Source organism: Bacillus sp. FSL K6-0073 (assembly GCF_038006085.1).
Lineage (GTDB): Bacteria > Bacillota > Bacilli > Bacillales > Bacillaceae_G > Bacillus_A > Bacillus_A cereus.
In genome coordinates this window covers 2240914-2702286 of record NZ_JBBOUN010000001.1, presented here as the reverse complement: position 1 = coordinate 2702286, position 461373 = coordinate 2240914, and the positions used below count along the sequence as shown (strand labels likewise).

Below are 461373 nucleotides of genomic sequence, written 5' to 3'. Positions count from 1 at the left end.
GAGTTTTGCTTAAAGAATGTTGCTGAAGATCTAGACGGAAAGTTAAAGGTTAATTTATTTGTGCCAATTAAAAAGATATAAAAAACAAATAATTTCATTTGTAGCTTTAAAATGAAATTGGAATAGTAGTGAAAGAAAAACTTTTTTCGAAGATAATATTTCTAGCGTAGGAATTTAAGTATGCAGGTTGCAATGAAAGGAGAATCCACATGGATACATTTGTAAATGACAAGTTTTATGAAACGAGAGATCAATTAGTTGAGGAAATTACTTTGTTGAGTGATGCTCAATTTAATAGGAAACCAGATAAGGATAAATGGAGTATTGCACAAGTTTGTCATCATTTAGTTTTATTAGATGAGAGAGTTATAACAGTTATTTCATCAGGATTAAAAAAGTTAGATAGTACCCAAAATGAGCGTAAAGAAATTCACACTATTTTATTAGATAGAACGAAAAAGTTTATAGCTCCAGAAATGATTGAACCAAGTATAGAACCATTTGAAGTGGAGCAAATGCTCAATATGCTAAGCGAAGCAAGAAAAGAATTGATGCGTTTCCTGAGCACAATAGAAGATGAGTCTATATTAGCGAAAAAATCAGTGATGCATCCAGCTCTTGGAGAATTATCCCTTGATCAGTGGATAGAACTGATCTATTTACATGAACAGCGTCATATTTCACAAATAAAAGAGATAAAATTGCTTTGTGAAATTGAAAAGTAAAAATCATTCCCTATTTATTGATGCGTATTATAAACAGGGAAAACGGTTGATTCATATTGATTCAGAAGAAAACAAAAATAGAATGAAATTAGTTGAAAGTAACCAATAAACTTAAGAAAATATGAAACTATCCGATTTTCTGTATAAGTGTAACCCCGTCTTAAATGAAGAGCGGGGTTATTTTTTTGGAAGTACTCTTCACACGCTTAAGGAAGGGGCATTCTGTCAGGAAACGATAAAATACAATTCTGTTAGGGGATGTATGCAATTTATTCTCTTTATTTTGCAACAGAACCACCTTCAAAATTATCTTTTGTAGTTGAAGTTTCCTGAATAATAAGTTACATTTTTAAAGTTCAAGCAACTTTATGAAAGTACAAAAAGGGGAGAAATATTATTATTATGCAAAAAATGAAATGGAAGAACTATGTATGTTACTTTGTAATTCTATTACTGCTTGGAACAGCAGTAATAGTCAAACCACCTATCTCTAAGGCTGAGGAATCTGAAGTTAATATCACATTGTTAGGTACTGCAGATATTCATGGTAGATTTATGCCTTGGGATTATGCGCTTGATGGAGCAAATATGAGTGGAAGTTTGACGCAGCTTTATACGGTTATAAAGAAGGTCCGTCAAGAAAATCCAAATACCATATTAGTAGATGCTGGGGATACAATTCAAGGAAACTCAGTAGAATTATTCAACGATAAACCACAATCGCCAATGATGGTAGCGATGAATACAATGGGATATGACGCCTGGGCATTTGGAAATCATGAATTCAATTTTGGATTAGATACATTGAAAAAAGTTAGTGAGCAATATAAGGGAAAAACGTTAGCAGGAAATATTTATAAGGAAAATGGAGAGCGCTTTCTTCCTGCATATACAATTGTAGAAAAAGGTGGAATTAAAGTTGGGATTATTGGTATGAATACACCAATGATTAGTGATTTTGAAAAAGGGACAGATCACTTAGATGGTTTAGTGGTGAAAAATCCGGTAGAAGAGACGAAAAAGGCAATTAAGGAATTAGAAGGTAAAGTAGATGTAATGGTAGGAGTTATGCATATGGGATTAGAAAATGAGAATGGTATCCCTGGTACTGGTGTTCAAGATATTGCAAATGCTTGTCCGGAACTAAGCGCTATTTTTGCGGCTCATATGCATAAACTTGTAAAAAAAGAAGTTGTAAATGGCGTAATTATTACAGAACCAGATAAATATGGAACACATATTTCACGTATTGACCTTACTTTTACAAAGCAAGATGGGAAATTGGTTTTAAAAGATAAAACTGCTACCGCTATACCTGTAAAAAATGCTGATGGAACAACGATATTATCTGATCCTACACTTGAAGAAACATTAACACCTTTTCACGAATATGCGAGAGGAGATGCAAATGTTGTAGTCGCTCAATTAAAGGGGAGAAATCTTGTTCCTGAAAATGAAATAAAAGGTATTCCAAGTGTTCAGATTCAAGAAACACCTTTATCAGATTTCTTTCATGAAGTCATGCTCTACTACAGTAAAGCGGATGTAGTAGCCCATCAAATTGATAATGATTATGCCCGTTTGGATATAGGTCCTATTAAGAAAAAAGATATTGCGTACAATTACCAATATGCCTTGGGAGAAATTACAGTATATAAAATTTCTGGAAAAGATTTAAAAGACTATATGGAATGGGCAGCAGGATATTTTAACTCATCTCGTGCCGGAGATGTAACCGTTAGCTTTGATAAAACCCGCCGTGCATCTAAATACAGTACGAACGATTTCTTTGGAGGCGTAAAATACGAAATTGACTTAACAAAACCATATGGAAGTAGAATTACAAATTTACGCTCTATTCGTACAAACAAACCAATCAAAACGAGCGATGTTATGACGCTGGGAATGAATGCATATAGAATGGAGGCTCTTCAGGCAAAAGGAGGAGCTTTAGAGGGGCGTAAGTTTGAACAAATTTGGTCATCTAAACAAGAGAATGCATTTGGAGAAACAGGTGGAACCATTCGTAACCTTGCTATTACATATTTAAAAGAGGTAAAGAACGGTGTATACACACCAAAAGTTATGCGTAATTGGAAAATTACTGGTGTAGATTTACATTCTTCAGAGCATAAGGCTGTAGTTGATCTTGTGAATAAAGGGATTTTAGAAATTCCAAAAACAGAAGACGGAAAATACACAAATATAGCATCTATAAATACGAAAAACTCAATTTCAAAAGAAGAGATTGTAGCACTCGCACAAAAAGCAAATATTAATCCAAATGAGTTTAATCATGCAAAGACAAAAGGTGAATTTTATAAAAAACTTAATAGGATTACTAAAAAAATATAAATTATAAGGTTTCTTATAGTAATTGTTATTTTAATAGTAGGAAACCCACTCTTACAATAGTAAAGAGTGGGTTTTTATGTTGTTATTTAGATGTAAGTATACCTTTATTAGAATGAATATAGATAATTAATAACTAACCAATTGGATGAGTGTCTATAAGGATTCTCTTTTATTCAAAATAATGTACATATGTGTTCCGTTCATTATTTATAATATTGACCACAATTTATGTAATTTTGCATAATGTTACATAAATTTCGTATTTTCTCTTTTTTCCGACAGGAATAGACAGTATACTTTGTACAAGCTTTCTATTTCAAAAATTATACGAGGTGAAATAATGAAAAACAAAAAGACATTAACTAAGGTAGCATTAACAACAGGATTAGCTTTAACAGCTGTGGCACCATATGGCGTAGGTCATGCAGAGGAAACAGATCAACTACAAGTTCAAATTCAAGAGGAATCGTTCCGTTCGGGTGAACTTACACAGCCGTCACAAAAGGCACCAGAAAATGTAGTAAAGGATGCACTTAAGGAGAAAACAGAGCAAGCTCTGTCCCAAAAACAAGTCAATGGAGAAGCAGGGGTAGATTATAAAGTCCTTCAAAAACGTGGTTCGTATGATGGAACTACACTTGTGCGTATGCAGCAAACATACGAAGGAAAAGAAGTATATGGCCATCAATTAACTGCACACGTAGATAATAAGGGGGTTATTAAAAGTGTTTCAGGTGATAGCGCGCAAAATTTAAAACAAGAAGAATTGAAAAAACCTATTAATCTATCAAAAGATGAAGCAAAACAATTTATTTATACGAAGTACGGGAACGATATCAAGTTTATTTCTGAGCCAGAAGTTAAAGAGGTTATTTTTGTTGATGAAAATAATGGACAAGCTAAAAATGCATACCAAGTTACCTTTGAAGCTGCAACACCAACCTATGTTTCTGGTACTTATTTAATAAATGCACAAAATGGTGATATGTTAAAAAATATGGTACAAGAATCTAACTTAAAAGCCAGTGACAAACTAGTTGGAGCTTTAAAGAAAAGTAAACAAAGCAGTCTTACATCATTAACTGGAACAGGAAAAGATGATTTAGGTATTTCTCGTTCATTTGGTATCTCTAAACAAAGTAATGGCAAATATGCTCTTGCTGATTATACAAGAGGGCAAGGCATTGAAACATATGATGTGAATTACAGAGATATTACTAAAGAAGAAAGCTATTATCCTGGTACATTAGCGACTAGTACTTCGGCAACATTTAACGATCCAAAAGCAGTAAGCGCTCATTACTTAGCAACAAAAGTATTTGATTTTTATAAAGATAAATACAAGCGTAATAGCTTTGATAATAAAGGACAAAAAGTAGTTTCAGTTGTACACGCTTGGGATTCTGAAGAGACGAATGATCCGAAAAATTGGCAGAATGCATTAAGTGCTAATAATGGAAGTATGCTTGTATATGGCGATCCTATTGTTAAAGCATATGACGTAGCTGGACATGAATTTACACATGCTGTTACTTCTAGCGAATCTAACCTTGAATATTACGGGGAATCCGGTGCGATTAATGAGGCATTATCTGATATTATGGGAACATCTATTGAGAAATACGTAAATAATGGAAACTTTAACTGGACAATGGGAGAACAAACAGGATCTGTTTTCCGTGATATGGAAAACCCAGCTTCTGTTCCATCTTCACTAGGAGTACCTTATCCAGATGATTACAGTGAATTTAACGATTTTAATGGATGGGATCAAGGCGGTGTTCATTTTAATTCAAGTATTATTAATAAAGTTGCGTATCTCATTGCAAAAGGCGGAACTCATAACGGAGTAACTGTTAAAGGAATTGGTGAAGATAAAATGTTTGATATTTTCTATTATGCAAATACAGATGAGTTAAACATGACTTCTAATTTCAAAGAATTGAGATCAGCATGTATTCGAGTGGCAACTAATAAATATGGTGCGAATACAGCTGAAGTTCAAGCAGTTCAAAAAGCATTTGATGCAGCAAAAATTAAGTAATTTAGAAATATAGTTCTCATTCATATATTAATACATTATGAAAAACAGCTAATGTCATTTTAAGGATATTAGCTGTTTTTTTCATAGCAATGTATTATTGAAAATAAACTGACTAAGCAATAATGAGGCGTTTTCTCTTTAAGAAGTAGTGACAAATCAATAAGGTTTAAAGTGTATAAAAACAGAAAATTAATAATATATTGACCTCTTGATAGAAAGTCTATAAAATGAAAGCGATAACAAACGATTGCTTTAAAATGATTTCCCTGATCTTTTAGTATTTACAAATATATGAAGGCATAAACAAATCTATTTTTTTAAGCATTAATGCAAACGCTTTCGTATTAAAAGGTCATTGAAATACATACGTGAAAATAGCCAATATGGAGGTGAAGTTAAAGAGATTTCTAGATAAATTTAAGCAGTTTTATTCAGTGAAAGCATAATAAATCGTTAGTAATATTTGAAGAAAGGGTGTATGTGGTGCAAATTACAAAAAGATTAATTAATAAAACAGTTTTATTACTTACTTTAATCATTATGTTATCATCTGTTTTCTCTTTTCAGAGTGTGAAGGCAATTTCAAATTCGAAAACAACTGAAATTATCATTCATTACAAAGAGAAGCTTGGAAATACAAAAGACTGGAATCTTTGGTTATGGGGTGAAAATGCAAATGGTACATCTTATGAATTTACTGGTGAAGATGAATTTGGAAAATACGCTAAGCTAAAAATAGACGGTGACTATAATCGTGTAGGATTTATAGTTCGAACAAATGAATGGGAAAAAGATGGTGGAGATCGTTGGATTGAAAATATAAAGGACGGTCGTGCTGAAGTATGGATTCTTTCGGGTGATGAAAAAGTATATAACTCTAAACCTTCATCGGATCTCTCAATTCAAAAAGCAACTATTGATAGTTTCCATGAAATTACTGTAACGACTAATGTCCCGTTTCATATTAGGGAAAAGAAAATTGAAATTGAAGGCATTAAAATTAAGGATATTAGTCCTTATGATATAAACAGTGGAGATATTACTAATAAGGTTAAAATAATTACGGAACAGAAAATTGATTTAAAACAAACATACAAAGTTAAAATAGAAAACTTAGCTGATACGAATACTGAAATTGGTAAAGTCATTCGTAGCGAGGAATTTGATAATTTATTTTATTATAGTGGTAACGATTTAGGGAATACATATACTCCGCAACATACAAAGTTCCGTGTATGGGCTCCTACTGCAAGTGAAGCGAAGTTAGTTACATATAAAAAATGGAACGATAAAATAGGTACTGAAATAAACATGCAACAAGGTGAAAAGGGAACTTGGACAGCAGAACTAAAAGGGAACCAAAAAGGGCTCTTTTATACGTATAAGGTCAAAATTGGTGATAAGTGGACTGAAGCAGTTGATCCGTATGCACGTGCTGCTTCTGTAAATGGAGATAAAGGTGCGGTTGTTGATTTAGAAGAAACAAATCCGAAAAAATGGAAAGCAAACAAAAAGCCAAAATTTAAAAATCCGGAAGATGCTATTATTTATGAGTTACATGTACGCGATCTTTCCATTCAACCTGAAAGTGGTATTAAACAGAAAGGGAAGTATTTAGGTGTAACAGAAAAAGGAACAAAAGGGCCAGGAGGTGTAAAAACAGGACTTGATCATATAAAGGACCTTGGTGTTACTCACGTTCAGTTTTTACCGATATTTGATTATGCTTCAGTAAATGAAGAGACTTTAAATGAACCGCAATATAACTGGGGATATGATCCTAAAAATTTCAACGTTCCAGAAGGCTCCTATTCTACAAATCCTTATGAGCCGACTGTGCGAATAACTGAATTAAAGCAAATGGTTCAAACACTACATGATAATAATCTTCGAGTAGTGATGGATGTAGTATATAACCATATGTATAACGCTGCTGAATCTAATTTTCATAAGTTAGTTCCAGGTTATTATTATCGTTACAATGAAGATGGAACATTTGCAAATGGAACTGGAGTAGGAAATGATACTGCTTCAGAAAGAAAAATGATGAGGAAATTTATGATAGATTCCGTCACATATTGGGCAAAAGAATACAATTTAGATGGATTCCGTTTCGATTTAATGGGTATTCATGATTATGAAACGATGAATGAAATACGTAAAGCTGTTAATCAAATTGACCCTTCTATTATACTACACGGAGAAGGATGGGATTTAAATACACCTCTTGCAGCTGAGTTGAAAGCAAATCAAAAAAATGCAGAGAAAATGAAAGGGATTGCTCATTTTAACGATAATATACGTGATGGGTTGAAAGGTAGTGTATTTGAGGAAAAGGAAAATGGTTTTATAAATGGAAAGGAAAACATGGAAGATCGTATTAAAAAAGGTATTACGGCAGGTATTGACTACGATACAAATTCGTCTACCTATCAAGATCCGGAACAGGTATTAACTTATGTGGAAGCACATGACAATCATACATTATGGGATAAACTTGAGTTAACTAATTCAGGTGACAGTGAAGAAGTGCGAAAACAAATGCACAAATTGTCTTCTTCGATTTTATTAACATCACAAGGAATTCCATTTTTACATGCAGGGCAAGAGTTTATGCGGACGAAATACGGTGATCATAATAGTTACAAATCTCCAGATTCAATTAACCAGATGGATTGGATGCGCCGTGCAACGTTTAATAATGAAGTAGATTATATGAAGGGGTTAATAGAATTACGCAAAAAGTACTCAGCTTTTCGAATGACATCTGCAGAGCAAATAAAAACAAACGTATCATTTATTGATGCTCCGAAAAATACTGTAGCTTATACAATAGAGGGGAATAAAAATGAATACTTTACAGTGGCTCACAATGCAAATAGAGAAGCTGTTGAAATAACACTTCCATCGAAAGGGCCTTGGAAAGTACTAGTAGACAGCAAGCAGGCGGGAAGTAAACCACTTTATGTTGTCCATGACAATAAAATTAAAGTTCCTGCATTAAGTTCATTTGTCTTAAAAACAGAGAAACCGATTAAATAAAAGCGAAGAATGTGGAAATAAATACTGCATTGAGCAAATTTAACAAGGATTGCAAATGAAAAAAGCGAAGTGAAGATTATTCTCACTTCGCTTTTAAAGTTAATGTAATATAATTTCACATACTGTAATTATATTACAATTTAATAAAAGAAATAAGCAATAGATTATTTCTTTTATGGCAGTAGGAGAAGAAGATATCTTTGAGTTTATTTATAAAATTATCTGAAATACATTCGTAATTCAGATAATGTTTATTATATATTCGAACATATAACGAACTAGATGTTCGAGTTGTATTAATTCCTACAAATCGTTTAAAAATAACAAAGGCGTAAAAAGTATATGGAATTAAAATAGAGAAAAGACACCATTCTGAAGTGACCCCTGTCAAGTAGACAGTCTTTAAAAAGCACAATTAAGCAACCTGAGTTCTATATTTATATGGACTCAGGTTATTTAATTTCTTTTGAAATCTTTGATAATTATAAAAGTACATATATTTGCGCACGGCAACTTTCACCTCATCAGCCTTACGGAAAGAGTATAAATGGAAACACTCTGACTTGAAATGACTAAAGAAGTTTTCTATACAAGCATTGTCCCAACAATTTCCCTTTCGTGACATGCTTGCCTTCATTTGATATTTTTTTAGTAATTGGTTATATTGTCGAGATGTATATTGAAACCCTTGATCACTGTGTAAAAGAATTCCTTTTACATTTCGTTTTTTTCTTGCCTTTTTCAGGGTATCTAACACAAGCTTCAAGTCGTTTCTACGGCTGATTTCATAGGCGACAATTTCATGATTGTATAGATCTTTAATCGCGGATAAATATAGTCTCTGTCCATTGAAAATTAAGTAAGTAATGTCTGTTACCCATTTCTCATTCGGTTTGGAAGCTTGAAAATCTCTGTTTAGATGGTTATCTGAAATCACATAGGCTTCTTTCTTTCCGTAATAAGGACGTTTTCTCCTAATAACGGATCTGATACCTAATTCCTTCATAAGTCTCTGTACTCGTTTATGATTAATATGAAGATTATAGGTGATTTTCAACCAAACTTGTATTCTTCTGTAGCCATAAATTCCTTTCAGTTTTTTATAGCACGTTACAATCTTTTTCTTGATTTCAGCATCCTCCAATTGTTTTTCAGAAGGTGCTGAATACCGCTTTACCCATTTGTAATATCCACCTCTGGTTACACCAGCAATCTCGCATAACATGGTAACCGTGTGCCCTGTGTTTATCATCTCATGGATAACTTCAAATTTTTTCGTTTTGGATACAGCTTCCATTCCTCCTTTTACATCTTTAAGAGCTTTTTTAGCATTTCATTTTCCGCTTCTAATCGTTTTATCTTTGCTTCTGGATCTTCTGGCTTCGTTCTTGGTCTGCCTAAACCGGATCCTTTCGCTTTACCACGTTTTTCTTCTAGCCCTTTGATTCCTTCGGCTTCAAAGTGTTTCACCCAACGCCTTACGACCGAGTGATCAATTCCTAATTCCTTGGCAACAGTTTTATAGCCCATTCCTTCTTTTATATATAAATCTACTGCTTTCTTCTTGAATTCCATATCATAAGTTACTCGAATTTTACCCATAGAAAAATCCCCTCCATAGTAAACAGATTAATGTGCTTTCTTTTTTCTGTCTACTATAAGGGGATCATATCATTCAAGGTGTCTTTTCTCTATTTTGAATATGAAATGTAAGTAACTCGATTGTATGTAATAGTATGTGATATTTTCACACTAACTGATTAAGAAAAATTTAAAACTCTTTTCTTAATCTATTTGTAATAAATTACATCATAAAATTTTATCGATATAATAAATAAAACTTTCTCAACATTATTTGATTTAATAACTATATTCAACCGCTCTCCAATCCATTACAATAATTTCACATTGGAAATACATGAATATTCTCAATGTTATAAATGGTTTATACCTTATAGGATTACTATGGGAAAGGATGTGAAATATCCAAAAAAAAATCATTTTTTATGATGAAATAAAAAATTTTAATGAAGAAAAAGTTATTTCATTATTTTCAAGTTTCGTTAAAGTGCATGTATTTATAATCACTATGAGACAAGGAGCAGAATCTAAAAAAAATTTTGTAGATTAGAAAATTGCATTTCAAAAATAAGTTAAACGTTTATGGAGGGTTATATGAGCGAGAAAATTTATTACTGGTCTCCGATTAAGCATTGGGAGAAGTTGCATAATGAAGTTTTGATCGGGGAAATGAGATTTACAGGTATTCTGTCTGAGTGGTTTCCTGATTTTTATTTTATGGCTCAAAAAGGTGTGAAAATCAGTGAACTAGTAGAGCGCTTTTCATTAGGAAATGTAGAAGAGACACACAAAAACATAGAGCTCATGATAAAAAATCGTGTGTTAGTAAGTAACATATTACACCCAAGAGAAGTATTTTCTTCACAAGAAAAGATTTTTTCCAATCCATATAGCAACCAGATTCGCTTTTCTAAAGAAAAGTTAGATAAGTATATGAGTGAACAATTAAATCGCACGCACGTTGCTGCACGGTCGACCGAAATTCAACTTGAAACAACAAATGAGCTACCTACTATAATCAAGGAACGTAGATCTTGTCGTCAATTTGATATGGAAAAACATATTAGTTTTTCGGAATTTTCCCGATTCTTATCAACTCTAAAACAGGTTAGGGAAGAAAAAATATACTATCATTACGCAAGTGCAGGCGGGCTCTATCCCATTGATATCTTTGTTTATGTAAAACCAAAACGTATAGAGGGTATGAAAGCTGGATTTTATTATTATAACCCATCAAAAAATAGTCTTGTGATTGTAAATAGCATTGATCAAGTAATCAAAAGTGATCATGAGTTAATTAATCAGGATTTATTTACTCAATCTGCCTTCTCAGTTTATTTGGTTTATAATGCGAACGCTTCCATCCCGAAATACGGTTCAGATGGATATTTATTTGCTTGTATTGAGTCAGGCATTATCACTGCTACCTTAAATATAGTTGCTGAGACATTAAATTTAGGGGTTTGTTCAGTTGGTCATATGAAATTTGAAGATATTCAGCAATTTTTATGTTTGGATAATCATCAAGTGTTTCTCCATGGGCTTGAAGTTGGCTTAAAAATTAACGAGTAGAAGAAATGAATATTAGGGGGATAAAGATAAAAATGCACATTAAAGATCGAAGTTCGATTCATGAAAATAAAGAAGTAGAAGCGTTTTGGAAGGAGCAATTATCTTCCGAGATTCTCGATTTTTCTGTATTTAAATTTAATAGCGATTACCAACTAAATAAAGAAATACCTTGTGAGTACGTTCAAGTCATAGTGAATGTAGAATTTAGTAAAAGTATACAAAAAATAAGTAAGTCTCAAGATTTATTATTATTTAGCTGGTTTCAAGCCGCTTTAAGGGTTTGTTTGGCACATTATACAGATCAAGAAAGAATTACTATTGGTATTCCTATAATTGAAAAGAATCTTGAACAAAGTGAGAATCTTAATAAGTTGATTCCTTTAGGAAGTGAAATCCATCCGCATCACACCTTTAAACAATTAGTAAATGAGATTGAACAAACGACTTTAATCGGGTATGAAAATCAGGAGTATCCGCTCTCTGAATTATTAGTTAAACACAATTTAACTCCTTTTCAAATTGTAATCGGGATGGAAGGATTACATAATGAAAATTCGCTAGAAGAATACGCAGAGAATAATTTAGTCCTATGGATACGAAGAAAATGGAATGAAATACATAATGAATTTGAATTTCAAATTTCTTGCAAGTCCCGTTCATTCTCTTCTTTGCAACAGTTTGCCAATTCGTATTGTTATGTTTTAAAGCAAGTTTCACAAAATCCGAATTTGGCATTGAAAGATATTTGTATTATTGCAGAAGAAGAAAAAGAGTTGTTAGAAGGATTGAATACTTTTCAAACGGGCATAGATTTGTTTCAATCATTTCAAGATTTGTTTGAAGCGCAAGTATTAAAAACTCCAGATCAAATTGCTGTTGTTTGTAATGATCAATCTTTGACATATAGAGAATTGAATAAGAAAGCGAATCAATTGGCTTCTATTCTTCAAAGTAAAGGTGTTTCAAAAGAAAGTATTATTGGCGTTATGGTAGATCGGTCATTAGAAATGATTATTGGTATGATGGGGATTTTAAAAGCAGGAGCAGCGTATTTACCAATCGACCCTAACTACCCAACTGAACGAATTGAATATATGTTACAAGATAGTCAAGCAAAATATTTACTTAGTAAGCGAACAGAGGAAGTATTGCCGCAATTTGCGGGTGAAGTACTGTATCTTGATAAAGAATATCTTTTCCAAGGTGAAGAAAGTAATTTAGTACGAGAACATAATCCTAATGATTTGGCTTATGTTATTTACACATCAGGATCGACAGGAAATCCAAAAGGGGTAATGATCGAACAAAAATCGCTAGTTCATTTTTTAAATGTAATGAGAGAAAAAGTAAAGGCTAATCAATCATTCTTGTTTCTTGCTAGTGTATCTTTTGATATTTCCTTGTTAGAAATATGTCTTCCTTTAACGCAAGGTTCAAAAGTAGTAATTGCTACAGAGGACCAGTTTGCAACAAAAGAATTGGCTCTTTTAGTCAAAAAACATAAGGTGGATTTATGGGAATCAACGCCATCGCGAATGGAAGTGATTTTGAGTGATCCAGAAGGGGCAAATTTTCTAAAAGATTTAAAATCTATTTTATTAGCAGGAGAATCATTTTCCATTGATTTGGTTGAAAAAATTCGTTGTATCAGTGAAGCAACAATTTTAAATATTTATGGTCCCACAGAAACAACCATTTGCGCAACAGTAAAAGACTTGAGCACTTCCAAAGAAGTTACGATTGGCAAACCTAACCCGAATTATCATTCCTATATATTGAATAAGTATGGCCAATTAAAACCATTTGGAATTCCCGGTGAACTCTGCATTGCTGGCGTAGCGGTAGCACGAGGGTATCTTGGTAAAAATAAACTGACAGATGAAAAGTTTGTACCGAGTCCTTTTGCGGCAGGGGAAATGATGTATCATACAGGTGATCTCGTTCGTTGGTTGCCTAATGGAGAACTTGAATATTTAGGTCGAATGGATCATCAAGTGAAAATTCGGGGGTATCGGATTGAATTAAGAGAAATCGAAACTCGATTAAGGGAATATCCAGAAATAAACCAGGCTATCGTTGTTGATCAAGTGTATGGAAATAGGAAATTATTAGCTGCCTACTATGTATCGGATAACAAGGTGTCTTTTGGTGAAATCAGAAAATATTTAAGTGATAAATTACCTGAGTTTATGATTCCTGAAAAAATGATTCAGGTAGAAGAGATTCCATTGAATCCAAATGGAAAAGTGGATAGAAAAAGATTGTTGGATATAACACAAACAGATTATGTATCAATTCCATACGTTGCTCCGCGCAATGAACTTGAACAAAAATTAGTGCGTGCATGGGAAAAAGTTATGGAGATCGAGGGAATCGGTATTCATGATAATTTTTTTGCATTAAAAGGAGAATCTATTAAAGCACTTCAGGTAATTAATTTATTAAGAAAAGACGGCTTAAAAATAAGTACAACAGATTTTTTTAAGCACCCCACAATCGCTCAACTGAGTTCTTGTGTAAAGCTAGAGCATAAAGAGGAAAACCTTGAAAGTAGACCAACTTATGTTAAAGATTTGTCTAAGCCATTTTCCTTAACAGAAGTTCAGACCGCGTATATGATAGGACGGAATTCACAGTTTGAATTAAGTGGTATTTCCCCTCAAACATATTTTGAATATGAAACAGCATTGGATATCAATCGTCTTTCAAAAAGTTTTCAAAAGGTAATTCATCGTCATCCAATGTTGCGAGCTGTAATTTTACCAGAGGGAAAACAGCAAATATTACAAAGCGTTCCTGATTACGAGATTGAAATAGTGAGTCTCATAGATTTAGATGATAGGAATCAAAATGCTCGCTTACAAGAAGAGCGTTCTCGAATGACTAACCATGTATTCCCTTTGGGGCAATGGCCTTTGTTTGAATTGAAAGCTTTTCTTTTAAAAGAAGACACGTATTTATTATGTTTTCGATACGATGCTTTATTAATGGACGGAGCAAGCATGAACATTGTTGGACAGGATTTGTTGCATTATTATTATAAACCAAATCAAAAATTAGAATCTTTATCTTTTGATTTTCAAGATTATATGTTTATCTATGATGAAATGGAACAAAGCGAAGAATATAAAACAGCAAAAGATTATTGGACAAGTAAGCTTCCTGACTTTCCTTTTGCACCTTCTTTGCTGTTAAAAAAGGATCCAGCAGAGATTGCTACTCCTAAATTCCAATCACTTACAAAAATCCTGGATAATAAAAAATGGACAAAGCTACGAAAGTTAGCACAAGAGAAAGAGGTAACGCCTTCCGCTCTACTTTGTACAATATATGGTGATGTGTTGGCATATTGGAGTAATCAACGTCGATTAGCAATTAACTTGACTGTATTTAACCGTTATCCTGTTCATGATGAAGTAGAACAGATTGTTGGAGATTTCACATCACTTATTTTATTGGATGTTGATGTAAAATCAGAGCAAACTTTCTTTACTAGAGTAAAAGAAACGCAAGCTACTTTATTAGATGGCCTTGAACATCGTCATTACGATGGAGTTAACTTTATTCGAGATTTTACTCGATATCATCAAATGACGCCAAAAGCAGTTATGCCAATCGTTTTCACCTCGATGTTAGCAGGTGCAGGTGCTTTCTCTTGGGAACAACTTGGTTCTCTTCGCTATATTCATGCTCGGACTCCACAAGTGTATTTGGATAATGTAGTAATTGAAAAAAATGGAGAGTTATTAATTAGCTGGAACTACGTTGAAGAGTTGTTTGATGTTGATGTAATAGAAGCAATGTTTTCCCAATTTGTTGACTTATTGGAACAATTGGTGAAACAAAGCGATATAACATCTTTGCAGATGAAAGAATCGGATCAAACTCTAATTAAGCAATACAATGAAACAACAGAAAAAATACCTTCAACTACCCTGTATCAATTATTTACAGACCAAGTAAAACGTACGCCGGATGAAGTAGCAGTGGTATTTGAACAAGAATGGTTAACATACTCGGAACTTCATAAACGTTCTAATCAAATTGCCCACTTCTTAAAAGAGCAAGGTATTGGTCTAGGTGACAAAGTGGGTCTTTTAGCAAAAAGGCGAGTTGACACAATTGTTAATATGTTAGGTATTTTAAAATCAGGTGCCGCTTATGTTCCGATTGATCCCGATCATCCTTTAGATCGCCAAACATATATTTTAAAAAATAGCTCATGCAAGCTTTTATTAGAACCTAGTCTTTATGAAGAAAATCATTTGTCATTTTATACAACAGAAGATATGCCCGCTATTGCTGGTTCAGAAGATATTGCCTATATTATATACACTTCAGGAAGTACAGGAAAACCAAAAGGAGTAATTATTACTCACCAAGCGGTTACAAATACTATTCAAGACATAAATCAAAAATATGAGGTGAATGAAGATGATCGTATTATTGGTATCTCTTCCATGTGTTTTGACCTATCTGTATACGATATTTTCGGAGCTTTAAGCACAGGTGCAATGTTAGTAATGATTCGTGATCCGAGAGACATGCAAGAATTAATCCGCACTGTTGAACGTAGAGGGATTACAATTTGGAATACAGTGCCTGCAATCATGGATTTGGCATTGGATCAAGTAGGTTCTCATTTTGAATATCCTTCTTTACGTTTAGTTTTACATAGTGGAGATTGGATTCCGCTTTCTTTACCAGAAAAAATAAAAAGACATTTTCCGATTGCAGAAGTAGTTTCACTAGGAGGGGCAACAGAAGCATCGATTTGGTCAATTTATTATCCGGTCAAACAGGTGGAATCACATTGGAATAGTATTCCATACGGGATGCCCTTGGCAAACCAAACGTATTATGTGTTGAACTATGAAAAGAAAATGTGCCCTGTTGGTGTAATTGGAGATTTATATATCGGGGGAGTGGGCCTTGCTAAAGGATATTTAAATGATGAAAAGAAAACAAATGAAGCGTTTGTGTCACATCCTGATTTTGGTCTTATATATAAAACAGGAGATTGTGGAAAAATGCATTCTGAGGGATATATTGAATTTTTAGGCCGCCAAGATTACCAAGTGAAAATTCAGGGATATCGAGTAGAGTTAGAAGAAATCTCTCATTGTCTTCTAACTTATAAACAAGTCGAACATGCTGTCGTAATTGATCAAACAGATGAGAACGGAATAAAATTTTTAGTTGCATATGTGGTAACTGAGCAAAATATTAGTACAACAGAACTACGAAAGCATTTGCGAGATCACTTGCCAGATTATATGATTCCTTCTTATTTTGTTTATTTGGAACAATTACCCCTGACTCCAAACGGGAAATTAGATAGAAAAGCGCTTCCTACTCCGGAGAAACAAAAAAATGAAGTATTTATTGCCCCAAAAACTGAAATGGAAAAAATATTAACTAGTATTTGGCAAGAAGTACTCAAAATAGATCAAGTTGGAGTAAATGATCATTTCTTCGCCTTAGGTGGAGATTCGATAAAAGCGATTCAAGTGTCCGTTAGACTGTATCGACAAGGATTCGAGCTTGAACCAAAAAATCTATTTTCATTTCCTATATTAAGGGACATGGTTCAATTTGTTAAAAAGCTAGACCAGTTTTCAAGTTCACAAACAAATGATGTAAATATAATGAACGATAATAAAGCTATATTACTAAATGTTAAAGATAAACAACTTAATCAACATACACTTACCAAAATACAAGAAAAAATGCCGGATATAAAAATAGAACGTATTTATCCGTTAGCACCTTTCCAGGAAGTTATTTATGAGCACGCTACGAATGAACCTGATACAAATGCATATTTTGAACAAACAATTTGGGCACTTGAGGGGGAGCTGGATATTAAACTCTTTATTCAGTGTTTCCAACAATTAGTTGATCGTCATGATTCTTTAAGAACAATAATTGTGCAAGATGAACAAGCAAAACCTTGGCAAGCTGTTCTATATGATGTTCAAATAAATTCAGAAATAAAAAACTTAATTGAGATGACGAAACAAGAACAGCAAGAATTCCTAGATCAGTGGATGAATGAAAATTTAAGTCAAGGATTTAAAAATGGTGAACTTATGACCCGTCTCTGTATATTCCAACTAGGTAATAACGAGCATAAGGTAATTTGGAGTTCCCATCATCTATTATGTGATGGTTGGAGCGTCAGCATTTTGATAGACGAATTATTCCAGCTCTACGAAAATACAAATGCGGGAACTACGGCGGAGTTACCTATGGTAAAACCTTTTGAAACATTCATAGATTGGACTTTGGCACAAGATCATGAGAAAGCACGTCATTTTTGGCGAGATTATTTATCAGGATACAATCAGAAAATTAGTATTCCTAAAAAGAAAGTCCCATCTAAAAGTGAAGGGTTAAACTTCACTTTTATGGATTTAACATTAGACAAGGATTTGACTAATCAGTTACAGACATTTGTAACTAAAAATAATATAACTATGAATACGGCATTACTAGCTGTATGGGGAATATTGCTTGGCAAATTTAACGGAACGAGAGAAGTAGTATTGCCTAATCTAGTATCAGTCAGACCTCCCGAAGTAGAAGGAATTGAAAATATGTTCGGTCTGTTCACAAATGTTTTGCCTATCCGATTAGCATGGACAGAAACGCAATCTTTTGTGGATTTTCTGCAAAAGGTACAACTAGAGACATTGAAATGTAATGAGTATGCATACTATTCATTTGTTGATATACAAAAGCAAAGTGAATTAAAAACTGAGTTGACTGACCATCTTTGGGTTTTTGAAAACTATCCAACTAATCCAGCAATCTTTTCTTCAAATGAGAACAGACATTTTGCTATCACGGATTACGAAGTTGTTGATGAGCCACATGTAAAGTATGGAATTATGTGCTTCCCTGAAGAAAAACTTACAATAAAGTTTGGATTTGATCAAACGGTATATGAAGCAGAGAAAATACAGGAAATATTAAATCACATCCATGGATTAATCAACATGATTCTTCAAAATCCAATACAAGCAATTGGCGATTACAAATTATAAAAAATGAAAAGGCGAGCAAGAACTCGCCTTTTTAAATAGAATAGGAGTAAATCAAATGACAAAAAACTTGCAGTTATCAGCCGAAGAGATGCGTCAGTTAGGATATCAAGCGGTTGACTTGATTGTTGATCATATGAATCATTTAAAAAGTAAACCAGTTTCAGAAACGATTGATAGTAATATTTTTAGAGAAAAGCTAATTGAAACGATTCCGGAAAACGGATCTAATCCAAAGGAATTACTTCATTTTCTTAATAACAATGTGTTTAATCAAATTACTCATGTGGATCATCCTCATTTTATGGCTTTTGTGCCAGGTCCTAATAATTATGTTAGTGTATTAGCAGATTTTTTAGCAAGTGGGTTTAATGTATTTCCTACAGCTTGGATAGTAGGTGCAGGTGCCGAACAAATTGAATTAACGACAATTAACTGGTTAAAATCAATGCTAGGATTCCCTGATTCAGCTGAAGGACTATTTGTCAGTGGTGGTTCCATGGCTAATTTGACTGCACTTACTGTAGCGAGACAGGTCAAGCTGAATAATGACATAGAAAATACGATTGTTTATTTTTCTAACCAAACTCATTTTTCTGTAGATCGAGCACTTAAAGTATTAGGTTTTAAACAGCATCAAATTTGCCGAATTGAGACAGATGAAGATTTAAAAATTTCAGTTAGTACTTTAAGAAAACAAATAAAAGAAGATCGATTAAAAGGGAAAAAACCATTCTGTGTTATTGCTAATGCAGGGACAACGAATTGCGGAGCGGTGGACTCCCTCGATGAATTGGCTGATGTATGTGGTGATGAAGATATATGGCTACACGTGGATGGAGCTTATGGGGCTGCAGCAATTCTCAGTGAAAAAGGAAGGGAGTTATTAAGTGGAATTCATCGTGCCGATTCTTTAACGTTAGACCCGCATAAATGGCTTTTTCAGCCTTATGATGTTGGTTGTGTACTTATTCGAAATAGCCAATATTTAAGTGAAACATTCCGTATGATCCCAGAGTATATTAAGGATACAGAAACTAATATAGAAGAAAAAGTGAATTTTGGGGAGCGTGGAATTGAACTTTCTCGTAGATTTAGAGCATTAAAGGTATGGCTTTCTTTTAAAGCATTCGGAGTTACAGCTTTTCGTGAGGCAATTGATCATGGCATTATGCTAGCTGAACAAGTTGAAGAGTTTTTAAGGAAAGAAAAAGATTGGGAAGTAGTAACACCTGCCCAATTAGGAATTGTTACTTTTCGTTATATTCCATGTGAGCTAACATCTACAGATACAATTCATGAAATAAACAAAAAATTGGTGGAAGAAATTAATCAAAGAGGATTTGCTATGCTAAGTACGACTAAATTAAAAGAAAAAGTAGTAATTCGACTTTGCTCTATCAACCCAAGAACAACAAAAGAAGAAATACTTCAAATCATGATGAACATAAAAGCATTAGCAGAAGAAATAAACACATCGCCTAAACATCTTATATCTGTTTCTCAACCTTGATATATTAGGCGGATTTTACATATTAATAGCCGATTCTTATTTAGAATCGGCTATTATATTTAAACGATAAATACATATATACTATTTATAAGTGTTTCTCTTGTAATGGGATTAAGCCTCAACCTTGGATACTCGTTTGAAACCAGTCTTTATTGCTTGTACTATTTCGTTCACAGCATAAATAGATACATCGGCATTTGGATTTAACCCTTCAAACCAGTGATAGGCATTTGGATATAAATGAAACTCCACATCAACACCAGCTTGTGCTAGTTTGCTTACATAGGTTAATGTTTCGCTGCGGAATGGATCTAATTGACCAACAAATGTGTAAGTATACGGTAAGTCACTATAATCCTCAGCTCGAGAAGGTGCTGCATAGGCAGGGATTTGATCCGTTCCATACATTTCTCCTAAATACATTTTCCAACCAGCTTCATTTGCCTTTTGGTTCCAAACAAATCCCTCTTTAATTTCATTCGCTGAAGGTGTATCATTTCTGTCATCAATCATTGGATATAGTGGCATTTGTAAACAAATTGAAGGATATTTTCGATCTCGGGCTAATAATGATAATGCTGCTGTTAGTCCACCGCCAGCGCTTACTCCTGCAACCCCAATTCGATTCGAATCAATGTTTAATGACTTTGCATTATCAGCAATCCATTTTAAAGCTGAATAACAATCCTCAATTGGTGCTGGGTAAGGGTGTTCAGGTGCTAAGCGGTAGTCTACAGACACGACCACACAGCTAGCTTCTTTTGCAAACCTCATACAAGTATCATCGTTATCATCTATAGACCCTAAGATATAACCTCCACCATGTATCCATAATAAGACAGGTAAAGATTCATGATTTGATTTTGGACGATAAATTCGTAATGGTAACGGATTATCATCAGGCCCAGCAATGACTTTATCTGTTAAAGAAAGGGAGTCATCAACAACGGTAGGTGGTCTCATTTGAGCTATTCCTTCTCTGATTGATTGCAAATTTTCTGGGCGTAAATCGAGATCCGGAAACATCTCTAACCCTTGTAATAATTCTGGATTTACTCTAGTTTTCATTTTAGCACCTCTATTTGTAATTGTTTTCAAATAAACGAAGTGTATCCTAAGTAGTTTAATTGTGAAAGAACACCACAATTAAATTGTAAATTGGATATGTTATAACGGTCAACAGAATATTCGGAAATTAAAACCTTTCTCAAGAAGGAGTTTCATGCAATTAATAATACAAGTAGCAGATTTAAGAGCAAAGTGTTTTAATGTCGTTGTAATTATGTACATTAGAAAAATTTATTTTCTAGACTCATGAAGAATTATGAAAAGCAAAATTTTATAGATAGTTACCTTAAAAATAAACAAAAAGAGAAGAACTAACCAATGTTCTTCTCTCTTTTTCATATGTAATTAGGGTATCCATAAATGTAAATAAGGATGGTATAGATTAATGGATGAATAATTTATTTTTAAATAAATAACGTAATAAATAAATATTTTTGTATGTAATATTGCATATACAGGGACCACTGGTGAAAATGCTGAGCAATGTTTTTCCATATGGTAAATTAGTTCTTTAGTTATTTACTTTATTTCATTTTCAATCGTGTAAGGCTTGGGGCTAAGATTTACAAAGGTGACTAGTAAAAAATATAACAATATAAGTATAAGATTTTGTACTTAGTAATCTCGCGATTTAAGGCATGGCATTGGATAAGTGCGGGGCGTTCAATCGATTTTGAATAAAATTGATAGTATCAGTTGCAATTTTTTTACGTTTAAGAACGATCCCGGCATGCCCGCATGTATAAATATATCGTGTAGGTTTTTCCCAAGCTTCCCACAAGTAGTCTGTATCCTCAGAATGCACATATAGATCGTGCTTACCTGAAATTAATAAAATATTTTCTTTTTGTACTTTTGGTAATGCTTGACTCGGTTCAGTGATTTTCCAATAATCTATTAAATCATCATACGTAACACCATGATGTTCCAAGTCTTCTCTAATAAATTTACCTGGAGTTGTATTCCAAATAGAATAAGAAAGTCGATTTGCATAGAAAATGGATGCTAACACATCAATCTCTTCTTCAACAAGAGAGGTTAAGTTAGTAATAAATCCGCCTAAACTAATTCCTATTAGAATCAGGGGCCCCTTTTTATTTGCTTTAATCCATTTAATCAAAGCTCGTAAATCAGCTACCGCTTGTCTAGTTGCTTGTAATGTTCGTTCAATATTTGCACTTACCATATACTCTCCACTGAATAAGGATTGATCGGGTTTTCTTTCAAAATGATAGGGTAGAGTGAAATAATACATATTCCACTTCAGGCTGGTCATATGATCGTGGAATATTTTTTTCACACGTTCGTTAGAATCCATTCTCCAACCGTGAACAAAGATAACATGAGGTGCATTTTCATTTTTATGTAAGAATAATTCCCCAGTTACAGAGTCGTTGTGTGAATCACCGGATTGAACCGAACTTTTATAGTTGAATTGCCCAACCATGTATTCATTTTCCTGCTTTGAATGCTTAATGTCAAAATGAAAATGTGATGGCTTTACTTTATAAAAAGATTCTATGTTCTTTATATTTAATGAAGTGTTAGAAAGGGAAGTAAACTGAAACGCTACACTTCTTTTTTTGTGTAAATCATATAAGGCGTACCGATCAATGAGTTTTGAAAAAATCAAATTAACCTCCTCCAAAATACATATTGTTTAAAACATAGACAAAATTTATGTTTTAAATTAATTGGGAAATATTCCCTTTTCCTAATAGTAGGTGCTTGAATTATAAAAATAGGTGATAAATTTGTATATTATATTATAAATCTTGCAATAAAATAAAACTATAAATAATTTATATTAAAATTTAAGAAGAATGTTAACTTGTTTCTTTTCTTATTAAAAGATGTAATTTCTATGAGGAACTTAACAATTCCCATCTAGATATTCACAAATAGCTTCTCTATATTTATTGTATAGAAATTATACAATAAATATTTTTTTATATTATATACATTAAATTAAGCTTAACCTCTCTTTTCTATAAATCTCTTAAATTGACTAACTCCTTACCAATATTCAAAAACGACTGCATTTTTGAATTTGTGTTCTAGTTTTTCTTGAACAGGTAAATGAATAACTACACATAAACTCCTTATATCTCTAGTTAAACTACCGATTAGCTCCATATAAACTCTAGATAACCTATATAGAATACAAGTTATCAAGGAGGTAAGAAAAATGAATTTTATGAAACGAGCGATTCTCAGTATGAAAAAAAGGATAGGAACATCATTAATTTTGATGGCAGTTTTTCTGATTGTTACAAATTTGGTTCTTTCAGGTTTCACAATCCAAAATGCATCAAAAAAAGCAGCGGATGCTGCAAGAAAAAAACTTGGTGCAGATGTTACTTTAGGTCTTGATTTCGACAAAATAGGTCAAAAAGCTAAGGAAACTGGAGAAATGCCAAATCCGCCGCAGCTCGATGCAAAAGAAACAGATCAATTAGCGAAGTCCAAGTATGTAAAAGATTATAATTACATAGCTAACACTTTCGGTATTTCTGATGGGCTTAAACTAGTAGGAGCTTCAGAAGGAGAAGAAGAAGGAAAAGGTAAAGTGGGAATGACGGCTGCGCGAGGCGGTTCAAGCTCTGGTACAGAAATAGATATGAATGCTTCTTTTATGATTGAGGGAGTTCGCAAGACTGCATTACAAGAAAGCTTTAAAAACGGAAAAAGTAAAATCATTGATGGAAAACCAATAACAGAGCAAATGAAGGATCAGAATGTAGCTTTAATGGAAAAACGATTAGCGGAATTAAACAATTTGAAATTAGGAGACAAAGTTAAAGTGCAATCAGGGGATAAGAAGGAAACCCTTGAAGTTGAAATTATCGGTATTTACGAAACAAATGAGCAAGCAATGGGTCAACAGGCTCCTCCTATTATGGATCCAGCTAATAAACTATATATGCCGCATTCAACTATGAAAAAATTAGAAGTAGACCAAGGTATAAATAGTGTTCAAGTCGTGTATTTCTTGAATGATCCACAATATATTGATGCATTTAAAAAAGAAGCAAAAAAATCTAATATTGATTTTAATTATTATAAATTAGATGCGCATGATTCATTGTACAAGCAAATGATTGGTCCTATCGAAAATATCTCTTCGACTTCTCAAATGATTATTTATATTGTATCGATTGCAGGTGCGATTATTTTAGGATTAATTATTATGCTATCAATTAAAGGACGTCGTAAGGAAATGGGGATTCTATTGTCCATTGGAGAGAAAAAGTGGAAACTGATGGCACAGTTCGTAGTAGAAGTAGTATGTGTCGCTATTTTAGCATTTGGATTATCTATAACAACAGGAGCTAAAGTTTCTCAATATATCGGGGATAATTTACTTTCGAATGAAATTGCTACTGCAAGCGAAGAAACAGATACCTCGCAACATGGTACTGTAATGATGGCTGGACCTGGTGGTACTCTACAAAATCAAAAAGAAGATCCAATTGATAAAATTGATGTAAGTGTAACAGGAGAAGATGTAGGGAAAATGGGTGGAATTGGACTAGCTATTGCTATAATAGCAACGCTTCTTCCGGCATTATCTATTCTACGTTTAAACCCAAAACAAATTCTTTTAAAAGATGAATGAGGAGGCTCGATATGGAGACAATTTTACAGTTTAAAAATTTGGATTATTATTATGAAAGTAATGGAAAAAATGTAGCGATACTAGAAAATGTTAACTTTTCTTTTCAAAAAGGACATTTCTACACGATTTTAGGACCATCTGGATCTGGTAAAACCACAACTCTAAGCTTAGGTTGTGGACTAGATGTCCCTAAAAATGGTTATGTACTGTATAATGGCAAAGATATTAGAAAAATTGGTTTGGATCGATACCGTAATCAAAATGTATCTGTAATTTTCCAATCTTATAACTTAATAACCTATATGACAGCTCTTCAAAATGTCTTAACAGCAATGGAAATTACAGGTGTTAAAGTGCAAAATAAAACAGCAAGAGCATTAGAATTGTTAGAAAGGGTAGGACTCACAGAAGTTGAAGCGAAACGAAACGTCCTGCAACTAAGCGGTGGACAACAACAGCGTGTAGCAATTGCTCGAGCACTATCTTGTAATGTTGATTTACTGATTGCAGATGAGCCGACAGGAAACCTCGACGAGGAAACCGCAATGGATATTATAGAACTGTTTCAAGAACTTGCACATAAAGAGAATAAATGCATTATTGTTGTGACGCACTCACAGGCGGTTGCTAAAAAATCAGATCGTGCAGTGTATTTAAGTAAGAAGAAGTTGGTCGTAAATGAAATCTAATATAAACATCGTAGTTATTTAATTCACATAATTTTCAAAATCTAGACCTTTCAAAAGCTTATATTTGATTTATAATAATATCAAGCCATAATCAAAATGGTCTCCCTGTACTGAATGTTAAAATAGTTTGTCGTTCCCGTTTTAATAATATTTGAAAAAGAACTTGTAGGATATTCTACAAGTTCTTTTTATTATAATTGGTTACCTATATCATGGGATAATCACATATGAAAAACGAGACAGTACCTAGATATATAATCTAAATGCTGTCCCGTTTAACTGTGTATCTGTATAGTTATTGCAGAATTAAACCTACAATCATAATTAAACTAAATACTATTATCCAACCAAACGCACAATAGCCAAAAATTCTAATCCATTTAGGTAATTGATTCATGTTAATTTTATTTGAGGGAACTCCCTGCATAGAAAACATCATTTTTTGATCTCTATCTCTATTATTTTGTTGTTCATACATACTATCATCACCTTTCCAGAACTATTGCGTTTATAGTATATCAGCCTAAAGAAAATTATGTACAGAATAAGAGGGGATAGCATAAATATTATGTGGTGAATTTTATAAATAAATGCATTTAATTGCCATGGTTCTAAGCGCTAATCCGTTATAAATACTGAAAAAGAGCACTACATAAATAGGACTCTTTTTCTTCAAATATTAAGTTGCTGGATATAAATCAGAACCAAGGTAACGTTCTTTTATAATTTGAAGGTGATGAAGCTCATGACCAGCAATGATGTATGCTAATGCACGAACTGTAACTTCAGAATTATTCGCATTTCCTCTTTGTGACCAAGCTTCTTTATCTAAGCTTCTAAGTAAATACAAGGTAGATTGGCGAACAACTATTAAATTCTCAAGAAGATTTTGCATAGATTGCTTATCAAAACCAGCTCTAAGAACATACATATCATCATTATAGCCTGGAAGTTCTGCTGTCTCGCCTCGAGCGATTGATAGCAATCGATACGCCATAATCCGTTCTGTATCTGCTATATGACCGATTACTTCTTTTATACTCCATTTAGTAGGAGCATACCGGAAAAGTCCCTCACTATCAGAAATTCCCTTTAATAAAAGATTTGTTTCCTTCATTTGTTGTTCTAGAATATGTATGATATTTCCGTCTGATACCAAGTTGGTATACGTTGCATAATAGGAGTTATATTCACTTACCTCTGGTCTTATTTGCATATGAATCATCCTTTATGTTTTATATTTAATCTTTACATATAGCTTATCATAAAAGAATTCTAAATTAATCTGAAAAATGGAGGGAAATATGCATTTTTCATCTTCCTTTTCAGTTTCATAGATGAAATACATCTCAAATAAGAGAATCTAATTTGCTGCTAAGCGGAATTTCGTTTTTTTGCTGTTATAGTAGAAAATAAATATGTAAGTTGAATACAGTTTGTCACTACTTATGATAATCGCCATTTAAGAAGCAGCATTTGTCCATTAAGTGAAAAACCTGTTAATAAATTTATACTTACTACAAAAACAAACAAACTCGTCCTATTTAAAGGAGAGTTTGTTTGTTTTTATGTTTAGATAATGGAATACTCATGCAAAATTGTACACTATGTTCCATATTTTTTATTGAATACTTTATATCTAGCGTTTCAAGAATTTGCTTAACAATATATAGCCCTAAACCATTTCCTCCAGTATTTCGATTTCTTGATTTTTCAATTCGATAAAATGGTTTGAAAATTTGTTGTAAATCTTCATCTTTAATATTGACACCTGTATTTATAATTTGCATTTTGATTTGACCTTGTTTCGAATCCTCACTTAACTTTATATAGACTTTTTCATTATGTGGTGAATACATAACCGCATTGTGAATAATATTTTTACATGCTTTTTCTAAAAGAGCACAATCGGTATAAATAGAAAGATCAGAATCAATTTCTTTTATTATTTCAATGCTTTTTTGAGAAGCAAAAAATTCGAGATCTTTTGTGATTGCACCTATTAACTTTGAAGGATTAACTTCCTCTACTTTTAGTTTGAAGGTGTGTTGTTCTAATTTCGATACGCTTAAAATTTCACGAACTAATTGTTCCATACTTTCAATAATTTGATGATTTTTCTTTAAATATTGATCGCGATTTTGATAAGGGCCAATATTGTATATCATTCCTTCTAAGTATCCTTTCATTACAGTAAGAGGGGACTTTAATTCATGTGCTACAATCGCAAAAAACTCTCTGCGCTTTGTTTCTATTTCTCTTTCTTTTTCAATATCATTTTTTAATTGTTCATTTGCTTTTTTCAAATCAAACATAGCTTGTTGCAAGTTAATAGACATGTCATTCAAACTATTAGATAATTCTCCTAACTCATCTGTAGAGCGAACCTCAATTTTTTCGGAGAAATCTAAATTTGCCATCTTTTGTGCACCTTCATTAATATAAATAAGTGGCTTTGTAATAAACCTGGAATAAAAATAAGCACTTCCTATACCAATAACGAGCACAATGATACTAATATAGGGGAGAAAGCGTACTAAAACCTGTGAAGCTTCATCAATCGGTTGAAATGTAGCAAACACTACAAGCGTTAAACTACCATCTTGAAATTGAATTGGTTTCGTAACGTTATATGAATTGCTAAGGGTACTTGCATTCTCGAATCGTGTTGCTTTAGTAACTACTGTTTTTTGCGTACCACTTTGAATAAAAGAAAATGAAGGAGAGTAAATAATTACTCCTTCTTTATTTTGAAGATAAAGCATCGCATTATTTTTTTTGGCGTATTCATCAAAAAGTGGTATCGCATCTTGAAACGTAAGATTTTTAGACTTATCAATGATTTCGTTTATCCCTGTTTGAAGTTGATCTGTTTTATATTGCTCATAAAACGTCGGAAGAAAGAAGTATAAAGTTAAATAAATCAATACTGCAAAGGATAATAAAATGAGAGATGTAGTCATAAAGAGTTTATAAGTAATTTGCTTCATTTTCATGAGTTTCACAATACTATTCATCAATTTTATATCCAATACCCTTTATTGTTTTAATATAAGGGATAGCTAATTTTTTGCGTAGGTTTTTAATATGTGTATCAATTATTCGTGTTTCTCCAAAATAATCGTAACCCCAAACCTTTTCAACGATATTTTCTCTTGTGAGTACTTTTCTCTCATTTTGAAATAGTAGTTGTAGAATTTCAAACTCTTTTGTCGTTAATATAATTTCAACGTCATTTACATATACTCTATATGCATCCACATCAATACGCACTTCTTTAAATATCAAATGATTATTTACATTTTTATCATAACTTCTTCTAAGTACAGCTTCGACTCGTCTAATCAAAACATGAAATGAAAAGGGCTTTGTTATATAGTCATCGATCCCAAGGTCGAATCCTTTCATTTGATCTTCCTCTTCTTCCAACGCAGTTAGCATAATAATTGGTACGTTTGACTGACTTCGAATCATTTTAGAAACTTCAAATCCATTAAGATTGGGCATCATGACATCTAGAAGAATTAAATCAAATGATTGCTTATTAAATTGTGTCATACCCTCTAGTCCATCTGAAGCGACTACCACTGTATAATGCTGTGTCATTAAAAATTGTTTAATTAATTCCTGAATTTCTTGATCGTCCTCTACCACGAGAATATGATAGTTTTTCATAATATCACCTCTGGTAGTCATTATAGCCGTACTATCTGGAGTTTATGTGGAGATACAATAGGAACTTCATAGGACGTTTAACGTATTAGCTTCATTTTCAAGAATGTGTATTCTCCAAAAAATATGATTAGCCATATTCCTTTTTATGAAAAAATAATTGTATGCTTGAAAAAACTTATCGTATGAAAAGCTGAACGATTTATATTTCTAAAAAACCAATGTATAATATTGGGAACTGCATGTGATTTCTTAAACTGTGTGAACATATACTTGCGCTACTTACTAAAAGGGGAAACGGAAATGAATTTCAATATAAAAAAAGCTAGCGAAATTATAGAGTGTACTTCACAAACTTTAGAGTTTTTTTGCTAATTTAGTAAACGCTTAAAGTTGAACTAAGGATTATTTAAATCATGTGAGAAAGGTTGTGAAATTATTTGATGGGTTATAAAGCGATGCTGTTTGATTTAGATGATACGTTAATTGATAGGGATAAGGCAGTAGATAACTTGTTTTTATTAGTTTTAGAAAAATGTTATGAGGATGTTAGTGATACAGTCAAAAACAATATGTTACAGAAATTCAAAGAATACGATAAAAGGGAATACGGCATTAGTGATAAAACGATAGTTTTAGAATCATTATTTGATGAATTCGCGCCGAAATATAGATTGCCACACAATTATATCCAAGATTTTTGGAATGAAAATTTCCCTAGATGTTTTTCAATAGACCAAAATACTATTCATTTCTTAAATCAAATAAAGAAGCACTTTAAAGTTGGAATTATAACAAATGGCTCAACTCAGAGGCAAAAAGCTAAAATATTTAATACGAATTTAAATAGGTATTTTGAAACAATCATTATTTCTGAAGAAGTGGGATTTAGTAAACCTGATAAACGTATATTCGAACTAGCATTAAATAAGCTAAATTTACAGCCGGAAAATACTTTATTTGTTGGGGATGACTTAGAAAAGGATATTGTTGGTCCTCAAAATGCAAATATAAAAGGTGTGTGGTTTAACCCCATCGCTATCAAGCTAAGCTTATACAAAGTCAATTTTAGGCGAGATTGTTCCTTTTTCTAAAGGGCAAGTGTAGGTGATTGAAAGATTTGCATACGAAATAAACCCTAACGGGTTTCACTTTTTTGAATTAAGCGGCTTGATTGTCCGACATAGTACAATTATAAACGACACCTAATATATCAAAAACTGTTTTCTTCTCATACCTATGGAATTTTCGCCCGTTTTGCTGTAGGAGATTGAACAGGCGAAGTAATACCTTTGATAGCTCTTGGGTGTTTTTTTGTATAGTTTGGAATAGAAGAAGGAAATAGTCTTTAATCATATATATGGCCTTATATTCACTCAGTTCTCGTTTCTTTTTCATAAGAAGTAATTGCCGCATTTGAAACATGGTAGAAGAACAAAGTAGAATGGCAATCAGTTGCCCATACAAATGGCATTCCAATCGTTCTCGTTTTATCTTTTTACAATGATGAATATGAAAGAATGATTTCCATGTTTTAAATAAAATCTCGATTTGCCAACGTAAAGAATACCAATCATGTACTTGTCCCATTGGGACAATATCTATAGGGGTATTTGTCATATATACATTGATACCGCTAAGTCGTTTACTACGAGCAGAATACTTCATTCCTTTCTTTTTTTCTCTTACCGTTTGATCGTGTAATCGTTTTTGTTGTTGTTCTTTTGTTAGTCGATGAACAATCACACGAGTTGGTACTTTATCAGTCATTCCTACATAAGCGTTGGATATTTCATATGTTTGTCCTGGCTGAAGAGAGTTCATTAAAACCTCCATATCTATTTGGATATACTCTGTACCCTTCTTAATTCTGCCATCTTGAAAATAATCAGGGTTTGGATTTTTTTGATAAATACGTGTATTCGATTTAATACGTGAGATATAATAGGCCTTTTTATCTTGTATATGTTGAAGATCTTTCAAATGAAAATAACCTAAATCTCGGATACATAAATCATTCGCTGTTACAGTTGGGGCACACAGGGAACCGTAGGTTCGATCATGTTGTTTACCTGGACCTGTATGAATATGAAGGAATTGTCCACTTAATAAATCATACTCAAGCTGTATCTTTACTCCCGCTGTATGGCTGCATCCTCCCGCACCAGGATAAACCGATGAAAATATATCCGGGAGTTGAAATGCAGTTGAATCTAAAATACGAATACGCTTGAAAACAGAAGTGTATGGAGAAGAAATCGGCATAGATGCGGCCAATTTTTTGCTTAGTAGTTCGGCTAGTAGGTGTTGTAAAAGTTGGACGGCCGCCTTATTAAACCGTTGATTCAGTCCCTCAGGACTGATGAGTACTTCTGTTGATGCTTCTAAACAGCTAGATAACTGAGTTAAAGAAGTCATAGCTACATTTTGGCTCACCCATACACATAAAGCTACTAAATCTTTTGCTTGGTACTTACTGGTTCGTTGTACAAAGCCAACATCTCTAGCAATATCTCGTAAGGCATTTGGAGATAGGGCACTTTGAATCTCTTGAGCAAATAGTTGTAATTCGTTAGACACAGAAACAGACATAAAAAACGCCATCCTTTCCTATGATTCTACAGAAAGAATAGCGTATTTTTTCATTTTAGGGGGCATTTCTTTTTATTAGCTTGATAGCGATGTGGTTTAACCCTCAAAAAATCAAGAATACGACCAAAATACAACCATATGCCGAGATTAACACTTTGGATAGTTTGTTAAGTTATGTTACTCCACAATATTTTTATAACAAGTAAAAGCAATTTCATATATATACATTCAAAAATATAAAAAAGAGAAACTATCATTAATTTCATTGACCGTATTAGTAATAAAAAAATATATATTTACAACAAAAAATAGAGGCCATTTTAATAGCTGAGGCTAATTTAATCTATGATTAATACGAAGTTTTGTAAAACAATTTTACTCATACTGTGAAAATTATAAAGGGGTGGGACTATGGAAATAAAGAAAGTAGTAATCGATGGAATCAATATTGCGGTCATTAGGAGCGATAAGGTATTAATATCGGATGTTCAGTCTGCATTAGATACTATGGCAACAGTTCAATATGAGGTAGATGCGAAACATATTATTATCCATAAATCTTTAATAAATGAAGATTTCTTTGATCTAAAAACACGGCTTGCGGGCGATATCCTTCAAAAGTTTATAAACTACAAGGTAAAGATTGCTATTGTTGGAGATTTCTCTATGTATACTAGTAAAAGCTTAAAGGATTTTATTTATGAATGTAATAAAGGGAATGACATTTTTTACTTAGCAACTGAACAACAAGCAATTGAAAAACTAAGTACATTAAAGTAATAATTATATCCCGCTAAATTCCCCCATTTCACTTAGTTCATGATTATATACGATATAGAAGAACTGATGTTTGTGGTAAACTAAGAGATGAATAAAGGGGGAGTTTTCTTGAACAATTTTAATAATATAATCCAAAATTTAAATAATATAGTTTACAAACCTAACAACTTAATGATTACGAATCTAAAAGAAGAAAAGCAAAACGCAGAATATGCAGGATGTTTATTCCATTTAAATAACAAAACTATTCGTTTTAGAAAATCAAAAGTTACACCTAATAAAATTGGTCAATTTGTTTCTTTTTGGGAGAAAGATGAAAATATGCGAAATAGAGCTTTCTCTTATGAAGCTGCTCCTGATTTATTAGTAATCACTTGTATTGCTGATAATAAACTAGGACAATTTATTTTTCCTAAAGAGATTCTTCTTAAAGAAAAAATATTGAGAACACAAAGTCAAACAGGGAAAATGGCAATGAGAATTTATCCTGTTTGGGATACCACTGTTAGCAATCAAGCTAAAAAGAGTCAAATGTGGCAACTTCAATATTTTGTTGATTTAAGTGATATTAATAATTTGCCTATAGATAAACTATTAAATTTATATTCGTAGCTTTTGATCTACTCCAAAAAGAAGTAATTACAGAAAAGGCATTTGTAATGACGCCTTCTATTAATTTACCTCGTGAATCGTAATTTTTGTACCGGTACAGTTAAATGAAATGTACGTTGTTACAGTGCCCCTTAAAATTTACAATCAGCATATATTATTTAAACTTATAAATTTTTAAGGGGTGCTAAATATGACAAGTTTACAAAATCAGCTTTTCACAAGATTAAATCTTAAAAAATGTAATGATGTAACGTTTGAAGAATTACCTACCATACTCTTTTCGTTTGCACACACTATACCATTTGAGAATTTAGATGTTATAGCACGAAATACGAATCAAATCTCTCTGGAAAACTTACGAGAGAAAATTTTAACTAGTTCCCGTGGTGGACTTTGCTACGAATTAAATACTCTTTTTTACTATTTCTTAAAAGACTGTGGCTATGATGTACAACTGGCATTAGGTACGGTGTATAAAAATGATATAAATGCATGGGCACTGGAGGATGGTCATATAACAATTATTTTAACTTATGATAATCTACAGTATTTAATTGATGTAGGTATAGCTTCGTTAGTACCTCTTGTTCCTGTACCTTTTACTGGCGAGTCTGTTTCTTCAAAAAATGGTTCGTACCGAGTGAGACGAAAAGATACAAGTAAAGGAAATTATGTTTTAGAAAGAATAGATACTGATGGAGAATGGAAAGTTTGTCATGCTTTTTATAAACCTAATATTAATGAGATAGTAGTAAACGATGTTCAAAGAAGAGTGATAGAAGATGAGAAGTCTATTTTTAATAAAGGACCAATTGCAGTAAAGTTGACGAACTCTGGCCATATTTCATTAACGAATACAAGTTTAACCGAAATTATTCACGGGGAAAAAACTAAGCGTGAAATTACAGAAGATCAATATAAAGAGTTTTTATATACTTTATTTGCTATTAAGTTATGAATAATAAAGATAGCCGGTTCTTATTCAGAAGCGGCTATCTTTATTATTTTTGGTGTAAATGGTTTTCTTCTAATATGTTTCGGAAACTGCGGTATAGTTAATGTTTTTAATGTTTCCTCCGCTTCTTCATATGTATGAAAAATTGGTTCTTTTCCATCATCCCCTTGTAAAACTAGCCCTTCATCTCGGATTACATATGGCATAAAACCACCCCATCTAGTAAAGAATTATATTCTTTTGCAGCAGAATAATACGATTTAAAGTTTGATTTTCTTAATACATATAATACACTAGAACAGTACGCAAAAGTATGTACAATGAATTTTGAATGTAAAGGAAGATTAATATGTCAGTTATTGATAAATTGAAACTTAATAAGTATACAAATATGGTCGTTATTAACGAACCAAGTGATTATGACATTTTTACAGGTAAAGAAACTGCATTCTCAAAAGAACACGATGCTATCTTTATATTTGTAGAAACGCTTGATGAAATGGTGAAACAAACGAATTTTATTATAAGTAATGAAGAATTACTAATTGAAAAAGGTTACGTATTCTTCGCATATCCGAAAAAAGGTAATGCTCGTTATAGTACGTTTATTCACCGTGATGAGATGTTTCCGGCATTAAATGTTGGAGAAGATGGTTATGTGGGAGAAAGTGATATTAAATTTGCACGAATGGTAAGTATGGATGAAGTCTTTACTGTTGTAGGTTTAAAACGCGAGAAGAAAAAAACAACGAAAACATCTGCTATGAGTCAATGTGTTGCCGATTATGCGGATCGAATTAAAGATGTTGAAGCATTATTAGCTAATCATCCGAATGAACTTAAGTTTTATCAAAGTTTAACGCCTGGATATCAGAAAGATTGGGCACGTAATCTTTTTTCTGTGAAACAAGAAAAAACACGTGAAAAACGTCTAGAGAAAATGATAGAGATCCTTTCACAAGGCTATAAAACAATTGAATTATTCCGTAAGAAGAAAAAATAATGATTAAGAAAGTCACAATGCTGCAACAATTAATTGTGATGAGTACATTGAAAAAAGCATTCCTTCTATTATACTAAGGAATGTTCTTATATTTATATAATTAGCAAAAGAGAAAAGGTGTTTGAAATGAAATCGTATATTGTAGTTGGATCTGGAATTTTAGGAGCGTCTACTGCTTATCATCTTGCTAAGGAAGGTGCGAATGTTACTATCGTGGATCGCCAACAATTAGGGCAAGCAACTGATGCAGGAGCAGGTATTGTATGTCCATGGCTATCGCAGCGTCGTAATAAAGCATGGTATAAAATTGTTAAAGGCGGTGCACGTTACTATTCTTCGTTAATTCAGCAATTAGAAGAAGACGGTGAAACTGACACAGGATATAATCGTGTAGGTGCAATTAGTTTACATACTGACGAGAAAAAGTTAGATCAAATGGAAGAGCGAGCTTATAAACGACGTGAAGATGCCCCAGAGATTGGTGAAATCACTCGCTTATCAGCTGAAGAAACAAAAAAATTATTCCCAGCATTATCAGACGAATATAGTTCTGTTCATATTAGTGGTGCTGCACGAGTAAATGGAAGATTATTACGCAATGCATTAATAAGTGCTGCGAAAAAACATGGTGCAACTTTTATAAAAGGCGATGCTATATTAGTCCGTGAAGGAAATCATATTACGGGAGTTACAGTAAACGATGAAACAATTTTAGCGGAAAAGGTTATTGTAACTGCAGGCGCATGGGCGAATGAAATCTTGAATCCATTAGGAATTAATTTCTTAGTTACATTCCAAAAAGGACAAATTGTTCATCTGCAAATCGAGAATACAGCAACAGAAAATATGCCAGTTGTTATGCCACCGAACGATCAATATATTTTAACGTTTGACAATGGGCATGTCGTAATTGGTGCAACACATGAGAATGATACTGGTTTCGATCATCGTGTAACAGCAGGTGGTTTACATGAAGTATTCCATAAGGCATTAGCAGTTGCACCTGGCTTAGAAAATGCTACAATGCTTGAAACGAGAGTTGGATTCAGACCATTTACACCAGGATTCTTACCTGTTATCGGACCACTACCTAACTTTGAAGGAATTCTCGTTGCGAATGGATTAGGGGCTTCGGGTTTAACAGCTGGTCCATATCTAGGAGCGCAACTTGCTAAACTAGCGCTCGGACAACCGATTGAATTAGATTTAAATGATTATGATGTTGCTGGCGCAATTGAATAATATAGGGTACTGCTAACATTTAGGAAAAACCATGCTAAACACATTCGACAGGGAATAAGCAGTTTTTCCTCTGTTAAGAGTAAACCTGGTTATGAAAAATAAAATTCTTTAAAAATAGAAGGCCGACATTATAAACCTGCATTAATAATGTAGAATTGTGATGTCGGCTCTTTGTTTATATTTATTTAAAACTTATTTTCGAGAGGAGCTTAAGCAATGAGAGCGCCATATCAAGTATTGATATTTCCTTATATAAAAACTGCTAATTCCATTCAATATGCTATTTTCAAAAGAAGTGATTATAGTTATTGGCAAGGAATAGCTGGTGGCGGAGAAGACGGTGAGATTCCTATTGAATCAGCAAAACGGGAAGCGTTTGAAGAGGCTGGTATTACAAGAGAATGTCCATATATACAATTAGATTCTGTGTCTTCACTACCAGTAGAGGATGTAGTTGGAGGATTCCTTTGGGGAGAAGAGGTTTATGTAATAAAAGAATTTTCTTTTGGAGTTAAAGTTCCTACAAAAAACATATCATTATCTAAAGAACACTTTAATTATAAATGGTTATGCTTTGAGGAAGCAGTAACGTTTTTGAAATGGGATAGCAACAAAACAGCATTGTGGGAATTAAACAAAAGATTATTAAAACAATAAAAGTGTTAGCTAACAAAAATAGTAGTGAAAGAAGAATTGAACCATTAACAAACCCTTGCTACATTTCTAAACAATGTTTTAGATTATAAAATAGAGTAATATAGATTTGGCATGTTATGCTAAAATTCGCTTAGTGTATATTTTCGTTAAAATGTGGGTGGGCCCCTTTTAGCAAAACCGGAGTGGGAATGATGAGTATAAATAGTTTTGTGGGATTGATAAATGACGAATTATTAAAAGAGGTAAGTATAAGAAGTGATGATGAATTCGAGCCTGTAGTAGTTAAAGATATTCCTAGACTTTGGAAGTGTTTAGGAACAGGTAATTATGCCGCAGTATTCATGCACAGAGAATACAAAGATTGGGTAGTGAAAGTTTACGTGCGAGAAGGAGAAGGAATTGAAAAAGAATCAGAAGTATACCGAAGAATTGGAGATCATCCTTCTTATTCAAAGCTTATATATAAAGGGGAAAATTTCATAGTATTGAAACGTTTAAAAGAAATTACCTTATACGATGCCCTTCATAAGGGGATTAAAATTCCTAAGCAGGTGATCCTTGATATAAATAAAGCTTTAGAGTATGCGAGGGAACAAGGATTAACTCCTTGTGATGTTCACGGGAAAAATGTGATGATGGAAAAAGGAAGGGGATATGTAGTCGATGTATCTGATTTCTTAAAAACAAAAGAAGATAGTAAGTGGAGGGATCTAGAAAAGGCATATTTCACCTTTTATTTTCCTTTCATTTATAAATTGCCTTTCTCTGTTAAAATACCGTATTTTATGTTAAACATTGTTAGACGTTCGTATAGAAAATATAAGAAGCTTAAAAAGAACTTCAAATTATAAAAGGACCACATATGTTCCTGAAAACGAGTTAAATTCACATAAATAACTTTAGAAAAATTTTAAATTTTGTTTAGGGGCTACTTCAAGACCTTAGCTTGCCGGGCATGTGGTGCTACCTCAAAATATAAAAAGATTAGGAGTGAACCCTAATCTTTTTATTTATACATATTTTTGTTAGTTATATCACTATCAATTCCAAAACGGGATATTTTGAATAAATGAAACCGTCAAAATAAGTGTTGATGCGGAACCAGCAGTTACTAAAGTTACTATTTTTCGTCCATTCTGTTCTTTTGAAGGTTTTATAAGTTCTGTAATTAACACAATCCATATTATGATAGAAACTATTGAAATAATATTTATAGACATATGTAACACATCCCTTCTTGTTTTCACATAAATATTTCTTCTTTTATAAAATAAAAGCAATTTAACAAGAAAATATGTAACGCATTAAAAATCAATATTTTCCTGTTAAACCACCTTTTTTAAATAGAAATACGACTGATAAAACGATAACAACAGCCTTCAAACTGCCCCAATATGGATAAATAGCATGATCTGTTAGACTAGCATGCTGAAAAATATTCTCTAAACCGAAAATTCCTATCATGACTGCTAAAAGGAATGAAGCTGATCCATACGTCCCTTTACGATAGAGGGTAAATAAATAGACTGCGAAAATTAGTGGTAAGATGATTTGTAGTACGATTATCATAGTTCGTCCCCCAGATTATTTATAATTATATTATATACAAAATTGTAATAAAAAGGAATAAAACTTATTTGATACTAACAGAACTACTCTAATCATATTCTTCTATAAAAAAGAAGAAAAAGGGGTGTACAGTTAATTGACAAAAGTTAAAGTTAGTTTACGACCCATTGTTCATAACGTAAATTTACCAACTGTATTGAAAACAACGATACTTCCAGGTGAATCGACCGAAAGACTATTTATCGCAACTCAATTAGGAGAGATTTTTTACATAGGGGACGGAGTTATAAAGACATTTTTAGATATTCGTCACCTAATTATTAAATTAGGTACATTTGAAGAAGGTGTTTCTAGTAGCGGTTATGATGAACGCGGATTGCTAGGACTTGCGTTCCATCCACAATTTTATCAAAATGGGTTATTTTATCTTCATTATTCAGTAGCCGGAACTCAAGGACCAGGTGCACTTTCTGAACAATTTAAACCGAATCCTTGTGACCCTAAAACGTTAAATTTAAAGTGGGTTAATAGAAATACGCAATATGATCACATTGATACAGTGGAAGAATGGACTTTACAATCTAATGGTCAAGCTCAAAAGCGACGAACATTACTGAATGTAAGAAGACCATTTTTTAATCATAACGGAGTCAATAGTTTAAACTTTTCACCTGAGACTGGAAAACTTGTTTTTACAAATGGAGATGGCGGATCAGGTTATGATCCATTTAATTTAAGCCAAGATGATTTAGAAATAGCAGGAAAAATAATTGAAATCGATGTAAGTAAAAATACATTTATAAATAACCCTCCTGTAGTTACACGCTTTAATGAACTTCCTTTATCTATACAAGAAACACTTACAGTAATTGCAAAAGGAGTACGTAATATAACCGGCATTTCATTTCAAAGGTTTTATAATCAATATATCAAATACGCCGGAAATGTCGGACAAGATATTGTAGAGTCTATTTTTTCATTTGTTCAATATAAACCTATACTGGTAACAGAACTTGTTCAAATGCATTTTATGAGGTTAACTCCCAATCAAGATGGGTTTATCAATTTTGGGTGGCGAGGATGGGAAGGGGATTTACCTACTTCTTTTATACGACATTGTTCTGAGAATCAGACTTCGGATGAGAGAACAATGGTTTATTATGATGAAACAATACAAACTTCAGTGAAGCGTATTCTGCCTCTACTTAGTTATTTTCATAAAGATTCTAGAACAGATAAGTTTGGAGGAACTTCACTTACAGGAGTTCAGCCATATATGGGAAATGCAATTCCAAATTTAACAGGTAGCGTTGTTTTTACTGACCTTGCCAAGAAAGGAGAATCTCAGTCTCCAGTTAAGGGTGTTTTAGCCTATACTAGAGCAGGTACAGACGGTAAACATGCTGACTTTTATGCTATTGAAACCAATTATGATTTTGGTACGCAAGCAGCTTATTATATGAGTTTAGGAACAAATTCGGATCAAACTAAATTATATTTAGGAGTTTACAGTTCTATGAAAGTAACTGATTTTAACAAAGGTACCATTTTTGAAATTATTCCTTGATACGATATACACTCGCAGTTTAATAATCCAAGGAATTCATTTTGTTTCAACACGCACAATTTATCCCCCTAAAAGTCTTTTATTATATAGTAATTCATAACAAATAGAAAGCAACTCATAAACCATAAGTGTATGAATAATATAGAAAGTAATGAATGTGGTATCTTTAGGGGGTATTTTAATGAATTGGTTTGTACGTTATTGGTATCAACTGATGATAGAACATGATACGAGCTTTGTTCATAAAAGAAAATTGTCCCTTGCGAATAAGTTAGTACTTACAGCTTTGATGAGTGCATTGGCCACCATGTTTCAAGCAGCTGGGAACTTAGTTCCTGGTATAGGTTTGCTCATTAGTCCATTTTCGACATTACCGATTTTTTTTGCTATTTTCTATTCTATTCGTGAGGGAATACTTTCTTATATTCTTACTATTTTTCTATTATTTATTATTGAGCCCAGTGAACTAATTGTCTTTCCTTTTACTACAGGCTTATTAGGTCTAGCCTTAGGAGTATCCTTTTTAAAATTAAAGAGGAGAATATGGATTGTTTCTTTTTCAGCAACTTGTCTACTTATAGGTATTATGATCGTTCTCGATGTTTTCCACTTTCCGGTACTTGGTCCTGCTGTTCATACAACTATGGATATAAAAATTATTTTATCAATATTTATAATGAGCTTTCTATACTGTTGGATTTATGCAGGTTTTTGCAGAATAATGATGAATAGATTATATAAAGTGTTGTATTGACAATGGCATAATGAGGATTGGAGATTGAATTCATGACTAACGTTGCAGTTAGACGACCGAATTTGAATGATGTAGATGAACTATATTTATTTTTCCGTATAGTTATTACAAATACATACAAAAATGAAGGACTGTCACAATTATTGGATGACATAGAAAATGAAATTAACTCAAAAAAGCAGTATTTGAAAAGTGATTTTGATAGTAACGGAGAAAGTCGTTACTTTTTATTAGCAATTGATACAAGTAACAATAAAATCATTGGAACAATCGAAATCGGTCCAGCAAGTACATTGATTAATAGTTGTACAGGTGGTGTACTTAAAAATTTGTATGAAATAGGAACTGTATTCATACTTCCGGAGTATCAAAGAAAGGGAATAGGGAGTTTATTACTACATACAATGTTTCTTACATTACTTAGCAGAGGGATAACAGAATATTGTTTAGATAGTGGATATAAAAATGCGCAAAGTATATGGACGAAAAAGTTTGGAAAACCTAACTATGTATTGAAAGATTACTGGGGAGAATCCAGTGATCATATGATTTGGAAGAAAAGTTTACATGATACACCTATAATATTTGAATTATAAAATGAAATATGCCTCTGAACATAGCTTTTCTTACTTATGTATGCTATTATTTATCTTTATAATAAAAGAGGACGTGAATGAACTTGATTAAAATTAATATTCCTGAAGCTGATGTTTCAATTACTGAACGTAAACAAGTTATTAAAGGAGACGAGCCAATCATTACTCCAATTAATGGATTTATCGATTTCCACTTGTTCCCTAGAGATAAAGGCGGCATTTTTATGTTTTACAATATTAATGACGAACTTCTTTTCGTAGGTAAAGCTCGTAAAATTAGACAACGTATTAAGAAGCATTTTGAAGATAATGTTTCACCAATTAAAAATCACCGTGATGAAGTATACCGCATTGATGCATGTATCGTAGAAGATCCAACAGAAAGAGAAATTTACGAAACATATATCATTAATGAATACAAAGCGAAATATAACGTTGATAAAGTATTCTACAAATAATCAACATTAATAAAAAACAATCCTAGCTAATATGCAAGGATTGTTTTTTATTTAGATTTATTCTTCATATCTTTCTCCTTTTTTCAAATGATTAGCAGCAACAAAACAGATTACACCTATAAATATAAGTACAATACCAACCGTTTTATGTTTTCCCTCAAAGAAAGGAATATCTGAAATAACATTTGTCATACATAGTCCTAAAAATACAAGGATAGGGCCCACCCAAAGTAATACATTACCGAATTTTGTGTGCTTCCACATAATAACCCTCCTTACCCCTCTTTACATATATATCCATAAATAAAAAGTAAATTCATAGAGAAATATAGTTTTTTTCATATCGAAAATTTAACCCTCATATATTGGTACAAGCAAAAGAGAAAGGAGACCATCATGAATTGGTTAGAAGCTTTCATACTAGGTATAATTCAAGGTTTAACAGAATTTTTACCAATCAGTAGTACCGGACATCTTTATTTAGGAAGGCATTTGTTCCGATTAGATGAGGCTGGCTTATTTTTAGATACGATGCTGCATATTGGGACTTTACTTGCGGTTTTTATTTATTACAAAAAAGAATTTATATATTTAATTAAAAACCCATTTTCAAAGCTCATGTTATTACTTATCTTTGGGACAATACCCGCAGTTGTAATTGGTTTATTGTTTAAAGACTTCTTTGAAGATATTTCAAAAACAGGAATCACGATCGGTTGGGAGTTTTTAGTGACCGGATTCTTTCTCTACATGGCAGATAAACAAAAGAATGGTCGTAAAAAAATGGATGACATAACATATAAAGACGCATTAATTATCGGTTCATTTCAAGCTGCTGCTATTTTTCCAGCCATTTCCCGTTCTGGAATGACAATTGTCGCTGCATTATGGAGAAAATTAGACCGTGAAACTGCTGCTTACTTTTCTTTTTTACTATCGACACCAGCCATCGTTGGAGCTATCATTTTGCAATTTGTAGACGTTTTTCAAGGGAAAGCAGAATCTATTTCTAGCACATCTTTAATTGTCGGAACGTTATCAGCAGCGTTTTTTGGATACATAGCCGTTTCATGGATGATTCAATATTTAAAACGTCACTCCTTAAAAGGATTCGCGTATTACGTATGGGGATTAGGTATTTTAATTTTAATGTTGCAATTTACTGATGTATTTTAAGTATAATGATAAAGAAGTTAATTAGTTTAAGATCCTGTTTCATTCATACAAGGCAGGATCTCTTTTTATTAAGGGGGAAAATATGTTTAATAAGGCTATCGTTATTGGTGGAAGTATGGCAGGAAAGTTTGCAGCAAAAGCATTATCAACTTCTTTTAAAGAAGTATTCATTATAGAAGCTGGTGAAAGATGGGATGGAAAGTCTTCGAGAAAAAGAGTTCCACAAAGTAATCATCCTCACGTGTTATTAAAAGGTGGAGAAAACGCAATTGAAGAATTGTTTCCTAATATTACGAACGAATTAATAGAAGCGGGTAGTATTATAAACAACTTTACGCGTGATTTGAAATGGCATCAATTCGGTCTATGGAAACAACCGTTCATAGGGGAAGTACATATGATTCAACAAAGTCGTCCTTTGCTAGAATGGCATATTCAAAAACGAATACATCAAATTTCAAATATTACTATTAAATATGAAACATTGGTTAAAGGGGTATTGGTAGATGCAAAGCTTAACAAAGTGTGTGGAGTAAAAGTTAAATATTTAGAGACAAACACACAAGAAGAAGTTCATGCGGATCTTGTAGTTGATGCGAGTGGATTTGGCTCGAAAAGTATAGAGTGGCTACGAGAATACGAAATTAAAGTACAAGAAGAGAAAGTTCGTATTGATTTATTTTACGCAACGAAAATGTTCAAACTTAAAGAAAATGAGGAGTTAGACTGTTGTAATATGCTAATGTCTCCTAGTTTCCCTGATAACCCTTATGGCGTTCTTATTCAAACGATAGAAGATAATCGTTATTTTGTTACTTTTAGTGGATACGCAAATGAGAAAGCACCACAAACAGATGATGAGTTTTATGATTTTGCTGAAAATCTATCAATTTCTAATGTTACAGACTTCTTAAATAAGGCTGAGGGAATTACTGATATAAAGACATACAAAATTCCTTATCAAGTACGCCGGCGATTTGATTTAGTGAATAATGTACCAGAAGGATTATTAGTTGTTGGAGATGCGCAATGTCGTTTTGATCCCGTTTTCGGCCAAGGCGTATCAGTTGCTGCTATGGAGGCTCACCAATTGCAATTACTTTTGCAAGATAGAAAACAACTTGATAAAACATTTACACAACAATTTTATAAAAAGGCAGCTACTATAATAGAAACCCCTTGGGATATGACAACAACAGAAATATCACGTCACCCGCAACTAAAGAGAGAATTAACTACAAAACAAAAATTTCAACTATGGTATACGAAGCAAATATATCGACTATCCGTAAGTAATTCTGATGTTTATATTCGGTTAGTACGAGTGATGAATTTAATTCGTAGTCCATTTCATCTCTTTCATCCGAAAGTGCTACTATCTGTATTACTTAATCGAAAGAAATAGCAGGAATATAATTGATTAAAAAAGAATGTATAACAGTTAGTAAATCAAGAAGGAGAATACGGAATGGAAATATACATAGAGCAACTAAAGAAACAAGATGCTAAGGATTTATTTACGTTTGAACTTACAAATAAATCTTTTTTTGAAACAATGGTACCAAATCGTGGCTCGAAATATTTTGAATTTGAATATTTCCAAAAACTACTAGACGATTTATTAATAGAACAGGCAGATGGGGATTCTTATTTTTATTTAATTCGTAATGAAGAAAAAGAAATTGTAGGGCGAATCAATTTAGTAGATATAGATACGGAAACTCGAATTAGTTCGCTCGGGTATCGTGTCGGAGAAAAATTTACTAAAAAAGGAGTTGCAACAGCAGCCGTAAAATTAATTTTAGATGTAGCGAAAAATAATGAAATTACTGAAGTTTATGCTAAAACAACGACTAATAATCTCGCATCACAAATTGTACTAGAAAAAAGCGGATTTTCTTCTTATCAAAACGAATCAGATATAACATCTGTAGAATTAAATGGAGAACATGTGAAGTTTGTGCACTATATTTGGAGAAATACTTCACACTTATAATAAGGAGGACTTATTCATGAATGATTTACGTTATCCAATTGGCCAATTTACATACAAACGTCCTATAACTGAAGAAATGATTGATACATGGATTCAAGAAATTGAAGATTTACCTAATGAACTAACAAGGGCAATTAAAGATTTAGATCAGAAGCAGTTAGATACACCATATCGCGTTGGAGGTTAGACTGTACGTCAAGTAGTTCATCACGTCGTTGATAGCCATATGAATAGCTACATACGCTTTAAATTAGCACTGACAGAAAAGAATCCAACTATTAAGCCGTATAAAGAAGAGAAGTGGGCAGAGTTACCTGATTCAAAATTACCGGTAGATGTTTCACTAGTAATGCTAGATTCATTACATAAAAGATGGGTTAATCTTTTATATTCTCTAGAAATTGAAGATTTAGAAAAGACATTTAACCATCCTGAAACTGGTGAAACAAAACTTGCTGTTGCAATAGGACTATACGCATGGCATGGTCGTCACCATACAGCTCATATTACTTCTTTAAGAAAGCGTCTAAATTGGTAACATGGAGATTATATTAGAGAAGGCGACAGAAACTGATGCAGAAGTTATATTTCAAATGCAAATAGACTCATTTAGCTCTTTATTACATAAATATAAAGACTATGAAACAAATCCAGCAAATGAATCTATTGAAAAAACTATTTTTAGAATAAATAATCCCAGCAGTAATTTTTATAAGATGATAATAGATTCGAAACTTGTTGGAGCGATATGTATATCCCAAAAAGAACTACCTTATAAATTTTGGATTAGTCCAATGTTTATTCATCCAATCTATCAAGGGAAAGGAATTGCTCAGAAGGTACTTATTTTAATCGAAGAAATGTTTCCAGAAGCACGAAGTTTTGAACTTGCTACGATTTTAGAAGAAGAAAGAAATTGTTTTCTATACGAGAAAATGGGGTATAAAAGAACAGAAGTAATAAAGAAATTAAATGATAAAACTACACTTGTTTATTACAAAAAAGAAAGGTAAAGCATTTAAAATACGCTTTACCTTTTTATGTTATTTTAGATTAAATATACAAAAATAATGTATGTTCTTCCAAAATACTCGGGTTAGTAATTTTGAAAATGAATAAAGATACAAAAACCACTACTTTGTCGTAAAGGTTACTAGCGCTTTTTGAATGCTTAAAATACTATCGTCACCTTTAAATTCTTTCGTAATTGGTTCCTCCATACTAGACACCCAAATTTTAAGTTCTGCATCTAAATCAAAATGCCCAGCCGTTTCGATGCTATATTGTGTAATACTTTTATAAGGAATAGAATGGTATTCTGTTTTTTTGCCAGTTACTCCTTGTTTATCTACTAATATAAGACGACGATTTGTAAATACGATTAGATCACGAATTAATTTATAAGCATGCTCTACTTTTTCATCGTCTAGCATAATCTTCTCTAAATCACGTTCTACACTTTCAGAACTCGTATTTGATGCATTTCCTAAAATACCGCTAAATAAACCCATATTAAATTCCTCCTTTAATATATGTGGAATGAATTACTTATATTGTAACATGTTACTCACAAAGATATTATCACATTACTTTAGTAGTTTCTGGTTATTGTTGTAATTAGTTTATATAACCTCATCTTAAAATCTTATGCTAATATGAAATTAAGAAAAAAGAAGCAGAGGGATATAGAATGAAGAATATCGGTTTAGTATTAGAGGGCGGAGGAATGAAAGGTTTATATACTGCAGGTGTACTCGAATATTTCATGGAAAAGAACTTATTCTTTCCGTATGTAGTCGGCGTATCAGCTGGAGCCTGTATGGGAGCAACCTATTTGTCGCGTCAACAAGGGAGAAATAAGAAAGTAAATACAGAGCTAGTATCAGATTACAGGTATATATCTTATCGAAATTTAATTCGAAAACGTGAATTATTTGGAATGGACTTTTTATTTGATGAAGTACCTAATAAAATTGTTCCATTTGATTTTCAAACTTTCTTAAACTGTAATGAACAATTTGTTATAGGGACGACTGATTGCGAATCAGGACAAGCTGTTTATTATAATAAAAAAGAACATGGAAATGATATTTTAAAAATCATCCGTGCATCCAGCTCTGTGCCGTTTATAGCACCTGCTGTAGAATATAATAATCGAAAATTACTAGATGGAGGAATTATAGATCCTATACCAGTTTTAAAAGCTCAAACTGATGGTTATGAAAAGAACGTTGTAATTATGACAAAGCCAGAAGGATACGAGAAGCAGCGAAATAAATTTTCTGGTCTAGCTAAAATTCTATATAGAAAATATCCGAAAATCGCAGAGAATTTAGTAGACCATTATCGTTTTTATAACGAGACGATATCTTATATGAATCAAGAAGAACAAAAAGATAATTTTTATGTAATTCAACCAAGTGTACAGCTTCCTATAAGCGGAATAGAAAGAAATAAGGAAAAGCTCGTTAATTTATATAATCTTGGGTATATCGATGCTCAATATCATTATGAAAACTTATTAAATTGGCTAGAGAAATAAAGGGGGGTAGGTAAAAAGGTTATTTTTAATGAATTGCAGAACATGCCTAGTCCACTGTATAAACCGTTTCCGAATTGTGACATTCGAAAAATAAGAAAAGATTTTAATAATACGTTTACAGAAGATGATTGTATAAGCGCTGATTTAAATTATTATTGGATGCATACAGCAGGTACTTTAAGTTACGTGCTTAATAATAATGAACAGGAGATTGTGTTTAATCAAATTAAGTGGCTAAGAAAATCGTTTTTTGAGTGGTTTCCGCAATATCGTTTTCTAGAAACAGAGATTATGAATTATCCCATTTTATATAGAGATTTCATAAATTATGAAAAGACCCGTAAGCTATTACTTTATTATCTTACTGAATAAAAATTAAAACGTACAAGTGATGCTGCTTGTACGTTTTTTGTTCATAAAATATACAATATTAACACCTTGTCCATGTAGGTATTTTAACGAGAAAAAAGAAGTACATATAGAATATGTAAGAGGGAGGAGATAGAAGCTTGTTAGCTGTTTTCCTTTCAATTCATGTCCAACTCAAATATTTCGAGTAAAATTCGCTTCTAAATGGTATTATCAAATATCAAGAAAACTAATTTAGAAACGAAGAAGGGACAGGTTTAATATGGAAAACGTATCAAATGTAGATAAAGTAGAATCTATACAGTCTTTACAGTCAACAATCCGTAAACTTGAAAATGCACTATCTCAGATGACTCAAAAAGGTGCAAATACTACACTAGTGAAAAAACGACTTAAAGCTGTTTGCTTAGGATTAGCAGTGCTAAAAAACGTTTGGAAGCAAGAAAATCATATGTATAGCCAAGAAGAGTTAGAAGAAGCTCGTAACGTCCTTACTGGCTTGCTTCCATCAATTGAGAGAGCCTATGATAAATCTAAAGCTGGTAGTCCGCAAAGAACACTTTTAACAAGAAGAATAAAAGCGTTGGAACTTTCTATTCAAGCAATTAATAAACTTTCTAATAAATAACTTAACTAGATACCTAACATCTTAATACAATTTTTAGTTTGTGTTAAAAATAGGTATGGACGTGCAGTATAGCAGTCGTTTTCCTTCAAATGATTATCCATCCGGAAAGATTGAAACATATTCTTTTTATAGTTCGATTTTAAATAACACACGTAAAATTCATATTTATACGCCTCATGATTATTCTCACACTTCACATCTTCAAGAACTTCTCATTGTATTTGATGAGAATTCATTCATAACCTTCCAATCGCAAAAACACTTAATTATTTAATTTACAAAAATGAAATCCCATCTTGTATTGCTGTTGCTATAGATCCTGTCGATCGATTAGAAGAGCTAACTTATAATGATAAAATGAATGCATTTTTCAAGGAGGAATTACTTCCGTGGATTCAGGCGAAGTATCGTGTGCATCAAGAAGCAAAACATACAACAATTGCTGGTTTCAGTCTTGGTGGCTTAGCAGCTTTTTATGCAACACTTCAAAATCCACATGTTTTCGGAAATGTGTTGTCAATGTCTGGATCCGTACATTAGAAAAAAGATGATTATGAAAATGCAATTCCTTGGATTGAAAATCAAATTTAATCAATAGATTCTAATGCGACTCATCTCTATTCTTACATAGCAGTAGGAGAACTTGAAAACAAACCTCTTTTAACGGCTAATAGACGTCTGTATAAAGCTTTAAAAGAAAAGGAATACCAAATTACTTATGAAGAGTTTCAAGGCGGTCATGATAGCGTGTGGTGGCGAGAAAAGCTATTCGAAGGATTAAGGGCATTGAATTTTACAAAAACGACACTAAAAAATAAAAAGGAGAGAGAAGCTATGAATCAAGAAGAACTAGATAAAAAACTAAAAAAGCAAGAGATTTTAGTAAAAGATGAGAAAGTTTGGTCGTATACGTACGAGGATCATATTAGTTCTATCGTTAAACAAGCAGAACAGAAAGGAGCTTTTGATAATTTACCTGGTAAAGGTAAACCTCTTAATCTCGATAAAGATCTTTCTTACAATCCTGAAAAACAACTTTATAGAACTTTAGCAAATAATCATGTTTTGCCTAGGTGGATTGAGCTTTCAAAAGAAATTGACGATTTAAAAGAAAGACTAAAAGAAAATACAAATACGGCAGAAGCAGCGGATTTAATTCGAACTATTAATAAAAAGGTTTTAGAGCATAATTTACTTTGTCCGCCAAGCGCGCAAAAAATGAGGGTGAAAATGGATTTTTAACGATTTTCAATTAAGCTATCGCTTACTATATAATTAAGTTAGGCATTTTCAATTCATTACTAAAGGGAGGCAAATGTGATGAAGAATACGTATCAACTTCAAATTCCGAAAGAACTAGAACAGTATCGTAGTATTTTAGAAAAAAGTGTGAAACCGTATATTAAAGTGTCTGGAACGCAAGCAGAGACAACGCTTTTTGAAAGTAAATTTGGTGGATATCCGTATTTACCTATAGATCAAGAGCATCCTAAAGACTCAAACGGACAACCTATGATGCTACTTGCGCAGTTAAACCTTGAAGAAATACCTAACATTGAACATATGCCTCAACATGGAATGTTACAGTTTTTCATAAGTGCTGAAGAAGATCTTTTTGGAGCAGATTTTGATCATCCCACAAGCCAAAAAGACTTTCGAATTGTTTATCATTCTACAATCACAGCGGATTTAACTAAGGTGATTACTGATTTTAGTTATTTAAACACTTTAGATTTAGAGAATTTTATCATACCCGAAGCAGCAAAACTAAAGTTTGAGTTGGCATATCAGCCAGTAACACCAAGAGATTATCGATTTGAAATGATTTTTAGTGATAAAATTGATTGGGAAGAAATTGTTGATGAAGAAAATAATACAGAATTAGGCGAACTGTATGATGATTTATGTAAAGATCAAGGGCATAAAATTGGTGGTTATCCATTTTTCACACAGACAGATCCGAGAGAATGGGAAGAAAAATACCAGCAACATGACATATTATTGCTGCAAATTGATACAGACGATTCATTAAATATTATGTGGGGCGATTCTGGGGTTGCTAATTTCTTTATACGTAAGGAAGAGCTGTTAAATCTAGATTTTTCCAATGTCATTTACAATTGGGATTGTTACTAGAAGATATAAATAAAATAATAGCAAATAAAAAATCTTCCTGAAGGTGAGGAGGATTTTTTTATTTTAAAAATAAGTGTTATGTTAACTAGAATAAAAAAACAATGAGTGTAATGAAAGTCAAGCATAAATAGCAACAAATAATCTAAAGTTATAAAACGTGTGTAAATAGCAACAAATTCATAAAGTAAAACATAAAATGAATATAATAATTTATATTTTGTATAGCAATAATTTTTCTGTATAAAAAATTTCTTGTCGATCAAAAATGTTTTTGATTCGATAATTCTTAATGGATTATTGATTTGAATTTGCTGTGAAGGATTTATAGCAAAATAAATGATAAAAACTGTAGAAATTCGTTTAGATAAGATTTTGTGTAAATCTCACTAAAAATCTCTGTTTCATCTCATTAAGTATAGTTTACTTGGTTTTTGATACCTGTAATTACTTTCTTTCTACAACTGCCTATAATATATATTATGTTAACTGTAAAAAAGTAATAAACTTACTAAGTTTTAGTTGCGTTTATTATGATCCCCTTTTCCACCGAATTAGTAATGTGTGATTGGTTATGTATTTATTCGCTTTATTAGCTATTGATAATAATATTTTCGGATATAAATTAGATTTTAAATAATAAAAATACAATTCGTTTAATCTGTTCATTTTAAACGAATTGTATTATGATGACGAATATTTTTTTATAACTAGTTTGCTACAGCGATTGCTTCGATTTCAATTAATAAGTTATCGTTAATTAACTTTCTAACTTCTACAGCTGAACTTGCTGGTGGATTATTAGTGTCAATGTATTGATCTCGAATATTTCTCACAATGGCCATTTGAGAAATATCTGTTAAGAAAAATGTTAATTTGACTACATCATTAAATTTTAATTCCGAAGTTTCCAATGCACTTTTAATATTTTCGAATACTTGTCGCGTTTGTGTAGCTAAATCGTCAATTCCAACTATTTGACCGTCAGTGTTAATCGCTACTTGTCCAGATATGTAAATTGTTCGTTTAGCGTTTGTAACTTCGACTACATGCGAGTATCCAAAAGTTGGTGGCATCGTTTCTGGATTGATAAATTTCTTTTGCAAGGCTCTTCTCCCCTTTAAACATTTCATTTTCTTAATGTTAGGTTTTGATTTCAGATTATCCTCTATTTACTAATAATTATTTATCGATTTAGCTGCTACATTTGTAAAAGTGTATTAGCACTTTAATTTAAAGTTATTGATGGATTATGTACGTTTGATTTTTTTTGTGCTTGTTATAATTACACCTTGTTTTATTAATTCTTCAGTTACTTTTGTATAGAAAAAGTGATACCACCAGATAAAAAACTCTTCATAAGTAATTTCTTTTGAGTATCTGCTGCTGGCAAAGTATTCTTTTAAAGATTTATCGTTTTCATTAAACAATAAGACTAAATCTTTACTGATCCAAGATGAAGCATTACAAGTAAATATTGAAGTTTCGTTCCTTTTATTTTTATAGATGGCGAATTATCTCCAGAGAAAATCATTTTAGCTTCATAAGCTGTATGTAATATATTCTCCGGAATATTATTAGTAAACACTTCATAACCCCTCCCTTACTAGTAAATTCATTGTAAGATTTATGTATTTACTAACTTCTATAAACGAAAATAAGTATCCTCTAATAATCTCAAATTAAAAACCTTAGCATAGATATACTAAGGTTTTTTGTATTTTTATAATGAATGAATTCTTTCATAGTCTTTTTTAAATTGATTATCATTTTTTAACCAACTTTTAAAAGTTGGTTCCTTTATTTCTAAAATGGAACAAGTTTTAGCGATACATTTATTTTTCATATATTCCTTAAGGAAATTTTGTTTTCTCTGCTTAACAGCAGATTGGGTTCTTTTTAGGTTTCGATCTTTTAATTGATCTAGACTTAGACTTTCTTTCTGAAATTCTTCATATTTTCTATGCAAATAAATATCTTTGTCTTTATAAATCCAATTTGAAAATAGTTGTATTGATTTTCTCCCGGTTAAAATGACGCGATAATGTTTATTTTGATTTAGTAAATCGGCTGGTAAATTGTGATTTTGTAGTACCTGATTTAAAGAATTCATAAAGCTATATGATCCTCCTACAAAGCTTACTGTATACGTTTCATACTTGACGTAACCATCCCCATCAAAATATCCACGAACAAAATGATGTAAATATTCTTCAGGCACGAATGGAAATTTAATATTTAATGATTTACATGGCATGATTCCATGTATGTTCATAAGGTCGTCTTTTATTGTTTTGCTATTAATGTTTAGCATATATACGTCTGTTTTTTTGTTTTGATAAAGTGGCTGGTTGGTGTTTAATTCTTTTTTTATATCTTCTAAAATATAACTTTCTTTTTGTGATATACTGACGCATTGATTTTCTTTTTGTATAACGCCGTCAGCTGCTATAAATCCTAAAATATAAGCCATATTATTTGACCACGTTTTAAAATAATTTTCTGTTATGTCATACTTTCTCTTCCAGCTCCCTATAGCGCGCCTTGGAACGTTGCTGTCTGATAGAACCATACGAATATATCTTGCAGACACATTAGCAAGCATGGCGATTTCTGAAGTACTTTCCCCTTCTGCATACATATGAATGATTTCAGCTTTTGATAGTTTACATTTTGATTTCTTTTTTCGCTCTATTTGCACTTACATCCTCTCCTTCCATTTAATAATTTGAGACTTATCTTCTTCTATAACATATAACGAAACATACGTTCTTTGTTGCTTATAAGAAGAAATTTACTAAATTAAAACAATTTACATCTACTTAATATTGATTTTATCTGCTGCTACATGGTTTTTATTTTGCATATAAGAATAATGAATTTAACAAATTTATGAAATGTACTGCATTTAAGGTGAAAGGTAAAATGATTTCGTTTAAACTACAAATAGCTACAATAACAACATACGTATATTGTTAATCATAAAAAGGAGAACGAATGAATAAGAAATATACAAATCAAATTCATACTGATATGAGTTTTAAACCGAAAGATATTATAAGTTTAATGACGGATTACTTTAAAATGAAATCAAAGCTGCGTCCTATAAAGGATTTGCCTGTTGTTTTATCAAATAAAGATAATGAAGCGTTAGAGAGTGTTACATGGTTTGGCCATTCTGCTTCTCTTTTGAAAATAGAAGGTAAAAAACTGTTATTAGACCCGATGTTTGGAGATGCCTCTTCCCCATTTCCTTTGTTTAATAGTAAACGCTATAGTGGTGCTTTTTCTTTAGAACGTGATGACCTTCAAGAAATTGATGCGATTGTCATTTCTCATAATCACTATGATCATTTGAATTACAAAAGTATTATGCAGTTAAAAAATCGCGCAAAACACTTTTATGTTCCAACTGGAGTTGCACAATATCTTATTAAATGGGGTGTTTCACCTAGTAAAATTAGTGAGCATAATTGGTGGGACGAAATTACGTTTGATAATATTAAGTTAGTATGTGCGCCTGCAAGGCATTTCTCTGGACGTGGTATGACAGATAGAGATCGTTCATTATGGTGTTCATGGCTTATTCTTGGTCAAGAGACTAAAATTTTCTTTAGTGGTGATAGCGGTTATGCCCCTCACTTTAAGGAAATTGGTGATAAATACGGTCCATTCGATCTTACATTAATGGAATGCGGGCAATATGATCCGAGGTGGTCTGCTATTCATATGTTGCCTGAAGAAACGGTACAAGCTCATATTGATGTTAAAGGAGAATTACTTCTTCCGATTCATTGGGGTGCTTTTACGTTAGCATTACACGAATGGAGTGAGCCGATAGAACGTGTTACGAAAGAAGCTAACCGTTTAGGAGTTAAAATTACAACGTCACAAATTGGCGAATCTATTACGTTAAAATCTACAGACTATCCTTTATCCGCTTGGTGGAAGAAAATTTAATTTTAAAATATAAAAAGAGCGAATCCTCTTATAAAGAATTCGCTCTTTTTTCTGTATTTAAACTTATTTCACTATATTGGATCTCCCACTATCTAATACTCTATTTGCTGGTACACTGGATATTTCAACCACTGTATTCATACTCTTATCAGTCAGTTCAATGAGTTCGTTTTCATGTTTTATTTTATTTAAATCCCACACCATCCCATGAAATTCATTGTGTTGACCACTTACCTGTATAATGCTTTTTGTTTTATTTGAAGGCTGTATTTGAAGGTTTGTAAATTGATTCCCACTAATTTCATTTGGCGTAGTTACTTGACTATCCATATAAATCATATTTACACAGTCTTCTAAAGAAAAGTTCATAAAACGATTGGCATTTATCCAAGCTTGTCCGGTGCTCGGTTTTTTCGCTACTAATTTCAGTCCAGTTTCCATTCCTACAACTTTAATATTTTCGAAGTTAACAAACGAAATTTCATTTTCTTTTCCAGCAGAGTATAAAGAAATTCCGGTACCTTTATTCGTTTCCGTCCAATTGATAATATTTATATCTTTTATTTGTGTTTTGTTCCAAGTGTTATAATATTTATTTTTACCGTCTAAATAAATAACTTCAGAGTTAAATTTAGGATCGTCAATAGTTATATACGCTCCTTCAATGGATGCGTTTTTCTCTAGTTCTAAAACTCTAAAGTTTCCCTCAACTACAAATTGGGATCCGTAACCAAATAATAATTTCACACCTTTTTTAACAATGATTGGTGACGTGATTTTATACTTTTTATCATCAAGCAATACAGTTTTAATTTTACTAGACTCTGCTTTATTAATAGCAGATTGTATTTTTATTGAATCATTTTCCCCTTTAAAGTTTTCTACATACAAGTTAGTACTTTTAGCTGCATAGTCTTTTTTGTTGTATTGATAAAAAGCAAAAATAATTAAAACTATACCCATGAGTAAAACAATTATTTTCTTCATCGTACTCACCCCATATCGATTAATCTATGGCTTTTATATTCAGGTTATTATTATTTTGCTTTGTATTTCAGATTACCATTGCTGCTTTGTCTATTAATCTCTTCCTCTATCCTTAATAAGCTCTTACTGGCGATATAAGATGTACTGCTGCAGATTGCTCTCCTGCTTCAATCAATATCGGTCTCATAGAACCGCCAAAGCTTAAAGTAATCGTTTCTTCTTTTATTGCTCTTAAAGCATCAACCATAAAACGCCCATCGAAAGATATATTTAATTGTTTTTCACCTTGAATTGCATCTATTTGTTGCGTTTCGGATATTTGCCCAATTTGAGAAGCGTTTGAAGAAATTTTAATTGTGGATTCGTTTATGATTTCTAAGTTAACATTGTTATTGGCCCATTCACTTGCTAATAAACTTGATCGGTCTACACCTTGTAATATCTTTTTTCTATCTACGTTAATAATCGTTTTAAAATCATTTGGAATAAGGTTAGAAATATTAGGATATTTCCCTTCAATTAGTCTTGAATATAATATAGTTGTTCCGAGCGTAAATATAATATGACTCTCTGAAAGGTAGATATATACGAATTCCGAATTGCTGTTCATTAATTTTAGAAGTTCACTAATGGTTGCGCTTGGTACAATACAATTCGCTTTTACATCTGAGGAAAGTAATGTTTCGCGTATCGCTAGTCTATGTGAGTCAGTTGCAGCACAAATTAACTTATTATTAGATAACTCTATATGCACCCCAGTAAGAACCGGTCTAGATTCATTTTTTGCTACCGCAAAGACTGTTTGTTTAAATACTTCAATCAATTGCTCTGTCTCTACCTTGATTTCTGCATGATTGTCTATAAGGGGTACATTCGGAAACTCATCTGCAGGAAATCCATTTAAACTTAATGTGATTTCTTCTGATTGTATCTTAATAGTTTGCTCATTCTTACTTTTTATTGCTATATCACTTGGCATTTTCTTTATTATTTCAATGAAATACTTTGCAGGTACAACAATAGTTCCTGCCTTTAAAATAGTTGCAATCTTTTCGTCTTCAATTAAAACAGGAATGAATTTTTCAATAAAAATATTCGAGTTACTTGCAATTAAAGTAATTCCAGATTGATCTGCAGTTATTTTTATACCAGATAATATAGGGATTAAAGATTTTGTTGATATTGCTTTGTTGACTTCTGAAAGTGCTTGAGTGAATTGTTTGTGATTAACGATAAACTCCATGTTTTCCCCGCCTTACATGAGATAATATTTTTATGAAGATTGATGAACGATTGTTCCATTAAAAAAATAAGGTACTGTTTCTTTCTTTTGTAATAAATATAGTAAATGTTCTGGTATGCGTAAATACGGTGCTGCTTTATGTAATTCCATCCAAGTAATCTCTTCGATTTCTTTTGGCCTTGATATATATGTCTCCCCGCCGATTATTTCGCCTAGAAAATTAAAGAAAATTGCATGATGATCTCTTTCCTCGAAAAAAGCTTCACTGATAGAAAAAATCCCGTTTGCGTTTATATGTAACCCTGTTTCTTCTTTTACTTCTCGAATTACTGCTTCTTCTAATTTTTCCCCTTTGTTTTTTACCATTAAGATCTTTTCATTAGTTTTATCGTACAAAATCGCGTATGTAACATTAACTTTTTTCATATGTACCTCCTCTATTTTTAATAAAAGGAATTTTCTGTCTTCTATTCATTCTACCATTAACTCCTTTTAATATATATAAGTTAGTTAAGTCTTGCCTTTACTGCTATTGGTGGAGTTAATAAGAATAGGCTACTGATATAAAAAAGAACGTACCTTAGGAAGATTATCCAAAGTACGTTCTTGCAGTTTTAGTATAAAAATTGATTCAATTAATACTGAAATTAATAATAACCTCGCCCTTATTGCATTTGTATTCCAAATACTAATGTTAACAAATTCTATATACTTTTTAACCGTTTTTCTAAATAATAATGAAATAGTCCAATTGTATCACTGCGAAAAAGAATGAACATTCCTAAACCAATTAGAACAATTGGAACAATAATATGACAATTGTTCTCAAGTGCTTTAGCTAGAATAGGAGCTCTTATCAATTTGTAGCTAATAAAACACCATATCGCTATCATGGAAAAAAAGATAACTAATGTAACGATATTTGCTTCAAGAGTTTGACTAGCAAACATTGGTATATAAATTGAGATATTGTCAGCTCCATTGGCTAATGTAATCGCAGCTACTTTAAATAATGAATCGGAAGTGTTATCAATAACTTCATTACTTTTGTTAGAACGAAGCGAGAATAGTCCTTTAACCCCCATATAAATTGGTACGAATCCTAATAACCCAATCCACGAAACAGGAATAAAAAAAGAGCTTAAAGACCCAACGATACTTAGAAAAATAATCATACTAAACCCTACATATTGGCCAATAACAATATAAAGCTTTTTTCTCATAGCTTTTTCGCGGACAGCTCTTCCTTCTTTCCTAATTACTTCTGTTCTTACTTGTGAAAATAAAACAAGCAGTATAAAAATGTCATCAATATTTGTTGTAGCGAATGCCACAACAGAAGAAATTATGGTTGTAATCAATATAAGCCAACTACTTTCATTGTAAACTTATAAGAAAATAATGATCTATGAATGAAGTGAACGTTCCATCACAAAGTTGGTTAACTGTAATTTTCTAAATGTTTTTTAACAACATGTTAGTTCCTTTATAAAACAATATGAATATTCTACGTATCTGCTACTTAGTTCATCAAGAAATAAACAACTTTATTGCTTCTCAAATCATTTCATTTTAAATTAAATAACTCTATTCTCTCTACATAAAAAAGAGCCCTATATTAGGACTCTTTTTAGTATCAAGCTACTTTCCGATGTAAATGTTTTAGTTCCTTTTTCTTTTCTACATTTGGTGGGCGGATTAATATTGAAATAATGAAGGAAATAACACTTAAAACACCGATTATAATGAAAGTTGGTTGAAATCCCCCGAGTATCGCTCCAATAAATGATCCTGCAAGCGCACCAAATCCGAAACCTTGGTAGACGATCCCGTAATTTGTACTATGGTTTTTTAATCCAAAGAAATCTCCGACAATAGCTGGGAATATAGTTATATTACCGCCGAAGCAAAAGGCGACACTTGCTACACAGGCAAAATAGATTCCGTAATTTAGCGGAATAAAACTTAAAGTAAAGACTGACAATCCTATAATAATAAACGTTGCAGAGACAATTTTCATTCGGCCGATTTTATCTGATAACGTCCCAAGAATAATTCTACCTACTGTATTAAAAATTGCAATCATAGCAACGGCGTTTGCAGCGGTTGCTGCGCTAAGTCCAACGAGTTGTACACCGATATCTTTTACCATACTGATTAAATACAACCCCCCCATACACGAGGTGAATAACATAAAAAATAGCAGATATACTTGTTTCGTTCGCATCATTTCACGCGGAGTATAGTCATTGTGCAATGTTTCAGTTACAGCATTACTTACAATTGCCTCACGTAAGAAGCACGATCCGATTAACACTAAAAGTAACACGATAATACCCCAATATAAGAATGCTTGTGATACACCAAGGTTATCGATAAGATTTCCGTTTATATATCTAAAGATTAAGCTGCCCATTCCATACGCTGATACAGATATACCTGAAATAAGCCCTTTCCGATTTGGAAACCATTTAATTAAATTAGATAGTGATGTAATATAAGCTGTTCCATCCGCATAACCAACAACAACACCAGCTAATAAATATAATAGTGGTAAGGAAGAAACTTGTGAACTAAGTATTAAGCCGAGTCCTAAAACAATTCCTGCAGTAGCAATAAGTTTCCGAAGTCCTAATTTTTTCTGCAATTTTGCTGCAAATAAAGTTGAGAATGATAAAGAAAAACTTGTTATGGAGAAAGTTATCGCTACCGAATTAAGATTCCATCCAAACTTACTTACAAGGGGTTGATTAAATAAACTCCATGTATAAATTGTTCCAAGGCCAATTTGAACAATGATTGTACCTAGAACAATTAGTAACGGATTTATAGAAGTTTGTTTCATACTAACTGTCCCCTTCTTTTATCTTGACATGAATTTTCACAGTTAGTATATCCATCGTAAATTGCAAGATACTGTACGGAAAATGGTAATTAAGTTCATATACACAAAAAGACACTTCATAAAGAAGTGTCTTTTGCAGGTTATATCAGATGTTTCTAAAGAAAGCTTTGTTAAGATAAGCCATTTTCAAATGCTTATGTATATATGTTATCAAATAATTTCTTATATGTGATGAGACTTAAGACGTATTTTTCATTCATCATATAGTCGGATGAAAAATTAATATTCGATTTCATCAAAATCCTTCGGCTGCGGTACAGTTTGCATATTAGCTGCATCTTTAGGGTCGCTATAAATTGCATTTTGCTCTGTATTTACATCTTTTATATTTTGTTTTTTATTTTTGTTCACTTTATCTTTCACTTACAATCACTCCTTTTTGTTATAGGAGTAATTATGCCCTATTACCGTTACTAAATGTATCAGCGACTAAATTACTAAATTCACGTAAATAATATAAGTAATTATCACCGCCGTAGTTATATCTTTTGTTATACATTTTTGCAACAACTACATTATATTCAGGTATTACTAAAATAGTCGGTCCAGTAATCCCTAATATTTGATATGACCCTTTTGGAACACGTTCACCAAGTTCGCTTAATTGTGCAGATTCATTTTGAACGAACCAAAACAAGCCATTTTGTGGTAGCTCTTTATTTACATATGTTGGACTCTGCAAACTCGTAGCGATTTTTATAACTTCTTTTGGAACAATTTGCTTACCGTTTATCACACCTTGATTTAAATGAAGGTTGCCCCAATAAGCAAATTCTCTAGCTGAGACAAACAGATTTTTTTCAGTACCGTCATCTACCGTACCAATTTCACTAATTGCGTCTTCATTTGGATTATTAACAACGCCAACTAAATTTTCATCTCGCTGAACTCTCCAACCTGTTTCTTGAAAATTAGCAGGCTTAAAAACACGCTCCTTTAACAATTCAGGAAAACTTTTGTTATATAGCTGATAAATAAGACGTGTCATCATTCTTACATTAATATCTCTATATGCCCATGCTTGTCCCGGTTCAAATTCACGAAAAATTGTCCCGTCATTCATTTCTTCTAATCCGTGCGAATGTGTTACTAAATGTCTTATCGTTGTTTTACCAAGCAATGCAGGATCAAAGTCTTTAAAATATTTTATCGCTTCATCATCAATAGAGTTTATTTTCCCCTCGTAAAGCGCATACGCTATCATTAATCCTAAATAACTTTTTCTAGCAGAAGCAACGTTGAATTGCGAAGATGCAGTTACTTTTTTATTAGTCGCTGTATTTGAGTGATAACCGCTATAATGCTCTAATACGACTTTATTATTTTTTATAATACAAAGTGCTGTAGCAGAACTATGATTTTTTTCTTTTATATTCTCTACCCAAGAAGTCAACTTTTCGTATGTATACAAATAAATCCTCCTTAATCCTAATACAAAATTACAGCATGAAAGAAAAGTATAAACAGTATTTACACCTTTCTTTCATGTAAAATAGTTTTGATCTTCTATACTTAAATGATCCACCAGTTCCAGCAATTAAAGCAACCAAAACATCCGGCACAACCTACGCAACCACCACATCTGCCGCCGCCACAACCGCCACAGCGTCCACCACAACCTCCGCATCCGCCACAACGACGTACATCGCCTTGGATGTAATAATATGGATATTGACTTTGTTGTTGATCCCAATACACAACATTACCAGTTTGATAATCATTAAGGTTTAATGTTTGTAATTCATGTTGAAACTGATTCATTACGAACTCCTCCATTTATAAATATAAATTTCGCCCAAACGTTAAAGTTTATATATTTTTGTAAACAAAATAGAAACAAGACTATAGACTAAATGCGTACATCAACAAAATATGAACTTACACTAGGTGATGTACCTTGTTTTTTAGCCTATTTTCTTTATATCCTTGCGATGGACCTATTTACTATAAATAGAGTGATTTAAAAATTACTTATCCAACAATTTAGTAGTTCATCACTTAACTTTCTTTCTAGTAATTCCTTCACTAATGGCATTGGCATGATTTCATAATGATTTAAGGCTTCTTTATTATAATCTATCCAGTGAAATGCTAAATGAGACTCGCTAGATTTCGGTGTTAAGTCCGTATGTAAATCTTGTGACTCTACTTCAAAAATGTGGTTAATTTCATGATGAAGCACTTCTTTATCTTGCCATTGATTTTCTATGACTCCTAAAAATTGTTGTATACTACAGTTTACTCCAAGTTCTTCCCTTAGCTCTCTTATTAATGCATTCTCTGCTGATTCTCCAATTTCAATATGGCCACCAGGTAAAAAATAATGATGGCCAATATATTCAGCAACTAATATTTTTTCATTTTTTATCATGACTGCTCGTACAATATGATGGAATTTACTTTTCAATTGATATCCCTCCTAGTTATTCAATGTATAGTTGCTCAAAATAGTCATTTAGTATTGGTATAATATAAATCATAGGTGTTTCATACGGATGAATATCATTAATAACTTCAAGAGCATCTTTTACAATTTCTCGTTTACACTTTATTTCAACTTTACATTCTTGCCCTTCGCATATTCGCCCAATTTCTCCATTAAAAGGAGATGCCTCGTCTAAAGGTCTCCAATATCCTTTCACTGAACTATAGGAAAGGCAATGGTCATATTCGCCCGTTTTACATGCTCCAATTTTATTTAATTCATCCCTTAATGTTTCAATATATTCTTCAGGAATGAACACTTCAATTTTCACTTCAGTAAATTGCATATTTCATTTCACACCTTTACTTCCTAATAGTTAAACAAATAAACGATATACTTGCTCACCATCATACTCTTGTCCTAATGATATGAAACCATATCGTTCATATAATTTCTTTGCAGAGAGATTATCTTTATGTACTGTTAATCTTATTTCTTTACACGATTTAAAAGTATTTTTTATTATATTAATACTTTCTCGTAATGCTGCTTTTCCATAACCATTACCTTGCTGCGATTGATCAATAATAAATCCGTTAATCCAATACATATCCGATGTCTCTCTTACAACAGCATGCATAACAAAACCAACCATAAGGTCACCATGGTATATAGCGAATGGTATGTACTCTACATTGTCACCATCTGGTTTTATATATACTTTAGCAAGCGAAACTGCTACGGGTGGAACAAATTTCAACTGATTTTCTTTAACTTGTAGTTTTAATGCTTCTTCCCAATTTTCTCTCGTAACAACCTTTAACTGGATATTCAATATTGTAAGCTCCCTTATATAGAGGATGTATGTTTATATTCAACGCATTGAAATAATTCCCTTTTTCGACAACAACTTATAACATAATTTTTATAAAATCTTGAATGAATTTTTGTTCATCTATTTCTAATGCTATATGGGCTCCTTCAGATATAGAGCTAAGGCGAAAATCAGCAAATGTTTGTCCTTTCGTATCTCCGTATGTATCAACATTCACTGTACGATGTACAAATTCAAAAAAGTTTGGATTTACTAATCCACTTATAGCAACCACATCATGAAGCAATGGCCCTTCGATAGATGGATTAAGTTTTTGGTATGCAGAAAAATAGTAATCATACATTGGTTTCATTATCGTATGGAATGGATTCTTTGAATTAGCTTGAATATAGTCAAACACATTTGGTATTAACACAGCTTTGTTTGTTACATTTAAAGGGAATATTAATAAATTCTTTGCTTGATGGAAAACAATTTTACTTGCTATAGGATCTCCATACACATTTGCCTCTGCTAATGGCGTAACGTTTCCTACTTCTAAAAAAACACCACCCATGAAATAGATTCCTTTTACATTTAGCATTAAATCATTCCACAAATTAAAAGCAATTGCTAACGAGGTAGATCTTCCTACATCAACAATCGTTAAATCTTTTCCGTAATTTATAAGAATCGCAGCAATACTGCCAAAATTGTATATTGGAATAGATAATACGCTTTCTGGAACATGGATGGTACCTAATCCTTCTGCTCCGTGAATTTCAGGGTAGTACGTAGTAATTTCTTCTGTAAGTGGTTTTGTTGCACCACTAATGACAGGAATGTCTTGTCTATTTGCTAACTGTAAAATATACGCTGCATTATGTGCAGCATGTATATGCTCAACATTTCCGTATCCAGTTACAATACCGACAATTTCAATTTCGGGATGCAGTAAGCCATACATAATGGCAAATGAGTCATCAATACCTGGGTCTCCGAAAAATAATACTTTTTCCAAGAAATACGCTCCTCTCACGAAAAAATCGAGTCATTAGTAACTATGTATATGAAAAAAGCAAGTATATCTATGCAAATTTTAGAATGGATAATGTTTTACAAAATATTAAAAAGGAACTAGCGTATGCTAATTCCTTTCTTGAGTAACCATTCTCAAATTTAATTAATTATCGTATCCTTCATAAATTGCATCATTTATTTGATTTTGTATTTTTGTATCATCAGGTATAGGTTTCCACCAATTTCCTGTAATGAATAACATAGTTAATAAATTATAACTATCACTAAAATAACTTTCTCTCTTATTCTTCATCCAATCCCAACCGCTATTTACCCACTTTTGATTATTGCTACTTGTTATACTTGCAGCAATAAACGGTGAAACAAATACAGCAGTTGAATAACTACCAATATTAGATCCATTTAATTGATAACCATCCACAATTTTAGAAGGATTTCCATTCGTTTTATTTTGAATCCACGAAGAAACTTTATCAGAAATGACTTTACTTCTTTTCTCGCCGTACATCGCATAGTCCATTACAATTCTCAATGGTACCCGACTAGCATTGTAATAATATGCATTTGTATATTCTGACTCCTCTAAGAAGTCTTTAGGTGCGGGTTGTGGTGGGTTTTTTACAACGAAATCTGAAATAAGTCCTGTATTTGGAGAGTACTTATTACTAAATTGCGTATAAACATCGTACAAATTATTAATAACAGTAAGCCAAGTTTTATCACCTGTAAATTCATAAAATGCTCTAAGGTGTGACATCATCCAATCAGATGGTCTCGTATCAAGTGAACTTTTAGAATCCCAATCTCCTAAATTTAGTCGGTTATTATTTGTAACATTACTAGCTTTAATACCTTTTGTAATCATGTCTTGTGCTTCTTTCAAATAATTAACTGTTCCATTAGATCCCCACTGCTTATGAGCAAGAAGAAGAGAATACGCAATATCTAAATCTCCATCAGTAGCAGAATCAAAATGACCTTGTGCTTTTTTACTATCTGCGACAACCCATCCCATTAAATTAGGATTTTGAGAACTTTTAAAAGTTCTTGCTGTTTTAAATAAACCGTCATAGATTTTTTGAGCATTCGAATCATAACCAGCCATTAATACTGTAATTATCATCCCATACCCTTGACCTTCTGAAGTTCCAAGTGGCTTAAACCCATCTGCATCACCTGTAATCTCTCCTTTTACATAATAACCACCAGGTAAAGAAGATAAATCATTTTTCAAATATTTCTTTTTCCAATTATCGTAGTAACTTCTTACAGAAGCATTTAAACTTTCCTGTGTAACATGATTCGGTTTTATAACACCTGCATAATTAACTTGCTGCGGAAATGGTTTCATTTCCTTTGCAGCAGCTACTTGTTGATTAACTACGGGAATAGAATTTTGTACTGAATTGTCCGTTACACTTGCTGCGAAACTAGAATTAGAAAAACTAGCTAGTCCGATTCCTACAATAGAAATACATGTGAAAATTTTTCTTTTTCCATTCATTATGTTGTCAGCTCCTTTTAAAATGCTTACTACATAAAATGTAACATACAATATTTAACTGAAATACAAAATATTATATTTATCAACATAAGAAAGAAACTATATAAAAAAGTATCTTAAAGTCATTATTGAATTACATTATACGGATTGATTATTTGCTAAATTCCCATGTTTTTCTTTTCTTAATACTGGTATATGAGCAATCACAATTCCAAGTATAGTAATCACTCCGCCAATTATCGAAACTAAAGTTGGCACTTCTCCTAACCATATCCAAGCAATGAAACACGCAGTTATTGGCGTTAAATATAGAGAACTTGTTGCTTCAGAAGCACCAGCACGAGATATAATATAGGCCAATGCAATATACGGGAGTACTGTTGGAAAGACACCTAAATATATAACGCTCAAGTTAACTTCAAGAGGAGCTGCTAGTATTTCTTGATAAACTCCGGGTAAGAAAATAAGCATACATATAGTACTAGACAAAATTGTATATATGGTAAATGGTAAGAAGCCGTATTTTTTTAAGTAAGATGTTTGGAAAACGAAAAATAGACTTTCTGAAATCGCCGCTAATAATATAAATAACCCCCCGCTATTTAATTGAATAGCGTCGCCTTGGCTAAATGAAATTAAGGCAATTCCTGCAAAACTCATTACACCACCGATCCAGCCATTTAATTTCATTTTTTCATTCAAAAAAACAAAAGCAAGAATTGCCGTCACTATTGGAGTGACTGAAATTATTAAACTTGCAGATCCAGCATTGACTGTTTTTTCGCCGTAATTTAATGCGATGTGATAAATAGTAAACCCTAAAGCACCAAATATAAAAATTGCTGGGATATCCTTTAAATCCGGTAGTCGTAGTTTGTATATAAATGAAAATAACAAAAGTATAAATGAAGCGATTAATAAGCGTAGTAAAGTAAGGTGTTCCGGCGTATAAGATTCAAGCCCCATACGAATTGCTGGAAAAGCAGTTCCCCATATAAGAATTGTAAAAGCGTGAGCACATATAATGCGTAAATCCCATTTTTTATTATGCATGTTTTCTCTCCCTCCCTAATAAACCAACCATTTTTAAATTACCAATTATTTCTTTTCATCATATTTAATAGTTGATACAATGTCTTCAACCAGTTATTTATCGGAAAAACCAACCACTTTGAATCTTTTAAATAAACGAGGGAGTTTTTTATATGACAAACGATAAAAAAGTGCCCAAATATCGGCAGATAATAGACTATATGAAAGAAAAAATTGAAAACGGAGAATGGCCAATTGGAAGTAAAATCCCTAGTCAGCGGCAGTTAGCAAAATTATTTCATGTAAATCGAAGTACTGTAATAACTGCGCTAGATGAACTTATGGCAGATGGTTTAATTCAAGGACAAATCGGAGCAGGAACAATTGTAACAAATAATACATGGTCATTATTAGCAACTAATCCCCCGCCTGATTGGAGTGAATATGTAAAGACAGGTATTCATAAACCAAGTAAGTTAATGGTGCGAAAAATAAATGCAGCAGAAGCAAATAAAACGCTTATCCATCTTAGTAAAGGTGAACTTGCACCTCATCTTTTCCCGCTCGAAACTATGCAATCTATAATAAAAAACGTCAGTGAGGAATTAGATTATTTCGGATACGAAGAACAAAAAGGTTTTTATCCGTTACGTGAAGCAATAAGCAAATATGTAAGATCATTTGGAATACATGCATCACCGGGTTCTATATTAATAGTGTCTGGTGCACTCCAAGCATTACATTTAATATCAATTGGTCTTTTACATAGAAAATCAACTGTTTTACTTGAACAACCTTCTTACTTATATTCACTTCATGTTTTTCAATCAGCAAATATAAATTTATCCGGTATATCAATGGATTATCACGGTATTTTACCTAACGACTTATTAAAACGAATTAAATATAGTCAAAAGAATAATATTTTATATTCAATCCCTTGTTTTCAAAATCCAACGGGGATATTGATGTCCAAAGAGCGAAGAAAAGAAATATTAAAAATATGTGAAAAAGAGAAATTGCCTATCATCGAGGATGATATTTACCGAGAGTTATGGCTTGATGAATCACCTCCAGCTCCTTTAAAGTCGATGGATAAACATGAACATGTATTATATATTGGTAGTCTCTCTAAAACACTTAGCCCAGGACTTAGAATTGGATGGATAATCGGACCAGAACCTGTTATTGATAGATTGTCAGATATAAAAATGCAAACAGACTATGGATCGAGTTCTTTATCTCAAAGAGTAGCTGCTGAATGGATAAATGAAGGTTTTTATGAAGAACATGTAGCAAACGTAAGAATGCACCTGAAAGAACAAAGACAAATAATGATACGAGCTTTAAATAAATATTGTGCAGATATTGCATCGTGGGATATTCCTAGTGGTGGAGTTTTTATATGGCTAAAGGTTGTACATAACATTCCGATGAAAAAACTATTTTCAGAGGCACTATCAAAAGGAATTCTTTTAAACCCGGGACGTATTTATGAAGAAGAATCAGATCAGTACATTCGTTTATCGTATGGATATGCTTCTCCAGAACAAATGACTTACGGGGTTAAATTGCTCAGTGAATTAATTCGGAAGTTAACAGCATAAAAAAATCCTCTTTTGTTTTTGGAGGATTTTTTTACGTATCTTATTTACCACAATTTCATTTCCTGCCCTAATAAAATAAGTTCTTCATAAGGATCTCCGTCAATATTTAATACTTGAGCAAAAGCAGGTTCTGTTTTTAAACCTTGTTCCTTTAAGTGAATAACTTCTTCCCTTATATGGGGATGCTGCATTAATAACATGTGCTCCACTATCATATGTCTATATGCATTTTGATTACGCACTGGCTTAGGTTGAGCAAATAATTCAAATTCAAAACCTTCGAATTCAAAATTCACCTTTATCGATTCAGTACCTTTCATTTTTTTCTTTTTTATATTGAACCCTCTATAAGAACCATATAAAGATCTCATTTCCTGCTCAAAAACATCAAAGTTATATACTTCCATTACAATATCTAAGTCAGATTGAGGAGTATCAATTCTTATAGGGATTGTCCCGCAAAGAACGGGATTATATAAAGCTAAATCCTCCATAATATTTAGTTTGTTCAAAACATCATATACTTTTTGTTGCTTGTCATTCCCTGATTGTAAATATGTAATAGATGTAAACATGGAAGTCTCTCCTTCATTTCACGTAATACGTGTCTCACTAAACTCAAGAAAAATTTGTCCGTTTAAACTTGTTCTTGAAGTACCTTTACTTCAATATATTAAAGTGAATAAACAATATGTTTCAACTTTTCTCCTATGCTGCAATACTATAAAAATAAAAAGGGAGGAATTATGATGAGCATTTTCAACATTCTTTTAACCATCCACATATTATTTGGAATGATATGTTTAATAACTGGGATAATAGCGATGGTTGCTCAAAAGAAGAAAGGTAAACATACGGAATGGGGTGAAATATATCACGCATCCTATGTCGTTATCACCGTTACTGCCATTATATTATCCATTATAAACTGGGATAAAATCGCATATTTATTTTATGTAGCAATCTTCTCTTATTCATTTGCGATTTATGGATACCTTGCACGAAAAAAACGTTGGAAAAATTGGCTCCATCACCACATTAGAGGTATGTTAGGTTCTTATATAGGTGCAGTCACCGCACTTTTAGTAAATGTCGGCATCCATATTCCCATTATAAATTTACTTCCGCCAATATGGTTTTGGTTTTTACCCACCTTAATTGGTATCCCCCTCGTAGCCAGTGTATCAAAAAAATATAAAAAGCGTAGTTGAAATTAATTACATTTTGATTACTTTCTGATTATTAGAATGAAAAATTATAATCTATGTATCACGAATGATATCATGAGTGCTCGCCCTATGAATATTTAAAATAAAATGCCGCCCAACAGGACGGCTCTTATTTTTACTTTACAAACGTAACATATTCACCAGAAACCCATTGATTTCCACCAACATTATACCAACCATCTTTATATCCAAATGATTGATATTTTTCACCTTGATACACGTTTTTCACAATGCCGTAATTTGTTCCTGGGCCGGTACGAACACGTAATACATCAGCGATTATAGTAACTACACCTATACCCTCATTTGATGATTGTGAAGGTGTTGGCACATTTCCTCCCGTATAACGAATATATGATGGATCGTTAAAAATCCACTGATCGCCACCGAGATTTAACCAGCCATTTGATTGCCCAAATACTTTGTAGGACTCTCCTTTCCCTAATTGACGAATAACGCCATATCCAGTACCAGGTCCTTTTCGTAAATTTACATTACTACCGTTAATATAAGCAATCCCTACACTATCATTCGACGTGGGAGGAGCCACTACGTTTTGAGCACCTTTTCCAAAAGTATCCGTTCCATATCCTTTGTAGTTATATTGCAAATGCGGGTTATCTACAAATCCTTTCCAGTCACCGCCCCATTCAAAACCAATTTGTTTAGCATAACGAATTGCTGATGCCCACGGTTCTTTATTATAGCCATTCCAATCTTCTGTACCATTCGACTGAATTGGAACAAAATCTAATGCCTGTCCTACTAAGTGATATGAGCGCATCGTTTGTGATGCTCCTTTACGAACATATTCACGTTGTTGCTCGACCGTTCGGATTGTTTCATAAATTAATACTTCAATTCCATTGTCGATACAGTACTGATACCACTTAAAAGCTGCAGCTTTCGTATTATCCGCTAATTTATTCAGATTACTTACATTTCTATTGTGGTATTTCAATATGCAACATCTCCTTTTCTATTATCCTATGCAAAACTCGTCTCACGGGTTGTACATATACCTACAACGATACGAAGTACAAATACATAGGAAGCCAATTCAGCTAAAAAGGTTTTCACTTCTAGCTTCAAACTTTGTAAGTTGAAATCGAAGCAATAAAAAAACCACAACTTAAGTCTTCCAGTTGCGGTTTTTGGTATTTTCTTTTTATATGCTACATGCCTTCTTGCATTGATAATCCTAATATACAGGTTGTGTAAATTTTTCCTTTATGAATAACACTTCTTATTCATGACTTTTCAAATCCAATAATATTGAATGTAAACGATCCGGATCATTAGTAAACATCCCATCAACGCCCCATAAAAGTAACTTTTTCATATCTTTTTCATTATCTACAGTAAATGGATGAACTTCTAATCCGTGTTTCTTTATTCTCTTTACATAAGCGGAATCAATATATTTATAGTTCATCCCAAGACCGATGCAGTATGTTTTATACTTTTTTATCTCTAATTCAGTTAATTGAACTGCCTTTTTGTAAGGTAGTAATTGTACTAGCGGTAAAGTAACATCTAAACTATGAATTTTTTGCAGACTTTCTTCACTAAATGATTGAATAATAACGTTATCACTTATTTCGTAGTGCTTTATAATTTCTAATAGCTTCTCTTCCATACCAGCGTATTCATCTGGTGATTTTGTTTCAATATAATAGTTTGCACCATTCCCGAACGTTTCAATAATTTCTTCTAGTGTTGGGACTTTAGCATCTTCAAAGTCTTTCTTTGCTAAACTTGGATGCTTTTCATTGAAAAAAGAACCTGCATTAAGTTTCTTTATTTCTTCTAATGTATGTTCCTTAACTAGACCCGTACCATTTGTAGTGCGGTTTACTGTTTCATCATGCATAGCCACTAAATGTCCATCTTTTGTCATTTGAAGATCAATTTCTATATAATCTCCATTCATTTGTTGGCCTAATTGATATGCTGCTATTGTATGTTCAGGTGCATACGCAGAAGCACCTCTATGTGCGATATTTTTTATATGATTTGATTGATTAATAGCTTTAGTATACTTATGTTCATTTATTTTCTGAAAAACAAAGATACTTATTACTATAAAGGCACAAATTATTGTAACGAGATATATCTTTTTCATAACGATTTATAATCTCCTATATAAAGACGATTTAACTTGAATGATTTACTCAATTAAATGTCGATTTTCCAATACAGTCATTTTGCCGATAGCTTGAAATCCCGATCTTTTATAAATGTTGATTCCATCGGGTGAAGCTTGTAACACACAATACATATTTTTTAATTTTTGTGCTTCTTGCAGAAGGAAATTGAACATAGTAGATCCGAATCCTCGTCCTCTCATTTCCTCTTTAGTTGCGATATCATAAATACCAATACTATCTTTTGAACATATCAATGAACCAACAGTTACGACTTCCCCTTCATAAAATCCTAAAAATAGTTTCATATTTTCACTGTTCCATAAATCAAGATTAGAAATTTGATTATAGAATGCTTGTACATGTATACCTTCTTCTGATGTGCCGAATAGATTAGCTAACATTTCTCCAAATTTTTTTATTTGTGCAGGTGAAGATGCCTGTTGAATTGTAAAACTTACTGGCATGTTTATTGTTGGAGAAATTGTTTTTAAGTCTGCTACCATCGCAATATTCTGTTCCACTTCTTTTAAACCAATTTTAATTAACTCGCTTTTTATATCCCGCTCTTGCTCTTCATCCCATAACCAAACACTCATTGGAAATTTCTTTTGATTATAGTAGTCTACCTCCTTATATAATTTCTCTATCCCTACCGTTAAATTATTGTTTAGTAGAGTGATGATATTGAATGTATCGGCAGGTAATCCGCAATCAACAGCAATATAATCTTGCGTTTCTTTTATACTCATTCCGGGCACAAATTGCGCAACATATGAAGTTTTAAATGCAAAGTTATCTATTAGTAGTTGTTTATAATTCATCAATAGTTCTCCTTTTCATAAAAGTACTCCTCGAATTCTTCTATATTAAATATAACATATTAGAAATTTACCTTTTTCTATAAAAAGTACCTCTTTAAATTGTGCTCTATAGTTTAAAATAATTAAAAATGATATAACGTTGTCGGAATGAAAAAAGTGGTATATAATAAATATTAACATTACTAGTAATTATTTTAGGTATTCCTAGAATAAAGGAGCGATACATATGAAAATTACTATTTATTTCGGAAGTCATGAAGATCAAGATGTTCGTACTATGGACTGTCATTTAGATGTAGAAGATACAGAAGAGATTGTTTCTGTATCATAATATAAATAGTTAGGTTAAACCCTATTCCCTACAGCGTTTAAGGCACCTTTTATAAGGTGTCTTTTTTGTTATATTTTCATCAAAAACCCTTTACTTTATAGCGTTTTAATAGTAAAATATAAATATACGAACAAACGTTCTTTTTATTTTAATTGTACATGAAGGGATGATTTTTACAATGGCTCAAGCAAAGCGCAGAGGAAGAAAAAAGCAAACACCTATTATTTCAAATACAGGCTTTATCGGCTCTGTCTTTATTGATACATTGGAGTTACAAAAGAAATCCTATTATTTCGCTCGTAAAAAACTTCAAATTGTTCATCACGTACTAGATGGTCTCTCTGGAGCAACAAGTGCTTTATTTAAAGAACATAACATTTCAGCATACATGTCATGTGTGTATTTACATAAACAAAAGAAAATTGGCTTTGTTCTTTCAACGAAACCATTTGAACAAAGTGATGGCGTTGCTTATTTTGTCAATTATTTAATCGAAAAGAATTTTTACGGCGGCCATGACGAAGATGTAGAATATCAAGAAGTATTTAATACAGGTTTTATCGGTGTAGTATTCGCTGATTTATCTAGTATAGATCGCTTTAATTTCGAGTTTGAAATGGGTATGCTAACGAAATTAATGAAAGATATGATTATTCCGGTTAAAGAACTCTTTTTACGCCATAATGTACCGGCTTACATCTCCACTTCTCATTTAGAAGAACAAAACAAATTAGGTTTCGTTCTATCTGTAAAACCATATGATGAACGTGCAGAAGCAGATTTATATTTTGAGGCGTATTTAAAAGAACGCGGGTTATTTAATGGTGATGAAGAAGATGATATTGATAAGATTGTTATTAGAAAAACAGCTGAATTACGATAGAAAAGCGCAGGATGATGATCCTGCGCTTTTTATAATTTATGAAACTGATTTACCAAATAAACGGTATTAGTTTTTTTGTTTTCTGTTTATACACTGTAAATTGTTCACCGTATTTATTCTGTAAGTAATCATCAGATTGCGGAATATAGTCAAAAACAAATACAAAGAATAGGCCTATAGGAATTAACAAACTATAAATTTCGTTTTATAGTATTTGCTTTTCTTAGCTTGAAAGAGGTAGCGGTATCCATTCTAAAAATAATCTAAGAATCTACTAAGCACTATAATCTTTCGAATGAACCTCTAATATGAAACGATTTGATGAAACTTTAATTACTATGAAATATAAGAATCCCCCTACAATTGGAATGGTGTACGCTGGGATATAATTTAATAATAGACCGGATAGTGCCATTGCTATAGGGAGCATCATTTTACCTATACTTAATCCAATGCTGAGAACCCTTCCCCTGTATTCATCGGGAATCTCATTTTGCATGAAATAAATTAAAGGAATATCAATTAGCGCTATAATAAACCCTAAAAAGATCATAACAACACAATACGTAATAACGAATACTAAATCATTCACTTCAAAACTTTTGAATAAAACTGGAATTCCTAAAATAATCATAAAAACTGACAACATAGAACTTAGTTTTTTCAAAAGATAAGAGTAAGAAAAACGATCAGTTATCTTTTTTACTACAATTGCACCAATTATCATCCCTACTGGAAAAGTCCCTTGAATGATATCAAATTGCTTAGAACCAAGATTGAGTACTGTGTTAATAATGTATGGCAATGGAACAGTTACAGCAAAGCCTAAGAAGAAATTAAACGAAATTAAAATATGAAACGTATTCTTTAAGCTTTCCTTTTCAAGTAAATAAGAAAACCCCTCTTTTATATCTTTAATAAAATTAACTCCACTTTTTGAATTTCCCTCATTTATGTTGTACTCGAATAGTTTAAAATGAATAAATAGTAATGCTATCCCTGAAAGAATAAAAGAAATACCGTTTATAATGATAAAAGTCTTAATATTAAATACTGAAAAAACGATACCACCTAACATAGGGCCGAGAATTAAAGATACAGAATCGATAATTTTACTTATAGAATTAATACTCATAAGCCTCTCTTTAGAGACGATATTTGGTTTTGCAGCCTCTAATCCTATTCCAAAAAAGGTTGTAAACACTGTCATAAGAAAGGTTGTAGTATAAATGATGAATAAGTTTAATCCATAATAGCTGCTTAATATATAAACAGCTATTAATAAGCAGCCACTTAGTAAATCCATACAAATAACTAGTTTCTTTTTATCAACCTTATCAGCAATTACACCAGCAAAGGGATTCAAAATAATCATTGGAATCGTTCCTAATATGAGCGTAATCGCGAAATTTAATGCAGATCCAGTTATTTGTAAAACATATAATCCTAGCGCGAAACTATACATAGAGCTACCAAATATTGATACTGTTTTTGCAATTGAATATAAAAAAATGTTTCTAAGTTCTTGGTTGCTTTTTTTATTTACTATATGTAATCGTAAACTTCCCATAACATTTCCCTCGCTTTTCTTCGTATTACATATAGTGTAAGGTCTCGGGTTAACCCAATATCAATATGTACAATTTGAAAAGTTTTAAGGAGAAATAAATAAAAGATGGGGCTAACCCCATCTTTTATCAACTGTGGGTTTTTACGTCTCTCTGCACTAATAGAAATAAAATGATTGCTATAAAAGACTTAGGTTTTTATATACGAATGCTAATTTTTTATTGAAATATAAAAATTAATATGGTATCTTCTATTACATTGATTAATTACATATGAGAATCATGTATAACTCCAAGAATATGGCTTGGGGGTCTCTACCAGGAACCAATAACTCCTGACTACAAAATGCGTATTATAGCGTTTGTAGTCAGGAGTTTTTTTGTTCTAAGGTAAATAATGACGAGAAGGGATTACAAAAAAATGAATTTCAAAGTATTTATATTAGCTTTAGCAACAATAGCAGTAGGTCTTGTAGAGCTTATTGTTGGAGGAATATTGCCAGACATCGCTAAAGATTTTAATGTTTCATTAAGTTCCGCTGGTCAATTAATTACAATTTTCGCCTTTACTTATGCTATAGCAGGTCCTGTATTATTGATTTTCACAAGTAAAGTGGAACGAAAAAAATTGTATATTATTTCACTTTACACTTTTCTAATTGGAAATATACTTACTTATTTTAGTCCGAACTTTACTTTTATGATGATAGCACGAATATTAACTGCTATGAGTACTGCTTTAGTTGTCGTACTTTCCCTTACAATTGCAGCTAAGATTGTTAATCCCTCTTACCAAGCAAAAGCATTAGGATTAATTTATATGGGTATTAGCTCTTCACTTGTTTTAGGAGTTCCACTAGGCATATTAATTTCGAACACATTTGGCTGGAGAGTTATTTTTTTATGTATAGCTATTTTATCATTGGGATCTATTATCTTAATTTCATTATTTTTAGAGAAAATACCTGGAGAGGAAAACCGAACTCCTTTATCTATCCAATTAAAAGCCGTATGTAGTCCAAAACTAGGTGCTGCTCATCTAGCCACCATGTTTATGTTAGCAGGACACTATACTTTATATGCTTATTTTACTCCTTTTTTAGAAGAAAAGTTTCAACTAAGCCCTTATTGGATTAGCATATTTTATTTAATGTTTGGTATAGCTGCAGTAAGTGGCGGAGCGTTCGGCGGTGGATTATCAGATAAAATAGGCGCTCCAAAAAGTATAGTGATAGTTATTACTTTATTTGCTCTAATCTTATTTATATTACCATTCACGACAGTTTCTATTAGCCTATTTATTCCCGTTATGATAGTTTGGGCTACATTGAGTTGGGGACTTGCACCACCTCTACAAACTTATTTAATTCAAACTGCTCCAGAAACGTCAGATATACAGCAAAGTTTTAATAATTCAGCTCTACAAATAGGAATTTCGCTCGGCTCTGCAGTTGGAGGTATAGCCTTAAAACAAGTACATAATGTCGCTCATATGGCCTGGGTTGGTGGATCTCTAGTTCTATTGTCTTTAGGTTTGGCTATCTTTTCTCTTACTAGACATACATCGACAAGAGAGTGTCATGTGAGTGCTAAACATGTAGATTAACATACTCTTTGTCTTTTAATCGCAAAGAGTATAAATATAAATCGTCAAAAAAAGTCCAGTTATAAAACCGGACTTTTTTTGACGGGATTGCCCTTATCTTTTTCCGAAAAATGAATATGTATAAATTTCTTCTCCTTGAACAAAGAAATCCTCGTACTTTCCTCCTCGTGTCAAATAATTTGAAGTACTTTCATCAATGGATTGAAAGTGTAGATTTTGGATTTCTTTCGTTACTTTTGAAAGTGTAAAATTTTCTCGAAAGTTATTTGTAATTTGGCTATTTGAGCTGAAATTTTTAAATAAAATAAATAAACTTACTAAATAACAATCCGTTTTAAAAAGTGGATTTAATTCGTGAAGTAAAAAATCCTCATGCTCAAAACTATAATTGCTCGTACCAGAATGATCAATTACTACATCAACTGACTGATTCTGAATAGGGATATTCAAAAAATCAGCACAGATAAAGAGAATGTTTCTTTTCGGATTTCTTCTCGCTAATACATCTTTTAAAAATAAAAGTTTATTTAAATCTCGATCCACTGCAATGTATAGGCAATTTCCGGGCAGTTCTTCATAAATGTTTCTCAAAAAGAATCCAAGTCCCGATCCTAAATCCAGTATTAATTTGTTATTTAAATTTAAATGTACTAGTTTCTTTTTCGCCCATTCCCCTTCCCTATGCATATTTTCCAAATACGCATTATCAGTTTCATGAATATAATCCGAAATAGTATCTTCAAGTGACGTTTGCTCATTTACTTTAAATAATTTACCCGCAGTTATAATTCCTGAAGTAATAATATATTCTTCACCACAATTACAAATTAGCTTCCCCTCAGTAATTTGATTGTTAGTAATAATTCCATTTTGAAGAATTAGTTTTTCGCTACACTTAGAACATGTAAGTAAATGAAGTACGCTTAAATCTATCCCTATAATTGAATTTGAAGTTTCATTTGTTAATAATAAATCTTGTAACACTTCCTTTAATTTATCCCGCCTCTTCCCCAAAAGCTCTATTTCCTGTTCCATCTTGTCATATTTCAATTTAAATAAAGATTGGTAAAAAGTATCATTTTCGTAATTCATAGATTTCGCTAAATTTTTATAAAAAAATAGTTCTTTAATTTCATTCAAGCTAAATCCTAGATCTTTGTAATGTAATATAAGTTCTAAATCTATTTGACAATACTCATCAAAAAAATAATGCCCTCCCCTTTTTTCAGGAATAATGAGACCCAGGTCCATATAATGTCTAATTGTATCAATACTTATGTTATTTAATTCTCCAAATTTGCCTATTTTCATAGCATCACTACCATTTATATATTTTTTTATATAGATTTCTATTTTTATATTTAAAAACCCTTTAAACTTTCGAAACAACATTATTTACGTTATGTATGGGATATTTGAATGCCACATATTTTATAGGTGTATAATCCTTTTATTTAATTAAATTTCCATCGCATAGAATATACAGGAATTTATAACTTAATATAGAACATAAAAAGGAGCAGTTTATATTCTATATTAGGGGACATACATACGGAATGAGGGATTAGAAAATGAAAATTGCAATAGTCTGTTTTGATAACTTTACTGATATAGATGTTTTTCTACCATGGGATTTATTAAATCGTGTACGTTTAGTTGGCGGTATTTCTGATTGGGACGTTCAACTATTAGGAACGGGAAAAACTCATATATCCATGTCTGGCTTACGTATTCCCATGACAGGAAGCATATCTGATATTCCGTCTGCTGACGCTGTAATATTTGCAAGTGGTAAGGGTGTACAAAATTTATATAAAAATCAAGAGTATCTGAATAGCATTCATGTAGATCCTCAAAGACAATTAATAGGATCTATGTGTTCTGGTTCATTACTACTAGGAGCTAAAAAATTACTAACAGGTAAGAAAGCCACTACATATCCGTCCGTAGTAGAACAGCTTAAAGAATTTGATGTAGACGTTATTGAACAAAGTTTCGTAAACGAAGGAAATATCTCGACTGCTGCAGGCTGTTTTGCTGCTCAAAATCTCTCAGCCTGGATTATAAGAACCCTAATCAAAATGGTCGATACTGTTCTAGAAACTGTTCAGCCAGTAGGCAAAGGCTTATATTTTTAATTTCAAATCAAGTTGAGGGATTGGTTGCTCCTTAAAACGATAAAATGAGCCTTTTTGTTTGATGGCGACATGATATGCCTCCAATTTCAATTCAATTAAATAAAAAACCCGTGAATTATTCACGGGTTTTCCTCTTAATAACTAATTGCTATTGTACCTTCACCTGCATGAACCGCAAATGAAATTGGTAATGGATATAGTTTAAAGTCCATTTCAGGGAATGCTTTTCTAATATCTGAAATCCATTCCTCAGCTCCATCTTTATCGTTAGCATGGAACATATGAAGTACTTTTGGTAATTCTTTTTCGAGTTCATTTTTAATGTATTCTCGACATTTTTGGATTTTGCGAACTTTCTTTTCAAGTAAAAGCTCTCCACCTTTTACTTCTAATATTAAGTTGACACTTAATAAACTTCCAAGTAAAAATTGAACTCCCTTTACACGTCCACTTGCGTAAAGGCCTTTTAAACTTTTCGGGAATACGTGGAAAGGTCTTCTTTTTTCATCTACTAATGTTTTGTGTATATCTTGTAACGTCATACCATCATTGTATAACGATTTCGCTTTTCTAATTAGTTCATCCATTGGATAACTTGTTGTTTCACTATCCAATACCGTTAATGGGAAACCTGCCATGTCTGCAGCTAACTTCATGTTTTGATAAGTTCCACTTACTTTTCCGCTAATAGCAACTGCAAATCCCTCTTCATATTCTTCTTTGCATTTCGAAAATAACTCTACCATTTCCCCTATGTTAGGCTGTGATGTAGTGACAGTTTTACCTTCGTTTAACGCATTATAGACGCGCTCACGCACACCTTCTTCACAATCTTTGTACGACACACCATCAATAATAACTTCAATTGGGATAACAAAGTTATCTCCTTCTGTTGTAAAACTCGCAGTTGTACTATCAGTAATCCAAGCAACACGCTTCATGTTGTTCCTCCCTTAATTCAATTCCTCTTTTCTGACTTTTCTATATATTTATGTTACGAAAAGAGAATATCCCTGTAATGGTAACAGGACTTTATTGTTTTGGCTATAGTAGATGGATATTAAATGTGAATATTTTTTGTCATTTTCACGAAAAAAAGAAGAAAACCGAAGTATTTGCCCGATTTTCTTCTTTTTATACATTATTTAAAGGTTTCATTATCTAAAATTACAACATAATCATTTGTCAATCGACCAGCTTCTTTCGTATAACTAACAAGTCTTTGTACGTTATCACAGCAAAGTTTCGCTCCCCATACGAGTAACGGTACGCCGATGAAGTCGATGTGAAATCTTCTAGAAAACAGACCACCGAAAGTCATTGGTAAAGGCACTGTTGGTGATGTATTAGAAAAAATAATCTTTTCATGACTTTGATAATGTTTTTGCAAAATCTCTCCTAAATGTTTCATCGCAGGTACAACGACTTTTGATGCACCACATCCAATTGTATAAACCGGATTACCATTTTCGTCTATTCCATGAAAAATGATTTTGCCCATATCTTCTGTTTTCAATTTATTAAAGTAATCTACATTCAAAATTTCTTCTTTCGTTAACTTGCGATCCGTTGGTAATTTATTTAAATGATAAGCTGCAGCTAGTGAGGTAGTATGTGTTCCACCAAAATCTGTGTAAATGTATATCATATTATCATCCCTTGTTGTAAAAGTTCAATGTTAATTAGTATTACCGTTCTTAGCAATGTTAAACAAGGGGTGAATGTATTTACGCTTTTTGTGTTAATTCATTATATTTTTTCCAAATATAATAACGTCTACTAATCACAGTGCCTAATGTAATACATAAAAAGGCATTTGTTACAACCATTAATGTCTGGTGCGTACTACCAGAAAACATACTTTGTTTAATCATAATTTTTGCTCCTAAAATAACAAGAAGGATTATTGCACTTACCCAATTTCCTTTTCGTAGTACATGACCTGTTTTACTATCTAATCGAAATGTTAAAGCTCTTCCCCGTATAATTCCTAGACCTAAGCCAATTCCAAGCATTACAACAAACAGTAGTCCTTGCAGCAAAGTTATTTGTCCCATATGAATAATGGACTGGATTGTTACAAAACACAACAAAGCCGGAATGAGCCAAATACGGTTTATTTTCACTTTTCGTTCTTTACTTTGCATTAAAACAATAATAAGAACAACAAGTAAAATATCCATTTAGAATCCTCCTATAAACTTGTTTATCTTTAAAGATTATATTCTCCTCTTTTCATTCCATACTTGAAATACGATAGCTACTTTCAAGTGTAAGATGGATAATGTGATTTCTCATTAGCCTTAAGCATTATTTATAAAAATAAAAAGACGTACTTTTTACTCGTACGCCTTTAATAACTCGTTTAAACTCCTATTTATCAACTAATTCCACACCTTTAGAATTAGCTTTACCCAACACTCGAATGTTAAATTTATTAATAGCTTTTAAAAAGATAATATAAATACAATATCCAACAATAGAACCTATAACATTACAGATCACATCATCAATATCAGTAATACGTCCCACTCCACTAAATAAAGACTCAATTAATTGTAGCAATTCAATACTAGCTGATATAGAAAATCCTAATAAAATTGTATTTTTGAATTTCTTATATTTATCCCATAGGATTGGTGCTAAAAATCCTAAAGGCATTAATAATAAAATATTCCCGCCTACATTTCTTACAATTAGACCAATCATAAATAGGGCATCTCCATCATAAGCACTACCAATTTGATTGATGTCTTTAATAATTGATGCAAATGGTATTATATTGACCGAGCGATTTAGATTTTCAATATTAGAAGGAAAACCGATTGGTAAAGGGAATAAAGTTACTGCAACAACCATACAAATGTAGATCACAAATAAAAAACTTATTATTTCTTTCCACCAAATCACATGTTTTGTATTTTTGGTACCAATTAATATTCCACGTACAATTAAATAACAAATAACTCCTAAAATAATAAACACACTACCGTTGATCATATACAAATTGTCAACACGCCCTTTCATATGAATGAATAATTAAAATTTAAAACTATATAGTAATGTTTTTAAATTCTAAAATCTATATAATTGTATATATTTTTATGAAATTATAAAACCCTTTATTTACTAAATAAAGGGTTCCTCGTTAACTAAAATATTTTTCAAAACAGAAACAATCATGAACCCGTTTAAATTATTTTCGTATCTCTTCTTTTAAATCCATATAATTAAAAAGCTCTTTCTATTTCTGTCATTAATTTTTCAGGTCCTGCCCCTTTATTCGATGGAATAACTAAAGTGATTCCTAATTCTGGATATATAGCCGAGCGAAAACTGACGCCTGGATCATATCCCATTACATGATATTTGAATACCTTGTTTTCTCGTGTTTCAATCCATATTCCATAGCCGTAGGACTGTTTATCATTTACTTGAATGTGAGGAGTTAAAAGTAATTTTGTATATTCCTTTCCTAAAATTTCATTATTAAATAGGGCCGCCCAAAATTTCAGCATGTCTGGTGCAGTAACATATGCACCTCCATCAGCTCCTCCTTTTATCGGTATAGAGTAGGCGTTTGTTCTCCAATTTTGGTTGGTTTCGTCCTTTATATATCCTAGAGCTGTATGTCTTGGTAATCTATCTAACGAAAAATAGCCAGAATCATTCATGCCAATCGGATTAAAAATGTTCTTTTCTATATACTCCGTAAATTTAAGTCCCGTCTGTTCTTCTATTATTAATCCAAGTATGATAAAACCTGCATTGTTGTAGTGAAACTTACTTCCAGGTGCAAACATCATATTTCTGTTTTGGAATAATGGCAAAAAGTCTTTTAAGTCCTTTAATAGATACATAGGTGTTTGTTTCCAAAGATCTTCGAAGTTATCCATAATACTTTCATCAAAATAATCTGGTATACCAGCGCTATGCGTTAGTAGTTGGTGTATTGTAATATCTTCATCGAAGTTTGGAAATTTTATCTCTAGACAATCTTTTAATTTTGTATGAAAAGAAATAAAACCTTTTTCAACAAGTTGACAGATGCCAATTGCAGTGAAAATTTTACATCCTGAGGCAATACCAAATCTTGTTTGTATCGTATTGTTTATACATTCACTTTGGTTTGCGTAACCCAAAGCTTTTTCATAGACTAAGTCTTTTTCTTTTTTTACTAAAACTACTCCAGAGAAATCTATTTTCTTTTGTATTTCTTTTACAATTTTATCAATTTCATCTTTTGTTTTTATCACGACAACCACCCTTATCTTTCAGTATTGTTCTTTCCCCTTATTGATTTTTCCATATAAAGGGGAAAGAACCCTTTTATTAAATACGATAAATTGTTAATGAGAACACAAAGTTCATTTCGAATTTATCCCGCTATCTGTGGGCAGTAAGACCCCCATCTCAAAATTCAGCGAAAGCAAAGAAGTTAAGTAGGGATCGGGCTACCCGTAAAAGCCCGATTGGTGAGGGCTGATAATCAGTGGGGGGATGCCCCCTGATTAAAGTTTCACTTTATTGATTCAGTAGAATACAACTTAGATTGTGATGCGAATAAAGTAAACACACACAAGACGATAGTAATAAATAACATGATCAATGAACCTACAATAACTACAAGTTGTATAGAAATGAACTGAGTCGCAACACCAGATAATATTGTAATAAAGATTGTTACTATTGCAATAACAAGTCCATATATACTCCCAATCCGTCCCATCATATGAACAGGGATATTATTTTGGTAAAATGTATAAAATCCTGTATTTGCATATGCCATTGAAAAAGATAAAATAAAGAATCCAATAGCAGCTATTAAAAATACATTTGAAAAAGCATAAATTAAATAACCAATTGCAATGAATAATGATCCTATTCCAATTAGAAGTGAAGGTGCTAATTTCTTTGACAAAATTGTATTTGTTATGGCACCTAAAATAAATCCTGCACCAGCTATACTAACTAGAAAACCATATTCACTATCTGTTAGTAGTAATACCTCTTTCGCAAACGATAGTTCAAGTGAATCAGTAGCGGTTGCTAATACGAACATACTTTGAAATAAGAAGTACACGCATACGACATACACATGTTTTCTACTAAAATTTATAACAGTGTTCCAATCTTTTTTTAATACTGTAAGAGATAATGTATTACTTGTTGTATCCGAAGCTTCTTTCTTATCAAGATTAGGTAAAAGTAATGTAATGAATCCTGATAACAGAAATGCTATAGCATTTATATATATAGCAATCTCTGGTGTACTCGCAATTAATAAAACCCCTGCTATCGCTGGACCAATTAAAAATGCACCAGATCCTATTAAACTACGTAATGAGTTGAAACGTTGTCTTTGTTCTACTGGAATTAATTTCGTCATATACGTCATAGCAGTTGGCTCATAAATTGCACTGGCCATACTTATAAAGAATACAAATACATAAACAATCCAAAGTGACGGAAGTAAAGGTAAAATAGCGATAAATAACGCACGATATATATCGAGGTGAATCATTAATTTCCGTTTATTTAAACGATCAATCATACTCCCAGACCAAGCGTTTGTAAATAAAGTGGCTAATGGTTTTATTACATATAAAGCAGCAACGGCTAAGGCTGATCCGCCCATATGATAGACAAGTACATTCAATGCTATTAAGTAAATCCATGCTCCTAAATTCGCAATACCAACACCGGACAGTAGTAATAAAGGATATTTCCAATCTTTAAGAAAGTTTTTCATTTTTGGCCCCCGCTTTCCAAATTGTTTTAAAACAATAAAAAAATCCCACCCCCAAGACTTTTAATCTTAGGGACGAGATTTATCATCGCGGTGCCACCCTAGTTTGTTAATATGTCACCATATTAACCTTATCAGGTACTGCATTCTAACTCATGCTTATACCATAGCTCTATAACGGGAGCTCCCGTCACACCATCCCCTAATAATAGGTTCCGATGCGCTGCTCAGAGGCTTGGTTCAATAAAGAATTTTTACTCCTTTTCAGCTAAATGGAGCTCTCTGTGAAAAATTCATTTTATTTACTCTTCTCTTCACTGCATTTGATTTTCCCATATTATCACAATTATTTTTAACTGTAAATAAAAAATAATCAGATATTTATATTTCCGTCATTTTTGCTTTACGACCAATTCGACATACGAAACGCATTAGCTTTTTATGAAGATAAGGAAATAAAGTAAAGAATACGTCCATCGTTTTTTTTAATGGCATTGGACAAATTACTAATTTATTTTTATGAATAGCTTTCAGTGCAATTTCAGCAAACTTGTCAGCTGAAATTGGCTTATTTGTTTTTAGTTGTTTTATAATGTGATTCTTATTCATATTAATTGCAATTGATTTTTTAAATATGGGTGTATCTACAAAAGTTGGACAAAGCACACTTACATTTACACCGTATTCTTCCGCCTCATAATGTAATGAAGTTGTTAAACCTACGATAGCATGTTTGGTTGTTGCATACGCGGTACAAAGGGGAGCTGGTCCTAAACCAGTTGCAGAAGCAGTATTAATGATATGACCAAATCCTTGTTTTTTCATGAATTGGTAAGCCAATTGTGTTCCGTAAATTACTCCTAATAAATTTATTTCAATAATATGTTTCCAATCATCCAAAGACATATCGTATACTTCTCCATACATAGCAATTCCTGCATTATTAAACATATAATCTATTCTACCAAACTCATTAACTATTTTTATAATAAGTTCTTCTACGGATCCAGCGTTAGTAACATCTAAATATTCGAACCTAGCTAGTTGATTATTATTTTTTATATTATTCACAAGGTTTTGGCCACAGGCTTCATTAATATCAGCGATAATTACAAATATATCTTTATTTGCTAATTGAATGGCTAAAGCTTTACCAATACCAGAAGCGCCGCCAGTTATAATTGCGACTCTTTGCTCATCCATATAAATAACCTCCTGTTGTTTATACATATAATGAAAACGGACGAGTGTAAGGATTTGAACAATCGTTCTAATTCGCGTGTCACGCTACATATATTTGTTTGAAATAGAGAGTAAAAAAATTTTAATAGCTTCTTCAAATAAAACTTCTAATTTCTCCATTTCAATTGAATGAATGAATTGACATAATCCACCTAGCCATGAACCTAATAAAAGGCATGAACCCTCAACATTTTTCATATAAAACTCACCACTTTTTATACCTTCATCTAAAATTTGTTGATATGCCTTTAAAGGGACAACAGCTAAACCATAAAGTTGTTGAACTGTAGAAGGATTCGTGCTCGGATCAGAGGCAAGTTCTTGCCCCGCTCTTAATAACGGCGTTTTGTAATTATAAAGTACAAATTTAGCCATTCCATATAATTTTTCAGTTGCGTTTGTATACTGTTTTTCTGCCATTTTCCATTTATCATGCCAGTTTTTCATACTGTCTTTAGCTAAATAAACAAATAATTCTTCTTTATTTTTATAATGATAATATATATGTCCTTTACTATAACCAGAGGCTTTAGCAATGTTATCAATGGAGGTTTTTGTATACCCTTTTAAGGAAAATAACTCTATCGCTTTTTCTCCTATTATTTCTTTGGCTAAATCACTATCATATCGTCTTTTATTCAATGTAGACTCCTTCCATCGTTTAATACAAAAATTGAACAATCGTTCTAATTTCAATATATGTAAGTTTTTTTGTTTTAGTAACTGTTAAGTATTTTATTTATTATTTTTTCTAAAAAATACGGTGCGTGAAATTACTCATAAATTTTTAAAAAAGAACCTATTGGATATAGGTTCTTCAACAAGTTTGAATTAATTCGTATTCGCCTCTGTTAACGGTTGTAACGGCGGTTCTAATTCTAGTTCTAGTGTATCTCCTTCTTGTAAATTTTGTCCTTTTTCAATACTTTGGCTCGTTACATAACCTGTACCAGAAGTTTTCAAATCTAATTTCAAAAGCTTAGAGAAATACATAATATCACGCATGGACCAACCTTTTACATTTGGCATTTGTGCGTTATTCCCTAATAAAAATATACGATCCCCTTCACTCATGACCTCGCCAGACTGTGGATATTGTTTTATTATTTTTCCTTCTCCTAAAATTATTGGCTGTAGCTTCTCTTTTTCTACACTTTTCTCTGCTGTACCCATCGATTGATTTACATAATTTTGTACTTTTAATTGAGATTGCTTCGTTGCATCAGCTATTTGTTTTTCTGTATACGGTTTCACCTTTAAATATTCAAGGCTGTTTTTTATAACAGGTTTAAATATTTCAGCAAGAGGCTGAGCTCCATACTCATCTCCTTTTAACTTTGGCTGCTTAATAGCTAAGTATACGATTAACTCCGGATCATCAATTGGAGCCATTCCTAAAAAGGAGAAAATGTAATTCTCTTTCCCTTCCATATATCGGCCGTTTTCAGGATTCGGTATTTGTGCTGTTCCTGTCTTACCTCCAATTGGATAACCATCCACTTTATACATTGTACCAGTTCCTTTTGAAGATGTTATAACACGCTCCATTAAGCTTCTAACCTTGTCCGCTGTTTCTTTTTTTATCGGATTCCCAATTTCTTTCGGTTGATTTTCCATAATAACTTCTTTATTTGTTGGATTTACAACTTTATCAACGATATATGGTTGCATCATTTTCCCGTCATTTGCTATAGCAGTAGCCGCTTGGATTAATTGAATCGGAGTTACTGTAGAACCTTGACCGAAAGAAGTTGTAACCTGTTGAATTTGCGTATTTAATAATAAAGTATTTTTACTTTCTCCAGGTAAATCTATTCCTGTTTTTTGATTGAATCCAAATTTATTCATATATTGCTTAAATTTATTTGGTTTCAGTAACTGATCTTCTAAAATAGAAAAAGCTACGTTTGATGATCTTTCAAAACCTTCATCAAATGTAATTGATCCCCATCCAAATCCACCATTATGATCTTTTATATCAGAGGAACCAACGGAATATTTTCCAGATTGAAAATATTCTTTTCCGTTATATACACCTTCATTAATGGCAGCTGCTAACGTAAAAACTTTCATAGTTGAACCTGGTTCATATGCATTTGCAATCGGATCATTTAAAAAGTATTCGATATCACCTACATTAGGATTGTAACTAGGCTTACTAGACATCGCTAAAACCTTTCCTGTTTTTGGATCAGCAATAATGCCAATTAACATAGAAGGATCATAATGCTCTTGTGCTTTGTTCATCGCTTCTTCTAAAAAGCTATTAATTTGTTTATCAAGCGTTAAATACACGTTATTCCCATTTTTAGCAGGTTCTACTTTACCTATATCATTTGTAAGCGGAATCCCCCTTCGTGTACCCACATATTCTATATTCCCGTTTGTCGAGCGCAAATATTTATCCAAACTCTTTTCAAGCCCAAACTTCCCTTCCGTATTCCCTTTATCATCTGGTCTAGCAAAACCCAGTATATAGGATGCAAAGTCTTCATTCGGATACACTCTTGCTTTTTCCGACATAAAAGATACACCTGGTATTTTTAAATCATTAATTTTTTCCTTCTTTTCCCTAGATAAGTTCCGACCAATTTTCCCAATTTCAACTTGCGTACGCCCTTCATGAAAGTTTTTTAATACTTCTTCTTTATCAATTTCAAGCGCATCGGCTAATTGTTGTGCGGTTTCATCTTTATTTTTCACTTTATCTTTTCCTTTTAAATTCACAACAACTCGATACGTTGTAGAATCTTGTACTAACACCTTTCCCGTTTGGTCATAGATAGTGCCACGATTCGCTTCTAAAACACCTTTTTTATTATGTTGTTCATCCGCGAGGTCCTTTACATTTACATTATGCACGACTCCTACTGCCTGAATATAGACTATACGCAAAATCATAATAAGAAACAAAACAATAAAAGCAATCATCATATATCGAGCGCCTTTATTCGTTTGAAGTTTTTGCATACTTATCTCCTCTCTTTTGGAATGGATTCGTACGAAGATGCGTTTTATAATTTGTAGTTTTTGTTTACGATACTATAAGTTTCGAAGTTTTCTTTTTAATTCCTTTAAAACAATACGAAACTAACTATTGTTATTTTTTGTTTTATTTAATAAAAATACGGTGCGTGAAATTTCTGAATATTAACTTCACCAAAACTTGATTGCATATCACTCTAAACTCTTTTCTTATTTACTATAAAAAGTTCCCCTCTGGATTTCCAAAGGGGAACTTTTTATAAGAAAATTATGCGATATGGTTATATTTTGCTAAGAAAGGAATTCGTCTCGCTACTAATGCATACATTTTGAATACGAATTTCGCTATTGGTTCAAACATACGTGTACTTTGCATTACTAAACCGCTCGTAACAATTGTTATGAAAGCTGCACCAAGTATATCTAAAGGATAATGAACACCTACATACATACGTGATATACCGACTAACACTGCCCATAAGAGCGCGATATATTTCAGTTTTTCTCCTCTAAGAATAAATACGAAGGCAATTGAAAATACAAGTACAGAATGATCACTAACGAATGATGAATCTGCTGCGTGTGGCACTAATTGGTGTACATCATGTGATACGAACGGACGCGGATGGTAATATACTGCGTGTATAAGAACATTTACTACTAATGCAATAATAACCGAAAGCGTCGTATATAAAACTGTATATTGTTTTCTAATTGCATTCTCTTTCTTTCCATTATTAAACCATAAGATAAGCATAAATAGAACGGCTACGTATGCAGCGCTATTTGTAATAGCAACCATTATCGTATCAAATAGTTTGGATGAATCAGCAAAATTATTAAACCACCGAAATACTGTGTAATTCATAATACTCTCTCCCTACTTACAAGTGTTCTTGATTTACACAGTATACAATACCATTATGAAAATGGGCTTAAACTTTTCTCATCTAATTCTCATTTTACTATTGCTCATGTGACAATTATAAAACAAATTTTATACGCTATTTATGTATAAAGTTCGTAAACCTTTATAATAAGGCAATTCGTATTTTTTTCATGTTTGGAATACATAACATGTTCATTTAAATATACTAATTGTAAAATCATATTTTTTAATTCATTTGAAGTACAATATTTCCGAATTGTTCTCCACGTTCCATACGGCTTAGTGCTCGAATTGCTTCTTCTAACGAGTAAACTTTATCAATAATTGGTTTAATTTGATGTTTTTCTATAAACTTTATCATCTCATTAAATTCCTCACGGCTACCCATGGATGTTCCCATAATATCAATTTGATTGTAAAATAGCGCGCGTAATGGTAATTCAATTTTATCTCCTGAGCTTGCACCAAAATTCACGATTCTTCCGTTTGGTTTTAATACATCAAAATATTTCAAAAAAGTTGCTGGACCTATACTATCTATTATTAAATCTACTTTTTCACCTTGTAAGCTCTCTCCCCAATTTCCGGCACTATGAAAAGAAATATCTGCACCATATTTCGCAGCAAGTTCCCTTTTATTCTCTACCCTTGAAGTAACACTCACTTTTGCGCCAATTGCTTTCGCGAATAACATGGCAAATGTAGCAACACCACCGCCTATTCCCGGAATTAAAACGTGTTCGCCGCGCTTCAATCTACCTTTAGTAAAAAGCGCTCTGTATGCAGTTAATGCGGATAAAGATAAAACACCTGATTCTTCCCAAGTAAGATATGACGGCTTTTCTACAACATTTTCAACTGGTACAATTACATATTCAGCAAACGTTCCATCTTTCGGCCCACCTAGCACTTCCGGTAACTCCGGTACTTCAGTAGCATGTTCCCATCCAATACTAGGATTAATAATAACTTCTGTATGTAGTGTAATATTTGAAACTCCTTCTCCTATTTCTGTAACAATTCCTGATCCATCTGACCCTATTACTAATGGTAGATCCATTTCTTTTCTATTATTTATAATAAATAAATCCCTATGATTTAACCCGGCAGCTTTTAACTTTACTTTTACTTCACCTGCACTAGGATTTATCTTAGGTGAAAATTTATATCCTACTCCCTCTAATCCTTTTTTATATTGATGTACAATAGCTTTCATTGCTTAATTCCCCCTTAATATTTCCAATGTACTAGAAATATCAAAATAAATAAAATAGTTTGCCTCCAATAATTAGAAATTATATATTTAGTCATGAAAAAACAAAAAATCCCCTCCCTATAAAAAGTGTAGGAAGAGGTTTCAAAACTAGTTAGATAAGAATCTATAAATTCATTGAGTTCTAGCCAATTCTAATATTTTTCGAATAAACGGCGCTTTTGCCTTTGTATATGAAACACGATCAAAAGCATATGTAATAGCAAGTATCTCTTTTAATTCTCTATATTCTTTACGTGCCCATTCATGGCTTATTAGAAAGTCACGAAATAAAATATTGTTCCTCCATTCGTCACTATTATAAATATAAACATGCAAATGATGAGTACCCGCTCTCCACTTTCCTTTTCTAAAAAAACGCCAATTGGTTGCATCTTTTGGAACATACTCATATCCAATTTCCGATAGAACTTCAATCCACTTTTCAGTTATTTGCAGTTCTGTTACGCCAATCATCATATCAATAAGAGGTTTAGCTCCTAATCCTTCTACTGCTGTGCTTCCTATATGTTCAACAGCAATTATTTCTTGTCCTAACAAGGAACAGAATTTCTCTTTTTCTTTTATATACTCTTCAACCCAGTCTTTTTGATACGGTTTAATAACAATTTGTTGATCTATTGTATTCACCTCTTTATAAGTATTTATCATTATATTTATAAAATTTCATATTGTTAGCATAGGATTTCCATAAAATATGTCGAATAGTGGAATGTACAACTTAATTATATTAAATGTGAGGTAAGCTATGAAAGATAATTCCGTCGAAATTCAGTTAAATAGTGTAACATTCCAATTAAAAGAATATCATAATTTTGATTGGCTTATTAAATTAGGGACCGTATTTGCAGTTTTTGACCAGCAAGACTCAGGTAATATAAGTTTTGGTGTAGAAAAAGATGGTCACAAGAAATTTATCAAATACGCAGGAGCACAAACAATTGCATATGAAGGAACAACGGGTGATGCTATTAAAAGGCTAAAAAATTCAGTTACTATCTATGAAGATTTAAAGCATGAATCGCTCATAAGACTAATTGATCATTTTCCAGTTCAATCTGGATATGTATTAATTTTCGATTGGTTTGATGGTGAATGTCTTCATTCGCATTGGAGTTTCCCACCTCCTGAAAAATATAAAAATCCAAACTCACCATTTTATAAATTTAGGCATTTATCTGCTATAGAACGAATTCATTCCTTACATTCCATTTTTTCTTTCCATACTTATGTAGAAAAGAAAAACTATGTAGCAATAGATTTTTATGACGGTAGTATTTTATATAATTTTAATACAAAAGAAACAAAAATTTGTGATATAGATTTATACAGTAAGAAACCTTACATAAATAAAATGGGCCGGCTATGGGGTTCCTCCCGTTTTATGTCACCAGAGGAATTTGAACTAAACGCAACAATTGATGAAAGAACAAATGTATTTAATATGGGAGCAATGGCTTTCTCACTTTTAGGCGGTGAAAAAGATCGTTCTTTTATAAAATGGAAAGCAAGTAAGGAATTATATGAGGTAGCGTATCGTGCTGTAAATAAAAATCGTGCAGAACGTTATGCATCAGTTACAGCATTTTACGAAGCGTGGTTAAAAGCATCTAATGCAGAAAAGATATAACCCTAAATTATTAAAAGAAATATAGAGTTTATACTATTATCATGTAAATTAAAAATGGTTTTATGAGCGTTTCGTACTAGTGTGTTCTAATTTATTATGGCTATTATTGAGGAAGACATATCAGCGATAATTTATGTATATTTTGTATAAGTGTTAGCAAGTTCGTTTGCAAACTTGTTAGCACTTTTTGTTTAAATAATTCACATATTCTTTCTTTACATACTGATTATATTTCCAATTGTGTACTAATGTGTGAGTTTAACTCCCCATATTTTAAACAAAATGGATGGTACAGGGTGATGACAATATAAGTATTTCTTTTTCCTACTATTGCAATTTTTGAAAAGGCCTTTTCTCTCATATCAGGCTCTTTTATTTATTAAAAAAAGATTATTTTATATAGATTACTATAAGCATCCATAAAGCCAAAGCACCAATGATAGCGAGTACTATACGTGTTGATAGTATCCTTACTTCAAAGTCTGTTTTCTTAGAGGGTTCAGGATATGCAATTATGTAAATTCCCTTTAATAATGCAAGCCATGCAATAACCGTTAGGAATCCCTTCCAGTTGAATACCCATACATTATGTAGAATTACAGTACCTAATCCTAGGAAAATCGATAGAAAACCATACATAATACCAAACCCTCTGTCTTCAACCACTAATTTTTTTAACTCACGTAGCACCGATGGACGGACGAAAAGTATTCCCGATACGATAACCGTCATCCACCCCCAGAACAGCCCTAAAAAAGTACTAGTTTCCATTATTATTTCACTCCCCTCAATTATATTTATATTTCAGATATTCCTTCCTTTAGAACAATTCCAGCACTTTTATGTGTAGGTTAAAGTCTGCTCTTTTTTAATACAAACATTCCGTATTCAATGCCCATACTTAATCACACCATTTCTCTACAAAATGAAATTTTTATTAATCTTCCTCACCTCCGTAACAGTTATATAATTCCTAGCATTCTTCCGACTTACTATTCTACTTTGATACACTGGTCTTGTATAAAAACGAACTGTTGCAGGAAGTACGATCATATACTCAGCGTACTCCTGTATAGTTCCAATCCATAGAGATGATTCACTTTTATAAACGACGTACTCCTTTACGTTCAATGTTCATTCTTCCTTTTGATTAAAATAGCACTTTTATTAAAAGTTTCTATCTTTACATCATTCCCTATCCGCTTCTACTGTGCCAAAGCTTGTACTATTTGCATACGCTATTAATAAGGAAGAAGATAGGAGGTTTAAATAGAATGTCTTGCATTATCACAGGATTAACTCAGCCACTTTGTTTAACTCTTATTTATAATATTTCTAACGGTAAACTTGTATTCTCCTCCGTTGAGTACGGATCACGTTCACTATCAACAGAATTTGATTATGATAGTAAGAATCTAGTTATTAGAGTGCCATTTACTGGTGAAGGTACACTTGTATTTAACAATAATTTCGAAGCAAGTTGTGTCACAACGAATATAACTCAACCTTAATCAAATCTATTTATTCTTAGGGAAAAGTAGAATTATACTTCTATTCCCCCCTTCTCCCTCCTTTAATAATGTAAAACTCGCATTGATAATTCAAATAACGTTTTTGTTTCAAAATTGCACCATCATAAAAAACATACATACAATATGATGTGAACTTTTTTTCAATATACATTTTAGTCATAGGGCGCTTTTTTATTACATTTATGAAACATTCATATGTTATCTTCAGTACGTTCTTTTCTCTTTATAATGCCGTGTGAGATATGCTCAGATTTGAAGCCCTAGACCCCCTAAATCTAGGACTTCTCTATTCAAATAACGTTTTTATTTAAATTTAATCCCCCCTTTATCCAAATAGATTCAAAATTATCTATTTAACATATATAATACTTTTAAACAATTTAAATTCTATACATAAGTAATGGAGGCTTTAAAATGGGGAGTGTCCCAAATTTAACACCACAACAATCAATCTCAAAAAAACAAATTAACCCTAATAAGAATCAACAAACGAATAAAAAACTAAGACGTCGTCTGTTATTAGCACTTGCTTTTATGCTACCTATGGTTATTTCCATTCAAATCTGCATTTACAAACAAGAAGATATGATTCAAGAAAAACAAATTACACTTAATAAAGAAAAGAAAAAATTGTCTGAATTAGAACTGATAGGACGTTATTTTGAAAACGATGTTAAAACTTTAACAGAGAGCGAAGAAGGTATTTTAAAGTTCGCAAGGAAACTATATGGATTCTCTAGAGCTAATGAAACTATATTTCAAATAGCTGAATAACTTTTCAATACATAAGCAATTGTCATGAGTCAAGGAGTGAATTAATGATCATCGCTTTTTATCAAAATTCTATCAAATAACTATTTTATTAAAACATTTCACCTTTTAACTGGACAAGCATATATTATTGTATGGAGTCATCCACTCATAGAAATCTACCTTTCTTATCCAAGAGCACATATATTGTGCTCTTTTTTATGCCCAAATAACTATTTTATTATGTTTCCTAACTTACAGTAATGTCCTTAAAAAAACATTCATATATATTTATCAGATGCATTTTAAAATCCCAGAGTATCAAATACTTTTAAGAGTTGACTGACCAACAATATTCGACTTATCTTTAAAAACTTATTAAAAATAACTTAGATACAAAAAAGCTACGTTTTATATAGGATAAAAAATTATCTTACGCAAAGGAGCTTGATTATTTGTGAATTACCAAAATGATAATAACTCTAACATTCACAAACCTTGCACTTGTCCATCCCCCACGGCTAACAGTTTAAATGTTGTTCAAACTACCCCATCAATAGTTTCTGTAAATTCTGCGATTCCACTAGATACCGTGGTAAATTCTAATGGTACGGCAATCTCATTCACACCACCAACAACTGTTTTACTTGAAGGTGGAAGAACCTATTTGGCAATCTATGAAGTGCAAGTTATCATTCAACCAGGAGGTAATTCGGCAGGTATCACTATGTATTTGAATAATAATCCAATCATTGGCTCTGGTACTTCTCTGGGATATACTGCAGGATTCACTTCTGTATCAGCACCCGCTATTTTCACTACACCTTTAGGTATAACAAGTACTCTTACTGTTAATGTAGGACCATATTCTAATACATTAAATACATTGGGCTTAACTCTTGCTGTTATAGCATTAACATAGTAAAATCTAATACTTTCTAAAATAAAATTCTTTGTTCTTCGACCGCCATTTTGGGTTAGCCGCTAAGAAACCGCTATAACTACATATAAAAAAATATTATTTGGATCGATAGTACTGGGTGACTCGGCTGACAGAATTGCTGAGTCACCTTTTTTTCTAAAATAACGCTTTTGTTGATTTTATAAAGTGAAACTTTAATAATTGGTGGGGTGTTTATCCCCACTTTTTATTAGTTGAACCAATGGAGCTTTTATTGGCAGTTGATCCCTCACTTAACTTCTTTGCTTCCGCTGAATTTTGAGGTGGGGATCTTACTACCCGTTAATGCGGGATAAATTTAATAGCTTGTATATTTTACTTTGTAACTTTCATTTCTCCTCCTATGATTACAATCTTTATTAGTAATTAAGCATTGATTATACGTCCCCTAAGAACATCTCCATTTTGTTTACATATACTTTGAAGAAAAAAACATTAAACATATACCCACAAACATTTTAAACATAGTTGCTAAAATAATTTATCTAGACTTACCTAACATTTATTTTTTAAAAAGGAGGTTACTTATGAGATATAATCAAAAATCAAACTCACCAAATCCTTGTGATAAATTCCAGCAGCCCTGCTTTATTTCTATATCCCCTTGTAATCAAAGTAATTGCTGTACACCTGTTTTTCTCTCAAGTTCTCAACAACAAGAATTATTACAAATAATAAGCCAATTAAATCAAGCTATTCTTTCTTTTTTCACAACACCAAATTCAACAACTATAGAAATACTCCAATCTGCATTACAGGCATTAAATAATTTATTAATAGCAGTACAACCAAGTACACCAAATAGAAATTTAGTCATAAGAACTATAAATCAATTAATCAATTCCTTACCTACTGCATCTCTCACTCAAATCTCAGCGTTACTCCAATTTCTATTCCAAAGCTTGTCTTCACTTATCAGTTGTTCAAATATATCAGACCCCTTATTACAGCAAACATTCAACCTAATTTTACAAGGAATCTTGAATAGTTCGTTATTGAGTAACATCGGAACGCCAGGGCCGACTGGAGCAACAGGACCTAGAGGAATTCCTGGACCTAGAGGAGCTCAGGGGTCTCAAGGTGTGCAAGGCATTCAGGGACTTGAAGGACCGGAAGGGCCGGAAGGACCTCAAGGTGTGCAAGGCATTCAAGGGCCTGAAGGACCTCAAGGACCGGAAGGACCTCAAGGTGTAGAAGGGATTCAGGGACCGGAAGGGCCGGAAGGGCCTCAGGGACCTCAAGGTGTGCAAGGCATTCAAGGACCGCCAGGGCCACCTGGGCCGACTGGTTCGGGAACCGGAATGGGAGTTCCTGGACCACCTGGACCGACTGGACCTCAGGGTATACAAGGGATTCAAGGACCGGAAGGACCGGAAGGGCCAACTGGACCTCAGGGTGTGCAAGGCATTCAAGGGCCTGAAGGATTAGAAGGACCGACTGGACCTCAAGGTGTGCAAGGCATTCAAGGGCCTGAAGGATTAGAAGGGCCGACTGGACCTCAAGGTGTGCAAGGTATTCAGGGGCCGGAAGGACCACCTGGGCCGACTGGAGACTGTGAGTGTCCACCTGGACCAACTGGGCCGACCGGGCCAACCGGACCACCTGGACCTGGATGTAATTTCCTTGTATATGTTACTAACGCAGGAGCAATCGATGACCCTGCAGATGATACAGTATCAGTGATTAACACCGCAACAAATACAGTAGTCGCTACAATTACTGTAGATAATGCACCTCTTGAAGTAACAGTTTCACCCAATGGGGCTCGTGCTTATGTTACTAATATTTTTTCCGATACCGTTTCCGTTATTGATACTGCTACTAATACAGTTATTGCTACCATTCCCGTTGGAGCTGATCCAATTGGCGTAGCTGTTTCTCCAAATAACACAACTGTTTATGTTGGAAACCACGCAAGTAATAACGTTTCAGTTATTACTGCTGCTACTAATACAGTTATCACTACCATCCCTGTTGGTATCGCTCCGCAAGGAATAACTGTTTCTCCAAACGGAGCCTTTGCATATGTTGCAAACGAATTAAGTAACACAATTTCTGTTATTAATACTGCTACTAACACAGTTACCGCTACCATTCCTGTTGGCATTCGCCCTAGAATAATCGTTTTCACACTAGATGGCACTCGTGCGTATGTCACGAATCAGAACAGCAATACTGTTTCTGTTATTAACACCGCTACCAATTCCGTAATTAATACAATTAACGTAGGTACCGAACCTGTTGGTATAGATATTACACCAGGTGGAAATCTTATTTACGTTGTAAATAAAGTTAGCAATAATGTTTCGGTAATAAATGTGGCGACAAATACTGTGATTGATACAATTCCTGTTGCTTTATCCCCTGATCAGGTAACTATCATACCTGATGGCACTCGTGCCTATGTTACAAATCAAGGTAGTAATACTGTTTCTGTTATTGATATTGCCACGAATACTGTTATCACTAATGTCCCAGTAGGTTTCGCTCCAACAGGAATAGCAACTGGAACTATTTGTGAATAAAATGAAAAACAAACATAGTTTTTATTAAGATCGATAGTATGTGATATTCTTTCTTTCATTACCTTCAAACAATCAGAATGAACCTCTATATTCTCTTCTTTTTTATCTTAAAGAACCTGCTAAGCAGTTAGCTGTTGTCAGTCGCTTTTTTTCTATAAAATTCGAATTTTATAGAAATTAATCAACTTACATTTTTAGGGTTTCATGATGATTATTACCTATAAAATCATTACCCTTACAAAAAGAGTTATGAACCTTTCCACTCATGGCTCTTTTTTATTACGAATTTGACTAGCTTCACGACTAAATCTCTCTGAGTATCTTATTGCTAATTTAGTAATATTCATTCGAGTGATATCTTCTAAGGTATATCCCATAATTTAAAAATAAGAAAAGCCACTTATCTAAGTGGCTTTTCTTATTCTTAATAGACAAAATTAATTTAAATTCATCATTTTCTTCACACTATTTTTAAAATGAACATAATTATGTTTTTCTACTAAACGGCCTTTTACTCCAATCTGCAGATAAATTATTTAACAAGAAAAATGTATTTGGAACTGGTAATGGAAACCTCGCAGCTTGAAAATTTGTAAGAAGCGGAGATGCAATAACGCCATCTATGGTACTACCGGCTTGGACTTGCACCATATCTCCTGCATTCAATTGTACAATGGTAGAAACTGTTACTGCATTTAAAAGCCCAGTATTTCCACCAAAAAAGCTATCATCTCCTGCTATTAAAGCACTGTTAACTGTTATAAATACTTCCGTCACATAATTTAGAGTATCATCAGTAGGACTAAAAATTATAGTAGTAATAATTAAATATACTCCATCTTGTTGCGGTATAAATGTTGATACACCATCATATTCACCATTTAAATCGAATTGTGTAGTTTCAAATGTTACTATAGACAGTGTATTAGCAGTAACGGACTGATCAGTAGATTTGAAAGCTCTGAATGCAGATTCAAATCCCGTTGGTAGAGTAAATGAAGAAATCGGTGGCAATGTCGGTCCTATTAAACTCGAATCCAGTGAATCAGCAGATGGATTTTTAGAGTTTAATCCTTCCCATTTCTTTTTCCTCTCCATATATCTCACTCCAAATTAAAATCATTTCTAAAATAAGAAAATATTAATTGTACAAAATATGATATATACAAGATGTACTATTCCAAATAAGGTGTTTTAAATAAAAATATTGCTTCAAATATACAAAATCATTTTATAAAATTAACTTTTGTAAAAAAACAACTAATATATTAAATAATCAATTCAGTTTATATATGGTAAAATATATCCATCGCTGATATGTCCAACTATGTAATTTTCATAGCAGCAAAATTACAACTAGACTTATACAACATGATTCAAAACAAATGAAGGAGTGTTTTAAGTGAAAGGACATATTCGAAAAAGAGGAAATAAATATTGCATCATTATTGATATCGGTCCTGATCCAGAGACAGTAAAAAGAAGATAAAAGTGGTTTACTGGTTATAAGACAAAAAAGAAGGCGAAAAAAATTACGGAGTTAAATAAAGGGACTTTTGTGGAGCCGTCTAAGCTTGCTTTAAAAGACTATCTGGTTCAGTGGTTAGAAATTAAAATGAAACGTATAGAAAAGAATATCTACGTTTCTTATAGTAGCAACATGCCCCACCATGTTATAACTAACATAGGAATGATTGCACTTCAGAAATTAAATGTTATGCACATTCAAGAATAGTATAAATCAGCACTAGATAATGGTATTTTAAATAATTCCATACTCCTATTGCATTGGATAGTAAAAGCAGCTTTAAATCTAGCAGTTAAATAAAATATTATTTCTAGAAATACCGCGAAAACAAGTGAATTTTATTAACAAGTTTCGTGCAGCTTAACACATGTTATCATGTATAATACATATGAAAAGGAAATTCAGAATAACGAGGCAAATATTATGGACTTTGTTTATATTAATCAAAACGTATTAAATAATCTTCTATACATTTTATGTAGTATATTTGTTTTTTATTTCATATATGATAGCCGGCACTATTTAAAGAAATATAAAATACTACTGATTACCCTTTGTTCTAGTATCCCGCTTATTTTATGTATGCGATACCCTATCTATATGGATGAAAGTTGTATTCATGATTTAAGACAAATTCCGGTCATAATAGGTACGCTTTATGGTGGATTCCCTGTCGGTATCATATTGTTTACAATTTTATTAATTACGAGATTTTTATTTTATGGCTTTAACATGCTGACAGTTGTTGTTTACGGAATAATGTTCATCGTTACAGCACTCGCATCTTCAAAATTTAATACATATAATAGAAAACTTAAAGTAGCTTTTTCCATGTTTTTAACCTTTTTCCTAGCAATATTTACAACTTTAATTGTATTAACCTTATCAGATTTTGAAGTGAATAATTTGTATATTATTTATTTCATGGTATTACCGACTACTTTAATGTTATTTATTGTTTATATAAATGAAGTTATTAAAGATGCTGTATTAATGCGCTCAAAATTAATTAAAATGGAAAAAATGGAGATTGTTAGCCAACTCGCTGCAAGTATATCGCACGAAGTAAGGAATCCCTTAACGGTTGTAAAAGGATTTACACAGCTTTTAAAAACACAAAATTTAACTCCTGAATCAAGAGACGAATATATTAAACATATACTTGAAGAGTTAAATCGTGCCCAAGAAATTATCGATGATTACTTAACGTTTGCCAAACCTGCTCCAGAAAAATTAGATCAAATTTCAGTAAAACAAGAGTTAAATCGAGTTATTAATATGATATTGCCATTGTGTAATATGAATACGATACATATTACACAGGATTTTTCTGAGGCAACCATTGTTGGTAATAAACAGCACTTTCAACAATGTTTTTTAAACTTAATAAAAAACAGTATTGAAGCAATGCCTAATGGTGGTACCTTAAGTATTTCCTCATCTATCAATAATAGTAAAGTTGAAATACGAATTGAAGATAGCGGAGTTGGAATGTCACAGGAGCAAATACATCGATTCGGTGAACCGTATTTTAGTACAAAAACAAAAGGAACTGGTTTAGGTACAATGGTTGCTGTTAAGATTATTGAGACGATGCATGGAAGTTTAAAAATCAGAAGTATCGTTAGTAAAGGAACGACTTTAACGATTACGTTCCCGAAATATAGTAAGAATACGCATTAAAACAAATAAAAAAGGAGCATAGTCGCTCCTTTTTTATTTGTTTCGATACATAAGTATCTTCAATGTTTTTTTAGTTTACATTTGTGAAGACTAATTAAAAATTAGTATCCTCCGCCCCAGCAGCTGCATCCTACAATTATTAATAGAATGAATAACACAACTAATAAAGCGAAACCTCCACCAAAACCACAAGAACCACCGTAACTCATATTTTCTCCTCCTTTTGGTTTGAAAACTAATAGGTAGTTGATCATTTTAACTGGTTCGTATTATACATTATGTGTATATCCCTTTTTTGAGCATGTCTACATAAAAATAAGTAAAAGCACTCATGTAAGAGTGCTCTAAAATGGATACCAAAAGTTTTGAAATACGTTTAATTTTAAATATACCGCAACAATGAATATGAAAACCCCAGCAAATAAAGCGATGAAATCTTCACGTTTCGCCTTACTTGTATAAAACCATGTACGTTTATCCTTCTTTCCAAATCCTCTTAAATCCATTGCATTTGAAACCGTATCTATTCTTTCTAGAGAATGAATGATCAGTGGCCAGAAAATTAAAACACGGTTCTTCATACGAACCCATAAACTTGCTTCTCCTTTTTCAAAAGCCACTCCTCTCGCTTCTTGCGCGTGTTTAATAATTTTATACTCAGACTGGATGTCAGGAATATAACGTAGTGCAATATTTATTGCATATGTAATCTTATACTGAATAACAAGTTTACTTAAGCTACTTACAAATTCGCTTGGATCTGTCGTGTAAATAAAAAGAAGTGTAAATGGTAATAACGTAAAATACTTTAATGAAAGTGTAGCTGCATAAAATAATGTTTCATATGTAATCGTTGCATATCCAACATGTAAAAACGCGGTATATGATTCAGTTAATTCAGATCCATGAGTTGGTGTAATAAATAAAATCATGACAGAGTTTAATAAACTAAATGTAAATATAACACTAAAAACAATTAAAATTTTACGAAATGGAATTTTAGCAACGCTAAGTCCGATACACCCAATAATAAATAATATTAGCAACACCCGAAAATCAAAAAACAAAAAAGTAAGCGTCATACAAAAAATAAATAAAAACAATTTCACTACCCCATCCATACGATGAAAATATGTACTATGCACCTTCCTCCCTCCTATTACTGTCTAAATAAAGCTCCATAAATTTTTCTGGACATGCAATCCCACTAAATTTAACAAGCTTGGTTAAAGAACTCTCTCTTAAGTTGGCTCTTTGAAACGTTTCTTGATCACCAAATACATTAGACACTGTATTATCCGCAATAACTTTACCTTCATGTAGAACTACTGCACGGTCTGCATATTCTAGTACGAGATTCATATCGTGAGTGATAAAAACAAATGAAATACCCTTTTTAGCTAGGTTTTTAATAAACGACATAAATTGTTTATAATGATAATAATCTTGTCCCGCTGTCGGTTCATCTAATATGATAAGCTTAGGATTTGTTGTTAATACAGATGCGATTGTTAATCTCTTTTTTTGCCCATAGCTTAGCGCTTGAATTGGCCAATTACGAAATGGATATAAACCACAAATTTTTAAAGTTCCTTCTACTTTATTCTTAATTTCTTCCTTAGAAAAATTATGTAATGTTAATGTAAATGAAGCTTCTTCAAAAACAGTAGGCTGTGTAATCATATGATTTGGATTTTGCATCACGTAAGATATGATTTCCCCACGTTTACGAATAGACCAAGAACTAATATCTTCACCTTTTAACAAGATTTTCCCATTTTTCATTTTGTTTATGCCTATAAGACTATGAGCTAATGTTGATTTCCCTGCTCCATTATGTCCTAACAGTGCCACAATTTCTCCTTCATATATTGAAAGGTTTACATTTTCTAATACTTTTTGTTTATTAGGGTATGAAAATGATAAATTCTCCACTTTAAGTAATTCCTTGTTTTTAGTATTCCCTTTTAATATGACTTGTTTCTCCATCCACTCTTTTATAACGTTGCTTACCTTTTCTTTTTGAAGGTTTTCCATTGGATATATTACGTCATTATTACTATCAAAATGTAATCTCTTTAATGCTTCGATGTAAATAGGCTCTCTTAAGCCGATACGTGGTAATATATTTGACGCTAAGATTTCTTTTGGTGTTCCTATCGCAATAACTTTACCTTCATCAATTAATATAACTTTGTCTAAATCCAGTTTTAAAATTTCTTCTATTCTATGTTCGATAATAACAATCGTTTTATTATATTGTTCATGTATATCTTTCATAAGTTCTATCGTATGTAAGGCGCTTAGTGGATCTAAATTAGCTAACGGTTCATCGAACAATAATATATCCGCATTTGTTGTTAATAAACCAGCAAGAGAAACTGTTTGCTTTTGACCTCCTGATAATTCATGTGGACTTTGTTTATGAAACGTATGCATCTTCACCTTTCTTAATGAGTCCGAAACAATCTTTTTCATGTCATCTTGCTTTACACATTCATTTTCTAAATAAAAAGCTACATCTTCTTCTACTGTCAGACCAATAAATTGAGCATCTTGATCTTGCAAAATTGTTCCTACCTGTTTACTTTGTTCAAAAATACTTCCTTCCCTCGGGTCTTTACCGGCAATTAAAACGTTACCTGTGCTATTCCCTTCGTAAGAAAATGGGATTAGCCCATTTATACAATGAGCTAATGTCGACTTTCCTGAACCACTTCGTCCAGCAATTAGCACTTTTTCCCCAGGGTATATATGAAAGGTAATATCACTTAAAGTAGGCTGCGCAGCATGCCCATATTGAAAGGTGAATTGTTCAAACGAAATAATTGGTTGCATGTTAACATCCCTACTTTTCAATTTTTAAATGTGTATGTTTCTTATTGGATTTCGCCAAACTAATTGTAAGTGGCAATCCAAGTACTAAGAAAACGATGACATCGGAAATTGTTGCTCCTAATACTTGTATAACAATTTTGTCAAATGGTTCTCCCATCACAATAATATCGAATGCCCCAGCAAATATAATAGCAATGACAATACCAACTAGCCCAGTAATTGCTAAATAAGAAATATCCCCCTTGTTAAACGACCCGTTTTTCACACTAAAACCAACTCTTTTTTGAATAAGTCCCATTGAAAAACCAATAATTCCTGAACTAATAACCCAGCCCCACCAAATCCCCCATCCAGCAATCGTATCTGTTACGGTATGACCGATAAGTCCGATTAACAGTCCTGCCACTGGACCAAATAATGCTCCAAAAACAGTTAATATAGCTAATGCTGGTTTAATAAATGTATTCGGTGCAATAGAAAATCCCCAAAGTCCTAATATCCCGTATAATGCTGCTCCAATACCGATTGCTACTACTAACTTTGTTGATAATTTGTTCATGACAATTCCCCTCTCATATTAGTCAACTTTTATTACTCTATATTTAATTTAAAAATGAATTATGCATCGACACTCCCTTTCTATACAACAAAAAAATGACCTCTTACATAAGAGGTCATTTTCTTTCACGTTCAAGAATCCTCTTATCTTTCAAAAAACACATCGTGTCCTCTGCGGAATTAGCACCTTCCTATAAAATTGCATAGGGGTTGCTGAGGTTTCTTAGGGCCGTTCCCTCCACCTCTCTGGATAAGTATTAATTTGTAATTCGTATTATGGCACTAAAGAATGTAAATTTCAACATTTTTCTTACTATTTTTATTTTTTATTAAATAGTGCATTTAAATCATTGTATTCTTATCGGAATTATGAAATAATAAATTCAAAATCGTTTCGGGAGGAATGCATTATGAAAGTTATTGGTTTGATTGGAGGATTAAGTTGGGAATCTACATCATTATACTATAAACATATTAATACACTTACACTCTCTCAATACGATCAAAATGCGAAGCTAATTTTATATAGTATGGACTTTGGTGAAGTAATTACTTTATTACAAAACCATCAATATGAAGAAGTGAAAAATGAACTAGTTACAGTTGCAAAAAAAGTTGAAAAATCTGGGGCTGAATGTTTATTAATGTGTTCAAATACTGTACATCTATTTGCCGAGGAGGTAGAACAAGCAATATCTATCCCGCTTCTTCACATTGGTGATGTAAGTGCTAAAGAAATGGTAGAACAGAATATAAAACGTATCGGACTATTAGGAACAAAACAAACGATGGAGCAAGATTTCTATAAATCACGATTAGCGAAATATAACATTGAGACAATTATCCCAAATGACGAGGAAAGAACTTTTATCCACCATGTCATATTAGATGAATTAAGTAGAGGGATCATTTCAGAAACATCTAAAGAAAAGTTATTACAAATTACAAAATCATTAATTCAAAACGGCGCTGAAGGTATATTATTAGGCTGCACTGAAATACCTTTACTCATCTCCCAAAATGATCTTACTGTTCCCGTTTTTGATACTGCTTTTTTACATGCAAATACTGCTGTGCAATTTGCTGGATAAGAATATACAAGCATAAAGGTGAGAACCTCTATGCTTGTATATAGTTACGACTATTTATCCCGCTATTTGCGGGCAGTAAAGCCCCACCAATTAAAGTTTTACTTTATTTAAAAGAGATTCAATAACTGCAATTGCTTCTTTTGAACCACCACATTCTATAAAGCTATCATTAAGTTTTCTTATACCATGTTTATACTTTTCATTTGAAAGAACATCTGTTACGGCCTCTTTTAAAGTGTGCACATTAACATGTTCTTTCAATAGTCTATGTGCCGCTTCAAGCTCAGTTAATCTTTGCGCTATCATTGGCTGGTCTTTATCATGCGGTATTATTACAAATGGGACATTATAATGAATGGCATCGTGTACGCTATTCATACCGCCATGTGTAATAAAAACATCTGCTTCATTTAATATTTCTGATTGAGGTACGTATGGAGCAATTATAAAATTATCTGGTGCTTTCTTAATTTTAGAAATATCATTTCTATCACCAATTGCCATTACAACTATCCCATCAAAATCTGAAAAAGTATCAATACAAGTATTAAAGAATGGTTCGAGTCCTTCAAGCAGTGTCCCCATTGAAATATAAATAACTTTCTTTTCTTTAAGTGATTCCAGTGGAAACTTTATATTTGTTTTACGCTTTGAAATACTCGGTCCAATAAAAATGTTATTTTCTCCGAACGATTCGCTATTAGGTTGGAAATAACGACTTGTGTATACGAGACAAACATCACCCTTATTATTCATAAATTGAAGATTATTCTTTGGTTTTACTCCAAATTTATGTTCCATCTGATTTAGTAATTTTTCAGAGATTTCCTCTGGTTGGAATGGCATATCTGCATTTGGATGAAAAGGTAATGTCTTCAAAAATTCTGGCGGAATTAAAAATATAGGTGAGGACACTACACCTGGAACTTGTAAATACTCCTTTACTAACTCTCCTGCGCCAAATATATCATAAATTACGAAATCAAAATTTATACTTTCACATAATTGTTTCGTAATTTCTAATATATATAAAGAAGTTTGAACATGCACATGAAAAAAAGCATTTAACCCAGATGAGGTTTCAGCATCAATAGAAATCTCTTTTAATAGATCCGGATGAGTATGTACAGTAGCTCCTAAATCTTCAATTCTATCCTTAAAGTTTGCCGTTGTAATATAATGTACATTATCCCCTCGTTCAGTAAAGGCTTTTACTAAATTTAATGTAGGGTTTACATGTCCCTCTGCTGGAAAATTAACCACTAAAATATTTAGCACTTATTCCTCACTCCTTACATTTCATTGTTTTAATTAAGCATACTGTTATTTGTACAAGTAATCTTCCCCTAATAGTCCTAATATGCTTACTACATTATATTGATAAATAATTTTCAGTCATCAACATAAAAAAAGCATCTACCTATGTAGATGCCTAACCGTGATAAGGAGTGTTCTGTGAGGTTAGAACAAGCGTTTCTGCTTGTCCTATGCTATCAATATATGATTTATTTTATAAAATGTGAATCATTAATAGAATTATTTTATCCATTTTATATGATCAAATGGATAAAATACCATTTCTACTTTACCTATTATATTTGATTCATCAATAAGTCCAAGTGTATTCCTACTATCTTTACTATGATTACGATTATCACCTAACACAAATAATTTATGCGTAGGAACTTTTATTTCTCTAAAATTTGAAAAACGATTGGATACTTGTGACATATCTAAATGTATATACGACTCATCACGCTTTTTACCGTTAATAAATACCTCATCCTTTTTTAGTTGTATGTTATCCCCCGATAATCCAATAATTCGTTTCACATAGTAAGTAGGCTCGTCTTCTTTTTTTATAATGACAACATCTCCATGATGAAAAGACGATAAACAGACGTTTACCTTATTAACAAGTATATAATCTTTTTCATTCAAAGTAGGTTGCATCGAAATTCCTTCTACCATACAAAATAAAAAGGACTTATTAATAAAAATAATCCCTATTATAATTAATATGTAGCTACATATGTTCCTCCAATATTTTAGAATAAACAGCTTCATATATACCTCATTTCTAATCTATCTCCAGATAAAAACGCCTCTAGTTTACAGGAATGCTAGAGACGTTTCGTACATTTTAATTCTCTTTAGAGGCATCTGTTTTTGGCGCTTCACCAGTTAACCGCTTATTTTTCAAATCAAAATAAGCATCTAAAACTTCTTTTCCAATATCGGAGTTAATGCCCGATTTATCATTTTCAACCCACGGTACTACAACAGAAAATGCTAATTCTGGATCATCATATGGCGCATATCCAGCTAATGTTAAGTTATAACATTCTCTACGATCGCCTTTCGCATTTCGCCCAATTGCATTTTCTCCACCATATACAGTTTGTGCGGTCCCTGTTTTACCAGCTGGTTTATATGGTGCTTTTTGGAACGCTCTTACTCCTGTTCCATCTCCTTCTTGAAATACTTTTCTAAATCCTTCTTTTACTTGATTAATATATTCTTGTTTCATATCGATTCTATTTAAAACAACGGGTTCTATTGATTGTACTACTTTACCAACCTCATCTTTTTGAACGGTTTGTTCTCTAATCTCTTGAACAATTTGTGGTTTCATTCGATATCCTCCATTTGCGATAGTCGAAATATATTGTGCAAGCTGAAGTGGTGTATACGTATCATATTGCCCAATAGAATAATCTAATAAGAAACCAGGCTGATTATCTTTTTTTCCAATTTGCCCTGCAGTTTCATTCGGTAAATCAATACCAGTTTGTACGCCTAGTCCAAATTGCCTGAAATAATATCTCATTTTATCAAAATATTCTTGTTTAATATCTAGTGAACTATTTTTCACATAATCCACACCAGCAATTTTTAATGCTATATTAAACATATAAACGTTTGAAGAAACTTGTAACGCTCTTAGATCGTCTATATCACCAAAATTTTTCCAAGACTTCTTTTCCTTAGTTCCTTTAAACTTCATAGGTGCATCATAAAAATGTGTTCCAGGAGTTATTGCATTTGTTTCAAACCCTGTTAACACTGTCGCACCTTTAACCGTTGATCCAAGCTCATATGAACTTGTCAGCGTGCCTAAAGCATAATCTTCTACTTCCATTTTCCCGTCTTTTTCTACAAGCCTTTTCCCAGCCATTGATAATACTTGGCCATTTTTAGGATTCATCATCACTACGAAAGCACGGTCTAACATTGATTCTGATCCTTTATATTGTTTTAATATTTTTTCTATGCTCTCCTCTACTTTTTTTTGCAATTCCATATCTATTGTTAAAGTTAAATTTTTACCGCTTTTCCCTTCAGTAACAGTTTCCGTTCTAATAGTATTTCCTTGTTTATCAGCAATGCTTCTTACTTCTTTTTTTGTACCGTGAAGTACATCTTCGTATTGCTGTTCGATATAACTTTTGCCGACCCTATCATTTCGGCTATAATCACGCACTAAATAATAATCTAATCGTTCACGTGGCAATCCTTCATCAGCATTTGAAACGTTACCAAGAACAGAACGGAATAGATCATCATTTACATAGATTCTCTCCCAATCAACTGATGCGTCTACTCCTGGAAGGTTCGCTAAATTTTCACTAATCACCGCATATTCCTGTTCACTAACGTTCTTTTTAATAATTTGAGGTGCCATTTGAAAACCTGAGGTCATTTTACTTTTAATAGCTAACACTTCTATATCTTTAGCCGTTAGTTCTTGAAGGTTTTTGTCTGTAACGCGTTTCCTTTTTAAATCTTCTATTTTTTTGTCTAGCTCTTTTCCGGTAATATCCTTATCTCGGAACTTATCTATTTCTTTTTTTGATACTAAGTCTTGAGCAAGTTCTGGATTTAATTGCATCCAAAAGTCTTTCTTATCAGTCTCCGTTAACTTATCTATATCTTCTTGTGGCATTTCAATAATGTCTGCAAGTTGTCTTGCTGATTTTAATATTTCTTCTTGTTTTACACCTTTCACCTTTGTATATGTAATCGCACGTAAAGACTTATTATCAACTACTGGATTTCCTTCACGATCAAATATTTTCCCACGTGGTACAGAAAGGCCCACGGTTGCATTTTCTCTCTTCTCTACTTCATTTTTATATGTTTCTCCATCAAAAATTTGCACTTTCCCTAACTGAATAATAATGCCAGAAAATAATAAAAATACACAAAGGAATAAAATATTTAACCGGAGAGGTACTACTCTACCACTTTTCTTCTCTTGCTTTTTCACCTTGTCATAATCTCCTCCTTACAATATTCCAAATAATAATCACATTTCTATATTAAAAGTAATGTACAATTTCTATACATTGCTTTGTACAAATATTAATATAGTGTTTAAAACTTAATAGAAATTAAAACAAAGGTAAAGAAAAGGTAAAGTTTACTAAATTAAATATAAAAAATACCCAATAACAAAAAGCTTAGTTTTCACTAATCGCTTTGTTATTGGGTATTAATTGATTTAAGAATTACTACTATTGCGTATTGCTATACATTTGTCGTCACAATTAGAAAGAGATTGTTTACTTAGTACTTTCGGTAAGTAAATAGTTACTGTTGTCCCGACACCAACCTCGCTCATGATACTAATTGTCCCTTGATGACTTTCAATAATTTTATAACTTAACATTAATCCAATACCAGTCCCTTTTTCTTTCGTACTATAAAAAGGTTCACCTAATCTCTTAATTCTTTCTTCAGGTATTCCTATTCCTTCATCTATTACATGAATGATGACACCATCATCATTTATTTCTTTTATGTGAATTGAAATTTCCCCACCATTTGGCATAGCTTCGATTGAATTTTGCAAAATATTAATAAATACTTGTTTCAATTGATTTTCTGAGCATTCAATAATTATATCTTTGTCATCTGTAAATAGTTCAACTTGAATATTTGTCATAATTGCTTTTGTATTCATTAACGATACGACATTTTTAAAAATTTGATAAATATTTTTCTTTTCTGTGTTTATCTCATCTGTTTTGGCAATTGATAGAAATTCTTGTAGGATTGCTTCTATCCTTTCAATTTCAGAAAGCATAAGATCAAAATATTTTTCTTGATCTTCTTTATTAATTTGGAATAACTGTATAAAACCTTTAATTACAGTTAAAGGATTTCTTACTTCATGAGCCACGCCAGCTGCTAATTGACCAATTGCTGCAAGTGTATCTGATTTATTTAGCAATTCTTCTGTCTTTTTTCGCTCTGTAATGTCGCGTACAATAATCATAATTTTATCATGTAATAATGGTAAGCACCTAGCCTCAAAGAAATCAATACTTCCATTAAGTGTGAGTGGATATTCTACAATTACATTCGTTCCTTTTTCCTTCACTTGATTAATGGCTTCCTGAAACTGCTGTGCTACTGAAGATGGTAATACTTCGTAAAACTTTTTTCCCATAAAAGCTTCTGCGGGTACGTAAAACTTTGTAGGAGATCCTGCCTTGTAATCTATAATTGTGCCGTCATCTTCTGTTAAGAAACATAAATCTGGTAAAGCTTTAAAAATTAATTCCAGTTCAGATGTTTGTTGTTTTAACTGCTCTTCTATCGCTTTTAAATGTGTAATATCTACACCAACAGCCCAATAACTATATCCTGTTACAGGAAACTGTTCTGATATATTCGACCACATTATTGTTTTGACTTCACCATTTTTACATGTTAAGTGCATTTCCCAATCTCTGAAATTTTTTCCACAAGTTAAAAATTTCTTTTGTATTTGATGGCGATAATTATAATCAGGATACAATAATTGCAGTGCATTGGGATTTCCAATTATTTCTTCAGCGGTATAACCTGTTACAATTTCACATTCTCGATTCCACAAAACAAAATCTCCATTATAATCAAGCGCATCGACCATAACAGGCATGTTTTGTAAAATCGTATGTAGTTCCTCCTCTTTCCGAGAAAGCAACGTTGTATTTTTACTTTGAAATACTTTTATTGCGCCATCTAAAATTAAACTTGAGAGCATTTCAAAGTATTTTTGACAACTAAAAATTTCACTTTTTTTGGACCATACAACAAAAGATCCTAAATGTTGATTGTATAAGAAAATGGGGATTTCAATCTTTGGAAGTTTACTCTTTTTTATCTCATTCATTCCGAATGAAAAAACACACTCTTTTTCAGCATCAAGAAGTTGATGTGATATGTTAGTTAATTGATAAAATTGTTCTGCCATGGTTTCTATTGTACTCACATCAATAAGTTCCATTAGCCGCGAATTCATTCCTTTTTCACCTCAATATGTAAAATTCATACAAATCTAAAATTCATACTTCTTCATTATACGAAGAAAGCTAGTGTAGGTATATAGCTGTAGAATAATTATTCGAACAAATTTTATTTTTCACTAAAAACAAGAAAAGAATATATATACTGAAGATACCTTTAATTAGTATATATTTCGTTGATGCCTCACTTATTGTCTAGGTAACTTGAATTCCTCCTTACATTCACTGAATTTTCACTTGAGAGTCATACACGTTACTAATAGCGGTATAAACATGCAATAAGTATAAAGTTCATAAAATATTCACAATTTTTATGAAAAATATAAACATTTATTCCAATATATTCTATATAATAAAATGTAATAAGGCTTCTATGAATCTCATAGAATACCTTACCCCTAATAAAAAGAAAAAAGAATCCACTTGGATTCTTTTTTCTTTTTTAATTACATTACATATTTATATAAAGCATGTGCCACACCATGTTCTTCATTTGATAACGTTTCGTATTTACACATTGCTTTTATTTCTTCTACTGCATTCCCCATTGCAATTGATATGTTCGCTTTTTCCATCATAGAAACATCGTTTAGCCCATCACCTATCGCTACAGTGTTTTCAACCGGAATATTAAGATGTTCTGCTAAAGTATATAATCCATTCCCTTTTTGAGCATCTCGATGATTAATCTCTAAATTGTGCCAATATGAAGATGTAATTGCTAAATCTGTATTATGAAGAAATGTTTCTTTGAGTTTTTTTAATTTCTCAATTTCATAAGAAAATGGTAATAGTTTATGCACATGTATATCTGTTTCTACAATTGGTTTACAACTTTCCGCACTATGAAACGCTGTATGCTCAAGATATAATGCTGCGATTGTTTCTAACTCTTTCAAGTCGAAATTTTCTTTTGAATTCTTTACATACTCAATTTCATTACGTACACTCTCTACTCCATAATCCGGTACATACACACCTTTATCAGTATAGAGCTGATAATATAAACCATTCTCTTCAAGATATTCTACAATCTCAAGTGCCTGCATATTTTGAATTGGATATCTCTTCATCATTTTTTTATCTTTATATATAAGAGCCCCATTTTCCGCAATGATTGGACACTCTAAATCAACTTCTAACAATAATCGCTCAATGTCAACAATAGAACGTCCTGTACAAATTGCTACAACATGGCCAGCTTCTTGACATGTTCGAATTGCTTCTGCATTTTCTTTACTTATCATTTTATTCCCCGAAAGAAGAGTTCCATCTAAATCAATTGCGATTAATTTCATTATTTCTTCACCACTTTCTATAAATACACGAGTTCTAATTAATTATTAGGTATCGTTTTCATACAATCCTCGTGAGGTACTTCTTATTTATAATTTATGAAAAGCGTTTCAGGTCAAGAAATAATTAAAAATAAAATCCAAAGCTTTTCTTTTTAAAAAAGCTTTGGATTTTAAACTATGAATTATAACTAATGTATTTTGTCTCACACATGTACACATTTTTTTCTTCAGTTGGGATATATACTTTAAACTTTTCTAACCGTTTTCCATAGACATGAATCGTAATAACGCTTTCATTTTTGCTAATTTCAAGAATATGACAATCCGCTGGTGGAATTACTTTATCTGTTTCTCCTTCTCCCAAATAAAGATTTCCTGTATGTGTTAAATAAACAAGTGAATTTCCAAGTTGTTTCGTTTGTATAAAGTTCTGCACCATAATCCTTCCTGAAAAAACGCCTTCTACTCCCCATGTGCCGTCATGATCATGTAAAGGTGTAGATTGTCCATCTTTCCATACGAGAGCTAGTACTTCAAAACGTTTGAGCGGATCTTCATACAATAAATGTCGTGCATATTGAGTCAAATTGGCCTTCTGTTTATCTAACGGAAGCCATGTTTTCTTTTCTAAAAGTTCTTCTAGTAACTTTTCAATGCCACACACTATTTCTTCTTCAAATAAACCGTTTTCCATAAGATCTGTAACACCTTTAATAAACTTTTGAAATGATTTACTTCCATTACAAGTCAACATAAGAATCCTCCTCTACGTTTTATACAATTCCATATTAAGGTGATTACCGAAAACTCACAATTGAGAAACAAAAAACAAGATGCAAATGTATGCACCTTGTTAAGATTTTTATTTAGCTTTCAAACGAATAGGTAAGTATTTTAATGTTTGTTCATTTTCCAATATACATTTTTCTAAACAGAAAGATGGAGATAGCTCTATTTTTTCAAAAGTATTTATAAAGGTAGTTAATGCAATCTCAGCCTCTAAACGTGCAAGTGGTGCTCCTAAGCAAAAGTGAGGACCTTTCCCAAAGGTTAAATGCTTTTCATTTCCTGTTCGATGTACATTAAATTGAGAGGCTTGTGAAAATTTTTTCTCGTCTAAATTCGCTGCACTAACCCACGCAACAATCATCTGATCCTTTTTCATTAAAGAACCAAATATATTTGTATCCTCTGTAATCCTCCGGGCTAATGTAACAGGAAAGCGATAGCGTAATACTTCCTCAATCGCTTTTGAAATTAAGTTAGGTTCTTTTCTTAACTCTTCATAAATTCCAGGTGAATCTACTAAAAAGCAATAAAAGCTATTAATAATTAAATTTGTAGTGGTTTCATTCCCAGCTGCTAGTAAACCTAATGAAAAGGTTACAATTTCTTCATCGGTTAATCTTTCGCCTTCATATTCAGCTCGAATTAAATCAGAAATGATATCATCGGTTAAATGATATCTCTTTTCCTGAACAATCGGTAGAAGGTATGCTTTGAATTCATTTAATGCTATCCCTTTCTCAGCATCCAGATCATTAAACTTTTCTTTACTATACGGCATAAATAAAATATCAGACCATTCTTTAATTTTTTTACGATCTGTTGTTGGGACTCCTAATAAATCAGAAATAACGGTAACAGGTAAAGGTGCAGCAAACTGTTCAACGATATTAACTTCACTACATTTTTCGATATGTTGTACAAGTTCATCTGCGATGGCCTGTATTCGAGGTTTCCACTGTTCTAAACTTCTTGGAGTAAATGCCTTAGAAACAATGGAACGTACATTGCGATGTTCTGGTGGATCTGTAGAGTTTATATTTATTCTAGTTTCTAAAGGAGGGATTGAGAATTGTCTGCGCTCCCTTCTACTTGAAAATAAGCGATAATCTGATAAAACACGATTTACATCATCATATAAAAAAACATTCCATACATCCTGCTCTTCATCATAATGAACTGGGTGATTATCCCTCATCAAACGATACCATTCATATGGATTCCATAATTCTTCTTTTGTTTTCAGCTTTGAAATTTCATGAACTAAAATAACATTTTCAGGTGAAGCCATAGTTCTTTCCTCCCTTTTCTTTTACAATAAAAGTGATAGGTCGGCAGTTCAAAGTTGTATAAACTATCATATGTTATTTTAACATATACTAAAGGGGATTTTTCATTAGAGAACTTGAGAAATATATAAGGGGGATTTTTATGTACGTTGATATTTTACTACTAGCAGAATTAACGACCGGACCAAAACATGGATATGAAATCAAAAAAAATGTTCAAAATCGTTTAGGTGAGAATTTTGAATTAAATCACAACATGCTTTACCCTGCCCTTCGGCGCTTTGAAAATATGGGTGCTATAACGAAAAAAATACATAAACAAGTTGGAAAACCAAACCGAAATATGTACGATATAACAGAAACAGGAGAAGAAATTTTTTCTGAAATGTTACGAGAGTTTCCCGAAAAACTTGCGACAAATAATGCAGAATTTCTTGTTCGTATCGCGCTATTTGAAAAACTTGAATATGAAGCTAGAAAAGAGATTTTGACTGTACGTCAAAACGTACTACATAATCAACTTACCGCTATTCAGTCTTTAGAGGTTACCTCACCCTTTATTACTGAAGTCATTGAATTTAGTAAATCACGAATTGAACATGAATTGAGTTGGATTACTTCACTTATGAAGAAAATATGAAAAAATAACAAAAAAAGCTAAAATTAATGAATGAAAATGATATTTATTATCAATACTATCATTAATAAAAGGGCAACCACGATTTGGCTACCCTTAAAGAATTTACACTTCTGGATCGAATGTTTTGCAATCTGTTTCTTCCGTTGTAGATGCATGTTTACCTTTATGACTTACTACGTAAATTGCCTCTGCACTACATTTATTACCGTTCGCCCAAAATTTACAGTTGTTTACTTCACATAAAACGTCTTGTGCCATAGTATCACACCTCCTTGTTCTATTATCATTAACAAAATTCGGAGGTATGATACTATTTGTCATCCATTTTTCATTCCCTTTTTAGCTTTCTTAATGGTTCAATATCTCCGCGTACAATAGCATCAATATTTCCAGTTATTTTTTCAATATCAAAATGCCACCATTGAATTTGCAATAATTCTTGAATTATTTCATTTGAAAATCTCTCTTTTATTTTATTTGCAGGGTTTCCACCAACAATTGTATATGGTGCGACGTCTCTAGTCACAACAGATTTAGCTGCAATGATTGCACCATCCCCTATTTTTATTCCGGGCATAATTGTTGTATCCATACCAATCCAAACGTCATTTCCTATAACTGTATCACCTTTATAAGGTAAATCAGACAAACTAGGTGTATACTTCTCCCACCCATTTCCAAATATATTAAATGGATATGCCGAAAATCCATCCATCCGATGATTGGCTCCGTTCATAATAAAGTTAACTCCAGATGCAATACAACAAAACTTTCCAATAGTAAGGCGCTCTCCAAGAAATTCATAATGATGTAATACTCGATCTTCAAATGTTTCTCCATCTTTCGCATCATAATAAGAATAGTCACCAACAAGTATATTAGGTTTTGTTATTATATTTTTTATAAATTGAACGTTTTGATTGCCTTCAATAGGGTATTTAACATTTGGATTAGGATTCATTTTGTATAGCACTTCCTTTACCACTTATTTCACTTTCTACCGCTATTACTGGCTTTAAATTGTATATAGGTAAAATAAACAATAATCCAATTATAAAAAGTAAAGCCGTCCCTTCATACATCATACTTAATGAAAACATCTCTTTTAATGAGCCAGCTATACTCATCGTTACTACCATTGAACCGGTAAAAAGCGGACTTAAAATACCATTTACACGACCTATAAAATCGGTATCGCTATTTTGAATAATAAGCGTATTAATACCAATTTGGATACAAGGAAGAGCTAAACCACTAAAAAGCTGCGCTGTAAGTGTCACCCATAAATTTGTAGAATATCCTATAATGCCAATACCAATTGCTTGACCAAGCATACCGATAATTAACATCTTTTGCGGAGCAACGTTTTTCGCAAATACCATTGCTAATGCTCCGCCAACAATCATTCCCGCACCATTTACTGTTAGTAGCCACTGTAAACTCTCTTTTGATAATCCTAACTGCTCAGTCACAATAAATATACCTAATGGCTGAATTAATCCTATACCTAGTCCTGCAGCCATAAAACAAAGCCCTAGCAAAGTTAATGCTTTTTTCTTTTTGACATACTTAATACCATCCTTCATCTCCTGCAACAGAGTGATATCCTTCTTTTCTACGTCGTTTTCAAGATCTTTCGGAAGGAATAACAATACAACTGCCGCAAGTAAAAACGAAATACCTGTTATGATGATTGAAATATAAATTCCAAAACTATGAAAGATAAATGTCCCTAGTATTGGTCCTAATACCATAAATATTGCAAATATCGTTTGATATATAGACATTGCTAATTGAATTTGTTCCGTTGATAAATGTTGTTTAAACAACTTCATTCCAGATGGTTGTGAAAACTGTGAAAGGATTGCAGAGATGAGTGTCACAAAAAACACAATTTTCCACGTTCCAAACATAAGCGTAATTAATACAGCGAATACTGAAATGGAACTTAACGTTTCACACCATATCATTGTCTTCTTTGGCTTCCACCTATCAGCAAAAGTACCGCCAATAAATGAAAAAATAAAAATTGGAGCGAATTCAGCAACTGAAATCATCGAAATAGCAAAAGCATCACCTTTTGTCATTTCCATTACATATAGTAATACCGCAAAGTTTCGAACCCATATTCCTATTTGTAAAAATAATGCTGATGCTAAAATCCCTTGAACAAACCGATTTTTTAATACTTGTGATACCCCATTGTTTTGTTTCGTTACTACATTTGTCGACATAAAAAAGCCTCCTATTTCATGTTCTGAACAGGAGGCAGCACAAATCATATAAAAAGACTATATATTCGCAGAGCGATATACATCCCTTTTCTATAAATGTACAGACTAACCCTATTCAGAAGAATATTTCGTTTTTTAACGAAGATCTCTTACAAATAGAATTAGTTGATCATTGGGATGTTTTCACCCTTCCGTTTCGAATTTAAATAACACATACATACTCTATGTAAATCATTTTCGATGTATGCATGTCTCCTTTTAACTATTCTAGAAAGTTAAAGGCAATTCCTCTAAAGAACGCATTAAATAGTTACCTTGCCATTTAATTTCTTCACGATCGCCTTTTATTTGTAGTTCAGGCATTCGATTAAACAAAGTAGTAATAGCAATCTTTGCTTCTAACCTCGCAAGTGGAGCGCCTAAGCAGAAATGGCTACCATGACCAAAGGCAATGTGACGGTTGTTCTCCCGTGTAATATCAAATATTTCTGGATTTTCAAATACAGTTTCATCACGGTTTGCAGAAGCTAAGGCAATGACAACCATATCTCCTTTTTCGATTGTTTGGTCGTGAATTTGAAAAGGTTCCGCTGCCCATCTTGCAGTTGTAACCTCAACTGGAGAATAATAACGCAATCCTTCCTCAATAGCCGAATCAATTAGTTTTGGATTATCTTTTAATAACTGTAATTGATTTGGATTTTCAAGAAGTGCTAATACCGTATTTGTAATTAAATTCACTGTCGTCTCGTGTCCTGCTACAATTAATAGCATTATCATTGAATATAGTTCCCGAGCGCTAAGTTTATGTCCTTCACTCTCTGCAAGTATTAAAGCACTCACTAAGTCTTCTTTTGGCTCTTTTCGTTTAATATCAACTAAATATTGAAGATATGTAATAAACTCAGATAGTTGTTTTTCGGTCTCTTTTATTTCTTCAGGTGTTTCTGGTGATGCAATAACAGCATGAGACCAAATTCTAAATTTCGCTTGATCTTCTTTTGGAATACCGAGCATCTCACTTATTACAATAATCGGTAATGGAAATGAATAATCATCCACAAGATTTAATGTACCTTTTCGCTCTATATCACTTATCAAATCATCTGCTATTCTCTCAATTCTTTTGTCTAATTGTGCAATCATCTTCGGTGTAAAAGCTTTTTGAACTAAAGATCGTAAACGACTGTGGTTAGGTGGATCTGAATTTAACATATGTGTTGTTAAGTGGTCACTATTATCAACGGAAAGATACATGTTCTTTATATCTTGAGAAAACACATTTGTCCAATCTTTTTTTAAACGATTATCTTTTAAAAGTGGCAGAGCATCTTCATATCTAGTAATGAGCCATTCTTTACCGATTTCAACTTGGTTTACAAATAATATAGGTTGTTTTTTTCGCGATTCTTTATAAATTTCATACGCATCTTCTTTAAACTGAGCTGAAGCTAAATTAATGCCATCCTCTATGCTTAACCCAACTTTGTTTTTCATTGACATTGTATTCCCTCACTCTCATTTGTTTTTGAAAACCAACCCAACATATGCATTATACTCTAATAAAAACGTGAAAATTGTAAATTTTTAATCAAAATCTTACTTCGTATATTGAAAAATAAAAAAGTGAGAGAGTAAAATCGTTTCACTCTCCCACTTCTCTTTATGCGAAGCACATAAAATTACTAATTTGTTGATAGCGATAACTTACTTTACGACGACGACCACCTTGCCACGTGTAACCTGACACTCCATTTCTTCTCACTTCAGTCGGAAAAAACCATAAGTCCCTTCCGAAAGGACCAGGACGATGTAAGCGTAAATAGCCCCATCTTCCTAGACAGTTACACATCCATGATTTCATATTACCTGATTGAGCCGGAGAAGCAAATGTAGACGGTAACGACGGCGCCTGTGACGGTGGTGGTGACGTTGGAGCATCTTCCGCATCATCTGGTCTGTAATCTTCTTGTTCAATATCTCTCACTTCATTTGTAGGTTCATACCCGTAGTCATGTGGATTATAATACATCGCTTGATCATATGGATAATTTTGTTGGTTATACATATTAACAAATCACCTTCTTTTCATTCATTACCTTTACCATTCATATGTGATATGCCCTCTCTGGGAAGCTTATGTATAGCCCAAATTCAACTTAAAAAGCTCGTATTATTAAAAATACGAGCCTTTCAAAAATAGAATGTGTTTATTATTTCCTTAACTTCACACTATAAAAACGCATTTCATCTAACGAACCTTCAAATTCAAATACTTCTTGTTTAATTAATTGTTTCAAACGATATTCTAAGAAAGTATCTCCAACCAATTGTTCAACAAGACCAAGTGCTTCACCAATTACTCTAGGAGCTTTGAGGAACTCTCGATCAGCACCCACACTTTTCGCGCATTCAATTATAAATTGATCAAAATAATCTTCCTGTACAGAATGCACTTCATTTTCTTTCCACACTCTTAAACATTCTATGCTTTCCGATAATCTATCCCACTCATTTTCAAACTTCATGCGCTTCTCTTCAGTTAAATAAGGTAGCTTTATAAAACTTTTTTGGAATAGAGCTAAACTTTCAGGTGGTAATTCTCCCGTTCCACGAATATCATACTCTTGTTTTAATATTTCTCTACTTGCTTCAGACGTATTAATAACTCGAATGTTTTTCTTATCCTTTAATTGTGCCATTACAAAACTTAGGCCTACATGTTCATGTGCATTATCAGCCTTCCAAATTGTAATAGGCGTTTCAACAGGAATAGTATGTAGTTCTTCTATAGTTGCTATAAATCTTGATAAATATTCTTCTTCAAAATAACTATCATAAGCTGTTAAGTTATTTATTAACCACTTCTGTCTTGCTAGTTGCCCCTCATTCGTATGCAACCTATATATCGGTCCAATTGAAAAGAATTCCGAAAAAGCAACAACACTCTCTTCAAATAATTCTTCTTGACTTAACATATATTTTAAGCAACCAGCCGTTGAATCATCAAAAGCAATATGTACGTGCATACTTTCTTTTACATTCCTTTTATAAGTAGGATTACTTGTTAATTGTTTCGGAATATCCATCAAATTTTTAATTGTATCTTCAGTATAGTTTTCTTCTAATAAGTTTAACTGTATGAGAATACTTTGAAGTAAATCTTTAGCCTCATCTTCGTACATATCCTCTACAGCATTTTTAATTTTATCTATCACACAAATCCCTCTATTCAATTCAAAAATAACGTAGATTATAGTGTATCATTTTAGTATAGTTCTTTAAAGTTAAATCCAGATTACTACAGCAATCTGGATTTTCAACAAAAGCTCTCCTTATATTTTTGAATTGCTAAATATTTTTACTTTAAAAATCCTTGTATCTAAATGTATAATTATATAAAAACAAAAATATAGGAGCTATATTTATGGATAAAGTACTTACAAATTATAAACATTACTTAAAAAATTGGAGATTTATATTTATTTGCATACTACCTGCTATTGCCTTATTCGTTACTTCCGATGTCATCTTTGAACTACTGTTTCATCAAAACTTCTACTTATCTAACTTAATTTCTGCTATCATATTATTTTTAATATTTATTAACGTTAAAGATAAATTTAAAATTAAAGGCTAAAAAACACTATTTCAAAATAGCTATTTATTATTGCATCCTACTATAAAATAAGGCTCGTAGTAGATTTTCATAAAAAATAAGAGCACCCTGCAATTGGATGCTCTTATGTGATTAGAGGTTTTTTCTGAGTATTAAGTAGGACACGAAGATCTTGTCCTACTTAATACTATATGCTTGTACTTATTATTTCGTGCATATATTAAGCACCATGTTCAGGTACTTAATATATGCATAGTCATTGCTAAAAAATCTAATCAAATATTCACTGTACAATTTCATATTTATAAATTAAAAAACATCCCCAATGGATGTTTTTTATCTAACATTTTAAGCTTCCATAAACTTAGCCGGTACACCAATTTTTTCAACTACAGAAGATATATTAGTAGGATTAATCATTACATTTTCAATACATACTAATTTATTTTCTAATATCCCATTCTCTGTAGTAATAAGTTCTTCAAACCGATCTAAAGTCATTGAGAATTTATGTTCACTTCCACCATTCATACTAACTTTTACATACTTCATAGTGTCACCGCCTTTCATAATAATTTACATTTCGACAAGAAGGCGCTTACATCCTTTTTATTTACTCTTAGATTTCTCACGTTTACATATATGTTGAGAAAAGAAACTACTATTATTCACTCACAAAATTATTGCTAATAAGAAAGATAAAGATAAAAATGCACAAAGTGGAATATATAAACCCGTATCCATTCTTGCAAAGTGCGTATCTTTTTGTCGTTTAAAGATACCAAAATAGTTAAACTCACCAATTACTCTAATAGAAAAGACAATCATACAAATCCAGGAACCGACTTGAATAATAACATTAGGAACTGCAAAATGAACAATATTTGCTTGTTGCAACAAAATTATTGCTGCCATACTTAATAATAATGCAATGAACAATGTCATTCCGGTGCGAGGTGTAAACGCCTTTTCCCCTGATTTAGTTGGAATAACACTATTTGTCCCCCAATTACCTCCGAAAGCCCAATATACATGTAAAAAGCTAACTAAGAATAATATACAAGCAGATATATATGTAATGATAAGCATTTTATCCTCCCCTTATTTTAGTTCCTATCTATAAAATATGCTATTCCCCTCCGCAATAGCAACCTTCATTTCATTACATAAAAAAACCGTAATGATTTATCAATATTAAGATAAGTCATTACGGGGTTATTAAACTTCATTATGCATTATACCTATTTCTTCGGCGTTCCATCCTTGTTTGACCTTGAACTGCATTTTCTTTGTATGGATCTATTTGCTCTGTCATTTCATATGTTGCAACTGGTTCTTCGTACTTATACTCATGGATTTTTTCTGGCATTTTACTTTTAGATTCTTTCCCACCAAACTTAAATAGTTTCATCCTTAATTTCGGTAATCTTGGAAGACGAATCTTAAATGATAATCTTTTGCGTTTCTTTTTTGGTCCAAGTAGATTTATATTTTCTTTATTATTATCTTTCTCTTTGCGGTGAATGAACATCGCAAGTAATCCTCCTATTACAAGTCCTCCAATTAATAGTAATATATATACATAATGGCTTGTCATTAAACTCGTTATGCGTTCAAGTATGACTAACGACTGTACTTCTTTTATATCCCATAGTAAAGCGGCCCATAATGAGAATAAGCCCAAAGTAAGTCCATATGTACGAAAACGGAATAAACATGGAATTAACGCGACACATGCAGCAATTTTCGCATTTGCTATGATTGAGCTTGTTGAAATATCCTGATGCCAAATAACTAACAGTAATGTTATAAATGGCGCATACGCTATCCAACTGCATATACGTGAATACATCTTTTTAGCAAAATAACTACCGAAACTAGTAAAAAATAAAAGCCCTCCAATATATATAGATTGTTCTAGAGGGATTTGCTTTGTAAGTCCTGCAATTGGAAAGAGGCCACTCAGTAGCATTAAGAGCACATCTAATTTCTTCACAATTCCCCATTCCTTTCAAATTTTTTCAATTAATAAAAATCGTTTTTCCATATGAAATAGTTTTTGTATTTCTAAAAAACATATTAATCCTGTCTGCACATAAAGTAAATATGTAAACGAAAAGATACTTGACAAAGGATATCCTTATTTACATAAAAAAATGACAAATCCTGATCGATATAACGAGCAGGATTTGTTTACTAGTATTTAAAGTAGAATAATTGAATCTTTCTTTTCTACTTTTACTACATCTACATCCAATTCATCATCAAATTCTTTAAACTCTCTTGCATCTATGTCAGTAATATAACTCTTTATTACCTTTTCCATATGCATGGAATATGTCATGTGTACATTCTTTTTCGAAAGCATACTAGAATTACAGCACATGTAATGTATCATTTTAGCGATATAATCCCTTTCTACAGGTTTTACACCTAATGGTAGAATTTCAAGTATATATCGCTGAAAAATCCCACTACAATTAAGTGAATATTCACCAGTGCTATAATACATCCCTTTTTGATCTGCATATAAGCCAATGCTATCTAAAGCATCATCACATTCTATTAAACCGTAACTTGGTACATCAAAACCTGTATTTATTCTAATAATATTTAAATTTGGAACCTTTAACACCTCTGGAACAATTTCAGGTAAAATATCTGTATTAATTTCTTTATTTTGTAACTCTTTTATCCAATACCTTCTCAAATTTGCATCTACAATGAAATAAACTTGTTCATTTTGTTCTTTTGCATATTGTACAATTTCCATTAATGTTTCGGAAACATATTGTTTAAAAAGAGCTCCCATATCATTTCTCTTTGATGGTTGTGGTAAAAATGCATTATGTTTATTTATATTTAATAATACGTAATCAATCGTTTGCCATTCTGTATTCCCATATAATTTATATAAAATTTCTTTTCCTTTTATTTTTGAAAGAATAGGTAAGAAATCAAATTTCGATATTCGTTCAATTGATAAATTAACATATATACAAGGTAAATTTATCTTATTCCAACTACGCTTCAAAAATCCTTTTTGCTCTAATAAACTAAAAACACTATTTACAATTGTTTTACGAGATACACTTTGGCCTATAAATAAATTAATAAATGTTGAAATACGGTTTGCTCGTGCAAATCCCTCTCTAATGATTTGTTTTGGATCAATTTTTTCTCGTCCATCACAATTTTTCAATGCGATTAATGCTAATGTCGCATCACTGCGCTCGCCCGCGGTAGCATAGACAGCTTTCGTAACATCATCTACAAGATTTGTTTTATATTTTTGGCAATATTGCATTTTATATGGATTTTGTAACACCTTTTCAATATTGTATCTCACAATCTTTAATAACACTGGAAAATCTGTATTCAAAACATAAGAATTTTCACCAACTTTAGTCAAAACAATTTGACTCTCAAGTAATGCTTGTTCTATTTCCAGCACTATATTTTCAGACCAAACTTCTAATGTTAATGTCTCTAATCCTTTTGGTGCAAATAAAGGAAATAATTCATTTTTGTTATTTGTTGCTATCTTTTTACATTCTGGAAGTATTGTGAAATAAGAGAATTTACGCTGAAATTCTTTAAATAAATACTCTCTTTCCTTTACTTTTATACCCGGTTCTATTTTAGTACCTTGAACTTTATAAATTCTCTCATTGTATGGAAATAACACCCTTTTATTTTCCCCTACAATATAATCTTTCGGATATTGGAGAATATGGTCTAAATCCACCTCTCCCCCTATTTGAAAATCATCTTTTAAATTTCTAAATATTTTAATCCATTTCATACCGGTTGTAGCTTGTTGTATTTTTAGTTTTACAAACCGTATTTTTTTATTATTTGACGCAAACTCTGAGGTAGAAATCAATATCATGCCTCGTTTCCGTCTTAAAAGTAAAGGAATATCTGGATGATTATATTCTTGATAAAATCTCCGAATCCCTATTGAAATATTTAATAATGGAGCGTTCTCACCACCACGGGTTATGCATTGGAATCGATATACATAGGAGAAAAAATCTTGTGTTTTTTCATCTTTTATCGGCTCTGACATCGCCTCACAAATATTTTGTGATCTAAGAGGAGAAAAATAGATTTCTTCTTCATTTGTATTTTCTAAATATATAGGACGCTCACAAAAAATATGTGAGATTAAAGCGGGTACCCACTTAGAATACGTTTCATTATCATGTAGTACTGGCAAATTAGAAATCAAATCGGATTGCCATTCATATTTTGGTGGTTCTACTAATCTATTTGGCTTCCAATCATGAATAATCTCATACCAACTTTGAAAAATATAATCGAGTTGCTCTTGTTTAATAGGTTCTTTTGATACAATCCATGGTATATTTTCATTTAATACGTACGGATTATGCTGAATAAACAATATATCCGAAAACATATCATATAATCTTTTATTCAAACGTTTCAACTTACTCGTTAATAAAAACGTCTTATAATGTATCTCTACGATGTCCAGCCATTCAATAGGAAAGTATATAAATGATACCTCTTCATTTAAAAGGGGTTCTACTATATTTTCAAATGTTAACAGCCTTAATTTTTTCATAAAATGATTCCTTTCTTCGATTGTCTTGATTATCAAAAAGCTAGAACAATAATTACTTAATCTAATTCATTTAAACGAAGTATTTAAAAGAAAAGTAAAAACTATTTATCTAAACAAAACATTATCAAAATGACTCTTTTAAAAATTAAAAGTAATTATCATATACAGCCCCCTTACATTTATATTTTAATACATTTGAATTATACAATTTAATTGGTATATTGTACTTATCATTTACAATAAATTTACAAAAAACTAAAAAAACACCTTAAATCGGTGCTCTCTTTACAAATATTAAGCGTTATGTGACTGAACATATAGATAACAGTAATGCTCCAAATGAAATTGCTCCTAGTAAACCTACTACAAATCCTGTTAAACAAATACAATCAGCGAGACAAATAGAAGACTGCGATAATGGAACGAATGACCTACTTGTACCCGACCCATATTGTTTTATTTTTTCATAATTCATATCTAACATTAAATGTAGACATGTTACACCATCCTCAATAGTATGTAGAGATTCTTTTTCTAATCGCTCCAATAATTTACTATCAAAAGAAACTGATAGAGGATACTGCTTATCTAATTTCATATTTTCATAAATTAGTTGCAAACGAGATAACATATTGTTTTTCTTCTTTTCAGATGTTACTGTACATTTCATATTATTAAATTCATTTAATAACAGTGATAATTCATCTCTTTTTCCGTATAAATCTTTAGCTATTTTTCTCTTTAGTTTATACGAATGGAAAATAGATTTTAGTTCAACCATATTCATACACTTCCTAATTACATATTATTTACCCAATTATTTTATAGATAAACAGTACTTTTTAATCTTATTTAAAATACACTCAAGCAACTTATTTTACTATCGATTAACATTACATTAACCTTACACGGTTGTAATAAAATCATTAGCTAGAAGGAAGCAATGCCCAAACTAGACAGATATTTAATGATAAAACCATAAGAAAAAAACAATGATTAGATTTTAAATCTAGTCATTGCTTTATCCATCACATCTTGATTACATCTATATATCTTATTGTTACTCTTTTACTTGAATGATTGAATATATCCATGAATAATGGCTATATTCTTTGTCGGCACGTACATATATAACTAATGTTTTTTAATTGATAAAGTGAAAATTTAATCAGCTCTCACCAATCGGGATTTTATGGGCAGTCCGCCACCTAACTTCTCTTTGCTCTCACTGAATTTTTTTGGGGATGTTACTACCCGCAACTAGCAAGATAGATGTTATCAATATTCATACGTTACAATAGTACCGGTAGTATCAGTAAAACCATCAAAACAGTTAGAGCAACCACCACAGCCGCCACAACCTCCGCAACCTCCACAACCAAAACAACCGAAGCAACCAATACAACGGAAGCCACCACAACGGAAGCCGCCACAACGACCTCCACCACAACCGCCACAACGACCACAACCGCCACAGCGACGAGCAGCATCTTCAATATAGTAATACGGATATTGGTTTTGCTGGTCCCAATAGACAATATTTCCAGACCGGTAATCATTAAGGCTTAACGCTTGTAGTTCTTGTTGAAACTGATTCATTTTCATAACCTCCGTTTATAAAATACAACCTCATCAATACTTCCCTATATTCCTGTTCGTTACATCTAAGTAGAAATAGCGCTATAAACTAAGTTCAATACGTACACCCACAAAGTATGACTTATCACTAGATGATGCACCTTGTTCATATACCTATTTTTACTATGGGCTCATTTTTATAAAGTGAAAATTTAATCAGTGGGGTTTTGTTCATTCCCTACCTAACTTCTTTGCTTCCGCTGAATTTTGAGGTGGGGGGCTTACTGCCCGGCAAATAGCGAGATAAATAAAAATTAAAAAATATGAATTCTAGCGTCATATCTTCATACTTACTAAGTTCAATTAATTTCTCAATAATTATGATCCATATCCTATATATTTCCGTCTGCTGCTTAGATTTTTCTGTACTGTAAATGGCTTTCGCTATAACACCTCCAAGTGACCAGTTTCTATGACGGTTAAGAAATTCCAACAAAAAAAGCCCTAATTAGGGCTTTTCATTCTATTTCTCCAGCAAATCTCTATATGAAATTGCTAATTGAAAAAAGACACATTTAGATTGATGCGTCTTTTTTTGATGCCTCTTTTGTGAAATCATATAAAGCAATTGCGCCTAAAAGAACAAGTATCCCTTGAGGAACATCTAGCAAAATAGTTTTCCAAATTTCTGGAATTACCCATTTAATATCTGCTGCTGTTTCAAGATATGTTTGGAAATAGCTGATTGTAAAATTAATTATCCCTAAAAATACAAATAACGATAAACCAAATCGAATTAATTTCTTATTTGTAAACATATAACACCTCTCAAAATTCATTGGATATTCCTGCTTTTGCTTCTTTATATTCCCATATCTCTATATCTAATTTTAACACATAAAGAACTCAAAAAGATACAATATGCATATTTGCATATTGTATGAACAGCATTCCATGATGATTTAGCAATTCCCGTAAAGAAAAAGCAAATCCATTACAATTAACAGAGCCGGTTTCTTTTCTTATTTAACTTCATACCACCAATCTTTACGTTTTTTGAATGTAAAATAAATGTGGCAGAAATTTATCCAGTTAATTCGTAGACAATTAAATTAGCTAACTTATCGATATTCTATTTCGCCATATCCGTAGCACTAATGACTTTACACAAATTTGACAAGAAAAAATATATAGATAGGTATGATCCACACCTATCTATAACATTACTTCTATTCTTTATCCAATTACGTCTTTTACGTCTGTATCCACTGGCCACTTTTCTAATGTATAAGCCATTTCCCAAAATGAATATTCATATTGACTGCTAATAATAAAATGCTGTTTCATACGCTTGCGGTCTGCCTCTGTTACTTTTTCAGCAATAGTATCTAACCGTGTAATTTGTTCTTCAACTAGCGTACGGAACCAATCAGATCCATAAGCAGAAATCCATTCGTTATAAATTGCCTCTTCCGGCTGGCACTCTTTTAAGCGTTCACCAATTTCATAATACAACCAATAGCAAGGTAAAATTGCTGCAATAATATCTCCTAAATGCCCTTCATACGCAGCACGATACATATGTGAAGTATACGCATATGCAGTTGGCGCAGGAATAAAATTATCTTTTTCTTCTTTTGTTATCCCTAGCTTTTTAGCAAAATTCTCATGTAAAGATAACTCTGCTTCATATGTATTTTGAGCATGATGTGCCATACGAGCTGTCGTCTCTAATTCAAGAGCTTTTGCAGCTCCTAAAGTTTGTACTCTAGCAAAATGGCTCAAATAATATGAATCTTGAAGCACATAATAACGAAAACTAGCTAAATCTAACGTTCCTTCGCCAAGTTTTTTTACAAAAGGATGGTTAAAACTCGCTTCCCAAATTGAATCTACTTCTTTACGTAATGATTGTGAAAAAGTCATTTAAATCCCTCCAATAATATATAAAATATAACTATTTATCCACAATTATTAAAGCTGTAAAATAAAAAAACTTTCTTTACAGGCGTAAAGAAAGTGAAATTGACAGTATTTATTTACTCATTAAATAGCAACGTCTTTCCCACTTCCCTACGCTGGCATTAACCAGATCAGGTACTAAGAGTCTCAAAATCACATTTGATCTCAGCCTATAAAAGGCCCCCCTAGTGGATAAATATTTTGTTTTTATAATGTATTCATCATAGCATACTTCGTGAAACTGTCAAAAAATTAGTTATATAATTCCCTTAAAACCCTTCTTCTTTTCTAACTTTTAATGATGTTTCAATAATCATATCTAATAGTTTGCTATAACTAATTCCCGCTGCTTCTGCACTTTTTGGCAATAAACTTGATTGTGTCATCCCTGGTAATGTATTAATTTCCATTACATATGGAATTCCGTCCTTCACCATCATATCAACTCTTGCATAAACACTACATTTTAATGCTTTATAACAAGCAAGTGACGCTTTATTTACACGTTCATTAATTTCTGCTGGAAGTTCGATAACTTCCTCAACTGTACTAGTATCATCATATTTTGCATTGTAGTCAAAGAACTCGGCTGCATGTCGAATTGAAACTATAGGTAACTGTTTTCCATCCAGAATTGAACATGTAATTTCATCACCTTTTATATACTTCTCAATTACTACTTCAGAATCCCATTCGAATACAGTTTCTAGCATTGAGATCAATTCATTTTTATTATAAACGATTTTCACTCCGACACTCGATCCGCCAGAGTTTGGTTTTACTACTAATGGAAATCCTAACTTATCTAACTCATCAAGATTTAGATCCTCCATTTTTGTAAGTTCAATCCAATCTGGTGTTTCTACACCTTCATAACGTAAAATCTTTTTCGAAATATTTTTATCCATACATATACTGCTAGATAACATATTACTTCCGCTATAAGGAATTCCTAAACTCTCCAGTGTTCCTTGAACTGTCCCATCTTCTCCGTATTTTCCGTGTAACGCGAGCAACGCAAAGTCAATGTCTTTCGCTTTTTCAATTAAATCCACTTTTTCATTTAATGTAATTGGAACTATTTCATACTTATTTTTATCTAAATGAGCAATCATTTCATTCCCCGTCATAATTGAAACTTGTTTTTCAGACGATACCCCGCCCATAATAACACCGATTTTCATTTTCTCAACTCCAAATTTCATTTTTTATTGTATCACCAATTATTTTAATTCCCCGAACTATTTCTTCTTCTTTCAAGCGCGAAAACCCTAATCGGAAAGTGTTCGCTCCTTCTCCATCAGAGTAAAAAACATCTCCAGGTGAAAACGTAACGCCTTTCTCATAACACTTTTGTAAAAGTGTGCGGGCATTCATATGCTCTTCTAGTTCTATAAATAAATGAAGTCCACCATCTCCAGTCATTCTTTTGAAATGAATGTACTGGTTACATGCCCCGACAGCTAACTCATATTTTTTCTTATAAACAGATCTTGCCTTTTTTAAATATTTCTCAAAATATCCCTCATGTAAATATTGAAACAGAACAGCTTGATCTAACGTAGATGTGTGGATCGTTCTTGCTCTTTTTACGCTTTCTAAATAATGAATCAGCTCTTTATCTGCAATAATCCAGCCTACACGTAAACCAGGGAAAAGTACCTTTGAAAAGCTACTAATATAAATCACATTATTGCCAGCTCCAGCAAAAGTTAATAATGGAGCTAAATGTGAACCTGAATAACGTAATTCTTCATTAAATCCGTCCTCTATAATAGGAACCTTGTATTTTGAGAATAACCTCATCAATTCCGTCCTTTTCTCTGAACTCGTAACAATACCAGTTGGATTATGATAAGAAGGAATTAAATAAGCAAAATCAAAATCTTTTTCACGCAAACTTTTTTCAACTTCATTCGTATCAATACCATCCTCATGCATATCAATCCTATGAACTTCAAGTCCATGTAAACGGAAAAGCTTAAGTGCAGCGTGGTGAGTTGGATTCTCACAAATGACACGCCCGGATTTTTTTGATAAAGAAGAGAGTACAATATCCAATCCTTCTGTAAATCCATTTGTAATTAGAATATCTTTATTCGAAATGTCTACACCTTTCATTTCCATGTAATGAAGTAAATAATTCATTAACGGTCTATATCCCTTTGCATATCCGTAGTTCAATACGATGTCTCCTTCAATGGACATACGAGTAAGAAAAGCTCTTTTGAAATTTTCAACATCAAATAGCTTCTCATCCGGGGCTATACTATTAAAAACAATCATTCCTTTTTCCCAACGAACACCATGTTTCATTAAATCTAATTCATCCGCTAATGCGGTCACTGTATTAAGTTTATTTTTCCAATCTATTTCAACAGACGAAGTGTTAGATATATCCACCTTCGCAACAAAGTTCCCTTTTCCTTTAACTGCATAAATGAGTCCTTCTTGCTCTAAATCTGCATAAGCAGCGAGTACAGTGTTTCTACTCACACTTAGTAATTCACTTAGTTCCCTTGTTGATGGGATTTTTTGATCCCCGAGCAAATGCCCTTTCATAATCATCTTCTTCAAATAATCTTTCAATTGAATATAAACGGGACGATCTTTAACAACTTTAAAATCCTTAAACAATTCCTTACCCCCTGCAATCATTTTTGCATATTTATTTCATTCTCAAAAGGTCCACGACATATGTATTTTTTATAAAAGGCGGTACGGTCTTACAAATCTTTTCGATATAAGTTAATTACATCTTTTAAAGCTGCAGCTGCAGCGCCTCGTGGATTAGAAGCCCCACCAATTGTAGTAACTTGTCCCATCGTATCTGTAAAGAACGTAATTCCTTTTTCGGTCCCATTTACTTTTGCTAACGGATGATTTTTTTCTATTTCGCACGGTTCAACATTTAAATTGACATTGCCCCCCTCATCCTTATATGTTGATGCTATTAATTTAATAATTTTATGTTGTTCCTTAGCATTTCTAATTTGCTGTTTTGTAACGTGCTCGATTCCTTTTATATGTATATCAGTAAGTGTTTTCTCTGTTCCCATTAAGCTGTTTGTCAAAAGTAACAATTTACACGCACTATCTGAACCACTTATATCTAATATAGGGTTTGTCTCAGCAATTCCTTTATCTTGTGCTTCTTTCAATGCTTCTTCAAATGTCATATCTTCCTCATACATTTTCGTAAGAATATAATTAGTTGTTCCATTTAATATTCCTTCTATTTTTTCAATACTGCAACCCGCTAAACTAAATTGTCCGATATCTAGGGTCGGTAGTGCAGCGGCTGTTGCACCGCTATATCGAATTCGTACATTGGCGCCTCTTGCTGCTTCATTTATTTCTCTCCAGTTTGTAACGAGCGCCCCTTTAGAAATTGCTACTATATCCATCTGTTTCTCAATCGCTTGTTTCATATATTGTTTCCCTGGATTTCCATCTTTAAGATTTGTAACTGTTGATTCTACCAATACAGTACCACTTATGCTAGTTGTTGCACGTTCCTTCGGATGATACTCTAAATATTTTTCAATTGCAGCGGTACCGCCACCATACATCAATAAATGATGAAGTGATAAGCCGTCTTCATTATGTATCGCAATATTTCTCCCTAATACGCCACTTACAACTAATTGAATCCCATATGTTTCATATATATATGAATATTTTTCATTTAATAATTTTATAAACTCTCTACCTACTGTTCCGTATCCTGATAATACAACTTGAATTTTCATAATATCCCCCCATATTTTTCTACCAAATCCCTCTTTCAATATAATATAAAGCGCTCTCGAATTCCATCGAGAGCGCTTTATTATTACCTATTTCGGTAAACGTGATAGCTTTTCAGCAATTGTTCTATAAAACTCTTGAATGCTAGAAAAACCTAATGAGTCTGAAACACTTAATCCTACCATATCGAGATGATCCCAATTCGCTTTCGTTTCGATATGATTCCATTTTCCAATCTGTAATGACTCATTATTATTTACAGCAACATTAGAAGAGGGTGCAATCATAGAATTTGTATTTACTACACCATCATTTTGCCACCAAGAAGTATCAACTAACGGACGGTTTTCTTCATATCTCGCATAAGAACCTAAGAAAAATGCATTTCCCATTAACACTTTATTCATCGTTATATGAGGCAAATGTAAACCTGTTATAGGTGCTGCTTGTGATGCATGCCCACTATAGGATAAGTAATACACATCTGGTTGCGTCTTTACCCAATTATTTAACTCCTTTGCACCATCTGTACTTAAATCCCATTGACTTATATCTTTTGTATTTTTCCAAAGTGAACTATTTAGAATACGATTACTATATTGGAAAAAGGACTCTCCAGCATTTTTCTTTATACCCCATTGATCCAATTTAAAATCATATAATGATAAATTATTGTTTCCTCCAAAGCTTGCAGCTGTAATGAGTAAATCTTTAACGAACGGCAGTAGAAGACTACCATCCGCAAGTGTTGTACCGTTGTGAGGGGTTGCTAATGTTGTAACACTATGAACATATGATTTTCCGCCTTCAAATAGTGGTGATATTTTGGTGTCTGGGTGATTTTTTACATAATTCTTTTCTTCAAAACTACCTTCTTTTAATAGCTGTACTAATGTTCTAATCGTTTGTCCACCCATGCTATGTCCAACTAAATGAACTTTATTTGTTTCACTCCAATTCGGCGCAAAACCACTATAAGTTCTGCCAAAACGATTATGTCCATGTTTCTCAGCATGTACTGCACCATAGTCTACTGTCCCACCGCTAATTTGTGCATACAATTCACATGCACGATCCCAGTTACTAGAAACAGGTCCAACAGCTGCGGTATGTACCGTATAACCATTGCGTTTCAAATCTTCCTGTATATCATGAACACCACCCCAATATTTTACGCCAAGCATTTCTTCTCTACCCCATCCAGCAAATCCATTCACCAATATGATAGGATAATTATTTTGTTGCCTCTCTTCAGCGTATGATATTTTCGCTGCGAATGAACATACGGTCACTAATGCGAAAAAACATATTTTTAAAAATAACTTCCCCATACTTTCTCCCCCTAATAAAACGTTTACATTTTTCTTTTTTAAAAAATAACAGAATACTTTAATAACTTAAACATAATGTAAAGTATTTTATATACGTTGTATATATAGAAAACATATACAGATGTTGATAAATATTAATTCAAATAAACATTTACTTTTTACAATACAACTTGTAAATCTGTTTATTAGAATTTATAATTAAATATAGTTTCCTCATGTTAAAAAGATTTAAAAACCATAAGAAAACTAATCTCATTGCTTGAAAAGGAGGAAAAAAGCATGCAAATCGGATCAAATATTCATACATTATCTCAACCTACTAAAATAACTCCATCTACTCTTGAGCATAATACTATCTCTTCTACTAAACTTGAAAGTAAGAAAGTAAATGATCCTATCAAGTTCGATATTCGTTCATCCGAAAAAGAAATGAAACAGCCTGAACATAAATTTAATGAATTAGATTTATGGAAGATGTTAAAGGATAAAGGTGTTCCTTTATGGATTATACTTGAAATGCTACAAAAGGCTCGTAAAGAAAAAGAAGCACAAAATAATTCAGTTCAAAATTCAAATGCGATTGAAGAAACGAGTGAGACTCGATTAAATGAAGTAATGTAAAGCATAATAATTGATTTGTCTATAAACTAAAAAGAGTTCGAAGCTGATGAAATTTTTATCAACTTCGAACTCTTTTTTAAGGTTTTTCGCCAATCGTTACAAAGTGAAAAGATACTTCTCCTTCCAAACCTTTAATTAACTTTTTTACTTTGACATTTTCATTAACCAATGTATTATCTGTCGACATTTTAGGTTTTTCGTCACCTAGTGATTTTTTCAAATGAAGAAGATGCATTTTCATTTCATTTGCCTTTATTTCTTTATAAACACTATTTTTTGCTACAATCATATACCATTCCGTTGAATATTTACGATTGTTACCTATCCAAGCATCACTATCGTATGTAACAGGAATCTCTTCCTCTCCTATTTTAATACTTTTCATAGTCTTATTGTCTTCACTTGTAAATAATAGCGCCCCTTCTTTTGGAAATTTCGGTAACGTATCTATAATATAATTGGAGCCATTATCTTGTTTTCGAAAAAGTTTTTCTTTAATCAATGCTTGTGCTGTAGATTCATTTAAAATTAAGACATTTCCATTTCCAACTTCCCCTTTTTTCACAGAAAACACTTCATTTTCTTCCGTAATTTCCTGATAACGATTAATAATTGGTGAAATATTATTTTCATCTCCAATAATTAATACACCGTTTGCAGGAAATGGATTTTCCTTTTTAGAACATGCACTAAAACTTATTAATAGTAGTATCGTTAACATAAAAATAGTTAAAGTTCTTTTCATCTCGTTTCCTTTCATCATACAGTTCATTTTTCTACATACTTTATTGTAGTCTTACAAACTAATAAATTCTATTGCTCCATAACCTTATAAAGCTTTTGCAGATAACGCCAACGGGTTATAAAGAAATATAAAACTTGTATACATATAAATGAAATTAAAATAACGATAGAGCTATTTATGATAGAAAAATCGACTAATTGCTGTAATGCTATATAAGCGACTACAGTATGAATCACTGCAACGACAATTGGTAAAAAGAACATTAATAATAACTGTCTCGTTACAACTTTTTTTAACTCACCTTTACTTAATCCCATTTTCGAAATCATTTTATATTGCTGCTGATCGCGATCCAAATCTGTATATAATCGGAAATAAATAAAACTAGCAGCAAATGTAAAGAAGACGATTCCGACTAAAATACTTACCATAAGTAATAAACCATTCTTTTGCTTTGCTTCCAACAAGTTTAATGTTAAAGCTTCAAAGTAGAAATCTCTGTCCCTAAGATCTTTATCAAATATACTCTTTAATTGATTGGAAATCTCTTTCGTTTTTATCCAATCATCTACAACAAATCCGTAAGTACGATATGGAATTTCTTTATTAACTGGGTCACTAGTAAGAGGCATTCCATCATATACCTGATCTTGAACAGCGATATAAATAGTTCTAGAATCGTGTGGTAAAACTAAATTTTCTACAGCTTTTTTCACATGAAATGTCTTTGTCCAGTCACCTTGAATGACTTCTATATTCTTTTTATACTCGCCATTTTTAAATTCTTGTTTTTGTGATACGACTCCAGGAATTAATAAAATTTCATCTTCTTTTTCAATTGTTTCTTGTTGATAGCCTAGTGCTTTAGCAAGATCGTTGTATTCACTTAACTTCATTACATTTACGCCATTTTCTGTGTATATATATGAAGATGAAGCCATTCGATACGGAATATTAGCATCAGAAAGGTGCTTTTTTATAATAGAAAGATTTTTATTCAATACTTTGTCATTTTCAAAACTTCCATACAAAAATGTATACGGATTTGTCATCCTTACCAAATCCCTATTTCCAATTGCGGCTGTTGTACCAATTGCTGTAAATGCAACTGCTGAAACAATAGATACTATAAAAAACATCGTTGCATTATCTTTCATACGGTAAATTAATTCAGAAAATGTTAATATATTTGTTCTCTTTAAAAAGAAAGATTCTCTCCTTTTAGCAAGGCGCAATATATACACGCTACACTGTGTATATAAAAAGTACGTTCCTATAATTACTAGGAGCACACCTATTCCAAGCGTAATAAAATTGGTACTTGGTATGAAGCGAAATACTGAAAAATATCCATACCCTATACTAATTAAAGAAAGTAGCGATAATAAAACTGAAGATTTCGGTTCAGGTTTTGGCTTTTCCTCTGCTCGAATAAGTTCCACAAGTTCCGTTACTTTTATCATTTTAAATGTAAATAATGAAACAATTAAAAACAAGAAAAGAAATGTGATAACTGTTAATAATACAGCCCGCACTGGTATATAAAAAGGTAAACCATTATTAATCATTAATACACTTGCACTTATCAATAAGACTAGTTTAGAAAATATGAGTCCAATGAAAATCCCTATACAAATTGAACCAAGTCCAATCAACATATTTTCAATTAATAATAATTTCTTAAGCTGTCTCATTGACATACCTTGCATCATTAAAACGCCAAATTCTTTCTTACGCGTTTTTAAAAACGAACTAACTGAATATAAAATGAAGAAAAATGAAAATACAAAAATCAATCCTTGCGAAACTGAAAATCCCAATGTACCAAATGCACTTATTGTTGCACTTGTCGATTTCAACTCACCTTGTAAATCAGGATGAAATAATAAAAGAGCATACGTAAAGAAAATCATAATAGAAAATGCACTACTTAAAAAATGGGCAGCATATGTACGCTTATTACGAAAAATATTATTAAATGCGAACTGACGAAAAGTCATGCCTTTTCCCTCCTAACAAAGAAAGGACATCCATAATCTTTTGATAAAAGGCTTGTCTGCTTTCACCACAATAAATTTCGTTATATAGTTGACCATCTTTAATAAAGATTACTCGGCTGCAAAAGCTCGCTGCATACGGATCATGTGTAACTAACATCATCGTTGCTTTTTCTTCTTTATTTAGAGTATCCAGCATCTCCATTACATCATTTGAAGATTTAGAGTCCAAGTTCCCTGTTGGTTCATCTGCAAGTAATAATTGCGGCTTATGAACAATCGCACGAGCGATTGCTGTCCTTTGAGCTTGTCCCCCTGATATTTCAAACGTTCTTTTATTCAATATATCTGTAATATTTAACTTCTCTGCAATCTCTTCCAATCGCTTGTTCATTTCTTGCACGGAAACACCATCTAAAGTCATCGGCAATACGATGTTTTCTTTTACAGTAAGTGTGCTAAGAAGATTAAATGATTGAAAAACAAATCCTAATTGTTTTCTGCGGAATAACGCTAATTCTTCTGATGATAATTGAAAAGGATTTGTGTCATTAATAAATATTTCTCCCGATGATGGAGAATCAATAGTAGATACCATATTTAATAACGTTGTTTTTCCGCTACCTGATGGACCCATAATTCCTACAAATTCACCTTCTTGAATTGATAAATCAATATCTACTAATGCTTTATAAGGTACTTTCCCTTTATATACTTTACTAATACTTTTTGCATGTAAAATTTCCATGTATATTCTCCCTTCATTTCCACTGCTCACTATAAAGTGTAAATGAATTGTCTTACAGCTCATATTGATTCATCTTTCATTTACCTTACACGCTTGTAAGATTTCTAAAAAAACTGACAACATAATTATTTCAAACTAAAATTAACGCATAACTATCTTATAATAATTGTATAGTAGTAGGAAATATAATGTATAATAAATCTTTATTATATAAATGAGAAAAGACCGATTGCTATCGGTCTTTTACTACCAAACGTTATATTTTTATCCACTCAGATTTTCTCAATATATAATGATTATATATTTGATTTTCTATCCTCTGTTGGCTCTTATAAATAAACCCGCATTTTTCAATAACTTTATTTGATGCTACATTGTTAATTAAAGCAATTGCGTTAAGGACATTTAAATTTGTTTCTTTAAACAAATAGTCAATTAAACCTTTAGTCGCTTTTGTAGCATGGCCATGATTTTGATATTCATTTGAGATAGCATACATTACCTCTCTGTTTGGTGAAGGGAGTTCTTCTTTCATACCTGTGCAGCACCATCCAATGAGTTCATTTGTAGCTTTCTTAAATATTCCTAGCTTTAACATATAATTATCTATGTTATTCGTAGTTTTCACTGCATCAAGAAATGCTTTGTTTGCTGGTATTTCATAATCTGCAATCCAATCCACCCTTTGTTCTTTCGTTGATTTCCAGTCTGGTAAAAATTTTGCTATTTCCGGTTGATTTGCTATTTTATAAATACTCTCTGCATCTTTGACCGTAAACTCTTGCAAGTATATATCTCCACAATCTATTTTAAATAACTTAGTGAATCTCTCTTCTCCCATGTTAATCCCCCTTACTTACGTTATAGCTCCTTAATCTGCTTCGTAAGTTCAATAAACCGTTCATCCAGTGCTTTATATTCTTTGTCTTTAGAAGTTAAAAAGCTTAATTTCCCTAATACTTCTTGTCTCTCTGTTTCTAACGTTAAACGTAGCTCTTCAATATCATCTCTTGTTTTAGTAGGTTCTTCTAGCTGCTTTTGTATCGTATTGTTTGAAAACACGAGTTTTGTGTTAGTTGTTTTCTCCAGAAAATATCGATCGTGAGATACAATTACTAATGTTCCGTTATACTCAGCTAATGTATTTTCAAGTTGTTCACGTGAAGGTAGATCCAAGTGATTCGTCGGTTCGTCTAAAATGAGTACATCTTTTTCATCTAAAATATAAGCCATTAGCTTACACTTTACTCTTTCTCCCATACTCATATGCTCAATCGGCTCTTTCCATTGAGACGCTTGGAATCCTAAATGTTTCATTAAATTTTGGACTTTTCCTCGTTCTTCAAACGTCTCTTTAAAAAATAAATTTTCTGGTGTTTTATCAAGCGGTAAATCAAAAACTTCTTGTGTTAAATAGCCGATGTTTGCTGAAGGTGAAATCCATATTTCTCCTTCAGCAGTTTCCATTCCCATAATCATCTTCAGTAATGTTGTTTTCCCACTACCGTTTGGTCCAACAATCGCAACTTTCTCACCGTGCTGAATTGTAAAATTAACGTTTTCAAATAATACTTTCCCATGAAAGTCTTTTTTTAATTGCTTTACTTCTAAAAAGCGTTTTCCTACTTTTTTGTTCGCTTGAATAGAAAACTCAACTGAATACTCTTCTTTCACACGTTCTACTTTCGTTTTCTCCAGCTCTTTTTCAAGTCGTTTTCGTTTTGACTTCACTTGTGCATCCATTCGCTTCGCTTTTACACGATAGAATTCTTTCACACCTTCTTGTTTTGTAGACTGCGCGTGTGCCTTTTGTGACCATGAACTCAATTCTTTTATATGTGTTTCTACTTGTTCTATCTTTTTTTGCTGCTTTTCATATTCACGCTGCTGCGACTTTCTTTTTTGCTCACGTGCTTTCATGTAGCTCGTATAATTACCACTATGCTCAATTAATTTTTTGTCCTCAATTGACCATATTTTTGTTGCGACAACATCTAAAAAATATCGATCATGTGATACAACGATAACTGTACCTTTCATGTTTTTTATTTGTTTAATGAGAAATCCCGTACTGATCTCATCTAAATGATTTGTCGGTTCGTCTAATATTAAGACATTAGGATTTTCAGCAAATCCTTTTGCTAATCGAATTTTCAGCTTTTCACCACCACTTAAAGTATGAAAATCGTTCGTTGGCACGCCCCATTTCGCAAGAAGTTCTGCTTCTTTTGCAATTACATCATTACTAATAAAAGATTCTATTTCTTGCTCAACATATGCGGTTGTCATATTCATTTGCTGCCATTCAACAATCCCTTTTGAAGGCTCAATCTTTCCATTTATTAATTGAAGTAACGTTGATTTACCAGCACCGTTTTTACCAATTAATCCGATAACATCCCCTTGTTTTACTGTCACATTCATTTTCTCTAACAACATATTTTCTTTTATTTCAACATAAACATCATTTAATTTTAATAGTTCTTTCATAATACCGATCCCTTTCATTAAGGGAGAATAAAAAAATCCTCCCAAATAAATTTGGCAGGATTAGTCGTTAAAATATTTACACCCAAATAAGCTATTACGTAACATAAATAGCAATACCGTTCTATGGAAATTGGGCAGACTAATCCTATTTTTTAGAAATTGAAATTTATTGAATTTCAACATTTAAAAATAAGATTAGTTAATCATCGTCCACCTATCATTCCTTTCTGTCATTAATAACCATATTGTACCATGATAATACTGTATGCGTAAATATTATTATTTGTACTTCAAAAGCAATTATTTTTCTTCAAGTTTATTTTTACAATTTCATGTGCTCATATCTTTAATTTTTACTAATTTGTATCATTTATTCATATGAAAACTTTTTAAAAAATACAAAACAAGGCTAAAAAACTTATCTCCAACGTTCTTTAGCCTTGATCACTTTTTACACATTAAAAAATATTACTCGTACTACCGTACCTTTATCAACTTCTGAATGGATTTCTACACTATGTCCTAATTGCTTCGTAATTTCATATACGAGATATAGCCCCATTCCTGTTGATTCTTTAAAATCTCTACCGTTTTCTCCTGTAAAGAAAGGTTTGAAGACTCTTGGTAAATCTTGCTTCGGTATACCTACGCCATTATCAGCAATTTCAAGTATAACGGTATTACCTTCCTTACAAGCTTTCACTTTAATCTTTTCTCTACTACCTGATGAATATTTAATCGCATTCGATAGTATTTGCCCAATTAAAAATTGTAACCATTTCGCATCACTTTCTACAGTAATGTCCTTATCAATTTCAAGCTCTGGATATACAAAATTCCGGATAAAGAACCGTTTATGCTCATGTACCGAATCATTCACTATTTTATGTAGTTGTACTCTTTCTACATAAAAATCTTGTGTAAATGCTTCTAAACGTGCGACATACAGAGCCATTTCTAATCCCTTTTTTAATCGATCAGTTTCCTCATTTATACTTTCAAAACGTGAATCTACTTCATCCTGTGTAATTAATTCTATTACAGATAAAGGTGTTTTCATTTGATGAATCCACTGATTCATAAAGGTTAAATGGTCATTATTTTTTCTCTCTTGCATTTGCAGCTGATTTTGATAATGTCGATATTGCACCTCAAGTAGTTCTTGAAGAGCAGCCGATACAGCTGCAAAATCAGATTTTTGAACAGATTCATCCAAAGATTGCATCGGGTTTGCTAAGCGCTCATAAAAAGAACGATGTGTAAAATAACGAAACACTAAATAACTTCCTATAAAGAAAACACCTAGAAACATTGCATATAACGCCGTTGTAATATGATTATGCCCATCAAACCAATATACGAGAAATATAGCTAGTAGTTGAATTATAGTAAAGCAAATAAGTGGTATATGATCACGTATAAACAACCTTATCATTTTTCTATACCAGTATCCCAAGTAATATGCAATCTATATCCAACACTACGAATCGTTTCAATCGCACCTTCTATATGTAACGTTTGTAACTTTTTACGCACACGTGTTGTATTTACACTTAATGTATTATCATCAACATAAGATTCACTATCCCATAATTTATTAAGTAACACTTCTCTACTCACAACACGCGGATAATTTTTCATTAATGTCTCTAATAAAATAGCTTCGTTTCTCGTTATATCAATCTCTTCGTTTCTAAGTTTCAATACAAGTCTTTCAGGATATAAACAAAGGCCTTGTTGCTCAATCATTCGCTCTTCTAGTTTCGGTGCATAATCTCCATATGCACGTCTTAAATGACTACGAATTTTCGCCACTACAACTTCATAATGAAAAGGCTTCGGAATAAAATCATCGCCACCATTTTCTAACGCCATAACTTGATCCATCGTGCCTTCACGGGCCGAAATGAATAGTATCGGACATGTAGAAACACCGCGAATTTGACGACACCAAAAGTACCCATCAAAACTCGGTAAATTAATATCTAATAAAACTAACTCTGGTTGTTCATCTAAAAAAATGTCTAATACATTTTGAAAGTCCGATACAATAACTCCTTGATAACCATATTTCGCGACATGTGTTGATAATAGTTCTGCAATTTTCATATCGTCTTCTACAATCATAATTTTGACCATTATTGAACTCCTTTTTAATCCACATTCTCAAATATACTTATATAAAATAAATACTACCCCTTTTCACAAAATCCGTAAATTAAAAAAGGATGCTTTTATACAAAAGTATCCTTTTTCGTCCCTTATCTATTTAATATGAAATTTACTAAAAGTAAATCCTAGTTTCTCCACATAATCCATCCCTAATTCCATACGCGCCGTTTTCAACGGATCCACAACTTGGCAAACTTTTAAATTACCTGCTGCCGATAATAAAAGAGTTGCATCAGCTTTAGACATTGCTAATTCTTCATGTAAAAATTTCACCATATTATGTACAGCACGACTTGCTGCATCATCTAACAATTTCTCTGAAGCAATCGTCATCATTTTTTCTTTTTGAATAGCCATTGGTAACGGCCATTTCTTTCCTTTTATAATTTGAACTGTTACCGTTACCTCACCAGCAACCTCTACACCACTAACACCAATTTCACCATCACCCATTGCTGCGTGTAAATCACCTAACGTTAATAGTGCTCCTGGGACATTAACTGGTAGTAGTAATGTTGTTCCTTCTTTAATTTCTTTACAGTCCATATTCCCGCCGTGATCATGCGGTGTGCCACATGAAATGCTCTTTTCTTTCGGTGCAGTACCAATTACCCCAATCATTGGATTAATCGGGATTTGTAGTTCACTTGAAAACAAAACATGTTCGTTATGTATTGGGACAATTTTCACTGTATTTTCATTTAACTCATCCCCCATTACACCAAGGTTTGCACCTGTAGTTAAAACGCCCTGCTCTGCAATTTTAATTTTTTCAATCGTTACAACTAATATATCGCCAGGTTCTGCTCCTTTAATATATACAGGTCCAGTCGCTGGATTAATTCGATTCCAATCTAATTCTTGAAACACAATATCTTCAGAATCGATTTGATTTTCAAAGCAATCATATGTTTCAAATACAAGACTGCTCCCAATTTCCACTTCCATACACGGCTTATTCTCTGGTGACATTGAGTAAATGATATGGTCTTTATGAATTCGATACATAATACCTCTCCCTTTTATATTTATCTACTATTACTAATTAGCTTTTTTTATACAAGCTCCTCTTAAAATTAAATGTTATTTTTATGTAAAAAAGCACGCAGATTGTTTTATAACATACACTCTTTACTATAACAGAAAGGTGGTATCACTATGCCCCTTATTCCATACAACGAAAGTGATGTTGATTTACTAGCTCGTTTAATTCGTGCTGAAGCTGAGGGCGAAGGTCACCAAGGTGAGGAGTTAGTTGGATGCGTTGTAGTAAACCGTGTATTTTGTGATTGCTTAGATTTTAAACAACTCCGTACCGTACGAGACGCTGTATATCAAAGCCCCGGCGGATTTGAAGCAGTACAATATGGATATTTTTACCAACGCGCTCGTGAATCAGAAAAAGAAATCGCACGAAAAGTTTTACAAGGTGAATGGCGCTGGCCTGCACGATGGGCTCTTTGGTATTTCCGTCCAGTTGGAGCTTGTCCACCTGAATGGTATAATCAGCCATTTGTAGGACAGTTTAAAAGCCATTGTTTTTATGAACCAAGTGGTGATGAATGTCCGAAAATGTATTCACGATAGTAAAAAAGAAAACACCGAAAGTACCTGCTTTTATATATACTTTCGGTGTTTTCTTTTCATTCAAGTAATCTAATAGTAAGATAAAATATTTAACTCCTATAACATTTTATTAATCGAATATTCAACATGTACTGAAGTTTCTTAGACTAATAGAAACCAAATGGTATATAAGAGATTATCACTAAATAACAACTTTTAGTTTTAATGTATATATTTATTTATAAAAAAATGATAAACTAATTTACGCATTGGAAAAATTTTATAATGATAAAAAGGGGATCACTATGAAATTACTACGTTTATTTCTCATTCTAACTCTTGTTGTATTATTAAGCGCATGTGGTAATACAGCAGTAAAAGTCACCAAGGTTCAAAAAAACGGCGAAACAACTTTAAACATTGGCTCCCTGAAAGGGTATTACGATGTACAAACGATCAAAACTGAACAAGGAAATGTACAATTTCCTTTTGATGCAACCGTTGAAGAGGGTACAATTTTATTACAAATCACTAAAGACGATAAGGTCATTTACGAAGAAGAAGTCACTTCTCAAAAAGAAGGTTTACTTTCTTTTGAAGCACCAAAATCTGGATCTTATAATTTAATTGTACGCGTAAAGAACGAAAAAGAAAAAGCAAAAGGTATACAAATACATACAAAACTATAAAAAAAACGGCAAGCGAATTCTAGCTTGCCGTTTTTATTTCTAACTCAATTTTCATAATATATACTTATCGATTAAACGAATTGTTTTGTGTATACTTCATCTTTATTTACATTCTATATTTAGACATTATTCTTAAAAAATCTTCTAAAATAAAAATTAAGTTATGACTTCCGGAATTTTAGTTTAATTACCTAAAAAAATTCTTTATCGCTTCTAATTGAATTTTATGACTACACTCATCACAACAATATGCCCCGTTTGGTTTCTCTTTAAATCGCTTATATTTTTCACTGCCTTCGTAAACACGAAATATATTCTTACAAGAAAAGCAAACAATTTCATAAAACATCATATGCATTTTCCTCTCCTTGTTTATACACTTTTTTAATCACTTGTGAGAAGGTCATTTTTCTACAGTATAAATCTTAATATCCTCTGACTAAAAGGTTTACCTCTATTCTTATCGAATTATATTAATATCTTATAACGCGAGGTGAACATCTTGTTCAGTAATATAGAATTAGTTTTAGATGCTAAAGCAAGTTTAGCTGAAGGACCATGTTGGAATGAAAAAAAGCAACTTTTATATTGGGTTGATATTATGGAGAGAAAATTATGCATCTACAATCCTACCGCTAATACGAACCGAGTAATTGCACTCAATCAACAAATTGGCTGTGTTGTTCCATATTTAGAGGATGTACTACTCTTAGCTATGGAAAAAGGCTTTTATTCTATTAATGTAAATACCGAAAAACTGACACATATTTTTGACCCTGAACCACATTTAATAGAAAATCGTTTCAATGATGGAAAATGTGATCCAGCTGGTCGTTTCTGGGCAGGTTCTACAGATACATACGGTATGAATGCTGCAGGTTCCTTGTATTGTTTACATCATAATTTAAGTGTAGAGAAAAAAGTTTCACATGTAAATACATCAAATGGAATTGCTTGGTCACCTGATCATACATACTTTTACTTTATAGATACACCTACTAAAAAAGTGGTTCGCTATCAATATAATATACGTACTGGAGACATTCATAATCCAAGTGATGTAATCAATTTCTCTGAAAATGATGGTCTACCTGATGGTATGACAATTGACGAAGAAGGTTGTTTATGGATTGCACATTGGGGAGGTTCAAAAATAACTAGATGGAATCCATCTACTGGAGAACAAATATTAAATATTCCAATTCCAGCTTTATATGTAACATCATGTACATTTGGAGGACCTAATTTAACAGATTTATATGTTACAACAGCCAGAACAAGAATGACGGATGACGAATTAAAAGAGTATCCACATGCTGGTGGTATTTTTCGAATTCAAACAAATATAAAAGGTTGTCCTACATATGAATTTTGCAATAAAAATATTGGGGCTGAAACAATATGAACCGTATCGATTACATAAGACAAGAAGAAAAGAAATATCACGACCTTTGCTATGAACAATATAAACTATTTGAAATTGGCTCTTGGCTGTACAAACCGGTTAAAACAGTTATGGACTTGATGGATCACTTTGAAGGACAAAACAACTTGCAAGTACTTGATCTTGGCTCTGGCGTCGGTAGAAATAGCATTCCAATTGCACAAAAATTAAGAAATACTAGCGGCACTGTTACATGTGTTGATTTACTTAATTCCGCTTTAACAAAGCTACAAACTTATAGCAAAGAACATGATGTATTCGAGGTTATAAAAACAGAACAAGCAGAAATTGAAAACTATCATATTGACTCTAACGCTTATGATTATATCGTTGCAGTATCAAGTTTAGAGCATGTTAAATCAAAAGAAGATTTTAAAAAAGTGCTCCATTCTATGAAACAAGGGACAAAAAACGACGGTATTAATTGTTTAATTATTAACTCTAACATACAAGAAATTGTTTTAAAAACGAATGAAGAATTAGAAGCTTTAATTGAAATTAATCTCCCAACTGATGAAATGATACATCTATTAAAAAGTATTTATAAAGGATGGAAAGAAGTAAAAGTTGAAATAAAAGAATTAGCTTATAATATAGTTCGTAATGAAAGACACATTCAATTAAAAACAAATGCTATAACGTTTGTAGTTCAGAAATAATCGTATAATAAAGATATGGTTATTTCTCTCAGATTTATTTTTATTGCACGAAATTTGCAAGTATAAATATTTATGAAACAAAAAAATAAAAGAGCACTTGTTTCCGCAAGTGCTCTTTTGGGGATTTTGAGATACCCTATTAACGAAAGTTAAGGTTACTTAAAGTTAAAAGGTATTTATATTATATGCTTGTCCTTTTTATTTGTGCATAATCAATATATAAACATCTTTAATCATTCTTAATAACTTTTAGTTATCGTTCTTTCTTACATTTTATCATTAAGAAATTGATTGAAGGTTTATTTACTATGTTCTTATTTGGTTCATCAATTTCCGAAACTTGTACTAATCCATATTGATTAAAATCTTTTTTTATAGATTCAGAATCATAGAAGAACATTTTTACACCTTCCATTATCTCATAATAATCTTTATCCAACTGTTTTCTTTTTCCGTACATGGGAGCTTTTTTAGAAACAGTTGTAAAAACCATATATCCTCCTGGTTTTAACTGATTATAACAATCTTCAATAAATTTCTCTCTTTCCTGTCCATTCAACAAATGAAGAAGTGCATGACTAAATATCCCATCATACAGTTTATTATCAAAAGGCATTTCGTTTACTGTACCGTGATACATACTAACATCTTCTAGTCCGTTTTCTCTTGCTAAATCGATCGCTGTTTTCGAAATTTCAATACCTGTTACATTTATACTATTTTCGATAAATACCTTTGCGTTTCTACCATATCCAATACCGGGAACTAATATGTCCTTAATGTTCTTTTCTAGAAAAAAATCTTTTGTCAAAATTGCAGATTCTGTAGGTTCAAATCCCCACATTGTTTGTTTCTCAATAAAACTTGATTCCCAAAATTCCATTTTATTTTTATCTCCTTATTCTTATCTCATGTTTAATATCACATGAAAGACCTATTCATTTTAACGCTGCTTTTTTCACCACAGTCACTATAGCTCCATTGAATATAGCATATTAATAAGCCTATATCTAATTTAAAGATTGGCTGAATATCTATTCTAAATATTAACTTTTACATTTAGAAAAAATAAAAAATGCCAATAATTCAATTGTATATTGGCATTTCACATAAGAAATTATCTTTTTATTTTGTGCTGATCTAATGTTTTTTCTAACATTTCTAAAGTTATCGGTTGAGCTTTCTCTATTAATTGATAACCAATACGTCCATTCGGCTCAGCTGTAACTTGCTGCAAAATCTTTAAATCATGTATTCCTTTTTCTCTTAATTGCATATAAAGTTGTTGTTCAGACATTTTTGCCTTCATCAAGTTCGCTTTAATAATCTCTCCATTTTCAACAATTACAAAGCTACTGCCATTTAGGAATTGTTCCGCCTCCCTTGATTTCAGTTCAAAGAAATGAATGATAAGAAGTACGCTTGCAAATATTACAGCTGCAAATATAGATGGGACTACTTTCCTACTTAATACAGGCTCTACAATAATACGCGCAATTGATACTACTATGATGATTTCAGCTCTTGTCATTTGGCTAACAGATTTACTACCTGTCATTTTTAATGCAAGAATCCCAGTGAGAATTAAAATAATGCTTTCAACAATAATATGCATAATAGCCCAATCCTTTAATGGTAAATGTTATTAGCATTCTAGATGCACTTTAAACTTTTTGGTGAAAATTAAAACTTACATATATAGAAAATGGATCTATTTAGATCCATCTTTTTTCAATAAGAATTTGATGATCTATTTTCTATTGTCAAAAAAACAAAAGCACCCAAATGGATGCGTATAGATTAAACTTATTCATTATTACTTTCTCCACTTTGATCATCAACTGATTTCGAGTCTAACATGCTGCCTATATCAGGCGGTAAAGCTAGCTCTATACCAGCTACTGGTTGATTATCTTCATTAAACCATTGTTTCTTAAATTTACTCAATTCTTCATTTTTCTTATTTCCATCCATATTCCCCCGCCTTTTATGTACGTGATATTAAATACTTTACTTAATATGTACATTGAGAAAGATAATATACGATTTGTACATAATGAAAGAGCAACACCCCTTCTCACTTTACACAACCCGTTGTACCTATAAAAAATTCCCGTACATGTTACTCCGCGCTCTGTTACCATATTAGTGTCGAAACATATGTAGGCTATGTGACAAGTATCTGTTTGTTTTGTTCATTATTCATATGAGACAAATACTTTTAAAGGAGTAATTATTCCTTGACTTAATTCCTTAAAACATTAAATGCGTCCTGTATATAAATGTGAAAAATGAAGAGTTATCTAACGAAGATCTTCTAAGCTTATTTTGTGTACGATATCACTATGAAAAAACCCCAAAGTTACTACGAGAAGACGTCATGAGCGATGTTGTCATTGTTTTAGATACGGACTATATTTATATTCCTAATAGATAACAGTAAATTAATTGAAATGAATAGAAATTACGATTCAGCTAAGTGTTTAATAAAATAAGTAAATGCCCAAATTAATGTCGCAAATTGAGTGACAAAATACATTGTCCATTCAAAACCAGTCAATTTTCTCTCTCGTCTTACCTTTTTTAAATATCTGTAAAATATACATGTACTTAAAAACATTAGTAATAACGATAATTGCTGTAAATCATCGACTATACGTATCCCCATAGACTCCATCACCCTCCCATTCAAAATAAATGCTATACTTTAAAGATATCATCTATTGGTAGTTTATTTCCATTTAAAACAATTATGTCCTAAACAAAAAGAGCACTCAACAATCAGGTGCTCTAAAAAGTATTAACGTAACACTTTTCTTCTACTTGTTATAACTCAGTTCTATCACTTTCGGTATATGATTGCTATCATATTTCTTCGTATAGATTTCTCCATTTGGAGTAACTAATTGTAATACAATCTCACCACAAACACCATTTGGTATTTCAAATTTACCTTCTGCATTTGAAATACTGTGTTCCTTATTTTCAATAGAATCTTCATAAATTTTCACATTAGATATAGGTTCGTTATTTTGATCTACGATAATGCCTCTTGAATACTTACCAATCGTGATACATTGATCATCTTTTTTATAATAATTAATTAGAACGATAGCTCCAATTATTATAGCGATACACACAAACAAGAGAATTATTTTGCGTCTTACAACAAACCTCCTTTTTCATTTTTTTCTTTTTTAAATTGGAAGGTTATATGTTCCAATTGTTTGATTTCCTCCATTATTTTACGAATTCCTTCTTCCATCCTATCTTCCTTCACATTCGATACGTTTAACTTTAATAGTCTTTCTTTCGGAAAACCTCTCACATAATTTTTATCAATTGTATCAATACTTATTTGTTTTTCACTTAGTCTTTGGAAAAACATTTCTGAAATACTCGTTTTATGTAATTTTAAACAAGTATGAATTCCGATTGTATTATGCTTTTTATATGTGAATAAAAGTGGGTTTTCACTATGAGTTCTTTCTAGTGTTTCTGCTAATTTTTTAGATCTATCGTGATAGGAAGATTTAATTTTATTTTTATGACGTTCAAACATGCCACTCTTTATATAAATTTCTAAAGCAGCTTGAGATATCATTGGGCTATCAATATCTAAAATCTTTTTATATGTATAAAAAGCATTCGCAATAATCGGTGGAATAACTGCTACACCAACTCGTAAACCTGGAAAAATGATCTTCGAATAACTTTTCAAATATATGACATGATTATCATGATTCAAGCTATATAACGGATCAGCTTTCGAATCCGTTTCTAAATCTGCTAAATAATCATCTTCCACTATAAATACATTATATTTCTTAGCCAATAATACGATTTTTTCTTTCTCATCTTTAGAATAAGAAGTTCCAAGTGGATGATGAAATCTTGGTATTGTATAAAAGAATTTTATTTTACCTGTTCGAAAAATACGTTCCAATTCATTTAAGTCAATCCCTTCATTCGTACGTTTAATACCGATTACAGGGATTTTATTTATTTCTAGATATTCAATATATAGATGATATGTTGGTTGTTCAATTAATATCGTTTCATTTTCATTTGGAAATGGTATTGAGGTTAATATTGCTAGCGCCTGCTGTACACCTGACGTTATAAAAATATTTTCTTCTTTAGTGAAGACTTGATAGTTTCCTAATTGTTTTTGAATGACCGGAATTAAAGACGGTAAACCTTTTGGCGTCCCATATACGAACAAGTCATTTTTATATGTATCAATGGCTTTATTAATACAATGTTGAAAATCTAAATATGGAAAAACATCTGGATCTGGTGCTGAGGAAGCAAAATCAATTATCCCATCATTTTCTACAAAACTCCCTGACTTTCGAACAACGTAGTATCCACTTTGAGGGACGGAATAAATAATATGACGCTTTTCTAATTCATGTAGTGCCCGTATAACTGTCGCCTTATTGCATTCATATTGCGTAACAAGCGATCGTATAGACGGTAATTTCTTTCCTTCTTTTATTTCTCCATGTTGAATCATGTTTTCTATATCATTAAAAATATGTAAATACTTATACATTATTTCACCCCTTATGCAAGGACTTAAAAATATTCCTCATTCTTAAGCAAACAGAAATACATCCCTTCTACCACTTTAAATTTTAACATTATTTCACATTTTCTTCTCTTAACAAGGAAATTACAATTAATAAGTAGAATATCTCCATGAATGAATAAAAAGTGAGGGATATGTCATGCAGCGCTTAAATACAATTGATATTAGTAACGTTCTAGAATTAGAAAAAACTCTTTCTACTTTATTAAATAAAGAGATTTCTTCAAAGCTAGAGCTTGAAAACTGGTTAAAAAAACAATCTACAGTCATTTGGGAAATCGAAGAACAATTAAGATCACACTATATCGCCTTTCAATGTAATACAAATAATAAAAAAATAAAAGATACTTTTGAATATGATCAACAATATGTACGACCTCTTTTGAAACGTTATCAAAATTCATTTGATAATAAATATTTAGAGTCACCTTTTCGGATGGAACTTGATCCAAAAACGTATAGCTTACTAGACAAAAAAATTAAGAATGCGCAAACATTATTTTGTGAAAAGAACATTGATTTAGAGATAACTGAAGACAAACTAGTAACAGAGTACTTCGAAATTACAGGTGGTTTAACTGCACTATGGGACGGTGAAGAGAAAACAATTACTGAACTACAGTCTTACTTACAAGATCCGGATCGTCATATACGAAAAAAAGCAAAAACGCTCATTTCCGAAAAGTTTTTATCTGTTGAAAATAAATTACAACAGATATTAAATGAATTAATTGCAATCCGTCACCAAAAGGCGCAAAACATTCAATTAGATAATTATCGTGATTACATGTTTAAGAAATATGAACGATTTGATTATACACCTGATGATTGCTATGAGCTCGCTGAATCTATTCGTGAATACGTAGTACCACTTATCGATAAAATGTTTAATGAGAAAAAATCTGAACTTCAAGTAGATAGTCTTCGTCCATGGGATTTAAAAGCAACCGCACCAAATCAAAAAGTATTAAAACCTATCGAAGATGCGAGTGATTTAGTCGAAAAAAGTTCTCGCATTTTACACAAACTAGACCCGGAATTTTCTGCATTATTAAGCCGTATGCATAAAAATAATTGCTTAGATTTAGAAAGTCGTAAAGGAAAAGGACCTGGAGGATTTTGTGAATACTTACCTGCTTCGCAACTATCTTTTATTTTCATGAATCTCAATCATACACATTATGACGTTACTACTTTCCTTCATGAAATGGGTCATAGTATTCATAATGAGTGTATGAATCAGCTAGAGCTACAAAAATATTTAGAAATCCCTTCTGAATCAGCTGAGCTCGCTAGCATGACAATGGAATTATTTTCGATGGAGTATTGGGATACATTTTATGAGAATACAGAAGAATTTATAAAAGCAAAATTAGATTTCTTTAAAGATATTGTTAAGTACTTACCACAAATGCTTATCGTTGATCAATTTCAACATTGGATGTATGAAAATCCTAATCATACCGCTAAAGAAAGAAATGAAAAGTATTTAGAATTACATAAAACATACCAATCGAACGTCGTAAATATTGAAGGGTATGAAAATTGGATTGCAACTGGCTGGTTACCTGTACTACACATATTTGAATTACCATTCTATTACATCGAATATGCTATCGCACAACTTGGGGCGTTGCAAATGTATAAACAATATAAACAAAATCCTAATCAAGCAATAGAAAATTATAAAAAAGCTTTATCATTAGGTAGCTCTAAATCTTTACCGGCAATATATGAAGCGGCTGGCATTCGTTTTGATTTTTCTGGAGAAACGATTAAAGAACTAATGTTATTTGTAGAGGACGAATTAGAGTCACTTGAACAATTGTAAGAAGGAAGCTGTTCCTATATTTTAGGTTCAGCTTCCTTCTTTATTTTATTTATCAATTTTATGTACTGAGAATCACCATATCCGATTGTTGGAAAAAGATAAAACAACTTTGTTAATAATTCTTGATTTGATAAACCTTTATTTTTAGAGATGAATTTCATTACGATATTATCTTCTTTTAGCATTTCTAAATATAAATCTATAGCTTGATACATTACAGGTGGTACTTTATGATAAGTCTTTTTATGGTTTACTAATACTTCATTGTATATAGTAGAATAATCCCCCAATTCAAGTTCAATTTGATTTACTTTAAATTCATCCTCCCTGAAACTATTTAAGTATACTTTCCCTTCATAGCAAGACTGTTCTAGATATGAAAAAATAGTAAGTAGATTCATTTGGCAAAACATATCTTCACCAAACCATAAAACAATGCATTTATACTTTTTCGTAAAAAGATTTTTTAATGGATTTATGACCTTTTTTGTATAACTTTCTACTGAACTGTTATGTCCTTCCGCTCTTGTTTTAATAAAGTCCTCATCAAAAACTTGTGTAGTAGCAGGGTTCACACACATCGCCTCATTAAATGGTGCATAATCAGAATCACCCATTAGCTTTTTATTTTTAAATTCTTCATACATAACTTGACCATTTAATATGTTAAGTACCTCTTTATCAAATAGCTCACTCTTCCTATTTCGCAACTGTTCAACCTCTATTTTTCTAGAAATATTCATATTAAACGCCCCTTCTTTATTTAAATTTAGTTTAAGAAATGATTGAATAGACATTTTGTTAAGTTGATATTCTCTTGGATTCATTCCAAAAACATTTTTACATATTCGATTTAGCCGTTCCTATTTATAGTGCGATAGAATATTCATTTGCTGGAAATGGGAATATCATTGACTATGAACATTCTATTACAAAAGCACTATTTGAAGGCTACCAAGAGGAAAATGAACTACCAAAAGAGATGATAGACAAGTTTCCATTATTTATTAAATTAAAGGAGATTTTTGAATATAGCTTAATGCATATGTATTGGGATAAAGAAGAATTAACGGAGGAACAAGTACGGATTATGAACCTTTATAGGATGAAGATCGAAAATAAGAATACCTATATCAATATTTAAGAACGCTGTTGTTTAACTACAAGGAAACTTTGGTTAAACAACAGCATTTATTAATTTGCTGACAGCCTTTTTTATGACTTATAAATACTGATTCAATAATCTTTTCAAATACACTTCATTTTGCGGTGATACTTTTTCAGAAAATCTAGCTGCAATAATAATAGGAGCCCATTGAAAAACTTCATCTCTTGATAAGCCGGTACGACTGCAATATATATGTAAATACATCTCAGCTAATTCTACCGAAGATTGTGAGTACAACAAGTATGTTCGAAATACATCTGCGCGAATATCACCTGAACTTGCATCTACCCAGTCTATAACTTTCACTTTCTCTTTCCTTACTCAAAATCAAATTAAATGGATGGAAATCTCCATGACATAGCCTAAAATCAAATGTAATAGAATCTAATTTTTGTAATATATTCTTCTTTTTGCTTGCATCCAAATTATGTACAGATTTAATTTGACGCTCTAACCTTTTCCTCATTAACTCCATTTCATCTGTATTCACACGTATAGCATGGATCTTTTTTTGCTCATTAACACAAAGGCCGATATAACGCTCTGCCTCATTCAAATTATTAAGCAGGAGATCACCAATGTTCTCCCCTTTTACATATTCCATAATAATTGCCTGTCTATCGTGTATCTTTGTCACTTCAAATACGTTTGGAACTGGCAGCCCGCATGAATACGCATATTTTTGTTTGTTTGCTTCCTTTATAGACTCTGTATCTGAGAGGTAATCTTTAAATAATTTTACAACCTTATCATCAGTTAAATAAATTTCTGCTGTATTCCCTTTTGCAATCGGATTACCTAAAACCACTTCATTTCTCCCCTTAACATAAATTAAAATAACACCTTGTACTTCTCTTTAAATTCACTATAACCCTAGTTAAAACCTTCTTCACGAATATACAAAAAACTTACCGCTTTTCATCCTTAAATAGAAAGCGGTAAGTTTAATTGTTTAGGAATATCAGAATGAAACTCTGATGTATGCACAATTGAAAATGTATATCCTTGCTCAATAAATGATACTTCATTACATTTCCATTCAAATGATACACCATTTTTCTTAAAGTTATTTTGGATTCGCTGTAAAAATGCGACGTCTGGTGTTCCGAAAGAAACGTGTACTTTCGGTGATAGAGCTTTCATCGCGATTGGAATCCAAGGTCGCTGCCACCAAGTTGCGACGACATAAGCAGTGCCACCAACTACAAAGTTAAAAATATCCCCGTCTTCCATCGTTTTCATATTTAGATTTGATTTCAGCCATTCCCTAAAAATAGGTACACTTTTAACAGGAAGACCAATTTCCCTTACATATAAAATGTTTAAAGGTGACTGCGGTACTAATACATCTTCTTTAACATAACTATGCGCGATAATTTCGAGTAGATTTCCATCTCCGTCTTTAAAGTATAAATTGAATCGACCCTCCTCTTCATCAATTATATGACCATCTTTCCATTTTGCAATGAGTAATCCAGACTCCTCAAGCCATCTTGCTGTTTCATGAAATTTTGAATATGGGATTTCAAAAGCAAAATGTGCAGGTGCAATTGGTTCATACACTTCTTGAAAACTAATTGTTGTATAAGGTGTTACTTCAAATTGAATGAAAGATGCTGTTTCTTTTTTTATTGGAAAAGATAATATGTCCTTATAAACTTGTTTTACCCCTTCTATGGAAACCGTTTGTAGTTTTATATCTGATATATGTGTAATCACTTTACATTCCCCCTCATTTCTTATTATCTATTCGTATTGTATTACACTTATAAATAGATAAAATCAAACGGAAGGATGGATTTTTCATATAGAAACTACAACTTTAGTATGAATATGTTAGCTCCAATTATTTTTTATTTCTGCTATAACAATTTCTGGTTTATCCCAGTGCAACATGTGGGTAGTATCAGGAATTACTTTTACTATACTGTCAGTTTTCTCTTTGAAAACATTTACTGTCTTATCTCTATAATCCGCCCAAACTTGTGGAACTGTAGCTCGAAGTAATACAATATTAGCCGGCAGCTTCTCATATATATCTATCGTTTCATCTTTATGCATACCTCTTATTATATTACTAGCTGTATTCCCCCTGGCATGCCACCATACTTTATTATCCATTTCGACCCCTAGGTCCTTTACAGCAACTTCTAACAATGAAGACCACCTAGTATAAGCTTCTTTTTCACTTTTGAAAAATTCGTCCCAATTATTAAAAACGTATTCATCAAAGTCCTTTTTATAATAAGCAATTTCTTCTTCCAACGTTTCTTCTTGAAGCCTTTTTGTTTGATATCCACCATCAATAAGAATACTTCCTTGTACTTTTTCTGGATGATGTAACAAATAAAATAACGCTACAAAACTTCCCCATGAATGTGATAGAAAATAAAAGTGTTCGATTCTCAATTCATTTAACCAATTTGCTAAATTGTGCATCTCATAATCTTCCGTTCTTTCAAAGGGCGGTGTTTTACCATGTCCAGGTGCATCAACGGAGATAAATCTATACTCTTCTTTTAATTCCTCAGCAATTTCTATAAAACTTAAACTCGTACTTCCTAATCCATGTAAACAAAAAATAACAGGTTTATCATTATTCCCCCATTCAGTAATATGTACGTTTAATTTTTCATTGTTAATATAGTAACGTTTCAAAACATTCATCCTCTATATTTCGATTTTTCAATTTACACTTTATTTATTTCTATTATTTCCAAGTATTTCCTGTATTCTTTTCCACACAAAAAGCTGCTTTTCTTTAAATGAAAAGCAGCTTTTACGCTAAAATATATTATAATTTAACAGCGATAATCATAAATCTTTTTGAATTTGTATGAATCCCTTTTTCAGAACTATTCGTGTCAATGAACTTTTGTAAAATAGTAAAATCCTCTTCCTCTTCTCCAAATCTAGGAATAATAGGCGTATGTTTTAATAAGAAAATGAGATCTTCAGGCGTATTGTAATAATCAGTAACATCATATTCACGTACTTGCACGAGATCAAATCCTGCACTAATAAGTTCATCCATATACTTTTCTTTTAAAGTGCCATCTCGTTCACCTAAGCATTGTCCTCTGCCAAATGCTTCTTTCAGGTTTAATTTATCATTCTCACTTACTTGTTGCGTTAAGAAAAAGGCACCTTGTTTCATTACTTTTGCTAACTCAGATGCTAGAAACGGTGCGTGACAACTAGAAGCGATATCAAAATGGGCACTCTGAAACGTTAAAGCTTCAGAACCCATTTGAAGAAACTCAACATTTTGTACACCTGATTTTTTCAAGTTAGAATGTGCCGTTTCAATCATGCCGTTAGAATTATCAATTCCAATTAACAATTTAGCCGAAGATGCTATATTAAGTATATTTTCCCCTCCGCCTGTACCAACATCAAGTAGAGTGGCTGATGGTTTACATCTTTCTTTTACTTCTCCATAAAAGTCCCATATTTCTCCTACAGTTTCACTTTTTATTTTACTAAAATCCCATCCATTTAATCTTCCTACTTTATCATAAAAGCTTTTGTACTCTAATTCATTCACCTTATAATTTCCCTTTTGTAAAAATAAATTAAATATGTATTATAACCTGCAACACTGTTTAATTATATGTTATAAAATAAAAATTATTAAAACAACATTTCACTTCGCACTACATTTAGTTTACATAACAATTTTATAGTTTATCTTTAACTATATGTTCTAAATGTCTTCTTCCCCAACTACACATACTATCCAAAACAGTACTGACTGTTTTTCCATGCTCAGTTAAGCTATATTCTACTTTAGGTGGTATTTCTTGATAATGCTTATGAATCTTATAAATCTCTTTCTCTTGTAAAAAGGCCTGGCCATAATAATGAAATTGCACATACTGTTCTATATTTAATGCAAAATAGTTTTACTACGGGTAATGTATTATTTCCAGATGGAGAGTACACATATCATTAAATTATTTAAGACAAAAGCCCCTTATTACAGTGGCTTTTGTTGCTAATTTAAACATTGCTGAAGTAATATAGGATTCTCTTTTATTAGTTCTGCTAAAACAAAAGTTGTGGAAAAGGTCGTAAGATTAACTCTTTATCTAGCAATCCTTTTTGTTCTCGAATCATTCCGCCTCATCCAATAAAAGCCGCCCTAATTTCTATTCCCTACACTTTTATATAAAATTAAGCTTATAAAGGTAGGATTCAACAACTTCTTACAGAATTCTATATTTAATACGTATTGGACGGATTATTTTCAAATTCCTCTTTACTAAAGGTGGTTCATACAATTGTGAAATTTGTACAAGAACGAAGATTAACTGTCAAGACAATTTTTTCAAAAGAATACAAGATTTTTATTTTTGGTTTACTCATTTCACGAATCGGGGATTCACTATATACTTTTGCACTGCCTTGGATTGCATATCAATTAACTGGTTCAGCTGTAATTATGAGTTCTTTATTTGCTGTTAACGTATTGCCAATCGTTTTATTTGGCCCTTTAGTTGGTGTACTAGTTGATCGATATGATCGAAAAAAGTTACTTTGGATGGCGGATATCACCAATATTATTTTAGTAAGTCTCGTACCAATTTTACATGCATTACATATATTAGAAGTCTGGCATTTATACGTAATTACTTTTATCTTAGCAGTTATGTCCATGCTTTTTGATGTAACAACAGTTACAGTCATTCCACACATCGCAGGTGCATCATTAACGAAGGCTAATTCTTTATATCAAATGGTTAATCAATTGGCTAGTTTGTTTGGTCCAATCATAGCTGGGCTTTTCATATCTTTTATTGGCGGCTTTCAAGTACTTTGGATTAATGTTCTTTCATTTATTGCTACATTAATTGCTGTGATTATATTACCTTCTATGAAAAACTTAAATAAAAAGAATACTGATAAAAAAACATTGCAAAATGTACTAAATGATTTGTTTGATGGATTTAAATGGCTCAAAAATGATCGGTTAAATATAGCTTTGTCACTTCAAGCTATGGTAGGTAACTTTGGAGCAAGTGCTGTTTTAGGTGTACTTATGTATTATTTATTATCGACATTAAATCTTACCTCCGCACAAAGTGGCTATAATTATACTTTAATAGGAATAGGTGGGCTTTTAGGAAGCTTAATTGCCGTTCCTTTAGAAAAGAAATTTCGACGTGGTGTACTTATTCCTTTACTCCTATTTTTAGGAGCGCTTGGGTTAACATTTGCTTTGTGGAGTACATATTGGCTTGCTCCCGGAATTGCTTTCGGAATCGCGATGACATGTAATATCACATGGAATACGATTGTTACATCAATTCGCCAGGAAACTTTTCCATCCAATTTGCAAGGACGTGTTTTAGGTTTTTCTCGTGTACTTACACGATTAGCTATGCCATTAGGCGCATTAGTAGGTGGAATTATTTCAGCCTACAATCCTGTATTTATATTTGCTTTAGCTGCTTTTACTAAATTAATTGAAGTCTTTATTGCCTTATATAGTCCGATACGAAAACTGTAAAGAGGGAAAAGTACATATTTTGAGATATTAATAAAATAAAAAAGGCATAAAACATGCCTTTTTTATTACTTATTTGTTTATTGGATAACAAACTTCTGTAACCCACTTATTAGGATCCGCTTCCATCGCTGGGCTCACATGATAAATATTAAACATCGGGCCTACTAATTTGTAACCCTCTGCCTCAATCCATTTTGCCGCAGCTTCATTTACAGCTGTCATCTGTTCATAACTTCCATTAACCGTTATGGAAGCTACATGAATTGATTCAATCTTTTTAAATGTAACGTCTTTTGTATTTTCGTGCTTACCAAGAATACTTAGCTGTATTTCTATATCTACATCATTTTCTTTGTATTCACGATCATGGAAAACCGCAATACTATAACTCGAATGGGCAATACTAATATTTTTCATTTGAATTTCTTGCATCAATATACTCCATAAATCACCTTCGCAATTATACGATGGAATAATCTTTCTAACACTAGCTACAGTTCTTTCTGGAATTTCTTTTATTGAAACATGATAATTCATCTCAACAACATCCTCTCTCATCATTTTCATTGAGTCTTCGAGGAGACGTAATTGTTTTTGGAGGTTATTCATGTCTTCTTTAATTTGAGCACTACGATTAAAAAATTGCTCTTTTATGGTATCTATATTATCGCATTCTATTATTTCTTTGATGGTAGCAATATTAAACCCCATAGCTTTTAACGTTTGAATTTGATTTACTTTTTTTAATTGGTCTGCTGAATAAAATCGATATCCACTCTGCTCATCGACTTTTACTGGTTGTAGTAATTCCACTTTATCGTAGTGTCTCAACATTCGTATACTAATGGAAGATAGTTTTGAAAAATCCCCTATTTTAAACATAATTTCCTCCTATAAGTTACATCTACTTTGAAGCTCAACTTTATCTTAAACAATGACATTGTGTGAGGGTCAACTGTTTATAACGTTTGAATTATCTTTCTTTATTTACTTTTATATCCTCTTCCTTCTTTAGGTTATAAAAATTCACTTATTGATCCGATTGCGACTAGCAATCAATTGATTTACCTTCATATGAACCTCTATTCTTATTTCTCATTAAAAGCATATTTGCAATATAATAATTACACAATGAATATAACCTTTAAAGTGATTACCCTCTTACTTCAAGAACCTTATCTTTATATATTCCAAACCACTGTTGCCATTCATCTTTAGAAAATTCTTTCTCTTCTCCTTCTAAAACAGAAGAAAAAAGATTTAAACAAATATGCCAACCAGCTAAATCCCTTGGTGTATGATCTGTTAATTCATGAATGTACTCTTTAAGGAATAAAAGAGTACAATTTTCCTCTTTATGTATTTCAAATCGGACACGGTCTTTATCCCAAGTAAATTCAAGTACTGAGTTTACTTGACACTCTAAAATATCAATGTTTATGAATGAACCGTTCATCATATCGAACTTTATTATTCCACCCGTTTTAAGGCTTTCAATCTGTAAATTGGACATCCATTTTTTCAGCTTACTGTTTTCTGTTAATACAGACCAAACTTCTTCTGCCGTATATGGAAATTGGCGTTCAAATTTTACAATATATCCATCATTTAGTTTCCCAATTTCAGCTATCATTTTGATTGCCTCCTTACATAGAATATATGTTCTCATTTCATTTTACACGAATATAAATATAAAATAAATATCTATGTCAACGAAGTGTTAATTTAAAGTGAATGACGCTGAGAAAAACTTAAATATTTTCTAAATCGAGTTATATAGTATTGAAAATTAAATATAGATTTACGTACAAATAAAAAAGCCGCATTTGCGACTTATGAAATCATAGGATTAACTCCTGTTTTTGTTGAATGATTAGCGCTTAATCGCATCGACAATTAGCGATGGAAAACCAAGTTTATCGCCTTTATTTCTAGAATCATACCTTTTCGAACGGAAAATAACACCGTCGTTTGCATCCCATTCGTTGTAATAAAACTGACCATTTTCATCACAATATTCAAGTAAAACTACCTTGAATCCAGCAGTTTTAAACATTTTCGTTAATGTTTTATAATTATGAACGATTTTATGACTTGCTGCTGGATGATCTTTCGGACCGGGGCCCCCTATTTGAACTATATTTTGATATGCCTCATCCTGGAAGAATGCATCAGGGACTCCACACCGAATATGACCAGATGCTTTTAAAAATTCATAACAGATTTCAGCTGCTCTTACACCTTCTTCAAAAGTAAGGTGTTCCCATACATGCTCAGCTAAAATAGCTGAAATAGAGTTGTATTCAAATCTTTCTTCCCACGTAGCTTTATCTAGTAAGTTAAGTTCATCTTCTTGTGTTTGAATCCAGCCTGGATTATTATTAAACGCTCCAGCTCCGACAACTACCTTAATTTCGTCTTGTTTTATCACCACCATTTTCACCTCTTAAATATTTTAATTCATAAATATACTCTATATTTACTATTATCCTTCTTCAACAAATTTAGTAACATGAGTCCAGTATAATACCGAACTCATGTCCTAAAAATTCTCTAATGTAACGATCTAAATAACTTTATGTAATCGGTTCATGATACACAACTATTTTATTTCTTCTGGATAATGAACTCTTTTCTTAAAACAAATGATCCCTACTATTATTTTTGTATCTTTCTAAATTTGCGAACAAAAGTGAGTACTGTGCCTGTAATAATCATCAATATGCCGATTGCTGCACTGTTAGTTGTACTTACACCCGTCTTTGGAAGCTCCTTATATGTATATTCTTTTTTATCGCTATTACTGTTGTTAGAGATATTACTCTTATTTGCCTTATTAGTAAGGCCATTAGCTTTGCTAGTTTCTTTATCTTTCACTAATACTTTTTGTATTGTATTTACCTCATTACCCATGGAATCTCTAACACTATATATTATTTCATAAGTACCAGCTTTAGTTGTATCTATAGTTCCTTCATACGCTACTTTAGAAGTAAGGTCACCGTCCTCTTTATCAGTAGCTGATACCCCTACCAACGGATCAAATTGATCACCCTCAGTAATTGAAGTTGTAGCAGGTACTTTTAGTATTGGTTTATCATTTTTAACTTCTTCTCTAACTTTGACCGTTACAGTTTGTTTCGCCGTTACTTCATGACCTTTAGAATCTGTAACCGTGTACGTTAATACGTAAGTACCGACTTTAGATGTATCTACTCCACCATCAACTTTTACTTTAGAAGTAAGATCACCGTCTTCTTTATCAATAGCTTTTACTTTTATCATTGGATCGAATGAATCTCCTACATGAATTGTCGCTCTAACAGGCACTGTTAATTTAGGTTCTAAATCTAATATTTCTTCATTTCCCTCTACAATTACAGTCTGTGTAGCCGTTGTAATTCTCCCTTGGGAATCAACGACCAAGTATTCCACAATGTATGTACCTGGTTTTGAAGTATCTACATCGCCTTTATGCTTTACTTTATTTGTTAAATCACCATCTTCTTTATCAACAGCTTTTACATTTCTCATTGGATCAAACGTATCACCTACACGTAGTGTAATGGTAAACGGCACAGTTAACTCTGGAGCTTGATTTTCTGCTGTTTTTTCGTTTTCTTTCACTGTTCCGGTAATTTTTGCAGCATCAAAAGCATTTTGGACTGCTTGAACTTCAATTGAGTTCGTTCCATATTTATTAGCTGCGACTTTAAGGCATGCCAATTTCAATTCAGAGAAATCAGAAGTCATGTTTAATTCATCAGTATTTGCATAATAGAAAATATCAAACATTTTATCTTCACCAATACCATTTACATTTACACCGTTATGAGTACCACCTTGTGCAATTAAATACGCAACTTTATTAATAATACTTGAATTAAAATGTACGCCTCCATAATCCTCTCCATTTAAATCATTATATTTACTATAATCATCAGGATACGGTAGTCCTTCTGAAAAATTAATTGCAGTTGGATTTTTCATATTACGAAAAGTCAATCCAGTTTGTTCTCCTATTGTCCAGTTAAATTCCCCATTATTTATGTATTTCTCTATAGCCGTTCCCATAATATCCGATAATGCCTCGTTAATTGCCCCAGATTCTCCTGAAAATTCAAGGTTAGATTCACTTGATGTAACTGCATGTGTAAATTCATGACCGGCTATATCGAACGCTTTTACCATAGGATCTCCATATAAAAGCATACTAATGTTATTAATATTAGTACTAAATGCATTCTCCCAATTTTCAGGATCATTTGTTCCTCCAGAATCCCATGCATGTACCACTGAAACTACTTTTTTTCCTTTATTATCAAAACTATTACGCTTATATTTTTCTTTATAAAAATCATATACCTTTGTTGCTAAGAAATGAGCGCTTACCGCCTTTGGATCATTAAATGTTGTTGAAGCGCTAGTTGCTAGTATGCCAGGATAATAACTTTCTTCATTTGTAATATCTCTATAATTTACATCATATGTCTCAATTCCTTGCCCTCTTGTGTAATCAGCAAGCGCATAATTCCCACTGGTCTGTTTAGCAATACCAAATGTACGAGTTACACCTAAATCATCTTTTCCTGTTCCAGTTAATGATGTGAAATTGCTAGTTTTATTTTCCTTAACGGATTCAACATACTCTTCACTTATTTTCAAACTTGATTCTTGTACCATATCTTTTAATATATCGCCATTATGAGCATTCACTAAATAAGTTCCAGATACATAATTTGGTGTTGTAGCAGCAAATGTAACTTGATATGCATTGCTAGCCTGCCCATGATTTTCATCAACAAAAATAACCGCCTTAACTTCTGGTTCAGAAATAAATTTAATGTCGTTTCCGTACTTTTTATAAATATATTGTTTCGCTTCTTCTTTTGATAAATTAATAGGTTTCTTTAAATCTTCTTGTGTTAAATTTTGTGCGCTAGCTCCTGAAATGCTTTTAATAATACCTTTTTTATCTACGTGAGCAGTTAACTGGTGGCCATACACTTCTTTTCCTTCATATATTTGTTGCATGCGCACAAGTGTAGTTCCATCATAAGAACCACGTTTTTGAAGAACCTTGTAATCTACTCCTGTTTCTGCACTAACTTGTTTTGGAGACAAAGCATGCTCCGTATTTTCCTTAAGTGCATCTTTCACTACATTCTCTGGCGCCTTTTTTGATGGTTGGGTAAGATCACCTGTACGGAACGAATCCTCTTGAATTTCAACTTGCATTTGACCAGGTTCCTCTGCATGACCTACTCCATATGGTGTTACACTTGTTAAAACGAATCCTGTTGTTAATGCAACTATAGCTATTTCTTTTTTATTTCCCATGATATTTACCTCGTATAAATTTCTATTATTTATATGAAACTGCTAAAATGTATACAATCTATTCCTAACATAAAAAGATGACTTTTGTAATCTACAAAAGCCACCTCTTCAATATGTAATATCCCTAAAATATTTTTAATACATAATTTCTATACAAAAAAGAAAAAAGCATTCATTAACGAGCATTTTGCAATACTTTTATTAGGTCATTTATATTTTCAACTTTCTGCTGAAACTGATCAAGTCTGCTATGTAGCAATGAAGGATTTTTATCTTCAGTTGAAATAACTTGTTTTAATTCATTTTCTAATTTATCATACATATCAAAGAAATTATCAAATTCTACACTTACAAGCTCTTCATTTTCGCGATAGAATCTTTTTGCTTCTATATAAGTCATATATGATTTATTTAAAAATCCTAATGAAATTAAATATTTAGAAGTGTTTTCTTGATAAATAGCAATATCACATGCTATTTTAATATCAGAATAAGTCTTTTGAACGAGACAATGCAATTCAAAAATCTTAAACTTTAATCCATTATTCATTTCATCCCCTCCCATCGTATCTATTCTACATAAAATTAGAATATTATACAAAGAAAATTATTAGCATAAAATTGACAATTTAAAAAATAACTTAAGGATAAACAAAATCCCTCTCATTACAAATTATAATTGCGGAGCATTTACCAACATAACGGCTAAATAAAAAATGAAAAGAATAAATCTTTCCGCTCTTAGAGTAATAAATACATTTCATATTGCGCTAAAGAATTCTTTTCAAATCCACATTTCTTTAAAAAACCCTCCAATAAATTATTGTTAGGAAACCCAATTGATAAACTTGATAAATTTAATTCTTCTCTTGCTACTTGTAATAATTTCATCCCAACACCAATATTTCTATAACCTTTGTCTACGAAAATAAAACTAATTTTACCTTGTTCATTTACGCATAGAGAGCCTTTTAAGTCATTATCGACATATACACCATAAAATACATTATTTGTTTTTTTAATATAATCAATATCATTTTGCCAATTTATATGGAAGTTTAACCATTTCTGAATTCCATCTTTAAAAGTTGGAAATTCTAATTGTTTTACTTCAATATCTTTACAATCTTTATTCATTATTTTAGTCAAATCATTTAAATTATAATAAAAAAGATCGTACACTTTTTCATAGCCCAGCTTATTATAAAAATGAATCGCTCGGTCGTTTCCTACAATGACTTCGAGAAAAAGTTGCTTACATCCATGTTGAATCGCCTCTTCTTTATGCAGTTCAAATAATTTTTGACTCACACCAATACCGCGGTAATTAGGATGAACCGCTAATGTTCCGCAGCGCATAGTCTTTATACTTTCATAATCCTTTATGCCACCTAGTATTACGCCAACAGATTTGCCTTCTTCTAAAGCAAGAAAAGAATGTTCTAGCAAATTACCTTCTGGTCCCAAAAAACGTTGTATAAAATCCTCATTTGAAACCTCCATCTTAATAATGTAATCTGAAAATCCATCTTTAAAAGCTTCATATACTAAATCAATATTTACTTCACTACACCTTTTATATTGAATCATATAAAATTGCCCTCCAACTGCTTATATTAAACTCAACGTGTACCCATATAATATATTCCATCTATTATAAATTTCAGCTCTTAATTTGAAATGAGCGGACATTTCCCTACATATAACTCACTATTGATTTGTTTTATAACAAACTATCTATTATTTACTACATTAACCTCATAAACACGTAAAAAAGCAATTAAATGCTCACATGCTCTTTCACATGCTAGCATTTTAAAGATTTTTTGTTCTTCTTTCGTTTTATCATTTGCTTGATCTGAAGCAGCTTTTAAACAGAGAAATGGTTTTTTATTTATTTGGCATACATAGGCGAAAGCTGCTACTTCTTGATCAACTGCCAATGCTCCATATACGGTATGGAGTAAATATCTCATTTCCGAACTACGAATACGTTGATCTCCTGATAAAAATGTACCGAAATGTATCGGATCATACGATCGTATTTTTTTTATTCTTCTTACAAGTGATTTTGTTGTTTCAATAGGTGCTGTTCTACCGTTATATAAATTAAAAACATCTTCTCCTGAACCAGCAGCAGTAACATCATGTTGTATTGCGTTTAGTGCGACTACAATATGACCGTTTTTCACCTTGTTTGATAAACTTCCGCATATTCCTGTCATAAACAACTCATCTGGCTGAAACTCACTAATTAACAATTGTACACAACTAGCGCAGCTTACTTTACCAACACCAGTAACAACTGATATAATTTCCAGCTCATTAATAGTATGAAAATGAAATTCCCAAGCTGCTCTTTTTTCAACACGTTCACTTGGATAATGTTGATGCAAATACGTCAGTTCTGGTTCCCATGCAGAGACAATTGCAATACGTTTCATTACACACTTCACTTCCTCTATTGTCATTTAAATAAGTTATCTATACTTTCTCATCCATAATCTAGAATCCATTCTTTATATTTCTTATATAAATCTCGTATTATTTCTTTATTCTTCGCAATTACTTCACTTCCTCTATCATCATACATAAACATGACAATATCTTTCGTTGCATTTATGAGAAATACATCTGGATAAGAAATTTCTTTTTTTCGTCCAAATCGAGGATATAAATCAGAGAAATCCTCATGATTAGCAGCTTGTATAAGCGATTCATATTTAATATGTTCCGCAAGACATTTTAAAGAAAATTGATATGTACAATATAAAGTGAAACTTTAATCAGTGGGGGTTTTGTTCATCCTAACTGATTCAATCGGGCTGCCCGTTAATGCGGTATAAAGCTGCTTCTTCATCTTCAAATAAAAACGGTAACGTTTCTTATCTTATATGAAATCTTAAATCTCTTTTCCTAATATATTTATTGTATACATTTATTTTCTGTGGAGTTTATATATTTTCCTTTTTAAATCTATAAACATTTGTCACTACAAACACTACATCTTCTTTTGAAAATATGTCTTCAAATAAGAATTTATTATATGTATATAGTTGAGAAAAGTATTCCGTATTTAAATTGTCGGTTCCTTCTACAATTTGATATTTATCTTTTCCAAAATCAAAATGTAAATGATTTTCCCACTAAGAATATAAGTAGGGTACTAATGTAACTCCTGGAAATGTTTGATTCATATATTCTTTTAATTGCATTTCCTTGTCCTTTCTACTGTACAATTCCTTTTAAATCCCAGTATGCTTCTTCTAGCCACGGATGTATAACTTTCAATGTATCTTTCCTTTCCCACAAATATGAAATATATACAAAAGCTGCTTTTTCCAAAGATTTTTCCAATCCTTTTTTTATTTCTATTAAATATGGCGGTGTCCCTTTTTGATCCCATTCTATTTTATCTGCAACAAATAATACTAAATCCATCTTCGTTGCATGTTTACGCAACGTTGTGTGGCAACAAATTGCATTTAAAATCTCTTCATCTTCTACTTTAAATATTTCTTTTGCGATTACTCTCGATAGTTTTTGATGAATGATCATAGGAAACTTTCTTTCTGCTTCCACTATTTCTACACCAAATTCTTCAGCAACTGCAATCCGCTCCTCGTTCGGAAAAATGCCACTAATATCATGTAAATATCCTGCAATTGCTGCTTTTTCTTTATCTACGTGAAACTTTTCTGCAATCTTTTTTGCCTCATTTGCCACACGAATTGAATGTTTATATGTAAACTCTTTATTATATTTTAGTAGAAAAGCTTTAATATCATTTTCTATTTTTCCAGTTGGAGTAAATGAATATATATCATTACATAACATAGAAAATCCCCCTTATAACTAACTTTCATTATAATGTAGGATCTAAATATTCTCGTTATTTTATATTCGTTATTAATCTTTTTACTCCTTTTTAATACGTTACATGAAATTTTATACAGAATCATCGCTACAAGTACATAAATGTTTGATATTATAGTAATGTTGATGATTTGTAAGGAAAGGAACTACACAATGAATAAAAACATATTAATTATTGATGATGATAAAGAAATTGTTGAATTACTTGCTGTTTATTTGCGAAATGAAGGCTATAACATTTATAAAGCTTATGATGGCGATGAAGCATTGCAAAAGGTTTCTACATATGAAGTTGACCTTATGATTTTGGATATTATGATGCCAAAGCGAAACGGATTAGAAGTTTGTCAGGAAGTGCGTGAAAATAATACTGTACCAATTCTAATGCTTAGTGCAAAAGCAGAAGATATGGATAAAATATTAGGTCTTATGACAGGTGCCGATGATTATATGATCAAGCCATTCAATCCATTAGAATTAGTAGCAAGAGTGAAAGCTTTATTACGAAGATCCTCTTTCCAAAACGCTACTTCGCAAAAGAATGAAGATGGTATTATTCGTATTCGCTCTGTTGAAATACACAAACATAATCATACTGTTAAAGTAAATGGAGAGTATATTAAATTAACCTCTATTGAGTTCGATATTTTATATTTACTTGCAAGTAATACAGGAAGAGTATTTAGTTCAGAAGAAATTTTCGAACGCGTTTGGAATGAAGATGGTTACGGTTCAAATAAGACTGTAATGGTTCATATTAGCAACTTACGGGATAAACTTGAAACAGTAATAAATGGAGAAAAATTTATTCACACTGTTTGGGGAGTTGGCTATAAAATTGAGAAATGAAGCATTTGATATATTAAAAGATATCCCTAAATGGAAACTTATTTTTTGGCTCTTATTAGCTATCACACTCACGCCTATTACTGAGTTAATTATTTATCGCCTCGTTACGAGTGTAATTGAGAGTTCACTTACTCTAACTGAACTTGGTAAAGAATTCATTCGAATTTTTGGTTATGAAAAGTATAAAGGGATTAAAGAATCGTTATGGATGATGATTGTATCTTATTTGTTTTTATTTTCTATTTTTTCATCCTATCTTTACATTTTTTATCGTCACGAGAAAAAACTTTATTATGAAACTTGTATTAAAAAAATGATAGAAGAAATTCGTTATATTGCAAATGGAAACTTCAATCATAAAGTTTCTATTGTAAATCATAATTATCTAGAAGAATTAGCAATCGGGGTCAATGAAATTGTTGAACAATTAAAAGTCTCCATTGATGAAGAAAGACAAGCGGAACAAGCAAAAAGTGAACTTATTACAAATGTATCACATGACTTACGCACTCCCCTTACTTCTATAGTTGGATACGTAAATTTAATCCATCATGATAATTATAGAGATGAAGTAGAATTGCGATACTATATTCAAGTCATTTACGATAAAGTAACTCGTCTTAATGCATTAATGAATGACTTGTTCGAATATACACGTGTTCAAAATAAAGAGTTAAGCTTGTATTCTGTCCCTATTGACATAGTAGAGTTACTTGGGCAATTAACTGTTCAATTCCGTATACAATTTCAAGAAGCAAATATAGAATGTCGACCTTCTTTCCCATCTCAAAAGCTCATGGTATTAGCTGATGGTGAAAAATTAGTGCGTGTGTTTGAAAATCTTATTATAAACGCTATCGCTTATGGAAGCGAAGGTCGCTATATTGACCTTACTGCTTATGAAAGCAATAATATGATTACAATTGATATAACAAATTACGGACAACCTATTCCTAGTACGGATTTACCTCATATTTTTGAACGTTTTTATCGCGTTGAGAAATCTCGCTCTACAAACACTGGTGGATCTGGACTTGGATTAGCTATTGCAAAAAGTATAGTCGAATTGCATAAAGGAACAATTGAAGTATATAGTGATGATGAAAAAACAACATTCACTGTAAAACTACTCCCATACAAATGTTAATATTATAAATAAAAAGTTCAATTTCTTATCATATAAGAAATTGAACTTTTTCCATTAACACCCAAAATTTAATAATCCTTTATAATTCTTTAGAAATTCTTTACCTTTTCTTTCTTCCTAATTAAGCATTCCTTTTTACAATACTAGTATTGATGTCATAATAGGAGGATCGCTTATGCAATTCTTAAAGAAATTCGCTATTTTATTATTATCTTTTTTTATTACTGCACTTATCGTTTTATATTTTTATCTTTATGTAAATGGTCCCATTATTCAAGCTAAATCAGCTATTTTAATAAATGCTAATTCAGGTGAAATTGTTTATAAAAAAAATGAAGAAACTCCGGTACAATCAGCTGCTTTATCTAAATTAATGACAGAATATATCGTATTGGAGCAACTAAATGATAGAAAAATACAGTTAGATGACTTCGTACAAATAAGTAACGAAGTTTTCCGAGTAGAAACAAGCCCTATACAAGTAACATCGAATGATAAAACAACGGTTCGTGATTTACTTCATGCATTGCTACTGGCAGGGAATAATCGTTCTGCACTCGCTCTAGCAGAACACATTGCTGGAAATGAAGATAACTTTACAATATTAATGAATAAAAAAGCAAAAGAACTAAAGTTATTACAACCATCTCCATTTCTAAACTCTACTGGAATTAATAATGATACAAATAAACAATCAACTACAACAGCAATAGACGCAGCTAAACTAGCTGCACGATTAGTAAAAGATTTTCCAGATGTATTGAATATTACGAAACTAACCTCTTACCAATTTACCTTCAAAGATTCCCAGGTTTTCAATACGAATAAAATGATATATTCCCTTAATGAAAACATTAAACTTCAAGGTGTTGATGGCTTACAAACTAGTTTTTCAACTAACGGTAATTATAGTTTTGTCAGTACAGCAAAACTAGGAGATACTAGACTAATTTCAGTAATATTAGATGCAGATGAAGAAAACATCTCATTTATTGAAACAAAAAAGTTGCTACAGTATGGTTTTGATCCTTCCTCGTACTCTGCACTCCAAGCTTTTAAAGACACCCTTACATCTTGGACAATATTGCTTCAGTTTAAAAACTTAATTATACAAACTATAATGATTTTCTTAATCATTACCACCTTAATGTTTTTACATATACGTCAGAAAAAATCCGAGGATTTCAATTAAGAAATCTTCTTATATATAAAAACCGACTTGCGCTTGAGATGCAAGTCGGTTTTTAATTCTATCATCCTCGTCCAATCAAATTTGCTGAAACTGGTTGCAAGTTTAACTCCCTCGCCCATATAGATAGCTGACCAATATGATGGATTTCATGTACGATTACATGTCTTAAAACCTATGTTTTTTGAGGCATACATCCATCTCCCTTTCCTTTCGTTGTATTCGTTTGTTTAGTTTAAATGGGTTAATCTATTAATTCTATTAAATCCAACAATTTAACTATTACACTTTAAAGTTCTATTCATATACTATAGTAGATTACTAGAAAGGAGGTTTAACTATGGATAGTTGCGTTGTATTTGTAAACGGACAACCTTTTTTAGTTCTTTCAGTAGCTGGTATTGAAATTGCTAGATTAGAGATTTCCCTTCAAGTAGCATTAGCTCTAAGAGTGCTTGGGATACCAATCTGTGATTAATTACCAAATTAATAAGAAAAGAGGGCATTAGCCCTCTTTTTTTATTTTCTTCTCACCTTTTCTTAACAACAAATAAAATTTAAATTTTATTTGTTATATTGTAATGAAAATCCGAAAAATCAACCCATTTTATTCAATAAAAAAGAGCACCACCCATACCTCATTATCCGTTTCTATAATATTCAAGTTTGATTAATAATAAAATTAAAGTATATGAACGTTACATGAAACACTTGTTAAGATAGCTCTCCTTCACACTATTTATTTCGCTGACGCTATATTATCAAAGCACACAATGATTAACTTTTTATACGGCTTATTTTAAGTGTGCTTGCCAATACTTTTACTTGTATGTTCTATACACTCATTCTCTACGGTATACTGATACCAACTTATATTTTTTGATGAGGGCCCATTTCCCTATATCCCTCTTTATTCCCATGTACTTTTTTTCTCAAATCCAAGCTAAATAATCTATATTGTTATCTTTTAAAATCAGCTCACTATCTGATTATATTAATAACCTATCACCTGGTAAAATCCTATTACCTAATTTATCTTCAATTGAATGGTCCATCATTTATACTTACGGATTGGCTTTCCCGTATCTATTGTGCATGGATATTGGATTTTCTAGCATCTAGCTCATTTCTTTAAAAATGTCGGATTTTTCGTCTATTATTAAATGAATAATGTTTGGAAGGGGATATAATATGACAGAAATTAAAGTAGGGCTTACACAATTTTTAGACTTCACACTGAAAGGTAGTACAGCTAAAACAACCTTTATAAAAAATCTAAAATCCCAACCTGAATATCAACCAGCTTTTGATTACTGGAAACAATTACGAGAAACTGTTATTAAATTTCATCAAAACAAACTATCTTTTGAATATTTCGAAACATTAGTACAAACGGTTGATCAGAAAAAAAAACAAAACTACATTGATGTCATAAAGCAATACAAAAAATTCATTAAAAATAAAGACATCTCTTGGTTTGATCCAGGTAAATCACATTGGAAATCAGATGATTTAATCGTCCGTTCATCACCTGAACTTGGCTTATTCATTAATAATGAGCCACATCTTATCAAACTGTTTTTCAAAGGAAAAAAAGAGCGAATTGATAAGTACAACATTAACTCGACACTTACACTATTAAATGAATCAACATTTTCAAATGAACGAAACGATGTGAATTATACGGTACTTAACATCCAAAAGAACAGAATGTATACGAATAACTCTATTAATAATAATCATTTAGTAGCGCTTAAATCAGAAGCTAACCAGTTTTGCTATATATGGAATAATCTATAAAGGTTACTATTCATCCCTTTTAATACCTTGTTGATGCATACTTTAGTTACAATTTTTACAGATTCATTCAGTTTCGTTTAATTAGGGCTCACCCTCTTATTCCTCAGAAACAATGCAGGTGGGCCTTTTTCAAAAATGGTTTCTTTGTCAGTTTTAACATACTAGCTCTCCCCCGAAACAGCTGCAATTGAAATTATTTTTGTTTTATTATTCACTATACCCACCAAGCCCCTTTTGTTAACATAATATAATTATAAATTACTATCGTTGCTACTTCTTCCATTCATATTCTAACATACTCATTTCCCATAAATTCCAATACGTTTCTCCTACTCTTTTTGACTCTCTTAATAAGCCTTCTTTTACAAACCCTATTTTTTCGTAACATGAAATGGCCGATATATTAAAATCATACACACCAAGAGTTACTCTATGTAGTTTTAATTCGTCAAAAGCAATATGAAGTACTGCTTTCATCATATGTTTTCCTATAGAACGTCCCCTCATCTTCGTATTACCAACTAATACTTTTCCAATTCTAGCGGACTTATTAATATTATCTATTTGCCCAAGCGAAATATGACCAATAACGTCTGAAGTCTCTTCATCTACCACTTTGAAAGCGAGTGTATTTGCACTTTCTATATACTTCTCTAATTGCTGTTCGTCTAAAGGGAATGTGAATGCATTTCCTGACCATTGTATTAGAAATTCTTCGGAATTAATCCAATTTATTAATTGTTTAAAATCAGATTTTTTAAAGGTTTTTAGTTTAATCACTTCCATGCTCCTTTCGTACATCATACTTTATAACCTCAAACTTATTTCTATATAAAGAATATATTCTCCTTTTATATGAAATTAAAATAAAGCCATTCATGTGAATGGCTTTACAAAAAAGCAGCATAATTATGCCTTGTTTGCTACATCAATACCATTAAAATCAAAGTCAGCAGTAACCGTTGTAACAGGTGGGAAAATTGCTTCAATTTTACAAATGGAAATAATTACTCCAACCGATCCAGGAATAGCCGCAAGCCTAACTACATCACAACTTACAGACGAAACAGTACCTACATAAGTACGTCCCTCTGTATTAATTTGAACTGTTCGATTAATTAATTTCTTAAGTTCATCTCTAATTCCTTGTACACAAGAATTATCACATTTCTCATGCTGTTCTTTTTTACACTCTTCGAATACTTCCCAACAATCATCTTGTTTACATGTACACTTCTTTTTACAATTATTAAATCGAGAACCCAATACCTCACCCCCTAATCCTTTCTATTAGTAAAGTATGTCCACTAGCTTAAAAGGGTACGAGGCAAACACATAAAAAGAAAAAAACAAACAATTGTACCAAACCTTCTTTTCATTATTCATTATAAAAACAGACTTCTCCTAATTAAAATCTTGTTTAATGAGCGGCCGTGAATTTAGTCCTACTCCATTTAATGTTTAGACACCACTTTCTAAAACAAATCTTTTTCTTTTAATAAGACGCCCCTTAAAAACACACTAGATTTTCCCATTAACTCACATATACATAGACTTTATTTGTGGATTTCCCATTTTTCATTGTGAAATATACATTTAAAAAGCGTACTCGAAAATAAGATATTATTTGTAATCAGAACATTTTCTTCAATAAATGTTTATTGAAAAATACCATAACTAGTAGTAGTTCTCTCCACTTTCTCTTAAAAATTAGCATAGTTTGTATGAATTCTATATCGAGTAGAAGACACTCTATCATATAAAGATAAAATAGTAGGTTAATAAACAAGCCATTTTTTTATTAAAACATAGAATAATATGAACACTATTGAAAGACCAACTATGAGAAGTCAAGGAGGATTTTTTATATAAATAGGGGGTGTTTCTCTAAAAAAGGGCGTATCAAATAAACCTAAGGATTTTCAAAAAAATGAGAAGTTCATGTTTCTGTTGTGTGTGGTGGAATTTCATAAGGTTTATTGCTTTTAAGAATGGCATAGATAATGTAACACAGCTTTCTAGCTACGGCTCCTATACAAACATAGTAGTGCTTTCCTTGTTTTCGTTTCTTTTCATAAAAGGCTTTTAATACAGGGTCATGTTTATGAGCTGTAATAGCCGCCTGGAATAAGGCTCTACGCAAATGAGAAGAGCCACGTTTGGATATAGACGTACCTGAGGATTCAAATTGCCCAGATTGGGACACAGAGGCATCGATGCCTGCGTATGCGACAAGTTTAGATGGTTTGTCAAAGCGGTGTATATCCCCAATTTCACTTAGTATAGTGGCACCTAAAATCGGTCCAACGCCAGGTATTGTCATGATAGGAGTATCTAAATCAATTAAAAGTTGTGACATTTCTTCTTCACACTCTTTGATTTGATCTTCGATAAAACGAATTTGCTCCATCAACATTTTTAGTTGAAAGGAAAAAGCGTTTTTACAGAAAGTAACACCAAACGAATTAGAGGCTAATTCCATTAGTTTGTTGGCTGTTTTCTTCCCAAGTCGGTTACGACTGGTTTGCTCAATTATTTGTGTTAAATCATCAATAGATATCTGTTCATAGTCACTAGGAGAGGAATATTCAAGTAAGATTTGTGAAGAAGTTTTACCAAAAACATCCGAAAAGATGCTTTGGTACTCTGGGAAAGTCTGATCTAATACGACAAGAGCTTTTCTTTTTAAATCACTCATATTACTTACAAGCGCATTACGAAAGCGGCTCATTTGTTTTAGAGCGAACATTTTCTCGTCCACAAGTGGAGTTTCAACAAAACGGCCGAATCGAATGATATCGGCAATCATAGTGGCATCAATGGCGTCTGTTTTCCGCTTTCTAATTTCTGTTCCTTTTCGCCAGGCATTGGTTTGAATTGGATTTAATACAACGACTGAGAAGCCATGATCCAGTAGAAAAGAATAAATGGCTAACCAATAATGTCCTGTTGCCTCCATTCCAATCATTATTTCTGTAGGAGACTCAATGTATCGGTACATCCAATTTAATAGTGCTTGTCCACCTTCTTTGTGATTCTGAAAGGGAAATGGCTTAGTAATAGGTTTTCCAGTTTGATCGATAATGGACGCATAATGTTTATGTTTAGCGATATCAATACCTAAATAGAACATAGCTTACACCCCTATTTTAATCAGTGTTAGATAGTGTTGTCCTCCTCTGAACTAATAAGCGCTACTACCTCGTAAGAGATACGAAGAATGACCAATGGTCATCAACATCCAACTCATTCGTAAACTACTTATTAGACAGAGGTACCATTCTTTCAACCGAATACAAAGATTCAAGGAGGTGGTCGGCAACACTCTATCTACAAATTTAAGTATCTCATAAAAATAGATACTCTTGGGTTTATAGGTACATCCCGTCCCTAAAAAACCTAACTTAATCATACGAGGAGGTAGAAATAAATGTCCTGGAAAAATGATTGCTGGAGTTCTCAGAAAAAGCATTGTTGTGATGATTGGTGGAAATCTAAAGAAAAGCATCATTGTGATGATGATTGGAGTTCTCAGAAAAAGCATTGTAATGATGATTGGTGGAAATCTAAAGAAAAGTGTCATTGTGATGACGATTGGAGTTCTCAGGAAAAACATTGTAATGATGATTGGTGGAAATCTAAAGAAAAGTGTCATCGTGATGATGATTGGAGTTCTAAACGAAATAAGTGTCGTTGTAAATGTTTCTTTATTTGTTGCCATTGTAAAAGAAAAAATTGGTAATATTTTTAATGTCAACGTAAAGAAAAAAATATGTCTTTTGGAATCAATCAGGCTTTTCCGGAAAGTTGATCCCTCACCTACTTCCTTGCTTTCGCTGAATTTTTAGGTGGGGGCATTACTGCCCGGCAAATAGCGAGATAAATACTAGGATGTAATATATAAAGGTTTAAACCGGCATATAAGCAGTCGCGCTTTGTCATCACCTTGTTGTTGTAAATTAGTATTTCTCCATTGAATAGACATTCCATAATATCGTATTTTGATTAAAACAAAAAACATACTTAACACCAATAGTAGAATTTTTCATCTTCATCAACTTCACTTCTTCTTTTTTTATAAACATAAAAAAGGAGCTCTATTTATATAGAGCTCCTTTCTAATTTTATAATTTACTAGACTGTAACCCCTGAATAAACGGAACTACTTCAGGATTTACAAGTGAAGACAAATCACCTAATTCTTTTCCTAAGTAAGCTGCTTTAATAACACGGCGCATTACTTTAGAATTACGTGTTTTCGGTAAATCTTCTACAACGTGGATGTCTTTAGGACACAACGCTTTTCCAATATGAGAGTTTACTAAACTCATTAATTCTTTCTTTAATTCTCCTGTGAATGTTACATGGTCTCTTAATACTACAAAACAATGACAAACTTCACCTTTTACTTCGTCAGGTATACCAATTGCAGCAGCTTCGATTACATCGTTATGTTTCACAAGAATAGATTCATATTCAGCAGGTCCAATACGTTTACCTGCAATATTTAACGTATCGTCTGAACGCCCTGTGATGATATATTGTTCACCATCGTAAATGACCCAGTCACCGTGGACCCATTTATTTTCAAAACGCGACCAATATGTGTTTATGTAACGTTCATCATCTTCCCAGAAGCTTTTCGTCATACCTACCCAAGGTTTCTCTAAGCATAATTCTCCGACTTCATCTCGAATTGGTTTACCTTGATCATCCAGTACGACAGCTGCCATTCCTGGTAAAGATGCGTTAAAACTAATCGGTGCTATTGGCTTAATAAGAACATTACCGAAAATCCCACCAGAGATTTCAGTTCCACCTGAGTAGTTACAGATTGGGACATTTCCTTTTCCAACTGTTTCAAATAACCACATCCATGGATCAGGATTCCAAGGTTCTCCTGTTGATGCGAATACTTCCAAACTCTTTAAAGAATGTTTATTGACATACTCATCACCTTTTGCCATTAATGCTCGGATTAACGTTGGCGAAATACCTAAATGAGTAATCTCATATCTATCAACTGTCTCCCATAACCGGTCTGCTTCTGGGAAGTCTGGAACACCTTCGTACATAACCATCGTTGCTCCATTAATGAGTGAACCGAATAATAGAAACGGCCCCATCATCCAGCCCATATCAGTTACCCATAATACACGATCACCTTGTTTAATATTCATTCCAAATCCTGCATCAAAAGCTGCTTTCAAAGGAAATCCTGCATGCGTGTGTACTGTTCCTTTCGGCTTACCAGTCGTTCCTGATGTATAAATGAGCATTAATGGATCATCACTTTGCATTTCCTCTGCATGTATGAATGGTTTTTCTTTTTCTAGCGTACTCCACGAAAAGTCATAGTTATGTGGTGTAAAATCATTTCCTGCATGACGAACGATAACAACTTTTTCAACAGTTGGGCAATGTTCACAAGCTTTATCTACTTCATCTTTTAAAGAAACAATTTTACCGCGGCGTGAAAATCCATCTGCGGTAATAATCATTTTTGAACCTGCCGCTTGCACACGTGTCATAACTGCATCAGACGCAAAGCCTGAGAATATTGGTGAAATAATTGCTCCGATTTTCATTACAGCTAGCATCGCAACAACTGTTTCTGGAATCATCGGCATATAAATTGTTACACGGTCACCTTTCTCAATACCCGCGTGTTTCAAACCATTTGCAACACGGCTTACCCAGTTGTCAAGCTCTTCATATGTAAATGATTTTGAAGTTCCATTTTCCCCTTCGTACTGAAGTGCTGGCTGTATTCTCGTCTCTTCATCCGCAAGCCAGCGGGATAAAGCTGATTCTACAACGTTACATGTTCCGCCATTATACCACTGTGCAAACGGTGTACCATTTTCTAAATCTAACACTTCTGTATAAGGTTTCATCCATTGATAGCCTACTGCTTTTTCTGCCTCTCCCCAAAACCAAGCTGTTTCCTCAATAGATTTATTATAAAAAATTTCATAGTCTTCATATCCCAATGATTTCATCCAACCATATAAACGTGTTTTTTCCTTGTACTCTTCTGTTGGAAACCAAACTGCTTGTTTCAATGTTTTCCCCTCCTTAACTTTTTGAGCAAGAAAGCCCTAAATAGGGCTTTTAAACTGGATATACAGGATGTTTACGATCTGTGAATACTTGATATTTGCTCATATACATTTCGAAACGTCCTTTTAACTCTTCACGTAAATTGTTTGGATGAACAATACCATCAATCACCATCTCTGATGCTAAGTGGTATATATCAATATCTTTCTTATACTCTTCACGTTTTTCAGCAATGAAGCTAGCACGCTCTTCTTCTGGTAAAGCTGCAATTTTATTTGCATATACAGCATTAACCGCAGCTTCTGGACCCATTACCGCAATAGAAGCTGTCGGTAATGCCAGACAGCAATCTGGTTCAAATGCTGGACCTGCCATCGCATATAAACCAGCGCCATATGCTTTACGAACAACGATAGAAATCTTCGGTACAGTTGCTTCACTCATTGCAGAAATCATTTTTGCACCGTGGCGAATAATACCGGCACGCTCTACTTTTGTACCAATCATAAATCCTGGTACATCCGCAAGGAATAATAATGGAATATGATATGCATCGCATAAATTAATAAACTTAGCAGCTTTATCAGCTGAATCGTGGAATAATACGCCGCCTTTCATACGCGGCTGATTTGCAATAATACCAACTGGCTTACCATCAATACGTGCTAAGCCTGTAATTAGCTCTTGAGCAAATAATTTTTTTACTTCATAGAATGAACCTTCATCAATAACTCTATTAATGAGATCTTTCATATTGAAAGGAGCATTTTGATTTTCTGGAATGATTTGTTCTAACGTTTTATCGAATTGTTTCGGTTCTTGAGGTGTAACCAATGGAGTCTTTTCTAAATAGTTGTTTGGAAAATATGAAATGTATTGTCTTGCTTGTGTAATCGCATCTTCTTCCGTCTTACATAAAACATCTCCGCATCCTGATACAGAGCAATGCATACGAGCTCCGCCCATCTCTTCTAAAGTTACCTTCTCACCGATAACCATCTCAGCCATACGAGGAGATCCTAAATACATAGATGCATTTCCCTCTACCATCATTACAACGTCACAAAAGGCTGGAATATACGCACCACCAGCTGCAGAAGGTCCAAATAACAAGCATACTTGAGGAACTTTACCTGATAACTTCACTTGATTATAGAAGATTCTTCCTGCACCGCGGCGCCCTGGGAACATTTCTACTTGATCTGTAATACGCGCTCCAGCAGAGTCAACTAAATAAAATAACGGAACACGTAGTTTTTCAGCTGTTTCTTGAATACGTAAAATCTTTTCAACTGTGCGTGATCCCCATGATCCAGCTTTTACAGTAGAATCATTGGCCATTACACACGCAGTACGACCATGTATTTTACCCGTTGCCGTTACAACGCCATCCGCAGGTAAGCCTGTTTGTTCACAGTTAGCAAATAATGCATCTTCTACATATTCGCCATTATCAAATAGAAGCGCTAAACGGTCTCGAACGAATAATTTTCCTTTTGCTTTATTTTGCTCATGATATTTCGGTGCCCCGCCTTGTTTAATTGTTTCAACTCGTTCTTCAAATGAATTAGATTGTTGTTTTTGGTCTAACATATTTACTCCCCCTTATACATCGGTTTGCGTTTTTCTTTGAATGCCTGTAATCCTTCTATGCGATCTTTCGTATGGATTACACCTTCATACGCTTGTTTTTCCATTTGTAATCCGGTATGTAAATCAACTTGAATACCATTTGAAATTGCCTCTTTTGCTAATCGAACAGCAATAGGTCCATTACTAGCAATTTTCTCTGCTATTTCAATCGCTTTCTCTTCAAGTAAATTAGCTGGTACAACAAATTCTACTAAACCGTATTCTTTTGCTTCTTGCGCTGAAATACGTCTACCTGTATAAATTAATTCTTTCGCTCTACCAGCACCAATTAATCTCGGTAAGCGCTGTGTACCACCTGCTCCTGGTATAATTGCAAGTGTCGTTTCAGTAAGACCAAGACTTGCAGATTCAGCAGCAATTCTAAAATCACAAGCTAAACTTAATTCCGTACCACCACCAAGTGCAATTCCATTTATAGCAGCAATAACTGGCTGTGGTAATTGTTCAACCATCTTCATAGTAGTACGAATCATACTAACAGCATGGCGAACTTGTTCTTCATTCATACCGGCACGCTCTTTTAAATCTGCACCAGCACAAAATGCTTTTTCACCAGCACCAGTCAAAATAACTACACGTGCGTTTGAATCTTCACTTATTTGAGTTAATATCGTTTGTAATTCATCTAATAATGCCAAAGATAATGAGTTTGCTTGTCTTGCACGATTTAACGAAATCTTTACTACGTGAGGTGTTACATAATCAACGGAAATGTTTTGTAATTGTAGCATCTACTCACCTACTTATCGTTTTATGTTGAAGCGCTCTATACACATGACTCGGTAATTGGATATTCAACTTACTTTGAATAAATTGACTAGCTCTCAATAACTTTTCTTCGTCTATATTCGTTTGGACTCCTAATTTATGGAGCATATGTACTAGGTCATCAGTGGCAACATTACCTGATGCTCCTGGTGCATAAGGGCAGCCCCCGAGTCCACCACAAGAACTATCAAACGTTGTAATACCGTATTCTAATGATTTAACTACATTCGCTAGAGCCATTCCATACGTATTATGAAAATGCATTGCAAACTGCGAAGCATCATACTTCTTTAATAGGTGTTCTAATACTTGTTCTACTTGTAATGGATTCGCTACACCGATTGTATCCCCAAGAGAAACTTCATAAATGCCGTATGAAAATAGTTGATTACATAATTCGTCAACTGCTGCGAGACTTATATCCCCTTCATAAGGACATCCAAATACAGTAGAAACATAGCCTCTTACCTTTTTCCCTTCGAATAATGCCTGTTTTGTTATATCTTTAATTACAACTAATGCTTCTTTAATCGATTTATTAATATTACTTTTATTATGAGATTCACTTGCTGATAAAAAAACATTCACCTCATCTACATTTTGCAAAAAAGCTCGTTCCAAACCATTTTGATTCGGAACAAGCGCAGCATATGTAACATTTGGATCCCTTTTCAGCTCAGAAAATACATCATTTGCATCCGCTAATGCAGGGACCCATTTTGGGTGAACGAATGAGGAAACTTCAACATACGACAATCCTGCTTCTGTAAGTAGTTGAATCCATTTTACTTTATCTTTTGTGCCAACAATCTTTTTTTCATTTTGTAAGCCATCACGTGGCCCGACTTCTTTAATGACAGCAAAATTAGGTAGTTTCAATTCGCTTCCCCCTATATCTCCCTATTCAATTTCTAATAATACATCTCCTTCATTTACAAAATCGCCTTCTTGCACATTAATTTTCATAACCGTGCCAGCTTCTTCTGAAATGATTGGAATTTCCATTTTCATAGATTCCAAAATGACGACATCCTGCTCTTCCTCTACTGTATCTCCTACTCCTACAACAATCTTCCAAACGTTTCCTGCCATCGATGCGTATACTTTCGTCATCATTTTTTCCCCCTTAATATTGTTAAATCTTATTTTTTAACGAGTTGTTTCGTTACAAAGCCTGTTGTATAAATACCCTCTTTGAACACTTCGTCTTCCAAAACTTGCAGTAGCATTGGTGTGTTCGTTTTAATACCTTCTACTTTTAATTCCTCTAGAGCATCATGTAATTTTGAAATTGCTTCTTCACGAGTCTCGCCATGTGCAATGACTTTCGCAATCATTGGATCATAGAAAGGTGTAATCGTTACATGATTTTCTAAGAAGTGATCAATCCGTACATTTGACGGTAATGTTAAATCTGTAATTTTCCCAGGTGACGGGAAGAATGTTTTCGGATCCTCTGCATAAATACGAGCTTCAATGGCATGACCACTACGTTTTACATCATCCTGAGTAAATGATAGTTTCTCTCCACTTGCAATCAGAAGTTGTTGTTCTACAAGGTCTAATCCCGTAATTTCTTCTGTCACTGGATGCTCTACTTGTAATCTCGTATTCATCTCTAAGAAATAGAAGTTCTTCTGATCATCTACAAGAAACTCAACTGTACCTGCATTTGTATAACCAAGTGCTTTGGCAGCTTGTACAGCAACTTCTCCCATCGCCTTTCGTGTACCTTCATCTAAAAATGGTGAAGGTGCTTCTTCGATTACTTTTTGATTTCGGCGCTGTACCGAACATTCACGCTCCCATAAATACACTGTGTTACCATGTGTATCTGCTAAAAGCTGAATTTCAATATGATGCGCGTCTGCTATATATCGCTCTAAATACATTTCTCCGTTACCGAAGAAGTTTTGCGCTCTCGTTTTATTACTTTCAAACGCTTTGGTGAGCGTTTGCTCAGTTTCCATCAACTGCATACCAATGCCTCCGCCGCCTGCGGATGCCTTAAGCATTAATGGATAACCAATTTGTTTTGCAATTTCAATTGCTTCTTCAGCAGTTTCAATATTTGTAGTAATACCTGGGACTACTGGGACATCTGCTGCTTGCATTGCGATACGTGATTCGATTTTACTTCCCATCTTCGTAATGATTTCTTCTGAAGGACCGATAAATACGATTCCTTCTTCTTTGCAGCGAACCGGAAAAGACGGATTCTCTGATAATAAACCATAACCCGGATGAATTGCTTCTGCATTTGTCTTCTTAGCTATTTCAATAATTTTTTCAAGGTTTAAATAGCTTTCTTGGACACGCGGTCCACCTACTAAGTAAGCTTCATTTGCCATTTTCACATGAAGGGCATTTTCATCTGCTTCAGAATAAATAGCAACAGTGCGAATGCCAAGTTTTTGACAAGTTTTCATAATACGAACAGCGATTTCCCCGCGATTCGCAATTAATATTTTTTGAAACATAGTGATTCCTCCCTTTTATCTACATCCTAAATGTCTAGCAATTACGAGACGTTGAATTTCAGAAGTTCCTTCACCAATTTCTAATAGTTTCGCATCACGAATATGTCGTTCAACTTCATATTCACGCATATAGCCATATCCACCATGAATCTGTACTGCTTGATTTGCAATACGGCTTGCCGCTTCCGATGCAAATAGTTTTGCCATTGCCGCTTCTTTACCGAAAGGTTTATCGTTATCTTTTAACCAAGCTGCTTTATGTACTAAATTGCGTGCTAGCTCTACTTCAGTCGCCATATCAGCTAATTTAAATTGAATCGCTTGGAAATTAGAGATTGACTTTCCAAATTGTTGACGTTCTTTCGCATATTGCAATGCACGTTCAAAGGCTGATTGCGCAATACCAACTGCCAATGCTGCGATTGAAATACGTCCTCCATCAAGTGTATATAAAAATTGTTTAAAACCTTTATTTACATCACCAAGAATATTTTCTTTCGGTACACGAACACCATCAAGTACGATTTCACAAGTATTAGAAGCGCGAACGCCCATTTTATCGTAAGGACTAGAAATCGTTAATCCTTCACTAGTAGTAGGTACGATAAATGCTGAAATGCGTTTTCTACCATTCTCTTCAACACCGTTGACAGCGGTTACAATAATGGTATTTGCATACTCTGCGTTTGTAATCCAACACTTCTCACCACTGATTACATACTCATCGCCATCTAGTACCGCTTTCGTTTGAGTACCACCTGCATCTGATCCAGCATTCGGCTCCGTTAATCCGAAGGCACCTAATGTTTTACCTGACGCCATTGGAACTAAATACTTTTGTTTTTGTTCTTCTGTACCGAAATAATAAATTGGAGAAGCACCTAATGAAATTGTTGCAGCATAGCTTAAACCAGTGCCACCACAAGCGCGACCAATTTCTTCAACTGCTAACGCATACGATACAGTATCGCCACCTGAACCTCCATACTCTTCTGGGAATGGGATGCCTAATAATCCTAGTTCGCCCATTTTTTGAAATGTTTCATATGGAAACTCTGCAGTTTTGTCATAATATACAGCTTTCGGTGCGATTTCCTTTTCAGCAAAGTCACGTACCATTTCTTTAATCATTTGTTTTTCGCGAGTTAGAGTAAATTCCATTCCGCTACACACCCCTTATCGAATATTGAGTTTCGACAGCGTGCGAGTTTCTACTACAAACATAACAACTTAAAAGACAAGAATATTAGTTAGACAATTGCTACAATTCTGTCATAACTTAATTTTAAAACAGATTCTGTACTAATGCACAAAAAAATTCCTACATTGTTCTACAACAACATAGGAGTTTTCTTGTCGAAATATGTAATTTATTGTTTAATAATCTCTACCTTTACCCGAATCTGAAATCTCTACTAAAGCTTCAGGGTATGGTTCGAAATATGTTTGTCGTAATAAATACTTTTCATCAAATCGAAGAGCCCATGATTTTAAAATTGCAAGTATACTACTAAGCGGGCTTTTCTTTTCTTTATATTTTTGTATCAGATCTAAAAAATGATCTTTTTCTTGTTTTTTCAATTTTGTTTTAAAATATCCAAAAATATGTTCACATACATTTACATTCGATGTATAGCGGGGTGTACGCATAAATAATTCATATAAAGTCTTCTCATAGTTTTCAAATACAACTTCAATCTTTTCATTTTTGTGATTTGCAATTATACGCCCTAATTCCTTTTGTTTCACTTGATTATATGCCATAAATAAATATTTATTGTCCGACTGAAACGATACAAGGTCTTTCATATTTTTATTATGTTTAATCATTTTGTAATATGCGATTGTAAATAGTCTTGTAAAGAAATGCTCTCTAATAATAAAATTCGACAATCTGCCTTCCTCTTCAATAGGAAGATGCGAAAAATTTTTTACTACTGCTCCGCCAAATAAGCCCGATCCTTTTCCCTTTGCTGGCGCTTTTTCAAAACCAGAATAAATTTTCACATCACGCGTACCACAACTTGGCGAACGATTCTTTAAAATAAAACCATCCACATCAGGTATCGTTTGTAAAAAGTCATTTGAAAACTGCTCCATTTTTTCAGTTACATCTTCTCGTGTCGACGGTTGCACAAGTCTGTTCTCACCATTTTCTTCTACAATTCGTATCGTTTCACGAGGAGTTCCCAATCCAATCTCCACTTCTGGACAAACAGGTATAAATGTAACAAATGGCTGCAAATTTCGTATTGTTACATCTGGAATCATCTCTCCATTATAACGACAAGCATCAAATTCTAAACATTTACTCACAACAATTGTTGGTTTTGCAAATTGTCGCATTTCATTACCTCCTTTGTACTAGTCCGTACTATATAAATTGTACTAAGTTTAGTATCGTAATCAAAGTTTGTTTTATTTAATATTTTAATGCACATATTCAATGCCATTTTAACAGTTATTTAGCTCTACGACGTAAAGATGTTCGCTTTAAAATCATGGTTTGATACTATCACAAATGAATAATGCACAAAAGAGTTGGAGAATGTAATACGTAAGAAAGGAGGGGAAATTTATGAAGAAAAAATTATCATCTATTTTAAGTGTTTTAGCACTATCTATTATGTTTTTAGGTACATCTGCCCAAGCTGAATACGATGGAAATCATATGAATAGAGTTAATAACACTGATATTTCAACTCGAGTTAATGACAATAATTTAGACAGAGTTAATAATGATGTGAGAACTCGAAATGTAAATACGACAAATGATTTAAATGATAATCGTGATAGAAATAATAATTGGGCTTGGCTCGGTTTATTAGGACTAGCAGGATTATTAGGTCTTAGAAGAAGAGACAAAGAAGTACGTTAATCTAGAATGTTTTTCGTAAACAAGTACTTATTTATCAAAAATATAACAAATATAAATCGCCTTTTTAAAGGCGATTTATTATTTTGCTTAAATGTAACATATGTAATTCATACTTCGACGATTAATTTCGTGGCGTTAATCCGTACAGTATAAATTGAATCGTATTTTCAATTTCCAAATCATCATCCCATTTTTCTTCAGGTAATAATAAAAATCTTGTTAATAATAAACCTAATACAGCTGATAAAGTAAGTCTTAATACTGAAGATGGCGGCATTTCAATAATTTCCCCGTCTTCTTGAAACTTTACAATCAACTTTTTAAAATGTGAAAATAACTCTGTTTCTACTAAATGTTGTATTTCATTTTTTAGTTCTGGCTGAAATGGCACTTCTTGAATTAATATTTTTATCATTGGAAAATGCTTTTTTGCAAATTCAAATCTATTATAAATCACAACTCTTAGAAACCCTTCGTATGATTCATACTCCGATTTAAATATTTCCTTTGCGAAGGTTTGTACGAAAAATGGTGCAGCGAACTTAGTTAAAGTTGGCATGACGACTGCTAACAATAAATCTTTTTTCGTCTTATAGTAGCGGAAGATTGTTCCTTCCGCTACACCAGCACGCTTTGCAATTTCACTTGTTGAAGTTGAAGCGTATCCTTTTTCTCCAAACATATCAACAGCTGCCTCTAATATTCGCATTTGACGTTCATTTCGTTTATCCGTATTAGTTGCAGCTATTAATTCCTCCAGCCAATCCTTCTGCATTTATAAAGCTCCTTTTTGTCATTATTATATTTTGCGATGTTTCTTTAAAGCAAATACATTTCCTACTGCAAATAATATTGAAAAAAGTAATAATACAGTAAGATCTAATGCAATCTCTGTAAACCCTTGATTCCGAATCATCACTTGTCTCATTGCGTCAGCGCCGTATGTGAGTGGAAATGCTTTCCCTAACATTTGGAGCCACTTATTCATAGATTCCATTGGAAACAATCCAGAAAAGAATATTTGTGGCACAATGACAAGCGGTATAAATTGAATCATTTGAAATTCATTATTTGCGTATGCCGATAAAAACGTACCTAATGTTAGTGCAGTTAAAGAGAGCATACATGTAATAAGTAGCGTTAGCCATATGGAGCCAGCTACGTATAAATCTAAAATATAAACGGAAAAGCTTACGATAATAATGGATTGTATAAAGGCAAAGATTCCAAAACCAATAATATAACCTGCGACTATTTCCCATCTTCTTACTGGGGTGGATAATAACCTTTCTAGCGTACCACTTAAACGTTCTCTTACAAAAGATACACCTGATAATATAAATACAAAGAAAAATGTAAAGAAACCAATTAATACAGGACCAAGCCCATCAAACATCGTAAATTCTTTAGAGCCATGTAAATAATTTACTTCAGGTTTCATAATCGATACATCATTCTTCTCTGTGCTTTTTTGCAATACTTGAAGTACAGCACGATTTTTTGACGAATCACTACCTTCCAACAGAAGTTTCATTTTTCCATTCTCTATACGAAATACTGCATCTACCTTTTGTTTTTTTAACTCAGAAATCGCCTTTTCCTTACTGTATTCATAAATTGACGCTTCTTGATTTTTCATCATTTTTACTATTTGAGCGGGCATATCAACAACAGCAATTTGCGGTACATAGTCTTTCTGTGTAAACACTAGTGACAAAAGCCAAAGTAATAACATCGGTGCTCCAAACATCATTGCTAACGAACGCTTATCTCGAAAAAATTGACGAATAATACGTATAATTACACCAGTAACTCTCATGATGGCACCACCTCTTCTAGCAAAAAGACATCTTCAATCCGTCCAGATGACACGCGTTTTTTCAATTCTTCAGTTGTTCCAACCGCAACTAGTTTCCCTTCTCTAATTAACCCTAGACGCTCACAAAATTCAGCTTCATCCATAATGTGCGTCGTTACAATAATCGTTGTGCCTTTCTTTTTAAGATCATAAAATTTTTCCCAAATCGTTTTTCTAAGAAGCGGATCTATCCCCACTGTAGGCTCATCTAAAATTAATATTTCTGGTTCGTGAAGGAGCGCTATTGCTAATGATAAGCGTTTTTTCATTCCACCTGAAAATTGTTGTACTTGCTTTTTCATATACTGTGACAATTGTACAAGTTCAAAAACCTCTGCAATTCTTGTCTTTTTACGTTTTCCCTTTAGTCCATACATCGTTGCTATAAAATCTGCATTTTCATATGCTGACAATTCTTCGTATAATGCATCCGCCTGGGCCATATAACCAATTCTTTTCATTTCATTTAAATTAGGCATATTAGTATTATTAACAAGCACTTCACCTTTCGTTGCCTCATTAATACCTGCAATCATTTTAATGAGCGTTGTTTTCCCCGATCCAGAAGGTCCAACAAAACCAAAAATTTCTGCTTTTTCAACTTGCAATGAAAGATTGTGTAACACTTCTTTTTTTCCAAAACTTTTTGATACAGTCCGTAAAATAATTGAAGGTTGTTGCACGTTTCATCCTCCTTTTTCAATAAAATGAGTGAGTACTCACTTTTATTTTACCCTTGCTTAATTATATGTCAAACTTCATTGCTTAGTATGTATGTTCAATCAACGATATTAAACAATGAAACAGAGTCGACATTAGAATTTCATTTCCTAAAGTCGACTCTGTTTCATTTAAACTATAAATTTCACTTTACGTTTTTAAATTCATATACTTCCGAATTCTAGCAACATCTAAAGAATATTCAATAACTAATTGCTGTAACGGTAAAATAACTGTGTCAGGATATAAATGTGCATATTGTAATGTTTCTGCATATGTTTCTAACCTTTTTTCTAAATACTTTATTATTTGATCAGGATGACTTACTAATAAAGATTTACAATAATAATGTATTTGTTCCTCAATCGCCGTGTATTCTTCAATTTCATATTCTTTATGCATGTGTACACCCCTTTAAGTTTTTTACATGAATTACTTATCACAATTTTCACTCGACAAATTTTAAGTTTTTTGATTATTTACACTATAACAAACAATCAGGGTCAAATTTTGTTACTTTATGTAACGTAGAAAATTTTTAACAAAATTGTAATGTTAACTCCTGCAAAATACATAAAATCTCTTTACTCACTTTTGTATAAAAAAATCGTACAGCTTAATTTAACTGCACGACTACAATCTCTGGCCTATTCAAAATTCTTTGCGGAATGATACTATTTCCTAATCCTCTACTCACTACCATTGATGTATTTTGTTCTACATATAAACCTGCTGTATATTTAGGTAAAACACCTTGATTTGGAGCAACTAATCCACCGATAAATGGCAATCTAACTTGCCCTCCATGAGCATGTCCCGATAAAACCAAATCCAACCTCTCATTCGTATATTCCTTTATAAATTCAGGCCTATGGGATAATAATACATTATATCTATCTGGCTGCATTTCAATTTTTTCTTTTTTAATTTCATCTATTATAATATTTCCTTCATCACGGTTTCCAGTAATAAACTCTGGATCATCAATACCTAGCAAGTTTATTTCTTGCTCACCCTTTCGAATGCCTACATGTTCATTTCTTAAAACATTGACACCATATTTCTTCAACTCTTTTTCTAAACTGTTATACTTTCCAGACCATTGTTCATGGTTTCCTGTCACAAAATATACAGGATACTTCTTTACCATTTCTTGTATTAATTGCATACTCACTTCTGCATCGTATGATTTACTGTCAATTAAATCACCCGTAATCGCAATAATATCTGGGTCTATACTTTTTATTTTTTGAATTAACACATCTTGATTATCGCCAAATTTTTTATTGTGTAAGTCTGAAATTTGTAGAATTTTATACCCTTTAAAAGAGGATGGTATTTTACTAGAGGTTGTTTTAACCTCAGTTATACTTATTAAATTGTTCTGTAAATATAAAAAGATTGTAAAACCTACTAATATACAAATAATCATTACAATTCTATTAATTTTCTTTTTCATATTTTCTCCTTTACATTCTCATCAAACACTTCTATATGCTAACTGAATTATATTATACTTTCTTGAAATTTATTTAAATTAATAAAATAATGCAGTACATGAAATTTCGTATGAGATATGTCATATATATTCGTTATATTTTTACTTTTACCTTTTTAATAATAAGAATACAAAAACGACTCTTATCACAAGAAAAGAGTCGTTTTCTAACTTTATACTTTTAATACTTTCATGTTAAAAATGCGAAAACTAAAATACTATTACCTAAGAGCCTTAACTATAACTTTAGTTGCCTCTGCAATGAGTTGATTATCATAGGTTGCCTCTTTCTCATCTTTACTAGATAAAATTACGATGATAATTGGTTCTCTATTTGGAGGCCAAACGACAGCAATATCATTTCTTGTCCCGTAACTACCAGCACCTGATTTATCTCCAACTACCCAGTCAGTTGGTACGCCTGCACGAATAAGTTTGTCCCCTGTAGCATTTCCTTTCATCCACTCTTTAAGAATTTTACGTTTTTCAGCTGGAAGTGCATTTCCGACCGTAAAAGCTTTAAGATTCGTAGCAATAGCTTTCGCTGTACTAGTGTCACGAATGTCTCCTGGAATAGCTTCGTTTAATTCTGTTTCAAAGCGATCAGACATAGTAATCCGATCCCCCATATGCCTAAGCGCTTTTTCATATCCTTTCGGTCCGCCTATTTTATTAAATAAAATGTTCCCTGCAGTATTATCACTTGAACGAACAGCAGCCTCAGCAATTTCTCCTAGTTTCATTCCAGTATCTACATATTTCTCTGTAACAGGTGAATAATCCACTAAGTCTTCTTTCGTATATGTGATTACTTCATTTAATGAATCAATTGAGTTTTGCTGTAGTAATACTCCCGCGGCTAAAGCCTTGTAAGTTGATGCGAAGGCAAATCTTTCGTTAGGTCGATAAGAGATTGTTTGATTTGTACCAGTATCAATCGCATATACACCTAATCGAGCATCAAATTTTTTCTCAAGTTGAGAGAACTCTTTATGCGTTGCCTGATTTTTATGTTTCACTTGTCCAGTCTTTTCTTTCGCTTCAACTTGCAGTGACTCTCCTGTAAAAGCTTCTAGGCTTGTAATACTTAAACCTAATATACCAACGCATATTCCTATTTTTAGCATCCTCTTATTTTTCAAAATCATCATTCCTTCCAAATTTTTAGCACCTTTTTATACGTACACATAATAGACAATCACCGAACCAAATTTGTTCCATAAACTGAAAAAATTTATAGCTAGTATGAGAATTATTAACAAAATAAGAGATAGTAGCTATGATCGCCACTATCTCTTATTTCACATTTCATTTTTTTACTTATAAATAGCTTTATATAAACAGGTTCTCTTCCCTGAGAAAAGTATTCTAATTTTGCTTGGAACCACCTGTACTAGTAGATTCACCATGTATACGTTGCTGTTTCAAATCAAAGTATACATCTAATACTTCCTTTCCAATTATAGAATTAATTCCATTTTTATCATCATGAAGCCATGGAACTACTACGGAAAATGCTACTTCTGGATTATCATATGGAGCATATCCAACTAACGTTAAGTTATAACATTCCATACGTTCTCCTTTTGCATTTCTACCAATCGGGTCATCTCCACCATATACAGTTTGGGCTGTTCCTGTCTTTCCTGCTGGTTTATATGGCGCGTTTTTGAAATATTTCACGCCAGTTCCATCACCTTCTTGGAATACCCATCTAAACCCTTCTTTTATACGATCAATATGTTCTTTCTTCATATCAATTCGATTTAATACGACAGGCTCTATGGAACGTATAACTTTGCCAACCTCTTCTTTTATTGATTGTTCTCGTATTTCTTGTACAATTTGAGGTTGCATTCTATAACCACCATTCGCAATCGTTGAAATATATTGCGCTAATTGCAACGGCGTATACGTATCATACTGACCGATAGAAAAATCTAGTAAAAAACCAGGTTGACTATCTACTTTTCTCGTTTGTCCAATTATTTCATTCGGTAAATCAATACCTGTTGGGACACCTAAACCAAATTGCTTGAAATAATAGCGCATCGTATCAAATGCTCCTTGTTTAATATCCAATGAGCCATTTGGTACGTAATTGACTCCCGCAATTTTTAAAGCTGTCTGGAACATGTATACATTCGAAGATACTTGTAAAGCCCGTAAATCATTAATATTACCAAATCCGGATACATTCCACGATTTCTTAGCTTGTGTACCTTTAAATTTCATCGGCGCGTCATAAAATTGATCTCCTGGATGTATTGCCCCTGTCTCATATCCAGTTAATAAAGTAGCACCTTTTACAGCTGACCCTAGCTCATACGAAGTTGTCATGTTACCTAATGCCAAATCCTCAACCTCTATTCTTCCTTCTTTTTCTACAATCTTTTTGCCTGCCATTGATAAAATTTGTCCGTTATTTGGATTCGTCATGACAACAAAAGCTCGATCGAGCAGTGGCTCTGAACTCTTAAAAGCTCTCAAGTTTTTCTCTATACTTTCTTCCACTTTCTTTTGTAATTCCATATCAATCGTTAATGTTAAACTATTACCACTTTTTCCTTTAGAGATTATTTCTGTGCTAACAATGTTTCCTGATTTATCAGTAATATTTTTCACTTCTTCTTTTGTGCCGTGTAATACATCTTCATATCGTTGTTCAATATAACTTTTTCCAACACGATCATTACGGTTATATCCACGTACTAAATAAGAATCTAAATTTTCTTTCGGTAATCCTTCTTCACTACTCGTAATATTTCCTAATACAGAACGAAATAAATTACCGTTTACATAATTACGTTCCCAATCAACAGTTGCATCTACTCCTGGAAGATTCGCAAGATTTTCGCTTATCCGCGCATACTCTTCATCTGTTACATCTTTTTTAATGATTTGTGGTGTTAGTTGATAACCTGAACTCATTTTACTTTTAATAGCTAACACCTTTAAATCTTGTGCTGTTAATTCTGCTAATTCTACCTCTGTAACACGACCTCTTCTTAAGTCTTCTATTTTTTTATCTAACTCTTTTCCCTCTATACCCTTTTCTTTAAACTTTTCTATATCTTTTTTAGTAATCTTTGTCTCCGCACGTTTCGAATTCAACTGCATCCAAAAATCTTTTTTATCGATATCTGTTAATTTATTTATATCTTGTTCAGGCATTTCAAGTACTTTCGCCAAGTCTTTTGCTGTTTTTAAAATATCTTCACTCGTAATTCCCTTCACCCTTGTATACGTAATTGTGCGAAGAGATTTATTATTAACAACTGTTTTCCCTTCTCGATCTAAAATTTGTCCACGTGGAACTGGAATACTAGTTATTGCATTTTGACTACTTTCCACTTGGTTCTTATAAGCCTCTCCCTCAACGATTTGTACCTTTCCTAGCTGCATAATAATAGCTGAGAATAGTACAAATATGCAAAGGAACATTATATTTAATCGAATAGATATATATGTCTTCTGCTTCTTGCCTTTTTGTCCTTTCATAAATCCTCCATTTAATCCTTTCAGGAATTGCTACAAATACTAAAAACATCCCTTATATATTAGATACCGATAATCGGTTATAAATATCGCCTCAATCTTTTGCTTATTCCTTGTAAGCATCTATTCCTTTTCGTTTAGCTATGGAATTAGTAACTCTCCCTTCTTGTTTTCTCTCTATTTTTTGCCGCTTGCATTAGAAGTGCTAAACTGTATAATAACTCTTATTAAACTTACATATAGACTTGCTAGTAAATTTTCATGCTAATTATTCCTTTCTTCATGCTGTAATACTTAATAGACAACCTAAACAATAAAGTTGTTCCACATTTACAAAAAAAATAATTAAATATAAGATGAAATAGGCTACATAAGGGAGGGTTATATGTTACATACAAGAAGATGGAGATTTTTTGCGGTTCTTTCTATTGTAGGTTTGATTTTACTAATTTTATTAAAAATCAACTTCATTTCAATTACTATCGCAACTTCTTCAGCTGAAAGAGGAAAGATTTTTGATAAAAATGGTGTAATGCTAGCTACAAATAAGAAAGTTAAGTCTCTATATTGCACTTCTAATGATGAAAAGCTATCGAAACAAGATACATCAAACACATTAGCTTTTTTCAACCAATTTTCAAGCGAGTTTCAACATGATATTTCTACAGAGAACATAAAATCTCAATTACAACAATCTTGTAAAAAGAAGACTATGAATGATATACCGTTATACTCTGATGTAAATGAGAATGAACTTGCATTCATAAACAAAAACAAACCCAATAATGTAATAATTAAAGATGAATGGATTCGATATTACCCTAAACACGAAATTGGTTCACAAGTAATTGGGTATGTAGAAAATGACCTTAAGTCCAAGCATATGGCTGTTGGAAAAAGCGGGATTGAGCTGCAATATGAAAATGATTTAAAAGGAAAACCAGGCAAAACTCTTATTTTTAAATTGAATAATAAAAAGTTCTTATGGAACATTCAAAAAGTACAAAAAGGAAAAGATGTGCGGCTAGCTTTAGACTCTGAGTTGCAGCAAAAGGCAGAAGAAGCATTAAAATCTCAAATTAAGAAAACACCTGATGCTAAAGCTGGTTATGCTATAGTGAGCGATGCAAAAACTGGCGCAATTTTAACTATGGCCAACTCGGTAGTTTTTGATCCAAATATATTAAATACACATGTATCTTCTAGAAAAGAAAACATTAAATCTCTTTCGCAAAATAAAGCAATTCAAAAATTAAAGTATGGTGAATCTTATGTAAATATGGCTTCTACTATAAAACCACTCACTATTTTAATTGGATTAAATGAAAAGCTTTTCCAACCAGAAGATACTTATTTAGATAAAGGTACTTTTCAGTATGATAATCAAAATAACATTACGAATGCGCCAGGAACACCAACAGGGGAGATTACACCGAGGCAGGCTATCATTAATTCATCTAACACATTTATGACAGCAAAAGTAGCTCTCCCCTTATTCAACCAAAATAATGGAAATATAGAAAAAGTGGCACATATATGGACAGATTATTTAATGCAATTCGGCCTACGTTCTAAAACTGGGATTGATTTACCCTTTGAAGAAGACGGACAATATGAATTCCATCCATCTAATAAATTTGAAAATGGGATTTCAGCTTTATTAAATGCCTCTTGGGGAGGAAATGAAGTGCATACTCCTCTTCAACTCGCTCAATATGCAGCAACTTTGGCAAGTAAAGGCGACAAATATAAACCTCAAATCGTAAGTGCGATTATTGGTCAAGATGGTAAGGAAACCAAAAAGTTTAAACCCATTTTAGAAAGTTCAAATCGTTACCCGATGAACTTTTGGAGTGTCGTGCAAGGTGGGATGAGTCAAAATATAGAGGAAATTAAAAAGTTGCCCTTTGACGTCGCAGGTAAAACAGGTATTACAGGTTTTCCAAATGAGCAAGCAAGAATGATAAATCACTCTCTTTTCATTGCGTATGCTCCTACGGAAGATCCACAAATTGCCGTTTCTGTCGTTATCCCTGGTAGTAATTCAGAAAAAAACATTGCCGCTCTCGTTACATCAGAAATTTTAGAGTACTGGAATACTCTTCAAAAAGAAAATAAAAATAAAGAGGAAGGTTCATTTAAGTGAACCTTCCTCTTTTACCATATAGAATTTATATTTATTATTTTCCATATACCTTCATTATTCTTTTCAAACATAAATGAATATTTAATATCAGTTAAAACATACTCTTTCTGTACATATCCAGTATTACCGTTAATTGTCGATATTTTTATATATCCATCATTCTGCACTTTTTCTGGAATCCAAGCTTTTACCATTTCATTAGATACTTCATATAAAACTTGTGATTCTCGCTTTGGTTCAGCTAAAATTTTCGTTTTATTTCCAGTAACAGTTGCATATATAAAATGCGCTTGGTTTGGTTGGTTACTTTCTGTCAATCCACTTGGTACTTTATATACTTGCTTTGTATCTTTTGCAAACTCTCCTCCCATTGTAAGGGCGACTTGCAACTCATGAAAAATATCTTCATCAAACTTCAGTTCATCCTTCTTATAACTCTTCCCTTTAAATAGAACTTCATCATTTAACGCTTTGTACAGGTCATTTTCATTTTTTGAGTTCGTACTTTGATATAGTTCATTCATAAATTGTTTTAATGATGGATCTTGAGCAGACTCATCTTTTGTTTTAGGCTTAATTTGAGTACTACTTTGTACCGGTGATTTATTATCATCAAGCCAAGGTTGTTGAACAATGAAAAATAACATTGTACAAACCAACACAACTACAATAGGTAATGCTTTTTTACGAAATGGTCTTTTATGTTTTACAAAATCCACTTCATTATTTTCATATATAGACTGCTTTATTTTAGAAATAAATTCTTCTTCATCTTTACGATTCTCCATTGGCCCTTTTTTTATTTTTCTATACCAGTCAGGATTTTGTTTATTGTTCATCACTACTACCCTCCCCTATTAATTTTGAAACCTTACTTCTCGCTCTACTTAATCTCGATTTTACAGTTCCAATGGATACTCCTAATGTTTCAGCCATTTCTTCATAAGATAATTCATATTTTGCGTCCAATATAATTATTTCACGGTGCTTTTTAGGTAGTTCTAATACAACCTTCCACACATCATTCATTTCTTCTTGCTTAAAAAATTCTTGTTCTGCTGACAGGGATTGCTTATCGTCACTAAAAAATCCTATTAAAGATATCCTTTTAAAATAAGAGGATTTCAAATAGTTTATTGCCGTATTTCTTGTGATTTTTAATATCCACGTTTTAATAGATGACTCCTTTCGAAATGAATTCCAATTTTTAAACACCTTTATAAATACATCTTGCGTGATATCATCTGATAAGTGTGGATCTTTCGTAATAATAAATGAATAATTCCATACATCTTGCCAATAGTCTTTTATAACATAGTCCAGCTCATCATGATTACACTTTTCAATAAACGTCTGTTCCATTTCCACACCTCAAACTTATTTGAATAAACATAAAAACTGCCCTCACTTTTATTATGGTTTCAATATATAGACAAGATACAAGTTTCATTTGTTCCATTGTTTATCTTTTTTCAAGCAGAATAATACTACTAAAAAACAAGTAAAGCATACAATGATAAAATTCTACTCATGAAAATCTGTTTTTTGAATTTAACGTAACACTCCACTTGTCCATTTCAATTTGCTATCTCCTTCTATTTGCCATTAACAATGTCAACTTTTCTAGAATCACAGCAAAAAAGCATTCTTTCTAATCGAGAATGCTTTTTTGAAATTTAATTGTTCTATATTTTCCCCAATTTATATCTTTGAGTTAAGCAAACATGTAATAAATTTAGTCAAAAAATTCACCATATAATTAAGTATTATTTCTGAAATACATGTTTTACTTTTTCACCTGGAACGTTACTTCCTCCTCTTCCTTTTACATCTTCAATCATCATTGTAACAATCATGTCTGGCGCATTTGCATCGAAAGCTGCGAACCATCCCAGTTCTTTTCCGTCTGCTTCTTTCGACTCTTTCAGTTCTGCTGTACCAGTTTTACCAGCAAGCGTTACACCATCAACCTTTGCAATTCTTCCTGCGCCATCAGGGTCATTAATGACTTTAATTAATGCGCTCTTTAATATCTCTTGATTCTTTTTAGAAACCACATTTTCTTTCCAATTCCCTGCTACTTTTGCTTCTTTTAAAAGATGTGGCGACGGAATATTCCCTTCATTCACAATCGGTGCATATGTTAATGCTAAATGAAGTGGCGTCATTAATACTTGTCCTTGTCCATAACCCGTGTCTGCTAGTTGAATATCATTTTTTATCCCATCTTTTGCAATAATTGAAATAGGAAATTCGTATTCGATTGGTAATTTTTCATGAAATCCGTACTTTTTAAATTCATTTACATACTGATCTTTTCCCATTTTCAAAGCTTGTTGAGCAAAATAAATATTATCAGAGTACTTCATTGCCTTGTCAAAATCAATTGGACTTGCATCCTTTACACGCGTTACATAGTAATTTCCCCAAGACGAATCTTTTGTCCACTTCAATCCTTGAATTTTAAATTCTTCCTTCGGATTTATTGTGTTTGTTTCCAAACCAATTGCACCTGTGATCGTTTTAAATACGGAACCTGGTACAAATGCTTGTGTAAAGCGATTCGTCATTGGTAGTTTCGAGTCGTTACTCCATACTTCTCGTTGGGCTTTCGATGCTCCTCTAACTATTATATTTGGATTATAAGCAGGGCTACTTACAAGTGCGATTGTTTCACCTGTTTTAGGATTGACCGCTGCACTAGACCCTGCTTCAGTTTTCATCTCATTAAAGATTTTTTCTTGAATTGCAGCATCAATTGTTAACGTAACAGTTTCTCCCTCTTTTGATTCTTTTTTTGCTACGTTTTTAATCTCTTTCCCCTTCTCATCTTCTATAAATACGCGTCCACCCTTTTCACCACGCAATTTATTTTCTAACACTTTCTCTAAACCGGTCTTACCTACTAAATCATCTGCTTGATAACCTTGTTTTTGAAGTGATTTTAACTCCTCCGCATTCACCTTTCCTATATATCCAGTTAAGTGTGCCGCTGCTTCACCTAATGGATACGTACGAATATTTACTGGACGAGATGAAACTCCTTCTAATTCAATATAATCATTCTGTCTGGTTCCTTCTTTTAAAATACCAATTGGTACAAAGGAGTCTGGTTTTATCCATTTCGCTGTGAGCTTTTGTTCAACCTCTTCTGTAGACATATCAAGTAATTGTGCTACTATTTCTTTCGTTTGCGCTGCTGTTTCGCCTAGTTTCTCTGGAATAATTCCAACCTCAGTCGCTTTACCATTCGTTGCAAGCCCTTTTCCATTTCGATCATATATTTCTCCACGTTTTCCTTGCTCTATTTGCATACGTACTTTGTAATCTTTTTTCATTCCTGGAAAAATGAAGTCTGGTGTCCAATCTATTTTCCAAGACTCTTTATCTTTCACAAGTTTTGCTTCATGGATGAATGAAACTGATCCTACATCCGTATCCATCTTAACTTCAAAAAGAAAAAGCTCTTTATCTTTCGTATTCTCTCCTTTCATTTTAACTTTTAAATTCTTAGCTCCAATCCCCTCATAGATTTTTTGATATTTTTCTGTGAATTCTTTTTTAGAAATTGATTTTTTTGCATGATCTGATAAATGATCATACATATTTGTAAATTTTCTATCATTCCATAAATTGATATATTCTTCAAATGCTTGTTTTGGCGGTTCGTTTTTATTACATCCTACCAACATAACCGCAAAACAAACGAAAAGCAGCATCCATAATTTTTTCAATTCAATCTTCTCCCTTAGTTAAAAATGATGATTCCTTTCTTAATTTATTTAATAAAAAATGTTTTAACGCTTAATAGACAGTGAAAGTAATGATATTGTTCCATATTTACAAAAAACTAAAAAAGAGTGATAAGAATTCCGTAAATTTGGAATCCACATCACTCTCGTTTGATATTGTGCAAATCATGAATATGAAATAAGAATTTCTAGTTTTTAAAAATAATCTCAATTTTCTAACTAACGGGATAAAAATCATGTATTTGTTCTATTTTTAATAATTCATAAATTCGTTGAAATGTTCGCATCAAATTCATCTGATGTTTTGGTATCTATTTTTCTCCCATCAATTGTCATCTTTATTTTTTGTTTTTGGTTTGCTGTTACCACCCAAGCGTTCAGTAAATAACGATCTTCATGGGATAATGTAGACGGTGAATTTATAACCTTTCCTCCTAAATATAGCGTAGCAGAAGAACCTCCATCCATTGTCGCTGTCCAACATTACGGTTATAACAGTAGACATTTTGTTGATGCTCAATTAACAAAGCTACTTTTAGGAACAATAGGATTAATAATTTGTGCTTTACTCCCATATGAAATATGGAAAAAACGAATAGTCTCAATGAAAAAACAACTTAAGTTTTACCCTATACAATCATTAAAATATATTAAATTTATTGTTGTATTAATTACCAATAAGAATTTCATAAAGAAAGCACAGACTTATTAAGGCACATATTTATCTAACCTACATAAAATAAAGATGTACAATTGCCTACTTTATGAATTTTTTATAATGATATATAGAAAGGATTCATTAAGTTATGTTTGTTGGGAAATAACATTTATATTTCTTCTAAAATAAACAGGGTACAAATTACACATATCAGCCTGTTTATTTTAGAGAAAAGTTGTTTATAAGTAGTTCTTTTCTTTAAAAGAAGGAACTACATTTTTTAAATTAAATTTCTAAATGGATAAATTTAGCACGGGAAAGGAATTGAACTTATGTCTAATTTAAATTTCATTTCTGATCAATTTGCTGCAATTCTTAAAGGAAAGAGTAAAATAAATCAAGGTGGTTGTTCGGTGTCTTTTCACCGCAATTTTAAGGTCCTGGTTCAAGGAAAACGAAGTGCCTATGTAGTTCCCGTCGGAGTAAGTTTTGAATCGTTGGATCAAAATGGCAATGCATTAAATTTAGGAGAAATCGCGGTTCTACAAGAAGAGATCCCTGCATTTATGAAATCAATTGTACAACAAGGAATTATTGTCAGTGCTTTACATAATCACTGGTTATACATGAATCCCTTAATTATGTATATTCATATCCAATCGGTAGAGCACCCGTTACATTTTGCAAGAAAATTGGCAAATTCATTTTTATCGTTAAGCAGCTATCCTGTTACTAATATCGAAGGGCAATAATTTATCTACAATCATAGATATGATAATAATATGTACCAGACTCCATGCACGTTGCGCTTGTATAAATAGTATTATCTAATGTATCTTCTTCCGTTATTACTCCTCCTTTTGGAACCTCACAATTTTACAAAATACGAAAAATGACCGATATACCCTCTTCTTCGTTATCTATACCCTGAATATTTTATTTACCATACGCTGCTCGTATAAACCTTGATGGTGGGGTGAAATCTCCATTAAGTCCCATTGAACCTGAACCTTGTCCAAAAGTACTTAATGGTATATCCCCCTCGCATGGCTGCGATTTAAGACCTATATATTGTCTTAAATTTTGTAAATGCCAATTAAACTCAGGACTATTAGTCACTACTCCTTGTCGATTCTAATACAAGAGATTCACCCCATTTATCCGATAAAATCCAATGTAATGGTGGAGTAACTCCTAAAGCAGGTAATGGTACCTCCCAAAAGGAAATACTAGCTACAAATTTCTTTAACTCTTCAACAGATTTGAATTGTGTCTTTCGAAACCAGAAGAAAAGCCAATAGATTTCTGAAAACTGGGCGTATGATTTGATATTGTAAAGCCCTCAGGCATCAATTTGTTCATCACCTATCATCATGTATCCCTTGGTTGAAACCATCAGCTTTTCTGTACCTCTTCCCAGTCGATAGCTCGAAAAGTTATGAGTGTTGAGCTCAACTTAACGACGACGAGAGCTGCTCCCCAATTAGTGATGAAACCCATTATCACATTTCGTATCATGTGGCATAGGTCCATCCAAGGAATCCAGAAAGGCAACGGCCTGTTTGAGGTTCCTCAAAAATAAATGCGCGAGATCCATAGAAAACCCGTTTCGAACCACAACGCGCATAATCGTCACTGCTTCTAGGTCTGGAGGCAATGGATATGCGGGTACTTGCCAGCCGAACACACGCAATTGTCGAGATAAATCATAAAGGTTCCAGTTTAATGTGTAACCTTTTTTCAGTTGCCAAGCGAAAACCGGAATATCCGAACCATCGGACAAAAGTTCGAACGGTTCCATCTCCTGAATTGCCTTGCTAAGAAAAAGAGCGACCTTCTGAGAAGCCCTTTGGACATCATAGTACCCACTTTTCCCCAAACGCAGGTAATTGTAATATTGTAGGAGCACTTGTGCGCCAGGACGTGAAAAATTCAGGGCAAAAGTCGGCATGTTTCCGCCTAAATAGGAGACGCGGAAGATTAAATCATCGGGGAGATCATCAGCTTCCCGCCAAATTATCCAACCCAAGCCAGGATAGACTAATCCATATTTATGTCCCGATACATTGATGGACTTCACCCTCGACAACTGAAAATCCCAGACTAAATCTGGTTGAAGAAACGGTGCTATAAATCCGCCCGAAGCCGCATCTACATGCATAGGAATGTCGAGTCCCGTCCTCTCCTGTAAATCGTCCAACGCTTTTGCAATGGCGGCAACCGGTTCGTAAAGTCCAGTATAAGTCTCACCGAGAATCGGTACCACACCAATCGTATTTTCATCCACGGCTGCAAGGACCCCTTGAGGATCTAATCGGGGATGCTCAGGGCTAACCTTCACATAGCGTGGTTCAACCTCCCAATAGTTCGCAAATTTTTCCCAAACGACTTGAACAGCAGAACTAAACACAATATTAGGCCGATCCACCGGCTTACCCTCTCTTTTTCGTGCATTTTGCCAGCGTCTCTTTAACGCAAGCCCCCCGAGCATACAGGCTTCCGACGATCCAGTTGTTGAAACGCCCATAGTTGTAAGGGGGCTGGGGGAATGCCAGAGGTTGGCTAAAATGCGGACACACCGCTCCTCAATTTCAGCTGTCTGTGGATATTCGTCCTTATCAATTATGTTCTTATCAAATGATTTAGCATATAAGTGCTCTGCGGTAGGTTCCATCCATGTACTAACGAATGTTGCAAGATTCAAGCGTGCATTGCCATCAAGAGTCATTTCATCATGGACGATTTGATACGCTGTTTCTGGTAACATGCCTTCATCAGGCATGTGAAAGCGCGGAACGACTGATTCTCCTTTGCGGGCAAAAAGAGGATTTATAGAAAATTCGGGAGGCAGCTCCATTTGCACGTGACGCGGTAGATATTGTGGATTATCTGGCATAACCTCTTTTCCTTCATATGTATCGTTTTGCACTTCTTCTTTTCGATCCTGCGGCATACTAGTCCCCCTTAATTAATGGTTTAACAAATATATTATTTACAAAAAAACATTTGCTAAACCAAGGGACAATTCTAATAAAAGGTGATGCCATCATTCAAAATAAAAGAGTATAGTTTTTGATTATAAAATAGAAATCGATTTATATTTTAATGAAAATATTGAATATTTTTAATATAATTATTGAGTTATGTATTTATAGAAACTTAAGGGGTATGATTATGGAGTTTATTACTTTTAAAGTAATTTGTATCTTTTTATTTTTAATGCTTATGACTTCTATAGAAGTTTTAGGATATGGAGTTCAACTTGTTGGAGCGAAATTAGCTTTAGTTGCATCGGCTTTTGCTAAATATAATATTATGTCTTTAATTGCTCGATTTTCTAATATGTTTCAACAACCATTTACTGTTTCTTTAGTTGATAGTACAGCAAAAAATGGTAGATTAGAATTACTAATTAAACAATTAGATTTTTGTTATTAGGTTCTACTATGGGAGTAATACTTGGAGGGATTATTAGTACCATTTTTTATGAAAGTTCTTTCTAAAGCGCTAATACCATTGTCAAAAGATGGTTCGTTTTTAAACATGTTCAAATTAATATGTTCACAAAAGAATTGATGCAACGTTAAAAAGAATGAGCCCGGTACAATACCGGACTTATATTCATACAACCGCTGTATTTTTCTGTTTAACTGTTGGGATTCAGTTCATAATGAAACATATTTTTACATAAAAGACTTTCGTATATAAATTTTTCAAATGATTTATTAGCGAATTGTTGACCAATATCACTTTTTTGAGTGAGTAATTTTTTAGATTGATAATGTAATGAATTTTTTTCGTTTCTTTTATGTAAAATATTCTAGTTTTGCATTAGGAAAGAACTGTTTCATATAGGAATACAGATAGTTTTTTATATCCTCTTCTTCTTCTTTTTGATAAATGTATTTTCCGATTCCATATTTCCCCCATTTATACCTTCTTTTCTCTTCATCTAATTCTAGTTTTGTCATCGGGTAGTTTTTTTCAATTACTCTCTTAGCTGGCTTTGTAAAACGATGTTGAATAAATTCAAATGTAATATCATCCCGTGCATCAAGAGGTAATTCAGCATTTAGGCGTTCAAACATATGATAGTATCCTTCCTTCCAGCCTTCATGCAGGTAAATAGGAGCTACAATGAAACCAAGAGGATATCCAGCTCTAGCTACTTTTCCTGCTGCCTCAATTCGTTTAGCTAAGGGAGAAGTTCCTGGTTCAAAGTTTTTAATCACATAATCAGCGTTTACACTAAAGCGAAATCTTGTTTTTCCATTATGTTTAGCATCAAGTAAATGATCTACATGGTGGAATTTCGTAACAAATCTCAATTTCCCATATTCAGATTCTCCAAAATGCTCAATGGCCCGTTTAAGGGTATGCGTTAAATAATCGATTCCTACAATATCTGAAGTACACGACGCTTCAAATCTTGTTACTTCAGGTGCACGCTCTTTCATGTATTTATCAGCAGCATCTAAAATTTCTTCAACATTTACATACGTTCGTATATAAGGCTTACTTCCCATCGTTGTTTGTAAATAACAATAATGACAATGTCCCATACATCCCGTTGCAAAAGGAATTGCATACTCTGCTGAAGGCTTGGAAGTATCGAATTTCAGTGTTTTTCTAACACCAACAACCAGCGTGGATTTTGCTACTCGATACTTTTGAAAATCGTTATCCCCTGGCAAATCTCTTACTTGATTATGGGAAGTAGTATGTCGAATTTCAACATCCATCTTTGAAAACTTCTCAAACAGCTCTTTCCCCAAAGGATAATCTAATGCTTTCGGTTCAAAATATACGAGCTTAGGCATAAATGGCTTATTCATTCTAACATCCCCTCTGAAATATCACCATAATAGTAAGTGTAAGCTTGGTTTGCTTCATCTTCGGTAGCATATATAGCCATCTCATTTGTTAGTGGATAATACGTTTCGTAAAGAAATAGTGCTAATTCATTAGGTCTTTCAGGATTATTTACAACTGCTGCAGCTTGTATGTTAGCTACGTCTTGAGTATGAGGATTTCGGTAAAAAATATAAACAATGTCACCAGCATGATACGTATTACTTTCAGAAGAAAATTCCATTCCATCACCATCTCATTTCATAAAATTCAATGCTCACAGTTTTACTTTCTAATTTTCTTGTAGTGTAACTATTTAATTACATTGATAATGATTACGTCATACAAACATATTTTGAAAAATGAATAATAAATGTACTCCCAAAAAGGCAAGCATATATCAATGCTTGCCTTTCGTTCTAACGACGATGTTCAACAAGATCGATTACACCTAAAACGACGTGTGCTAAACCAAAACCAAATACTGTATTTGCAATCATTTTATTAGTTCCACGAGTTTGTTTAAGAGCATAACCTGCTGCTGTCACTGCTGTACCTAAAGCTGTTGGAATTAATCCTTCACGAATGTCCACAGTGATGCCTCCTTGTTTCGTAGTTAGTAAATTTGTTTTAATGACTCGAAGTAAAGTATTAAAACAAGTATTAGTATTTTTCTTTTTAATAAAATTATGTGAAATTTTTATGAATAATATTTTAAATCCATAACAGCTATAAAGATTGAAAAAATTATTAATTAACAAATAAGAAAATATCTTCAAAACGTATTTTTATATGAAAATTTTATACCTCAGACAAAAAAATCTTTGCGAAAATTCTCTCCATAAAAAGTGCTCCTAAATTTATATATAGGAGCACTTTTTATGAAACACTATTCTTTATTTGCTTATGAACCACTTTATTATAATAACCATGCTTTACAACTTGCCTAAAATCATCTACCTCGATATCCATTCTTTCCGCAATATCTACAACAATTGTATTTTGTAAAACATTCACCACAAATCCCATTAATTTCAAATTATGATTTTTACGATATGAAAATTCAACGTAATCCCCAAGTGTTACTTCTTTATTATGTTTCATTTGGCGCCCCCTAAATTATCGATAATTATACAATAGTTTCCCCCTTTTTTACTTCTACATACGGGGTCACCAGTTTATCATTTTAGCCAATTCATCTCCCACCTACTTATTTTGCGTTCCTTGAGGAAGGGGTCTTCTTGGCTAAAATGATAAAAAAAGACAAACTCTCCAATGTGAGGAGTTTGTCCAAAACCATGATTTCTTTAGTTTAACAATATAGAATTCAGTTCCGATAAGAATCTTTCTTTTTTCCATATCCCACGGTTTTTGCATCGATACTAACAATAGTGGATTAGAATAATGACTTAATACTTGCTAGGACAGTAAGAATACCTATAATAATGACAAATACATTGCTAGATTTCCCTTTGTATTTAGCAAGTACTGCTACTTTATGGATTGCATACATTGGTAGTATACATAAGATAGCAGCAACTAGCGGACCGCTAAGGGCATCAATGATTCCAAGAATACTTGGATTTGTATAAGCAACATACCAGCATGTTAATACGACAAAAGTAAGAATCATTGTCTTAACTGTTTTTTCTCCTATATCTTTCCCACGTTTTTTACTGGACTTGATAATCATGTCACGCATTACCTCATACGCTCCTATATAATGACCAAGGAAAGACTTTGTAATAGCCACAAATGCAATGATAGGAGCTGCAATAGTGATTACTGGCGAATTAAGCTCATTAGCAAGATATGATAGGATTGACAAGTTCTGTTCTTTTGCCACCTTAAGATCATTTGGAGTTAAACTTAAGGTACTGCTCCAAACAAAGAACATAACAACTGCGAATGTCATAATATAACAAACTTTTTGTATTTGAGCACATTTAGCATCAGTAGCATCTATTCCATACGTAGCTCTCTGTTTCATAACAAATGACGAAATCATAGGCGAATGATTAAACGAGAATACTATGATTGGAAGTATCATCCATATCGTTCCTAAATATCCTGTTCCTGTTGAAGCAGTAGAAACACTTGAAAAACTAAGCATTGACGTATTCCACTGTGGAATCAAAGATATTGCGATAAAAAGTAGAGAAGCTATAAAAGGATACACTAGCATGCTCATGATCTTTACAGTTATATCTTGACCAAAATTTAGTATAGCGATAAGACCGAGTACTAAAACAAGCGATAAAATGGACCTTGGAGGCTCCGACATGTGCAATTGATGCACGATAAAGCTACTAGCGGTATTTGTAAGTGCGACCGAGTACATCAGCACGATCGTATAAATGGAGACAAAATATACAATATTAAAAATGATACTTGCCTTATTTCCAAAATACTCTCTTATTGTACCTGTAATCCCCTCATCGGCAGAGTTCGAAGCGTAAATCATTTTAGCAAGCGCCCTATGTGAATAATACATAACAGGATATGCAAGTATGGTAATTAACAGCAATGATAATAAACCACCTGAACCTGCATTAATCGGTAAAAAGAGTACTCCTGCTCCAATTGCTGTTCCAAAAAGGCTCAATGCCCAGGTAGTATCCTGTTTATGCCACTTTTTAGGGTCTAGATATTTCTCATTTTTTACTGCAGTGTTATCAGCTTGAAATTCTATGTTTTTTGCAGTATTCCCATCCATATAATAATTCCTCCTTGTGTCCTATTCTTAATTCTCTTTTTAAGATATAGGAATATAGACCGTTCTTGAAAAATGAATAGCTTATATAGTGCCCCACAACGAATATCCCCCTTCTAGGTTAATAAAAATCAAAAAATTAGCGAAGCATCAACCTGAAGGGTTTGTTACCACTTATAAAATATTTTAATTATATAGTAGTATATTTTATTGATAACTCCCCCAATATACAGACATCCTTAGGCGAACAATTGAGTAAAAATTGTTAAAAACTTCACAATATACTCGATAACTTATTGATTTGATTGTTTCTCCCCAAAGATTTTATTTTTAATGGAAATTCCTGTAGGTGTAGCTGCAATACCACCTAAACCTGTCTCTCTTAATTCGCGAGGCATCTGTCTTCCAACTCTATACATGGCTTCAATCACTTCGTCAGCATTGATGAGATTGTTTACGCCGGCTAATGCGATGTCCGCTGCTGCTAAAGCATTTGCCGTTCCAATGGCGTTTCTCTTTACACAAGGAATTTCTACCAAACCAGCGACCGGATCACAAACTAAACCGAGTAAATTTTGTAATGCAATCGAAAAAGCTTCAGAAGATTGCTGTGGCGTTCCACCCGCAGCTTCTACCGCAGCTGCAGCCGCCATCGCTGAGGCACTTCCTACTTCAGCTTGACATCCTCCATACGCTCCTGAAATACAAGCGTTGTTTGCGACTATCGTTCCAAATAACGCTGAAGTGAATAGAAAATGAATCATATCTTCATGACTTAACTGCAACGTATCTTTAATACTAAATAGGACTCCCGGAATCGTCCCACTCGCACCTGCTGTTGGAGTTGCACAAATAGCTCCTAATGCAGCATTTACTTCATTAACACCGATAGCACTTTGAATCCCTAACACCATCAAATCTCCAGAAAGAGTTTTCCTATTTTCTCGATAGTTTTTAATTTTTACAGCATCCCCTCCGGTCAAACCTGTTGGAGAAAATACACCGTCGCCCTCGATACTTTTATTTATTGCATGTTGCATAGTCGCTAAATTTCGTTCCATTTTACTCCATACTTCTTCATAAGAAGTTTTAGTTTGTTTGATTTCCTGTTCGATTGCTAATTCATAAATTTGCTTTTGGCTTTTATTAGCTGCATCCACAATTTCTTTTATGGCCATATGCATATTTTTCACTCCTTAATGTGACTAAAGAATAATAAGATTAGCTATATTGCTTAAATCTCCTAATTCCTTCTGAGCATTACCTGGCAATATCGAATCCAAAGCGAATGCATATAAATATTTTGTTTTATCTTCCAAACTATGAAAGTTGTTAATTTCCACATCATATTGTTTAAAGATCCTGCGTAAAACAAATTCAAAGTCAGCTCTTTCTGAAATCGCAATAACAACTGGCAATGGCCCCTGCAGATTTAAGCTAAATCCATCAATTTCAACATTTTTGACTTCAATCAACCCACCACCGACCGAAATACCCATTACTCTAATACTTCGACTTTCATCCTCTGCATATACATCTGCCGTATTTGGATGACCAGCAGGACTATTACCCAATTGTTCAATAAAGGTAATGTCAATTCCCTTAGACTCTGCTATTTTAATAGCATCTGGCACTTTGCTGTCATCAGCAGCTAAGCCTAATATACCAGCAATAATTGCAAAATCAGTTCCGTGACCTTTATGGGTTTCAGCAAATGATTCATAATACTTTACCACAACTTTTTTGGGAAGACCTTGAAATAATTTATTAGCAACTGTTCCAATAGCCAAAGCACCTGCAGTATGTGAACTTGAAGGGCCTATCATTATGGGCCCAATCACATCAAAACAACTTTTGTATTTAACAATCTTTTTTTCTTTAATAGATGCTACATTCATGTTCATATAAGCACCCCCATAATTTATTATTTTTAGCTGTAGTTGAATCTAAGTTATTAGAATGATCGATTCAAAACAAGTTTTGTTTGATAACGCTTTCTTTATTGAGTTGAATAAACTTCCCTTCTAATCCGCTATCCTCCGTATAGTAATCATATCAGTATGTCCAATTTTAAAAAATTACTGGCAAGTTGTTTAGAATTTTTAATCCAAAACGAGGTTTGATATTTTCTCTAGAGGTAATAAATTGTGTCTCGACGCCCTCATTATAACTTGTATATTTATAAGTTTAATCTTTTTTTATTTTTAGAAAGATTGAATAGACAGAATTTTGAATAGGTAATAAATTATACTTAGTATGTAGCAATTGTGTCCTTTGTTTGAAGCTGTATTAGTTAGTAAAAAAGCAAAAATAACACAGAGTTCCTTTCATAAACACATTGATTATATTGAAAAATCATTATAAAGATACTTATATTGTCTTTTGTTTGAACATCTTGTTTTGAACGGGAAACCTGTTGCAATAAATAATTCATTCAGATGAAAAGGAATACATTAATAAAATTTAAAAACGTTTTAGTATATTAATTATACATTTTGTATAAATATTAATTATCAAAAAAAACTAACTTCTTATTAGGATCTTAACATAAAGGATACATTCCAAATAACAATGGAGATTCTGCTTTATCAATTTCTTTATACGTCATATTTCCCTCTTTACCTGCAACAGCAACTTGTACTTTTTCATTTGTTTTCACATCTTCTGCACCTATTGCACCACCCGCCAATAATCCTGTACTTAACAGACTATCGTGAACAAAAGTTAGAGAGTTATAGAACAAAATATAATGTGTATGTACATACATTTCTTTTAAAAGAAGTTTTGTAGTATGCAACTGAATTAAAAAAATATAGATTTTTATGACTCTTTTTAGGGGATATAGCAAAGTGAGATCTTTTATATGCACATTGCTATACCGAACTAGATTTCAGCATAGTATTTTTTTGCAACACATTGATTTTTTACCAAACACGTATAAAAACCAACAATATGAAAATAAACGACTGGCTAAAATTTTACTTTCAATAAAATAAAAAAGAACCGGCAAATTTGCAGATTCTCCTGATAATGATTTATATGAGTAAGACTCGAAAATATAATACAATGATTCAAAAATAAGTTCAAGTAAATTCAAAGAACCGGCTAGAGTTCGAGTTCTTTCAGAAATGATGATGTTTTCTAGGCTTCGCAAAGTGAGAAAATACAAGAATATAATACATAGAGATTTAGAGAATTTCAATACTTAAATTAGAGGTTATTTTAATGTGATGTAACATCAGCATTTTGAAGGAATAGCAATGAATACCTTATACATCCCCAGTCTACATAACGCTTTATTATCAGTAGAAAGAAAAAGGAAAATCCCTACTTCCACAATAAATCCGCCTTGCTACTCTATTCATTTTTTGATACATTCCTATCCACCGTTTTAAGGTTCTCTTTTGTACTGTGTTAGCCAAAAAATTGTATAAATCATAATTCGTTTTTCTTCCACCTGTTTCACCCTTTCTACACCCTAGTTTTACAAAATAAGAAGTCATCAAAACTTATATTTATTACTTTCTGTTATCTCCTCTCTCTTGTTCTATGCATAGTCTATCTAAATTTTTATTAGCTACTAAAAAAAGAATTTACAGGACGATTAAAAAAAGCCAAGTGCATTGCACTCGGCTTTATGGTCGATTAAACAATTTTACTTCAGACGTATTAAACTGATGTAGATAGTCTTTAGTAGAAGTATAACCTGAATTCATGAGTGTTTTCTTTTCTTCTTCTGTGATATCAAAATTAAACGACGACGTAAAGAATGTATTAATAAATACAGTGCGGGCAGCATCTTCTTTGGTGGTTTTTCCGCTCTCATGACCTTTGATCATGGTTTGAGACAAATTCCATGCAAAATGAATAAGAGAATGGCCAATATGATGTTCTGTTGAGGTTGCGATATGTTTTAACATGGCAACCTCCGCCTGAGATTCTAAACGGAAACCAAGTGTTTCTTTGTTGTAGACAATTTCATCTGTAGGATCAAAGAAAGATGCATTGTATTTCGTGTGTAAGCTTCTTAGTGTAGAATGATCCTCTATATTGCTTATCAGTTTATTAACCTCGTCAATCGTATCTGTGGTCGTGAAGTGTTCTTCTTTATTCACAAAACTTTTCCGATCAAATAAACGAATTGGGTAGTTATCGAGTACACCTCCGTCTACATAATAATCTTTATCCCATTCCACAGATTTAAAAAAGAATGGGATGGACATCGAAATCCGCACAGCAACTACTAACGGGACATCAGGTGTCGTTTCGCGAGAAAACGTACGAAGCTGGTGTGTAGAAACGTTCGTTCCTTGGAAAAACACGTCTTTTCCTGTTTTGTCATACAACTGCTGAAAAGTTGTGTCCTTACTCCCTGTCCACTTTTCAACGATCTTTCCTACCCACTCAGTGAAGAAATCCCCTTTATAGATACCAAAACCATCAAAAAACAAACGAATGTTATCTTGTACAATCGAAAAATCATCATCTTTAAACGCTTTGAAATTCATGTCTTTGTGGATTTTTACAAGATCTGCGAATGGAATGGAAAGACCTAAAAGTAATGCAGTAATCGCTCCTGCTGAAGTCCCTCCAAATCGTTGTATTTCTGGTAAAATCCCTTCTTCATTTAGTGCACGGATGGCACCTATATAAGCGCTTCCCTTTACCCCGCCACCTTCAAATACTAAGTTACGAAATGGATATGCCATTATATACCTCCAATAAAGAAATTTTCGATCTGTTATAGTATCGGAAGTATATTGAAATATATTCCAAATGGTATTAAGAAAGTTTCATGTCCTCCGATACGTATGGCCGAATTATCTTTATTCAATGGATGAATTGTTTGAAAGAGAAGAAATTTGCTTGGAATGGTAATTTAGTAGGATAGGAAACAGGAAACGGAGTGCATCTTTGGATGCACTGAATAATATCCCCTTTTGAAATCGTATATAACGTAACTTCTTTTCCGATGTCCAAGTAAAATCACGAGTAAGAAATCAAGGAATAATCTACATTTCATAAATCCCGCACTCTCTTTAACATACAATTCAGTGAAATAATTTGTTTCAAATACGTAGAAATATGGTTTAACCAGCAATCAATGATCAGGTCTTCTTACCCTAAGTAAACCTAAATCTATTTGTCTCCATACAGAAAGGAATAAATAGTTTTGTTCCTATTCATGAAATAGTACAATATATGCAAAATTACATATCTAATTAATTGCTTTTAATGTTATATTTTAATAGCGATGAATGCTATTATTTCATAAGTTGTCAACAAGCGTTATGTATGTATGAGAAAAAGGAAGGAGCCAAATAGGCCCCTTCCTTTTTCTACTAATTAACTAAATTACTCTCTGGTAAAAATTTAAATAGTAATGCTCATTTACAGGCGTCTGATTATGCATTAAACATGCTAACTTTGCTTGCTGTCGGAAAAATTAAAGACGATAGTCAAATATGTCCTTTCATTACTTTATATTGAAATAAATAATGATTCAAAGTTATTTTGTGAAAATTATACAAAAAGTACTAATTCGTCGTTTACCTAACAATAGATAATATAGATAAAGAAAAAATACTAGAGGATATCACAGTGTAGTAGTCTCTAGTATCTTTTCATAGTATTTTAGCGGCTATACAATACGGAGGGATAAAAAAAGGACCTCTTACGGAAAGATAAGAGGTCATCAAAAAGATAAAAATGTTGTATTTGAAACACGCGAGTTTCTAATTCACATCATAACACAATATATTCATATATTCAATATATACATTAAAGATAAGTAATGTATGTTCAAAAAACACATGGAATATTAATTTGTAACAGTATATATTTTCCTCTTTTATTCTATTTCTTCTACAATGCCGTGATTGTAACAAATATCCCTCTTTCTTTTTTGGATGATTACGAATAAAAATACTACATGTTTTCTGTCTCACTTGGAATAAAGCATCATGGTAAAAATACAATGCTGACAAGTAAAATACTTAATACAATCAACCCTATCCCTAACATCATCCATTCACCCTTTTTAGAATTTTAAAATTTAGCCCTTCACTTTCATATACTTCTCTTTTACATGAGCCAGTAAGTCCCTCAGCTTATTCTCTGCAGGGTGTTCTTGATTTTCTAGAACTTCTCTGCCATAGGATGAAAAGTTTTGTGAGCATGCACTAGTTGTTACTTTCAATTTCGCGTATGAGAATGTATGCTCATTTTCTTTACCAATGTTTTCAGTAGTGCTTCCATTTGAACCAACGCGTATACAGCTTTCGTCAAGTTTAGTACGCTTACCTTCCTTGTTAACTGTGTAATATGTGTCATTGACTTCTCCATATTTCATATTAACTGTTGATGTCACTGCGGTCCCGTCTGTAGAAAAAGTAACGACACGAAACTCATCTTCTTCTGGCAACAACTCAGCTCCTGGAACATTATATAGAACCAAAAGGTCTCCTTCGTATGCTTCTGGAATGAGATAAATGGTATCTGTAGTATCTTTTCCGAATCGGACACAACCGCTTAAAAGAATCATAATAAAGATTCCGCAATACATGATAACTTTTCTCATAGAGTCTCTCCCGTTATGTATAAGAATGGTATAGTATGTATTATATAATGCAATATATTTCCTTGGATAGAATAAGTTTCTAGTATGAAATCGGTTTTACTATTGTCATATAAATGATTTATGTCAATGGTTGATTGGCACGAAGAGAAATGGAGTGAATTAATGAGCAGACGTTTTGCATTAACATATGAAAATAAGATTTTGAGAAAGATAATGATTACCGTAAGTATTGTCATACTCGTTTTCATTACAACAGGGTGTGATTCGGTCCAAAATAATCCAAAGGATGTAACGGACATTCCGCTAAACAGCAAACTAGATTCCCTTATTTCAGAAAGTATCATTGCCTGGGATCAAGACAAATTAAATCATACAGAAAAACAATTTGAGACGCGTATAATCTATGGAACTGAAATGAAGGATGAAAAAATGTATGTCTACCTCCATTCCCTCATGCAAGGATATAACCGCGAAACACAGACAGTTCCTCAAGCAGGACATTTACTTCCAATCCGTGTGACAGTCATAAAAAATGGAAATGATTACATCATTGAAGATTACGATGAACCAGGAGATAGTGCTGAAAATGAACCTACTTTGCGCAACATTTTCCCGAAAAAGCATGCGGATGTCGCACCTGCTAAGACATTTTGAATAATCTTTGCAGCTGCTACATCAACGGGTAATTTACTGTATTTCCAATCTAGAGAATCAATTGTCCAATCCCATACTTTTAAAACTAGTGCAATAGATCTTTTTAATTACATACTTAATTTATTTTTTAATGTCCAATATTTTTCTCCATTAGCTTCAAAAGAGAATTCTACCCATCCATTTGGATCTTCACGATAAATAAAGATGGTTGTTCCAGGAGTTACTGTACCAACTTTATTTTCCTCGACAGCTACATCTGGTCTACTTTTAATTTTCAAATTAAATGGATAAGGTACCTGGTAGTAAGTAGCTGATGATACAACATTTGTGCTTGAACCGTCTGCATACATTTTATACGGAATTTCATTTGATAACGCTTCGACATCTAATGTTTCAGGATTCTTTGATAATTTTTTTGCATATGTATAGTCTTCTACACGAAACGGTTTAATACGTTCCATAATGCCTGCAATTTTCTTAGCCCAGCCTTTATCTGATGCATATTTCACATTCATGCCAGTTAATGTTGGCCCGTTATAATATATACCATTTTCTTCCAAATATCTTTCTCGTACATAATTAGCATTATAAGCAATGCTATCGCCGTAGCTTGGTAAATATTTCGCATATTTAAACGGATCTCCATCATATGCACGTAGACCGAATAAATTATGTTTTTGATATGCGATTTCTGATTTTCCGTATCCAGATTCTAAAATCGCATGCGCCGCTAAATAATGAGCACTCACGCCATATTGATTTTGCGCATTGATAAAATCTTGTCCATGTCCAACTAAGGGACTATCTGAATGATATTTTGCAATAAAACTATCAATCTCTTGAGCTGTAATTTTCGAAGCCACTGTTAAATTTAAATCTTCATATGAGGTAGCAGTAATAACCTCTTTTTCATCGTTTAAATTTTGTTGTAACATATCTGTTTTTGCAGTAAGTTGAGCAGCTTCAGCACGTGTTATAAATCTATTTGGTTGCCAACCGTTCTCGGTACCATTAGAAATTTTTAAATCTATTAAAATATTGGCATGTTTTTCTCCCCAATGCCCTTTTAAATCTTCAAATCTAACCTGCTCGTTATGATTTGCTGTGCTTTGTAGTTTATATGCATTTACTAGCATGGTAGCCATAGCAGCACGAGTTACTTTTCCGGATGGATTAAAGATTCCATTACCTTCACCTTTAACAATACCAGCTTTTTCAGCAGCAGCAATATAAGGAGTAGCCCAGTGATTTTGTGAATCTGTAAAAGATGGTTTTGCATTAGGATCAATTTGTATACCTAAAACTTTTGTCATAATCTTTGTAGCCGAAGCTCTGTCTAAGGAGTCATTTGAACCAAAAGTTCCATCTGGATAACCATTTAATACCTGTTTATCAACTAAATAGTTAACGGATTTATCAGCCCATGTAGGAACATCAGGGAATTTATGAGTATCTGCTAAAATATTAGAAGAATAGGATAATATAGCTCCTGCAAGGATACCTGTTGCAATTAATTTGTGCTTCATTAAAATAAACACCTCTACCATTGTATTTATCAAATTGAAATTTTCTATTTTTATATTTACATGTTTGTAATAATAATAAAATCGTATTATCACGCATTCAATTTGATGTAACGAGTATAGTTACTTATATACACAAGTGTCAATGAATTTATTTTACAAAAATGCATAATTTTTACATTATTTTGTAATTGAATTATGTATAAATTTTGTAAAGGACCTTTTGATAGATTTTACCTGAATAAATCTCTTTAGTTGTTAATTTGCCAATCTTTCTTGTTTACTATTAATTAATTAAAAAAAGAATTTTTTTGTTTAAGAGCTACTTTAAAATCTTAAGTTGATGGATGTGTGAATGTACCGCTACTAAAATTCTTGCTTTTAAATCATTATTACTGTATTATATTTACGTATCAATATAAGGATTATATTATATAAAAAGGAATCAAATCTATAAGTAAGATTTAAATCCTTTTCGAAATCAAAAAGACTTTGTCAAAATCTAATATAATTTATGCTTGTCTTTTTAATATGTATCTAGTAAAAACATATTTTTTATCCATAGAATTCTGTTTTCAATGATAGGAATTAGTGTTCTAAACAAGAAACCGTACAAAGTGATCTGAAAAACCTGAGAGATATTGTATGTAGTTTGCTCATCTCCAGGTACTACAATAAAAGAGCCTTACCTTTCTAGGCAAGACTCTACTAGTTTAGTTGTATACTATTTACATGATAACTAAGAAACAGAAAACATATAACACCAAATAACAGCACCCTATTACTCCTCCTACAGCTAATACCTGTTTAACCCAACTCTTAAATTTTTGATTACTGTAAATCGCTTGCACTCTTTCCATATTTCCTCCTATTAAGCAGAACCCTTAAAGACTCTCACCTCGCTATAGTACCATTAAAAAATGAATAATAGAGATCTAATGTATAAATATGCAATATTGCATACGAAAATGTATTGTTATAATTGTAAGCGCTTACTATAATAAGGTTATAAAGATTTATTACATCTTAATACGAAAAAGAGGAGAGAATAATATGGAAATCGCAATGGCAGTTTTAAAATTTATAGGTGGAGCAATCCCATTAATTCAAGAACTACTAAAAGCATTTATGTAAATTCACTATTTAGCAATTATTTATAAAAATTATTATACAAATGATCTGTATATCAAAAATGAATTGGTTTACAGATCATTTGCGTGATCAAGGTCCCTTTAACATGACTAAGGGGCCTTTTTAAAATTTTTAAATAATTAAGGTTACGTCACATCACCATCAAGTTAGCAAAATAAAACGAAACTTTAACTTGATGGTGATGGGGTAACAGTTGTGATTTAGAGATAAGATCAGATTATACAAAGTTTTGCACGTCAGCGATACTGAAAATAAACTTCGCCTTTAGTAGCAAGAATCCCCAATAAAGATAGTCAACTTGCCTATTTAGGAATAAGAGTGTCAATTTAAATGATGCATTCTGAAACACTACTCTTCTTCTAAAATAGCGTAATAATATTCATCCCACCATTCATTCCCATGTGGTATACACTTCCTGAAATAGCCTTCTCTTCTCATTCCAATCTTCTCCATTACTCGATATGATGGGGTATTTTGTGGTTGACATGTAGCTATAATCCTATGTAATTTCATTTCCTTAAAGCCATATTCCAATGTAGCTTGTGCTGCTTCAGAAGCATATCCTTTATTGAAATATTTAGGATTGAACACCCAACCAATCTCATATGTATGCTCACCAAAATATTTATGAAAAACTATATGACCAATCAGAATATCTTTATCAATTAATACTACAGGAAAGTTCTTAGCGTTTTCACCAATGTTTTCATTCACAAAGTTTCTTGTATTTTCTTCAGTAAAAACCCCTTCAGGTATGTATTTCATAACATTGATATCTGATGTATACTCATGAACAGCTTGCCAATCTTTGAACTCAAATTTCCGTATTAATAATCTTTCTGTTTTTATAAACATTTACTTTTCCCCCTCAAAAAATTGCAACTATATTTGAAATCCACATTTAACCCTTAAAACAAAAAGAACTTGTAGGACTCTCTACAAGTTCTTTTTAGTTTAAGGTGAATATACGAGCCAAACAAACTATCTTACAGATTGACTGTAGAAACTTTAGGGGTAATGCTTTGACAAATATATTATATAACAAATATTAACATCCATAGGATTTATTTTTGAAAATTATGTGAATTAAGAAAGGAAGTAGTTTTTTCTTAGCTATTATTATTATTAACTGACGGTATCATTATATTTCATTCTGCAACTTATTTAGAAGAGCTATGTACATTTCGAAGAAGTTCTTCAATAAGTTTTGTTTTTTCATTTACCTTTGTGGCATATGTGAAATTACCATAACAATATGGATACCTAAAATTATTTTTATTTCCACCACAAGTATACATCGCTGGATTTTGATCAACTTTCATCTTAGAAAACTTTTTGGCTGAATCCTCCGAGTGTTGTTTAACTTCTTGACTAGCAACAAAATCAATATAACCTGGCCCCATATTATAGCTTTGAATAATTGTATCCATGCTAACATCTTTTTCCGTTCCATATTTGTACATTTTAGCAAAGTGCTTTACCCCTTGTTTAATGCTCAAGCTTGTCTCTTGAATTTCATTTGGCTTTAATCCAAGTGATTCGGATGACTGCATAGGGTCGTTTCCCTCACCTCTACTCTCTTGATACATAATTCCTAATAAAATTGGTGTTTTCTCTCCTAAATTATATTTTTCTAATTCTTTTTTTAAGGTAGACTCATATTGCAATACACGTTTTTCGGTGGCTAGCGCTTTATTTTGTTGAATATTGGTTTTATGATTAAAATATAGCATTCCAAGTATTGTTCCTAAGCCTAAAATACTAATAAGGAACACTTTTATAATTTGTTTTTTACTTGTATCCTTCATATATTCCTCCTCGTATAAGAAATGCAATTTTTCAAAGGTAATTGGTTATATATAAACTATGTAATGAACATCTATCTCCCACCCTTTTAGACTCATATATCAATACTTTAAGGTTTCAAGTTTAATATAAAAATTTAAAGATAAGGTAAAGATAAGATAAAGATAAAATAAAGGGTATTTTTTAGCGTACTTTAAAAGATATTGCTACAAAGGGATATATGGGACAACTTGTTGATATGAATGGATTTAGTGATAATTGAAAGGTTATTGTACAAGTGATTAATTATGGAGACATCATTCCAGAAGATTTAATCCATCTTTTCAATATGCTTTATATAAAAACCACAACATAACATATAATAAAAAACGGCGAATCCTCCACCTAGGAGAATCCACCATCACAAATAACTGATTATTTCACACCTAGTTTTTTTGCTTTCTTAGGGGTCCCGTCTTCCAGCACTTCCTCCCAAGCTGTTACACCTGGAATATGATGTGATTGCATTTGAAACAGGGCTTTGGGAAGCAGCAGCTGTTCAGCAAAATTTTGATAACTCAACCGCTACAGAAGCGATGAAATAATCCTTATACTCTGTATGGAAAGCTGAGGAACTTGAACAATTATTTACCTATATGAAAGAACAAAAAGAAAAAGGAAAGCCACTCACATTAGCTCGTTTTGATATGAATTTGTTTTATAGATCTTCATTCCGCCCTTATGCAAAAGAATGGTTGCAAAAAGTAAATCCTGAAGTAAAGAGTGAATTTGATACAGCAGTGTCAGAGTTGATTGAACTGGATAGATATTACCATAAAAATAAAATATATCCCTATGATCGGTTTAAAATGGAGATACAGCCCGTAATTAACAAGTTTAAAAAGGTTAGAATGTTTACTCAGAATCATAAATCTGAATTGATTCAAGTTACACCACATCCTACGTATGATGTGAAAGTCAAAGGTGGCATCTCCTCACCTCACCTAACCTGACAGACTATTCTTTTTATATCCGAGATCAAAAAATGGCACAAAACTTCGCATGGCTAACTGAAATGCAGTATGGAAACAAACTAGCTCCCTTTAACAAGTAATAATTTGTTCTGCACCCATGTTGATAATTCTTCTGGTAATCGGAATGTAACGGAACCATGTTGCTCTTTTATAATGACATAGGGATTGCGGAATTCTTCTTGAATGCCGACTCCAATCACTTGATACAATTTTCTGCACTGACTCGGAAACAATATATTTGGAATGTCTAATGATTCAATTTCATGAAAAGAATGACAGAATCTCACATCCATTGCAAATACCATCAAACCAACTCCCAGCTATACGTAAAACACAATTAGTATACCGGTGAGATCTATGTTACGTGCAGAAATCCCCGTTTTCTCCCCAGACTTATCTACAAGAATAAAAAAGGAAACACAAGATATGTTCCCTTTTCACCATTTGTTTTCTACACTTTTAATTCCAATATTTCTAGATGCTGAATAGATCCGACCCCTGGCAGGTAGACATCTTCCTCCTTCAGCAGGGATACAGAACTTTCCGTTTCTACTAGTGATGGAAGATTGCGCACGCCAAATAATAATACTTTTCCCCTATTGCCCAAATGACGTGGGGTATGCATGGAAATCGTAAGGGTGTTTATGCATGTAATTGTTCCTGTTCTTAAACATTTTCAGGTATCTATTTTTATTATATTTTGCTTTTGTAGTATCTCTTATTTTTATTGTTTGATTGTTATGACTGGCACTTGCTCGTTTTCGGAAATTTCACTGTAACCATAATAAAGTAGAAAAAACAATAAAATAATTGTCCAAATAAATATAAACACTTTATAACTATACTTCATATGAAAAACCTCATTTTCCCTATATAAGTGAATGTACATACACCCTGTAAATCTAATTACATAAATTATCGGATGTTTTAGTAGTAGAGAATCATTAAATATTAGGAATTGTTATTCATAAACATATCCAAGAATTCTTCAAAAAAAATATCATCTAGGCATTTTAACATTTCATCAAAATGCACAGATGATATTTTGTAAGTTTAGCTTGGTAATGCTTTTTATGTAATGAATTCTTATCTCTATTTCACCTTAATGTTTATATGTACAAGAGTCTGTGTAGCAATTAGGCTGTACTTTAAATATGTACTCAATTGTGTGTGGGAAAGGAAGCACATTTTATTTAAAGTGGTTACTTTAAAGCCCTTAATTAGTTGGTAGTCTTCTTCATTCAGACAGAAAGGAAATTTAAAGTGTGCACGTACTTTCAACTCAGACTTTTTACTACACACACTCCTATACACATAACAACATTTATAGTTTTTTGTAACATTACGGAAATAACAAGAAACAAAAACGAAACATTTATAATACAATGCAACAAATTAGTAACATTAATGTAACATAACGTGTGTAATCGCACAATACTTTTTTAACTGAAAATCAATAAATTTATGTAAGTACCCATAACGTATTACATATTGTTTGTGAAACCTTTTAATGAACAAGTATAAGTGGATGGCGGGAATCGAACCCGCGGTTGTCGCCGTAAAAGGGCGATGTGTTTGGCCGCTTCACCAATGCGCTGTATTAAATATGTACCGAATGTATCCCTTTGGTACATAAATAGACCTGTAGATAGGAAATGTTCGCTACGTTTATACAATTATGGTCAGAGGTTCTGGAGGCCCCTATTTTGCCCTTAAATTATACCCCCTCGTGGTCGGAATGACAGGACTTGAACCCGCACATTCAACGGAATACTAGATCCACAATCTAGCAAGTCTACCATTTCGCCACAAACTCCATGAAAATAGAAAAAGACCACCGAATGTACTCGATTGTCTTTTTGCCATGCATATCTGCACAAGAAGTGTATACTTCAAACCCTTTAATATTTTTAGCTATGAGCATACTTATAAAACTCTAAAAACTATTTGAAAATCTTTTAGAATCTAACTTTCTTATAATACTATTTGCTATTTCTTCAATATTTTCATTTAGAAAGAAATGATTACCTTCAAAAGAATGAAAAGTACACGTTTTACTTGTGTATCGTTCCCATTTTATTACTTGATCATATGTAGTAAATTCATCATTTTCCCCATTAAATATAAGAAAATCAATATCACATGGTTGTGTATTTTTGTCATGAATATACGTCTCAACGATTTTAAAATCTGCTCTTAGAATAGGGAGGAAAATCTCCATTAATTCTTCTGATTGCAGTACCCCAGATGGTGTACCTCCCATTGCAATAACTTCTCTTTTAAATTGCTCATTAGAAAGATTATGTCGGATATTTTTTATTTTACTATTTGGATGATTTCTACCGGACAAAACAAGAAATTCAGGCGATACGTTTTTAGAATCTTTTATTTTTCTGGCTACTTCATAGGCGATCAAACTTCCCATGCTATGCCCGAATAGAATGTAGGGCGAATCATCTATCTGCATAACTATTTTATTGTAGACATCATTTACTGCCTCTTCCATACTTTGGTACAAGTTTTCTTCAATTCTATATCCTCTACCAGCTAACTCTATCGGGACTACCTCAATATATGGATTAAAGTGATTTTTCCATTTTGCGTAACTAAACGCAGATCCCCCAGCATGTGGAAAGCAAAAAAGTTTAGTCTTCTGCATTGATTTTCTCCTTACTTTCAAATTTGTATATATTTTGGAAAATTGCATAAATGTCTTTAATTATTATCTCTTGCGGAAATTCATCCCTTGTTGCACAAGCAGATAACTTATAATTTGGATCAATGTTATATTGTTTAAAGTAAAAGTTTTTAGGTATATTCTTGTATAAAATTAAAGCTCGTGATTCTTTTTTTATAGAGAATGAATTTAATGGGGTATAAAGCCCTTTTCCAATCGTTTTTATATAGCTTTCTTTTAATGTCCATAAATCATAAAAATAATTAATTTGTTCATCAGAATTCATATTAGATATATCATAAAATTCATCCGCTGAAAAAAATTCTTTTGCTAATTTAAGAGCCTCTATCTCTGAAACCTTTTCTATATCAATACCCACATTAAAATTAGCAGTAGTACAAACCACCCATTCTCCTGAATGTGACAGATTAAAATGAAAGTCAGAAAAATTTTCAACAAAAGGTTTTCCATACTCATTATATTTAAATCTAATTTCTTCATTATTAATTTTATACTTTTGGCAGATTAGAGATCGGATTAGTAAATCCCCTATCAGTGTCCTATTAACGTCGCATGAGTTTAATAAACGCTTCATTCGTTCTTTCTTCTCATTTGAAACCAAGTTACTAAGTTGCTTAAACAAATGACTTTCAATATTCTTTGGTATTTTCACAGCTTGAATGTGTATGATAAATCACTTCCTTTTTTAAAAGATGGCTTCATATATGTGCATTACATAAATTCAAATTAACTTTATTAAATTGCAAATACAATAGAAAAGGTGCATATTTACATATCAATGAAAATATGCACCTTTCCTCAGTAATATCATCAAAGCATTAGTTTCTATTACAAAAAATAGAGAGCATTTACATCATTCTATGAGCAACTCATATAGGTTTCTATGTCTCTATCAAGTAAATTTTCCATTATCCTCTTAAAAAGTAATACTCTTGATATATTCATTATTGCCTACGCTTTATTTGCAGTTATTGGGCTGCCCTTTTCGTTCATAGCGTTGCATCTTTTGCATTCTCTACTTTTCAGTTAATGAAAGGGATGTTTCTTTTATCCCTTCAAATTCATTTAATAGGTACTTAGCTATCTTTTCAACTGCGGGGAAGTCTACTATTTCCTCATGTGATCCAGGGACTGAATACTTATTTACTCTTCCTTTTAATAAAGGTCCCCAATCTGTAAACAACTCTTTTCCTTCCTCAGCACTAAAGTAGATAACTTCTCCAAAGTATGGTATCAAATCATTCTCTGCCATTAAGTTCAGGCATTTCCTATGAGCATTGATAACTTGCTTCAAATTCATAAGATTTGCATCAGGCGGGAGTACTCCTTCCATAATTAATCGCTCCACAAGCATATCTTGCTTATGAACGAGCCCTTCTTCCTGCTCAGTAAGATCTCTAGGAATGAAATGTTCAGATATATATGAGAGCATATCCTCACTCGTTTTACGATCTTGCTCTGAAGGTACTTTAGTATCCATTAGTATCAACAACTCAACTTCCTCACCTTGATTCTTTAGCACAGTTGCGATTTCATAAGCAATTGCACCGCCTAAAGACCATCCTCCAAGACGATATGGGCCTTCTGGCTGAACATGTTTGATTTCTTCAATGTAAAGTTGAATTAGTTCCGGCAAGGTCAATTCATCAATTTCTTCCTTTTCTATAAGAGGATTCTGTAAACCATAAAATGAACAATGGTTCTTAAGTAATCTTGCTAGTTGAATGTAACAGAATACATTCCCCATAAACGGATGAACACAGAAGAAAGGGCTTTTTTCTGATTCTTGTAGTGGAACTAGCGCTGCTACTGATTTCGTCATATCATGCTTATCACGAATAAGGCATGCGATTCCTTCCAATGTTGGATTCTTAATCAATGTTGAAACCTTAATCTCTTTTCCAAACTTCTCCCTAATTTTTGAAACTAATTTAATTACAAGGAGAGAGTGTCCTCCTCTATTAAAGAAATCATCATTTACATAGACATCTTCTATCTGTAACACATCCTGCCAGATTTTAATCAACTGATATTCAATTTCATCCCTTGGAATGATTGGTGTAGAGAAGTTATTTTCTCTATGAATAGTTAAATTGTTCAATGCCTTTCGATCAACTTTGCCATTCGTTGTAAGAGGAATCTCGTCTACCTTAATAAAGTGTGCGGGAACCATATAATTTGGTACTTGTGTCTTGAGATACTCACGCCACTCATGCATACTACCATCTCCAACTACATAAGCAACCAATCTCTGCTCTCCTAATTTATCCCCTGTTGCCAAAACTACTGCTTCTTTTACCAATGGATGCCTCTCTATACTCGCTTCAATCTCTTCAAGTTCAATACGAAAGCCCCTAATTTTCACTTGATTATCAATTCTTCTCAAGTAATCTAAATTACCATCAGGTAAATAACGAACCAAATCTCCCGTACGATATAAACGCTCTTCTTCATTAAATGGATGACAGATGAATCGCTCTGCTGTTAATTCTGGGCGATTCAAGTATTCTCTCGCTATACCTGCACCCCCAATATATAGCTCACCTGTTACACCAACTGGAACAGGTAACAAATTTTTATCCAATACATAAGTTTGAACGTTCGGCAACGGACGTCCAATTGTTACTCTCTTACTATCTTTTTTGATATGATAGCATGTTGCATCAACCGTACATTCTGTAGGACCGTATACGTTATAAAAATCAATCTTTTCAGTCTCTACTAGCTGTTCCCATAATGACGGCATGATTGCTTCACCACCGACTAATATCTTACTTGGTACATGAACATCAGCACTTATTTCTAGCAATCCTCCATCTATTAGTAATTGAAGTAATGAAGGTGTCATATCAAACATTTCCAATTTATTCTCCCTAATATAGGACACAAATTGTTCTGGATTAGTGCGAACTTCACTTGGAATAATATATAAACTTGAACCATAAAGCAGCATTTGTAATTGCTGAATAGATACATCAAAGGCAATTGATGCATTCAAACCGACGCGCATATTACTAGGTATCTCATGTGAGAAAACTTCTTTTTGTAAACCATAGGATAGGTTTATTACAGAATGGTGCTGTACTAAAGCTCCCTTTGGATTCCCTGTCGAACCAGAAGTGTAGATAACATACGCTAAGTTTTCCCCTGTTACCTCACATATTGGTGAAAGTTTGCTTTCTTGAGAAAGCATTGCTTGGTCCCTATCTAGGCAAACTGTCTTAATGTCTTTAGGAATCCAGCCTAGTAATACTTCATTTGTAACTAACACTTTAATTCCTGTGTCTTCTAAAATATATTGTAGGCGGCTTTCCGGATTCGATGGATCTAATGGAACATAGGCTGCTCCAGCCTTCCAAATTCCCATGAGACCAACAACCATCTCAACTGAACGCTCAAAGCAAAGGCCAACTAATGACTCTGTCCCAATTCCACATTTCTGTAAATGATGGGCTAATTGATTAGCTCTTTCATTCAGCTCTCGATATGTTAGTTGCTGTTTTTCATCTACCACTGCCAACGCGTCAGGCGTACGATTTACTTGCTCTTCGAATAGTTGATGAATTGCATTCTCACGTGGATAGGATATAGTATTATTATTCCATTCTTCCAATAGCTTTCTTTGTTCAGCTTCCGTAATATATACTAGCTCCGATAGATTTTGATCAATGTTTTTGAGCATTTGCATTAACACTTTGTGTAAATGACCCAGCATTCGTTCAATGGTTACTCTATTAAACTTACTACGGTCATACATTAACTTTAACGATAACTGGATTCCTGGAACTACAGCTAACCCTAATGGGTAGTGGGTTTGTTCTACCCCTTCCAATTCACCAATTTCCAGATTTTCTGAAGACTCCTCTTTCACTGGATAATTTTCAAACACATATAAACTATTGAACAGCGGTATTCCTCTAGGAACTTCACTCCACCCCTGAATCTCTGTCAAAGAAGCATACTCATATTGTCTTCTTTCTATCTCTTCCTCTTGTATCTTCTGCAACCAATCTATTAATTTTATATCATCCATCAATTGAATTCGCGTCGGTGACGTTGTAATGAAAGGACCTACGATGTTTTCAACATCAATAATCTCCGTAGAACGCCCTGAGCTTGTTACACCAAAAACAATGTCATTTTCTCCACTATATCGGCTCATGAGATATGCCCATGCACCTTGAATTACTGTACTCAAAGTAAGTTTATTGCGTTTCGCCCATCCTTGTAACGCTTGAGTCTGCTCTTCTGATAAATACGTAACCTTCTCTGTGTAACCTTTTTCTTCCTCTTTACTTTCTAAGCCCAGCAAAGTTGGCGCAGTAAAACCTTTTAGCTTCTCTCTCCAGAATTGTTCCGCCTGCTCCTTATCTTGCTCTCTTAACCATTGGATATATTTCTTATATGGTGAGGACTTAGGTAACTTCACAGCTTCTCCATTCATTCTCTTCTGATAGACTGTAAGTAATTCATTAAATACTAATGGTAAACTCCATCCATCCAGTAAAATATGGTGATGGGTCCAAACAATCCGATATTCTTCCTCACCTTCTTGAATGACTGTTACCCGCATCAATGGTGCTTCATCAAATTGGAAGGCTTGTTTTCGATCTAATGCCAAAAAGACTTTTCTTTTTTCCTCTATCTCTTCACTTGTCATTGTACGCCAGTCTTCTTTAGTCACTTTAAATGGGATATTTTCATACACCACTTGTACAGGTTCTTCAATTTCGTCCCATACAAATCCTGTACGAAAAATTTCATGCCGCTGAATTACAGATTTCCACGCCTGCTCAAATGTAGGAATATTCATTTTTCCTCGAATCATAAAACTCAATTGCACTATATACGGTGCAACATGTTCATCCCCTTGGTCATGCAATGTGTGGAAAATCATACCTTCTTGCAAAGGTGATAGTGGATATAAATCAGTAATCTGATTGTTCTTTCCGCGATGCATTTTGTTTAGTACATTTGTCAAACCTTCTTGGCTAAGATTAGCCATTGCAAAATCCGAAATGGTCAGTGCAGATTCTCTATCTGAAAATTGAATCAATGTACTCAGTTGATATAGCATATTCTGTGCAATACTTTGAATCGTTGATTTGGCAAATTGTCCAACATTGTATACCCAAGTGAACTGAAGTTTTCCATCCGTTACAACCCCAATTACATCAATTACATGCGATCGCTTGGAACCGGCAGCATGATCTAAACGCTTAAATTCGTTCTCCGGAATAAACATTGCATCGCTAGAAAACATTTGGTCAAATTGTCCAAGATAGTTAAAACTAATAGACGGTGTATATTGGGAGCTTAATTGCTCACACATTGTTGCGTTCATGTAACGCAACACCCCATAATCAACACCCTTATTAGGAATTTTGCGAACTTGTTCTTTAACTGCTTTTAATGCTTCAATTGGCGTATTAGCACTAGTAATATTTAAATGAACTGGGTAAATACTTGTAAACCATCCCACAGTTCTCGATAAATCAACATCTTCAATAATCTCTTCTCGACCATGTCCCTCTAAATCTACGCTCAATATCGGCTGCCCCGTACATGCTGCCGTAGCTTGTACTAATGCTGCTAATAATACTTCATTGATTTGGACACGGTGAGTGCTTAAAGTCTCTTGCAATAACATACGGGTCTCATTCTCATTTAACACCACAGTAATTTCCTCAGTTACTGCGCTTACTGGATTACTTATAGTACCATCTACCGGCAATTTAACTACGTCTTGTTCAGCCTGCTCCTCCCAGTAATGTAGCACTTCTTTTGATAGGCCAGTTTCAGCGTAATGATGTAATTTCTCCGACCATTCTTTAAAAGATGTACTCTTCATAGGTAATTGAATTTTCTGCCCTTGGACTACTTGCGTATATGCTGTTTGCAAATCTTCCAATAAAATTCGCCAAGAAACACCATCCACGGCTAAATGATGAATTGTCCAAAATAATCGGCCAGCGTGCTCACCTTCATCAAAATACACCATTCTCATTAGCGGACCATCATGTAAATTCAAACTTTCTTGTGCAATATTAATCTCTTTTTGAATAACCTGATGCCAATCAGCTTCCGGCACTTCGTCTAATGAAATGACAGTAAGCATCAATTGTTCTTCTATTCCTTCATTCCACTGTTTCCAAACCCCATTAGGTAAACGTTCATATCTTAAACGCAGAGCATCATGATGAAGTAGAAGGTTACCTGCCGCCTTTTCCAGTGATCCTATGTCCAATTTCTCTTTCGTTCTAAAGAACATGGATTGATTCCAATGATGTGGGTTAGGATGATTTTGTGCAAAAAACCTTTGCTGAATAGGTGTAAGTATCGTCTCTCCAGTTATAATTCCCTGTTCAGCTTGTACACCTTGTTCTTCTTTGACTACTTGCGCCAACTCAGCAATCGTTTGGTGTTCAAATATTTGTTTTGGTGTCAATTGTAAACCAACTTGCTTCGCGCGCGAGACAATCTGAATGCTAAGAATTGAATCTCCACCAATTTCAAAGAAGTTATCATTCATACCAATACGTTTTGAACCTAGCACACGTTCCCAAATGATAGAAAGCTTATGTTCACGTTCATTTCTTGGGGCCACGTATCCTTCTTGTGTTCCTTGATAATCTGGTATAGACAGCGATTTCCGATCAATCTTTCCATTTATGGTTAGCGGTAATTCTTTCATTTCGACAAAGTAGGAAGGTATCATATGGATTGGCAGTTTTGTTTTAAGATACTCTCGCCATTCTTCTAAACTGCCTTCGCCCACTACATAAGCTACCAGCCTCTTATCTCCCGACTGATTTTCCCTAACCATTACAACTGCCTCTTTTACTAAGTAATGCTCCTGTAAGGTCGACTCAATCTCTCCAAGTTCAATTCGAAATCCTCTAATCTTCACTTGATTATCCATTCTTCCTAAGTATTCTATATTACCATCAGGAAGATATCTCACAAGATCACCCGTTCTATATAACCTCTCGTCTTCTTTGAATGGATGAGAAATAAATCGTTCGGATGTTAACTCTGGACGATTCAAGTACCCCCTTGCTAGACCTGCTCCTCCGATATAAAGTTCCCCCATCACACCAACTGGAACTGGCAACCTATTTCTATCTAATACATAAGTTTGAACGTTCGGCAACGGACGCCCAATTGTTACTCTCTTACTATCTTTTTTAATATGATAGCAGGTTGCATCAACCGTACATTCTGTAGGACCATATACATTATAAAACTCCATTTTATCAGTCTCTACTAGCTGTTCCCATAATGAAGGCATAATCGCTTCGCCACCAACCAGTACCTTACTTGGAACATGAACGCCATCGCACGTTTCTAACAATCCGACATCTAAAAGTAATTGAAGTAATGAAGGTGTTATATCAAAGATTTCTAACTTGTTCTCCCTAATATAAGCTACAAACTGCTCCGGATCACTTCGTACTTCATTCGGAATAATATACAAACTTGAACCATATAACAGCATTTGTAATTGCTGAATAGATGCATCAAAGGCAATTGACGCATTTAAACCGACATGCATGTTAGATGGTATCTCATGTTTGAAAACCTCTTTTTGTAAACCATGCGACAAGTTTAGTACAGAATGATGCTGTATCAAGACACCCTTTGGATTTCCCGTTGATCCTGAAGTATAGATAACATACGCTAAGTTTTCTCCTGTTACTTCGCATTTTGGTGAAAGAATGCTTTCTTGGGAAATCATTGCTTGATCCCGATCTAGACAAACTATCTTGATTTCTTTAGGTATCCAATCTTCCAATGACTCGTTCGTAACTAATACTTGAATTCCAGTGTCCTCCAAAATATATCGTAGGCGACTTTCTGGATATGATGGGTCTAATGGAACATAGGCTGCTCCAGCCTTCCAAATCCCCATAATACTAACAACCATCTCAATTGAACGCTCAAAGCAAAGTCCAACCAATGATTCATTCCCAATTCCGCATTGCTGAAGATAGTGGGCCAATTGATTAGCTTTTTCATTCAGCTCTCGATACGTTAACTGCTGTTTTTCATCTACCACTGCCACCGCATCAGGTGTACGATTTACTTGCTCTTCAAACAGTTGATGAATTGTACTTTCCTGTGGATATGCTACAGCACCATTATTCCACTCTTCCAACTGTTTTTGCTGTAATCCTGATAATATAGGCAACTTAGCTAATGATTTATCAGGATTCTCTACGATTACATTCAACCAGTTCCCAAAATGTTCAGCCATGGATTCAATAGTTAAGCTGTCAAATAAATCAGTTCTATAAACAAAAGTAAGTAATAAACCCTCTTCCACTTCTGCAGCAGTTAAACTTAAATCAAACTTAGCGATCGGAGCATTACTTTCCATTACTTCTATATTTCTTCCATGTAGTTCTGGTAGCTTCTGTCCCGTATTTTGCAAAGTAAACATGGTTTGGAAAATCGGAGAATGGCTTGTATTTCGTTCAGGTTGGATAACCTCTACAATTTTCTCAAACGGAACATCTTGATACTCATACGCCTTCAATGCTTTTATCCGTACTTGAGATAACAACTCTTGAAATGCCGGTGCATTACTTAAATCAGCTCGATAAACCAAGGTGTTGACAAAGAAACCAATCAGCCCCTCAATTTCTCGATAATTTCGATTTGCAATTGGGCTGCCAACAATAATATCCGTTTGTCCCGTATAACGAGCAAGGAAACTTTGATACGATGCCAATAAGGTCATGAAAAGTGTGGCCCCTTCTTGACGACTTAGTTCGTTTAATTTATCCAGTAATGAGCGTGACAACAAAACATTATGAGTTAATCCATGGTGGCTTTGCACTGGCGGACGCGGACGATCCATTGGCAACATTAAGACTGGTAACTCACCAGATAATTTTTCCTTCCAATATGCAAGTTGTTGATATAGTACTTCATCTTTCAACCAGTCTCTTTGCCACTGAGCAAAATCGGCATATTGAACTGGTAGTGGTTCCAGCTCTGCTTGTTTTTCACCAATCGCATTCTCATAAAATGCCATCCATTCTTGAAGCAAGATTTCCATCGACCACCCATCCGAGATAATATGATGCATATTACACAGAAGAACCCATTCTTCTTCTGAAATTCTTATGAGTTTCCCACGGAATAATGGCCCTTGTTCTAAATCAAATGGAGATTCGACTTCAGTTTGAATCCATTGCTCCAACTTTCTTTCTCGCTCCTCTAATGAAAGCTTAGTTAAGTCCATTTGTAGAAGCGGACGGAAAACGTACGGTTGAATCTGCTGCACAGGATGGCCATCCTCTTCATAAAATACAGTCCGCAAAGATTCATGACGCTCTATCAACTGATTCCATCCCAACTCCAAGGCCTCAGGTAACCAATTCCCTGTAAGCCGGCATACCATCGGCATATTATAAAGTGCACTATTAGGTGCAAATTGATCAATAAACCATAAGCGCTGTTGGGCATAAGACAGTGGAATATTTCCCCCTCGTTCCATCGGCATCAATGGTGGAATTTCTCGTTTTTCGCTCCCCTTACGTAACTGATCTATTCGTTTCGATAATGCCTCGACCGTTGAATATTCGAACAGTTCACGTACTGGCAATTTGATTTGAAAGACTTCCTGTAAGCGTGAGACCACTTGTGTAGCAAGTAGAGAGTGACCACCGAGCTCAAAGAAAGAATCCTGAACATCAATGTCTCTTATTCCTAGCACTTGACTCCACACTGAAGCAATAAGTTCTTCCAGCGGAGTTCTTGGGTATACAGTATTTTCAGCGAATTGTTCACTAAGTATAGGCAATGCCTTCAAATCAAGTTTTCCATTCGGTGTAAGTGGTAAAAATTCCATCTCAATAAAGTTTGTTGGAACCATGTAATTAGGTAAATGTGTTTGTAGATGTTCTCGCCATTCATGGACACTTCCTTCACCAACTACATAAGCTACTAATCTCTTATCACCTTGATTATCCTCTCGCACCAATACAACAGCTTCTTTGACAGAAGAATGTGCCTGCAAAACAGCTTCTATTTCTCCCAATTCAATCCGGAAACCACGAATTTTCACTTGGTCATCTATACGTCCATGGAACTGGAGATTACCATCAGAAAGATAACTTGCTTTGTCTCCTGTATAATAGAGACGTTCTCCTGACTTGAAAGGATGTGGAATAAATTTTTCCTTTGTAAGATCCGGACGATTAGCATATCCACGTGCAAGACTCTTCCCTCCAATATAGAGATCTCCAATTACACCAATTGGTACTAGCTGAAGATGAGAATCTAACACATAAACTTCTGTATTCGCAATCGGTCGACCAATCGATGGCGTACCTGTTGTCACTCCTACAGGTACATAACAATCTGTGGTAACAACGGTATTTTCCGATGGACCATACTGATTAATTACCGCAAAAGGAATATCGTTAGATGGATACTGCGTTAATTGATCCCCACCAGTAATGATAAAACGAAGATCCGTTTTATCTGGCCAAGATAATTTCAAGAGTCTTTCCAGAATAGGCGTAGGTGCAAAGCTAGCTGTTATTCGTGAATCAATGAGCCAGTCCCTTAGTGCTTCTGGATTAATTCTCAGTTCCTCTGTTGACAAGTAGAGTGCTGCGCCAGCAGTTAGATACGGCCAGATCTCCTGGACAGCCGAATCAAAAGCAACCCCTGCAATCTGAGTCGCACGATCCTCTGCTGAAATATGATAAACTTCCTGATGCCAAGAAACCATATTCATTAATGAGCGATATTCAACCATGACACCCTTCGGTTTTCCTGTAGAACCAGAGGTATAAACAATATAGGCTAAGTTCTCTGGATTTATTTGACGTGTAGGTGCGATTACGCTTTCCACCGTTAATTCTTCTAACCTCACCATTTCGACGTGTGCGAAATGTCCTTCTTGTCCTTCCGCCGTCACTACAAATTGAATTCCTGCATCTTCAATCATGTATTCTAACCTTGATTTTGGGTACAACGGATCTAAAACGACATAAGCTCCACCAGCTTTTAAAATGCCTAGTAAACTTACCATCAGCTCAGCTGACCTCGGAAGATAAACCCCTACCACTGACTCTGGGGCTACTCCCTTTCGCTGTAAAACATTTGCCAACTGATTTGCTTGTGTATCCAATTCACCATAAGTCCACTGTTTTGTTTGATCAACTATCGCAATCGCATCAGGACGCCTTGCTACTTGCTCCTCAACTTTGTCGCAAATAAGACCCTGATGAGACATTTCCATTACAGTGTCATTCCATGTTTCTAATAACAAAGTACGCTCGGTTTCTGATAGCATGCTCAGGTCATGCAACGGATTTTGTGGGCGATGAGAAACTTCATGTAGCCATTTCTCAAAGTGTCCTGCCATCCGTTCAATAGTAGTAGCATTGAATAAATCCTTATTGTACTCAAAAGTAAAAAGTAATCCCTCTTCCGTCTCAACTGCCATTACACTTAAATCAAACTTTGCAATTGGACTATGGCTTTCTATCATTTCAATACTTCTACTCGATAACACCGGTAACTCTTGTTTCATATTTTGCAAGATGAACATAGTCTGGAAGATTGGCGAATGACTTGTACTTCGCTCCGGTTGCACAACTTCTACAATTTTTTCAAATGGAATATCTTGATATTCATACGCCTTCAATGCCTTTTGACGAACCTGATACAGTACATCTTGAAATGTCGGTCTACCACTCAAATTAGCTCGATAAACTAGCGTGTTAACGAAGAAACCAATTAGTCCTTCAATTTCTCTATAATTCCGATTCGCAATTGGGCTTCCGACCAGAATATCTTCTTGTCCCGTATAACGAGATAGAAAACTTTGATATGCAGCTAAAAGCGTCATGAAGAGCGTAGCCCCTTCTTTTCGACTAAGTTCATTCAATTTATCATGTAGCGTGCTTGGCAGAACCAGAGTGTATGTCGACCCGTGATGAGTTTGTATTGCGGGACGCGGGCGATCCACAGGAAGTTGGAGTACAGGAAGCTCACCAGACAATTCTTCCCTCCAATATTGGAGTTGTTGATCAAGCACCTCCTCCTTTAGCCATCCTTTTTGCCACTGAGCAAAGTCGGCATATTGAACCGGTAATGGTTCAAGTTCCGCTACCTTTCCATTCGTTGCTTTCTCATAAAATGCCATCCATTCTTCAAGTAGGATTCCCATTGACCATCCATCTGAAATGATATGATGTAGAGTACAAAGGAGTATCCATTCTTCCTCTCCCACGTGCAAAATACTTGTCCTGATTAATGGACCCTCTGTTAAATCAAATGGCACTTCTGTTTCTTGTTGAATTAAACGTTTAACTTCTTCTTCTTGATCTTCAGAAGAAAGCATAGTTAAATCCGTTTTCGGAATTGATTGAAAAGCATACGGTTCAATTTGCTGTACGGGTTGACCATTCACTTCTTGAAAGACCGTCCGCAGTGATTCATGACGTTCTATTAGTTGATTCCATCCCGTTTCCAATGCTTCAAGTAGCCAATTCCCTGTAAGACGGCATACCATTGGCATATTGTAAAGGGCACTATTAGGTGTAAATTGATCAATAAACCATAAACGTTGTTGGGCATAAGATAGTGGAATAGCTTCTCCTCGTTTCATTGGTATTAGTGGCGGAATCTCTCGTTTTTTATCTCCTTTACGTAACTGTTCTAATCGCTTTGCCAGTGACTCCACCGTTGTATATTCAAATAGTTCACGTACTGGTAATTCGATTTGAAAAATTCCCTGTAAACGTGACACTACTTGAGTAGCTAGTAGTGAATGACCACCGATTTCAAAAAAGGAATCCTGAACACTAATATTTTTTATTCCTAACACTTGGCTCCAAACGGAAACGATGAGCTCCTCCACTGGTGTTCGTGATGAAGTAATATCTTCACTTATGAACTGTTCTTCTAATTCCAATAATGCTTTCCGATTCACTTTACCATTTGGAGTGAGTGGCATACCTTCAATTTGGAAAAAGTATGCCGGAACCATATAATGTGGTAATTGCTTCTTAAGATATTCACGCCACTCTCCAGTATCCCCTTCCCCCACTACATAAGCTACTAACTGCTTATCTCCTGGTCGATCTTCCTTCACCAACACGACTGCCTCTTTTACAGATGAGTGATCATGTAAAGCTGCTTCAATTTCTCCCAATTCAATTCGGAATCCTCTAATTTTAACTTGGTTATCTATTCTTCCAATATATTCTAAGTTACGATCATTCATATATCTCACCAAGTCACCCGTTCGATATAATCGTTCCCCGTCCTTAAAAGGATGCGGAATAAAACGTTCAGTAGTTAAATCCGGTCGATTGAAGTAGCCACGTGCCAATCCTACTCCTCCAAGGTAAAGTTCCCCTGCCACACCAATCGGGACCACTTGTTGATATTGATCTAACACATACAACTCTGTATTATCAATCGGACGACCAATCGGAATAATCATTGCTTCTTTTTCTAAATCACAATCGTAATAAGTCACATCCACAGTCGCTTCAGTAGGACCATACAAGTTAATTAACTTTGTTTGCTGAACATTGTAAAAGATCCCCTTAAACCGGCGAACATGCTCAGTGTTTAACGCTTCTCCACTAGTAAAAACTTGAATTAAAGACGATACATCCCTTTTCGAATTATATAGTTCCATATAATCTAAGAAAGTAGATAACATCGACGGAACAAAGTGCATGGTGGACACGCGATATCGTTCAATATACTCCTCAATCACCGCAGGATCTTTCTCTCCTCCTGGTGGAAGTAAACAAACACGTGCTCCTACAAATGACCACCAAAATAATTCCCAGACAGAAACATCGAACGAAAACGGTGTCTTTTGTAGGATTGTATCCTCCTCGGACAATGGGTATTTTTTCTGCATCCACTGTAGGCGGTTGATAACGGAATGATGTTCAATCATTACCCCCTTTGGATTTCCCGTCGAACCCGAAGTGTATATAATATAGGCTAAGTTATTTGCTGTTACTCCACTTACCGGAGCTAAATTACTCTCTTTAGAAATCATCACTTGATCCCGGTCTAAACAAATTGCTTGAATATCTTTAGGTAACCAGTCCTGTAGTGCCCCTTTTGTTAACAGCACTTGAATTTGTGAATTCTCCAAAATATATCTCAGGCGGTTTTCAGGATAACTTGGGTCCAGTGGGACATAAGCCCCACCTGCCTTCAAAATCCCAAAGAGACCGATAATCATATCAGGAGAACGTTCAATACATATACCAACCAATGATTCAGGTCCGATACCTCGTTTTTGTAGAAAATGTGCCAATTGATTCGATTTTTCATTTAGTTCTTGATACGTTAGCTTTCCACCCTCATAAACTACCGCCACTGCATCAGGTGTCCGTGCAACTTGCTGCTCAAATAGCTCATGAATCATACAATCATGACCATAAACTACGTCCGTATCATTCCATTCTTCTAGGAGTTGTTTTTGCTCAGTATCCGATAACATTGACAGCTTTGTATATGATTCATCTGGATGATACGTGATTTCATTTAGCCAGTTCTCAAAATGTCCTGCCATACGTGCAATGGTACTACTATCAAATAAATCCGTGTTGTATTCAAATGAGACGAATAGACCTTCTTCCACTTCATAGGCAGTTAAGCTCAAATCAAATTTAGCAATAGACATATTACTTTCTACCATTTCAATACTTCTATCAGGCAAATCTAGTCGTTCTTGTTTTATATTCTGTAGCGTAAACATGGTCTGAAATATAGGGGAATGACTCATGCTTCGTTCAGGTTGCACAGCTTCTACCACTTTTTCAAATGGTATATCTTGATATTCGTAAGCTTTTAACGCCTTTTTCTTTGTTTGGTTCAAAATCTCCCGAAAAGTAGGGGTGCCACTCAAATCTGATCGATAAACCAACGTATTAACAAAGAAACCAATTAATCCTTCTACTCCCTTATGGTTCCGATTTGCAATCGGGCTACCAACTAGAATATCTTTTTGTCCCGTATAACGAGCAAGAAAGCTCTGGTATGCGGCCATTAAAGTCATAAATAAAGTAGATCCTTCTTGTCGACTTATATCCTTCAATTGACTGAGCAATTTATAAGGAAAAATCACATGATGCGCAGCCCCAGAGTAAGTCTGCTTAACCGGTCGAGGTCGATCCACTGGCAGTTGTAAGATAGGAAGCTCACCAGACAATTCTTTCTGCCAATACGTAAGCTGACGATTTAGCACATCACCTTGCAACCACTCCTTTTGCCACTTCGCAAAGTCTGCATATTGAATAGATAATGAACTTAATTTAGCAGGATTTCCGCCCGTTTCTTCTTCATAGAAAGCAAGGAATTCATTCATGAATATACCAATGGACCAAGCATCAGAAATAATATGATGCATCGTACACAGTAATAACCATTCATCCTTCTCTAATTGAACAAGCTGATTACGAATTAAAGGACCATTCATTAAATCAAATGGTTCTTGCGCTTCTCTCGCAATTAAACTATCTACCTCTTTTTCTTTTACTTCTAGAGGAAGTTGAGAGTAATCCCTTACAGGTAATGCTCTAGGAAGGAATTCGACAATTTGTTGCACAGGCTGTTCTCCTATTTCTTTAAAAACAGTTCGTAATGATTCATGACGTTCAATGAGTCGATTGAATCCCTTCTCTAATGCTTCAGGTATCCACTTTCCTTTTAGATGCCATACTGTTGGAATATTATATAAAGAACTGTTTGGGTTAAATCTGTCCATAAACCACAAACGTTGTTGTGCATAAGACAACGGGAGTGCTTCTTTATTCTCCTTTTTTTGCATTTGCTTCTGAAGCCATGCTCTCTTCTCAGGAGAAAGTGAACTCAGCTTTGCAAGTAAATCACTTCTCATTTTTTTACCCCTTCCTCAATCAAATTACTCTCAAATATCCCTTGTGCTTCTTCCTCTGATAACTCTTCTAATTGCTTAAGCAGTTCCAGTAATTCTTCATCATTACTCACTTCTGCTTCTTTTTGAATATAATCTTGAAGGCTTACATTCTCCTTACTATCATTCTGCATTTCTTGATTTTTGTTATCGAGCAATTGATCAATCTGTTCTGCCAATTGCTGCACCGTATGAAACATAAATAAATCATGCAATGGTATCTCGATTCCAAAAGCCTCTTTAAGATTAGAAACGGCTTGCGTAGCAAGTAATGAATGTCCACCAATTTCAAAAAACGAATCTTGAATTCCGATGTTTTCCATGCCTAAAACTTCATGCCATATCGAAACAATTGTTTTTTCCGTAGACGTACGAGGAGCAATATAACAACTCGCTATCTCCTGCTTCTCTGGTGCTGGTAAAACCTTCCTATCAATTTTTCCATTAGGAGTGAGTGGAAATGCATTTAATCCAACAAAATAGGATGGAATCATATAATTTGGTAGTTGGTCCTTGAGATAATCACGCCACTTTTGAGCATCCCCGTCTCCTACAACATAGGCAATCAAACGTGGATCGCCAGGATAATCTTCCCGCACCATCACAATAGCTTCGTTAACTAATGTATGCTTTTGTAATACCGCTTCGATTTCTCCTAGTTCAATCCGGAACCCACGAATTTTCACCTGATGATCAATTCGTCCAACATACTCCAAATTTCCATCCGGCAAATACCTTACTAGATCTCCAGTCCGGTATACTCGCTCGTCTTCTTTAAACGGATGCGGTATAAATCGATTTTTCGTTAAGTCAGGGCGTTTTAAATATCCACGTGCTAACCCTGATCCACCAATGTACAACTCACCAACTACACCAATTGGAACCATTTTTTGTTCAGCACTCAATACATATACTTCTGTATTGAAGATTGGTTTACCAATTGGTGGTACCCTATGCATGACACCCTTTTCTAATTCCATATACGTGGAATACGTAGTATCTTCAGACGGTCCATATAAGTTGAACACCTTCTCAATCGTACTTCTCTCGTATAAATCTTGAACAAGCGGATATGGTAACGGTTCTCCAGCCAAATTCATTACCTTTACTGAAGAAGGAATTGTTTTTGCTCGAACCAGTTCCTTTGCTGCCGATGGCACAGTATTAACCAAAGTCACACCTTTGGTAGACAACTTGTCTAGATGTAGAGCATTTTCAGCGACAATCACCTTACCACCCATCGTTAAGGGAACAAATACTTCAAAAACGGATAAATCAAAAGATAGTGAAGTTGAAGCTAATACTCCCGCTAATTCCTTTCGAGAATACGTATGATGCGCCCAATGAATCATTGTTACTGTATTCCTGTGCTCAATCATTACTCCCTTTGGATTTCCAGTGGAACCTGAAGTATAGATAATATAGGCTAAGTTATCGCCCGTCACTTCACTCGTGCATACCGTAGTAACTTCTTGTTCTATTTCTGCTCGATTACGATCAATACAAATGACGTTGACGAATGTAGGTATAACCATTTTTTGTTGTAACTTTTCCTGTGTCACCAGTACCTTTATTTGAGCATCTTCTAAAATGTACTGCAGTCGACTTTCCGGATACGCTGGATCAATTGGGACATATGCTCCTCCCGCCTTCATAATTCCTAAGAGACCGACAATCATCTCGGATGAACGTGTAACGCAAATCCCAACCAATGTTTCGCATGTTACACCATTTTTTTGTAAATAATGTGCCAACTGATTCGAGCGTTCGTCCAACTCTCGATATGTTAGTTCTTCATCTTCGCACACTACTGCAATTGCTTCTGGTGTTTTTTCCACTTGTTCTTCAAACATTGTATGGATCGTGCTATCTTCTATATCTATAACGGCTGATTCATTCCATTCCACTAGTAGTTGCTTATATTCCACTTTCGATAACATATTCAATTCTGATAATAAACATTTTGGATAAGAGGCAATTTGATTTAGCCAATGTTCAAAATGATTTACCATACGTTCAATGGTTGTATCATTAAACAAATCAGTATTATATTCAAAGGTTAGTGATAATCCTTCTTCCGTCTCAGAAGCAAATAAACTCAAATCAAATTTGGCAACAGAAACATGGCTTTCCATGAGTTCCATTTGTCTTTCAGATAGCTGAAGAAACTCTTGTTTCGTATTCTGTAAAGTAAACATAGTTTGGAATATTGGTGAATGACTTGTATTCCGTTCAGGTTTTACGGATTCTACCACTTTCTCAAATGGGATGTCCTGATACTCGTATGCTTTTAGTGCTTTTTTTCTTATCTGCGATAAAAGTTCTTGGAACGTCGGATTTTCACTGAAATCAGCTCGATAAACTAACGTGTTTGCAAAAAATCCTATTAATCCCTCAATCTCTTTCACATTTCGATTAGCGATTGGGCTTCCAACTATAATGTCGTCCTGTCCTGTATAACGAGAAAGGAAGCTTTGATACGCTGCCATCAATGTCATAAATAAAGTGCATCCTTCTTGCAAACTTAAATCTTTGAGCTTTTCCTGTAAGGAATTCGCCACTATTAAGGACTGACTTGCACCACGATGGGTTTGAACTGCAGGTCGAGGACGATCCATCGGTAGTTGTAAAACCGGTAGTTCCCCAGACAATTCTTCCTTCCAATATTGAAGGTGCTGATTCAAATTCTCTTCTTTTTGCCATTCCTTCTGCCACATAACAAAATCTGCATATTGGATAGATAACTCCTTCAATTCTGCCGGTTTGCCGCTTAATGCGCCTTCATAAAAAGCCATCCATTCTTCAAGTAAGATTCCCATTGACCATCCATCTGAAATAATATGATGCATCGTACAAATGAGAATCCATTCTTCCTTGTCCACTTTCAATATTCGTGTTCGAATTAGAGGACCTTGTCCAAAATGAAATGGTTCCTCCGCCTCGTTTTGAATGAGCCGTTTCATTTCTCTTTCCCTATCTTCCAAAGAAAGATCTGTTAGATTCGTTTGAGGAATATGTCTGAATACATGAGATTGAACTTGTTGAAAAGGTTCACCCTCTTGTTCTAGAATTATCGTCCTTAATGATTCATGACGCTCCAACAATTGATTCCATCCGGCCTCCAATGCTTCAATTGACCATTCACCTGTTAAGCGACACGCTGCATGGATATTGTACATAGCACTATTTGGCATTAATTGATCAATAAACCATAGACGTTTCTGCGCATAGGAAAGTGGGATAATTTCTTCTCGTGTCATAGGTACAAGGGGAGCAACCTCTCGTTTTTTATCTTCTTTTCGTAACTGATCCACCCGTTTTGCCAATGCTTCCACTGTATCGTGCTTGAAAAGTTCACGTAATGGAATTTTAATTTGGAACAGTTCTTGCAATCGAGAGACAATTTGAGTAGCAAGTAGTGAGTGCCCACCACGTTCAAAGAAGGAATCCTGAATGCCAATATTTTCTGTTCCTAACACTTGACTCCAAACCGAGGCGATAAGCTCTTCCGATGGCGTCCGAGGTAGCACATTTAAATCTTCAATAGCTTGCTCATCAGGTGCTGGCAAGGCCTTTCGGTCAATTTTCCCATTTGGAGTAAGCGGGAAGTGTTCTAACTCTATAAAGTGCGCTGGAATCATATGATTCGGTAATTGTTTTTGTAAATACTCTCTCCACTCCTCGGTATTTCCATCGCTTATTACATATGCAACCAATCGTTGATCACCTGGACGATCTTCTCTAACTAATACGACAGCCTCTTTAATAAACGAACATTTTTCTAAAGTCGCTTCAATTTCTCCTAATTCAATCCTAAAACCACGCATTTTGACTTGGTGGTCCATTCTACCTATAAATTCTAAATTCCCATCAGTTAAATATCTTACTGAATCTCCTGTTCGATATAGTCGTTCCCCAAATCGATATGGATGCGAAACGAATTTTTCAGCAGTAAGATTCGGACGATTTAAGTATCCACGTGCTAAACCAGCACCACCAATATATAACTCACCCTCAATTCCTATTGATTGCAAGCGTTGATTTTGGTCTAATACATATAATTGCGTGTTCTGTATTGGCTGCCCAATAGAAACAAATTCTTGATTAGGCTGAATATCAAATGCATTCACATAAATAGTGGCTTCAGTTGGCCCATAAAAGTTGGTTAATTTCACTTGTCCACTATAATTCCATTTCTGTTGAAATCGTCTAACCAACCCTGAACTTAGTTCTTCTCCACCAGAAAATACATGGCGTACGGACGAGCAATTCATGTTCAATTCAATATGATTGAAGTGGTCTAAGAAAACAGATAACATCGAAGGTACAAATTGAACTATAGTAACCTGATGTTGTTTAATCACTTCAGCTATAATAGAAGGATCTTTTTCTCCACCTGGAGGTAGGAAAGATACACTTGCACCAACGTGAATGCCCCAAAACAATTCCCAAACAGAGACATCAAATGAGAATGGCGTTTTCTGCAAGACCACATCCTTTTCAGAAAGCGGATATTTATGTTGCATCCATTCTAGATAATTAATTACTGAATGATGCTCAATCATTACTCCCTTTGGATTCCCTGTAGATCCTGAAGTATACATAACATACGCTAAATTTTCTCCTGTTACACCACTTATACATGGGGTTGATTCTTCTTTTTCAATTGCAGTGTAATCTTTATTCATACAAATTGTTTCTATATTTTCAGATACAAACAAATTTTTAGAATTCTCTTCCGTCACTAGTACTTCGATTCCAGCATCCTCTAATATATATCGAAGTCGACTCTCTGGATAAGTAGGGTCAAGTGGAACGTACGCTGCTCCTGATTTTAGAATACCTAATAACGCTATCATCATTTGTAATGAACGTTCCATATATACCCCAACTAGAGACTCTGGGCCTACACCATGCTTTTGTAAATAATGAGCTAGCTGATTTGCACGCTTCTCCAACTCTTTATAGGTAATTTGTTCATTTTCGTAACTAGCCGCGATTGCTTCCGGTGTTTTTTTAACTTGCTCCTCAAACATCGTATGAATCATGCCTTCAGCCGAATAATTAAATTGAGTATGATTCCATTCCTCTAGTAACTGTATTTGTTCTTCTTCTGTTAAATGAGTAATTTCAAATAGTTTTGAATCTAGGCTCTTCGTCATCTGAATTAATATTTGCAATAAGTGATTCTGAATCCGATTTATTGCTTCTTCATTAAAATAGCTTCGATCATACATCAACTTTAAAGTAATTTTCTTACCGGGCATTACAATGAGTGTTAAAGGATAATTTGTTTGTTCCGTGCTTGTAACATCTAGTAATCTTAAATCATCATTTCTCTCACCTTGAATTGGATAATTTTCAAACACATACAAGGTATGAAATAAGGAGCAATTTCGCGGAACCTCACTCCAGCCTTGAATATCTATCAACGAATTATACTCATACTGTCTTCGTTCCATTTCTTTCATTTGTATTTTACGAAGCCAATCTACTACTGATGTATTATCCGTTAATCGAATTCTGGTAGGTAATGTGTTAATAAATAGCCCCACCATATTCTCTGCTCCTATTAAATCAGTAGGACGTCCAGCGCTAGTTACGCCAAATACGACGTCACTGTCACCGCTATACCTACTCATCAAATAAGCCCATGCACCTTGTACTAACGTATTCAACGTTAATCGACTATTTCGTACCCACTCTTGTAAACTCTCAGTAAGTTCCTCAGATACTTGATAAGCACATTCTCCATAACCCTTCTCTTGTCCTTGATCCTTTCTTTCCATTGCTAATGGAGTAGGTGCATAGAACCCTTTTAATTCTTCTTTCCAAAATTCCTCTGCTTGACTTTGATCTTGTTTATTTATCCATTGAATATATTTTTTATAAGGAAGAGATTTAGGGAAATTCAACAATTCTCCCTTTATCATCTTGAGATAAACTTCCATCACTTCACTAAAGACCAATGACACACTCCATCCATCTAGCAAAATATGATGATGTGTCCAAATAATTCTCGTTTTCTCTTTTGCTTCTTTAATCGCAGTGACTCTCATCAATGGTGCTTCATCCAATAAAAATCCTTTTCTACGATCTACATTCAAAAACTGTTTTAATTTCTTCGCCCTTTCCTCATGTGGATGGGTGCTCCAATCCTCTTGATGAATAGTAAAAGGAAGACGTTGGTAAACCGCTTGTAGTGGCTTTTCTACTTCCTCCCATACAAATACTGAACGTAAAACCTCATGTCGATTAATAACATATTCCCAAGCCTTTTCAAAAGTATCAACATCCAATTGCCCCCCGAGCAAGAAACCTACTTGTACAATATAGGAAAAAGAATGTTCATCATCTTGATCGTATAAAGTATGAAACAGTATTCCTTTTTGCAAAGGTGATAAACCATATATATCAATAACGTCTCCCATTTTTACACCCTCTTCTTTGTTAATTTAAGTAATACTTTGCTCAAGCTTTCTTCCGTAAGATCCTCTGCATCAGCAAAATCTGATACCGTAAAAGCAGACTCTGTTGTTGGTTTATTTATAAGGTGACGAAGATGCCTCAACATACCATCTGCTATCACTTGAATTTTTAATTTAGAAAACTGTTCCCTACTATACATCCAAATAAAATGTAACTTTTCATCTTTCACCATTCCGATAACATCAATTAGATGAGATGGTTTGGAATCTGGAGCATGATCTAAAAATGTAAATCCTGTCTCTTGCATAAACAAAGAGTCCCTTGAAAACACCTGATCAAATTGGCCCAAATAGTTAAAGCTTATTGAAGGCTTTTGCTGATAAAACGGAAGTAATCCTTTATTCAAGTAACGTAAAATACCATAGTCAACTCCGCGATTTGGGATTCGACGCAATTGCTCTTTGACTGCCTTTAACCCTTCAATAGGTGTCTGAGTTCCTTGAAAATTGAGATGAACGGGATAAATACTCGTGAACCAGCCCACTGTCCTTGATAAATCAATACCTTCAATCATCTCTTCTCTTCCGTGTCCTTCTAGATGAATAGAAACGGTTTGCTGATTTGTACAATCGACGATAGCTTGTCCTAATGCCGTTAATAGTACCTCATCAATCCTTGTCTTATGAGTGACTAGAACTTCGTGAAACAATGCTTGTGTTTCTTCTATTCCTAAAGTCCTCGTTACTTGATCAATCGATTCTTCTGTCGTTCCTTGTATTGGATAGTCCATTGGAATTTTCATCGTTTCTTTTTCTACTTGTTCATTCCAATAATTTTGTATTTCTTTTAAAATACCCGAATTACTGTACGTCTGGAGTCGTTCAGACCACTCTTTAAAAGATGTACTTTTCGCAGGTAAGCGAATTTCTTGACCTTGTTTCATCTGGTTATATACCACCTGTAAATCTTCCAATAGAATCCTCCATGACACTCCATCTACTACTAAATGATGTATCACCCAGAATATTCGATCATTTTCAGTCAAGTTATCTTCAAAGTACACTACTTTCATTAACGGACCAGTAATTAAATTGAAACTAGCTTGATTAATGTTCATCTCTTCTTGTATTATTTTATTCCACTCTTTTTCATTAACTTGATTCCGTTTTACAACATGGAGTACTGACAGCTCATCAGTCCCTTCATTTCTCTGCCTCCACGTTCCGTTTGGTAACTGTTCGTACCGGAAACGTAAAGCATCATGATGTTTCAGTAAATTTAATATCGCTCCCTCTAGTAACTTCACATCCAATCTTTCTTTTACTCTTAAAAGCATTGATTGATTCCAATGCTCTGGATGTGCATGTTCTTGCTCGAAGAACCAGCACTGAATTGGAGTAAGAGGCACATCACCTATCACAATTCCCTGCTCCGCTTGTACTCCCTGCGTTTCTATAGCCACTTGTGCCAGCTCAGCGATAGTTGGGCATTCAAACATTTGCTTTGGAGTAAGTTTTAACCCCACTTGACTTGCTTGAGATATGATTTGAATACTGAGAATCGAGTCGCCACCAATTTCAAAGAAATTATCATAGATTCCCACCTTTTTAACACCTAATACTCTCTTCCAAATGGTAGTTAGTATCTGTTCGTTACTATTCCGAGGGCCAACACATTCACTATTAATCTGCTTTTCCTCCGGCATAGGTAAGGCCTCACGATCAACTTTACCGTTAGCTGTAAGTGGAATAGCTTCCATCGCCACAAATCCCGAAGGAACCATATAACTTGGTAGTTTCGCTTTAAGATACTCTCTCCACGCATCTACATTTCCATCTCCTACAACATATGCTACTAATCGTTTATCGCCTGGCTGATCTTCTCTTACAATTACAACTGCCTCTTTTACATATGCATATGTATGTAAAGTAGACTCAATTTCCCCAATCTCAATTCGGAAACCACGTATTTTAACCTGATAATCAATTCTTCCACGATAATCTAGATTCCCATCTGGCAAATACCTCGCTAAGTCTCCTGTCCGGTATAATCTTGCTTTCAGATCACTACTAAATGGATGAGATATAAAACGCTCTGCTGTTAATTCAGGTCTATTTAAATACCCACGTGCAAGCCCCGCCCCGCCAATATAAAGTTCACCATCAACACCTATAGGAACAGGTTGTTGATAAGCGTCTAGTATATACACTTCTAAATCGGGAATCCGCTTTCCAATATTACTTCTTGAAGCATGCTGCACATCATCTAAAGTAATTGGATAATATGTAACATGAACTGTGGTTTCTGTAATTCCATACATATTAATTAACTGTGGGTTTTTCTCCCCATACCTTTGAAACCACGGTAACAAGCTAGTAGGTTCTAACGCTTCTCCGCCAAATATGACATAACGCAGCTGCAAATTTTTATTCTTATCTTCTTGTTCACACACTTGTATTAATTGTCGAAATGCGGAAGGTGTCTGATTTAGAACTGTGACTTCTTCCTCCACCAATAATTGATAAAAATCCTTAGGTGATCGACTAATCCAGTACGGAACAACAACTAATTTCCCACCATATAATAACGCTCCCCAAATTTCCCATACTGAGAAATCAAATGCATACGAATGAAAAAGCGTCCAAGTATCTTTTTCATTAAACTGATACCAACAATCCGTCGATTTAAATAACCGAATGACATTGTGATGCTCTATCATAACGCCCTTTGGATTTCCCGTTGATCCCGAAGTATAGATTACATATGCCAGATTTTGGGGACCGACACTAGAAACCGGCAAAGTCTTACTTTCTTTCCCAATCTCATCTTGATCACGATCCAGGCAAATCGACTCAACATTTTCTGGTAACCAGTTCAATTCTTTTAAACTTTCTTGCGTTACGAATAACTGAATGCTAGCATCTTCTAAAATATATTGAAGTCGTTGCTCTGGATATGTTGGATCAAGTGGGACATAAGCCCCACCAGCCTTCAAAATCCCTAAAATACCTACAATCATCTCGTGGGAACGTTCAACGCACAGTCCAACTAAAGTATCAGGTCCTACTCCTTTTTTCTGCAGATAATGAGCTAACTGGTTTGCACGTTCATTAAGCTCCTTATAAGTAATTTTTTCTTTTTCATACGTAACTGCAATAGCATTTGGATAAATCATCGCTTGCCGTTCGAACATTTCATGAATAGTTACTTGAGATGGGAAATCCAGCTTAGGATTGTTGAACTCAACTAAACTTCTTCTTTTATCTTCATCAGAAATGATTTCGATTTCAGCTACCTTCTGCTTTGGTTTTTCAAAAGTGTTTTCCATTATCGCTAACATCACGTTAAAAAAACGTTTTATCTCTTCCTTAGAAAATAGCTCCTCACGATAATCAATATGTACATGTAAAGAGTCAATATCAATTAGATTTTCAATATGCACTGCAAAATCTTGCACCTCTTCATGGTTTGGAATCCATAGTGAGTCACCACTTTCATCACGATCCCTATAATCAATCGTAGTTCCGAAAAGTCTCACATTACTATTATTCTCTTTATTAATCTGCTTTAATAACAAATCAAATGGATATTTCTGGTGTCTCAATAATTTGCTTTGTTTTCTGGATACCCTACTAATAAATGAAAGTACTTCTTCTTCCGGATCAATATCCATTCTTAAAGGAACTGTACTCACCATCATTCCAATCAATTTTCGCTCCATTTTAGTCATACGATTGCCGTAAGCCATTCCTAAACCAATATCAAGCGATGAGGTCCACCGATACATGGACAACGAGAAAGCAGCAACAAAAAAAGTGTATAAACTAATTTTGTAATATTCAGAAAATTTCTCTATCTTTCTCTTCAAATGCTCCGTTAATATAAACGTCTCACGTGATGCCTTGGTACTAACTTGGTACGTATTATAAGGCTTCAATCCAGTCGCAGATGGCAGTGTTTTAAATTCCTCTAACCAGAATTTTTGATCTTTTTGAAAACGACTACTATTCAAATATGTTTGTTCATTAGTCAGAAATTGAACATATGAATTTTTAATTTCGCCTTCCTCATTCTCGTTATGCATGTCATAATAATATTTTGCAATCTGCTCAGTAAATATTTGAATTGATAAACCATCCATAATAATATGATGAACATTTCCAAAGACTGCACATTCATTATCGTTTAATTTTATTAAAGCGAAATAGTATAAATTTGAATTAAATAATGTAAACGTTTCTTTTGTTTTCTGCTCAATCCATTCCTCAAGCAAATTTGTATTCTCCACATTACTGAAATCAAAAAACTCAAATTCTTGTTCTTCATGTTTAATAAAATATTGTTTCGGTTCCTGATGCTCATTTTCTTTTAACCTAATGCACAGACCGTCATTTTCACTGATAACGCGATTCACAACTTGGTTTAATTTTGAATAATTCATTTTCCGATGAAGTTTAAATAAAAATCTTAAATTACATATTCCTTTATCAGAATGAATAACTTCTGTATACCATATTCTTCGCTGCGGATGGCTTAATGGATAACATTCCTCATTGGTCATAAAAATCTTCCCTTCAAAAATTATTTGCTCTTATAGGTTCGTGTTTATGTTTAGCCCATAAATATTTCTGCAGTGAAACTCCAATTACTCCAATAATAACAAGCCCAATCCCTCCATAAACATAGAGTTGAGTTACTCCAAACAAATGCACTAATGGACCACTCATAGCAGGAGAAATAATTAGAACTGCGTTTGTTAAACTGCTTTGTATACCAAATACTCTTCCTACTTGATCTTGATCCGATTCTATTTGTAAAATGACTTGATTAGATACAAGCATCAACCCACTTCCGATACCAGCGATAAAACTAATTAAATAGGCTAAAACGAAGACCGTACCGGGCGTTATCAAACCAATCCCCCCAAAACCAATTCCCATTAAAACCATACCTCCGCATACTACCCAGCCATATTGAAATTGTTTTAATTTCTGAGTTAGTAATGCACCAAGTATTCCGCCAAGACCAATAATAGAAATGATATATCCCATTTTACTTTTATCATGTGGGAATAAGCTCTTAAATAAAGTTGGGAATTGTGAGTCTACTAATTGTAATACCGCCATGGCTATTGTAACGAAAATCATGGTTGATAATATTATCCGATTAGATAACACATAACCCCACCCTTGTACCCAAGCGGTCCAAGTACTTTGTTTTTGCTTTTCAACAAATTTTTTCGATATAGTTTCTTTAAATTTTATTGTGGGTATCAAAACTAAAGTAGCTAATAAACAACTTATAGCTCTTATAATGAGGCAGAACTCTGGTTGAAACCAGCTCAACAACATGCCCCCTATAAGTGGGCCTACTATCTTTGTACCCTGCTCTACTATTCCGTTGATACTTACTGCTTTAGTAAGCAAGTCCGGGGATACAATCTGTCTTGTTAGTGTTTGCTGTGCAGGATAATAGAAAACAATAAAAATGGAACGAATCATTAATGCCACTAAGAGCCAGTGGATATCTTGTACAAATAAAAGAGCAATTGTTATTAGACCAACCATTAGATTACAGAACATCATAATTGGAATTTTTCTAAAACGATCTGCAATAACACCTGCCCATGAGCCAAAAATAATTCCAGGAAGTGCATATGCAACAGGAATCAATCCAATCATAGTAGGATCTACTTCCCATTCAAACCCAACTATAGTCATAATCGCTAACATATCAATAAAAACACCAAGCATAAGCAATGAATAGGCAGAGAAAACTTGTAAATAAACCCTATTTCCTAATAGGCCTTTTGAATCAGTAGTTTTCATAAAAGCAAGCTCCTTAGGTTACTAATATAAACGCTTTTGCGTATAAGGTACCTCTTTATTAAACCTAATTAATCATTATTGACATCTCACCTAGAATTTAACTTCGTCAAAACTCAAACCAGTCTTGTTTTTCATATATTTAAAATAGTCAGACAAACGAAAGCGTACCTATTTCTTCATTTTTATATCAACTGTTACAAAATATATCTTTACCTTACACTAATAACAGCTAAACGTTGCCTTAATATAACCCTTTACAGTCGTTTGCACATTCAATTCACATCCTTTTTAAAGTTGGCTTTTTTCTATCTCAAATACTATCACACAAATATTTCACCTACTATATTCATAAAGTTGAAATATTTGAATCAGAAAATTCGGATAAAAAGCTAAATCCACAAATCATACCAAACAATTATTTAGTTATATTGTCATTTTATAGATGGCTTTAGCCATAAGGATATCAAGAATTAAGTTTTTTAATTTTATTAATATAATAGTTTACAGAGACTATAAATCCTATTAAATAAAAAGGTATATATACATTAAAGTATATGCACCTTTCCCTATCCTACATATTTTCTATTCAAATTAATTCCAATAACTAAAGTTGATAATAAAAATATAATATTACCAATCACTAATGCACTCATAACAAGAATTAAATAATATAGTATTAATACTTCTGCACCTACTACCTATTTTATTTATTGGATATTTATACTTCAAAAAAATTACACATCATTCACAATTAGGATACATACCCAAAATATCATTTGAACATGTTATTATATTTTAAGATAATATAAAATCAGTTTTTCTATAAGAGAACTTAATTTTTATGTAGTACGAAACTGTTAGTAATACAGCATATACTAATTTAGTTATAAAAACATTTAAAGACCACCTATTTCCATAAGTGATCTTGCTTTGTGATTCTGTATTTGTGCACTACTGTAGAAATATATCGTAGAAACGCTTTGTTTGCTAAATGTTTAGTTCTTTCCATTTACTAAAAAACATAGCTTCATACACTAAATATTCGTTACATTGCAAACTATTATTTTGTCTTCTGTACAGGCAAACTACTAAAAATTAATTCAGCAACTTTTACATATCCTTTTGAGTTTGGATGAATTAAATCCTTAGACCAAAGCGTATTGTCATTAACTAAATGATGATTCCAAAAATCAACATGATGAAGCTTATACTCTCTGCTCAGTGAATGTATAACTTTATTTGCCTCTAATAATTGTTCTTTTATTACTTGTTTTTTTTCAGAAGCAAAAGGAAGCCTAACTGTAAAATCTGGAAGGTTTGCTATAATAATATCAGCCCCTGCTTTACTTAATGTATCTATCATAAATTCCATATCATTCTTATATGCATCATGATTCCAACGTCCTTTTAAAACATCGTTTGCCCCTGCAATGAGACTAACCAAATCTGGATTAAAAGTTAACGCCTTTTCCAATTGCTGCAAGCGAATTTCTTCAGTTACTAACCCACGCTTTGCAAAATTGGCATATTCTATATCGTTTGCACACAGTTGAACAAAATGATCTACCCAGCTTTTTAATGCAATTCCCTCAACTTCATCCCCTATCCCCTCTGTAAAACTATCACCAATTGCTACAAATCGCTTCCACATATGTATTCCCCCTTTATTTTTAAACATATCTATACTATACAATAGCTCACAGCGTAATTGTTATTTCTAAGTGTTTTTCGATTTCAATTATATTCGACTTTACTATATTTACATTTAGAATCCAAAATTGACCGATTCCCAAGTATACTAAGGAATCGGTCATATTCGTATATTTACTAAAGAAATAAAATCCCGCTAGGAATTATACTTTTTTTCAAAAAATTTGTTGTTCTTTGTTTTGCCCAGTTGATACATTTCTTTTCGATTAAATGATACGAAACTATAGAAAAAAGTATTGTCATTGCAATGCACAAAGTAAGAAGGAAAAAGATAGGTATCTTTGTATACAATAGTTTAAATAGTATCATCATGATTGGAAAATGACACAAATAGATACTGTATGAAATTTCTCCTAAGTATACAAATACACTCTTATTTAAAAATACTTTTACTTTTAGGTTACTCATAGCCATTATAATAAATATACTAACCCCCATTACGACACCCCAATCTTTTAATAAGAAAGTTGTATCATTACGGGAAAAACCATAAATTAAAATGGAATATAAATATAGAATAACCCCTAATGCAATAAGAAATCCTTTTTTAATTTTTTTCATATTCCTATATGAGTAGATAAGTTTTTCCTGATACTTAAAAAGTAACATTCCAACCATAAACATAGATGTAAAATGCAGTGTATCAGCATAACCATTATAAAATCCTTCAGCTTTCCCAATATGCAACATATTAAGAACAACACTAATTAAAGAAAAGCTCAAAGCAAATAGTATCGTTTTCTTCCAATTCAGTTTATAAAAAAGAAGGAATAACAAAGGAAACACAATAGATATACGCATTTCTTGAGCCAATGACCAAATAACTGGATTATAATTTTCCGTAAAAAAGTTATTAAGAAGCACAAAGTGGTTTAAAATATCTAATTTTGTTATAGACCCTTGCCACCTATCATAGAACCAATCCCGTAGTCCTACCACTTCATACGACGAAAATAAAATAAATAAAACAAAGGTAACGATTATCCAAAAATAATAAGGAATATAGATTCTTACAAATCTCTTAATTAAATATCCCCAATAATTTGTTTTTGAATGATAAAGTGCCATAGATAACACAAAACCACTTAGTACATAAAAAACGATAACAGCTTCCCCACCCGCCCATAAAAACCTAAGCGGGGAAAATTTAATAGAATTAGGCAACGATGGTAGCATTAAACAAAAATGTCCAAATACCACAGTAAGTGCCGCTAACCCTCGTATGGAATCTAATTCTTTTATTCTCTTACTCATAAAATGTTCTCCTTGTAAATTGTAAATTTTGCTGTTCATAAAGGCCACTATAAGAATGTAGTGGGAGAATTGTACATATTCTTTCTTTAAATTCCTAATATAAGCAGTACAAAGTTAATTTGACCTCCATTTCTTTATATACATAATTTAAAACAAAATATTTAATACAAAGAAAAGATTTTATTAAATTTTTATAAAGTGAAACATTTAGTTGTATCCTATAAAATTAGCTTTTTACTATATCAATCGCACTATCCCACATACCACTAAAAAAAGATCCTGTTTTACGTATAAAACGTGTAAGCCAATTTGCTTGTTCCACATCAGATTTTGTTACAAGGTCTATTTGTAATGAATTACCTGATAAGAACCCAGGATCTGTATTATCTTTAGACGAGATAATCATTTTACTAATTGTTACACCTTTTTTAATAGGCGCTTCTTGTTCCGTATTCGATACTTTAAATTCTTTTTTATAAATGTCTTTGTTGCCCTTCGGCATTGGAAGCGAAACAACTTGTTTCATTTGAACTACTACATCTTTTTCTTTTGCATTTGCTACTCGAACTGTTTCATGCCCTTTTACTACTGAATCTTTTCCATAGACATTCTTCACTTCAAAATTCGCAAATCCATAATCGTATAATTTCTTTGTTTCATCAAAACGTGCCGTATGAGATTTTGCTTTTATCACTACAGAAATTAGGCGCATACCATTTCTTTCTACTGTACCAGTGAAACAATCTCCCGCTTCTGGAGTCGTTCCTGTTTTCAAACCATCTACACCTTCATATTGCTTAATTAAGCCTTTTAACATCCAATTAAAGTTCGCCATATCAATTGGATATTTACCACCCTCTTGGAATGTTTTTTTAGGAATTTTTGCTGTATTTAATATTTGGGGAAAATCTTGAATAAGACGTTGTGCTAAAATTGCACAATCCCTTGCAGACATTTTATTTTTCTCGTCTAGAGTTGTCCCTTCTAGATGATATCCTTTTAAATCTTGATTTGTTAAGCCGGTAGAGTTTACAAACTTATAGTCTTTCATACCAAACTCTTTTGACTTATCGTTCATCATTTTTACAAAATTGACCTCTTTACCAGCAATCTGTTCAACTAAAGCAATTGTTGCACCATTTGCAGAGTAAATTGCCATTGCCTCATATAACTCTTTTACCGTATAAGAGCCACCATTTTCTAATGGAACATTTGATAGTGAACGATCTTGCGAAATCTTATGTGCATATTCAGAGATTTTAACTTTTTGATCCCATTTAAGTTTTCCTTTATCCACCGCTTCATGAACTAAGTATTCGCTCATCATTTTTGTCATACTAGCAATTGCCAATGATTCATCTGCATTTTTTTCATATAAAATTTTTCCGGAATTTGCTTCTATTAAAATTGCTGATCCTGCTTCAACGTCTATAGCAGGATCTGTTTCCGCTGCTGCTTTTCCAATTGTAACGACCATGCTACAAAATATTGTAAGCACTGTTACTATTGCAATAACTCTCTTGCAAAACATACCTTTCACTTCAGTTACCTCCAATTTCTTTGTACTAAAAAAAAGCGTTATTCTAACATAATCCCGCAAAAAAAATAGACAGTGTTCTCAAATTGTATATACATATAAAACGTTAGAATCGCTTTCATATAGACCATCTCATCCGACACTTTTAGGTGCGCTAATACTTTGTATTTCCACACATATCCTTATTTTTAATCCCCTTATATTTTTCAAAATGATTCACACTTTCATATTTTTTAGGATTACAATTAATAGACAATCTAAATAATACATTTGTTCCACATTTACAAAAAATAAAAAACTACACCCTATACTGGATGTAGTTTTTCTAACTAATTTATTTATTTTTCACTTCATTTTTATAAAAAGTAAATAATGGTTCGATGGATGGACTAGATAACAGCGGAATTGCCTTCTCAATCAATTTCCTATCCCAATCAAACCAACGCATTTCCATTAACATGTTTATTTCTGTATCAGTGAATCGTTTCTTTATTTCCTTAGCAGGATTTCCACCAACTATTGTATACGGCGGAACATCTTTACTTACTACAGATCCTGCAGCAACAATTGCACCTTCACCAATAGTAACGCCAGGCATTATTATAGCATTCATTCCAATCCAAGCATCACTTTTAATGACTGTATTGCCCTTAGGTTCATATGATTGTTTAATTTGCTCAGCGAATGGATATACTGTAATCCATTCTGAGTGATGATTATGGTTACCACCCATTAAAATGACTACTCCACTTGCAATGCAAACATAATTCCCAATAATGAATTTATCAAGGTGCCATCCCATCTGTTCAATTGGATTGAAAAGTGCTTGGGACTTAGCATCTCCCCACAAATACCTTACACATCCATCTTCAAAATTTTGATGACTATAATAGCCTGAATAATAGGAGTACTCTCCTACTTCAATGAGTGGATTTGTTACTATATCTTTTATATACTTTGTTTCTGACCAATGATTAAATAATGGATACTTCATAGCTTTATTCCTCGCTTCTAAGTATTATATATATTGCTATTTACTTAGAAGCTTACTACGACTGCTACATTTTTTAGCTTTCTCAAACGACGAATCATTATCTTCAAGCCTTTCTTTTATACTAGAAAAAGCATAACGCAATACATTACACTAGTCAAATTGTGTAATTTTGAACACATCTTAAACAGTGTAATACTGCAATAAGAACATGAAAACACTTTAACTTTGATACAAATAATATATTGATTACATTTAGTTCATATTTTGTAAAAAAATTTTAATTGCCATGACAAAGCAAACAATAACCACTATTGGTCGTATTAATGCCGTCCCTTTTGTAAGCACCATCTTCGCCCCAATATATGACCCTATAATTTGACCAAGCATCATAATCAATCCAATTGTCCAATCGATTTGGCCAAAAATAATAAAATACAACAAAGCAGCGAAATTACTTGTAAAGTTCAAAATCTTAGCATTTGCAGTCGCCCGTGTAGCACTATATCCACATAAAAGAATGAACGCTAAAGCAATTAAACTACCTGTTCCTGGGCCGAAGAAACCATCATAAAATCCCAGTAACGGAGCCACTGTTAACGCAAACAACAACATACTTATTTTTCTCGGTCGATCTTCGTTTGCTATATTTGGAGATAATAGAAAATAAATCCCAATAAAAACAAGTAAAAAAGGTAATATCATAATTAGATATTCTGCTCGTATCTGTAAAACAAGCCATCCACCCAAACTGATCCAAAAAAGGTCATTAAGATGGACAAACGCATTTCTTTAAGATTAATCTCTTTCTTCTTAATAAAAAACACTGTTGCCATGAGAGTTCCGCTACTCCCTTGCAGTTTATTAGTTGCTATCGCTACAGAAGGAGACATACCTACTAATAACATTATCGGGATAGTTATCATACCACCGCCTCCAGCAATCGTGTCTACCCATCCTGCTAATACAGCTACTAAAAATAGTAATATGAGTAATTCAATAGTAAAATCCATACAAAGAATATGGGAAGACTTGAGCTATTATACCCCAAACCTCCCCATCAGCCCTCCTCTCTTTAAACTAGTTAATTAAATCTTTAAAGTAACTTTCTTTCTGATCACGTAATCGGCTGGAAACGTATTGCCTGCAAACAATTCTTCTTCCGTATTTATTATTTCCAATCGGGATTTTATATTCTTCCTCAGATAACCTTTCCCTACCATGAGTTACATTTGTTTGTTTACCATAGTAAGAATTTGGTATAAGTAATAAATCTTCAGATGTAAGTGGAACCTTATAAGTAGGCGTTGTTCGTAAGAGTTCTAAAAACATGTCAAATTTCAATTTTTCTTCTTCACTTTCTCCCACATAAATCAATCTATTTTCTGCTCCATTTAAACAAGTTGCAATAATATCGCCATTATCATCCAAAAATATAATTTGGTTTATTTCCCCTACAAATCCAGATATTTCACCATCCGCCATTCCTGCTATATGAGCAATAGGCATTTTACTTATTGCCAATATGTCATCTTTACTGAAGTGATTTTCTTCAAGATGCTTTTGAAGTAATTTTGGCGTTCCAATATGAGTTTGAGTTTTTAAATTTAACACTCCTTTTAATAAAAGAGCATCAACTCTAGTAAATTTTCCACAAGTAATTTCAGACACTATTCGTTCCACAGATTTATTAAGTCTATTTGATACAATTTCTAAATTCGTATTGAATGTATTCAATCTTGCTTCAATATCTGATTTTTCTTTCATATCTGTATACACTGTGGCATCGTTATGTTGATAAAAGTTCCCGCCACCGGTGCTTGCACCGACATTTCGCAAAACTTCATCGTTATTTAAAGGAGAAATGAGATGAAATCTATTTTTCCCAGCATGTTCGGATGGGTGAATTAAAGCATCATAATTAAAAAGTGTGGCAAAAAGCCATGTGACCCATTCTGCATAAAAATATTTTTTCATTCTATCGTGTTCGTCTTCACCATAATTAAAACCTCTGCGATTTTCCCCAGGTAATAGTGTTTCCATAGGATCACATGGAGTATTTTTAATAAGGATAGGCGGTACGTTCCCACCACAATTCGCTATTTTTATCATGTGTAGTAGATTTTTCATGTCTGAATTCGGGGTTTTCTTTGAATAGTCAATCAAACAATTAAGCCACTCTTTTGAAAAATATGCTACTATTTCTTGATCACAAGTATAAGGATTATGAGTTTTTAATTCATTGTCTATCAGATTCTTCATTTTATCCTTCAATAGATTCGGAATAGTAATTTCTTCAATTTCTGTAATCTGCAGTATTCCTTTATTCATTATAAAACCTCCGTTGTTTTATTTTTTACACCCTATCTTCTATTAAACAAACTATCCACTTCTTTTTTACTCCTTTACTTTTCGTCAGAGCTATTAGAATTACCGATTTACAAATAAAAAACATGGAGTATAAGAGATTTCTTCTTAGTTACATTTCCCCCACGAACCTCTATTGAATTGACAAATTTAATTTAAAAATCTGATTCATTTTCATACTTTACTTTCAAACTATGTTTATATGATTTTCAATTCAAGTAAGAGTATTTCATTTTCTAAAGTTTTCCTAATTTTAAAATCAGAATTTTCAATACAACTATGTTAACACTAAAAATATAACACGAAACCAAAAAATGTAAATGAATAGTTTTTTTATAAAAAATAGTCAGACTATTTACAAGGTAATTCGTATTCCATTGAACCAACTACGGCCCCTCAATTTTATTGATAACAATAAAAAAGCCCCCTAAATGATAGAGGACTTTTTCCAAGTATATTCTATTTTAAAGTTCTTACTTACCTTTTACTTTAAAAGATATTGCTGTAACTTCTTTATTAACAGTTCCATCCCGTTTGGACTTACAATAATCTTCCCATTCGCTAACGAAATATTGCTGTCTGAAATATCTCCTGTAAGTGCACAAGCTCTTGGAGATTGATATTTTCGTAAAATAATCTGATCCTCTTCTATAAACATTTCAAGAGAATCTTTTTCTACAATTCCTAAACTCCGTCTTATTTCCATTGGAATAACAATACGCCCCATACTATCTGCTTTACGAGTAATTCCTCTTGATTTCATAAAATGCCACCCTTTATATTTATCTAATATTACGGTATTCATTTTAGCAATAAACAACAATTAGGAATAGTTCGTATTACAGTACTTTTTTTAGAAATAAATAACAATTAGGAATAGTTTATGTTAAAATTCTTTCTTGTTTATTCTTGATTTTTAATATATTTTTCCTTGATCATTTTTATATATTGTTTTCTTTCAGTTAGTTCAAATATAAATAATGCTTTTTTTATGTCTGTTAAACCAACTTCATTAGAGTGCTGAACTTTCAATAAAATTGCACCTTTTTCAAAAAACAATTCACCTAATAAGTATAAAGTATTCATATTTATGGCTAATTTTATGCCTATTTCACTATACTTTATTGCTTCTTCATATTGATTTGCAAGGTGTAAACATTTTGTTAACGTATGAATGAGTCTTAATTTGATTTCTTTTTCTCTAGGAAATTCTATCTTATTAAAATTAATTAAACTTTGTTTTAATATATTTATACTTTTCTCATACTCTTCATTTTCTGCATGTATTATAGCAATTGAATTCATTATGCTTATTTCTTTTTCTGATAAAAAGTTAGTACTACTTAAGGTTTGTTTTAGTGCTCTATTTAAAATGTCAAAAGCATTACTTGTTGCTCCATTTACATAATATATAGCAATCGCTTCATGCCATAATAGAAATTGTTTATCTTCTTTTGATTGGAAATTATCATCATTTTTCTCTTTTTTTACTATTTCGTAAAGCTCATTATATTGTTTTTGTTTTACACAATCTCTCATTACACATTTTACATTTTCAATATATTTTATTTTTTTATTTTTGGTTAGTGCGAATATATAATTTGGATCAATACCAAGTCTTTCAGATAATTGATACAACAATATGCTAGATGGATAAATAATACCTTTTTCTATCTTACTAATTTGACTTTGTGAACATATTCCATGACATAATTCAGATTGTGACATGTTTTTTTTCTTTCTAAGTTCTTTAATAATAATACCAAGATTGTAGAATTCCATCTTTCCTCCCTCAAATGTAACACTTTATGAGTATAAGAATATTTTCCAACTTTTAATGTAATGTAAAATTGATATAGTTACAATTACTAATTATATGGATTTATAGTTTCTTTTACAAACTTGTACCACAATACGAGAAATTATTAAAATATGGTTCACTAATAATCAATGTGCGTTTTATTCACCCCCACTGATTATTAGTCCATCCCAGGCAGGCGTTTACAGGGAGTCCGACTTCTTTGCCACATCTAGATTTTGAGGTGGGAGTCTTACTACCCGCAAATAGCCGGATTAAAATAAATATGATTTTTCACCTTTATTTCTTTTAATAGTTTCTTTTGATATTTATATAAATAATTTCGAAGGAGCGTATTTTATGAAAAGAATGTTGACCGAAAGAGAGTTAGAAGTGGCTATTTATGTAGCAAAAGGATATACGGATGCAGAAATTTCCAAAAAAATATATGTTACCCCTCGAAGAATTTCAACGATAATTAATCATATTAAAGAAAAATGGCATATTAATTCTAGAGTGGAATTAGGTATTTTAGTTTATCATTATGGTTTTATAGATGCACCCTTATTTTCAAATAAAAAAATTCAGCTATGTAAAAAGGTTGTACAATAGATAGCGGAATATAACGAGTTTAAATTGCAAATAAAAATAGAAGAGCAAACAAACTTTTATTATTTGGTTTACTCCATCACTTTTTAAATTTCAGACATTAATATAAAAAGGTTAGAGAATTAACTTCTCTAACCTTTTTATATACACTATTAGGTTTCAAACAGTAAAGATGCCCTAATGCTACCATTGATCCTGTTCCCTATTCAACCTTGTATAAACAAAAAAAAATCAGACATTACCACTATTCAAAACCAGTTACAATTCTCTCTTTCATTTTCTGTATTACTTCACTGCTCAATACTTTTTGACCAGCAGGAAGTTTTAATATGGCAGCGGCACCTTTACTAAGGTATATTTCTTGATCATTATTTTGATTTACTACCAATATTCCTTGCCCTTCAAATTCGAAATAACTAATATCTTTTGTTTCATTTGTATTATTTTTTATTGCTTTATATAATCCATATAAATCTTTACTTCTATTTTCTCCGCCCGTTCGAATCGGTTCAGTATCATTCGCAACAATTAGTCCTTCTGGCTGCTCACCCTTCATAATAAACCACAGCTTTTCATTTGTTGGTAATAGTAAATTCTTAAATTCAGAGCTATTTAAAATTTGCTGTGCTGGAATTGTTTCATAGATTGGTAACGAAAATGGGGATGTTGTTATTTTTTCAAAACTTAAATTTTCAGAAGAACTTCCCTTACTATATTGATAATCTTTTAATGCGATCGATTGTACTGATTCACTTTTATTTTTTGATGCATAACTAATTTTACTAGCGAAAATAATAACGGTCATTAAGCACATGCACAGTATCACAAGCTTAAGTAGTTTTCCCATTTATGAACCCCCGCTTTTAATATTATTAGTTTGCATGGATATTATAAACAGTTTCACTCCACCAAAAATTATTATTGTTATGGAACGTACTGAAATTATGATTATAATGATCACCATACCAAGGGTCCATGTATGTTATATAATCTGTTCCATTTGTCCCTTTATAAAATCCATCAAGTACTAAAAAGTGTCCGATGTTAGCTCCATTTTGCCACATAATGAGTGCAATCATCGGCTGATTACTATTAATTTGACTTTTGAACCAATCATACGATTTTGCTCCAGAACTTATAGCTGAGCTAACCCCATATCCGGATAATCCATATTGTATTTCACGTGAAGTTGCAGGATTATTATATGATCCACCCTTAACATACCTAACGTACTGATCTTGTGAAGGAGTTTTTCCAAAATAATTTAAAACTGAAACCGAAGTGCCTGCCCAACACCAATTTGACCTTTCTTGTAATATGTTAGGTACAGATAATTTACGATCTATTGATGTATTTGGAGGATTTCCATTAATATACGCTGACGTTACATATACTTTTTTTCCATCTTTTAAATAATAAAACCAACGATTATCTAAATTTCCTGTCCAGTAATCTTTAACCGCTTCACCATACTCCCATCCTTTAAAAGATACTGTTGTATTTCCGGGAATCACATCTACAATATTTGCATTTAAACTTTTTGCCTCTCTAACATTTACATTCAATGGAGCTGTTGTCCCTGAAAATTCAACTTCTTCTGCTATTATTTTCTGAACACCAATAAAACTAAATGTGAAAAACAATAAAAACATACAAACAATAAAATGCTTTCTTTCCTTCATTTCTCCACCCCTTCATCAGTACTAAAAAAACATCAACAATTCATCCTTATTAATTGTTCAAGCTTAATATTACATACTAACGAAAAATGACTTCTCATAAAGTGAATCTTTAATCAGTAGTGGTTTTATTCATCCCCCACTGATTATTAGTTAAACCAATCGGGCTGCCCGGCAAATAGCGGGATAAATTCCAATACAAAAAAGGAGCCTATAAATTTTTATAGACTCCTTTTTATTTCGTCGTTATTACTTAGCTAATTCTTTCGTACCCTTCATTACATCAATGAAGAATCCCCAGTTATTCACTACAGAAGAAATACTGATATGTTCATCTGGAGTGTGGACGTTGAAAATGTCTGGTCCGAATGAAATTGCATCTAATTCAGGCATCTTTTGAACGAATGCGCTACACTCAATCCCCGCATGTACAGCGAAGATTTCAATTTCTTTATTGTATTTTTCTTGATGTACTTTTTCAAATAAATTACGAATTTGTGAGTTTGGATTGTATGGCCATTCTGGATACTCTGACTCTATTTCAAATGTAGCACCAACTAATTCAGCAATATATTTGATTTCTTCTGCAACATGTTGTTTTAAACTACTTACAGAACTTCGCACTTCGTTACGTAATTTAATTTCATCTTGCAACGTTTCAATAACGCCTAAATTTGTTGAGCTTTGTACAAGACCTTTAATATCCATGCTCATACTTTGAATGCCATTCGGAATTAAGAATAATGATGAAATAAGCTGCTTTTGTGTCTCTTTAGCAAATACTTTTTCAACTTTTTCATCCAATTTTGTCAGTGTAACATGAACATCTGGATCAACAGCACGCATTTCTTCTTGTAATACACGTGTCCATGATTCTAGTTTTTCTTCTACTTGTCCTACATCTTCTGTACGAATTAAAATTGTAGCTACACTTTCACGCGGAATTGCATTCGTTTTTAATCCGCCGTGAACTTCACTTATGTAAAACTCCGTATGTACTGATAAATCACGTAATACTCGTCCTAATACTTTGTTCGCATTACCGCGTTGCTTATCAATTTCCATACCAGAATGGCCGCCTTTTAGACCACCAACATATAGACGGTATGCATCCATATTCGCTGGCGTTTCATCCCAAATTACGGGAATTGTTTCAACAGCTTTCGCACCACCTGCACTACTTACAAGTAATTTATGATCTTCTTCAGAATCAATATTTATAAATATCTTTCCTTCAAAATGATTTGGATCAATAGCAAAAGCCCCGCCCATTGTCGTTTCTTCTTCAGTAGTGATAACGACTTCAAGTGCTGGATGCGGAATTTCTTTTGAATCTAATAAAGCTAATGCATACGCAACTGCAATACCATTATCAGCACCTAGAGTTGTTTGATTTGCATATAACATGTCCCCAATGATTCGTAATTCAATTGGATCTTTTTCAAAATCATGTACTGTTGCTTGATTTTTTTCGCAAACCATATCCATATGACCTTGAATAATAATAGCTGGTACATTTTCATAACCAGCTGTTGCTTCTTTTTTAATAATAACATTTAATGCTTCATCTTGAATGACTTCCAAGTTACGCTCTTTTGCAAAGCCCACTAAATAATCACTAATTTCCTTTTCATTACCTGATCCTCTAGGAATCTTTGAAATTTCTGCAAAATGATAAAATACAGGGTGCTTTGTTAATTGTTCTAAAGTAGAATACATTTTTCAAGCTCCTCTCAAAATGAAAAAATAGTATGTAAGTCTTTTATCATTATACCATGATTCATTATTTTACCTTTCTTTTAACTTTTATTGTTCATTTTATGTACAACACTCTTACAATATTGTAAGGGCGTTGTAAGCTATATCGATTTTTCTCATTTAATAATAGTCGTATACTTTTTAAAGAAACACATTAAAGGAGATAAAGAAAATGAAAAAGTTTTTAGCAATTATTACACTATGTTTATTATTTTTTAGTTTTACTATTGGCTGTGAGAGAGCGTCACTAAATAGAATTGGTAAGGATGTATATTACATGCAGATAAAAGGCGAAGGAACTATCGAAAAAGTAGATGGTAGAAACTTACGAAACTATACGCTGCCCGCATATGATGAAGATGGTGTCAAAAAACAAATTACATTTAGAAGTACAAAAAAAGAAAACAACCATAAATTAAATGAAGACGCGTTTTTACGCCTTTATGTAGATCAAGATGATAATAGCAAAAATGAAATATCATCAATTGAAGTAAAGTCCTATGAAGAGATTCAGAAAGCAGATTTACCTGAAAAAGTAAAAGATAAGTTTACTATTAAATAAAAAAACAAAAGAAAATGCTCTATGCATTTTCTTTTGTTTTTTTCACCTGTATATATTTTGAACTACTATTATTCATCAGTTTCTCTAACCGATTTATATTCTCCGTTAATGCACCTTTCACAAGAGAGAAATCTGTATTGGATTCTTCTTTTTTTTCTTTAAAAAACGAAGACTTTTGTACATTGACTTCAGCCATCTCTTCTCCCCCTTTTCAAAAAGATACAACCTTTTATTTATATTATATAGCAAATGTAGAAAGAGTGTACACTTATGATTTTCTTTTTAATTCTTCTTCTAATTCTTCTACTTGCTGCAACGTATCCCCTTTTATTAAAGAGAAATCTGTTGTATCTTCGTTATCTTCTTTAAAAAAATCATTGTCATAATCTTTTACCACTACAATCACCTCTACATGCTAGTGTAGGAATGATTGTCCAATTTTATTCAACTTTGTCGGATTTTGTTTTTAATTTATGTATAGAAGAAAAGGACAGAAAAAGATTCTGTCCTTATTTACTAAAATAACTATGATGTATTGTTAAATTATATACATTTTCAAAATCCCGATCTTGCAGGTTATTTTTCTTTCCATCAATAACAATGAAAACGTCACTTACTATTTTTGCTGGTATAATCCCGACATTTTCTACTTGCACCGCTTTCTGCTCATTCAATTGCTCGATATGTTCTAACGGGACGATAATACTAAATTGTGAGCGAATACCACGAAAGTTTGTATTTAATTCCTTCGCAGCTTCAAAAACAACAATTTTCGCGCCAATCTTTTCCCCATATGAATCTAAAAATGCATTTAAGCTCTTTGTATATTCCTCTTCCGTATGCCATTCCATCGTACCGAATACTGCTGGATTAACATTTTGAATAATTGTCGTGTATATTTCTCCTCTTGCTTTAGATGCAATTAATGATCGTTTTATGGATTGAACTGTCTTGCCAATATCGCTAAATTTTGCACCCCATATTTCTGAAATATTAGGCGTTAAAATGAACGCAATATCAACAAAAATAACCATTGCAGTAAACATTAAAAGATTTTTCCAGAGGGTTAAATCGATTCCTTTTACCATGAAATACACGGTGACAGATATGATAAACAAACCATACCAAGTCTTTCTAATACGTTGCTTCTTCTCCTCGTACAACTCTTCATTTTTCCAATAAAAGAAAACAAGGACTACAAAGACAATCGCTAAAACAAATAAGCCAATTCGAATGTTAGAGATCATTAATCACATCACCCTCCATTCAAAAACTACTCACGATATCATTACATGCGCAAGCTGCTCTCTTTATGACAAAAGACGTGGACAAGCTTCTAAAATTAGCTACATCGCATATATATTAGAAGGTACCACGTCTTTTATCCTGCTATTTGTGAGCAGTAAGACCCCACTGATTAAAATTTCACTTTACCATGAGTCTATATTGTATATGTAGACAAGCATTCATTTCAAATTTTCGTATTAAAAAGAAATATGTTTCGGAATTTCCCCTTCAGGTACTTCTCCATCCATACTTAAATAATAATGACGAATCGGACGTAAGTTTTCGTCTAATTCATAAACAAGCGGAATGCTAGTTGGAATATTTAATGAAACTACACCATCACTTGAAAGGTTGTCTAAATATTTTACTAGCGAGCGAATTGTGTTACCGTGTGATGAAATAATTACTTTATTACCACTTTTTAATGTCGGCGCAATTTCTGAATGCCAATAAGCAAGTACTCTCTTCTCCGTATCCTCTAAACATTCAGTTAATGGAAATTCACCTTTTTTGAGTGTTTTATATCTTGGATCGGTCGCTTCATATCGAGGATCGTCTTCAGTAAGAGCCGGTGGTCTTACATCAACACTTCTTCTCCAAATATGAACTTGCTCCTCACCATATTTTTGAGCAGTTTCATCTTTATTCAACCCTTGCAATGCACCATAATGTCTTTCATTTAGCTTCCAAGATTTATGTATTGGGACCCAAGTAAGATCCATCTCATGAAGTACAATCCATAACGTCCGAATTGCGCGTTTTAATACAGATGTATAAGCCACATCAAAAGTATATCCGTTTTTCTTTAATATTGCTCCTGCTTCTCTCGCTTCACTTAATCCATTCTCTGATAGATCAACATCTGTCCATCCAGTAAAGCGATTTTCAAGATTCCATAAACTTTGTCCGTGACGAATAAGTACAAGTTTTATCATTATAATTCCCCTTTCGGAAATGTGAATTTTATTGTTCCATTACGTACACGTATAAAGTATCTAGTAATGTATCTTTTTATCCATTCACTCTATGACCAATCGATAGTTGCCAAATGTATGGATAAAATTTGTTCTTTTTCAAACGATAAAAACAGAAGCTTTTTCATTATTTTTGATCGACTGGTATTTCCCGTTTCGATATCCAAGCATCAAAACCTGATCGGCTATTTGCCATTTCATTCATAACTTGGTGCCAATTGTCCTCACATGATTCACCAAATTTTGAAAAAATAGCACCCATTTGTTGTCTTTGTACATCACTCAGTTTTTTCTCTAAATCTGTACCTTTTTCTGTTAAAGACAACTGTTTCACACGTCGATCATGCATAGCTTCATTACTCTCAATTAAGCCCTTTTCCACAAGTTGACGTAGCGGCCCGTGAAGAGCTTGTTTACTTATTTCTAATAGTGATAATAACTCATTTACACTTATCCCTGGAAAACGTGCGATAAAAAATAAAATTCGATGATGTACTCGTTGAATGCCATATTCTTTTATAATTTCATCTGGCTTTTCAGTAAATGTTTTATATGCAAAATAAAATAATGCTAATGCCTCATTCATCTGCTCTTCTTTATGTTGTGTCATCTACTTTCCCCCTGTATGTAAATTATACCACAATCTAGTAATGAATATTTTAATCAACGCATTAGAACTTCTTTAGTCTATTGAAACATTCATTGCATAATTAGGAGATGATTCATTTGAAAAAACAATATACTGTAAGTACATATTTATTGGATAGACTACACGAATTAGGAATTGAACATATATTTGGGGTTCCTGGTGATTATAATCTTGCCTTTTTAGATGATGTGATAGCACATAAAAGTTTAAAATGGATTGGCAATTGTAATGAATTAAATGCTGCATATGCAGCAGATGGGTACGCTCGCATAAAAGGAATCGCTGCTCTTATTACTACTTTCGGTGTCGGAGAATTAAGCGCCATTAACGGCATTGCTGGCTCATATGCAGAAAACGTACCAGTTATAAAAATCACGGGTACGCCACCAACAAAAGTAATGGAAAATGGAGCAATCGTTCATCATACGTTAGGCGATGGAAAGTTCGACCACTTTTCCAATATGTATCGAGAAATCACTGTGGCACAAACAAATGTAACACCTGAGCATGCTGTTGAGGAAATTGACCGTGTTTTACGTGCATGTTGGAATGAAAAACGCCCTGTTCATATTAATTTGCCGATTGATGTGTATAATAAACCAATTAATAAACCTACGGAACCAATTTTATATAAACCGATTTTAAGTAATAAAGAAGCGTTGGATAAAATGCTTCTACATGCCACTTCAAAAATAAAAAACGCCAAAAAACCTGTTATTTTAGCTGATTTTGAAGTAGATCGATTTCACGCTAAAGAAAATTTACATCAATTCGTAGAAAAAACTGGGTTTCCCATCGCGACGTTAAGTATGGGAAAAGGAATATTCCCAGAAAAACACCCTCAATTTATAGGTGTTTATACTGGTGATGTAAGTTCTCCGTACTTGCGAAAAAGAATTGATGAGTCTGATTGTATTATTAGTATTGGTGTGAAGTTAACTGATACTATTACAGGCGGCTTCACACAAGGTTTTACAAAAGAACAAGTGATAGAAATCCATCCCTACACTGTGAAAATTATAGATAAAAAATACGGTCCAGTTGTAATGCAGGATGTTTTACAACATTTAAGTGATTCAATTGAGCATCGTAATAAAGATACCCTTGAAATTAAGCCATTTATTTTAGAATCATCACCTTTTACTGAAGAGTTCAATCCAAAAGCACAAATGGTCACACAAAAACGTTTTTGGCAGCAAATGTACCATTTCTTACAAGAAAACGACGTCTTAATTGTAGAGCAAGGAACACCTTTCTTTGGTAGTGCCGCTATCCCTCTACCTAATAACACTGCATATGTAGGTCAACCGTTATGGGGATCTATCGGATATACACTGCCCGCTCTACTTGGTACACAGCTCGCCAATTTATCACGGCGCAACATTTTAATTATTGGTGATGGTTCTTTCCAAGTAACTGCCCAAGAGTTATCAACTATACTACGTCAAAATTTAAAACCGATTATATTTTTAATCAATAACAACGGATACACTGTTGAACGTGCCATTCACGGCCAAAACCAACTTTATAATGACATACAGATGTGGGATTACAATAAACTATCAATGGTATTTGGATCCGAAGAAAAAAGTCTAACATTTAAAGTAGAAAATGAAGCAGAATTAGCAGAAGTCTTAACAAATATAACTTTTAATAAGAATCAACTTATCTTTATTGAAGTTATAATGAACCAAAGCGATCAACCTGAATTGTTAGCTAAACTCGGGAAAAGATTCGGTCAGCAAAATTCTTAATATAAAAGCATAACCTAATTATACAACTAGTAGTGTAAAGCTTGTTTTGAGAATAGTTTCGACACTCAAAATACATAAGGAAAAGGATGGAAAGCACCATCCTTTTCTATTTTAAGAGCCTTCTTCGACTAACGCCCCGTGTGACAAGCAAAAATTCTTAATCCATCTTTAACTTTATAGCTTTTGTCGCAATAAATGTTTTAATATGCTTATCTAATATCCTTGTTCCACCAAAATCATCCTCATAAAAACCTGTTATAGCAAAACCAGCTTCAATTTGACCTTGGATTTGGTCTTCTAAAGTATGCGCATATTCTATTGTTTGATTTGAATCGATGTAATCTTGAACTTCATCCTCTGGTAAATAATCCAATGTTGATGAAGGAATTGAATGTTTAACATCCAGAATACCTTTTTGCTCTTGGTTATCATCAAAAATCCATAGTAACGGATTTGTAAATCCAGCAATAAGAACACCTTTATTCTTTAAAACCCTAGAAACTTCATTCCATACAAGATGAACATCTTTTACAAACAAATAAGCTACACTTTTTCTTTTTTTATTCAGCAAGAGTTAACTGCCAAGATACACCATACTTATCATTTAACCAGCCAAACTTTTTACTAAACGGATAAGAACCTAAAGGCATAAGAATCGCTCCATCCTGCGCTAATTTATGAAAGACCATTTCAATTTCTTCTTCTGTCTCACAAGTTACATAAAGAGACATAGCTGGAGTGAATGTGAAATTATGATTTACATAACTATCAATACACATAAACTCTTGGCCATTTAGCGTAAAAGTTGCATGAATTACAGTTCCCTCTTTACCAGGTCCATTTTCATCGTAGCGAGAAATACTTACAATTTCTGATTGATCAAATAGCGACGTATAAAAATTCATCGCTTCCTCAGCTTTGCCCTCAAACATTAAAAACGTAGTAATTTTTTGATTTGCGTTACTCATATGGAGACAGCCCCTTGCTATGTATTTATGTAAAACATACGCCACCAAAAAAACAAACGTATGTTCCTTTTAATATATTGTCTATAAAAACGATGAGTTTGTCAATTATCTACTTTATTATTTCTTCTTAAATAATGCTGTCCAAAGAAATGATTCTCCAAACATTTCTTTCGGTTGTTTCATTTGTTTCATCCTTCTAATCTCAATTACCTCAAATTCTTTAAATATCTCTCTTAACTTTTCTTCCGAGTATGCAAGACCACCTTGTAGACTCCACCCTCTATATACGTCCCAATCTGTTATTTCCGATCCATTTCGCTCATCTAAATCGCCTGCCGCAAAACATGTTAATCCGAAATAACCACCCGATTTTAATGAATTTTTAATTAAATCCACATAATTTATTCTTCTATGCGGTGGAATGTGATGCAAACAGCCCGAATCATATACAAAATCAAATTCGTTTTGAACCTCTAAATTAAAAATTGAATCACAAATAAAATGAATTTCTACCTCTTTTGCCAATGCCCTTTCTTTAGCCCAATTAATGCCTTCTACAGATAAATCCACTGCTGTTACATCAAATCCTTGAGTCGCTAAATAAATGGCATTTCTACCTGGACCACATCCAAGTTCTAATACCTTCCCTTTTGAAACTCTCTCTTTTTGTATATACGAAACTAGATTCTCATCTGGAACATTTTCAAAAAACGGAACATCCTTTTCTCTATTCTCATAAAACTCATTCCAAAATGGTTCTGCAGGTCTTAATAATGAATCAAGCATTTTTAAAATGTCTTCTTGTGTGTGTAACATTTCATTTTTCATTAACACCCCTCCACGAATTAATAGTTAGAAAATTATTATATATCTTTTTGAACTTTCAAACAAAGAAAAAACTCCTATATTCAATAGGAGTTTTTGTCTTTAAAATCCGAGTACAGCTAACCATTTTAACAACTTCTCTTCTCGCGCTTTTAAATCATCATTCCTAAACTTGCCTAGTTGTATTTCACTAACAACTTCTCCGTCCGCCATAAAAAGAACTCTTTCTGTTTTCGCTGCTACCTTTACAATATGAGTCACTTAAGAAGGTTACTTTGCTGAAAAATAAAGCTGATTTCGTTAATGGATATTTTTGCTAACGCCTCTTCTTTCATGCATGATATTTCATATAATCATACTTTTCTAATAAAATAACGCTTTTGTTCACTTTTTTAATACATTTACGAAACATTCATGTGTTATCTTCATTAAGTTCTTTTCTTTTTATAATGTCGTGTGAGATATACCAACAGAGGAAGCCCTAGATCCCCTAATCCTAGGGCTTTTTTATAAGAATTTTATACATTTTTTTATTTCCACTAACTCTTTAAATTGTATATACATAATATAAAATTTTCATGTTGTTATATTTTTTGATGGCCTCTTATCTTTCCTTAAAAGGCTTTTTTTTCAAATAACGCTTTTGTTTAATTTATATTTAAAAAGTTCCTTTTCATAAAGACTTCCCTTATATGCTATACTCATTCTTAAATAATTGTATAAGGAATGTTAAAAATGGATGATAGATCGTCAAGACAATGGAAATTGCGACAAAAGTTAAGAGCACTGAAAACCAAAAACAACAATGACACAAACCCTTTGTTTAGTGAATGCCTTGAATCCCTAGGAAACGAAACTCTCATTTTCTCCCAAGAAAAAAGCCAGCAGATTGCTACTATTTTAATGAATTCATTTCCTATAACTGTATCGGGAAGAATAGATTGGGAACAGATAGATAATCAATTCATAGCTTCGAACAAAGAACAACTAATTTCCCTTATTAGAGCAAACCAACTAGATTTTGACGAACAGATTTTTATAATATGGGATAACTATGAAATCCCTGTAGTAAGTACAAATCTTGATAAAGTATTCCAATCACTAGTTGACGTTGATGCAGTCAGTTTTTATTACTGGCTATTAGACAAAGAATATAGATTCGTAATTGAAATAAATGATGAAGAATTGATTAGGGTTGGGTTTCGCTAATACTCTAAGCATATGAAGCTAGTTCCCTTCATTTCTTAATATTTTCTTCGTCAATATAGCTATTATTGTCATTATAAAACTAATAGCAAATATAGGTAAATAAATTTTCGTACTGAATCCTTCGAACATAAAACCATATACGACTTGCCCAATTGGTGCCATACATTGAGATACCGCTGCTATAATTGCCATCACTTTTCCTAGATTTTCATTTGGTGTTTTCTTTTGGACTACAGTAATCACATAGATGGATACAATTGTCATAATCATTGCGATTAGAAGAGAAGAAAGTATAAAGAGGATAAATGGTGGATAGTATCCTAAATTAAGAATAAACGGTGTAACTGATAGTGCCACTGGCATTACTAATAAAGCTATGATAAGCATCCAATTATATAATGTTTTCATCTGTAACTTTTTAGCAAAGAAACCGATTGACAATGCCCCTAATATGGTTGCGAAATCAATTAATCCCATTCCAATTCCATACATCGTATCGCTACTCTGCATAGTTACTCGTAACATAATAGGTCCCCCAACAACAAATAACGGTGTCAAAATTAAGTTTAGTAAAGCTGCAAGTAACATAGCCTTCAAAATAAAAGGTTGCTTTAAAACATAAAGAAAACCTTCTTTCATATCTTTTACAATTGTAGGTACGATATGGCCTTCCTGTATTCTTTTTATAAATGGTATTGTAATAAACATTTCTAAAATCGCAGATAAAAAGAAAGCAAGACAACTTGTTATTACGAGCATTTTCAAACCAATTATGCCATATAATATTCCTCCTAATACAGGAGCAACTATATTAGATAATGCTTGCACACCATTTATGATACCGTTTGCTTGTTCTAACTTTTTCTCTGGAACTAATTGCGGAATACTTGCCATAACAACTGGTGCGTACATTGCACTAACAACTGCTAGTAAAAACATAATTGTTCCAATCCATAAAATAGATACCGATTCAGTTAATAACAAAACTATAAAACTTAATACAATAGCAGCGTTTATAAAATCCAAAATGACCATTACATTACGGCGGTTGAAACGATCTGCTATCGCTCCGCCAAGAGGAGCTAACAAAAACGGGATACTCGTTACCGCATATAACCCCGCAAATATATCGGCACGTCCTGTTATATCTAACACATATAAAGACAGTGCAAAACGTAATAGTGTTGAACCTAAAATAGTAATAATTTGACCACTTACCATTAAGTGAAAATCTTTCAAGGAAGATTGAATACTTGCTGGCATCCTCATCACATCCTTCATTTAGCCTAGACCGACTGCCGGTCTATAATACCCAAACAGAAAAAAGCTATTTCTGTTTCATTAAAACTTCGATCATATAATTAAAGGACCCTTCTTTCGCTCCAACAGATACTTCCATCATTTTAATATAAGCCTTAGCTCTTCTCATCATTTCTTCCGGTTTCCACTGGAATAAACCATCATCAAATATGACTTGTGCTGAAGAGAGTAATAATTCAATTGTTTCTTGTGGGTATGGAGTAGAAAATATGCCTTCTTCTATTCCTTGCTCTAAAACTTCCGTTAATACAGGAGATAAATGTATAATGGATTGCACTAAACTTTTCTGATGCATTTCTGCATTATTTGGTTGATGAAATTGTTGGATCATTTTTTCTTTTACATCTCCTGATTTTGGTGATTGTTCCATTAAAATTTTAAATAACTTATCTAAAACGGGGATATCGGGATTGGAGACAATCCTTTTCGCCTTAGTGACATCCTCTTTAATAATCCTCATAATGATTTCATCCATTACTTCCTCCTTCGACTTAAAATAATGATAAAACGTCCCCTTTGCTATACCAATTTCTTTTAAAATATCATTCACGGTTGTTTTCGTATAACCTTTCGTAAGAAACAAACGCTCAGCTGTTTCTAAAATTTCCTTTCTACGCTCCTCATACTCCTTTACAATTCGCATTCAAGTTCTCCTTCCCACCAGACCGACTGTCGGTCTATTAAAATTATATGTTTAGTTTGCAAAAAGTTTCCTATTATCGTACATATACAACACCATACTTTCTATTTCCTTTATAAATTTTTATTTTTTAACGTCCACTCAATTTGTTTAAAACGTATCTCATGTTTCTTATCGTCACCTTTCATTTTAGGAAAAGAACGATGCCCTCCGCTTGATCCTATTTTTCTCGATTCTTTATCCAGACGCACAACACTTTGTAGTTTTTCAGCTCCTTCACCACAAGTCAGCGCATCTCCTTTACATCGATGACTTCAAAAAATGACAATTGATTCATACGATACGGTTCCCCTCCGTTCGATCTATGTACTTATCAATGGAGTATTTTGTTGAGTTCCAATATGTAATATTGCATATTTCGCACTTTTAATTTTTGCACATGCGATAATTTATTTATAAAAATATAAATTATTAATAAGGGTGATTTATATGAGCAAGTTCCGAAAGAAGATGATTAAATATTTGCAAACATTTTGGGGATGCTTAGCATTTGGTGTATTAATGTTTGCTATCTTCTTAATTACGGATTTAGCAGATGCATCTTTAAATACATTAGGCTGTAGAGACTGGCTAGGTTCTGTAGCAGGCGCAACCATTTTATCTGTTGGGATGTTTACTTTAAATAAATTGAATTTAAAATAAATATTCGGTCAATACTGTATGTAGGCTGTATGCCAACATTCATTTAAAGTAGTCTTCTCTGTATCTCCTTGTATTGAGCAGTTAGCTTTTGCTAGCCGCTCTTTTATTTTGTTCCGGTTCTTGCCTCTTAAAGAACTCTTTATCTACTTTCCCTCAATAAGTACACATATCTATTCTCCATTGCTACAAAATGAAATCTTTATTTTGTTTTACGCGTCGCTTCTTCAATCAGCCAAGATACAATATTAAAATCATTAGCTTCACCCTTTAAAGATGTTCCGTTCCAAAAGCATTCTTTCATCACTTCAAGTAATTCTTCAACAGCTTCAATTCATCTCATATTCATTTTCCTTTTCTTCCAAATAACTATTTTGTTTTACTAATTAGCTGATTAATTTCACAAACACCTTTATCAAACATTCCACGTTTCTTCACCCCGTGAATATTTTTCAAATAAAAATACATACTATTTTCAAGCCGCCGTGTCCACGGCTAATACCTCTTTCTTTTGTTACAGCAAAAGCAGGTAGGTTCTTCACTTATCTGCTTTCTCTGTATATTTTTTAAGAAATCGAAAATAATACCAACAAGCTGTTTGAACTAGCAGCTTCACTCTTCTCGCAATGGGGATGCAAATTATCACAATTAGCTAACTCATTGAACTCACTGGCAGACAACCAAAATCGTTGTCTGCTTTTTGTATGAGATTTTTCGTTTTACATATACTACTTTTGAACCTGCAGACCAATACGAGCCATTTTGGTGCTTGGGATTTCCCTTCCGGGGATAAGTATCTTTTACTTATCCCTTTTTTGTATAGACATGTATATTTAGGGTAAAACTAATTACAAGCAGATTTTCTGTTTATGCGTAGTTCTAAACAAGATTACTTTTTCTCCTATTAAAGGACGGCAGGTACGACTGCTAGTCCTTTTTTCTTATTTCGCATATTATCACTACATTACCTTCATCGTCATAAGCAATTTCCCCATAAGGATGGCAGTGGTGCTTCTCGATTTCCTCATTGATCAAAACTAACAAATTAGTTTTCCAGTTTCCAACGATCGTAAACCAATACGAGTTTAATCCTTCATAAACTTCTCTTGTTCCCTTTCGATAATTGCGGAACGTGTAATGAAAATACTCGCTCACTTTAATACCTTTTCTTTCAACCAAAGTGTTCTGCCGAAATAGTAGACATAATAAGTTCCGTTCTCTTTTGCTACTGCATAACATTCCCGTACCGTTTGAATATGTTACAAATTGCTTTCTCTCGATTTTTCCGCTTAAATATTTTTCATGCATAAGTTGCACTTGTTCTTGAATGACAACATGGTAGTAATACCCTTGCTCTACTGGTTTTGGACTATAAAATTTCCTTTATAAATTTCAAATACGGTGAATGAAATTTTTGTTTTTTCTTGCCATCATCCTTGTTGTATACAAACAAAAAAAGAGCCACAATATTTTGCGACTCTTTTACAATTATAACTATTTAACGACCACGTCTTTGCTGACCTTGCTTTGTACTACCTTTTTTATTACTTGGTTTATTAAATGATCGGTTATTTTCATTTCTAGAACTATTTCTTGAATCACTTCTCGAGCTATTTCTCGAATCACGTCTTGATTCACTTCTTGAACCTTCGCGGCTATCTCTTTGACGATTTTGACCTGATTTCTTCGGAGCCGGCTTTGGTACCGGTTTTCCATTTTCATCTACACGTTTTATCTTCGGTTGTTCGATTATTTCTCTTTGCAGTGGTGCACCAAGCGTTTTTTCAATTTCTTCTAAATGTTTTTCATCTTTCGCTGCAACGAACGTAATTGCAAGACCTGATCCACCTGCACGTCCTGTTCGGCCAATGCGGTGAATATAACTTTCTACATCTTCAGGGATATCAAAGTTAAATACGTGCGTTACACCATCTACATCAAGTCCACGAGCTGCTACATCCGTTGCGATTAAGTACTGAATTTTAGCTTCGCGGAAACTCTTCATAACTCTTTCACGTTTCGCTTGAGGTATATCACCATGAAGTTCAGCACAATTATAACCTAGTCCTTTTAAATTATCATAAAGTTTACTTACTCTAAGCTTTGTACGGCAGAAAATAACAGCTAAAAATGGCTGATCACGATCCATAACAAAACGAAGTGCATCTGGCTTTGCACGATCTGTCGTCTCAATGACACGCTGCTCAATTGTATCTACCGTTACTTCTTCACTTTGTACTTGAATCATTTGCGGCTCGTCCATATAACGCTTCGCCAATTTTTTAATATCTTTTGGCATCGTTGCTGAGAATAACATCGTTTGTTTACTATCAGGTGTCTCATCTAAAATATCTTCAATATCATATAAGAAACCAAAATAAAGCATTTGATCCGCTTCATCTAATACAATCGTTGAAAGATTACTTAAATCAATTGTTTCACGTCGTATATGATCTAATAATCGCCCCGGTGTCGCTACAACAATATGTGTATTACCTTTTAATTTTCTTAACTGTTGCGCTACATCTTGTCCACCATAAATCGCTAGTACATTAATATCTTCTCTTTGAACAAGCATTTTTTTAATTTCAGCTGTAATTTGCAGTGCTAGCTCCCTTGTTGGTGCAACAATTAAAGCCTGAACATCACTAGACTCTGGATCGATTTTTTCTAAAATCGGTAACACGAATGCTAACGTTTTACCCGTTCCTGTTTTCGCCTGCCCAATAATATCTTTACCTGACATAATAACAGGAATTGCCTTCTCTTGAATTGGTGTTGCTTCTGTAATTCCATTTTCACGTAATGTATGATTAAAAGTTTCACTAATTCCTAATTCTAAAAAGTTTTTCAAATAGACCACTTCTTTTCCTTATTTTTCACATTAGCTTTCATTGTACCATTTGTTTCACTAAATATGAAAAATAAAAAAATTCTTATCTTCTTTTTTTATATTCATCGTGTACTAGATGGACAAATTCTTTTTGGTTTTTCTCGGATTTTATTAATGTTTCCATATTTATAGAAGTCAAAATATGCTTTTTAATTTTTCTATTACTCCAAATTAAACTTGTATACTTCGGATCTTCATGTAGATTTCGAAACCACTCTAATTCACTTAATTTTGCGATATGGTGTTTCAATTTCATGTCATTTCGAGGATAAAATAAAATGATATCTGCTATTATATCAAATAACGAACCCATTTTCTCCCCCCTATACTCTTGCTCAAATTATATATTCTTCTTTACATATATATTTCAATTTTACCGAAATATAATGTTACTAATTTAGTTGAAATCGCAAAATATATGAACTAAAAAAACGATCTTTTCGATTTAGGAAAGACCGGTTTTCATTATTTTATACAGTAAGTTTTCCTCCATGGTAGCAATAATACTCTGCTGCTTTAAGACTTTTAATCTTATTTAATGACTCTTCCGCTTTTTCTATATCTAAGCAAAAATCCGGATTAGCTATTACTAACTCACGATTCTCTTGAACAGCCGCATCTCCCGTAATTACACAATCTAAATTCGGAAAATATAATGAAATATGCCCCGAAGTATGTCCTGGCGTCGCTACTATTTGACATTCATTATTCAAAATCATTTGACCATCATGCACTTTTTCATCGACGGAAATATGTTTTATATTTTTTAACTGTTGTATAAACCATTTACCAAATTCTTTTTCTTCATTTGGCATACGTTCTAACATTTCTTCAGCTTGAACTAACCTCTCTGATTTTATATCACCACTAATATAGTTAGATTCAATTTCACTAGCAATAATATTAATGTGAGGATATTTCACTTTGAAATCATATAAAGCCCCTAGATGATCATCATCATAATGAGTAATAATTATATTTTTTAAGTTTTTCATCTCATATCCATGTTTTAATATTGCATTTTCAATTAAAGGTAAAAAACTTGTATATCCTGTATCGACTAATGTTAATTCATTATGTACTATAATTAAACTTGGATAAACACATTGTTTTTGCCCGTTAAATTCGAATTCAATTGGTAGTTCTATTATTTTCATTTTTCTTCCCCCATACCGCTTATAAAATGCATAATAATAACTAAATCATCCACATACACCTTACAATATATATACTCTGTAACGGAACACTGTGAATCATTGTATAATCCACATTATATTATTTTAAACAGGTAATCCCCTATTTTTATGGAAATATATAATTAAGAAAAACAATAAAATTGATTAATCTCTCACTTCTTTGTCCATCCTTTTAAAAAATCTATGTTTTTGTAAAAGGAGTGTTTATATGGAGAAACAGACACTTTGGAAAAAGTTCAAAAAAAGCTCTGTAAACCTCGGTAAATCTAGCGTATATGAAAGTATTATTTTATTCTACACAATGAAAAAGAAAGAATTACCTACTAAGGCGAAATTCATAATATTAGCCGCTTTATCTTATTACGTATTAACAATCGATTTCATTCCAGATATAGCTGCTATTATTGGGATTGGCTTATTAGATGATGTTTTAGCAATCGCTGTAGCGCATAAATACGTTATGAGACACGCAGATGCTGAAATTCGAGAAAAGAGCAAAGTAAAGATGGAGTCATTATTTACTTCAGCACAAGCATAATGAAATTATCTAGTCATTTACCTACCTTTTTACTTTCAAATAAAGCTAACTGTAATTAATGATAGTTCCACCTCACTGAATATTACCCTTCACCATGAGAGCATAGCAGAATAAATTCCTAAACAAAAGCATTTCTCTTAGCTCTCAAACCGTAAACAAATCGGGAATCAGCACTTGTCCCTAAGTTCTGACTCCCTTTTATTTGTTCTTATATCTATCTGTTATACAGTTGCATGCATTCCCTTATACAAAACTGACATTGCCGCTACTATAAGAATCATACCCATAAAAGCAGGTGCGGCATGACCAAGTGATACATAGATTTGTCCTCCAATAATCGGACCAATCATTCTTGCTAAAGCTTGAATAGATTGGCTTCCACCTTGAATCCTTCCTTGTTCATTAGAACTGACAGACTTTGAAAGCATCCCGTTGAATGAAGGACCGAAAATTGAATCCCCAAAACCAAACATTAGCATTCCAACGATAAGTAGTGGAGAGAGTGAAAATACAGCTGATGCTGCAATAAAACTGTATCCTATAATCTCCGAAACCATCCCAATAATTGCCATTTGTTTATCACTAAGCTTGATTAAAAGCTTTGGCATTATAAAACTTTGTGAAACAATATCTTGAAAGCCCAAAATTGAAAACATAAGTCCGATTAATGCAGGTTTCCAACTGAAAGTATCCATTGTAAATTGCGTGAAAATTGCTTGTAAAGATCCGTTAGGTATCCAAAGTAAAAACGCTGAGACAAGTAACCATTTTAAATTTTTCATGGAAAGTATATTTGCTAGCTGTGCAAAAGGATTTAACCTTACAAAAGTAATCTCTTTTAACCTGTTATTTTTGTCAAGACTCTCAGGCATGTATTTCATACCATATAAAACATTTAATAAAGTTATGAACGCTCCAAAGTATAAAGGTACAGAATGACCAAACTTTGCAAGTAAGCCCCCAAGAGTTGGTCCAATAATAGTTCCCGCACCTACAACTGCACTCACCCATCCAAAGTATTTCGTTCTCTGCTCTTTCGGAATGATGTCTGCAAAATATGCGAAGATAGTACTTATGCTCCCACCTGTTATACCTTCTATTATCCGTCCAGCAAATAATACCCATAAAGCTCCTCCTATGCCAAAAACTAAGTACCCAATTGCAGAACCAAATAAGCATATTAAAAGTAATGGACGACGGCCATACTTATCGCTTAAAACCCCGAGTGCTGGAGCAGCTAAAAACACGCAGGCCGCATATACGGAAGTTAGTAGTGTAACAACTAATGCTTGTTCTTCCGGATTACTTGTATATGTCTGTACTAAGAATGGGACTACAGGCATGATGATACTGAAACCTATACCACAAAGAAATACAGAAATAAGTCCGAATAGTAAAGCATGTTTATCTATGCTTTTTTCAGTTTCCCTTTCATTTTGTGATCTAAATATAGACATTTAACTTCTCTCCTTAAAATGTTTTGTTGCTTTGTCAACAAAATGATAACTCCTTTTTGTTGATTAGTCAACAAACATGAAATGATAAAAAAGCAGCCTATTCTCATATTAGAGTAAGGCTGCCATTTATTCTTAAAATGTTTTACGATTTAATATGTATACCTTGTTTCTTTATTTCTACATCCAAATGTCTACTATACTTTTCCACAAAGCTAATTATACTGTTGAATTCTTCTTCAGTTACTTGTTCAAATACAGCTTTATCCCGCTCTTGAAACTCTTTGTGCAGATCTTCATGGATTTTATAAATTTCTTTCCCTTGTTCGGTAAGCCTAAAATAAATTTCTTTCTTATTTTCTGACTTTTGGTAGCTTTCAACAAGGCCTTTTTGTATGAGCTTCTTAGTCATTCTACTTATAGCACCGCGAGTCACATAAAAAGCCTCTGCGAGTTGCGTCACGTTAGAATCTGCATTGTTTTCAATATATTCAATGCAGTGGACTTCAGAAGACTTAAAACCTTTAAGACCTTCTTCCATCTTATCTTTATTAAGCCAAACCAGCTTATTATATAATTCCCTGAAACCGTTCATGACCTGTTCTTCTTTATTCATGACCTGCCCTCCTCACCGCTCATTAGCACATTAAAACTATTATATTAAATTTCTGCTTACATTTCGACAATATTGAAATAATTATTGTAACATTAAAGATATGTGTAAAAATAGGCGCTTAAATAAAATAATTTTTAAACAGCAAATTTTGCAAGTTTATTGCTACTTACAGTAAACAGTAGGCAAAAAGTAAGAGCTAAGACTATTTCTCTTAGCTCTTCTTTTATAAAACTATTTCACTTCATTAGCGACAAAAAAGTGCTCACATACACTTGATATGCGCTGTAAGTCTACGTTCCCACCAGATATAACCGCTACTACTTTTTTTCCTTTTATATAGCTATCAACTTTTCCTGCAAGAAGTGCAGCAGTTGCTAATGCACCTGCACCTTCTACAACAGCTTTCCCACGTTGTAATAAATCTTTCATCGCTACTTCCAGCTCTTTTTCTGATACAGTTACAATATCATCTACTAATTCTTTTACAATTTCAAATGTTAATTCTCCTGGTATTTTAACTGCGCAACCATCTGCAATAGTAGGCGCCTCATAATGTTCTACGATTGCGCCTTTATCGTAAGATGCCTTCATTCCATGAACATTATCTGCTTGGACACCAATTATATTAATGGATGGATTAAAAGATTTCAATGCTACAGAAATACCAGAAATAATTCCGCCTCCACCTATTGGTACAATGACAGTATCTACATCCCACATATCATCAAGAATGTCTAATCCAATTGTACCTTGACCAGCCATTACCTCTACATCATCATATGGATGTAAGTATGTTTCACCTGTTTCCTTTATAATTTCTTCACATTTTGCCTTTGCATCATCAAAGGTTTCACCATGTAAAATCACTTCAGATCCATATCCTTTTGTTGCTTCAACTTTCGCCTGCGGTGCAGAAATTGGCATAACAATTTTACTCTTAATACCGAGTAAATGAGCAGATAATGCAACTCCTTGTGCATGATTACCTGCTGAACATGCAATTACACCTCTTTCTTTTTCTTGATCCGTGAGCCGCGACATTTTATTAAATGCGCCACGGAATTTAAACGAACCCGTTAATTGCATATTTTCTAATTTCAAATGAATTTCTCCGCCCGTTTTACTAGTCAAGTAAAAAGATTTTACTAATGGCGTTTTACGAGCATTTCTATCTAGAATTTTGTGAGCTTTTTTAATATCGTCTATATGTAATCGTAGTTTTCTAGTTATCATACTGACACCTCTTCCACTGTTCTATTTCTAAGTTTTCGTAAGTCGTAGCTCCTTTATACGAAAAGAAAAAGTCTTTATATATGTACCCCACTCTGAAATAAACACATTTGCAAACAATTTAACATTCTCTTCATATCACGTTCTTTATAATGATTTAAACATGCAATTTGAATCCAATTATTCTTTTGTAAATAAGATGACTCATAATGAACGATGTATCCTTGTAATGCTAATGCATCGCCTACTACTTTAGAAGAATGATCTTCGCTCAATACAATAGTAAGTATAATTGGCCCGGCATGTTTTTTAGGTGAAACAAGCTTTAAACCCATATCAGTAATAACTTCTTCAACATAATCGAATGTCTCTTTAATTTTTACAAATGCCTTTTCATCTTCAAATCTCTTCAACGCTTCTTGCAATGCATAAATTAAATTCCATGATTGTGAGTATGGAATGCTTTCATTTTCTTCATACATACCAATGTCCATATAGGCCGGCACAGCCTCGTTTATTTTTACAATGTGGTTATGAAAAACGAAAGAAATTCCTGTATATGATTTAATCGCTTTACCGCTAACACCACTTGCAAAATACACATCCTTCAAGTCTAATGGTATTGCTCCAATTGAGCTTATGCAATCTACACATAGTTTCATTTGATTCTCGTTACAAAGAGTATTTAGCTCGTTTAAATCGTTTAACATTCCAGTAGATGTTTCATGATGAACAAACCAAATCCATTCATAATTTCCAGTTGTTATTATTTCTTCTAATTCGTTATAAATAAACGGCTCTCCCATTTCTTTTTTATAAGTATCAAAATGTAACCGTGCTCGTTTTGCATGTCCAACTAATCTATTACCAAATTCCCCATTTGTTAATACTAGTCCTTTCCCTTTTAAAGAGCGTAACTGTAAAGCAATCGCATCATTTGCTAACGTCCCTGTTCCTAACATAAGCTGTACATGTTTTGCTTTTGTCATGTAAAGTAACCGTTTTTTCACATTGCCCATCATCACTTGAAATGACTTAGAGCGATGCGAAATAGGCCGCGTAGAAAATGCCTTTCGAACGTTCTCTTCAATATCTACTGGACCAGGTAAAAACGTATATTCTTTCGTCATAATCCCCCCAACACTCGACTCTTCAAACATAGCAGGGGTAACATACATTGGCTGGAAGGCTGCTTCTTCTGTACCAACTAACGTATGGAAAGATTTGAATCCCATTTGCTCATATAAAGCTAGTTCACGTGTTGTTGCAGAAATGAGTGCTAATTCATATCCATTTAGAAGCAAATAACGATGTAGAAAACGAATTAATCCTAACAACGCTCTTCCATTTCTATATTCACGTTCTACTGAAAGTAAACGAATTTCATACATTTTTTCTCCATGCTCTTGCAAATAAACATCTAAATTTGAGATTTTATAATCTAACGAGAATGGTCGTTTTCCCCGCACTGCGACCATACCTACTAATCTATCCTCATCTAAACAAATTAAATATGTATTTTCTTTATGAAACCGATCTATACGAAACCGGTCTTTCGTTTCTTCATGTTGTGGTATCTCTTCCACAAAAGTTTTATAATTTAATTTATGTATACTTTCAAATTCCCAATCTTGATCAGCAACTTTATAAATTAACCCCATGCCTTATCTCCTTTATCTATTTAATAAAAAATGATAAGTGGAGATTATCCCCACTTATTAAACATTCATTTTATTCTCGATTCACATATAGAATAAGTACAATAATCATTCCACTTAATATAGTGGTAACAATAGAATAAGAATAAAGAATCATACAAATTGGTAAACAAGCAATTGTAATTAGTCCTGGCTTCGTAAACCCTTTAAATATTAAATAAAATACAATAAAAATGCCTAAGAGGGTAAGCGCTATCAAATAATCAAATGCGATTAGTCCTCCTATAAATGTTGAAATACCTTTACCGCCCTTGCCTTTAAATAAAACTGGATAAATATGTCCAATAATAACGGCCAATAATGTTAACATTACGAATGTAGGATCTTCAAAAAGAGATTTTGCTACAGCAACAACGATTGCCCCTTTAATCGCATCACCTAAAAATGTAGCGATGAAATACCCTTTTCCATATACGCGCCCCATATTTCTTGCGCCAGGATTTCCGCTTCCTTCATCCCTAATATCAACGTTATGTCTCAATTTTGTTACTATATAAGCGGTCAATATGTTTCCAATTAAATAAGAAGCCACCAAATACAAAAACTGCATACTATTAATCATGTAATCATTCACTTTCTACATGGGATTACATATACAATATTCAATTACTACGTATATTGTACGTTTTTAACATACATCCCTTTATACATTTTAACATCATATTTTTACAAATCATACAAAAATTCTCATACACTATTTTTAAAAATATATATCCCTCATTAAATAATATGTTCCTTTCACTGCCATTTCTGCTTGTGATACGAATGTAATTTCTTTCATACTATCTTCACAGCATTTCTTAAATACAGCAAATATTTCAGGAACTAAACGCAATATACTGCCACTTACTGCAATTGGCGTTGAGTGCTTAAAGTTCAACTTGTTATAAACACTTACTGTAATCCTTGCCAATTCCTTTCCAGCTTGCATCATAATTTCATGCGCATCATCATTGCCATTTCTCGCTTCCTGAATAACTAATGGCGCGATTGCTGCAATTTTATCTTTAGAAGAAGTATATACTAAGCTTTTTATATGAGACGGTGTCAAAAGTTGAAACTGCCTTTGAATGTTCAAACTCAATGGACAAAGACTGATTCCTTGATCGAACTGAATTGCCATTTTCTTTAAAGCTTGTAATGCAATCCAATATCCGCTCCCCTCATCTCCTAAAATATGTCCCCATCCACCGCTATACTGATATACTTCCCCTTTCTTTCCTATACAAATTGCACCTGTACCACCTATAGTTAATATTCCCTCCTTACCTTTTAAAGCAGCTGCATGCGCGATCATTGCATCATTAAAAATTTCAATTTTTGTTCCGTATTTCTTTTTTAAACGTAATGTTAATTCATTTGTATTCGCTCCGCTTATACCAGCTAATCCTAAACAAATACAAACGCAATGCTCATTCATTAAACTCTTCTGACATTGATTAATTGCTTCCATAATATGCAAAAGTGCCTGATCAAAATCTATTAATACATTTCCAAATCTGCTCGTACCTCTTACAACTTCATTTCCATCTTGATCAAATGCAATTGCCTCGGTCTTCGTTCCCCCGCCATCTACTCCAATCATATACTTCATATGTTCGCCTCATTTTCATCTGCGTATGGAGGGAATGTTATATTCCCTAAAATTACGGAATTCTTAGCACCTGTTGCGCTCGGCACATTACTCGGATTACGATGATACGTTTCGTTTGCTAAAATAGCAAATGCAATTGCTTCTTTCGCTGCTGAAGAATGACCAATATCTTCTTGTATACATATGCTACATTTCTCTTCTCTTAATCCATTCCGTAACATTTCAACAAGTGTATTATTATAACTTCCACCACCACCTAAAATCACCTCATCAATTTCATAATACGGCAAAATAAACGCCTTATAATGATGAACAATTGAACATGCTGTAAACATCGTGACAGTTGCCAATATATTTTCTTTACTATGCTTTTTAAATCGATTCAATAATTCAGTCACAAACGCTTCTCCAAACTGTTCTCTACCTGTTGATTTTGGTGGTTTCATGTTCAAAAATGGATGGTTCATACAGTATGTTAAAATTTCATCTACAACTACCCCCTCCTTTGCAATCCAACCATTTTGATCATATGGTACATGAAATAATCTTTGACATACTTCATCGATTACCATGTTGCCTGGTCCAGTATCGAAAGCAATAACACTCTCTTTACTTCGTTTACTTGGAACAACTGTAACATTACCAATCCCACCAATATTTTGTAGTAGTCTATTTTTAGTTTGATGCCGATATAAAATAACCTCTGAATATGGTACAAGTGGTGCACCTTGTCCCCCTGCCGCCATGTCCATCGTTCGGAAATTCGAGATAACCGTCGTGTTTGTTTCATATGCTATTACTGCTGGTTCCCCAATTTGCAATGTTGAAGAAATAATATTCTCTTCTTGCTTTGACTGATGATAAATCGTTTGTCCGTGAGAGCCTATTAAATCTAATTGTCTCAAAGGAAAATTGGCCTCTTTACAAACTTCCTTTACAGCATTGGCGAAGCATAAACCAAGTTTAAAATTCAAGCTACATATAAGTTGGACATTCGAAGTTTCAATTGATAACGCTTGTTGGATCTCATTTTTCATATCATTACAAAATGGAACAGTAGTAAAATCGATGAGTTCGATTTTAGAATCTACACCACTTCCTTCTATATGAACGAGCGCTACATCTATTCCATCTAATGAAGTACCAGACATTACCCCTGCAATATACATAACGTGCATGACCTCCTATTTACTAAAAAACAATCATGTAAGTAACCAACGTACAACCAATCGAAAACAATATAAATCTAAAAAACAACTGAGCTTTCGATGCAAACGATCCATCAATGAAAGAAACAACTACCGTAAGCAAAACGCTTGCCGCAATACTTGTAACGAGCCAGATACTATGCATTTGTGATAAATTTAGCATGCCTAATAAAGGGACAAAAAGTAAATTTGCACAAATCACTCCAAATAATAATAAAAACACACCTTTATAACTAAATTTTATATTCATTCAATTTCCCCCTTTCTAATTTTAATGTGAAAGAAGTGATAGACAAAAAGTCTATCACTCAAAATAACAGCATGCAGATTAAGGATTAACCGACTCTCCGTCACCATTCTTTTCAATTTCAAGCATATTTTTGTCGTACATTTTAAAGAATGGTAAATAAATAAGGAACGATATTGCTATATTTATAAAAACTAATACAATCGCACGCCAATCTCCACCTGTTGCTAAATATGCACCGATTGGAGCAGGTAATGTCCATGGCGGCATAATATGCGTTGGTGTTACAAATCCCATTGCGGTTGCAGCATACGCTATAGTAGCTGTTACTAACGGTGTAATGACGAAAGGAATAATTAAAATTGGATTTAATACGATCGGCAAACCGAATATAACCGGTTCATTTATATTAAAAATCCCAGGGACAATACATGTTCTCGATAATGCTTTCGAATATTTTGATCGACCAAATACAATCATAGCTAACACAAGCCCTAACGTTGCACCCGAACCACCAATCCAAATAAACCATTGATAAAACGGTTCTGGTGCAATAAACGGAAAATGACTCGCTCCACTTGCTACAGCTTCACCGTTCTTTCCTAAATACACATCCCAAAGTGGCCTTGCCACAGTACCTACAACTGATACTCCGTGTATCCCGAAAGACCAGAAAAACGTAATTAAAAATACAGGTATAATAACGCCAAAGTAACTATCACCAGCTTTTACTAACGGTGCGGCTAGTTTATCTACAACGTAATGTAAATCAACTTTAAAAACGACTGTAATAAGACTCATAATAATAATAACGAATGCTGCAGGTATAAGTGCTTCAAATGAACGTGATACTGACGGTGGTACTTGTTCTGGCATTTTTATCGTTACGTTATTCTTCTTACAAAATCTTAAAATCTCAACTGATAAAATAGAGACGATCATCGTCACAAATAATCCATGACCTCCAAGATTTGTCATCGGAAGCATGAATCCTTTTTTATCAATTAACTCAGGCGTTAATGTTAAAAGTAGTGAACATACCGCAAGCTGTGCTCCTGATAAAGCATCTAATTTATAACTTTTCGCTAAATTATATCCTATTCCAAATGCTATATATAAGGACATAATAAACATAGTTAAACGATATGGTATCAATATACTTGTTTGATTCTTTAATGCCCAAACCGATATGAAACTATCTTTCGGCAGTGGTGGAAATGCTACTATTAAAAAAAAGCTTCCTACTATAATAAATGGTAACGCCGAAATAACTCCATCACGGATTGCTTGTAGATGCCTCTGCTCAGAAAGCCTTGCCATCGGGCCAGATAAGTTTTTATCAAGAAACGTGACAAACTTATTCATAACGCTTCCCCCTAACTAATTAATTCATTTACAGTTTTTAATAAAGTCGGGCCTCCAAGTGGCGTGTACGCTTGCGGTGGAATGATGCCACACGGAATAGATTCCTCCTCTGCAAATTTTTTTACAGAGTCAAATCGGTGTCTTATTTGAGGTGCCACCATTACGACATCCCAGTCATTCTTTACTTCTTCCTCTACCTCATTCGTTCCAATTGCATGCACTTCCATGTTCACACCATTTTTCTCCGCTTCTTTTTTTAAAGCGTTTACAACAATTGCACTGGACATTCCTCCAGAACAGACGAACAAAACTTTCATTTATTAATCCTCCTATACTTATAATTTATTACCCTTCAAATGAAAGGAAGTTTCACTTTACTAACAAGCATATGAAGTAGTAAATGAATTTAGTTATAATGAAAGTAAATTTCATTAAAAATATTTTTCCTATTAAATTAATGTTTCAATATGCAATTTTCTCTATTGCAAAGTCAACCTCGCCTCCTATATTATTTTAAATAATCATATGATAGGGAGGCGTATAAATGATCGTTAAACGTTTATTAATGATATGTTGTATCGTCATCTTGTTCATCCCTTTCTCTTTCATTCCCCCTCACTCTACTTATGCTGAAGTAAATACTGCATACAAAAAACATGAATTACGTGCTGTATGGATTGCATCTGTTCTGAATATTGATTGGCCCTCAAAAACTGGCTTACCCATTGAAAAACAGAAACAAGAATTTATAAGATTATTAGACGATGTAAAAAGCACTGGTATGAATGCAGTTGTTGTACAAATTAAACCAACCGCTGATGCTTTCTATCCTTCAAATTACGGTCCTTGGTCTGAATACATTACAGGAACACAAGGAAAAGATCCTGGTTATGACCCGCTTGCATTTATGATTGAAGAAACTCATAAAAGAAATATAGAATTCCACGCTTGGATTAACCCATACCGAATAACGATGAATCACACCGATATAAATCGATTATCGAATAATCACCCTGCAAGGCAACATCCCAATTGGGTTGTCTCTTATGGCGGAAAGTTATATTACAATCCCGGTATTCCAGAAGTGAAAAAATTTATAACAGAAGGTGCTTTAGAAATCGTGCAAAATTACGATATTGATGCGCTGCATATGGATGATTATTTTTATCCATATAAAGTAGCCGGTGAAGAATTTCCAGATCAGAAAACGTACGAAACATATAATAACGGTAGATTTACAAATATAGAAGATTGGCGACGTAACAATGTAAATGAACTTGTAAAAGATTTAAATACTGCTATAAAACAAGAAAAATCATATGTAAAGTTTGGCATTAGTCCGTTCGGCGTATGGAGAAATATAGCTGACGATCCGACTGGCTCTAACACAACCGCAGGCCAAAGAAACTATGATGACCTTTATGCTGACACACGTGAGTGGATACAAAAAGGATATATTGACTACATTACACCGCAAATATATTGGAATATAGGTTTCACCCCAGCTGCATATGACATATTAGTAGATTGGTGGGTTAAAGAAACAAATAACAAACCGATTCACCTATACATCGGTCAAGCGGCCTATAAAATTAATAATAACTCCGTCCCTGCTTGGTCTGATCCAGAAGAATATCCAAGACAAATTGCATTAAACCGGCTATATCCTGAAATAAAAGGTAGTATGCATTTTAGCTTAAAAGATATTAATAACAATCCACTTGGAGTTAAAGATAGACTCTCAAAAGACATATATAAATATCCTGCATTAATCCCGCCTATGCCTTGGCTTGATCATGATCCACCAAAACAACCGACTTTAAAAGGCGCCATTCCAAGAGATGAAGGTATTGCAATCGGTATCATTGACAATAGAGATAATGATTCTGCTTATTACGCTATTTACCGCGCGAATGGGAAAAATGAAGTGGATATACAAAATCCGAAAAATTTACTTACTACTGTAAGAAAAACAAAACTTGGAGAAATTTATGTAGATAAAACAGTTATTTCTGGAGAAACGTATACGTATGTCGTAACTGCAGTTGATCGATTGCATAATGAAAGTGTGGCTTCTAGTAAATCTACTATTCAAGCAAAATAAAAGTAAAAGCCCCCATTTTTTTGAATGCGGGCTCTTACTTTTATTTTCGTAGTTCACTATATTGAATATGAATTCTATTCTCAGGGTTTTTATCTACTGTGTAAAGTACAAATAAGAAGAACCATTCTAGTGGCTTCATTAAAATATAAACAAAATCAGCCGACCATTTCGTATTAATATGTTTACTAATCGGATAACCGTATTTATCATAAAAATTACGAATAACTTTATGACATTTTGGTACCCGCTCCTCAATTACATTTTCAAAAGCGTTCGCAATTAATAACTGTCGATTAACTGTAATTCTTTCCCCATGCCTAATTCCTGCTCGTAATGGCTTAACGATGTTTTTATGGCCTTTCACAGAAACTGTACATAAATAATGCCCATCGCCGGAGACAATTTGAGGACTTGGGGCAGGAATCTTAGAATAATTAAAACTACTTGTTTCCATAAACACTCTTATAAAACTATCTGGTTTTTGGCCAAACAGTATTAAAATAAATTGAACAATTAACAAGACAGGAAATAAACTTATCATCCAGACTGTAGCCATTTTTTGATATCCAAAAGAAATACGATACAGCAATAATATAATTCTGTTGCTCTGCGTATAATCTTTCTCATTCTGAGATTGTATGAAATAACCTAATGTATTTCTTAATTTAGCTAAGAATAATAGACTAAAGGCAAGCATTCCAACTTGAATACAAAAGACTGGAATGTATCTCAATCCTCCTAATTCCGTATAAAAGGCAAAGCCTGTATGGGTAATATAGATGAATGTATATACAATGTTTACTATCATTAAAGTACTATAAAAAATATAAAATATTGGTGAAAGTTTTATTAATCCTGTTGTTAATCTCCAATACGAAACTCCACCTAAAATAACTAAGAGAACTACTATCGCAATGTAGTCATGGGCTAAAGAAGCATATTGATCAGACATCATTCCGTTCTTTTCAAATTTATGTAATGGTATTCCTGCTCTTACATCATTTGCATTCCACATAATACCTAAACCAAAGATAAAATAACTCAAACCCATTGATAATATTTCCTGCGGCTCGAACTTTAGTATACTTGAGGAATTCTCCTTCTTCGATTGGAAACTATCCCAAGCTTTACTAATAGGGTAGCCAAGAAATAAAAATAGAATTACAAATAGTATGACTAACTCAAATAGCACAATATCATACCCCTTTTATAATAATTGTTTACACAAAGTATAAAAAAACACTCTATATTTTACCATTTATTAACGTTTGTATATACAATTTCACAAAAGATTACACTCCCTCAATTCAAAAAAAACGCCTAAAAGCTGAAACATTCAACTTTTTAGGCGATCTCTTCTATTTATTCTTAAACTTCTCAGTCGCTGCTCTCATCTTCACATTTAAATCGTGATCAATTGAGTCGCGAATATCTCGCTCTACTACTTCCATTTCTTTTTGGAAATTTTCCAAGTAGATTTTCAGTTCTTCTTCCTTCTCTGGTCTTTGTGAAGGTGGTAATTGTACTACCAACGATAACATGGCCGTTAAATCTTTCATTAAGAACGTTTCAAGTTTATGTTGTTGTTCAAACATGCGTTGCTCTTGATAGTACGGAAGTGCATTCAATACTGAAATTGTAATATCATCAACCGTTCTTTGTAATGAAGGATTTATTGAGCGTTTATACGCTTGAATTGTATTTAATGCGTCTGGATAACGGTCATAAAAATACAATTTGTAAAATGATAAGTCTGTCGGTTTTACAGTTTGCTGTGTTTCTTGTCTTAAGAAATCTTTCACTTTCATCGCAGCTACATCAATATCTTCATTCGTAAGCTTTTTCGTAGTTTTTGCCATTACATGCACTTTTTTCTGCTTTTCTTTCGGTAACATCGAGAAGACTTGTTCTCTCGTACGTTGACCTGATGCACAAAATAGAGTATTTAATGTATTTTGTTCTTTCTTTCCTTCAGTGCGAATCCAACGATAAAACAGTGGATGTTGTGTAAATTCTTGTAGAAACGGTATTGATTTGTTTGATAACTTGTCTAAAGAATCTTGCGCTCTTTTATATGGCTTCGTCCATGAAAAATACAGCTTCCGTCCGAAATATACCACTAAAACAACGACAGTAAATGCTATTAAAAGCAATGTACCGAGTAGTAATAATACTGTTTGAATGAAACTCATTTGTTCACCTCCTCTAATAATCCGTTATTTCCTTGGACGCTGAATGAGTTTCTGCTTCATCTCATCATTAAATGTGTCTAGTTCAATAACGAACTTCTTACTTGACTCGATAATACGTTCTGACGATTTTTCAGATGCTTCAATTGCAGCGAACACATTTTGGAATGATTCACGTAATTTATCCATGCTAATAGCAGGGTTTTCAAGCAATTTTGTCGTTTCTTCTGTATTTTGTTTTAACGCTTGAGAATTACTTAATACCATCGATTCAATTGCTTCATTTGTCGCATTCACTGCATCGATTGTTTTCCGTTGATTTGTTAACGCTAACTGAATAGCAGCTGAAACCGTTACAACGTTTTGCGTCATCGTAATTGCATTACGAATTGCCTCTGTTAACTTTTCATTATTTTTCTTAATAATGTCTACAGATGCGATAGATTGTAATAAAACACTTTTCGCTTGCTGCATATTACGTGTACGTACAAGTATCTTTTCTAACGCATCGTTAATTAATGGAATATCTCTTTGACGTTCTGGATTTTGTTTCTCAGCTTCCAGCATGCCAGCAAGTTTTCTCCCTAAGTATACTTGCTTATCAAGAGCGTGAATTTTATCATGCGATTGCTCTTTAAGCATTTCAAGACCAACTGTATCTTCTTGTAAGTTGTCACGACCAATTAGAAGGGATCTTATAATCTCCTCAATTTGCTTATCTATAGATTGATATTTATGCACGTATGTTTCAAGTGGGTTTTTCTTGAATACTTTAAACATAATTTTCTTCATACCACTTGCTTTTAATGAATTCGGATCAAGTTCTGATACCACTTTTCGTAATTCTAACAATGTATTTGGAATTTCTTCGTTTTTTCCATTCATCATCGCTGTTACAGGACGTTTTAATGCTGACAACGTTTGTCCTGCTGCTTGTTGCTCTTTATCTCCTAAATCTCCTAGCTGAGACAATACTTTTGATAAATCTGTATTTTGCTCGCTATTTAACTTTTGTACATAAAGATCAGCTTCTTTATTCAGTTCCTCTAATTCTGCATCTTTTATAACTGTATCAACCACTACTTCTACATTATTATCTTTCACGATCGATACAGGTTCTTTTTTCTCGAGTTCAGTCAACAAAATCGCTCCTTTATTTATATGTGCGAATTTATATGCACTATATTTCATCTATTATATCGTATTTCATATACATTCTGATTGCTTGAAATCGATTTTTTTAGAAATGCCTGTTTATGCAGTCATTCCCTGTTTCTTACTATAAGTATACCTGTAAACAACATAATTTTCCTCAGACTTAAGACCTAGAGAACGACATGCTGAAGGCGGATTCTTCGTATGTTACGTATATAAATTATGTTCTTCTATCCTTCTGTACTCAATCTTTTGACATACACCCTTTTTCAATGTGATAATTATATTGCGCTCACTCCTATTTCTTCTTGCGCGCTACGAATGCTCCATTTTGAAATGCCAATAACACCGTTTCAAACATTTCATCTTCTTCTATCATTTTTTTAAACTCGGCTAATTCATTTGCATGAGAGGTTGCGTTATCAACAACAAGAAAACCCTTTGGTTGTAAAATGCGTTTTATATGCTCAAGCCACCACATGTATTGCGTACGCTCTGAATCTAGGAAAATAAAATCAAATGAATGATCTAATTGCGCATCTAAAAATGCCCCTGCTTCTTGATTATGAACATCAATCCTTTGTAAAAGGTTTGCCTTTTCAAAATTGACAAGTGCCTCTCCAACTCGTTCTGAAGAAAGCTCTACAGTTGTTACATTTCCATTTGTTTCTTCTACCGCATTAGCTAACCACAATGTAGAATAGCCATTAGAAGTTCCGATTTCTAAAATGTTTTTTGCGCTACACCCTTTTACTAAAATTGATAAAAATTGCCCCATCTCACGAGTAATATTCCGTAATTTTTCTTCCCGTGTTTTTTTATTTCGATCATGCTCTTCTCCATATTGTTCAAGTTGAAATAATAATGAATCTAACGTATCCATTTTTTTCATCGCCTTTCCAAAGCAATATGATGAAAAAGCTCTTGCTGCCCGTCTACTTTTTATTATATGCGAAACAAAAACCTTTTTCCTGTTATATGACAAAGATTTATAATTTTTTATAGCATATTGTTTCGTTTTTTGGTAAAGTTAATTTCTACGTGCAATTATTCCATTCATATTATTTCATATTAAAATTGCAGTTATTAAATTATATAAACCCCATTTAAATGAATCGGTATTTCAAATTCAATTAAGCGCCCTTTTCGGACGCATTTTCTTTGTTTATATATTTCCAGAAGAAAGGATGCTTACAAATGAACGTGATTAGCTTAGATGCTGCTCGAAAACGAAAGCAGCATAAAAAATTAATGATTACTATACCGATTATTACACGTATTTATGAAGAAGACGGGGAAATTAAATTTGAGGTAGCTGGCGAAAAAGATGTACCTCTTGAAATGTTAGAAAAATAATAAAAAAACGCATTTCTGAAGAAATGCGCTTTTTTATATTTTTACATTTAAATGCATAAGTTTTTCAGGGTTAACCATCATATAAATATTTGAAATTTTCTCATCCTCAAATGCAAACGAAAGAACATAAGTTACTTTATTATTTATTGTAACTATAACTCCTGGTATACCATTGACCATTTTGAAATCAACAGTGTACTCTTCTGTCAATCGTTGTGCAATCCCAAAGAACAAACGTATAATTCGATCCGCAGAATAAATCGGGTTAATAGCAGTCGTAACTTTACCACCACCATCAGCTTTGAGTATAGCATCTGTTTTTAATACTTCTAACATACCTTCCGCATCCCCACACTGTAATGATGATACAAACTTTTCAACATAAGAAGCCATTTTCTCCGTGCTTAATTTTGATTGCTTCGGTTTCTCCAACATGCTTTTTCGAGCACGTTGAAAGATTTTCCTGCAGTTCACACTACTCTTATCAACAATTGAAGCTATTTCTTCGTATTCATAACTGAAAACCTCTCTTAATATGAAAACAATCCTTTCTACCTCAGATAATTGTTGTAAAAGTAATAAATATGCGGTGGAAAGGGATTCTTTCATTATAAATGACTTTGATGGCTCATCACTCTCTTCTACAATTGGCTCTGGCAACCACATCCCTACATACACGTTACGTTTATGCGCTGCCGATCGTAATTTATCAATTGAACGATTTGTCGCCATCTTACATAAATATGCTTTCATATTTTCTATAGATTGAGGATCTTCTATATTATTTAGCGAGATAAATACATCCTGAACGATATCCTCAGCATCCATAACACTCCCAAGGATTCTGTATGCTAACGAAAATAATAATGGTTGATACGCTTCATATAACTGCTCCGTTTCCATGATGAACTGCCTCACTTTCATATTGCTTTAAAATGTGTAACGCTGCACGTTTCCCGCTTGCTACCGCAGCATCAGCTAATATTTCATCATGCCCTGCCCAATCTCCTGCAACATAAACACCTGGCATTTCAGGTATATTAGGACCCGGCTTTTCAACACGGTCAATATGAGGAAAATCATGTACTACTGTTATTTTCGGTAAATATTGCTGTGCAACAACTTCTCTTTTCCAATTTGGATGTAACAACTCCATCGTACTTTCCAACTGTTCTTTATCTTCATGAATATGATTCATCTCTAGCATAGGATTATGGTACTTAATTAGACTCACTGCAATTGATCCATCTTCACTTAATTTAGCTGCTCTCGATTGATTTGTGAAAAATATAGGTTGATCTAATCCTAATACAAATTGATGTGTAGGATTGGGTAATTGTCTCAAGCCAATATCTAATGCAGCAACAGTAACCGGTACCGATTGTTCACTCCATCTATGCAAACTTGTTCCTTCTGCACCTTTTATTATTTTACAAGCCTCTTTTGGCGGAGTCGTCACGATGACTGTACCTACTTCAAAAACCTCATCATCAACACAATGTATTCTTTGTTTATCTTCATAATGCTCTATTTCCAAAACATGCTTTTTAGCCAAAAATTTTACCCCGACATCATTCGCTAAATCTCTTAATTTTGTTATTATCGTCTCCCAACCACCATCTACATAAAGCACTCCTGCTTTTATAGAAAGCTGTATTTGCTTTAGTACAGATGATGCTAATTGTATTGTAGGAGCAAACGTATATGTTGTTGTCCGGCATAGCGCATAAAATATATTGCGAACCATTGGATCTTTTATTTCATTTTCTGCCCATGTAGTTAGACTCATTTTCGGAACTTCTCCTACATCTAAATTTCCTAAACGAATCATAAGACGTGAGAATTGTACTTTTGCAGACCACGAAAGTAGTGGTGTTGATAAAATTGAGCGAAAATCTGTTGGGATGGTGAATATATCCCCTTTCCATATTCCATGTGCTTTTGTAGATGGTATTCCACCTGGAAGATTCAAACCGAGCTCATTAAAAGTTATAAACGCTGCTCCGCCTCTATATAAAGCATGTGCACCAAGATTCATGCAGATTCCATTTTTATTTATAGTCATCCCTCGGCCACCGAATTGACTGGATTTTTCTAATACAATCACTTTCTTTCCAGCTTTCGCTAAATATATAGATGCTGTTAATCCAGCAAGCCCACCGCCAATAATTGCTACATCAAATGTATTCATAATAAAATCCCTCCTTATCGTTCTACATACAAGACAAACGATTAAGGAGGGATGTGACATGAAAATAAATTTTTATTACCCTACTTTATTTCATTACTTTTTAATTCGGTCATATTGCATACGAAATAACTCAATTGCAAATGGAATATCCTCTTCACTCTTTATATAATAACTGATCCATCCTGATTCAGGTAATACGTGATGTGGTTTTACCAATCCTTGCTTCACTAATTCATCTCGCTTTAACTTCGGAAATGGTAAATCAGCTAATTTATCACCATGAAGATGGCCAAGTTCTTTCTTACCATAATTTATTTCAATACCACCAAATCGATGCGGTTTTTCAGAAACACCCGCCCAGCTGAGTACTTCATTTCTAATCATTTCACTAAATGACATGAACATTCACTCCTTATAAATGATTGATGTACTTTTAAATTAACATTTTCATTACTTTTTTCCATCAATCCAAAGTATGAATGGGAATACGAATATAGTTTAGTATTAACACCTTATTCTTTATGAAATAAGTGAATTTATTAAGCTGCCGACAACAGCACAAAACAAAGACTAGACTCATATCCTAATTTTGTAACCTAACTTCCCTATAGAAAGGCGGGTAATACAATTGACTGCCAACATCGACTATACCTCTCCCTCAACCAATTTTACTTATGATGTAAATAAAAGTAATTTTTTTCGGAAAGATGCCCAAAATTATATAAATGTACTCGGTATTAAACAATTAAATACTTTAGAAAATACTTCTTTATTAGATATTTATTTAAGTACAGGAAATGTTGTAGAACCACATATTCATCAAAATGCAGCTGAACTTGTTTATTGTATTTCAGGGTCTGCTGTTGTTTCTTTACTTAATCCATTTACGAATCAAATTTTAAACTTACCGATAAAACCGGGGCAAGTTGCCAACATTCCACAAGCGTGGTGGCATTATGAAATTGCTACAGCAGATAATACTCATTTATTAGCTATTTTCAATGCCCCAGCGCCAGAAGTTATTTTCGGTTCTGATATTTTAAGATTAACTCCGGCTCATATGATGGCCCATACTTACTGCCTCAATGAACAACAATGGAAACAAGCGGTTTCCCCTATTCAATCAACTACTGTAATTGGTCCTCCGGCAAACTGCAATCAAAACCGTGAAACGAAAAATTATCCAACCCAGCCCCTCGCTCAACAACATAATCCGCATCACCAAGATTCTTATTACTTTCCTCTTTACTGGGGCTATTAATTTGTAAATTTTCAAAAAAACACAGTTTATCTCCTAGGAAAATACCGAGGAGATTTTTTTATTGTATCTTCTCTTCCTATTAAAAATAGTAACAATTGATAGTGTACATACATATAATATTTATATATTAAATTGGAGGTGATAGTACTATGAGTAATTATAACTATCGAAAAAACTACTCTTATAATAAAAATAGTAGCTCTTCAGCATCCTCTCAATCTTCCAATTCTCAATCTTCCAATTCCCAATCGCAAAGAGACTTAGCCGAGCAAGGCTATGTAAAGAAAAAAGGATGTAACTGCAATAAAAATAAATAGTTTATTTTATGGATGAATTCTTTTTTAAAAGAATTCATCTTTTTTTGCTGATCGGAAATTTTTAAAGTTACATAACTTATGCCTTAAATGAGAAAGGGTAAATTATACTTTTTTATACGAACTTAATAAAGAGTAATTATTCAATTGATTTATTACTTATTTCCTCAAAAAATATAGTCCTTCCTAAATTTATTAGGAAGGACTATATGCAAACCCCTGTTTAATTTCCTACTAAACATTGTAACAAATTAAACGATATTAATACCTGCACTTACAAATCCAGCAACTGCAGCTATTGGACTTGCTGCTGTTAATGAAACATATAACAGTATTTTATCCCCAGCTGCTACTGGAATAGCTTCAGGTATGATTCCTGATGCTGTAGAACCAATCGCTATTGCGGCAAATGCTGGTGTTAATAAAAGAGGTGCGCCTTGTACTGTAAACGTATTGCTTGCTGCAGGTGCAGTTAATATTTGTATTTGCACTTGAACAGGTGATAATGGAGCTAATGCAGCTGTTGCACTAAAGAAACCAGCTAATGACGTAATAACCCCTGCGCGTGGTGCTACAAATGCATAATCACCTACACCTAATGCTAATGTGATACTTGTTCCACCAGTTAAAGCTACACCAGGCTGACTAAATCCAAATCCAAGAAGAGTTCCTGTATTAGCTATTAACGCGTTAACTAACGCAGATGGTGTTGTACCTGAAGCAAATGGAATAATAGCTCCGCCACCAGTTGCACCAGTTGCTCCTGTTAAACCTGTTGCTCCTGTTAAACCTGTTGCTCCTGTTGGACCTGTTGCTCCTGTTGGACCTGTCGCTCCTGTTAAGCCTGTTGCTCCTGTTAAACCTGTTGCTCCTGTTAAACCTGTTGCTCCCGTTGGGCCTGTCGCTCCTGTTAAGCCTGTTGCTCCTGTTAAACCTGTTGCTCCTGTTAAACCTGTTGCTCCACCAGTACCTGCTGGACCTGTCGCTCCTGTTGGGCCTGTTGGACCTGTCGCTCCGCCTCCTGGACCTGTTGGACCTGTTGGACCTGTTGCTCCGCCTCCTGGACCTGTTGGACCTGTTGGACCTGTTGCTCCGCCTCCTGGAGTAGCACCAATTAATTGAGTTAATAAGTTTAATAAAAGTTGTAAACTTGCAGGGTCAATAATTAAAGAGAAGAAGAATGGTGCAAGAGCACTGTAGAATTGTTGTAATAAAGAAAGTAATTGACTTAGATTTGGGTTAGGAGATTGTAGTAAATTAATAATACTTTGAATTAATTGTTTTAAGAAATTCCCTTCTGGGGAAGGTGCTAATTCATTTAGTAAGTTCAATAGTTGAGTAAACAAATTGAGTAAAGCTAATCTGTTTGCATCACTTGGATTTGCAAAAAACGCTGCAATAGCCGCTATTAAAGAGTTTAGTAAAGTAATTAATCTACCTAATTGCTCACTAGTAATTGGAACTGTTTGTGGATTGTTACAGCAATCTGGAGTGAAAACAATCGGATTATTGCAGTGGTTATGACCAAAACAATTATTGTTTGTCATTTATGTCCTCCTTACTTGTTTTATATTTGAGTTTTTCCTATTATAAGGATCATAAAGTTGTAAAAAAATATGTTATATATTGACTTAAAATAGGAAACATGAAATATAATTAAACTTACAAACGCTATTTAATTATGTTCATGACTCACATATTAATTATATGTTTTTAATAATTGACTGCTTAGATTAAATACCTAAACTTACGGGTTTATTTTATTTTTCCACGTTTATCTCTTAGGTTTAAATACACATATTAATTTGAATATACTCAACAATTAACAGTGCCATTTTTTTATATAAATATACATTATTTCTTTACTAAGATTGTGTTCTCTTTTTAAACATGAAGCCGTTTGTATTATAGAGACTCTCATACATTATGTCAGAAAATTCATTCTATAATTCACTCCAATAAACTATGAAAAGAAATAAAACCCTCTACCATTCAACTATTTAAGATATCAAAGATTGAATGTTTCATCACTTAAATTTAACTACTTTAATGTAGAACAAAAAAGACAGATTCCTTTTCATTAAGGATCTGTCCTTTTAATTAATAATGATAAATTGTAATATAATTGAAGATCCTTGCGATGGAGGTTGAGTATCCAATAAAGTTAATTTACCAGTACTCACCTCATATAATGGCTGTGGTTGCATTATTCCATTAATAAATAAATTAATATATGAAACTTCACTAGGCGATAATATATTCGTTGTACCATATTGAGGTATCCCATCGGCATCTGTATATATAAGTTTCTCTCCATCTGCAAAAGTATAATATAACAAATTGGTTGTTGTGATAGGACCAATACCCCCAGTAGGGCCTGTTGCTCCGGTCGGCCCCGTTTCTCCGGTTGGGCCTGTTATTCCGGTTGGGCCTGTTGCTCCTGTCGAGCCTGTTTCTCCGGTTGGGCCTGTTATTCCGGTTGGCCCCGTTTCTCCGGTCGGCCCCGTTATTCCAGTCGGGCCTGTTGCTCCGGTCGGTCCCGTTTCTCCGGTTGGGCCTGTTGTTCCGGTTGGGCCTGTTGCTCCGGTCGGGCCTGTTGCTCCGGTTGGTCCCGTTATTCCGGGCGATCCCGTTATTCCAGTTGGTCCCGTTGCTCCGGTTAGCCCGGTTACTCCAGTTGGTCCCATTATTCCGGTTGCTCCTGTTGCTCCGGACGGCCCCGTTGCTCCGGTTGGTCCCGTTATTCCGGTTAGCCCGGTTATTCCAATTGGTCCTGTTGCTCCGGTCGGTCCTGTTATTCCGGTTGCTCCTGTTATTCCGGGCGGCCCCGTTATTCCGATTGGTCCCGTTATTCCAATTGGTCCCGTTGCTCCGGTCGGTCCTGTTACTCCAGTCGGTCCTGTTATTCCAGTCGGTCCTGTTATTCCAGTCGGTCCTGTTACTCCGGTTGCTCCCGTTATTCCGGTTGCTCCCGTTATTCCGGTTGCTCCTGTTATCCCTGTCGCTCCGGTCGGTCCCGTTATTCCAGTTGGTCCTGTTGCTCCGGTTGGAATATAAATTGGTGGAAGAATCGGAAATGTAGGTCCAATATTTTCTGGTCCTATCATCCCCTTATTCAATGATAATTTGTCATTGCGTTTCAAGTTAATACCTCATTCCACATGTTTTTTAACTCATACATATCATTTAGACCTTATCATTAAAGAATAACTTTATAACTATTCTCTTTTCTTCTCATAATAATTATTACATGTATTACACATTTTACCGTTGCTATAGCCACTATTATTAATATAATAAATTGATCATTCTATTTAAAAAGTAGTAAATCTATAACATTCTTATTTAAAAAGATGAGGTGATTTATATTCAAGATAATAATGAAATTAGAAAAAAGGAACTAATGTCAATGGCTCTTGACATTATTTTCCCTTACAGGCTTACGGGGCCTACCGGGAATACTGGATCTACTGGAAGTACTGGTCCTACCGGAAGTACTGGGCCTATCGGAAGTACTGGACCTACCGGGAGTACTGGGCCTACCGGAAGTACTGGACCTACCGGAAGTACTGGACCTACCGGAAGTACTGGACCTACCGGGAGTACTGGTTCAATCGTTACAACAAACTCTATGTTCGCTAATAATACATCAGGTGGTTCTGTTTCAGTCGTATTAGGAGGAACAAACATTCCACTGGCAAATAACCAAAGTCTCGGTAATTTTACAGTTAACGCTTCAAATGACGTATTTACAATTCCTGTAACTGGAAGATATCATTTAACCTATCAAGTTAATACGACAACCGCTCTACTTGCTGGAACTAGACTACTATTAAACGCTTCTACGCCAATTCCTGGCTCTATTTTTTCTCCCGCTTTATCCACTTCAAATTATAGTAATAACTTAATTACTAATTTAAATGCTGGTAATACAATCTCACTACAATTATTTGGTATATTATCCGTCGTGAATTTAGTTGGAGGCGGATCAACAGGTGCCTCTCTTACAATTATACGAATTGATTAAAAAAATGATTCATTGTTTTTATAATAAACAATCTAAATACTCAATTGATAAATATTACGATAGTGATTAAGTAATAAAAATAAATTTTACTATATCCATAGTAGAAAACATCTATACTAAATTTTCCGTATATATATTATCAATTTACACTCACCCATGTCGATGTTACATTAAAGATGAAGATTGTTTCTTCTTTACAGACCATCTCAATATGTATTTGAGGAACATCTCCAATCCTATACGCGAGAGCAATACTATATTGACACTCAATTGAGTGTCTTTTTTTATATTCAAAAAATAAAAATCAGACTACTTTATATACTAATCCATCCACATACCCTATGTGGTTTAAAACTTTTAAGAGGAAACCTTCTAACAATAGGTTTCCTTCCATATCATATTAAATAAGAAGCAGGTTAAATACGGAGGTGATTTTGATTAAGACTACTTTAATTTCTCATTTTTACAATGAAGAATATTTACTTCCATGGTGGTTAATGCACCATACAAAGCTATTTGATCATGGCATTCTTATTAATCGTGGATCCACTGATCGTTCAGTTGAAATCTGTAAAACATTCGCTCCTAATTGGGAAATACGAAACTCAAAATCACTCGAATTTGATGCTTATTTAGTTGATCAAGAAGTTATGGAAATTGAAAGAGAAATTACAGGATGGAAAATGGTATTGAATACGACAGAATTCCTGTGCTGTTATAATAAAGAACAATTTTTTAAATCACTTAGCACTATGGGCGGCAATATGTTTTCAATAAGAATGATTATGATGATTGATGAACCGACTTATGGCTACACTAATCCAAGATATAGTTCTCCGCTTGTTAAACAACGTTATCACGGCATAATAATTCAACCTAATCCAAATCAACTATATCTTAACGGTAGATTAATTCACAATAATTCGCACGGGAACTATAGAGTCGGGAGACATGGTTCGCATTATCCTTATAGCATTTACATGGAACCTGCTTTTATTTTTAAATTTTTTTACAGTCCATGGAACGATCCAATGAAAAAACGAAAATTACAAATTGGGCCGACTCTTTCTCAACATAGTGTACGACGTGGATTAGGTTCTCATCACTTAACAACAATTGAAAAATTAGAAAAAAAATACAAATACTATGCAACCTTAACTACGGATCTCCGGTTATTCCCAGAATACCAAATTATATTTCCTGATCTTTGTCCTTAATGTCATGAATATTTAGTTTCGACATCTATCCGTTTTTTATTAACATACCAACTCCAACTAAATACTTTTCTCTAGTAGAAATCTGAGCTAGAACTCTTGCTGCACGCAAATTCCTCTTATTTAATCTCGTATCACTAGCCTATAATCTTTCATACCATTTCATTCAGCACTTGATGTTGGATCAGAAATAAAAAATGGTAATTCATTTGGAAAATTTTCAAATTCAGATTATATACCTTCTAAAACAAAGAATTCAAACAATAGAACCTAAACTAATGTTTTAAGTTATGGCTTTATTTTTTTTTATTATTCACTTTAAAATCTTTTTATAATAATATTGAAAAATACGGTATAATATAAATTACTGTTCTTTAGGAGGATTACAATGGCTGATAAGTATAAATTTTTCATTCTCATTGTTACCGCATTTTTTTCATTCTTTTCTTTAATAAAAGATTTTCGCAACACTTCAAAAAGTTTCTTTTGGGGTAGTTTTATCATTCTTACAAGCTTCATGATACTATTAATACATGCTCTAGATTTAACTCAAATACTTTTTTATCCAAAGCAAATTGCGCTTGAATTTATTACAATACCACGGAAATTATTTTTACCATCTGTCACTGAGGCCGCCAGTCTCCCTCCAACACTAAGATAATAATTTGATTAAGAGCTCTTTCTAAAAGAGCTCTCTTTTTTTACATAAACATACCATATACAAAATCCAACCTTAACCACTTAATTACTTATAAGAACCTAACTTATAAAACGCATAATAATTATACTTATTTACTAGTATACAAGCCGTATCTCTTAGTAGAAGCACAGCATATTATACGATACAGGACAAAACTTTCAAAACACTTGTCCGAGTTAATTTTCAAAAAGGGGTGAACATAAATGCCTATCGTTAAACCTTTTATAGCTGGAAGACGATTTGTAAGCACAGCAGCAACAGGAACTGCTGCTGGAGCAGATTTAACTTTTGCTAACACAGACTTCACTGATGACACTGGTGCTGTAACAACATTCCCTGCTTCTTATGCCTTTTTAACACTTTATATTAATGGTGTTATTCAAACAGGTGATACTATTACTGGTGTGACTACTACAGCTGCTACTATTGTAGGAGGAGCAGTCCTAGATGGAGGCACTCCTATCGCAATTGAATTTACTATAACGTAACTTTAGTTGTCTTTTTAGAGGTTTCATTAAAAGAAACCTCTAATTTTAAAAATTTACATCAATTTTAGTAGCAACTACATAATACAAGTGCATATACTAAATAGAATAATAGAAATTTATACTCACTCTCAAAAAGAGCACTTATCTATAGTGATCTTTTATATAGCACAATATTTTTTCGCCTATTTGCTCTTGGAGAACCTACTAAGCAGTTAGCTAAATTAGCTAACTGCTTTTTCGATATTGTATTTATTATTCATAGCTTTATCCATAATAGTAACGCTTGTGCACTATCTACTATAAATTTTCATATATTGTATTATGCTTGTCCAAAACGTGAAGTTAATACTCACGAAATCTAAATACAAGAAAGGAGTGAAAATATGCGCTCATCCATTCGTAAATTCACTAATTTTAATTGTGAAGCACAAGCACCTAGTACACTACCTGCCCTAGGTTTTGCCTTCAATGCTACTTCACCTCAATTTGCAACATTATTTACACCACTACTATTACCTAGTACAGGCCCAAATCCTAACATTACTGTCCCTGTAATCAATGATACAATTAGTACTGGAACTGGTATTAAAATTCAAGTAGCTGGTATTTATCAAATTAGCTATACATTAACGATTAGTCTTGATAACGTTCCAGTAGCCCCAGAAGCAGCACGCTTTTTCTTGACATTAAATTCATCGACTAATGTTATTGCAGGATCCGGAACCGCAGTCCGTTCTAATATTATTGGAACTGGTGAAGTCGATGTATCAAGTGGCGTCATTCTAATTAACTTAAACCCAGGTGATTTAATTCAAATTGTCCCCGTTGAAGTAATAGGTACAGTAGATATTCGTTCTGCAGCGTTAACAGTTGCACAAATTCGTTAATAAAGTGAAACTTTAATCATTGGGTTTTAGTTCATCCCCCCATGATTATTAGCCCTCACCAATTGGGTTGCCCGTTAATGCGGGATAAAAACAAAAGACTTGGCTAACTAACATTTAATGTTCCTTATACACACTAAAAAATATTTTTATAGATTTGACACACATTTATATCAAACAAGCATATTTTATTGTATGTTGACTATATAGTCATACAAATCTAAAGCGTTCATAAAAGCACACTTATATGTGTGCTTTATTTTTAATTAAAACCTACAACATTCTCAAACAATATCCATATATTATCTTGATTCCTCTCTAAATATATAGTTTGTCTCAGAGCGCTTTTAACAGCGCTCTTTTTATTTAATTTTAAAGTTCGATTTTATGCTTTACGTTATACACATGCTATACTACTTTTGAAACAAGGTATACATCTAAAGACTGTAAGTGAACAATTCAGTTATAAAGATATGTTCATAACATTAAATCGCTATTCACATGTTTTGCCTGGAATGCAGGAGGATGCTGTTAAAATATGTAGTGAAAAACCATTTGAATAGTAATATTTACAAATACAAAAAATGCGGTTTCTCCTCTCAAGAGAAACCGCAACATATCAATGTTTTTACTATATTTTAAACTGACTCGTATACAGATCAAAATAAAACCCTTTATCTTCCATGAGAGACTCATGATCCCCTCTTTCTAAAATTCTTCCATCCTTTATAACAAGGATTTGATCTGCTTTTTCAATTGTTTTAAGTCGGTGAGCGATCACAAAACTTGTGCGACCTCTCATTAAATTATTTAGTCCTGCTTGTATTTGTAATTCTGTTCTTGTGTCAATATTAGATGTCGCTTCATCTAGAATTAATATATCTGCATCTGCTAAAATTGCTCGTGCAATCGCAAGAAGTTGTTTTTGTCCTTGACTTAAATTCGATCCTTCTGAAGCAATTTTTGTTTCATATTTATTTGGCAAATGCTTAATAAAAGAATGTGCAGATGCTGCCTTAGCTGCAGTGATAACTTCTTCATCAGTAGCATCTAAGCGTCCATAACGGATATTATCCATAATCGAACCAGCAAATAAATACGTATCTTGTAAAACTACTCCTATTTTACTTCGTAAAGAATTAATATCATAATCTTTTATATCTTTTCCATCAATATGAATTTGTCCTTGCTGTATATCGTAAAAGCGAGTTAACAAATTAATGATTGTTGTTTTCCCTGATCCAGTCGGACCAACTAAAGCAATTGTCTCTCCTGGCTGCGCTTTAAGACTCACTTCTTTTAAAATTGTTTTATTTTCTGCGTAGCCAAATGAAACATTCTTAAGTGCAACATGCCCTTGTAAATTTTGTACAACGAATGCGTCTTTTTTATTTTGAATTTCTGGTACCTCATCCATAATCTCAAAAACACGTTCTCCACCAGCAACTGCCGCTTGAATTGTATTCATTAAAGTCGCAAATTGACTTAGCGGCCTTGAGAATTGACGAGAATAATTAATAAAAGCCGCAATAACTCCTACTGTTGTCATTCCGTTTAAGACCATAACTGATCCGGTCCCAATGACAAGCCCCATACCTAAGTTATTAATAAAGTTCATACTTGGAAAAATAAAAGCTGAAAATATATCAGCCTTCGTAGCTGAAACTCTTAGCTGTTCATTAATTTTATTGAAATTTTGTACAGTTTCTTTTTCTTTTCCATACAACGTTGTAACATCCGCACCTGTAATTGCTTCCTCAATAAATCCATTTAGTTCACCTAAATCTTTTTGACGCTTCGCAAAGTTTTTACCACTATATGCAACTAGTTTTTTTGTAACGTAAAACATAATAGGTACTGTAATTAAAGTTACAATTGCTAAAATCCAATTTAAGGCGAACATTGTAATCGTTACACCTATAAAAGTTAATGCTGATGAAATAATTTGTACAACACTTTGTGTCAAAGCTTGGTTCAAATTATCTATATCATTTGTCACACGGCTCATTAAATCACCTTGAGAACGCACATCAAAGAACCGTAAAGAAAGCGTTTGGATTTTCTCAAAAATATCTTGTCGTATTTTTTGAATTGTTTTTAATGCAACGTTAATCATGACAAATGTTTGTAACCATGTTAAAAGTACAGTTACACCGTAAATCGCGATAAGTAACATACACATTCTTGCTGTACCACTTAAATCTTTCGGTACAATATATTGATCTATAATGACTCCCATAAAATAGGGACCTAATAATCCAAGTAAAGTAGTAACAACGACTAGAAATATAACAAACATTAGAGCAGCTTTTTGATAGCCCATATAGTTCCATATCCGCATTACAGTTCCTTGGGCATTTTTAGCTTTTCCCATCTTTGGTGTGTTTCGTCCACCTTTATTAGCAAATTGCCCTTGAAAATTACGCATGTTCTTCCCCACCTTCTTTATGCAAATTACCACCTTGGGAAAGATAAATTTCCTGATAAACCTCACTTCGTTCTAACAATTGTTCATGTGTACCATTGCCAACTAATTCACCATTATCTAATACAAGTATTTTATCCGCATCCATTATGGAAGAAATTTTGGACGCGATTAATAAAGTCGTTGTGCCTTTATATTTTGTTTTTAAAGCTGTTTGAATAGTAGCCTCTGATTTTGCATCAACTGCTGATGTAGAATCATCTAATATGAGAATCGGTGGTTTTCTCACAAGTGCCCTTGCAATTGATACACGTTGTTTTTGTCCACCTGATAGATTTGTCGCACCTTGTGTTAAATTATATTGATAAGATTCTTCCAGCTTATTAATAAACTCAGTCGCACAAGCTGATGCAGCTGCTACTTCCAGCTCATCATGTGTTGCATTTTCTTTACCATAACGTAAATTCTCTTCTATACTACCTGAGAACAACAAGGCCTTCTGAGGTACAAACCCTATTGAAGCACGGAGTTTTTGCAAATCATATGTTTTAACATCTATTCCATCTATACATATTTCACCTTGATCCACATCATATAGACGTGGTAACAGTTTCGCTAAGCTAGATTTACCACTTCCAGTTGATCCAATAATCCCTACTTTTTCACCTTTTTGTATGCTAAACGAAATATCTTTTAAAACGTATTCATTATTTTTCGTATAGCTATAACTAACATTTTTAAATTCGATATTCCCCTCGATTTTCTCAGGTTCGATTGCATTCGCTTCGCTTATAATATCAACCTCGGTATTTAACACTTGCTGTACACGATCCGCAGATGGAAAAGCTCGCGCAATTTGAATAAATACCATGCTAATCGACATAAGTGACATTAAAATGATATTCAAGTAATTAATAAATGCCAAAATCGCTCCTACTTGAAGCGTTCCATTGAATACTTTTTCTCCACCAATCCATAATGTTGCGACAATCCCGCCACTTACAACTAGCATAATGATTGGCATCATTAAAGAAATAAGTTGCACAGCTCGAATATTTATCTTCGTTAAATTTGTATTTACACTTCCAAATTGAGCGATTTCATATTTTTGTCTTACATACGCTTTTATAACACGTACACCAGATAAATTTTCTTGTAACTTTGTATTCACTTTGTCCAATGCCTCTTGCACCTTTTTAAATGTACCACTTGCTTTGCTTGCAATTAAAATAATCGCAAGTAATAAAATCGGAACAACTACAAGTAATATTGGAAATAACTCTCTTGCTGTTACAAAAACAATAATTATACTTCCCATAAATAACAGCGGACCACGAACGAGAACACGTAATGTCATTGTCATTGCTGATTGAATGGAAGTGATATCATTCGTCACGATCGTTAATAATTTACCTGTTCCAAATGAATCACGATTATTACTAGAAAATGTTTCTATTTTCGCAAACACATCTTTTCGTATGTCAGTAGCGAAATTAACAGCTGCTTTTGTAGAATATATCATACACCCAAGCCCTCCAACTAAACCGAGTGCTGCTGCTCCTATCATAAGAAGCCCCATTTTTATTACATAATTTAAATCCCGATTTGCAATCCCAACATCAATGATATGTTGCATAATAGTCGGTTGAATTAAGTCCATCGCAACCTCAAGTACCATAAATAGCGGTCCAATAATAGCGAAGAACATGTATGGTTTTAAATACTGTAATAACTTACGAAATGATTTCATACATAATCTCCTTTTCCCATGAAATTACCACTGAATAATTCATATCCCTCCTTATTTAAGTGATATTTTTTGTAATTTCTTCATTACTTTTATTATATTATGCAAATTAATATTTAACATTATTAAATGATAAGTATTAATGACTTTCTGGTCAATAAATGTGCTTTATATTATGTAAATACAAAAACCGCATTCTTAATGAAAAGAATACGGTTTTTTCATCTATATTTCTTCAATTGTAAAATTTAAAAACTCAGTCTCAAATCCCTTATTTTTAGAAGGACTACACGTGTAAAAACCTATTTTAATAGGCTCATTCCCTATATCCTCCATTAAATGAGCGATTCTTATTTGTTCCCATTGATGGTTCTTTTTCACATATATTGTATAATCACTGCGTTTTCGAATAATTCGAAAACGCAGTTGTTGCTTAGCTGCTTCAGTTGGATAATCTTGCGTTGACCAGTCAGAATATCCATTATTCGTTACGACAGCACCTAAGTGAGATGGCCCTTCAGGGATATATTCTAAAGATGTTTTTAGCCAACAGTTCTCCGAAATCATAACAAAAAGACCTGCTTGATCGAATTTTGAATTTGGATTCATACGTAACTGAACTTCAGCTTGAAAGTCTGTCATCATCTCATTATAAAATACATGACCATTCATTACTTCAAAACCATAATGTGTTTTAAGCCAAAAATCGGTTTCTGCTTTCGAACGGACAATAAACGCATGATTATCATTAATTTTATAGTATTCAGGTACATTCATTATAGTGAGTTGCTCAATACGTTCTGGTATATACGATATATTCATAGCTCCTCCATAATAAAGCATTTATATAGACATTTAAAACTCCGCTAATACTGGAAATTTATAACCTTTAAAATCTAACTCTTTATCACTTCGAACCATTAAATACTTGCTAGACTGTAATTCTGTAAACTGTACATCCTCAATCCCTAATTGATCCGGAGAAAAATAAAATTCGATTTCCGTAAACCTTTCATTGATTTCTCCACATAATTCATCTAAAACCGGAAGTACTGGCGCAAATACTCCAAATAATTTCAACTTTTCATTGTCTACTTCATAAACGATTAAAGCATCTAGTTTCTCTGAATAATACAATTTCTCATTCCATTCCGAATCATACATATTCAAATAAAATGAAGGATGGAAGTTTAAAGTTGAAAAACTATTTGAAAGTCTTTGGCTACTATCAATAGTTTCATGTATTAACTGTCTATTCTCTATATTATAGAAATCTAACTTTTTAAGTAGTGAATCGTTATTATTAATATTTTTATCATATGGTATAGTCATCAAATATTCCTGCACAACTTTAAATCCAAATGCTGTATATAGTTCAGGTTTTTCCGTAAACAATAATGCACATTCACATTTCTTATCGATTTCTTCTATCATTTTACTCATTAATTGTGTCATTAGCCCTTGTCTACGGAAATTAGGGTGTGTCATTACTGATTGAATACCCGCCGCATTTATTTTTTCACCATTAATTAATAATGGGAGTGAAAATGCCGCAACATTTGCAATCACTTTATCTTCTTGTAAAAATGATAAAGCTTTATATGTATCATCCCAATATCCTTTATCCGAAAAATCATTCAATGTTTGAGTTGTAATTCCCAACACTTCTTCAAATAAAGGAAATAACTGCTCTCTTTTCGGTTCTTCTATTAGAAGACTTGCCAATTTTTCAACATTCCCCATGTTGTACCTCCAAATGTTAAATTCCATTAAATTAGATATACTTATATGACCTACTCTTAAAAATAGAGGTCTTACCAATCAATATACTATCATAAAACATAAAAAAAAAGTCTAATTAATTTTATGTTTCGACTATTTGAAAATAAGTCGAATAAAAAAATATTAAGATTTTCGGATATTAATTAGTTTATTTTATAAAAATAGCGCTTTCTAATTAGCTTTTACTAATAGAAATACACTATTTATAATAAAATATTTTTATTCTTTTATCCCTTCAAGTCTTTCCTTCGTATTAATTTCTTCTCCACTTATACGCTTTTCAAAAGACTTTCTCCAACTATTTGAAAGTGCATTTACTTCTAATATCCTTTTTACCCCTTCAATATTTTGTTTTTCCTTATGCATAATACGGTTAGCGAATGCTACTGAAACACCTTTTGGATCAGACTGTAGTCTTTTTAAGGTGTCGACTGATGATACCCATCCTTCTTTTAATACACGAAAATAAAATCCTGTATATCCTGTTTCTTGAAAATATAGTGGTAACTTTGGAATATTATATTTTTTTGCTAATTTAAAACAAGGTTGCCTTGGTTGTGTTACCTGTACGATTGCCTGTCCTAGCTCAAACGTATCACCAATACAAACATCCTCTTCGCTCATACCACTAACTGTTATATTTTCTCCGAAAGCCCCATATACAAGATCTTGATTCAATTCTTTTTCCCAGTATGGATAGTGATCACCAGTATAAACACAAACTGCTTTATCTACTCCTCCATGATGAACTAAGTCAGCTTGTCCATCCCCATTAAATTTTACAAAGGATAAATATACCGGTTCCTTTACTTGTTTCTTATTTATGCCTGTATGAACTACCTTTCCGCCGTATGTAACCTCTTTTGGTAACCCTATATTTAAAGATAATAATTGATATTCATTAGCCATTCTATTTCCTCCTTTAAAGGTGTTACATGTATTTTCTCTCAATTAATTTTTACAACCCTCTCTGTTATATAAAGATGATTATAAAACCTCTAAAATCATTGTTCAATTCAATTATTTATATAATAATGATAGGTATAACCTATTATTATACTTGAGGTGATTCCAATCGAATTACGACAACTTGAATACTTTTTAGCTGTTTCAAAAGAATTACATTTCACAAAAGCAGCTGAGAAATTAAATATTTCACAGCCTTCTCTAAGCCAACAAATACGTGCATTAGAGCATGAACTAGGAATGCCACTTTTCGATCGAATTGGTAAAAAAATATCTTTAACTGAAGCAGGAAAGATTTTATTATCACATAGTAAAACCATTTTTCATGAAGTTGAACAAGCTCGTTCAGCTATTCAAGACCTAAACGGATTACAGCAAGGTTCCTTAACAATAGGGGCTTTGTTAACCGTCGTAAATTATTTACTACCACTAACTATTTTAAATTTCAATAATTTATATCCCAATATAGAGCTTTCTGTATTAGGGCTTCGCACAGGAGATATCCGTGAAAAATTATTACAAAACGAACTAGATATTGGAATTACATTTCTCCCGGTGCAAGATAAAGAGATTATCTCTATCCCTCTATACAAAAGCGATCTTACATTAGTCGTGCCCACTGGTCATCGATTAGCTGAACGTAATCATGTATCTATTGCTGAATTACAGAACTATCCTTTAATTCTTTTACCTAAAAATTTCTTTTTAACCGAACTAATTACATCTCATTGTCAAAAATTCAACTTTAAACCAAGACCAATTTTAGAAATTAGCACGATGGAATCTTTAATCCAAATGGTTTCCAAAGGAATGGGAATTACAGTGTTACCCAAACCATATATAGACTTTTTACAAAATAATAACATTCAAGCTATTAAAATAGAAAACCCTACTCCAACAATTGAAATAGGGTTAATTTATAGAAAAGATAAATATATGTGTGCTGCAACTCAAGAATTTATTGAACAACTAAAAAGCACAGTAAGTTCTTTCCAAAACTAAAAAAAGAGATTATCCTATGAAACCGTTTCACAACGATCTAGTAGAATAATCTCTTTTCAAAACAAAGTAAACATTATATTAAACTCTTATAGATTTTAATGTACCTTTTTAGATATTGGAATATATTTAGTAAAATATGCACCAACTAGCAATAATACAATTGAAAATAACCAAGTAAAAGCACCGCCAAAGTGAAACCAATATGCAAACATATTTAAAATTGCGAGTGAAAAGAAGCAAATAGAAGTTAACGCACTTTTCAATCCTTTTATCCCAGATTTTTTTCTCTTTTGATAAGCAATATACATCGCAATAACAAGAAAAAAGATAAGAACAAATGGTAACATAACTTTTAGCATTGGTAATCCCTCCAGTGTAAATGCACTCTCTTCATTATCAGCTTATCTCATTTATCTTTTAGGCATCAATTCATTCTTATCTTCCCTCCAAAAGTCAGTATAAGTTTTATTTTTAAAGTTCACGTTCACCTCAGAAAACGGCATACTTCCTCCAACTTTCAATGAGTACCAGTCGTTTAAAAGTGGTGATCCGAAACAAATCTTCATTGTACGATCATGTAAATCGAATAATACAGAATGTAAAGTTCCAAACCATTCTTCATAGTTATGTACAGTCAGTCCATCAGGATATTCTTCTTCTACTAACTTTTTTAAAGACTCTATGCTCACTTGTTCATATCCATTTAAATGCTCATGTAAAATATGATATCTCTTTGTAGATTGTTCTAATTTCCTATTATTTAATTTCTGAATTGATGAACTAACTGCATGGTTTGTTGATACAATAAAAGCTTGGTTGTCACCATCAATCGTTGTTGTGGATTTATGACCGTCAAATATTTCAATATGTGCTGCATTTAAAGGATCAGCTACTATTAAATTAATATTACTAGCAATTGGTATTTCTTCTATTAGTGATTTAGCTTCCTGCACATTTTTACATTTCTCCAACAACAATCGAATTACCGCAAAACACTGTAAACCATTTACCATTGGCTTTCTTAAACCTACAATGTTTCCTACTGGTTGACCACATGCTGAAAATGTAACAGATAATCCATGTTCGTTAACCCCTTCTGTTCGACCAAAATATTGAGTAGAAAAGCCACTATGTGCATACGCACCTTCAACATGCGTCGAGCAAAAACGCATATCATCTATTACTGGTGACAAATCATAATTTCTTAATACATAAGTGTGAGTTGAATCTGTCTTTTTAGGTAATACTGCACAATGACTACAACCTGCTTTCAATAGTGTTTGATAGTAATACATCATATTTTTTGAAGGAATTTTTAACACTTCACAAAAACCTTCAATTTCTTCATTAATTCCAGAACAATATTGATTTAATATATTTCTAGATTCTGTCCAATGGTTATGCGATATTAAGTTTTCTTGCTCTATAAATTGCGGAATAAGATAAGAATGTTGTTTCACAAATTCACCTTGTTGCTTACCAATTTCATAATGACTTCCTTTGAGCGATGAAAAATACCCCTTTACTTGATACATCAAATTCCCCCTCTTATTAAACATATCCATATCGTACCAAATAAATCCCATTCATTCTTGATGTTTTTTACTACCTTACCTTAACTCCATGCCACTTAAAAACCTCCACTAATAATTATTTTTTTGTTAATATTGCTACAGAAGCTTTATTTCAAAATAAAATAGTTTAATATCAAATGAGCAAAATACTATATTGAACTTACTCGTAAGCAATCATCTAATTTTTGAGATTAAGAAACTTATTTATCAAAGCAAAAGGAGAATTTATGTATGAGCAATTGCAAACCAATTGATGAATTAACTATTGAAGACCTAAAACAAAACCCCATTTGGGAATGGGCAATAGATGAAGAGGAAAACGAAGAACATGACGAAACATGGGTAAAACCAGCAGCAACTACTAATTTTACAGAGGAGCTAAACGGTTCAATCGTACTAGGCGAACTATTCTTACATAATAGTGAAAAGTTCCCTATGATGTGTGAAATTGACATTGAAAATAACGAGGCAGTAATTCGTTCTGTTGTTTATTATAACGAAGCAGAAAATGAGTATATTGCTATAGAAGATATTGTGAAAACGGTCGAAATGCCGTTATCGATTATTATTAACCTAACAATTCATGCAGAATCCAAAACCTTACGCTTCACTGCACATAAAGTAGATATTTATAAAAATTCAATAACGACTAATTTAAATTAAAGTTGGGCGAAATAAAGAAAACAATTATTAAATAAAGTGAAGCTTTAATCAGTGGGGGTCTTACTGCCCAGCAAATAGCGGGATAAAAACCGGAAAATCATTATCGATTCCCCGGTTTTTCAAACTAGATTAAAGTATTCCCTTTTCTACTAAAGTCTCTGCGATTTGAACTGAATTCCAAGCCGCACCTTTTAATAGGTTATCGGAAACAATCCAGAGGTGGAATCCGTTTGGCATATCAGGATCTTTACGTATTCTTCCGACAAATGTATCTATTTTTCCTTCTGCATATAATGGCATTGGATACAGCTGTTTACTAGGGTTATCCTGCAAAATAACACCTGGTGCATCCATTAATACTTCCTTAATTTCCGCAACGGTTGCTTCTTTTTCCAGTTCTATATAAACCGATTCTGAATGTCCTGATACAACTGGAACACGTACACAAGTAGCTGCCATTTTCAGGTTTTCATCTTCTAATATTTTCTTCGTTTCTTGAATCATTTTTACTTCTTCAAAAGTAAAATCATTGTCTGTAAATATATCTACTTGAGGCAGTACATTAAACGCTATTGGGTAATGTTTTTTATCTTTTTTCGCCGGTAATATATTACTTTTCACTTCTTCACCAGCAAGCATAGACTTAGCCTGCTCTTGTAATTCATGAATCGCATGAATGCCAGAACCCGATACAGCTTGATATGTTGAAACGATAATTCTTTCTAAACCGAATGATTTTCGAATCGGCTGAAGTGCTGTTACCATCTGTAATGCTGAACAATTTGGAACTGCAATGATACCTTTATGCTGCTTTAAAGTATGCGCATTCACTTCCGGAACAACGAGCGGTACACCTTGTGCCATTCGGTACTCACTTGTGTTATCAATTACAATCGCACCACTAGAAACTGCATGAGTTACAAATTGTCTAGATACTTCTCCCCCAGCGCTAAAAAAGGCAATATCTACACCTTCAAAGCTAGTTGTTTTTGCCTCTTTTATAATTATCTCTCGTCCTTTGAATCTTACTTTCTTACCAGCGGATCGTTTTGACGAAAGCAATGTAACTTCAACTATATTAAACTTCATTTCATTCTCTAACAGTTCAATAATTTTTTGCCCTACCGCACCTGTAGCCCCAACAACAGCTACATGATAGCCCTTTTTTTTCATCTTTTCTCCTCCAATATCACCTGAATGAATATTTCTACAATTTCATTTTATACAGAATTTAATCATTTGGAAAATTAAAATACATGATATAATCATTCACAAATCATGATAATAAAAGAGGGATCGCTTATGGAAATGAGACATGTTAAAACATTTTGCGCCATTGTGAAGTATGGTAATTTTTCTAAGGCTGCGCATGCGCTAGGTTATGCGCAATCTACTGTTACAGCACATATGAAAGCTTTAGAGAACGATTTACATATTCCTCTTTTCGATCGGTTAGGGAAAAAAGTGCTACTTACAAAAGCAGGTCATCAATTTCATCCTTATGCATTAGAATTACTTTCAATATATGAAAAAGCGCAAGAAATCCCCCAAAATACAGATTATTTAGAAGGTACATTAAGTATTACATCTAATGAATCATTAGCGGTATACCGATTACCACAATTATTACGTACTTACAAACAGAAAAATCCAAAAGTAAATATCGTACTTGAAACAAACACAAATGAACAAGCATTACAAAAATTACGTGAAGGAGAAACAGACGTTGTCTTCATAATTGGAGAAAGTATAGAACATAATGATTTTATTACGCGTACTTTTAGTAATGAAACATTTGGATGGATTTTACCAGCTTATTCCTCTGCACATACAAATCCATTCCAGTTATTACAGGACACCCAGTTCATTTTTACAGAACAAAGCTGCGGCTATAGGCCAATGGTAGATTGTTTTTTACGTCAAAGTGGAAATATTCCAGCTAAAACATTTGAAACTTCCAATGTTGAAGTAATTAAACAATCCGTTATGTGTAAGTTAGGCATTTCAATTCTTCCTTATATTGTTGTACAAGAAAGTTGTCAAAAAGAACAACTATGTTTTCAGCCTATCGAAACTCCAACAGTTATTCAAAGTCATGTAATCTATCATAAATCTAGATGGATTTCCCCGGTGTTACAGTCGTTTCTTTCCTTACTTGAACGAGACTAAAATATTAAGATGTACATAGAAAAAGAGTAATTGCCTAATAAGCAATTACTCTTTTTCATTAATTAGTATACTATTTATTAGTCTGTCCCCCACCTGCAATTAATTTACTACCTGAATATGTACCTTTGTTCATAAACACTTGATTAATTAATTCTTTTTGCTCAGCTTCCGACATTACTCCTTTTCCTTCTCCTAAATTCCCACTTTGTAATTTCCAAATCTTATTGTGATCCCCATCGACCTTTTCATATTTTCCTTGTTTCCATCGTTCTAAAATTTCTACATATGTACTTCCCTGCACAAGATTATTACTCTTTACAATATCAATTAAGCTTTCAATCCGCTCTTGTGTAATAAAAATATAGCCCCACTTTTGATCAGCTTTCGCTTTTTGATGTGCCATTTCATGTAATGCTGTCTGTATGTTCTCATCTGTCCATTTAAAATTTTTATTAAAACCACTATTCGGCAATGAATAATTTCCATTTTCTAAAAGCTTTGCATCTTCTGCTTTTACGTTACTATCAGCTAATACTTCTACTGCTGGAGCAGCTGGTGATACCTTTTTCGCAGCTGGTTTACTATTATTTAAATAATGCAGCATACCATATGTTAAACCTACTCCGATTACCGCCATACCAGCTAGAATACCGATTATTTTAAATAGTGTTTTCATCGCGCTTGTTTCCTCCCAAATTTCTCTGTTCTGACTACCTAATTATTTCTTATATAAAAACTGTTACTTCATTCAAAATATCGCATCCCCTATCATATTATTTATATATACTTCCTCATATTGTATTTCTTTTCCTTTGAAATTAAAAGATTATTCTGTTAAATAATGAAAATATTCTACAAATTTTTCCTTTATATTTATAAAGAAACAAAAAAACAACGATTGCGTTCTACAACACTCGTTGTTTTTACTTTATGCACGATTTTCTTTTAACCACTTCGTAATAACATCTAACTTCGAAACATCAAAACGTCTTTCTTCACACACGTTCAATTTTTTTGAGTTTTTCACTATTTCTAATTCATTATTTCTTACACTTTTCGCCTCAATTAATTTACAATACCCATCTGTAACAGTATTTAAATTTTCATAATAACGTTGAAACGATTTTGATATATGTAAATGTTTTTCGAAGTTTCTTCTTCTTTTCGTCTCATCAGATACTTTCCGCTTTCTAAGTTCTTCATCGTTCGTATATAAATAAAAATATTGATCTGGAAAACCAATTTCCCTATTTATCATCTTTTCTTTATAAAAATTTTCTATTAAAGATAATGGCTGATTAAATATATCAAAATGAAAACACCAATTATAACTAAGTGGCTGATATATATCGCCATCGAGTATTACTAATTCATATTGCTTTGACTTCTGAACAGCTATATTCCAGCGCTCAACTTGTTTTTCAAAATACCATGTTCTATGTTCATTTTTTGGCCTTTCAAATAAAGAATTCACTTCAGGTATTATATAAGCACCATAATTCTTTTCTAATTCACGGCACGTGGTACTTTTACCAACAGCGCTTGCTCCCTCAAATGCTATTATCCCCATAGTTTCTTCCTCTTTCATTAACTAAAATTTCGTTGTTTCACTTTTCTTCCCCATAACTTTCTCCATAAAACAATTGAAGCAATAGTGAGCATGATTGTTGTAATGATACTACCTTCAATTCCGAACGTGCCTCCATGCAATGTTTCTGGTCCATTTGTTATAGACTTAAAAATTGGAGTAGAATATACAGTTGTGCCACTAACTGCAAAACCATATACATTATATTGAGCCCAGTTCCAAATTGAGTGCCATGCACATATTCCCCACAGACCGTCTTCTTTCAATACATATAAAGCTGCGAAAACACCCACTAATATTATATTCGATATAGATAATATTGTAATTCCCGGATTAAGTAGATGAAGAAATCCAAATAAAAATGAAGTTACAATTATTCCAACCCATATACGACTTCTAACAGAAAGAACCGGGAATAACCAACCTCGTACAATAATTTCTTCCGTTGCCCCTTGTATTAAAAATGCAACTAGAGATCCTACTATTCCTACTATCACTGTTGAGGTAATATGTTGTACTTGCAATTTCACACTCCCCATTAATAATAGTAAAATAACTGGCGTTGAAATAAATAAAAACCCTATTAACGCACCTTTTAAATACTTTCTCATCCATTTCTCTTTCCAAAAGCCAATGGATGAAAAAGGTCTTTTTTCTACAAAACGAACCCATATAAATAAAATAAATATAGCTCCGCCAAACGTTAACACCATTCTAACATTGTCATAAATACCTTTCATGAATATCGTTTCAGCTTTCGGTAAAAATAACATAAATAACATAAAAAGTTCGCCTAAAGTCAAAAATATAATGGCTAATATTACAGCAAAGACTGGATGGACCTTTTTTCTCCCTGCTTTTGCTGCTTCAATTATTAAAAATGAATTATTTTTCACTTTCTTTTCTCCTTTTATAATATTTAACTACCAACAGTAAACAACCATATTTTACCACAAAAAATACATTATTAATATTTACTCTAAGTTTTTCTTACATGATTTTGCATAAATCCAAATTAGGAATAATATATAAATAAAAGAGGTGCCTTTGTGCCTTTACTATTATCACCCAGATTACTCAGTGGCATTACCAGCACTTGCTATTTCCCACCATTTGTTGTAAGATAGTAATTAAGGTCAATTTAACACTATATTTTCTTTGCATATTATCAAGTATCAATCAGGGACAGTTTGTACTCCTTATGGGTTTTTGATAATATGTGAAATTTTATTTTCATTCAAATAAGGCCGATCATATTGTAATTTTTCTACTTTTAGGAGGCATTACCATGACATTAACAGGTAAAGTAAAATGGTTTAACAGCGAAAAAGGTTTCGGTTTCATCGAAGTTGCAGACGGTAACGATGTATTCGTTCACTTCTCAGCTATCACTGGCGACGGCTTCAAGTCTCTTGACGAAGGTCAAGAAGTTAGCTTTGAAGTTGAAGAAGGTAACCGCGGACCTCAAGCTAAAAACGTTGTAAAGCTATAATTCAAACAATAAAAAGGTTGTTACCAGCAAGGTTAACAACCTTTTTAATATATAACTAAAATTTTTTACATAAAAGGAGTGGTTACATGTATCGCAATCGAAAGAACGATGTAGCAGAAGTACCACCAGAACAAACCCCTGTTTGGGAATGTGAATCAGAGGATTGTTTAGGATGGATGAGAAAGAACTTTTCATTTGAAGAAGAGCCTAAATGCCCTTTATGTAAAAGTAGCATGAAAAGCGGAGAACGTTTATTACCTAAATTAGGTTAATTTATAATAAAAAAAACCTCTTTTAATTAAGAGGTTTTTTTATTATAAATTTATGTCCTCAACATCAGTTCGCACTATAGAATACAATAATGCATCGTGTTGCTTATTTCCTTGATGAATATATCCGCGCAATAGCCCTTCCTTTTGGAAGCCAATTTTAGATAACATTCTACAAGAAGTAACATTTTCAGGATATGTAATAGCTCCAATTCTAAACAAACCTAAATCTTTAAATCCATAATCAATAATTTCTCCAGCTGCTTCTGAAGCATAACCATTTCCCCAATAGCGAGGATGCAGATCATATCCAATCTCAGATCGTTTACTCCATAATTGTAAATTGTTTAGTCCAATTGTTCCTATTAAAACGTTCGTTTCTTTTAACACAATTCCCCATCGTATTGCCTTTTTCTCAAAGTAATTTTTTGAAAAAGATTCGATCATACGTGAAGCTTGTCCAAACTCCGTAAAAGAATTCATACCGTAGTAACACGTCACTTCATCCAATGAAAAGATTTCATATATTTTTTGACAATAAGATTGTTCTATTTCAACTAAACGTAAGCGTTCTGTTTCTAATATAGGAAATGCCATAGGATCACTCCTTTCTCTCTACTCATTCATTATATCAGAAAAAATATGTATAATTAGTAAAGTCCTTATTGTTCCATAAATCAAACATTTCTAATGGCACATTCTCTCTTAATTCTATATACACGAATTAGATACCTTCTGATTGCACCTCAAACATCACGCTATAATTTCCATAAATCGAATTTTAAATTATCAAGAACTGTAAAGAAATTGTTTCTTCATTTTCTCCTTCTAAACAACCAACCTACCCCATACATTTATGGTAAAATATAGTTAATATATTATTTTATTGTGGAGGTGAAAATTTCCTATGTATATATTCATCGGCTTATCCCTCTTACTCATATTACTTATTTTTTTATTCGCAAAGAAATTCACACCAAACTCATTCATGATGACTAGCTTTAAAGGCAATAGCTTTACGACATTTTCAATCGGTATTTTAATCGCTGCCATACTCTCACTTTCATATGGAACTTATCATGCAGTAACATATCAACCTGGTTATTTAGATATTAAATTAAAAAATCAAAACTATACTGTTTTCGGTAATGTAGGCGAATTCGGTTATTTCTCCGAAGAATTATTAAAAAAAGATACAGAAGTACAACTATATTTCATCTCTTGGAAAACAATACAGTTAAAAAATCCGGTAATACTTATAGAATATCCTTCAGGAAAACAAGAAACATGGAAGCCAAATATCGTATCAATACCGGTAAATAAATTACAGGAAAAACATGATATAAAAGATATTTATCAACTATCACCGTATTCATTTAAAGAGTCTGGAGAAATAACATTAACAATAAAAGAAAAAAATGTAAAAAACAACAAAATTTCCATTCAAATAAAATAAATAAAAACTGTTCCTCCATTTTGCTGAAGAGACAGTTTTTATTTATTCTACAGTATTATTTATTTAATATAGCCATTATTTCATTGGCTATATTCTTTCCATTTCCAATACACGCACCAATTCCGACACCGTAATATGAGGCACCAGCTAAATATACATTTGGATAAAGATTCGTCATTTTTTCTTGCAATGTTTGAACCGCTTGATTATGTTCTAAATGATATTTCGGCATTAAATCTTTCCAATTTGTAACTTCGACTACTTCTGGTTCACCTTTAATTCCAAGACTCTTTTCAATATCATATAAAGCTACTCGTACTAATTCTTCTTCACTATAATTTTTGATTGTTTCATATACCGGATTGGTGCTCTTATAAAACATTCTTACTAATAATTTTTGTTTACCCGATGTATGTTTCCACTTTCGACTTGTCCATGTACAAGCATCACAATGTAAATCACTGTTTTCCGTTACAATAAACCCTGTGCCGTCAGCTGGTAGTTGTTCATCTAGTATGTCAAATCCTAAGTAAATACTTATAAGAGATGAGTTTTTAAATGTATTAAACTGCTCATTTAACTCATTAGACTGTAATAAAGTTTGTGCTATATCATGTGGAGCTGCTAAAACAACATAATCAGCTTGTATTGTTTCATGATTTACAAAAGAAATCTCATATCGATTTTCTTGTTTACTTACAGCCGTCGTTATAGCACCTTTTTTTACGACAGTTTCAGTCAGCACTTCTTCTAAGCGATTAATTATCGTAGATAGTCCACCTTTAAATGATACGAATTTTTTATTTCCTGCTGATTGAAATTGTTTTTTATTCTCTTCAAAACCTTTAATAATACTTCCATACTTATTTTTATAATCTAGTAAATATGGTAATGTAGATGCCATTGTAAGCTCATTCAATTTACCAGAATATACGCCTGAAAGCACAGGAGCAATTTGTCTTTCCACTAACTCTTTCCCTAAGAAACTTTCTAAAAATAGAGCAAGTGATGTATCTTTCGTAAACTCTTTATTTTTCGTTATGAAATCTTTTAAAGCTACGATTTTCCCTTTCGTTGAGACTAGTGTACTGCTAAACAACGACCGGGCGCTCATCGGTATCCCAAATATAGTATCAGAAGGAATCGGATGTAACATGTTTTCAGAATATATGTAAGAAATACCCGTTTCATTATATACCATTTCATCTTCTAAATTTAAATCTTTTACAAGTGGCATAACATATTCATTACGAGCAACGATTGAATCCGCTCCTGACTCCATAATGAAATCCTTTTCTTCCACACTATGGATTTTTCCACCTAAATACTCTTCTTTCTCAATAAGAATTAAATTTAAATCGATATTATAATCCTTTTTTAATTTTTCTAAATAAAACATAGTAGAAAGTCCCGTTATACCTCCACCGATAACAACAACTGTTTTCATATGTGCTGCGCTCCTAACCGATACAATTAATAATTCCTTTTTATTATAACCAAAAGTCCTTATATTCGACTAGCAAGTTGCGCATTCTGTAAGAAATTAGACAATATATTTGAATATATTTTCAAATTACCTAATAAAAAAGAACTATAACATATACAAACCACGTCATAGTTCTCTTTATTTTAAAAACATAAAGTAATTGATTAATTTGTCTAGTTCTTGACTCAATGCCAATACTTTTTCATGTTGAATTCCATAATCCGATACTAAATATAAAAGTTCTTCTTTTTTTATTTCAATTACTTTTTCTAATTTCGCTAGTTCCATGTCGTTTTACATCTCTCCAAAAATAAAATGTATGTATTTCAGTATAGCCTACTTACATAATTAGTAAAAGTAAAATAAGCATGTAAAATCTTACATATTTGAAAAAATAATATACTACTAACAAAAAAAGAAACTAGATTAAGCTTCCTTTTACAGATTATTGACGTTCATTAAGAATGAATAACATACCGGAATTTTTCTAATGTTATATCTTTATAATTTGGAGCTCTCTTTATATGATTAAAATAACTAGCAATTGTAGCTGCTCCAAAATGCGCATGCCAAATATCATTTGTTTCTTTTTTGCATTGAGAAATAATTGAAAGGCCGCCTTTTAAAATACTTTTGTTTTCCATTTTCTTTCTCCCCTAATAAAAATCACTATATTTTCATCCTAAAGATGGTGTCAGTACAAATAAAATGTGATTCGATTCATCACTTTTATTCAAAAATCGATGCTTCACATTCGGTGGAATACGTACAACATCGCCTTCTTCTAAAAAATATTCTTTTCCCTCCAATTCCACGTACACTTCCCCTTTCATAATAACAGCAATCTCTTCCTTATCTTCATGGGAATAATGGCTTTCTGTTGTGTTTGCTTGTTTATTTAAATCCATCATTAACATTTCAATACGTGCTTTCATAAAATCAGGTGTTAATACATCATATACAATGTGATCATTGTTTTCCCGATATACTTTTTTTCGATCTTTTTTCTTAGAAATGAGCGAATCTGTATCAATATCATTAATAAAAAGTGTAAACAGCGGTACATTTAATGCTTTTGCAATTAACTCCAAAACATTTAAAGAAGGATTAGCATGTCCTCTTTCAATTTGGCTAATTAGTGATGTACTAATCCCTGCATACTCAGCGAATTCACGAATTGTCATATTATTTTTCTTACGATAACTTAATACTGTTTGTCCAAGCCTATCATGTATCATAGTAAAACTTCCTTTCGTCCATCATAATGCATATTTCATTGTCTTTGTGCTGACATACTAAACAAAGGCAAATAATCCTTTCCTATTATCTCCGGGACTTATATACTTACTTTTGTACATTATATCGCATTAAGTTTATTATAATAAACATTCTATCGGAGGAACAAACTTTGAAATCACCTATTCTTTCATATTTCATCTTATTTTTTGGTGTATTCGCCTTATCAACTTCAGCAATTTTTGTAAAATTGGCAGATGCTCCTGCGACAATCATTGCTTTTTACCGATTATTCTTTGCCACACTAATCCTGTTACCGTTATTACTATTTAATAAAAATAGTCGAAATGAGCTAATAACTTTACCGAAAAAACAATGGGCACTTGGATTCGTATCTGGGCTATTTTTAGCTGCACATTATGTACTATGGTTTGAATCATTACAATATACTTCTGTAGCAAGCTCTACAGTTATCGTAACGTTACAACCTTTGTTCTCAATGATTGGTGGTTATTTTTTATTTAAGGAGAGATTTACGAAAGGAGCGGTTATTGGTTGCCTCATCGCTATTTCAGGTAGTATCATCATTGGCTGGCAAGATTTCCAAATTAGTGGAGAAGCTTTATATGGAGATATTTTAGCATTTATCGCTGCCGGTATTATTACTGCTTATTTTTTCATTAGCCAACACGTTCGTAAAGATTTGTCACTTATACTCTATTCGGTAATTAGTTATGGAAGTAGTGCTGGCTTTCTTGGCATATTTGCTTTTACGCAACAAGAATCTTTCATCCATTACTCTACACAAACTTGGTTGTGTTTTATTGGATTAGCTTTCATTGCTACAATTTTAGGACAAACCATTTTTAATTGGTTATTAAAATGGATGAGTGCTACTGTAATTTCAATGAGTATTTTAGGTGAAACAATTGGCACTTGTGTGCTAGCGTACTTTATATTACATGAGACTATTTCTTTACAACAAGGACTAGGAATTACCGTTATTTTTATTGGTTTAGCATTATTTTTATTACAGCCAAATTCTAATGAAAAAGCATGACAGTATACTGTCATGCTTTTAACTATTCATTATGTACAATTAAACCATTCGGTCTAAAACGGCTCATCATAATTTCATTAATAAACTTTCCGTGAGCTTTCAAATTCCCTATCTTTACTCCCTCTTCTACAAATCCAAATTTTTCATATAAAGCTTTTGCTTTTGGATTCGTTTCTAACACACCTAGTTCTACTCTCTCTAACATTAACCAATTATCAGCCAGATCAAGCATCTTCGTAAGAAGTACTTTCCCAATTCCTTTATTATGATATTCACTGTCTACCCCAATGAATAGATCGCCTGAATGAGATCTTCGGCCCGGACTTTGTGTTAAACCTACAAACCCAACAACTTCTCCATCATATTCTGCAACAAATTCAAATTGATTTTGTGCTAAATTTCGAATTCTATTTTCCATAGCTTCTACACGCATGCTAGGTAGGAAAACCATATACGGTAAAACGTCATCCTGTATACATATACGATGAATTGCTCTAGCATCTTGTATTTCTACTGCTCTAACGTTGATCCCCATCTTTCTCTCCTCCATATAAATAACAATATATTTGTTTGTGTGTATTCTAGAAACATGTATGAATGACCTTCTCACTCGTATTTCTTTATGTCATTTTTACATAATTATTTCGATATAACACTTATTTTCCAAAAAGATTAACAAATATGGATTTGGTTAACTTTTCACCTCGTTATATAAATCAAGTAAATTTTCAATTGGAATACCATTTAGTTTCATCCCGACTATATTACAATTTTCTATTTCAATATTTTTCAGATTACTGTTACTTATGGTGCTACCTTCCAAGTCACATTTATCGAATAAAATAGGTTCCTTCTCATCTCCGAGACTTGTATTTTTGAATTGTACTCCACCTAAAGTCACCAAATTAAATTTACTGCCAGAAAGATTTAAATCTGCATATGATGACCTTCTAAAATTTATATTTCTAAACTTTGATTGACTTACATTGCAATTACTCATATTCGTATTCATTATATTGCTACCAACAAATGAACTGTTTTTTAAATTCACTTGATAATACCCTGTATTTGCTAAATTACAGTTTTCGTATTGACTATTTTTCATATCTTTATTTGTAACTACACTCGCTTTGTTTGAGCTTGTTTTTATTCTTTTCACGTAACAATACTCATCTTCCGATTCAAAAATCATTTGGTAGCCCATCTTTTTATAAAAGTGATGATTATTAATTTGTCTACTAGATGTTTCGAGATCCCAAATCTTTATGTTTGGATATTCCTTTTCTATTAATTTCATAACATGTGATCCAATTCCTTTTCCTTGATAAACAGGATCTACAAAAATACGATCAATTCGACCGTACGACTTACCAGAAATCGTAACTATTATCCCTCCAATTATTTCTTTATCCATTACAACTTTGAAAGAATCCAATTCTTCAATGGAATATTCCATCATTTCAACTGAAGAATATCCTAGTGGTTGAATGTTATAATCAATGACATCATCTTGTCCATATAGCCATTGTTTTGCTTCTGCATCAAATGTTCTTTTCATTATTTCTGTTAATTTCTCAGCATCTAAAATTGTAGCTTTTTCTATAGATATCATTGTTGTTTTCCCCTTCATTATTACAAACCGACAACTGTTGTGAATGCTATAATTATCAATTCACTTTTATTTTTAATGCTTTTCCCATTATTACATATGGAGTATCATTTGTACTTGGATGAAATGACTCCAATACATTTACCCAATCTAATCTTTCATATAACGAACGTGCTTTTTCATTGTTTACTTGTGTTGTTAAAACACTCGTTCTATTTGAAAGCCCTTCTAGTAATTTATTATGTAATTTCGTTCCAAGACCTTCATTTTGATATTGTGGGTGAACTGCTAACTCTACAAATTCAAAACAATCTTGTAACCATTCGTCTACTTGCTCTAGATGTAACGCTTCTCTCATTAATTGATTATAGTACTGTCCCTCCATTGAGCGATAACCATAAGTAAAGCCAACTACTTCATTTTCATCATTTATTGCTACTATACCTTTAAAACCTGTATATTCTATATGCCTATTCATTCGTTCGATCATTTCATTGAAATTTGTTTTCTCAAATACTTTACAATACAATTTTGCCATATCCCCAATTAAGATCTCATCTTTTTCAATGCTTATGAATTTCACTTTATTCCCCCCTGTTAAAACATTTATATCCTTATTCTTTTAAAAACAAAGAAAATTAATACTAATCACTCTCTTTACTATTAAACTACAAATCACCCTATATTTTCCACAATCACTTAGTATTAATGAATAACAGAAGAGACCATGTAATGTAAACATGTTCTCTTCTTTTATTCATTTTCAATTTTATCCCGCTATTTTCCAGGCAGTAAGACCCCCACCTCAAAATTCAGCGAAAGCAAAAAAGTTAGGTGGGGGTGGGGCTAATAATCAGTGGGGCTGAACAAAACCCCCACTGATTAAAGTTTCACTTTATATAATTAAAAATTAGATATTACTTAAGCCACTCGTTGCAAGTATTACTTAACTGCTGTAAATCTTCTATAAATTGACTCGCATCATATCCATCACAAACCGAATGATGTACTTGCAATGAAACTGGTAGCATAACCTTGTTTCCTTCGTTAAAATATTTCCCACAAGTTATAATTGGCAATAGAAAATTTTCATCATTATTAATATTAAGATTAAATCCAGTAAAACTAGTCCAAGGTATACTAGAAATTGGAAATACATTAGGCGGAATATTTTCTTTCGTGAAAAAACCATGAACACTAGCATAGCATCTCATATCGTCTTCATAATTCTTATAGAAAGTGCGGAAATCCCTTGAATAATCCGTCCATATACTTGAAAAAGACTTATCATCTTTATGAAAGATCGTATAACTCGGTATCATTTCCTCCCAATAGCCTAAAGCTCCTTCATCGTTAAAACATGTTCGAAATTTTTTATGATTATTTACTACTCTAGAAATTAAATATATAAAAACGGGATAAAATTTTATTCCCTTTTTATATACTTCCTCTAATAACATCGTGATATCAACATTAACAGTCATACTAAATGTACATTTCAACTTTAAATAATGCTCAAAATACTGCTCTCTATTCCAATCTTCTCTATCAATTACATGAAACTTCATTCTAATAGCCTCCTAAAATTTTCTTTTTATTTTAGAAGGCTAATTCCCTTGCTTTCACCATAATTGTTCACTCCTAACAGTTTACAATTCACCCTAATTATTTATTTAATTATATAACATATGTAAGAATCAATTCACATATTTCTGGAAATCCATCCACATACTATAGATAAATCAAATAAAATTTGGAGGATACGTACATGAATAACAAAAATATGAATAAAAAAGAAAATGTTACTGAAAACACTACATCTATTCAAAATAATAATACTGCAAACCTTACTATCGAAGAACAAGCAATGAACGGCTTATACGGAATGCCCGAAACAACAATTGAAGATGCTGATCACGCTGCAGCTGATGATTTGACTTCGAAAAATTAATTAACTACATTGAAAAAAGCCAAGGAAAATATCCTTGGCTTTTTTAACTAGGCATCCACCTTTTGTATTTCTTCACTCTTTCTTGAAAGTTTACCTGGCCAAAAAGCAAATCGGCCTAACACAACTGTAATTGCGGGTACAAGTAACGGTCTTACGATAAACGTATCTAGTAATACGCCAATTGCAGTTACAATGCCAAATTGAACTAATACTTGAATTGGAAGTGTACCTAACACTGCAAAAGTTCCTGCTAAAATTAAACCTGCCGATGTAATAACACTACCTGTTTGTATTACACCATTTTTTACTGCATCCAAGTGATTTTGTGTCTTTCTGTTTTTCCATATTTCTGAAACCATAAAGATATTATAATCTTCACCTAAAGCAACTAAAAATACGAATGCGTACAACGGTATCGCACCTTGAATGGCCGGCGATCCCATACCGTAATGAAGTAATATCCATCCTGCTCCTAACGCTGAGAAGAATGATAAAACGACAGTTACAATTAAATAAATCATCGCAACAACCGATCGTAAATAAACAAGTAATAGTAAAGCGATAATGCTAATCATTACTGGAATAATTACTGATTCATCACGTTCAGTAATTTGCTTTGTATCATATAATGAAGCTGTTTCTCCACCAATCCACAATTGCTCTTCAGCATTACTAATCCCAGCATCTTTTAATACTTTTTCTACATTACTTTTCAATTTAGGAATTTGATCTAACGCTTCAATTGAGTATGGATTTTCCGCTAAAGAAACTTCATACATTTGTATTTGCTTATTTTCTTTTCCCTCTTTTGGCTCTTTCACTGTATTTACGAAAGGAAATTTCTCTAGTTCTTGTTTAATAGGAAGCTCTTTTCCTTTCGTATCAACAACCACTTTTACTGGTGCTAGTTCACCAGCTGAGAAATGATCACTAATTAACGTAAACCCTTCACGAGAAGGCATATCCTTTGGAAACGATTCTAATAAGTCATATGTGTATTGAATACGTGGTACGAACGAAGCCAATCCACCTAATACAAACACAGTTAGCATAATTATTGTCCACGGTCTTCGGACTACTACATCTCCAAGTTTTTTACTAAAGGAGCCTTTTGATTTTTCAACTTTTACAGCCCTCTTTTTCTTTCTTGCAAACTCCTCATTCATTGAAGTTGTTCTCGGTATAAACGGGAAAAATGCAATTCTACCGAAAATTAATAATAGTGCTGGTAAAATCGTTAAAGCTGCGATTCCCATTATAAATACAGCAGCACTAAATGGTACTGCAAATCGATGAAAGGCACCATAATGAGCAAGTAATAATGTTCCTAATCCAAGTACAACAGTTAACGCACTCATTATTATTGCACCGCCAGAAGCTTTAATCGCAAGTTGCAATGCTTTATATTTACTTTCTTCTTCTAACAAGTACTCTCTATATCTCGAAATTAAAAATAGACAATAGTCCGTTCCAGCACCAAACAATAATACTGTCATAATTGATATCGCTTGGGCATCCACTTTAATCCATCCGTGATCAGCTAAAAAACCGAGTGTAGGACTAATGATGCCGTATGCAAAGCCAACAACAAGTATAGGTAAAATTGCTAAAATTGGCGAACGGTAAAGTAAAATTAATAGGACCAAGACTAATAATACAGTAGCCACTAACAATTTCACATCTGCTTGACTAAATAAACTAACTGCATCCGTTTGAATACCTACAGGTCCAGATAATCGAACATGTAAACCAGATTCACTTATTTTTTGTTTAAATGGATCTTCATCCACCTTACTATTCACTATTTTTCTAAACTCTTCAAGATTTCCTTTTAATATATCCGTACCAGCAGATTTATTAAAGAATACCGGTGTAACAAATGATGTACCATCTTTTGATGCACTTTTTGATAATACTTGCTCTGGAATTGTATCAAATGGTGGTAACGTTGATTGTTCTTTTAAAGGACTAGCTTTTAACTCTTTATAAACGTCTTGTATGAGTTTATAATCCTGTGACTGTAATCCACCATCTCTATACCATACTACTAACAGCGGATTCCCTGCATTATTCGGAAATTCTTTTTTCATAAGCGCTTCCGCTTGCTGTGACATAGCTGTTTCAGGTAAATTTTTCGGATTCGGTTCTTTCGTACTGTTTACTTGTGGTAACGTAAATGAAAGTAATAATGTAATAAGAACCCACACCGATAAAGTGATCCATTGCGTATTTCTCCCTGCTACAAGCCTCCCTAACATATGTAACGGGTGCTTTTTCATAAAAAACCCACCTTCCTTTTTCCCTCCATTATTAATTATATATACTGGTCGGTTAATTAATCAAGAGTGATTGAAAATTATGTTATAATTATCTCAATCATAAATGTCAGGAGCGAATGGATTTGGAACAAAAACAACGTCCTCTCGGAAGGCCGCGTCAAAATAAAAATACAAAATCTACAAAAGAAACCATTTTAGAAGTAGCAACCCGCTTATTTCTTACACAAAATTATCAAGTCGTTTCTATGGATGAGGTCGCAAAAGTTTGTGACGTTACGAAAGCAACTGTCTACTATTACTATTCAACAAAAGCCGATTTATTTACCGCTACTATGATCGAAATGATGGTACGTATACGTGAGAATATGTCTCAAATACTCTCTACAAACAAAACTTTACAAGAAAGATTATTAGACTTCGCTAAAGTTTACTTACACGCAACGATGGATATTGATATGAAAAATTTTATGAAAGATGCAAAACTGTCGTTATCTAAAGAGCAATTGAAGCAATTAAAAAATGCTGAAGATAATATGTATGAAGTACTAGAAAAAGCACTCGATAACGCGATGCACATCGGAGAAATTCCGAAAGGAAACGCTAAATTTGCGGCTCATGCTTTCGTATCTTTATTATCAATTGGGAATTTTAAAGATGAAAATCACAATCCTATTCTTGCAAATATAGATGAATTAGCACAAGAAATCGTTTCTTTTTATTGGAACGGATTAGATCATTCATATTAAACTGATTTGCTTTAATAAAAGAGCATGTTTGAATTTTTTCAAACATGCTCTTTTATAATTTATTTATATACTAATAATCAGATTATACTTCAATGCTGTTTAACAAAAAATTTCACTTTAACTTTTACAAATTTTGAAGTTGAACATTTATATTCTTCTTACTAAATCCCCCATGGTAACAAACTACAGATTCAATATGTAAATTTAAATACTTCTTCAAAGACTTCTTTGCTTCCTTAATATTTATAGTTGTTGGGGCGTGAATTCCTCCTAACATCCCATTCACACTATACATAGAGTCTCCTGCAATAAGAATTTTACTTTGTTTCAAATATAAACTAATATGACCCGGAGTATGCCCTGGAGTATGAAGAATTAGTATTCCACCGCAATACGGAAGTTCTTGCCCATCAATCACAGTATCACTCACTTTTCCTTTTGGTCGGTTCTCTACATTTCCGTCCTTCAATAAAGGTAAATCCCCCTCGATATATGGCTTATCTAGTTCGTGCGCATAAACTTTAATATTACTTCGACAGCGCTGCAACAACTCCGGAAGACTACCTATATGATCAATATCCTGATGCGTCAAAATCACGACTTTTAACTTATCAAATGATACCCCAACCTTTTCCATCTCTACTTGTATATCTTCAATTTGTCCTGGGAAACCCGTATCTATTAATACTGCCATTTCATCATCCCATAAAAGAATTGGATGAATAACAAATTCTTGAAATTCAAGTTGTAACATTTCTATCCCTTTAGCAATCTCCATACAGCCATTCTCCTTTATGTTGAAGTTTGAAAATATGTACGAGTAAACTGAAAATATAAAGTGAAACTTTAATCCGTGGGGGTTTTACTACCCGGCAAATAGCGGGATAAAGCACCTCTATCTTATAATATGTTTTGTCATCCCAATAGAGAATGCTTCAAACCCTATAGATTCATAGTAAGATTGCAATTTTTCTACACACATAAGTTGTGGAATAACCTTGTTTTGTTCACAGTGCTGGATTAATCGTTTCACTATTTCTTTTCCGATGCCACTAGACTGATATTTTGGCAATACACCAACTCCACAAATAACGCCTGTTATTACTCCATCTGATATGACACGCCCCATCCCTACTAACCTCTTATCATCAAAAACATAAATTGCATACCAACTTTGCTTACACATTCGTTCTAACTCGTTAACCGTTAATTTAAGAGAATTCCATCCTAAAGATTCGTATAAGGATAATAATCCATTAAAATCTGTAGGATGTTCACTTGTGTAGCGTATACTATTTTCCATGTAAATACTCCCTATTCTCTGGCTTGTTTATATTTCATAAAATTCCCTTTACACAAATCTGATCGATGTAAAAATAACTAGAACAAACTTCAATAAGAAAGATAGAATTCCTTCTCAATATAAAATAAAAAGAAGTTATCTCACTTAAGATAACTTCTTTTATATAAGACTCTCATTATATTATCAACCAAAAAATATACAACTGCATACGATTAGCACAAACAAAACTAATAAACCATTTGAGAAATAACCCATTAAATACTACCCCTTTATTAAATTATGTAAAAGATTTTATCATAAAATGATTTACAACTTAATAACTGAAAAAGACATTGTATTCATTAGTTATATACGTTTAGTAATATTTTATATTCCGTTATATTCTCGTTCCCTGAAAGTGCTTATCATACTCTTCTACTTCAGTTCATATAAGTTCAAAATATTAAATAATAAATCAAGAAGACCTCCACCTTACGAGGTCTTTTTTACTTATTTTCCAAATACACTAATTGATTCTTCCTCAATTACAAGTAAACAATTAGCATATTACATGATTTAATATCCCCATAGACAATTCAACTCTATTAATTCGGTTCGATCTTAATATCCCCCTTTTATTCCAAAAACTCAATAATCGTTTCACATACTTTATCCGTCTCCTCGATATCTGGGAAATGTCCACTTTTTTCAAATATAACAAGTTTACCATTTTTCAATTGTCTCGTTATTCTATAACTCATTCCTACACCCGTGTTATAGTCATGCGCTCCAACTATGACACACGTATCAATTTCTAAACCTTTAATACGCTCAATAAGCGGTAAAGATGATTTTGTTCCAAAAATAACTTTGCTCATCTTCCCTGTATTACTTAACTGACTTTCCTCCCAAAGACTCCGATTTAGCTTTGCAAATTCTTCATTTTTAAACAATAATCGATCTACAGCTTTTGTATCAACTATACTCCAAACTTGATTATACCTTTCTTTTAAAGGAATTTCTGACTTACTTATTATCAATATTTCTTCTTTCATTTCTCCTTTCGTTACTTGTAGAAAACCTTCTATCTGCACAGTATACATATCATTTAAATCATCTAACGATGGTGCTTGTAATACCATTTGTTCAACATTTTTTGGATATTTCAAAGCATACTCTAAACAAAGTTGTCCACCAAAAGAATATCCTAACAAATTTATCTTCTCTACATGTAATTGCTTTCTTAATTCCTCTAAATCTTCGACTAGAGTATTGATTGAGTACTCACCGTCATCTTGTGGTGCCTCACTTCTACCACATCCTCTTTGTTCATAATAAACAACAGTCATATTTTCTTCTAACCTCAACCCAAGTGTTCTTTCGAATACATAATGATTGCCACCTGGACCACCATGTACAATAATGAGAGGAACTGTATTATGAGCTGCCCCTGCAACTTTACACCAATGCAATACCCCATTGATTTTCAAATAGTGTACACCATCTTGCAACATTAACTGATTCATTTACCCTCTCTCCTCATCGCTCACTTATTACTATCTAAATGTATAAGTTCTGACCATTCACACTTTCTCCCTTTGTATCCTTTAGACACTATCCTCATTTATATGAATAGCTTTCTTATTCAAAAATAGATTTTTAAAAATTCCTACTCCCACAATTAATAAAACTATACCAACTAATTTATTTACTTGTAATGGAACACTCTCCATTCCAAATAATCCGAATGTATCAATGCATAACGCAACAACCAATTGAGTAATAAGACTAATTAGCACCGTATATGCTGGACCTAAGCTCTTTATTGCACCCATTATACAAATAATTAACCCGATGCCAAACAGTCCACTTACATAAAACAAATAATTTGTAGTATACACTTTAATGTTAATACTGTTTTCTGTAATGATATAAAATAGAATAGAACTAATGAGACCTATTCCAAGGACACATGTAGTCGTTAACCACTGTCCTACATTTTCATTTACTTTTGCATTAAAAACAGATTGTAAGCTAATTAATATTCCTGCTAATGTAGCTAAACTAAATCCAATCAAAATCTTCCTCTCCCTTTCATTGCTCATATATATTATCTTTAGCGACTTCCTTCATTCTAGAAAAATCTTTAATTACAATAACTCCATTACTCTTTTCAATTAATTTTTCATTATAAAATTTTTGTAATACCCGTATTACGTGCCTATAACTTACCCCTATAAAATCCGCAATACTCGTTACCGAAGTTGCATCCAAATCCTCTTTATACATATTCCCGTTACTATCTGTTGAAATTGAAAGTAAATAACTAGCTACACGTACTTCTACAGGATAAAGTAAATTAAGAGCAGTAAAACGAGTCGATATTTTTAATGTGTTCGCAATGTTTTCAAGCAAGAACTTCATAAATATAGGATCATGTAATAACTTGTTTCTAATAACCGTATTAGAAATAGAGATTGCTACAACATCTGAACAAGCTTCAACGACATTATGTGCTTTGCTATTTTGAATTAATTCAATATCACCAACAATGGCCAATGGATTGATAAAGCGAAGGATTAGTTTCTTCCCTTCAGGTGTAATCGTGTAAACTTTTGCTTTACCTTTAACAACAAAATATAAACGATCCATTTCGTCATCTATATTGCAAATAAGCTCGCCTTTTTCAAAGTGATTTAATTGAAAATAAGCTGTATCTATTTCTGAAAAAACCTCGAGCGTTTTATTGGTTTTCAAATAATGCCTAATTAAACCTGATCTATTCTCCATATTCATTTCTCCTTTCATTTACATATTAAATACAACAATACCTATAATCATTACTATCGTTCCCACAATATGATATCTCTCCATCTGTATCTTTTTTATATGAAACAGTCCTTTCATTTCAATAACTGTTGCCGTTAACAATTGAGCAACCATTAGTGTGCCAGCTGTCAATGTAACTCCTAATGAATATATCGCCATAGTTTCTGCACAAATAATGAATCCACCAAATGCACCAGCTGCTAAATATATTTTTTTCACACTCTTTAAATTTGTTACTTTCTCCTCTTTCTTTAATAAAAATACAGTTGTTGCAATAATGAATCCAATTAAATGGGTTATAATACTCGTCGACCATATACCGATATGTGAACTAAGTTTCGCATTAAAGGTACCTTGAAGTGTTATAAATATCCCCGCAAAAATAGCAAATAGAATACCTTTCAAAAAATCATCTCCTCATCCTTTATTTCTGACTTAATTAAAAACCATCATCCTATAATGGCAAAAGGACAAATGTCACATCACTATGAAAATAACTTGGAATGAACAAAAACACACCTCAAAAATGCGAGATGTGTTTTTCGTTATTTATATATAATGTTTTAAAAATGAAAATTACGCTACATTAAAAGATTTCTTTTTCATAACAAACTTTGCAAATAAGAAACGTACAAGCGGTCCCATAATAATTAATTGTAATGGATATGCCATTATGAAATTTTTAATAAAAATCGAAAAATAAATGGAAACAAATGAATCTCCTTGTAGTCCACCATGTAAATACATCATAGCCATACCGAAAAATGACATAAAGAACACCATTCCAATTACCATAGTTGTCGCCATTGCAACGATAATATTTATTTTTTTAGATTTATCAAATGGCAATATAAATACAATTTTTTTCGCACAAGGTCCAACGATACATATTTCAATTAATAGTGCAATAATAAAGCCAATTAATAGTTCTAATGCAATCTCTTTAATATAAATTGGTCCTCCTGTTTCATTCATTAGTAAATTGTAAAACGTCATTACGATAACCATCCCAAGGCACATCATCATGCCAAATTGGAGGTTTTCCTTTCTTGTTGTTGGCAAAATTCATCATCCTTTCTCTTTGAGTCTTTGTCATTATATCGATATTTGAAACCCCTTCGTAAGTGAACATTTTGTGAACAAATTTAAAACGTTTTCATTTTTTCCTTTCTGCTCAAATTCTCACTTTTACTTATAGAGGTTATATATATCGCAATGTTGAATTACTAAATTTAACATTGCATTACACTATTACTAGGAGGATAACCATGAATGAAGCAGAATTTTACGCATATCACATCGTAACAAGGAAAAAAATGCATATCGGACAAATCATTCCTTTTAACAAAAATCAACACAATACTCTATATCACTTCTTTTTTGAAAGAGAACAATTAAATGCTAGTGGTGAAGATGGCATACAAATTTTAAATAAACACTATAAAAATAACGAATTACATATAAATAATGAAAATACTAAAGTAGTTATGAGTTATATGGATCAAACAATTAGAGCAGTTAGAGAAACAATTGTAGAAATGGTTAGACTACAAGAATTCCCTGAATACCCTTCCAGGTAATCTTGCTTATATGCTGCTAAAAGCTATGAGGATGCTTTGAAATGGAGAGCGCTATTTGATTCTTACAATCGAGAAGTTTTACAGATTGTTAAACTACGAGTGATTGGAAGTTCTTTTGAAGGTGACGGGAATCTTTTACCGAAAGAAGATGGAATTCCTTTTTCTCAAAAAATCGAACAAGCTAGAGAGTATTGGAAAGGAAATATTAGAAATGAGCTTCCTGAGCTACTGATTAATGGAGAAATTGAAGTGGTGGAAATTATTGATGACTTTTCCTCAATTCATATTTAATTTCTAACTAAATCATATAGGATGGAGATTACAATGAAGAAAAAAGTGTACTTCAATCATGATGGCGGCGTAGATGATTTAATTTCATTATTTTTATTACTTCAAATGGAAAACATTGAACTTACGGGTGTATCTGTTATCCCAGCAGACTGCTATTTAGAACCCGCAATGTCTGCCAGTCGTAAAATTATCGATCGCTTCGGCAAAGGTAATATTGCCGTAGCCGCTTCAAACTCTCGCGGGCAAAACCCGTTTCCGAAAGACTGGCGGATGCATGCATTTTATGTAGATGCTCTACCAATTTTAAATGAGTCTGGAAAAGTTGTAACACCCGTGGTGGCAAAACCCGCGCATCATCATTTAATAGAAACGCTTCTACAAACGGAAGGAAAAACAACTTTATTATTTACTGGGCCCCTAACTGACCTTGCTCGTGCATTATATGAAGCTCCCATAATCGAAGATCAAATTGAACGCCTTGTTTGGATGGGTGGTACATTTCTTAAAGCTGGCAATGTACATGAACCAGAGCATGATGGAACAGCTGAGTGGAATTCGTTTTGGGATCCTGAAGCAGTAGCTCGTGTATGGGATGCAAAAATTAAAATCGACTTAGTGACACTAGAAAGTACAAACCAAGTTCCGTTAACTATAAACATACGTGAGCAGTGGGCAAAAGAACGAAAGTATATTGGTATGGATTTCCTTGGTCAATGCTATGCAATGGTCCCCCCTCTCGTTCACTTCTCAACGAACTCTACTTACTATTTATGGGATGTACTAACTACCGCTTTTGTCGGAAACACTAGCCTTGCAAAAACTGAAACGATTAATAGTATCGTTCATACATACGGACCAAGCCAAGGACGTACAGAGGAAACTACTGATGGACGACCTGTAAATGTCGTTTATGATGTAAAACATGATGTTTTCTTTGAATATATTACTGAATTAGCAAAGAAAGCTTCTATCTGAACCCCTATAAAGTGATATAACTTCAGATAATGAGCCCCAATTTTAGAAATTGGTTGTAACTAGATATTTAACTATTAAAAAGAGTATTGAATTAAATTTCAATACTCTTTTTGTGCAATTTAATTATATTTGATTAATGTAGTGTCTTACAGATTATTCATTTCATAACCATTGACAAAATACGTTATTGTTTCTAACTCATCTGCATTTAATTCTCTATCTAGCTCTTGTTTATACGCTGCCTTTATCTTCTCTTCATCGCCTTTATGAACTTCTGTATATGTTCCTACTGTTTTTAGCAAATGAATTTCTTGTAAAAACTCGTCTCGATTTATAGCTGTCCCATGAGAAAGAATATATGTCTCAGCATCAAATTTCTCTAATTCATCTATCAATTTAAACGTTTTTTTCGTCGTATAGTTCCACTTTGAAGAAAAAATATCTGCATATATACAATCTCCTACAAACAATATCTTTTCTTCTTTTATATACATAACAACTGAATCATGCGCATGATCTCCGCCCACATGTTTTAACACGCATGTCACTTCACCAAGGTCTAATTCCATTTGATCCTGGAACGTTAAGGTTGGAGGAATAATGTTAATATTTCTCGCTTTTTCTTCAAACTCTTTCTTGATACAATTCGCACAAAATGCAATTTCAGTACCCTCTTTTACGCGTGCGTCCAACGCTTCATCTGTCCATTCATAAGATACTATTGCCTGCATTTCTTTTTTCGTTTCAGCGTGCGAAATAGTTAATGCATTCTGTAATACAGATAATCCAAAAATATGATCCCAATGCCAATGCGTTAATGCTACAAAATCAGGATTCGATACATTTTGTTCTTTTAACATTTCTAAAAATAATTGTGCATGTTCTTCTGAATTTCCTGCATCAATCATTAACGTTTTTTCTTGTCCAACGACCATTCCTAAGATAGGTCTATCTGTTTCAGAAACAGGTGTCATATACCAAAATGAGTTTCCTATTTTTTTAATTTGTTGCATAACCAATTCCCCTTTTCATTTTCTCACTTAAAATTAATATATAAATTATAACGAATCACTACTTTTTTCTCTATAATCAAACACAATTACTTGGACTAATCTAACTTTCTTTTTCGTAAGCTAAAAATAAGGGAATAGAATCGGAGTGTGATACTATGGAACGTTTATGGATTCCAATGATTGTAACATTTTTTTCGTTCGGTGGATTACTATTAGGAGGTGCTGTTGGAGTAGCAACACGCCAACTTATTGAAGAAAAGATGCATCGTTTATACGCATTATGTGGTGGTATTTTACTTGGGCTTTTATCCCTTGAAATTATTCCTGAAACATTTTCAAGCTACGAAATGGTTGGGCCTATACTTGGTATAGCTATCGGTATTTTAGTTATGAACTTATTAGATAACTATTGTCACCATCCAATGATACATAAAAAAGATCAACAAGCATGGCAAACCTTCCTTTTTCTCTCTTTCGCTATATTTATTCATAATATACCGAGTGGATTTGCGTTAGGTACAGCTTTTATAAATCATAATGACTCTGCCATTCCCTTTTTAATAGCAATCGTCGTTCACCATATTCCAGAAGGATTAGCTTTAATTATTCCATTTCTTTTTACAAAACATAAATATATTTCCTTTTTATTAACGACTTTATTACTTTCTCTTATTCTCGGTACTGGCACAGTTTTTGGCATTTTGATGGAAGGAAAAGCTCTTCACCTGCAAGGCCTCATTATGGGAAGTGCTATTGGTTCACTTGGATATGTCACAATTCATGAAATGCTTTGGAAAGCTAAGAAACAGCTCTCTTTCCTTACATTTCTAATGTGGGCAACTAGTGGTTTTTTACTAATAACAGTGTTCACTTTATTCGCTGGTCATCATTAAAGTTGCTAAAGTGAAACTTTTGTTCCTCCCACACTGATTCTTGGATTACAAATAACTAGATAAATTTCTTACTTGTATATTTTTCCTTTTTATTCAAAACATAATGTTATCTACCTATTATAAGGAGGAACAATTATGTTTGGGAAAACAGCAGGTGAAGCATTAGTTGATTTATTAATTGATTGGGGAGTAGAGCACATATACGGTATGCCTGGAGATTCCATTAATTCTATCATTGAAGCTTTAAGAAAAAAACAAGATAAAATTAAATTCATTCAAGTTCGCCATGAAGAAGCTGGTGCACTAGCAGCGGCTGCCTATGCGAAATTAACAGGAAAACTTGGCGTTTGTATGGCAATTGCAGGACCTGGTGCTATTCATTTATTAAATGGTTTATATGATGCGAAACTCGATAAAGCCCCTGTTCTAGCAATTTCAGGTCAAGTAGAAACCGATTTACTTGGAACGGACTTTTTCCAAGAAGTAAATTTAGAAAGAATGTTTGATGATGTTGCGGTTTATAACCAGCGTATTATGTCAGCAGAGCAACTACCTGCCGTAGTGAATCAAGCAATTCGAATGGCTTATACGAAAAAAGGTGTATCCGTTCTTACTATTCCAGATGATGTCCCGAAATTTGAAGTGAAAAATGGTGCCCGTGTTACAAATACTTCTTTTACTTTGCCTGAATTATTTCCACAAAAAGAAGATTTAGATGCAGCGAAACTCGCAATAAATGAAGCGAAAAAGCCTGTGATTTTAGCTGGAAAAGGAACAAAACATGCGAGAGAATCTTTACTTGCATTAGCAGAACATATTGGTGCTCCAATCGTACTTACATTACCTGCTAAAGGAATTATTCCTGATGAACACCCTCTTTGTATTGGTGGATTAGGATTAATTGGAACGAAACCTTCTTATGAAGCAATGAAGCATGCAGATACTTTAATTATGGTCGGTACTTCTTATCCGTTCACCGGCTTCTTACCTGAAAAAGCAAAAACAATTCATATCGATACAGATCCTGCCCAAATCGGGAAACGTTATGCGACAGATATTGGTTTAGCTGGTGATGCTGATAAAACATTACGATGGTTAATTGAAAATGTTGAAGAACACACAGACCATTCCTTCTTAGAACAGCACCAAGAAATGATGAAAAAGTGGGAAAATAAATTACACGATCAAGAAGAAGACTCTTCCATTCCAATTAAACCACAACGTGTTATGCATGCTCTGCAGCAAGTAGCTCATGATGATGCAATTCTATCAGTCGATGTCGGAAATGTAACAGTATGGACAGCAAGACACTTCCGTATGACAAACCAACAATTTATCATTTCTAGCTGGCTCGCAACACTTGGCTGCGGTTTACCTGGTGCACTTGCTGGAAAAATTGCTTTCCCGGATAAACAAGTATTTGCAGTTTGTGGTGATGGCGGATTTGGAATGACGATGAATGACTTCGTAACAGCTGTAAAATATAAATTACCAATCGTTGTCGTCGTATTAAACAATAATAAAATTGCGATGATTAAATTTGAACAAGAAGTTATGGGTAATATCGAATTCGAAACAGACTTAACGAACCCTGATTTCGCAAAATATGCAGAGGCTTGTGGAGGTATTGGATACCGTGTTGAGAATTTAGATGAACTACTTCCCGCTTTCGAAAATGCAGTAAAACAAAATAAACCATGTATTATTGATGTAGTTGTAGATGCTAACGAAGCACCAATGCCAGCAAAAATCACATTTGGTCAAGCCGCTGGTTATACGAAGCATATGATAAAAGAATTATTTGAAGAAGGTAAGATTGATTTACCTCCACTTTAAGCGAAAAAAGATAGCTGAAAACAATTTGTCTTCAGCTATCTTTTTTATTTTTGTATCTCTCTATAAAAAGAAAAGTCATCCATAGTTGGTTGTACTTAAGACTCTTATTTTTTATCAAGAGTCTTTTTATTTAATTTCGCTTCAGTTAATACTATGCATCTAAAAATCTTTATACATCTCGCTAACTATTTCAATTCTCTAAAGTTCGGATATACTTTATTTTATGAATGTATCGCACATCCACTTATAGAATTTTTCTTTCTCTTCAAATTGTGGATAATGAGCTGATTTCTCAAAAGTAATAAATTGTTTTTGATCTGCTTCTATCTTATCAAAATATGTTTTTGCTGCATGCAATGAAGTGTTATAGTCATATTTCCCTATAAAGAAATAAAACGGTAGCTTCATTTCAATCACCTTAGTAGGCAATGGATTTTTTAAATCCTTTTCTAATAAGACAGTTTGAGAATGTGATAATCCAACGTTATAACGAATTACGTCTAACAAGTTATATTCATTACAGAAAGATTTGAAAACATCTCGCATACACATTTTTATAAAAACACATAGAAAAGAGCCCTTGCTTTCAACAAAAGGACTCTTTTCATAAACTATTTAGCTACTTCTTCTTTCGGCATTACCATACCTTTATAAAGTTGAACAGTTATCCAGTAATACATGAAATAAATGACTAAGAAGATTCCTATTGGCACCCACACTTTCACAAACGGGTCAACTAATATAAAGCTGAATAAGTTAAGCCCAACTAAAACGTGAGAAATGCCAATGATTGCTGGGAAGATAAATAAATACGAAATTTCTTTATATATACTTTTCGTTAACATACTACGTCTCACGCCAATTTTTCGTAACATTTCATAACGTCGTACGTCGCGAGAAGCACCTGTTAATATTTTGAACATAAGGGAACTTGCCATCATTGCTAAAAAGGCAATTCCGAGGAAAAATCCCATAAACATTGTTCCGCTCATGAAGCTGTTCGTTAACTGATAAATTGTCATTTTCGTAAATATGTCTACCTTTGCACCTGTTGCTTTTTCAATTTGTTCTTTTTGTCTCTTGTCTATTTCGATCAATAATGGTTTATATTTTTTCATATCATCTACTTTTGCTAATGTTACAGTGTGTTCGGTTCCTTGAATTCCTTTATAATGCTCTTCATCTGCAATTCTTACTGGTTTTCCGTTAAATTGATTATGTGTAAGTTGTATTTCTCTTACAATAGCATCTTCCCAATCTTTTGGCATACGAGGAAGCTTATTCGCTACTTCAGGAGCTTCCAAAGCAGAATATACGGGTTCAGTTAAAGGTTCAGCCACCCGTTTACGCGCAGGTTCTTTTAAAGTTTTCGTATCAAAGCGTTCGGAAATTAGTGGTGGCTTCGCTACTAAGTCGTTACGTAAGTAATACACCGCTTCCCCATCTACTTTATACTTGTACTTGCTTTCTTCAACAATTTCCATTTCTTTTAATGCTGCTGTATCTTGTTCGTTTGGATCATGAATTGCAACATCATATACACGAGAAAGGTCTGTCATAATACCTACATTTTTTTGGAAAGCCATACCTGCAGTCATCGCACCTGCGCCTAATGCAATTAACATAGCTACAGTACCTAATACTCTTGATAAACTATTAACTCGAAAGCGTAGCTGTGCGTATGTAAAACTATTTAAGCCCGTTTCATTTCGTTTTTTATTTCCTTTAATTTTCATCACAAAAAATGGGAGTAATGAACTAAAGATGAAATATGTTCCAAGTGTTGTAACGATGGTTGCTATAATAAAACCTAATTCAGCATATATTTTTACATTGATCATAAAATAGTACCCTGTACTTACTAGTAATACACCAAGTACTGTCATTATTATAATGCGAGTTTTACTTTTCTTCACTTCATCTAGTGTTTCATCTTCACGAATTAACTCTAGTTCAGTTTTACGTAACAATCGGACACTGTTCATTAAGCCAGTAATGAAAAATAGTATTAAGAAGAAAATAGCTGTGACTAAAATTGCTGGTGTGTATACAGATGCATAACTACCTTTTGCTGAAATTTCCATTCCATTCATTAAAAAGTTTCCTGCTACACTTGCAAGTAACATCCCTACTAAAATACCGATAATAATACTGACAATACCCATACCGAATGTTTCAATAAATAATAACTGTGCTACTTTTTTCTTTTTTGCACCAAGCATCATGTACATACCGAGTTCTTTTCTTCTTAATGTGAGCAAGAAAGAGTTGGCATATATAATATAAAATACAGTAATGAAAGATAATAGTATTGCACCTACCCAAAAGACGAGTCTAATACTACTAATTAGACTATTATCTTTCGTAAATTCACTATTCATCGCCATTGTTTGGAACATGTAGAAAATACTAATACTAATAACGAGGCCAATAAGTAAAACCATATAATCTTTTAACATCTTTTTCATACTATGACGTGATAATTTAAATAACATAGTTTCGCCCCCCCCCCTACTTAGACTCAGCAGCTGAGCCCATATGAGCGAGCACACCTAAAATGTCTTGATAGAAATTCTCTCGAGTGCCTTGACGATTTAATTCTTTATAAAGAAGACCATCTTGAATAAATAAAATACGCTCACAATAACTTGCACTAAATGCATCGTGTGTAACCATCAAAATACTTACATTGTGATTTTCATGTAAATCTTGCATCGCTTCTAATAAACTTTTTGCGTTTTTACTATCAAGCGCACCTGTCGGTTCATCTGCTAATACAATTGCTGGATTATGTACTAAAGCTCTTGCCGCCGCTGTTCTTTGCTTTTGTCCTCCAGAAACAGCCGTCGGATATTTTGTTAAAATTTCGGTGATACCTAATTTCTTCGCAACGTCATTTACCTTTCCAGTAATCTCACTTGACGGTACGCCTTGCAAAGAAAGTGGTAAAGCTATATTTTCATAAATTGATAAGTTTTCTAGAAGATTAAAATCTTGAAAAATGAAACCTAATTTTTGAGAGCGAAAATCAGATAACGCATTGCCCTTCATAGAAGTAATATTTGTACCAGCTATCGTCACACTACCACCTGTCGCTTGGTCAAGTGTACTTATCACATTAAGTAAAGTCGTTTTGCCAGACCCAGAAGGTCCCATGATCCCGACAAATTCTCCTTCTTTAATACTTAACGATACACCCCTTAATGCTTTTGACTGATTCTCATTTCTTTTCCCATACGTTTTTTCTACACTTTCTACAGTAACTACATTTGTTGACATCTCTTTCACTCCATCCCTTTTGTATAAAATTAATTTCTCACATATTTCTTATTATTTTGCCATATAAATCCTTAAGATTTTTTTAATTATTCATTCAATAAGAGTTACACCCTTAACATGAACCTATTTCCTACTCCATATTCTCATTTTTCTACAACTCGTTCCCTCGATTTCGCTTACATTTACCTTACATTTTTGTAAGATAAAAACGAAAACACACTAATTGCTAATAGTGTGTTTTCTTTACAATCAATATTTTCTATTCTTTATTTCTTCTTCAATACTTGCCACAAATACATCTAGCGCAATAACTTCTGACTTCTCTTCCCCATATTTACGTACATTTACAGCTCCGTTTTCCATTTCCTTATCCCCAATAACAAGAACATACGGTACTTTTTGCATTTGTGCTTCTCTTATTTTATATCCTAATTTTTCATCTCGTGCATCTTGTTCAACACGAACTCCAGCTTGTGCTAATTTATGTGCAATCTCATTGGCATATTGTTCATGTACTGCATTTGAAACTGGAATTACTTTCACTTGAACTGGTGCCACCCATGCCGGGAACGCACCTCCAAAGTGCTCAATTAATATTGCTAAGAAGCGATCTAATGACCCTAAAACTGCTCTGTGAATAACAACTGGTCTTTTCTTTTCATTATTTTCATCTATATAATTCAAATCAAATTTCTCTGGCATTTGGAAATCAAGCTGGATTGTTCCGCACTGGTGGCTTCTATTTAAAGCATCTTTAATATGAAAATCAATTTTCGGCCCGTAAAATGCACCGTCACCTTCATTTAGTCTATATTTATAATTTAGCGATTGTAATACATTTTCTAATGCCGCTTCTGCTTGCTCCCATAATTTATCATCACCCATTGAATCTTCTGGACGAGTAGAAAGCTCTACTTCATATTCGAATCCAAAAGTTTTATATACGTAATCAATTTGCGCCATTACTGATTTAATTTCATCTTCAATTTGTTTTGGAGTTACAAATAAATGTGCATCATCTTGGCAGAAAGTACGTACTCTTAATAATCCGTTTAACGCACCACTAAATTCATGACGATGTACTTGACCAAATTCACACATACGAATCGGTAATTCACGATAAGAATGCAATTTATTTTTAAACATAAGCATGTGCCCTGGGCAGTTCATCGGTTTTAATGCAAAACTTTTATTATCTACTTCAGAGAAATACATATTATCTTTATAATGTCCCCAGTGCCCTGATCTCTCCCATACTTCTTGGTTCATCATGAACGGAGTGCGTACTTCTTGATACTTATACTCTTTTTGAATTTCTCTTAAAAATGCTTCCAATTCGTTACGAATCATTTGTCCTTTCGGTAAATAAAACGGCATTCCCGGAGCCTCTTCAGAAAACATAAATAACTCAAGCTCACTGCCTAACTTACGATGATTTCTTTTTGCTGCTTCTTCAACGAAATGTAAATACTCTTCTAATTCTTTTTGAGAAGAGTATGCAACACCATATATGCGCTGAAGCACTTGGTTATTACTATCACCTCGCCAATATGCACCGGAAACGTGAGTTAATTGAAATGCTTTCAAATAACCTGTAGATGGTAAATGTGGTCCTCTACATAAATCTACAAATTCACCTTGTTTATATAGTGTTACACTTTCCCCACTAGGAATTGCTTCTAAAAGTTCTAATTTCAAGCGGTCGTTCATTTCTTGAAACAGTTTAGCTGCTTCTTCTCGAGAAACCTCAACTCGTTCTATCTTTATATTTTCATTTATGATCTTTTTCATTTCTTTTTCGATTTTTCGTAAATCTTCTATGTTTACACTACTTGGAAGATCCATATCATAATAAAATCCATTTTCAATAACAGGTCCTACTCCAAGATTTATATCACCATACAATCTTTTTACAGCTTGCGCTAAAATATGTGCCGCGGAGTGTCTTGCAATTTCTACCCCTTCATTTGAATCTATAGTAATGATTTCCACTTCCGCATTTTCTTCAATATCTCGGCGTAAATCATATAATCCATCATTTACTTTCCCCGCGACTGCTTTCTTTTTCAAACTACTGCTAATGGATCCAGCAATTTCTTCTAAAGTAACTCCATTTACAAATTCTTTAACGCTACCATCTGGAAATTTAATTTCAATCATTTGTTCTTTCATTTTTCATCTCTCCATTTCATAATAAAAAGCACACTCATCCCTAAAATAGGGACGAGCGTGCTTTTACCCGTGGTTCCACCCAGATTCCCATTGTAAATATACAATGGCTTCATTTACGGTAACGTCGTTTACACGGCACTAGATACTTCATTTCCCTAGTGCAGCTCTAAGGTGGTAAGTTATTTTTCTGCGTTAGGAAGTTCTCAGCTTTCCTTCCTTCTCTGTATAACCGGGTAAAATAACTCGTGTCCTTTTCTTCGCTTATTATGAAATTGAATGCAAAAAAGCATATTCATCCCTAAATATAGGGACGAATATGCTTATATCCGTGGTTCCACCCAGATTCCCATCACAAAAAAACATAATGGCTTCTTTTGCGATAACGTCGCATACACGGCACTAGATACTTCATTTCCCTAGTGCAGCTCTAAGGTGGTAAGTTATTTTTCTGCGTTAGGAAGTTCTCAGCTTTCCTTCCTTCTCTGTATAACCGGGTAAAATAACTCGTGTCCTTTTCTTTGCTTTTTGTAAAACATCCATTTATTGTTATTTAATATATCTTATTCATTTTATTTTTGCAAGTGTTTAAAAAAATTATTTATTTAATTTAAAAAAGCGAAACCAAATTTTTTTGGTTTCACTCCACAATTTTACCAATCTTGTGGTTCGTAATTTAAGTCTGCAAATAGACGTCTTTTCTCTTTCTTCGTTAAATCTCTCCACTGCCCAACTGGTAAATTATTCAATTCGATATTCATAATTCTCGTACGTTTTAACGTGTATACTTGATAACCTAAAGCTTCACACATACGGCGAATTTGGCGATTTAGCCCTTGTGTTAAAATAATTTGGAACTCATATTTTGATAACTGTGTAATCTCACAAGGAAGCGTTTTTGTTCCTAAAATTTTAACACCCGCTGCCATTTTCTCTAAGAAATCAGGTGTAATTGGCTTATCTACTGAAACGATATATTCTTTCTCATGTTTGTTTTCAGCACGTAAAATCTCATTAACAATATCACCATCATTCGTTAACAAAATTAAACCGTCTGAGTCTTTATCAAGACGTCCAATGTGACTAATTCGTAAAGGATGGTTCACTAAATCGATAATATTACCTTTTACAGCTTTTTCACTCGTACATGTAATACCTACTGGTTTATTTAAAGCGATATATACGTGATCTCGAGCAATTCGAAGCTGCTCTCCATTTACTCGTACATCATCACCTGGGTTCACTTGGTCACCAATTTTTGCAACCTTACCGTTAATAATTACTCTTCTCTCATTAATTAGTTTATCCGCTCCACGTCGAGACGCTTTTCCAGCTTCACTAATAAATTTATTGATACGCAAATTAGGCACATCCTTTTCTAAAAAAATTTCAAGCTCACACTGCTTCTACCGTACAATACAAAAGGGTAAGCCTCCTATTATAACTTAAATATATTAACATGAAAGGGTATATAACGTCTTCTATTAATTACTTGTTTATAAGAAAATATCTTTATTATACATTCATTTATGCACTTTTTCAGCGTTTAATATACAAGCCATTCTTCCATACATACAGCTTGTTTTCCTTTTATCCCTTCTATCTCTTCATGAATATTAGCTAATTTATATAAACCTGAGAAAATCTCTTCCACATAATGTTGATGCATCTTTTCATCTTTCCAATACGTTAACACTATGTAACGATTTTCATTTTTTAAAGACTTCCCAACTACTCCACCTAACATTCCTTTTGCTTTTTCCATTCCTTTATTCCAAATTGTTTCTTGCTTATGTAAAAAATGATTTTCCTTTTCCATCTTTACATCACATATAGCAACTCTTACGAATGATCCTTCTGTAACAACGTCTTTCAAATGCGTATCAGTTATATCATACAACGTTTGAAATAATTCAATTTCACATGAAAGAAACGTCTCCTCTTGATTACTATTTAAATAAATTGTATCGTGAGCACCATTCATAAATGATTGATATGTACTTCTATCTTCCCATAAAGTAAATACACATGCCTCATCTTCATACCATCCACCAAATTGTCCATGAAAACCATCTAGGTGCCGTATATCACGCCATTTTCCTTGCGCATTTGAAAACAATTCCTTTTTCTCTTCTTCCACCTTACAGTAGATTGTTTTTAGTAGCATTTTTAATTCCCCCTTTAGCATATAATTTATCTTCTTCTCACAATAATTAGTTCACATAATATTTTTATAATCACCCTAATACTTTTTATAGACATATAGAACTAATCATATTTATCACTACATCTATCAAAACATCTATCGAATTTAATTTCAAATGATTCAGAATAAAAAAAGATGTAACTCTTAATGAATTACATCTTTAGCTAATCTCCCTTATTCATCTTTTTCTCAAATAAATAATACGTAATTTCTCCCGGATAATGTACTACTGCTACCTTCCGCTCCCCTTTTTTAAAACTAACAGTATGCCCATTTTCCCCTAAGTTCTCCCATCCACTCGCCTTTGTAATTGGCATTACACTTATATATTGATAGTCCTCTTCCTTATCATCGTTAATATGGATTGCTGACATTGGCACTGGAAAATCTTTAATTTTAGATTCTTTATTCATAAATATGAATGCAATTAAACCAACTAATAACATAACCATTGAAATACTTGAAACTAGTTTTCTTCTATTCATTTTCACTAAAAACCCTCTTTTCTCACATATAACTTTCATCATTTTACTAACTTTAATTATTTATGTATAGAAAAGATATATTTTAAATCATTTCTAACCTATTTTCTCTACTTAAAACAACATTATTGTTATATATTATAATTATAAGTTTTTAAATTTTGGAGGCGTTACATATTGCAGAAATTACTTTTTACTAAATGGACAGTTGTTATTTCTATTTTCATCATTTTTGGTACAATTTTCTACGTTACTAATGTTAAAAATAACCACGAAAAAGCAACTATAGAAACAGCGGATACAAAAACTTTCAAAACTAAATTACAACCTAAAATCAATGAATTGACTACTACTTATAATGACATCATCAAAAAAGATTGGTTACCTGCTTGGGAAGAGATTAACACGAATGGAGATTCAGTAGATCGAAATAAACTATTAGTTACAATGAGTGCTGTTTCCAAGCAGTACGAAACAATTATGAACGAAATAGACACGCTTAAAATTGAAGAAAACATAACAGATATAGATATACAAAAACAACTACTTCAATTCACAAATCAGTTTAAATCCGCATCAAATTTCATGAAAAATGCAGCAAATTTGATTATAGACGGAGCAAATAACTCTACTCCAACCGATGAAACTATTGAAAAAACAAAACAAGCTTTAGGACTTGCGGATCAACATATTGTCATCGCTTTATCTACTTTAAATGAAGTTGAAGATAAATTAGGACTTACAAAAAAATAAAACTATTTACTATTTTAAAATAAAAAATGATTGCAATTCACAATTTGTATGTCTATAATGTTTTTATTGATTTACAATCAATGTGTTTATAAATTTTATAATTCGGATGAACCATTCAGGAGAAGGTCTATTGATCTACCGACGGGGCAAAAAGTTGTTATACCAACTTTGAAACTCTCAGGTCTTGGTTACAAGTAGAACTGCATGGGGACGAATCTCTGGAGAGACTCCCTCTCGCTTTCATAGAGCGCGGAGGAAAACGAGCACCGAAGGAGCAAATCCGCTACTTTAGCGGATAATCTCTCAGGTAAAAGGACAGAGACAAGCGAAAGAAAAAGCCGATTGTATCGGTTTATTTTTCTATCCCTTGTTTCTCCAGAGACCATTTCATTTACTTGAAGTGGTTTTTATTTTTTCTAAAAAAGGAGAATAAAGATGGAGACAGTAAGTAAAGTATTAGAACAAATGAATCAATACGTGTGGGGATTACCAACTTTGTTGCTACTCGTTGGAACAGGTATCATTCTCACAGTGCGTTTGAAAGGTTTACAGTTTAGTAAACTATTATACGCTCACAAACTAGCGTTTAAAAAATCAGAAGATACTTCTTCTTCTGGAGATATTAGTCACTTCCAAGCACTCATGACAGCTATGGCCGCAACGATTGGTATGGGAAATATAGCCGGTGTTGCAACAGCGGTTACAATTGGTGGTCCTGGTGCAATATTTTGGATGTGGATTACCGCTTTATTCGGTATGGCAACAAAGTATGCCGAGGCAATACTTGCAGTAAAATACCGTGTTAGTAATGAAAATGGTGAATATTCAGGTGGACCAATGTATTATTTAGAGCGTGGTTTAGGTAAGAAATGGCTGGCAGTATTATTCGCTATATTCGGCACAACTGCTTCTTTCGGTATTGGTAATATGGTGCAATCTAACTCAGTTGCAGAGGCAATGCGAATTAATTTCTCTTTCCCTCCTGCTTTAACTGGTATAGTAATGTCATTTTTAATCGCAATTGTTATTTTAGGCGGTGTAAAAAAAATTGGGAAAGTGACGGGATATGTCGTTCCTATTAAAGCTTTCTTTTATATAATTGCTGGTCTTATAATTATTTTCTATCACTACGACCAAATTCCAGAAGCATTTTCACTTATTTTTTCTGGTGCATTTAATGGTACAGCAGCTGCTGGTGGTTTTATTGGGGCAACAGTTGCATCAGCTATTCAAATCGGAATGGCGCGTGGTGTATTTGCGAACGAAGCTGGTTTAGGGAGTGCCCCTATTGCCGCGGCGGCGGCAAAAACTGATTCGCCTGCAAAGCAAGCTTTAGTTTCAATGACTGGTACTTTTCTAGATACGTTTATTGTATGTACAATTACAGGACTAGTATTAATTACTACAGGTGCTTGGAGATCTGGTAAAACTGGCGTTGAAGCTACAACATTTGCATTCCAATCTGTATTTGGTACTGCTGGTAGTATGATTCTCGGTATCGCAATTATTTTATTTGCCTACTCTACTATTTTAGGCTGGTCGTATTATGGAGAAAAATGTGTAGCTTATTTATTCGGAGAAAGTGCAGTTAAATATTATAAAGCAATCTTTATTGTTATGATTGCAATTGGTGCTAATTTAAAGCTAGGAATCGTATGGACATTTGCTGATATTGCAAATGGACTTATGGCAATTCCAAACTTGATTGGTCTAATTGGATTAAGTAGTATTGTTGTTGCTGAAACGAATCGCTTTTTACAAGCAGAGAAATTGAAAGAAAATAATAAAAAACAGGCAAGTTAATCTATGAAAAAAGGAATGACTCATACATGATGAGCGTTCCTTTTTTCATCCCCTCTTTTACTTAATTACTATCATTAAAAATATATTTATATCAATATTTACTCCTTTTTATTCCTTCAAAAGTTTTTCACATAAATGTCATAAATCGTATGGTCTAACTATATAGTTGAAAAGGAATGCGACATTAAGGTGTCACTGAAAAACTCATCCAAGAAAAGGGAGGAAAAATCTTTTGAAAAACAAAATCATCGTTTTCCTATCTGTTTTATCATTTATTATTGGTGGTTTCTTCTTTAACACGAATACTTCAAGCGCTGAAACATCATCTACTGATTACGTTCCTAACCAATTAATCGTTAAGTTCAAACAAAATGCATCTTTAAGTAATGTGCAATCTTTTCATAAATCTGTCGGAGCTAATGTCTTATCTAAAGATGATAAGTTAGGTTTTGAAGTCGTACAATTTTCAAAAGGTACTGTAAAAGAAAAAATAAAGAGCTATAAAAATAATCCAGATGTGGAATATGCAGAACCGAATTATTACGTTCACGCCTTTTGGACTCCAAACGACCCATATTTTAATAATCAATACGGGTTACAAAAGATTCAAGCTCCACAAGCTTGGGATAGCCAACGAAGTGATCCTGGTGTAAAAGTAGCTATTATTGATACAGGAGTTCAAGGCTCACACCCTGATCTGGCTTCGAAAGTAATTTACGGGCATGATTATGTTGATAACGACAATACATCTGATGATGGTAATGGTCATGGTACACATTGCGCTGGAATTACTGGAGCACTTACGAATAACAGCGTCGGAATTGCTGGTGTTGCCCCACAAACTTCAATTTATGCTGTCCGCGTATTAGATAATCAAGGAAGTGGTACTCTTGATGCTGTAGCGCAAGGTATTCGAGAAGCTGCTGATTCGGGTGCAAAAGTAATTAGTTTAAGTTTAGGAGCTCCAAATGGTGGTACTGCATTACAACAAGCCGTTCAATATGCATGGAATAAAGGCTCTGTTATAGTTGCAGCTGCTGGAAATGCTGGAAATACAAAAGCTAATTACCCTGCTTATTACAGCGAAGTAATTGCAGTTGCTTCTACAGATCAATCAGATAGAAAATCTTCATTCTCTACTTATGGTAGCTGGGTAGATGTTGCAGCACCAGGTTCAAATATATATTCAACATATAAAGGAAGTACGTATCAATCATTAAGTGGTACATCTATGGCAACACCTCATGTTGCAGGAGTCGCAGCTCTTTTAGCAAATCAAGGATATAGCAATACACAAATCCGCCAAATTATTGAGTCTACTACTGATAAAATTAGTGGTACAGGTACGTACTGGAAAAACGGTAGAGTCAATGCATATAAGGCTGTACAATACGCTAAGCAATTACAAGAAAATAAAGCTTCTTAATAAATAAAGTAAAATTTTAATCGGTCGATCTACCATTAATGCCGGATAAAATAGAAGGAGAGACTTCTACAATTAAAGCCTCTCCTTCTTACAAACTATATTACTCTCCCTGCTTTTTAACCATATGTAAATACAGTACAAAATCCATCATTGTCGACGAATGACCAAGTTGACGGATCATCGCTGTTATATTTCCTCTATGATATGTACCATGATTTACAACATGTTGCACTAATTCTAAAATCGAAGTTTCTAATTTCCCTACATATGGATTCTCAATAACAAATACAGCATTCACATCTTGTATTGTAATTAAAAACTCTTTATATTGATTTGCCATGTTTTCAAACATTTTTTCTAATTCATGTAACGATTTAGTTTCAATTTGTTTTCGTAAATCTTCTCGGTCTTGTATTGCTTCATTCATACTTTTACCATGCAATATATGTAACCACACTTGATCTGTAATATAAATATGCACAAAAGTATCCTTAATGGATGGGAATACACTCTGTATCTGCTCATTAAAAATTTTCTCATAGTTTGGTAACTCTTTTAATCGATTGAATAATCTAGTATTAGCCCAAGCATGGTAATCACACTGTTTTAATATATAATCTTTCAATTTATATTACCTCCTTATTGTATGAAACGAATGGCTTGTTTCTTCATTTCTGATTCTCTATCAGCCTTTGCAATCCCTTTTTCTTTCATTTCATGCTTATTTATCGTTTTATATTTTACATACGTATAAAATTCCGTTTGAAATGGAAATGGTGTAATCCGAATTGTTTCCTCGTCCACCCATTCAGCTTGAATAAGTTTCTCCTCTTTACTATTAAACATTTCTGTTCCTTCAAAACCATCTGTAAATAAATCAATTTCATCTTTCTTTTTGACACCAGGCTTATTCATACATACGTATAAAGAAAGTTCATCACAAAACTTTAATAATCTATAATGCTTATCGAACATCGCAAACTGTTCCTTTGTTAACGTTTTCAAAATTCTTTTTTGTCGTTCTAATTCATGTTTATAAAATGACATCATCTCTTCATCTTCCTCGTTTAGTGGAAATGATAAAAAATGTTTACTACAAAGCAATGCCCCGTATGGATTAGAATTTTCAATTTCATTCAATCCAATCGTATAAAAAACAAAACGTAATGGGCTTGGACAATCCATAAATGTATATGGAATATTTTTAGCATCATTCAAAATTGGTACTTTATCAAGCTCTATCCATCCTCTGTCATGCTCATATATTGCATCAACTGTTTCTTTTAAATATGTTTTATCTTCAAAAAAGTCTTCTTTTATATGCTTTGCAATCTCTCCAGCTAAAAAACCATGATCATGTTGACGAATTAAAATACTTTCCTTCTCATTTTTTTCACGAAAAATCATTCGTATACTCCCCCTCATCCTCATATTAAAGCTTTTTATATGCATCGATTCTTAATTAATCCCTAAATAATAGAAGGGATTCAGTCTCTTGCAACGAAATTAACATAATTATATAGTATTCTTTCTAATCATAGTGATAGCTTTATCTTTACTATCTATTATACTAAAACATTCATTCCAAAAATTTTTTTATGAGGTGAAAACATGAACAAAACAGAATTAATTAAAAACGTAGCTCAATCAGCTGATATTTCTCAAAAGGACGCTTCTGCAGCTGTACAATCCGTATTTGACACAATTGCTAATGCATTACAATCTGGAGATAAAGTTCAACTAATCGGGTTTGGAACTTTTGAAGTACGCGAAAGATCTGCTCGTACAGGACGTAATCCGCAAACTGGCGAAGAAATTCAAATCGCCGCTGGTAAAGTTCCTGCATTTAAAGCAGGTAAAGAATTAAAAGAAGCTGTTAAATAAAAACAAGAAACCAGCCATTTTATAGGCTGGTTTCTTGTTTTTATTTAAGCAATTGCTTTATATTCTCTGCATGATACACTTCACAAATATAAAATACACATTTGCAGTTACTTACAATTTGATACTTTCTAGTTGGATACACATTCGCTGTAACAGAACATCCATCAAACAATTCAATAATATTTCCAGATGGCTGATATCCTTCATATAATACGTTTCTTCTTACTTCCATCTTTTCTATAAGCTTTTCAACAGGAATATTTCCACTCTCTAATTCACTCTTTATTGCGTCCGGTAAAAACGAAGTGTCTGCAAAAATTAGATTTTCAGATAACACCTTTCCTTTATAACTAACATTAGATACACGGTAAAGAAATGTTCCATCTTTATCAAAGAAATTCTTTGCTTCTTTCGGAATGTACTGTCTACCAAGTGCCTCTTGTTCAAGAACATCAAACTGAACTGTATCATTTAAAAGCTTTTCTAAAGCATGAATGGATGATGTATCTCCAGAAAATAAAATATTTTTAATTGCTTGTACATTATAAGTGAATTCATTCTTTCTATTTTCCGCTACTAACATGAGGAACACCTCTTCTGTAATTTTTTTATTTAAGATTTAAAAGTGCTGCCGCGTCTAATTGCGTAATTTCAGTCACTTCCTTACTGAATATTGCAACAGAAGCCCTATAATCTAAACTAGGCCTTACATCTTCCATCATTGTATTACTTGCTAACTCTTGTCTATCCTTAAAAACCAACAAGTTTGGAGGATCATTTGGAGCTGATACTGTAATATGTACTGGTGGAATCATTAGTCCTTCACCTGTCGCTTTCAGCACCGCTTCTTTTCGAGTCCAATATGTTAAAAAACCTTCTATTTTCTGTTCATTTGGCAGTTTCATAACTTGCGCTATTTCAATGTCTGTTAATACACCTTCTGCCATTTTCATAACATCTATACTTGGATTCATTTGTTCTACATCTATGCCAACAGGTGCAGATTTTGTAAATGCAACGACAACCCACTCACCTGAATGCGAAACGGATAATTGCGGCATACCTTCTGGTAATTGTGGTCTTCCATGCTGCAATTTACATACTGAGCACATTCGATCAATTGGTACTTGGACTGGTGACATAGAAAGTATCTTGCCGAGAACTAATCTACTTATTACGCAACCTATTATAAAACGAGCTCGATCTGCCGAATGATGATACGAATTTGCTTTCTCTCGCTCTATATCATTTAGTAAATTGTAATGCCATGATTGTAAATCCGAAATTCTTGCCCACCATATTTGACAATCATTCTCATTCAAAGTTGGAATAGAATCTACAACTTTACTTTCTATCATGTAAACTCTCCTTTATTCAACGAATATCAATTTTCATAAAAAAGCATACGTATATTGTTATTCATTGACAAGTACTTTCTCTTTTTCTGATACAGATAATGTTTTTTCTTTCTTCTTTGACATTACCTCTTTATCGGAAATACGTAAAGAAAATAGTAGTGCTATGAGCAAAAATATTGCTGACCCAATTAATGCTGCTTGATATGGTAAAAAATCGGATTGAACGTTATTACCTCCAAAACCAGCTAGTATACTAGCTAAAACCGCTACTCCTATTGCTGAACCTAGTCGATTTTGCACATTGAATATAGTAGTCGCTCTCCCCATAGAAGGCGGCGTGATATTGTTAAAGGCAGAAAATTGAACCGCACCGACAGATTGACCTAAGAAAATACCGATACCAAACAATAATGCCCGGATTTGCCACGGATTCGTATCGTGATTTACAAAACTCAATAAAACAAATATAACCGCCGTACATATTAATCCAATAGAAATTACCTTTCGAGCTCCTAATTTCTTATATGACCATGGTACAATTTGTGAAGAAATCATTAATCCAATCGCCTCTGGAAATGTCGTAAGTCCTGATTCCAGTGCAGAAACTCCTATCACATTTTGATACATAAGAGGAAAAACAAATAACATTCCTAATAAACCAGCTGATGAAAATAATGATATAATGCTCATCTTTCTAAAGACTGGTTCTTTTAATAAGCGTAAATCTAACATCGGTTGCTTTACTTTCAGTTCTACAATTATAAACAATGTAATGAATACAACCCCAGCTATCCCAGTACTCATAATTTCTGGAGAAATCCACCCTTTTGATGGTCCCTGGCTGAGTGCATATATGAGCATCGCAAATCCTGGTGCTGATAAAATAAAGCCGAGCGAATCAAAGCGACCAGCTGATTTTTCAACATGTTCTGCTAAAAATAGAAGTCCAAATAGCAATGCAACGATTCCAAACGGTAGATTAATATAAAATGCCCAACGCCAAGACATTTGATCTACAAAGAAACCACCGATGATAGGACCAATTGCTGGTGCTACAGCAATTGGAAGTATAATGAACCGGGAAATCTTCGGTCTTTCCTCTGGTGAAAATGTTCGAAATAACATCGCCATTCCGACCGGTGTTAAAAGCCCTCCGCCAGCACCTTGAATAATACGGAAAATATTCAATGAAGTAATATCGTTAGCCATTCCGCATAAAGCAGATGCAATTGTAAATACGAAAAGAGCAATTAAAAATACTCTTTTCGTACCAAAACGATCTCCTAACCAACCAGAAATCGGAAGGAAAACAGCTAAACTAACTAAATATCCAACATTCACCGTCCCCATTGCAGATGGAGGTACTTGTAGTTCTCTACTTATCGTTTGCAGTGCTACATTTACAATCGTTGCGTCCATCGCAGCCATAAACATCGCAGTTATATAAACGATACTTACAACTACTTTTGGATTTAGTTTTTCTTTCATTATCGTTTTCCTACTAATGTTTTTTCGCGAACTTGATTACCTTGTGGATTCAAATCTTTCCAGTTATATTCAACATATTCTAAGCAGCTCTGCCTACTAGCTTCTTCATATACGACATTCCAGCCAATAGGTACATCGAGAAAAGCAGGCCAGAGAGAATACTGGCCCTCCTCATTTATTAATACTTTATATGTGTAATTATCATTTTCAAATGGATTCGTCATACTCTACTTACCCCTTTCTTATTCTGCAAATATTTCGCTAATACTTGTCCAATTTCCGTAAGTGGACCTGGCTGACATAGATCTTTATGTCTACAATCAATATCGTGCTGCACAATTTGCCCATCTAAATAATTTAGCCACGTATTTGGAGAAATAGGATCAAACCAGTCTGGTATAACAGTAGATCTAAAGAATAAGATATCTCCGTTATAAACTTTCGGTACATATTTCCCTAACAACCCTACTGAATTTACATATGTTTCTTTCAAGTTCAATATAGTCTCTTCTTCAAGACTTGCTAATGCACTTCCATCTTTACGAAGGATTTCAACTGCACTTTCCATTGTAAGTGGTTTACCATCCATGTTATCTGGGTCATATCCGCCTAAAGCAAGTAATGCGATTAACGCTTCCTCTTCAGTAGGCGCTTCCGTATTCGGTAAGAAGTGTCCAGGATAAGAGTCAAGCATAACGAGTAATTCTACTTCTTCCCCTTCATTTTGTAATTGCGCCGCCATTGCATGCACAACATTTCCTCCAAGCGACCAACCTAATAAACGATATGGTCCATGAGGCTGTACTTCACGAACATGTTTCAAGTAATCCGCCGCCATCTCCTCTAAACTTTTTGGAAGTTCTTCATTTTTAGCAATACCTCGTGCTTGTACACCATAGATTGGATAATCTGTTCCTAAAGATTTCATAAGTCCTGCATAGCACCAACTTAATCCACCAGCTGGATGTACACAAAATAGTGGTAATTGATCCCCGCTTGCTCGTAATGGAAGCAACACATCAAGTGCACTTTGACCATTCCCCATCTCAAGTCTTTCAGCTAACCCTGCAACAGTCGGTGCTGCAAATAAAGTGCCAATATTTAGTTCCACTCCAAGCGCCTCTTTCATGCGGCTCATAAGTTGCACTGCAAGGAGTGAATGGCCACCAAGATCAAAGAATCCGTCATCAATTCCAATTTGAGGTACACTTAGCACTTCTGTAAACAAGTCACATAACATTTCTTCTTGCGGTGTTCTTGGACCACGACTAGAAGATGATGCAATAAATTCTGGAGCTGGCAATGCCTTTCTATCTAATTTACCGTTTGGAGTTAAAGGTAACTCATTTACTACTACAAAAGCGTATGGAACCATATAATCTGGTAAACTACCACTAGCAAACTGACGCATTTCATTCGTATCAATCGCTTCATTATTTGATGCAACGATATAAGAAACTAACCGTTTATCCCCTGGTTGATCTTCACGTACAATAACGGCTACTTGCTCAACTTTAGGGTGCTTCATTATGACTGCTTCTATTTCTCCTAATTCAATTCGGAACCCACGAATTTTGATTTGATGATCTGCACGTCCTATATAATCTAGCGTCCCATCTTTACGCCAGCGAGCTAAGTCTCCTGTACGATACATTCTTGTACCTGGCTTGCCAAATGGATCTGCGATAAAGCGTTCAGCCGTTAATCCTGCTCTTCCTAAATATCCACGCGCAAGCCCTGCACCTGCAACATACATTTCTCCAACTACTCCAGGTGGCACTGGTTGTAAATAGTTGTCTAACACATACACTTTAAGGTCAGGTATACTGCACCCAATTAAACTATTTGCTCGTAAAGAGACGATAGTTTCATCTATTTCAATATAACTAACATGTACTGTCGTCTCCGTAATACCGTACATATTAATAAGCTTTGGTGCGTTATGAGGATGTCGACTATACCAATCTTCTAAGCGACTTAGCTCAAGTGCTTCTCCTCCAAAAACAACATATCGTAAAGATAATTTTTGACCAATCTCTTCATTTTCACGATCTGCTTGCATCAATTGATAGAACGCTGATGGAGTTTGGTTTAAAACCGTAACCTTTTCTTTAACAAGAAGCTGTAAAAATTCTTTCGGCGAGCGACTTACAGTATGTGGCACTACAACTAAACGCCCTCCATATAATAAAGGTCCCCAAATTTCCCAAACCGAAAAATCAAAAGCATATGAATGGAACATCGTCCAAACATCGTTTTCGTCAAACTGGAACCAATGATCAGTTGCTCCTAAAAGTCTTACTACATTTTGATGAGGTATCATAACGCCTTTCGGTCTACCCGTTGACCCTGACGTATAAATAACGTAAGCAATATGTGATGGAGATAATGGCTTAATGCGTTCCACTTCATCAATATTGTCTTCACTATATTTCTCAACTTCTGCTATTACTTTTACATTATCAATTAAAACTTTTAGTGCCTCATTACATTCAATTTCCACTTCTGAATTCGTTAAAACACATGATGGTTTCGCATCGTGTAGCATAAATGAAATACGGTCTGCTGGGTAATCTGGATCTAACGGAAGGTATCCAGCACCAGCTTTAAGAACAGCTAATAAGCTTACAACCATGTTTAATGATCTTGGCATCGCTAAAGCAACGAGTTGATCAGGACCAATCCCTTTTGCTATTAGGAATCGAGCTATTTTATTTGCTTTTCTATTTAACTCTTCATAAGTTAATTTTTTATCTTCAAAGACAACAGCAATAGAATTTGGATTTATATGAGCCTGCTTTTCAAATAATTGTGGCAATGTCATTTCTGGTGCAATTTGAAAACCACCATTCCACTTTTCTAACACTGTATTTTTCTCTGCTACAGTTAATATTTCTAATGTGCCAATTGATCGATCCGGATGTTTCGCTGCATCATCTAATAACAAAATAAATCTTTCTATTAGTTTTTGAACCGTTTCACGTTTATATAAATCGGTACTAAACTCTAGTAATCCATGTAAACCGTTCGGAGTACCGTCACCCCCGTTACTCTCACTAATTTCAAATGTTAAGTCAAATTTTGCAGAACCGACGCTTTGAATTTCAAGGCTCGCTTCTATATCCGGGGCATCAAAGATTGCTTCTGGCGTATTTTGGAAAGCTAACATAACTTGAAACAACGGGTGGCTGTTTCGAGTACGCACTGGGTTTAACACTTCAACGAGTCGTTCAAATGGAACATCTTGATTTTCATAAGCTGCAAGATTTGTCTGCTTTACTCTATTCAATAATTCTTTAAAACTTGGATCTCCTGATGTATTTGTACGTAACACTAATGTATTTACAAATAAGCCGACTATGTCAGAGAGTACATCATCATTTCTTCCAGCAATCGGACTTCCAATTGGTATATCAGTGCCTGCACCTAATCTTGTAAATAGTGCACTAAGCCCTGCTTGCAATACCATAAACAAACTAGCTCCATTTTCACGTGCAAGCTCTACTAACCTACTATGCATACCTTCATCTATATGAAAATGAATTGTTTCCCCGCGGTAACTCGTCTCAATTGGACGCTGGAAATCTGTAGGTAACTCCATTTGGTCTGGTAAACCTTTAAGTTCTTCTTTCCAAAAATCTAATTGTGTTGAAATAAGACTCTCTGGTGTCGTTTCATCACCTAGCAATTGCTGTTGCCAAAGTGCATAATCTGCGTATTGAACGGGAAGTGACTCCAGCTGAACTCTGTCACCTTGACATCGCGCTTTATACGCCGCTGTAAAGTCTCTCGTTAACGGCTGTAATGACCAGCCATCACCTACAATATGATGTAATAGAATTAATAATACATGTTCGTTTTCACTCACTGTAAAAAGTTGCAAACGAACTGCCGGCTCAAAATCGAGGTTAAAACTATACCTTACCGCCTCTGAAAGTACACTTTCTAATTCATCTTTACATGTATTAGTTATAACCATTTCTAGATTTAAGTTTTCCATATCTAAAATTTTCTGATAAGAACTACCTAATACGTTAGGGAAAATTGTTCTAAGTGTTTCATGTTTCTCAACTACATCATAAAAAGCACCTTGTAATGCTTCCCGATTCAATATTCCATTCATACGAATGACTAGCGGAATATTATAAGTAGGACTTGGACCTTCTAAACAATTTAAGAACCATAACCTGCGCTGTGCAAATGAAAGTGGAACTTCATTTGGCCTACTTGCTTTCTGAATAGCTGGTCTTGCACTTTTTGCATCGTTTAATTGTTTCGCCAGTTCGGCAACAGTTGGTGATTCAAATAGTTTCCCGATTCCTAATTCCACACTTAACGTTTCACGAATTCTTGCCATTAAACGAGATGCGAGAAGTGAATGTCCACCCATTTCAAAGAAATTATCATCAATGCTAATTCGAGAAACACCAAGTACTTCTGCAAATAAATCACATAATATTTCTTCTTTCGGATTTCTAGCAACTCTCTCATTGTTCATTCCATTAAAATCAGGAGCAGGTAATTTCTTTCTGTCAACCTTACCATTTGGCGTTAATGGTAATTCTTCTAGCACAACAAATGCCGATGGTATCATATAATTCGCTAAACTTTCTGAAACATAAGAACGAATTTCTGAAAGATTAATCGGTTCCTTTTCTTCTGCAACGATATACGCAATGATGCGTTTATCATTTGGACGATCTTCTCGTACTATTACTACCGCTTGTTGAATATTTTCATGTCGTTGTAATACCGTTTCAATTTCAGCTAATTCAATTCGGAATCCACGAATTTTAATTTGATGATCTGCGCGACTAATGTACTCTAACGCACCATCACTACGCCATTTCACAAGATCTCCTGTACGGTACATGCGCTTCCCTGATTCTCCATAAGGATTTGCAACAAACCGTTCAGCTGTTAACTCAGGTTTTCCTAAATATCCGCTTGCAAGTCCTTCCCCTGCAATATATAATTCCCCAATAACTCCAGGTGGAACTGGTTGTAACCCTGCATCCAATACATACACTTCTGTATTGCAAATTGGCTTTCCAATAGGAGGTATACCCTTTTCACCTTCATCAATGTTCATGAAAGTAGACCAAATCGTCGTTTCAGTTGGTCCATATAAATTAGTTATTGAGCAACCTAATTCTTTTAATTTATTTGCTAAATGCGCTGAAAGAGCTTCACCACCAACTAGTATGTTTAGCCCTTGTAGCTTCTCTGGATAATCAGTTACTAACACCTGCCAAAGCGTCGGTGTAGCCTGCATAATGGCCACTCTTTCTTCATGTAAAAGTGTCGTTAATGCAGAAGGCTCTTGTATGTCTTCTTTTTGCGCAATTGTTAAACTTGCACCACTAATAAGAGGTAAATAAATTTCTAGAGCAGAAATATCAAATGCAAACGTTGTAACTGCTAATAAATGATCATTTTCATTTAATGAAAACTTTTGTTGCATAGCCATTAAAAAGTTACTTAAACCTCTCATAGGAACAATTACACCTTTTGGGTTTCCTGTTGAGCCTGAAGTATATATTGTATAGGCTGGGTTTAAAAGTGATACATCATTCTTACATGCTATATTCATACGAGAATATGTATATAACGCTAGTTTCGTTTCTTCTTCATCTAATACAATTTTTTTCATATCATTTTCTATAACTAACTTAGATGAAACAGATGAATGTGTTATGATACAAACTGGTTTTGCATCATTTACTATATAATTAATTCTTTCTGCTGGGTATTCTGGATCTATTGGTAAATACGCTGCACCAGCCTTTAAGACTGCTAGCATACTAACTACCATTTCTATTGATCTAGGGAATACTAAAGCTACAAACTGGTTTGGTCGTATTCCTTCTTCTACTAAATAATGTGCTAGTTCATTCGCTCGTTCATTTAGCTCTTTATACGTAAGGTTTACACCGTCACAAGTAATGGCTAGTTTATTGGGATTTTTTTGCACTTGTTTTTCAAATGATATAGGCAGACTGATTAACTCATCGTCTTCCTTCGTTTCATTCCATTCCAATAAAACTTTATGATTTTCTTCAGGCAGAGTAATGTTTATTTTTCCAATCGACTCGTTTTTCTCATAATTATTTACTACTAATTCAAATAGATTCATAAATCTTTCTTTATGCAATGCTAGCTCCGCGCCATTATATACTTCAGGATTTGCATCAAAATGGATCATTAGCTCATTTTGATCAAAACGTTTATATACATTTATTGACAAATCATCGACAGGTCCTGCTGATAAATTATGCGTAATACCACGATTTCCAGCAAAATTTAGCCCGTAATCAAAAGGCATAACATTCACTAACGGTCCAAACAACCTTTGATTTTCACCTAGTAACTTTAAGTCTCTTCTTAATTCCTCATGACGGTATTTATAATGGCGACGTACATCTCGGATTTCTTTAGAAACTTGTTGCAATAATTCCGCAAGAGTTATATTTGGAGTTACTGTAATACGAAGTGGCACTAAATTCATTACCATACTTGGTGTATGAATAGATACCGAACCTAGACGTCCCATCATCGGTAAACCTAAAACAATATCATGTGCACCTGTTAACTTATGCATATAAATACTTGTTACAGCGACAATGAATTCCGGCCAACTTGTTAACGAAATATTGATATCTTCTAATAAAGTTTTCGTGCTAGAACTAGATAAATAAGCTGTTTCTCGTGAAAATCCATTTGATGTTCTCGGTGCTCGCTCTGCCAAGCTTACAACTTCTGGTTCATCCGCAAATTTTTCTAACCAAAAAGTACGATCTTCCTGAAATTTTTTAGACTCACGATACTCAATATCTTCTTGCACGACTTTTGTAAGAGAATCAAATGGCTTTTCATTCTTGTTTGTTTCTTCTATAAGTGATGTATACTCATTCGCTACTTTTTGGCTAAGAAGTGAAAATCCATAGCCATCCATCACAATGTGATGGATGCGCTGATACCAAAAGAAACGATTATTTTCAACTTGAATAAGTGCTTCAGTAAATAATGTATCTTTTTTCAAATCGACTGGCATAGATAAATCATTTTTCATCCATACTTTAGCAGCTTCTTCAGGGTTTTCTTCTTTACGAACGTCAATAAAATGCATATGAAACTGTGATTCTTCAATAACTTGCCATGGGCCAAATTCATCCTCCTCGAAGCGAACATGAAGTGCTTCTGCTTCCATTACAACTTTACGTACAGCTAATTCGAAAATTTCTTGATGAATATTTCCGTTTATTTCTACATATTCCCCAGTATTGTAAATTGGATTAAGCGGATCTAATTGTTGCGCAAACCACATACCAGACTGCGCAGATGATAACGAATGACGAATCTTTTGACTGTTAGGCATTCTTTACTACCCCTTTATTATGTAGTCTATTTGTTACAGCACCTGTGCTGTTTGTGAAGATAGTAAACTGTACCAACCTGCAACAGTTGGACGTTCTGCTAAATCTGCAAAAGTGATTTCTTTCCCTTCACGACGCCACTTCTCTACTAAACTCATAATTCTGACCGAATCAAGCCCTCTATTTAATAAGTCCTCATCAATATCAATACTCTCTACTGGCTCACGAAGTAGTTGTGCAACTAGTTCATGCACTTCCTGTATAGTGATTCCTTCACTCTCATCATCTTTTACACTTTGTAAATCGTTTAACAGTAGGTTTGTTGATGTCGTTACTGCACATCTATTAGATGCATACTCCAATGCTTGTTTATGATGCTCTAGTGAAAAATCAGCAACTGCATCTGCTACAAAGAACGGCTCTATACCATCCATAAATGCTTCACAAGCTGTTAAAAGACAGCCAATATGCGCATAAATACCGCAAATAATGAGTTGATCTTTTCCTTGTTCATTTAAAATTTCTAATAGATTTGTCTTTTTAAATGCACTATATCTCCATTTTGTGAGGAATATATCATCCTCATCAGGAGTAAGTTCATCAACAATTTTCTTTTTATCTGGTCCAGCAGGTATACCGTCACCCCAAAAGTCTTGTAATAAACCTCGTTGTTCTAACGTTTGCCCACCAGGTTGTGCTGTATAAACAACTGGTATACCAAGTTCCTTACATTTTTCTCTTATCATTTTAATATTTGAAATAAGTTCTACTTTTGGGGATTCTTTATCGCTATATGCATCAAGAAAATATTCTTGCATGTCATGAATTAAAAGCACTGCACGTTTCGAATCTGGTGTCCAATTCACTTTATTTTTTGGTAGTTCTGATTCAATTGGCATTTTATATACTGAAATAGATGGGATAGCCATCTAATCACTTCCTTCCGGTTTTTATTATTGTTTTACTGTAATAAGTTTTTCAGCAATGACTTTACGTAGTTCCTTTTTGCTGACTTTTCCGACTCCTGTTTGCGGGAATGATTCAATAAATTCAATTCGATCTGGAATTTTATAAGCCGCTATACCACGTTCTCTTAAAAACATTTTTAATTCACTTACTGCCGGAACTTGTCCGCGAGCTATAACAAAAGCACAGGTGCGTTCACCTAAATAATCGTCAGGCATAGATACAATTGCTACGTCATGGACCGCATCGTGTGCTAATAGATGATTTTCAACTTCTTCCGCGGCAACTTTCTCACCACCACGGTTAATTTGATCTTTATCTCTTCCTTCTACAATGATGTATCCTTGTTCATTTACTTTTACAAGATCACCTGTGCGATAAAACCCATCCTTTGTAAATGATCGTGCATTATGCTCTTCGGCTTTATAGTAACCACGAATTGTATATGGACCTCGTGTTAATAAACTACCTACTTCGCCCGGTTGTACATCGTTGTCATTTTCATCAACAACTCGCACTTCATCGAGTGCAGACATTGGTCTACCTTGTGTATAAGTAATAATTTCTTCCGGATCATCTAATCTTGTATAGTTCACTAATCCTTCCGCCATACCGAATACTTGCTGTAACGTACATCCAAATGTAGGGCGTATACGTCTTGCAACCTCAGCACTAAACTTAGCACCACCTACTTGAATAACCTCTAGGCTTGATAGATCGGCATTACGAGAAGATGCAGCATCAAGCCAAATCATTGCTAATGGCGGAACGAGCGCTGTAATTGTAACTTTTTCTTTTTCGATAAGAGCAAAGGCCTCATCTGGACTACCACCAGTTGCCAATACCACTTTTCCACCCGCATAGAAAGTTCCAAATGTCCCTGGAGAACTCATTGGGTAATTGTGTGCTACTGGAAGAACTGCCATATAGACGCTTTCTGCATTCAAATTACAAATTTCAGCGCTAACACGCAAACTATAAATATAGTCATCATGCGTTCTAGGAATTAATTTAGAAAGACCTGTTGTGCCTCCTGATAATTGGAGAAATGCAACATCACTTGGCTGAACTTCTGGTAATGAGACGGGATCCATATACAGATCATTTATGTTCACAAACTCTTCTTCTTCTCCCACTACAATTACATGTTGTAAAGTTGGCACTTTCTCTTTCACTTCTCTTGCTAGTTTTCGATAATCAAAACCGAGAGCCTTATCTGAAATAACGTAAGCGCTCGCCTCGCCAAACTCACAAAAATAACTAATTTCACTACTTCGATGTGAAGGCAGTGCAAAGACAGGAAGCGCTCCAATTCGAAATAGTGCAAAACATATTTCGAAAAACTCGATAATGTTAGGTAACTGGATTACAACTCTGTCCTCTTTCTTTATTCCTAAATTGAGTAAACCTGCTGCTAAACGATCTACCTTTTTATTAAGTTCACTATATGTTATATGCTTCTTACCACTTACAACCGCGATTTGATCTCCATATTTCTCAGCCCGCTCTCTTAACACTCCTCCAAATGTTTCACCAAGCCAACATCCTGCTTCTCGGTAACGATCGGCAAATTCTTTTGGCCATTCTGTATAACCTACTAGCATTCTTTCTTCCCCCTATTTTTCATTAAGTGAACTATCTCTTAACCCTAAAGCTTTTAGCATTGTTTGGAACTTAGCTGATGTTTCTGCTAACTCATCTTCTGGTTTTGACTCAGCAACAACCCCAGCTCCTGCATATAAACGCAGTGTATTTTCTTGTACTTCAGCACAACGAATTGTAACAATCCATTCTCCATCTCCATTTAAATCGCTCCATCCTAGCATTCCTGTAAAGAACTCGCGGTCAAATGGCTCAATATGCTGTATAGCCTCTCTTGCTTTTTCCATCGGAGTTCCGCAAACTGCTGGCGTAGGATGAAGGGCAATTGCTAATTGTAAAGAAGAAGTATTTGGATCCTTCAGTTCACCTTTCACTTCTGTAGACAAATGCCACATCGCTTCACTATGAATAACTGATGGCTTTTCTGGAACATGTAATGTATGACAATACGGACGAAGTGCAGCGGCAACCGCTTCAACTACTACCGCATGTTCATGTAAATCTTTTGGCGCAGAAAGTAATTCCTCTGCTCTTCTTTTATCTTCTACTGGGTCCTCACTACGTGGCCTTGAACCAGCTAACGGGTTAGAAATAACTTGCATACCATTACGTGAAACAAGTAATTCAGGGCTTGCTCCAATTAGCGTCTTACTGTTCTCTTTTTCATCTTTCGGTAAATTTACAGCAAATGTATAACCATGCTTATTATGCTCTGCTAATTCTCGCAGAAGTTTTTGCTTATCAATCTTTTCGGAAGATTTAACATCTAACGATCTGGATAGAACGATTTTCTTTAAATCACCGTCCTGTATTTTTTCAATTCCTTGCTTCACACCATTCATATAAACTTCAGGGTCTGGCATTGGTGTCATTTCAAATGTTACATTCTCATTTGTTTCAAGCTGATTTGTTGTATCCAATTGTAAACGCTCAGAAATTCTGCTATATTCTGGTACGATGAGTTGGACTTCTTTTCTACGATCAAATGGCAAAGCACCCACAACGATAGGATTTGGATTTCCAGCTTGTTTCGCATTACGTAATTCTGCTTGCACAAGCTCTGGGAAACTTTCAATTTCACGATGCTTTACTGTAGTAAACTCTCCTTCTGCTAATATCGTTCGAGTTGGTGAAGCGAAAAAGAATGAAGATTCAGTCTTATAATCTTCTAAAAGTTTTTCTGACAATTCCTTTACAGCTATATGTTCATTCATAATATAATAACCTCCTGAATTTTTATTAAACTCCTAACGTAGCGCCGCCATCAACACATAAATTGTGCATTGTAATATGACTTGCTCTATCTGAGGCTAAAAATAACACTGCTTCAGCAACTTCTGAAGGTTGTGCAATTTTTTGTAATGGAATTCCGAGTCTATATGTATTTTGAGAACCAGCAATTATATTTTTAGCTCCATTCTCATCAGCCCATAGTAATCTTTGCATCTCAGTTTCAGTAGAACCTGGAGAAACTAAGTTGCAGCGTATATTGTATGCCGCAAGCTCTAGTCCTAAACATTTCATAAACATCGTCGTTGCGGCCTTTGACGCAGCATACGCAGCCATCTCCATTCTTGGCGTATTTGCCGCATTTGAACCGACTGTAACAATTGCCCCCGATTTTCTTAACATCATATTTTTACTTACCGCTCGGGACATATTGAAAACCCCTGTAGTATTTACAGAGAATGTTTTATTCCAATCTTCATCACTTAACGAATGAATTGGTCCCATACGTAAAACCCCTGCAACATTTATTAAAATATCTATTGGCGCTATTTCATTTGCAATATGATTTACCATGTCTTCAACAGCGGCGCTATCACTCACATCTAAACGAAACGTTTTCATACGTGTATTGTTTAATTCATTTTGATTTAAGAGTACATTTAACCCCTCTTCATTTTGATCAACCGCAATAACTGTGGCTCCTCTTTCTAAAAACATTTTGGCAACGACACTGCCTATGCCTTGTGCTGCACCTGTTACTAAAACTGTTTTCCCATCAAATTCCCCTAAGTTCATTTTCTCTATCCTTTCACATAAACATTAATTTCATTAAGCAACACCGATGATATTGATTTTCATTATCAGTTGTGTTGTAAAAAATAATACACTTACTAAACTAATTGGTCAAGTGCGCATTACTTTAAAATTCATTTTATTGATAATGTTTTTCATTTACCATCTTACACCGAAATGATAATGTTTCTCAATAAACTTGTCAATCTTTTTTTATTTTTCAGATAAACCATTTTAATGCTTCTTAATAAAATCATATGTAAACGCATTAAAAGTACTTATATTATAAATAAAATTCAAAGTCCTCTTTTTAAAATTGAAGAAACTAAACTAGAGATACGTTCATTTACAATGCTTTATGAAAAACTCAAGTATATATTTTCTCAATATTTTTCTGAAAATATATCTTACAAATACTAATGAATGTCTTCTTTATCATTTAAGATTTAATATATATTTCGAATACGATGTATCAATTTATTATATTCCAAATGGGTATTCCACTCACTTTTACATCTATAAAAATCCCAAAAGTAATTTAACCTTGTTAAAATAACTCATAAAAAAGCATCCTAATTAATAGAATAGGATGCTTTTTCGTAATCATAGTGTTATAGAAGATTTGTATACTTATGCTACGCTACGATACTCTTCTTCTTTTTCTTTTTTCTGTTTAGGTGCTTGAATTAAAATTGCGATAATGAATGACACGACACATAATACACCTATTACCATGAACGTTGGTTTGAATCCACCTAGAAGTGCACCGATAAAGGAACCTGCAAGCGCCCCAAATCCAAATCCTTGATACACAATTCCGTAGTTCTTACTATGGTTTTTCATACCGAAGAAATCACCAACAATAGCTGGGAAAATAGTGATATTTCCACCAAAGCAAAACGCTACACTTGCTACACATACGAAGTAAATACCATAATTTAAATCTACAAAACTTAGAACTAAGACTGAACTCGCCATAACAACAAAAGTACCAGTAACGATTTTTAAACGCCCAATTTTATCCGATAACGGTCCTAAAATGATACGACCTAATGTATTGAAGATTGCAACCATAGCCACCGCATTAGCTGCTGTTGCTGCGCTAAGTCCTACAAGTTGAACACCAATGTCTTTTACCATACCAATTAAGTATAAGCCACTCATACATGATGTAAATAACATGATAAATAATAAGTATACTTGTTTTGTGCCTAACATTTCTTTCGTTGTGTATTCCTCAGTTTTTGTTTCATGAACTGCTCCTTGATCTGCAGCTTGATGGATTAAACAAGCACCAATTACAATCATAGCTGTAACAATTAAACCCCAGTATATAAATGCTTGGGATACACCAACTGATTCAATCAACTGTGCGTTAACGTATTTAAAGATTAAGCTACCTGAACCATATGCAGAGACAGAAATACCAGCAATTAAACCTTTACGCTCTGGAAACCACTTTATTAAATTTGATAGTGAAGTGATATATGCTGTACCATCTGCATAACCTACAACAACTCCCGCTAGTACATAAAGTAATATTAGTGAGGATGCTTGTGAACTAAGTATTAATCCTAGTCCTAATGCTAATCCAGCCATCATAATAAGTTTACGAAGTCCCCATTTTTCTTGCAATTTACTCGCAAATAAAGTTGAAAATGCTAAAGAAAGACTAGTAATTGAGAAAGTTATCGCAACAGCGTTAAGACTCCAACCATATTTACTAACTAAAGGCTGATTGAATAAACTCCATGTATATATCGTCCCAAGCCCCATTTGTACTATAACTGTGCCAAGGACAACAAGCCATGGATTAACAGGTGATTTTTTCATACCTTTCCGCCTCCTCTTTCTATTTCAATGCTATTCGCTAAATTTACTTTTTTTATGTTCATTTTGGTCACCTCTTTTGATTTGACACCTTCATTGTATAAGATGTTTTTGTTTATGTAAGCACTTACAAGGTAGAGCGTCAAAAACGTAGAATCAGTTACAAAAAACGAAGGATGAAATACAAAAACTACTTATTAAATACGTAACAGTTATTTAATAAGTAGTTTTTGTATAAGCTCGATTTACATTTGTTTTTGAACCCTTTTTTAAAAAGTGAAACTTTAATCAGCCCTCACCAATCGGGCTTTTACGGGCAACAGGGCCCTCGCCTAACTTCTTTGCTTCCACTGAATTTTGAGGCGGGGGTCTTACTGCCCAACAAATAGCGGGATAAACTTAAATAAAATATAACTTTTAACATAGGAGTACTTTATACTCTTCTATTAGAGAACAAATTTTTTTCCAATAAATAAAACTAAATATTCACTAATATATCTATCCGTGGTTTAATATATATAATAAAAAAATATTTCTGTCTTTAATGAGGAGGTACTATGAAAGCAAACGTAGGGGATACTATACTTTTTCAACGAAATAATTTAAAGATTACAGGATCTGTATTAAAACTTTATACTGAATCGGTCTTAGTTGAAATTACAAATGTAAGCGGTGGTACTTTTGAATTTGATCGAACAATTGTAAACCATAAAAACTATAAAGTTTTAAATACAAATACATAAAACACCACAAAATAGCCCCTGCTCAACAGCAGGGGCTATTTTATATAAAAATATTTCACTAGTTTATATACCCTAAAACATTAACAATCTTACTCGCTTTTAAATTGTTAATATGATAATAAATTTCTAAACCTCTTCTCTCTGCTCGTAACACTTTACCCTTCATTTTTGATAAATGTTGTGAAACAGTAGATTGCGGAATATTCAGTAACTCTGTTAATTGTGTTACATTACAAGTTTTTCTCGTACTTAATTCATTTACAATTTGCAGTCGGATTGGATGCGCCATAATTTTTAAAATATCTACATCTTCTTCTGAAACTAAAGTTTTTCTCATTTCACTCGTATATGTTGTCATAAGACATTCCCCTTTTATATGAATTCCATATTCATAAGATCTATTTCCAAATTTTTTAAAACCCTTGATTAAAACTTTCATATAGAAATAAAAGGATTTTAAATTTTTGAAAACAGAACTTACATTCACTTTATTTATTTATTTGGTACATATACATAATACAATGTTAATATGTGCTCTATGTGAAGTTCACATAAATTTGTGATGAAGATTTACTTAGCCACTCGCATCCTACTCATCTAATTACCCACTGCATAAAATCATCAGTTATTTTAACACATTTTAGGCGTTTGTATATACTATTTATAAAACAACTTTTATAAAGGGAGGATTCATATGCCTACAGCGTTACAAGAAGAAGTCGAAGAAGCACGGGAAACATATGTCAGTCGTATCATCTTAGTTGGAGGATCGACTTTATTTTTAGTAGGCGGGGTTATATCGGCAATTTCAGCTTTTAAAGCTTATAATCGTTTGGAGAATACGCCGCCTTCTACAGATAATTCATAGATATTTTATAAAATAAAACGTCGCCTCCAATATGAAGAGACGACGTTTTATGATTCATACATATGACACTAAAAGTATCGATAGATTCCCTACTCCATTTTCTAAGCTTACTTCACCACAAACCTAGTCTGACTACATCCATCCTTCTGCTTCGTTACTTCTAATACAGCTGGCATTGCGTTTTTCAGCTCTTGAACGTGTGAGATGACACCGATAAATCGGCCTGATTTTTGTAAGTCAATTAAGGCATCTACTGCTTTCGTTAATGATTCTTCATCTAATGAACCGAACCCTTCATCGATGAACATCGTTTCGATAGAAATACCACCTTCATATGCTTGAATGACATCTGCCATTCCTAGCGCTAAGCAAAGTGATGCGTTAAATTTCTCTCCGCCGGATAATGTTTTTACATCGCGCGTTTGGCCAGTGTATGCATCGTACACATCTAAACCTAATCCACTTTGGCGGTTTCTTTTTTCAACTCGCTCACTTCGTTTTAAATAAAATTGTCCATTTGATAATTTACGTAGTCGTTCGTTTGCGATTTGAACAATTTGTTCTAAATACTCAATTAAAATGTAACGTTCAAATGATATACGACTTTCGTTATCACCTTTCATTACTTCATATAAATCAACAAGTTCTTGGAAGGCTTTTTCTTCCTCGTGAATTTGTTCGTCAATACGTCTAATGTTTTCATGTAAATCAGAAATATATGTTACCGCATTTTGCGCACGTTGACGTTTTTCTTTAATTATATCGAGATTAATTTCTAGATCTTTTATGTGTTCACCTAAAGATGTAATATCCATATACTCTTTATCTTTTAATTCTGAGTTTAACTCTTCAATTTGTTTTGCAAGTACTTCAAGCGATGAATAATAACCTTGAATTTCTTTTTGTAATATCTCCATCTCGGCATCGCTTAATTTGGCTTCTTTATACGTGAATTGATCTGTAAACCCACTTTGTTCTAGCTCTTTCATAAAGCGTGCGAAAGTCTCTTCTTTCTTTAATTTTGCACTTTCAAATTGATTAGAAGCACCTTTTTGTTCAGCTTGAATACGTATATTTTCATTTTGCCAATGCTGATACGCTTCCTGCACTTTCTTCCATTCGTCCTCCATTAACCTAAGTTCCTGCATAGCTTGATTAAACTGTGCTTCCCAAGCTTGTACTGTTTGTAAGTTTTCTGGAATATTTCGTTTATCATGTTCATATGACGTACGAAGTTGCATACACTCCATTTCTGTACGGTGCTGCATTGTTTCCACTTCTCGTTTTTGTTTCTGAAGTTCTTCTATTTTTTCTTCTACGCTTTTCATGTTCGCAGCAATCTGCTTACGTGTTTCTTCACTTGCTTTTAACGTATTAACATCTGCAGCTAATTGTTTTCCTTTTTGAACAAGTGCACTATATGTTTCAGCTAATTTTTCCGAATTGTAGCCGCGCTTCACAACTTCTTCTATCACTTGTTCATATTGTAGTCGATAGAAATTCCATTTCTCCTCTACTTGCACATGGAATTTTTCAGCAATGTTCTTCTTATCTCTTAAATCGTTTAACTCTTTTTCATCGATCGCATTACTTTGCTCTGTAGCTTTTTGTGGATGATTCGTACTACCACATACCGGACAAGATTCACCGTCATGTAAATGAAGAGCTAATATACCAGCTTGTTCACTTAACCAGCGGCGCTCTATGTTTTCATATGCACGAACTGCCACTTGCATTTTATTATTTGCCGCTTCTTTTTCTTGCTCGAATTTTTGTTTTTCTTGCCAAACATCATATGCTTGTTTTAAAACTTTTGCATCTTCTCGCATATTCGTTAGTTCTTCCACTTTAGCTATATATTGCTCAAGTGCTTGTTCTAATTGCTGCAATTCATCAGACATTCTCTGTTTTTGGTTTGTATGCTCTTCTAGTTGTTGATCCAACTTTTGCATACTTTCTTTTAATTTCCCTATTTGAATTTCGGCATTTTGTAAATTCAACTTTCTCTCAGCTAATGATTCAATGATCGCTTGTAACTCTTCTAATCTTTGAACAAGTTTTTTAGCATCTTCTCGTTCAGCTTCTTTATTCTTTACTACTTCATACTTCTCCTGAGCAAGTTCAAAGCTATTCATTATCTGTTCTTGTTTGACGATTATCTGTTTTAACAAACTTTCAGCTTTCTGCTCATTTTCCATCGCTTCTTCATACCATTGTTCAAATGGTAATAAGTGCTTTGCTTGTTCCGCACGTTTAAAGAATTTTTCTTTCCTTTCAATTGCTGCACGGTTCTCTTGTAAAGTGTTATATTTCTCATTCTTTTGTTGTAAATCTATAAATTTCTCATTTACAGATTTTGCTGCATGAAAACGTGTTTCTGCATCCTTTAATTGCTTCGTTTGAACATCTTGTTCTACTTGTAATTGCTCAACCTCTGCCTTATACACGGTTGTTTCTTGTTCTAACGCTTCTACTACTTGATGCGTATTTACATGTTCTTGTGCCACTAATGTCTCTAATAATGCTCCATCACGGATTGGTAATTTAAAAACATTACGGAAGTATAACTCTCGCTCTTTCTGCTTTTCTTGTAAGACGTCTTTCCATTGTTTTCGTTTTTGGTCAAGTAACTCACGCATTAACTTATAACGATCCGTTTTAAAAATACGACGTAAAATCTCTTCTTTGTTTTCCGTCTCAGATGTTAATAATTTTCGGAATTCCCCTTGGGGTAACATAACAATTTGGCTAAATTGATGTTTACTTAACCCAATTAAATCTTCTACTTTTTTGTTTACGTCTGTTACATGAAAACGATCGACGGCTGGAACGTTTTCTCCATCAATAACTTCATATAATTCTACTGCATGTCCTGTAATGGTCTTATTCCCTTGTTTTTTATGTCCAAGTTGTCGTTTTATTTCATAGCGTTTCCCTTTTAATTGAAAGGTTAGTTCAACACTTGTATAAACATTATCATCAGCAAATTGACTTCGAAGCATGCTCGTATCACTACGTTCTTCTCCACTAGCCTCACCATATAACACATAACAAATCGCATCAAAAATCGTTGTTTTTCCAGCTCCTGTATTCCCAGAAATAGCGAAAATACGATGTTCTCCAAGATCTTCAAAATCGATTATTTCTTTCTGTTTATATGGCCCGAATGCTGTCATAATAAGCTGAATCGGTCTCATCCTCGTTCACCTTCCCGTTCTTGCACTGTTTGTAATACATCTATAAATAGGCGTTCTTTCTCTTCTGATAAATCTAACCCTTTCATTTCTTTATAGAAAGCCTTTAAAAGAGATAAATCATCCGTTTTATGTCTTGAAACAGTTACTTCATTTGTATCTGTGAGTTCTCGTCTTTGCATCGCTCTTTCAACGTGCATTGCATTTGGATATACAGATCGTATTTTCTCCATTGGCTGTAAGACAGGGTTTTCGTCTAATAATTTTACAAATACGTAATCTTCACTTACTGGGTGCTGTAATAATTCATCTATTTTCGCTTCTACTGTTCGCATTTTACGACGTGGTGAAAGTAACCTTTTTTCAATTGCTACTTCACCAGTTTCATTCAGTTCTACAATGTAATAACCTTTTTTATGTTTCTCTTCAGAAATTGAATAGGCAAGTGGTGAACCTGAATATCGAATCGTCTCATTACGTACGAAATGCGCTTGATGTAAATGTCCAAGCGCTGTGTAATGAAACTTATCAAAATAATGACTATTTACATATTCAGCACCACCAATTGAAAGTGGTCGTTCTGCATCACTTGTATTCTCCTCCGCTTCTCCTGAAGAAGTTACAAATGCATGTCCAACAAATACATGTCTAGCTTCTTTATCCATCGTTTCAGAGAGCTCATTCATAAAAATGCGCATCGCATCATCATGAGAACGTACGTCTTCATTTTTCAACACGTGCCTCACTATGCTTGGGTCTGCATACGGTATTAGATGGAAGTGAACCTCTCCATATTCATCATTTAGTACAACAGGTTCATACGGGAATTGAAATTGACCTGCAATATGCAAGCCCTGTTTTTTCATTAAACTACTTCCAAAATGGATACGATCCGGACTATCATGATTACCAGCTACTGCAATAACTGGTGTTTGTAAATCAATAACTATTTTTTGCAGCACATCATTTAATAAGTCTACTGCTTCTGTAGGTGGAATTGCTCGATCATATAAATCCCCTGCAATAATTACAGCATCAGGTTTTTCTTCTTCAACAGCCTGTACAAACTGATCTAATACAATCTTTTGGTCTTCAGTCATATACACGCCATGAACAAGCTTACCTAAATGCCAATCCGCTGTATGAAATAACTTCATATTTTTCTACTCCTTTTAATTTACTGATTTTAGTGAAACGAGTTGATAGTTTATTATAGTTTTTCCGTTCTCCCACTCTAGCTTTAATATCGTTGCACTTCCAATTCTTTCTTCATTTGATTTATATAAAGGCAATATTTCTTGAACTGTAAATAAGTGATAACCATCCAATATTAATTGAAATATATTTTCTTCAATATGTAATCTTACTTCTTTTTCATTTGAAATAATTTTTGTGTGCATCTCAAATTTCATGATAGATACAACCCCTTTTTATAATCTCTACATTTTAATAGTATAGTGGCTATGCAAGATTGACAAGTACATACACAGCAAAGTACACACTTTTCTATTGTTATATGTTTTATGTATTTTATATAAAATACGGTATGTGAAATTTTATATTTTTCCCAAAATAAAAATGCCTATTGTGACATCTTTATTTTTGTATAAAGTCTTTCATTACATAATATAAAACGGTAATTAAAACGATTGCGACGAAAAATGAGAACACTGCGACAATGTACCCATCTTTATTTAATAAAATACAGAATGAAATAGATATTATAAAAATCGGAAATACGAGACGTACTTTATCCTTCACTTCTTCTGTCGTATCTGTATGATGAAAATACTGCGTTATTCCTATCATTAAAGAAGACAAAATAATAACCGACAATAGTAAAGGTCCTGGCATTCCGATTTCTCCTTTCTCTATTTCTAATTCAGTGTAAAATTTTTTATTACAATTGTACGATTCATTTTTTCTTCAAACACTCTTTTTAGAATTGATAATGAACAATTCACACCTATATAATAGCGCTTTTATCATTATAACTTCAAATAATTACACTTACAGTAATGTTGTAATATTCCCCCTCAGTCTCTGAAATCCTGCAAAGATAACTCGTCAAAATATGCGGTGACCAAATTAATATTTACCGTCAACTTTTGACGAAATTTATAAAGGACATTTCAGTACATATCAAGAATTAAGAATAAGAAGATATGTAAGGGAGGATGCATTATGACTGAACACGTTTTATTTTCTGTTAGTGAAAACGGCGTTGCAACAATTACTTTAAACCGTCCAAAAGCACTTAATTCTTTATCTTATGACATGTTACAACCTATCGGACAAAAACTTAAAGAGTGGGAACACGATGAGCGTATTGCACTTATCGTGTTAAAAGGAGCTGGCACAAAAGGTTTTTGTGCAGGCGGCGACATTAAAACTCTTTATGAAGCGCGTTCCAATGAAGTGGCATTGCAACATGCAGAACGTTTTTTTGAAGAAGAGTATGAAATTGATACATATATTTATCAATATACAAAACCGATTATTGCTTGTTTAGATGGAATTGTAATGGGCGGTGGTGTCGGTCTTACAAATGGTGCGAAGTATCGCATTGTAACTGAGCGTACGAAATGGGCAATGCCAGAGATGAATATCGGCTTCTTCCCAGACGTCGGAGCTGCATATTTCTTAAATAAAGCGCCTGGATATACAGGACGATTCGTTGCTTTAACAGCATCTATTTTAAAAGCTTCTGACGTATTATTTATTAATGCTGCTGATTACTTTATGACATCTGATTCATTACCAAAGTTTCTTACTGAACTTGAAAGTGTAAATTGGCATAAAGAAGATGATGTACATACTAATTTAAAAGAAGTTATTCGTACATTTGCAACTGCTCCAAACTTAGAAAGCGAGCTTGCTCCTTCAATAGAAGTAATCAATTCACATTTTGCTTTCGATACAATTGAAGAAATCATCCATTCATTGGAGAAAGATGAAAGTTCCTTTGCTCTAAAAACGAAAGAAACACTGTTATCAAAATCCCCTATTTCACTAAAAGTAACATTAAAACAGTTTATTGATGGAAAAGATAAATCCGTTAAAGAATGTTTCGCTACGGACCTTATACTTGCTAAAAATTTCATGAGACATGAAGATTTCTTCGAAGGAGTACGCTCCGTTGTCGTTGATAAAGATCAAAATCCGAATTATAAATATAAACAGTTAAGTGACGTTTCAGAAGAAGATGTGAATCGTTTCTTTAACTTACTTAATGCATAAAATGAAACTGTCATGAGGGGGTGTTTCGTTCATCCCCCACCTAACTTCTTTGCTTCAGCTAAATCTTGTGCGGTAAAAATCTTACTACCCGCAAATAGCGGTATAAAATCGAGGCTATATAGTAGCTGTAATTACAGCTACTATATAGCCTTTTTATTTAATGCTTTTTAATAAAATTTAATTTTATTAAATCCATTTTTGTGCTACACTGATTTTAATCAAATATTCTAAAAATAAAAAGGAGGGGCGGCTATGATAGAAAATTATCTTCTTTTCATCATTATGTCTATTTGCCTTATCATTTTACCTGGTCCAGATACAGCAATGGCTACGAAAAATACATTGGTTGCTGGTAAAGTCGGTGGAGTGAAAACAGTGTTTGGTACATGTATTGCACTATTAATTCATACTTTAGCTGCTGTAATTGGTCTTTCTGCACTTATTGTAAAGTCAGCTCTTTTATTTTCTATTTTCAAGTACGTTGGGGCTCTCTATTTAATATATATCGGTATTAAAGCCCTTTTAGCAGTAAGAAACAAAGAAAACTTAGATACAAATGATCTATCTTTGAATAATGAAAACGAACATACTTCTTGCTTTCGCCAAGGATTTCTTACAAATTTATTAAACCCTAAAGTTGCAGTATTCTTTTTAACGTTTTTACCGCAATTTTTAAATCCAAATCATAATACGTTTATCCAACTACTCGTAATGGGCCTTACTTACCTCGTTTTAACAGCCATTTGGTTCGCTTTTTATATATTTTTAATTGATAAAATTAGTGCTTTTATGAAAAAACCGAAGACGCAACGTTATATTCAAGGGTTAACGGGAGTCGTCTTAATTGGTTTTGGTATTAAACTTGCTTTTGAAAAAAGTAATTAACAAGATGAAAACCACCACTATTAATAGTGGTGGTTTTCATTTAATAACTAATTTGGCTGTTTATTTTATATTAAAACCAGCGCTCAGTTACAACTTTTTTACGTGTATAGAATTGAACGCCATCTGTACCATTTGTACCTAAATCACCAAAGAATGACGCTTTGTTTCCTGCAAATGCGAAGAATGCCATTGGTGCTGGAACATTTACGTTTACACCGATCATACCAGCATCGATATTATCACGGAACGTTTGTGCATGTTTACCGTTTGACGTATAAATAACTGCACCATTTGCAAATTTAGATTGATTTGTTAGTTTAATACCTTCTTCTAAATCTTTAACTCGTACAATGCTTAATACTGGAGCAAAAATCTCATCTTGCCAAATTTTCATTTCTTGATTCACGCCATCAAAGATTGTTGCACCTACAAAGTAACCTTCTCCAACTTCTTCCTTAATTTTACGGCCATCTACTAATAAAGTTGCCCCATCTGCTACACCGCTATTAATATAGCCTAAAACGCGCTCTTTATGAGATTCACGGATTAATGGTCCAACATAGTTCTCTTCGTTAAAACCATCGCCTACTTTTAATTTTTTCGTTTCTGCTACTAATACATCAATGAATTCATCAGCAATTTCATCTACTACTGCTACTACTGAACATGCCATGCAGCGCTCTCCACTACTTGCGAATGCAGATCCAATTACACCTTGTACTGTTTTCTCAAGATTGCAATCTGGCATTACAATCGCATGGTTTTTCGCACCAGCTAACGCTTGTACACGTTTCCCGTGTTTCGTACCAGTTTCATAAACGTAACGAGCTACCGGCTCAGATCCAACGAATGAAACAGCTTGAATATCTTTATTTTCTAAAATGCTATTTACAACATCTTTTCCGCCTTGTACTAAATTTAATACTCCTTTTGGAAAACCAGCTTCATAGAATAACTCTACAAGTCGCTCCGCTAAAAGTGGCGTTCTTTCAGATGTTTTTAATACGAATGTATTACCGCAAGCAATTGCAAGTGGGAACATCCATAACGGAATCATCATCGGGAAGTTAAACGGCGTAATACCAGCAACAACTCCGATTGGGTAGCGCCAAATCGATCCATCAATTCCGCTAGCGATATTCGGAAGTGCTTGACCCATCATTAAATTTGGCGTAGATGTTGCAAGTTCTACCGCTTCAATACCACGCTGTACTTCACCTGTTGCATCCGTTAGCGTCTTACCATTTTCTAGCGTAATGATTTTTGCAAGCTCATCTTTGTTTTCTTGTAATAGCTGTAAATATTTATATAAATTTCTTGAACGATTCGGAACTGGTACTTTAGACCATGTTTCAAATGCTGCTTTTGCCGCTTCAACAGCTTTTTCGACATCTTCTTTTGGAGATAGTGGAACGTAAGCGATAATTTTCCCAGTCGCTGGATTTGGCACTGCTTCTACTTCCGTACCTGTCGATTCAACCCACTCACCGTTAATGTGATTTTTTACTCGTTTAATTTCAGTTGTAATCATTGTATTCTCTCCTTTGTATAATTTATTTTTGATTAGAAATTAATTGCTCGCTAACTTTCTTATATAAAGCAGCCATATCGTTTTCACCATATCCAGCTTGACTCGCTTCGTCATATACGTTTAATAACATTTCGCTTACCGGTAAATGGAGTTCGCTTTCCTTAGCTAAGTCAACTGCAAATCCTAAATCTTTCTTCAATAAATTCACAGTAAATCCTGGCTCGTAGTTTTCAGGTGCTATAAAACTTTTATAATTACGTTCATAAATTCTACTTTGACCGTAACTTACATTTAAAATATCAAACATTTTATCTAAATCCATATTGTTCTTTTTCGCTAATGTTAAAGCTTCACTCACACCAGCTGTATAAAAACCAATTAATAAGTTATTAATTAACTTAACAGTTGTACCACTATCAATCTGCTCACTAACGTGGAAAATGTTCGCGCCTAGTACGCCCATGATAGATTCCGTTTTCTCATATACCTCTTTTGATCCACCAACCATAAACGTTAATGTACGGTTTTCGGCTCCGATTACACCACCGCTCACAGGTGCTGCTAAAAAGTCTACTTTCCTTTCCTTTGCAGCTTCCTCTAACTGTTTGTTTAACTGCGGCGATACCGTACTTGTATCAATGAAAACTACATTCGAGTGACCATTTTCAAATAATCCTTCTGCTCCAAAATATACCGCTTCAACAGCGCGAGGTGAAGGTAAACTTGTAAAAACTACATCACATGTTTCTGCTAGTTTTGAGATTGATAGACCGATAATTCCGCCTTCTTTTTCAAAGGACGCTTCCGCCTCTTTATTTAAGTCCACGCCATATACTGTGTAACCTGATTTAACTAGATTTTTTGACATTGGAAGACCCATGTTACCTAAACCGATAAAACCAATCTTTTTCATATCGCTTTCCTCCTATTTACACAATATATTTCCCACGATTTATAATAGCTTTCGCACTTTCTCTCTTCTTCGTAAATACGTTCGTGTATACAGGCACTAATAATTGACGGATTTCAGCTAAAATCACATGTCTATCTTGTTCTTCTGTGACAGCTGCTGAAAGTACAGAAATCGCCGCTTCTTCTACTTTACGGTATCCTTCTTCACAAATAACATCCGTTATTAATTGCTTCGTACGTTCTTTTTCCTCACCATTTTTACTTACCGCTTTTCTCGTACGTAAAAACGCTGATTCCATGACGTACACGTCCGTCAACATATTTGAAATTACACGTGAATATTCTTGTTCTTGGTCAATTTTTAGACCCGGAGTTTTAGAGAGCGTTTTCAAAGATTGTTTCAACAATTTTTTCGCTAATAAAATGTAACGATGGTTTCTTTCGACATTTGCTACATCACTTTCTACTTCAGTATCTTCTAATTGTTCGATTTGCTTCATTAACATTTTAGCAACTGTTAATCTATTAATTTCGTTCGTTCCTTCAAAAATACGACTAATTCTAGCATCACGATATAATCGTTCTACCTCATATTCTTGCATATAACCGTAACCACCATGAATTTGTACAGCTTCATCTACGATATAAGCAAGTGTTTCAGAAGCATTTACTTTATTCAGTGCACATTCAATTGCAAATTGGGACATTTTCTTCATAAGATCCTCATCGCTCTCATGAATTGCTTCATCAATTACACCTGCTGTACGATAAGCTGCACTTTCGGCTCCATATGTAGCAATGATCATATTTGCAATCTTCTCTTGAATCATCGTAAAGTCTACTAATTCCGTTTGGAACTGTTTTCGCTCTTTTCCATATTGAACCGACAAACCAATTGCTTGTTTTGCTGTTCCAATATTTCCAAAAGCAAGTTTAAGTCTAGCAAAGTTAAGAATATTAAGAGCTACGTGATGCCCTTTCCCAACTTCCCCTAAAACATTTTCAGCAGGGATGACAACATCTTCTAAAATAAGAGTCGCTGTTGAAGAACCTTTAATCCCCATTTTCTTTTCTTCTAATCCAATAGATACACCTTCACATGTTCTTTCGACAATAAACGCTGTCATTCCTTTATTTGTCTTCGCAAAAACAACGTATACATCTGCCATATGAGCATTTGTAATCCATTGCTTCTCACCATTTAACTTCCAAGCTGTTCCCTCTTCATTTAATACGGCGCTTGTTTTTGCGCTTAATGCATCCGAACCAGCATTTGGCTCCGTTAAAGCATAAGCCCCAATCCATTCTCCCGATGCGATTTTCGGTAAATATTTTTCTTTTTGCTCTTTCGTTCCATAATATATGTAAGGCAATGTACCGACACCAGCGTGTATATTAAAAGAAACGCTAAACGCACCAGCGTAACCCATTTTCTCTGCTACAAGACCTGAGACAGCCTTTCCTAACTCGAACCCGCCATAATCTTCTGGTACCTCAATGCCTAATAATCCAAGTTCCCCAGCTTTCTCAAATAATTGACGAGAAACTTTATAGTTATGTTGTTCAATATTCTCCATTTGTGGAACAATTTCTTGTTTAACAAATTGTTCTGTCGTTTTTGCGATTAAATCTTCATCACCTGAAAAATCTTCTGGTGTAAAGTAAGTATGATTTATATCTTTCTTGAGTGAAAAAAATTCATCCCATGGTAACTTCGTTTTCTCCATATGTATCCCCCTATCATTCGGCTTTCATAGCTTTTTGCTTATGCTCGTCTACGATGAGTGGAATATCTTTTTTGAAAATAGAAGGCGATGATTTTTCACATCAAGCATTTTATTTTGCCAAAGATGTATTTTCATCGCCTTCGCTGCTTTATCTATTGATCTTCTGATAATACTGTTTTTGCAATACCAGTATCTAACTCTTCAAAGTCATGATATGAAATTGTTTCGTATAATTCACTTCTCGTTTGCATATTAGAAAGTGCATCTTTTTGAGAACCTGTTTCTTTAATTAAAGCAAACACATTTTCATACGCTTTCGCTGCAACGCGAAGTGAAGTTACAGGATAAATAACCATTTGGAAGCCCATATTCGCAAATTCCTCTGCACTATAATATGGAGTTTTTCCGAATTCAGTCATATTCGCAAGCAAAGGTGCATTTATCTTACTATTAAATAGACGGAATTCTTCCTCTGATTGAAGCGCTTCAGGGAAAATTGCGTCTGCACCTGCTTTTACATATGCATTTGCTCTTTCAATTGCTTCATCTAATCCTTCAACGCCGCGAGCATCAGTACGTGCCACAATGTATAAGCTCGGTGCAACTTCTTTAATCGCTTTAATTTTTTGAACCAATTCTTCTGTAGTAACAAGTTTCTTACCATTTAAATGTCCACATTTTTTTGGTAATTGCTGATCTTCAATTTGGACAGCTGCTACTTTCGCTTCCATCATTTCTACAGCTGTTCTCGCCACATTTAGTACACCACCAAATCCTGTATCAATGTCAACAAGAACAGGTAAGTCTGTAGCTCTTACTAAATCTCTTGCTCTCTCAGCCACTTCAGTAGACGTCACGATACCTAAATCTGGTAAGCCTTTACTTGCAGTATAAGCAGCTCCTGATAAATAAAGAGCTGAAAAACCTGTATTTTTTGCAACTAAAGCCGCCATTGCATCATGAGCACCTGGAATTTGCAAAATTTCATTTGCTTCTACTAAAGCTCGGAATCGATTCGCAAGCTCCTCTTGTGTTGACTGCTTTTTCACAACCCAAGCCATTCTAAATTCCCCCTATTATTAAATTAAGAATAGATCTACAAATTCGTTTACATTCATATTTTCTAGTTTTTCTTCATTTAAACAAACTTCATGAATTTGTTCTTGTTGCTTACTAGAATAATGACCTGCCATATTTGCAGTGAATTTTTGAACAACTTTTGGAATTGCTTCGTCTCTACGGAAGCGGTGACCAAGTGGATATTCACATTCCACATTTTCTGTTACTGTGCCATCTTTAAAGTGAACTTGAACAGCGTTGGCGATTGAGCGCTTGTTCGGGTCAAGGTAATCTAAACTGTACTGTTTGTTTTCAACAACAACCATCTTATTACGTAATTCATCTACACGTGGATCGTTTGCTACTGCATCTTCATAATCGTCTGCAACGATATCTCCTTTTAATAAACCAATTGCCGTAATGTATTGTAAGCAATGATCACGATCAGCTGGGTTATTTAATGGACCTTCTTTATCAATAATACGAATTGCTGATTCATGAGTTGTAATTGTAATACGGTCAATTTCATCTAATCTCTCTTTAATTTCCGGATGCAACTTCACTGCACATTCTGCAGCCGTTTGTGCATGGAATTCTGCTGGATATGACACTTTAAATAATACATTTTCCATTACATATGACTCTAGTGGTCTTGCTAATTTTAATTCTTGTTTATTGAATAATACATCTTGGAATCCCCATCCTGGCGCAGATAATGCTGTTGGATAACCCATTTCACCTTTTAGAGCAGTCATTGCAAGATGAACACCGCGGCTCGTTGCGTCACCTGCAGCCCATGATTTACGTGAGCCCGTATTTGGAGCATGACGATATGTACGAAGACTAGAATTATCAATCCACGCATGTGATAATGCATTAAAGATTTCTTCACGTGTTCCGCCAAGCATTTTCGCAACTACTGCAGTTGTTGCTACTTTTACATATAATACATGGTCAAGACCAACTCTGTTTAAGCTGTTTTCTAAAGCAAGCACGCCTTGAATTTCATGTGCTTTAATCATCATTTCTAATACTTCACGTACTTTTAAAGCTTCTTTTCCTTCTGAAATACGAACACGGCTAATATAATCTGCAACTGCTAAAATTCCGCCTAGGTTATCAGATGGATGTCCCCACTCTGCTGCAAGCCAAGTATCGTTATAGTCTAACCAACGGATCATACATCCGATATTAAATGCACCTTTTACTGGATCTAGTACATAAGACGTACCTGGTACACGTGTACCATTTGGCACGATTGTTCCTGGCACAACTGGTCCTAGTAATTTCGTACATTCTGGATATTGCAGTGCTAAAATTCCACATCCAAGTGTATCAAGTAATACGTAACGAGCTGTACTGAATGCTTCTGCACTAGTAACCTCTTTATTTAATACATAATCGGTAATCTCTTCTAATAATGCATCTTTTTGCTTAATTTCATTTGTTTTAATCATGCTATTCTTCCCTTTCTGTCGAAAATTCGTTATTATTAATGATGGGTGTCGGTCAAACACCCATCTGGCGGGCGGCGCTAACAACTCCCCAGTTGTTCTTATTTACTAAGTACATGTCGCTCGCCAATATAATTTACACGTGGACGGAACAAACGATTATTTGCATGTTGCTCAATAACGTGCGCACATAACCCCACTGTTCTAGAGCTAAAGAAGATTGGTGTGTAAAGTTGAATTGGAATACCTAGCATCCAATATACTGGAGCTGCATAATAATCAAGATTTGGATAAATTCCTTTTTCTTTTTCCATAATCTTTTCTCCAGCTTCACACATTTCATATAGTGTATAATCACCTTTTACATCACATAACTGTTTTAAAGCTTCCTTCATCATCAGTGCTCTTGGATCCATCTTCTTCATATAAACACGGTGTCCAAAGCCCATAATTTTTTCTTTGTTATATAGTTTCTTCTGTAATAACTCTTCAAATTTCTCAACATTACCAGCTTCTAAAAGCATGTACATAACCGCTTCATTTGCACCGCCATGTAAACTTCCTTTTAAAGATGCAACTGCACCTGTTAGAGCACCGTATAAATCTGATTGTGTTGATGCAATAACGCGAGCTGTAAATGTAGAGTTTGGCATTTCATGCTCACTATATAAAACAAGGGAACGATCAAAGATCTTTTCCTCAAGTTCAGTTGGTTTTTTACCAGTTAACATATAGAAGAAATTCGCACTATATGATAATTCTTTAAGAGGTTCAATTGGCTCCTCATTATTTAAAATATGATAGCTATTTGCTACAATGTTTGGCACTTTACTTAACAGCTTGTACCCTCGGCTTTTATTCACTTCTAACGAGCGGTTTTCGATATCATTATCGTAACCAGCTAACGCTGACACACCTGTACGTAATCCATCCATGGGATGCGTCTCTTTAGGCAATGCCTTTAGTACGTTGAATACACCTTCTGGTACTGCATATTCTTCTTTTAATTTCTTTTCAAGTGTTGCTTTTTCATCTTCATTCGGTAGATGTTCCTCCAATAAAAGGTGCACAATGTCTAAATACTCTTTTGTTTTTGAGAGTTCGATTAAGTCATACCCTTGAATTACAATTTCACCTTTTACTGTGTCAAGAAACGAGATTTTCGTCTCCGCTGCCACTATACCATCTAATCCCGGGGAAAATTTTTCTTCAGCTTTCATCATTATTTCCTCCAATCCTAATAGATCTTCGTGCACATAACTGTAAGCCTTTACAATATTGTGAAACTACATTTCTATTTCAATGTATCAGAGTTTTTAGAAGATTTCAATTTATTTTATAATGATAAGTTTCCTACACTTTTCTTACTGTAACAATACAATTTTTTGAAAATAATTCTTATATTTTATAAAGAAAGGATAGACTTCTTTGCGTATTTTCAAAAACAAGATATAAAGATTTTTCATATAACACCGCCAAATATACAATTATTCTAATTTTATTTGAGAAATAGAAAAAACGAGCTGTACATAAATACAGCTCGTTACTATATGATATTTATTTCAATATCTCTTAAATATAATTTTTATATAAAACTTATTCATTTTTAATAAAGTTATTATTTTACATAATTAAATTGAATTTCTTCCATTTCCTCATGATAACTTACAAATAAATCATAGTTTTGAAAATACCAAAGATTATCAGAATCTACAAAAAATATAATACCTTCCTTCTCAACTGACACTATTTCGCCATCGGGTTTCTCAGCAACAACCCCTAAAGAATATCCGGGCTGAATTGAACTATTCCCTCCGTACCTTACAGTAAAACGTACAGATTCACCGTGCTTTATACGTAATTCTTCCTGGAACCATTGCAGAGCCTTACGATCAATTGAAATTCTCATCTTTATTCCTCCAGTTTACGCAAACTCTTTTTTTCCTAATCGTTGTTTTACAAAAAAGACGAAAATAATTAAGGCTATCAATGCTGAAATTGCACTCCCTGAAAATAAAATACGATAACCAAACATTTGTGAAACAACTCCAAGTAAAATAGCACCTAACCCGATTCCTAAATCAAACGCTGTAAAAAATGAAGCATTTGCAACTCCTCTTTTACTCGGATCGACAATTGTAAGCATTGCCGCTTGCAAAGCTGGCTGTGCTGAACCAAATCCAATACCGTATAATGTTGCTGCAATAATTACACCTATCAAACCATTTGAAATAGTTAAAACAACTATAGCTAAAATAGTAATACATAATGCTGGAAGTATAATGAATACTTCTCCATACTTATCTAATAGTTTCCCTGAAATTGGTCTTACAATTGTTAATGCAATTGCATATACAAGAAAGAAAGTTCCCGGATTCACATGAATTGATGATGCAAATAACGGTAAAAAGGTTGTTATTCCTCCATATGCAAACGATAAAAAGAATACTACAATCGTGATTGTTAATACGGATTTCTCAAATAGCTGCATCTTCCCTTTTTCTTTTTGTGGCGTAAATGGCATCTTCGTTATTAATGATAATACGACTGCCATAAAAGATAACAACGTCGCTAATAAAAATAGACCATCAAATGAATAATTTTGCACAACCCATAATCCAATCATAGGTCCGATCGCCATTGCAATTGTCATCGCCATCCCGTACCAACCCATACCTTCACCGCGGCGTGAATCTGGAATAATATCCGTTATTGCTGTTCCAACAGCTGTTGTAGAAACAGCCCATGTTACTCCGTGAATAACACGTAAAAGAGCTAAAAGGACAATAGTCGATGCTATATTATAGGAATACATCGTTAAGCCAAAAAAGATGAGTCCGAAAATAATAAAGGATCTTCTACCATATTGATCTAACATTCCTCCAATAATCGGTCGTATTACAACCGCAGCTATTGTAAACATCCCCATCATAAGTCCAACTTGCGATTCATTGCCACCTATCTCTTTAATAAAGAGCGGGAGCGTTGGAACAAGTAAATAAAATCCTGTAAATAAAAATAACATTGCGAAAGTCATTTGAATAAATGATTTCGTCCATAATCGTTCCATAAAAATACCTCCATACACTCGTAAAATATTACGATTAACACCCTCATTGTATATTTTTTTTATCTCTTTTCCCTCCGCAAATAGACGTATCTTTTCATATTAAATAGTCCACCATCAGCTTACATTAGTCTTAAGACTTTGTACGCATGTTTTAAACGAAAGTCCTATATATGTACCTTTATACGTGTGAAAAGAATATACTAATTTATTAACACAACTTAGGAGTGAATATTTTATGTGGGTATTATTAAGAGTAACTGCCGTAGTTCCTTCGACTCCTGGGATACATGTTCCTGCAGTTCATACAGCTAGCTCCGATGTAGGAATTGAACTTCCCGCAACTTGGCAGCAATATCAAATTCCCGGTCAAGTTACCCCTTCATTTTGGCATCATGGTGCCCATCCAAGTAGCACTACCTTTTATCATCCTAGCTACGCTCCACTACCTCAAGCTCAAGTCTTTTATCATTTCCCATCAATTTATTTTCAAAATTTTTATGGTACGTTTAACATTTAAAACACATCATTTCATAGCTACTACATTTAAATGAAAAAAGCACTTAAGATTGTAATTTTCACAAATCTTAAGTGCTTTTTAATATTTTTTATAAATTTTTCTTATTGCCCATTATTAGCAGGGGCCTCTCCTGCATTACCGCCAGTCTCTGGTTGTGTGGTCGCTGGTGGAGTTGTATTTCCTTGACCTCCTCCATTATTTGCTGGAGGTGTCGTATTTCCTTGACCTCCTCCGTTATTTGCTGGAGGTGTCGTATTTCCTTGACCTCCTCCATTATTTGCTGGAGGTGTCGTATTTCCTTGACCTCCTCCATTATTTGCTGGAGGTGTCGTATTTCCTTGGCCTCCTCCATTATTTACTGGAGGTGTCGTTCCTTGGCCATTTCCATTATTTTGTTCTTCTTGTTTCTTTTGCTCTTCTTGTTTCTTTTGTTCTTCTTGCTTCTTAAGTTCCTCTTGTTTCTTTTGTTCTTCTTGTTTTTTCAGTTCTTCTTGTTTCTTTAATTCTTCTTGCTTTTTCTCTTCTTCAGTTTTTTGCTGTTGATCTTGTTTTGGTTGCTCCGTTGTATCCGGTACGCTAGTATTTGGCGATGAATCACGTTTTTCACCTTTTATACGTAGCTCACTACCTTCTTGAATAACGCTACTTGGCATTTTAAAGCGTGATTTATCTGTAGCCATTTCGCTCATCATTTCTTTAAAGATCAACTGTGCAATTTTCGTATTTTTACTACTAATATACTCGTCTTTACCATCTTTCATATACCCAGTCCATACTGCCATCGTATATTGCGGTGTATATCCAGCGAACCAACTATCACGAGTTGCACTTTCTGGAATTTTATATTGAGCTAATTGCTTTGATGAATAGTTTGTCGTACCCGTTTTACCAGCTACATCTAAAGAGCCTACATTTGCCGATGTACCAGTACCTGATGTAACTACAGAACGAAGCATATCAGTAATCATGTATGCGGTAGAATCTGTCATAACTTGTTTTGGTTTTTGTCCAAAACTTTGTGACTTACCGTCTGGATAAACGACTTTCTTAACAAAATGCGGTTTCGTATATTTACCTTCATTACCAAATGCCGCATAAGCACCCGCTATTTCAGTTGGCGATACTTCATTTGTACCAATCGCTGTCGATTCTGTCGGTGCTGTATTAAATGTAATACCTAGTTTCTCAGAGAATTCTTTCGATTTACTAATCCCTACTTCTTTTGCAGTTTTAATTGCAGGAATATTACGCGACATTTTTAATGCTTCACGCATTGTAATTGGACCCATATGACTTCTATCTGCATTTCGTACTTCTTGTCCCGTTGAATACTTAAATGGAGAGTCATCAATTTGATGGTACGTAGCCCATTTTAAATATTCAATTGCAGGAGCGTAGTCGAAAATCGGCTTCATCGTTGAACCAGCTGCACGATCTAATTCAATTGCCATATTATGCCCTTTAAATACAGCTTTATTTTCTCCACGGCCACTACCTATAGCACGAACTTCTCCTGTTTTCGTATCCATAAATGTGAATGCACCTTGGAATTTATCGTTCGGATAATCAATGATATTATTATTTAAAATATTATCAGCAAGTTTCTGTGCTTTCGGATCTAACGTTGTATAAATTTCTAAACCGTCAGAACCGATATTAGCATCTGGTAATTCTTTTTCTACTTCTTTCACAACTGCATCCATAAATGCAGGGTATGGCATTGTTTGTAGTTGAGCTGCAGGCTTGAGTCCCTTTTCTACGTCAACTTTTATCGCTTCTTCCATTTCCTGTTTTGTTATATATCCATGTCGATTCATTAAGTTTAGAACAACATTTCTTCTTTCTGTTGCTTTTTGAACATTTTCTTTTTTCGTTGGATCATAGTTATTCGGTGCTTTCGGTAAACCTGCAAGCATCGCAACTTCTGGTAATGTTAAGTCCTTCAATTCTTTACCATAGTAGTTTTGTGCTGCTGTTGCGATACCATATGAACGATTACCTAAGTTAATTTTATTTAAGTACATCTCTAATATTTCATGTTTTGAATACTGTTGTTCTAGCTTATAAGCTAAATATATTTCTTGCGCCTTACGCTTTGGTGTTTTATCCATAGATAAGAAGTAGTTTTTAATAACTTGCTGCGTTATCGTACTTCCACCTTGAGAGCCATAATCTCCTTTAAGACTCACTAAAACAGCACGGGCAGTACCTTTAAAGTCTACTCCGCTATGCTCATAAAAACGTGAATCTTCTGTCGCTAAAAATGCATTTTCTACTAATTTAGGTATTTGATCATACGTAACATTCGTCCTTTTTTCTTTTCCATATTCATATACCAAATCCCCGTTTTTATCATAAATTTTTGAGGATAACGGATTAACAAGTTTTGCTTTTTCCAGTTTTGGTGCGTCCTTAATCATTACGAAAAAGGTAGCAACCCCCGCCACTAAACCTACAATACCAAGTAATAAACAAGTAATTAAAAACTTGCGGAAAAATGATGTTTTACCTTTTGGTTTTTGTGTTTTAGAAGCTGGTTGTTTTTTCTTTTTAACTTGTCGTCGCTCCTCGCGAGAACGATAATTTTCTGACATGTTACTTTCTCCTGCCTTTCAATTCTCCCGTTGATTTAATTAAAAATATTGAGGTCACTTTCGTAAATACGTTTAGGCAAGAAAGTGTATTGACCTGGAGCATTCAATATTTTCCCAATTCACAGATTACAAATTTTAGAATGGCTCTTATACATACTATTTTCACTTCTAATTTTCTAATAATGCTGCCCCTTTTAGCATAATAATGAAAGAAGTGAATTTTTATTACCTCGTATAAATAATATACCTTTTTTTCAAATGGTCAATATTTTCTTATTAATAAATCAAAGGTGAAATAAAAATAGCATATCGATATGAACTTCGTGTGAACTTACTTATAATTACGTATAACCAATATTTAATATATTTAATATTGGTATAATACCTCTTTAATTATAAAGATTTCAACACCACAATACCGTTTCCTACAAAGAATTATTAAAAATGAAAAATAAGGAGTTGCATAATAATGAAGCTATCTCCGGTTACCTCAAAAAATATAGTTGCTGTTGGTTATAATCCTTTTTCTATGATTTTGCGAATCCAATTAAAGCATGGTATGTATGATTTCTTTAATGTACCTGAAAGCATTTATACTGGCCTATTACATGCACAATCTAAAAGTTATTATCATAATACTTACATTAAAAATTCTTTCCGCCACACAAAAATTTAAACTTAACACCCACTAAAAAAGAAAGGAGGTTAATCCTCCTTTCTTTTAAAAACATTTGGCAGATGAATTATCTTCGATTTCTCTTATTAATTTCATCATATGCTTGAATTTGTTTTTTCAAACGCCGATCAGCTTTTTTATCATGCACTACAAGAATTGCGTGTATAACTCCTGGAACCCAAAATATTAATGTTAATATGAAATTTATGATTGCCTGAATTGGTTTTCCACAAAATAATACAGCAACAGGTGGAAGAAAAATTGCTAATAAATACATCATCCCTTGAAAACTCCTTATTTTATATTTTATATATCACTTTTCAAAATATACGCAAAAAAACCTACTACCATTTTAATCTTAACCTGCCTCTAAAATCAATGTATCCCCTTCTATTTATATAAGTATTTCAGACTTTTCATTGTTTTCTAGCCTATTTTCTTCCTCTATTGCAGTTATTCCAATTGCGGAAATTAACGTTCCTATCGCTTGTATCCAAATACCAATGAGTGCAATGATTCTCTCATCCTTCTTATCAAAAATACTATCTTTATTTTCTTTCTCATCTTTCAATACATTTAAAACACCTTGATACGCTTGTAATCCAGCTCCTAAACTTTGCATGGAGTTACCCAGTATAATAATTTTCTGTAATACATTTATATCCACCAAAGCTGCTTCTACTCCTAAAAAAGCACCAATCGATTGTAAACTGTTCCCTGTAATGATAAGATAATCATTCTCTTTCAATTGTTCATTTATATTAAAATATATTCCTATTACATTTGATATATTTCCTAATGCTAATAACTCAATTCCTATTTGATCAAGTAATTTACTTTGATTCTCTCTTTTTTCTTCCCCATCATCATAATTGCTCGCAATGATTTGTAATATATACCCGAGGGCTTGTAATGAGCTTCCTACAATAACAAGTTCCGATTCAACTTTCTCTTCTCCAATAAATCCTCTTGTCGTTCCAATAGCAGCTGTAAGATTCCCCCCTACTTGAAACCATGCCCCTGTCACTTTTAAACTGCTTGGATTCATTTTTATCACCTATTCAAATATTTTCTAAAGCTTTCAAAACAAACAAATCTCACCCTTAATCTTTTATTTTATTTTTCAGATGTAATTTTGTGAATGATATAATGTGCTACTAATATAAAAAGCACCTTAAAGGTGCTTTTTATACGCATGCTGGGCATGTCAATGAATCTCCATTTTTATCTATTGTTATATTCAATATATATTCAATCGCTTTATGTGACCAAGTTTCAGGTGTAGGCGATTCATTTATATATTGTGGCGCACATGACTTCAGCATTGGAGTACTAATACTCCCTCCAGGATCTAAAGCAACTACAGCCATGCCATGGGGTAATTCCAGGGCCATAGATTTAGTGATACCTTCAATTGCAAATTTCGAGGCACAATATGGCGCAAGCTCAGCTTCACCTTCTCTCCCCCAACTAGAACTCATATTAATGATAATTCCTTCTTTCCTAGATACCATTGCGGGAACAAACGCTCTTATTACATTTACTACACCATTCACGTTTACATTCATTACACTTTCGAATTCTTGAGCCGTAATTTTCCAAAGTTGTGCATTTTGATTTACAATCGATGCATTATTTATTATCAGATTGGGAGCCATATGTCTATTAAGTATATAATTTGCCCAATTGTTAACTTGCTGAGAATCTGAAACATCAATTACTTGGAAATCATGTATTTTACTGTACTGTTTTTTTAGTTCTTCAATTTTATCTTTTGAACGTCCACAACCATATATGTTCCACCCTAATTCATGAAATCGATCAACCATCGCACGTCCTAACCCTTGTGTCACACCTGTAATAATTACAGATTTACTAATTTCTTTTCGCTTCATTTCTCTCATCCTCCTTCCCTATATCTTACTCTCTTCATTTTTATTCAGCGATTTACTATAGTATCAACTAACTCATACTTTAGTAATGGTTTTGATATTGCATACATAAGCAAAAAAAGTAACCATCATGGTTACTTTTTGCTATATATCTAAAAATTCATTGTTTATTTCATTATTGTTTTTACATTTCAGCTTCTCTTTTCCACATTTCTCACACTGGTAAATATAAACTACACCTAATATACCTTTTTTAAAATCCTCATTATCCTGCATCTTAATAAAAATATATTTATGTTTACAATGCGATTCACCCAAATAATTTTTAAACCACTTTTTCAACACAACACATTCCACCTTTATGATAGAACCTTTATTTAGCTGCTTTATTATATACTTTTATTTAAATGTTCAATCTCATCTTGCAATTTTTTAAATTGCTCAAAATGCATGGTAATAGATTGGCTACTACCATAATCAACATTTTGTTTCACTAATATAACACCCGTATCATGAAAAAGCGCTTCAAGTTCTTTCCTAATAGACACTTTCGCAATATGGGCTGTTTTAATTGCAGATAAAATTGCAATTTCATTAAACTTTAATTTTATTTCATTTGGACAAAATGCGTCTTCAACTAATATAACTTCATTACTATAAATTAGTGCAACAAGATTACTTGATTTGGCATCTGTTAAATCAACTTTTTTCATAATATCTTTCATTACATTTTGCCTCCTTTATTTTCATATATATCAATTATACAAATTTTTTTAAAAAATTACTCAACTTTATTATATTAATTTTAACACACTTTTATTGAAATCCATGCTCCAAACGTTTTACTATTCCACAATTTTTATTGTATGAACCATCTGGACTATAACTCCATATAGTAATGTTAACAACTTATTATAAAGCAGGTGAAAATTATGCCATCAGTTGTAGGAAATTTAGTTGTACAAAATAGCAATGGATCATTTAACTTAGGTGATTTCTACAACGTATCTCCGAAAGAAAATACGAAAGCTTATAATGGTTCCGGCGCATCAAACGTTGGTTTTGTTGTTAATACTTTTAGCGGTGTTAGCGCGACCAATACATTTGATTCTGACCTTGCAGATCAAAACCAAGTGGGTACAGCCTAATCTTATGTTCAACTTTCTGTATAGAAAATTTTAATTTGTCTATACTATAATCAGGCTGTTTGACAGCTCTTGTTGATTTTGGAGTACCCTATCTTTTTCTCCCTTTCCCTGGGGCTCAGCAGCTAGCACGAAGCTAGCTGCTTTTTCTTGTATTATTTGTCTCATAAACCAGAAATAAAAGAAGCTGCCATTTAATATTCAGCTTCTTTTACGTTATTTCAATAATATCCATAGCGTTAAATACGTAAGTTTTATAAAAGGCGTCTGTACAAATTACAATTTGTTTTACCGGATTGATATGTACAACAGTCATGTAGCTTGTTAGTATGTAACCATCTTCAAAATATGTTACCAATATTTCTTTCTCAGACAATAATGACGTTAATAATTTATCAGAAATTCTCTCTTTTGCTTCATTTGTTAAAAGCGGTTTTTGTACTTTTAATTTCTCTCCAATAATCTTTCTCATATTTAAAAGTTGTTCGGACATTACTGTAAACAGAACCCACTCTCTTTCTTCTTTTTGTATCTTTACATCGTTCATTTTTTATCTCCTTGATCATTTATACATTTATTTAGCCATACTATCCCTTAGTTATTTTTAATACTTACTAAACTCGGATTTACTTCTAAACTATAATTAGGTTACCTCTCAAAAGAACATTCGTTCTTATTATACACGAACTTACGTTCTTTTGAGAAGAGCCATACTTATTATTTCTTAACAAAAAACATAATTTTATTTATCTCCATACTTTTTTCCTTTATCAAATAAACTTCTCATTTCTTATATAACATGCATATAACAACTAAAAGGCGACTTCACCCAAAGTGAAATCGCCCTTTTCTAAAAAATATTTCAAAGCTTATTTTTCTATCCTAACTAATGTTCTTTCTGGAATACATAATTCATCTATATTAAAATGATTTATTTTTAAGTTCAATTCCCCTACTCGTTCCTTATCTTCATCACCAACCCAACAACTAAATAATTCGAAATAGTCTCCATCTTCCAAATAACCTTCCATAATCTTGCATAAAGTTAAAAGTTTTTCTTTCGCTTCTTTTTTTCCTTTACATTTTGCCACTCGACAAGTTCAATTCCCCAACTAGTTGAAACCTCATATGTGTAATTTGTTTAGAATTGATAATCTTGTACAATTTCAAGCATACTTTCATCTGAAAAACACGGTCCAAAAACAATTAGATTATTAGAATCCGGATCCGTTAACGGAATTTCTACATTACAGCCTATGTAACTTGCTAAACTCATTTTATACTCCTCCAGTATTCGTAAAAAAAATACTTCATAGTATATTTATTTACTCAAATATAAAATCCCTGCCTAAACGAAAAGGTTTTAAATTTTTATCGTTTATTAACCATCTATAACTGAAAACATATACTATGATGAACGAACTCACAAAGCATAAGAAAAGAGAGCATTTACAACACTCTCTTTTCTTACATACTCTATGGAACTTTACAAAACTGAATCAATGATTTTTATTATTATATTTTATTACATATACTTAGGTTGTACTATTATATGTAACTCTCTCTCTGTATCCGCTTTTTTCGGATGACGAAAATAATTAAGTTCGTACTTTAACACTTTATACTCAACCATCCCGATTTTAATCCCTTTCGTTTCTTTTAATATAGCTAATAAATCACTTACATTTTCATCATATGACTCAAAAATTTTCGCGCCGCCCTCTCCTTGAAAGATTACTTTCATATATTCTCCACCACCTTAATTTATTGATGTGGTAAATGACGCGTTTAAAACGATTCATTCTTTATCCTAAAATTTTCATATGAAAAAGAACATCCTTTCCAATCGAATGCTCAGCTTTTTACTAATTATCCATGTTAAATATTTATTCAAAAACATTATATGTATTATTTTTTAAATTATGTTCGATATCCATTATTAAAGAGTAAATATATGTAATAAACTTGCATAATGAAAACCGTAGAATATTCACTTTCGTTGAAATAATTATAATCCATAATTTTCCATTGTAATTCTTAATATTTAAATGTAATATTGTATTGTCTTACTATCTATTTATAACTCACACACTAATTAGAAAAGGGAACTCTATATGAGTTCCCTTTTCTAATTATGATTACAGTCATTATTTCTTTTCTAGAAATTTAAATGTATCTTTAAATTCTTTATTATTCACTTTAATATCAGCATCTTTCAATAAATCATTGACTACTTGTTGTTTCCATTTACCTGTCGTATCTTGTAGTCTTTGTTGTTCTATATCTTTACGTATTTTATCCTTTACTTCATCAAATGGCTTCAATTCTTTTTTATCCGTCACTTTAATAATATGGTAACCGTAAGTTGTTTTAACCGGCTCACTTACTTGGCCTGCATCTAATTTATACGCAGCTTCCTCAAATTCTTTCACTGTTTGCCCAGGGGCAAAACCAGATATTTCCCCGCCCTGTTCCTTTGAACCAGTATCTTCTGAATACTGTTTTGCTAAGGCAGCAAAATCTTCACCATTATTTACTTTCTCCTTTATTTCTTTAGCCGTTTTTTCATCTTTCACTAAAATGTGACTTACTTTCATTTCTGGTTTATAGTTATCTTTCACATCTTTATCTGTAACTGTTGCTTTAATCGCTTTCTCAAATGCAATTTCTGGCTTCATTTTTTCTTTTAATTCATCTTCATTTTTCAACCCAAGTTGTTCTAAAGTCGCTTTAAAGTTTTCACCCATTTTATCTTTTGCTTCTTCTACTTTCTTTTTTGCTTCCTCATCTGAAACTTTATATTTATCTAGCAATGCCTTACTTAACATCATTTGATATAAAGTACTTTCTCCATATTGTTGTCGTAATTCTTTACTTAATTCTTTCTCTGTAACATTTCCTACTTTTGATGTTACTACGTTGTCTGAGGAACCACATGCAGATAATGCTAGCATCATGCATGAAATAATTGTTCCAATAAATATTTTCTTCTTTTTCAATTCAAATACCTCACTTTTATCATTATGCAAATTAACTATACACAGTCATTGTGAAAACAGTGTGTTTTCTACATGTAATTCATTTCATATGAGTTGACTATGTATCATGTATTTTCATTTTTAAATATAAAGAGTCTTCTTACTATGCATAGTAAGAAGACTCTTTATATAATTCTCAAAAAAATATAGCTTCTATAGTTGCTTAATAATTACATGTTTTTCAGGTATCCAACTATTCTGCCCGATATCTACCGCATTTCCCACTCTACCCCACACTCGAAAAGATGTCGATCCATCTATGTTTCCTTTATAATTCATACATTCAGGCTCTTCATAATAATTTACTCCGTAACCGACAGGATATTTTGAAGTTGCATAAAACCATTTCACATTAAAATGTTTTAAATATACCCACTGCTTATCGTTCCCTAAACAAATCATATCTTGCTCACCGCCTCCCCAATAACCTGCTAAGATTAAATATGGAATTTTCTGAGTGAGTGTACCTGTAAATTGGGGATTCATGGGGTTTTCATATAAATTTATTCCATATCCATCAGGATATTTCGAAACTGCAATACCAATGCCATTCGTTTGCTGTGTATACACTATGTTAGATTGATTTGCTTTGTTCGAATTTATAAACCAAGAAAGTGACTTATTTCCTACTAATCGATTCAGATCACATTTCCCAATCCCAGGAACATTCCCTGAATCCGTATATTGCCACATATCGCATGGATATGCTGGCTTATTCCCTCCATAACGAGGGATCCATACGAAATCAGCTTCAATATTACGTGCTCCAAATGATAGATACGTGTGATGCCCTACATATAATCCTACTTTTTCCGCACCTAAACGGCGTAATTCATCAATAAATGCCTGTGTCCCGCCTTGCATATCTACCATCGTTTGAACTTCTACGTCCGCTACCCAAAACTTAGCAGATTGATCACCACGATTCCAAAAATCTTGTGCCTCTTTCTTTGCATCAGCAATAGATATAAAACGGCAAAAAGCATAATTACCGAATGGGATACTATGCTTTTTCATTTCACTAACATAATTTTGATACATAAAATCCACCGTATTAGAGCCATCTTGAACTCTAGCAATCACTAAATCTAGCTGTGATGCTGCAATATCCCAATTGATAGTTCCATTCCATTTTGAAATGTCTACAATATACCCCATACATTCCAGCTCCTTTTTAATGTCTTATTCATAGCTAGTTTTATTGTAAGCCTCAGCTCTCTAAAACTAGCTATCTATAATATAAGTAAAAAGAATCTTTACCGTTTTTCAAAATATATTCTCTTTCAGAAATATTTCTATTAGTTTTAACATGTTTGCCACATAAAATATTCGAAATACACCCTACTATTCATTTATTATGTAATCTCGTCCTACCAATCATTTTTACATATATTAGAAAAAACCCCCTATATTATTAAGTTATAACTTTCAGTATCAATTTCCTTTCAACTAAAAAATTTCATCCCTCATTTTCTATATATTCTTAAGTCAAAATTACTACCTTTACATGAAATTTGAGATTTAGAAAAATTTTAATTAATTGAAGTTTACTCCTTTTAAATCACAATTTTCCAACCTGAACACTATTGGTGCATAAAAAAGACATTTTCTATTAATGAAAATGTCTTTTTACAGTTTAATAAAACAACTTTGGTGCTAAATGTGTATTTTGCAATTCTTGATTTTCACTACTCATAACACAACTTGTGGAAAATAGAATTGGTATACCACAAATCTCATCATTCATTACATCACGAAATACATTGGCAGCAACACCTGTAAACGTTTGACATAAGTTAGAAATGTCGTCATTGAAAAACTGAATGACTTTCGCAGCGAAAACCGGAAAGACAACATTCGGTCCGCCAGGGAACTGAGGCTGTACCACAACTTGTTCAAAATAAGGATTATTTTCTAGTGCTACTTGAAACAAATGAGCTATTTCAAATGCATCTAGTGGACAAGGAAATGGATTTACAATTTCATTCTCATTATTCGTTACAATAACTGTCACACTTACATTCCCAAATTGTACAAAAGATTTTAAAAGCGTTGCTAATGCTCTCGCTTTTTCGTTGCTTAACGCATGCACTAAAATAATATAATTACCACCAACAGGAATAAGTGGCCCAACTGTTACAGTTGGATCAGCACCTATTGAATTTTTTAATTCATTAAAATATGTGATCCACGGTGGCGAAAGCTGAGCTTGTACATTTTCTTCCACTACTATATACTACCTCCTTATACCATTCTTACTAACATAATATGTAACAAACTAAAAAATGCATTAGTTATATTATTCATTTTCGTATTTATTGATTATATTAATTAAACATTTTATTTCGCATTCTCAATTTCCCCTTTACATCTTTAATCACTTTTACTACTATAAAATTCTTTATTATAAGCAAATCAACTGAAATTTCATATTATACTAATACGACTCTATATCCTTTAAATTATAACACTCAATATTAGGAGCTGATTTCATGGAAAAAAAACCTATCGTGTTTAAAATCCCACCAAATTCAAAACTAAAAGTTACATTTTTCGGTCCTTGTAACGAAGTAATTACAAATGTGTCTATAATTAATCAACTATGCACCCCTAAATGTCAAACTATCACGCAATATCCAGACTTTAAGAAATATGTAACTGAAGTACGATCGTTATCCCGTTGTTAGTCCGCATAATGCACGATTTTCACAACTTTGTTACCTAAAGATAACTGAGAAAGAAAATAACTGCATTCCTAAATTAAAATTACTCATTTTATGATATTCCATTGATAATTCATTGATTTTTTACACGTTTTTATTAATAGAACATATATTATCGTATGGAGATTATCCACTCATAAAACCTATCTTTCTTTGGAGCATACTTTTTATGTATGCTCTTTTTTTATGTAACCGTCCCCCTTCTAAATTGACCAACAATATATTAAAATTCTTTATATACTCAAGGAGGTCAAATATGTTCAAGTTGCATCCAATACTACTCATCTTAGGATTGATTTTGTTTTTATATAGTGTAATCGCCTTTATGTTATTCTTTTCAGTGTATTAGGATTCCCTACACAAATCTATGTTCAATATATAATTTCTATATAGTAAAGAAAAAACGTAACGATACGATCTTTTATGTATTCCGTCTTTCTTGTTCTATAAGAAAACTAGCAAACTTACTAACAATGAGTTTTCACAAGCATGTTACTTATTATTCTGTTTATTATCTGAAGAAGGTTGAAACCTCTACAAATTAAACTACACTTCACCTGTTTACTTATATATTCTAGAAAAACAATAATAATCCCCCACCATTTGGTAAGGGGATTAACTAAACCTACTAAAAAACATTTAATGATCAGTTTTATTTAGTTGGAGAAGGAAATCTTGCCGCTTCAAAATGTGCCCCATCTTCTAAAGGACTTAAAACCCCATCTATACTACTTTGTGCATAAATCTCAACTTCATCCCCTGCATTCAATTGAACAATCGTCGAAACACTTACGACATTTCCAAAACTTATTGGACCAAAAAAGTCATTATCTATAGCTATCGCTGCGTTTCCATTCACACGAATTTCTACACGCGCTCTATAATTTAAAGTTGGATCATTTGGAAAGAAACCAATCGTTCCAATAATAGAATATACTCCTTTAGTCTTCGGCGTAAAAATAGATGTTGCTGGATTATACTCATTCGCTAAATCAAATTGTTCATTTTGAAATAACACTTTCACAAAAGTATTAGCAGGAACATTTTGATTCACAGTATTTCTAGCTCTAAATGCCGATGCTCTAACAAGATTGTCCTTATTATCATGACACTTACTAATGTTCTTACAACAATCATGATGCTTCTTTTTATACTCCTTACAATACTTACAGTAGTAATAACAAGACATACTAATTCCCCTTTCAAACTTATTACTACATATTATGTAAGATTGATTTATAAGGTTTGGACTAGCTATTTTTCTTATTCATAAGGGCGCTATTAATCTGCACCCTTATTTATATAAACCACTTCATTCCTTACTAGTTATAAGTTGTATATAGTTCCATATGGAATAGTAAGAAAAGAACTTCCGTACGGTGTAACATGATGTACTGGATAAAAATACTCTACGGATGAGTAATATGGTTGTACTCCTTGCTGCTGCATTTGTTGTTGCATTTGCAATGCTTGTTGAATAGCTTGAACTGTACTTTGTGCTCCACTATACGTTATAGACGTACCATACGCTGGTCGCATGCCAGCTTCAGAATTAATATATGAATAAAACATAATTTTCAACTCACTTCCGTATAATTTGTTACACATTATATTATGATTCTTTATTTCATTGGTACTATAATGCTAGTTCGCTCGCTTATATTCAAATGATAAAATAAAAAAGTAGCTGCTAGACTACTTTTAATTCTTCTTATTACCAAATGAAATGATATACATATTCTCCGTTTACACGCTCATCAATTCCAGCAACCCTAACGAATCTAAGTAAATCCGCCCCTTGAAGAAAATATACCGACATCGTAACCGGTACTTGTGACCACATGAATTGATAAAGCTCATTCACTCTCTGATTCGTCGTAACGATTAAATCATTTACAGGTCCATGATTCCATGCAGAGGTTTGAACTGAAGTGAAAGAAAGGTCTTTCCCATTAACCACTATTCTTGCCACGCTTTGAGTTATGTCCACAATACTCCCCTCCAACATTACAAAAATTGGACCTTTTTTAGTTCATATTATTATAAATATTCTTGACTGTAATAAATGTTTAAGGCAAATCCCTAATAAAGTGAAACTTTAATCAGTGGGGGTCTTACTGCCCGTTAATGCGGGATACAATTTTTTTATTCATATCCCTCAATTCCCATTACAACCATATAATTTCTAACCTGATTCAATTTTTGTAAAAGTTGAACCTGCAAATGTAAATTCCATAAAAGTATTAGAAAAATTAAACTTTACTTTTGAAGGTACTCTGAGAAAGAGCGAAAAATTAGCTGAAAAGCTTATCGATTTAAATATTTATTCGAAATTAATAAGCGATTAATTTTAGTCACTCTGCCCATACTTAATCAAAGTTTGGGCTTCTTTAATTTCTGTATAAAATTCAAAAGTTTGACACAATCCTGGAAAAAGCTTATAAAGAAAAGTGAGGTTCCGTTATTTTCACACTTAGTAGCGCAGTCATGTTACATACAATTTTATAAGTGTGAACGAACTACAAAACTAAAAAACAAATAATAAGTTTGCAACATGTTTGCAAATACGAATTTTGCATATAAATTCGTGTGATATTGAAAGGAGTTTTACTTATGAAAGAAATTAAAACAGAACAAGAATTCAAAGACATCATCGCAAGCGAGGAGCCAGTAGTTGTTAAGTTCTTTACTACATGGTGCCCAGATTGCGTACGTATGGACAACTTTATCGGAGATGTAATGGAAGAGTTCAATAAATTTGAATGGTATTCTATTAATAAAGATGAGTTTCCAAGTATCGCTGAAGAGTATCAAGTAATGGGTATTCCAAGTTTACTTGTATACCAAAACGGTGAGAAGCTAGGCCACTTACATAGTGCTAATGCAAAAACTGAAGAGCAAGTTACTGAGTTTTTAGAAGCATACTAAGATGAAAGCCCTCTGGAAAATATTTTTCAGAGGGCTTTCATCTGCTTTCATAATTATCTTTTGACGTTTTTCCTCGTTTAATGAATTACACCTTGTCATGATAAGAATAATATGTAGTAAGAAAAGTATTCGTTTCTTGATCCATCTCCCCTCCTCTCTCTTTAGTAAATAAACTCCAATTCGGTTTACACCCTGACTTTGTACTTTTCAACATATTTTTCCTTCACGAAACTTTGTTATCCCCTTCTTAAAAAGCTATAAAACGTCAACAATGTTTGTATAGACCCACACGACTTTCGTTTGATACTCTATTTATAGAAAGAAATTCCTTTAAAGAAAGGTGAGTGATTAAAATGGATACTCTTTCTCATAAAGAAGCTGATAAAGGCGCTATTGTCAGCATTATGGCCTACATATTTTTATCCTCTATGAAAATCATCATCAGTTATATTACCCTCTCTAGCGCATTACGTGCTGACGGTTTAAATAACTTAACGGATATCGGTGCTTCTTTAGCGATATTAATTGGTCTAAAAATATCTCGTAAACCTCGTGACCCAGATCATCCGTATGGGCATTCGCGGGCTGAACAAATCGCATCACTTGTTGCGTCCTTCATTATGGCAACAGTCGGATTAGAAGTTGTTATTAGTGCCATTCAATCTTTCTTAAATCCGAAACAAGCAGCGCCTAATGTACTCGCTGCATGGGTTGCTTTATTTTCTGCTGTCGTTATGTATTGCGTGTATTTGTATACGAAAAAAATTGCAGCACGAACAAAAAGTAAATCATTAGAAGCCGCTGCAAAGGATAATTTATCAGATGCACTCGTAAGTATTGGTACTGTAGTAGGTATTGTCGGTTCTCAGTTCCAAATGCCTATTTTAGACCCTATTGCCGCTTTAATTGTCGGTCTTATTATTTGTAAAACTGCATGGGAGATTTTCGTAGAATCTTCTCATATGCTTACAGATGGAATTGATCCTGATAAAATGGAAGAATACGCTGATGCTATTGAGCATATTGGCGGTGTGGAAAACATTGTAGATATTCGAGCACGTATGTACGGGAATCAAACGTACGTTGATATTACAATTGAAGTAGATGCTCGCATGGATGTTGGAGAAAGTCACTGTATTACCGACAACATCGAAGCTATGCTTCGCAAAAAGTTTGGAATTTACCATGCACACATTCATGTTGAGCCAATGAAAAAAGAACCTATTATGACATAGGTTCTTTTTTTATGAACGTTTTATGGAATATAACACATAAAACGAGCCAGCTACCACCAGCTGCCCATCCTGCTAATATGTCAGATGGATAGTGCACGCCAAGATATATTCGGCTAACTGAAATAGATAATACAACAAAGCTTGCTATAAGAATAATTAACAATTTTTTATGCAACGAAATACGCTCTTCAGTAATTGTGACGTATGCAATAAATCCTAAAAAAGCAGTAGCATTCATCGTATGACCGCTCGGAAAACTATATCCAGTTGCAGTAACAAGCTGGGTGACATCAGGTCTTGCTCGTTCGTACCATAGTTTAAGCATACTGTTTAAATAACGTGATCCGTAGTAATTAATTGTTAGAAGCAACGCACTAAGCAACTTTTTTCTAACGAGAAAATACATTACAAGAATAATGAGTAATGGAAAATATATTCTTTTGGAACCGATAAAAGACACCCAAGTAAAATAGGTCGTCAAATAATCGTTTCGAAAGCTTTGAATAAAATGTGCGACTATATTGTCAAAGTTCTCAATACAAGCGGTATGATACGAAAGTGATAATACGACAAAACAAATGAGTAACGTAAAACTTAGCAAGTATAAATGTCGATATCGTTTCACATACATAACCTCACTATGCAAAAAAATGGAGCGGTTGTTTTAGTTTTCCTCTCCATTTCTTTTTTATGCATAGTTTATTAAAAAATATAATTATTAATTTTTTGCTTCATCTCAGGGATATCTTCTCTTGTTACAGTGAAACGAATAACCTTCTCATCAAGATCAAGTGCCTCAGCGAATAAACCAGCTAATCCACGTGATTTTCTATCTACTTCCATAATTATTTCTAATCGGTCGTATGCACGTGGCAAAATTAATAATTCTAATTCATCTAATCTGCCGTAGTACTCTCCAGAAACCGGAATAAACTCAAATTCTTGTGCGAATGGAACTTGTTTACGTAATCGGTGCGGTAATTCTTCACATTCTATATGACGTGCTTTAAACCCTAATTCATTTACACTATCTAAAACACTACTTAATAATGCATTAGGTAACACTTGAACGTAGTCGCGGTCACTTGGGTCTATACTACGTTTAATATCAAGACCTGTATGAATCCAAACCGTTTTCATACCAAGTGTAAGTGGTGCTTCAATTGGCATTGGAAAAGAAAATGGAATGTCAACTGTTTCATTCGGTTCTACAGAAAAAGGTTCGGTTAAGCGTACTCGCTCTAAATCATATGTTGCTGTTACTTTTTTATCATCCACTTCTCGTACATACGACGTCGATAATGTTAAGTAAATGCTTTCAATTTGTTGGCTAACTGAACCTCCAGTTATATGAACCTTTCCAACTATTTCTTCCCCAACAATATACTCATCTTTTTCAAGAACAGTATCTACCTTTGCACTTCCAATACCAACGCTTGCTAAAAACTTTTGAAACATGGAGTCTCCATCCTTTCTAAAGCAGAAGCTACATCTTGTTTTAAATCTTGTACATTCTCATAGTACGGCGTTTTTATTTGTAACATTCGCATAAGCATTTCGCGATTATAATGTTCCAAAGTTAATTCTTCGTACCATGGTTTTTCCTGTTTTTCATTAGATTCATATCCTGCATATAATAAAAATAATGAGAAATGACCGAGCGCATAAAAGTCGCTACGAAATTGAACTTCTCGCATCAAAGCTTGTTCACCTTCGTAAATTGTAGCTCGCTCATCATCCTCACCTTTCCATTTAGCCAATCCAAAATCAATAATACTAATTTGATTTTCTTTCATTAATATGTTTGGAATGCGTAAATCTCGGTGAATAATGCCTTCACTATGAAACACCGATACAATTTCTAATATTTCATATAAAATCTCAAAAACTTCACGTTCTGTATATACATACCCATCTATGAAAATATAATCTTCAAAATTTTTACCAGGCATGTACTCCATCACAAAGAAGCTCTTTTTCTCCCATATGAAATGATCATATAGACTAGGAATTGCATGATGATTTAATGTTTGTAAAATCATTTTCTCTTGTTCAAATGATTTTCTACCAGACTCATATCTTTGTTTACTTTGTCTTAATTGTTTTAAGACTTTATATCTATTTATTTGCAAATCATTAACGACATATGTAACCCCATAACTGCCCATTCCAATTACTGATTCAATTTTATAACGCTCTGCAACAATTGTATTTTTTCGCAGTGGTCTATCAAATAATGCTAGTACACGACGCCATTTCATCAGCTACTTGAAAAGAAGCTACGGCTTTTACGTTTTCTTTTATAATGTTGATGTCCATAACCAGATGAACGTCGTTTATAATCGCTACTTGAATACGAGCGCCCTCTACGACGATAATCACTACTTGAATACGAACGATATTTTTTCTTTCCTAATAAAGAATCAATAATTTTTTTGAACATTCCTTCACCTCTTGAGTAAAATTTCCTTTTCATTATACCAATAATTATTGACTATATTTGTGACAGGTTTGTAAAGAGTAAAAAACGACGAGTTATGCCCGTCGTTACTTTCATTCATCCTCTTCATCAAAAACTTCATCAATCATGCATTTCTCTAATAAATACTCAAATGTAATATCTGCGAGATCTTCAATTTCTTCTCGTTTTGGGACGTACCCTCTTTCAATTAGTTGCTCATAAAAAAACTCCGCAATCTCTTCCGTATCAATCACGACTTCAATTTCCTTCATGAGCATCACTCCTTTATTTCTGTTTTATGAAAAAATCTCAAAATTATGTATATGAGATTAGAAAAATAGATTTTATTTTTTTATAAGTCATAAGCTTTGGACGAGATGCATACGATTGTAGTACAAGCTATTCAAAGGGGGAAATAATAATGGAAAATCAATATGAAGTAGGACAAACAAAAGAAGAGTTCATGCATGAAGATCAATGGGCAGACTCTCTTATAAAGTGGCTTTTTATTTTTTTAATAGTTGTAGGCATACCTTATACTGCATATGTTGTTGTTCAATTTATTCTCTCTTTCTAGTTAACTATTTTTTCTCTGTCAATTTAACTAAATAATTATGAACAACATCCATTACAATTTTATATTCTTCATCTTTAAATGTATCGAACAATAATTGATAATCGTTATAAATGTCAAGTAATCCATCAATGATTTCTTGACGATTCGTCTTAACACTCACTTTTTTCGAGTTGTTAATTGACTTTAACTTTCCTAAATCCAATTTATTCATACCTGCTTTATCTTGTTTCATTTTCTTCAAAATTGTATTTGCCGTTTGAGCATTGGCGAGTAACGTTAAATCTGATTCATCCGCTTCTAACCATTCACCATCCGTAATCCGTGACAATTCATAAATTGTATCTTCCCATGCGTCATTCTTATATCTCCATACTTCTGTACGAAAACCAACAATACGGAAAACATCTTTATCATATCCAGTTACTTGCACAAGATCACCAAACGTGAAATTATAATTTAATTCAATCCACTCCGTATCGCCCTTTTTCATATCTTGCTCTGTAACGTGCTGCAATGTTTGCTCTACGTAAAAGCCATCGTGATTATTGACTTCGTATACATAAACTCCATCTAAAACCTTCATATTTGTGATTTTCCCAACGGTTCCATATAGCGTAATCACGACTATGTCCCCTACGTTGTATTTAGGTTGTTTTTTTCTTGCCATCTCTATCTCTCCTTTTTTTGACGTCGTGATTTTGATATCAGTATATGCAACCTACATAAAAACGCTTATCACAGAAGCTTATATTCATAAATTTTTTCAATAAAAAATATAATCTTATAAAATTTACATTACACTCAAACAAAAGCTAGTAACTAGACTAGCTTCAAATCAACAAATTTCATAATAAAAAAACATACAGAATACTTCACTTTAAATAAAGTAATGTATTCTGTATGTTTTCAAATAGTTTTTATCTATCTTGTATGTATAAATCCCAGGCTTCATCAAATATAGACATACTTTCTAGCATTCCGCTCAACTCTAAGTATAAACTAATTTCATCATAGTCTTCAGATTGCTTCGGAAAACTTAAATCATCATACATCGCCTCTGCTAAATCTGAAATTTCATTTCTAAATAAAGCTGCACGATGCTTCATCATATAATGGTAAAATGTCTTTTTCAAAAATATTCCCTACCTTTCTAACTTGGGTACATTATACAAGGCAAAAAAGAAAAAAACCAGCATAAAAGCTGGTTAAAAGTCGAAATAATTTCTTTTTAATAGACGCGGTCTTCCCATTAATTCTTCATATGTTAGTTGTTTTGGTAAATCTTTCGTGTAAATTAAGAATAATTGATCTTCAATTTCTTTTACTGTATGGTCTGATTGATAGTCCATCCCGCACGAGGAACAAGAAATACATGGTGTCTCTTGGATTTCAATGGCTTTCGTACCATCTGGTAATTCCCAATATACAGTATTCAAGCTTTCTTTCGCTTCTGTACTGTCACACCACATACAATTCATACTGCATCACCCTCAGTTTTTTTGTCGTTTTCTTCTAATTTAGCCATTTGTGCTTGATATTTTTTATCTTTTAATTGATCGCGCTTATCACGTTTATCTTTTAAAGATGCATGAGTATCATTATCTTCGTAGTCTTTACGACGGTTCATACGCTGTAAGTCGTCTGGAACGAGGTTAAATTTCTTATCGCTCATAAGACCTGCGATACCAACATCTGAACGTTTTTCTTCATAGTTCGGATAAATCTCTTTAAAGTATCCTTCCGCTCTTCCTGGAATATAGCTCTCTGGCTCTGGATACGTCGTAATAACACCTTCAAAGTTACGAAGTACAACTTTATCTGCACTTTGTGAGATTAAATAGTTTGGCTGAAGTGCAATTTTACCGCCTCCACCTGGCGCATCAACAACGAATGTCGGAACAGCATAACCAGATGTGTGTCCACGTAAACCTTCAATAATTTCAAGACCTTTAGATACTGGTGCACGGAAGTGACCGATACCTTCAGATAAGTCACATTGATAAATGTAGTATGGACGTACACGGATTTTTACTAAGTCATGCATAAGTTTTTTCATAATTGGAACGCTGTCGTTAATACCAGCTAAAATTACTGCTTGGTTTCCGACTGGAACACCAGCATTCGCTAACATTTCACATGCCTTTTTCGATTCTTCAGTAATTTCAATAGATGTATTGAAATGTGTATTTAACCATACTGGATGGTATTTTTTAATAATGTTACATAAGTTTTCTGTAATACGTTGCGGGAATACTACTGGTGCTCTCGTTCCGATACGAATAATCTCAACATGCGGAATCTCTCGTAAATTTTTTAATACATATTCTAAAATTTTATCGTTAATTAGAAGTCCGTCACCACCGGAGATTAATACATCTCGTACTTGTGGCGTTTCACGAATATAAGCAATTGCATCATCTAATTGTTTCTTCGGTACACCCATTCCAATTTGTCCACTAAAACGACGACGTGTACAGTAACGACAATACATAGAACATTGATTTGTTACTAAGAATAGTACACGGTCCGGATAACGATGTGTTAGCCCTGGAACTGGTGAATCTTCGTCTTCGTGAAGTGGGTCTTCTAAATCATATTTTGTTTTATATAACTCTTCCGAAATCGGTACTGATTGCATCCGAATCGGACAGCGTGGATCATCAGGATTCATTAGCCAAGCATAGTACGGTGTAATGTTTAACGGGATCGTTTTCGTTGAAATTTTAACGCCCTCTTCTTCTTCAGGTGTTAAGTTAATCACTTTTCTTAAGTCATCTAACGTTTTGATCGTATTCGTTAATTGCCAAACCCAATCATTCCATTGCTCTTCAGTAACATCTTTCCATAATTCGATATCCTTCCAGTGACGATTTGGTTTGTATACATCATGTAACATTGCTATTCCCCCTTTTTATACGCTCATCCTTTATATAAGCAATAGTTATGCCAACTTTGCATTGTTGATAAGTAAATGTGCGGAGAACCCTATTACATAAGCAAAAAAATATTTTTAAGCGTTGTATGAAATCAATACTTAACATCATATTCATTACTTTTTATATATGTAAACGCTCTTTTATTGGTGCAAACACACAAAAACCGCCGATTATTCGGCGGTTTTGTCGTACTTGCTCAGTTTATATTGAAGCGTTTGACGAGGGATACCCAACATTTTTGCGGCTTGTAGTATATTCCCTTCCGTTTCAATCAACGCTTGATCTATTAATTCTTTTTCTGTTTGATGAAGTGCTTCTCTAAGTGGCATTATACCCTTCTTCTTCGAAAACTTTTCTTTCCGAAATGTACGTGGTAAACAATTGGCTGTTAATGTATTCCCTTCTGCAATAATAACAGCATGTTCAATCGTATGTTTTAACTCCCGGACATTTCCAGGCCACTGATAAGCTTGCAGTCTATCTTTCGCTTCCTCATCAATTTGAAGTACACCTTTTTTATAACTTTTATTATATTCTTTCAAAAAATAAGATGCTAATAATAGTACATCCTCAGTTCTTTCACGAAGCGGTGGGATATATAATGAAAATACGTTTAAGCGATAATATAAATCAGTGCGAATTTTATTCTCTCGTAAACATATTTCTGGAGGCTGGTTCATTGCGGTAATAACACGAACATCTACTTTTCTCGTCTTATTATCACCAATTCTTCTAATGACTCCATCTTCTAACACTCGTAACATTTTTGCCTGCAAATCAAGAGGCATTGAATTCAGTTCATCTAAAAATAATGTACCACCATCAACAAGTTCAAATAGCCCAGCTCTTTCAATCGCTCCCGTATAGCTTCCTTTTGTCGTTCCAAACAATAAACTTTCTAATAGCGACTCTGGTAAAGCTGCACAGTTTTGTGCAATAAATGGCTTGTTTTTTCTTTTAGAAGCTTCATGAATTGCTTGTACAAACAGTTCTTTTCCTGTTCCTGTTTCACCATATATTAAAACATTCGCGTCTGTTGGTGCTACTTTTTGTGCTAACTCTTTCGTCTGTTTAAACCGCGTATCATTTGTCACTATCGTCTCAAATGCAGCGTGCTTTTTAATCACTTTTTTTCTAGATGATCGCTTTATTTTCGACTGTAAGTCAACAATTGTGTCAGTAAGTTTTTGAATTGTAGAGTAATCCTTTGCAATTTCAACAGCCCCAGCAATATTCCCATCTATAAAAATAGGTAACGTCGTATTTACTGTACAAACATCTTCACCATTTAAATTTTGATAATGTTGTACCTGATGTACGATAGGTTTTTTTGTATCTAGTACTTTCATCAATGTACTCGTTTCCCTTGATAAAGACGGGAACGCTTCTAACAGATGTTTCCCTAACACTTTTTCAATCTTCGATCCATCGTGTTTTGCAGCTACAGAATTATAAAATATTGTAATTCCATTTTCATCTACAGCGTGTATAGCCTCATCAATACTGCCCAAAATCGCTTCAATGACTTCTTGTGTCGAAACTGCTAGCAATGTCATCCCCCCTCTTGCCGAAAATCCAGCAATTACATGCCGAATTTTCGGCACACCTATGTGCGATTGTAAGCATGACGATTCCGTTCTATAATTTTAATCAATTTTATATTTTCATTAGATAACTCGAAACTCTAATTAGTACGGCTTTTTCAAACACCCAGCTCCGCCTAACTGTTTTGCTTTACAGCCAAATTTTGAAGCGGAAGTTTTACTGCTTTCGAATAGCTAGATAGATCTTTCACCCATATATTCATATCTTCCAACTTATCGAAAATGTAGCAATTATTTGCCAGTCTTCCTGTATACGTATAGCCTAATTGATGAAAGGCAGCATTCATTCCGAAAGAAAGCGATCGAGCAATTGTATAGGAGCAGAAAATAGATCTTTCTCGAAGTTCTTCCTCTAATTTAATTAGTAAACTTTTCATAAATCCATGTTTACGATATTCAGGTAAAGTAGCACAATTCGTTAATTCTGCATTCCCTTCCTTTATGTTCATTTCTGCAGATGCTGTACTAATAATTTTCCCCTCAAATTCATATACGTAGTAAATTGTATCGTCTTCTTTCATCGTCTGTAATACATAACTCGCTTCATTTAAAGGTGTCGGATACACTTCAAACACTTTTCCGAATACAGTTGCTAATTCTTCTGCATCTTCTTCAGTCGCTTTTCTCAGCAAAAATTCCTCTGGAACTACTTTTTCTTTTATTTCTTTTCCTTTTACACCGCTTAATATAGTATCTTCCTCAGTCCAATGCATACTATTTCGTCTTTCATCATTATTATATTTCACGAAAAAGTATGCATCGTGTCCTTGAAAATAATGAGGTATCGTTGCTTCCAACAAAAAACCGAAAGAGAGCCATGTTGAAACATGCTCTCCCTTTCCTTTAATAATGCATTTAGTGAAAGAATGTTTCTCTGCTAGTTCGTCAATTGTCTGTATAATACTTTCAACATTTCCTGTATAGTGATCTACCCGAATACGCTTATTAAAATAATCTAAAACGCCTTCTACTGTATAACAATTCGTCTGTTCTCTAAAAGATTCATAGTATTTCATTTTTTCACCTCACACCAATCTAGTAATGTACATGCAATAATTTTTGCGGCAGCTATCATTTTATCAACTTCTATATATTCGTTTGGATAGTGTGCTACTTTCGTCTCTCCTGGACCAAAGACTATTGTTGGTACGTTTGCAATTTGTGTAAATAAACCTCCATCAGTCCCCCACGGAGATGCTTCAATAATTGGTTCGTTCCCTTCGATTTCAACAAAGTTATGATGAAGTGTTGTAATGAGTTCATGATTCTCTTCTAGTTCACCAGGAACCCATCTCGCTCCAAACCATTCTACTTCTACTGGATTTTCAACAAACCAATTGTCCACATCATTTAATTCAGCAATCCAATTCTCAAACTCTTCTTTTGCCGCCTCTATAGTCTCATTCGGCGCAACACCGCATCTTCCTTCTAAAATTAATTCATCGGGAACAGAACTTGGCCAACTCCCTCCTTCAATTTTCCCAATGTTAATTGGAATTGGAATCGGAATTTCTTTAAATAACGGATCTATAATTCGACTATTTCTTTTCTCCTCTAGCTTTCTTACATGTTCTATAACAAACATACTTTTTTCAATTGCACTAACCCCTTCATAGCGCGTTCCACCGTGTGCAGCTTTCCCTTTTACACGTAGACGAAACCACATGGAACCTTGTTGTTTCGGGAAAAACTTCATATTAGTAGGCTCTGGAATAATGACACCATCTGCCTTATATCCTCGTAATATAGTTGCTAATGTCCCTGCTCCGCCACTTTCCTCTTCTATTACACTTTGAAAATAGATGTCTCCTTTTAATTCAATGCTAGATTCAATGATCGCTTCCATCGCAAGCATAAGTGCGACATTTCCGCCCTTCATATCCGTCGTTCCACGGCCATATATACGATTCCCTATTTTCTCACCGCTATAAGGGTGATGTTCCCACTGATTCACATCCCCTTCTGGAACTACATCAATATGCCCATTTAATATCATAGATTTCCCGTCGCCACTTCCTTTTAAAGTCGCTACAATATTTGGGCTATTCAAAAAACTTGTACGGGGTGATACAAAATAAGGGTGATCTTTCATTTTAGAAAAGGAGGGCTCCCATATATCGAGATCTAAACCTAATTCACGTAATTTTTCAATCACAATTGCCTGCGCACCGCTTTCATCACCAGATACGCTCTTTTCTTGAATTAATCGTTTTAAAAATTTCACACTTTCCTCTTCATGGCTCTCAATATAATCACAAACTTGCTTTTTTAATTGCTCCATATATTACATCTCCCTTCATTCAATTACTAGTAAGTTAGAACTAATTTGAAAATCAGCTTCTGTATGTCGTTTTACATCTTCTACTGTGTATGGGCTCATTAATTCTTGTAATATAAGTCCACTCGGAGTTACCTCCATGACTGCCATATCAGTAATAATTAAATCTACACATTTCTTTGAAGTTAATGGCAATGTACACTCTGAAACAATTTTTGCATTTCCGTACTTATCAACATGATTCATCACAACAACGACCCGCTTCGCTTTTTGTGCTAAATCCATTGCTCCACCAATACCTGGAACACGTTTTCCAGGTACAATCCAGTTTGCTAAATCACCATTTTCACTTACTTGTAATGAACCAAGAATCGTTATGTCTAGCAAACCTTTTCGAATCATCCCAAACGCTGTGCAGCTATCGAAATAACTCGCTCCTGTTATAAGAGAAGTTGGTAAACCTGCTGCATTACACAAATTTTCGTCTTCATTCCCTTTACTTGGCGTTGGTCCCATGCCCACGATTCCATTTTCCGCATGAAACATAACATTTATATCGTCAGGCAAATGATTTGGTACAAGCGATGGTATGCCAATACCTAAATTTACAATCATACCATTTTGTATTTCTTTCGCCGCACGCCTAGCAATCTTATCCCTCACTTCTACGCCCATACCCATCTCCAGTTCACTCCTTCCGACGGTACAATATAATTTACGAAAACACCTGGAACGACAATTTCCTCTGGATCTAAATTTCCAAGCGGGACTATTTCTTCTGCTTCTACAATTGTTATATCCCCAGCCATAGCTACATGAGGATTCATATTTCGTGCACTTTTGTCAAATACAAGGTTACCAAACGGATCTGCCTTCTTTGCATATACAATTGAAACTTCAGCAGTTAATGCTGTTTCAACTAAATAGGTCTTACCATTCATTTCAACTGTTCGTTTTCCCTCTTCCACAATTGTATCAACACCAACATCAACTAAAACACCACCAAGACCAACGCCACCAGCGCGAATGCGCTCTGCTAATGTTCCCTGGGGAGAAAACTCAATTTGTAATCTTCCCTCGTTTAGTTGCCTTCCTGCATTTGGATTGGAGCCAATGTGAGAAGTAATTAGTGATTTAACTCTTTCATTTGTAACAAGACGACCGATACCTACATCAGGAAATCCAGTGTCATTTCCAATCAAATTTAAATTTGTAACGCCTTTTTCTAAAATTGCCTGTATTAAAGATGGAGGGGATCCAATCCCTCCAAATCCCCCAAACATTAATGTCATATCATCATGGAACAAAGAAATTACTTCCTCAATTTCTTTTAATTTACCGAATGTATTTGTAATAGTTGTCATGCGATACTATGCCCTCCTTTTTGCATCATCTCTTCCACACTTTTAGAGAAAATTGAAAGTAATTCATCTAACTCGGAATATGTAGTTGTCATTGGCGGTGCTACAAGCAGTGCACTATCTTCTTTTCCTGCTTGCCCTGAAACTGCTTGATATAAAAGCAGGCCGTTTTTAGCTGCAACTGAAATAAGCTCCGACGCTTTTGTAAACGGTTGCAATTCTACTCCGATTAGCAACCCTTTTCCGCGCACATCAGCAATGATTGTCGATTGTTGCTGAACTTTCTGCAAGCCCTTTATTAAATAATCTCCCTTTTCTGCTGTTTTTTCAGGGAGATTATGTTTCTCCATATATTCAATAACAGCTAAAGCCGTTGCTGCAGACAATGGATTTGCACTTAACGTATGACCACTCATTACTGAACGTGATCCGCGTAATATTGGTTCCATAACACGATCACTTACAACTGTAGCTGCCATCGGTGTATATCCCGCTCCTAATCCTTTACCAAGTGTCATAATATCCGGCTCTACGCCCCAATGCTCCATCGCAAACCATGCTCCAGTACGACCAAGCCCAGTCATTACTTCATCCGCAATAAATAAAATATCGTAATGATTACAAATATCTTTAATGACTTTATAATAGTCTTTCGGCGGAACAACCGCGCCTCCAGCTGCTCCAATAACCGGCTCAGCAATAAAAGCAGCAATATGCTCTGCACCAATTCTTTCAATTGATCTTTCTAGTTCAGTCGCACATGCCAGCTGACAAGTTGGATATACCTTTTGAACAGGACATCTGAAACAATATGGAGCTGGTATAGTCGGATAATCTTCCAAAATAGATACGAAACGTTGTCTACGTAGTGGGTGACCAGACATCGATAAAGCACCCATCGTAATACCGTGATAACTCATCCATCTTGATAAAATTTTATGTTTCCCTTGAATACCTCGCTCTTGAAAATGCTGAATTGCAATTTTCATAGCTGTTTCATTCGCTTCCGTACCACTATTTACAAAAAAACTCCAGTTCAAATCTCCTACACTTAAATCACTTAACTTCTTCGCTAATTTTTCAGCTGGTTCACTCGTAAACTGTGATCTATAAACGAAAGCAATCTCCTCAGCTTGCTTTTTAATAACGTCTGCAATCTCCTTTACGCCATGCCCAATACCTGCCGTAATTGCTCCTGACGAACCATCAAAATATTTATTGCCATTTTGATCATACAAATAAACACCTTTTCCATGTGAAATCATTGGATACGGCTGACCAACAAGTGGTTTAATTAAGTAATCGCGCATAGCGCTCCCCCATTTCTCCAATTTGTATATATATATGAAGAAAATTGACGTTTCTTTCATAAAAAAGAATCCTCTGCAAAAGCAGTGAATTTATCAAAAAACTATTATAAAATATACAAATGAGTGCTTAAAAATATTTATAAAACAGAAAATTCAGAACTATAAAACGAAGACCAACCCTTTTCTATACGCCCAAATAACCCTCCCTTTTATATGAAATGACTGCATCACCAAATGTTTTTATAGCATAATGCCAGCTGTCCTTAAATACCGACATTCTGTACACTTCGACGGAACTCCCGTTAAACTCCTTCCTATTATCCTACTTTAAATTGCATATTTTAAAACAAATTTCGACACCCCACCTTACTAATCAATTCAGATTCATATTTAATATGTAAACTTTTCATTTTTAAACTATAAAAAAAGAACCGATTAACCACACTAATCAGTTCGTCATGACGCTCTCTTATGGGTTAATACTGTCAATTGCTAAAATAAATAGAAAAATGAAGTTTACAAATTCATCCTACAGCCTATAACACAAAACCTTTTCATAACTTCATTCACATCACAATTACTATCAGGATATCTCTATCCCGAAGTGGCACCCCTTTCCTCAGATTCAAACTATCTTTCCTTTATAATTTATGTAGGACAATTATCACTTTGTATGTGTATTTGCCTATAATTAAAAAAATCCCTAGTTTTCTAGCGATTTTTGGACATGTATTCAATATGTTAATTGAAATACACTTTCAATTTGGAATTTATTTTACTTTCGTGCAGTCATATGTACTGCTTTACTCTACGAAATTCTCGTAAGCACCAGCACCTCTTTATGACAACATATTTGTTGTCAATTTTTAATTTTCCCCTTATAAAATCTTTTTTTTTGCATAACCGCTTTCTTGCTTCGCATATAGTTTTAATGATGACAAAGGAGGAATGTTCATGTCTCAATCTGAAATCGAAAAATATGGACAAGAAGTTACGCAATACGAACAGCTCGCACGTTACTATCAGTTTCGTAATCCTAAAAAATATATAGAATTATATATGAAATATTACGATGCACTATCAAAACTTGTACAGGCGTATGAAACAAGAGACTCACAAGAAGCTGCTTTACCGTCACATATAAGAATTTTTCATGCCGATCCAAATATACCAGCAGTTGACATTTTAGTAAACGGACAAAAGGTTATTAAAAATATTTCATTTAAGCAATTCAGCCCTTATTTATCATTAGTGCAAGGTAAATACCGTATAGACATTGTTCCTGTCGGAAATGAAACTCCAATCTTTTCAGCGTTGGTACCAATAATGGGAAATCATACTTACACTCTTGCTGCAATAAATAGTGATAATCACCTACAATTACAGCCTATACTTGATAATACACATTTACCAGCTGGTCAAGCAAAAATACGGTTTGCACATTTCTCTCCAGATACCCCTGTTGTAAATGTAGATTTAAAAGATGGAGATCATTTATTTGAAAATGTACTCTTTAAACAAATAACAGATTTTTTGCAAGTTAGCCCTGGTACAGCAGATATTGAAATTTCACTCGCAGATAATAAAAACGTTTTATTGACTATACCGAAATTCAATGTTGAACCAAATGTTATTTATACAATTTCAATAGTAGGTTATTCAACTAAAGATCCTAAATTAGAAGCCGTTATACTCACAAATTAAAACAGTCTACACCATTCATTTGGTGTAGACTGTTTATTTTTGAAATGCAATTTGAAATTCTGTCCAATCGTTATCTGATCGACACATAATGGATCCATTATGTTTTTCCACAATTTGTTTACATACAAATAATCCAATACCAGTTCCTAACTTTTTAGTAGTTACAAATGGTTCAAAAATCGTTTCTACATTTTCAGCTGGAATCATTGGTCCATTATTTTTTATCACAATTCGAATAGCTTGATCTTCTTCAAATACATCAATGATAATTTTTCGTTCTTCTTTCATTGATTCAAGAGCATCAATTGAATTCATTAATATGTTTAAAAATACTTGTCTCACTTCACTTCGATAACCAACAAGCGGAATTGGATACGGTAAATTCTTTTCAATCAAAACATTCGCATTGACCAAACTCGGATATAAAAATTGTATAATGTCTTGAAACAAGTCATTAAGCCAAAACCGTTCCGATTCATTCCACATTTCTTTTTTTGATACGAGTAAAAATTGCGAAATACGAAAATTTAATTGATCTAATTCATGCGAAATAATATCTAAATACGATAAACTCGGATGATCTGCCTTTAATAATTTGACAAACCCCATAATGGAAGTAAGCGGATTACGAAATTCATGTACAAAACTAGCTGACATTTGTCCTAAAATCGTCAGTCTTTCTTTATGTGTTTCGTTAATATATTGCTGTTTTTCCTCTAAATTCTTCGATATAATTTCCGAGTATTTTAAAACGGTATAATAAATTAATTTGTCAAAACAAGTATGTATTTTTGCCATAATTGGTTTCAATTCACGAGCACTAACATCTAATTCACACATCGCTTCGAAAAGTTCATTTCTTCCCACGTTTGCGTTATAAACAAAATCTCCAATATTCGCATCTGCTCCAGCACGTTCAATAGCAATTTTCTCACATAACGGTTGAAGATAATTTATATCTTTATCTTCCATAGTAAGTTCGATAATTAACTCTAGTAAATCCTCTCCATTTTGAACTACTTCTAGTTTAAATGGATCTTTTTCGGAAATTATCATTTTGTTTTTCCAGTTCTCTACGAATTGGTGCCTATTGTTTTTCAAGTGTGAACAAAATATTTCTTTAATATCCTTATCGATTGGAAAAACCTCCATTCCCTCCATTTCCATACGACGAATACCCTTTATATTTTGAATATTAACACAAAAAATACGATTCGTTAATAGATTTTTGTCACATTTTGTTAATTTCTGTTGATAAAATTATTTTTTCTTTCTTATTTAACTAATTGTATGCAAATCCCCTTTTTCCTTCACATATTTTCATTATTTCCGTAGTCAAAACGACTTTTTTTGCATCATTTTTAATTCTTGCGTACAATAGAAAATGAAAGGTGTGAAAAATATGGTAAATAAAAATGTGGAAGATTATCTCCAAGAAGGCATTTACGGCCAAAAGCAAAACAAACCAGAAGAACGTAATATGTATTTAACTACATTACGTGAGCGTGTGGAAATCGCTTTAACGATCGGTCAAGTAATGCAAAGTAATGTATACTCTGAAGTGGCGGGTAGCATGCGCCCTTCTCAATCATTACAACTCCTCCTAAATGGTGGCATTGCTTACCCACATTTATCAAAATACATTAAATTAGCAAACGAAAAAAATGTTCCTTTTACAATTGTTCAAAATAAAGATACAAAAACACCAATCGGTTTAGTATTAACTCATGCTACTGCTGTAGATAAAGAACAAATTTATGTAGAAGATACTATTTTCAAACAAGAAATGAAGTAAAAGTTACACTTAATTAAATAGTTACTAGAAGCGTAAAAAACGAGTATGGAATCGTAAACATTTCCTACTCGTTTTTTAGTGCAAGTTTTAAGTTTTTCTATTTTATTTTTTAATACATACTAATTTCATTTCTGTCATTTCTTCTATTGCATATTTAATTCCTTCACGCCCCGTACCACTTTCTTTCACACCACCATAAGGCATATGATCTACTCTGAACGTTGGTATATCATTAATCATGACACCACCAACCTCTAGCTCATCAATTGCACGCATTGCTTTAACTAAATTATTTGTAAATACACCTGCCTGTAAGCCGTAACGCGAATTATTTACTTGTTCAATCGCTTCATCAAATTCTTTAAATGTATTTACTGTCATGAGTGGGCCGAATACTTCTTGGCACTGCACAGATACATGATCTGGAACATTTGTTAATACAGTCGGTTCAAAAATTCTTGCATCGCGCTTTTTACCACCGCATAAAACAGTTGCTCCTTCCTTAATTGCTTCTTGAACCCACATATCAATTCGCTCTACATCTTTTTTTGAAATTAAAGCTGATACATCCGTTTCCTCAAGCAGTGGATCACCAACAACAACTGATTCCATCGCTTTCTTCAGCTTCGAAAGAAATTCATGCATTTTCGTTTCATGTACAAAAACACGTTGTACGGAAATACAAACTTGTCCATTATTAACAAATGCTCCCCATTTTACACGTTCAATTATTTCATCTGTTAACTCTACATCTTCATCAATGATAACAGCAGCATTTGATCCTAGTTCCAACGTAACTCGTTTTAGCCCAGCCTTTTGTTTTATTCCAATTCCAACTTTTGGACTTCCGGTAAAAGTAATAGAAGCAACGTAATCATTTTTGACGATGGCCTCACCAACCGTGGAGCCAGGGCCAGAAATGATATTTAAAGCTCCATTTGGCAATCCTGCCTCTTCAAATAACTCAACTAATGCATAAGATGATAATGGCGTTTGATCAGCTGGCTTTAATACAACTGTATTTCCGGCAGCAATTGCTGGTCCAACTTTATGCGCTACTAAATTTAATGGGAAATTAAATGGTGTAATAGCCCCTATAACCCCAATCGGCTTTCGGATTGTATATGCGATACGCCCATCCGCACCAGGTGCGGCGTCTAATGGCAATGTCTCACCATATATACGCTTCGCTTCTTCAGCTGCAAATTTGTACGTTTGAACAGTACGATCTACTTCTCCCCTTGCAGCACGTATTGGTTTTGCAGCTTCTTTTGCAATAATCTCTGCAAATTCTTCTCTTCTTTCATCCATTTTTTGTGCAACTTTCTCTAAAATAGTCGCACGATCATATGCAGATAATGTATTCATTTTTGTCATTGCATTTTTTGCAGCAGTAACAGCCTCTTTTACATCTTCTTCCGTTCCTTGTGCAATTTCCGCTAATGTTTCTTCAGAATATGGTGCGTACAATGGTTTATACGTGTTTACAGATTTCCAGTCTCCATTTATATATAAATGCTTTTTCATACTTCTTCTCCTTCCAAATATATGTATACAACAATACTTCACCTAGTGAAAGGTTTGACTTATGTCATTGTATCATAGCTCCTATCCCTCAAAAAACATTATGCTCAAAAAAACTCTGCTATATAGCAGAGTTTACGAGCTAATTTGCTCTTGTAACGAAATTTGTTTTTCATCTTCTAAAATAACAATCGATTCTACTATCTTTGTAACTTCTAATCTTTTTATATAATGTCCATCTAATTCTTTCACACAAAACTTATAATTTTCAATTTCAATGGAATCCTCTTCAGCAATCTCTATATTCTTCGTTAAAATCCAACCACCGATTGTATCAACACCATCATCATCAATCCCTAAACCAAATAACGTATTTACTTCACTAACAAGTACTTTTCCCTCTAGTATCGTCTTCGTTTCACTAACCTTTTGAATTTCTGGCTGCTCATCCGTATCAAACTCATCCTGAATATCTCCAACAATTTCTTCCAGAATATCTTCAACAGTAACAAGTCCAGATGTTCCACCATATTCATCTATCAATATAGCAATATGTGTTCTTTCTTTTTGCATTTTCAAAAACAAATCATGAATTGGAATAGAATCGATAACTAAAATAATTGGTCTCATATATTGCTCTACTGTCTTCTTATTAACAGCTTTATGTTGTACAAATTCAGTAAAAATATCTTTAAAATTCACAAAACCTATTACGTGGTCTTTGTCGCCATCAACAACTGGATACCTTGTATATTTTTCACGAGACATTTTTTGCAGAGCTTCTTCAGCAGACATCTCTTTACTTATAATATTCATTTCAGTTCGAGGTACCATTATTTCTTTTGCAATCCGATCATCAAATTCAAAAATTTTATTCACATATTTATATTCAGATTGATTAATCTCACCATTTCTATAACTTTCTGAAACTAACAACCGTAATTCTTCTTCTGAATGAACCTCATCATGTCCCTTCGGCGGTTTTAGCCCTAGCAGCTTCGTAATGATTCGAGCTGAACCATTTAATAGCCAAATGAATGGGAATGCAATACGATAAAAGAAAATTAACGGCTTAGAAACAAGTAAACTCACTTGTTCAGATTTTTGAATTGCAAATGTTTTTGGGGCCAATTCACCTATTACAACATGCAAAAAAGTAATTAACAAAAACACTAAAATCACAGCAAAAATGTCTGCTAGTTGAGTAGAGATATTCCAATTTGCAAAAAGCGTATCAAACATTTGCTTTAACGCAGGTTTACCAAACCACCCAATTCCTAAAGCTGTAACAGTAATTCCTAGCTGACAAGCAGATAAATATTCGTCTAAGTTTGTAATGACTGTTTTGACCGATTTTGCACGATTATTTCCTTCTGCAATTAAATAGTCAATTCGTGAACTTCTCACTTTAACAATTGCAAATTCTGCTGCAACGAAAAATGCCGTTAAAGCAATTAAAACAATCACTATACTTATACTATATATGTCCAAATACTTTTCCTTACTTACATTGTAAGCAAGGAAGCCACCTCCTACTTAATTTTATTCAAGTGAAGTAAGCATTCTAATACTCTAACAAAATTCTACATTAGCAACCACCTTTTTATATATTATATGCATACATAAAAAAGATATTTATCATTATGATAATCTAATTCATTTACACTCGTCAAATTATTCTAAATGTTACGATAAAACATTTTTATTTAAACGAACTATTCTTCTCAACTCAATTTCGTGAAAAAACACTTTCTTTGCCGATTCCACACTTCTTTTGTCGCACTAGAAGGGAACTTACTTCATAGCTCGAAATCATTCAACAGGATATATATAGGAGGGATTATTTTGGAATATAAAACACCATTTATCGCAAAGAAATTAGGTGTTAGCCCAAAGGCTGTTGTCCGGATCGCACAACAATTAAATCTTACGATAGAGAAAAACAAATATGGCCACTTTATTTTCACACAAGAGGATGTCGATCAAATGTTAGAACACCATCGATTTCAAATAGAGCAATCTCAAAATTCTCAATCTACTCAAAAGGCTTCCTCAAATGAAGTTGAGGAATTAAAAACTCAAGTTAATACAATTGTTCAAAACATATCATCGAATGATTTTGAGCAATTAGCTGATCAATTAAACACTATTACGAGAAGACTTGATCGAATGGAAGAACAAATGCAAGATAAGGCAAATGATGTCGTCACGTACCAACTTTTACAACACCGTCGTGAAATGGAGGAAATGTTAGAGCGAATTCAAAAGTTAGAAGCTGCCCTAACGAAAGAAGAACCCATTTATATTACTCCTGATTCAAAACCAACATATGAACGAGAAAAGAAACCGAAGCGCCGCAAAATGATTTTTAGTATATTTGGATTATAATTTTTAGACCCTTATTAAAATAATAAGGGTCTTTTTTAATGAAGAGTTATATCCTATACAAATATTATTCTCTTTATTATACATATTCACTTCGCTTTATTTCGTTAACATAATATTTTTACTGTATTCTGCAATTAATGCCTGTGCATGAGCATTCCCTTGAATCACATCACGAAATTCTTTTAAAGAATACAAATGCGTAACCCCTTTTCGAGCATGAATTCTTACTGGTACACCTTGTAAAGTATCATGAAACTGAAATGGATTATCTATTGGCTCAATTGGAAAACCAAGTGTAAGTAAATACATATACATTCTTTTTGTTACTGCTGCAATGTACCATTCAGCTTTTGTTTCTAACGCATGTATAAATAAAATAGCTGTTAGCCTTTTGAAATGTCCTCTCCCACGAGACGTTTTCGAAATACTTAACTTACCTATTTCATACACATTCTTCAAATCTTTTACTAAATCATTTTTAGAAAACGGATAGAAAAACTCAGAATTTGATTGTTCAGGTATCGTATACTTAATACATTCTACTGTACCAATAGGATGTTCATCTTCTATTAATAAAAATCGTGATGGATTTAAATTACGTTCTACGAACATTAAGTTTCTTTCTTCACAAAAATCTCCCCATAGTTGCTCGAACCCAAAATGTTCTTCCTTTGTTTGAACACGCTGGAACATATTTAACCGCCTTTCCCATCGCCGCTCTGTTTTTGATAACGCTTTCACTATCTATCATATAAGAACAAATCTTCGTATGCAACTAAAAATATTTATGACTTATTATATTCTGCAAAATGAATTAGATTCCAATTTAATCGACTTTTATCCCGCGCTCACATTCCTTTTAATAACACATTTGTAGCACTTTTCAAATCTAAATTACATTATGTTTCTTTCCATACAGCATATAATTCTTCTTAATCTAAAGAAATCCTTTATGAAAAAGGATTTCTTTTACTTCTTAATGCTTTTTAACCATTTTTCAAAAATTTGTATCATCCCATGTTTTCCAGCTAATTTCTCTTCCCCTTGTTTCGTCTTATATGGATATAACTGCAAGAAAACGCCGCATCCAGACTCAATTTTTTTACTATGCATATGGCTTCCTGGATATACACAAATGACTTCATAAATTGACCTTCGATAATAGACTCGCTTTCCATCCTGTTCTTCTACATACTTTATAGACCAGTACTTATACATTTGCTCAGTTGCTTTCGTATTTCCGACGTGCTGAAAAATATTGTACATTGGACTATACTTCACTTCAATAATAATAGAAGATTTATATACGTATTTCCCATCTTCTTTTACATAACAGTCTAAGCGAATATCTGGCTTCTTCGTATCCTCACCATTGTAAAAATTACTACCTTTACTTAATGCAATAAGAGGATGTGTTTCAATTAAGTCATTAAATGCAACATGCACCTTTATATCATCTCGTTCTAAAACTACTGTCGTTCCATCTTGTAATCCATCTACATAAAAATGTTCTTGTATTTGTTCACGGATAGAGTTTCTAGCTTCAAAACCAATTTGCTCTAAAATTGAAATAACGATAAAAAAAGCGTAATATTCATACACTAAAAACGTTGGCTTATAAACAAATAATAACGATGGAGATTGATCCGTATATTGCGGGAGTACTTCTAAATGATGTAGTAATTGTTGATGTGGTATCGGTAAATCATGTAAGTTCATGTTACTTGTTTCAGTAACTTCCCTCCAAAACGAAGAATGCATTAACATTTGAAAGTATTGTACATTTTCATGCACAATATGCGCCAATATTTTATATTCTTGTATTTTCATTGAGCTCTTTCGTAAATCGGCTTCTTTTAGTAAATGTATATTTTTATATTTTTGCTTCTCTCTATCAGTTACCGATCCATTACGCTCAATTGTTTGTATAATCGTTTTTACGGCTTGAAACTCTTCTGATTTTTTCTTTTTTTCTCTTTCTAAGATTTCAATTGTTTGACGTAAAAAACTTTTTGCTTCAATTAAATAATGATAAAATTGCATCGCTTTATATTTAAGAAATGCATTTTCCTTACTATTTTTTTGTTCCATAAACTTACGATTATAATGTTTGGCATAAGGTTTTCGTTCTGCCACTATAGTTCCTTTTCTTGTTGGCCTTCGCTCTTTTCCTTCCCATTTATATTCATTTATAAATTTTGAGCTTGATTCTATTTTCTTAAAGATTTGCTTTATCATTTTCATTTTTTGGGGTAACTTTCTAAGTAACACTAAATAAGAAGAATCCTCAATATCGCTAAGTGCAGAGAAGGTCTTTTTATAGTAACCTCTATCCAAAATCAACTCATTTAAAATTGACTTCACATAGTCTTGAATCATTTCAAATTGATCATCAAAAAAGTTTTTCGGTACGATTTGAAATGCGCCATAATACGTTGTATCTTCTATACGCACTTCAAAATGGTATAAACCACAGCGCCATGGATAAAAGAATTCTGTTTTCCCATGTTCATATATTAATACTCTTTGTTTTTTTTCATTTATTTCATATTGAGCCTCTTTTATATTTTTCTGTCCCTCATATACTTTATTCCATATAAAAGTAATATTCATTGGAATTTCATAATTGTACTGCAATCTTATTGGTTTTAATTCTTGTACTTTATAAATACATTGAACTAATGCTGTAGTAGATGTACAAAGACGATTTAATAAAATATAATCTCCTTTCCCCTCATTTCCAATGATTAACTTTAATACAAAAGGGAGCGTTTCATTCGTATCAACGATTTTTGTTTCGTAACGCCCTTCATTTTGCATATCCATACAGCTCCAGTTCTCTACGTTTTTCTCGTATATATGCTAAAGAGTGTTCAAATGTAGATACTCTGTTTGCAAGTGCAGATTGCAAAAGAGGTACTAAGGTCGCCCCCCTTTTTGCTTCTTCAGAAAGTAAAGGCCCAACCATCATTTCGGTCCCTCTGATTTTCGTCAATACACGCTGCTTTATTTGTAAATCAAACCCCTCTTCTCTACTGATCATATAGGTATGATTATTTTGGAACGGTATGTTTTGCAAATAAGTCGCAATTGCATTTGCACATCGGAAAGAAATTCCCTTAGACGCGTCATGTGATGACAATACGACATGCAACTTATCTAATAGCTCTAATTCTTCTTCAGAAAACACTTCAATCATCGCTTTATTTCTCATCCAATTTATCCGAAATTCTCCCGCTGTTACTTTCAAAGGTGGATGTAATACGACTTTCCCCTGTTCCATGTCCATCTCACAAAACGGAATTTTCTGTAACGTTATTAGGTTCGTTCGATCTAATAATCGATCAGAGAGCTCTTTTGTTGTTTCATCAAAATTCACAGTACCTACAAATATAATATTTTCTCCAATTTCAATTGTTGATGGAATTGAATTCTCTATGTCCTGTACACCCTCATACAAGTTTAAAATACGATTTTTTGTTTCAAGTTCAAGAACAGATAGAAACGGAGTAAACCAATGCTCAATATAAGACATGTTCATTTCATCAAAAACGATTATATACAATTGATTGGGATTTTCTTTCGCCTTCATTAACGTTCTAACTAACTTCGTTTCACTTTCAATAAAAGTACCATTTGGATGAAGGTAACCAAGTAAATCATGTGGTTCTTGATACGATGGCGAAATCGGAATCCAAACCAACTCTTCCCCATACTGTAACCCTAATGCTTCTGCATAAGTTTGCACAAACCGTGATTTCCCAACGCCCGGTATACCACCAAGAATCGTTAACATATTTGTTTTTACACTTATATGGAAATTATAAATATCCGTTTCATCCAAATATAACCCTTTATTATGCACCATACTTTGTACATACTGTAAAAAAGACGATTCACGCTCATCCCATTCCCATTCATCTTTTTGTACTTTTATATCCTCTACTTCAACTAGCTTACCTTCTTCATGCATTCGTTTTTTTAATTGCTCATACACATAATCACTTACAAAATATAATTGATCTTCTACCGCTATTTCTACATACTTCGTCCAGTCACTGCAGTTTATATATTTACATTCACGTTTCTGTTCAAAATAGGCGATTGAGCTAATTGATGACTTTAGGGATATGTTTCCGTAAAGTCTTCCATCGTGCCACAATAATTCGGGAGGCTCAAAGTCTTTCGGAAATTTTGGCATAAGAAATGATAAATAACCGTTGCTAAGTTTTCGTTCTAAAGATTCTCTTTTTTTATTATTTGTAACTTTAGGTGCCGGAATCATTTTATAGCTGCTTGCTATTTCTTTCGGTTCTTCTGTACATATTAACTCCACGTATACATTTCCTCTTTCATAATAAAGACGAAACATTACTAGTTGCTTTTCTAATTTCCTCTTCTTTAATTCCGAAAAGATTTTTTCATTCTTTTTATTGCTACATAACCCTTCAAATACATATGGTTCATTTGTAAATTGTTCCTGTAAAGTGAATGGTATTGGCGATAAGCATTGTACAAAGAAATTCTCTCCACTCTTCTCTTTCTCAGCTTTTGTAAATTTCCCTAAAAATCTCATATAGTACATTCGTTTTATAAAACTTGGCTGAAGAGCTTTATGTAATTTCACCTTAGTCACCTTCTTTTTTCATACTATTCTTAGTGTATGAAAGAAACGAAAAACTAGAAATAAAAAACCTGACGTTATCCGCCAGGTTCAAAATAAAAACTTATATTAATGAGAAGGAAATGCTTTTTTCTCTTGTAAAATTGCATTATGAGCAATTTTCATTTTCGCAAGTACGTAACGTAATCGATCTTCAGCGTTTTCATCTTTACTTATTTGTAATTCCGCCAAATTTTCAACAGAACTTGCTAAATTTTCAATGACTCCTCTCAGTTCAGGATGATGATTAAAAAAAGATTCTTGCACTAATACTTTCCTTAACTCACTAGCTAAATCAATTATTCTAGACAACTGTTCTTTTTTTTCCATTCTCATCCCTCCTGAATATCTTATGTAGTAAATATTCTCTAAACAAAGAAAAAAGCCCTTTAAATGAAAAGGACTTTTTACATTTTTATATTTCCAGTTAATAACATATATATGGATGTGATAGCCGCAACAATAATTGCCCACATCACATATTTCTCTGCACCTACAAAGCAACGGTTCCCTTGTTCTTTTCTTGCAAACGTATAAACAATAATTCCAATTCCATACACAATTGAAACGAGTAGTAAATTCTTTAAACCAGCTGCATAAAGAAGCCATACAGAGTAAATAGAAGCAATTAAAGCCAACGCTCCGTTTTTTAATTTTGCGTCTTTTAGCTCGTTTGTAATGACTAATTTAAATTGGAATAACGCTGATAATAAATATGGTAATAAAATTGATGTTGATGCAATGAAATACATAATTTGATATGTCGATTCCGAAAACAAAACGATGATAAATATAATTTGGGCAACACCATTTGAAATCCATAATGCCATGTGCGGTGTTTGCTTTTTATTTGTTTTCGTAAAGACTTTCGGAAATACGCCATCTTTTCCTGCTACATGAGAAATTTCAGAAACAAGTAAAAACCAGCCAATTAATGTACCGACAAGTGAAGCAACTAATCCGATGTTAATCGCAACTGCACCCCATGGGCCAACAACGTGCTCTAATACATGTCCCATTGACGGAGTTTCTAACACAGAAAGTTCGCCTCTTGTCATAGCTCCCATTGACAGGACAGAAATTAAAATATAAATGGACATTACTAAAATAAGTCCCAATACTGTTGCCTTACCAACATCTCGACTATTCTTCGCTCTTCCAGATAATACAACCGCTCCTTCAACTCCAATGAAAACCCAAAGTGTTACAAGCATTGTATTTTTCACTTGACCAAGTATAGCGGAAAGTGAGATCGTTCCTTCTCCCCAAAAATCATGTGTAAATGTGTCCCAGCGAAAGGCTGTTACCATTACAACAATAAATAAAACGATTGGAACTAACTTCCCTATTGTTGCGATAACATTCATAATAGAAGCTTCACGGATCCCAAATAAAATTAGAAAATGAAGTGTCCATAATAAAAGTGATGCCCCAACGATAGACGCAACATTATTTCCTCCTTTGAAAATTGGAAAGAAATAACCTAATGTACTAAACAGTAACATAATTGTTGCGACATTACCTAAGATTCCTGCTAGCCAATATCCCCAAGCACTATTAAATCCAATATATTCACCAAAACCAGCACGTGCATAACTATAAATTCCACCTTCAAGTTCCGGTTTTTGTCTTGCTAACGTTTGATATACGAGCGCAAGGGGAATCATTCCCATCGCTGTAATACACCAGCCAATTATTATTGCACCACTGTTTGCTCCTACTGCTAAATCATGCGGTAAACTAAAAACACCGCCACCAACCATTGTTCCAACTACTAATGCGATTAATGGAAAAAATCCTAACTTCTTTTCTATTTGTACCACCCCATCTGTCATTCTAGGTGTTATGTTCGTTCAACTATTAAAGTCACCTTTTTCTCTAATAGACGTTTCTCTTATATTTTTTCAGGAAAACATTACTTATTCTAAAAGAAAATGAGCAAAAATGGAATACTTTTTTGAAAAAATGTATAAGTATGCACAAAAAAACCGCTCATTTTGTAATGAACGGTCATTTCAAACATATAAATTTGTATATTTCTTGTAAATTTAACGAAGTAAATTCTCTTTTTGTAAAAATTGTTTTGCGACTTCTTCACTACTTTTACCATTTACGTTAACTTCATAATTCATTTTTCGCATTTCTTCATCTGTAATCTTTCCAGATAATTTATTTAATACCTTTTCAAGTTCAGGATATTTCTGTAACGTTTCTTTTCTTAATAATGGTGCTCCTTGATAAGGTGGGAATAACCCTTTATCATCTTTTAGCACTTTCAGTCCGTATTGCTTCAATTCACTATCTGTTGAATATGCATCAATTACGTTAACATCTCCAGATTCAATTGCGCTATAACGCAGCTTCGGCTCCATCGTTTTAACATTTGAGAACTTATAGTTATATAATTTTTGCATTCCTTTATAACCATCTTCACGATCAGCAAATTCCAATGTAAATCCTACTTTGGCTTCCTGCGCAACATTCCCTAAATCAGAAATTGTATTTATATTCTTTTGATCTGCTATTTTTTTCGGCATGGCTAGTGCATATGTATTGTTATACTCCATTGGCTTCAACATAATCATATTATATTTCTTTTCCATTCCAACGCGAGCCTGCTCATATACTTCATCACGATTTGTACTCTTTGGTTCTTCTTTCACGAAAGTAGATAAAGCTGTTCCTGAAAATTCTGGGTATATATCTACTTCCCCTGATTTCAACGCTTCAAATACAAATGCTGTTTTCCCAAGACCTGGTTTTAATTGTACGTGTAAATCTGTATCTTGTTCAATAAGCTGCTTATACATTTGAATTAAAATTTCAGGTTCTGATCCAAGTTTGCCCGCAATAACAATATCTTTCTTTTCTGTACTCCAAAGAAATGGAGAAGCAATCATTATACAAACAATACATATCGTCAATATAACACGCTTAGAAGAGCGTTTCGGTCGTTCAAGTATGCGAAGTACTATATCAAAGAATAAAGCGAGTAACGCGGCTGGTACGGCCCCTAAAATGATAAGTGCATGATCATTTCGATCTATACCTAATAATATAAGCTTACCGAGCCCACCAGCACCAATGAGAGCTGCTAATGTAGCCGTTCCAACAATTAATACCATCGCTGTACGAATACCGGCCATAATAATAGGCAATGCAAGAGGAAGTTCTACCTTCCACAACCTTCTCCAACTATTCATCCCCATAGCTTTCGCGGCTTCTATTAGAGATTCATCTAATTCCCTTATTCCTGTATATGTATTTCGTAAAATAGGTAATAGTGCATACACAACTAATGCGATAATCGCTGGAAGTTTTCCGATTCCTACTAACGGAATTAAGAGTCCAAGCAATGCAAGTGATGGCACTGTCTGCATTACTGCAGAAGTTCCTATTATAAATTCAGCCATTCGTTCTTTTCTTGTTAATAAGATGCCAAGTGGCACTGCTATAATTACTGCAAAAAATAATGAAATAAGCGATATTTGTAAATGCTCACTTAATGCAGTTAGTAATTCTATTTTTCGTTCTTGGAACGTTTGTATAAAATTAGTCACTGTTTAGCCTCTTTCCTTCATTTGTTCAACAATGTAATTGACAATATGACGACTTGTTAACGCTCCAATATATTGACCGTTTTCTTCAACTGGAACGACCTCTTCATCACGCACACGAACTAGTGCTTCTTGTAAGGAAGAATGTAATGATAGCGCCTGCCCTTCTAATTGCACACTTTGATCAAGTGGCAATACATCTGCTACACTTTTCCCCTCATACCAAGTTCGCCCATGATTTCCAATGAACTCCTCTACAAATTCATTTTTCGGATTATGTATAATTCCTTCTGGTGTATCTAGTTGAACAACTTTTCCTTCTTTCATAATACAAATGCGATCTCCAAGTGATAATGCTTCTTGCATATCATGTGTTACGAACACGATTGTTTTTTGAATCTTTTTTTGCAACTGTACAATATCCTTCTGAAGCTGTTCCCTACTTAATGGATCTAACGCACTAAATGGTTCATCCATAAGAACGATTTTCGGGTTTGCGGCTAATGCTCGCACGACACCGACACGTTGTTTTTGTCCTCCTGACAATTCATCAGGCATACGATCTCGATATATATCCGGCTCTAATCCAACCATATGTAACAAGTCATCGACGCGTGCTTTAATTTCTTTTTTGCTCCATTGCCTCATTTCAGGAACAACTGCAATATTTTCAGCGATTGTCATATGAGGAAACAAAGCAATCTGTTGCAACACGTATCCTATATCCCAACGTAATTCGTTTATATTATATTGTTGAATATCTTTTCCATCGATTAAAATCGATCCTTCAGTCGTTTCGATTAAACGATTAATCATCTTCATTGTCGTGGTTTTCCCGCAACCACTCGGACCGATAAGAACAAAAAATTCTCCCTTTTTAATTTCTAAATGCAATGAATCCACTGCTTTCGTGCCATCTTCATACGATTTTGACACATGATTAAATTGAATCACAAATACAACTCCTTTACTGTTGTTTCCTTTATTTTGATGGAATATGGCATTCATTTCAAATGATACGCTTTTAAATAAAAAAAGAGCTCACATTTGAGCTCTAACGGTCGAACAATATTGTTTTCATAATAGCAGCATATTCGCGAACATACATTTTTCTCTTAGAACGAATTGGTGTTTCAGCAGCTAGTGCCTCCATCTTCATGCCTAAACGCTTTGCAATTATTTTCGTTCGATATAAATGATACGTATTACTTACAACTACCGCATGTTTCACATTATATAAATCCATACTAAACTTTAAGTTTTCATACGTATTTGTAGATTGATCTTCTATTAAAATACGACTCTCATCTATACCGTGTACCATTAAATAGTTTCTCATGCTGTGAGCTTCCGGTATATCTTCATCTTCTCCTTGACCACCTGAAACAATTATTTTCGCTTCAGGATGGGAAAATAAATACTCCAACGCTACATCCAAACGATTTTGAAGAGATAAAGACGGTCTATCTCCAAATAACTTTGCACCCAGTATAAGAACGTACGGAGAGTGATAGCTCAACTTTTCACGAGCAACTTTGTTCATTCTAAACGTCATATAAATGATATATAGTGGCGGTAATAATAAAATGATAAGAAAGATCCATTTGTTCATAAATAAGTTTGCACTCCCTTTCTTTTTATTATACAGAAAAAGAAAGGGCGGCAGAAGTGTTTTTTAAACGATTGATTTATTAGAAACATTCGCCGCTACTTTACGTTGTGATAGTACATAATAAATAGCGATTCCTAATGAGAAGATCAATATGCAGCTTAATACGTAAAATGGAAGCATTACTCCGGCTTTAGATACACCCGCTGTAAACAGCATTAATAATACAATTCGTATTCCAGTACCAATTAGGCGAAATAAGCTGTCTACACGTCCCATTACTTCGTTTGGAATTTCCTCCATCATCAATACATTTCTCGCCACTCTTGTACCCGCATTTCCAACTGCTTGAAAAATTGCAAGTCAATATAAGAAAATTACGGAAGGTTCAATAATCATTGCGGTAATTGAAATTACATAAATGAACATCGTCATAACGATTGAAACTTCTGTTTTTACATATTTCATTATGAGTGGAATACAGATTCCTGCAACAACCGCTCCGACACCGTACATCATTCCCTCTATTGCGTATACAGAGGCATTGGCTTTAAGTATATCCGAAATATAAACTGGTATTAAATAATTTGCCATCATAACACCTATAAACGGCATATAAGTGGCCAGTAAGAACCAAAAGAGCTTAGGACGTTTTTTCATAAAGTGAATTCCTTCAAACAATTGCTTCTTAAATGTTATTTTTCTTTTCACTTCTTTTTTCTTTACGTACGGTATACATAAGAAAAGAAAAAATGCTCCAGCAAAAGTTAACATGTCTACTAACAAAATCCACTTCAAAGATACAATTTCAATTAAGAAGCTCGCGGCCGCTCCAGAAATAACTTGTGTTAACTGTCCTTGTATTTCCATCGTTCCACTTAAACTTTTATAATGTTCTGCTTGAAATATCTCTTGGTTGAACGCAAATATTGTAGGATAAAATAATAAATAGTAGAATGATCCGGCTATATAAATAAGAATATAGTGAATAGAATGATAAGGTTGCCCAGCAAATCCCCATATAACCATTATTCCGATTACGGCTATTCCGATTCCTTCGTTACATAGCAATAAAGATTTTCTTGAAAAACGATCAATACTTTGCCCAATGAATGGTGTTAATAAAAACATAATGAGGGTTGCAATGATAGAAACATAACCAAATGTTGTCTCTCCTCCACTCTCTTTAATTAACAGCCAAGGAATCGTTATCATAACAATTCCGGAACCAATAGCAGATAGACTATTGGCTCCTAGAATGTAATACAAGCGAGAATCATGATAAAGTGAGGACATATCATTCCACTCCTAGTTGTTTTTTCACCTCTTTATATACGCTCATATATGCTTTCAATTCTTTAACTACATCATGAATTAATGGTTTTGCATCTTCCCCAAGTTCACCATCTTGCACATGTAATCCATCAAGCACAACTTGTTTTGGAATTGCATTTGCATAAACACCTCTAGCGACCGTTCGCATGCTGTTTAATGCATTTATTCCACCTTTACCGCCACCAGCAACCGCTAACAACGCAACTGGTTTATGAATAAATTCACTACTACTTAAGTAATCTAAAGAGTTTTTCAGCGCACCGCTCATCGCATTATGATATTCTGGTGTACATAATACAACCCCATCCGCAGCTTTCACTAACGTTTTTAATTTTTTTACTGCCTCTAAATCACGTTGCGACTCTTCTCCATTGTATAAAGGTAACTCCTCAATTGCTAAATCATATAATTCTCCTTCAAATTGATCCGCAATATATTTTGCCACCACGCGAGTTCTACCAAATTTTCTTGGTGTACCGTTAATAACGACTAGTTTCATGATTATTTCTCCCCTTTGTTTTCAAGTTCAACTTATATATTATCAGAAATTTCTATACAAAACACAATATAAAGAGTTAACTTGTTTCATAAAATAGTATGATAAACAAAAAAGAACTCATACTTTCGTATGAGTTTCGTACAATTACTTTGATTCATCTCTCATGCTCAATGTACCTAAACTTTCATTTGCTTCAAAATGATTATATGCTTTTTCCGCTAATCTTTTCCGTTCTTCTGGTAATTCTATATATTTCATTACGTTTTCAATTATTTTTTCGTACGGAGTAAATACAATTCCTGGCCACTCTACCTCATCTTCTGGATTACTATTTTCGGAAATAATAAATTTCTTATTCGCGACTGCATAAGACACGCGAGGTGTTTCAAGAATTCCTGATAAGTAAAAATGAATATTTAATATAATTTTAGCTCTAGCAATCAATTCATTTCTAACAATTCCCCACGCATTATTTTTAAAAACTATATTTAAATTCGGGGCAATCGCTTTTAGATGATCAAAAATAGCTTGTCGCCTCGGATTAAGAGCACCTATAAACAGAATATCAATATCTTCAATAATCTCATCTTCAAACGCATCTTTTTTTATTTCCAAAGTTGGAGCATAGTTCATTTCTACATGTTTTATTTCTTTTCCTACCCCTTTTTGTTGAAGCCATTCTATATTTTGTTTACTATAATCCCAAATCACTCTATCTTTTAATAATATTAAATAAAGGGGATGCGCATATGGACTTCCTTCGTATAGCTGTTCTAAATTATAAATAATTGCATCTTTCGGAAGAAGATTCGGGTTATATGCGTATGTATGTGCTCCAAAAACAACTGTATTCTTTACATTTCCCAGTATTGTTTCTGATATAATTACTGTATTTCCCTCCTGCTCCAACCGCCACTTTAAAGCTCGCGCAACATCTATGAAACTACCGTATGTCTTTGGGCATATAAAAAGACAATAATCATATTCTTTATTCAAATAAACTTCCATTAATCTTAAATTATTTTTATATAAATCTACATCTGGATGTTTAAGTACCAACTCATTTGCATGTTTTCTTGCTACTTTATATAATCCAGCATAATAAGCAGCGATGCATCTTCTTAATTCGATTCTTTCCCGGTCCTCATCTAATACATCCATGTTTAAAAGAAGATTTGCGATACAATACGCTTTTAAATGATCACGATCATAATAATAGTCTAGTAGTGGCATCAATTCTTCATACGTATTTCCATGCACCGATTCTCCTAGTTCAATCGCCCATCGCATTAATTCCATGATTACTCCACTACTCCTTTAATCGAAAATGTATTTAATAAAATTTCGCATTATTCTCTACTATATTTGCTATATGAAATGGAATCTTTTCCTTTATCGATTCCAAATACTTTTGCGATACCGCCCCTAAATGTTTTTTATGAGGTATATAGAAAGCACTAATAGAAATTTCATAGTCAAATAAGTAATCATACACATGATAATCTACAAATAGTAGATCATCCTTTGGAAAAGGAATTTCCTTCCCTTGCAGAGCATACATCAAAGCAATATTGTTTTGAGATCGTAATCGATACAACCTTGCAAGTTGGTATAATGGTTCAGCCCGGGTTGGTCTATATTCCCACGCTTTTTGAAAATAAAAAACAGCTAATGCTAAATATTGCTCTTCTTGCCCTTTAACAGTTTCTTTTTCATCAGCATCTGTCACTTCATTTTGTTTATTTGCTGAACGATTTGCTAACTGCTCATAACAAAATCCTATTCGCAATAACGAATAGAATACCTCTTCAACCCATCCTCCTGCTTCCACTCGTTTTTTATACCATTTAATTGAATTCTCAAATTGACTTAAATGAAAATAAGTCTGAGCTAAATAAAATAAATATCTTATATGCAAATCTGGCGTTGTTTCTGGGTCGTTTATTCCTTGTAACAACAACCTCTCATCTCTTTCAAATTTATCAGCTTTGCTCCCGCCATCTCCGGGATCATTCACGACAAGAGTCTCTAACCGAGCTACCCTCGTATTGTAATTCGCTCCAACTTTTGAACGATCTATATCCCAATACTCATGAGTAACACCGACAGATTTCCATGGTAAAGAAGCTTTTAAAAGACGGGTAAGCCAATATTTAATATGAACATCATATTGTAATGTAAGATAATGATCTTCCGTTAAGCTCGTTTTATCGAAATTCGGACCAACCTCTAAAATCATATCTGCATCTAATATTAATAAATAATCTGCTTCTGGGTATGTTTTTTGCGCTAACGAAACAGCTAAGCTTCTGTTATAACCAAAGTTTTTAAACGGCTCATGATGAACCGTCCCAGGTATCTCATTTTCCTTACACCAATTTTCAATAATTTCAGGCGTATTATCCGTCGATCCAGTATCACAAATAGAAACAAAGTCTACAATTGATTTTGTTGCATTTAAACATCTTTCCATAATTCTAGACTCATTTTTGACGATCATACAAAGACATAACTTTTTTTCTTCCTTTACAGACTTCACTTGCTCATTTCCCATTTAACCACCTCATATTTTATTAACACGCTCTTCTCATATGTAACAACATTTCTTAGCTATACTGATGACATAAGCACCCTTTTACTATTTATGAAAACTTCATTTTATTTATTCTTACTTTTATGTTGGGACATATTTCATGTAGCCCTTTATATTTGATACAATCAATACAAAAAAACATAATGCGGGAATCCGTACATTTCAAAGTCTAAGAGGAGGTTATATTTTGTTGGATTACATTTGGCTAGATGACAAATCACCAATTTTAGAACAACTACCAAGCACCTTTAAATCTGCAGCTATATTGCTACACCCTTTTGTCCAAATGCCTTTAGGATGGGAAAAGTCTGTGAGAAAAAGACCATATGAGCACATCTATCCTAGCGCTGAAGAAATCATTCATAATGGGAAATCCGTTTCTTGGAAGGAAATGATGTCTTATAGTGGATTACATTCATACGCAGAATTAGCAATGGCCATGTTGACTTCCATTGGTGCTTATACAGAAGAATATAAAAGAGAGGATTTAGCCGAAAAGCTATATTCAAACTTAAAAAAAGATCTTTATTATCCAACAGAAGATTATACGTCTATATTTTTATTACATAAATTACTTAAACTCCTCGGTTCTAAAGGTGCAAAAAATTTATATTTCTCTGAACCAATTCTTGATACAAACGGATTATTAGAGGTAAATAATACTACTCCATTAGATATTTGGGACATTAGCAATAATGAGTTAATTATTACTGGCGAAGATAATGAGTATGCGTTTATGAGTATATTCGATTCCTTTACAACCTTATTATTAGCTAAAGAAGAAAATATAGAATATATTGTTCATTCAATGAACGTTGAAGCTGTCATTTGTGACAAAAAAACGATGATTGATTGGTATTTTTAAATTAGTAATTTCTTAAACTATAAAAAAGAAACTTGCGCTTATGCACAAGTTTCTTTTCAAAAACATCCTTATTTTTTCACAACTTCATGTCCACCGAACTGATTACGTAGTGCTGAAACTACTTTTCCATGGAATGTATCATCTTCCTGAGAACGATAGCGCATAAATAATGACATAGCGATTACTGGTGCTGCAGCTTGAAGTTCAAGTGCAGTTTCAACAGTCCATTTTCCTTCTCCTGAAGAGTTCATTACACCTTTAATGCCATCTAGTTTGGGATCTTCTGCAAATGCTTTTTCAGTTAAGTCCATTAACCAACCACGGATAACTGATCCATTCGCCCATACTTTTGCAACATCTTCATAATTGAAATCAAAGTCACTCTTATCTAGTACTTCAAATCCTTCAGCGATTGCTTGCATCATGCCGTACTCAATACCGTTATGAACCATTTTTAAGAAATGACCACTACCAACACGGCCAGCATAAGAATAGCCATTTTCTACTGCTAAATCTTTAAATAAAGGTTCTAATTGGTCGTAAATTTCTTTTTCTCCACCAACCATTAAGCAAGCACCGTATCTAGCTCCTTCTACACCGCCTGATGTACCGATATCTACATAATGTAATCCGAAGCTTTTTGCTTCTTCAGCACGGCGTAACGTATCTTTATAGAATGAATTTCCGCCTTCAATAACGATATCACCTTCATCTAATAACGGATATACATCTTTTAGTACTGACTCTACAACTTCTCCTGCAGGCACCATTACCCAAATTGTACGAGGAGCTTCTAGTTCAGCAATCATTTCTTTTAATGTATGACGTGCAGTAATTCCTAGTTTTCCTGCCTTTTCAACAAGCTCTTTATTTACATCGTATACTACTACTTCATGCTTGTCTTCATGTAAGTGTTCAGCTAATGGGAATCCCATTTTTCCTAATCCAATTAAACCTAGTTTCATATTAATCAATCTCCTATTCTATACAAATATATTTAATATCGAAATTAGCCCAAGTGCTACTACAGATAATATAGTCTCCATTGCAGTCCATGTTAATAACGTTTCTTTCACAGTCATTCCGAAATACTCTTTAATCATCCAAAATCCTGAATCATTTACATGTGATAAAATTAATGACCCTGCACCAGTTGCAAGTGCTAGTAGTTCAACATTTACACCTGGTGTACTTGCTGCAATCGGTGCAACAATTCCAGCCGCTGTCATCATAGAAACAGTAGCTGATCCAGTTGCAATTCGAATAAGTGCCGCAATTCCCCACCCTAATAATATCGGTGAAATATGTGATTCTTTCGCCATATCTGCAATTGTCGTTCCAATTCCAGAATCTAATAATACTTTATTAAATGCGCCGCCTGCACCAATCACTAACAATATGTTTGCAATAGGTCCAAGGCAATCATTTGTAAATTCTAACACTTTATCTTTTGAGAAACCTTTTGCATATCCAAGACTAAAGAAAGAGTAAATGGTTGCAATTAATAAAGCCACAATCGGATCTCCAATAAAGTGTAATACTTGTGCTAGTTGACTTGTTTTATTTAATGCAACTTCTGCTATTGATGCACCAAGCATAAGAAATACTGGAAGTAAAATTGTAAACAATGTATTCCAAAAGCTAGGAAGCTCTTTTTTATTATCTTTTTCAACAAATTGCTCCGCTATATCTAATGGTACTTCCTTATGTATACGAGCACCAATCCATTTCCCGTAAAGTGGACCTGAAATAATTGCAGTTGGAAGTCCGACAATTAACGCATATAAAATTGTCTTCCCTACATCTGCTTTAAAAATACCAACTGCCGCCATTGCCGCTGGATGCGGTGGAACAAGTCCGTGTACGACTGACAGTCCTGCTACTAGCGGAATACCAATTGTAATAAGTGATACCCCAGTTTCTAACGCAATTGTAAATACTAACGGAATTAATAGTACAAATCCAACTTGGAAAAATACCGGAATCCCGACTAAAAATGCAACGAACATCATCGCCCAGTGAACTCGTTTCTTCCCAAAACGATTAATTAATGTGTTAGCGATACGTTCAGCACCACCAGATTCGGCCATCATTTTTCCAAGCATCGTTCCTAGTGCTAAAACTATCGCTAAAAACCCTAACGTATTACCAAGCCCTAGTTTAATAGAATCAATAATCCCTGGATCTTTTGGTGAAGTTCCAATTAAAGGCATTCCCATTGCTAATCCTACACCAATTGCTGTTAAAATTAATGCGACAAATGGATGCCATTTTACTACCGTAATAAGTAAAAGTAGTATGACAACTGCCGCTAGTACGATCCCAACTACCATTTCTCCCAATCCCCCTATTGTTTACGTTGGAAAGCAGCTATACAATCAAATTCTTCTTTCAAGCGATTGTAAAGTCGTTCATACATATAAAACATTTCTAAATATATAGCCGTATTTTCTTTATTTGGTACATGGTGATGGACAATATCAATCCAATCCTTTACCTCTTCAAGAGAATCGATTTTTCCTACAGCATATAAAGCAACTGCCGCTGCCCCAAGCGCAGATGCTTCATGGCTTTCCGGAACAAGCAATTCTTTTCCCATCATATCGGACAACATTTGTCTCCAAAATGCAGATTTTGCAAACCCTCCTGAAACTCGTATTTCAGTAAGTGGCCCTGTACAATCCCTGATTGCTAGTGCTACTGAATATACACTCATACAAACACCTTCCATCACTGCACGTATAAAATGTTCTCGCTTATGTTGAAGATTGATTCCAAAGAATGTACCACGAGCATTTGCATTCCAGTAAGGTGCGCGTTCTCCAGATAAGAAAGGTAAGAACAATAGTCCATCCGCTCCAGCTGGTACGCTTTCTGCATATTTAATTAATAAATCATAAGGATCAATGCCGAGCTTTCTTGCTACTTCTTGCTCTGGACTACCAAATTCATCACGTAACCATCTCAGTAATATTCCGCCGTTATTCGTTGGACCACCGATTACCCAGTGCTCATCTGTTAATGCGTAACAAAACGTTCTCCCTTTCTCATCTGTATTTATATTTGATGAGATTGTTCGAACCGCACCACTCGTTCCAATCGTAATTGCAGCCGCACCCGGTGATATCGCACCAACTCCTACATTTGCAAGAACCCCATCACTTGCTCCGATGACAATTGGTGTTTCTGCACTTATCCCCATCTTCTGTGCTAATTCTGGCTTCATACCTGATAAAATATATGTAGTTGGTACAGGGGTTGATAATTGTTCTGGTGACATATGTAACATAGTTAAAACATCTTCATCCCAGTTTAATGTTTCTAAATTAAATAACCCCGTAGCAGAAGCAATCGAATAATCAACTACGTAGCGTGAAAATAATTGGTAAATCACATACTCTTTAATGGAAATGAATTTATAGGCACTTGTATATAACTCTGGTTCCTCTTCTTTCATCCATAACAATTTAGAAAGTGGTGACATCGGATGAATCGGTGTACCTGTACGTCTATAAATTTCATGCCCATTCATTTGTTGTAATAATTTTTCTGATTGCTTCGTACTTCGATTATCTGCCCAAATGATAGAACGCGTTAATGGCGCACCATTTTCATCTACTGCAATTAATGCGTGCATAGCTGTACTAATACCGATTGAAGAAATATCTTCTGGTAATACATTACCTTTTCCAATGGCAACGCTTACACTTTTGTATACAGCGGCACATATTACATCAGGATCTTGCTCAGCCCATCCTACATTCGGTTGAATAATTGGGTAATCGATTGCATGTGATGCAATGACTTTTCCTTTTTCTGTGAACACAACCGTTTTTGTACTTGTGGTACCGATATCAATCCCGATTACTCTCCCCCTTGTTTCCATGCGAATCTTCCCTTCATTTCTAGAAAAATACGATTTAGTAAACCGTTTACATGAATTAGTATATAAAATATTTTTTCATTTATCAAGTTATAAAAAGAAATTTTTTTTCATACCAAAAAATAAATCCCCTCATTCCATTTCACTTATATACTACATTTAGCTTTTCCATGCGGTAAAATTACGTTATATTCGTTACGCAATACACTCTTTCCTCTCATTAACAACACATACATAGTCCTCCACACGTTCTACTTATTTGCTTGAAGAAAGAGTTGAAAAGCAATATTCATTTTTAGCGGTCACGTAACATCACCATCAAACCAAGAAAAGTAACTAACCGCAGAATGAGAATTCTGTGCATTTTGCTCTTATTTATTGTTTTAAGTTCACTAGTCTTTTATCTTGATAAACATAGAGCGTGGCCCCCTATTATCACTTTTTTATCTTGTAAATATATCTTGCATACTATAAAACCGAAGTGTATTTTTATTTTTCAGAAAAATAAAATAATAATACAGAATTTATTGTATAATGTTGTAAAAAGATGTCGGAGGGATTTAATGTTAAATAAAATATCTCAATTCACAATTAAGCTTTCATCAATTCTTTTATCACTCTTACTATTATTAAATTTACCTTATTTATTTATCACTCAACAAGGATTTACCTTTCAACCAATTTATTTTTTTAATCAGATCGTTACCATGTTAAAACAGGTCTTCTCCCCTGAATCATTAGTGATTATAGGATCAGACCCGAAGTTTGGCCATTTCAAAAAAACACCATTATTTCCAACTGTTTTAGAACCTTACCTATATTCATTTACTATATTATTTTCAGCCTTTTTTCTTGCTCTCTTTTTATCATCCAGCATGGCATTTTTTTATTTTTTAGCAAAAGATTATATAAAAAAATGGATAAACCGAATTGTGTTCATATTAGAAGCTGTCCCTGATATGATGATGATGATTTGTTTGCAAATATTTTTCATATGGGTACTTCAGAAATTTGGGGAATCTCCTGTCACTATTATTTCTTTTAATGAAAATCGAGCTTATTTACTCCCTATTTTATCATTAGCTGTCTTACCTACATTACAAATGTTTCGGATGATTGTGTTATACATAAAAGAAGAACAAGGAAAACATTACGTAGAGGTTGCATATGGAAAAGGCCTTTCATCAAGTTATATACTATGCATTCATTTATTCAAAAATATATCTATCCACTTCTTCCACCATTTAAAAACGATTTTTGTTTTCTTACTTTCTAATTTATTCATTTTAGAACTTGTTTTTAATATGGAAGGCATTATTCAATTTTTATTTAATAAGGCGTTTGTTTCACCTCCAGCTGCATTTATCATACTTGTTATGATTATTTTACCGTTTTATGCCATTTTCCAAATAGTCTCATTCATGATGAATAGATGGAAAAAGCAATTGAAAGGAGTATCATTATGAAATCTATTTGGAAATCAAAACGCTTTTTAATCGGCTTTACTTATCTATTCATACTTATTTCAGCTAGTTTTATTTATAGTTGGTTCTTTAAAGATAACATCCCAAAACCTCCTCAGTTACTTTACAATGACAATAACGAATTACTTGGAAAGGCCCCCTTTCCGCCATCGTTAATTCCACCTTTTGGATCTGATCGTTTTGGAGAGTCTGTTTTCTTACAAATTGTAGAAGGAGCAAAATTCACTATTTTATTAGCAGTGGCAATTAGCTTCTTTCGAATTTTATGCGGAACATGTATAGGAATCCTCTTAAGTTTATTTGCTCCAAAACTCAAGAGATTTTTCCAGTCATGCTCAGAAGTTTTTTATTATATTCCAACTCTATTTATCGCATTCATACTCATCACGCCCGTTAATATTATAATCACATCAAATGCTGATGGGGTAGATCCAAATATTTCATTTATGTTTTATCAAGTACTCGTACTTATTTTCGTCGCTCTGCCTACACTTTCTTTATACATATCCTCAGAGGTTGATGAATTTATGAAACGAGATTACATCTTAAGTTCACAATTACTGGGTGCTAGCCGTTTTCATATTATTAAAAAACACTTACGAGTCTTATTACTTGACCGCTTATTTGTATTATTTATGGAACATATCGTCCAAACACTCATACTCGTTATCCATTTAGCGTTGCTTAACATTGTAATTGGCGGGATACAAATGCGTGAACTCTATGACGGAGTGCTTAAACCTGTTTCTCTATCTAATGATTGGGCAGGTCTTATTGGATTAAATCGTAATGAAATGAATCTTTCATGGTGGATTATTTTTTATACTCTCGCTTCATTCTTTATTACGATTCTATTTATTAAGCTTATGACCATCGGGATTCAAGATGCACTGAAAGCAAGAGATTCGCAAATTGTAGCAATTCAAAACGTTCCAGATCATAAAAAATTTGTTAAACATAAAGATTCCTTTTCGTTTGCAAATAAAGTAAACCTTTAATCATTTCTCATTAATCAAGTATTAATTGGCATTGATATTAGTAGAAAATAAAGAAGATGATCCCTATTAAATACAGGGATCATCTTCTTATACTGTCTAACTTTTTTACATGTCCTTTGCTAGACTCATGCTTTTTATATTTAAAGTGAATTATTTGCAAGCACAATTATGTTTTTTAAAATCAATTACCATACGCCCTTGAATTCTACCTTGTTCCATTTCTTCGAATACATTTTGTACTTTATCTAGAGAACAAGTTTGAACAACCGGCACTACTTTTCCTTCTGCCCCGAACATAAATGCCTCCTCCAGATCCTTACGAGTACCAACTAGAGAACCAACTACTTCAATTCCATCCAGTACAAGTCGTGGGATGTTTAAGTCCATTGTTTCTACTGGTAGCCCTACTGCAACTACTTTACCGCAAGCACGTACTGCATCAACTGCTGAGTTAAAGGCTACTTTAGAGACTGCTGTTACTACCGCAGCATAAGCGCCACCAAACTCCTCTTGCACAATTTTATCAGCAGGACCTTGAGAAATTGGATTGATAGTCATATCAGCACCAACTTCTTTTGCTAAGGCTAATTTGTCATCATTAATGTCTACTGCGATTACCTTTGCACCAAATACATTTTTAGCATATTGGATAGCTAAGTTACCTAATCCACCGCAGCCATAGATTACAATAGGTTGACTAGGTTTAATATCTGATACTTTAATAGCTTTATATGTAGTTACACCAGCACAAGTAATTGATGATGCTTGAGCAGGATCTAATCCTTCTGGTACTTTTACCGCATAATCAGCTGTAACGATACATTGTTCAGCCATACCACCATCCACTGAATAACCAGCGTTTTTAACTTCACGGCAAAATGTTTCTCTACCAGTTACGCAATATTCACAACGTCCACAAGATTGGAACATCCATGCAATACTTACACGGTCACCTATCTTTAGTGAAGTAACATCATCAGCTATTTTCGTAACAATACCTACACCCTCATGACCAAGAATACGGCCATCAGTATTACCAAAATCATGATTCGCAACGTGTAAATCAGTGTGGCAAACTCCACAATATTCTACATCTACTAACGCTTCACCTGAGTGTAACGGACGTAATTCTTTTTCAATCACTTCGATGTTTGCTTTGCTGTTTTTATTAACCACTACTGCTTTCATATGTGATCTCCCCTTTAGTGTTTTAGCATTTTAATGAGTTTATCTCACAACTACTTTCTTCACTACTTTGGCTAGTTATTGTACCAAATTTAAGTGTTCAATCATCATTACATCTTCATCATAACATGACACTTCATAAACAACTTGTGAAATTATGAACAATATTTGAATCATTACACAAATCGGTCTTTATTTTAAATTTTTAAAAATGAGAGTTTATCATTGACTATAAGTAAGTCACATATTTCTAAAAGAAAATAAATTAACAAACTTCTTACCGATAAAAAAGCTCTTCACTCAATATTTTCTACATGTAAACACTTAGTTTCACAGTAATATCCTTTGCCACCAACATAAACTTTTTCTATTTTATTTTTGCTATTGGTTGCTAATTTAACTAATATTTCAGAAGGCGAGTGTAAAGAATAGCCTTGTTCAAATACATAGACTTCTTTTTGCAAGTAGTGCTGTTCATAAAGGTAGCAAGCTAATGCACCGTTTGAAGTTCCAGTCGCTGCTTCTTCATTGATGTCGTATAGCGGAGCAAAATTTCTGCATATAATTCGATTGTCATTAAAAGTATATAGATGCATCCCGACAACATTATAATACTTGCTGATTTCTTTAATTTTTTCAAAATTAGGTTGCAGTGCATGTAATTGTGTTTCACTTTTTATAGGAATTAAAATATCTTTTAAGCCCGTGGAGACAATTTGAATTGGGTATTTATTTTCTATATCTTTACTATCAAAACAGTCGATGAACTCGTTTGGAGATACAACATCATAGAATATCGGTTTATTTTGTTCCATGAATATGATGTCATCTTTTATAGTAATAGTAAGAACACCGCTGTTCGTTTCAATCGTATAGCGATTCCTGAAAAGTTTATTTAAATGCATCAGTATCGCGAAAGAGCCAATTGTGGCATGACCACATAAATCAACTTCTTCTTTTGGTGTAAAATACTCAAATTTATAATCAGCAATTTCAGATTCTGATATAAATGCGGTTTCCGCATAGCCCAGTTGTTTGGCTATTTCCATTTTTTGAGTAGTGGTCAATGTATTCTCAATAAATACCACTCCTGCTTTATTTCCGCCTTTATGATCCTTACTAAATGCACTTGCAACATAAACAGATATTTTCATAAGACACCTTCCTCACTTATAGTAAATTATAGTATAGAAAGCACTACATATAAATTCCATTGGATAAATATCCCTAAAATAAGAAACAAACTATTTTTAGCATTTGAACTCTCCAAAAATAGTTTGTCTACAGTCTGAAAGCTCTTCATTTGAAGAGCTTTTTTTATATTCGCTTCATCGAAATCGTTTCACGTATACTTTGTAAATTTTTTAGAGTTTCCTCTTGTCGTTGCAACGACAACCCTACATACAAAGTATCTAATAAGCTTAACTGTGCTAATCTTGATGAACTTGCTTCTGTGCGGAATTCAGTCTCACGTGTTGATGTATATAACGTTATATCAGCAAGTTGACTTAATGCTGATTTCTTATAGCTCGTAATCGCAATAATTTTGGCCCCTCTTGCTTTCGCTACTTCTAATGCTTCAAGTAATCCTTTATTGCTACCAGAATGAGAAATACCAATAACAACTGAATTTTCCGAGAGTAAACCTGCTCCCATAATTTGAAAATGCGAATCAGTATGAGCGATACAAGAAATACCCGTTCTCATAAACTTATGATACGCATCCATTGCAATAATACCAGAGCCACCATTTCCATAAAACTCAATTCGACTTGCTTCTTGTAAGGCTCGTACAGCCTGCTCAAGTGCCGTTTCATTAAGCAAATGTAAAGTATCTTGCAGTCCTGTAATATGCGAATGAAAAACTTTTTTAGCAACAGTTACCATACTATCTTCTGCTGATACCTCTTCATGGATATTTTGCATCGGTGTATGTACAATTTCACGAGCTAATGTAATCTTTAAATCTTGAAAACCTTGCAAACCAAGGTTTTTACATAAGCGGAATATCGTAGCTTCGGAACTATTCGTAACTTCAGCTAATTCTGTAATAGATTTATGTACAACATCTTGTGGATGTTTCAAAATATGTTCGGCAATACTTCGCAATTTCGGTGATAAACCATTTAACGAAGCCTGAATCTTTCCAATCCCACTTCTTGTACCAGGCATAGCATATCCTCCCCTTCCATCGTAGCTTTATCCTGTAAAAACCGATTAGTTAAACTAATCATCAGTGGGGATGGTCCTCCACTGATTAGAGTTTCACTTTATTGTACCTAATTATCGAAAGAAGAAAAACCTATATTAGGGATTACTATAATTTTTAATTGCTCCTATGTATTCTGTCATACGATATAACAGAATTATTCATACTTATGAGTAATTCTCCCCATGTTTCACTGCGTATAATGCGGCTTGCGTACGATCATCCACTTCCAATTTAGCTAAAACGTTTGAAACGTGTGTTTTCACAGTTTGTTCTGTAATATGAAGTTCTGCTGCAATCTCCTTATTGCTTCTTCCTTTTGCAATTTCGCGAAGTACCTCTTGTTCTCTTTTCGTTAACATTGAAAAAGGATTTTCTATTTCCTTCTTTACTGCGGAACGCCCCATTAATGCAGGTGTTACTTTCGGGTGAAAATTCGCATTTCCTTGCTGTACTGCAATAATAGAAGCGACAAGTTGCTCAGGTTGTACTTCTTTTAATTGATAACCATCTGCTCCAGCTTCAAGTGCTGGTATAACATAATCTTGCTCTGAAAAACTACTTAATATAAGTACCTTTATCGTCTCATCGTATTGCTTTAGACGTTTTGTTGCCTCAATTCCATCCATTTTCGGCATCGATACATCCATTAGTACAACATCCGGTCTTTCTTTTTGCACGAAATGTAATGCCTCTTCGCCATTTTCCGCTTCCCCAATAATTTCAAATTCTTCTCTCGTTTTCAAAAAGAA

General features: G+C 33.4%; 412 protein-coding genes, 1 tRNA gene, 27 pseudogenes, 4 riboswitches and 3 other annotated features (2 of these 447 cut by a window edge). Of the genes and pseudogenes, 122 read left to right on the top strand and 318 right to left on the bottom strand.

Going from position 1 to position 461373, the window contains the following annotated elements:
- The 5 genes from MHB52_RS13985 to pulA all read left to right on the top strand — a co-directional run.
- Window positions 1–81, top strand: partial view of an AraC family transcriptional regulator gene (locus tag MHB52_RS13985; protein ID WP_061663229.1) — the final stretch only. Its footprint begins 396 nt before the window's first position; only the last 81 of its 477 coding nucleotides appear in the window; its start codon lies off the left edge, out of view; it ends in the stop codon at window positions 79–81.
- A gap of 128 nt (window positions 82–209) precedes the next feature.
- Window positions 210–725, top strand: coding sequence for a DinB family protein (locus tag MHB52_RS13980; RefSeq protein WP_061663228.1), 516 nt, complete (start codon window positions 210–212; stop codon window positions 723–725).
- A gap of 402 nt (window positions 726–1127) precedes the next feature.
- The gene (locus tag MHB52_RS13975; protein ID WP_061663227.1) at window positions 1128–3080 is read left to right on the top strand and encodes a bifunctional metallophosphatase/5'-nucleotidase; all 1953 of its coding nucleotides are present in this window, start codon (window positions 1128–1130) and stop codon (window positions 3078–3080) included.
- Between the two features lie 340 nt (window positions 3081–3420).
- Window positions 3421–5124 (top strand): M4 family metallopeptidase, encoded by a 1704-nt coding sequence (locus MHB52_RS13970; RefSeq protein ID WP_000791444.1) that lies wholly within the window; start codon window positions 3421–3423, stop codon window positions 5122–5124.
- 483 nt (window positions 5125–5607) lie between these two features.
- Window positions 5608–8166, top strand: coding sequence for a type I pullulanase (gene pulA, locus MHB52_RS13965; protein ID WP_061663226.1), 2559 nt, complete (start codon window positions 5608–5610; stop codon window positions 8164–8166).
- A gap of 415 nt (window positions 8167–8581) precedes the next feature.
- On the opposite strand, the gene MHB52_RS13960 is transcribed toward pulA, so the two are convergent.
- Window positions 8582–9463, bottom strand: a complete 882-nt coding sequence (locus tag MHB52_RS13960; protein WP_061663695.1) for an IS3 family transposase — start codon at window positions 9461–9463, stop codon at window positions 8582–8584.
- An 8-nt stretch (window positions 9464–9471) separates the two neighbouring features.
- Window positions 9472–9768 (bottom strand): transposase, encoded by a 297-nt coding sequence (locus tag MHB52_RS13955; protein WP_046955285.1) that lies wholly within the window; start codon window positions 9766–9768, stop codon window positions 9472–9474.
- A gap of 573 nt (window positions 9769–10341) precedes the next feature.
- Between MHB52_RS13955 and MHB52_RS13950 the strand changes: the two genes are divergently transcribed.
- From MHB52_RS13950 to MHB52_RS13940, 3 genes are read left to right on the top strand one after another with little or no spacing between them, the layout of a single operon-like run.
- Window positions 10342–11319 (top strand): SagB/ThcOx family dehydrogenase, encoded by a 978-nt coding sequence (locus MHB52_RS13950; protein ID WP_061663155.1) that lies wholly within the window; start codon window positions 10342–10344, stop codon window positions 11317–11319.
- A 32-nt stretch (window positions 11320–11351) separates the two neighbouring features.
- Window positions 11352–18368, top strand: coding sequence for a non-ribosomal peptide synthetase (locus MHB52_RS13945; RefSeq protein ID WP_061663154.1), 7017 nt, complete (start codon window positions 11352–11354; stop codon window positions 18366–18368).
- A 55-nt stretch (window positions 18369–18423) separates the two neighbouring features.
- Window positions 18424–19878, top strand: coding sequence for a pyridoxal phosphate-dependent decarboxylase family protein (locus MHB52_RS13940; protein ID WP_000164822.1), 1455 nt, complete (start codon window positions 18424–18426; stop codon window positions 19876–19878).
- A gap of 111 nt (window positions 19879–19989) precedes the next feature.
- On the opposite strand, the gene MHB52_RS13935 is transcribed toward MHB52_RS13940, so the two are convergent.
- Together MHB52_RS13935 and MHB52_RS13930 are read right to left on the bottom strand one after the other, a co-directional pair.
- Window positions 19990–20946, bottom strand: coding sequence for an alpha/beta hydrolase (locus tag MHB52_RS13935; protein WP_016118038.1), 957 nt, complete (start codon window positions 20944–20946; stop codon window positions 19990–19992).
- A gap of 631 nt (window positions 20947–21577) precedes the next feature.
- A complete protein-coding gene (locus tag MHB52_RS13930; protein ID WP_061663157.1) occupies window positions 21578–22579 on the bottom strand; it encodes an alpha/beta hydrolase in 1002 nt (333 codons plus the stop codon).
- 555 nt (window positions 22580–23134) lie between these two features.
- Between MHB52_RS13930 and MHB52_RS13925 the strand changes: the two genes are divergently transcribed.
- Both MHB52_RS13925 and MHB52_RS13920 read left to right on the top strand, forming a co-directional pair.
- Window positions 23135–24565, top strand: coding sequence for an ABC transporter permease (locus MHB52_RS13925; RefSeq protein WP_016118036.1), 1431 nt, complete (start codon window positions 23135–23137; stop codon window positions 24563–24565).
- An 11-nt stretch (window positions 24566–24576) separates the two neighbouring features.
- A complete protein-coding gene (locus tag MHB52_RS13920) occupies window positions 24577–25254 on the top strand; it encodes an ABC transporter ATP-binding protein (protein WP_000447862.1) in 678 nt (225 codons plus the stop codon).
- Between the two features lie 295 nt (window positions 25255–25549).
- On the opposite strand, the gene MHB52_RS13915 is transcribed toward MHB52_RS13920, so the two are convergent.
- The 4 genes from MHB52_RS13915 to MHB52_RS13900 form a co-directional block, all read right to left on the bottom strand.
- Entirely contained in the window at window positions 25550–25732 is a 183-nt protein-coding gene (locus MHB52_RS13915) for a hypothetical protein (RefSeq protein ID WP_000273229.1), read from the bottom strand.
- A gap of 201 nt (window positions 25733–25933) precedes the next feature.
- Entirely contained in the window at window positions 25934–26470 is a 537-nt protein-coding gene (locus tag MHB52_RS13910) for a DinB family protein (protein WP_001167106.1), read from the bottom strand.
- Between the two features lie 328 nt (window positions 26471–26798).
- Window positions 26799–28271, bottom strand: coding sequence for a sensor histidine kinase (locus tag MHB52_RS13905; protein WP_016118035.1), 1473 nt, complete (start codon window positions 28269–28271; stop codon window positions 26799–26801).
- A complete protein-coding gene (locus MHB52_RS13900) occupies window positions 28264–28929 on the bottom strand; it encodes a response regulator transcription factor (protein WP_000800727.1) in 666 nt (221 codons plus the stop codon). Before MHB52_RS13900 ends, MHB52_RS13905 begins: the two co-directional genes overlap by 8 nt.
- 440 nt (window positions 28930–29369) lie before the next feature.
- On the opposite strand from MHB52_RS13900, the pseudogene MHB52_RS13895 reads away from it, so the two are divergent.
- Window positions 29370–29972: pseudogene (locus MHB52_RS13895) on the top strand (HAD family hydrolase); the annotation flags it as partial.
- Window positions 29973–30087: 115 nt separating this feature from the next.
- On the opposite strand, the gene MHB52_RS13890 reads toward MHB52_RS13895, so the two are convergent.
- Window positions 30088–31518, bottom strand: coding sequence for an IS4 family transposase (locus tag MHB52_RS13890; RefSeq protein WP_061663672.1), 1431 nt, complete (start codon window positions 31516–31518; stop codon window positions 30088–30090).
- A gap of 89 nt (window positions 31519–31607) precedes the next feature.
- Between MHB52_RS13890 and MHB52_RS13885 the strand changes: the two are divergent.
- From MHB52_RS13885 to MHB52_RS13870, 4 genes and pseudogenes are all read left to right on the top strand, one after another.
- A pseudogene (locus MHB52_RS13885) lies at window positions 31608–31724 on the top strand (HAD family hydrolase); the annotation flags it as partial.
- 205 nt (window positions 31725–31929) lie between these two features.
- Window positions 31930–32298 (top strand): DUF4180 domain-containing protein, encoded by a 369-nt coding sequence (locus MHB52_RS13880; RefSeq protein WP_016118033.1) that lies wholly within the window; start codon window positions 31930–31932, stop codon window positions 32296–32298.
- Window positions 32299–32385: 87 nt separating this feature from the next.
- The gene (locus tag MHB52_RS13875) at window positions 32386–32910 is read left to right on the top strand and encodes a MepB family protein (RefSeq protein WP_080451570.1); all 525 of its coding nucleotides are present in this window, start codon (window positions 32386–32388) and stop codon (window positions 32908–32910) included.
- Between the two features lie 190 nt (window positions 32911–33100).
- Window positions 33101–33868 carry an arylamine N-acetyltransferase family protein gene (locus MHB52_RS13870; RefSeq protein WP_016118031.1) on the top strand — a complete coding sequence of 256 codons (768 nt, stop codon included), beginning with the start codon at window positions 33101–33103 and terminating at the stop codon, window positions 33866–33868.
- A 20-nt stretch (window positions 33869–33888) separates the two neighbouring features.
- Here the strand turns inward: MHB52_RS13870 and MHB52_RS13865 are convergent, their stop codons facing one another.
- Window positions 33889–34071, bottom strand: a complete 183-nt coding sequence (locus MHB52_RS13865; RefSeq protein ID WP_001147158.1) for a hypothetical protein — start codon at window positions 34069–34071, stop codon at window positions 33889–33891.
- A 143-nt stretch (window positions 34072–34214) separates the two neighbouring features.
- Between MHB52_RS13865 and MHB52_RS13860 the strand changes: the two genes are divergently transcribed.
- From MHB52_RS13860 to MHB52_RS13845, 4 genes are all read left to right on the top strand, one after another.
- Window positions 34215–34868 (top strand): YdeI/OmpD-associated family protein, encoded by a 654-nt coding sequence (locus tag MHB52_RS13860; RefSeq protein WP_000110844.1) that lies wholly within the window; start codon window positions 34215–34217, stop codon window positions 34866–34868.
- Between the two features lie 126 nt (window positions 34869–34994).
- A complete protein-coding gene (locus MHB52_RS13855) occupies window positions 34995–36110 on the top strand; it encodes an NAD(P)/FAD-dependent oxidoreductase (protein WP_061663312.1) in 1116 nt (371 codons plus the stop codon).
- Between the two features lie 216 nt (window positions 36111–36326).
- The gene (locus tag MHB52_RS13850) at window positions 36327–36767 is read left to right on the top strand and encodes an NUDIX hydrolase (protein ID WP_001202591.1); all 441 of its coding nucleotides are present in this window, start codon (window positions 36327–36329) and stop codon (window positions 36765–36767) included.
- 191 nt (window positions 36768–36958) lie between these two features.
- A complete protein-coding gene (locus MHB52_RS13845; protein WP_000026530.1) occupies window positions 36959–37618 on the top strand; it encodes a serine/threonine protein kinase in 660 nt (219 codons plus the stop codon).
- 189 nt (window positions 37619–37807) lie between these two features.
- Here MHB52_RS13845 and MHB52_RS13840 read toward each other — a convergent pair whose 3' ends face one another.
- Window positions 37808–37987 carry a hypothetical protein gene (locus MHB52_RS13840; RefSeq protein WP_000026325.1) on the bottom strand — a complete coding sequence of 60 codons (180 nt, stop codon included), beginning with the start codon at window positions 37985–37987 and terminating at the stop codon, window positions 37808–37810.
- Between the two features lie 91 nt (window positions 37988–38078).
- Complete coding sequence (locus MHB52_RS13835) at window positions 38079–38336, bottom strand: hypothetical protein (RefSeq protein WP_000587704.1); 258 nt, start codon at window positions 38334–38336, stop codon at window positions 38079–38081.
- Between the two features lie 136 nt (window positions 38337–38472).
- On the opposite strand from MHB52_RS13835, the gene MHB52_RS13830 reads away from it, so the two are divergent.
- The 4 genes from MHB52_RS13830 to MHB52_RS13815 all read left to right on the top strand — a co-directional run bounded on the left by MHB52_RS13830 (window position 38473) and on the right by MHB52_RS13815 (window position 41711).
- A complete protein-coding gene (locus MHB52_RS13830; protein ID WP_000170005.1) occupies window positions 38473–39903 on the top strand; it encodes a PQQ-dependent sugar dehydrogenase in 1431 nt (476 codons plus the stop codon).
- A 181-nt stretch (window positions 39904–40084) separates the two neighbouring features.
- Window positions 40085–40657, top strand: coding sequence for a hypothetical protein (locus tag MHB52_RS13825; protein WP_001103993.1), 573 nt, complete (start codon window positions 40085–40087; stop codon window positions 40655–40657).
- A 32-nt stretch (window positions 40658–40689) separates the two neighbouring features.
- Window positions 40690–41253, top strand: a complete 564-nt coding sequence (locus tag MHB52_RS13820) for a GNAT family N-acetyltransferase (protein ID WP_000185963.1) — start codon at window positions 40690–40692, stop codon at window positions 41251–41253.
- Window positions 41254–41330: 77 nt separating this feature from the next.
- Window positions 41331–41711 (top strand): nucleotide excision repair endonuclease, encoded by a 381-nt coding sequence (locus MHB52_RS13815; RefSeq protein WP_001048941.1) that lies wholly within the window; start codon window positions 41331–41333, stop codon window positions 41709–41711.
- A gap of 57 nt (window positions 41712–41768) precedes the next feature.
- On the opposite strand, the gene MHB52_RS13810 is transcribed toward MHB52_RS13815, so the two are convergent.
- A complete protein-coding gene (locus tag MHB52_RS13810; RefSeq protein ID WP_000265477.1) occupies window positions 41769–41975 on the bottom strand; it encodes a hypothetical protein in 207 nt (68 codons plus the stop codon).
- A gap of 132 nt (window positions 41976–42107) precedes the next feature.
- Here MHB52_RS13810 and MHB52_RS13805 point away from each other — a divergent pair, with 132 nt between their 5' ends.
- The 5 genes and pseudogenes from MHB52_RS13805 to MHB52_RS13785 all read left to right on the top strand — a co-directional run bounded on the left by MHB52_RS13805 (window position 42108) and on the right by MHB52_RS13785 (window position 45896).
- Window positions 42108–42887, top strand: a complete 780-nt coding sequence (locus MHB52_RS13805; protein WP_016118028.1) for an undecaprenyl-diphosphate phosphatase — start codon at window positions 42108–42110, stop codon at window positions 42885–42887.
- 82 nt (window positions 42888–42969) lie between these two features.
- Window positions 42970–44292 (top strand): FAD-dependent oxidoreductase, encoded by a 1323-nt coding sequence (locus tag MHB52_RS13800; RefSeq protein ID WP_061663035.1) that lies wholly within the window; start codon window positions 42970–42972, stop codon window positions 44290–44292.
- Between the two features lie 63 nt (window positions 44293–44355).
- Window positions 44356–44883 carry a GNAT family N-acetyltransferase gene (locus tag MHB52_RS13795; protein ID WP_000409244.1) on the top strand — a complete coding sequence of 176 codons (528 nt, stop codon included), beginning with the start codon at window positions 44356–44358 and terminating at the stop codon, window positions 44881–44883.
- A gap of 16 nt (window positions 44884–44899) precedes the next feature.
- Window positions 44900–45421: pseudogene (locus MHB52_RS13790) on the top strand (YfiT family bacillithiol transferase).
- Between the two features lies 1 nt (window position 45422).
- Window positions 45423–45896, top strand: coding sequence for a GNAT family N-acetyltransferase (locus MHB52_RS13785; protein WP_000402627.1), 474 nt, complete (start codon window positions 45423–45425; stop codon window positions 45894–45896).
- Between the two features lie 120 nt (window positions 45897–46016).
- Here MHB52_RS13785 and MHB52_RS13780 read toward each other — a convergent pair whose 3' ends face one another.
- A complete protein-coding gene (locus MHB52_RS13780; RefSeq protein WP_000522476.1) occupies window positions 46017–46394 on the bottom strand; it encodes a PH domain-containing protein in 378 nt (125 codons plus the stop codon).
- Window positions 46395–46573: 179 nt separating this feature from the next.
- On the opposite strand from MHB52_RS13780, the gene MHB52_RS13775 reads away from it, so the two are divergent.
- From MHB52_RS13775 to MHB52_RS13750, 6 genes and pseudogenes are all read left to right on the top strand, one after another.
- Window positions 46574–47425: a patatin-like phospholipase family protein gene (locus MHB52_RS13775; protein ID WP_000789288.1), complete on the top strand. Its 852-nt coding sequence runs from the start codon at window positions 46574–46576 to the stop codon at window positions 47423–47425.
- Window positions 47426–47467: 42 nt separating this feature from the next.
- The gene (locus tag MHB52_RS13770; protein ID WP_016118026.1) at window positions 47468–47797 is read left to right on the top strand and encodes a YxiJ-like family protein; all 330 of its coding nucleotides are present in this window, start codon (window positions 47468–47470) and stop codon (window positions 47795–47797) included.
- Between the two features lie 259 nt (window positions 47798–48056).
- Window positions 48057–48422 carry a hypothetical protein gene (locus MHB52_RS13765; protein WP_061663034.1) on the top strand — a complete coding sequence of 122 codons (366 nt, stop codon included), beginning with the start codon at window positions 48057–48059 and terminating at the stop codon, window positions 48420–48422.
- A gap of 40 nt (window positions 48423–48462) precedes the next feature.
- Window positions 48463–49232: pseudogene (locus MHB52_RS13760) on the top strand (alpha/beta hydrolase); the annotation flags it as partial.
- Between the two features lie 24 nt (window positions 49233–49256).
- Window positions 49257–49664, top strand: a complete 408-nt coding sequence (locus tag MHB52_RS13755; RefSeq protein WP_016118025.1) for a DnaJ family domain-containing protein — start codon at window positions 49257–49259, stop codon at window positions 49662–49664.
- A gap of 78 nt (window positions 49665–49742) precedes the next feature.
- A complete protein-coding gene (locus MHB52_RS13750; RefSeq protein WP_000799812.1) occupies window positions 49743–50558 on the top strand; it encodes a YwqG family protein in 816 nt (271 codons plus the stop codon).
- Window positions 50559–51265: 707 nt separating this feature from the next.
- On the opposite strand, the gene MHB52_RS13745 is transcribed toward MHB52_RS13750, so the two are convergent.
- The 4 genes and pseudogenes from MHB52_RS13745 to MHB52_RS13730 all read right to left on the bottom strand — a co-directional run bounded on the left by MHB52_RS13745 (window position 51266) and on the right by MHB52_RS13730 (window position 53256).
- Window positions 51266–51661, bottom strand: a complete 396-nt coding sequence (locus tag MHB52_RS13745; protein WP_001169714.1) for a RidA family protein — start codon at window positions 51659–51661, stop codon at window positions 51266–51268.
- A gap of 133 nt (window positions 51662–51794) precedes the next feature.
- Window positions 51795–52006 (bottom strand): annotated as a pseudogene (locus MHB52_RS13740) (hypothetical protein); the annotation flags it as partial.
- Window positions 51991–52143, bottom strand: coding sequence for a hypothetical protein (locus tag MHB52_RS13735; RefSeq protein ID WP_002005131.1), 153 nt, complete (start codon window positions 52141–52143; stop codon window positions 51991–51993). The gene MHB52_RS13735 and the pseudogene MHB52_RS13740, both read right to left, overlap by 16 nt.
- A gap of 135 nt (window positions 52144–52278) precedes the next feature.
- The gene (locus MHB52_RS13730; RefSeq protein ID WP_044797668.1) at window positions 52279–53256 is read right to left on the bottom strand and encodes an LAGLIDADG family homing endonuclease; all 978 of its coding nucleotides are present in this window, start codon (window positions 53254–53256) and stop codon (window positions 52279–52281) included.
- Between the two features lie 296 nt (window positions 53257–53552).
- On the opposite strand from MHB52_RS13730, the gene MHB52_RS13725 reads away from it, so the two are divergent.
- A complete protein-coding gene (locus MHB52_RS13725; RefSeq protein WP_061664598.1) occupies window positions 53553–54515 on the top strand; it encodes an MBL fold metallo-hydrolase in 963 nt (320 codons plus the stop codon).
- A 63-nt stretch (window positions 54516–54578) separates the two neighbouring features.
- Here the strand turns inward: MHB52_RS13725 and MHB52_RS13720 are convergent, their stop codons facing one another.
- The 14 genes from MHB52_RS13720 to MHB52_RS13655 all read right to left on the bottom strand — a co-directional run bounded on the left by MHB52_RS13720 (window position 54579) and on the right by MHB52_RS13655 (window position 66487).
- Entirely contained in the window at window positions 54579–55502 is a 924-nt protein-coding gene (locus tag MHB52_RS13720) for a hypothetical protein (RefSeq protein ID WP_000721088.1), read from the bottom strand.
- Between the two features lie 112 nt (window positions 55503–55614).
- Entirely contained in the window at window positions 55615–56745 is a 1131-nt protein-coding gene (dnaN, locus tag MHB52_RS13715) for a DNA polymerase III subunit beta (protein WP_061664601.1), read from the bottom strand.
- Window positions 56746–56775: 30 nt separating this feature from the next.
- Window positions 56776–57171 carry an NUDIX hydrolase gene (locus tag MHB52_RS13710; RefSeq protein WP_061664603.1) on the bottom strand — a complete coding sequence of 132 codons (396 nt, stop codon included), beginning with the start codon at window positions 57169–57171 and terminating at the stop codon, window positions 56776–56778.
- Window positions 57172–57449: 278 nt separating this feature from the next.
- A complete protein-coding gene (locus MHB52_RS13705) occupies window positions 57450–58106 on the bottom strand; it encodes a cadmium resistance transporter (protein ID WP_016118021.1) in 657 nt (218 codons plus the stop codon).
- Between the two features lie 275 nt (window positions 58107–58381).
- Window positions 58382–59590 (bottom strand): L-lactate MFS transporter, encoded by a 1209-nt coding sequence (locus MHB52_RS13700; protein WP_000815127.1) that lies wholly within the window; start codon window positions 59588–59590, stop codon window positions 58382–58384.
- Between the two features lie 279 nt (window positions 59591–59869).
- Entirely contained in the window at window positions 59870–60013 is a 144-nt protein-coding gene (locus tag MHB52_RS13695) for a hypothetical protein (RefSeq protein ID WP_000653680.1), read from the bottom strand.
- Between the two features lie 31 nt (window positions 60014–60044).
- The gene (locus MHB52_RS13690; RefSeq protein WP_044797673.1) at window positions 60045–61061 is read right to left on the bottom strand and encodes a serine hydrolase domain-containing protein; all 1017 of its coding nucleotides are present in this window, start codon (window positions 61059–61061) and stop codon (window positions 60045–60047) included.
- 101 nt (window positions 61062–61162) lie between these two features.
- The gene (locus tag MHB52_RS13685) at window positions 61163–61411 is read right to left on the bottom strand and encodes a heterocycloanthracin/sonorensin family bacteriocin (RefSeq protein WP_061664605.1); all 249 of its coding nucleotides are present in this window, start codon (window positions 61409–61411) and stop codon (window positions 61163–61165) included.
- Between the two features lie 199 nt (window positions 61412–61610).
- Window positions 61611–62057, bottom strand: coding sequence for an NUDIX domain-containing protein (locus tag MHB52_RS13680; protein ID WP_000836840.1), 447 nt, complete (start codon window positions 62055–62057; stop codon window positions 61611–61613).
- A 16-nt stretch (window positions 62058–62073) separates the two neighbouring features.
- Complete coding sequence (cutA, locus tag MHB52_RS13675) at window positions 62074–62421, bottom strand: divalent cation tolerance protein CutA (protein WP_001160788.1); 348 nt, start codon at window positions 62419–62421, stop codon at window positions 62074–62076.
- Between the two features lie 30 nt (window positions 62422–62451).
- On the bottom strand, window positions 62452–62910 hold the full coding sequence (locus MHB52_RS13670; protein WP_001025613.1) for a GNAT family N-acetyltransferase: 459 nt from the start codon (window positions 62908–62910) through the stop codon (window positions 62452–62454).
- 76 nt (window positions 62911–62986) lie between these two features.
- Window positions 62987–63910, bottom strand: coding sequence for a nucleoside hydrolase (locus MHB52_RS13665; protein ID WP_061664607.1), 924 nt, complete (start codon window positions 63908–63910; stop codon window positions 62987–62989).
- Window positions 63911–64072: 162 nt separating this feature from the next.
- Window positions 64073–65434 (bottom strand): glycosyl hydrolase family 8, encoded by a 1362-nt coding sequence (locus MHB52_RS13660; protein WP_001013599.1) that lies wholly within the window; start codon window positions 65432–65434, stop codon window positions 64073–64075.
- Window positions 65435–65572: 138 nt separating this feature from the next.
- On the bottom strand, window positions 65573–66487 hold the full coding sequence (locus MHB52_RS13655; RefSeq protein WP_061664609.1) for a DMT family transporter: 915 nt from the start codon (window positions 66485–66487) through the stop codon (window positions 65573–65575).
- A gap of 152 nt (window positions 66488–66639) precedes the next feature.
- Between MHB52_RS13655 and pdxR (MHB52_RS13650) the strand changes: the two genes are divergently transcribed.
- Window positions 66640–68073: a MocR-like pyridoxine biosynthesis transcription factor PdxR gene (gene pdxR, locus MHB52_RS13650; RefSeq protein ID WP_000180306.1), complete on the top strand. Its 1434-nt coding sequence runs from the start codon at window positions 66640–66642 to the stop codon at window positions 68071–68073.
- A 44-nt stretch (window positions 68074–68117) separates the two neighbouring features.
- Here pdxR (MHB52_RS13650) and MHB52_RS13645 read toward each other — a convergent pair whose 3' ends face one another.
- On the bottom strand, window positions 68118–68648 hold the full coding sequence (locus MHB52_RS13645; protein ID WP_000495176.1) for a DUF4269 domain-containing protein: 531 nt from the start codon (window positions 68646–68648) through the stop codon (window positions 68118–68120).
- Window positions 68649–68822: 174 nt separating this feature from the next.
- Between MHB52_RS13645 and MHB52_RS13640 the strand changes: the two genes are divergently transcribed.
- On the top strand, window positions 68823–69284 hold the full coding sequence (locus tag MHB52_RS13640; RefSeq protein ID WP_000021726.1) for a hypothetical protein: 462 nt from the start codon (window positions 68823–68825) through the stop codon (window positions 69282–69284).
- A gap of 133 nt (window positions 69285–69417) precedes the next feature.
- Here MHB52_RS13640 and MHB52_RS13635 read toward each other — a convergent pair whose 3' ends face one another.
- The 3 genes from MHB52_RS13635 to MHB52_RS13625 all read right to left on the bottom strand — a co-directional run bounded on the left by MHB52_RS13635 (window position 69418) and on the right by MHB52_RS13625 (window position 72273).
- On the bottom strand, window positions 69418–70263 hold the full coding sequence (locus MHB52_RS13635) for an SH3 domain-containing protein (RefSeq protein ID WP_061664611.1): 846 nt from the start codon (window positions 70261–70263) through the stop codon (window positions 69418–69420).
- Window positions 70264–70548: 285 nt separating this feature from the next.
- Complete coding sequence (locus tag MHB52_RS13630; protein ID WP_061664613.1) at window positions 70549–71427, bottom strand: glycerophosphodiester phosphodiesterase; 879 nt, start codon at window positions 71425–71427, stop codon at window positions 70549–70551.
- A gap of 45 nt (window positions 71428–71472) precedes the next feature.
- Entirely contained in the window at window positions 71473–72273 is an 801-nt protein-coding gene (locus tag MHB52_RS13625) for a GNAT family N-acetyltransferase (RefSeq protein ID WP_061664615.1), read from the bottom strand.
- A gap of 497 nt (window positions 72274–72770) precedes the next feature.
- Here MHB52_RS13625 and MHB52_RS13620 point away from each other — a divergent pair, with 497 nt between their 5' ends.
- Window positions 72771–73487, top strand: coding sequence for a hypothetical protein (locus MHB52_RS13620; RefSeq protein ID WP_137026592.1), 717 nt, complete (start codon window positions 72771–72773; stop codon window positions 73485–73487).
- A 49-nt stretch (window positions 73488–73536) separates the two neighbouring features.
- Here the strand turns inward: MHB52_RS13620 and MHB52_RS36805 are convergent.
- Together MHB52_RS36805 and MHB52_RS13615 are read right to left on the bottom strand one after the other, a co-directional pair.
- Window positions 73537–73692, bottom strand: a pseudogene (locus MHB52_RS36805) (methyltransferase family protein); the annotation flags it as partial.
- Window positions 73693–73761: 69 nt separating this feature from the next.
- The gene (locus tag MHB52_RS13615) at window positions 73762–75057 is read right to left on the bottom strand and encodes an MFS transporter (protein ID WP_061664619.1); all 1296 of its coding nucleotides are present in this window, start codon (window positions 75055–75057) and stop codon (window positions 73762–73764) included.
- 260 nt (window positions 75058–75317) lie between these two features.
- A riboswitch (purine riboswitch) is annotated at window positions 75318–75417 on the top strand.
- A gap of 59 nt (window positions 75418–75476) precedes the next feature.
- Between MHB52_RS13615 and MHB52_RS13610 the strand changes: the two genes are divergently transcribed.
- Window positions 75477–76661 (top strand): MFS transporter, encoded by a 1185-nt coding sequence (locus tag MHB52_RS13610; RefSeq protein WP_001009829.1) that lies wholly within the window; start codon window positions 75477–75479, stop codon window positions 76659–76661.
- Between the two features lie 93 nt (window positions 76662–76754).
- Here the strand turns inward: MHB52_RS13610 and MHB52_RS13605 are convergent, their stop codons facing one another.
- On the bottom strand, window positions 76755–77972 hold the full coding sequence (locus MHB52_RS13605; RefSeq protein ID WP_060486817.1) for a methyltransferase domain-containing protein: 1218 nt from the start codon (window positions 77970–77972) through the stop codon (window positions 76755–76757).
- 260 nt (window positions 77973–78232) lie between these two features.
- Between MHB52_RS13605 and MHB52_RS13600 the strand changes: the two genes are divergently transcribed.
- Window positions 78233–78799: a DJ-1/PfpI family protein gene (locus tag MHB52_RS13600; RefSeq protein WP_061663420.1), complete on the top strand. Its 567-nt coding sequence runs from the start codon at window positions 78233–78235 to the stop codon at window positions 78797–78799.
- A 134-nt stretch (window positions 78800–78933) separates the two neighbouring features.
- Here MHB52_RS13600 and MHB52_RS13595 read toward each other — a convergent pair whose 3' ends face one another.
- The 13 genes and pseudogenes from MHB52_RS13595 to MHB52_RS13535 all read right to left on the bottom strand — a co-directional run bounded on the left by MHB52_RS13595 (window position 78934) and on the right by MHB52_RS13535 (window position 91558).
- Complete coding sequence (locus MHB52_RS13595) at window positions 78934–79740, bottom strand: DegV family protein (protein ID WP_000831941.1); 807 nt, start codon at window positions 79738–79740, stop codon at window positions 78934–78936.
- 200 nt (window positions 79741–79940) lie between these two features.
- On the bottom strand, window positions 79941–80447 hold the full coding sequence (locus MHB52_RS13590; RefSeq protein WP_061663421.1) for a DUF3189 family protein: 507 nt from the start codon (window positions 80445–80447) through the stop codon (window positions 79941–79943).
- Between the two features lie 79 nt (window positions 80448–80526).
- A complete protein-coding gene (locus tag MHB52_RS13585) occupies window positions 80527–80982 on the bottom strand; it encodes a DUF1453 family protein (protein WP_016118011.1) in 456 nt (151 codons plus the stop codon).
- Between the two features lie 190 nt (window positions 80983–81172).
- On the bottom strand, window positions 81173–81805 hold the full coding sequence (locus MHB52_RS13580; RefSeq protein WP_033694005.1) for a VanZ family protein: 633 nt from the start codon (window positions 81803–81805) through the stop codon (window positions 81173–81175).
- Between the two features lie 142 nt (window positions 81806–81947).
- Window positions 81948–82016, bottom strand: a pseudogene (locus tag MHB52_RS13575) (GNAT family N-acetyltransferase); the annotation flags it as partial.
- Between the two features lie 13 nt (window positions 82017–82029).
- Entirely contained in the window at window positions 82030–83055 is a 1026-nt protein-coding gene (locus MHB52_RS13570; protein WP_061663225.1) for a serine hydrolase domain-containing protein, read from the bottom strand.
- A 263-nt stretch (window positions 83056–83318) separates the two neighbouring features.
- Window positions 83319–84551, bottom strand: a complete 1233-nt coding sequence (locus tag MHB52_RS13565) for an MFS transporter (protein ID WP_061663224.1) — start codon at window positions 84549–84551, stop codon at window positions 83319–83321.
- 65 nt (window positions 84552–84616) lie between these two features.
- Window positions 84617–84875 (bottom strand) — a binding site (T-box leader).
- 54 nt (window positions 84876–84929) lie between these two features.
- Window positions 84930–85751: an SDR family NAD(P)-dependent oxidoreductase gene (locus tag MHB52_RS13560; RefSeq protein ID WP_000344372.1), complete on the bottom strand. Its 822-nt coding sequence runs from the start codon at window positions 85749–85751 to the stop codon at window positions 84930–84932.
- Window positions 85752–85835: 84 nt separating this feature from the next.
- On the bottom strand, window positions 85836–86432 hold the full coding sequence (locus MHB52_RS13555; protein WP_001042683.1) for a TetR family transcriptional regulator C-terminal domain-containing protein: 597 nt from the start codon (window positions 86430–86432) through the stop codon (window positions 85836–85838).
- A gap of 189 nt (window positions 86433–86621) precedes the next feature.
- Window positions 86622–88760 carry a penicillin-binding protein gene (locus MHB52_RS13550; protein WP_061663223.1) on the bottom strand — a complete coding sequence of 713 codons (2139 nt, stop codon included), beginning with the start codon at window positions 88758–88760 and terminating at the stop codon, window positions 86622–86624.
- 283 nt (window positions 88761–89043) lie between these two features.
- A complete protein-coding gene (locus tag MHB52_RS13545) occupies window positions 89044–89643 on the bottom strand; it encodes an undecaprenyl-diphosphatase (RefSeq protein ID WP_061663222.1) in 600 nt (199 codons plus the stop codon).
- 247 nt (window positions 89644–89890) lie between these two features.
- The gene (locus tag MHB52_RS13540) at window positions 89891–90880 is read right to left on the bottom strand and encodes a zinc-binding dehydrogenase (RefSeq protein ID WP_061663221.1); all 990 of its coding nucleotides are present in this window, start codon (window positions 90878–90880) and stop codon (window positions 89891–89893) included.
- 171 nt (window positions 90881–91051) lie between these two features.
- Complete coding sequence (locus MHB52_RS13535) at window positions 91052–91558, bottom strand: GrpB family protein (RefSeq protein ID WP_000372688.1); 507 nt, start codon at window positions 91556–91558, stop codon at window positions 91052–91054.
- A gap of 127 nt (window positions 91559–91685) precedes the next feature.
- On the opposite strand from MHB52_RS13535, the gene MHB52_RS13530 reads away from it, so the two are divergent.
- Entirely contained in the window at window positions 91686–92567 is an 882-nt protein-coding gene (locus MHB52_RS13530; protein WP_000654549.1) for a protein kinase domain-containing protein, read from the top strand.
- Window positions 92568–92957: 390 nt separating this feature from the next.
- Here MHB52_RS13530 and MHB52_RS13525 read toward each other — a convergent pair whose 3' ends face one another.
- Window positions 92958–93338, bottom strand: a complete 381-nt coding sequence (locus tag MHB52_RS13525; protein ID WP_061663258.1) for a hypothetical protein — start codon at window positions 93336–93338, stop codon at window positions 92958–92960.
- A 147-nt stretch (window positions 93339–93485) separates the two neighbouring features.
- Window positions 93486–93698: a hypothetical protein gene (locus MHB52_RS13520; protein ID WP_001101128.1), complete on the bottom strand. Its 213-nt coding sequence runs from the start codon at window positions 93696–93698 to the stop codon at window positions 93486–93488.
- Between the two features lie 143 nt (window positions 93699–93841).
- On the opposite strand from MHB52_RS13520, the gene MHB52_RS13515 reads away from it, so the two are divergent.
- The 4 genes from MHB52_RS13515 (at window position 93842) to MHB52_RS13500 (ending at window position 98335) form a co-directional block, all read left to right on the top strand.
- Window positions 93842–94078, top strand: coding sequence for a hypothetical protein (locus MHB52_RS13515; RefSeq protein ID WP_001277642.1), 237 nt, complete (start codon window positions 93842–93844; stop codon window positions 94076–94078).
- 435 nt (window positions 94079–94513) lie between these two features.
- Window positions 94514–94873, top strand: coding sequence for a cell division protein DivIVC (locus MHB52_RS13510; protein WP_000536031.1), 360 nt, complete (start codon window positions 94514–94516; stop codon window positions 94871–94873).
- A 433-nt stretch (window positions 94874–95306) separates the two neighbouring features.
- A complete protein-coding gene (locus tag MHB52_RS13505) occupies window positions 95307–95771 on the top strand; it encodes a hypothetical protein (protein ID WP_016118003.1) in 465 nt (154 codons plus the stop codon).
- 566 nt (window positions 95772–96337) lie between these two features.
- Window positions 96338–98335: a YVTN family beta-propeller repeat protein gene (locus tag MHB52_RS13500; protein ID WP_061663257.1), complete on the top strand. Its 1998-nt coding sequence runs from the start codon at window positions 96338–96340 to the stop codon at window positions 98333–98335.
- A 486-nt stretch (window positions 98336–98821) separates the two neighbouring features.
- Here MHB52_RS13500 and MHB52_RS13495 read toward each other — a convergent pair whose 3' ends face one another.
- Complete coding sequence (locus MHB52_RS13495; RefSeq protein ID WP_000440007.1) at window positions 98822–99433, bottom strand: exosporium leader peptide-containing protein; 612 nt, start codon at window positions 99431–99433, stop codon at window positions 98822–98824.
- A gap of 304 nt (window positions 99434–99737) precedes the next feature.
- Between MHB52_RS13495 and MHB52_RS13490 the strand changes: the two are divergent.
- A pseudogene (locus tag MHB52_RS13490) lies at window positions 99738–100160 on the top strand (site-specific integrase); the annotation flags it as partial.
- Between the two features lie 126 nt (window positions 100161–100286).
- Entirely contained in the window at window positions 100287–101546 is a 1260-nt protein-coding gene (locus tag MHB52_RS13485; RefSeq protein ID WP_016118000.1) for a sensor histidine kinase, read from the top strand.
- A gap of 101 nt (window positions 101547–101647) precedes the next feature.
- Here the strand turns inward: MHB52_RS13485 and MHB52_RS13480 are convergent, their stop codons facing one another.
- The 4 genes from MHB52_RS13480 to MHB52_RS13465 form a co-directional block, all read right to left on the bottom strand.
- Window positions 101648–101755, bottom strand: coding sequence for a YjcZ family sporulation protein (locus MHB52_RS13480; protein ID WP_000120182.1), 108 nt, complete (start codon window positions 101753–101755; stop codon window positions 101648–101650).
- Window positions 101756–101890: 135 nt separating this feature from the next.
- Window positions 101891–102691, bottom strand: coding sequence for an energy-coupling factor transporter transmembrane component T family protein (locus MHB52_RS13475; protein ID WP_061663097.1), 801 nt, complete (start codon window positions 102689–102691; stop codon window positions 101891–101893).
- Window positions 102684–104384, bottom strand: a complete 1701-nt coding sequence (locus MHB52_RS13470) for an ABC transporter ATP-binding protein (RefSeq protein ID WP_061663098.1) — start codon at window positions 104382–104384, stop codon at window positions 102684–102686. Before MHB52_RS13470 ends, MHB52_RS13475 begins: the two co-directional genes overlap by 8 nt.
- Window positions 104385–104394: 10 nt before the next feature.
- Window positions 104395–104943, bottom strand: coding sequence for an ECF-type riboflavin transporter substrate-binding protein (locus MHB52_RS13465; RefSeq protein ID WP_061663099.1), 549 nt, complete (start codon window positions 104941–104943; stop codon window positions 104395–104397).
- Window positions 104944–105083: 140 nt separating this feature from the next.
- A riboswitch (SAM riboswitch) is annotated at window positions 105084–105199 on the bottom strand.
- Between the two features lie 153 nt (window positions 105200–105352).
- Between MHB52_RS13465 and MHB52_RS13460 the strand changes: the two genes are divergently transcribed.
- Window positions 105353–106033 carry an aspartate/glutamate racemase family protein gene (locus tag MHB52_RS13460; RefSeq protein WP_000864371.1) on the top strand — a complete coding sequence of 227 codons (681 nt, stop codon included), beginning with the start codon at window positions 105353–105355 and terminating at the stop codon, window positions 106031–106033.
- A gap of 90 nt (window positions 106034–106123) precedes the next feature.
- Here MHB52_RS13460 and MHB52_RS13455 read toward each other — a convergent pair whose 3' ends face one another.
- The 7 genes from MHB52_RS13455 to MHB52_RS13425 all read right to left on the bottom strand — a co-directional run bounded on the left by MHB52_RS13455 (window position 106124) and on the right by MHB52_RS13425 (window position 115704).
- Window positions 106124–107311, bottom strand: a complete 1188-nt coding sequence (locus MHB52_RS13455; protein ID WP_061663100.1) for a macrolide family glycosyltransferase — start codon at window positions 107309–107311, stop codon at window positions 106124–106126.
- A 258-nt stretch (window positions 107312–107569) separates the two neighbouring features.
- The gene (lepB, locus tag MHB52_RS13450; RefSeq protein ID WP_016117995.1) at window positions 107570–108100 is read right to left on the bottom strand and encodes a signal peptidase I; all 531 of its coding nucleotides are present in this window, start codon (window positions 108098–108100) and stop codon (window positions 107570–107572) included.
- A 76-nt stretch (window positions 108101–108176) separates the two neighbouring features.
- Window positions 108177–110303, bottom strand: coding sequence for a peptidoglycan D,D-transpeptidase FtsI family protein (locus tag MHB52_RS13445; RefSeq protein WP_061663101.1), 2127 nt, complete (start codon window positions 110301–110303; stop codon window positions 108177–108179).
- Between the two features lie 234 nt (window positions 110304–110537).
- Entirely contained in the window at window positions 110538–112325 is a 1788-nt protein-coding gene (locus tag MHB52_RS13440) for an ATP-binding protein (RefSeq protein ID WP_001088569.1), read from the bottom strand.
- 450 nt (window positions 112326–112775) lie between these two features.
- Complete coding sequence (locus MHB52_RS13435; RefSeq protein ID WP_000766387.1) at window positions 112776–113627, bottom strand: Cof-type HAD-IIB family hydrolase; 852 nt, start codon at window positions 113625–113627, stop codon at window positions 112776–112778.
- Window positions 113628–113802: 175 nt separating this feature from the next.
- Window positions 113803–114381 carry a cysteine dioxygenase family protein gene (locus MHB52_RS13430; protein WP_000954437.1) on the bottom strand — a complete coding sequence of 193 codons (579 nt, stop codon included), beginning with the start codon at window positions 114379–114381 and terminating at the stop codon, window positions 113803–113805.
- 108 nt (window positions 114382–114489) lie between these two features.
- On the bottom strand, window positions 114490–115704 hold the full coding sequence (locus MHB52_RS13425) for a cytochrome P450 (protein WP_061663121.1): 1215 nt from the start codon (window positions 115702–115704) through the stop codon (window positions 114490–114492).
- Between the two features lie 140 nt (window positions 115705–115844).
- On the opposite strand from MHB52_RS13425, the gene MHB52_RS13420 reads away from it, so the two are divergent.
- A complete protein-coding gene (locus MHB52_RS13420) occupies window positions 115845–116342 on the top strand; it encodes a PadR family transcriptional regulator (RefSeq protein ID WP_000289121.1) in 498 nt (165 codons plus the stop codon).
- 102 nt (window positions 116343–116444) lie between these two features.
- Here the strand turns inward: MHB52_RS13420 and MHB52_RS13415 are convergent, their stop codons facing one another.
- The 6 genes from MHB52_RS13415 to MHB52_RS13390 all read right to left on the bottom strand — a co-directional run bounded on the left by MHB52_RS13415 (window position 116445) and on the right by MHB52_RS13390 (window position 121794).
- Window positions 116445–116600 carry a DUF1540 domain-containing protein gene (locus tag MHB52_RS13415; RefSeq protein WP_000046095.1) on the bottom strand — a complete coding sequence of 52 codons (156 nt, stop codon included), beginning with the start codon at window positions 116598–116600 and terminating at the stop codon, window positions 116445–116447.
- 70 nt (window positions 116601–116670) lie between these two features.
- Window positions 116671–117303 (bottom strand): Vat family streptogramin A O-acetyltransferase, encoded by a 633-nt coding sequence (locus MHB52_RS13410; RefSeq protein WP_061663122.1) that lies wholly within the window; start codon window positions 117301–117303, stop codon window positions 116671–116673.
- Window positions 117293–118576, bottom strand: a complete 1284-nt coding sequence (locus MHB52_RS13405) for an MFS transporter (protein ID WP_000106395.1) — start codon at window positions 118574–118576, stop codon at window positions 117293–117295. Before MHB52_RS13405 ends, MHB52_RS13410 begins: the two co-directional genes overlap by 11 nt.
- A gap of 267 nt (window positions 118577–118843) precedes the next feature.
- On the bottom strand, window positions 118844–120079 hold the full coding sequence (locus MHB52_RS13400) for a cytochrome P450 family protein (RefSeq protein WP_016117990.1): 1236 nt from the start codon (window positions 120077–120079) through the stop codon (window positions 118844–118846).
- Between the two features lie 160 nt (window positions 120080–120239).
- Window positions 120240–120644, bottom strand: coding sequence for a hypothetical protein (locus MHB52_RS13395; protein WP_000282681.1), 405 nt, complete (start codon window positions 120642–120644; stop codon window positions 120240–120242).
- Between the two features lie 145 nt (window positions 120645–120789).
- Window positions 120790–121794 (bottom strand): DUF1835 domain-containing protein, encoded by a 1005-nt coding sequence (locus MHB52_RS13390; protein ID WP_016117989.1) that lies wholly within the window; start codon window positions 121792–121794, stop codon window positions 120790–120792.
- Between the two features lie 209 nt (window positions 121795–122003).
- Here MHB52_RS13390 and MHB52_RS13385 point away from each other — a divergent pair, with 209 nt between their 5' ends.
- Window positions 122004–122216, top strand: a complete 213-nt coding sequence (locus MHB52_RS13385) for a hypothetical protein (RefSeq protein ID WP_000362070.1) — start codon at window positions 122004–122006, stop codon at window positions 122214–122216.
- 327 nt (window positions 122217–122543) lie between these two features.
- Here the strand turns inward: MHB52_RS13385 and MHB52_RS13380 are convergent, their stop codons facing one another.
- The 12 genes from MHB52_RS13380 to MHB52_RS13325 all read right to left on the bottom strand — a co-directional run bounded on the left by MHB52_RS13380 (window position 122544) and on the right by MHB52_RS13325 (window position 135407).
- Window positions 122544–122747 (bottom strand): hypothetical protein, encoded by a 204-nt coding sequence (locus tag MHB52_RS13380; RefSeq protein ID WP_000878369.1) that lies wholly within the window; start codon window positions 122745–122747, stop codon window positions 122544–122546.
- Between the two features lie 120 nt (window positions 122748–122867).
- A complete protein-coding gene (locus MHB52_RS13375) occupies window positions 122868–123284 on the bottom strand; it encodes a DUF3995 domain-containing protein (RefSeq protein WP_016117988.1) in 417 nt (138 codons plus the stop codon).
- Between the two features lie 139 nt (window positions 123285–123423).
- Entirely contained in the window at window positions 123424–124191 is a 768-nt protein-coding gene (locus MHB52_RS13370) for a DUF3959 family protein (protein ID WP_000732185.1), read from the bottom strand.
- Window positions 124192–124398: 207 nt separating this feature from the next.
- Complete coding sequence (locus tag MHB52_RS13365) at window positions 124399–126786, bottom strand: RNaseH domain-containing protein (RefSeq protein ID WP_016117987.1); 2388 nt, start codon at window positions 126784–126786, stop codon at window positions 124399–124401.
- Window positions 126787–127087: 301 nt separating this feature from the next.
- Window positions 127088–127573, bottom strand: a complete 486-nt coding sequence (locus tag MHB52_RS13360) for a hypothetical protein (RefSeq protein WP_001999865.1) — start codon at window positions 127571–127573, stop codon at window positions 127088–127090.
- Window positions 127574–128064: 491 nt separating this feature from the next.
- Complete coding sequence (locus MHB52_RS13355) at window positions 128065–128385, bottom strand: heterocycloanthracin/sonorensin family bacteriocin (protein WP_001071364.1); 321 nt, start codon at window positions 128383–128385, stop codon at window positions 128065–128067.
- Window positions 128386–128939: 554 nt separating this feature from the next.
- A complete protein-coding gene (locus tag MHB52_RS13350) occupies window positions 128940–129203 on the bottom strand; it encodes a DUF3937 family protein (protein WP_002101034.1) in 264 nt (87 codons plus the stop codon).
- A 397-nt stretch (window positions 129204–129600) separates the two neighbouring features.
- The gene (tenA, locus tag MHB52_RS13345; RefSeq protein ID WP_000144508.1) at window positions 129601–130290 is read right to left on the bottom strand and encodes a thiaminase II; all 690 of its coding nucleotides are present in this window, start codon (window positions 130288–130290) and stop codon (window positions 129601–129603) included.
- Between the two features lie 127 nt (window positions 130291–130417).
- A riboswitch (TPP riboswitch) is annotated at window positions 130418–130523 on the bottom strand.
- Window positions 130524–130595: 72 nt separating this feature from the next.
- Window positions 130596–131510, bottom strand: a complete 915-nt coding sequence (locus MHB52_RS13340; protein WP_001999863.1) for a D-alanine--D-alanine ligase — start codon at window positions 131508–131510, stop codon at window positions 130596–130598.
- Between the two features lie 4 nt (window positions 131511–131514).
- Window positions 131515–132963, bottom strand: a complete 1449-nt coding sequence (gene pdxR, locus MHB52_RS13335) for a MocR-like pyridoxine biosynthesis transcription factor PdxR (protein ID WP_061662917.1) — start codon at window positions 132961–132963, stop codon at window positions 131515–131517.
- Window positions 132964–133052: 89 nt separating this feature from the next.
- A complete protein-coding gene (locus tag MHB52_RS13330; protein WP_061662918.1) occupies window positions 133053–134078 on the bottom strand; it encodes a homoserine dehydrogenase in 1026 nt (341 codons plus the stop codon).
- A gap of 87 nt (window positions 134079–134165) precedes the next feature.
- Window positions 134166–135407 carry an esterase/lipase family protein gene (locus tag MHB52_RS13325; RefSeq protein ID WP_061662919.1) on the bottom strand — a complete coding sequence of 414 codons (1242 nt, stop codon included), beginning with the start codon at window positions 135405–135407 and terminating at the stop codon, window positions 134166–134168.
- A 279-nt stretch (window positions 135408–135686) separates the two neighbouring features.
- On the opposite strand from MHB52_RS13325, the gene MHB52_RS13320 reads away from it, so the two are divergent.
- Entirely contained in the window at window positions 135687–136028 is a 342-nt protein-coding gene (locus tag MHB52_RS13320) for a DUF3914 domain-containing protein (RefSeq protein ID WP_001165518.1), read from the top strand.
- Between the two features lie 76 nt (window positions 136029–136104).
- Here MHB52_RS13320 and MHB52_RS13315 read toward each other — a convergent pair whose 3' ends face one another.
- From MHB52_RS13315 to MHB52_RS13280, 8 genes are all read right to left on the bottom strand, one after another.
- Window positions 136105–136791 (bottom strand): lipoprotein BA_5634 family protein, encoded by a 687-nt coding sequence (locus MHB52_RS13315; RefSeq protein ID WP_000975419.1) that lies wholly within the window; start codon window positions 136789–136791, stop codon window positions 136105–136107.
- Between the two features lie 50 nt (window positions 136792–136841).
- Complete coding sequence (locus MHB52_RS13310; RefSeq protein WP_044797372.1) at window positions 136842–138773, bottom strand: ABC transporter permease; 1932 nt, start codon at window positions 138771–138773, stop codon at window positions 136842–136844.
- Window positions 138748–139518, bottom strand: coding sequence for an ABC transporter ATP-binding protein (locus MHB52_RS13305; RefSeq protein ID WP_000404273.1), 771 nt, complete (start codon window positions 139516–139518; stop codon window positions 138748–138750). The genes MHB52_RS13310 and MHB52_RS13305 overlap by 26 nt, the downstream gene beginning before the upstream one ends.
- A gap of 256 nt (window positions 139519–139774) precedes the next feature.
- Window positions 139775–140359 (bottom strand): GNAT family N-acetyltransferase, encoded by a 585-nt coding sequence (locus MHB52_RS13300; RefSeq protein WP_000503530.1) that lies wholly within the window; start codon window positions 140357–140359, stop codon window positions 139775–139777.
- A gap of 20 nt (window positions 140360–140379) precedes the next feature.
- Window positions 140380–142008, bottom strand: coding sequence for a ribosomal protection-like ABC-F family protein (abc-f, locus tag MHB52_RS13295; protein ID WP_016117980.1), 1629 nt, complete (start codon window positions 142006–142008; stop codon window positions 140380–140382).
- A 451-nt stretch (window positions 142009–142459) separates the two neighbouring features.
- A complete protein-coding gene (locus MHB52_RS13290) occupies window positions 142460–143443 on the bottom strand; it encodes a sensor histidine kinase (protein ID WP_061664621.1) in 984 nt (327 codons plus the stop codon).
- Window positions 143440–144147 carry a response regulator transcription factor gene (locus MHB52_RS13285; RefSeq protein WP_000238990.1) on the bottom strand — a complete coding sequence of 236 codons (708 nt, stop codon included), beginning with the start codon at window positions 144145–144147 and terminating at the stop codon, window positions 143440–143442. The genes MHB52_RS13290 and MHB52_RS13285 overlap by 4 nt, the downstream gene beginning before the upstream one ends.
- A 126-nt stretch (window positions 144148–144273) precedes the next feature.
- Window positions 144274–145188 carry an acetamidase/formamidase family protein gene (locus MHB52_RS13280; RefSeq protein ID WP_016117979.1) on the bottom strand — a complete coding sequence of 305 codons (915 nt, stop codon included), beginning with the start codon at window positions 145186–145188 and terminating at the stop codon, window positions 144274–144276.
- Between the two features lie 150 nt (window positions 145189–145338).
- Between MHB52_RS13280 and MHB52_RS13275 the strand changes: the two genes are divergently transcribed.
- Window positions 145339–145767, top strand: a complete 429-nt coding sequence (locus MHB52_RS13275) for a cell wall hydrolase (RefSeq protein WP_061664623.1) — start codon at window positions 145339–145341, stop codon at window positions 145765–145767.
- A 284-nt stretch (window positions 145768–146051) separates the two neighbouring features.
- Window positions 146052–146435: a BA_1872 family lipoprotein gene (locus MHB52_RS13270; RefSeq protein WP_000771814.1), complete on the top strand. Its 384-nt coding sequence runs from the start codon at window positions 146052–146054 to the stop codon at window positions 146433–146435.
- A gap of 187 nt (window positions 146436–146622) precedes the next feature.
- On the opposite strand, the gene MHB52_RS13265 is transcribed toward MHB52_RS13270, so the two are convergent.
- Window positions 146623–146793: a DUF2197 domain-containing protein gene (locus tag MHB52_RS13265; RefSeq protein ID WP_000551047.1), complete on the bottom strand. Its 171-nt coding sequence runs from the start codon at window positions 146791–146793 to the stop codon at window positions 146623–146625.
- A gap of 144 nt (window positions 146794–146937) precedes the next feature.
- Between MHB52_RS13265 and MHB52_RS13260 the strand changes: the two genes are divergently transcribed.
- Both MHB52_RS13260 and MHB52_RS13255 read left to right on the top strand, forming a co-directional pair.
- A complete protein-coding gene (locus MHB52_RS13260) occupies window positions 146938–147840 on the top strand; it encodes an SMP-30/gluconolactonase/LRE family protein (protein WP_000492422.1) in 903 nt (300 codons plus the stop codon).
- Window positions 147837–148538: a class I SAM-dependent methyltransferase gene (locus MHB52_RS13255; RefSeq protein ID WP_001079461.1), complete on the top strand. Its 702-nt coding sequence runs from the start codon at window positions 147837–147839 to the stop codon at window positions 148536–148538. Before MHB52_RS13260 ends, MHB52_RS13255 begins: the two co-directional genes overlap by 4 nt.
- A gap of 253 nt (window positions 148539–148791) precedes the next feature.
- Here the strand turns inward: MHB52_RS13255 and MHB52_RS13250 are convergent, their stop codons facing one another.
- From MHB52_RS13250 to MHB52_RS13225, 6 genes are all read right to left on the bottom strand, one after another.
- Entirely contained in the window at window positions 148792–149421 is a 630-nt protein-coding gene (locus MHB52_RS13250) for a class I SAM-dependent methyltransferase (protein ID WP_016117978.1), read from the bottom strand.
- A 234-nt stretch (window positions 149422–149655) separates the two neighbouring features.
- Window positions 149656–150153 carry a DUF421 domain-containing protein gene (locus MHB52_RS13245; RefSeq protein ID WP_000547582.1) on the bottom strand — a complete coding sequence of 166 codons (498 nt, stop codon included), beginning with the start codon at window positions 150151–150153 and terminating at the stop codon, window positions 149656–149658.
- A 191-nt stretch (window positions 150154–150344) separates the two neighbouring features.
- Window positions 150345–150512: a hypothetical protein gene (locus MHB52_RS13240; RefSeq protein WP_000348947.1), complete on the bottom strand. Its 168-nt coding sequence runs from the start codon at window positions 150510–150512 to the stop codon at window positions 150345–150347.
- 490 nt (window positions 150513–151002) lie between these two features.
- On the bottom strand, window positions 151003–151206 hold the full coding sequence (locus tag MHB52_RS13235; RefSeq protein ID WP_016117977.1) for a hypothetical protein: 204 nt from the start codon (window positions 151204–151206) through the stop codon (window positions 151003–151005).
- 151 nt (window positions 151207–151357) lie between these two features.
- Complete coding sequence (locus MHB52_RS13230) at window positions 151358–151678, bottom strand: carboxypeptidase regulatory-like domain-containing protein (protein WP_061664625.1); 321 nt, start codon at window positions 151676–151678, stop codon at window positions 151358–151360.
- Window positions 151679–151701: 23 nt separating this feature from the next.
- Entirely contained in the window at window positions 151702–153096 is a 1395-nt protein-coding gene (locus tag MHB52_RS13225; protein ID WP_061664627.1) for an aminotransferase-like domain-containing protein, read from the bottom strand.
- 175 nt (window positions 153097–153271) lie between these two features.
- Between MHB52_RS13225 and MHB52_RS13220 the strand changes: the two genes are divergently transcribed.
- Complete coding sequence (locus MHB52_RS13220) at window positions 153272–154963, top strand: M3 family oligoendopeptidase (RefSeq protein ID WP_016117974.1); 1692 nt, start codon at window positions 153272–153274, stop codon at window positions 154961–154963.
- 14 nt (window positions 154964–154977) lie between these two features.
- Here MHB52_RS13220 and MHB52_RS13215 read toward each other — a convergent pair whose 3' ends face one another.
- A complete protein-coding gene (locus tag MHB52_RS13215; protein WP_137026215.1) occupies window positions 154978–155790 on the bottom strand; it encodes an AraC family transcriptional regulator in 813 nt (270 codons plus the stop codon).
- Between MHB52_RS13215 and MHB52_RS13210 the strand changes: the two genes are divergently transcribed.
- Complete coding sequence (locus MHB52_RS13210) at window positions 155781–156107, top strand: hypothetical protein (protein ID WP_002061429.1); 327 nt, start codon at window positions 155781–155783, stop codon at window positions 156105–156107. The two genes, MHB52_RS13215 and MHB52_RS13210, sit on opposite strands and share 10 nt — an antisense overlap.
- 78 nt (window positions 156108–156185) lie before the next feature.
- On the opposite strand, the pseudogene MHB52_RS13205 reads toward MHB52_RS13210, so the two are convergent.
- The 5 genes and pseudogenes from MHB52_RS13205 to MHB52_RS13185 all read right to left on the bottom strand — a co-directional run.
- Window positions 156186–156939 (bottom strand): annotated as a pseudogene (locus MHB52_RS13205) (aminoglycoside phosphotransferase family protein).
- Between the two features lie 116 nt (window positions 156940–157055).
- On the bottom strand, window positions 157056–157850 hold the full coding sequence (locus tag MHB52_RS13200) for a VOC family protein (protein WP_061664629.1): 795 nt from the start codon (window positions 157848–157850) through the stop codon (window positions 157056–157058).
- Between the two features lie 117 nt (window positions 157851–157967).
- Entirely contained in the window at window positions 157968–158789 is an 822-nt protein-coding gene (locus tag MHB52_RS13195) for an alpha/beta fold hydrolase (RefSeq protein WP_061664631.1), read from the bottom strand.
- 136 nt (window positions 158790–158925) lie between these two features.
- Entirely contained in the window at window positions 158926–159678 is a 753-nt protein-coding gene (locus MHB52_RS13190; protein ID WP_061664633.1) for a class I SAM-dependent methyltransferase, read from the bottom strand.
- Window positions 159679–159811: 133 nt separating this feature from the next.
- Window positions 159812–159946 (bottom strand): annotated as a pseudogene (locus MHB52_RS13185) (winged helix-turn-helix transcriptional regulator); the annotation flags it as partial.
- Here MHB52_RS13185 and MHB52_RS13180 point away from each other — a divergent pair.
- Window positions 159943–160086 (top strand): annotated as a pseudogene (locus tag MHB52_RS13180) (SDR family oxidoreductase); the annotation flags it as partial. The pseudogenes MHB52_RS13185 and MHB52_RS13180 sit on opposite strands and share 4 nt — an antisense overlap.
- A gap of 330 nt (window positions 160087–160416) precedes the next feature.
- Window positions 160417–161643 (top strand): MFS transporter, encoded by a 1227-nt coding sequence (locus MHB52_RS13175; RefSeq protein WP_061664635.1) that lies wholly within the window; start codon window positions 160417–160419, stop codon window positions 161641–161643.
- Between the two features lie 69 nt (window positions 161644–161712).
- Here the strand turns inward: MHB52_RS13175 and MHB52_RS13170 are convergent, their stop codons facing one another.
- From MHB52_RS13170 to yqeK, 9 genes and pseudogenes are all read right to left on the bottom strand, one after another.
- Window positions 161713–162525, bottom strand: a complete 813-nt coding sequence (locus MHB52_RS13170) for a MerR family transcriptional regulator (RefSeq protein ID WP_044797383.1) — start codon at window positions 162523–162525, stop codon at window positions 161713–161715.
- A 271-nt stretch (window positions 162526–162796) separates the two neighbouring features.
- The gene (locus MHB52_RS13165) at window positions 162797–163276 is read right to left on the bottom strand and encodes an SRPBCC family protein (RefSeq protein WP_016117963.1); all 480 of its coding nucleotides are present in this window, start codon (window positions 163274–163276) and stop codon (window positions 162797–162799) included.
- A 240-nt stretch (window positions 163277–163516) separates the two neighbouring features.
- Complete coding sequence (locus MHB52_RS13160) at window positions 163517–164077, bottom strand: class I SAM-dependent methyltransferase (protein WP_033694090.1); 561 nt, start codon at window positions 164075–164077, stop codon at window positions 163517–163519.
- A 224-nt stretch (window positions 164078–164301) separates the two neighbouring features.
- Window positions 164302–166983, bottom strand: coding sequence for a M4 family metallopeptidase (locus MHB52_RS13155; protein ID WP_061664637.1), 2682 nt, complete (start codon window positions 166981–166983; stop codon window positions 164302–164304).
- Window positions 166984–167158: 175 nt separating this feature from the next.
- The gene (locus MHB52_RS13150; protein ID WP_001059022.1) at window positions 167159–167533 is read right to left on the bottom strand and encodes a hypothetical protein; all 375 of its coding nucleotides are present in this window, start codon (window positions 167531–167533) and stop codon (window positions 167159–167161) included.
- 191 nt (window positions 167534–167724) lie between these two features.
- Window positions 167725–168573: a GNAT family N-acetyltransferase gene (locus tag MHB52_RS13145; RefSeq protein WP_000617072.1), complete on the bottom strand. Its 849-nt coding sequence runs from the start codon at window positions 168571–168573 to the stop codon at window positions 167725–167727.
- A gap of 143 nt (window positions 168574–168716) precedes the next feature.
- A complete protein-coding gene (gene mtnN / locus MHB52_RS13140) occupies window positions 168717–169454 on the bottom strand; it encodes a 5'-methylthioadenosine/S-adenosylhomocysteine nucleosidase (RefSeq protein WP_061663607.1) in 738 nt (245 codons plus the stop codon).
- A 23-nt stretch (window positions 169455–169477) separates the two neighbouring features.
- Window positions 169478–170198 (bottom strand): annotated as a pseudogene (locus MHB52_RS13135) (DUF3885 domain-containing protein).
- A 13-nt stretch (window positions 170199–170211) separates the two neighbouring features.
- Window positions 170212–170820 carry a bis(5'-nucleosyl)-tetraphosphatase (symmetrical) YqeK gene (yqeK, locus tag MHB52_RS13130; protein ID WP_000882443.1) on the bottom strand — a complete coding sequence of 203 codons (609 nt, stop codon included), beginning with the start codon at window positions 170818–170820 and terminating at the stop codon, window positions 170212–170214.
- Between the two features lie 192 nt (window positions 170821–171012).
- On the opposite strand from yqeK, the gene MHB52_RS13125 reads away from it, so the two are divergent.
- From MHB52_RS13125 to MHB52_RS13115, 3 genes are all read left to right on the top strand, one after another.
- On the top strand, window positions 171013–171708 hold the full coding sequence (locus MHB52_RS13125) for a response regulator transcription factor (RefSeq protein ID WP_001038807.1): 696 nt from the start codon (window positions 171013–171015) through the stop codon (window positions 171706–171708).
- Complete coding sequence (locus MHB52_RS13120) at window positions 171698–172855, top strand: sensor histidine kinase (RefSeq protein WP_001243309.1); 1158 nt, start codon at window positions 171698–171700, stop codon at window positions 172853–172855. The genes MHB52_RS13125 and MHB52_RS13120 overlap by 11 nt, the downstream gene beginning before the upstream one ends.
- 175 nt (window positions 172856–173030) lie before the next feature.
- The gene (locus tag MHB52_RS13115) at window positions 173031–174047 is read left to right on the top strand and encodes a D-alanyl-D-alanine carboxypeptidase family protein (protein WP_063264021.1); all 1017 of its coding nucleotides are present in this window, start codon (window positions 173031–173033) and stop codon (window positions 174045–174047) included.
- Window positions 174048–174108: 61 nt separating this feature from the next.
- Here MHB52_RS13115 and MHB52_RS13110 read toward each other — a convergent pair.
- Window positions 174109–174219 (bottom strand): annotated as a pseudogene (locus MHB52_RS13110) (DinB family protein); the annotation flags it as partial.
- A gap of 165 nt (window positions 174220–174384) precedes the next feature.
- On the opposite strand from MHB52_RS13110, the gene MHB52_RS13105 reads away from it, so the two are divergent.
- Together MHB52_RS13105 and MHB52_RS13100 are read left to right on the top strand one after the other, a co-directional pair.
- The gene (locus MHB52_RS13105; RefSeq protein WP_000376554.1) at window positions 174385–174522 is read left to right on the top strand and encodes a DUF3956 domain-containing protein; all 138 of its coding nucleotides are present in this window, start codon (window positions 174385–174387) and stop codon (window positions 174520–174522) included.
- Window positions 174523–175235: 713 nt separating this feature from the next.
- On the top strand, window positions 175236–175844 hold the full coding sequence (locus MHB52_RS13100) for a hypothetical protein (protein WP_000136053.1): 609 nt from the start codon (window positions 175236–175238) through the stop codon (window positions 175842–175844).
- A gap of 270 nt (window positions 175845–176114) precedes the next feature.
- Here MHB52_RS13100 and MHB52_RS13095 read toward each other — a convergent pair whose 3' ends face one another.
- From MHB52_RS13095 to MHB52_RS13085, 3 genes are all read right to left on the bottom strand, one after another.
- Complete coding sequence (locus MHB52_RS13095; protein WP_000990089.1) at window positions 176115–176648, bottom strand: GNAT family N-acetyltransferase; 534 nt, start codon at window positions 176646–176648, stop codon at window positions 176115–176117.
- 105 nt (window positions 176649–176753) lie between these two features.
- A complete protein-coding gene (locus MHB52_RS13090; protein ID WP_000535577.1) occupies window positions 176754–177110 on the bottom strand; it encodes a hypothetical protein in 357 nt (118 codons plus the stop codon).
- 673 nt (window positions 177111–177783) lie between these two features.
- Window positions 177784–178977 (bottom strand): IS110-like element ISBth13 family transposase, encoded by a 1194-nt coding sequence (locus tag MHB52_RS13085; RefSeq protein WP_061663050.1) that lies wholly within the window; start codon window positions 178975–178977, stop codon window positions 177784–177786.
- A gap of 310 nt (window positions 178978–179287) precedes the next feature.
- Here MHB52_RS13085 and MHB52_RS13080 point away from each other — a divergent pair, with 310 nt between their 5' ends.
- Window positions 179288–179692 carry a hypothetical protein gene (locus MHB52_RS13080; RefSeq protein ID WP_025118369.1) on the top strand — a complete coding sequence of 135 codons (405 nt, stop codon included), beginning with the start codon at window positions 179288–179290 and terminating at the stop codon, window positions 179690–179692.
- A gap of 276 nt (window positions 179693–179968) precedes the next feature.
- Here MHB52_RS13080 and MHB52_RS13075 read toward each other — a convergent pair whose 3' ends face one another.
- From MHB52_RS13075 to MHB52_RS13040, 8 genes are all read right to left on the bottom strand, one after another.
- On the bottom strand, window positions 179969–181909 hold the full coding sequence (locus MHB52_RS13075) for an AMP-binding protein (protein ID WP_061662951.1): 1941 nt from the start codon (window positions 181907–181909) through the stop codon (window positions 179969–179971).
- Window positions 181910–181958: 49 nt separating this feature from the next.
- A complete protein-coding gene (locus tag MHB52_RS13070; RefSeq protein WP_000886744.1) occupies window positions 181959–183500 on the bottom strand; it encodes an acyl-CoA carboxylase subunit beta in 1542 nt (513 codons plus the stop codon).
- Between the two features lie 2 nt (window positions 183501–183502).
- A complete protein-coding gene (locus MHB52_RS13065) occupies window positions 183503–184291 on the bottom strand; it encodes an enoyl-CoA hydratase (RefSeq protein WP_000939795.1) in 789 nt (262 codons plus the stop codon).
- Between the two features lie 4 nt (window positions 184292–184295).
- Window positions 184296–185207 (bottom strand): hydroxymethylglutaryl-CoA lyase, encoded by a 912-nt coding sequence (mvaB, locus tag MHB52_RS13060; protein WP_061662949.1) that lies wholly within the window; start codon window positions 185205–185207, stop codon window positions 184296–184298.
- 21 nt (window positions 185208–185228) lie between these two features.
- Entirely contained in the window at window positions 185229–185444 is a 216-nt protein-coding gene (locus tag MHB52_RS13055) for an acetyl-CoA carboxylase biotin carboxyl carrier protein subunit (protein ID WP_001987345.1), read from the bottom strand.
- A gap of 26 nt (window positions 185445–185470) precedes the next feature.
- Entirely contained in the window at window positions 185471–186808 is a 1338-nt protein-coding gene (locus tag MHB52_RS13050) for an acetyl-CoA carboxylase biotin carboxylase subunit (protein ID WP_000486742.1), read from the bottom strand.
- Between the two features lie 15 nt (window positions 186809–186823).
- Complete coding sequence (locus MHB52_RS13045; RefSeq protein WP_000397282.1) at window positions 186824–187969, bottom strand: acyl-CoA dehydrogenase; 1146 nt, start codon at window positions 187967–187969, stop codon at window positions 186824–186826.
- 216 nt (window positions 187970–188185) lie between these two features.
- Entirely contained in the window at window positions 188186–189154 is a 969-nt protein-coding gene (locus tag MHB52_RS13040; protein ID WP_061662947.1) for a YbgA family protein, read from the bottom strand.
- Between the two features lie 232 nt (window positions 189155–189386).
- Between MHB52_RS13040 and MHB52_RS13035 the strand changes: the two genes are divergently transcribed.
- Complete coding sequence (locus MHB52_RS13035; RefSeq protein WP_000728148.1) at window positions 189387–189686, top strand: WGxxGxxG family protein; 300 nt, start codon at window positions 189387–189389, stop codon at window positions 189684–189686.
- Between the two features lie 121 nt (window positions 189687–189807).
- On the opposite strand, the gene MHB52_RS13030 is transcribed toward MHB52_RS13035, so the two are convergent.
- The 7 genes from MHB52_RS13030 to MHB52_RS13000 all read right to left on the bottom strand — a co-directional run bounded on the left by MHB52_RS13030 (window position 189808) and on the right by MHB52_RS13000 (window position 197263).
- Complete coding sequence (locus MHB52_RS13030; protein WP_001168186.1) at window positions 189808–190461, bottom strand: TetR/AcrR family transcriptional regulator; 654 nt, start codon at window positions 190459–190461, stop codon at window positions 189808–189810.
- Between the two features lie 24 nt (window positions 190462–190485).
- Complete coding sequence (locus MHB52_RS13025) at window positions 190486–191505, bottom strand: ABC transporter permease (protein ID WP_061662946.1); 1020 nt, start codon at window positions 191503–191505, stop codon at window positions 190486–190488.
- Window positions 191502–192227, bottom strand: a complete 726-nt coding sequence (locus tag MHB52_RS13020) for an ABC transporter ATP-binding protein (RefSeq protein ID WP_001187071.1) — start codon at window positions 192225–192227, stop codon at window positions 191502–191504. Before MHB52_RS13020 ends, MHB52_RS13025 begins: the two co-directional genes overlap by 4 nt.
- Window positions 192228–192414: 187 nt before the next feature.
- Entirely contained in the window at window positions 192415–192666 is a 252-nt protein-coding gene (locus tag MHB52_RS13015) for a hypothetical protein (RefSeq protein WP_016117950.1), read from the bottom strand.
- A 214-nt stretch (window positions 192667–192880) separates the two neighbouring features.
- Window positions 192881–193723: a metallophosphoesterase gene (locus MHB52_RS13010; RefSeq protein WP_061662944.1), complete on the bottom strand. Its 843-nt coding sequence runs from the start codon at window positions 193721–193723 to the stop codon at window positions 192881–192883.
- Window positions 193724–193983: 260 nt separating this feature from the next.
- A complete protein-coding gene (gene bla, locus MHB52_RS13005) occupies window positions 193984–194910 on the bottom strand; it encodes a class A beta-lactamase Bla1 (protein WP_061663162.1) in 927 nt (308 codons plus the stop codon).
- A 220-nt stretch (window positions 194911–195130) separates the two neighbouring features.
- A complete protein-coding gene (locus MHB52_RS13000) occupies window positions 195131–197263 on the bottom strand; it encodes a peptidoglycan D,D-transpeptidase FtsI family protein (RefSeq protein ID WP_061663161.1) in 2133 nt (710 codons plus the stop codon).
- A 382-nt stretch (window positions 197264–197645) separates the two neighbouring features.
- On the opposite strand from MHB52_RS13000, the gene MHB52_RS12995 reads away from it, so the two are divergent.
- Window positions 197646–199406 (top strand): peptidoglycan D,D-transpeptidase FtsI family protein, encoded by a 1761-nt coding sequence (locus tag MHB52_RS12995; RefSeq protein WP_061663160.1) that lies wholly within the window; start codon window positions 197646–197648, stop codon window positions 199404–199406.
- A gap of 11 nt (window positions 199407–199417) precedes the next feature.
- On the opposite strand, the gene MHB52_RS12990 is transcribed toward MHB52_RS12995, so the two are convergent.
- The 4 genes and pseudogenes from MHB52_RS12990 to MHB52_RS12975 all read right to left on the bottom strand — a co-directional run.
- The gene (locus MHB52_RS12990) at window positions 199418–200245 is read right to left on the bottom strand and encodes an SH3 domain-containing protein (protein WP_061663159.1); all 828 of its coding nucleotides are present in this window, start codon (window positions 200243–200245) and stop codon (window positions 199418–199420) included.
- On the bottom strand, window positions 200235–200768 hold the full coding sequence (locus tag MHB52_RS12985) for an RNA polymerase sigma factor (RefSeq protein WP_000438327.1): 534 nt from the start codon (window positions 200766–200768) through the stop codon (window positions 200235–200237). The genes MHB52_RS12990 and MHB52_RS12985 overlap by 11 nt, the downstream gene beginning before the upstream one ends.
- 404 nt (window positions 200769–201172) lie before the next feature.
- The gene (locus tag MHB52_RS12980) at window positions 201173–203140 is read right to left on the bottom strand and encodes a penicillin-binding transpeptidase domain-containing protein (RefSeq protein WP_061663158.1); all 1968 of its coding nucleotides are present in this window, start codon (window positions 203138–203140) and stop codon (window positions 201173–201175) included.
- 279 nt (window positions 203141–203419) lie between these two features.
- Window positions 203420–203626 (bottom strand): annotated as a pseudogene (locus MHB52_RS12975) (phosphodiester glycosidase family protein); the annotation flags it as partial.
- Here MHB52_RS12975 and MHB52_RS12970 point away from each other — a divergent pair.
- Window positions 203622–203765 (top strand): annotated as a pseudogene (locus MHB52_RS12970) (cell division protein FtsW); the annotation flags it as partial. The pseudogenes MHB52_RS12975 and MHB52_RS12970 sit on opposite strands and share 5 nt — an antisense overlap.
- 383 nt (window positions 203766–204148) lie before the next feature.
- A complete protein-coding gene (locus tag MHB52_RS12965; RefSeq protein WP_000067579.1) occupies window positions 204149–204568 on the top strand; it encodes a DUF1259 domain-containing protein in 420 nt (139 codons plus the stop codon).
- 4 nt (window positions 204569–204572) lie between these two features.
- On the opposite strand, the pseudogene MHB52_RS12960 reads toward MHB52_RS12965, so the two are convergent.
- Together MHB52_RS12960 and MHB52_RS12955 are read right to left on the bottom strand one after the other, a co-directional pair.
- Window positions 204573–205089, bottom strand: a pseudogene (locus tag MHB52_RS12960) (linear amide C-N hydrolase); the annotation flags it as partial.
- A gap of 210 nt (window positions 205090–205299) precedes the next feature.
- Window positions 205300–206769 carry a glutamate decarboxylase gene (locus MHB52_RS12955; protein ID WP_061663562.1) on the bottom strand — a complete coding sequence of 490 codons (1470 nt, stop codon included), beginning with the start codon at window positions 206767–206769 and terminating at the stop codon, window positions 205300–205302.
- A gap of 221 nt (window positions 206770–206990) precedes the next feature.
- Between MHB52_RS12955 and MHB52_RS12950 the strand changes: the two genes are divergently transcribed.
- Complete coding sequence (locus MHB52_RS12950) at window positions 206991–207254, top strand: lipid II flippase family protein (protein ID WP_000394421.1); 264 nt, start codon at window positions 206991–206993, stop codon at window positions 207252–207254.
- A 368-nt stretch (window positions 207255–207622) separates the two neighbouring features.
- On the opposite strand, the gene splB is transcribed toward MHB52_RS12950, so the two are convergent.
- The 10 genes from splB to MHB52_RS12900 all read right to left on the bottom strand — a co-directional run bounded on the left by splB (window position 207623) and on the right by MHB52_RS12900 (window position 217960).
- A complete protein-coding gene (splB, locus tag MHB52_RS12945; RefSeq protein WP_001039638.1) occupies window positions 207623–208651 on the bottom strand; it encodes a spore photoproduct lyase in 1029 nt (342 codons plus the stop codon).
- A complete protein-coding gene (locus MHB52_RS12940; RefSeq protein WP_000396091.1) occupies window positions 208648–208911 on the bottom strand; it encodes a transcriptional regulator SplA in 264 nt (87 codons plus the stop codon). Before MHB52_RS12940 ends, splB begins: the two co-directional genes overlap by 4 nt.
- 175 nt (window positions 208912–209086) lie before the next feature.
- A complete protein-coding gene (locus MHB52_RS12935) occupies window positions 209087–209260 on the bottom strand; it encodes a hypothetical protein (RefSeq protein ID WP_000354585.1) in 174 nt (57 codons plus the stop codon).
- Between the two features lie 286 nt (window positions 209261–209546).
- Window positions 209547–209771, bottom strand: a complete 225-nt coding sequence (locus tag MHB52_RS12930) for a DUF2187 domain-containing protein (RefSeq protein WP_000682213.1) — start codon at window positions 209769–209771, stop codon at window positions 209547–209549.
- Window positions 209772–210063: 292 nt separating this feature from the next.
- Window positions 210064–211383: an aromatic amino acid transport family protein gene (locus MHB52_RS12925; RefSeq protein WP_000348955.1), complete on the bottom strand. Its 1320-nt coding sequence runs from the start codon at window positions 211381–211383 to the stop codon at window positions 210064–210066.
- Between the two features lie 290 nt (window positions 211384–211673).
- Window positions 211674–212564, bottom strand: coding sequence for an L-serine ammonia-lyase, iron-sulfur-dependent, subunit alpha (sdaAA, locus tag MHB52_RS12920; protein ID WP_061663513.1), 891 nt, complete (start codon window positions 212562–212564; stop codon window positions 211674–211676).
- A gap of 21 nt (window positions 212565–212585) precedes the next feature.
- The gene (locus MHB52_RS12915) at window positions 212586–213284 is read right to left on the bottom strand and encodes a serine dehydratase beta chain (RefSeq protein ID WP_001056999.1); all 699 of its coding nucleotides are present in this window, start codon (window positions 213282–213284) and stop codon (window positions 212586–212588) included.
- 638 nt (window positions 213285–213922) lie between these two features.
- Window positions 213923–214147: a hypothetical protein gene (locus MHB52_RS12910; protein WP_170950653.1), complete on the bottom strand. Its 225-nt coding sequence runs from the start codon at window positions 214145–214147 to the stop codon at window positions 213923–213925.
- An 868-nt stretch (window positions 214148–215015) separates the two neighbouring features.
- The gene (locus MHB52_RS12905; protein ID WP_000331137.1) at window positions 215016–216089 is read right to left on the bottom strand and encodes a patatin-like phospholipase family protein; all 1074 of its coding nucleotides are present in this window, start codon (window positions 216087–216089) and stop codon (window positions 215016–215018) included.
- 1346 nt (window positions 216090–217435) lie between these two features.
- Complete coding sequence (locus MHB52_RS12900) at window positions 217436–217960, bottom strand: DUF6843 domain-containing protein (protein ID WP_061663295.1); 525 nt, start codon at window positions 217958–217960, stop codon at window positions 217436–217438.
- Between the two features lie 162 nt (window positions 217961–218122).
- On the opposite strand from MHB52_RS12900, the pseudogene MHB52_RS12895 reads away from it, so the two are divergent.
- Window positions 218123–218596: pseudogene (locus MHB52_RS12895) on the top strand (peptidase M56); the annotation flags it as partial.
- Here the strand turns inward: MHB52_RS12895 and MHB52_RS12890 are convergent.
- Both MHB52_RS12890 and MHB52_RS12885 read right to left on the bottom strand, forming a co-directional pair.
- Window positions 218584–218697, bottom strand: a pseudogene (locus MHB52_RS12890) (polysaccharide deacetylase); the annotation flags it as partial. The pseudogenes MHB52_RS12895 and MHB52_RS12890 sit on opposite strands and share 13 nt — an antisense overlap.
- Window positions 218698–218721: 24 nt before the next feature.
- Complete coding sequence (locus tag MHB52_RS12885; protein WP_061663294.1) at window positions 218722–220140, bottom strand: S-layer homology domain-containing protein; 1419 nt, start codon at window positions 220138–220140, stop codon at window positions 218722–218724.
- 945 nt (window positions 220141–221085) lie between these two features.
- Between MHB52_RS12885 and MHB52_RS12880 the strand changes: the two genes are divergently transcribed.
- Window positions 221086–221271, top strand: coding sequence for a hypothetical protein (locus tag MHB52_RS12880; protein WP_001987408.1), 186 nt, complete (start codon window positions 221086–221088; stop codon window positions 221269–221271).
- A gap of 366 nt (window positions 221272–221637) precedes the next feature.
- Here the strand turns inward: MHB52_RS12880 and MHB52_RS12875 are convergent, their stop codons facing one another.
- Window positions 221638–222144 carry a GNAT family N-acetyltransferase gene (locus MHB52_RS12875; RefSeq protein ID WP_000470144.1) on the bottom strand — a complete coding sequence of 169 codons (507 nt, stop codon included), beginning with the start codon at window positions 222142–222144 and terminating at the stop codon, window positions 221638–221640.
- Window positions 222145–222449: 305 nt separating this feature from the next.
- Window positions 222450–223097, bottom strand: coding sequence for a lysozyme family protein (locus MHB52_RS12870; RefSeq protein WP_061664172.1), 648 nt, complete (start codon window positions 223095–223097; stop codon window positions 222450–222452).
- 471 nt (window positions 223098–223568) lie between these two features.
- On the opposite strand from MHB52_RS12870, the pseudogene MHB52_RS12860 reads away from it, so the two are divergent.
- Window positions 223569–224167 (top strand): annotated as a pseudogene (locus MHB52_RS12860) (erythromycin esterase family protein); the annotation flags it as partial.
- Here MHB52_RS12860 and MHB52_RS12855 read toward each other — a convergent pair.
- The 16 genes and pseudogenes from MHB52_RS12855 to MHB52_RS12780 form a co-directional block, all read right to left on the bottom strand.
- The gene (locus MHB52_RS12855; RefSeq protein ID WP_016117935.1) at window positions 224168–224413 is read right to left on the bottom strand and encodes a hypothetical protein; all 246 of its coding nucleotides are present in this window, start codon (window positions 224411–224413) and stop codon (window positions 224168–224170) included. It abuts the pseudogene before it with no gap.
- A 1224-nt stretch (window positions 224414–225637) separates the two neighbouring features.
- Window positions 225638–225697 (bottom strand) — tRNA-Lys (locus MHB52_RS12850).
- Between the two features lie 347 nt (window positions 225698–226044).
- Complete coding sequence (locus MHB52_RS12845; protein ID WP_016117934.1) at window positions 226045–226767, bottom strand: thioesterase II family protein; 723 nt, start codon at window positions 226765–226767, stop codon at window positions 226045–226047.
- Window positions 226754–227458: a 4'-phosphopantetheinyl transferase family protein gene (locus MHB52_RS12840; RefSeq protein ID WP_033693990.1), complete on the bottom strand. Its 705-nt coding sequence runs from the start codon at window positions 227456–227458 to the stop codon at window positions 226754–226756. Before MHB52_RS12840 ends, MHB52_RS12845 begins: the two co-directional genes overlap by 14 nt.
- Before the next feature lie 363 nt (window positions 227459–227821).
- Window positions 227822–242704, bottom strand: coding sequence for a non-ribosomal peptide synthetase (locus MHB52_RS12835; protein WP_061664170.1), 14883 nt, complete (start codon window positions 242702–242704; stop codon window positions 227822–227824).
- Entirely contained in the window at window positions 242701–249171 is a 6471-nt protein-coding gene (locus MHB52_RS12830; RefSeq protein WP_061664169.1) for a non-ribosomal peptide synthetase, read from the bottom strand. The genes MHB52_RS12835 and MHB52_RS12830 overlap by 4 nt, the downstream gene beginning before the upstream one ends.
- A gap of 2 nt (window positions 249172–249173) precedes the next feature.
- A complete protein-coding gene (locus MHB52_RS12825; RefSeq protein ID WP_061664167.1) occupies window positions 249174–253730 on the bottom strand; it encodes a non-ribosomal peptide synthetase in 4557 nt (1518 codons plus the stop codon).
- A 13-nt stretch (window positions 253731–253743) separates the two neighbouring features.
- Window positions 253744–254997: an MFS transporter gene (locus MHB52_RS12820; RefSeq protein ID WP_016117929.1), complete on the bottom strand. Its 1254-nt coding sequence runs from the start codon at window positions 254995–254997 to the stop codon at window positions 253744–253746.
- A 1060-nt stretch (window positions 254998–256057) separates the two neighbouring features.
- On the bottom strand, window positions 256058–256648 hold the full coding sequence (locus tag MHB52_RS12815; RefSeq protein ID WP_061664164.1) for an SGNH/GDSL hydrolase family protein: 591 nt from the start codon (window positions 256646–256648) through the stop codon (window positions 256058–256060).
- A 176-nt stretch (window positions 256649–256824) separates the two neighbouring features.
- Window positions 256825–258000, bottom strand: coding sequence for an acyltransferase family protein (locus MHB52_RS12810; RefSeq protein WP_001999762.1), 1176 nt, complete (start codon window positions 257998–258000; stop codon window positions 256825–256827).
- Between the two features lie 187 nt (window positions 258001–258187).
- Window positions 258188–259501 (bottom strand): D-alanyl-D-alanine carboxypeptidase family protein, encoded by a 1314-nt coding sequence (locus MHB52_RS12805; protein ID WP_016117928.1) that lies wholly within the window; start codon window positions 259499–259501, stop codon window positions 258188–258190.
- A gap of 331 nt (window positions 259502–259832) precedes the next feature.
- Entirely contained in the window at window positions 259833–260492 is a 660-nt protein-coding gene (locus MHB52_RS12800; RefSeq protein WP_061664162.1) for a CatB-related O-acetyltransferase, read from the bottom strand.
- Between the two features lie 252 nt (window positions 260493–260744).
- Window positions 260745–261502 (bottom strand): annotated as a pseudogene (locus MHB52_RS12795) (TSUP family transporter).
- Between the two features lie 67 nt (window positions 261503–261569).
- A complete protein-coding gene (locus MHB52_RS12790) occupies window positions 261570–262820 on the bottom strand; it encodes a hypothetical protein (protein ID WP_001032362.1) in 1251 nt (416 codons plus the stop codon).
- Window positions 262821–263340: 520 nt separating this feature from the next.
- Window positions 263341–263619 (bottom strand): AbrB/MazE/SpoVT family DNA-binding domain-containing protein, encoded by a 279-nt coding sequence (locus MHB52_RS12785; protein WP_000842216.1) that lies wholly within the window; start codon window positions 263617–263619, stop codon window positions 263341–263343.
- A gap of 140 nt (window positions 263620–263759) precedes the next feature.
- The gene (locus MHB52_RS12780) at window positions 263760–264638 is read right to left on the bottom strand and encodes a helix-turn-helix domain-containing protein (RefSeq protein WP_000397983.1); all 879 of its coding nucleotides are present in this window, start codon (window positions 264636–264638) and stop codon (window positions 263760–263762) included.
- A gap of 376 nt (window positions 264639–265014) precedes the next feature.
- Between MHB52_RS12780 and MHB52_RS12775 the strand changes: the two genes are divergently transcribed.
- Window positions 265015–265266, top strand: coding sequence for a response regulator transcription factor (locus MHB52_RS12775; RefSeq protein ID WP_000827560.1), 252 nt, complete (start codon window positions 265015–265017; stop codon window positions 265264–265266).
- A 241-nt stretch (window positions 265267–265507) separates the two neighbouring features.
- On the opposite strand, the gene MHB52_RS12770 is transcribed toward MHB52_RS12775, so the two are convergent.
- From MHB52_RS12770 to pepD, 3 genes are all read right to left on the bottom strand, one after another.
- Window positions 265508–266110, bottom strand: a complete 603-nt coding sequence (locus tag MHB52_RS12770; RefSeq protein ID WP_000517260.1) for a hypothetical protein — start codon at window positions 266108–266110, stop codon at window positions 265508–265510.
- Between the two features lie 25 nt (window positions 266111–266135).
- Window positions 266136–266945: a papain-like cysteine protease family protein gene (locus MHB52_RS12765; protein ID WP_000664547.1), complete on the bottom strand. Its 810-nt coding sequence runs from the start codon at window positions 266943–266945 to the stop codon at window positions 266136–266138.
- 246 nt (window positions 266946–267191) lie between these two features.
- Complete coding sequence (pepD, locus tag MHB52_RS12760; protein WP_061664881.1) at window positions 267192–268661, bottom strand: beta-Ala-His dipeptidase; 1470 nt, start codon at window positions 268659–268661, stop codon at window positions 267192–267194.
- A gap of 211 nt (window positions 268662–268872) precedes the next feature.
- Between pepD and MHB52_RS12755 the strand changes: the two genes are divergently transcribed.
- Window positions 268873–269262: a YxeA family protein gene (locus MHB52_RS12755; protein ID WP_000713864.1), complete on the top strand. Its 390-nt coding sequence runs from the start codon at window positions 268873–268875 to the stop codon at window positions 269260–269262.
- A gap of 19 nt (window positions 269263–269281) precedes the next feature.
- On the opposite strand, the gene spoIISB is transcribed toward MHB52_RS12755, so the two are convergent.
- The 5 genes from spoIISB to MHB52_RS12730 all read right to left on the bottom strand — a co-directional run bounded on the left by spoIISB (window position 269282) and on the right by MHB52_RS12730 (window position 272133).
- Window positions 269282–269458 carry a stage II sporulation protein SB gene (gene spoIISB / locus MHB52_RS12750; protein WP_000852627.1) on the bottom strand — a complete coding sequence of 59 codons (177 nt, stop codon included), beginning with the start codon at window positions 269456–269458 and terminating at the stop codon, window positions 269282–269284.
- A 72-nt stretch (window positions 269459–269530) separates the two neighbouring features.
- The gene (locus MHB52_RS12745) at window positions 269531–269659 is read right to left on the bottom strand and encodes a hypothetical protein (RefSeq protein ID WP_000237818.1); all 129 of its coding nucleotides are present in this window, start codon (window positions 269657–269659) and stop codon (window positions 269531–269533) included.
- Between the two features lie 112 nt (window positions 269660–269771).
- Window positions 269772–270509 (bottom strand): type II toxin-antitoxin system SpoIISA family toxin, encoded by a 738-nt coding sequence (locus tag MHB52_RS12740; RefSeq protein WP_061664880.1) that lies wholly within the window; start codon window positions 270507–270509, stop codon window positions 269772–269774.
- A gap of 237 nt (window positions 270510–270746) precedes the next feature.
- Complete coding sequence (gene gpmA / locus MHB52_RS12735; RefSeq protein ID WP_000594152.1) at window positions 270747–271484, bottom strand: 2,3-diphosphoglycerate-dependent phosphoglycerate mutase; 738 nt, start codon at window positions 271482–271484, stop codon at window positions 270747–270749.
- Between the two features lie 166 nt (window positions 271485–271650).
- Window positions 271651–272133, bottom strand: a complete 483-nt coding sequence (locus tag MHB52_RS12730) for a MarR family winged helix-turn-helix transcriptional regulator (RefSeq protein ID WP_000191888.1) — start codon at window positions 272131–272133, stop codon at window positions 271651–271653.
- A gap of 107 nt (window positions 272134–272240) precedes the next feature.
- On the opposite strand from MHB52_RS12730, the gene MHB52_RS12725 reads away from it, so the two are divergent.
- A complete protein-coding gene (locus MHB52_RS12725) occupies window positions 272241–273926 on the top strand; it encodes an alpha-keto acid decarboxylase family protein (RefSeq protein ID WP_033693989.1) in 1686 nt (561 codons plus the stop codon).
- A 157-nt stretch (window positions 273927–274083) separates the two neighbouring features.
- Here MHB52_RS12725 and MHB52_RS12720 read toward each other — a convergent pair.
- From MHB52_RS12720 to MHB52_RS12705, 4 genes and pseudogenes are all read right to left on the bottom strand, one after another.
- Window positions 274084–274473: pseudogene (locus tag MHB52_RS12720) on the bottom strand (SAM-dependent methyltransferase); the annotation flags it as partial.
- Window positions 274474–274486: 13 nt separating this feature from the next.
- On the bottom strand, window positions 274487–274894 hold the full coding sequence (locus tag MHB52_RS12715) for a VOC family protein (protein WP_000063588.1): 408 nt from the start codon (window positions 274892–274894) through the stop codon (window positions 274487–274489).
- Between the two features lie 117 nt (window positions 274895–275011).
- On the bottom strand, window positions 275012–275722 hold the full coding sequence (locus tag MHB52_RS12710) for a class I SAM-dependent methyltransferase (protein WP_000787298.1): 711 nt from the start codon (window positions 275720–275722) through the stop codon (window positions 275012–275014).
- A gap of 99 nt (window positions 275723–275821) precedes the next feature.
- Window positions 275822–275980: pseudogene (locus tag MHB52_RS12705) on the bottom strand (ABC transporter ATP-binding protein); the annotation flags it as partial.
- 474 nt (window positions 275981–276454) lie between these two features.
- Between MHB52_RS12705 and MHB52_RS12700 the strand changes: the two are divergent.
- The gene (locus tag MHB52_RS12700) at window positions 276455–276928 is read left to right on the top strand and encodes a CDI toxin immunity protein (protein WP_000342729.1); all 474 of its coding nucleotides are present in this window, start codon (window positions 276455–276457) and stop codon (window positions 276926–276928) included.
- A gap of 18 nt (window positions 276929–276946) precedes the next feature.
- Here the strand turns inward: MHB52_RS12700 and MHB52_RS12695 are convergent, their stop codons facing one another.
- Together MHB52_RS12695 and MHB52_RS12690 are read right to left on the bottom strand one after the other, a co-directional pair.
- Window positions 276947–278191 (bottom strand): MFS transporter, encoded by a 1245-nt coding sequence (locus MHB52_RS12695; RefSeq protein ID WP_061664879.1) that lies wholly within the window; start codon window positions 278189–278191, stop codon window positions 276947–276949.
- Window positions 278192–278255: 64 nt separating this feature from the next.
- Window positions 278256–278891, bottom strand: a complete 636-nt coding sequence (locus MHB52_RS12690; RefSeq protein ID WP_061664878.1) for a TetR/AcrR family transcriptional regulator — start codon at window positions 278889–278891, stop codon at window positions 278256–278258.
- 486 nt (window positions 278892–279377) lie between these two features.
- Here MHB52_RS12690 and MHB52_RS12685 point away from each other — a divergent pair, with 486 nt between their 5' ends.
- Window positions 279378–279590, top strand: coding sequence for a hypothetical protein (locus MHB52_RS12685; protein WP_061664877.1), 213 nt, complete (start codon window positions 279378–279380; stop codon window positions 279588–279590).
- A 1495-nt stretch (window positions 279591–281085) separates the two neighbouring features.
- On the opposite strand, the gene MHB52_RS12680 is transcribed toward MHB52_RS12685, so the two are convergent.
- The 3 genes from MHB52_RS12680 to MHB52_RS12670 all read right to left on the bottom strand — a co-directional run bounded on the left by MHB52_RS12680 (window position 281086) and on the right by MHB52_RS12670 (window position 283637).
- On the bottom strand, window positions 281086–282450 hold the full coding sequence (locus MHB52_RS12680) for a DEAD/DEAH box helicase (protein WP_061664876.1): 1365 nt from the start codon (window positions 282448–282450) through the stop codon (window positions 281086–281088).
- A gap of 73 nt (window positions 282451–282523) precedes the next feature.
- Window positions 282524–282793 (bottom strand): hypothetical protein, encoded by a 270-nt coding sequence (locus MHB52_RS12675; protein ID WP_016117919.1) that lies wholly within the window; start codon window positions 282791–282793, stop codon window positions 282524–282526.
- A 157-nt stretch (window positions 282794–282950) separates the two neighbouring features.
- Complete coding sequence (locus tag MHB52_RS12670) at window positions 282951–283637, bottom strand: MBL fold metallo-hydrolase (RefSeq protein ID WP_061664839.1); 687 nt, start codon at window positions 283635–283637, stop codon at window positions 282951–282953.
- Window positions 283638–283884: 247 nt separating this feature from the next.
- On the opposite strand from MHB52_RS12670, the gene MHB52_RS12665 reads away from it, so the two are divergent.
- Window positions 283885–284214 (top strand): YkvA family protein, encoded by a 330-nt coding sequence (locus MHB52_RS12665; RefSeq protein ID WP_000415089.1) that lies wholly within the window; start codon window positions 283885–283887, stop codon window positions 284212–284214.
- A 221-nt stretch (window positions 284215–284435) separates the two neighbouring features.
- Here MHB52_RS12665 and MHB52_RS12660 read toward each other — a convergent pair whose 3' ends face one another.
- The 10 genes from MHB52_RS12660 to MHB52_RS12615 all read right to left on the bottom strand — a co-directional run bounded on the left by MHB52_RS12660 (window position 284436) and on the right by MHB52_RS12615 (window position 293963).
- Window positions 284436–285671 (bottom strand): MFS transporter, encoded by a 1236-nt coding sequence (locus MHB52_RS12660; RefSeq protein WP_061664838.1) that lies wholly within the window; start codon window positions 285669–285671, stop codon window positions 284436–284438.
- 142 nt (window positions 285672–285813) lie between these two features.
- The gene (locus MHB52_RS12655; RefSeq protein WP_001030903.1) at window positions 285814–286284 is read right to left on the bottom strand and encodes a MarR family transcriptional regulator; all 471 of its coding nucleotides are present in this window, start codon (window positions 286282–286284) and stop codon (window positions 285814–285816) included.
- A 231-nt stretch (window positions 286285–286515) separates the two neighbouring features.
- Complete coding sequence (gene tdcB / locus MHB52_RS12650; protein WP_000632968.1) at window positions 286516–287517, bottom strand: bifunctional threonine ammonia-lyase/L-serine ammonia-lyase TdcB; 1002 nt, start codon at window positions 287515–287517, stop codon at window positions 286516–286518.
- Window positions 287518–287591: 74 nt separating this feature from the next.
- On the bottom strand, window positions 287592–289175 hold the full coding sequence (locus MHB52_RS12645; protein ID WP_061664837.1) for an aminotransferase class V-fold PLP-dependent enzyme: 1584 nt from the start codon (window positions 289173–289175) through the stop codon (window positions 287592–287594).
- A gap of 70 nt (window positions 289176–289245) precedes the next feature.
- Complete coding sequence (gene plsY, locus MHB52_RS12640) at window positions 289246–289794, bottom strand: glycerol-3-phosphate 1-O-acyltransferase PlsY (protein WP_016117915.1); 549 nt, start codon at window positions 289792–289794, stop codon at window positions 289246–289248.
- A 138-nt stretch (window positions 289795–289932) separates the two neighbouring features.
- Entirely contained in the window at window positions 289933–290826 is an 894-nt protein-coding gene (locus MHB52_RS12635; RefSeq protein WP_061664836.1) for a BadF/BadG/BcrA/BcrD ATPase family protein, read from the bottom strand.
- The gene (gene anmK / locus MHB52_RS12630; protein ID WP_061664835.1) at window positions 290823–291995 is read right to left on the bottom strand and encodes an anhydro-N-acetylmuramic acid kinase AnmK; all 1173 of its coding nucleotides are present in this window, start codon (window positions 291993–291995) and stop codon (window positions 290823–290825) included. The genes MHB52_RS12635 and anmK overlap by 4 nt, the downstream gene beginning before the upstream one ends.
- Window positions 291996–292017: 22 nt before the next feature.
- Window positions 292018–292284, bottom strand: a complete 267-nt coding sequence (locus MHB52_RS12625; RefSeq protein WP_001021966.1) for a hypothetical protein — start codon at window positions 292282–292284, stop codon at window positions 292018–292020.
- A 78-nt stretch (window positions 292285–292362) separates the two neighbouring features.
- Window positions 292363–293646, bottom strand: a complete 1284-nt coding sequence (locus tag MHB52_RS12620; protein WP_001032289.1) for a PTS sugar transporter subunit IIC — start codon at window positions 293644–293646, stop codon at window positions 292363–292365.
- 11 nt (window positions 293647–293657) lie between these two features.
- Entirely contained in the window at window positions 293658–293963 is a 306-nt protein-coding gene (locus MHB52_RS12615) for a PTS sugar transporter subunit IIB (protein WP_000865905.1), read from the bottom strand.
- A gap of 227 nt (window positions 293964–294190) precedes the next feature.
- Here MHB52_RS12615 and MHB52_RS12610 point away from each other — a divergent pair, with 227 nt between their 5' ends.
- Entirely contained in the window at window positions 294191–295750 is a 1560-nt protein-coding gene (locus MHB52_RS12610) for a glycoside hydrolase family 10 protein (protein ID WP_000636011.1), read from the top strand.
- A gap of 40 nt (window positions 295751–295790) precedes the next feature.
- Here MHB52_RS12610 and MHB52_RS12605 read toward each other — a convergent pair whose 3' ends face one another.
- From MHB52_RS12605 to MHB52_RS12590, 4 genes are all read right to left on the bottom strand, one after another.
- Window positions 295791–296942: a DUF6688 domain-containing protein gene (locus MHB52_RS12605; protein ID WP_016117914.1), complete on the bottom strand. Its 1152-nt coding sequence runs from the start codon at window positions 296940–296942 to the stop codon at window positions 295791–295793.
- 166 nt (window positions 296943–297108) lie between these two features.
- Window positions 297109–297942 carry a DUF3974 domain-containing protein gene (locus MHB52_RS12600; RefSeq protein WP_000008378.1) on the bottom strand — a complete coding sequence of 278 codons (834 nt, stop codon included), beginning with the start codon at window positions 297940–297942 and terminating at the stop codon, window positions 297109–297111.
- A 24-nt stretch (window positions 297943–297966) separates the two neighbouring features.
- Window positions 297967–299079 (bottom strand): toxic anion resistance protein, encoded by a 1113-nt coding sequence (locus MHB52_RS12595; RefSeq protein ID WP_000137398.1) that lies wholly within the window; start codon window positions 299077–299079, stop codon window positions 297967–297969.
- A gap of 313 nt (window positions 299080–299392) precedes the next feature.
- Window positions 299393–299986: an O-methyltransferase gene (locus MHB52_RS12590; protein ID WP_002005067.1), complete on the bottom strand. Its 594-nt coding sequence runs from the start codon at window positions 299984–299986 to the stop codon at window positions 299393–299395.
- Window positions 299987–300291: 305 nt separating this feature from the next.
- On the opposite strand from MHB52_RS12590, the gene MHB52_RS12585 reads away from it, so the two are divergent.
- Window positions 300292–300450, top strand: a complete 159-nt coding sequence (locus tag MHB52_RS12585; RefSeq protein ID WP_001100984.1) for a hypothetical protein — start codon at window positions 300292–300294, stop codon at window positions 300448–300450.
- 33 nt (window positions 300451–300483) lie between these two features.
- On the opposite strand, the gene MHB52_RS12580 is transcribed toward MHB52_RS12585, so the two are convergent.
- From MHB52_RS12580 to MHB52_RS12570, 3 genes are all read right to left on the bottom strand, one after another.
- The gene (locus MHB52_RS12580; RefSeq protein WP_000447142.1) at window positions 300484–301353 is read right to left on the bottom strand and encodes a sigma-70 family RNA polymerase sigma factor; all 870 of its coding nucleotides are present in this window, start codon (window positions 301351–301353) and stop codon (window positions 300484–300486) included.
- The gene (locus MHB52_RS12575) at window positions 301331–302641 is read right to left on the bottom strand and encodes a phytoene desaturase family protein (protein ID WP_001091200.1); all 1311 of its coding nucleotides are present in this window, start codon (window positions 302639–302641) and stop codon (window positions 301331–301333) included. Before MHB52_RS12575 ends, MHB52_RS12580 begins: the two co-directional genes overlap by 23 nt.
- Window positions 302642–302734: 93 nt before the next feature.
- On the bottom strand, window positions 302735–303040 hold the full coding sequence (locus MHB52_RS12570) for a luciferase domain-containing protein (protein ID WP_000010317.1): 306 nt from the start codon (window positions 303038–303040) through the stop codon (window positions 302735–302737).
- 229 nt (window positions 303041–303269) lie between these two features.
- Here MHB52_RS12570 and MHB52_RS12565 point away from each other — a divergent pair, with 229 nt between their 5' ends.
- On the top strand, window positions 303270–303902 hold the full coding sequence (locus tag MHB52_RS12565; protein ID WP_000126321.1) for a cupin domain-containing protein: 633 nt from the start codon (window positions 303270–303272) through the stop codon (window positions 303900–303902).
- Between the two features lie 565 nt (window positions 303903–304467).
- Here MHB52_RS12565 and MHB52_RS12560 read toward each other — a convergent pair.
- Both MHB52_RS12560 and MHB52_RS12555 read right to left on the bottom strand, forming a co-directional pair.
- A complete protein-coding gene (locus MHB52_RS12560; RefSeq protein ID WP_016117910.1) occupies window positions 304468–305763 on the bottom strand; it encodes an exosporium glycoprotein BclB-related protein in 1296 nt (431 codons plus the stop codon).
- A gap of 549 nt (window positions 305764–306312) precedes the next feature.
- A complete protein-coding gene (locus MHB52_RS12555; RefSeq protein WP_340767727.1) occupies window positions 306313–307359 on the bottom strand; it encodes a DUF4183 domain-containing protein in 1047 nt (348 codons plus the stop codon).
- Window positions 307360–307574: 215 nt separating this feature from the next.
- On the opposite strand from MHB52_RS12555, the gene MHB52_RS12550 reads away from it, so the two are divergent.
- The 5 genes from MHB52_RS12550 (at window position 307575) to exsF (ending at window position 311532) form a co-directional block, all read left to right on the top strand.
- Window positions 307575–308243: a BclA C-terminal domain-containing protein gene (locus tag MHB52_RS12550; RefSeq protein WP_061663168.1), complete on the top strand. Its 669-nt coding sequence runs from the start codon at window positions 307575–307577 to the stop codon at window positions 308241–308243.
- A gap of 434 nt (window positions 308244–308677) precedes the next feature.
- On the top strand, window positions 308678–309460 hold the full coding sequence (locus tag MHB52_RS12545) for a glycosyltransferase family 2 protein (protein WP_000598287.1): 783 nt from the start codon (window positions 308678–308680) through the stop codon (window positions 309458–309460).
- 385 nt (window positions 309461–309845) lie between these two features.
- The gene (locus tag MHB52_RS12540; RefSeq protein WP_000774116.1) at window positions 309846–310118 is read left to right on the top strand and encodes a hypothetical protein; all 273 of its coding nucleotides are present in this window, start codon (window positions 309846–309848) and stop codon (window positions 310116–310118) included.
- 242 nt (window positions 310119–310360) lie between these two features.
- A complete protein-coding gene (locus MHB52_RS12535; protein ID WP_001123247.1) occupies window positions 310361–310645 on the top strand; it encodes a DUF4183 domain-containing protein in 285 nt (94 codons plus the stop codon).
- 383 nt (window positions 310646–311028) lie between these two features.
- Entirely contained in the window at window positions 311029–311532 is a 504-nt protein-coding gene (gene exsF, locus MHB52_RS12530; protein WP_001257881.1) for an exosporium protein ExsF, read from the top strand.
- Between the two features lie 628 nt (window positions 311533–312160).
- Here exsF and MHB52_RS12525 read toward each other — a convergent pair.
- From MHB52_RS12525 to MHB52_RS12505, 5 genes are all read right to left on the bottom strand, one after another.
- Window positions 312161–313957: an ABC transporter ATP-binding protein gene (locus MHB52_RS12525; protein ID WP_061663167.1), complete on the bottom strand. Its 1797-nt coding sequence runs from the start codon at window positions 313955–313957 to the stop codon at window positions 312161–312163.
- Window positions 313950–315704: an ABC transporter ATP-binding protein gene (locus MHB52_RS12520; RefSeq protein ID WP_061663166.1), complete on the bottom strand. Its 1755-nt coding sequence runs from the start codon at window positions 315702–315704 to the stop codon at window positions 313950–313952. The genes MHB52_RS12525 and MHB52_RS12520 overlap by 8 nt, the downstream gene beginning before the upstream one ends.
- 222 nt (window positions 315705–315926) lie before the next feature.
- The gene (locus tag MHB52_RS12515; RefSeq protein WP_044797080.1) at window positions 315927–316523 is read right to left on the bottom strand and encodes a DUF1349 domain-containing protein; all 597 of its coding nucleotides are present in this window, start codon (window positions 316521–316523) and stop codon (window positions 315927–315929) included.
- Window positions 316524–316556: 33 nt separating this feature from the next.
- Window positions 316557–317444 (bottom strand): GNAT family N-acetyltransferase, encoded by an 888-nt coding sequence (locus MHB52_RS12510; RefSeq protein ID WP_044797081.1) that lies wholly within the window; start codon window positions 317442–317444, stop codon window positions 316557–316559.
- A gap of 258 nt (window positions 317445–317702) precedes the next feature.
- Entirely contained in the window at window positions 317703–318392 is a 690-nt protein-coding gene (locus tag MHB52_RS12505; protein ID WP_001263003.1) for an MOSC domain-containing protein, read from the bottom strand.
- A 156-nt stretch (window positions 318393–318548) separates the two neighbouring features.
- Here MHB52_RS12505 and MHB52_RS12500 point away from each other — a divergent pair, with 156 nt between their 5' ends.
- Window positions 318549–319451 (top strand): LysR family transcriptional regulator, encoded by a 903-nt coding sequence (locus MHB52_RS12500; RefSeq protein WP_016117902.1) that lies wholly within the window; start codon window positions 318549–318551, stop codon window positions 319449–319451.
- A 95-nt stretch (window positions 319452–319546) separates the two neighbouring features.
- Here MHB52_RS12500 and MHB52_RS12495 read toward each other — a convergent pair whose 3' ends face one another.
- Together MHB52_RS12495 and MHB52_RS12490 are read right to left on the bottom strand one after the other, a co-directional pair.
- On the bottom strand, window positions 319547–319810 hold the full coding sequence (locus MHB52_RS12495; RefSeq protein ID WP_000921858.1) for a hypothetical protein: 264 nt from the start codon (window positions 319808–319810) through the stop codon (window positions 319547–319549).
- A 51-nt stretch (window positions 319811–319861) separates the two neighbouring features.
- Window positions 319862–320986, bottom strand: coding sequence for a C45 family autoproteolytic acyltransferase/hydolase (locus tag MHB52_RS12490; RefSeq protein ID WP_061664732.1), 1125 nt, complete (start codon window positions 320984–320986; stop codon window positions 319862–319864).
- A 270-nt stretch (window positions 320987–321256) separates the two neighbouring features.
- On the opposite strand from MHB52_RS12490, the gene MHB52_RS12485 reads away from it, so the two are divergent.
- Complete coding sequence (locus MHB52_RS12485; RefSeq protein ID WP_061664731.1) at window positions 321257–321688, top strand: hypothetical protein; 432 nt, start codon at window positions 321257–321259, stop codon at window positions 321686–321688.
- 129 nt (window positions 321689–321817) lie between these two features.
- On the opposite strand, the gene MHB52_RS12480 is transcribed toward MHB52_RS12485, so the two are convergent.
- A complete protein-coding gene (locus MHB52_RS12480) occupies window positions 321818–322861 on the bottom strand; it encodes an aspartate-semialdehyde dehydrogenase (RefSeq protein ID WP_016117900.1) in 1044 nt (347 codons plus the stop codon).
- Window positions 322862–322990: 129 nt separating this feature from the next.
- On the opposite strand from MHB52_RS12480, the gene MHB52_RS12475 reads away from it, so the two are divergent.
- A complete protein-coding gene (locus tag MHB52_RS12475) occupies window positions 322991–323857 on the top strand; it encodes a LysR family transcriptional regulator (RefSeq protein ID WP_000425900.1) in 867 nt (288 codons plus the stop codon).
- 70 nt (window positions 323858–323927) lie between these two features.
- Here MHB52_RS12475 and MHB52_RS12470 read toward each other — a convergent pair whose 3' ends face one another.
- The 3 genes from MHB52_RS12470 to MHB52_RS12460 form a co-directional block, all read right to left on the bottom strand.
- A complete protein-coding gene (locus MHB52_RS12470) occupies window positions 323928–324533 on the bottom strand; it encodes a PRK06770 family protein (protein WP_000853594.1) in 606 nt (201 codons plus the stop codon).
- 252 nt (window positions 324534–324785) lie between these two features.
- Window positions 324786–325445, bottom strand: coding sequence for an AAA family ATPase (locus MHB52_RS12465; RefSeq protein WP_000656807.1), 660 nt, complete (start codon window positions 325443–325445; stop codon window positions 324786–324788).
- Entirely contained in the window at window positions 325445–326341 is an 897-nt protein-coding gene (locus MHB52_RS12460; RefSeq protein ID WP_016117898.1) for a CPBP family intramembrane glutamic endopeptidase, read from the bottom strand. Before MHB52_RS12460 ends, MHB52_RS12465 begins: the two co-directional genes overlap by 1 nt.
- Window positions 326342–326733: 392 nt before the next feature.
- Here MHB52_RS12460 and cspD point away from each other — a divergent pair, with 392 nt between their 5' ends.
- Both cspD and MHB52_RS12450 read left to right on the top strand, forming a co-directional pair.
- Window positions 326734–326937 (top strand): cold-shock protein CspD, encoded by a 204-nt coding sequence (cspD, locus tag MHB52_RS12455; RefSeq protein ID WP_000176366.1) that lies wholly within the window; start codon window positions 326734–326736, stop codon window positions 326935–326937.
- 86 nt (window positions 326938–327023) lie between these two features.
- On the top strand, window positions 327024–327209 hold the full coding sequence (locus MHB52_RS12450) for a cold-shock protein (RefSeq protein WP_000286203.1): 186 nt from the start codon (window positions 327024–327026) through the stop codon (window positions 327207–327209).
- A gap of 42 nt (window positions 327210–327251) precedes the next feature.
- Here MHB52_RS12450 and MHB52_RS12445 read toward each other — a convergent pair whose 3' ends face one another.
- Window positions 327252–327803 (bottom strand): GNAT family N-acetyltransferase, encoded by a 552-nt coding sequence (locus MHB52_RS12445; RefSeq protein WP_000885387.1) that lies wholly within the window; start codon window positions 327801–327803, stop codon window positions 327252–327254.
- A 310-nt stretch (window positions 327804–328113) separates the two neighbouring features.
- On the opposite strand from MHB52_RS12445, the gene MHB52_RS12440 reads away from it, so the two are divergent.
- Window positions 328114–328662, top strand: coding sequence for a hypothetical protein (locus MHB52_RS12440; protein ID WP_016117897.1), 549 nt, complete (start codon window positions 328114–328116; stop codon window positions 328660–328662).
- Between the two features lie 55 nt (window positions 328663–328717).
- Here MHB52_RS12440 and MHB52_RS12435 read toward each other — a convergent pair whose 3' ends face one another.
- The 4 genes from MHB52_RS12435 to MHB52_RS12420 form a co-directional block, all read right to left on the bottom strand.
- Window positions 328718–330109: a protoporphyrinogen oxidase gene (locus MHB52_RS12435; RefSeq protein ID WP_000860365.1), complete on the bottom strand. Its 1392-nt coding sequence runs from the start codon at window positions 330107–330109 to the stop codon at window positions 328718–328720.
- A 177-nt stretch (window positions 330110–330286) separates the two neighbouring features.
- Window positions 330287–330436: an aspartyl-phosphate phosphatase Spo0E family protein gene (locus MHB52_RS12430; RefSeq protein ID WP_000417698.1), complete on the bottom strand. Its 150-nt coding sequence runs from the start codon at window positions 330434–330436 to the stop codon at window positions 330287–330289.
- A 170-nt stretch (window positions 330437–330606) separates the two neighbouring features.
- Window positions 330607–330792 carry a hypothetical protein gene (locus tag MHB52_RS12425; protein ID WP_000428905.1) on the bottom strand — a complete coding sequence of 62 codons (186 nt, stop codon included), beginning with the start codon at window positions 330790–330792 and terminating at the stop codon, window positions 330607–330609.
- 33 nt (window positions 330793–330825) lie between these two features.
- A complete protein-coding gene (locus MHB52_RS12420) occupies window positions 330826–331386 on the bottom strand; it encodes a helix-turn-helix domain-containing protein (protein WP_000581041.1) in 561 nt (186 codons plus the stop codon).
- A gap of 170 nt (window positions 331387–331556) precedes the next feature.
- Between MHB52_RS12420 and MHB52_RS12415 the strand changes: the two genes are divergently transcribed.
- A complete protein-coding gene (locus tag MHB52_RS12415; RefSeq protein WP_000841807.1) occupies window positions 331557–332444 on the top strand; it encodes a DMT family transporter in 888 nt (295 codons plus the stop codon).
- A gap of 22 nt (window positions 332445–332466) precedes the next feature.
- Here MHB52_RS12415 and MHB52_RS12410 read toward each other — a convergent pair whose 3' ends face one another.
- From MHB52_RS12410 to catA, 4 genes are all read right to left on the bottom strand, one after another.
- On the bottom strand, window positions 332467–332979 hold the full coding sequence (locus MHB52_RS12410; protein WP_000512622.1) for a GNAT family N-acetyltransferase: 513 nt from the start codon (window positions 332977–332979) through the stop codon (window positions 332467–332469).
- 156 nt (window positions 332980–333135) lie between these two features.
- Window positions 333136–334074, bottom strand: coding sequence for a GNAT family N-acetyltransferase (locus tag MHB52_RS12405; protein WP_061664729.1), 939 nt, complete (start codon window positions 334072–334074; stop codon window positions 333136–333138).
- 37 nt (window positions 334075–334111) lie between these two features.
- Window positions 334112–334636, bottom strand: coding sequence for a GNAT family N-acetyltransferase (locus tag MHB52_RS12400; protein WP_000668805.1), 525 nt, complete (start codon window positions 334634–334636; stop codon window positions 334112–334114).
- Between the two features lie 334 nt (window positions 334637–334970).
- Window positions 334971–335621, bottom strand: a complete 651-nt coding sequence (catA, locus tag MHB52_RS12395) for a type A chloramphenicol O-acetyltransferase (RefSeq protein WP_061664727.1) — start codon at window positions 335619–335621, stop codon at window positions 334971–334973.
- Window positions 335622–335821: 200 nt separating this feature from the next.
- Between catA and MHB52_RS12390 the strand changes: the two genes are divergently transcribed.
- A complete protein-coding gene (locus MHB52_RS12390; protein WP_001060657.1) occupies window positions 335822–336004 on the top strand; it encodes a DUF4021 domain-containing protein in 183 nt (60 codons plus the stop codon).
- Between the two features lie 47 nt (window positions 336005–336051).
- Here the strand turns inward: MHB52_RS12390 and MHB52_RS12385 are convergent, their stop codons facing one another.
- Window positions 336052–338283, bottom strand: coding sequence for an MMPL family transporter (locus tag MHB52_RS12385; protein ID WP_061664725.1), 2232 nt, complete (start codon window positions 338281–338283; stop codon window positions 336052–336054).
- Between the two features lie 122 nt (window positions 338284–338405).
- Between MHB52_RS12385 and MHB52_RS12380 the strand changes: the two genes are divergently transcribed.
- Window positions 338406–339029, top strand: a complete 624-nt coding sequence (locus MHB52_RS12380; RefSeq protein WP_000436015.1) for a TetR/AcrR family transcriptional regulator — start codon at window positions 338406–338408, stop codon at window positions 339027–339029.
- A gap of 124 nt (window positions 339030–339153) precedes the next feature.
- On the opposite strand, the gene MHB52_RS12375 is transcribed toward MHB52_RS12380, so the two are convergent.
- From MHB52_RS12375 to MHB52_RS12345, 7 genes are all read right to left on the bottom strand, one after another.
- Window positions 339154–339807: an MBL fold metallo-hydrolase gene (locus MHB52_RS12375; protein WP_000401478.1), complete on the bottom strand. Its 654-nt coding sequence runs from the start codon at window positions 339805–339807 to the stop codon at window positions 339154–339156.
- Window positions 339808–339924: 117 nt separating this feature from the next.
- Window positions 339925–340332: a GNAT family N-acetyltransferase gene (locus MHB52_RS12370; RefSeq protein WP_000431736.1), complete on the bottom strand. Its 408-nt coding sequence runs from the start codon at window positions 340330–340332 to the stop codon at window positions 339925–339927.
- 614 nt (window positions 340333–340946) lie between these two features.
- Window positions 340947–341837, bottom strand: a complete 891-nt coding sequence (locus MHB52_RS12365; protein ID WP_061664946.1) for an alpha/beta fold hydrolase — start codon at window positions 341835–341837, stop codon at window positions 340947–340949.
- Between the two features lie 81 nt (window positions 341838–341918).
- On the bottom strand, window positions 341919–342389 hold the full coding sequence (locus MHB52_RS12360) for a DMT family transporter (RefSeq protein ID WP_000579029.1): 471 nt from the start codon (window positions 342387–342389) through the stop codon (window positions 341919–341921).
- 16 nt (window positions 342390–342405) lie between these two features.
- On the bottom strand, window positions 342406–343101 hold the full coding sequence (locus MHB52_RS12355) for a Crp/Fnr family transcriptional regulator (protein ID WP_000431596.1): 696 nt from the start codon (window positions 343099–343101) through the stop codon (window positions 342406–342408).
- An 18-nt stretch (window positions 343102–343119) separates the two neighbouring features.
- A complete protein-coding gene (locus MHB52_RS12350) occupies window positions 343120–343545 on the bottom strand; it encodes a DMT family transporter (protein WP_000676256.1) in 426 nt (141 codons plus the stop codon).
- A 171-nt stretch (window positions 343546–343716) separates the two neighbouring features.
- Complete coding sequence (locus tag MHB52_RS12345; RefSeq protein ID WP_002103059.1) at window positions 343717–344202, bottom strand: hypothetical protein; 486 nt, start codon at window positions 344200–344202, stop codon at window positions 343717–343719.
- A gap of 206 nt (window positions 344203–344408) precedes the next feature.
- Between MHB52_RS12345 and MHB52_RS12340 the strand changes: the two are divergent.
- Together MHB52_RS12340 and MHB52_RS12335 are read left to right on the top strand one after the other, a co-directional pair.
- A pseudogene (locus tag MHB52_RS12340) lies at window positions 344409–345011 on the top strand (DUF2441 domain-containing protein).
- A gap of 21 nt (window positions 345012–345032) precedes the next feature.
- Window positions 345033–345986, top strand: coding sequence for a nucleoside hydrolase (locus MHB52_RS12335; RefSeq protein WP_001999745.1), 954 nt, complete (start codon window positions 345033–345035; stop codon window positions 345984–345986).
- A gap of 146 nt (window positions 345987–346132) precedes the next feature.
- Here the strand turns inward: MHB52_RS12335 and MHB52_RS12330 are convergent, their stop codons facing one another.
- On the bottom strand, window positions 346133–346999 hold the full coding sequence (locus tag MHB52_RS12330) for an MBL fold metallo-hydrolase (RefSeq protein ID WP_001186120.1): 867 nt from the start codon (window positions 346997–346999) through the stop codon (window positions 346133–346135).
- A 155-nt stretch (window positions 347000–347154) separates the two neighbouring features.
- Between MHB52_RS12330 and MHB52_RS12325 the strand changes: the two genes are divergently transcribed.
- On the top strand, window positions 347155–347892 hold the full coding sequence (locus tag MHB52_RS12325) for a ZIP family metal transporter (RefSeq protein ID WP_000440630.1): 738 nt from the start codon (window positions 347155–347157) through the stop codon (window positions 347890–347892).
- 135 nt (window positions 347893–348027) lie between these two features.
- Window positions 348028–349728 (top strand): pyruvate oxidase, encoded by a 1701-nt coding sequence (locus MHB52_RS12320; RefSeq protein WP_000467236.1) that lies wholly within the window; start codon window positions 348028–348030, stop codon window positions 349726–349728.
- A 216-nt stretch (window positions 349729–349944) separates the two neighbouring features.
- Here MHB52_RS12320 and MHB52_RS12315 read toward each other — a convergent pair.
- The 7 genes and pseudogenes from MHB52_RS12315 to MHB52_RS12285 all read right to left on the bottom strand — a co-directional run.
- A pseudogene (locus MHB52_RS12315) lies at window positions 349945–350247 on the bottom strand (hypothetical protein); the annotation flags it as partial.
- 92 nt (window positions 350248–350339) lie between these two features.
- Window positions 350340–352223 carry an FtsX-like permease family protein gene (locus MHB52_RS12310; RefSeq protein ID WP_000897862.1) on the bottom strand — a complete coding sequence of 628 codons (1884 nt, stop codon included), beginning with the start codon at window positions 352221–352223 and terminating at the stop codon, window positions 350340–350342.
- A 16-nt stretch (window positions 352224–352239) separates the two neighbouring features.
- The gene (locus MHB52_RS12305; RefSeq protein ID WP_000106426.1) at window positions 352240–353007 is read right to left on the bottom strand and encodes an ABC transporter ATP-binding protein; all 768 of its coding nucleotides are present in this window, start codon (window positions 353005–353007) and stop codon (window positions 352240–352242) included.
- Between the two features lie 249 nt (window positions 353008–353256).
- Entirely contained in the window at window positions 353257–355179 is a 1923-nt protein-coding gene (gene thrS, locus MHB52_RS12300; protein WP_061664947.1) for a threonine--tRNA ligase, read from the bottom strand.
- 44 nt (window positions 355180–355223) lie between these two features.
- Window positions 355224–355446 (bottom strand) — a binding site (T-box leader).
- A gap of 36 nt (window positions 355447–355482) precedes the next feature.
- Window positions 355483–355707, bottom strand: a binding site (T-box leader).
- A gap of 122 nt (window positions 355708–355829) precedes the next feature.
- Window positions 355830–356537 carry a 23S rRNA pseudouridine(2604) synthase RluF gene (rluF, locus tag MHB52_RS12295; protein ID WP_001222160.1) on the bottom strand — a complete coding sequence of 236 codons (708 nt, stop codon included), beginning with the start codon at window positions 356535–356537 and terminating at the stop codon, window positions 355830–355832.
- A gap of 185 nt (window positions 356538–356722) precedes the next feature.
- The gene (locus MHB52_RS12290) at window positions 356723–357343 is read right to left on the bottom strand and encodes a YdbC family protein (protein ID WP_061664692.1); all 621 of its coding nucleotides are present in this window, start codon (window positions 357341–357343) and stop codon (window positions 356723–356725) included.
- A 203-nt stretch (window positions 357344–357546) separates the two neighbouring features.
- Complete coding sequence (locus tag MHB52_RS12285; protein WP_001999750.1) at window positions 357547–357909, bottom strand: hypothetical protein; 363 nt, start codon at window positions 357907–357909, stop codon at window positions 357547–357549.
- Window positions 357910–358041: 132 nt separating this feature from the next.
- On the opposite strand from MHB52_RS12285, the gene MHB52_RS12280 reads away from it, so the two are divergent.
- The 3 genes from MHB52_RS12280 to MHB52_RS12270 all read left to right on the top strand — a co-directional run bounded on the left by MHB52_RS12280 (window position 358042) and on the right by MHB52_RS12270 (window position 361846).
- Window positions 358042–358617, top strand: coding sequence for a hypothetical protein (locus MHB52_RS12280; RefSeq protein ID WP_001170883.1), 576 nt, complete (start codon window positions 358042–358044; stop codon window positions 358615–358617).
- Between the two features lie 208 nt (window positions 358618–358825).
- A riboswitch (glycine riboswitch) is annotated at window positions 358826–358946 on the top strand.
- Window positions 358947–359052: 106 nt separating this feature from the next.
- The gene (locus MHB52_RS12275; protein ID WP_000451049.1) at window positions 359053–360420 is read left to right on the top strand and encodes an alanine/glycine:cation symporter family protein; all 1368 of its coding nucleotides are present in this window, start codon (window positions 359053–359055) and stop codon (window positions 360418–360420) included.
- A 232-nt stretch (window positions 360421–360652) separates the two neighbouring features.
- Window positions 360653–361846: a S8 family peptidase gene (locus MHB52_RS12270; RefSeq protein WP_000790937.1), complete on the top strand. Its 1194-nt coding sequence runs from the start codon at window positions 360653–360655 to the stop codon at window positions 361844–361846.
- Window positions 361847–361946: 100 nt separating this feature from the next.
- Here the strand turns inward: MHB52_RS12270 and MHB52_RS12265 are convergent, their stop codons facing one another.
- On the bottom strand, window positions 361947–362471 hold the full coding sequence (locus tag MHB52_RS12265; protein ID WP_016117772.1) for a DinB family protein: 525 nt from the start codon (window positions 362469–362471) through the stop codon (window positions 361947–361949).
- Between the two features lie 14 nt (window positions 362472–362485).
- The gene (locus tag MHB52_RS12260; RefSeq protein WP_061664691.1) at window positions 362486–363253 is read right to left on the bottom strand and encodes a DUF3891 family protein; all 768 of its coding nucleotides are present in this window, start codon (window positions 363251–363253) and stop codon (window positions 362486–362488) included.
- Between the two features lie 204 nt (window positions 363254–363457).
- Between MHB52_RS12260 and MHB52_RS12255 the strand changes: the two genes are divergently transcribed.
- Entirely contained in the window at window positions 363458–363730 is a 273-nt protein-coding gene (locus MHB52_RS12255) for an HU family DNA-binding protein (protein WP_001043905.1), read from the top strand.
- A gap of 40 nt (window positions 363731–363770) precedes the next feature.
- Here the strand turns inward: MHB52_RS12255 and MHB52_RS12250 are convergent, their stop codons facing one another.
- From MHB52_RS12250 to MHB52_RS12205, 10 genes are all read right to left on the bottom strand, one after another.
- Window positions 363771–364313 carry a hypothetical protein gene (locus MHB52_RS12250; protein WP_000959126.1) on the bottom strand — a complete coding sequence of 181 codons (543 nt, stop codon included), beginning with the start codon at window positions 364311–364313 and terminating at the stop codon, window positions 363771–363773.
- 25 nt (window positions 364314–364338) lie between these two features.
- Entirely contained in the window at window positions 364339–365088 is a 750-nt protein-coding gene (gene sfp / locus MHB52_RS12245) for a 4'-phosphopantetheinyl transferase Sfp (RefSeq protein WP_000572999.1), read from the bottom strand.
- Window positions 365089–365145: 57 nt separating this feature from the next.
- Window positions 365146–366576, bottom strand: a complete 1431-nt coding sequence (locus MHB52_RS12240; RefSeq protein ID WP_000660200.1) for an MDR family MFS transporter — start codon at window positions 366574–366576, stop codon at window positions 365146–365148.
- Entirely contained in the window at window positions 366576–366800 is a 225-nt protein-coding gene (locus tag MHB52_RS12235; protein WP_000184059.1) for an MbtH family protein, read from the bottom strand. The genes MHB52_RS12240 and MHB52_RS12235 overlap by 1 nt, the downstream gene beginning before the upstream one ends.
- Window positions 366797–373954: an amino acid adenylation domain-containing protein gene (locus MHB52_RS12230; RefSeq protein ID WP_061664689.1), complete on the bottom strand. Its 7158-nt coding sequence runs from the start codon at window positions 373952–373954 to the stop codon at window positions 366797–366799. Before MHB52_RS12230 ends, MHB52_RS12235 begins: the two co-directional genes overlap by 4 nt.
- Before the next feature lie 33 nt (window positions 373955–373987).
- Window positions 373988–374881: an isochorismatase family protein gene (locus MHB52_RS12225; protein WP_001007287.1), complete on the bottom strand. Its 894-nt coding sequence runs from the start codon at window positions 374879–374881 to the stop codon at window positions 373988–373990.
- A 24-nt stretch (window positions 374882–374905) separates the two neighbouring features.
- Window positions 374906–376522: a (2,3-dihydroxybenzoyl)adenylate synthase gene (locus MHB52_RS12220; protein WP_061664687.1), complete on the bottom strand. Its 1617-nt coding sequence runs from the start codon at window positions 376520–376522 to the stop codon at window positions 374906–374908.
- A 12-nt stretch (window positions 376523–376534) separates the two neighbouring features.
- On the bottom strand, window positions 376535–377734 hold the full coding sequence (dhbC, locus tag MHB52_RS12215) for an isochorismate synthase DhbC (protein ID WP_061664685.1): 1200 nt from the start codon (window positions 377732–377734) through the stop codon (window positions 376535–376537).
- A 25-nt stretch (window positions 377735–377759) separates the two neighbouring features.
- The gene (dhbA, locus tag MHB52_RS12210; RefSeq protein ID WP_001048430.1) at window positions 377760–378545 is read right to left on the bottom strand and encodes a 2,3-dihydro-2,3-dihydroxybenzoate dehydrogenase; all 786 of its coding nucleotides are present in this window, start codon (window positions 378543–378545) and stop codon (window positions 377760–377762) included.
- 627 nt (window positions 378546–379172) lie between these two features.
- Window positions 379173–380375: an L-lactate MFS transporter gene (locus MHB52_RS12205; protein WP_061664872.1), complete on the bottom strand. Its 1203-nt coding sequence runs from the start codon at window positions 380373–380375 to the stop codon at window positions 379173–379175.
- Window positions 380376–380929: 554 nt separating this feature from the next.
- On the opposite strand from MHB52_RS12205, the gene MHB52_RS12200 reads away from it, so the two are divergent.
- Entirely contained in the window at window positions 380930–381115 is a 186-nt protein-coding gene (locus MHB52_RS12200) for a YkvS family protein (RefSeq protein WP_000646793.1), read from the top strand.
- Between the two features lie 58 nt (window positions 381116–381173).
- Here MHB52_RS12200 and MHB52_RS12195 read toward each other — a convergent pair whose 3' ends face one another.
- Entirely contained in the window at window positions 381174–381473 is a 300-nt protein-coding gene (locus MHB52_RS12195) for an ArsR/SmtB family transcription factor (RefSeq protein WP_000214801.1), read from the bottom strand.
- A 336-nt stretch (window positions 381474–381809) separates the two neighbouring features.
- Here MHB52_RS12195 and MHB52_RS12190 point away from each other — a divergent pair, with 336 nt between their 5' ends.
- On the top strand, window positions 381810–381983 hold the full coding sequence (locus MHB52_RS12190; RefSeq protein WP_001141668.1) for a hypothetical protein: 174 nt from the start codon (window positions 381810–381812) through the stop codon (window positions 381981–381983).
- 107 nt (window positions 381984–382090) lie between these two features.
- On the opposite strand, the gene MHB52_RS12185 is transcribed toward MHB52_RS12190, so the two are convergent.
- The 4 genes from MHB52_RS12185 to MHB52_RS12170 form a co-directional block, all read right to left on the bottom strand.
- On the bottom strand, window positions 382091–385180 hold the full coding sequence (locus tag MHB52_RS12185; RefSeq protein ID WP_061664873.1) for an AAA family ATPase: 3090 nt from the start codon (window positions 385178–385180) through the stop codon (window positions 382091–382093).
- The gene (locus MHB52_RS12180) at window positions 385177–386334 is read right to left on the bottom strand and encodes an exonuclease SbcCD subunit D (RefSeq protein WP_000765150.1); all 1158 of its coding nucleotides are present in this window, start codon (window positions 386332–386334) and stop codon (window positions 385177–385179) included. The genes MHB52_RS12185 and MHB52_RS12180 overlap by 4 nt, the downstream gene beginning before the upstream one ends.
- 15 nt (window positions 386335–386349) lie before the next feature.
- Window positions 386350–386589, bottom strand: coding sequence for a DUF2584 family protein (locus MHB52_RS12175; RefSeq protein WP_000667345.1), 240 nt, complete (start codon window positions 386587–386589; stop codon window positions 386350–386352).
- 184 nt (window positions 386590–386773) lie between these two features.
- The gene (locus MHB52_RS12170) at window positions 386774–387031 is read right to left on the bottom strand and encodes a hypothetical protein (RefSeq protein WP_001119409.1); all 258 of its coding nucleotides are present in this window, start codon (window positions 387029–387031) and stop codon (window positions 386774–386776) included.
- 330 nt (window positions 387032–387361) lie between these two features.
- On the opposite strand from MHB52_RS12170, the gene MHB52_RS12165 reads away from it, so the two are divergent.
- Together MHB52_RS12165 and MHB52_RS12160 are read left to right on the top strand one after the other, a co-directional pair.
- Window positions 387362–388417, top strand: coding sequence for an enoyl-CoA hydratase/isomerase family protein (locus MHB52_RS12165; RefSeq protein ID WP_000134923.1), 1056 nt, complete (start codon window positions 387362–387364; stop codon window positions 388415–388417).
- A gap of 252 nt (window positions 388418–388669) precedes the next feature.
- Entirely contained in the window at window positions 388670–389302 is a 633-nt protein-coding gene (locus MHB52_RS12160) for a LysE family translocator (RefSeq protein ID WP_000572359.1), read from the top strand.
- Window positions 389303–389372: 70 nt separating this feature from the next.
- Here MHB52_RS12160 and MHB52_RS12155 read toward each other — a convergent pair whose 3' ends face one another.
- The 8 genes from MHB52_RS12155 to MHB52_RS12120 all read right to left on the bottom strand — a co-directional run bounded on the left by MHB52_RS12155 (window position 389373) and on the right by MHB52_RS12120 (window position 399055).
- Window positions 389373–390833, bottom strand: a complete 1461-nt coding sequence (locus MHB52_RS12155) for a CoA-acylating methylmalonate-semialdehyde dehydrogenase (RefSeq protein WP_000633346.1) — start codon at window positions 390831–390833, stop codon at window positions 389373–389375.
- 22 nt (window positions 390834–390855) lie between these two features.
- Window positions 390856–391746, bottom strand: coding sequence for an NAD(P)-dependent oxidoreductase (locus MHB52_RS12150; RefSeq protein ID WP_000719412.1), 891 nt, complete (start codon window positions 391744–391746; stop codon window positions 390856–390858).
- Between the two features lie 16 nt (window positions 391747–391762).
- A complete protein-coding gene (locus MHB52_RS12145) occupies window positions 391763–393472 on the bottom strand; it encodes an acyl-CoA dehydrogenase family protein (RefSeq protein WP_061664874.1) in 1710 nt (569 codons plus the stop codon).
- Window positions 393473–393624: 152 nt separating this feature from the next.
- Window positions 393625–394533, bottom strand: a complete 909-nt coding sequence (gene prpB / locus MHB52_RS12140) for a methylisocitrate lyase (RefSeq protein ID WP_061664875.1) — start codon at window positions 394531–394533, stop codon at window positions 393625–393627.
- Between the two features lie 18 nt (window positions 394534–394551).
- Window positions 394552–395988, bottom strand: coding sequence for a 2-methylcitrate dehydratase (gene prpD / locus MHB52_RS12135; protein ID WP_000598123.1), 1437 nt, complete (start codon window positions 395986–395988; stop codon window positions 394552–394554).
- Window positions 395989–396086: 98 nt separating this feature from the next.
- A complete protein-coding gene (gene mmgD / locus MHB52_RS12130) occupies window positions 396087–397208 on the bottom strand; it encodes a citrate synthase (protein ID WP_001987369.1) in 1122 nt (373 codons plus the stop codon).
- A gap of 395 nt (window positions 397209–397603) precedes the next feature.
- Window positions 397604–397894 (bottom strand): HesB/YadR/YfhF family protein, encoded by a 291-nt coding sequence (locus tag MHB52_RS12125; protein ID WP_001222847.1) that lies wholly within the window; start codon window positions 397892–397894, stop codon window positions 397604–397606.
- 15 nt (window positions 397895–397909) lie between these two features.
- Window positions 397910–399055: an MFS transporter gene (locus tag MHB52_RS12120; protein WP_044306755.1), complete on the bottom strand. Its 1146-nt coding sequence runs from the start codon at window positions 399053–399055 to the stop codon at window positions 397910–397912.
- A gap of 235 nt (window positions 399056–399290) precedes the next feature.
- Here MHB52_RS12120 and MHB52_RS12115 point away from each other — a divergent pair, with 235 nt between their 5' ends.
- Window positions 399291–399572, top strand: coding sequence for a hypothetical protein (locus tag MHB52_RS12115; RefSeq protein WP_000270087.1), 282 nt, complete (start codon window positions 399291–399293; stop codon window positions 399570–399572).
- Window positions 399573–399673: 101 nt separating this feature from the next.
- Here the strand turns inward: MHB52_RS12115 and MHB52_RS12110 are convergent, their stop codons facing one another.
- Window positions 399674–402166, bottom strand: a complete 2493-nt coding sequence (locus tag MHB52_RS12110) for a PBP1A family penicillin-binding protein (protein ID WP_001293945.1) — start codon at window positions 402164–402166, stop codon at window positions 399674–399676.
- Between the two features lie 469 nt (window positions 402167–402635).
- On the opposite strand from MHB52_RS12110, the gene MHB52_RS12105 reads away from it, so the two are divergent.
- Complete coding sequence (locus MHB52_RS12105) at window positions 402636–402842, top strand: KTSC domain-containing protein (RefSeq protein ID WP_000777843.1); 207 nt, start codon at window positions 402636–402638, stop codon at window positions 402840–402842.
- 67 nt (window positions 402843–402909) lie between these two features.
- Here MHB52_RS12105 and MHB52_RS12100 read toward each other — a convergent pair whose 3' ends face one another.
- From MHB52_RS12100 to MHB52_RS12080, 5 genes are all read right to left on the bottom strand, one after another.
- On the bottom strand, window positions 402910–403122 hold the full coding sequence (locus tag MHB52_RS12100) for a YqaE/Pmp3 family membrane protein (protein WP_000990219.1): 213 nt from the start codon (window positions 403120–403122) through the stop codon (window positions 402910–402912).
- A gap of 114 nt (window positions 403123–403236) precedes the next feature.
- Window positions 403237–403890 (bottom strand): DUF6944 family repetitive protein, encoded by a 654-nt coding sequence (locus MHB52_RS12095; protein WP_001070041.1) that lies wholly within the window; start codon window positions 403888–403890, stop codon window positions 403237–403239.
- Window positions 403891–404029: 139 nt separating this feature from the next.
- Window positions 404030–404737 carry an SDR family oxidoreductase gene (locus MHB52_RS12090; RefSeq protein ID WP_061663153.1) on the bottom strand — a complete coding sequence of 236 codons (708 nt, stop codon included), beginning with the start codon at window positions 404735–404737 and terminating at the stop codon, window positions 404030–404032.
- A gap of 141 nt (window positions 404738–404878) precedes the next feature.
- A complete protein-coding gene (locus MHB52_RS12085; protein WP_000915140.1) occupies window positions 404879–405079 on the bottom strand; it encodes a hypothetical protein in 201 nt (66 codons plus the stop codon).
- Between the two features lie 44 nt (window positions 405080–405123).
- Window positions 405124–405459, bottom strand: coding sequence for a hypothetical protein (locus tag MHB52_RS12080; protein WP_000651906.1), 336 nt, complete (start codon window positions 405457–405459; stop codon window positions 405124–405126).
- Window positions 405460–405666: 207 nt separating this feature from the next.
- Here MHB52_RS12080 and gerPF point away from each other — a divergent pair, with 207 nt between their 5' ends.
- On the top strand, window positions 405667–405882 hold the full coding sequence (gene gerPF / locus MHB52_RS12075) for a spore germination protein GerPF (RefSeq protein WP_001141569.1): 216 nt from the start codon (window positions 405667–405669) through the stop codon (window positions 405880–405882).
- 208 nt (window positions 405883–406090) lie between these two features.
- Here the strand turns inward: gerPF and MHB52_RS12070 are convergent, their stop codons facing one another.
- The 6 genes and pseudogenes from MHB52_RS12070 to MHB52_RS12045 form a co-directional block, all read right to left on the bottom strand.
- Complete coding sequence (locus tag MHB52_RS12070; RefSeq protein ID WP_016117757.1) at window positions 406091–406426, bottom strand: YolD-like family protein; 336 nt, start codon at window positions 406424–406426, stop codon at window positions 406091–406093.
- Between the two features lie 322 nt (window positions 406427–406748).
- Window positions 406749–407155: pseudogene (locus tag MHB52_RS12065) on the bottom strand (hypothetical protein).
- A 249-nt stretch (window positions 407156–407404) separates the two neighbouring features.
- Window positions 407405–407623: a hypothetical protein gene (locus tag MHB52_RS12060; RefSeq protein ID WP_000864279.1), complete on the bottom strand. Its 219-nt coding sequence runs from the start codon at window positions 407621–407623 to the stop codon at window positions 407405–407407.
- A gap of 403 nt (window positions 407624–408026) precedes the next feature.
- Window positions 408027–408878: a peptidylprolyl isomerase PrsA gene (locus tag MHB52_RS12055; RefSeq protein WP_061663299.1), complete on the bottom strand. Its 852-nt coding sequence runs from the start codon at window positions 408876–408878 to the stop codon at window positions 408027–408029.
- A gap of 192 nt (window positions 408879–409070) precedes the next feature.
- Complete coding sequence (locus tag MHB52_RS12050; RefSeq protein WP_016117754.1) at window positions 409071–410075, bottom strand: glycoside hydrolase family 25 protein; 1005 nt, start codon at window positions 410073–410075, stop codon at window positions 409071–409073.
- Between the two features lie 478 nt (window positions 410076–410553).
- Complete coding sequence (locus MHB52_RS12045; RefSeq protein ID WP_016117753.1) at window positions 410554–411144, bottom strand: hypothetical protein; 591 nt, start codon at window positions 411142–411144, stop codon at window positions 410554–410556.
- A gap of 265 nt (window positions 411145–411409) precedes the next feature.
- On the opposite strand from MHB52_RS12045, the gene MHB52_RS12040 reads away from it, so the two are divergent.
- Complete coding sequence (locus MHB52_RS12040; protein WP_000412557.1) at window positions 411410–411604, top strand: hypothetical protein; 195 nt, start codon at window positions 411410–411412, stop codon at window positions 411602–411604.
- Window positions 411605–412292: 688 nt separating this feature from the next.
- Here the strand turns inward: MHB52_RS12040 and MHB52_RS12035 are convergent.
- The 3 genes from MHB52_RS12035 to MHB52_RS12025 form a co-directional block, all read right to left on the bottom strand.
- Window positions 412293–412829 carry a C1q-like domain-containing protein gene (locus tag MHB52_RS12035; protein ID WP_001278086.1) on the bottom strand — a complete coding sequence of 179 codons (537 nt, stop codon included), beginning with the start codon at window positions 412827–412829 and terminating at the stop codon, window positions 412293–412295.
- 137 nt (window positions 412830–412966) lie between these two features.
- The gene (locus MHB52_RS12030) at window positions 412967–413212 is read right to left on the bottom strand and encodes a DUF3947 family protein (protein WP_000500112.1); all 246 of its coding nucleotides are present in this window, start codon (window positions 413210–413212) and stop codon (window positions 412967–412969) included.
- A gap of 142 nt (window positions 413213–413354) precedes the next feature.
- Window positions 413355–413630, bottom strand: coding sequence for a hypothetical protein (locus tag MHB52_RS12025; protein ID WP_000355691.1), 276 nt, complete (start codon window positions 413628–413630; stop codon window positions 413355–413357).
- 208 nt (window positions 413631–413838) lie between these two features.
- Here MHB52_RS12025 and MHB52_RS12020 point away from each other — a divergent pair.
- The 3 genes and pseudogenes from MHB52_RS12020 to MHB52_RS12010 all read left to right on the top strand — a co-directional run.
- A pseudogene (locus MHB52_RS12020) lies at window positions 413839–413988 on the top strand (GNAT family N-acetyltransferase); the annotation flags it as partial.
- 265 nt (window positions 413989–414253) lie between these two features.
- Entirely contained in the window at window positions 414254–414568 is a 315-nt protein-coding gene (locus tag MHB52_RS12015) for a thioredoxin family protein (protein WP_000658787.1), read from the top strand.
- Between the two features lie 353 nt (window positions 414569–414921).
- Entirely contained in the window at window positions 414922–415803 is an 882-nt protein-coding gene (locus MHB52_RS12010; RefSeq protein WP_000380385.1) for a cation diffusion facilitator family transporter, read from the top strand.
- On the opposite strand, the gene MHB52_RS12005 is transcribed toward MHB52_RS12010, so the two are convergent.
- The 5 genes from MHB52_RS12005 to MHB52_RS11985 all read right to left on the bottom strand — a co-directional run bounded on the left by MHB52_RS12005 (window position 415793) and on the right by MHB52_RS11985 (window position 418536).
- Window positions 415793–416428, bottom strand: a complete 636-nt coding sequence (locus MHB52_RS12005) for a phosphatase PAP2 family protein (protein ID WP_000833370.1) — start codon at window positions 416426–416428, stop codon at window positions 415793–415795. The genes MHB52_RS12010 and MHB52_RS12005 overlap by 11 nt on opposite strands.
- A 77-nt stretch (window positions 416429–416505) precedes the next feature.
- Window positions 416506–417261 (bottom strand): sporulation protein, encoded by a 756-nt coding sequence (locus MHB52_RS12000; protein ID WP_000486631.1) that lies wholly within the window; start codon window positions 417259–417261, stop codon window positions 416506–416508.
- A complete protein-coding gene (locus MHB52_RS11995) occupies window positions 417243–418064 on the bottom strand; it encodes a serine/threonine protein kinase (protein WP_016117752.1) in 822 nt (273 codons plus the stop codon). Before MHB52_RS11995 ends, MHB52_RS12000 begins: the two co-directional genes overlap by 19 nt.
- The gene (locus MHB52_RS11990; RefSeq protein WP_000473371.1) at window positions 418064–418246 is read right to left on the bottom strand and encodes a hypothetical protein; all 183 of its coding nucleotides are present in this window, start codon (window positions 418244–418246) and stop codon (window positions 418064–418066) included. Before MHB52_RS11990 ends, MHB52_RS11995 begins: the two co-directional genes overlap by 1 nt.
- Before the next feature lie 110 nt (window positions 418247–418356).
- Complete coding sequence (locus tag MHB52_RS11985) at window positions 418357–418536, bottom strand: YozD family protein (protein WP_000658451.1); 180 nt, start codon at window positions 418534–418536, stop codon at window positions 418357–418359.
- A 149-nt stretch (window positions 418537–418685) separates the two neighbouring features.
- Here MHB52_RS11985 and MHB52_RS11980 point away from each other — a divergent pair, with 149 nt between their 5' ends.
- Window positions 418686–418841, top strand: a complete 156-nt coding sequence (locus MHB52_RS11980; RefSeq protein WP_000431486.1) for a DUF3930 family protein — start codon at window positions 418686–418688, stop codon at window positions 418839–418841.
- Between the two features lie 4 nt (window positions 418842–418845).
- Here the strand turns inward: MHB52_RS11980 and MHB52_RS11975 are convergent, their stop codons facing one another.
- The 10 genes from MHB52_RS11975 to MHB52_RS11930 all read right to left on the bottom strand — a co-directional run bounded on the left by MHB52_RS11975 (window position 418846) and on the right by MHB52_RS11930 (window position 428330).
- Window positions 418846–419508, bottom strand: coding sequence for a hypothetical protein (locus tag MHB52_RS11975; protein WP_016117751.1), 663 nt, complete (start codon window positions 419506–419508; stop codon window positions 418846–418848).
- Window positions 419509–419758: 250 nt separating this feature from the next.
- Window positions 419759–419974, bottom strand: a complete 216-nt coding sequence (locus tag MHB52_RS11970; RefSeq protein WP_016117750.1) for a YozE family protein — start codon at window positions 419972–419974, stop codon at window positions 419759–419761.
- A gap of 72 nt (window positions 419975–420046) precedes the next feature.
- Window positions 420047–420319, bottom strand: coding sequence for a YokU family protein (locus tag MHB52_RS11965; RefSeq protein WP_000995763.1), 273 nt, complete (start codon window positions 420317–420319; stop codon window positions 420047–420049).
- Complete coding sequence (ablA, locus tag MHB52_RS11960; protein WP_000902142.1) at window positions 420316–421737, bottom strand: lysine 2,3-aminomutase; 1422 nt, start codon at window positions 421735–421737, stop codon at window positions 420316–420318. Before ablA ends, MHB52_RS11965 begins: the two co-directional genes overlap by 4 nt.
- A gap of 210 nt (window positions 421738–421947) precedes the next feature.
- Window positions 421948–423333 (bottom strand): arginine utilization transcriptional regulator RocR, encoded by a 1386-nt coding sequence (gene rocR, locus MHB52_RS11955; protein ID WP_011110073.1) that lies wholly within the window; start codon window positions 423331–423333, stop codon window positions 421948–421950.
- 164 nt (window positions 423334–423497) lie between these two features.
- Complete coding sequence (gene ablB / locus MHB52_RS11950; RefSeq protein ID WP_000878596.1) at window positions 423498–424397, bottom strand: putative beta-lysine N-acetyltransferase; 900 nt, start codon at window positions 424395–424397, stop codon at window positions 423498–423500.
- Entirely contained in the window at window positions 424394–425662 is a 1269-nt protein-coding gene (locus MHB52_RS11945; protein ID WP_000436685.1) for a peptidase, read from the bottom strand. Before MHB52_RS11945 ends, ablB begins: the two co-directional genes overlap by 4 nt.
- A gap of 15 nt (window positions 425663–425677) precedes the next feature.
- Window positions 425678–426340: a CoA transferase subunit B gene (locus tag MHB52_RS11940; protein ID WP_000525278.1), complete on the bottom strand. Its 663-nt coding sequence runs from the start codon at window positions 426338–426340 to the stop codon at window positions 425678–425680.
- The gene (gene atoD, locus MHB52_RS11935) at window positions 426325–427023 is read right to left on the bottom strand and encodes an acetate CoA-transferase subunit alpha (RefSeq protein WP_016117749.1); all 699 of its coding nucleotides are present in this window, start codon (window positions 427021–427023) and stop codon (window positions 426325–426327) included. The genes MHB52_RS11940 and atoD overlap by 16 nt, the downstream gene beginning before the upstream one ends.
- Window positions 427020–428330, bottom strand: coding sequence for an aspartate aminotransferase family protein (locus MHB52_RS11930; RefSeq protein ID WP_001205897.1), 1311 nt, complete (start codon window positions 428328–428330; stop codon window positions 427020–427022). The genes atoD and MHB52_RS11930 overlap by 4 nt, the downstream gene beginning before the upstream one ends.
- 954 nt (window positions 428331–429284) lie before the next feature.
- Between MHB52_RS11930 and MHB52_RS11925 the strand changes: the two genes are divergently transcribed.
- Window positions 429285–430034, top strand: coding sequence for a DUF4397 domain-containing protein (locus tag MHB52_RS11925; RefSeq protein ID WP_000083284.1), 750 nt, complete (start codon window positions 429285–429287; stop codon window positions 430032–430034).
- Between the two features lie 33 nt (window positions 430035–430067).
- Here MHB52_RS11925 and MHB52_RS11920 read toward each other — a convergent pair whose 3' ends face one another.
- Complete coding sequence (locus MHB52_RS11920; protein ID WP_000425086.1) at window positions 430068–431201, bottom strand: BA2291 family sporulation histidine kinase; 1134 nt, start codon at window positions 431199–431201, stop codon at window positions 430068–430070.
- 235 nt (window positions 431202–431436) lie between these two features.
- On the opposite strand from MHB52_RS11920, the gene MHB52_RS11915 reads away from it, so the two are divergent.
- A complete protein-coding gene (locus MHB52_RS11915; RefSeq protein WP_000247557.1) occupies window positions 431437–431829 on the top strand; it encodes a YueI family protein in 393 nt (130 codons plus the stop codon).
- A gap of 102 nt (window positions 431830–431931) precedes the next feature.
- On the opposite strand, the gene MHB52_RS11910 is transcribed toward MHB52_RS11915, so the two are convergent.
- Window positions 431932–433356 carry an aldehyde dehydrogenase family protein gene (locus MHB52_RS11910; protein WP_000716457.1) on the bottom strand — a complete coding sequence of 475 codons (1425 nt, stop codon included), beginning with the start codon at window positions 433354–433356 and terminating at the stop codon, window positions 431932–431934.
- Window positions 433357–433488: 132 nt separating this feature from the next.
- On the bottom strand, window positions 433489–434844 hold the full coding sequence (locus MHB52_RS11905; protein ID WP_002098489.1) for a hemolysin family protein: 1356 nt from the start codon (window positions 434842–434844) through the stop codon (window positions 433489–433491).
- Between the two features lie 354 nt (window positions 434845–435198).
- On the opposite strand from MHB52_RS11905, the gene racA reads away from it, so the two are divergent.
- Window positions 435199–435741: a chromosome-anchoring protein RacA gene (gene racA, locus MHB52_RS11900; protein ID WP_000456022.1), complete on the top strand. Its 543-nt coding sequence runs from the start codon at window positions 435199–435201 to the stop codon at window positions 435739–435741.
- A 96-nt stretch (window positions 435742–435837) separates the two neighbouring features.
- Here racA and MHB52_RS11895 read toward each other — a convergent pair whose 3' ends face one another.
- The 12 genes and pseudogenes from MHB52_RS11895 to MHB52_RS11840 all read right to left on the bottom strand — a co-directional run bounded on the left by MHB52_RS11895 (window position 435838) and on the right by MHB52_RS11840 (window position 449958).
- Window positions 435838–436434, bottom strand: a complete 597-nt coding sequence (locus MHB52_RS11895; RefSeq protein ID WP_000487794.1) for a hypothetical protein — start codon at window positions 436432–436434, stop codon at window positions 435838–435840.
- A gap of 276 nt (window positions 436435–436710) precedes the next feature.
- The gene (locus MHB52_RS11890) at window positions 436711–438561 is read right to left on the bottom strand and encodes a hypothetical protein (RefSeq protein WP_016117746.1); all 1851 of its coding nucleotides are present in this window, start codon (window positions 438559–438561) and stop codon (window positions 436711–436713) included.
- Window positions 438551–440368 (bottom strand): AAA family ATPase, encoded by a 1818-nt coding sequence (locus MHB52_RS11885; protein ID WP_000766199.1) that lies wholly within the window; start codon window positions 440366–440368, stop codon window positions 438551–438553. The genes MHB52_RS11890 and MHB52_RS11885 overlap by 11 nt, the downstream gene beginning before the upstream one ends.
- 105 nt (window positions 440369–440473) lie before the next feature.
- Window positions 440474–440734: a hypothetical protein gene (locus MHB52_RS11880; protein WP_000412089.1), complete on the bottom strand. Its 261-nt coding sequence runs from the start codon at window positions 440732–440734 to the stop codon at window positions 440474–440476.
- 77 nt (window positions 440735–440811) lie between these two features.
- Window positions 440812–442239 (bottom strand): basic amino acid/polyamine antiporter, encoded by a 1428-nt coding sequence (locus MHB52_RS11875; protein WP_000129444.1) that lies wholly within the window; start codon window positions 442237–442239, stop codon window positions 440812–440814.
- A 213-nt stretch (window positions 442240–442452) separates the two neighbouring features.
- Window positions 442453–443964 carry an ABC transporter permease/substrate-binding protein gene (locus tag MHB52_RS11870; RefSeq protein WP_061663300.1) on the bottom strand — a complete coding sequence of 504 codons (1512 nt, stop codon included), beginning with the start codon at window positions 443962–443964 and terminating at the stop codon, window positions 442453–442455.
- A 3-nt stretch (window positions 443965–443967) separates the two neighbouring features.
- On the bottom strand, window positions 443968–444915 hold the full coding sequence (locus tag MHB52_RS11865; RefSeq protein ID WP_000614082.1) for an ABC transporter ATP-binding protein: 948 nt from the start codon (window positions 444913–444915) through the stop codon (window positions 443968–443970).
- A 100-nt stretch (window positions 444916–445015) separates the two neighbouring features.
- Window positions 445016–445573 (bottom strand): YdcF family protein, encoded by a 558-nt coding sequence (locus MHB52_RS11860; RefSeq protein ID WP_001045711.1) that lies wholly within the window; start codon window positions 445571–445573, stop codon window positions 445016–445018.
- Window positions 445574–445636: 63 nt separating this feature from the next.
- Window positions 445637–446866 (bottom strand): annotated as a pseudogene (locus tag MHB52_RS11855) (MFS transporter).
- Between the two features lies 1 nt (window position 446867).
- Window positions 446868–447404, bottom strand: a complete 537-nt coding sequence (locus MHB52_RS11850; RefSeq protein ID WP_000780355.1) for an NADPH-dependent FMN reductase — start codon at window positions 447402–447404, stop codon at window positions 446868–446870.
- A gap of 144 nt (window positions 447405–447548) precedes the next feature.
- A complete protein-coding gene (locus tag MHB52_RS11845; protein WP_016117744.1) occupies window positions 447549–448703 on the bottom strand; it encodes a hypothetical protein in 1155 nt (384 codons plus the stop codon).
- Window positions 448704–448737: 34 nt separating this feature from the next.
- Window positions 448738–449958: a glycosyltransferase family 2 protein gene (locus MHB52_RS11840; RefSeq protein WP_000526227.1), complete on the bottom strand. Its 1221-nt coding sequence runs from the start codon at window positions 449956–449958 to the stop codon at window positions 448738–448740.
- A gap of 190 nt (window positions 449959–450148) precedes the next feature.
- Here MHB52_RS11840 and MHB52_RS11835 point away from each other — a divergent pair, with 190 nt between their 5' ends.
- Window positions 450149–450862 carry a DUF2711 family protein gene (locus tag MHB52_RS11835; protein WP_423739796.1) on the top strand — a complete coding sequence of 238 codons (714 nt, stop codon included), beginning with the start codon at window positions 450149–450151 and terminating at the stop codon, window positions 450860–450862.
- A gap of 68 nt (window positions 450863–450930) precedes the next feature.
- Here MHB52_RS11835 and gnd read toward each other — a convergent pair whose 3' ends face one another.
- Genes gnd through gntK form a run of 3 tightly spaced genes read right to left on the bottom strand, consistent with a single transcriptional unit; the run spans window position 450931 to window position 454748 of the window.
- Window positions 450931–451827 carry a phosphogluconate dehydrogenase (NAD(+)-dependent, decarboxylating) gene (gnd, locus tag MHB52_RS11830; RefSeq protein ID WP_000765982.1) on the bottom strand — a complete coding sequence of 299 codons (897 nt, stop codon included), beginning with the start codon at window positions 451825–451827 and terminating at the stop codon, window positions 450931–450933.
- Between the two features lie 18 nt (window positions 451828–451845).
- Entirely contained in the window at window positions 451846–453195 is a 1350-nt protein-coding gene (locus MHB52_RS11825) for a GntP family permease (protein WP_016117743.1), read from the bottom strand.
- Between the two features lie 14 nt (window positions 453196–453209).
- A complete protein-coding gene (gene gntK / locus MHB52_RS11820) occupies window positions 453210–454748 on the bottom strand; it encodes a gluconokinase (protein ID WP_016117742.1) in 1539 nt (512 codons plus the stop codon).
- Window positions 454749–455308: 560 nt separating this feature from the next.
- On the opposite strand from gntK, the gene MHB52_RS11815 reads away from it, so the two are divergent.
- Together MHB52_RS11815 and MHB52_RS11810 are read left to right on the top strand one after the other, a co-directional pair.
- Entirely contained in the window at window positions 455309–456211 is a 903-nt protein-coding gene (locus tag MHB52_RS11815) for an ABC transporter permease subunit (RefSeq protein ID WP_016117741.1), read from the top strand.
- A complete protein-coding gene (locus MHB52_RS11810) occupies window positions 456208–457227 on the top strand; it encodes an ABC transporter permease (protein WP_016117740.1) in 1020 nt (339 codons plus the stop codon). Before MHB52_RS11815 ends, MHB52_RS11810 begins: the two co-directional genes overlap by 4 nt.
- A gap of 150 nt (window positions 457228–457377) precedes the next feature.
- On the opposite strand, the gene adhP is transcribed toward MHB52_RS11810, so the two are convergent.
- The 4 genes from adhP to casR form a co-directional block, all read right to left on the bottom strand.
- Window positions 457378–458415, bottom strand: coding sequence for an alcohol dehydrogenase AdhP (adhP, locus tag MHB52_RS11805; protein WP_016117739.1), 1038 nt, complete (start codon window positions 458413–458415; stop codon window positions 457378–457380).
- A gap of 293 nt (window positions 458416–458708) precedes the next feature.
- Window positions 458709–459566 carry a PhzF family phenazine biosynthesis protein gene (locus MHB52_RS11800; RefSeq protein WP_000704317.1) on the bottom strand — a complete coding sequence of 286 codons (858 nt, stop codon included), beginning with the start codon at window positions 459564–459566 and terminating at the stop codon, window positions 458709–458711.
- Window positions 459567–459729: 163 nt separating this feature from the next.
- A complete protein-coding gene (locus MHB52_RS11795) occupies window positions 459730–460584 on the bottom strand; it encodes a MurR/RpiR family transcriptional regulator (protein WP_001119646.1) in 855 nt (284 codons plus the stop codon).
- A gap of 204 nt (window positions 460585–460788) precedes the next feature.
- Window positions 460789–461373 carry the 3' portion of a two-component system response regulator CasR gene (gene casR / locus MHB52_RS11790; RefSeq protein WP_000694631.1) on the bottom strand. Its footprint extends 57 nt past the window's final position, so 585 of the gene's 642 nt are visible here — the last part of the coding sequence; its start codon lies off the right edge, out of view; its stop codon occupies window positions 460789–460791.

Excerpts from the sequence above, each read along its gene's own strand:
- MHB52_RS13980 (WP_061663228.1), top strand. The coding sequence starts at position 210 with ATGGATACATTTGTAAATGACAAGTTTTATGAAACGAGAGATCAATTA.
- MHB52_RS13975 (WP_061663227.1), top strand. The coding sequence starts at position 1,128 with ATGCAAAAAATGAAATGGAAGAACTATGTATGTTACTTTGTAATTCTA.
- MHB52_RS13970 (WP_000791444.1), top strand. The coding sequence starts at position 3,421 with ATGAAAAACAAAAAGACATTAACTAAGGTAGCATTAACAACAGGATTA.
- MHB52_RS13960 (WP_061663695.1), bottom strand. The coding sequence starts at position 9,463 with ATGGAAGCTGTATCCAAAACGAAAAAATTTGAAGTTATCCATGAGATG.
- MHB52_RS13955 (WP_046955285.1), bottom strand. The coding sequence starts at position 9,768 with ATGGGTAAAATTCGAGTAACTTATGATATGGAATTCAAGAAGAAAGCA.
- MHB52_RS13950 (WP_061663155.1), top strand. The coding sequence starts at position 10,342 with ATGAGCGAGAAAATTTATTACTGGTCTCCGATTAAGCATTGGGAGAAG.
- MHB52_RS13945 (WP_061663154.1), top strand. The coding sequence starts at position 11,352 with ATGCACATTAAAGATCGAAGTTCGATTCATGAAAATAAAGAAGTAGAA.
- MHB52_RS13940 (WP_000164822.1), top strand. The coding sequence starts at position 18,424 with ATGACAAAAAACTTGCAGTTATCAGCCGAAGAGATGCGTCAGTTAGGA.
- MHB52_RS13935 (WP_016118038.1), bottom strand. The coding sequence starts at position 20,946 with ATGAAAACTAGAGTAAATCCAGAATTATTACAAGGGTTAGAGATGTTT.
- MHB52_RS13925 (WP_016118036.1), top strand. The coding sequence starts at position 23,135 with ATGAATTTTATGAAACGAGCGATTCTCAGTATGAAAAAAAGGATAGGA.
- MHB52_RS13920 (WP_000447862.1), top strand. The coding sequence starts at position 24,577 with ATGGAGACAATTTTACAGTTTAAAAATTTGGATTATTATTATGAAAGT.
- MHB52_RS13915 (WP_000273229.1), bottom strand. The coding sequence starts at position 25,732 with ATGTATGAACAACAAAATAATAGAGATAGAGATCAAAAAATGATGTTT.
- MHB52_RS13910 (WP_001167106.1), bottom strand. The coding sequence starts at position 26,470 with ATGCAAATAAGACCAGAGGTAAGTGAATATAACTCCTATTATGCAACG.
- MHB52_RS13905 (WP_016118035.1), bottom strand. The coding sequence starts at position 28,271 with ATGAATAGTATTGTGAAACTCATGAAAATGAAGCAAATTACTTATAAA.
- MHB52_RS13900 (WP_000800727.1), bottom strand. The coding sequence starts at position 28,929 with ATGAAAAACTATCATATTCTCGTGGTAGAGGACGATCAAGAAATTCAG.
- MHB52_RS13890 (WP_061663672.1), bottom strand. The coding sequence starts at position 31,518 with ATGTCTGTTTCTGTGTCTAACGAATTACAACTATTTGCTCAAGAGATT.
- MHB52_RS13880 (WP_016118033.1), top strand. The coding sequence starts at position 31,930 with ATGGAAATAAAGAAAGTAGTAATCGATGGAATCAATATTGCGGTCATT.
- MHB52_RS13875 (WP_080451570.1), top strand. The coding sequence starts at position 32,386 with ATGAATAAAGGGGGAGTTTTCTTGAACAATTTTAATAATATAATCCAA.
- MHB52_RS13870 (WP_016118031.1), top strand. The coding sequence starts at position 33,101 with ATGACAAGTTTACAAAATCAGCTTTTCACAAGATTAAATCTTAAAAAA.
- MHB52_RS13865 (WP_001147158.1), bottom strand. The coding sequence starts at position 34,071 with ATGCCATATGTAATCCGAGATGAAGGGCTAGTTTTACAAGGGGATGAT.
- MHB52_RS13860 (WP_000110844.1), top strand. The coding sequence starts at position 34,215 with ATGTCAGTTATTGATAAATTGAAACTTAATAAGTATACAAATATGGTC.
- MHB52_RS13855 (WP_061663312.1), top strand. The coding sequence starts at position 34,995 with ATGAAATCGTATATTGTAGTTGGATCTGGAATTTTAGGAGCGTCTACT.
- MHB52_RS13850 (WP_001202591.1), top strand. The coding sequence starts at position 36,327 with ATGAGAGCGCCATATCAAGTATTGATATTTCCTTATATAAAAACTGCT.
- MHB52_RS13845 (WP_000026530.1), top strand. The coding sequence starts at position 36,959 with ATGAGTATAAATAGTTTTGTGGGATTGATAAATGACGAATTATTAAAA.
- MHB52_RS13840 (WP_000026325.1), bottom strand. The coding sequence starts at position 37,987 with ATGTCTATAAATATTATTTCAATAGTTTCTATCATAATATGGATTGTG.
- MHB52_RS13835 (WP_000587704.1), bottom strand. The coding sequence starts at position 38,336 with ATGATAATCGTACTACAAATCATCTTACCACTAATTTTCGCAGTCTAT.
- MHB52_RS13825 (WP_001103993.1), top strand. The coding sequence starts at position 40,085 with ATGAATTGGTTTGTACGTTATTGGTATCAACTGATGATAGAACATGAT.
- MHB52_RS13820 (WP_000185963.1), top strand. The coding sequence starts at position 40,690 with ATGACTAACGTTGCAGTTAGACGACCGAATTTGAATGATGTAGATGAA.
- MHB52_RS13815 (WP_001048941.1), top strand. The coding sequence starts at position 41,331 with ATGAACTTGATTAAAATTAATATTCCTGAAGCTGATGTTTCAATTACT.
- MHB52_RS13810 (WP_000265477.1), bottom strand. The coding sequence starts at position 41,975 with ATGTGGAAGCACACAAAATTCGGTAATGTATTACTTTGGGTGGGCCCT.
- MHB52_RS13805 (WP_016118028.1), top strand. The coding sequence starts at position 42,108 with ATGAATTGGTTAGAAGCTTTCATACTAGGTATAATTCAAGGTTTAACA.
- MHB52_RS13800 (WP_061663035.1), top strand. The coding sequence starts at position 42,970 with ATGTTTAATAAGGCTATCGTTATTGGTGGAAGTATGGCAGGAAAGTTT.
- MHB52_RS13795 (WP_000409244.1), top strand. The coding sequence starts at position 44,356 with ATGGAAATATACATAGAGCAACTAAAGAAACAAGATGCTAAGGATTTA.
- MHB52_RS13785 (WP_000402627.1), top strand. The coding sequence starts at position 45,423 with ATGGAGATTATATTAGAGAAGGCGACAGAAACTGATGCAGAAGTTATA.
- MHB52_RS13780 (WP_000522476.1), bottom strand. The coding sequence starts at position 46,394 with ATGGGTTTATTTAGCGGTATTTTAGGAAATGCATCAAATACGAGTTCT.
- MHB52_RS13775 (WP_000789288.1), top strand. The coding sequence starts at position 46,574 with ATGAAGAATATCGGTTTAGTATTAGAGGGCGGAGGAATGAAAGGTTTA.
- MHB52_RS13770 (WP_016118026.1), top strand. The coding sequence starts at position 47,468 with ATGCCTAGTCCACTGTATAAACCGTTTCCGAATTGTGACATTCGAAAA.
- MHB52_RS13765 (WP_061663034.1), top strand. The coding sequence starts at position 48,057 with ATGGAAAACGTATCAAATGTAGATAAAGTAGAATCTATACAGTCTTTA.
- MHB52_RS13755 (WP_016118025.1), top strand. The coding sequence starts at position 49,257 with ATGAATCAAGAAGAACTAGATAAAAAACTAAAAAAGCAAGAGATTTTA.
- MHB52_RS13750 (WP_000799812.1), top strand. The coding sequence starts at position 49,743 with ATGAAGAATACGTATCAACTTCAAATTCCGAAAGAACTAGAACAGTAT.
- MHB52_RS13725 (WP_061664598.1), top strand. The coding sequence starts at position 53,553 with ATGAATAAGAAATATACAAATCAAATTCATACTGATATGAGTTTTAAA.
- MHB52_RS13720 (WP_000721088.1), bottom strand. The coding sequence starts at position 55,502 with ATGAAGAAAATAATTGTTTTACTCATGGGTATAGTTTTAATTATTTTT.
- dnaN (WP_061664601.1), bottom strand. The coding sequence starts at position 56,745 with ATGGAGTTTATCGTTAATCACAAACAATTCACTCAAGCACTTTCAGAA.
- MHB52_RS13710 (WP_061664603.1), bottom strand. The coding sequence starts at position 57,171 with ATGAAAAAAGTTAATGTTACATACGCGATTTTGTACGATAAAACTAAT.
- MHB52_RS13700 (WP_000815127.1), bottom strand. The coding sequence starts at position 59,590 with ATGAAACAAACTTCTATAAATCCGTTACTAATTGTTCTAGGTACAATC.
- MHB52_RS13685 (WP_061664605.1), bottom strand. The coding sequence starts at position 61,411 with ATGAATCAGTTTCAACATGAATTACAAACATTAAACCTTAATGATTAT.
- cutA (WP_001160788.1), bottom strand. The coding sequence starts at position 62,421 with ATGCAATTTACTGAAGTGAAAATTGAAGTGTTCATTCCTGAAGAATAT.
- MHB52_RS13660 (WP_001013599.1), bottom strand. The coding sequence starts at position 65,434 with ATGAATGGAAAAAGAAAAATTTTCACATGTATTTCTATTGTAGGAATC.
- MHB52_RS13655 (WP_061664609.1), bottom strand. The coding sequence starts at position 66,487 with ATGCATAATAAAAAATGGGATTTACGCATTATATGTGCTCACGCTTTT.
- pdxR (WP_000180306.1), top strand. The coding sequence starts at position 66,640 with ATGACAAACGATAAAAAAGTGCCCAAATATCGGCAGATAATAGACTAT.
- MHB52_RS13645 (WP_000495176.1), bottom strand. The coding sequence starts at position 68,648 with ATGTTTACATCTATTACATATTTACAATCAGGGAATGACAAGCAACAA.
- MHB52_RS13640 (WP_000021726.1), top strand. The coding sequence starts at position 68,823 with ATGAGCATTTTCAACATTCTTTTAACCATCCACATATTATTTGGAATG.
- MHB52_RS13630 (WP_061664613.1), bottom strand. The coding sequence starts at position 71,427 with ATGAAAAAGATATATCTCGTTACAATAATTTGTGCCTTTATAGTAATA.
- MHB52_RS13625 (WP_061664615.1), bottom strand. The coding sequence starts at position 72,273 with ATGAATTATAAACAACTACTAATAGATAACTTTGCATTTAAAACTTCA.
- MHB52_RS13620 (WP_137026592.1), top strand. The coding sequence starts at position 72,771 with ATGATTTTTACAATGGCTCAAGCAAAGCGCAGAGGAAGAAAAAAGCAA.
- MHB52_RS13615 (WP_061664619.1), bottom strand. The coding sequence starts at position 75,057 with ATGGGAAGTTTACGATTACATATAGTAAATAAAAAAAGCAACCAAGAA.
- MHB52_RS13610 (WP_001009829.1), top strand. The coding sequence starts at position 75,477 with ATGAATTTCAAAGTATTTATATTAGCTTTAGCAACAATAGCAGTAGGT.
- MHB52_RS13605 (WP_060486817.1), bottom strand. The coding sequence starts at position 77,972 with ATGAAAATAGGCAAATTTGGAGAATTAAATAACATAAGTATTGATACA.
- MHB52_RS13600 (WP_061663420.1), top strand. The coding sequence starts at position 78,233 with ATGAAAATTGCAATAGTCTGTTTTGATAACTTTACTGATATAGATGTT.
- MHB52_RS13595 (WP_000831941.1), bottom strand. The coding sequence starts at position 79,740 with ATGAAGCGTGTTGCTTGGATTACTGATAGTACAACTGCGAGTTTTACA.
- MHB52_RS13590 (WP_061663421.1), bottom strand. The coding sequence starts at position 80,447 with ATGATATACATTTACACAGATTTTGGTGGAACACATACTACCTCACTA.
- MHB52_RS13585 (WP_016118011.1), bottom strand. The coding sequence starts at position 80,982 with ATGGATATTTTACTTGTTGTTCTTATTATTGTTTTAATGCAAAGTAAA.
- MHB52_RS13565 (WP_061663224.1), bottom strand. The coding sequence starts at position 84,551 with ATGAAAAACTTTCTTAAAGATTGGAAATATCCTTTATTACTACTGTCC.
- MHB52_RS13560 (WP_000344372.1), bottom strand. The coding sequence starts at position 85,751 with ATGGATGAGCAAAGAGTCGCAATTATAACTGGCGGCGCTTCTGGTATT.
- MHB52_RS13550 (WP_061663223.1), bottom strand. The coding sequence starts at position 88,760 with ATGCAAAAACTTCAAACGAATAAAGGCGCTCGATATATGATGATTGCT.
- MHB52_RS13545 (WP_061663222.1), bottom strand. The coding sequence starts at position 89,643 with ATGAATTACACAGTATTTCGGTGGTTTAATAATTTTGCTGATTCATCC.
- MHB52_RS13540 (WP_061663221.1), bottom strand. The coding sequence starts at position 90,880 with ATGAAAGCTATTGTACATCAATATAAAAAAGGATTAGAGGGAGTAGGA.
- MHB52_RS13530 (WP_000654549.1), top strand. The coding sequence starts at position 91,686 with ATGAAAGATAATTCCGTCGAAATTCAGTTAAATAGTGTAACATTCCAA.
- MHB52_RS13525 (WP_061663258.1), bottom strand. The coding sequence starts at position 93,338 with ATGGAAACTAGTACTTTTTTAGGGCTGTTCTGGGGGTGGATGACGGTT.
- MHB52_RS13515 (WP_001277642.1), top strand. The coding sequence starts at position 93,842 with ATGTCTTGCATTATCACAGGATTAACTCAGCCACTTTGTTTAACTCTT.
- MHB52_RS13510 (WP_000536031.1), top strand. The coding sequence starts at position 94,514 with ATGGGGAGTGTCCCAAATTTAACACCACAACAATCAATCTCAAAAAAA.
- MHB52_RS13500 (WP_061663257.1), top strand. The coding sequence starts at position 96,338 with ATGAGATATAATCAAAAATCAAACTCACCAAATCCTTGTGATAAATTC.
- MHB52_RS13495 (WP_000440007.1), bottom strand. The coding sequence starts at position 99,433 with ATGGAGAGGAAAAAGAAATGGGAAGGATTAAACTCTAAAAATCCATCT.
- MHB52_RS13485 (WP_016118000.1), top strand. The coding sequence starts at position 100,287 with ATGGACTTTGTTTATATTAATCAAAACGTATTAAATAATCTTCTATAC.
- MHB52_RS13480 (WP_000120182.1), bottom strand. The coding sequence starts at position 101,755 with ATGAGTTACGGTGGTTCTTGTGGTTTTGGTGGAGGTTTCGCTTTATTA.
- MHB52_RS13470 (WP_061663098.1), bottom strand. The coding sequence starts at position 104,384 with ATGCAACCAATTATTTCGTTTGAACAATTCACCTTTCAATATGGGCAT.
- MHB52_RS13465 (WP_061663099.1), bottom strand. The coding sequence starts at position 104,943 with ATGAACAAATTATCAACAAAGTTAGTAGTAGCAATCGGTATTGGAGCA.
- MHB52_RS13460 (WP_000864371.1), top strand. The coding sequence starts at position 105,353 with ATGAAAGTTATTGGTTTGATTGGAGGATTAAGTTGGGAATCTACATCA.
- lepB (WP_016117995.1), bottom strand. The coding sequence starts at position 108,100 with ATGAAGCTGTTTATTCTAAAATATTGGAGGAACATATGTAGCTACATA.
- MHB52_RS13440 (WP_001088569.1), bottom strand. The coding sequence starts at position 112,325 with ATGAATTCGCGGCTAATGGAACTTATTGATGTGAGTACAATAGAAACC.
- MHB52_RS13435 (WP_000766387.1), bottom strand. The coding sequence starts at position 113,627 with ATGAAATTAATCGCAATTGATTTAGATGGAACTCTTCTTTCGGGGAAT.
- MHB52_RS13430 (WP_000954437.1), bottom strand. The coding sequence starts at position 114,381 with ATGTTGACTTGTAATGGAAGTAAATCATTTCAAAAGTTTATTAAAGGT.
- MHB52_RS13425 (WP_061663121.1), bottom strand. The coding sequence starts at position 115,704 with ATGGCTTCACCTGAAAATGTTATTTTAGTTCATGAAATTTCAAAGCTG.
- MHB52_RS13420 (WP_000289121.1), top strand. The coding sequence starts at position 115,845 with ATGTACGTTGATATTTTACTACTAGCAGAATTAACGACCGGACCAAAA.
- MHB52_RS13415 (WP_000046095.1), bottom strand. The coding sequence starts at position 116,600 with ATGGCACAAGACGTTTTATGTGAAGTAAACAACTGTAAATTTTGGGCG.
- MHB52_RS13410 (WP_061663122.1), bottom strand. The coding sequence starts at position 117,303 with ATGAATCCTAATCCAAATGTTAAATACCCTATTGAAGGCAATCAAAAC.
- MHB52_RS13405 (WP_000106395.1), bottom strand. The coding sequence starts at position 118,576 with ATGTCGACAAATGTAGTAACGAAACAAAACAATGGGGTATCACAAGTA.
- MHB52_RS13400 (WP_016117990.1), bottom strand. The coding sequence starts at position 120,079 with ATGTCAATGAAAAACAAAGTTGGGTTAAGCATAGAGGATGGCATTAAT.
- MHB52_RS13395 (WP_000282681.1), bottom strand. The coding sequence starts at position 120,644 with ATGTATAACCAACAAAATTATCCATATGATCAAGCGATGTATTATAAT.
- MHB52_RS13385 (WP_000362070.1), top strand. The coding sequence starts at position 122,004 with ATGGATAAAGTACTTACAAATTATAAACATTACTTAAAAAATTGGAGA.
- MHB52_RS13380 (WP_000878369.1), bottom strand. The coding sequence starts at position 122,747 with ATGAAGTATGTAAAAGTTAGTATGAATGGTGGAAGTGAACATAAATTC.
- MHB52_RS13375 (WP_016117988.1), bottom strand. The coding sequence starts at position 123,284 with ATGCTTATCATTACATATATATCTGCTTGTATATTATTCTTAGTTAGC.
- MHB52_RS13365 (WP_016117987.1), bottom strand. The coding sequence starts at position 126,786 with ATGAAAAAATTAAGGCTGTTAACATTTGAAAATATAGTAGAACCCCTT.
- MHB52_RS13360 (WP_001999865.1), bottom strand. The coding sequence starts at position 127,573 with ATGAATATGGTTGAACTAAAATCTATTTTCCATTCGTATAAACTAAAG.
- MHB52_RS13355 (WP_001071364.1), bottom strand. The coding sequence starts at position 128,385 with ATGAATCAGTTTCAACAAGAACTACAAGCGTTAAGCCTTAATGATTAC.
- MHB52_RS13350 (WP_002101034.1), bottom strand. The coding sequence starts at position 129,203 with ATGAATTTTGAGAGGTGTTATATGTTTACAAATAAGAAATTAATTCGA.
- tenA (WP_000144508.1), bottom strand. The coding sequence starts at position 130,290 with ATGACTTTTTCACAATCATTACGTAAAGAAGTAGATTCAATTTGGGAA.
- MHB52_RS13340 (WP_001999863.1), bottom strand. The coding sequence starts at position 131,510 with ATGAAAATCGGTGTTATTATGGGCGGGGTATCGTCTGAAAAACAAGTT.
- MHB52_RS13330 (WP_061662918.1), bottom strand. The coding sequence starts at position 134,078 with ATGAAAATTCAAGTTGTATTATCAGGATACGGAACAGTAGGTAGAGAG.
- MHB52_RS13325 (WP_061662919.1), bottom strand. The coding sequence starts at position 135,407 with ATGGGGAAGTTATTTTTAAAAATATGTTTTTTCGCATTAGTGACCGTA.
- MHB52_RS13320 (WP_001165518.1), top strand. The coding sequence starts at position 135,687 with ATGCAAATCGGATCAAATATTCATACATTATCTCAACCTACTAAAATA.
- MHB52_RS13315 (WP_000975419.1), bottom strand. The coding sequence starts at position 136,791 with ATGATGAAAGGAAACGAGATGAAAAGAACTTTAACTATTTTTATGTTA.
- MHB52_RS13310 (WP_044797372.1), bottom strand. The coding sequence starts at position 138,773 with ATGACTTTTCGTCAGTTCGCATTTAATAATATTTTTCGTAATAAGCGT.
- MHB52_RS13305 (WP_000404273.1), bottom strand. The coding sequence starts at position 139,518 with ATGGAAATTTTACATGCAAAAAGTATTAGTAAAGTATATAAAGGGAAA.
- MHB52_RS13300 (WP_000503530.1), bottom strand. The coding sequence starts at position 140,359 with ATGGGAGAAGAGAGATTCACTAAGTTATTTAAAATAGATTGTGGAGAT.
- abc-f (WP_016117980.1), bottom strand. The coding sequence starts at position 142,008 with ATGAAAGAACTATTAAAATTAAATGATGTTTATGTTGAAATAAAAGAA.
- MHB52_RS13290 (WP_061664621.1), bottom strand. The coding sequence starts at position 143,443 with ATGATAAGGTTGTTTATACGTGATCATATACCACTTATTTGCTTTACT.
- MHB52_RS13285 (WP_000238990.1), bottom strand. The coding sequence starts at position 144,147 with ATGGTCAAAATTATGATTGTAGAAGACGATATGAAAATTGCAGAACTA.
- MHB52_RS13280 (WP_016117979.1), bottom strand. The coding sequence starts at position 145,188 with ATGTATCGAATTCATAAAGACCATATCATTTACTCAATGTCACCAGAG.
- MHB52_RS13275 (WP_061664623.1), top strand. The coding sequence starts at position 145,339 with ATGCCCCTTATTCCATACAACGAAAGTGATGTTGATTTACTAGCTCGT.
- MHB52_RS13270 (WP_000771814.1), top strand. The coding sequence starts at position 146,052 with ATGAAATTACTACGTTTATTTCTCATTCTAACTCTTGTTGTATTATTA.
- MHB52_RS13265 (WP_000551047.1), bottom strand. The coding sequence starts at position 146,793 with ATGCATATGATGTTTTATGAAATTGTTTGCTTTTCTTGTAAGAATATA.
- MHB52_RS13255 (WP_001079461.1), top strand. The coding sequence starts at position 147,837 with ATGAACCGTATCGATTACATAAGACAAGAAGAAAAGAAATATCACGAC.
- MHB52_RS13250 (WP_016117978.1), bottom strand. The coding sequence starts at position 149,421 with ATGGAATTTTGGGAATCAAGTTTTATTGAGAAACAAACAATGTGGGGA.
- MHB52_RS13245 (WP_000547582.1), bottom strand. The coding sequence starts at position 150,153 with ATGCATATTATTGTTGAAAGCATTATTTTAATTCTCACTGGGATTCTT.
- MHB52_RS13240 (WP_000348947.1), bottom strand. The coding sequence starts at position 150,512 with ATGGATGGAAATAAGAAAAATGAAGAATTGAGTAAATTTAAGAAACAA.
- MHB52_RS13235 (WP_016117977.1), bottom strand. The coding sequence starts at position 151,206 with ATGGGGATACGTATAGTCGATGATTTACAGCAATTATCGTTATTACTA.
- MHB52_RS13225 (WP_061664627.1), bottom strand. The coding sequence starts at position 153,096 with ATGTATAAGTATTTACATATTTTTAATGATATAGAAAACATGATTCAA.
- MHB52_RS13220 (WP_016117974.1), top strand. The coding sequence starts at position 153,272 with ATGCAGCGCTTAAATACAATTGATATTAGTAACGTTCTAGAATTAGAA.
- MHB52_RS13215 (WP_137026215.1), bottom strand. The coding sequence starts at position 155,790 with ATGAATCCAAGAGAATATCAACTTAACAAAATGTCTATTCAATCATTT.
- MHB52_RS13170 (WP_044797383.1), bottom strand. The coding sequence starts at position 162,525 with ATGTTTAAAATAGGGGATTTTTCAAAACTATCTTCCATTAGTATACGA.
- MHB52_RS13165 (WP_016117963.1), bottom strand. The coding sequence starts at position 163,276 with ATGATAGCTGAAATTGGGAAACTAAATGATGGATATATTGTAAAATTT.
- MHB52_RS13155 (WP_061664637.1), bottom strand. The coding sequence starts at position 166,983 with ATGGGAAATAAAAAAGAAATAGCTATAGTTGCATTAACAACAGGATTC.
- MHB52_RS13150 (WP_001059022.1), bottom strand. The coding sequence starts at position 167,533 with ATGAATAATGGATTAAAGTTTAAGATTTTTGAATTGCATTGTCTCGTT.
- MHB52_RS13145 (WP_000617072.1), bottom strand. The coding sequence starts at position 168,573 with ATGATTCAATATAAAAGGTGTAGTGAAGTAAATATTGATTTAGTATAT.
- mtnN (WP_061663607.1), bottom strand. The coding sequence starts at position 169,454 with ATGACAATAGAGGAAGTGAAGTGTGTAATGAAACGTATTGCAATTGTC.
- yqeK (WP_000882443.1), bottom strand. The coding sequence starts at position 170,820 with ATGTTATGTAATGATATATATTCATTTACTCCAACTGGAAAAATAGAA.
- MHB52_RS13125 (WP_001038807.1), top strand. The coding sequence starts at position 171,013 with ATGAATAAAAACATATTAATTATTGATGATGATAAAGAAATTGTTGAA.
- MHB52_RS13115 (WP_063264021.1), top strand. The coding sequence starts at position 173,031 with ATGCAATTCTTAAAGAAATTCGCTATTTTATTATTATCTTTTTTTATT.
- MHB52_RS13105 (WP_000376554.1), top strand. The coding sequence starts at position 174,385 with ATGGATAGTTGCGTTGTATTTGTAAACGGACAACCTTTTTTAGTTCTT.
- MHB52_RS13100 (WP_000136053.1), top strand. The coding sequence starts at position 175,236 with ATGACAGAAATTAAAGTAGGGCTTACACAATTTTTAGACTTCACACTG.
- MHB52_RS13095 (WP_000990089.1), bottom strand. The coding sequence starts at position 176,648 with ATGATGTACGAAAGGAGCATGGAAGTGATTAAACTAAAAACCTTTAAA.
- MHB52_RS13085 (WP_061663050.1), bottom strand. The coding sequence starts at position 178,977 with ATGTTCTATTTAGGTATTGATATCGCTAAACATAAACATTATGCGTCC.
- MHB52_RS13080 (WP_025118369.1), top strand. The coding sequence starts at position 179,288 with ATGATTGCTGGAGTTCTCAGAAAAAGCATTGTTGTGATGATTGGTGGA.
- MHB52_RS13070 (WP_000886744.1), bottom strand. The coding sequence starts at position 183,500 with ATGTTAGACCAAAAACAACAATCTAATTCATTTGAAGAACGAGTTGAA.
- MHB52_RS13065 (WP_000939795.1), bottom strand. The coding sequence starts at position 184,291 with ATGCTACAATTACAAAACATTTCCGTTGATTATGTAACACCTCACGTA.
- MHB52_RS13055 (WP_001987345.1), bottom strand. The coding sequence starts at position 185,444 with ATGATGACGAAAGTATACGCATCGATGGCAGGAAACGTTTGGAAGATT.
- MHB52_RS13050 (WP_000486742.1), bottom strand. The coding sequence starts at position 186,808 with ATGTTTCAAAAAATATTAATTGCGAATCGCGGGGAAATCGCTGTTCGT.
- MHB52_RS13045 (WP_000397282.1), bottom strand. The coding sequence starts at position 187,969 with ATGGAATTTACTCTAACTCGCGAAAAACAAATGATTAAAGAAATGGTA.
- MHB52_RS13040 (WP_061662947.1), bottom strand. The coding sequence starts at position 189,154 with ATGCGACAATTTGCAAAACCAACAATTGTTGTGAGTAAATGTTTAGAA.
- MHB52_RS13035 (WP_000728148.1), top strand. The coding sequence starts at position 189,387 with ATGAAGAAAAAATTATCATCTATTTTAAGTGTTTTAGCACTATCTATT.
- MHB52_RS13030 (WP_001168186.1), bottom strand. The coding sequence starts at position 190,461 with ATGCAGAAGGATTGGCTGGAGGAATTAATAGCTGCAACTAATACGGAT.
- MHB52_RS13025 (WP_061662946.1), bottom strand. The coding sequence starts at position 191,505 with ATGAGAGTTACTGGTGTAATTATACGTATTATTCGTCAATTTTTTCGA.
- MHB52_RS13015 (WP_016117950.1), bottom strand. The coding sequence starts at position 192,666 with ATGCATAAAGAATATGAAATTGAAGAATACACGGCGATTGAGGAACAA.
- MHB52_RS13010 (WP_061662944.1), bottom strand. The coding sequence starts at position 193,723 with ATGAAAAAGAAAATTAATAGAATTGTAATGATTATTTGTATATTAGTA.
- bla (WP_061663162.1), bottom strand. The coding sequence starts at position 194,910 with ATGATTTTGAAAAATAAGAGGATGCTAAAAATAGGAATATGCGTTGGT.
- MHB52_RS13000 (WP_061663161.1), bottom strand. The coding sequence starts at position 197,263 with ATGAAAGGACAAAAAGGCAAGAAGCAGAAGACATATATATCTATTCGA.
- MHB52_RS12995 (WP_061663160.1), top strand. The coding sequence starts at position 197,646 with ATGTTACATACAAGAAGATGGAGATTTTTTGCGGTTCTTTCTATTGTA.
- MHB52_RS12990 (WP_061663159.1), bottom strand. The coding sequence starts at position 200,245 with ATGAACAATAAACAAAATCCTGACTGGTATAGAAAAATAAAAAAAGGG.
- MHB52_RS12985 (WP_000438327.1), bottom strand. The coding sequence starts at position 200,768 with ATGGAACAGACGTTTATTGAAAAGTGTAATCATGATGAGCTGGACTAT.
- MHB52_RS12965 (WP_000067579.1), top strand. The coding sequence starts at position 204,149 with ATGTCTAATTTAAATTTCATTTCTGATCAATTTGCTGCAATTCTTAAA.
- MHB52_RS12955 (WP_061663562.1), bottom strand. The coding sequence starts at position 206,769 with ATGCCGCAGGATCGAAAAGAAGAAGTGCAAAACGATACATATGAAGGA.
- MHB52_RS12950 (WP_000394421.1), top strand. The coding sequence starts at position 206,991 with ATGGAGTTTATTACTTTTAAAGTAATTTGTATCTTTTTATTTTTAATG.
- splB (WP_001039638.1), bottom strand. The coding sequence starts at position 208,651 with ATGAATAAGCCATTTATGCCTAAGCTCGTATATTTTGAACCGAAAGCA.
- MHB52_RS12940 (WP_000396091.1), bottom strand. The coding sequence starts at position 208,911 with ATGGAATTTTCTTCTGAAAGTAATACGTATCATGCTGGTGACATTGTT.
- MHB52_RS12930 (WP_000682213.1), bottom strand. The coding sequence starts at position 209,771 with ATGAAACATAATAAAGAAGTAACACTTGGGGATTACGTTGAATTTTCA.
- MHB52_RS12925 (WP_000348955.1), bottom strand. The coding sequence starts at position 211,383 with ATGGATGGGAATACTGCAAAAAACATAGAATTTCAAGCTGATAACACT.
- sdaAA (WP_061663513.1), bottom strand. The coding sequence starts at position 212,564 with ATGCATATGGCCATAAAAGAAATTGTGGATGCAGCTAATAAAAGCCAA.
- MHB52_RS12915 (WP_001056999.1), bottom strand. The coding sequence starts at position 213,284 with ATGAACATGAATGTAGCATCTATTAAAGAAAAAAAGATTGTTAAATAC.
- MHB52_RS12910 (WP_170950653.1), bottom strand. The coding sequence starts at position 214,147 with ATGTATGTACATACACATTATATTTTGTTCTATAACTCTCTAACTTTT.
- MHB52_RS12905 (WP_000331137.1), bottom strand. The coding sequence starts at position 216,089 with ATGGCATATCCATTTCGTAACTTAGTATTTGAAGGTGGCGGGGTAAAG.
- MHB52_RS12900 (WP_061663295.1), bottom strand. The coding sequence starts at position 217,960 with ATGAGAAAAGTTATCATGTATTGCGGAATCTTTATTATGATTCTTTTA.
- MHB52_RS12885 (WP_061663294.1), bottom strand. The coding sequence starts at position 220,140 with ATGAAGCACAAATTAATTGCAACAGGTATCCTTGCAGGAGCTATATTA.
- MHB52_RS12880 (WP_001987408.1), top strand. The coding sequence starts at position 221,086 with ATGCAATATTGCATACGAAAATGTATTGTTATAATTGTAAGCGCTTAC.
- MHB52_RS12875 (WP_000470144.1), bottom strand. The coding sequence starts at position 222,144 with ATGTTTATAAAAACAGAAAGATTATTAATACGGAAATTTGAGTTCAAA.
- MHB52_RS12870 (WP_061664172.1), bottom strand. The coding sequence starts at position 223,097 with ATGAAGGATACAAGTAAAAAACAAATTATAAAAGTGTTCCTTATTAGT.
- MHB52_RS12855 (WP_016117935.1), bottom strand. The coding sequence starts at position 224,413 with ATGGTATTTGCAATGGATGTGAGATTCTGTCATTCTTTTCATGAAATT.
- MHB52_RS12845 (WP_016117934.1), bottom strand. The coding sequence starts at position 226,767 with ATGCAGAAGACTAAACTTTTTTGCTTTCCACATGCTGGGGGATCTGCG.
- MHB52_RS12835 (WP_061664170.1), bottom strand. The coding sequence starts at position 242,704 with ATGAGAAGTGATTTACTTGCAAAGCTGAGTTCACTTTCTCCTGAGAAG.
- MHB52_RS12830 (WP_061664169.1), bottom strand. The coding sequence starts at position 249,171 with ATGGGAGACGTTATTGATATATATGGTTTATCACCTTTGCAAAAAGGA.
- MHB52_RS12825 (WP_061664167.1), bottom strand. The coding sequence starts at position 253,730 with ATGACCAATGAGGAATGTTATCCATTAAGCCATCCGCAGCGAAGAATA.
- MHB52_RS12820 (WP_016117929.1), bottom strand. The coding sequence starts at position 254,997 with ATGAAAACTACTGATTCAAAAGGCCTATTAGGAAATAGGGTTTATTTA.
- MHB52_RS12815 (WP_061664164.1), bottom strand. The coding sequence starts at position 256,648 with ATGTGGAAGCGATTTGTAGCAATTGGTGATAGTTTTACAGAGGGGATA.
- MHB52_RS12810 (WP_001999762.1), bottom strand. The coding sequence starts at position 258,000 with ATGAACAGCAAAATTTACAATTTACAAGGAGAACATTTTATGAGTAAG.
- MHB52_RS12800 (WP_061664162.1), bottom strand. The coding sequence starts at position 260,492 with ATGAAGTATCCATTATTTAATCATTGGTCAGAAACAAAGTATATAAAA.
- MHB52_RS12790 (WP_001032362.1), bottom strand. The coding sequence starts at position 262,820 with ATGAATAAAGGAATACTGCAGATTACAGAAATTGAAGAAATTACTATT.
- MHB52_RS12785 (WP_000842216.1), bottom strand. The coding sequence starts at position 263,619 with ATGAAATCAAGAGGAATTACTCGTAAAGCAGATAGTATGGGGCGTATT.
- MHB52_RS12780 (WP_000397983.1), bottom strand. The coding sequence starts at position 264,638 with ATGGAATTCTACAATCTTGGTATTATTATTAAAGAACTTAGAAAGAAA.
- MHB52_RS12775 (WP_000827560.1), top strand. The coding sequence starts at position 265,015 with ATGAAAAGAATGTTGACCGAAAGAGAGTTAGAAGTGGCTATTTATGTA.
- MHB52_RS12770 (WP_000517260.1), bottom strand. The coding sequence starts at position 266,110 with ATGGGAAAACTACTTAAGCTTGTGATACTGTGCATGTGCTTAATGACC.
- MHB52_RS12765 (WP_000664547.1), bottom strand. The coding sequence starts at position 266,945 with ATGAAGGAAAGAAAGCATTTTATTGTTTGTATGTTTTTATTGTTTTTC.
- pepD (WP_061664881.1), bottom strand. The coding sequence starts at position 268,661 with ATGTATTCTACTTTAGAACAATTAACAAAGCACCCTGTATTTTATCAT.
- MHB52_RS12755 (WP_000713864.1), top strand. The coding sequence starts at position 268,873 with ATGAAAAAGTTTTTAGCAATTATTACACTATGTTTATTATTTTTTAGT.
- spoIISB (WP_000852627.1), bottom strand. The coding sequence starts at position 269,458 with ATGGCTGAAGTCAATGTACAAAAGTCTTCGTTTTTTAAAGAAAAAAAA.
- MHB52_RS12740 (WP_061664880.1), bottom strand. The coding sequence starts at position 270,509 with ATGATCTCTAACATTCGAATTGGCTTATTTGTTTTAGCGATTGTCTTT.
- gpmA (WP_000594152.1), bottom strand. The coding sequence starts at position 271,484 with ATGATAAAACTTGTACTTATTCGTCACGGACAAAGTTTATGGAATCTT.
- MHB52_RS12730 (WP_000191888.1), bottom strand. The coding sequence starts at position 272,133 with ATGACACAACATAAAGAAGAGCAGATGAATGAGGCATTAGCATTATTT.
- MHB52_RS12725 (WP_033693989.1), top strand. The coding sequence starts at position 272,241 with ATGATTCATTTGAAAAAACAATATACTGTAAGTACATATTTATTGGAT.
- MHB52_RS12715 (WP_000063588.1), bottom strand. The coding sequence starts at position 274,894 with ATGAGTAACGCAAATCAAAAAATTACTACGTTTTTAATGTTTGAGGGC.
- MHB52_RS12710 (WP_000787298.1), bottom strand. The coding sequence starts at position 275,722 with ATGAAAAATGAAATGTTACACACACAAGAAGACATTTTAAAAATGCTT.
- MHB52_RS12700 (WP_000342729.1), top strand. The coding sequence starts at position 276,455 with ATGGATGATAGATCGTCAAGACAATGGAAATTGCGACAAAAGTTAAGA.
- MHB52_RS12695 (WP_061664879.1), bottom strand. The coding sequence starts at position 278,191 with ATGCCAGCAAGTATTCAATCTTCCTTGAAAGATTTTCACTTAATGGTA.
- MHB52_RS12690 (WP_061664878.1), bottom strand. The coding sequence starts at position 278,891 with ATGCGAATTGTAAAGGAGTATGAGGAGCGTAGAAAGGAAATTTTAGAA.
- MHB52_RS12685 (WP_061664877.1), top strand. The coding sequence starts at position 279,378 with ATGAGCAAGTTCCGAAAGAAGATGATTAAATATTTGCAAACATTTTGG.
- MHB52_RS12675 (WP_016117919.1), bottom strand. The coding sequence starts at position 282,793 with ATGGGTTCGTTATTTGATATAATAGCAGATATCATTTTATTTTATCCT.
- MHB52_RS12670 (WP_061664839.1), bottom strand. The coding sequence starts at position 283,637 with ATGAAAATAATAGAACTACCAATTGAATTCGAATTTAACGGGCAAAAA.
- MHB52_RS12665 (WP_000415089.1), top strand. The coding sequence starts at position 283,885 with ATGGAGAAACAGACACTTTGGAAAAAGTTCAAAAAAAGCTCTGTAAAC.
- MHB52_RS12660 (WP_061664838.1), bottom strand. The coding sequence starts at position 285,671 with ATGTCTATATTTAGATCACAAAATGAAAGGGAAACTGAAAAAAGCATA.
- MHB52_RS12655 (WP_001030903.1), bottom strand. The coding sequence starts at position 286,284 with ATGAATAAAGAAGAACAGGTCATGAACGGTTTCAGGGAATTATATAAT.
- tdcB (WP_000632968.1), bottom strand. The coding sequence starts at position 287,517 with ATGATAACTAGAAAACTACGATTACATATAGACGATATTAAAAAAGCT.
- MHB52_RS12645 (WP_061664837.1), bottom strand. The coding sequence starts at position 289,175 with ATGGGGTTAATTTATAAAGTTGCTGATCAAGATTGGGAATTTGAAAGT.
- plsY (WP_016117915.1), bottom strand. The coding sequence starts at position 289,794 with ATGATTAATAGTATGCAGTTTTTGTATTTGGTGGCTTCTTATTTAATT.
- MHB52_RS12635 (WP_061664836.1), bottom strand. The coding sequence starts at position 290,826 with ATGAAGTATATGATTGGAGTAGATGGCGGGGGAACGAAGACCGAGGCA.
- anmK (WP_061664835.1), bottom strand. The coding sequence starts at position 291,995 with ATGTATATTGCAGGGGTAATGTCTGGTACTTCATTAGATGGAATAGAT.
- MHB52_RS12625 (WP_001021966.1), bottom strand. The coding sequence starts at position 292,284 with ATGAATATAAAATTTAGTTATAAAGGTGTGTTTTTATTATTATTTGGA.
- MHB52_RS12620 (WP_001032289.1), bottom strand. The coding sequence starts at position 293,646 with ATGAATAAGTTTGTCACGTTTCTTGATAAAAACTTATCTGGCCCGATG.
- MHB52_RS12615 (WP_000865905.1), bottom strand. The coding sequence starts at position 293,963 with ATGAAAGTTTTGTTCGTCTGTTCTGGAGGAATGTCCAGTGCAATTGTT.
- MHB52_RS12610 (WP_000636011.1), top strand. The coding sequence starts at position 294,191 with ATGATCGTTAAACGTTTATTAATGATATGTTGTATCGTCATCTTGTTC.
- MHB52_RS12600 (WP_000008378.1), bottom strand. The coding sequence starts at position 297,942 with ATGAGTTTCATTCAAACAGTATTATTACTACTCGGTACATTGCTTTTA.
- MHB52_RS12590 (WP_002005067.1), bottom strand. The coding sequence starts at position 299,986 with ATGAAAAAAATGGATACGTTAGATTCATTATTATTTCAACTTGAACAA.
- MHB52_RS12585 (WP_001100984.1), top strand. The coding sequence starts at position 300,292 with ATGAACGTGATTAGCTTAGATGCTGCTCGAAAACGAAAGCAGCATAAA.
- MHB52_RS12580 (WP_000447142.1), bottom strand. The coding sequence starts at position 301,353 with ATGGAAACGGAGCAGTTATATGAAGCGTATCAACCATTATTATTTTCG.
- MHB52_RS12575 (WP_001091200.1), bottom strand. The coding sequence starts at position 302,641 with ATGAATACATTTGATGTAGCAATTATTGGCGGTGGGCTTGCTGGATTA.
- MHB52_RS12570 (WP_000010317.1), bottom strand. The coding sequence starts at position 303,040 with ATGTCATTTAGTGAAATGATTAGAAATGAAGTACTCAGCTGGGCGGGT.
- MHB52_RS12560 (WP_016117910.1), bottom strand. The coding sequence starts at position 305,763 with ATGACAAACAATAATTGTTTTGGTCATAACCACTGCAATAATCCGATT.
- MHB52_RS12540 (WP_000774116.1), top strand. The coding sequence starts at position 309,846 with ATGGCTGATAAGTATAAATTTTTCATTCTCATTGTTACCGCATTTTTT.
- MHB52_RS12535 (WP_001123247.1), top strand. The coding sequence starts at position 310,361 with ATGCCTATCGTTAAACCTTTTATAGCTGGAAGACGATTTGTAAGCACA.
- exsF (WP_001257881.1), top strand. The coding sequence starts at position 311,029 with ATGCGCTCATCCATTCGTAAATTCACTAATTTTAATTGTGAAGCACAA.
- MHB52_RS12525 (WP_061663167.1), bottom strand. The coding sequence starts at position 313,957 with ATGCGTAATTTTCAAGGGCAATTTGCTAATAAAGGTGGACGAAACACA.
- MHB52_RS12520 (WP_061663166.1), bottom strand. The coding sequence starts at position 315,704 with ATGAAATCATTTCGTAAGTTATTACAGTATTTAAAACCATACATGTTC.
- MHB52_RS12515 (WP_044797080.1), bottom strand. The coding sequence starts at position 316,523 with ATGAATATATCGTATATACCAGAACGTATTGAGCAACTCACTATAATG.
- MHB52_RS12510 (WP_044797081.1), bottom strand. The coding sequence starts at position 317,444 with ATGGGGAATGTTGAAAAATTGGCAAGTCTTCTAATAGAAGAACCGAAA.
- MHB52_RS12505 (WP_001263003.1), bottom strand. The coding sequence starts at position 318,392 with ATGGCTAATGAATATCAATTATTATCTTTAAATATAGGGTTACCAAAA.
- MHB52_RS12495 (WP_000921858.1), bottom strand. The coding sequence starts at position 319,810 with ATGCTAAAAGTTATGTTACCATTTGTTCTTATCTTTTTTCTTGTTATT.
- MHB52_RS12490 (WP_061664732.1), bottom strand. The coding sequence starts at position 320,986 with ATGTATCAAGTAAAGGGGTATTTTTCATCGCTCAAAGGAAGTCATTAT.
- MHB52_RS12485 (WP_061664731.1), top strand. The coding sequence starts at position 321,257 with ATGAGCAATTGCAAACCAATTGATGAATTAACTATTGAAGACCTAAAA.
- MHB52_RS12480 (WP_016117900.1), bottom strand. The coding sequence starts at position 322,861 with ATGAAAAAAAAGGGCTATCATGTAGCTGTTGTTGGGGCTACAGGTGCG.
- MHB52_RS12475 (WP_000425900.1), top strand. The coding sequence starts at position 322,991 with ATGGAAATGAGACATGTTAAAACATTTTGCGCCATTGTGAAGTATGGT.
- MHB52_RS12470 (WP_000853594.1), bottom strand. The coding sequence starts at position 324,533 with ATGAAAACACTATTTAAAATAATCGGTATTCTAGCTGGTATGGCGGTA.
- MHB52_RS12465 (WP_000656807.1), bottom strand. The coding sequence starts at position 325,445 with ATGAAAGAGGAAGAAACTATGGGGATAATAGCATTTGAGGGAGCAAGC.
- cspD (WP_000176366.1), top strand. The coding sequence starts at position 326,734 with ATGACATTAACAGGTAAAGTAAAATGGTTTAACAGCGAAAAAGGTTTC.
- MHB52_RS12450 (WP_000286203.1), top strand. The coding sequence starts at position 327,024 with ATGTATCGCAATCGAAAGAACGATGTAGCAGAAGTACCACCAGAACAA.
- MHB52_RS12445 (WP_000885387.1), bottom strand. The coding sequence starts at position 327,803 with ATGGCATTTCCTATATTAGAAACAGAACGCTTACGTTTAGTTGAAATA.
- MHB52_RS12440 (WP_016117897.1), top strand. The coding sequence starts at position 328,114 with ATGTATATATTCATCGGCTTATCCCTCTTACTCATATTACTTATTTTT.
- MHB52_RS12435 (WP_000860365.1), bottom strand. The coding sequence starts at position 330,109 with ATGAAAACAGTTGTTGTTATCGGTGGAGGTATAACGGGACTTTCTACT.
- MHB52_RS12430 (WP_000417698.1), bottom strand. The coding sequence starts at position 330,436 with ATGGAACTAGCGAAATTAGAAAAAGTAATTGAAATAAAAAAAGAAGAA.
- MHB52_RS12425 (WP_000428905.1), bottom strand. The coding sequence starts at position 330,792 with ATGGAAAACAAAAGTATTTTAAAAGGCGGCCTTTCAATTATTTCTCAA.
- MHB52_RS12420 (WP_000581041.1), bottom strand. The coding sequence starts at position 331,386 with ATGATACATGATAGGCTTGGACAAACAGTATTAAGTTATCGTAAGAAA.
- MHB52_RS12410 (WP_000512622.1), bottom strand. The coding sequence starts at position 332,979 with ATGGGGATCAACGTTAGAGCAGTAGAAATACAAGATGCTAGAGCAATT.
- MHB52_RS12405 (WP_061664729.1), bottom strand. The coding sequence starts at position 334,074 with ATGAAGGGGAAAACAACAATGATATCTATAGAAAAAGCTACAATTTTA.
- catA (WP_061664727.1), bottom strand. The coding sequence starts at position 335,621 with ATGAAGTTTCATGTAATTGATAGAGAAGATTGGAATAGAGAGCAGTAT.
- MHB52_RS12390 (WP_001060657.1), top strand. The coding sequence starts at position 335,822 with ATGAATAACAAAAATATGAATAAAAAAGAAAATGTTACTGAAAACACT.
- MHB52_RS12385 (WP_061664725.1), bottom strand. The coding sequence starts at position 338,283 with ATGAAAAAGCACCCGTTACATATGTTAGGGAGGCTTGTAGCAGGGAGA.
- MHB52_RS12375 (WP_000401478.1), bottom strand. The coding sequence starts at position 339,807 with ATGGAGATTGCTAAAGGGATAGAAATGTTACAACTTGAATTTCAAGAA.
- MHB52_RS12370 (WP_000431736.1), bottom strand. The coding sequence starts at position 340,332 with ATGGAAAATAGTATACGCTACACAAGTGAACATCCTACAGATTTTAAT.
- MHB52_RS12365 (WP_061664946.1), bottom strand. The coding sequence starts at position 341,837 with ATGAATCAGTTAATGTTGCAAGATGGTGTACACTATTTGAAAATCAAT.
- MHB52_RS12355 (WP_000431596.1), bottom strand. The coding sequence starts at position 343,101 with ATGGAGAATAGATCAGGTTTAATTAGGCATTATTTGAAAACCAATAAA.
- MHB52_RS12335 (WP_001999745.1), top strand. The coding sequence starts at position 345,033 with ATGGAGATTACAATGAAGAAAAAAGTGTACTTCAATCATGATGGCGGC.
- MHB52_RS12330 (WP_001186120.1), bottom strand. The coding sequence starts at position 346,999 with ATGCAACAAATTAAAAAAATAGGAAACTCATTTTGGTATATGACACCT.
- MHB52_RS12325 (WP_000440630.1), top strand. The coding sequence starts at position 347,155 with ATGGAACGTTTATGGATTCCAATGATTGTAACATTTTTTTCGTTCGGT.
- MHB52_RS12320 (WP_000467236.1), top strand. The coding sequence starts at position 348,028 with ATGTTTGGGAAAACAGCAGGTGAAGCATTAGTTGATTTATTAATTGAT.
- MHB52_RS12310 (WP_000897862.1), bottom strand. The coding sequence starts at position 352,223 with ATGTTATTTAAATTATCACGTCATAGTATGAAAAAGATGTTAAAAGAT.
- MHB52_RS12305 (WP_000106426.1), bottom strand. The coding sequence starts at position 353,007 with ATGTCAACAAATGTAGTTACTGTAGAAAGTGTAGAAAAAACGTATGGG.
- thrS (WP_061664947.1), bottom strand. The coding sequence starts at position 355,179 with ATGAAAGAACAAATGATTGAAATTAAATTTCCAGATGGTAGCGTTAAA.
- MHB52_RS12290 (WP_061664692.1), bottom strand. The coding sequence starts at position 357,343 with ATGCTACTAAAAACAATCTACTGTAAGGTGGAAGAAGAGAAAAAGGAA.
- MHB52_RS12285 (WP_001999750.1), bottom strand. The coding sequence starts at position 357,909 with ATGATGAAAGTTATATGTGAGAAAAGAGGGTTTTTAGTGAAAATGAAT.
- MHB52_RS12275 (WP_000451049.1), top strand. The coding sequence starts at position 359,053 with ATGGAGACAGTAAGTAAAGTATTAGAACAAATGAATCAATACGTGTGG.
- MHB52_RS12260 (WP_061664691.1), bottom strand. The coding sequence starts at position 363,253 with ATGATTTTTCGTGAAAAAAATGAGAAGGAAAGTATTTTAATTCGTCAA.
- MHB52_RS12255 (WP_001043905.1), top strand. The coding sequence starts at position 363,458 with ATGAACAAAACAGAATTAATTAAAAACGTAGCTCAATCAGCTGATATT.
- MHB52_RS12250 (WP_000959126.1), bottom strand. The coding sequence starts at position 364,313 with ATGTTAGTAGCGGAAAATAGAAAGAATGAATTCACTTATAATGTACAA.
- sfp (WP_000572999.1), bottom strand. The coding sequence starts at position 365,088 with ATGATAGAAAGTAAAGTTGTAGATTCTATTCCAACTTTGAATGAGAAT.
- MHB52_RS12240 (WP_000660200.1), bottom strand. The coding sequence starts at position 366,576 with ATGAAAGAAAAACTAAATCCAAAAGTAGTTGTAAGTATCGTTTATATA.
- MHB52_RS12235 (WP_000184059.1), bottom strand. The coding sequence starts at position 366,800 with ATGACGAATCCATTTGAAAATGATAATTACACATATAAAGTATTAATA.
- MHB52_RS12230 (WP_061664689.1), bottom strand. The coding sequence starts at position 373,954 with ATGCCTAACAGTCAAAAGATTCGTCATTCGTTATCATCTGCGCAGTCT.
- MHB52_RS12225 (WP_001007287.1), bottom strand. The coding sequence starts at position 374,881 with ATGGCTATCCCATCTATTTCAGTATATAAAATGCCAATTGAATCAGAA.
- MHB52_RS12220 (WP_061664687.1), bottom strand. The coding sequence starts at position 376,522 with ATGCTAGTAGGTTATACAGAATGGCCAAAAGAATTTGCCGATCGTTAC.
- dhbC (WP_061664685.1), bottom strand. The coding sequence starts at position 377,734 with ATGAATGAACATATAGCTGTAAAGGAATTGTCAGAAAAACTTTTAGAA.
- dhbA (WP_001048430.1), bottom strand. The coding sequence starts at position 378,545 with ATGAACTTAGGGGAATTTGATGGGAAAACAGTTTTAGTAACAGGTGCA.
- MHB52_RS12205 (WP_061664872.1), bottom strand. The coding sequence starts at position 380,375 with ATGAAAAAATCACCTGTTAATCCATGGCTTGTTGTCCTTGGCACAGTT.
- MHB52_RS12200 (WP_000646793.1), top strand. The coding sequence starts at position 380,930 with ATGAAAGCAAACGTAGGGGATACTATACTTTTTCAACGAAATAATTTA.
- MHB52_RS12195 (WP_000214801.1), bottom strand. The coding sequence starts at position 381,473 with ATGACAACATATACGAGTGAAATGAGAAAAACTTTAGTTTCAGAAGAA.
- MHB52_RS12190 (WP_001141668.1), top strand. The coding sequence starts at position 381,810 with ATGCCTACAGCGTTACAAGAAGAAGTCGAAGAAGCACGGGAAACATAT.
- MHB52_RS12185 (WP_061664873.1), bottom strand. The coding sequence starts at position 385,180 with ATGAGACCGATTCAGCTTATTATGACAGCATTCGGGCCATATAAACAG.
- MHB52_RS12180 (WP_000765150.1), bottom strand. The coding sequence starts at position 386,334 with ATGAAGTTATTTCATACAGCGGATTGGCATTTAGGTAAGCTTGTTCAT.
- MHB52_RS12175 (WP_000667345.1), bottom strand. The coding sequence starts at position 386,589 with ATGAAATTTGAGATGCACACAAAAATTATTTCAAATGAAAAAGAAGTA.
- MHB52_RS12170 (WP_001119409.1), bottom strand. The coding sequence starts at position 387,031 with ATGCCAGGACCTTTACTATTGTCGGTTATTATTTTGTCTTCTTTAATG.
- MHB52_RS12165 (WP_000134923.1), top strand. The coding sequence starts at position 387,362 with ATGACTGAACACGTTTTATTTTCTGTTAGTGAAAACGGCGTTGCAACA.
- MHB52_RS12160 (WP_000572359.1), top strand. The coding sequence starts at position 388,670 with ATGATAGAAAATTATCTTCTTTTCATCATTATGTCTATTTGCCTTATC.
- MHB52_RS12155 (WP_000633346.1), bottom strand. The coding sequence starts at position 390,833 with ATGATTACAACTGAAATTAAACGAGTAAAAAATCACATTAACGGTGAG.
- MHB52_RS12150 (WP_000719412.1), bottom strand. The coding sequence starts at position 391,746 with ATGAAAAAGATTGGTTTTATCGGTTTAGGTAACATGGGTCTTCCAATG.
- MHB52_RS12145 (WP_061664874.1), bottom strand. The coding sequence starts at position 393,472 with ATGGAGAAAACGAAGTTACCATGGGATGAATTTTTTTCACTCAAGAAA.
- prpB (WP_061664875.1), bottom strand. The coding sequence starts at position 394,533 with ATGGCTTGGGTTGTGAAAAAGCAGTCAACACAAGAGGAGCTTGCGAAT.
- prpD (WP_000598123.1), bottom strand. The coding sequence starts at position 395,988 with ATGATTAAAACAAATGAAATTAAGCAAAAAGATGCATTATTAGAAGAG.
- mmgD (WP_001987369.1), bottom strand. The coding sequence starts at position 397,208 with ATGATGAAAGCTGAAGAAAAATTTTCCCCGGGATTAGATGGTATAGTG.
- MHB52_RS12125 (WP_001222847.1), bottom strand. The coding sequence starts at position 397,894 with ATGAGAATTTCAATTGATCGTAAGGCTCTGCAATGGTTCCAGGAAGAA.
- MHB52_RS12120 (WP_044306755.1), bottom strand. The coding sequence starts at position 399,055 with ATGGAACGATTATGGACGAAATCATTTATTCAAATGACTTTCGCAATG.
- MHB52_RS12115 (WP_000270087.1), top strand. The coding sequence starts at position 399,291 with ATGTGGGTATTATTAAGAGTAACTGCCGTAGTTCCTTCGACTCCTGGG.
- MHB52_RS12110 (WP_001293945.1), bottom strand. The coding sequence starts at position 402,166 with ATGTCAGAAAATTATCGTTCTCGCGAGGAGCGACGACAAGTTAAAAAG.
- MHB52_RS12105 (WP_000777843.1), top strand. The coding sequence starts at position 402,636 with ATGAAGCTATCTCCGGTTACCTCAAAAAATATAGTTGCTGTTGGTTAT.
- MHB52_RS12100 (WP_000990219.1), bottom strand. The coding sequence starts at position 403,122 with ATGATGTATTTATTAGCAATTTTTCTTCCACCTGTTGCTGTATTATTT.
- MHB52_RS12095 (WP_001070041.1), bottom strand. The coding sequence starts at position 403,890 with ATGAATCCAAGCAGTTTAAAAGTGACAGGGGCATGGTTTCAAGTAGGG.
- MHB52_RS12090 (WP_061663153.1), bottom strand. The coding sequence starts at position 404,737 with ATGAAGCGAAAAGAAATTAGTAAATCTGTAATTATTACAGGTGTGACA.
- MHB52_RS12080 (WP_000651906.1), bottom strand. The coding sequence starts at position 405,459 with ATGAAAGATATTATGAAAAAAGTTGATTTAACAGATGCCAAATCAAGT.
- gerPF (WP_001141569.1), top strand. The coding sequence starts at position 405,667 with ATGCCATCAGTTGTAGGAAATTTAGTTGTACAAAATAGCAATGGATCA.
- MHB52_RS12070 (WP_016117757.1), bottom strand. The coding sequence starts at position 406,426 with ATGAACGATGTAAAGATACAAAAAGAAGAAAGAGAGTGGGTTCTGTTT.
- MHB52_RS12060 (WP_000864279.1), bottom strand. The coding sequence starts at position 407,623 with ATGAAAGTAATCTTTCAAGGAGAGGGCGGCGCGAAAATTTTTGAGTCA.
- MHB52_RS12050 (WP_016117754.1), bottom strand. The coding sequence starts at position 410,075 with ATGGGGTATATTGTAGACATTTCAAAATGGAATGGAACTATCAATTGG.
- MHB52_RS12040 (WP_000412557.1), top strand. The coding sequence starts at position 411,410 with ATGGAAAAAAAACCTATCGTGTTTAAAATCCCACCAAATTCAAAACTA.
- MHB52_RS12035 (WP_001278086.1), bottom strand. The coding sequence starts at position 412,829 with ATGTCTTGTTATTACTACTGTAAGTATTGTAAGGAGTATAAAAAGAAG.
- MHB52_RS12030 (WP_000500112.1), bottom strand. The coding sequence starts at position 413,212 with ATGTTTTATTCATATATTAATTCTGAAGCTGGCATGCGACCAGCGTAT.
- MHB52_RS12015 (WP_000658787.1), top strand. The coding sequence starts at position 414,254 with ATGAAAGAAATTAAAACAGAACAAGAATTCAAAGACATCATCGCAAGC.
- MHB52_RS12010 (WP_000380385.1), top strand. The coding sequence starts at position 414,922 with ATGGATACTCTTTCTCATAAAGAAGCTGATAAAGGCGCTATTGTCAGC.
- MHB52_RS12000 (WP_000486631.1), bottom strand. The coding sequence starts at position 417,261 with ATGTTTCAAAAGTTTTTAGCAAGCGTTGGTATTGGAAGTGCAAAGGTA.
- MHB52_RS11995 (WP_016117752.1), bottom strand. The coding sequence starts at position 418,064 with ATGAAATGGCGTCGTGTACTAGCATTATTTGATAGACCACTGCGAAAA.
- MHB52_RS11990 (WP_000473371.1), bottom strand. The coding sequence starts at position 418,246 with ATGTTCAAAAAAATTATTGATTCTTTATTAGGAAAGAAAAAATATCGT.
- MHB52_RS11985 (WP_000658451.1), bottom strand. The coding sequence starts at position 418,536 with ATGAAGGAAATTGAAGTCGTGATTGATACGGAAGAGATTGCGGAGTTT.
- MHB52_RS11980 (WP_000431486.1), top strand. The coding sequence starts at position 418,686 with ATGGAAAATCAATATGAAGTAGGACAAACAAAAGAAGAGTTCATGCAT.
- MHB52_RS11975 (WP_016117751.1), bottom strand. The coding sequence starts at position 419,508 with ATGGCAAGAAAAAAACAACCTAAATACAACGTAGGGGACATAGTCGTG.
- MHB52_RS11965 (WP_000995763.1), bottom strand. The coding sequence starts at position 420,319 with ATGAATTGTATGTGGTGTGACAGTACAGAAGCGAAAGAAAGCTTGAAT.
- ablA (WP_000902142.1), bottom strand. The coding sequence starts at position 421,737 with ATGTTACATGATGTATACAAACCAAATCGTCACTGGAAGGATATCGAA.
- rocR (WP_011110073.1), bottom strand. The coding sequence starts at position 423,333 with ATGACATTGCTAGCAGTTTCGACACAAGAAGTCATTGAAGCGATTTTG.
- ablB (WP_000878596.1), bottom strand. The coding sequence starts at position 424,397 with ATGAAATACTATGAATCTTTTAGAGAACAGACGAATTGTTATACAGTA.
- MHB52_RS11945 (WP_000436685.1), bottom strand. The coding sequence starts at position 425,662 with ATGGAGCAATTAAAAAAGCAAGTTTGTGATTATATTGAGAGCCATGAA.
- MHB52_RS11940 (WP_000525278.1), bottom strand. The coding sequence starts at position 426,340 with ATGGGTATGGGCGTAGAAGTGAGGGATAAGATTGCTAGGCGTGCGGCG.
- atoD (WP_016117749.1), bottom strand. The coding sequence starts at position 427,023 with ATGACAACTATTACAAATACATTCGGTAAATTAAAAGAAATTGAGGAA.
- MHB52_RS11930 (WP_001205897.1), bottom strand. The coding sequence starts at position 428,330 with ATGCGCGATTACTTAATTAAACCACTTGTTGGTCAGCCGTATCCAATG.
- MHB52_RS11925 (WP_000083284.1), top strand. The coding sequence starts at position 429,285 with ATGTCTCAATCTGAAATCGAAAAATATGGACAAGAAGTTACGCAATAC.
- MHB52_RS11920 (WP_000425086.1), bottom strand. The coding sequence starts at position 431,201 with ATGGAAATGGAGGGAATGGAGGTTTTTCCAATCGATAAGGATATTAAA.
- MHB52_RS11915 (WP_000247557.1), top strand. The coding sequence starts at position 431,437 with ATGGTAAATAAAAATGTGGAAGATTATCTCCAAGAAGGCATTTACGGC.
- MHB52_RS11910 (WP_000716457.1), bottom strand. The coding sequence starts at position 433,356 with ATGAAAAAGCATTTATATATAAATGGAGACTGGAAATCTGTAAACACG.
- MHB52_RS11895 (WP_000487794.1), bottom strand. The coding sequence starts at position 436,434 with ATGTTCCAGCGTGTTCAAACAAAGGAAGAACATTTTGGGTTCGAGCAA.
- MHB52_RS11890 (WP_016117746.1), bottom strand. The coding sequence starts at position 438,561 with ATGCAAAATGAAGGGCGTTACGAAACAAAAATCGTTGATACGAATGAA.
- MHB52_RS11880 (WP_000412089.1), bottom strand. The coding sequence starts at position 440,734 with ATGGAAAAAAAAGAACAGTTGTCTAGAATAATTGATTTAGCTAGTGAG.
- MHB52_RS11875 (WP_000129444.1), bottom strand. The coding sequence starts at position 442,239 with ATGACAGATGGGGTGGTACAAATAGAAAAGAAGTTAGGATTTTTTCCA.
- MHB52_RS11860 (WP_001045711.1), bottom strand. The coding sequence starts at position 445,573 with ATGAACAAATGGATCTTTCTTATCATTTTATTATTACCGCCACTATAT.
- MHB52_RS11850 (WP_000780355.1), bottom strand. The coding sequence starts at position 447,404 with ATGAAACTAGTCGTTATTAACGGTACACCAAGAAAATTTGGTAGAACT.
- MHB52_RS11845 (WP_016117744.1), bottom strand. The coding sequence starts at position 448,703 with ATGGAATTAATGCGATGGGCGATTGAACTAGGAGAATCGGTGCATGGA.
- MHB52_RS11840 (WP_000526227.1), bottom strand. The coding sequence starts at position 449,958 with ATGGGAAATGAGCAAGTGAAGTCTGTAAAGGAAGAAAAAAAGTTATGT.
- gnd (WP_000765982.1), bottom strand. The coding sequence starts at position 451,827 with ATGAAACTAGGTTTAATTGGATTAGGAAAAATGGGATTCCCATTAGCT.
- MHB52_RS11825 (WP_016117743.1), bottom strand. The coding sequence starts at position 453,195 with ATGGTAGTTGGGATCGTACTAGCGGCAGTTGTCATACTACTTTTACTT.
- gntK (WP_016117742.1), bottom strand. The coding sequence starts at position 454,748 with ATGGAAACAAGGGGGAGAGTAATCGGGATTGATATCGGTACCACAAGT.
- MHB52_RS11815 (WP_016117741.1), top strand. The coding sequence starts at position 455,309 with ATGTTAAATAAAATATCTCAATTCACAATTAAGCTTTCATCAATTCTT.
- MHB52_RS11810 (WP_016117740.1), top strand. The coding sequence starts at position 456,208 with ATGAAATCTATTTGGAAATCAAAACGCTTTTTAATCGGCTTTACTTAT.
- adhP (WP_016117739.1), bottom strand. The coding sequence starts at position 458,415 with ATGAAAGCAGTAGTGGTTAATAAAAACAGCAAAGCAAACATCGAAGTG.
- MHB52_RS11800 (WP_000704317.1), bottom strand. The coding sequence starts at position 459,566 with ATGAAAATATCTGTTTATGTTGCAAGTGCATTTAGTAAGGATCATAAA.
- MHB52_RS11795 (WP_001119646.1), bottom strand. The coding sequence starts at position 460,584 with ATGCCTGGTACAAGAAGTGGGATTGGAAAGATTCAGGCTTCGTTAAAT.